The organism is Chitinophaga sp. 22620 (assembly GCF_052044405.1).
Lineage (GTDB): Bacteria > Bacteroidota > Bacteroidia > Chitinophagales > Chitinophagaceae > Chitinophaga.
This window is the reverse complement of sequence record NZ_JBQEMV010000003.1, coordinates 234,745-696,117: the sequence shown is the minus strand read 5'-3', so window position 1 is coordinate 696,117 and position 461,373 is coordinate 234,745. Positions and strand designations below refer to the sequence as shown.

General features: G+C 53.4%; 373 protein-coding genes, 1 tRNA gene, 1 pseudogene and 1 riboswitch (2 of these 376 cut by a window edge). Of the genes and pseudogenes, 184 read left to right on the top strand and 191 right to left on the bottom strand.

Annotated elements, in window-relative coordinates:
- Window positions 1–337 carry the end of a glycosyltransferase family 2 protein gene (locus ACTJIK_RS18280; protein WP_440648726.1) on the top strand. Its footprint begins 476 nt before the window's first position, so only the last 337 of its 813 coding nucleotides appear in the window; its start codon lies beyond the left edge, outside the window; it ends in the stop codon at window positions 335–337.
- Complete coding sequence (locus ACTJIK_RS18275; RefSeq protein WP_440648724.1) at window positions 334–1,500, top strand: glycosyltransferase family 4 protein; 1,167 nt, start codon at window positions 334–336, stop codon at window positions 1,498–1,500. The genes ACTJIK_RS18280 and ACTJIK_RS18275 overlap by 4 nt, the downstream gene beginning before the upstream one ends.
- Window positions 1,501–1,742: 242 nt before the next feature.
- Here the strand turns inward: ACTJIK_RS18275 and ACTJIK_RS18270 are convergent, their stop codons facing one another.
- From ACTJIK_RS18270 to ACTJIK_RS18260, 3 genes are all read right to left on the bottom strand, one after another.
- Window positions 1,743–2,873 (bottom strand): hypothetical protein, encoded by a 1,131-nt coding sequence (locus tag ACTJIK_RS18270; RefSeq protein ID WP_440648722.1) that lies wholly within the window; start codon window positions 2,871–2,873, stop codon window positions 1,743–1,745.
- 17 nt (window positions 2,874–2,890) lie between these two features.
- Window positions 2,891–5,986: a TonB-dependent receptor domain-containing protein gene (locus ACTJIK_RS18265; RefSeq protein ID WP_440648720.1), complete on the bottom strand. Its 3,096-nt coding sequence runs from the start codon at window positions 5,984–5,986 to the stop codon at window positions 2,891–2,893.
- A gap of 69 nt (window positions 5,987–6,055) precedes the next feature.
- Window positions 6,056–7,030, bottom strand: coding sequence for a FecR family protein (locus ACTJIK_RS18260; protein WP_440648718.1), 975 nt, complete (start codon window positions 7,028–7,030; stop codon window positions 6,056–6,058).
- Window positions 7,031–7,179: 149 nt separating this feature from the next.
- On the opposite strand from ACTJIK_RS18260, the gene ACTJIK_RS18255 reads away from it, so the two are divergent.
- Both ACTJIK_RS18255 and ACTJIK_RS18250 read left to right on the top strand, forming a co-directional pair.
- Window positions 7,180–7,749, top strand: a complete 570-nt coding sequence (locus ACTJIK_RS18255; RefSeq protein ID WP_440648716.1) for an RNA polymerase sigma factor — start codon at window positions 7,180–7,182, stop codon at window positions 7,747–7,749.
- A gap of 35 nt (window positions 7,750–7,784) precedes the next feature.
- Entirely contained in the window at window positions 7,785–8,696 is a 912-nt protein-coding gene (locus ACTJIK_RS18250) for a glycosyltransferase family 2 protein (RefSeq protein ID WP_440648714.1), read from the top strand.
- Window positions 8,697–8,762: 66 nt separating this feature from the next.
- Here ACTJIK_RS18250 and ACTJIK_RS18245 read toward each other — a convergent pair whose 3' ends face one another.
- Window positions 8,763–11,252 carry a YfhO family protein gene (locus tag ACTJIK_RS18245; RefSeq protein ID WP_440648712.1) on the bottom strand — a complete coding sequence of 830 codons (2,490 nt, stop codon included), beginning with the start codon at window positions 11,250–11,252 and terminating at the stop codon, window positions 8,763–8,765.
- Between the two features lie 63 nt (window positions 11,253–11,315).
- Between ACTJIK_RS18245 and ACTJIK_RS18240 the strand changes: the two genes are divergently transcribed.
- From ACTJIK_RS18240 to ACTJIK_RS18230, 3 genes are read left to right on the top strand one after another with little or no spacing between them, the layout of a single operon-like run.
- On the top strand, window positions 11,316–11,597 hold the full coding sequence (locus tag ACTJIK_RS18240) for a hypothetical protein (protein ID WP_440648710.1): 282 nt from the start codon (window positions 11,316–11,318) through the stop codon (window positions 11,595–11,597).
- Window positions 11,594–12,391, top strand: coding sequence for a queuosine precursor transporter (locus tag ACTJIK_RS18235; RefSeq protein WP_440648708.1), 798 nt, complete (start codon window positions 11,594–11,596; stop codon window positions 12,389–12,391). The genes ACTJIK_RS18240 and ACTJIK_RS18235 overlap by 4 nt, the downstream gene beginning before the upstream one ends.
- A gap of 13 nt (window positions 12,392–12,404) precedes the next feature.
- Window positions 12,405–12,854, top strand: coding sequence for an NUDIX hydrolase (locus ACTJIK_RS18230; protein ID WP_440648706.1), 450 nt, complete (start codon window positions 12,405–12,407; stop codon window positions 12,852–12,854).
- Here the strand turns inward: ACTJIK_RS18230 and ACTJIK_RS18225 are convergent.
- Genes ACTJIK_RS18225 through ACTJIK_RS18215 form a run of 3 tightly spaced genes read right to left on the bottom strand, consistent with a single transcriptional unit; the run spans window position 12,851 to window position 15,520 of the window.
- On the bottom strand, window positions 12,851–13,789 hold the full coding sequence (locus tag ACTJIK_RS18225) for a magnesium transporter CorA family protein (protein WP_440648704.1): 939 nt from the start codon (window positions 13,787–13,789) through the stop codon (window positions 12,851–12,853). The genes ACTJIK_RS18230 and ACTJIK_RS18225 overlap by 4 nt on opposite strands.
- 44 nt (window positions 13,790–13,833) lie before the next feature.
- Window positions 13,834–14,613, bottom strand: a complete 780-nt coding sequence (dapF, locus tag ACTJIK_RS18220; RefSeq protein ID WP_440648702.1) for a diaminopimelate epimerase — start codon at window positions 14,611–14,613, stop codon at window positions 13,834–13,836.
- 31 nt (window positions 14,614–14,644) lie between these two features.
- Window positions 14,645–15,520 carry a nucleoside phosphorylase gene (locus tag ACTJIK_RS18215; RefSeq protein WP_440648700.1) on the bottom strand — a complete coding sequence of 292 codons (876 nt, stop codon included), beginning with the start codon at window positions 15,518–15,520 and terminating at the stop codon, window positions 14,645–14,647.
- Window positions 15,521–15,628: 108 nt separating this feature from the next.
- Between ACTJIK_RS18215 and ACTJIK_RS18210 the strand changes: the two genes are divergently transcribed.
- The 3 genes from ACTJIK_RS18210 (at window position 15,629) to ACTJIK_RS18200 (ending at window position 16,863) form a co-directional block, all read left to right on the top strand.
- Window positions 15,629–15,699 (top strand) — tRNA-Cys (locus ACTJIK_RS18210).
- Window positions 15,700–16,051: 352 nt separating this feature from the next.
- Window positions 16,052–16,591, top strand: a complete 540-nt coding sequence (locus ACTJIK_RS18205; protein ID WP_440648698.1) for a hypothetical protein — start codon at window positions 16,052–16,054, stop codon at window positions 16,589–16,591.
- Window positions 16,579–16,863 (top strand): hypothetical protein, encoded by a 285-nt coding sequence (locus tag ACTJIK_RS18200; protein ID WP_440648696.1) that lies wholly within the window; start codon window positions 16,579–16,581, stop codon window positions 16,861–16,863. The genes ACTJIK_RS18205 and ACTJIK_RS18200 overlap by 13 nt, the downstream gene beginning before the upstream one ends.
- On the opposite strand, the gene ACTJIK_RS18195 is transcribed toward ACTJIK_RS18200, so the two are convergent.
- The 12 genes from ACTJIK_RS18195 to ACTJIK_RS18140 form a co-directional block, all read right to left on the bottom strand.
- Window positions 16,831–17,790: a S1 family peptidase gene (locus tag ACTJIK_RS18195; protein WP_440648694.1), complete on the bottom strand. Its 960-nt coding sequence runs from the start codon at window positions 17,788–17,790 to the stop codon at window positions 16,831–16,833. The genes ACTJIK_RS18200 and ACTJIK_RS18195 overlap by 33 nt on opposite strands.
- A 10-nt stretch (window positions 17,791–17,800) precedes the next feature.
- Window positions 17,801–19,123 carry a MutS-related protein gene (locus tag ACTJIK_RS18190; RefSeq protein WP_440648692.1) on the bottom strand — a complete coding sequence of 441 codons (1,323 nt, stop codon included), beginning with the start codon at window positions 19,121–19,123 and terminating at the stop codon, window positions 17,801–17,803.
- A 5-nt stretch (window positions 19,124–19,128) separates the two neighbouring features.
- Window positions 19,129–20,403 carry a MutS-related protein gene (locus tag ACTJIK_RS18185; RefSeq protein WP_440648690.1) on the bottom strand — a complete coding sequence of 425 codons (1,275 nt, stop codon included), beginning with the start codon at window positions 20,401–20,403 and terminating at the stop codon, window positions 19,129–19,131.
- A gap of 5 nt (window positions 20,404–20,408) precedes the next feature.
- The gene (locus tag ACTJIK_RS18180) at window positions 20,409–22,811 is read right to left on the bottom strand and encodes an ABC transporter permease subunit (RefSeq protein ID WP_440648688.1); all 2,403 of its coding nucleotides are present in this window, start codon (window positions 22,809–22,811) and stop codon (window positions 20,409–20,411) included.
- Window positions 22,812–22,830: 19 nt separating this feature from the next.
- Entirely contained in the window at window positions 22,831–25,179 is a 2,349-nt protein-coding gene (locus ACTJIK_RS18175) for a Gldg family protein (protein ID WP_440648686.1), read from the bottom strand.
- Between the two features lie 36 nt (window positions 25,180–25,215).
- Window positions 25,216–26,136, bottom strand: a complete 921-nt coding sequence (locus tag ACTJIK_RS18170; RefSeq protein WP_440648684.1) for an ABC transporter ATP-binding protein — start codon at window positions 26,134–26,136, stop codon at window positions 25,216–25,218.
- Between the two features lie 80 nt (window positions 26,137–26,216).
- Window positions 26,217–26,912 carry an RNA polymerase sigma factor gene (locus ACTJIK_RS18165; protein WP_440648682.1) on the bottom strand — a complete coding sequence of 232 codons (696 nt, stop codon included), beginning with the start codon at window positions 26,910–26,912 and terminating at the stop codon, window positions 26,217–26,219.
- Window positions 26,913–26,920: 8 nt separating this feature from the next.
- A complete protein-coding gene (locus ACTJIK_RS18160; RefSeq protein ID WP_440648680.1) occupies window positions 26,921–27,685 on the bottom strand; it encodes a hypothetical protein in 765 nt (254 codons plus the stop codon).
- Window positions 27,686–27,699: 14 nt separating this feature from the next.
- Window positions 27,700–29,172, bottom strand: coding sequence for a RagB/SusD family nutrient uptake outer membrane protein (locus ACTJIK_RS18155; protein WP_440648678.1), 1,473 nt, complete (start codon window positions 29,170–29,172; stop codon window positions 27,700–27,702).
- Between the two features lie 10 nt (window positions 29,173–29,182).
- On the bottom strand, window positions 29,183–32,566 hold the full coding sequence (locus tag ACTJIK_RS18150; protein ID WP_440648676.1) for a SusC/RagA family TonB-linked outer membrane protein: 3,384 nt from the start codon (window positions 32,564–32,566) through the stop codon (window positions 29,183–29,185).
- Between the two features lie 68 nt (window positions 32,567–32,634).
- Window positions 32,635–33,858, bottom strand: coding sequence for a FecR family protein (locus ACTJIK_RS18145; RefSeq protein ID WP_440648674.1), 1,224 nt, complete (start codon window positions 33,856–33,858; stop codon window positions 32,635–32,637).
- Between the two features lie 49 nt (window positions 33,859–33,907).
- Window positions 33,908–34,504: an RNA polymerase sigma factor gene (locus ACTJIK_RS18140; protein WP_440648672.1), complete on the bottom strand. Its 597-nt coding sequence runs from the start codon at window positions 34,502–34,504 to the stop codon at window positions 33,908–33,910.
- Window positions 34,505–34,790: 286 nt separating this feature from the next.
- Here ACTJIK_RS18140 and ACTJIK_RS18135 point away from each other — a divergent pair, with 286 nt between their 5' ends.
- From ACTJIK_RS18135 to ACTJIK_RS18125, 3 genes are all read left to right on the top strand, one after another.
- The gene (locus tag ACTJIK_RS18135; protein WP_440648670.1) at window positions 34,791–35,057 is read left to right on the top strand and encodes a hypothetical protein; all 267 of its coding nucleotides are present in this window, start codon (window positions 34,791–34,793) and stop codon (window positions 35,055–35,057) included.
- 334 nt (window positions 35,058–35,391) lie between these two features.
- Window positions 35,392–38,691, top strand: a complete 3,300-nt coding sequence (locus ACTJIK_RS18130) for a SusC/RagA family TonB-linked outer membrane protein (protein ID WP_440648668.1) — start codon at window positions 35,392–35,394, stop codon at window positions 38,689–38,691.
- 3 nt (window positions 38,692–38,694) lie between these two features.
- Window positions 38,695–40,479, top strand: coding sequence for a RagB/SusD family nutrient uptake outer membrane protein (locus tag ACTJIK_RS18125; RefSeq protein ID WP_440648666.1), 1,785 nt, complete (start codon window positions 38,695–38,697; stop codon window positions 40,477–40,479).
- A gap of 123 nt (window positions 40,480–40,602) precedes the next feature.
- Here the strand turns inward: ACTJIK_RS18125 and ACTJIK_RS18120 are convergent, their stop codons facing one another.
- The 5 genes from ACTJIK_RS18120 to ACTJIK_RS18100 all read right to left on the bottom strand — a co-directional run bounded on the left by ACTJIK_RS18120 (window position 40,603) and on the right by ACTJIK_RS18100 (window position 46,186).
- Complete coding sequence (locus ACTJIK_RS18120; protein WP_440648664.1) at window positions 40,603–41,250, bottom strand: hypothetical protein; 648 nt, start codon at window positions 41,248–41,250, stop codon at window positions 40,603–40,605.
- Window positions 41,251–41,411: 161 nt separating this feature from the next.
- Window positions 41,412–42,155: a 3-keto-disaccharide hydrolase gene (locus tag ACTJIK_RS18115; protein WP_440648662.1), complete on the bottom strand. Its 744-nt coding sequence runs from the start codon at window positions 42,153–42,155 to the stop codon at window positions 41,412–41,414.
- A gap of 8 nt (window positions 42,156–42,163) precedes the next feature.
- Window positions 42,164–43,447 (bottom strand): Gfo/Idh/MocA family protein, encoded by a 1,284-nt coding sequence (locus ACTJIK_RS18110; RefSeq protein ID WP_440648660.1) that lies wholly within the window; start codon window positions 43,445–43,447, stop codon window positions 42,164–42,166.
- A 139-nt stretch (window positions 43,448–43,586) separates the two neighbouring features.
- Window positions 43,587–45,089 (bottom strand): magnesium chelatase, encoded by a 1,503-nt coding sequence (locus tag ACTJIK_RS18105; RefSeq protein WP_440648658.1) that lies wholly within the window; start codon window positions 45,087–45,089, stop codon window positions 43,587–43,589.
- Between the two features lie 2 nt (window positions 45,090–45,091).
- The gene (locus ACTJIK_RS18100) at window positions 45,092–46,186 is read right to left on the bottom strand and encodes a vWA domain-containing protein (RefSeq protein WP_440648656.1); all 1,095 of its coding nucleotides are present in this window, start codon (window positions 46,184–46,186) and stop codon (window positions 45,092–45,094) included.
- Between the two features lie 134 nt (window positions 46,187–46,320).
- On the opposite strand from ACTJIK_RS18100, the gene ACTJIK_RS18095 reads away from it, so the two are divergent.
- Complete coding sequence (locus ACTJIK_RS18095) at window positions 46,321–47,163, top strand: sugar phosphate isomerase/epimerase family protein (RefSeq protein ID WP_440648654.1); 843 nt, start codon at window positions 46,321–46,323, stop codon at window positions 47,161–47,163.
- 251 nt (window positions 47,164–47,414) lie between these two features.
- Here the strand turns inward: ACTJIK_RS18095 and ACTJIK_RS18090 are convergent, their stop codons facing one another.
- The 7 genes from ACTJIK_RS18090 to ACTJIK_RS18060 form a co-directional block, all read right to left on the bottom strand.
- On the bottom strand, window positions 47,415–50,579 hold the full coding sequence (locus tag ACTJIK_RS18090) for a DUF2723 domain-containing protein (protein ID WP_440648652.1): 3,165 nt from the start codon (window positions 50,577–50,579) through the stop codon (window positions 47,415–47,417).
- Between the two features lie 182 nt (window positions 50,580–50,761).
- A complete protein-coding gene (locus ACTJIK_RS18085; RefSeq protein WP_440648650.1) occupies window positions 50,762–51,058 on the bottom strand; it encodes a putative quinol monooxygenase in 297 nt (98 codons plus the stop codon).
- Window positions 51,058–51,882: an SAM hydrolase/SAM-dependent halogenase family protein gene (locus ACTJIK_RS18080; RefSeq protein WP_440648648.1), complete on the bottom strand. Its 825-nt coding sequence runs from the start codon at window positions 51,880–51,882 to the stop codon at window positions 51,058–51,060. Before ACTJIK_RS18080 ends, ACTJIK_RS18085 begins: the two co-directional genes overlap by 1 nt.
- A 129-nt stretch (window positions 51,883–52,011) precedes the next feature.
- A complete protein-coding gene (locus ACTJIK_RS18075; RefSeq protein ID WP_440648646.1) occupies window positions 52,012–52,827 on the bottom strand; it encodes an SDR family oxidoreductase in 816 nt (271 codons plus the stop codon).
- A gap of 89 nt (window positions 52,828–52,916) precedes the next feature.
- Complete coding sequence (locus tag ACTJIK_RS18070) at window positions 52,917–54,071, bottom strand: efflux RND transporter periplasmic adaptor subunit (RefSeq protein ID WP_440648644.1); 1,155 nt, start codon at window positions 54,069–54,071, stop codon at window positions 52,917–52,919.
- A gap of 2 nt (window positions 54,072–54,073) precedes the next feature.
- A complete protein-coding gene (locus tag ACTJIK_RS18065) occupies window positions 54,074–58,438 on the bottom strand; it encodes a CusA/CzcA family heavy metal efflux RND transporter (protein ID WP_440648642.1) in 4,365 nt (1,454 codons plus the stop codon).
- A gap of 88 nt (window positions 58,439–58,526) precedes the next feature.
- Complete coding sequence (locus tag ACTJIK_RS18060) at window positions 58,527–58,844, bottom strand: DUF6660 family protein (protein ID WP_440648640.1); 318 nt, start codon at window positions 58,842–58,844, stop codon at window positions 58,527–58,529.
- Between the two features lie 109 nt (window positions 58,845–58,953).
- Here ACTJIK_RS18060 and ACTJIK_RS18055 point away from each other — a divergent pair, with 109 nt between their 5' ends.
- Window positions 58,954–59,400: an SRPBCC family protein gene (locus ACTJIK_RS18055; RefSeq protein WP_440648638.1), complete on the top strand. Its 447-nt coding sequence runs from the start codon at window positions 58,954–58,956 to the stop codon at window positions 59,398–59,400.
- Here the strand turns inward: ACTJIK_RS18055 and ACTJIK_RS18050 are convergent.
- The 5 genes from ACTJIK_RS18050 to ACTJIK_RS18030 all read right to left on the bottom strand — a co-directional run bounded on the left by ACTJIK_RS18050 (window position 59,388) and on the right by ACTJIK_RS18030 (window position 63,444).
- Window positions 59,388–60,599 (bottom strand): RNA polymerase sigma factor, encoded by a 1,212-nt coding sequence (locus ACTJIK_RS18050; protein WP_440648636.1) that lies wholly within the window; start codon window positions 60,597–60,599, stop codon window positions 59,388–59,390. The genes ACTJIK_RS18055 and ACTJIK_RS18050 overlap by 13 nt on opposite strands.
- A 10-nt stretch (window positions 60,600–60,609) precedes the next feature.
- A complete protein-coding gene (locus ACTJIK_RS18045) occupies window positions 60,610–60,954 on the bottom strand; it encodes a YciI family protein (RefSeq protein ID WP_440648634.1) in 345 nt (114 codons plus the stop codon).
- 168 nt (window positions 60,955–61,122) lie between these two features.
- A complete protein-coding gene (locus ACTJIK_RS18040; RefSeq protein WP_440648632.1) occupies window positions 61,123–62,412 on the bottom strand; it encodes a DEAD/DEAH box helicase in 1,290 nt (429 codons plus the stop codon).
- A 269-nt stretch (window positions 62,413–62,681) separates the two neighbouring features.
- Complete coding sequence (locus tag ACTJIK_RS18035) at window positions 62,682–63,080, bottom strand: hypothetical protein (protein WP_440648630.1); 399 nt, start codon at window positions 63,078–63,080, stop codon at window positions 62,682–62,684.
- Window positions 63,081–63,090: 10 nt separating this feature from the next.
- Window positions 63,091–63,444, bottom strand: coding sequence for a hypothetical protein (locus ACTJIK_RS18030; protein WP_440648628.1), 354 nt, complete (start codon window positions 63,442–63,444; stop codon window positions 63,091–63,093).
- 162 nt (window positions 63,445–63,606) lie between these two features.
- Between ACTJIK_RS18030 and ACTJIK_RS18025 the strand changes: the two genes are divergently transcribed.
- The 3 genes from ACTJIK_RS18025 to ACTJIK_RS18015 all read left to right on the top strand — a co-directional run bounded on the left by ACTJIK_RS18025 (window position 63,607) and on the right by ACTJIK_RS18015 (window position 68,140).
- On the top strand, window positions 63,607–64,287 hold the full coding sequence (locus tag ACTJIK_RS18025; protein ID WP_440648626.1) for a hypothetical protein: 681 nt from the start codon (window positions 63,607–63,609) through the stop codon (window positions 64,285–64,287).
- A gap of 150 nt (window positions 64,288–64,437) precedes the next feature.
- A complete protein-coding gene (locus ACTJIK_RS18020) occupies window positions 64,438–66,777 on the top strand; it encodes a family 10 glycosylhydrolase (protein WP_440648624.1) in 2,340 nt (779 codons plus the stop codon).
- 94 nt (window positions 66,778–66,871) lie between these two features.
- On the top strand, window positions 66,872–68,140 hold the full coding sequence (locus ACTJIK_RS18015) for a DUF5690 family protein (RefSeq protein WP_440648622.1): 1,269 nt from the start codon (window positions 66,872–66,874) through the stop codon (window positions 68,138–68,140).
- Here ACTJIK_RS18015 and ACTJIK_RS18010 read toward each other — a convergent pair.
- Window positions 68,120–68,482, bottom strand: a complete 363-nt coding sequence (locus ACTJIK_RS18010; protein ID WP_440648620.1) for a DUF1304 domain-containing protein — start codon at window positions 68,480–68,482, stop codon at window positions 68,120–68,122. The genes ACTJIK_RS18015 and ACTJIK_RS18010 overlap by 21 nt on opposite strands.
- 182 nt (window positions 68,483–68,664) lie before the next feature.
- Between ACTJIK_RS18010 and ACTJIK_RS18005 the strand changes: the two genes are divergently transcribed.
- Window positions 68,665–71,094 carry an ABC transporter permease gene (locus ACTJIK_RS18005; RefSeq protein WP_440648618.1) on the top strand — a complete coding sequence of 810 codons (2,430 nt, stop codon included), beginning with the start codon at window positions 68,665–68,667 and terminating at the stop codon, window positions 71,092–71,094.
- 245 nt (window positions 71,095–71,339) lie between these two features.
- Here ACTJIK_RS18005 and ACTJIK_RS18000 read toward each other — a convergent pair whose 3' ends face one another.
- From ACTJIK_RS18000 to ACTJIK_RS17975, 6 genes are read right to left on the bottom strand one after another with little or no spacing between them, the layout of a single operon-like run.
- Window positions 71,340–72,269, bottom strand: coding sequence for a glycerophosphodiester phosphodiesterase family protein (locus ACTJIK_RS18000; RefSeq protein WP_440648616.1), 930 nt, complete (start codon window positions 72,267–72,269; stop codon window positions 71,340–71,342).
- 6 nt (window positions 72,270–72,275) lie between these two features.
- Window positions 72,276–72,872 carry a histidine phosphatase family protein gene (locus ACTJIK_RS17995; RefSeq protein ID WP_440648614.1) on the bottom strand — a complete coding sequence of 199 codons (597 nt, stop codon included), beginning with the start codon at window positions 72,870–72,872 and terminating at the stop codon, window positions 72,276–72,278.
- On the bottom strand, window positions 72,865–74,277 hold the full coding sequence (locus ACTJIK_RS17990; RefSeq protein WP_440648612.1) for an FGGY-family carbohydrate kinase: 1,413 nt from the start codon (window positions 74,275–74,277) through the stop codon (window positions 72,865–72,867). Before ACTJIK_RS17990 ends, ACTJIK_RS17995 begins: the two co-directional genes overlap by 8 nt.
- Before the next feature lie 31 nt (window positions 74,278–74,308).
- Complete coding sequence (locus ACTJIK_RS17985; RefSeq protein WP_440648610.1) at window positions 74,309–75,754, bottom strand: FGGY-family carbohydrate kinase; 1,446 nt, start codon at window positions 75,752–75,754, stop codon at window positions 74,309–74,311.
- Entirely contained in the window at window positions 75,747–76,754 is a 1,008-nt protein-coding gene (locus ACTJIK_RS17980; RefSeq protein WP_440648608.1) for a 2-hydroxyacid dehydrogenase, read from the bottom strand. Before ACTJIK_RS17980 ends, ACTJIK_RS17985 begins: the two co-directional genes overlap by 8 nt.
- Before the next feature lies 1 nt (window position 76,755).
- Window positions 76,756–78,015, bottom strand: coding sequence for an MFS transporter (locus ACTJIK_RS17975; RefSeq protein WP_440648606.1), 1,260 nt, complete (start codon window positions 78,013–78,015; stop codon window positions 76,756–76,758).
- A gap of 222 nt (window positions 78,016–78,237) precedes the next feature.
- On the opposite strand from ACTJIK_RS17975, the gene ACTJIK_RS17970 reads away from it, so the two are divergent.
- From ACTJIK_RS17970 to ACTJIK_RS17950, 5 genes are all read left to right on the top strand, one after another.
- Window positions 78,238–79,002: a DeoR/GlpR family DNA-binding transcription regulator gene (locus ACTJIK_RS17970; protein ID WP_440648604.1), complete on the top strand. Its 765-nt coding sequence runs from the start codon at window positions 78,238–78,240 to the stop codon at window positions 79,000–79,002.
- Between the two features lie 41 nt (window positions 79,003–79,043).
- Complete coding sequence (locus ACTJIK_RS17965) at window positions 79,044–80,885, top strand: ABC transporter ATP-binding protein (protein WP_440648602.1); 1,842 nt, start codon at window positions 79,044–79,046, stop codon at window positions 80,883–80,885.
- A gap of 98 nt (window positions 80,886–80,983) precedes the next feature.
- Window positions 80,984–81,283 carry a DUF3817 domain-containing protein gene (locus tag ACTJIK_RS17960; protein WP_440648600.1) on the top strand — a complete coding sequence of 100 codons (300 nt, stop codon included), beginning with the start codon at window positions 80,984–80,986 and terminating at the stop codon, window positions 81,281–81,283.
- Window positions 81,284–81,363: 80 nt separating this feature from the next.
- On the top strand, window positions 81,364–81,933 hold the full coding sequence (locus ACTJIK_RS17955; protein ID WP_440648598.1) for a hypothetical protein: 570 nt from the start codon (window positions 81,364–81,366) through the stop codon (window positions 81,931–81,933).
- Entirely contained in the window at window positions 81,933–82,682 is a 750-nt protein-coding gene (locus ACTJIK_RS17950) for an LVIVD repeat-containing protein (RefSeq protein ID WP_440648596.1), read from the top strand. Before ACTJIK_RS17955 ends, ACTJIK_RS17950 begins: the two co-directional genes overlap by 1 nt.
- Here ACTJIK_RS17950 and ACTJIK_RS17945 read toward each other — a convergent pair.
- The gene (locus tag ACTJIK_RS17945) at window positions 82,679–83,194 is read right to left on the bottom strand and encodes a DinB family protein (RefSeq protein WP_440648594.1); all 516 of its coding nucleotides are present in this window, start codon (window positions 83,192–83,194) and stop codon (window positions 82,679–82,681) included. The two genes, ACTJIK_RS17950 and ACTJIK_RS17945, sit on opposite strands and share 4 nt — an antisense overlap.
- 105 nt (window positions 83,195–83,299) lie before the next feature.
- Here ACTJIK_RS17945 and ACTJIK_RS17940 point away from each other — a divergent pair, with 105 nt between their 5' ends.
- Complete coding sequence (locus tag ACTJIK_RS17940) at window positions 83,300–83,779, top strand: hypothetical protein (protein WP_440648592.1); 480 nt, start codon at window positions 83,300–83,302, stop codon at window positions 83,777–83,779.
- 3 nt (window positions 83,780–83,782) lie between these two features.
- On the opposite strand, the gene dusB is transcribed toward ACTJIK_RS17940, so the two are convergent.
- The 6 genes from dusB to ACTJIK_RS17910 all read right to left on the bottom strand — a co-directional run bounded on the left by dusB (window position 83,783) and on the right by ACTJIK_RS17910 (window position 89,647).
- Window positions 83,783–84,820: a tRNA dihydrouridine synthase DusB gene (gene dusB, locus ACTJIK_RS17935; protein ID WP_440648590.1), complete on the bottom strand. Its 1,038-nt coding sequence runs from the start codon at window positions 84,818–84,820 to the stop codon at window positions 83,783–83,785.
- Window positions 84,821–84,859: 39 nt separating this feature from the next.
- Entirely contained in the window at window positions 84,860–85,594 is a 735-nt protein-coding gene (locus tag ACTJIK_RS17930; RefSeq protein ID WP_440648588.1) for a metallophosphoesterase family protein, read from the bottom strand.
- 67 nt (window positions 85,595–85,661) lie between these two features.
- Window positions 85,662–86,216, bottom strand: coding sequence for a GNAT family N-acetyltransferase (locus ACTJIK_RS17925; RefSeq protein WP_440648586.1), 555 nt, complete (start codon window positions 86,214–86,216; stop codon window positions 85,662–85,664).
- A gap of 18 nt (window positions 86,217–86,234) precedes the next feature.
- Window positions 86,235–87,050, bottom strand: a complete 816-nt coding sequence (locus tag ACTJIK_RS17920) for a helix-turn-helix domain-containing protein (protein ID WP_440648584.1) — start codon at window positions 87,048–87,050, stop codon at window positions 86,235–86,237.
- Between the two features lie 158 nt (window positions 87,051–87,208).
- Window positions 87,209–88,801 (bottom strand): sigma-54 interaction domain-containing protein, encoded by a 1,593-nt coding sequence (locus ACTJIK_RS17915; protein ID WP_440648582.1) that lies wholly within the window; start codon window positions 88,799–88,801, stop codon window positions 87,209–87,211.
- Between the two features lie 9 nt (window positions 88,802–88,810).
- The gene (locus ACTJIK_RS17910; RefSeq protein WP_440648580.1) at window positions 88,811–89,647 is read right to left on the bottom strand and encodes a helix-turn-helix domain-containing protein; all 837 of its coding nucleotides are present in this window, start codon (window positions 89,645–89,647) and stop codon (window positions 88,811–88,813) included.
- Between the two features lie 97 nt (window positions 89,648–89,744).
- Here ACTJIK_RS17910 and ACTJIK_RS17905 point away from each other — a divergent pair, with 97 nt between their 5' ends.
- Together ACTJIK_RS17905 and ACTJIK_RS17900 are read left to right on the top strand one after the other, a co-directional pair.
- The gene (locus ACTJIK_RS17905) at window positions 89,745–90,908 is read left to right on the top strand and encodes an MFS transporter (protein WP_440648578.1); all 1,164 of its coding nucleotides are present in this window, start codon (window positions 89,745–89,747) and stop codon (window positions 90,906–90,908) included.
- Window positions 90,909–90,915: 7 nt separating this feature from the next.
- A complete protein-coding gene (locus ACTJIK_RS17900) occupies window positions 90,916–92,061 on the top strand; it encodes an MFS transporter (protein ID WP_440648576.1) in 1,146 nt (381 codons plus the stop codon).
- On the opposite strand, the gene ACTJIK_RS17895 is transcribed toward ACTJIK_RS17900, so the two are convergent.
- On the bottom strand, window positions 92,009–92,629 hold the full coding sequence (locus ACTJIK_RS17895; RefSeq protein WP_440648574.1) for a pseudouridine synthase: 621 nt from the start codon (window positions 92,627–92,629) through the stop codon (window positions 92,009–92,011). The genes ACTJIK_RS17900 and ACTJIK_RS17895 overlap by 53 nt on opposite strands.
- Window positions 92,630–92,765: 136 nt before the next feature.
- Here ACTJIK_RS17895 and ACTJIK_RS17890 point away from each other — a divergent pair, with 136 nt between their 5' ends.
- The 3 genes from ACTJIK_RS17890 (at window position 92,766) to ACTJIK_RS17880 (ending at window position 96,332) form a co-directional block, all read left to right on the top strand.
- Window positions 92,766–93,761, top strand: coding sequence for a helix-turn-helix domain-containing protein (locus ACTJIK_RS17890; protein WP_440648572.1), 996 nt, complete (start codon window positions 92,766–92,768; stop codon window positions 93,759–93,761).
- Between the two features lie 183 nt (window positions 93,762–93,944).
- Window positions 93,945–94,220 carry an HTH domain-containing protein gene (locus tag ACTJIK_RS17885; RefSeq protein ID WP_440648570.1) on the top strand — a complete coding sequence of 92 codons (276 nt, stop codon included), beginning with the start codon at window positions 93,945–93,947 and terminating at the stop codon, window positions 94,218–94,220.
- A 3-nt stretch (window positions 94,221–94,223) separates the two neighbouring features.
- Window positions 94,224–96,332, top strand: a complete 2,109-nt coding sequence (locus ACTJIK_RS17880) for a protein kinase/lanthionine synthetase C family protein (RefSeq protein WP_440648569.1) — start codon at window positions 94,224–94,226, stop codon at window positions 96,330–96,332.
- A 487-nt stretch (window positions 96,333–96,819) separates the two neighbouring features.
- Here ACTJIK_RS17880 and ACTJIK_RS17875 read toward each other — a convergent pair whose 3' ends face one another.
- The 9 genes from ACTJIK_RS17875 to ACTJIK_RS17835 all read right to left on the bottom strand — a co-directional run bounded on the left by ACTJIK_RS17875 (window position 96,820) and on the right by ACTJIK_RS17835 (window position 108,185).
- The gene (locus ACTJIK_RS17875; RefSeq protein WP_440648567.1) at window positions 96,820–97,650 is read right to left on the bottom strand and encodes a hypothetical protein; all 831 of its coding nucleotides are present in this window, start codon (window positions 97,648–97,650) and stop codon (window positions 96,820–96,822) included.
- Between the two features lies 1 nt (window position 97,651).
- Window positions 97,652–98,179 carry a hypothetical protein gene (locus ACTJIK_RS17870; RefSeq protein WP_440648565.1) on the bottom strand — a complete coding sequence of 176 codons (528 nt, stop codon included), beginning with the start codon at window positions 98,177–98,179 and terminating at the stop codon, window positions 97,652–97,654.
- Between the two features lies 1 nt (window position 98,180).
- Window positions 98,181–99,323, bottom strand: coding sequence for a DUF4221 family protein (locus ACTJIK_RS17865; protein ID WP_440648563.1), 1,143 nt, complete (start codon window positions 99,321–99,323; stop codon window positions 98,181–98,183).
- Window positions 99,324–99,432: 109 nt separating this feature from the next.
- Window positions 99,433–99,753, bottom strand: coding sequence for a hypothetical protein (locus ACTJIK_RS17860; RefSeq protein WP_440648561.1), 321 nt, complete (start codon window positions 99,751–99,753; stop codon window positions 99,433–99,435).
- Window positions 99,754–99,908: 155 nt separating this feature from the next.
- On the bottom strand, window positions 99,909–100,232 hold the full coding sequence (locus ACTJIK_RS17855) for a hypothetical protein (protein ID WP_440648559.1): 324 nt from the start codon (window positions 100,230–100,232) through the stop codon (window positions 99,909–99,911).
- Window positions 100,233–100,264: 32 nt separating this feature from the next.
- Window positions 100,265–100,615: a hypothetical protein gene (locus tag ACTJIK_RS17850; protein ID WP_440648557.1), complete on the bottom strand. Its 351-nt coding sequence runs from the start codon at window positions 100,613–100,615 to the stop codon at window positions 100,265–100,267.
- Window positions 100,616–100,726: 111 nt separating this feature from the next.
- Complete coding sequence (locus ACTJIK_RS17845) at window positions 100,727–103,309, bottom strand: metallophosphoesterase (protein WP_440648555.1); 2,583 nt, start codon at window positions 103,307–103,309, stop codon at window positions 100,727–100,729.
- A 36-nt stretch (window positions 103,310–103,345) separates the two neighbouring features.
- Window positions 103,346–104,797 (bottom strand): RagB/SusD family nutrient uptake outer membrane protein, encoded by a 1,452-nt coding sequence (locus tag ACTJIK_RS17840; RefSeq protein WP_440648552.1) that lies wholly within the window; start codon window positions 104,795–104,797, stop codon window positions 103,346–103,348.
- A gap of 10 nt (window positions 104,798–104,807) precedes the next feature.
- The gene (locus ACTJIK_RS17835) at window positions 104,808–108,185 is read right to left on the bottom strand and encodes a SusC/RagA family TonB-linked outer membrane protein (protein ID WP_440648550.1); all 3,378 of its coding nucleotides are present in this window, start codon (window positions 108,183–108,185) and stop codon (window positions 104,808–104,810) included.
- A 400-nt stretch (window positions 108,186–108,585) separates the two neighbouring features.
- Here ACTJIK_RS17835 and ACTJIK_RS17830 point away from each other — a divergent pair, with 400 nt between their 5' ends.
- Both ACTJIK_RS17830 and ACTJIK_RS17825 read left to right on the top strand, forming a co-directional pair.
- Window positions 108,586–109,134 carry an RNA polymerase sigma-70 factor gene (locus tag ACTJIK_RS17830; protein WP_440648549.1) on the top strand — a complete coding sequence of 183 codons (549 nt, stop codon included), beginning with the start codon at window positions 108,586–108,588 and terminating at the stop codon, window positions 109,132–109,134.
- Between the two features lie 98 nt (window positions 109,135–109,232).
- On the top strand, window positions 109,233–110,324 hold the full coding sequence (locus ACTJIK_RS17825) for a FecR family protein (protein ID WP_440648547.1): 1,092 nt from the start codon (window positions 109,233–109,235) through the stop codon (window positions 110,322–110,324).
- Window positions 110,325–110,430: 106 nt separating this feature from the next.
- Here the strand turns inward: ACTJIK_RS17825 and ACTJIK_RS17820 are convergent, their stop codons facing one another.
- Entirely contained in the window at window positions 110,431–110,649 is a 219-nt protein-coding gene (locus tag ACTJIK_RS17820; protein ID WP_440648545.1) for a hypothetical protein, read from the bottom strand.
- A 70-nt stretch (window positions 110,650–110,719) separates the two neighbouring features.
- Here ACTJIK_RS17820 and ACTJIK_RS17815 point away from each other — a divergent pair, with 70 nt between their 5' ends.
- From ACTJIK_RS17815 to ACTJIK_RS17805, 3 genes are all read left to right on the top strand, one after another.
- Entirely contained in the window at window positions 110,720–112,561 is a 1,842-nt protein-coding gene (locus ACTJIK_RS17815; protein WP_440648543.1) for a family 16 glycoside hydrolase, read from the top strand.
- Between the two features lie 24 nt (window positions 112,562–112,585).
- Window positions 112,586–114,556: a hypothetical protein gene (locus ACTJIK_RS17810; protein WP_440648541.1), complete on the top strand. Its 1,971-nt coding sequence runs from the start codon at window positions 112,586–112,588 to the stop codon at window positions 114,554–114,556.
- 332 nt (window positions 114,557–114,888) lie between these two features.
- Window positions 114,889–115,884 carry a helix-turn-helix transcriptional regulator gene (locus tag ACTJIK_RS17805; RefSeq protein ID WP_440648539.1) on the top strand — a complete coding sequence of 332 codons (996 nt, stop codon included), beginning with the start codon at window positions 114,889–114,891 and terminating at the stop codon, window positions 115,882–115,884.
- Here the strand turns inward: ACTJIK_RS17805 and ACTJIK_RS17800 are convergent.
- The 4 genes from ACTJIK_RS17800 to ACTJIK_RS17785 all read right to left on the bottom strand — a co-directional run bounded on the left by ACTJIK_RS17800 (window position 115,864) and on the right by ACTJIK_RS17785 (window position 120,475).
- Window positions 115,864–117,291, bottom strand: a complete 1,428-nt coding sequence (locus tag ACTJIK_RS17800) for an APC family permease (protein WP_440648537.1) — start codon at window positions 117,289–117,291, stop codon at window positions 115,864–115,866. The genes ACTJIK_RS17805 and ACTJIK_RS17800 overlap by 21 nt on opposite strands.
- Complete coding sequence (locus ACTJIK_RS17795; protein WP_440648535.1) at window positions 117,281–118,375, bottom strand: aromatic ring-hydroxylating oxygenase subunit alpha; 1,095 nt, start codon at window positions 118,373–118,375, stop codon at window positions 117,281–117,283. Before ACTJIK_RS17795 ends, ACTJIK_RS17800 begins: the two co-directional genes overlap by 11 nt.
- A 158-nt stretch (window positions 118,376–118,533) precedes the next feature.
- The gene (locus ACTJIK_RS17790) at window positions 118,534–119,397 is read right to left on the bottom strand and encodes a DUF4349 domain-containing protein (protein ID WP_440648533.1); all 864 of its coding nucleotides are present in this window, start codon (window positions 119,395–119,397) and stop codon (window positions 118,534–118,536) included.
- A gap of 55 nt (window positions 119,398–119,452) precedes the next feature.
- On the bottom strand, window positions 119,453–120,475 hold the full coding sequence (locus tag ACTJIK_RS17785; protein ID WP_440648531.1) for an LLM class flavin-dependent oxidoreductase: 1,023 nt from the start codon (window positions 120,473–120,475) through the stop codon (window positions 119,453–119,455).
- A gap of 133 nt (window positions 120,476–120,608) precedes the next feature.
- On the opposite strand from ACTJIK_RS17785, the gene ACTJIK_RS17780 reads away from it, so the two are divergent.
- The 7 genes from ACTJIK_RS17780 to ACTJIK_RS17750 all read left to right on the top strand — a co-directional run bounded on the left by ACTJIK_RS17780 (window position 120,609) and on the right by ACTJIK_RS17750 (window position 130,906).
- Complete coding sequence (locus ACTJIK_RS17780; protein ID WP_440648529.1) at window positions 120,609–121,199, top strand: RNA polymerase sigma factor; 591 nt, start codon at window positions 120,609–120,611, stop codon at window positions 121,197–121,199.
- Between the two features lie 66 nt (window positions 121,200–121,265).
- Window positions 121,266–122,432: a FecR domain-containing protein gene (locus ACTJIK_RS17775; RefSeq protein WP_440648527.1), complete on the top strand. Its 1,167-nt coding sequence runs from the start codon at window positions 121,266–121,268 to the stop codon at window positions 122,430–122,432.
- Window positions 122,433–122,763: 331 nt separating this feature from the next.
- A complete protein-coding gene (locus tag ACTJIK_RS17770; RefSeq protein ID WP_440648525.1) occupies window positions 122,764–126,132 on the top strand; it encodes a TonB-dependent receptor in 3,369 nt (1,122 codons plus the stop codon).
- A 19-nt stretch (window positions 126,133–126,151) separates the two neighbouring features.
- Window positions 126,152–127,696 carry a RagB/SusD family nutrient uptake outer membrane protein gene (locus ACTJIK_RS17765; RefSeq protein WP_440648523.1) on the top strand — a complete coding sequence of 515 codons (1,545 nt, stop codon included), beginning with the start codon at window positions 126,152–126,154 and terminating at the stop codon, window positions 127,694–127,696.
- 22 nt (window positions 127,697–127,718) lie between these two features.
- The gene (locus ACTJIK_RS17760) at window positions 127,719–128,564 is read left to right on the top strand and encodes a hypothetical protein (protein ID WP_440648521.1); all 846 of its coding nucleotides are present in this window, start codon (window positions 127,719–127,721) and stop codon (window positions 128,562–128,564) included.
- Window positions 128,565–128,618: 54 nt separating this feature from the next.
- The gene (locus tag ACTJIK_RS17755; protein WP_440648519.1) at window positions 128,619–129,473 is read left to right on the top strand and encodes a glycoside hydrolase family 16 protein; all 855 of its coding nucleotides are present in this window, start codon (window positions 128,619–128,621) and stop codon (window positions 129,471–129,473) included.
- Window positions 129,470–130,906 carry a glycoside hydrolase family 30 protein gene (locus ACTJIK_RS17750; protein WP_440648517.1) on the top strand — a complete coding sequence of 479 codons (1,437 nt, stop codon included), beginning with the start codon at window positions 129,470–129,472 and terminating at the stop codon, window positions 130,904–130,906. The genes ACTJIK_RS17755 and ACTJIK_RS17750 overlap by 4 nt, the downstream gene beginning before the upstream one ends.
- 208 nt (window positions 130,907–131,114) lie before the next feature.
- Here the strand turns inward: ACTJIK_RS17750 and ACTJIK_RS17745 are convergent, their stop codons facing one another.
- Window positions 131,115–133,289, bottom strand: coding sequence for a DUF5916 domain-containing protein (locus ACTJIK_RS17745; RefSeq protein WP_440648516.1), 2,175 nt, complete (start codon window positions 133,287–133,289; stop codon window positions 131,115–131,117).
- A gap of 690 nt (window positions 133,290–133,979) precedes the next feature.
- On the opposite strand from ACTJIK_RS17745, the gene ACTJIK_RS17740 reads away from it, so the two are divergent.
- On the top strand, window positions 133,980–135,617 hold the full coding sequence (locus tag ACTJIK_RS17740) for a DUF4139 domain-containing protein (protein ID WP_440648514.1): 1,638 nt from the start codon (window positions 133,980–133,982) through the stop codon (window positions 135,615–135,617).
- A gap of 36 nt (window positions 135,618–135,653) precedes the next feature.
- On the opposite strand, the gene ACTJIK_RS17735 is transcribed toward ACTJIK_RS17740, so the two are convergent.
- Window positions 135,654–136,571, bottom strand: a complete 918-nt coding sequence (locus ACTJIK_RS17735; RefSeq protein WP_440648512.1) for a ketopantoate reductase family protein — start codon at window positions 136,569–136,571, stop codon at window positions 135,654–135,656.
- Window positions 136,572–136,817: 246 nt separating this feature from the next.
- Between ACTJIK_RS17735 and ACTJIK_RS17730 the strand changes: the two genes are divergently transcribed.
- Window positions 136,818–137,339, top strand: a complete 522-nt coding sequence (locus ACTJIK_RS17730) for a GNAT family N-acetyltransferase (RefSeq protein ID WP_440648510.1) — start codon at window positions 136,818–136,820, stop codon at window positions 137,337–137,339.
- A gap of 9 nt (window positions 137,340–137,348) precedes the next feature.
- Here the strand turns inward: ACTJIK_RS17730 and ACTJIK_RS17725 are convergent, their stop codons facing one another.
- From ACTJIK_RS17725 to ACTJIK_RS17700, 6 genes are all read right to left on the bottom strand, one after another.
- A complete protein-coding gene (locus tag ACTJIK_RS17725; RefSeq protein WP_440648508.1) occupies window positions 137,349–137,918 on the bottom strand; it encodes a hypothetical protein in 570 nt (189 codons plus the stop codon).
- Window positions 137,919–137,955: 37 nt separating this feature from the next.
- On the bottom strand, window positions 137,956–139,803 hold the full coding sequence (locus ACTJIK_RS17720) for an outer membrane protein assembly factor BamB family protein (RefSeq protein WP_440648506.1): 1,848 nt from the start codon (window positions 139,801–139,803) through the stop codon (window positions 137,956–137,958).
- Window positions 139,804–139,884: 81 nt separating this feature from the next.
- A complete protein-coding gene (locus ACTJIK_RS17715) occupies window positions 139,885–140,205 on the bottom strand; it encodes a cupin domain-containing protein (protein ID WP_440648504.1) in 321 nt (106 codons plus the stop codon).
- Window positions 140,202–141,452 (bottom strand): tetratricopeptide repeat protein, encoded by a 1,251-nt coding sequence (locus tag ACTJIK_RS17710; protein WP_440648502.1) that lies wholly within the window; start codon window positions 141,450–141,452, stop codon window positions 140,202–140,204. The genes ACTJIK_RS17715 and ACTJIK_RS17710 overlap by 4 nt, the downstream gene beginning before the upstream one ends.
- A 1-nt stretch (window position 141,453) precedes the next feature.
- Window positions 141,454–142,767, bottom strand: a complete 1,314-nt coding sequence (locus tag ACTJIK_RS17705) for an AAA family ATPase (RefSeq protein ID WP_440648500.1) — start codon at window positions 142,765–142,767, stop codon at window positions 141,454–141,456.
- 41 nt (window positions 142,768–142,808) lie between these two features.
- Window positions 142,809–143,957: a putative sensor domain DACNV-containing protein gene (locus tag ACTJIK_RS17700; protein WP_440648498.1), complete on the bottom strand. Its 1,149-nt coding sequence runs from the start codon at window positions 143,955–143,957 to the stop codon at window positions 142,809–142,811.
- A 123-nt stretch (window positions 143,958–144,080) separates the two neighbouring features.
- On the opposite strand from ACTJIK_RS17700, the gene ACTJIK_RS17695 reads away from it, so the two are divergent.
- A complete protein-coding gene (locus ACTJIK_RS17695; RefSeq protein WP_440648496.1) occupies window positions 144,081–145,988 on the top strand; it encodes a lectin-like domain-containing protein in 1,908 nt (635 codons plus the stop codon).
- A gap of 17 nt (window positions 145,989–146,005) precedes the next feature.
- Here ACTJIK_RS17695 and ACTJIK_RS17690 read toward each other — a convergent pair whose 3' ends face one another.
- From ACTJIK_RS17690 to ACTJIK_RS17665, 6 genes are read right to left on the bottom strand one after another with little or no spacing between them, the layout of a single operon-like run.
- Complete coding sequence (locus tag ACTJIK_RS17690) at window positions 146,006–147,310, bottom strand: hypothetical protein (RefSeq protein WP_440648494.1); 1,305 nt, start codon at window positions 147,308–147,310, stop codon at window positions 146,006–146,008.
- Window positions 147,303–149,498, bottom strand: coding sequence for a peptidase domain-containing ABC transporter (locus ACTJIK_RS17685; protein ID WP_440648492.1), 2,196 nt, complete (start codon window positions 149,496–149,498; stop codon window positions 147,303–147,305). The genes ACTJIK_RS17690 and ACTJIK_RS17685 overlap by 8 nt, the downstream gene beginning before the upstream one ends.
- A 3-nt stretch (window positions 149,499–149,501) precedes the next feature.
- Window positions 149,502–149,945 carry a hypothetical protein gene (locus tag ACTJIK_RS17680; protein WP_440648490.1) on the bottom strand — a complete coding sequence of 148 codons (444 nt, stop codon included), beginning with the start codon at window positions 149,943–149,945 and terminating at the stop codon, window positions 149,502–149,504.
- Between the two features lie 27 nt (window positions 149,946–149,972).
- The gene (locus ACTJIK_RS17675; protein ID WP_440648488.1) at window positions 149,973–150,848 is read right to left on the bottom strand and encodes a hypothetical protein; all 876 of its coding nucleotides are present in this window, start codon (window positions 150,846–150,848) and stop codon (window positions 149,973–149,975) included.
- Between the two features lie 11 nt (window positions 150,849–150,859).
- Window positions 150,860–152,062: a LicD family protein gene (locus tag ACTJIK_RS17670; RefSeq protein WP_440648486.1), complete on the bottom strand. Its 1,203-nt coding sequence runs from the start codon at window positions 152,060–152,062 to the stop codon at window positions 150,860–150,862.
- Window positions 152,049–152,750, bottom strand: coding sequence for an IspD/TarI family cytidylyltransferase (locus ACTJIK_RS17665; protein WP_440648484.1), 702 nt, complete (start codon window positions 152,748–152,750; stop codon window positions 152,049–152,051). The genes ACTJIK_RS17670 and ACTJIK_RS17665 overlap by 14 nt, the downstream gene beginning before the upstream one ends.
- Window positions 152,751–152,954: 204 nt before the next feature.
- On the opposite strand from ACTJIK_RS17665, the gene gloA2 reads away from it, so the two are divergent.
- Entirely contained in the window at window positions 152,955–153,344 is a 390-nt protein-coding gene (gloA2, locus tag ACTJIK_RS17660; protein WP_440648482.1) for an SMU1112c/YaeR family gloxylase I-like metalloprotein, read from the top strand.
- A 25-nt stretch (window positions 153,345–153,369) separates the two neighbouring features.
- Here gloA2 and ACTJIK_RS17655 read toward each other — a convergent pair whose 3' ends face one another.
- The 3 genes from ACTJIK_RS17655 to ACTJIK_RS17645 all read right to left on the bottom strand — a co-directional run bounded on the left by ACTJIK_RS17655 (window position 153,370) and on the right by ACTJIK_RS17645 (window position 159,836).
- On the bottom strand, window positions 153,370–154,737 hold the full coding sequence (locus ACTJIK_RS17655) for a Gfo/Idh/MocA family protein (protein ID WP_440648480.1): 1,368 nt from the start codon (window positions 154,735–154,737) through the stop codon (window positions 153,370–153,372).
- 99 nt (window positions 154,738–154,836) lie between these two features.
- On the bottom strand, window positions 154,837–156,654 hold the full coding sequence (locus ACTJIK_RS17650) for a RagB/SusD family nutrient uptake outer membrane protein (protein WP_440648478.1): 1,818 nt from the start codon (window positions 156,652–156,654) through the stop codon (window positions 154,837–154,839).
- A gap of 23 nt (window positions 156,655–156,677) precedes the next feature.
- Window positions 156,678–159,836, bottom strand: a complete 3,159-nt coding sequence (locus ACTJIK_RS17645) for a SusC/RagA family TonB-linked outer membrane protein (RefSeq protein ID WP_440648476.1) — start codon at window positions 159,834–159,836, stop codon at window positions 156,678–156,680.
- A 290-nt stretch (window positions 159,837–160,126) separates the two neighbouring features.
- Here ACTJIK_RS17645 and ACTJIK_RS17640 point away from each other — a divergent pair, with 290 nt between their 5' ends.
- Window positions 160,127–161,161: a LacI family DNA-binding transcriptional regulator gene (locus ACTJIK_RS17640; protein ID WP_440648474.1), complete on the top strand. Its 1,035-nt coding sequence runs from the start codon at window positions 160,127–160,129 to the stop codon at window positions 161,159–161,161.
- Window positions 161,162–161,170: 9 nt separating this feature from the next.
- Here the strand turns inward: ACTJIK_RS17640 and ACTJIK_RS17635 are convergent, their stop codons facing one another.
- Complete coding sequence (locus tag ACTJIK_RS17635; protein WP_440648472.1) at window positions 161,171–161,785, bottom strand: murein L,D-transpeptidase catalytic domain-containing protein; 615 nt, start codon at window positions 161,783–161,785, stop codon at window positions 161,171–161,173.
- Window positions 161,786–161,836: 51 nt separating this feature from the next.
- Between ACTJIK_RS17635 and ACTJIK_RS17630 the strand changes: the two genes are divergently transcribed.
- Both ACTJIK_RS17630 and ACTJIK_RS17625 read left to right on the top strand, forming a co-directional pair.
- The gene (locus ACTJIK_RS17630; protein ID WP_440648471.1) at window positions 161,837–162,550 is read left to right on the top strand and encodes an EcsC family protein; all 714 of its coding nucleotides are present in this window, start codon (window positions 161,837–161,839) and stop codon (window positions 162,548–162,550) included.
- A 67-nt stretch (window positions 162,551–162,617) separates the two neighbouring features.
- The gene (locus ACTJIK_RS17625; RefSeq protein ID WP_440648469.1) at window positions 162,618–164,735 is read left to right on the top strand and encodes a DNA topoisomerase 3; all 2,118 of its coding nucleotides are present in this window, start codon (window positions 162,618–162,620) and stop codon (window positions 164,733–164,735) included.
- Window positions 164,736–164,739: 4 nt separating this feature from the next.
- Here ACTJIK_RS17625 and ACTJIK_RS17620 read toward each other — a convergent pair whose 3' ends face one another.
- On the bottom strand, window positions 164,740–165,252 hold the full coding sequence (locus ACTJIK_RS17620; RefSeq protein ID WP_440648467.1) for an N-acetyltransferase family protein: 513 nt from the start codon (window positions 165,250–165,252) through the stop codon (window positions 164,740–164,742).
- A gap of 87 nt (window positions 165,253–165,339) precedes the next feature.
- Window positions 165,340–165,609: a hypothetical protein gene (locus ACTJIK_RS17615; RefSeq protein ID WP_440649217.1), complete on the bottom strand. Its 270-nt coding sequence runs from the start codon at window positions 165,607–165,609 to the stop codon at window positions 165,340–165,342.
- Window positions 165,610–165,714: 105 nt separating this feature from the next.
- Between ACTJIK_RS17615 and ACTJIK_RS17610 the strand changes: the two genes are divergently transcribed.
- Window positions 165,715–166,275, top strand: a complete 561-nt coding sequence (locus ACTJIK_RS17610) for an alpha-ketoglutarate-dependent dioxygenase AlkB (protein ID WP_440648465.1) — start codon at window positions 165,715–165,717, stop codon at window positions 166,273–166,275.
- A gap of 2 nt (window positions 166,276–166,277) precedes the next feature.
- Window positions 166,278–167,588, top strand: coding sequence for a peptidoglycan DD-metalloendopeptidase family protein (locus ACTJIK_RS17605; RefSeq protein WP_440648463.1), 1,311 nt, complete (start codon window positions 166,278–166,280; stop codon window positions 167,586–167,588).
- A 102-nt stretch (window positions 167,589–167,690) separates the two neighbouring features.
- On the opposite strand, the gene ACTJIK_RS17600 is transcribed toward ACTJIK_RS17605, so the two are convergent.
- From ACTJIK_RS17600 to ACTJIK_RS17505, 20 genes and pseudogenes are all read right to left on the bottom strand, one after another.
- Window positions 167,691–168,521: an MBL fold metallo-hydrolase gene (locus tag ACTJIK_RS17600; RefSeq protein ID WP_440648461.1), complete on the bottom strand. Its 831-nt coding sequence runs from the start codon at window positions 168,519–168,521 to the stop codon at window positions 167,691–167,693.
- A gap of 21 nt (window positions 168,522–168,542) precedes the next feature.
- Window positions 168,543–169,151, bottom strand: coding sequence for a hypothetical protein (locus ACTJIK_RS17595; RefSeq protein WP_440648459.1), 609 nt, complete (start codon window positions 169,149–169,151; stop codon window positions 168,543–168,545).
- Window positions 169,152–169,348: 197 nt separating this feature from the next.
- Window positions 169,349–170,023, bottom strand: coding sequence for a tyrosine-protein phosphatase (locus ACTJIK_RS17590; RefSeq protein ID WP_440648457.1), 675 nt, complete (start codon window positions 170,021–170,023; stop codon window positions 169,349–169,351).
- A 16-nt stretch (window positions 170,024–170,039) separates the two neighbouring features.
- Entirely contained in the window at window positions 170,040–171,425 is a 1,386-nt protein-coding gene (locus ACTJIK_RS17585; protein ID WP_440648455.1) for an undecaprenyl-phosphate glucose phosphotransferase, read from the bottom strand.
- The gene (locus ACTJIK_RS17580) at window positions 171,419–172,669 is read right to left on the bottom strand and encodes a WcaI family glycosyltransferase (RefSeq protein WP_440648453.1); all 1,251 of its coding nucleotides are present in this window, start codon (window positions 172,667–172,669) and stop codon (window positions 171,419–171,421) included. The genes ACTJIK_RS17585 and ACTJIK_RS17580 overlap by 7 nt, the downstream gene beginning before the upstream one ends.
- A complete protein-coding gene (locus ACTJIK_RS17575; RefSeq protein ID WP_440648451.1) occupies window positions 172,662–173,222 on the bottom strand; it encodes a WcaF family extracellular polysaccharide biosynthesis acetyltransferase in 561 nt (186 codons plus the stop codon). Before ACTJIK_RS17575 ends, ACTJIK_RS17580 begins: the two co-directional genes overlap by 8 nt.
- The gene (locus ACTJIK_RS17570; RefSeq protein ID WP_440648449.1) at window positions 173,222–174,121 is read right to left on the bottom strand and encodes a glycosyltransferase family 2 protein; all 900 of its coding nucleotides are present in this window, start codon (window positions 174,119–174,121) and stop codon (window positions 173,222–173,224) included. Before ACTJIK_RS17570 ends, ACTJIK_RS17575 begins: the two co-directional genes overlap by 1 nt.
- On the bottom strand, window positions 174,118–175,263 hold the full coding sequence (locus ACTJIK_RS17565; protein WP_440648447.1) for an XrtY-associated glycosyltransferase XYAG1: 1,146 nt from the start codon (window positions 175,261–175,263) through the stop codon (window positions 174,118–174,120). The genes ACTJIK_RS17570 and ACTJIK_RS17565 overlap by 4 nt, the downstream gene beginning before the upstream one ends.
- Before the next feature lies 1 nt (window position 175,264).
- Window positions 175,265–176,050 carry a glycosyltransferase family 2 protein gene (locus ACTJIK_RS17560; protein ID WP_440648445.1) on the bottom strand — a complete coding sequence of 262 codons (786 nt, stop codon included), beginning with the start codon at window positions 176,048–176,050 and terminating at the stop codon, window positions 175,265–175,267.
- 54 nt (window positions 176,051–176,104) lie between these two features.
- A pseudogene (locus ACTJIK_RS17555) lies at window positions 176,105–176,245 on the bottom strand (DapH/DapD/GlmU-related protein); the annotation flags it as partial.
- A 471-nt stretch (window positions 176,246–176,716) separates the two neighbouring features.
- Complete coding sequence (locus ACTJIK_RS17550) at window positions 176,717–177,958, bottom strand: hypothetical protein (protein WP_440648443.1); 1,242 nt, start codon at window positions 177,956–177,958, stop codon at window positions 176,717–176,719.
- Entirely contained in the window at window positions 177,955–179,124 is a 1,170-nt protein-coding gene (locus ACTJIK_RS17545) for a glycosyltransferase (protein WP_440648441.1), read from the bottom strand. Before ACTJIK_RS17545 ends, ACTJIK_RS17550 begins: the two co-directional genes overlap by 4 nt.
- A gap of 2 nt (window positions 179,125–179,126) precedes the next feature.
- Window positions 179,127–180,677, bottom strand: coding sequence for a lipopolysaccharide biosynthesis protein (locus tag ACTJIK_RS17540; protein ID WP_440648439.1), 1,551 nt, complete (start codon window positions 180,675–180,677; stop codon window positions 179,127–179,129).
- Window positions 180,678–180,679: 2 nt separating this feature from the next.
- A complete protein-coding gene (gene gmd, locus ACTJIK_RS17535) occupies window positions 180,680–181,777 on the bottom strand; it encodes a GDP-mannose 4,6-dehydratase (protein WP_440648437.1) in 1,098 nt (365 codons plus the stop codon).
- 19 nt (window positions 181,778–181,796) lie between these two features.
- Complete coding sequence (gene fcl, locus ACTJIK_RS17530; RefSeq protein WP_440648435.1) at window positions 181,797–182,744, bottom strand: GDP-L-fucose synthase; 948 nt, start codon at window positions 182,742–182,744, stop codon at window positions 181,797–181,799.
- Window positions 182,745–182,822: 78 nt separating this feature from the next.
- Entirely contained in the window at window positions 182,823–183,842 is a 1,020-nt protein-coding gene (locus ACTJIK_RS17525) for a mannose-1-phosphate guanylyltransferase (protein WP_440648433.1), read from the bottom strand.
- A 27-nt stretch (window positions 183,843–183,869) separates the two neighbouring features.
- Window positions 183,870–184,379 carry a UpxY family transcription antiterminator gene (locus tag ACTJIK_RS17520; RefSeq protein ID WP_440648431.1) on the bottom strand — a complete coding sequence of 170 codons (510 nt, stop codon included), beginning with the start codon at window positions 184,377–184,379 and terminating at the stop codon, window positions 183,870–183,872.
- A gap of 318 nt (window positions 184,380–184,697) precedes the next feature.
- A complete protein-coding gene (locus ACTJIK_RS17515; RefSeq protein ID WP_440648429.1) occupies window positions 184,698–187,073 on the bottom strand; it encodes a GumC family protein in 2,376 nt (791 codons plus the stop codon).
- Window positions 187,074–187,083: 10 nt separating this feature from the next.
- Complete coding sequence (locus ACTJIK_RS17510) at window positions 187,084–187,911, bottom strand: polysaccharide biosynthesis/export family protein (protein WP_440648427.1); 828 nt, start codon at window positions 187,909–187,911, stop codon at window positions 187,084–187,086.
- A 130-nt stretch (window positions 187,912–188,041) separates the two neighbouring features.
- A complete protein-coding gene (locus tag ACTJIK_RS17505) occupies window positions 188,042–188,674 on the bottom strand; it encodes a response regulator (RefSeq protein ID WP_440648425.1) in 633 nt (210 codons plus the stop codon).
- Between the two features lie 330 nt (window positions 188,675–189,004).
- Here ACTJIK_RS17505 and ACTJIK_RS17500 point away from each other — a divergent pair, with 330 nt between their 5' ends.
- Entirely contained in the window at window positions 189,005–190,024 is a 1,020-nt protein-coding gene (locus tag ACTJIK_RS17500) for a sensor histidine kinase (protein ID WP_440648423.1), read from the top strand.
- On the top strand, window positions 190,021–190,386 hold the full coding sequence (locus ACTJIK_RS17495; RefSeq protein ID WP_440648422.1) for a response regulator: 366 nt from the start codon (window positions 190,021–190,023) through the stop codon (window positions 190,384–190,386). The genes ACTJIK_RS17500 and ACTJIK_RS17495 overlap by 4 nt, the downstream gene beginning before the upstream one ends.
- Here the strand turns inward: ACTJIK_RS17495 and ACTJIK_RS17490 are convergent.
- The 5 genes from ACTJIK_RS17490 to ACTJIK_RS17470 form a co-directional block, all read right to left on the bottom strand.
- Window positions 190,381–191,844, bottom strand: a complete 1,464-nt coding sequence (locus ACTJIK_RS17490; RefSeq protein WP_440648421.1) for a capsule assembly Wzi family protein — start codon at window positions 191,842–191,844, stop codon at window positions 190,381–190,383. The two genes, ACTJIK_RS17495 and ACTJIK_RS17490, sit on opposite strands and share 6 nt — an antisense overlap.
- Window positions 191,845–191,952: 108 nt before the next feature.
- Window positions 191,953–192,255, bottom strand: a complete 303-nt coding sequence (locus ACTJIK_RS17485; protein WP_440648419.1) for a hypothetical protein — start codon at window positions 192,253–192,255, stop codon at window positions 191,953–191,955.
- 231 nt (window positions 192,256–192,486) lie between these two features.
- A complete protein-coding gene (locus tag ACTJIK_RS17480; RefSeq protein ID WP_440648417.1) occupies window positions 192,487–193,734 on the bottom strand; it encodes a glutamate-5-semialdehyde dehydrogenase in 1,248 nt (415 codons plus the stop codon).
- Window positions 193,735–193,745: 11 nt separating this feature from the next.
- A complete protein-coding gene (gene proB / locus ACTJIK_RS17475) occupies window positions 193,746–194,786 on the bottom strand; it encodes a glutamate 5-kinase (protein ID WP_440648415.1) in 1,041 nt (346 codons plus the stop codon).
- Between the two features lie 52 nt (window positions 194,787–194,838).
- Window positions 194,839–195,105, bottom strand: a complete 267-nt coding sequence (locus tag ACTJIK_RS17470; RefSeq protein ID WP_440648413.1) for a hypothetical protein — start codon at window positions 195,103–195,105, stop codon at window positions 194,839–194,841.
- 165 nt (window positions 195,106–195,270) lie between these two features.
- On the opposite strand from ACTJIK_RS17470, the gene ACTJIK_RS17465 reads away from it, so the two are divergent.
- Entirely contained in the window at window positions 195,271–195,735 is a 465-nt protein-coding gene (locus ACTJIK_RS17465) for a LexA family protein (RefSeq protein WP_440648411.1), read from the top strand.
- Between the two features lie 101 nt (window positions 195,736–195,836).
- On the opposite strand, the gene ACTJIK_RS17460 is transcribed toward ACTJIK_RS17465, so the two are convergent.
- Together ACTJIK_RS17460 and ACTJIK_RS17455 are read right to left on the bottom strand one after the other, a co-directional pair.
- Window positions 195,837–196,052, bottom strand: a complete 216-nt coding sequence (locus ACTJIK_RS17460) for a hypothetical protein (protein ID WP_440648409.1) — start codon at window positions 196,050–196,052, stop codon at window positions 195,837–195,839.
- Between the two features lie 81 nt (window positions 196,053–196,133).
- The gene (locus tag ACTJIK_RS17455; RefSeq protein ID WP_440648407.1) at window positions 196,134–197,087 is read right to left on the bottom strand and encodes an AraC family transcriptional regulator; all 954 of its coding nucleotides are present in this window, start codon (window positions 197,085–197,087) and stop codon (window positions 196,134–196,136) included.
- 426 nt (window positions 197,088–197,513) lie between these two features.
- Here ACTJIK_RS17455 and ACTJIK_RS17450 point away from each other — a divergent pair, with 426 nt between their 5' ends.
- The 5 genes from ACTJIK_RS17450 to ACTJIK_RS17430 all read left to right on the top strand — a co-directional run bounded on the left by ACTJIK_RS17450 (window position 197,514) and on the right by ACTJIK_RS17430 (window position 201,247).
- Window positions 197,514–197,708, top strand: a complete 195-nt coding sequence (locus ACTJIK_RS17450) for a YwbE family protein (RefSeq protein ID WP_120514707.1) — start codon at window positions 197,514–197,516, stop codon at window positions 197,706–197,708.
- A gap of 123 nt (window positions 197,709–197,831) precedes the next feature.
- A complete protein-coding gene (locus tag ACTJIK_RS17445) occupies window positions 197,832–198,065 on the top strand; it encodes a hypothetical protein (RefSeq protein ID WP_440648405.1) in 234 nt (77 codons plus the stop codon).
- A gap of 62 nt (window positions 198,066–198,127) precedes the next feature.
- Window positions 198,128–200,386 (top strand): ATP-binding cassette domain-containing protein, encoded by a 2,259-nt coding sequence (locus tag ACTJIK_RS17440; protein ID WP_440648403.1) that lies wholly within the window; start codon window positions 198,128–198,130, stop codon window positions 200,384–200,386.
- 76 nt (window positions 200,387–200,462) lie between these two features.
- Window positions 200,463–200,795, top strand: coding sequence for an ArsR/SmtB family transcription factor (locus ACTJIK_RS17435; RefSeq protein WP_440648401.1), 333 nt, complete (start codon window positions 200,463–200,465; stop codon window positions 200,793–200,795).
- Between the two features lie 23 nt (window positions 200,796–200,818).
- The gene (locus ACTJIK_RS17430) at window positions 200,819–201,247 is read left to right on the top strand and encodes an SRPBCC family protein (RefSeq protein ID WP_440648399.1); all 429 of its coding nucleotides are present in this window, start codon (window positions 200,819–200,821) and stop codon (window positions 201,245–201,247) included.
- A gap of 57 nt (window positions 201,248–201,304) precedes the next feature.
- Here the strand turns inward: ACTJIK_RS17430 and ACTJIK_RS17425 are convergent, their stop codons facing one another.
- From ACTJIK_RS17425 to ACTJIK_RS17405, 5 genes are all read right to left on the bottom strand, one after another.
- A complete protein-coding gene (locus ACTJIK_RS17425; RefSeq protein WP_440648397.1) occupies window positions 201,305–203,380 on the bottom strand; it encodes a hypothetical protein in 2,076 nt (691 codons plus the stop codon).
- Between the two features lie 53 nt (window positions 203,381–203,433).
- Window positions 203,434–203,844, bottom strand: a complete 411-nt coding sequence (locus ACTJIK_RS17420; protein ID WP_440648395.1) for a hypothetical protein — start codon at window positions 203,842–203,844, stop codon at window positions 203,434–203,436.
- A gap of 123 nt (window positions 203,845–203,967) precedes the next feature.
- Window positions 203,968–204,303, bottom strand: coding sequence for a heavy-metal-associated domain-containing protein (locus tag ACTJIK_RS17415; RefSeq protein WP_440648393.1), 336 nt, complete (start codon window positions 204,301–204,303; stop codon window positions 203,968–203,970).
- A 106-nt stretch (window positions 204,304–204,409) separates the two neighbouring features.
- Entirely contained in the window at window positions 204,410–205,276 is an 867-nt protein-coding gene (locus ACTJIK_RS17410) for a hypothetical protein (RefSeq protein ID WP_440648391.1), read from the bottom strand.
- Between the two features lie 25 nt (window positions 205,277–205,301).
- Window positions 205,302–205,874: an adenylate kinase family protein gene (locus ACTJIK_RS17405; protein WP_440648389.1), complete on the bottom strand. Its 573-nt coding sequence runs from the start codon at window positions 205,872–205,874 to the stop codon at window positions 205,302–205,304.
- A gap of 94 nt (window positions 205,875–205,968) precedes the next feature.
- On the opposite strand from ACTJIK_RS17405, the gene ACTJIK_RS17400 reads away from it, so the two are divergent.
- Entirely contained in the window at window positions 205,969–206,616 is a 648-nt protein-coding gene (locus ACTJIK_RS17400) for an HD domain-containing protein (RefSeq protein ID WP_440648387.1), read from the top strand.
- A gap of 72 nt (window positions 206,617–206,688) precedes the next feature.
- On the opposite strand, the gene ACTJIK_RS17395 is transcribed toward ACTJIK_RS17400, so the two are convergent.
- Window positions 206,689–207,669 carry a GlxA family transcriptional regulator gene (locus ACTJIK_RS17395; protein ID WP_440648385.1) on the bottom strand — a complete coding sequence of 327 codons (981 nt, stop codon included), beginning with the start codon at window positions 207,667–207,669 and terminating at the stop codon, window positions 206,689–206,691.
- Between the two features lie 366 nt (window positions 207,670–208,035).
- Here ACTJIK_RS17395 and ACTJIK_RS17390 point away from each other — a divergent pair, with 366 nt between their 5' ends.
- The gene (locus ACTJIK_RS17390; protein ID WP_440648383.1) at window positions 208,036–210,384 is read left to right on the top strand and encodes an FtsX-like permease family protein; all 2,349 of its coding nucleotides are present in this window, start codon (window positions 208,036–208,038) and stop codon (window positions 210,382–210,384) included.
- Between the two features lie 103 nt (window positions 210,385–210,487).
- Window positions 210,488–211,006: a DinB family protein gene (locus tag ACTJIK_RS17385; RefSeq protein WP_440648381.1), complete on the top strand. Its 519-nt coding sequence runs from the start codon at window positions 210,488–210,490 to the stop codon at window positions 211,004–211,006.
- 43 nt (window positions 211,007–211,049) lie between these two features.
- Here ACTJIK_RS17385 and ACTJIK_RS17380 read toward each other — a convergent pair whose 3' ends face one another.
- Both ACTJIK_RS17380 and ACTJIK_RS17375 read right to left on the bottom strand, forming a co-directional pair.
- Window positions 211,050–211,706, bottom strand: coding sequence for a hypothetical protein (locus tag ACTJIK_RS17380; protein ID WP_440648379.1), 657 nt, complete (start codon window positions 211,704–211,706; stop codon window positions 211,050–211,052).
- Between the two features lie 28 nt (window positions 211,707–211,734).
- A complete protein-coding gene (locus ACTJIK_RS17375; RefSeq protein WP_440648377.1) occupies window positions 211,735–211,911 on the bottom strand; it encodes a hypothetical protein in 177 nt (58 codons plus the stop codon).
- A gap of 122 nt (window positions 211,912–212,033) precedes the next feature.
- On the opposite strand from ACTJIK_RS17375, the gene ACTJIK_RS17370 reads away from it, so the two are divergent.
- From ACTJIK_RS17370 to ACTJIK_RS17355, 4 genes are all read left to right on the top strand, one after another.
- Entirely contained in the window at window positions 212,034–213,116 is a 1,083-nt protein-coding gene (locus ACTJIK_RS17370; protein WP_440648375.1) for a Gfo/Idh/MocA family protein, read from the top strand.
- Window positions 213,117–213,254: 138 nt separating this feature from the next.
- Entirely contained in the window at window positions 213,255–214,046 is a 792-nt protein-coding gene (locus ACTJIK_RS17365; RefSeq protein WP_440648373.1) for an MlaE family ABC transporter permease, read from the top strand.
- 6 nt (window positions 214,047–214,052) lie between these two features.
- Window positions 214,053–214,826, top strand: coding sequence for an ABC transporter ATP-binding protein (locus ACTJIK_RS17360; RefSeq protein ID WP_440648371.1), 774 nt, complete (start codon window positions 214,053–214,055; stop codon window positions 214,824–214,826).
- A gap of 3 nt (window positions 214,827–214,829) precedes the next feature.
- Window positions 214,830–215,858 carry an MlaD family protein gene (locus ACTJIK_RS17355; RefSeq protein ID WP_440648369.1) on the top strand — a complete coding sequence of 343 codons (1,029 nt, stop codon included), beginning with the start codon at window positions 214,830–214,832 and terminating at the stop codon, window positions 215,856–215,858.
- A 59-nt stretch (window positions 215,859–215,917) separates the two neighbouring features.
- Here ACTJIK_RS17355 and ACTJIK_RS17350 read toward each other — a convergent pair whose 3' ends face one another.
- Window positions 215,918–216,799: an EamA family transporter gene (locus ACTJIK_RS17350; protein ID WP_440648367.1), complete on the bottom strand. Its 882-nt coding sequence runs from the start codon at window positions 216,797–216,799 to the stop codon at window positions 215,918–215,920.
- A gap of 236 nt (window positions 216,800–217,035) precedes the next feature.
- On the opposite strand from ACTJIK_RS17350, the gene ACTJIK_RS17345 reads away from it, so the two are divergent.
- Entirely contained in the window at window positions 217,036–217,497 is a 462-nt protein-coding gene (locus tag ACTJIK_RS17345) for a GNAT family N-acetyltransferase (protein ID WP_440648365.1), read from the top strand.
- A gap of 2 nt (window positions 217,498–217,499) precedes the next feature.
- Here ACTJIK_RS17345 and ACTJIK_RS17340 read toward each other — a convergent pair whose 3' ends face one another.
- Complete coding sequence (locus ACTJIK_RS17340) at window positions 217,500–218,486, bottom strand: GlxA family transcriptional regulator (protein ID WP_440648363.1); 987 nt, start codon at window positions 218,484–218,486, stop codon at window positions 217,500–217,502.
- A gap of 125 nt (window positions 218,487–218,611) precedes the next feature.
- On the opposite strand from ACTJIK_RS17340, the gene ACTJIK_RS17335 reads away from it, so the two are divergent.
- The 4 genes from ACTJIK_RS17335 to ACTJIK_RS17320 all read left to right on the top strand — a co-directional run bounded on the left by ACTJIK_RS17335 (window position 218,612) and on the right by ACTJIK_RS17320 (window position 222,317).
- Window positions 218,612–218,890: a hypothetical protein gene (locus ACTJIK_RS17335; RefSeq protein WP_440648361.1), complete on the top strand. Its 279-nt coding sequence runs from the start codon at window positions 218,612–218,614 to the stop codon at window positions 218,888–218,890.
- A 31-nt stretch (window positions 218,891–218,921) separates the two neighbouring features.
- Complete coding sequence (locus ACTJIK_RS17330) at window positions 218,922–219,353, top strand: VOC family protein (protein WP_440648359.1); 432 nt, start codon at window positions 218,922–218,924, stop codon at window positions 219,351–219,353.
- Window positions 219,354–219,455: 102 nt separating this feature from the next.
- A complete protein-coding gene (locus tag ACTJIK_RS17325; protein ID WP_440648357.1) occupies window positions 219,456–220,499 on the top strand; it encodes an LLM class flavin-dependent oxidoreductase in 1,044 nt (347 codons plus the stop codon).
- Between the two features lie 48 nt (window positions 220,500–220,547).
- Complete coding sequence (locus tag ACTJIK_RS17320; RefSeq protein ID WP_440648355.1) at window positions 220,548–222,317, top strand: erythromycin esterase family protein; 1,770 nt, start codon at window positions 220,548–220,550, stop codon at window positions 222,315–222,317.
- A gap of 1 nt (window position 222,318) precedes the next feature.
- On the opposite strand, the gene ACTJIK_RS17315 is transcribed toward ACTJIK_RS17320, so the two are convergent.
- The gene (locus tag ACTJIK_RS17315) at window positions 222,319–223,224 is read right to left on the bottom strand and encodes a LysR family transcriptional regulator (RefSeq protein WP_440648353.1); all 906 of its coding nucleotides are present in this window, start codon (window positions 223,222–223,224) and stop codon (window positions 222,319–222,321) included.
- Between the two features lie 95 nt (window positions 223,225–223,319).
- On the opposite strand from ACTJIK_RS17315, the gene ACTJIK_RS17310 reads away from it, so the two are divergent.
- From ACTJIK_RS17310 to ACTJIK_RS17295, 4 genes are all read left to right on the top strand, one after another.
- A complete protein-coding gene (locus ACTJIK_RS17310; protein WP_440648351.1) occupies window positions 223,320–224,540 on the top strand; it encodes an MFS transporter in 1,221 nt (406 codons plus the stop codon).
- A gap of 35 nt (window positions 224,541–224,575) precedes the next feature.
- Window positions 224,576–224,642, top strand: a riboswitch (Fluoride riboswitch).
- Window positions 224,643–224,676: 34 nt separating this feature from the next.
- On the top strand, window positions 224,677–225,942 hold the full coding sequence (locus ACTJIK_RS17305) for a voltage-gated chloride channel family protein (protein WP_440648349.1): 1,266 nt from the start codon (window positions 224,677–224,679) through the stop codon (window positions 225,940–225,942).
- 98 nt (window positions 225,943–226,040) lie between these two features.
- Window positions 226,041–226,505, top strand: a complete 465-nt coding sequence (locus ACTJIK_RS17300) for a glycine zipper domain-containing protein (protein WP_440648347.1) — start codon at window positions 226,041–226,043, stop codon at window positions 226,503–226,505.
- A 177-nt stretch (window positions 226,506–226,682) separates the two neighbouring features.
- On the top strand, window positions 226,683–227,291 hold the full coding sequence (locus ACTJIK_RS17295; protein ID WP_440648345.1) for a hypothetical protein: 609 nt from the start codon (window positions 226,683–226,685) through the stop codon (window positions 227,289–227,291).
- A 70-nt stretch (window positions 227,292–227,361) separates the two neighbouring features.
- Here ACTJIK_RS17295 and ACTJIK_RS17290 read toward each other — a convergent pair whose 3' ends face one another.
- A complete protein-coding gene (locus tag ACTJIK_RS17290) occupies window positions 227,362–228,468 on the bottom strand; it encodes a glycoside hydrolase family protein (protein ID WP_440648343.1) in 1,107 nt (368 codons plus the stop codon).
- Window positions 228,469–228,520: 52 nt separating this feature from the next.
- Window positions 228,521–228,955 carry an SRPBCC family protein gene (locus ACTJIK_RS17285; RefSeq protein WP_440648341.1) on the bottom strand — a complete coding sequence of 145 codons (435 nt, stop codon included), beginning with the start codon at window positions 228,953–228,955 and terminating at the stop codon, window positions 228,521–228,523.
- Between the two features lie 146 nt (window positions 228,956–229,101).
- Between ACTJIK_RS17285 and ACTJIK_RS17280 the strand changes: the two genes are divergently transcribed.
- The 14 genes from ACTJIK_RS17280 (at window position 229,102) to ACTJIK_RS17215 (ending at window position 248,223) form a co-directional block, all read left to right on the top strand.
- Entirely contained in the window at window positions 229,102–229,920 is an 819-nt protein-coding gene (locus tag ACTJIK_RS17280) for an SDR family oxidoreductase (protein WP_440648339.1), read from the top strand.
- A 135-nt stretch (window positions 229,921–230,055) separates the two neighbouring features.
- Window positions 230,056–230,616: an RNA polymerase sigma-70 factor gene (locus ACTJIK_RS17275; RefSeq protein ID WP_440648337.1), complete on the top strand. Its 561-nt coding sequence runs from the start codon at window positions 230,056–230,058 to the stop codon at window positions 230,614–230,616.
- Window positions 230,617–230,677: 61 nt separating this feature from the next.
- Window positions 230,678–231,577 (top strand): FecR family protein, encoded by a 900-nt coding sequence (locus tag ACTJIK_RS17270; RefSeq protein ID WP_440648335.1) that lies wholly within the window; start codon window positions 230,678–230,680, stop codon window positions 231,575–231,577.
- A gap of 107 nt (window positions 231,578–231,684) precedes the next feature.
- Entirely contained in the window at window positions 231,685–235,077 is a 3,393-nt protein-coding gene (locus ACTJIK_RS17265; RefSeq protein ID WP_440648333.1) for a TonB-dependent receptor, read from the top strand.
- 20 nt (window positions 235,078–235,097) lie between these two features.
- Window positions 235,098–236,963, top strand: coding sequence for a RagB/SusD family nutrient uptake outer membrane protein (locus ACTJIK_RS17260; RefSeq protein WP_440648331.1), 1,866 nt, complete (start codon window positions 235,098–235,100; stop codon window positions 236,961–236,963).
- Between the two features lie 256 nt (window positions 236,964–237,219).
- Window positions 237,220–238,623 carry a 3-isopropylmalate dehydratase large subunit gene (leuC, locus tag ACTJIK_RS17255; protein WP_440648329.1) on the top strand — a complete coding sequence of 468 codons (1,404 nt, stop codon included), beginning with the start codon at window positions 237,220–237,222 and terminating at the stop codon, window positions 238,621–238,623.
- 38 nt (window positions 238,624–238,661) lie between these two features.
- A complete protein-coding gene (leuD, locus tag ACTJIK_RS17250) occupies window positions 238,662–239,258 on the top strand; it encodes a 3-isopropylmalate dehydratase small subunit (RefSeq protein WP_440648327.1) in 597 nt (198 codons plus the stop codon).
- Window positions 239,259–239,260: 2 nt separating this feature from the next.
- Window positions 239,261–240,784 (top strand): alpha-isopropylmalate synthase regulatory domain-containing protein, encoded by a 1,524-nt coding sequence (locus ACTJIK_RS17245; RefSeq protein WP_440648325.1) that lies wholly within the window; start codon window positions 239,261–239,263, stop codon window positions 240,782–240,784.
- 24 nt (window positions 240,785–240,808) lie between these two features.
- Complete coding sequence (gene leuB, locus ACTJIK_RS17240) at window positions 240,809–241,882, top strand: 3-isopropylmalate dehydrogenase (protein ID WP_440648323.1); 1,074 nt, start codon at window positions 240,809–240,811, stop codon at window positions 241,880–241,882.
- A 265-nt stretch (window positions 241,883–242,147) separates the two neighbouring features.
- Complete coding sequence (locus tag ACTJIK_RS17235; protein WP_440648321.1) at window positions 242,148–243,380, top strand: sialidase family protein; 1,233 nt, start codon at window positions 242,148–242,150, stop codon at window positions 243,378–243,380.
- Between the two features lie 225 nt (window positions 243,381–243,605).
- On the top strand, window positions 243,606–246,053 hold the full coding sequence (locus ACTJIK_RS17230) for a TonB-dependent receptor domain-containing protein (protein WP_440648319.1): 2,448 nt from the start codon (window positions 243,606–243,608) through the stop codon (window positions 246,051–246,053).
- A gap of 20 nt (window positions 246,054–246,073) precedes the next feature.
- Entirely contained in the window at window positions 246,074–246,565 is a 492-nt protein-coding gene (locus ACTJIK_RS17225; protein ID WP_440648317.1) for a MarR family winged helix-turn-helix transcriptional regulator, read from the top strand.
- A 52-nt stretch (window positions 246,566–246,617) separates the two neighbouring features.
- The gene (locus ACTJIK_RS17220) at window positions 246,618–247,025 is read left to right on the top strand and encodes a Dabb family protein (RefSeq protein WP_440648315.1); all 408 of its coding nucleotides are present in this window, start codon (window positions 246,618–246,620) and stop codon (window positions 247,023–247,025) included.
- Complete coding sequence (locus ACTJIK_RS17215) at window positions 247,018–248,223, top strand: exo-beta-N-acetylmuramidase NamZ family protein (RefSeq protein ID WP_440648313.1); 1,206 nt, start codon at window positions 247,018–247,020, stop codon at window positions 248,221–248,223. The genes ACTJIK_RS17220 and ACTJIK_RS17215 overlap by 8 nt, the downstream gene beginning before the upstream one ends.
- A gap of 37 nt (window positions 248,224–248,260) precedes the next feature.
- Here ACTJIK_RS17215 and ACTJIK_RS17210 read toward each other — a convergent pair whose 3' ends face one another.
- Together ACTJIK_RS17210 and ACTJIK_RS17205 are read right to left on the bottom strand one after the other, a co-directional pair.
- Entirely contained in the window at window positions 248,261–248,842 is a 582-nt protein-coding gene (locus ACTJIK_RS17210; RefSeq protein ID WP_440648311.1) for a peptide deformylase, read from the bottom strand.
- A gap of 45 nt (window positions 248,843–248,887) precedes the next feature.
- Window positions 248,888–249,454: a Crp/Fnr family transcriptional regulator gene (locus tag ACTJIK_RS17205; RefSeq protein ID WP_440648309.1), complete on the bottom strand. Its 567-nt coding sequence runs from the start codon at window positions 249,452–249,454 to the stop codon at window positions 248,888–248,890.
- A 145-nt stretch (window positions 249,455–249,599) separates the two neighbouring features.
- Between ACTJIK_RS17205 and ACTJIK_RS17200 the strand changes: the two genes are divergently transcribed.
- The 6 genes from ACTJIK_RS17200 to ACTJIK_RS17175 all read left to right on the top strand — a co-directional run bounded on the left by ACTJIK_RS17200 (window position 249,600) and on the right by ACTJIK_RS17175 (window position 253,529).
- A complete protein-coding gene (locus ACTJIK_RS17200) occupies window positions 249,600–250,106 on the top strand; it encodes a VOC family protein (RefSeq protein ID WP_440648307.1) in 507 nt (168 codons plus the stop codon).
- Between the two features lie 109 nt (window positions 250,107–250,215).
- Window positions 250,216–250,626 carry a hypothetical protein gene (locus ACTJIK_RS17195; RefSeq protein ID WP_440648305.1) on the top strand — a complete coding sequence of 137 codons (411 nt, stop codon included), beginning with the start codon at window positions 250,216–250,218 and terminating at the stop codon, window positions 250,624–250,626.
- Window positions 250,627–250,641: 15 nt separating this feature from the next.
- Window positions 250,642–251,121 carry a YdeI/OmpD-associated family protein gene (locus ACTJIK_RS17190; protein ID WP_440648303.1) on the top strand — a complete coding sequence of 160 codons (480 nt, stop codon included), beginning with the start codon at window positions 250,642–250,644 and terminating at the stop codon, window positions 251,119–251,121.
- A gap of 112 nt (window positions 251,122–251,233) precedes the next feature.
- Window positions 251,234–251,818, top strand: coding sequence for a PhnA domain-containing protein (locus tag ACTJIK_RS17185; RefSeq protein ID WP_440648301.1), 585 nt, complete (start codon window positions 251,234–251,236; stop codon window positions 251,816–251,818).
- 27 nt (window positions 251,819–251,845) lie between these two features.
- Window positions 251,846–252,787 carry a prolyl oligopeptidase family serine peptidase gene (locus ACTJIK_RS17180; protein ID WP_440648299.1) on the top strand — a complete coding sequence of 314 codons (942 nt, stop codon included), beginning with the start codon at window positions 251,846–251,848 and terminating at the stop codon, window positions 252,785–252,787.
- Between the two features lie 286 nt (window positions 252,788–253,073).
- A complete protein-coding gene (locus ACTJIK_RS17175) occupies window positions 253,074–253,529 on the top strand; it encodes a carboxymuconolactone decarboxylase family protein (protein WP_440648297.1) in 456 nt (151 codons plus the stop codon).
- 52 nt (window positions 253,530–253,581) lie between these two features.
- On the opposite strand, the gene ACTJIK_RS17170 is transcribed toward ACTJIK_RS17175, so the two are convergent.
- Window positions 253,582–255,960 carry a TonB-dependent siderophore receptor gene (locus tag ACTJIK_RS17170; protein WP_440648295.1) on the bottom strand — a complete coding sequence of 793 codons (2,379 nt, stop codon included), beginning with the start codon at window positions 255,958–255,960 and terminating at the stop codon, window positions 253,582–253,584.
- Window positions 255,961–256,178: 218 nt separating this feature from the next.
- On the opposite strand from ACTJIK_RS17170, the gene ACTJIK_RS17165 reads away from it, so the two are divergent.
- The 4 genes from ACTJIK_RS17165 to ACTJIK_RS17150 all read left to right on the top strand — a co-directional run bounded on the left by ACTJIK_RS17165 (window position 256,179) and on the right by ACTJIK_RS17150 (window position 261,616).
- On the top strand, window positions 256,179–257,021 hold the full coding sequence (locus ACTJIK_RS17165) for a sigma-70 family RNA polymerase sigma factor (protein ID WP_440648293.1): 843 nt from the start codon (window positions 256,179–256,181) through the stop codon (window positions 257,019–257,021).
- A gap of 241 nt (window positions 257,022–257,262) precedes the next feature.
- Entirely contained in the window at window positions 257,263–257,694 is a 432-nt protein-coding gene (locus tag ACTJIK_RS17160; protein ID WP_440648291.1) for a VOC family protein, read from the top strand.
- 107 nt (window positions 257,695–257,801) lie between these two features.
- Window positions 257,802–258,098, top strand: coding sequence for a DUF1905 domain-containing protein (locus ACTJIK_RS17155; protein WP_440648289.1), 297 nt, complete (start codon window positions 257,802–257,804; stop codon window positions 258,096–258,098).
- A 95-nt stretch (window positions 258,099–258,193) separates the two neighbouring features.
- A complete protein-coding gene (locus tag ACTJIK_RS17150; RefSeq protein ID WP_440648287.1) occupies window positions 258,194–261,616 on the top strand; it encodes a HEAT repeat domain-containing protein in 3,423 nt (1,140 codons plus the stop codon).
- A gap of 105 nt (window positions 261,617–261,721) precedes the next feature.
- Here ACTJIK_RS17150 and ACTJIK_RS17145 read toward each other — a convergent pair whose 3' ends face one another.
- Together ACTJIK_RS17145 and ACTJIK_RS17140 are read right to left on the bottom strand one after the other, a co-directional pair.
- Window positions 261,722–262,096 (bottom strand): DUF7878 domain-containing protein, encoded by a 375-nt coding sequence (locus ACTJIK_RS17145; RefSeq protein ID WP_440648285.1) that lies wholly within the window; start codon window positions 262,094–262,096, stop codon window positions 261,722–261,724.
- Between the two features lie 166 nt (window positions 262,097–262,262).
- Window positions 262,263–264,668 (bottom strand): TonB-dependent siderophore receptor, encoded by a 2,406-nt coding sequence (locus tag ACTJIK_RS17140; RefSeq protein ID WP_440648283.1) that lies wholly within the window; start codon window positions 264,666–264,668, stop codon window positions 262,263–262,265.
- A gap of 300 nt (window positions 264,669–264,968) precedes the next feature.
- On the opposite strand from ACTJIK_RS17140, the gene ACTJIK_RS17135 reads away from it, so the two are divergent.
- The 7 genes from ACTJIK_RS17135 to ACTJIK_RS17105 all read left to right on the top strand — a co-directional run bounded on the left by ACTJIK_RS17135 (window position 264,969) and on the right by ACTJIK_RS17105 (window position 276,457).
- A complete protein-coding gene (locus tag ACTJIK_RS17135; RefSeq protein WP_440648281.1) occupies window positions 264,969–265,541 on the top strand; it encodes an RNA polymerase sigma-70 factor in 573 nt (190 codons plus the stop codon).
- A 140-nt stretch (window positions 265,542–265,681) separates the two neighbouring features.
- A complete protein-coding gene (locus ACTJIK_RS17130) occupies window positions 265,682–266,785 on the top strand; it encodes a FecR family protein (protein WP_440648279.1) in 1,104 nt (367 codons plus the stop codon).
- Between the two features lie 198 nt (window positions 266,786–266,983).
- On the top strand, window positions 266,984–270,274 hold the full coding sequence (locus tag ACTJIK_RS17125) for a SusC/RagA family TonB-linked outer membrane protein (RefSeq protein WP_440648277.1): 3,291 nt from the start codon (window positions 266,984–266,986) through the stop codon (window positions 270,272–270,274).
- Between the two features lie 18 nt (window positions 270,275–270,292).
- Window positions 270,293–271,933 (top strand): RagB/SusD family nutrient uptake outer membrane protein, encoded by a 1,641-nt coding sequence (locus ACTJIK_RS17120; RefSeq protein ID WP_440648275.1) that lies wholly within the window; start codon window positions 270,293–270,295, stop codon window positions 271,931–271,933.
- Window positions 271,934–271,972: 39 nt separating this feature from the next.
- Window positions 271,973–274,099 (top strand): WD40/YVTN/BNR-like repeat-containing protein, encoded by a 2,127-nt coding sequence (locus ACTJIK_RS17115; protein WP_440648273.1) that lies wholly within the window; start codon window positions 271,973–271,975, stop codon window positions 274,097–274,099.
- 3 nt (window positions 274,100–274,102) lie between these two features.
- Window positions 274,103–275,506, top strand: coding sequence for an arylsulfatase (locus ACTJIK_RS17110; protein WP_440648272.1), 1,404 nt, complete (start codon window positions 274,103–274,105; stop codon window positions 275,504–275,506).
- A gap of 6 nt (window positions 275,507–275,512) precedes the next feature.
- Window positions 275,513–276,457, top strand: a complete 945-nt coding sequence (locus tag ACTJIK_RS17105) for a glycerophosphodiester phosphodiesterase family protein (RefSeq protein WP_440648270.1) — start codon at window positions 275,513–275,515, stop codon at window positions 276,455–276,457.
- A gap of 48 nt (window positions 276,458–276,505) precedes the next feature.
- On the opposite strand, the gene ACTJIK_RS17100 is transcribed toward ACTJIK_RS17105, so the two are convergent.
- Window positions 276,506–277,588: a DNA alkylation repair protein gene (locus ACTJIK_RS17100; protein ID WP_440648268.1), complete on the bottom strand. Its 1,083-nt coding sequence runs from the start codon at window positions 277,586–277,588 to the stop codon at window positions 276,506–276,508.
- Between the two features lie 73 nt (window positions 277,589–277,661).
- Between ACTJIK_RS17100 and ACTJIK_RS17095 the strand changes: the two genes are divergently transcribed.
- Window positions 277,662–278,585, top strand: a complete 924-nt coding sequence (locus ACTJIK_RS17095) for a hypothetical protein (RefSeq protein WP_440648266.1) — start codon at window positions 277,662–277,664, stop codon at window positions 278,583–278,585.
- Between the two features lie 106 nt (window positions 278,586–278,691).
- On the opposite strand, the gene ACTJIK_RS17090 is transcribed toward ACTJIK_RS17095, so the two are convergent.
- On the bottom strand, window positions 278,692–279,228 hold the full coding sequence (locus tag ACTJIK_RS17090) for a YceI family protein (protein ID WP_440648264.1): 537 nt from the start codon (window positions 279,226–279,228) through the stop codon (window positions 278,692–278,694).
- A 262-nt stretch (window positions 279,229–279,490) separates the two neighbouring features.
- Here ACTJIK_RS17090 and ACTJIK_RS17085 point away from each other — a divergent pair, with 262 nt between their 5' ends.
- The 3 genes from ACTJIK_RS17085 to ACTJIK_RS17075 all read left to right on the top strand — a co-directional run bounded on the left by ACTJIK_RS17085 (window position 279,491) and on the right by ACTJIK_RS17075 (window position 281,423).
- A complete protein-coding gene (locus ACTJIK_RS17085) occupies window positions 279,491–280,618 on the top strand; it encodes a fatty acid desaturase family protein (protein WP_440648262.1) in 1,128 nt (375 codons plus the stop codon).
- Between the two features lie 198 nt (window positions 280,619–280,816).
- The gene (locus ACTJIK_RS17080; protein ID WP_440648260.1) at window positions 280,817–281,071 is read left to right on the top strand and encodes an RNA recognition motif domain-containing protein; all 255 of its coding nucleotides are present in this window, start codon (window positions 280,817–280,819) and stop codon (window positions 281,069–281,071) included.
- A gap of 73 nt (window positions 281,072–281,144) precedes the next feature.
- Window positions 281,145–281,423, top strand: a complete 279-nt coding sequence (locus tag ACTJIK_RS17075; RefSeq protein ID WP_440648258.1) for a hypothetical protein — start codon at window positions 281,145–281,147, stop codon at window positions 281,421–281,423.
- An 11-nt stretch (window positions 281,424–281,434) separates the two neighbouring features.
- Here the strand turns inward: ACTJIK_RS17075 and ACTJIK_RS17070 are convergent, their stop codons facing one another.
- Window positions 281,435–281,938, bottom strand: a complete 504-nt coding sequence (locus tag ACTJIK_RS17070; RefSeq protein ID WP_440648256.1) for an SRPBCC family protein — start codon at window positions 281,936–281,938, stop codon at window positions 281,435–281,437.
- Window positions 281,935–282,270 (bottom strand): ArsR/SmtB family transcription factor, encoded by a 336-nt coding sequence (locus tag ACTJIK_RS17065; RefSeq protein WP_440648254.1) that lies wholly within the window; start codon window positions 282,268–282,270, stop codon window positions 281,935–281,937. The genes ACTJIK_RS17070 and ACTJIK_RS17065 overlap by 4 nt, the downstream gene beginning before the upstream one ends.
- 151 nt (window positions 282,271–282,421) lie before the next feature.
- Here ACTJIK_RS17065 and ACTJIK_RS17060 point away from each other — a divergent pair, with 151 nt between their 5' ends.
- The 3 genes from ACTJIK_RS17060 (at window position 282,422) to ACTJIK_RS17050 (ending at window position 288,873) form a co-directional block, all read left to right on the top strand.
- Window positions 282,422–283,390: a YjgN family protein gene (locus ACTJIK_RS17060; protein WP_440648252.1), complete on the top strand. Its 969-nt coding sequence runs from the start codon at window positions 282,422–282,424 to the stop codon at window positions 283,388–283,390.
- A 2-nt stretch (window positions 283,391–283,392) separates the two neighbouring features.
- Complete coding sequence (locus ACTJIK_RS17055; protein WP_440648250.1) at window positions 283,393–284,460, top strand: M48 family metallopeptidase; 1,068 nt, start codon at window positions 283,393–283,395, stop codon at window positions 284,458–284,460.
- 84 nt (window positions 284,461–284,544) lie between these two features.
- Window positions 284,545–288,873, top strand: coding sequence for a gliding motility-associated C-terminal domain-containing protein (locus tag ACTJIK_RS17050; protein ID WP_440648248.1), 4,329 nt, complete (start codon window positions 284,545–284,547; stop codon window positions 288,871–288,873).
- A 68-nt stretch (window positions 288,874–288,941) separates the two neighbouring features.
- On the opposite strand, the gene ACTJIK_RS17045 is transcribed toward ACTJIK_RS17050, so the two are convergent.
- Window positions 288,942–289,820, bottom strand: coding sequence for an OmpA/MotB family protein (locus tag ACTJIK_RS17045; RefSeq protein ID WP_440648246.1), 879 nt, complete (start codon window positions 289,818–289,820; stop codon window positions 288,942–288,944).
- A gap of 196 nt (window positions 289,821–290,016) precedes the next feature.
- Here ACTJIK_RS17045 and ACTJIK_RS17040 point away from each other — a divergent pair, with 196 nt between their 5' ends.
- Window positions 290,017–290,568, top strand: a complete 552-nt coding sequence (locus tag ACTJIK_RS17040) for a hypothetical protein (RefSeq protein ID WP_440648244.1) — start codon at window positions 290,017–290,019, stop codon at window positions 290,566–290,568.
- On the opposite strand, the gene ACTJIK_RS17035 is transcribed toward ACTJIK_RS17040, so the two are convergent.
- The 5 genes from ACTJIK_RS17035 to ACTJIK_RS17015 form a co-directional block, all read right to left on the bottom strand.
- A complete protein-coding gene (locus tag ACTJIK_RS17035) occupies window positions 290,558–291,643 on the bottom strand; it encodes an NAD(P)H-dependent flavin oxidoreductase (RefSeq protein ID WP_440648242.1) in 1,086 nt (361 codons plus the stop codon). The genes ACTJIK_RS17040 and ACTJIK_RS17035 overlap by 11 nt on opposite strands.
- Before the next feature lie 14 nt (window positions 291,644–291,657).
- Window positions 291,658–292,038, bottom strand: a complete 381-nt coding sequence (locus ACTJIK_RS17030) for a nuclear transport factor 2 family protein (RefSeq protein WP_440648240.1) — start codon at window positions 292,036–292,038, stop codon at window positions 291,658–291,660.
- A 27-nt stretch (window positions 292,039–292,065) separates the two neighbouring features.
- The gene (locus ACTJIK_RS17025; RefSeq protein ID WP_440648238.1) at window positions 292,066–292,284 is read right to left on the bottom strand and encodes a tautomerase family protein; all 219 of its coding nucleotides are present in this window, start codon (window positions 292,282–292,284) and stop codon (window positions 292,066–292,068) included.
- Between the two features lie 11 nt (window positions 292,285–292,295).
- A complete protein-coding gene (locus ACTJIK_RS17020; RefSeq protein WP_440648236.1) occupies window positions 292,296–292,832 on the bottom strand; it encodes a YceI family protein in 537 nt (178 codons plus the stop codon).
- 65 nt (window positions 292,833–292,897) lie between these two features.
- Window positions 292,898–293,479 carry a Crp/Fnr family transcriptional regulator gene (locus ACTJIK_RS17015; RefSeq protein WP_440648234.1) on the bottom strand — a complete coding sequence of 194 codons (582 nt, stop codon included), beginning with the start codon at window positions 293,477–293,479 and terminating at the stop codon, window positions 292,898–292,900.
- Window positions 293,480–293,765: 286 nt separating this feature from the next.
- On the opposite strand from ACTJIK_RS17015, the gene ACTJIK_RS17010 reads away from it, so the two are divergent.
- The 3 genes from ACTJIK_RS17010 (at window position 293,766) to ACTJIK_RS17000 (ending at window position 300,510) form a co-directional block, all read left to right on the top strand.
- Complete coding sequence (locus ACTJIK_RS17010; RefSeq protein WP_440648232.1) at window positions 293,766–296,888, top strand: SusC/RagA family TonB-linked outer membrane protein; 3,123 nt, start codon at window positions 293,766–293,768, stop codon at window positions 296,886–296,888.
- Window positions 296,889–296,992: 104 nt separating this feature from the next.
- Window positions 296,993–298,825, top strand: a complete 1,833-nt coding sequence (locus ACTJIK_RS17005) for a RagB/SusD family nutrient uptake outer membrane protein (protein WP_440648230.1) — start codon at window positions 296,993–296,995, stop codon at window positions 298,823–298,825.
- A gap of 47 nt (window positions 298,826–298,872) precedes the next feature.
- Window positions 298,873–300,510, top strand: a complete 1,638-nt coding sequence (locus ACTJIK_RS17000) for an exo-alpha-sialidase (RefSeq protein ID WP_440648228.1) — start codon at window positions 298,873–298,875, stop codon at window positions 300,508–300,510.
- On the opposite strand, the gene ACTJIK_RS16995 is transcribed toward ACTJIK_RS17000, so the two are convergent.
- A complete protein-coding gene (locus ACTJIK_RS16995) occupies window positions 300,507–301,085 on the bottom strand; it encodes an RNA polymerase sigma factor (protein WP_440648226.1) in 579 nt (192 codons plus the stop codon). The genes ACTJIK_RS17000 and ACTJIK_RS16995 overlap by 4 nt on opposite strands.
- Before the next feature lie 188 nt (window positions 301,086–301,273).
- Between ACTJIK_RS16995 and ACTJIK_RS16990 the strand changes: the two genes are divergently transcribed.
- The 8 genes from ACTJIK_RS16990 (at window position 301,274) to ACTJIK_RS16955 (ending at window position 314,811) form a co-directional block, all read left to right on the top strand.
- Entirely contained in the window at window positions 301,274–302,290 is a 1,017-nt protein-coding gene (locus tag ACTJIK_RS16990) for a FecR family protein (protein ID WP_440648224.1), read from the top strand.
- 135 nt (window positions 302,291–302,425) lie between these two features.
- Window positions 302,426–305,611, top strand: a complete 3,186-nt coding sequence (locus ACTJIK_RS16985) for a TonB-dependent receptor domain-containing protein (RefSeq protein ID WP_440648222.1) — start codon at window positions 302,426–302,428, stop codon at window positions 305,609–305,611.
- 12 nt (window positions 305,612–305,623) lie between these two features.
- The gene (locus ACTJIK_RS16980) at window positions 305,624–306,403 is read left to right on the top strand and encodes a hypothetical protein (RefSeq protein WP_440648220.1); all 780 of its coding nucleotides are present in this window, start codon (window positions 305,624–305,626) and stop codon (window positions 306,401–306,403) included.
- A gap of 330 nt (window positions 306,404–306,733) precedes the next feature.
- Window positions 306,734–307,111, top strand: coding sequence for a hypothetical protein (locus ACTJIK_RS16975; RefSeq protein ID WP_440648218.1), 378 nt, complete (start codon window positions 306,734–306,736; stop codon window positions 307,109–307,111).
- Window positions 307,112–307,620: 509 nt separating this feature from the next.
- Entirely contained in the window at window positions 307,621–310,905 is a 3,285-nt protein-coding gene (locus ACTJIK_RS16970) for a SusC/RagA family TonB-linked outer membrane protein (protein ID WP_440648216.1), read from the top strand.
- Between the two features lie 11 nt (window positions 310,906–310,916).
- On the top strand, window positions 310,917–312,680 hold the full coding sequence (locus ACTJIK_RS16965; protein WP_440648214.1) for a RagB/SusD family nutrient uptake outer membrane protein: 1,764 nt from the start codon (window positions 310,917–310,919) through the stop codon (window positions 312,678–312,680).
- A gap of 269 nt (window positions 312,681–312,949) precedes the next feature.
- Window positions 312,950–313,972, top strand: a complete 1,023-nt coding sequence (locus ACTJIK_RS16960) for an SDR family NAD(P)-dependent oxidoreductase (RefSeq protein ID WP_440648212.1) — start codon at window positions 312,950–312,952, stop codon at window positions 313,970–313,972.
- A 29-nt stretch (window positions 313,973–314,001) separates the two neighbouring features.
- Window positions 314,002–314,811 (top strand): helix-turn-helix domain-containing protein, encoded by an 810-nt coding sequence (locus ACTJIK_RS16955; protein ID WP_440648210.1) that lies wholly within the window; start codon window positions 314,002–314,004, stop codon window positions 314,809–314,811.
- 90 nt (window positions 314,812–314,901) lie between these two features.
- Here the strand turns inward: ACTJIK_RS16955 and ACTJIK_RS16950 are convergent, their stop codons facing one another.
- From ACTJIK_RS16950 to ACTJIK_RS16895, 12 genes are all read right to left on the bottom strand, one after another.
- Window positions 314,902–315,465 carry a DUF6620 family protein gene (locus ACTJIK_RS16950; RefSeq protein ID WP_440648208.1) on the bottom strand — a complete coding sequence of 188 codons (564 nt, stop codon included), beginning with the start codon at window positions 315,463–315,465 and terminating at the stop codon, window positions 314,902–314,904.
- Between the two features lie 13 nt (window positions 315,466–315,478).
- The gene (locus ACTJIK_RS16945; RefSeq protein ID WP_440648206.1) at window positions 315,479–316,222 is read right to left on the bottom strand and encodes a hypothetical protein; all 744 of its coding nucleotides are present in this window, start codon (window positions 316,220–316,222) and stop codon (window positions 315,479–315,481) included.
- Window positions 316,222–316,470: a hypothetical protein gene (locus ACTJIK_RS16940; RefSeq protein ID WP_440648204.1), complete on the bottom strand. Its 249-nt coding sequence runs from the start codon at window positions 316,468–316,470 to the stop codon at window positions 316,222–316,224. The genes ACTJIK_RS16945 and ACTJIK_RS16940 overlap by 1 nt, the downstream gene beginning before the upstream one ends.
- 2 nt (window positions 316,471–316,472) lie before the next feature.
- Entirely contained in the window at window positions 316,473–317,417 is a 945-nt protein-coding gene (locus tag ACTJIK_RS16935; protein ID WP_440648202.1) for an SPFH domain-containing protein, read from the bottom strand.
- A 119-nt stretch (window positions 317,418–317,536) separates the two neighbouring features.
- Window positions 317,537–322,150 carry a LamG-like jellyroll fold domain-containing protein gene (locus tag ACTJIK_RS16930; protein WP_440648200.1) on the bottom strand — a complete coding sequence of 1,538 codons (4,614 nt, stop codon included), beginning with the start codon at window positions 322,148–322,150 and terminating at the stop codon, window positions 317,537–317,539.
- A gap of 341 nt (window positions 322,151–322,491) precedes the next feature.
- Complete coding sequence (locus ACTJIK_RS16925; RefSeq protein ID WP_440648198.1) at window positions 322,492–323,616, bottom strand: IPT/TIG domain-containing protein; 1,125 nt, start codon at window positions 323,614–323,616, stop codon at window positions 322,492–322,494.
- A gap of 12 nt (window positions 323,617–323,628) precedes the next feature.
- Window positions 323,629–324,360, bottom strand: coding sequence for a DUF4397 domain-containing protein (locus ACTJIK_RS16920; RefSeq protein WP_440648197.1), 732 nt, complete (start codon window positions 324,358–324,360; stop codon window positions 323,629–323,631).
- 15 nt (window positions 324,361–324,375) lie between these two features.
- Window positions 324,376–326,091: a hypothetical protein gene (locus ACTJIK_RS16915; RefSeq protein ID WP_440648195.1), complete on the bottom strand. Its 1,716-nt coding sequence runs from the start codon at window positions 326,089–326,091 to the stop codon at window positions 324,376–324,378.
- 19 nt (window positions 326,092–326,110) lie between these two features.
- Entirely contained in the window at window positions 326,111–329,269 is a 3,159-nt protein-coding gene (locus tag ACTJIK_RS16910; protein WP_440648193.1) for a TonB-dependent receptor domain-containing protein, read from the bottom strand.
- Between the two features lie 83 nt (window positions 329,270–329,352).
- Window positions 329,353–330,369: a FecR family protein gene (locus ACTJIK_RS16905; protein ID WP_440648191.1), complete on the bottom strand. Its 1,017-nt coding sequence runs from the start codon at window positions 330,367–330,369 to the stop codon at window positions 329,353–329,355.
- A gap of 70 nt (window positions 330,370–330,439) precedes the next feature.
- Entirely contained in the window at window positions 330,440–330,970 is a 531-nt protein-coding gene (locus ACTJIK_RS16900; RefSeq protein ID WP_440648189.1) for an RNA polymerase sigma factor, read from the bottom strand.
- A gap of 89 nt (window positions 330,971–331,059) precedes the next feature.
- Window positions 331,060–332,817, bottom strand: a complete 1,758-nt coding sequence (locus ACTJIK_RS16895; protein ID WP_440648187.1) for an ATP-binding protein — start codon at window positions 332,815–332,817, stop codon at window positions 331,060–331,062.
- Window positions 332,818–333,051: 234 nt separating this feature from the next.
- Between ACTJIK_RS16895 and ACTJIK_RS16890 the strand changes: the two genes are divergently transcribed.
- Window positions 333,052–333,615 carry a Crp/Fnr family transcriptional regulator gene (locus tag ACTJIK_RS16890; protein ID WP_440648185.1) on the top strand — a complete coding sequence of 188 codons (564 nt, stop codon included), beginning with the start codon at window positions 333,052–333,054 and terminating at the stop codon, window positions 333,613–333,615.
- Between the two features lie 96 nt (window positions 333,616–333,711).
- Window positions 333,712–334,101 carry a RidA family protein gene (locus ACTJIK_RS16885; protein WP_440648183.1) on the top strand — a complete coding sequence of 130 codons (390 nt, stop codon included), beginning with the start codon at window positions 333,712–333,714 and terminating at the stop codon, window positions 334,099–334,101.
- 272 nt (window positions 334,102–334,373) lie between these two features.
- On the opposite strand, the gene ACTJIK_RS16880 is transcribed toward ACTJIK_RS16885, so the two are convergent.
- Window positions 334,374–334,880 carry a hypothetical protein gene (locus ACTJIK_RS16880; RefSeq protein ID WP_440648181.1) on the bottom strand — a complete coding sequence of 169 codons (507 nt, stop codon included), beginning with the start codon at window positions 334,878–334,880 and terminating at the stop codon, window positions 334,374–334,376.
- Between the two features lie 248 nt (window positions 334,881–335,128).
- Between ACTJIK_RS16880 and ACTJIK_RS16875 the strand changes: the two genes are divergently transcribed.
- The 8 genes from ACTJIK_RS16875 to ACTJIK_RS16840 all read left to right on the top strand — a co-directional run bounded on the left by ACTJIK_RS16875 (window position 335,129) and on the right by ACTJIK_RS16840 (window position 343,807).
- Window positions 335,129–335,401 (top strand): hypothetical protein, encoded by a 273-nt coding sequence (locus ACTJIK_RS16875; protein ID WP_440648179.1) that lies wholly within the window; start codon window positions 335,129–335,131, stop codon window positions 335,399–335,401.
- A gap of 33 nt (window positions 335,402–335,434) precedes the next feature.
- The gene (locus ACTJIK_RS16870; protein ID WP_440648177.1) at window positions 335,435–336,136 is read left to right on the top strand and encodes a hypothetical protein; all 702 of its coding nucleotides are present in this window, start codon (window positions 335,435–335,437) and stop codon (window positions 336,134–336,136) included.
- Between the two features lie 355 nt (window positions 336,137–336,491).
- Complete coding sequence (locus tag ACTJIK_RS16865) at window positions 336,492–337,646, top strand: cysteine desulfurase family protein (protein ID WP_440648175.1); 1,155 nt, start codon at window positions 336,492–336,494, stop codon at window positions 337,644–337,646.
- Between the two features lie 3 nt (window positions 337,647–337,649).
- A complete protein-coding gene (locus ACTJIK_RS16860) occupies window positions 337,650–339,377 on the top strand; it encodes an XdhC family protein (RefSeq protein ID WP_440648173.1) in 1,728 nt (575 codons plus the stop codon).
- Complete coding sequence (gene moaA / locus ACTJIK_RS16855) at window positions 339,374–340,357, top strand: GTP 3',8-cyclase MoaA (protein WP_440648171.1); 984 nt, start codon at window positions 339,374–339,376, stop codon at window positions 340,355–340,357. The genes ACTJIK_RS16860 and moaA overlap by 4 nt, the downstream gene beginning before the upstream one ends.
- 86 nt (window positions 340,358–340,443) lie before the next feature.
- A complete protein-coding gene (locus ACTJIK_RS16850) occupies window positions 340,444–340,923 on the top strand; it encodes a (2Fe-2S)-binding protein (RefSeq protein ID WP_440648169.1) in 480 nt (159 codons plus the stop codon).
- A gap of 32 nt (window positions 340,924–340,955) precedes the next feature.
- The gene (locus tag ACTJIK_RS16845; RefSeq protein ID WP_440648167.1) at window positions 340,956–341,603 is read left to right on the top strand and encodes a hypothetical protein; all 648 of its coding nucleotides are present in this window, start codon (window positions 340,956–340,958) and stop codon (window positions 341,601–341,603) included.
- 32 nt (window positions 341,604–341,635) lie between these two features.
- Window positions 341,636–343,807, top strand: a complete 2,172-nt coding sequence (locus ACTJIK_RS16840; RefSeq protein ID WP_440648165.1) for a molybdopterin cofactor-binding domain-containing protein — start codon at window positions 341,636–341,638, stop codon at window positions 343,805–343,807.
- Between the two features lie 8 nt (window positions 343,808–343,815).
- Here the strand turns inward: ACTJIK_RS16840 and ACTJIK_RS16835 are convergent, their stop codons facing one another.
- On the bottom strand, window positions 343,816–344,637 hold the full coding sequence (locus tag ACTJIK_RS16835; protein WP_440648163.1) for a phytanoyl-CoA dioxygenase family protein: 822 nt from the start codon (window positions 344,635–344,637) through the stop codon (window positions 343,816–343,818).
- Between the two features lie 126 nt (window positions 344,638–344,763).
- Here ACTJIK_RS16835 and ACTJIK_RS16830 point away from each other — a divergent pair, with 126 nt between their 5' ends.
- Window positions 344,764–345,630, top strand: a complete 867-nt coding sequence (locus ACTJIK_RS16830; protein WP_440648161.1) for an AraC family transcriptional regulator — start codon at window positions 344,764–344,766, stop codon at window positions 345,628–345,630.
- A gap of 44 nt (window positions 345,631–345,674) precedes the next feature.
- Here ACTJIK_RS16830 and ACTJIK_RS16825 read toward each other — a convergent pair whose 3' ends face one another.
- Window positions 345,675–346,730 (bottom strand): nucleoside hydrolase, encoded by a 1,056-nt coding sequence (locus ACTJIK_RS16825; RefSeq protein ID WP_440648159.1) that lies wholly within the window; start codon window positions 346,728–346,730, stop codon window positions 345,675–345,677.
- 167 nt (window positions 346,731–346,897) lie between these two features.
- On the opposite strand from ACTJIK_RS16825, the gene ACTJIK_RS16820 reads away from it, so the two are divergent.
- Entirely contained in the window at window positions 346,898–347,371 is a 474-nt protein-coding gene (locus tag ACTJIK_RS16820) for a GNAT family N-acetyltransferase (protein WP_440648157.1), read from the top strand.
- Window positions 347,372–347,483: 112 nt separating this feature from the next.
- Here the strand turns inward: ACTJIK_RS16820 and ACTJIK_RS16815 are convergent, their stop codons facing one another.
- Window positions 347,484–348,419 (bottom strand): alpha/beta fold hydrolase, encoded by a 936-nt coding sequence (locus ACTJIK_RS16815; protein ID WP_440648155.1) that lies wholly within the window; start codon window positions 348,417–348,419, stop codon window positions 347,484–347,486.
- 144 nt (window positions 348,420–348,563) lie between these two features.
- Here ACTJIK_RS16815 and ACTJIK_RS16810 point away from each other — a divergent pair, with 144 nt between their 5' ends.
- Both ACTJIK_RS16810 and ACTJIK_RS16805 read left to right on the top strand, forming a co-directional pair.
- On the top strand, window positions 348,564–350,768 hold the full coding sequence (locus tag ACTJIK_RS16810; RefSeq protein WP_440648153.1) for a GH92 family glycosyl hydrolase: 2,205 nt from the start codon (window positions 348,564–348,566) through the stop codon (window positions 350,766–350,768).
- 61 nt (window positions 350,769–350,829) lie between these two features.
- Window positions 350,830–355,710: a PKD domain-containing protein gene (locus ACTJIK_RS16805; protein WP_440648151.1), complete on the top strand. Its 4,881-nt coding sequence runs from the start codon at window positions 350,830–350,832 to the stop codon at window positions 355,708–355,710.
- Between the two features lie 24 nt (window positions 355,711–355,734).
- On the opposite strand, the gene ACTJIK_RS16800 is transcribed toward ACTJIK_RS16805, so the two are convergent.
- Complete coding sequence (locus ACTJIK_RS16800) at window positions 355,735–356,007, bottom strand: putative quinol monooxygenase (protein WP_440648149.1); 273 nt, start codon at window positions 356,005–356,007, stop codon at window positions 355,735–355,737.
- Between the two features lie 474 nt (window positions 356,008–356,481).
- Here ACTJIK_RS16800 and ACTJIK_RS16795 point away from each other — a divergent pair, with 474 nt between their 5' ends.
- The 14 genes from ACTJIK_RS16795 (at window position 356,482) to ACTJIK_RS16730 (ending at window position 378,502) form a co-directional block, all read left to right on the top strand.
- Window positions 356,482–357,486 carry a LacI family DNA-binding transcriptional regulator gene (locus tag ACTJIK_RS16795; protein WP_440648147.1) on the top strand — a complete coding sequence of 335 codons (1,005 nt, stop codon included), beginning with the start codon at window positions 356,482–356,484 and terminating at the stop codon, window positions 357,484–357,486.
- A 258-nt stretch (window positions 357,487–357,744) separates the two neighbouring features.
- On the top strand, window positions 357,745–360,918 hold the full coding sequence (locus tag ACTJIK_RS16790; protein WP_440648145.1) for a SusC/RagA family TonB-linked outer membrane protein: 3,174 nt from the start codon (window positions 357,745–357,747) through the stop codon (window positions 360,916–360,918).
- A gap of 20 nt (window positions 360,919–360,938) precedes the next feature.
- Complete coding sequence (locus ACTJIK_RS16785; RefSeq protein WP_440648143.1) at window positions 360,939–362,774, top strand: RagB/SusD family nutrient uptake outer membrane protein; 1,836 nt, start codon at window positions 360,939–360,941, stop codon at window positions 362,772–362,774.
- Window positions 362,775–362,798: 24 nt separating this feature from the next.
- On the top strand, window positions 362,799–364,007 hold the full coding sequence (locus ACTJIK_RS16780; protein ID WP_440648141.1) for a glycoside hydrolase family 172 protein: 1,209 nt from the start codon (window positions 362,799–362,801) through the stop codon (window positions 364,005–364,007).
- Between the two features lie 19 nt (window positions 364,008–364,026).
- Window positions 364,027–365,877 (top strand): sodium:solute symporter family transporter, encoded by a 1,851-nt coding sequence (locus ACTJIK_RS16775; protein ID WP_440648139.1) that lies wholly within the window; start codon window positions 364,027–364,029, stop codon window positions 365,875–365,877.
- A gap of 20 nt (window positions 365,878–365,897) precedes the next feature.
- A complete protein-coding gene (locus tag ACTJIK_RS16770) occupies window positions 365,898–366,707 on the top strand; it encodes a glutamine amidotransferase (RefSeq protein ID WP_440648137.1) in 810 nt (269 codons plus the stop codon).
- A gap of 7 nt (window positions 366,708–366,714) precedes the next feature.
- Entirely contained in the window at window positions 366,715–367,941 is a 1,227-nt protein-coding gene (locus tag ACTJIK_RS16765) for a hypothetical protein (protein WP_440648135.1), read from the top strand.
- Between the two features lie 10 nt (window positions 367,942–367,951).
- Entirely contained in the window at window positions 367,952–370,090 is a 2,139-nt protein-coding gene (locus tag ACTJIK_RS16760; protein WP_440648133.1) for a hypothetical protein, read from the top strand.
- A gap of 66 nt (window positions 370,091–370,156) precedes the next feature.
- Window positions 370,157–371,329: a glycoside hydrolase family 172 protein gene (locus tag ACTJIK_RS16755; protein WP_440648131.1), complete on the top strand. Its 1,173-nt coding sequence runs from the start codon at window positions 370,157–370,159 to the stop codon at window positions 371,327–371,329.
- Between the two features lie 70 nt (window positions 371,330–371,399).
- Window positions 371,400–372,563, top strand: coding sequence for a glycoside hydrolase family 172 protein (locus ACTJIK_RS16750; protein WP_440648129.1), 1,164 nt, complete (start codon window positions 371,400–371,402; stop codon window positions 372,561–372,563).
- 43 nt (window positions 372,564–372,606) lie between these two features.
- On the top strand, window positions 372,607–373,899 hold the full coding sequence (gene hisD, locus ACTJIK_RS16745) for a histidinol dehydrogenase (RefSeq protein ID WP_440648127.1): 1,293 nt from the start codon (window positions 372,607–372,609) through the stop codon (window positions 373,897–373,899).
- Between the two features lie 16 nt (window positions 373,900–373,915).
- Entirely contained in the window at window positions 373,916–374,884 is a 969-nt protein-coding gene (locus tag ACTJIK_RS16740) for a hypothetical protein (protein ID WP_440648125.1), read from the top strand.
- Window position 374,885: 1 nt separating this feature from the next.
- Entirely contained in the window at window positions 374,886–377,096 is a 2,211-nt protein-coding gene (locus ACTJIK_RS16735) for a DUF2961 domain-containing protein (protein WP_440648123.1), read from the top strand.
- An 11-nt stretch (window positions 377,097–377,107) separates the two neighbouring features.
- Window positions 377,108–378,502: a sialate O-acetylesterase gene (locus tag ACTJIK_RS16730; protein ID WP_440648121.1), complete on the top strand. Its 1,395-nt coding sequence runs from the start codon at window positions 377,108–377,110 to the stop codon at window positions 378,500–378,502.
- Window positions 378,503–378,533: 31 nt separating this feature from the next.
- Here the strand turns inward: ACTJIK_RS16730 and ACTJIK_RS16725 are convergent, their stop codons facing one another.
- From ACTJIK_RS16725 to ACTJIK_RS16710, 4 genes are all read right to left on the bottom strand, one after another.
- Entirely contained in the window at window positions 378,534–379,772 is a 1,239-nt protein-coding gene (locus ACTJIK_RS16725; RefSeq protein ID WP_440648119.1) for a geranylgeranyl reductase family protein, read from the bottom strand.
- Window positions 379,773–379,834: 62 nt separating this feature from the next.
- The gene (locus ACTJIK_RS16720) at window positions 379,835–380,590 is read right to left on the bottom strand and encodes a helix-turn-helix domain-containing protein (protein WP_440648117.1); all 756 of its coding nucleotides are present in this window, start codon (window positions 380,588–380,590) and stop codon (window positions 379,835–379,837) included.
- A 99-nt stretch (window positions 380,591–380,689) separates the two neighbouring features.
- Entirely contained in the window at window positions 380,690–381,661 is a 972-nt protein-coding gene (locus ACTJIK_RS16715; RefSeq protein WP_440648115.1) for an aldo/keto reductase, read from the bottom strand.
- Between the two features lie 97 nt (window positions 381,662–381,758).
- A complete protein-coding gene (locus ACTJIK_RS16710) occupies window positions 381,759–382,781 on the bottom strand; it encodes an LLM class flavin-dependent oxidoreductase (RefSeq protein WP_440648113.1) in 1,023 nt (340 codons plus the stop codon).
- A gap of 343 nt (window positions 382,782–383,124) precedes the next feature.
- On the opposite strand from ACTJIK_RS16710, the gene ACTJIK_RS16705 reads away from it, so the two are divergent.
- From ACTJIK_RS16705 to ACTJIK_RS16680, 6 genes are all read left to right on the top strand, one after another.
- A complete protein-coding gene (locus tag ACTJIK_RS16705; protein WP_440648111.1) occupies window positions 383,125–383,574 on the top strand; it encodes an SRPBCC family protein in 450 nt (149 codons plus the stop codon).
- A gap of 300 nt (window positions 383,575–383,874) precedes the next feature.
- A complete protein-coding gene (locus tag ACTJIK_RS16700; protein ID WP_440648109.1) occupies window positions 383,875–385,002 on the top strand; it encodes an alpha/beta hydrolase family protein in 1,128 nt (375 codons plus the stop codon).
- Window positions 384,981–385,574 (top strand): RNA polymerase sigma-70 factor, encoded by a 594-nt coding sequence (locus ACTJIK_RS16695; protein ID WP_440648107.1) that lies wholly within the window; start codon window positions 384,981–384,983, stop codon window positions 385,572–385,574. Before ACTJIK_RS16700 ends, ACTJIK_RS16695 begins: the two co-directional genes overlap by 22 nt.
- 81 nt (window positions 385,575–385,655) lie before the next feature.
- Window positions 385,656–386,720, top strand: a complete 1,065-nt coding sequence (locus tag ACTJIK_RS16690) for a FecR family protein (protein WP_440648105.1) — start codon at window positions 385,656–385,658, stop codon at window positions 386,718–386,720.
- A 236-nt stretch (window positions 386,721–386,956) separates the two neighbouring features.
- Complete coding sequence (locus ACTJIK_RS16685) at window positions 386,957–390,370, top strand: TonB-dependent receptor (protein ID WP_440648103.1); 3,414 nt, start codon at window positions 386,957–386,959, stop codon at window positions 390,368–390,370.
- Window positions 390,371–390,380: 10 nt separating this feature from the next.
- A complete protein-coding gene (locus tag ACTJIK_RS16680) occupies window positions 390,381–392,129 on the top strand; it encodes a RagB/SusD family nutrient uptake outer membrane protein (RefSeq protein WP_440648101.1) in 1,749 nt (582 codons plus the stop codon).
- Between the two features lie 49 nt (window positions 392,130–392,178).
- Here the strand turns inward: ACTJIK_RS16680 and ACTJIK_RS16675 are convergent, their stop codons facing one another.
- The 13 genes from ACTJIK_RS16675 to ACTJIK_RS16615 all read right to left on the bottom strand — a co-directional run bounded on the left by ACTJIK_RS16675 (window position 392,179) and on the right by ACTJIK_RS16615 (window position 411,025).
- Complete coding sequence (locus tag ACTJIK_RS16675) at window positions 392,179–392,712, bottom strand: DUF2306 domain-containing protein (protein ID WP_440648099.1); 534 nt, start codon at window positions 392,710–392,712, stop codon at window positions 392,179–392,181.
- A 211-nt stretch (window positions 392,713–392,923) separates the two neighbouring features.
- On the bottom strand, window positions 392,924–394,075 hold the full coding sequence (locus ACTJIK_RS16670; RefSeq protein WP_440648097.1) for a helix-turn-helix domain-containing protein: 1,152 nt from the start codon (window positions 394,073–394,075) through the stop codon (window positions 392,924–392,926).
- Between the two features lie 198 nt (window positions 394,076–394,273).
- Window positions 394,274–397,579 carry a carboxypeptidase regulatory-like domain-containing protein gene (locus tag ACTJIK_RS16665; protein ID WP_440648095.1) on the bottom strand — a complete coding sequence of 1,102 codons (3,306 nt, stop codon included), beginning with the start codon at window positions 397,577–397,579 and terminating at the stop codon, window positions 394,274–394,276.
- A 36-nt stretch (window positions 397,580–397,615) separates the two neighbouring features.
- A complete protein-coding gene (locus ACTJIK_RS16660) occupies window positions 397,616–398,641 on the bottom strand; it encodes a fasciclin domain-containing protein (RefSeq protein WP_440648093.1) in 1,026 nt (341 codons plus the stop codon).
- A gap of 19 nt (window positions 398,642–398,660) precedes the next feature.
- Entirely contained in the window at window positions 398,661–399,674 is a 1,014-nt protein-coding gene (locus tag ACTJIK_RS16655; RefSeq protein WP_440648091.1) for a fasciclin domain-containing protein, read from the bottom strand.
- 16 nt (window positions 399,675–399,690) lie between these two features.
- Entirely contained in the window at window positions 399,691–400,944 is a 1,254-nt protein-coding gene (locus ACTJIK_RS16650) for a fasciclin domain-containing protein (RefSeq protein WP_440648089.1), read from the bottom strand.
- A gap of 10 nt (window positions 400,945–400,954) precedes the next feature.
- Window positions 400,955–401,986, bottom strand: coding sequence for a fasciclin domain-containing protein (locus ACTJIK_RS16645; RefSeq protein ID WP_440648087.1), 1,032 nt, complete (start codon window positions 401,984–401,986; stop codon window positions 400,955–400,957).
- Between the two features lie 38 nt (window positions 401,987–402,024).
- Window positions 402,025–403,302 carry a hypothetical protein gene (locus tag ACTJIK_RS16640; protein WP_440648085.1) on the bottom strand — a complete coding sequence of 426 codons (1,278 nt, stop codon included), beginning with the start codon at window positions 403,300–403,302 and terminating at the stop codon, window positions 402,025–402,027.
- Window positions 403,303–403,338: 36 nt separating this feature from the next.
- Complete coding sequence (locus tag ACTJIK_RS16635; protein WP_440648083.1) at window positions 403,339–405,129, bottom strand: DUF4397 domain-containing protein; 1,791 nt, start codon at window positions 405,127–405,129, stop codon at window positions 403,339–403,341.
- Between the two features lie 45 nt (window positions 405,130–405,174).
- Entirely contained in the window at window positions 405,175–408,297 is a 3,123-nt protein-coding gene (locus ACTJIK_RS16630; protein WP_440648081.1) for a TonB-dependent receptor domain-containing protein, read from the bottom strand.
- A 317-nt stretch (window positions 408,298–408,614) separates the two neighbouring features.
- The gene (locus ACTJIK_RS16625) at window positions 408,615–409,586 is read right to left on the bottom strand and encodes a FecR family protein (protein ID WP_440648079.1); all 972 of its coding nucleotides are present in this window, start codon (window positions 409,584–409,586) and stop codon (window positions 408,615–408,617) included.
- A gap of 73 nt (window positions 409,587–409,659) precedes the next feature.
- Entirely contained in the window at window positions 409,660–410,232 is a 573-nt protein-coding gene (locus tag ACTJIK_RS16620; RefSeq protein ID WP_440648078.1) for an RNA polymerase sigma factor, read from the bottom strand.
- Between the two features lie 85 nt (window positions 410,233–410,317).
- Complete coding sequence (locus tag ACTJIK_RS16615) at window positions 410,318–411,025, bottom strand: hypothetical protein (protein WP_440648076.1); 708 nt, start codon at window positions 411,023–411,025, stop codon at window positions 410,318–410,320.
- Between the two features lie 184 nt (window positions 411,026–411,209).
- On the opposite strand from ACTJIK_RS16615, the gene ACTJIK_RS16610 reads away from it, so the two are divergent.
- Both ACTJIK_RS16610 and ACTJIK_RS16605 read left to right on the top strand, forming a co-directional pair.
- Window positions 411,210–412,922, top strand: a complete 1,713-nt coding sequence (locus ACTJIK_RS16610; RefSeq protein ID WP_440648074.1) for an IlvD/Edd family dehydratase — start codon at window positions 411,210–411,212, stop codon at window positions 412,920–412,922.
- A gap of 43 nt (window positions 412,923–412,965) precedes the next feature.
- Window positions 412,966–413,736, top strand: coding sequence for an SDR family NAD(P)-dependent oxidoreductase (locus tag ACTJIK_RS16605; protein ID WP_440648072.1), 771 nt, complete (start codon window positions 412,966–412,968; stop codon window positions 413,734–413,736).
- 22 nt (window positions 413,737–413,758) lie between these two features.
- On the opposite strand, the gene ACTJIK_RS16600 is transcribed toward ACTJIK_RS16605, so the two are convergent.
- Complete coding sequence (locus ACTJIK_RS16600; RefSeq protein WP_440648070.1) at window positions 413,759–414,124, bottom strand: nuclear transport factor 2 family protein; 366 nt, start codon at window positions 414,122–414,124, stop codon at window positions 413,759–413,761.
- Window positions 414,125–414,542: 418 nt separating this feature from the next.
- Between ACTJIK_RS16600 and ACTJIK_RS16595 the strand changes: the two genes are divergently transcribed.
- The 6 genes from ACTJIK_RS16595 to ACTJIK_RS16570 all read left to right on the top strand — a co-directional run bounded on the left by ACTJIK_RS16595 (window position 414,543) and on the right by ACTJIK_RS16570 (window position 424,415).
- Window positions 414,543–416,396 (top strand): FG-GAP-like repeat-containing protein, encoded by a 1,854-nt coding sequence (locus ACTJIK_RS16595; RefSeq protein WP_440648068.1) that lies wholly within the window; start codon window positions 414,543–414,545, stop codon window positions 416,394–416,396.
- A 250-nt stretch (window positions 416,397–416,646) separates the two neighbouring features.
- Window positions 416,647–417,231: an RNA polymerase sigma factor gene (locus tag ACTJIK_RS16590; RefSeq protein ID WP_440648066.1), complete on the top strand. Its 585-nt coding sequence runs from the start codon at window positions 416,647–416,649 to the stop codon at window positions 417,229–417,231.
- A 127-nt stretch (window positions 417,232–417,358) separates the two neighbouring features.
- Window positions 417,359–418,492 carry a FecR family protein gene (locus ACTJIK_RS16585; protein ID WP_440648064.1) on the top strand — a complete coding sequence of 378 codons (1,134 nt, stop codon included), beginning with the start codon at window positions 417,359–417,361 and terminating at the stop codon, window positions 418,490–418,492.
- Window positions 418,493–418,673: 181 nt separating this feature from the next.
- Window positions 418,674–421,886, top strand: a complete 3,213-nt coding sequence (locus ACTJIK_RS16580) for a SusC/RagA family TonB-linked outer membrane protein (RefSeq protein WP_440648062.1) — start codon at window positions 418,674–418,676, stop codon at window positions 421,884–421,886.
- A 10-nt stretch (window positions 421,887–421,896) separates the two neighbouring features.
- On the top strand, window positions 421,897–423,285 hold the full coding sequence (locus tag ACTJIK_RS16575; protein WP_440648060.1) for a RagB/SusD family nutrient uptake outer membrane protein: 1,389 nt from the start codon (window positions 421,897–421,899) through the stop codon (window positions 423,283–423,285).
- 11 nt (window positions 423,286–423,296) lie between these two features.
- Complete coding sequence (locus ACTJIK_RS16570; protein WP_440648058.1) at window positions 423,297–424,415, top strand: redoxin domain-containing protein; 1,119 nt, start codon at window positions 423,297–423,299, stop codon at window positions 424,413–424,415.
- Between the two features lie 8 nt (window positions 424,416–424,423).
- Here the strand turns inward: ACTJIK_RS16570 and ACTJIK_RS16565 are convergent, their stop codons facing one another.
- Both ACTJIK_RS16565 and ACTJIK_RS16560 read right to left on the bottom strand, forming a co-directional pair.
- Entirely contained in the window at window positions 424,424–426,577 is a 2,154-nt protein-coding gene (locus tag ACTJIK_RS16565) for a molybdopterin cofactor-binding domain-containing protein (protein WP_440648056.1), read from the bottom strand.
- A gap of 17 nt (window positions 426,578–426,594) precedes the next feature.
- Window positions 426,595–427,035 (bottom strand): (2Fe-2S)-binding protein, encoded by a 441-nt coding sequence (locus tag ACTJIK_RS16560; protein ID WP_440648054.1) that lies wholly within the window; start codon window positions 427,033–427,035, stop codon window positions 426,595–426,597.
- A gap of 193 nt (window positions 427,036–427,228) precedes the next feature.
- Here ACTJIK_RS16560 and ACTJIK_RS16555 point away from each other — a divergent pair, with 193 nt between their 5' ends.
- Window positions 427,229–428,092: a DUF4886 domain-containing protein gene (locus ACTJIK_RS16555; RefSeq protein WP_440648052.1), complete on the top strand. Its 864-nt coding sequence runs from the start codon at window positions 427,229–427,231 to the stop codon at window positions 428,090–428,092.
- A gap of 87 nt (window positions 428,093–428,179) precedes the next feature.
- Here the strand turns inward: ACTJIK_RS16555 and ACTJIK_RS16550 are convergent, their stop codons facing one another.
- From ACTJIK_RS16550 to ACTJIK_RS16540, 3 genes are all read right to left on the bottom strand, one after another.
- Window positions 428,180–428,902: a DUF4197 domain-containing protein gene (locus tag ACTJIK_RS16550; RefSeq protein ID WP_440648050.1), complete on the bottom strand. Its 723-nt coding sequence runs from the start codon at window positions 428,900–428,902 to the stop codon at window positions 428,180–428,182.
- Window positions 428,903–428,988: 86 nt separating this feature from the next.
- Window positions 428,989–429,759 carry an SDR family oxidoreductase gene (locus tag ACTJIK_RS16545; RefSeq protein WP_440648049.1) on the bottom strand — a complete coding sequence of 257 codons (771 nt, stop codon included), beginning with the start codon at window positions 429,757–429,759 and terminating at the stop codon, window positions 428,989–428,991.
- 18 nt (window positions 429,760–429,777) lie between these two features.
- The gene (locus tag ACTJIK_RS16540; RefSeq protein WP_440648047.1) at window positions 429,778–430,533 is read right to left on the bottom strand and encodes an SDR family NAD(P)-dependent oxidoreductase; all 756 of its coding nucleotides are present in this window, start codon (window positions 430,531–430,533) and stop codon (window positions 429,778–429,780) included.
- A gap of 105 nt (window positions 430,534–430,638) precedes the next feature.
- On the opposite strand from ACTJIK_RS16540, the gene ACTJIK_RS16535 reads away from it, so the two are divergent.
- From ACTJIK_RS16535 to ACTJIK_RS16525, 3 genes are all read left to right on the top strand, one after another.
- Window positions 430,639–430,995, top strand: coding sequence for a winged helix-turn-helix transcriptional regulator (locus ACTJIK_RS16535; RefSeq protein WP_440648044.1), 357 nt, complete (start codon window positions 430,639–430,641; stop codon window positions 430,993–430,995).
- Window positions 430,996–431,098: 103 nt separating this feature from the next.
- Window positions 431,099–431,431 (top strand): PadR family transcriptional regulator, encoded by a 333-nt coding sequence (locus ACTJIK_RS16530; protein WP_440648042.1) that lies wholly within the window; start codon window positions 431,099–431,101, stop codon window positions 431,429–431,431.
- Between the two features lies 1 nt (window position 431,432).
- Window positions 431,433–434,075 (top strand): ABC transporter permease, encoded by a 2,643-nt coding sequence (locus tag ACTJIK_RS16525; protein ID WP_440648040.1) that lies wholly within the window; start codon window positions 431,433–431,435, stop codon window positions 434,073–434,075.
- A 29-nt stretch (window positions 434,076–434,104) separates the two neighbouring features.
- Here ACTJIK_RS16525 and ACTJIK_RS16520 read toward each other — a convergent pair whose 3' ends face one another.
- Genes ACTJIK_RS16520 through ACTJIK_RS16485 form a run of 8 tightly spaced genes read right to left on the bottom strand, consistent with a single transcriptional unit; the run spans window position 434,105 to window position 446,574 of the window.
- On the bottom strand, window positions 434,105–434,965 hold the full coding sequence (locus ACTJIK_RS16520; RefSeq protein ID WP_440648038.1) for an N-acetylglucosamine kinase: 861 nt from the start codon (window positions 434,963–434,965) through the stop codon (window positions 434,105–434,107).
- Window positions 434,966–434,974: 9 nt separating this feature from the next.
- Window positions 434,975–436,267, bottom strand: a complete 1,293-nt coding sequence (locus ACTJIK_RS16515) for a sugar MFS transporter (RefSeq protein ID WP_440648036.1) — start codon at window positions 436,265–436,267, stop codon at window positions 434,975–434,977.
- Between the two features lie 5 nt (window positions 436,268–436,272).
- Complete coding sequence (locus tag ACTJIK_RS16510; RefSeq protein WP_440648034.1) at window positions 436,273–438,195, bottom strand: hypothetical protein; 1,923 nt, start codon at window positions 438,193–438,195, stop codon at window positions 436,273–436,275.
- Window positions 438,196–438,223: 28 nt separating this feature from the next.
- On the bottom strand, window positions 438,224–439,573 hold the full coding sequence (locus tag ACTJIK_RS16505) for a DegT/DnrJ/EryC1/StrS family aminotransferase (protein WP_440648032.1): 1,350 nt from the start codon (window positions 439,571–439,573) through the stop codon (window positions 438,224–438,226).
- 35 nt (window positions 439,574–439,608) lie between these two features.
- Window positions 439,609–440,427, bottom strand: a complete 819-nt coding sequence (locus tag ACTJIK_RS16500) for an N-acetylmuramic acid 6-phosphate etherase (RefSeq protein ID WP_440648030.1) — start codon at window positions 440,425–440,427, stop codon at window positions 439,609–439,611.
- A gap of 21 nt (window positions 440,428–440,448) precedes the next feature.
- Window positions 440,449–441,660: a BT_3987 domain-containing protein gene (locus ACTJIK_RS16495; protein ID WP_440648028.1), complete on the bottom strand. Its 1,212-nt coding sequence runs from the start codon at window positions 441,658–441,660 to the stop codon at window positions 440,449–440,451.
- 22 nt (window positions 441,661–441,682) lie between these two features.
- Complete coding sequence (locus ACTJIK_RS16490) at window positions 441,683–443,482, bottom strand: RagB/SusD family nutrient uptake outer membrane protein (RefSeq protein WP_440648026.1); 1,800 nt, start codon at window positions 443,480–443,482, stop codon at window positions 441,683–441,685.
- A gap of 17 nt (window positions 443,483–443,499) precedes the next feature.
- Window positions 443,500–446,574: a SusC/RagA family TonB-linked outer membrane protein gene (locus tag ACTJIK_RS16485; RefSeq protein WP_440648024.1), complete on the bottom strand. Its 3,075-nt coding sequence runs from the start codon at window positions 446,572–446,574 to the stop codon at window positions 443,500–443,502.
- A 243-nt stretch (window positions 446,575–446,817) separates the two neighbouring features.
- Between ACTJIK_RS16485 and ACTJIK_RS16480 the strand changes: the two genes are divergently transcribed.
- The 9 genes from ACTJIK_RS16480 (at window position 446,818) to ACTJIK_RS16440 (ending at window position 454,916) form a co-directional block, all read left to right on the top strand.
- Window positions 446,818–447,564 (top strand): DeoR/GlpR family DNA-binding transcription regulator, encoded by a 747-nt coding sequence (locus ACTJIK_RS16480; protein ID WP_440648022.1) that lies wholly within the window; start codon window positions 446,818–446,820, stop codon window positions 447,562–447,564.
- Between the two features lie 288 nt (window positions 447,565–447,852).
- Complete coding sequence (locus ACTJIK_RS16475; RefSeq protein WP_440648020.1) at window positions 447,853–449,514, top strand: RICIN domain-containing protein; 1,662 nt, start codon at window positions 447,853–447,855, stop codon at window positions 449,512–449,514.
- Window positions 449,515–449,841: 327 nt separating this feature from the next.
- A complete protein-coding gene (locus tag ACTJIK_RS16470; protein WP_440648018.1) occupies window positions 449,842–451,269 on the top strand; it encodes a sulfatase family protein in 1,428 nt (475 codons plus the stop codon).
- A gap of 29 nt (window positions 451,270–451,298) precedes the next feature.
- Window positions 451,299–451,556 carry a hypothetical protein gene (locus ACTJIK_RS16465; protein ID WP_440648016.1) on the top strand — a complete coding sequence of 86 codons (258 nt, stop codon included), beginning with the start codon at window positions 451,299–451,301 and terminating at the stop codon, window positions 451,554–451,556.
- Window positions 451,557–451,721: 165 nt separating this feature from the next.
- Window positions 451,722–452,096 carry a glyoxalase gene (locus ACTJIK_RS16460; RefSeq protein WP_440648014.1) on the top strand — a complete coding sequence of 125 codons (375 nt, stop codon included), beginning with the start codon at window positions 451,722–451,724 and terminating at the stop codon, window positions 452,094–452,096.
- Window positions 452,097–452,100: 4 nt separating this feature from the next.
- Window positions 452,101–452,943, top strand: coding sequence for a chromate resistance protein ChrB domain-containing protein (locus ACTJIK_RS16455; protein ID WP_440648012.1), 843 nt, complete (start codon window positions 452,101–452,103; stop codon window positions 452,941–452,943).
- An 87-nt stretch (window positions 452,944–453,030) separates the two neighbouring features.
- A complete protein-coding gene (locus ACTJIK_RS16450) occupies window positions 453,031–453,228 on the top strand; it encodes a chromate resistance protein ChrB domain-containing protein (protein ID WP_440649216.1) in 198 nt (65 codons plus the stop codon).
- A gap of 5 nt (window positions 453,229–453,233) precedes the next feature.
- Entirely contained in the window at window positions 453,234–454,403 is a 1,170-nt protein-coding gene (locus ACTJIK_RS16445; RefSeq protein WP_440648010.1) for a chromate transporter, read from the top strand.
- Window positions 454,404–454,544: 141 nt separating this feature from the next.
- A complete protein-coding gene (locus ACTJIK_RS16440; RefSeq protein WP_440648008.1) occupies window positions 454,545–454,916 on the top strand; it encodes a hypothetical protein in 372 nt (123 codons plus the stop codon).
- A gap of 64 nt (window positions 454,917–454,980) precedes the next feature.
- Here ACTJIK_RS16440 and ACTJIK_RS16435 read toward each other — a convergent pair whose 3' ends face one another.
- Complete coding sequence (locus ACTJIK_RS16435) at window positions 454,981–455,547, bottom strand: dihydrofolate reductase family protein (protein WP_440648006.1); 567 nt, start codon at window positions 455,545–455,547, stop codon at window positions 454,981–454,983.
- A 146-nt stretch (window positions 455,548–455,693) separates the two neighbouring features.
- Between ACTJIK_RS16435 and ACTJIK_RS16430 the strand changes: the two genes are divergently transcribed.
- The 4 genes from ACTJIK_RS16430 to ACTJIK_RS16415 all read left to right on the top strand — a co-directional run bounded on the left by ACTJIK_RS16430 (window position 455,694) and on the right by ACTJIK_RS16415 (window position 460,931).
- Window positions 455,694–458,840 (top strand): GH92 family glycosyl hydrolase, encoded by a 3,147-nt coding sequence (locus ACTJIK_RS16430; RefSeq protein WP_440648004.1) that lies wholly within the window; start codon window positions 455,694–455,696, stop codon window positions 458,838–458,840.
- 80 nt (window positions 458,841–458,920) lie between these two features.
- Complete coding sequence (locus ACTJIK_RS16425; RefSeq protein WP_440648002.1) at window positions 458,921–459,340, top strand: EthD family reductase; 420 nt, start codon at window positions 458,921–458,923, stop codon at window positions 459,338–459,340.
- A 14-nt stretch (window positions 459,341–459,354) separates the two neighbouring features.
- Window positions 459,355–460,050 carry a DNA alkylation repair protein gene (locus tag ACTJIK_RS16420; protein WP_440648000.1) on the top strand — a complete coding sequence of 232 codons (696 nt, stop codon included), beginning with the start codon at window positions 459,355–459,357 and terminating at the stop codon, window positions 460,048–460,050.
- A 128-nt stretch (window positions 460,051–460,178) separates the two neighbouring features.
- Complete coding sequence (locus ACTJIK_RS16415) at window positions 460,179–460,931, top strand: hypothetical protein (protein WP_440647998.1); 753 nt, start codon at window positions 460,179–460,181, stop codon at window positions 460,929–460,931.
- A gap of 88 nt (window positions 460,932–461,019) precedes the next feature.
- On the opposite strand, the gene ACTJIK_RS16410 is transcribed toward ACTJIK_RS16415, so the two are convergent.
- Window positions 461,020–461,373, bottom strand: partial view of an OsmC family protein gene (locus ACTJIK_RS16410; protein WP_440647996.1) — the 3' portion only. Its footprint extends 120 nt past the window's final position; 354 of the gene's 474 nt are visible here — the last part of the coding sequence; its start codon lies off the right edge, out of view — the gene reads right to left on this strand; its stop codon occupies window positions 461,020–461,022.

Below are 461,373 nucleotides of genomic sequence, written 5' to 3'. Positions count from 1 at the left end.
CGTAATGGTGCGTACGGAAGTGCTCCGGGGGTTTCCTTACCTGGAATCGCAGAAATACCTGGAAGACTACGATATGTGGCTGCGCCTGGCCGGCGCGGGGCATGTGATGGAGAAAGTGCCGGAAATGCTGCTGCTCTACCGCGTGCACACCGCGTCCATGACAGTGAGCATCATCAAAAAAAAGAACGTCTTCTTCCGGCATTTCCATTGCAAACGGCGATATTTGGCGGGCCGGCTGGCTGCGGGCAGGCTGAATGCGTTCGACGTCCAGGTGTTCCTCGGTATGTGCAAAGATCTTGTAACGGCCGCCGGCAAAAACATTAAACAAAAGCTGTGATATATTCCCTGTTGCGCATAAAACGGATGACCGAAGCGGTGCTGATCGCTCCCTGGGCAATGCTGGGCCGGCTGATCGCGTCGTGGAAGCCGTTGGAAGAGGAGTATGATATTTTTATGTTCTTCCCCTTTTACCATGTAGGCGGGGCGGAAAAAGTGCATAGCGAGATCGCGAAGCTGTTCCCTGGCAAAAAGGTGATGATCTTCTTCACCAAAAAGTCAGTGAACGCAGCCATGCTGCCGGCCTTTGAAGCGCCGGGCAATACTATCCGGGATATTTCAAAATATACGGACAACAAGTTCTTGTACTTCAATAACCTTATCTGGCGCGGCATTGCGGCGGCTTATATTAGCAGGCAGCGGAAGCGGCCTGTTGTATTCAACGGGCAGTGCAATTTCGCTTACAAGCTGAGCCCGCACCTGCCCGGGCATATCCGGCAGCTGGAGCTGATCCATTCCTTTTGCAGCTTTTCCTACATCCGACTGCCTTTTATCCCGTATTACGAAGCCACGGCGATGATCAGCCGTGAAAGCATACAGCGCCACCTGGAATTGTACCGGCAATACGGCGTGCCGGCCGGCTACTCGGAAAGGATCAGGCTGATCATGAACGGCATCCCGCTGCCGCAAAGCACAGAACCGCTGGAAGGCACGGACATGCTGTTGTATGTAGGCCGCGGCACGCCGGAAAAGCGGGTGCACCTGGTAGCGGCCATCGCAAAAGAAGCGGGCGTGAGGGCGGGGTTTATCGGCAACGTGGAAGATGCCATCCCCGCGGCGTTGCACGCGCATTGCCATTTTTACGGCGAATTGTCTGACCCCGCGCGGATCGATGAGATCTACCGCCGCCACCGCGTGATCGTAATCACCTCCATCCGCGAAGGTTTCCCGATGGTGATCATGGAGGGCATGGCCCGGGGGCTGGCTGTGCTGGCCACCGATGCGGGGGATATTCCTTTTCATGTGCGTAACGGGGAGAACGGTTACCTGCTCCCACATGGGGTAGCGGAAGAAGATATCATCGCAGCCGGCGCAGAATTTGTCAGGAGCTGGAAATCCGGAACACTGGCTACAATGCGGCAGAACAATATCGCATATGCAAGCGCGCATTTCGGGATGGAAGTATTTGCGGACGCATACCGTAGTTTGATATTGAAGGATTAAAATTGTTTATAACGATATATAAAAAAGCCCGTCATTGCGGTAAAAGGTCGTCATGGCGCAAAAGGTCGTCATTGCGAGGAGCGGCGGGGGATTTGGGCGGGGCGCGACGAAGCAATCTCCCGCATTGGATTGAAAGCCCCAATATTAGGGGATTGCTTCGTCGCCCCTCCCGCTTAGCCCCGCTGCTCCTGGCCATGACAGGCTTTGCTGGTCAACGACTGACTGGTCAACGTTGGCTTATGTCAGAATTTCCTCTGATAAAAAGCGCATCTCAGCTTATACTCCCGGTCCGGCAGAAATTCCGCCGGTTGATAAGTACCGCCGGCGTCGTAATATTCGTCCAGCGCCATCCCGCACTTGTCCGAAGTAACTTCGATCCCCCCGGCAATGCTTAACTGCGTGGCATTAATGAACCTGCATTGATAGGCTCCTTTAGGAGAGATGCCCAGCAGCGCTCTGTCATTGATTGGCACGTATTCTGAAGAGCTCAGCAAAAATAAGGTCGTTGAAAACATGGATAACGGGTAAATTGTTTCCTGGTGAATAGTGTCCGCATCGTTCCCGAAGTAAACGACGAAAGTTAATAGCGGCGCCTTTATGGGAACTTCGGCCGCAACGGGATAAAGCCGCTCCCCTGAGATCAGGGCAATATTCTCAACCGGGCTGTATTCCGTGGGGTACCACATGGAATAATCAGTGGTGGCGGTTTCGTACGTCAATGTATCATTCAGGTACACTTCAAGAAAATCAAAATAAAAATTGAACCCGGCGTTCCTGATCGTGATATGTTTTGATGTATCCGCCAGCTTATAGATCGTCATGCTGTCGATCACTCCTTCGATGGTATGTTTCACCGCGTTAAACCCTTCAATGCGCATGCTGATGCTGAAGCTGAAACGGTCTTTGTCTGTGCTGAAAGCAGCGTCTTCGAAAACATCTGCAAACACGCCTTTGATGTATTTGATATCCAGCAGTCCGCCTTCTTTTATTTCGTTATTCTCGATGATGTATTTCCCGGTTTTCACCTGCCCGCTGTCGCCAAGCGGGAGTTTGATGCGCAGGTTTTGAAAACCGATTATCTCCGAGTTGTTGTCCAGGCGCATGGCGAGCTCGAATTCGCTGGCGTAGGTGCCGTTGGGCTGTTTGGTTTCACCGAAGACCTTACGGCCGATCATGCTGGTCTTGATGGTGTCGCCGTTGTAGACCAGCTCCACATTCTTGAAGTCCTCAGACAGTGCCGGCGGCTCCACCACAGGCGGTTTGGGCTGCTGCGGCTTCTCCGCTCTTTCTATGAAGTTAAACAGCGCTTCCTGCTTCCGGCAGGCTGAAAAGGCGATGAAGGCGATGAGTAAAAAGGCAATATAGCGTTTCATGTTGTATTGTTGAATGATTACAGCTTCAGGCCGGCGCCGAGTGAAAATACCGCTCCGCTGTAGCTGGATTGAAAAATGTTATCTCCCCCGATAGCACTGTCTATGCCATCCACGACCTTCATAATATCTTTTTCCGTTTGTATGAAGAGACTGCGCGCATTCAACAGGTTCTGGACGCCGCCTTTCAGCTCGAATATTTTACCGAGCTTCTTCGAAAAACCAATATCGAGGCTGTGCCGGGGCATTTCGTAAACATTGGGGCTGTTGAGGTTGCCTACCACCATCAGGCGCTTGCCGATGATGTTGTAGCCGGCGTTGAGCTTCAGCCCGTGGCCGTCGTCTGTATAATGCACTGCCGCATTCACCAGGTAAGGGGACTGGCCGTAAAGTCCGCGGTCCTTGTCCTGTATGCCGGCGCGGGGGCCCAATTCTACCCTGCTGTGAATGTAGGCCACGTTGAGCAATGCGGACGTACGCTGCAATATTTTGCTGATGGCGGTGCCGCCGTTAAAATAACGCGCCATGCCCAGCATCAGCTCCACTTCAGCGCCATAGCTGGTGGCTGATAAGGCGTTGTCCCACTGGAAATTGTTGTAACCGCTGGTGCCCGCGTAATAATAAAACTCAACGGGATTTTTGAAACGTTTGTAGAACAGGCCGGCAGTGACCATTTCACCCGTACCGGGATAATGCTCGAGCCGGAGGTCGTAATTGTCTATGTCTGTCTGGATCTTCATCGCTTCATTCCCGTAGGCCTGGCGGTAGGTCATCATGTCCAGGTAAAAGAAATTGGAAATTTCCCTGAACTCGGGCCGGTTCAGCGTGCGGGAATAAGCGGCGCGTACGAGGCTGTTGCCGCTGAGAGCATAGCTGACGTTCAGCGACGGCAGCTTGCTGGTGTGCTGCCGCATCAGGTCGATGCGCCCCTCGTTCACAATGCCGACGGTCTTCCAGGTATAGGTATGCAGCTCCTGTAAGTTGTCCTCGATGCGCAGCCCGCCGTATACCTTCAGTTTACTGGTGATGGGGATCTCCGCGGCCAGGTAGGCGGCTTTGAGCACGTTCTTCGCAGTATAGCTGTTGTTCTTCCCGTAATTTTCTGTAATGCGCCTGCCGATGGCCGTATCTGTCACATACCCCAGCTGGCGGTATTCGAAAGTGCGTTCTTTGTGCTCGAAAAAAACGCCTGCTTTCAGGGTGTATACGGTGTTGGCGATCCTGACGGGCTGCACCAGGTCCGCCCCGCCGGTTTTGATCTCTTCGGGAAGCTTAAAGTAGCGCCTTCCGCGGTAAATGCTGGAAATGGTGCCTGGCGCGGGCTCTACGAGAGAAGTATCGTTGTAATAGTGAGCGGTGTCTATTTTCAGCGTTCTGTAGCGCTGGTCCGGGTCGTCGTAGCGGCTTTTCGTATAGCCGGCCATCCAGTTCAGCTGCGTACCGCCAAACAATGTATGCGCGCCGGAGAGCTGCCCGGTGTAGATCCCGCGGATGGCGTTGGTCATGATATATTGTCTTACATACTGGCCGGAGTAAAGCCCGGAACCGTCCGAGGCGGCGTCTCCCGTTTCTCCCTTGCGCACAATGGCGTTGGTGCCGCCCATATGCGTATACAATTGTTTCACCATGATCCGGTGGTGCTTGTTGATCTCCAGGGAAAGGTTCAGCATGCCGTTCAGCCGCACATTGTGGTCGTACGACTGGTCGGTGAACTGGTAGTCCCTGGTAAAAATGTCACCCATCGGCCCCGCTGTGCTTTGCGCGACCACGCTGTACTGGCGCGTGTTGGAATAGCTGAGCGCGCCGATGACGCCCAGGAGGGAAGTATGGCCCAGCGGGATGCGGCGGCCGAAGTCCAGGCTGAAACGCTGGTCCGGCGCTGCTTTTTGGCGATGCACATCCCAATGTTCGTTGAACTCGCCTGTAAGCGTGCGCTGTTCCCCTGCGCTCAGCATGTCTATCCGGGTGGGAGCTTTTGCGGGCATGGCATAGGTGCCGTCGTCGTATCCCAGCCAGGCTTTTTTCCCCTGCGGCTGTTCATAAAAGTCCCTGAAGGTGGTATTCGCGTTATAGGAAGCGGCGTAGGAGATATTGAAGCTGTTTCGTACAGGCATCTCCGTAGTATACACTTTGATGACGCCTCCGGCAAAATCGCCGGGAAGCTCGGGCACGGCGGTCTTGTAGATCATCACGCGGTCGATGAGGCCGCTGGGCATGACGTCGAAGCTGAACGCGCGGCTGTCCGGCTCAAAGCTGGGCGCGATCATATTGTTCAGCATCACGGTGTTATACCGCTGCGGCAGTCCCCTGATCACGACCAGCCTGTTTTGTATGATGCTGACGCCGGCGATGCGGCGCACTACTTCGGCCGCGTCCCTGTCCTGGCTGCGGGAGATCTGTTCTTTGGAAATGCCGCTCACCACGGCGTCCGCCTGCCTGATCTCGTCGATCACGGCGGCGCTGGTGCCTGTTTCGCGGTAACGTTTTGCCGAAACGGTCACCGTGCCAAGCTGGCCTTTTGCCCTTTTGAGCGGAACCGTCAGCACAAATGTTTCCCGTTCCCCGACAACAATGCCTGTTATTTTTTTTGCGCCGTAGCCGATGGAAGAAACTTCGGCTTCGTATACGCCCTGCGGCATATCAAGGGAAAACGCGCCGTTCTCGTCGGTCATGATGCCGCTTTTCCCAATACGGAAAGTGGCGCCGGCCACCGGCTGGTTGTTTTCCTCGTCCACGATCCTGCCGGCCACTTTTCCCGGGGCTTTCTGCGGCTCCGGTTTCCGGCCCGCCTTAAGGGCCAGCGTGCCGTTGTGCAGGGCGTACTCCAGGCCCGTAAGGGTTTTTAGTTCCGTTAATACTTTTCCGAGGCTTACGGCCTGCCAGTTTACTTTTTTTATTTTGATGGCTGCAAGCTGGGAACGGTCGTAGGAAAAGACCAGCCTGCTTTGCTTTGAAACGGCTTCCACGACGTCGAACAGTGAAACGTCGGCCATGCTCAGGGTGATGTTTTCCCGCAGGGCATTATCCTGCCCGCGGGCCTGCAATGCCCAGATAAAGAGGAAAGGCAGCAGCCAGGTATTCCTTTTCCAGGTTCGCAGATGTGATTTTGTTTGCATAGTTTTGTACTTACGTTTAATCGTTAAAAAAACTTTGTTTTCATGCCCTGCCGGCCAGCAGGGCATGTTTTATTTTGAAGGGCGGATCAATACGCTGTCTCCGTGTATGGTATACCGGAAGTCCTGAACGAACGCCATGTTTTGGAGGATCAGGTCGAGGTCGGCGCGCGGATAGACGGCTGAGAACCGTTTCCCGGCGAACATTCCGGGGCTGTGCCTGATCTTTTTCCCGAAACGCTTTTCCAGCCGCCGGAATACCTCCCGCACTTCCAGGTCGTTCAGTACGATGAATCCTTTTTTCCAGGCGTTCTCTTTTTCCCTGTCGAATGTTTCGGTGCGGAATTGTTTTTTAACGCCGTGGTACACCAGCCTTTGGCCGGGAGCGAGCAGGAGGGTACTGTCCCTTCCGCCTTCCTGCGCTGCGGTTACGGCTATTTTGCCGTCCGTCAGGGAAACGCGGGTGGCGGCCTCATCGCCGTATGATTCGATGTTGAAATGTGTGCCGAGCACAAGCGTTTGCACTTCCCCGGTTTCCACCCGGAACGGTTTGGCCGCATGGGGCCGCACTTCAAAATAGGCTTCGCCATTCAGCAACACTGTTCTGTGCTCCGCGGCATAACGCAGTTCTGAATGCGGCGTGAGCCATACGCTGCTGCTGTCGGGCAGGGTCACTTTCTGCACGTCGTGGCCCGTATTGGAAACGACCTGCCAGGCTACGGCATCCTGTGCACCCGGCCGTATTATAAGCGGTTCCCACAGCGGGAAAACACCGGCGGCAAGCAGTAAGCCCGCGGCTGCCCAATAGAAGCGGTTGCGCAGGGCCACCACTTTCCCGCGGCGGCTTTGCGCCATCATCCCGGATACATAGGCGTCCATCCGGGCTGCGGAATCGCCGGGCATTGGCGGGGCGTCGTCTTCCCAGCCCCCGCTCATCCCGGCCTCCAGCTCCGCGGGTGAAAGGCTTTGCAGGTAAGGTATTATCTCTTTTTTTTCAAGCTCCGTACATTCGCCGTCGATGTACCGTTGCCATTTTTCGGGTGTCATGATCATAAAACGATTATCATTTGAACAGGATGGCTCGCATATACAGCACGGCAAAACGGCTTTCCACCTCAACGTTTTCCGGCGCCCGGAAGCCGAATTAATAATTTGGTAACAATAAGCGGGAAGATGGACTTGTTACTTTTGCCGGTATGCCGCATATAGGTTATCGCCGGAAAGAAGCCGAGTTTAACGCTTTGTACCTCACTACGAGGGACGGGCTGTTCCGTTTCCTGTCGCGTTACACGAAAGATGTTCCGTTGATAGAAGATATCATGCAGCAGTGTTACATGAAGATCTGGGAGCGGATGGACACACTGAAGAACCTCTCCGAAGCCGGGCCGCTGGTACGCACCTTCGCGCGCAATCTAATGGTAGACGTAATACGCCGCCGGATGAAAGAAGACACGGTCTGGCTGGAGCAATTGCATGCGGAGGCTACGGAGCATATCAGCAGCCCCGCGATAGACGAAGCAGGAAAAAAGCAGCTGCTGAACCTGGATGCGGCCATCGACCACCTGCCGGACGCAACACGTACCGTATTTTTGCTCCACCGGGAGAAAGGGCTGAGTTACAAAGAGATCGCAGCTATGATGTCTATTTCCGTGAGCATGGTGGAAAAGCATATGAGCAAAGCGATCCGGATACTGAAAAGAGAAGTGCTGACGGATATATCGCAGGTGCTGGTACTTGTCGCCGGCGCCGAGCTTTTAAAGCTATAATGCGGAACATTTTTGTAATTTGCCGCATTGTTCCCATGAAAGCATTATCCGTCATCATTATCACCTACAACCGGCCGGACGATCTGCTGGTGCTGCTGCGCAACCTCAGCGCGCAGGAAGGCGCCGCGGAGCTGCTGGAAGAAGTGATCATCGTCAACAATGCCTCCACGGCGGATTATACACCCGTTACGGCGTTCATTGCGGGTTTTCCATACTTCCGGTACCACTACTCCAATGAGAACCTCGGGGTGGCCAGGGGCCGTAATCTTGGCATTTCCATGGCCACGGCGCCCATCCTGGTAACGATAGACGACGATGCCTGGTTCAGGGACGCGGACGCCCTGCGCAAAATAACCGCGGCATTCAGTAATAATTTCATGCAAAGCAACCGTGCCGGCGTGCTCTGCTTCAAGGTGCTCTACGCCAGCACGCAGCAAATGCAGGTGAATGCTTTCCCCCATAAAAAATTTGAACAATACAAGGATAAGACCTCCTTCCTCGCGCCTTATTTCATCGGCGCGGGCCACGCCATCCTGAAAGAAGTGTATGAAAAAACAGGCGTCTATCCGGTGGATTTTTTTTACGGGATGGAAGAGTACGATCTCACCTACCGCGTGATCCAGAGCGGTTACACGATCGCCTACAGCGCGGATATCGTGATACTGCACAACGAAAGCCCGCTGGGCCGCACCCCGCAGCTAATCAAAATGAAAATGCTGTGGATCAACAAAAGCAAGGTGGCATACCGTTACCTGTCTTTCCCGTACTTCGTTTCCACCGCGGTGATGTGGTCGCTGGAATTCCTGCAAAAGACCGGCTGGAACTGGAAAGAGTGGGCCAGGGGCTGGAGCGGGGTGCTGCGCATACCAGGAAAAGAAAACCGCCTGCCTTTGAATGCCGCTGCGCGGGCGTATCTGAAGCGGGTGCAGGCCAGGTTGTGGTATTAATGAATATTGGAGCAAAACAAAAAAGGGAGCGGATCATCCGCTCCCTTTTTTGTTTTTATACGTTGATTATTTTACCGCAAGTTGTTGTGCCTTCGCTGCGCGCCTTACTTCAAAAGCAATAGCGAGAGCGAGAAGAACCAGCATGGCGATGGAGCTCCAGCGGGTGATAGCGTTGCCGAGGTAGTAGCTCCTGGGTTCAAATTTCATCACGATCTGGTGGTCGCCGGCCGGGATCTTCGCGCCGCGCAGCAGGTAGTCCGTCCGCACGATCTCTTCTTTTTTACCATCCACATACAGGTTCCAGCCTGCCGGGTAATATACTTCGGAGAACACGGCGAAGCCGGGCTTGCTGTTGGTGCTGCGGTATTGTAATTCGTTCAGGCCGTACCGGGTGAGCTGTATTTTGCTGGCGGAGTCTTTGCCGGGCACCAACCCGTTCAGCGCGGGCTTAAACCGCTGGTCTATCACCGCGGCGCGGCCGGTGGGCAGGCTGTCCAGCGTTTTCATTTCGTCGTCCGCATTCTTGGCCCACACCAGGCTGTCCACAAACCAGGCATTGCCCAAAGCTTCAGGGTTCTGGAAGTAGGCAAGCTGGCCCTGGCCCTGCGGGCTCTGTTGCTGTACGATCACGTATTTGGCGTTCAGCATGTTCAGTACATGCGGGTTGTTCTTGCTGATCTGGTATTTGATAAGATCGTCGTACAACGCGAGCTTCACCGGGCTGTAGCCGCCGATGCTCCTGTGATGGTAAGAGCTCATGGCATCCATGAAGCTAACGGTGTTGAATACACGGTAATACGGGTCTTTATCCTGTTTGATGGCCACATCTACCGGGGAGGGCGCGAAAGCCCCGCTGTAATCGGCAGGGGTCACATAGTTCTTCGAATTGAGGATGCGGTGCGCCACCAGCATCTGGTCTACCGCCACGCTGAGCGTTAGCAGGGCAAGCACATAGCCGGCCTGTAATTTCTTTTGCAGGTAAGCCCACAACAGCCCCGCTGCAATGAGAATGAACACAAGCGAACGGATGGCGTCCATACGGAGAACAGAAGCCCTGTCTGCCCGCAACGCGCTCATCAGCTTATTGATCATTTCCTGGTTGTCGCCGGTGAGTTGCTGGTAAAAGCGCAGGGCGCCATCCTGGTCTGCCGAATAGCTGAGGCCGAAAGATGCCAGCAGCAGCAGTATTACCAGTCCGCCGGTGATGTACAGCGATCTTTTGATGCTTTCAAGCAATATTTTCTTATCCCATTCTTTGCTCACCACATCGTTCAGCGCCCAGCAGGCGAGGAACGGCACGAGCAGCTGGCAGAGCACCAGCGCCTGCGCGGGCGCGCGGAACTTGCTGAACAGCGGCAGATGGTCGAACAGGAAATAGTTGAAAAAAGCGAAGTTGCTGCCCCAGGCCAGGAATACGCCCAGCAGGCAGCCCGCCAGTATCCACCACTTGTTGAAATCCTTCACGATAAAGAAAGCCAGCACAAAAAGGAAGATGATGGCCGCGCCCCAATAAACAGGCCCGTCCGTATGCGGCTGCGGCCCCCAGTACACGGGCATCTGCGCCAGTATTTCCTCTTGCTGCGCGGGCGGCACGCCTATTTCGGTAAATACTTTCGCCGTATTGCTGCTGGCGGAAAGCGGCCCATTGGAAGAGCCGCCGTAGAGGTTGGGAACGAGGGCGGTGAGTGTTTCCATCCTGCCTTCGCTCCAGTTGAAAGCATAGCTTTTGTCAAGCCCGCCGGCAGTTTTATCGGCTTCCTGCCCGGCTTCCGCCGTAAGCTCTGAATGCCCGCCGCGCATGGTGTATTTGCTGAATTCGGAGGTGGTCCACAGGCTGACGGTAGACGGCAGTACGGACAGCAGGCCGAAGCCCAGCAGCACCAGCGTGGCCTTGATGTATTGCGGCACCTGTTGGGTGCGTATGGCGTTCACCAGGTAACCGATGCCGATCACAAGGCAAAGCAGCAGCATGTAGAACACGATCTGGTAGTGCCCGTTGGTCACCATAAGGCAAAGCGTGATACAGGTCATAATACCGCCGATCAGGTATTTGCCGCGGTAGGTGAGCAATATGCCCGCCAGCAGCGGCGCCATATAGGCGATGGTGAACATTTTCGTATCGTGCCCCGCTGATATGATCATCGGGTTATAACTCGCAAAACCGAAGGCAATGGCCCCGAGGATATTCACCCATTGCCGGAAGCCCATCACAGACAGCAGGATGTAAAAGCCCAGCATGGCGAGGAAAAAGAAATTGACGGGTTTTGGAAGGCCCAGCGTCAGTATCCTGTGAAGCTGGTAAGTGTAGTTATCCTGGCTCAGGTAGATCTGGTAAGTGGGCATGCCGCCAAACATGGCATTGGTCCACAAAGGCTTGATGCCGGTACTGTCGTGGTAAGCGCGCGCTTCCTGCGACATGGCCTGCCAGGACACGGTGTCCGTCTGCCGGATCTCCAATCCTTCCAGTACAGGGCTACAGAATAAGAAAGACAGCCCCAGGAAGATGAGGATGGCGTACACATGCTTTAGGACGGCTTTTTGCCAGTTTTGCTTCATCGGGTTTTTCCTGTTTAGTTTTTAAAGAATCCAAAATAACTGTATTTTATCGGAAATTTCAATATGAACTGGCTCCGTTTCCTGATAAAAGTGAGCTTTATCTGTAATATTTGTTACCTGGTCGGTTTTATCATCCGGATGCTGGACAATACGGAAAACTGGGAGCACGTGGCCAGGCACATCATGGTGCTGGGAGGGCTGGTGGCCGCTCCGCTCAATATCGTCACCTGCCTGCTGGCTGTTATCATGCTGTTAAGGAAGAAAGTGCGGTTCGCTGATATCCATCCCGTTATATTTATTTTGAATGTTATTATCTTGCTCCTTCAACTGGAACTGTTCTTATGATCACCAATATCCTCAGAGACAAACCGACCCGGCTCTTCATCATTTTAAGCGGTATCCTGATCGCCAATGCGCTGATCGCGGAAATAATAGGGGTGAAGATATTTTCGCTGGAAGCCACCTTCGGCTTTGAACCGGCCAACCTCATGATACTGGGAGATCGCTATAGCTTCAACATGACGGCCGGCGTGCTGCTGTGGCCGGTGGTGTTTATCATGACGGATATCATCAACGAGTATTACGGTATGAAAGGCGTGCGGTTCCTGTCGTTCCTGGCCGCCGGGCTTATCCTGTTCGCCTTTGTTATATTTTTCCTGGCCATTCACCTTACGCCTGCCGGTTTTTTCGTGACCAGCAAGGTGAATTCCGGCGTGCCGGATATGGATAAGGCATACGGGCAGATATTGGGCCAGGGTTCGCTGATCATTATCGGCTCGCTCACCGCTTTCCTGATCGGGCAGCTGGTGGATGTATTCGCCTTTCACAAGATCAAGAAGGTAACGGGTGAAAAGAAGATATGGCTGCGCGCAACAGGCTCCACGCTTATTTCACAGCTGATAGACAGCTTCGTGGTGCTGTTCGTGGCCTTTCACCTCGGCCCCCTTCTCTACAATCCGAACAACGACCCGGTATGGCCGATGGGCCAGGTGCTGGCCATTTGTATCATCAACTACATCTATAAATTTGCCGCGGCCATTGTGCTCACGCCCGTGATCTATTGGGTGCACGGTATCCTGGAGCGGTACCTCGGCCACGAAACGGCGGCGGAAATGAAAAGAACGGCCATGAACAGATAAAAATATTCTCCCGATGTCTCAGTTTACAGTCCGTGTATACGGCATAATGATCAACGAAAACAAGCAGGTGCTGGTGAGCGACGAGTATATCCGCGGCGGCTATTACACAAAATTCCCCGGCGGCGGGCTGGAGTTTGGCGAAGGCACGCTGGAGTGTATTATACGGGAATGGAAGGAGGAAGTGAACCAGGACATCGAAGTGGTGGAACATCTCTACACCACCGACTTTTTCCAGATGAACGCATTTAACAACGTACAGCAGATCATTGCTATATATTATCTTGTCAAAGCCGTATCGCCCTTTGTTGCGCCTATTCTTGAAAAACCTTTCGGTTTCGAAGTGCCCGAAGGCGCCACGCAGGTGGAAGGCGTGCGCTGGGTGGAATGGGATGCATTTTCTTCGGCAGCAGTAACGCTCCCGACCGATAAAAGGGTGTCCGATATTGTAAAAACGAAATTTTAGAACCACTTTTTCTTCATGAAATACCAGCTCATGATCACCGCCGTTACGATGGCGATGGTAACGGGTATGTAGAAGGCGTACCTGGAATGCGCGTAGGGTATCTCCACGTTCATGCCGTAAATGCTGGCCACCAGTACCGGCAGGGTGAGTACGATCGTGATGGAGGTGAGGCGCTTCATCACGAAGTTGAGGTTATTTGAAATGATGCTGGCAAAGGCATCCATGGTGCTGCTGAGGATGTTCGTGTAGATGTTCGCCATTTCAAGCGCCTGGCTGGTATCTACGATCAGGTCGTGCAGGAATTCCTTCTCATCGTCGTTCAGGCCCAGGAAATTCGTGCGTTCCAGCTTCATGAGCAACAGCTCGTTGCTGCGCAGGGCCGTCACGAAATACACCAGGCTTTTCTGGATACGCATCAGGTAGAGCAGCTCTTCGTTCCTGTTGGCATCGTACAGCTTTTGTTCCAGCAGGTTGCGGCGCTGGTTGATCTCTTTGAGGTAATCCAGGAAGTTCATCACCACTTTCTCAAATATCTTCAGCACCATCATGTTCCTTTTTTCAGGGTGGCGGTTGTGGAAGGTGTTGAGGAATTTTTTGATCGCCGCGTTATCGAATGAATTAACGGTCAGGATCTGGTTGTGGGTGAGGATGATCACGATGGGGATGGTGATGTAATATGCGTCGCTTTCGTTGATGGAGTTGTTTTCCGTGGGGGTTTTGATAACGATGAGCTTCACGTTGTCCTCCAGCTCGAAACGGCTCTTTTCATCGATGTCCAGCGAGTCGGTAAGGAAGTCCAGGGGTATATCCAGCGCCTCAGACAGCTGCTCGAATTCCGCCTGTTTGAGGGGCGGGGTAATATTCACCCAGGCGCCGTTTTCCGGCTCTTCAATTGCAACAGTGCGGGCATCGATATTTTTGAAGTACTGGATCATCCGGGCGCAAAGGTAGTGGAATTAATTTACCAATAGCCTGGGGGCTAAATATTAATATTTCCTTCAAACACAAGCGTTGCGGGGCCGCAAAGCCAGATGTTGGAGAAAGTGCGTTCTCCTGTGCGCGTGAAGCGGATTTCCAGGTGGCCGCCCAGCGTTTCAACGGGAATGGCATAGTCGCCGGGCTCAGAGGGCGAGGCGGTGAGCGCGGAGGCCGTTACGCCGGTGCCGCAGGAGTAGGTCTCATCTTCCACGCCGCGTTCGTAGGTGCGTACAAATATGCCGTTATCCAGTTCCTGCACGAAATTCACGTTGGTGCCTTCCGCGGCGAAGCGCTCATTATAACGGATGTCCCGGCCCTGCTGGTATACGTCCACTTCCTGCACGTCGGTCACGAACTTCACGAAATGGGGCGAGCCGGTATTGAGATAAAAATACATGTTTCCTTTCTCTACCCAGTCCACATCCTGCATTTTCAGGTTCACCCAGCCGTTCTCGCGGAAGCTGGCCTCATGTTCGCCGTCTACGGCAATGAACTTCAGCTCCGGGGCTTCAATGCCCATCTGGCGGGCAAACGCGGTGAGGCAGCGACCGCCGTTGCCGCACATGCTGCCTTCGCGGCCGTCGGAATTGTAGTATTTCATGGCAAAATCGTACCCGTCCCGCTTCTCCAGCATCATAAAGCCGTCCGCCCCGATGCCGAAGCGCCTGTCGCAGATATGCGCCACCTGTTCGGTGGTAAGGTGGCTGTAAGCGCCGTCCCGGTTGTCTACGATCACGAAATCGTTTCCTGTTCCCTGGTATTTATAAAAATGCATGTTCATCTATGCGCAAAGGTAAAAATTGTTTTGATGATTATGCCGTGAGGATGCCCAGCGCTTTGGCGATGAGGTTTTCCACGGCGGCATTGCCGTCTTTGCTGAATTCTTTCCTGATCCTGTTGGCCACAATGGCGCTGATGGACAGGCATTCGTGCCCGAGCACGCGCCCGAGCCCGTAAATACCGGCGGTTTCCATCTCGAAGTTCGTGATGTGCCTGTTCTCGAAGCTGAACCCGGTAAGCTGGTCTATCAGCTCGGGGTGGGAGAGGTGGCCCCTCAGCTGGCGGCCCTGCGGGGCGTAAAAGCCGGGACAGGTAACCGTGATGCCGGTATGGAAACCCTCTGTGAACAAACCCGCCAGCTCCGCGGAAGCCTCGATGAGGTAAGGCCGCGCCGCGTTGGGGTGCACCCGTATCTGGCCGCGGAAGGCTTCCAGCAGCTGCAGTTCTTCAGGCGTATTGTGATAGTTGTAAAAAGGCAGCAGGTTGTCCAGCCCCAGGCCGTGAGACGATACCACGAAGCTGTCTACCGGGATGTTTTCCTGCAAAGAGCCGCTGGTGCCAAGCCGTACAATGCGGAGGCTGACAGGTTCTTCGCGGGGAAGGCGGGTCGCAAAATCGATATTGGCCAGCGCATCCAGTTCGTTGAGCACGATGTCGATATTATCCGTGCCGATGCCGGTGGACACGACCGACAGCCGTTTGGCGCCGATCCTGCCGGTATGGGTCACGAATTCGCGGTGCTGGTAGCGGCCTTCGATATGGTCGAAGTGTTGGCTGACGGCCTTTACACGGTCGGGGTCGCCCACGGTGATGATGGTGTGGGCCAGCTCGTCCGGGCGGAGGTCCAGGTGATAAATGGCGCCGCGGGCGTTGAGTATCAGTTCGGATTCGGCTATTGGAGTGGTCATACCTTGCGTTTTTTTTAATCCGTAATTGAATATCTTGTAATCAGATTTGGCAAATATCTAAAATTTACTACTTTTGCAGTCCATCAAAATTTGATGGTTTTAAGAAAAGGTACCGTGGCCGAGTGGCTAGGCAGAGGTCTGCAAAACCTTTTACAGCGGTTCGAATCCGCTCGGTACCTCAGGGAAAAGGGTCGCAATTGCGGTCCTTTTTGCATTTACAGGCATTCCGACATATTCTTCCAACGCTTTTACCCTGCTTCACGAACGCTTTTACCTTACTGTATCATTACTGTGTGCTTAGGACTACATCGGGACTAGATCGAGACTGGATCGGGTCTGGATGCAATCAGCATGCAGTATCTTCTCTTACTGCCGGAATACAACCGGCACAATATACCGGAACTTACCATAAAATATACCGGAACGGAAAAAAACGGCAAAAACCGGCAAAAACGGCCACTCTTTTTGGCGGCTGCAACCTGTGCCTATAAATTGCGCTGAAAAGTTATTTCATCACCAAAACAATTTTTTATGGCAAAACAATCAGGTGTGATCAAGATCACCGGCACTATCGGCAATATCACATTTTACAAAATGAACGGCGAATATTATGCGCGGAGCAAAAGTTCGCTTAGCGGCAAACGTGTCAAAAAGGACCCGAATTATGAACGTTTCAGGACGTATTCCGGCCGGATGGCGTGCGCGTCGCAAATAGCGGGCAGCATTTACCGGTCGTTGCGCAAGGCGGAGCGGGAGGTATCTCTTTACCGCAAAATGGTAAGCGAAGGCTTGCGCCTGCTGAGGGCAGGATGTGCGGAAGAGCGGCTGGAGGAAACGCTGAGGGCCATGTTCCTGCCGGCGCCGGAACCGGCTGTGCAGACAGTAACAGTACAGGAAACGGTTCCGCAACCACGGAATATCGCGCGGGCCGGCATCTGTGTTGATGCCAAAGGAAAGCTGGAGGTTTGTGGGGAAAATGAAGCGAACGGCGCAGGCAACATCGGCATGGGCGTAAATCTCCAGTCGGCCTACAAGCTGGCCGTAGCCGCACCATGGCGGTGCGTAAAGTAAAAGTAACACAGGAAACCTGGGCAGACTACGTATTCCGCGCCGGTTATAAATTGCCCACTATCGATGAAACGGAAGCTTTCATTAACGCTAACAAACACCTGCCGGGCATTCCTTCCGAAAAGGAAGTAACGAAGGACGGGATAGACGTGGGAGAGATGAATAAATTGCTGCTGCAGAAGATCGGGGAGCAGATGCTGTATATTATTGAGATGAATAAGGAAAGAAAAAATACCGGTCTATCAATACCCCAGCAGATCCAGCAATGCCTTTAACGGAGTGGTCAGTTTTACGGTCATTTGCTGCTGGGTGAAAACGGCGCCGTTCTCTCCCTGTACATTCGCCACTACCGGAACGGTAGAGGAAACAATGCCCGCCAGGTTGCCGTATTGATCCAATATCGGCGCTCCGCTCGATCCAATGCCGTAATCGGCCGTTATCTCCATCCTGATGGGAATGCGGCCTTCAGGATTATACCCCACGGCCGTCTGCTGGCTGGAAACGATTACATTGCTGGCTACGATCCCTTTGCTGAAATAATAGAAAAAGCCCTGGGGATGGGAAATGCAATACACCGGCGCGCCCACCTGTGCGGGTGCGCCGAAGGGAAGAGGGGAGAGCCTGGCTCCCCGGGTAGCTGCACTGAAAACTGCCAGGTCATTGTTTTGCGAATATGCCAGCAGGCGATCTACAAAATAGACGTCTCCTCCGAGCGTGGCGACGCAGTACATGCCGTCACGGTGATCCGCATTTTTCTTACTGCCAAGAATGTCGTTTAAAACGTGGTAATTGGTCACGCATATGCCGTTTTCGCTGATGGGAAAGGCGGTACCGAGGAAATCAATATGGAGGTCCGCCGAAGCCTCCGGGCTTCGCCGGATCCTGCCGATCACCAGTACGCTGTTCTTTCGCCGGTTGTAAATATCTTCATCGCGCAACAATTTGACGCCCGGCGCCGGGGTGCGGATCATTTCGGCAGGCGGGGCTTCGTCTGTCAGCCCTGCGGCTATCTTTTCCAGGTCCGCCGCGGTTGCAGGTCTGGGGCCTGTGCGAAGGATAGAGTCAGCCTTTTTCAACATACCTGTAAACAACTGCGGGTAATCTATATACATGTGCTGGCCGGTTTCGCGGTTTTGCCCGGCGGCGTTGATAACCATGCAGACGGACAGCACACCCGCTATCATACATTTTCTTTTGTACATATGGTGTTCGTTATGAGTGTTTATTCAGCAATTCCAGGATGCCTTCATTCCTGATGATCATCATGCCCTGCCTGTCTTCCGTGATACCTTCCTGCAACCGGTAGGTATAGCGGGGGTAAGGGCCCTCCATCACGGTGGGCATGTATACAAACCGGATGTTAGGGTGCCCTTGCAGCGCCACGCCCACTTCAACGATGTGCGTGGAAATAACGAACAGGCAGTCGTGGTAATCCGCGAATCCTTCCGTGACGGCCAGCGTGCCGTCATAGGCATCTTTTACATTGGTGCCTTTAAACAGCTCGTCGAACATCAGCAGGAGTTTTTTCCCGGCGGCTGCCGCCTGGGCTGCCTGTTTAACTCTGACCACTTCTGCATAAAAATGACTGTATCCAAGGCCGATGTTGTCGGATACATTGATGGAAGAATACATCCCTTCCCTGACGGAGAAAAGCATGTTGACGGCCGCTACAGGAAACCCCATGTGCGCCAGGTACAGCCCTGTGCCGATGGATTTCATCAGGGTGGATTTCCCGGCCATATTGGCGCCCGTCAGGAACATGACGTTGCTGTTTTTGCCGAGGGCAATGTAGTTGCCAACAGCTCCTTCGATGCAGGGATGGCGAAGGTCTTCGGCAGAGAGGATGTTCCTTGTATCGTCTGTTGCGGTGGCATAGCTGAAGTGGCGGCTCCGGGCTACATCTGATACGGCGATGCAGGCGTCCAGCTCAGAGATGAACGATAGGATGTCTTCCATTTCCCTGCGAAGGATCGCTTTCAGCAGGTGATTGTAATATGCGATCGTTTTTACGGGAAGATCTTTGTAGATGTCAATGTTACTCAGCCGCCCGATGCGTTTGTCCTCCAAAAGCCCGCTGATCTCGCTGATGCGTTTTTCGTAAGGGTGGTTGGTGCGGGGAATGGCAGCAAGGAATGCATGGCACCGGTTAAGCGTAATGATGGTGGCCTGCAGCCCCTGTACGTTTTTTTTATAGCGCTCGTCGCGTGTAATAGCGGCCAGCCATTTTTTCGCCAGTGTGCCGGCAAAAACGAGAGCGGCGTTGTTGATGCCCTGTGCGTCGAGATATTCCCGCATGAGGCTCACCTGCTGAACGTCGAAGGGAAATTCCAGCTGTGATTCCTGGAAGAACCGGAAAACGGCGCTGCGTTGATTGATCTCCGCGGCGTTGGTCAGCGGGTGCCGGAACATATTATCCAGTAACTGTTCGCCGCCTCTTGTTCTCACCCGGTTAAAAAGATGGTATACGGAGTCTTTCCGGAACTTGCCCAGCAGGTTCAGCTCATCCAGGGTCTGTTTGTCTATACTGAATGCCATGTTGCTCATTTTTTACCGTGCTTTAAAATATCGAGGATGCCTTCGTTCCTGATGATGATCATACCATGCCGGTCGTCTGTAATACCTTCTTCCAGCTGGTAGGTATATTCAGGCGTATGCCCTTTCATCCGGGTGGGCAGGAACAGGAAGCGGATGTTGTTCCTGGCCCTGAGGGCCTCGCCTGCTTCCATGATGTGAGACGAAATGATGAAGAGGCTGTTGCGGTGCGCTGCAAATCCTTTGGTGACGGCTATTGTAGCCTCTTCCGCATCTTTTACGTTGGTGCCCCTGAAAAGTTCGTCGAAGAGCACAAAAAGGGCTTTGCCGGCGTGCAGCTCCGCCGCTATCTTTTTTACCCGGATGACCTCCGCATAAAAATGACTGGCGCCGATGCCCAGGTTGTCCGGCAGGTTGACGGTGGTATACAAACCGTCCATAACGGAGAACTCCATGTTGCCTGCGGCTACCGGGAATCCCATGTGGGCGAGGTATAACGCGGTGCTCAATGCGCGCAGGAAAGTAGATTTGCCGGCCATGTTGGCGCCGGTCAGGAAGATCACGTTCCTGCTGCTGTCCAGTGCAATGTCATTTCCGACGGGGGCGCTTAAGGAGGGGTGATAAACGCCGTATGCCATCAGGGCAGATGGCTCCCGGCCCAGCGCGTTCGCAAACACGAACCGGCGCTCGATGGCGGTTCTGGCTACGGACATATATACATCGAGGCGGTAAATATAACTGAGCAGCGTTTCCACTTTTTTCCTGCCGCTGAACCTGAACAGCGCATCGTAAGCGGTGGTGGCGGCGTACGACATCCTGCTGGTTTGCGCGCCGTCTTTCAGGGCCGGCGCAAAAGCCGGGTCCGCCAGCAGGTTGGCTATGGCGGCGCGCTCTTTGGCGTACCCGTAAATGCCGGTTATTTCGCTCTTATTGATAAGGTCAGCGGTGATATTGACCAGGGTGATGATAGACGATACGCCGTTCTGGATCTCCTTTTCGCTCATCTGGGCCTGGTGGTCGCCGCTGGAGAGGTATTTCTCCGTCATGTCCAGCAGCGTGGCGTTGTAGGGGAATGGCATATGCAGGTGCGAAAAATGGCGGATAATGCTGCTGCGCTGGTTGATCTGCTCCCGGTCTGCGAGCGGCATCCGGAACATTTCCTGCAAAAGCGCCTCGCCGCCGCGGGTATGCACCTGGTTATAGATATCATATACGCCCCGGGCATCGGGCCGCCCGAATATCTCGAGGTCTGCGATGGTCTGTTCATCAGTTTGTAAATACATGGCAATTATTTTCGTTTTCTCCGGATTAATACGATGGTGCAGGCCAGGAGCAGCAGCCCCGGCAGTATCCATATGTAAGCCACCTGCAGGGCCTTCGCCGTCGGGCCGGTGATCCTGAGGAAGACGTCTTCAGGCAAAGGCCTCGGCGTGTATACCGGGAACCGGTTGTAGCAAAGCCAGCTGTAGGCTGACAGGGTGAAGCCTCCATTCTTGTCGATCCTGACGTTGCTTGCATAGTCTGCATCGCCGGAAATAATGATACGCTGCTCTTTGCCGCCGGCCTGCCGCGTCAGTTGCGCCATCGTCGGAAAGGAATTTTCTTTCAGGTCCCCTTCACCGCTGTTGAAGGCGGGGAGGGTTGAATCAGCCACTACGGGGCCGCTCCTGAGCCAGGTGGCGCCAGGTATGGTCGCTGCGAGGGGCCGGGCGCTGTACGCCGGGCTGTCGCTGAATACAAGGCCTGTTGCCCCGGGCATTAATACGCTTGCTGAATCGTTGGCGGGATCGTTTTTGATGGCAATGGCAGCCATCCCGCTGGGGCCCATGGCGTTGGTCTGATGAACGCTGACGGCGTCCTTGCCGGGGGCCCGGGCAGCGGGGTGTTCTGCGACCGCGGCAAGTGATGCAACCCGGTAGCCGGATGTGATCTTGTCCGGCGTTTCATCGAAGCCGGGCTGTACCAGCTGCCCGTTCATCAGCTGTACGCCCAGCTGCTCCAGCACCGGGTTCAATACCTGCTGCTTGCCCGGTTCGCCGGAGATCAGCATGTTTCCCCCGCGCGCCAGGTAGTGTTGCAGTTTCCCCCTGGCAACAGGCCCCAGTTCCACTTTGGGGTCGGCCAATACAACGGCGGTGGCGCCTTCCGGGATATATTGCGTGGAAAGGTTGAGGGTATCTACATTAAACCCGGTATTGATCAGGGCGCCTCTTGATCCTTTCAGCGCGGTGAGTATAGCGTACTCCCGCTCGCCGGTCTTATAAATGCTGCGTTCCAGGTTGCCGGTCACAAAGTACACATCCGGTATGCTGTGGCCCGTTAACCGTTTCAGCACCGCGATCATATTGGTTTCGTCCGGCCAGAAAAGCGGGTCCGGGTAAGTCCGGAGCAAAGCGGTACGGCCCTTGTATTTAAGCTGCATGGTCAACCGGTAGCGTTCGGGTTTCAGATCAATTTCTTTCCTCACCTGTTCGGGCCGGCGGAACATGGAAAAGTCGGCATCCACGTAATCGGCCATCTCCTCCGCGATCCGGGGAATGCTTTTACCGGGATAGGAATTTAACAATTGCCCGCCGTCTGCGTCTGCCGTATAGTCGTAATAGTACACGTACCTGAAACGGATATCGGGTTTAAACCGGAGGTAGTTTTCCCAATAGTTGAGAAACACTGCATTGCGGCTCTCGGGAAGGCCATGGCCAAGCCCTTCGCCGAGGAGATTGGTGTAAAGGGTCACTTCGAGCGTGCTGTCGCCCAATTCGCGCAGCGCCTCCTGTGTGCGGGGATGTATGGTGTTCCTGTTATTGGCGGTGGTGTCCCAGTAAGCTGTGAGCGCCTGCCTTGAAAAGAGGTAACCCAACGCCAGTACGATGGCCAGCGTAACGGCGTACCTTGTTGCCCGCATATGCCAGGGCGTGCTCTCCCTGCCTGCTTTCAGCTTAAAGATGGTAAAAGCGACGAACATGCCCGCCACCAATACAAAATAGATGACATCTTTACTGGTGATCAGCCCAAGCACCATCTTAATGGTCCGGTTCTGCAGGGAAAGGAAGTAAGTCAGGTCCCGGATAACGTTGTACTTCTGCCACCATGTGCCGATACGGCTGAGCAGGAACAGTACGGCAAACGTGCCCATGCACGATACGATCTGGTAGCTGCTGAGGCTCGACATAAATAAACCGAGCGCCGAATAAACGCATACCAGCAGGTAAAACCCGAGCGTCGCGGAGAGCAGCATACCGTAGTCAACCTGTTTGATGCTGCAGATCCCTGTGATGATAAAGATGCCGACAATCAGCACCAGTATCAGGTTGAACAGCATGATGCCGATGTATTTGCCGAATACCATCCGGCGCAGGCTTACAGGCGAGGAGTATAATAGTTTGATCGTTCCGTTGTTCAGCTCCCGGCTGATGAGCCCCATGGTCAGCAAAGGGATGAAAATGTACAGGTTCCCGATCACGCTGCCAAAGGCCCCGCTTTTCAGGAATATCTTGATCGTCAGTGAATCCTGGTCGCCGGTGAAGGAAGGGACGTTCTTCATCATAACGTCCTGCACGTTGGCAACGTTATATAATACTTCCGAAAAATAAAAGGCGCATTGAACCAGGAACACGATCATGGCAAACCATGCAATGGGAGAGAAGAACAGGTACCGGAACTCATTTTTGGCGATCTTAAAGACGGTGTTCATGCAATTTGATTTTTTGTGATCATTTCCTTTGCCTTCTAACCAATAATACCGAACCGGATAAAAGGAGCAGCCCCGGGAGCACCCAACAGAACAGGGTTCGTTGTATTCTCGTGTTGCTCACGCTGGCCAGCATCCGGTTGTCTCTGGGAAAGGGCGGGAGCGTGTAAACAGGGAACTCGTTGTAGCATAGCCAGCTGTAAATACCTATGACCCATTCGGGGTGTGCGTAATGTCTGTTTATCCTGAAATTGCTGGCAATGTCCGCATCGCTGCAAACAATGATGCGTTGCTCCTTATTCCCCCGTTGCCGTACTAATTGAACAGCTGTGAGAAATGCGGCAAGCCTGACATCCCCCTCCCCGGGATCGAAGGCCGGCGCAACGGAATCGGTGACCAGCTTTCCGGCTTTCGACCATGCGAGGCCGGGAAGTGTCATCTGCAAAGGTTTTATGGTAAACCCGCTGTCTGCGCTGCATGTGATGCCTGTTGCGCCGGGCAGCACCGTGGTTAAGCTGTCGTTGTAGACCCTGCGCGACCACATGCGCCCGTATAGGCGGAGAAAAAACTCTTCCGCCAGCTGGAAGCTCGGTAAGGTGAAGTATACGCCTACTTTATCGGGTGTTTCATCGAAGCTGGGATGTACCAGCTGCCCGTTCATCAGCGCCACGCCCATGCTTTTCAGCACCGGGTTCACAACGGATTGTTTGCCCGGCTCGCCCAATACAAGCATATTGCCACCGCGGCCGATATATTGCCGCAGTTTTTCCTCCACGGGTGCGCTGAGCGCCATTTTCGGGTCGGCCAATACAACGATGTCCGCATCGGCCGGCACATCCCGATCCTGCAAATTCAGCGTGTCCACATCAAAGCCGGTATTGACCAACGCTCCCCTGGAAGCCGCCTGGGTAGTATGGGCGGCGTATTCCCGTTCGCCCGATTTGTAGGCACTCCGCTCCAGTTGGCCGGTCATAAAATATACCTTCGGTATGTGCGCTTCCAGCAGGCGTTGCAGCGCCGCGTCCATATTTTGCTGGTTGGGCCATACGGTCTCGTCGTTGTAGGTTCGCAGCAACGTGGTGCGGCCTTTGTATTTTAGTTGTACTACCAGCGAGTAATCTTCGGCATGCAGGTCGATCAGCTTGCGCATTTCACCGGGCGGCCTGAACAGGGCGGAATCTACCTGCGAGGCTTTGGCCATCAGCCCGGCTATCTGTTGCAGGCTTTTTCCCGGGAACTTTTCGTACCAGAAGGTGTCTCCGTCCGGCACATCGTAATAGTACTCGTATTTAAACCGGATATCCGGCTTGAACCGCTGGTATTGCTCCCAGAGCCCGGTGATATAGGCATTCCGCATACGGGGGAACCCCCAACTGGCGCGTTGTCCCAGCAGGTTGGTATACAATGTCACCTCCAGGGGGGCGCCTGCTGTTTGGGCCAGTATCTGGCGGGTGCGCGGGTGAATGGTATGTACTTCCCGGGCGGTTGTATCGAAGTAGGCCACCCAGCCCGGCCTTGAACCGGCATAACCCGCCAGTATCCCTGCGATGGCCACGGCAAGGCATAGCCCGGTTGTTTTATACCAGGGGCGGGAGGTACGGTCCGCATGCAGCTTGATGATGGTGAAGCTGATGAAGATGCCGGTGATGATCAGGAAGTAGAGGATATCTTTTGAAGTGACCAGGCCGGTCAGCATTTTTTCGGCACGCCCGGTAATGGACACAAAGTAGGCCAGGTCCCTGATAAAGTCGTATTGCTGCCAGAGGGAGCCGGTGATGTTCAGCACAAAGAGCAGGGCGAAGCACGAAATGGCGGATACGATCTGGTACTGCGTCAGGCTGGACATAAATGTGCCGATGGCCGTCAATGCGCACATCAGCAGGAAAAAGCCCAGCAGTGCGGCGAGCAGGGGGCCATAGTCGGGCGCCCGCAAATTAAGGACGCCCATGGCGATGAAAATGCCGATGATCGTTATCAATACCAGCGAGTAAATGACAATGGCGAGGTACTTGCCCCATACAATGCTGCTCAGTTTAACAGGAGAGGAATACAGCAGCCTGACGGCGCCGCTGTTGAATTCCCTGCTGATGATGCCCATGGTGAGCAAGGGTATGAACAGGTAAACATTGGAGAGGATCATGGAAAAAATGCCGCCGCCCCTCCAGTATATCCCTTCCGTGATCGATTCCACCACCCAATATTCCATGTGCGGCCGGTTGGCGTAAAAGCTCCCTGCTTTCGACCATTCGTAGATGGCGCCGGTATAATAATAGGCGCACATGATCATGAAGATGAAAGCGAGAAACCATGCTATAGGGGAATAGAACAGGTTACGCAATTCGTTTTTGGCGATCTTGAGTATGATGCTCATCGGTTTTTATTTTTTAGTATGTGCGAAGACGGTACCCTATTGCGGGGATTGGGAAGAAAGCTGCCTGAAGATATCGTCGAGCAAACCCTTTTCGAAGCTGAGCTCGCGGAGCTGCCAGCCGTTTTCTATGCTGGCCGCAGCCAGCCTTTCGGATATCTGTTTATCTCCGTCGAAGTAGACGCGCACCCGCCGGTCTGCCAGGAATTCGACCTGTGTGACGCCCCCGATCTTCAGCAGGTCTGCCCGGGCAGGAGGGTTGTCCAGCAGCAGCAGCATGGAACGCGATTGCGAGTAGTTGTTGAACGCCTCCATGCTGTCTGAGAAAACAACTCTCCCGGATTCGATCATGATGATCTCCCTGCAAAGCAGGTTGATCTCGGACAGGATGTGCGACGATAAAAGTACGGTGTGCTGCTGGCCGATCTCCCTGATCAGTTTCCTCGCTTCGATCAGCTGGTTGGGGTCGAGCCCGGTAGTCGGCTCGTCCATCACCACCAGCTTCGGCTTGTGGATGATGGCCTGCGCAATGCCCACCCGTTGCCGGTATCCGCCGGACAGGTTGCGGATCAGGCGTGAGCTGAAATGGGCAATGCCGCAACGTTCTTTTACTTCCTGAACGGCGTGCCTGATCTCCGTTTTCGGCATCAGGCGAAGGTCCGCGCAGTAGGTGAGATACTCGTCTACCGTGAGATCGGTATACAACGGCAACGTTTGCGGCAGGAACCCGATCTCTTTTTTCGCCGCTTCGGGCTTTTCCCGCAGGTCGATGTTGTTTACAAACACCCGGCCTTCGGTTTGGCTCAATGTGCCGCAAATAATGTTCATGGTGGTAGACTTCCCCGCGCCGTTAGATCCCACCAGCCCGATGATACCGGTTTGCGAAATCTCGATGTTGATGTCCCGTATGGCCCATGTGCTGCTGTATTTATGGGACAGTTTCTCTGTTCTCAGGATCATGATGTGATTTGTTTGATGATGGAATGCAGGCTCCCTTTCAGGCAGGTTGCCCTGCCCGTCATATGCCGGACAAAAAAATGTTACCTGTAAATCCCGGCCGATGCATCACAGCCGGGGGAGGATAGGCTGATAACTTTTTTTCGAGGAAAGTCTCTGCTCATTACCTGCTTTATATAATATAAATCCTTTTCGGCCGCAGTGGTATTACCGTTCCTGAAAATAAAGTTGTGAAGAAAAAAAAGCAGGCAGAAAGCGAAGAGGCCAACGAAGTGTTCCCTGATGAAGTGCAGCGCACGGGAGAGATGGACTTTGACCGTGTTGGGAGACAGGTTGAGATGAACGGCGATCTCGCCGCGCCGCATGCCTTTTTCGCGGCTTAGCCGGTATACCACCTGTTGCTGCTCCGGCAACCGGCCGAAAATATCGTTCAGTATCTCATCATTTTCCTTGCTGATCAAAAGGTCGTCCACTCCTTCGCTGTATCCTGTTTTAACATGCACCAGCGAGTTTACCACTTCCAGCTGCCTGGATTCTTTTTTCAGATGTTTGTAGGCAAGGTGGGACACTACTTTATACAGCCAGCCTCCAAGGTTCTGCGGAACAACTTCTTCGCGCTTTTGCCAAAGCCTTAGAAAAGCTTCCTGCACGATATCTTCCGCCGCAGGCCTGCTCTTCGTGATCCTCATGGCTACCAGGAAAAGGGAAGCGGAATGGGCATGCACCACTTCGGAGAATGTTGATTCGTTGGCCGGTAAAACAATGTCTCGCGCGCTCATAGATGTTATTAATAGTTATTGATCAGTAGCACAGATTTCGTATCATCCGCATTGGCAACCAGTGCGAGGGTGCAATTGCGATACCGCCACCTGTTCACCGGGGTGTCAGGAACAGACGGATTATCGTTGATGCCTTCGGCGGTGTAGCTGCAAAGCAGATCGCCGGTAGCGGCATCCCGGAACTCGAAAGTATAGCTGCTGACCGCGGCCGTGGCGGCGTAGTTTTTAAATACGGATACCTGTTTGTACGCCAACCGGCCTGTTTCACTGCCATTGGGCTGGCCGGTGAGATTGATGCTTACGGGGGAGCTGCCTTGTACAAGGTTTACAAACCGGATGCCCGTAGTGCTGTCTCCCGGCGGATGATAGGGTGGGAGGTCATGCGTCATAAACGTATCCGGCGCCTGAATGGTGCCCGTTACAAACAGGCTGTGGATGGATCCCACGGGCAGATCCAGTTCCAGCTCCAGCAACGGCCTGTCTTTAGGCAGCGTGTCCGGGTAGTTGTACAATGCAAGCTGTTGCTTGCCCTGGTGGGACCTGAGCTGGTAGTTCGGCTGGAAGGTATTATAAAGCAACTGCAGCGCATTGGCATAATGGTTCGGAAGCGAAGCCGTTCCGCTGAAATTAGGCACAAGGCTGCTGCTGCCCTTTACGGTATTGATGATCGTGAGGGAAGCCACGCCGGGAGGATCGATCTCGTTTTTGCGGCAGGAGAGGATCAACAGCCACGAGATCGCAGTGATGGTATGCAGTATTATTCGTTGTTGCATGACAGGTATTTTCATTAATATCCTGGGTTTTGTTTGATGTTAGGCGAGAGTAGAATATCAGCCGGCGGCACGGGGTATAATAACTGGTGGTCGCCCGCCCATGGCTGCTTTAACGGGATGGCAGATAACGCGGCTCTTGCTTTCCCCGTCCGTTTCAGGTTGAACCAGCGGAAGCCCCATTCGCAGAAAAGTTCCGTCTGCCATTCATGGGCCACTGCATCGAGCAGCGCAGGTTGGGAGAGATTGCCCGGGAGGTCGGGCAAGCCGGCCCTCCTGCGGATAATGTTGAGGTCGCCCGTTGCCTGCGCTAAGCCGCCGCCCACATTGTGCGCTGCCGCTTCTGCCCTGACCAGGTATTGTTCGGCCAGGCGGAGCACCATGTACAGCTCGGTGGGCGTGCCGCCCGCTACGTCGTTATAATCGCCGGTCGTGTACTTGCCCACGTAGTACAACTGCTGATGGGTGGTATAGTCTATGATGCTGTCTATCCACACCCTGCGCCGGGCGTCGCCGGGCTCGAAGGCCTGCAGCAGCTGGGGCGAAGGAGTGTAGCTGACGGTTCCGGTATCTGTTCCGTCTAAGATGGCGCCTGGCGCGAGCGCCAACCCGTCCGGCGTTGCATTGGAAGCGGAGTTGCTGACCTGCTGGTCCAGTTGCCAGATGGCCTCACGGCTGGCCGCCCGGAATACGTCACGCAGATCGCTTTCCAATTTAAATTGTGATGAATGATCGATCACCTCCGTTGCCATTGCCGCAGCGGTGGCATAGTCGCCGGTGAACAGCGCAACTCTCGCAAGCAGCGCAGTGGCCGCCCATTTGTTGACGCGTACGCGCCGCCCGCCGCCGGCGCTGTAATCGGCTGGCAGCGCGGCCCGGGCATCCTCAAGGTCTTTTGCGATCTGCTGGTAGACCTCGCTTTGCGGGCTGCGGCTTCTGACCACTTCCGTGTTGTACCGCGTGCTCAGCACGATGGGTACATCGCCGTAAAAGTTGACAAGGTAGAAATAACAGAACGCCCTTATGAACTTTGCTTCCGCCGTGATCGTCGTTCGCACGTTGTCGTGCAACTGGCTAGATTTTGAGGCTGCAATGCCTTCTATCACCGCGTTTGCATTATAAATCACGTTGTAAGCCGAAGTCCAGGCGATATCTGTCGGGCTGCTGAAGGAGCTCTGGCTGCCGCTCACAATGATATGATTGGTATTGATGGAGAGCTGCCCGGGTTCATTGCTTATCTGCAGAAAAATGTTCAGCTCATCGGAAGAAAGCGCGCCGAACAGGGTGGCGGCGCCGCAACCGAAGCCCTTCGTCATTGTACCGTTTACAGACAACATGCTCAGGTAAACGCCGTTCATAGCCGAGTTTGCAAGCTGGTCTGAGCTGAAGGCCATGCTGGCGGGTATCTTGTCTGTCGGATCGGAAATAGAGATCAGCCCGTCGCAGGCGGATAAAATGAAAGTGAATAATATCAACACATATTTTTTCATGGCAACCCCGTTAAAAATGATAACTGAATCTTACCGTGTAAAGGCTCGACGTCGGCAGGCCGTTAATGTCGGACACCTGCGGCTCGAGGCCTTTAAACCGGCTAAGAGTGAAGAGATTGTGGGCAGACAGGTGAACCGTAAGGTCTTTGAGCAGTATCTTCTTTCCCCATTTTTCAGGCAGGGGATAGGAGAGGTTCACATTGTTCAGCCGCAAGTAAGAGGCGTCCGCAAACGCAAAGTCGGACACCCCCATGTAGGTCCAGGGATTCTCTCCCCCGATGCCGGTGGTGGCAGCCGGGTAAACGGCAATGTCGCCCGGTTTACGCCAACGCTGTTCCACCAGTGCTGCCGAGTAGGGGATATTCTGGTTTAATTGTCCGCCCCTGGATGCAAAGGTGTAGTAGAGATTAGGCGCTATCTGTTTCCTGAAAGTGAAATCGAGGCCGTAGATGAGTTTCCCGAAGTTGCCGCTAAACCCAAAGCCCCCGTCGAACTTGGGTTGCAGGTCTATTACAACGCCCCGGTCGTCGCTGCCTTGCGACGATATTGTCTGGAGGTTGCTGGTGATGACGCCGTCGTGGTTAAAATCCTGGAAAGCGCCTTTCCCCGTTAGCGGATCTACGCCGATGTAGTGATACACATTTATCGAATTGACGGATCTTCCTACTTCGTATTGGTCCGCATAAGGCGTTTTATCGAGGTCCGGGAAGTCGATCAGCTTGTTACGGTTGGCGCTGATTGTTAGCCTTGCTGATAATGAAAATTTTTTGCCGCTTACCAGCTGTGCCATAACCGAGCCGTCCCATCCGCTGTTCTGCATCAACATCGGTACGTTCGTCAGTATGGAAGTGATCTCTGCATTATTGATGAAACCCGGTGTGGGGTAAGCGGTGAGCTGGTTCGAAACCCTGTTCCTGTAAAAAGAAACATCAACCGTCACCCTGTCGTTCAGCGCGCCTATTTTTACGGCGCCTTCAAGTTTGCGGTTGTCTTCCCAGCGGTATTGCTGGCTGGGGCGTACCCAGGGCGACAGTGCCATTTGACCGTTGTAGCCGCCTGTACCGGCATAGTTCATTATTTTCCACAATTCGAGATACTGGTAGTCCGGTATGTTGTCTGAGCCGGTGAGGCCATAGCTTCCCCTGAACTTCAGGAAACTGATAAAAGAAGGCAGCGCGGCTGCCAGCCATTTTTCTTCCGAAGCTATCCATGCAAGGCCTATTGAACCGAAGCTGCCGTATTTATTGTCCGGGCCGAATTTGGAGGACCCCTGCCGGCTACCGTTAAGGTTGATGATGTATTTATCCATCCAGTTGTAATTGATCCCTCCCACGAAGCTGGCATTTTTTGCCCTGGCCAGCGCTGCATTGGCCTGGACGGCGCCGGCGTTGTCTATCGTTTTGAGCAGGAGGTCATTTTCATAGTTCCACCCGTAGAGACTGGTGCCGCTGGTGGCAACCACCTGTTCGGTGGCTCCCAGCAGCAGCTGCAACCTGCCTTTCCCGATCCTGATGCTATAGGTGGCCTGGGGATTGATGTTCCAGCTCGAATTTAGTGTAGTGCTGAAAAGGGCGGTTCCTCTCAGGTTGTTTTTGAACGGGTTCTGCGAAGCGATGGTGCCGTAAAAATTCGTGGAGTTATGCCCGAAATTATAACCCAGCGCCGCGCTCAACACAAGCCCTTTGAAAGGTTTATACTCCAGGCTGAGCGCGCTGGACAGGAAGGTGGTGGCCTGTGGGTTGGCAGGGGAAAGTTCCGGCCCGAAAGGGTATAGCTCCAGCAGCCCGCCGGCATTCCATTCCGCCCAGTTGGGATTCCCGTTTTGATCGAACCTTGGCGGGGCATTGGGTGCAAGGAGCGGCCAGGCGGGAGGTTTCACCAGGTCGACGTAGCTGTAGGAGAAATTGGCGGAAAGGCTCGCGGAAAACTTTTGGTCAGGGGTAACCGTACGGATATTGCTGGCCACGGTGAGCCGGTCTGTGGAGCCGGATATCGCAGTGCTGTTGGTTTCACGCTCGTAGCCCGCGCTGACCAGGAAAGTGGCCTGTTCGCTCCCGCCGGACAGGGAGGCAGATACCCCCAGTTTCGTTACCCGGTTGCCGTATTGCTCTTTTAGCCAGTCGGTTTGCCGGGTGGTATCCCAGAGCATGAGGTCCGGCGCATTGAGGATCGTGGGCGTCATGCCATCATTTTTCAGCGCTTCGCGCCGCAACTGGAGGTATTCAGGAGTGCTTAGCATCCTGATGCGCCGCGAAGTGGTTCCAAAACTTAACATAGGCGGGTCGATGTTAAAGTTAAACCGCAGCTTGCCCGGCTTGCCTTTTTTGGTGGTGATCAGTATCACGCCGTTGCTGCCACGCGCTCCGTAGATCGCGGTAGCATCGGCGTCTTTTAATATTTCTATGCTTTCAATGTCTGCCGGGTTGATATTGAACAGCGGGCTTTGGCCGAAGGTGGTGGATAGACTCGGGTAGGAGTAGTTGACGCTTTGAATGAGGCCGGAGGATATGCGGGCAAAGGTATTGCCCAGCGAGAGTACCGTTAGTGGGGTGCCGTCTATTACATACAACGGGTCCGACGGTATGAATGTGTTCAATGAATTGAGTCCCCTGATCTCCACTTTAACCGGCGAGCTGGCGAAGCCGCTGGTACGGGTCAAAGTCATGCCGGGCACCCTTCCTTCCAGCGCCATAAGCGGGTTCATGACGGGTTGTTTTTCGATTTCCTTTGCGGTGATCTTCGTGATGTTGCCGGTGATCAAACGTTCGCTGCTTTTAGTGTATCCCTGCAGGACCACCTCGTCCAGCCGGTTGGTGGCGCCGTTGAGCATCACCATGATCTCGGTTTGCCCTGAAACACCTACCTGCTGCGGCGTATAACCAAGGTAGGTGACCGTCAGCACATCGTCAGGCAATACGTTCTTTAAGCTGAAGCGGCCGTTGACGTCTGTGATGGCGCCCTGCTTTGTGCGTTGTACTACCACGCTGGCACCGTCCAGCAATTTGTTCTCCAGGTTCATCACTACCCCCGATACATTGAGCGCCGTGTTGGGCTCAGCTGCTTTCCCGGACGCCGGGAAGATGGTAATGGTAGAGTTCATAATGTGATACTGGAAAGGTTTCCCTGCAAGGCACTTGTCTATTGCCAGCGCGAGGGGCGCATTTTTCAGATCAACGGACACCGGGCCGATCTGCTTCACCCAGTCTTCCTTGCACACGTAGTTGAACCCCGTTTGCGCCCTTATTTTTTTGAGCACTTTTTCTATCGAAACATTCTTCTCTGAAATAGTGACATTTTGTGCAGAGGCCCTTGTTCCGGCCAGCAATGCGGCGGCCGTTATAAAAAAGACAAGGCGCATGCGGTCAAGGCGTTTTCGCCAGGTAAAAATTCTCATGTGCTTTGGTTGATCTGGTTGGATAAACCGCCTGTGCCGGCGGCGATTAGCTTTATCGTATTGGTTGATTATTGACGGACGATGATGGTTCCCCTTTCTGGTCCTTTCTCTAAAGAGAAATGAACGCCGCTGGTCAGCTCAAGGCTTTTCAGCACGGTGGCGAGGTCTGTGCTCCTGTTCATCACGCCCACGATGGAGGCCTGCGGTTTCCCGCTTTCATACCGGACATCTACATTGTACCACCGGCTCACCTGGTTCATGACGGTAGCCAGGTCCAGGTTGTTGAAATTGAATATGCCGCTTTTCCAGGCCACAGCATCTTCAGCGTTTTCCGGCGCAGTAACCGATATGGCAGGGACGTTCTCCCCGAACCGGGCCTGCTGGCCGGGTTTGAGCAACACGCTTTCAGTACCCTTCAGCAGCCTGATCTTCCCTTCCAGCAGCGTGGCGTGATGCACCGCATCGGCGGGATAGGCGCTGACGTTAAAATGTGTGCCCAGTACTTCCACTACGGCGCCGTTGGCCTCCACTTTGAACGGCTTATGAGGATTGCGGGCCACCTCAAAGTATGCCTCGCCGCTGATGGACACTGCCCGCTCGTTGCCGGTAAAAACTACCGGGAACGTAATGGTAGAAGCAGCATTCAGCCAAACGGCCGTTCCATCGGAGAGCATCACTTTATATTCCCCGCCGTTAGGCGTATGGATAGTGTTGTATTCAGCGGCCTGGCCGGCAATGGCCCAACCGTCCGCTTCCTGGTAGGAGACATGCCCTTCTTCCGGCTTGCTGACCGTGGCCCCTGCCTGCCGGGCCAATTGCCCGTTTGCGGCACTGTCCAGCACAATCGTAGTGCCGTTGGCGAGCGTTAGTACCGCCTTGCTGGTATTGCCGGGCACGACGTTAAATACGGCAGGAGCAATATCTTTTTGCCTGTCGCCTGCCCGGAACAGGAGGTGCCCAAGGGCGCCTGTCAGCACAAGGAGGCAAGCCGCGGCGGCATACTTTACCCAAGGGCGCATCCGGTGAACAGGTTTGTTGAAATGGAGCGCAGGAATGGCGGAGGAGAGCCTGGCATATACGGTATCAATCACCTGCTGCTGCCTTTCGGGTGGCAAAACGGCGGTGTGTGCGGCTGGCGCTTCGTCGAGCAACTGCTGCCAGATGTGCTGTACATCCGGGTCGCCGGCATAGCCGGAGAGCCTGCGGAGCGTCTGCTCATCCCCGGCTCCATCGAGCCATTGCCCGAACAAAAGGCGCAGTTCGTTTTCTTTTTCAGCTGGCGTCATGTACATAATACGCTGCTTGGACAAAAAGTAGCTACTGCCTGCATAAATTTTTTTTTTAGCTGAACAGCCAGGCCACCAATAAGGCTCCCGCCAGGTCGGGCCTCCTGGCAGCCAATTCACGGAGGCTTTGGGTGGCCTTCACAAGGTGATTGTTTACGGTGGTCCGGGAAATGTTCAACAATACGCTGACCTCTTCGTGAGATCTCTGCTCCAGCTTGCAGAGTTTAAACACCAGCCGGCGCTGAGGCGGTAGCTGCTCGATCGCATTGGTCAGCCAGGCGGTATTTTCTTTCCGGAATATCCAGTGCTCAATACTTTCCTGGTTTTCGGCACTTGCTTTCAGTAAATTATCTACCAGCTCCTGGTTCCTCTTTGCCTTCCTGAAGAGACTGATGACGAGGTTGTTGGATATCTTAAATAAAAATGCGCCGAACGACTTATCGGGGTCTATCTCTGCTCTTTTCTGCCAGATAATGGAAAAGACATCCTGCAGGATGTCCGCCGCCAGGTCTTCGGATTTTAGCACGCTGACCAGCTTGGCAAAAACGCGCGGGCTATAGTAATAATAAATGGCATGAAAAGCCTCCGTATCTCCTTCCGATAGACGTTGGACGTATACTTTCTCATGTGCCGGATCAAAACCAGATGACATACCAGATATTGTTTGTGCGGCTTCCGTTACAGGCTTTTGGTTGAAATTGCTGCCGGTGTAAAATACAGCTGCTGTTAAGGAAATCCGTTGAAATGTACAACGGTAATTTATATGTGAAAATATGAAATCGCCCCCTGATCGTATAAAATTACAAATTTCCTGAAATAAAGGTATGTGTTGCCGGTTGCTGGTAAAATAAGGAGCCAGGCCCATATTGTGCAAAGAAAAAAGATCACAGCATGTGATCTTTGGACATTTTAGAAAGTACAGTTATATTCATATAATAATGATCACGCTCAAAAAACTAAAAATCTTCCAACAACATTCCGGCAACCTGGACGCCCTCCGGCAAACAAACAGCACCGACAAAGACGCCATCACCAGCCACGACTGGTTCGTGATCGGCAACCTCATCCAGGATATTAAGCTGGTGAACCGCGGCCTTGCCTCCCCATCTTACGCCGGCAGGGCAGAGGAAGAATTAAGAAACGTCTGCGACGGTGCAACAACGATCAGCGAGCTGAGGAGAATGGCGGATGACCGATTGCCGTGAAGCATAAATTCGCTTCCGAAGAAAATACATTTGAACAAAAACCCGCTATCATAGCGGGTTTTTGTTATTTATTGAAACGTTGTTCAATTCCCTTTCGAGATTATGAATTTGTTAAATGAACTTTTCATGAATGAACTCCTTGATGTTTTTTTTCAATTTTACCCCTGATGGGCATGAGGTAGCAAATTTCAGAAAAGACAACAAATTTATGAAAGTAGCATAATGACTGGCAGGCGGCTTCCAGCGCAGGGTTTGCCATGTATTCACTGTTCGTTTATATCGTTCCCGTCACTTATTTTCTGGCAAAATCAAAATCTATATCAAAACCTATATTATGTATTACGGAAACAAAAAGCTTTATCCAACACGGCGCACCTTTCAAAGAAGGCTGGCCTGCATTGCATTGCTCCTTGCAGGGATCGGGGCAGGCCGGGCGGAAGCCGCATCTCCGGCGCCGCATGCAAATGCCGCGGTATCGGTGGCAGACCGGCAGGTGACCGGCAGGGTGACAGCTACTACCGGAGAGGCTTTACCCGGGGTGACCGTTGTGATCAAAGGTACACAGACCGGCACCGTTACAGATGTCAACGGGAATTACACTATGAACATACCCGACAAAGGAGCTATACTGGTATTTACTTATATCGGTTACGTTAGCCAGGAAGTCAGGCCCGACCGGGAAGGCACGCTCAACGTACAGCTGGCGGCCGACGCAAAATCGCTCAATGCAGTGGTGGTAGTGGGCTACGGCACGCAAAAGAAAGTGAACCTTACCGGGGCGGTAGACCAGGTTGGCCCGGAAGTATTTAAGAACCGCCCGGTGCCTAACCTGGCACAAGGCCTTGTGGGAGTAGTGCCTAACCTGAACCTCAGGATGCTGGACGGAAAGCCTACGCAATCGCCTGCGTTCAACATCCGCGGCACCACTTCCATCGGGCAGGGCGGCAACGCATTGGTGCTGATAGACGGCGTGGAAGGCGATCCCCGCATGCTCAACCCCAACGACATTGAAAGTATCTCCGTTTTGAAAGATGCCGCATCCGCCTCTATTTATGGCGCGCGCGCCGCATTTGGCGTAGTGCTTATTACTACCAAAATGCCCGTGGCAGGGAAAACAAGCGTTGCCTATTCCGCCAACTATGCTATCAAATCGCCTACGGAAGTACCGGACAATATCACCGATTCCTACCCCTGGGCAAAAGCATTCAGCGATGCATGGTCCAGGTGGAACGACAACGGCAGCACGCCTACGGCCATCAATAAGACCATCAGCTTTTCTCCTACTTACCTCGCGGAGATCAAAAGAAGATGGGAAGATCCCTCGTTGCCGAGAATAGAGGTAGACCCCGGCAATGGCGAATACAAATACTATTACAGCACCGACTGGTACGACGAACTGTATAAGAAAAATTTTGGCGCGCAGGAGCATAACCTGTCAGTTTCCGGGGGAAGCGAAAAGGCTACTTTTTACCTGAGCGGCCGGTACAATGGCGAGGATGGCTTATTCCGCTACAATAGCGACGAATATAAGATGTATAACCTGCGGGCTAAAGGCAGCATGCATTTAACGCCGTGGCTGCAGATCGATAACAATACAGAATATTCCACGCAGAAGTATCACCAGCCGCTGAACGTTGGCGAGGGCAGCGGTGTATACCGGAATATTGCGGATGAAGGCCACCCGCTGGCTCCGTTACTGAATCCGGATGGTACGCTGTCATTTTCCGCAGCCTATACAGTAGGCGACTATTACATCGGCCGGAACGCTATAGATAACACACAACGTTTTCTTAAAAACAGGGTCGGCGCCAGGGCGCACTTCCTGGAAGACAGGCTGAACATCCGTGCGGACTTCACTTTCCAGACCACCGACATCGCCTCTCAGCAGAACCGCGTACAGGTGCCCTACAGCCGCTATAAAGGCGTGATTGGTTATACCGGAACCAATACGAACGATCTGCAGGAGCGGAAAAGAACGACGAACTATCTCGCTACCAACTTTTACGCGGATTACAAGCACAAGTTCAACGGCGGCCATGACTTCACTTTCCTGGCCGGTTTCAACTACGAACAATCGATCTACAATAATTTGACCGTGCAGCGCAACGGTGTTGTTTACGGTGCTGCTGACGATATCAGTCTTGCCCTTGGCCAGAGCATCACTACTACCGGCGGTTACCAGAAATGGGCGATCGCGGGCGGCTTCTACCGCATCAATTACAACTTCCGCGAACGTTACCTGCTGGAAGTGAACGGACGTTACGATGGTTCCTCCAAATTCCCTACAGATCAGCAATGGGGATTCTTCCCTTCTGTATCCGCCGGCTGGAGAGTATCCGAAGAGCCGTTTTGGGGAGTGAGCCCCAAGGTACTTTCGAATGTTAAATTACGGGCCTCGTATGGTTCGCTCGGTAACGGGAACATCGGTCCATACACCTTTTACGAAAAATTCCCGATCACGCAGTCCGGCCGTGTCATCAACGGCATCCGGCCGCAGACCACCCGCCAGTCGGTTGTGCTGCCCGACGGGCTCACCTGGGAAACTTCTACCACCGGCAACCTGGGCCTCGAATTCTCCGCGCTCAACAACCGCCTGTCGTTTACAGGTGATGTTTACAGGCGTTGGACGAAAGATATGTTCACAGTCGGACCCACCGTACCGGAAGTGTTCGGCACTGTTCAGCCGTTTGGCAACTATGCCAACCTCGAGACCACCGGTTGGGAATTGTCTGTTAGCTGGGATGATAAATTTACGATGGCGTCGAAACCCTTTATCTACGGTGTGCGGTTTACCCTGGCCGATTCAAGGGCGATCATCACCAAATACAACAATCCTGACAAGAACCTGACCGACTACTACGAAGGCCAGCGTGTGGGAGAGATCTGGGGATACCAGGTGGAAGGGCTGTTCAGATCGGCCGATGAAATTACCAGATCGCCCTCACAGTCCAATATTCCCAACACCAATACCCGTAAGAACTATGTAGGCGATCTTAAGTTCAGGAACCTGGATGGCGACAACGTGATCTACCAGGGTCTGAACCGCGTTGGCAATTCCGGCGACAAGACCATCATCGGCAACTCCGAGCCGCGTTATACTTTCGGGTTGGGCCTTTCAGGCGACTGGAACGGCATCTTCCTGTCCACTTTCTTCCAGGGTGTGATGAAACAGGACTGGTACCCCTCTTCAGAAGCGCGTTTCTGGGGAATGTACAACCGCCCGTATAATGCATACCCGCGCTGGCAGGAGGCTAATATGTTCCGCGAAGAGCTGGGTAATTTCGATGCTTACCTGCCCCGCCTGGTGGGCTACGTAGCCCAGGGCTCCGGCCGTGCGTTACAGGTGGCCAACGACCGTTTCCTGCAAAATGCGGCCTACATCAGGCTAAGGAATATACAGATCGGTTATACGCTGCCGCAACGCCTCATATCCAAAATACATGCCCGCGACCTGAAAGTATATGTGTCGGCAGAAAACCTCTGGACCTGGTCGCCCATGTACAAATGGACACGCGATACGGACGTGACCAGCATTTACGGCTCCGACCGTGATCTGAGCAGCGGCACCAGCGGCGATGGTTACAACTATCCCATGCTGAAATCGGTATCAATTGGTTTGACCCTCAATTTTTAAATTATGAACACTGGAAAAATATTCAACTATACGCTTGCGCTGGTAATGCTGTTGTCGGCAGGCTCCTGCAACCTCGATGAAGTGCCGGTAGACACTGCCACCAACGAAGCCGTATTCGGGTCGGAAAGCGGCCTGGAACTATATACAAACTCATTCTACGACCTGCTGCCGAACACGGATGTAGGCGTATTCCAGGATGACGATAATTCTGACCTGGTAGCCCGCAACGGGGTGGACAACTACCTGGCGCCGGGCGCCCTTTCACCCATCACCAGCACCGGCTGGAGCTTGTCGAACTGGACGGACCTGCGTAATATCAATTACTTCATAGAGAACGCAGAGAAGAGCACGGTATCTGCCAAAGCACACTACCTGGGTTTAGCCCGCTTTTTCCGCGCCCTGTTTTATTTCGAAAAAGTAAAAAGGTTCGGTGATGTGCCCTGGATCGATAAAACGATCGAAGTTACCGACATGGAGAAGCTGAACGCCCCGCGCGATAACAGGTTTGATGTGATGGACAAAGTATTGGCAGACCTGGACTATGCGATCGCGAACATCACGCTCACCAGCGACCAGAGCTGCACCCGCATCACCAAAAATGTAGCCCGTGCCTACAAAACACGGATCTGCCTGTTCGAAGCATCGTTCCGCAAATATCATACGAACTACAACAAGCAGGCTACGGCTGCCGCCTGGTACGAGGAAGTGGTAAAAGAAGCGGACGAGATCAAAGGCTTTTCGCTGCACCAGGGCGCCGCACCAGACAAAGGGTATCGTGAGCTGTTCATTGCGAAATCTGCATTTGCGGACGAAACAATCCTTTCCGTGGCACTGAGCTCCAATCTCCAGGTTTACAGCTCTGCAAACCGCCGGTTCATCAGCCCCACGTACGGCAACCGCCCCAGCCTGACACGCCGTTTTGTCAACACCTACCTCAACATCGATGGCACGCCGTTTACCAGCAACGCCGGGTATGCCACCACACCATTTGTGGAAGAAGTGAAAAACCGTGACCTCCGGCTGAAACAAACGATCCGCCTGGGAGATTACCGCAGAACGGAAAACGGCCTGCCCGTAGTTGCTCCGCCGAATTTCAACCAGACCTATACCGGCTACCAGCCTATCAAATGGTGCTACGACGAGCGGTTCCCCTTCGACGACGAAAGCCGCAACGACAATGCCCATATCATTATGCGCTGGGCCGAAGTGCTGCTCAACAAAGCGGAAGCGCTTGCCGAGCTGAACAGGATGACTGCCGCAGACTGGGCTGCAACCATAGGCGCGCTGCGCAAAAGGGCCGGCATCACAGGCGCCACGCTTACCACATTGCCTACCGTGGCGGACCCATACATGATCGGGTTCTTTGCCAATAAATTTACGAACCCCGTATTGCTGGAGGTGCTTCGCGAAAGAGGCGTTGAGCTGATCTTCGAAGGCCTTCGCCCGGACGATCTGAGGCGCTGGAAACTCGGCGATTTATTTGAGGATGCACCGATGAACGGCATGTATGTTCCAGCGCTGGGTGAGTACGATCTGAACGGTGATGGCATCAACGACGTATATTTCTACCAGGGCGCGAAGCCGCCATCCACCACGCCCGGTATTGCATTCGTAGACGTGAGCCCCTCCACCGCGGTGGGCCGTATACAGCTGTCTAACGGCACTTCAGGGGAAGTAATGTGGAACCCGGGGCGACGGGAGTGGCTCGATGCCAAATATTTATATCCCATTCCGCAGGCGGTGCGGGACAGGAACCCTAACCTGGGGCAGAACCCGGATTGGCAATAGATACAGCACTGTAGCTGCTATAACATAAAAGAGAGAGCTGCACAATCATGGTGCAGCTCTCTCTTTTGTATTTTTTATATTGCCCAGGCAGCTTCATAACCGGAGCAAAGCTGCCGGATATAATTATTTCCGTTTTAAAAGCCGCGTCATATGCTTAGCATATTGTTTGCTTGTGACAACCATTCCCTGCACCGTTTGCGTTACCACCGCCGCATATTGGCCGTAGAAAGTTAAGGTATCGCCTGACCAGGAGAATTTTGTGCCGGAAGGTTCAATCGGTATATTCGTCTGCCCGCCGCCGCCGGTCGGCACACTGGCAAATCCCGATTCGGAATAGATCGAATCTGTTCCGATCAGCTTATAGGTGCCGGAGGAAGTGTACCCGGAAGTGCTGAATGTAAAAGGTGCTTCAAATTCGTCATCCAGTTGCCCGTTCGTATAAGACCAGGCCTTTACAACTGTATCCACCGTATAACCGACGCCGGCCGATTTCATTTCTTTGGCAGTGAATTCGTAGGTGCCTGTGTTTTGTTTGGAAACATAATCGGAGATCGTTACCGTGCGCATGGTTTCACCGGCCATAGTCATTGTTATGTCGCTTTCGGTATGTGCGGCCATGTAAAGGAAGTCGTAGGTTCCAATGAGCGCTTGTGTACCTGCACCGCCGCCGCCGCCGCTGTTGTTGTCGGGTTCAATGCTTTCTTCTTTTGAGCAGGAAGCGAATGTAGCTGCGCCAATGGCCAGCAGGTAGAGGGAATGTGTCAATTTCATAATCAGACGGGTTGGGTCGTAGCGATAAAGATATCGAATATTTCAATATGATTCAAACGGCCTTCATGCGCTGCATATTTGCGTCTTTAACAGATCGGATCATATCATAAAAAAGGGAGCATTTCGTAATGCTCCCTTTTCATTCGTCTATATGGCAAGTATTAAAGTTTCCTGATCCAGATATTCCGGTAGCTCACCAGGTCGCCATGGTCCTGCAAAGCCAGCGGCAGCGCGCCATGTTTTTCGTAGAACGGTTTGCCGATATACAGGGTCTTTCCTTTCAGCTCGGTATTGTTCTGCACCAGCACGCCGTTATGCAGCACGGTTACGCGCGCGGGCGATTTTACGGTGCCGTCGTCGTTGAAACGGGGAGCGGTCCAGATCACGTCGTAGGTCTGCCATTCGCCGGGTTTCTTGCAGGCGTTCACCAGCGGGATGGCCTGTTTGTAGAGGCTGCCGGCCTGGCCGTTCACATACGTTTTATTGTTGTAGTTGTCCAGCACCTGCAGCTCGTAATTGGATTGCAGGAAAATGCCGCTGTTGCCGCGGCCCTGGCTTTCGCCTTTCACCACTTCGGGCGACCTCCACTCGATGTGCAGCTGGAAATCTTCGAACGACTCTTTGGTTTTGATGCCGCCTTTGCCCGGGGCTACGGTCATAGCTCCGTCTTTCAGTACCCAGGGAGCGTTTCCGCCGTCTTTGTCAGACACCCATTTGGACAGATCGCTGCCGTCGAACAGGATGATAGCGTCAGACGGGGCGGTGTTGGTAGCGGTGCCGGGAGTGATCACGGCGGGTACGGGTTCCCATACTTCGGTGTCAGCGGGTTTTGCCTGCTGCGCGGATGCGTGGAATGCGGGCGCGGCCAGTGCCGTGCAGATCAACAGAGATTTGATACGATGCATGTTTCAGTTTATTTAGGAAGTTTATAGTTGTTGTGATATTCGGGCGTGATGTATTTGTTGGCGTCTTTGCTGGTGAATTTGCCCTGCGCCGCCTCCCAGTATACTTTTTCGCCGGTGCGGAAGGCGATGTTGCCCATCTGCGCATTCACCGCCACGTTCGCGCCTGTTTTGATGTCGCACTTAAGGTCCGCCATGTTACGGCTTTTGATCACGTCGAGGAAGTTCCTGGTGTGTTTCACCAATCCGTTGTCCGACGCTTTGACGCGCGGCACTGCTTCCATTTTATCTTTTTCGGGTATCACTTCCCAGCCGCCGCGGTCCAGCACCAGGGTGCCGTTGTTGCCCACGAAGGCAATGCCATGCGTACGCCCGTAGGGGCCGCCGTCTATGCCGGTGGCATGTTCCCATTGCATATTAAAACCATCGAACTGGTAAATGGCTGTGAGCGTATCGGGAGTTTCCGCCGCATCGTCAGGGTAGGCGAACTTGCCGCCGGATGCCACGACAGATACAGGGTTGGAAGCTTTCATGCCATACAGCGCGTAGTCGATGAGGTGCACGCCCCAATCCGTCATCAGGCCGCCCGCATAATCCCAGTACCAGCGGAAGTTGAAGTGGAAGCGGTTGGGGTCGAAGGGGCGTTTGGCGGCGGGGCCCAGCCATGCCTCGTAGTTAACGCCGGCGGGGGGCGTAGTGATGTTCTGTTTCGGAACGGGCTTCATCCAGCCCATGTACGCCCATACTTTCACCAGGCGCACATTACCCAGCTTACCGGAATGCACGAAGGCGATGGCGTCGTTGAAATGCTGCATGCTGCGCTGCCACTGGCCCACCTGCACCACGCGGTTGTGGCGCTCCTGCGCGGCCACCATGGCGCGGCATTCGGCGATGGAATTGCCGATGGGTTTTTCAACATATACGTCTTTGCCGGCGGAGCAGGCGTCCGTCATCTGCAGGCAGTGCCAGTGGTCCGGCGTGCCGATCACCACGGCGTCTATGTCTTTATTTTCCAGCAGCTTCCGGTAATCGGAGTAAAGCTGCACTTTGATATTCTTTTTGGCCAGCTCGGCGGCGCGGTTGTTCAGCACGTTCTCGTCCACGTCGCAAAGGGCAACGCAATTGGTTTCCGGATGGTTCAGCAGGCCGTTCAGGTCGCTGAAACCCATACCGTTCACACCGATCACTGCAATGTTCACGCGGTCGCTGGGGGCCATGGCGCGGAGCGCGGAAGGGAAAAGAGCGGAACCGGCAAGAAAAGCGGAGGTGTTTTGGAGGAAGTTCCTTCTGTGCATAAGTTTTCACTGTTTTTTTGACGTGGAGTAATAAGTGTTACTCTGACAAGATAAAAAATTCTTGTTACAGTGCAAGTGCTTCTTTAAAAAGGAAAAAGGAGCGGATGGCCGCTCCTTTTTCCCGATATCTGGTCCGGTATTACAATTCTTCTTCTTCCTCCGGGTCCGCAGAGGTGCTGAAATTCATCATCGTTCCCAGCAGGTCGGAGAAGCGGGTTTCTTTTTCCAGCGTTTTTTTGCTGAGCAGGCTGTAGGCGGAAAGGCCATGCAGCACCATTTCCATCATCAGCAGCGATTCCTGTTTGCCCGCCTGGGGGAAAAGCCGCTTCACGAGTTCCGGCAGGCCGGTCACTTTGTTGAGGGCGGCTTCGTATTGTTTGTCCGTCGTATCCTGCAGCAGCTGGAGGGAATTCCCCTGGTCGAACCAGGTGATCACGGGGCGGTACGGATTGGTGTCCGCCGCGCCGGCCTTTCTTTTCTTGAAAGTATCCGGGTTCGGGAAATATTGCGCGAAAAGGGTGCGCAGGCTCTTTTCCAGCAGGTTCAATGCTACCTGCAAAGGCCCTTCCTGCTCGCCTTCGTATACCAGCTCTATTTTGCCCGTAATGCCGGGAATAATGCCCTGGAGGTCGTTGATGCGCACGTAGGTGCTCTTTTCCTTGTTGAGGATGGCCCTGCGCTCGGCGGCGCTCACCGCGTTCTCGAACGCGGCAATGGTAAGGCGGGCCGATACGCCGCTCTTTTTGTCCACGTATTCGCTGCCCCTGGCTTCAAATGCCACCTGTTCAATGATCCTTTTCACGATGTCGGGCATCTTCACCACGGCCTGCTGCTCCGCATGGATGGCGGCTTCCTGTTCGGTGATGAGCAGGGAGTTTTCCAGCGTTTTGGGATAGTGGGTGATGATCTGGCTTTCTATACGGTCCTTCAGCGGCGTCACGATGGCGCCGCGGTTGGTGTAGTCTTCGGGGTTGGCGGTGAATACGAACAGCATGTCCAGCGGCATTCTTACTTTAAAGCCGCGTATCTGTATATCGCCTTCCTGTAAGATATTGAAGAGCGCCACCTGGATGCGCGCCTGCAGGTCCGGCAGCTCGTTGATCACGAAAATGCCGCGGTTGCTGCGCGGGATAATGCCGAAATGGATCACCCGTTCGTCCGCATAGCTCAGCTTTTCATTGGCCGCCTTGATGGGGTCCACGTCGCCGATAAGGTCTGCTACAGACACGTCGGGCGTGGCCAGCTTTTCGCCGTACCGCGCATCGCGGCCGATCCATTCAATGGGCGTTTTGTCTCCCATCTGCGCCACCAGGTCCCGCGCATAGCGGCTGAGCGGGGCAAAGGGGCTGTCGTTCACTTCAGAGCCCGCCACAATGGGGATGAATTCATCCAGCAGGTCCGTCATCTGCCGGGCCATGCGCGTTTTAGCCTGGCCGCGCAGGCCGAGGAAGAGGATATTGTGACGGGAAAGCAGCGCCCTTTCCGTATCCGGTATCACGGTATCGTCGTAGCCGATAATGCCGGGGAAAGTGGTCTCTTTCTTTTTGAGTTTGGCAATGAGGTTCTGCCGGAGCTCTTCCTTTACAGACCTGTGTACATAACCGCTTTTCTTAAGTTCGCCGAGCGTCCTGATCTTTTCCATACTTATAACTTTTTCCTTTTTCCGCTTTCAAAATCGTAGAACAGGAATTGTCCCAGATTATCTGTGCCTGAAAAAAATGCTTTACCGTTGTTGGTTTCTGTGAATTCGTTGACAAATTGCTGCAGCCACGGGTCCGTAGCCACCATGAAAGTGGTGATGGGTATCTTGAGCTTCTTGCATTGCGCGGCCAGGTTGAGGGTACGGTTGAGTATCTTCCTGTCCAGCCCGAAGCTGTTCTTGTAATATTGTTTGCCCTGCTTGAGGCAGGTGGGTTTCCCGTCCGTGATCATGAAGATCTGTTTGTTGGGATTGCGGCGGCGCCGCAGGATGTCCATCGCCAGCTCAAGACCCGCCACGGTATTGGTGTGGAAGGGGCCGACCTGCAAATACGGGAGGTCCTTGATCTCGATCTGCCAGGCGTCGTTGCCGAACACGATGATGTCCAGCGTGTCTTTCGGGTAACGCGTCGTGATCAGCTCGCTGAGGGCCATGGCCACCTTTTTGGCTGGGGTGATGCGGTCTTCCCCGTAGAGGATCATCGAATGGGAGATGTCTATCATCAGCGCGGTGGAGGTCTGCGTCTTGAAATCGGTTTCCCGGATCTCCAGATCGTCCTGCTGCATGCTGAATGCCTCGATGCCGTGGTTGATCTGCGCGTTGCGGATGGAAGCGGTCATGTCTATCTGTTCCAGCGCGTCGCCAAATGCGTAGGGCCGCGTTTCAGCGTTCAATTCGTCGCCCTGCCCGGATTTGCGGATGTTGTGGTCGCCCACGCCGGATTTTTTCAGCTTGCCGAAGATCTCTTCCAGCGCACGTTTGCGGATGGTCTGCTCCGTTTTGGAGGTAATGGCGAAGCTGCCCTTTTCCTCGTTCTCACGGATGTATCCCTTGTCTTTCAGGTCCTGTATAAAATCCCCGATGCCATATTCGTTGTTGCTAAGCTGGTATTCTTTGTCCAGCTCGGTGAGCCATTGGAGGGCTTCCGCCACGTCGCCGCTCGTGTAGGTGAGCAGCTGTGTGAAAATGTCCAGTAACTTGTCAAACGGCGACTGACTGTTTTCGGAAGGATCATACCTGGAGAAAATAAAGCCTTTCATATCTTCACCGAAATTACGTAAAAAGTAAATACAGCACCGTTTGTCACGGCGGTGTTGCAAAATCCGGAAAAGGCTGTTATTTTTCGTGTCAGAAATACATTTTAATTAAAAGCTAAATGTTAAAATACACGTCTATGAGAACATTACGGAAAGGCCTGCTGACGCTCGGTATGGCTGCGTTGGTGTACGCAATGCCTGCCGCTGCGCAGAAAAAGGAAGCGAAGCTGGGCTGGAAACTGGGCGCCCAGGCCTACTCTTTCAACCGTTTTACCCTGGCCGAAGCGCTGGACAAGCTGGATTCCTGCGGTCTGCAGTATGTGGAATGTTACCCGGGGCAAACGATCGGGGGCGGCATTGAAGGCAAAATGGACTTCAAAATGGATGCAGCCAAACAGAAAGAAGTGCAGAACTTGCTGAAATCCAAGAAAAAGACCCTCGTGGCCTTCGGCGTGGTGAGCCCCCGCAGCGAAGCGGACTGGAAACAGCTGTTCGAATTCGCCAAAGCGATGAAGATCCAGATCATCACCTCCGAGCCCCGCGTGGAAGACCTGGACATCGTGTCCCGCCTGGCGGACGAATACAAGATCAAAGTGGCCATCCACGACCACCCGAAACCGAGCCACTACTGGCATCCGGACAGTGTGACCGCCGCCATGAAAGGCCGCAGCCAGTACATAGGCGCCTGTGCGGACATCGGCCACTGGGTTCGTTCCGGCCTGGATCCCGTTGAGTGCATGAAAACCCTCAACGGCCGCATTTACAGCCTGCATTTCAAAGACATGAACGAAAAGAGCCGCCAGGCGCACGATGTGATCTGGGGCACCGGCGTAAGCAACGTGGAGGCCGTTCTGCAGGAGCTGAAAGCGCAGAAGTTCAAAGGGCTGATCTCCGCTGAATACGAGCACAACTGGTTCAACAGCGTGCCTGAGATCACCCAGAGCGTGAAGAATGTGCGGGAAATGATCGAAAAGTTATAGGAAAATTAATATTAAGAAAGCGCCGGGAGGAAACTTCCGGCGTTTTTTTATGGCTGCCAGCCTGGGGGACCGCCTATAGCGCTACAGGAAAAAAGCCCGTCATTGCGAGGAGCAGCGGGGGAATTGTGCAGGAGGGGCGACGAAGCTGGCGTAAGGGAGCTTTTAATGCCCGGCAGGAAACCTCCGCAAAGCATAACAAAAAAGCTCCCGGCATTACCGGGAGCTTTTTATATGTTCCAATTTGAACCTGATTACTTATTACTGTCCTGGGCGGGCGCCGGGGCTGGCACGGTATTGATCTGGCCGCTGCCAATTTCGCCGCGGCGGCTGGTATCGGCGCCGAGGTCTGTTTTCCATTGTTTCAGCATCATCATAAAACGTTCTGCGCGCTGCGCATCGTCCTGCAGGTCGTTGGTGAACTTGTTAGCAGGCAGGGCGCGGTAGTAGCGCATCTGCTGCTCCAGGTCCTTGATGATCTGGCCGGAGATCTCTTCCGCTTTTTTATTGTCGCCCGCGATGTAATACGCGTATACGATTTCCATGCTCCACAGGTTGTGCATATTGCCGGGGGAGGTCATGGCGTAAGGCATATTGCCGGGCAGGAACACTGAATCCTGGCGGTGCAGCAGCTTAAGGGCTTTTTCTTTGTCGCCTTCTTTCACCAGCGCCACGCTTGCTTTGGTGTAAGCGTTGCGGATGGTTTGCAGCATGCGGCGGTTAGGCTCGTCGAAGTACACGCCTTCGATGTTCACGCTGCCGTATACGAACTTGTTCATGAGGTTTTCGTACATGCGGCGGGTGTTCACCTGGTCGTTCAGGCCTGGCAGCATTTCGTCTGACGGCAGCCTGCGCGTGGGCACAAGGCGGTAGGTCAGGCCTTCAACAGAAAGGAATTCGTTGAAACCAAGGTCTACCGGTCCGGTGAAATAGATCGGGCGTTTGAACGCATTGGTGGCAATGATGTCGTACACGGCCAGGTCGTTCTTGTAGATCACGTCTTTCGACACTTCAAACGGCACCTGCGGGGCAATGCGGCCGCTGTCCAGGATGTCTACCGTACCGTTCTTCACGGCTTCGGCTGCGTCTACCGGTATAAAGAGGCGTTTGGACGGCAGGTAGTTCACGAACTCCCCGTTCTGCAGCTGCACTTTGGCGGCCGGGTTGTCCTCACCCAGGAAGTTGATCACTTCCTTGAGGTTGTAGAAGCGGTCCTGCGGCACTTTGCCGTTGTCGTAGTGCATCACGTAATTGCGGTTCTCGCCGCGGTATTTGTCCGCGCTGAGCGTCATGGCAATGGCCGGGCTGTTGTTGGTGGCTTTGGTCTGTTGTTCAATGTACCAGTCCACACCCAGCAGGCTCAGGTTGATCACCCTGATATCCGGGCGGATGCCTTCCACTTCCTGCGCATACCACAGCGGGTAAGTATCGTTGTCGCCTACGGTGAACAGGATGGCGTTCGGCGCGCAGGATTCAAGGTAGTCGCGCGCAACATCCCTTGCCAGCACTTTTTTGGAACGGTCGTGGTCATCCCAGCCCTGCTGCGCCATGAGCACAGGCGCTCCCAGCATGCACAGCACGCCGGCTATCACACCGGGCTTGGGAAGCTTGGGGGCTTTTTTCAGGAAGAACTGGTAGAGGCTCAGCACGCTCAGGCCGATCCAGATCGCGAAGGCGTAGAAGGAGCCTACATAGGCGTAGTCACGCTCGCGGGGCTGGTTGCCTGCCTGGTTGAGATATAATACGATGGCGAAACCGGTGAAGAAAAAGAGCACGCCAACAATGAGCGCGTCTTTTTTATGACGGTTGTAATGGAAAAGGAAACCGATGATACCGAGAATGAGCGGCAGGAAGAAGAAGGTATTGTGCGCCTTGTTGTTCTTCAGGCTGTCCGGCATCATGCCCTGGTCGCCGTAGAGGAAGCTGTCTATGAAAGGTATACCGGAAACGGTATTACCGTCCCTCGGGTTGCCAAAGCCCTGCGTATCGTTCTGGCGGCCCACGAAGTTCCAGCCGAAGTAGCGCAGGTACATGAAGCCTACCTGGTAACGGATAAAGAAGCTGATGTTATCGCCGAAGGTAGGCGCTTCGCCGTCCCTCAGGCCGAGATGCGCTTTATAGAAATCGGCGTGTCCCTGGTCGTTGCTGGCGTCCCACACGCGGGGGAACAGCATCATGTCTTTGGGATTGTAAACAGGTACCTGTTTTTTACCGACTACAATGTATTCTTTGTTGCCGCGGGCGTAGATGTTCCCTTTCTCCTCATATTTTTCGGGGCGCGCGGTGAACACCTGGCCGTAGATCAGCGGGAAGTCGCCGTACTGCTCACGGCCGAGGTAACCTACGAGAGACACCGGGTTGTCTACGTTATACATATCCACCGTAGGGTTCGCGGAGGAACGGATCATGGTGGTTACGTAAGTGGAGTAACCCATGAGCACGAAGAAAATGGAGGAATTGACCAGCTGCACTGCCCGTTTCATGCCCGCGCCGCTCAGTTCTACGCCGAACAGTTTCAGCATGTAGGGGATGAAGAGCACGGCGGCGCCGATCACGAAGCGCAGCACGCGGATGCCGCCGCTGTCGCCGTCTGCAAACGCCGGGAAGATGATCAGGGAGGAAACGATGATCAGCGGCGCGTAGAGGCCGATCTTGCCGGGTTTGAAATAACCGTATACCAGCAGGGCGATGATGGCCAGGAAGTAGAAGGTGAAACCGGAGAAGAACGGCAGGCCCAGGCTGTTCACGAAGAACACGTCCATCATACCGGATACTTTAATGGTATCCTGTATAATGAATTTCTGCACCAGGCCGGTGATCACGCAACCGAGCACGAACGCCCAGAAAGCGCCTTTCACGGATACGTTCTTGCCGCGTTTGAAGTAATATATGAGCACCATCGCGGGAATGGTGAGCAGGTTCAGGAGGTGGACGCCGATGGAAAGCCCCATCATGTAAGCGATGAAGATGATCCAGCGGTCGCCGTATTTGGTGTCCGCTTCATGCTCCCATTTCAGCATAGCCCAGAAAACGAGGGCGGTGAAGAGGGAAGACATGGCGTATACCTCGCCTTCCACAGCGGAGAACCAGAAAGAGTCGGAAAAAGTATAGGCCAGCGCACCTACCGCGCCGGCAGCCATCACCACGTGGATCTGTTTTTGGGTGAGCTCCTCGCCGTTCTTGCTGAAAATGCGGCGGGCGAAGTGCGTGATGGTCCAGAATAAGAACAGGATCGTGAAACCACTGGCCAGGGCGCTCATGATGTTGATGCCGAGCGAAGCTTCGGAAGGTTTGAAGGGCAGGGTGAAGATGCGGCCCAACAACACGAACAGGGGGGCACCGGGGGGGTGGGGCACCTGTACTTTATAGGCCGCGGAAATGAACTCCCCGCAATCCCACAGGCTTCCCGTGGCTTCCATGGTCATTAAATAGACAGTACAGGCAATAATACACACTATCCAGCCCGTAATGTTATTAATCCGGTTAAAATACATAAGGTTGTTTTAGATAATTCCGACAAAAATAGAAAAAGTAACCAATTAAGCTAATGTGAGCAACAGTTTTAACTTTTTATAAATACTTTAACTTTTTACTGCGCTTTTTATTGCAGCCGGGGCGTTTTATCGTCCAGGCTCCAGGCCTCGGGTCTGCCTGTAAACCAGCCTTTAATGCCCGCCCATACTTCCGCAAACAAAGGGGAGTGGCGGTAATGGTCCAGGGACTCCGGCCCGTCCCAGATGCTGTAGGTGAAATAAACGCCGGCATGGCTGCGGTCTTTCCACAATTCCAGGTGGCTGCAGCCGGGGTAGTGGCGGATGGCTTCCTGTCTTTCGGCAAAAAGGGTCTCAAAATCGGCGCCCCGCTCGGGGGCCATGGTAAGTTTCACGATGCGGATCATTATTCGAACAGGATTCTGACGGTTTGGTAGAAGGAAAGCTGCTGGTAGGCGCCCTGCTGCAACTGGTCGCGGCGGAAGCCCTGCAGGCCGAACAGACCGGCTGCGTTCCCTTTGTTCACGGCAATTTCAAGGTAACCGGCGGAGTTGAAAAGCGCCAGCTTCTGGCCCTCAGGCACGTCCGCGTAGGTTTCGCTGATCTGCGTGATCATTTCGTCGCGGCGGAACAGGATGGCGAATTTGCGGTTCCTGCGCTGCTCGTCGAACTGCCCGCGGGTGATGTTCACCACCACGTTCTCGAAATTGTCGATATGCAGTATCTGCCCTTCGATATAATCTTCCCCGGTAAGGGGCTGCAGGTTGTTTTTAATGGTGATCTCGCTGGTGAGCGTGCCGGTTTCGGAAAGGGCGGCGCCTTTCGTGAGGCGGGCCAGGGCCCTGGCCATCACCGCCACCATGTTCAGCGTATTGCGGTTCTCGGCGGGGTCCAGCGGAATGCGGTATACCTCGGCGGGCATTTCCCCGGCTATCATGGTGAGCAGGCCATTGTCTGCGCAGAGGATGAACTGGTTGTTGTGACGGCCCAGCAGCAGGTAATCCGCTTTGCGGTCGAACAGGTTGTTGAGCACCAGGTGATAGGTTCCGTCAGGGAAGTAACGGAAGGCGCTGCGGCAGATGTAGGTGGCCTGCGGCAGGTTGAAGGGGGAAATGTGGTGGGAAATGTCCACCACCTGTGCATCCGCGCAATGTTGCAGCAACAGCCCTTTGATGGCGCCTGTCAGGTAATCCTGCAAACCAATGTCAGATGTCAGTGTGATAATGGGCATATCTAATAGAGCCGAAGCTGTAAACCACAGGGGTGTTGTAAAATCCTGTGCAAAGAAAATCAATTATTCAGTGTAAACGTGCAAAAGAGCGATAAAAAAAGGGATGCATAACAAAATGAGGACCAGTTTTCAGGCTTCGAGGGGTGAGCCGGGCTCTTTCCTGAAATGGTTGAACACCAGCCTGTCTGCCCAGGCGGGGAACAGCCTGCTGAGCAGCACGGTGAGCCTGCCCTGGGTAGTGAGTATGAGGGTGCGTTTCCGCTGGATGATGGCGCGCAGCGTATGGCGGGCCACATCTTCGGCGCTCATCAGCTGGTCTTCTTTCAGCGGGGTCTCTTTCTGCGATTGCCCGGTTTTATCGAGCGCGGTGTTCCGGATGTTGGAGGCGGTGAAGCCGGGGCATACCCACATCACGTTAACGCCTGTATGGAGATTTTCGGTGCGGAGGGCTTCCAGGAAACCCTGCATCGCAAACTTGGAAGCGGAATAACCGGTGCGCCCCGGAAGGCCGCGGTAGCCGGCGATGGACGAAACGCCCACGATCGTGCCTTTGTTGGCGATGATGGACGGAAGGGCGAATTTGGTGCAGTACACGGCGCCCCAGAAGTTAATGTCCATCAGGGATTTAAGCACTTCCAGGCTCGTGTCTTTGAAAAGGGCGCGCATGCTGATGCCTGCGTTGTTGACCAGCACGTCTATTTTACCAAAGCGGTTCAGGATGCTGTCTATGAATGCTTTGCATTCTTCTTCGCGGCTCACGTCCGCCACGAAGGTATGCAGCGCATCGCTGCCTGCTTCCGCCGCCAGGGCCTCCAGGGCTTCCCGGTTGCGGGCGCACACGGAAACGCTGGCGCCCGCCTGCAAAAATGCAATGGCGAGGGCTCTTCCTATGCCGGAAGAAGCGCCGGTGATAACGACAGAATTATGCTGGAATACGCTTTGCATCCCGCAAAAATAACGTGAAGCACCCCAATAGAAAAATTTATTGCAGGCTAAAAAAACAGAGCCTGCAATAAATCACCGCGAAAAACGGGTCAATGGGCATGGCCTTCTTCGCCGCTGTTCATCATTTTAGCCATCAGGTCGTTGGCGCCTTTCGCGGCAAACCGCGCACCGGCGGGCGTTCCTTCGGGCAATATCACTTCCGTGTACCCGTTGCCGCTGATGCCGGCGCCTACTTCCAGGCGTTTGAAATGATGAGGTTCTTCTTCGGCCATGAACACGTAGTATTTGTCCCCTTCCATCACGATGGCTTCATCGGGCAGGGAAGGCACTTCCGCCGCGCCGGTTTCCACCCAGGCCTTAAGATAGGTGCCGGGCATCATCTCCTTGTCTTCCCGGTCCAGGTGGCAATGCACGCGGATGGTGCGGTCGCTGTCTATTTCCCGGCCAATGAGATGGATGGTGGCGGTGCGTTCTTCTGTTTCGTTGGACAGCACAAAGCGCACCTTGCGCCCGATCTTCAGGCGGGGAATGTCTTTCTCGAACACGGTCAGCTCGGCGTGCAGGTGTTCGGTGTCTACGATTTCGAACATGGGCTCGTTCGCATTCACAAACTTCCCGATGTTGGCGTTCACCTTCGTTACGTAGCCGCTGATGGGCGCTATCACGGGAATGGCGCGGATGATCGTGCCTTTTTCGAGGTTCGGGATGGCGATGTTCATGAGCAGCAGCTTCTGGCGAAGCCCTTCCATGCGCACTTTCAGCGTACGGTGGTCTGCCTCTGTTTTCTGAAGCGTCTTTTTAGCGGTCACGTTCTCCCGGCTCAGTTCCTGCTGCCTTTCCAGCTCCTGGTCCAGGAAGCCCAGCTGCGCTTTTGTTTCCAGGTAATCCTGCTGCAGCTGGATATAATCGGGATGTTCCATTTCCGCGATCACCTGTCCTTTTTTAACCCAGAAACCTTCCAGCAATTGGGTGTTGCGCAGGATGCCGCCGAAAGGCGTGGAAATGCTGAGCATCTGTTGCGGCGGCACGTCCAGCATGCCGTTCACTTTGATGGAACCGCTGAGGGAACGTTTTTCCACGACCGCGGTTTGCAGGCCGATGGTGCGGGCCTGCGCGGGCGTCAGCTCCACGACGGATTCTTCATGATGCGCTTCGGCGGCCGTGCTGTCGGCCCCGGAAGGTTTGGATGCGTTGCCGCAGGAAACAAGCGCGGCGGCGAAAAATATGATCAGTAGTCGTTGCATGTTCATTCAGGTTTGTTGCCGGCCAGGTATTGCAGGTGCAGGATACGCTGGTTGTAGTTATTGATCGTTTCAAGATGCTGCTGCTGCACGCCCATGGATGTGCGCAGGTTCTGCAGGTATTCCACATACCCGATCTCCCCGTTGGCGTAGGCTTTCCCGGCATGACCGATCATCAGGTCCGTTTGCGGCAGCAGGGAGGTTTCGTAGTATTGAAGGGATTCCCTGTATTTGAGGGTTTCCTGGAGACTTTCGTTGTACATGCCGGAGTAGTTGTGCTGCTGCTGCTCGTAGCGGAAAGCCGCTGCCTGGCGGTGCATGCCCGCGGCTTTGATCTTCGCTGCCTGGGGCCTGAACCACAAGGGGATGGAAAGGCCTGCTTCCAGCCCGTTAAACCGATTACCCGGATTGGCCAGCGGCATGCCGGAAGCATTCAGCGGCGTGCCGTTGAGCGTTTGCGTGAAAAAGCCGACGGTGATATCAGGCAGGAGGCGGTTCTTTTCCACCTTCTGCTGCTTTTCCGCTACCACGGCCTGCTGCCGGTACCAGAGCAGGCCCGGGTTCTGCGCCACGGCGGCGGAGTCTGCAGCATCCATGCTGAGCGCGCGCAGCGGCTCTTCCTGTATGTTCACGGGCGCAGCGGCATTCATGAGCGTTTGCAGGCGTGTAAGGTACAGCCGCACGTCCGCCTTCACCTGCTGCAGCTGTGTGCGCAGCTGTTGCTGCTGGTTTTGCGCGGAGGTTTGTTCCAGCAGGTTGCTTTCGCCGGTGCGCAGCTTCACGCCGGCGGCCTTCACGAAGCGGGCATACACCGTGTCCTGCTCTTCCAGCTTGTGCTGCAGTGCCAGCAGGTATTGCAGCTGGTGCCAGGCGCTTTTCACCTGGAAAATGAGATTGTTCTTGTCTGAAGCCAGCTGCAGCTCGCTGCTTTTCACGTTTTCGCCGGCAAGACTGCTTTGCGCGCCCAGCAGGGTCGGGAAAGGTATCTTCTGTGATATGCCGATGTTGTTATCGTTTTTTACGTAGCTGTTGTACTGGCCGTATTGCAGGCTGAGCTCCGTTTTGGCGATCTCCGGCGCGGCTGCGCGCAGCTGGTGGCCCGCATTCACGTCCATCTGCGCGGCCTGTATGCCGCGGTTCTGCTGAACGGCGGCGCTGATGCATTCAGGCAGGCTGAGCGGTTTTTCCTGCGCTCCTGCGGAGAATGGGAGCACCAGCAATGGCAATAACATCAACTTGTTCATATGACCTGTTTTTGACCTGATCTTTTCGAAATACAAATAGAACACCGGCAGCACCAGCAAGGTGAGCAGGGTGGAGGTGACCAGCCCGCCGATCACCACGGTGGCCAGCGGCTTCTGCACTTCCGCGCCGGCGCTGCCCGAAAGCGCCATGGGCAAAAAGCCCAGCGATGCCACGGCAGCGGTCATGAGCACGGGCCGCAGCCTTAGCCGTGTTCCTTCCAGCACAATTTTTTCCAGGTCCGTCATGCCTTCATTTTTCAGGCGGTTAAATTCCGCGATCAGCACGATGCCGTTCAGCACCGCCACGCCAAAGAGAGCGATGAACCCCACGCCGGCGGAAATACTGAAAGGCATGCCGCGCAGCACAAGGGCAAACACGCCGCCGATGGCGGCCATGGGAATGGCGGTGAAAATGAGCAGGGACTGTTTCACTGAACCGAACGTGAAGAAAAGCAGCAGGAAAATAAGCGCCAGCGCGATAGGCACGGCAATGGATAAACGCCGCTGCGCTTCCTGCAGGTTCTCGAACTGCCCGTCGTAAGTGATGAAATACCCCGGCGGCAGCTTAATGTCGCGGGCTATTTTTTCCTGCACTTCTTTTACGACGCTGGCAATATCCCTGCCGCGCACGTTGAAGCCGGTGATGATCCTGCGTTTGGCGGCTTCGCGCTGTATCTGGTTGGGGCCGGGGGAGTAGGTGATCTCCGCCAGCTGGTCCAGCGGCACCTGGTGCCCGTCGGGGGTGCTCACGAATACGTTCCGCACGTCGCTGATGCTTTCGCGGCTGGATTGGTTAAAACGCACCACGAGGTCGTACCGCTTTTCGCCTTCGTACACCTGCCCGGCGCTTTGCCCGGCAAATGCGGCATTCAGCGCCTGGTTGGCGGTGGCCACGCTCAGGCCGTATTTAGCCAGTTGAACGCGGTTGAGGCGCACAACGATCTGCGGCAGGCCGGTGATCTTTTCCAGGTAAAGGTCTTTGGCGCCTTCGGTTCCGCTCACGATCCTGCCCACCTGTTCGCTGAGACTGGTGAGGGTTTGAAGGTCTTCGCCGAATATCTTCACGCCCACATCCTGCCTTACGCCTGATATCAGCTCATTGAAGCGCAGCTGGATGGGCTGGGAAAACCCGAAGCTCACGCCGGGAATGGCTTCAAGCGTTTCCTGCATTTTACCCACCATTTCTTCGCGGGTGGAAGCGGAGGTCCATTCGCTTTTTTCCTTCATCAGTACCATTACATCCACAGCTTCCATGGGCATGGGGTCCGTCGGTATTTCGGCGGAGCCGATCTTGCCCACCACTTCCTTCACTTCAGGATATTCCTTAAGCAATAATTGTGATGCAAGGTTGATCTTGTCTATGGACTCGGACAACGACCGGCCGGTGCTCAGGCGCATTTCGATGGCAAGGTCCCCTTCTTCCAGCGTGGGTATAAACTCGCCGCCTAAACGGAAAAAGGTAACAAGGCTGGCGGCGAACAGCAGCAGGGCCACTATGGCCGTCAGCGTTTTCCTGCGCAGCGTGCCGCGTATCACGGGACTGTAACGGCGCTGCAGCCAATCCATCATCCTGTCTGAAAAATTGCGTTTGTGCTCCACGTTTTTGCTGAGGAAAAGTGCGCTCATCATTGGCACATACGTGAGCGATAAAATGAAAGCGCCCAGGATGGCGAAGCTCACGGTTTGCGCCATGGGCCTGAACATTTTCCCTTCAATGCCTACCAGCGCAAGGATGGGCAGGTATACGATGAGGATGATGATCTCCCCGAAAGCGGCGGCATTCCTGATCTTGCTGGCCGAGGTGTACACTTCTTCGTCCATCTGCTTTTGCGTGAGCCTTTTCAGGGGGCTGAGGCCCAGGTGATGCATGGTGGCTTCCACGATGATCACTGCGCCGTCCACGATCAGCCCGAAGTCGATGGCGCCGAGGCTCATGAGGTTGCCGGATACGCCGAACACGTTCATGAGGCTGATGGCAAACAGCATCGCCAGGGGGATCACGGAGGCCACGATGAGCCCGGCGCGGAGGTTGCCGAGGAAAAGGACCAGCACGAAGATCACGATCAGCGCGCCTTCTATGAGGTTCTTGCTCACGGTTCCCAACGCACGGCCCACGAGGTCGCTGCGGTTGAGGTATACTTCCAGCTCCACGCCGTCGGGCAGCGACCGGCGGATCTGCTCCACCCGCTTTTCTACGCTTTTTACGACGGTGCTGGCATTTTCATTCTTGAGCATCATCACGATGCCGCCCACGGCTTCGCCGCTTTTTTTACCGTCCGCGTGAGTGAGCGCGCCGTAACGGACGGCTTCGCCGAAGCGCACTTCGGCCACATCGCGCACCAGCACGGGAAAACCTTGCGAGGTACGGGAAACGACGATCATGCCGATGTCTTCCAGCGAGCCGATGAGGCCTTCGCTGCGGATGAAATAGGTGTTTGGCTTTTTATCGATATACGCGCCGCCGGTGTTCTGGTTATTGTTCTCCAGCGCGGTGAACACATCGTTGATGCCGATGCGGTAACCGGCCAGCTTGTCCGGGTCCAGGGCTATCTCGTACTGTTTCAGCCGGCCACCGAAGCTGTTCACCTCCGCCACGCCGGGCGTGCCCAGCAATTGCTGGCGCACCAGCCAGTCCTGTATGCTGCGCAGCTCCATGGCATTGTATTGTTTTTCAAAGCCGGGCTTCGGGTGCAGCACGTACTGGTAAATTTCACCCAGGCCGGTGGAAATGGGCGATACTTCAGGATCGCCGATGCCGGGCGGGATGCGGCTTTTGGCTTCGCCCAGCTTTTCGTTCACCTGCTGGCGCGCCCAGTAAATGTCCACATCGTCGTGGAATATAACGGTAACCACGGAAAGGCCGAAGCGGGAAATGGAACGGATCTCTTTCAGCTCGGGAATCACGGCCATGGTTTGCTCCACGGGGAAGGTGATCAGCCGTTCCACCTCCTGCGGCGCAAGGGAAGGGCTTTGCGTGATCACCTGCACCTGGTTGTTGGTAATGTCCGGCACAGCGTCCACCGGCAGGCGGGTGAGGGAATACACGCCCCAGGCAATCAATGCCAGGGTCATCAACCCGATGATCAGCTTGTTTTGTATCGAGAACCTGATGATCTTATTCAGCATTATTAAAAACAGGATTTAACGGCGCATATGCACGTCAATACAGCGTATGGCCATATACGTTAAAAAGGGTTGGTCTGCACGAAGATGATCAGGAAAAACGGGGCGGCTGCCAGGGAATAGCGGTGAAGTCCGCCGCAGGGGGACAGATATACATATCCGGGATCTCAGCCAGGGGTATAGGCCGGGAAAAGAATACGGTGGTAACGGGGATGGTGATGGTCACTGCGCAGCAGTAGCAGGAGCAGAAGGGCGAGCACAGGTCAACGCCGGCTTCCTGTTCGGTGATGGGCATATGAATGTAAGCCATGGTCTCCTTCCCGGAATCGTCATGCACATGCCCGTCCGCACAGGGCGTGCCTGAACAGAGAATGATCCATATGCTTAACAGGAAGCAGAGCGCTTTCATACCCGCGAAGGTAATTAAACCTGCGGGCCCTGCATAATGTATTTTTACAAACCGGTTGCAAAAAGGACCGGTTTTTGTTGTTCATATTCCTGTACAAACGCGGAACCATATGTTACAGGACTTTGTAGTGAATAAAACGACAGATATTGCCGCCCCGGTGCCTGAAGTGTGGAAATTCATCACCACCCCGGCGGGTATGAAGGAATATCTTTTCGGCACCAACGCTATCAGCGACTGGAAAGTGGGCAGCCTCATCCGGTTCACCGGGGAGTGGGAAGGGAAGCCGTATGAAGACAAAGGCACGATCGAAGTGCTGGATGAAAACAAGGTATTTGAGTATACCTATTACAGTTCTTTCAGCGGAGTGCCGGACCAGTCGGAGAACTACACGCTGGTGCGCATGGAACTGGAACCTATCGAGACAGGCACGCGCCTCACCGTCAAACACAGCAATTTTCCGAATGAGACCGTGTACCAGAACAATGAAAAACATTGGGAGCTGGTGCTGGACACTATCAAAGAAAGAACTGAAAAGGCCCGCAGTCAGGGCGTTTGAAGGCATGCTTTGATCTTCCCGCGAATGAACGTTTCTTCCTCCGGCGAAGGCTTGCCCCATAAAGCTTTGCGATAATGCTGCAAAGCAAGCGGTTTATTATCTCCGTCCATATAAATGCGCGCCATGCTGCAATGCAGCAGGTGGTGATGTTTCATGAAAGGTTGCTGTTCCAGTGCTTTCATCATATCTAAAGCAACTCTTGTTTGTCCTGCGAAATGCAGCGCCACAGCCTGGTTTAGCCTTACGAAAGGAGAGGGGGCCATTTCTTCCAGCTGCGCGTAGAGGTTCGCGATCTGCTGCCAGGGCGTTTGCGCGAAGCCCGGGGCGATGGCGTGCAGGTAGGCGACAGAAGCCTCTATAATGTAAGTGGACGGCGCAGGCACGGTGCTGGCCTGTTTCAGGTAATCCGTCGCTACTTTGATCATATCCCGGTTCCATAATTGCCTTTGCTGTTTTTCAAGCTCCAGCAGCTCGCCGGCCTCGTTCGTGCGTGTTTCCCAACGGGAGAGCTGGAAGAGCATCAGCGCATACAGGGCTTTGGCGTCGGGCACGGAAACCCTTGCGCGGCGGATCACTTCGCGGGTCAGGCTGAGCGCGTCTTCGCAGAGGCGTTCTTCCCTGATCTTCCATCCTTCGGTAAACACGACGTACAATACTTTCAGCGCAAGGTCCACCTTGCCCGCGCTCCACCATACAAACCCGCTCCTGAAAGCGATATCGCCGCTTTTGAGCTGCTGCCGCTGGCGGTAGATGATCTTCGAGATACTGTCTGCTTCCGTGGCCAGCAGCGCGGCGATCTGCTGCACCTGGAGGCCGAACACGTAACGCAGCGCGGTAACCAGCTGCACTTTGGCGGCAAAGCGCGGGTGCATGCAGGCAAACAGGAGCCGGAGCAGGTGAAGGTCGCCGTCTTCATTTGTTGTGGCTGCAACGGGATCGGCGGGCAGGTGCTCCAGCGGCACATGGCCCTGCCTGCGCAGCCTGAAGCGCGAAGCCTGGTTGCGGATGGCGGCATAAAGCCATGCATCCGGTTTTTCAGGTATGTTCTTTCGCCAGGCGGCAGAGGCCGCGGTAAAGGCTTCCTGCACCAGGTCTTCCGCGTCGGAAAGCTGCAGGCTGCTGTAACGCAGCAGCAGGTGGCTCACCATTTTCCCGAAGTGAGCGCGGTAGAGCTGCTGCAGGAGCCCGGTCAATTGCATGGAATCAGTTTCACTCATGTACCATCAAAGGTCTTACTTCTATCGCTATTTCTTCGTCTGTCACTGAAGGGCAGGCGGCGGCGAGGGCGGCGGCTTCTTCCAGGCTTTCCGCCTGTATGAGCATATAGCCGGTAACGCTCTCGCGCGATTCGGCGAAAGGCCCGTCCGTTGCAATATGCGCCTTCTTTACGTACCGTACGTCCGCTTCCAGCGGCTCGCCGCCCAGCAGGTTGCCCGAGGCAGCCAGCTGCTCGGCCCAGCGGGTCATCTTCGCAATGTCCGCCTGCATTTCGGCTTCGGTCATGTTCTTCATGCGCTCCAGGTCTTCCCGGATCAGTAACAGGAACTTTTTCATGGTGTGTCTGTTTTTTAAATATAGTACCATCCGCAGCAAAAATCCGGACAGGCTGCGTCAATTTTTTTTATTAATATTTTCTAGGAGGGGAGAAGCCGGGACATGAATTGTTATCTGCCTTCACCGGTGCGGGGAGGTACAGCATAAAAAAAAGCCATAAGAATGATCTTATGGCTTTCTATCCGGTCTGTTTGGATTTGAGTTCTGTTTGTTTGGATTCGGCTTGAAGTTCCTGCGTTTCCCGTTCTTCGGCTTGCCTTTTCCGCCTCCGCCTCCTCCATGGCCGCCTCCGCCGCCGCGGAATTTCGGCTGGTATTCGGGCGCGGGGCCCAGTTCGGGCGGTACCGCCGCTTTGGTAACCGCGTGGCCCAGCAGCTGCTCGATGCGGGAAAAACGGCCCTGTTCCTTGGGACTGATAAAAGTATATGCAGTTCCGTCGGTGGCGGCCCTTGCAGTACGGCCAATACGGTGGATGTAATCCTCCCCGTCGTTGGGCACGTCGTAATTGATCACCAGGTCTATATCCTCAATATCGATACCGCGGCTCAGGATGTCTGTCGCCACGAGGATGTTCAGTTTTTTATTCTTGAAGTTCAGCAGCGTCTGCTCGCGCTCGGCCTGCTCCAGGTCGGAATGTATCTCGTCTACGGAGAACTTCGCGCGTTTCAGCACCTGGGTCAGCTGCTTCACATTCTGCTTGCGGGAGCAGAAAACGATCACGCTTTCTTTCTGCCTGCTGCCAAGAATATGCTTCGCCAGCGGCACTTTCTGTTCTTCAGTAACAACATACGCTTCCTGTTTGATCCTTTCCGGCGGTTTGGAAATGGCGATGTTCACCTGTTCCGGGTTGTTGAGGATCTTCAGCGCCAGCTTCCGCATCTTGTCGGGCATGGTGGCGGAGAAGAGCAGCGTTTGCCGTTCTTTCGGAAGGAAAGAGATGATCTTTTCGATATCATCGTGAAAACCCATGTCCAGCATACGGTCCGCCTCGTCCAGCACCAGGTATTTAAGGCCTTCCAGCTTCACGTAGCCCATGTTGAGGTGGGCGATCATGCGGCCGGGAGTGCATATCACGATATCCGCCCCGGAGGAAAGCGCTTTTTTCTCGTTAGCGAAAGAAGCACCGTCGCCACCGCCATAAACAGCAATGGAGCTGATATTGGTGAAATAAGACATTCCTTCCAGCGCCTGTGCGATCTGAACAGCCAGCTCCCTGGTGGGAACGATGATCATGGAATTGATCTGGTGCGCGTCGTGCGTATGTGTAAGGAGGTTCTGAATGGTGGGGAGCAGAAAGGCGGCCGTTTTACCGGTTCCCGTTTGCGCAGAGGCGATGAGGTCCCTGCCTGATAAAATTATGGGGATTACTTGCTCCTGTACTGGTGTAGCGGTTGTATAGCCCATCGCATCTATGCCGTCCAGTAAATCGTCGTCAAAATCAAATTCGTGAAAATACAATGTATATATACTTTTGTTAATATAGGTAATATGTAAAGATAACGATAATCTCGCACTGGCGGGCAGGTTTCCTGAATTTTCAGGGGATCGGGCTATTCGTGCAGGCTTTTGCGGGAGTAACCGCCAGGCTGCCGGTGAACGGAAATCGGCCGCTGGCGGAGGTTTGGCGGCAACGCCTGGCCGCGATGGGAAGCGGGGAACGGAAAAGCCGGTTGTTGGCGGGCAACCGGCTTCCTTTGAAAAGGCGGGCAATTCCCGCTGGACCGTTTCTAAGGCTGTGACCTTAGCTGGGCGGCCGCTTCAGCCAGCCTCATTTTTTGCCGGGCCACTCTTCTGCCACGGAAGAAGAGGTAAAGATTGAGGAAAAGCATGATGCCCAGGTACACGCAATACCCGCCGATCTTGGTGCTCAGCAGCTCCAGCATGGTGCGCGTCTGGTTAATGTCCGTGCCGATCGTCATGATATAAAAAGCGCAGCCCAGGTTGAGCAGGTAAAACCCCGTTTCGAAAAGGCGGTTGGTAGCCCCGGCTATATCGGTTTTGCCACCGAAAATGTCGAGCATGAATACTTTACTGTTCCTGAACAGGATATGCGCCACATACCAGGTAAGCACAATAACTACGGGGAGGTAAATGAGATAGGCGAGGAAGTTGAATGTTGTTTGCATGATACTGCATTTATAAATGAGTGAATGTATTTTTCCTTTTGCTGAAAATGTAAATCGCCGCCATATTGCAATAATGGATCACCGAAAGCGTAAGAATGATGCGGGCGGTCATCCGCGTGATGCTCTCCAGCAGCCCGGTATAGGTTGTAATGGTTTCCCAGGTGCTGATCATGAGCGCGGCATAACCCAGGTTGAGCAGGTAATACCCGGTGAGCAGGATGCGGTTGATGGCGTCGGTAACCCCAACGTCCTGCCGCATAAGATTGAGGATAAAAAGCCTGCCGTTGCTATAGAACCGCCTGCCCACCCATATGGTAATGAAACCGGTGATGATGAAATAGATGAGATAAGCCAGCGTGTTCATAGGTTGCTGTTTGACGATACAAATCTATTATAAGATTTTGAAATTTCAAAACATTCTGAAAGATTAATATTGTTAACTCCGTTCCGCGTAGGTTTTTATCCGTTTGGCGTACCTGCCGGTAGCCGGGAGTATCCGATCTTTGCGGCGACAAAATGAATTGAAATGAATAAGTTAACCCAGTTGTTTACCGGGCTTGTGTGTGTAACGTTGCTGCTCGCCGCATGCAGCAAGCGGATCGAAAAGGCCAGCCCGGCCCCGGAAGAGACCATCACCCTCCCCAATACGAAAGCAGGCCTCGGCGCTTCCGCGGAAGTTCCCGTTGGCGCGGATTACAAGCTGCCCAAAGGCGTCAGTGTAGTACGCAATGAAATTAAAGGCTACGATTACCGCAGCTGCGAGTGCCAGGCCAGCCAGGAGCATTGCGCCATCGGCGCCGGGGAGCTGGTGCGCCTTTGCCTTCGCCTGCGCAATCATACGGCCGCCCCGGCAACGGTAACGCTGCCCGCAGGGCTCATTTTTATCTCGGAGAACAAGGCCACGCAAAACGGCCTGCTGGCGCGCAGCGAAACGCTTACCATTCCCGCGGGCGCCACCGTAGCTTACAACCTGTCGCTGTTCTGCCTCAATGCAGACCGTAAAGTGACTGTTTCGGGAGACCGCTACCGCATCGGCCCTGTTACCCGGGATGCGGACCTGGTGACCGTGATGCTGACGCTCGGCGAAAAGGCCCTTGCGGACGAACATAGCAAAGCCGTAGCCCAGGAAGCCATCTGGGAGGTGACGAAAGGAAATGTGCTGACCGCCGCGCAGCACAGCAGGATAGCACAGCTTCCCCATAGATAGTGCGGGTCCGTATATTGGAAATGGCAGGGGCCGTCTTCGCAGGAAGGCGGCCTTTTTTTCGCAGAAAACAGGGGAAAGGATAACGGTAACAGTCCGCCAGTTGCTCTTATACTGGAAACGATCCTGTTATTCAACCAAAATCATTCCCCAATGCCTCGAATTCTACGTATCCTGCTGCTTTGCAGCCTGCTGCCGCTGGCAACGTCCGCGCAAAAGTCCCTCAAAAGAGAGCTGCGCGGCGCCTGGGTGGCCACTTTTACCGGCATAGACTGGCCGAACAGAACACAGACGCCCGCCCAGCAAAGGGCCGCCTTCATCACCATCGCAAACCATCACAAGGCCACCGGCATGAATGTGCTGTATGTACAAATGCGCAGCCAGTGCGACGCCATGTATCCCAGCGCCATCGAGCCCTGGAGCGCGGACCTTACAGGCCGCCAGGGCGTTGCGCCCGCCGAGCCCTGGGACCCCATGGCTTTTGCTATCGAAGAATGCCATAAGCGGGGCATGGAATTCCACGCCTGGCTGAACCCTTACCGCGCGGCGAGCAACAGCGCGAACATCCCGAACTTCGCGGAGAACCACGTTACCCGGGCGCATCCCGAATGGCTGCTGAGCCAGGGCATCCTGCGGGTGCTGGACCCCGGCCTGCCTGAAGTGCGCGACCATATCATGCGCGTGATCACCGACATCGTGCAACGCTACGATGTGGACGGCATCCACTTCGACGATTATTTCTATCCACCCGCCGCACCGGCCGGTACTACGCCTTATAACGACGATTCCACTTTCGCGGCCTACCCGCGCGGCTTTACCGTGAAGGCAGACTGGCGGAGGGATAATGTGAACCTGCTCATACAACGTGTATACGACAGCATCAAAACCATCAAGCCCTGGGTGAAATTCGGCGTAAGCCCTTCCGGCATTTACCGGAACAGCACCAATCCCGCCATCGGCACGCCCACCTCGGGGCTGGAGCATTATACCACGCTGTTTGCAGACACGCGCCGGTGGCTCCAGGAAGGCTGGGTGGACTACATCATGCCGCAGGTATACTGGTGGATCGGGCAGCCCGGCGCGAATTACGGGGCTATCGTTCCCTGGTGGAACAACCAGGCCAATGGCAGGCATATCTATATCGGGCTTGCCGGGTATAAAGTGGGCGACCTGGCGCAGGGCGCGGCCTGGCAGGATTCCACGCAGATACCGCGGCAGCTGAGAATGAACCGCGACAGCGCGCATGCCCATATTTTCGGGCAATCCGTTTACAATACGAACAGCCTGCGCAACAACCGCAAGAACTTCCGCGATTCGCTGCGCCTGCATTTTTATGCAAGGCCCGCATTGCTGCCGGCCATGCCCTGGCGGGACAGCATTGCGCCCATTGCGCCGGAAGCGGTTAACGCCAACCCCGCGGGCGATAATGTGCAGCTTAGCTGGTCGCACACCGGCGACCCGGCGGACCAGCTGAACCGCGCCAGGCAATTCGTGATCTACCGTTCGGAAGACCCTGTCGTGAATACAGATGCGATGGAGAACATACTCGCCGTTACCGATACGGCCGCCACTTCCTTCACCGATACGACCGCATTGCCCAATACCACTTACTACTATACGGTTACCGCGCTGGACCGGTATCACAACGAAAGCGTTATTTCCAATCTTTCCGCCAACCTGCCGCCGGAAATACTTTGCCCGGGAGACCAGCAGCTGAACGGGGATGCAGATTGCTCGGCCCTGTTGCCGGACTATCGTTCCCTGGCGATCATCAGCGATCCGGCCGGCGTAAGCCTGGCGCAGTTTCCCGCGCCCGGCAGCAGGGTGCAGCACAACAGCCCGGTGCAGATCATCGCTACCAATGCAGGCGGCAGATCGGATACCTGCATCTTCGCCATACAACTGCGCGACACCGTGCCGCCGCAGATATCGGACATAGCGGTGACCCCGTCCATCCTGCCCGTTCCGGACAACAGGCTGCACACCGTGAGCCTGCAATACCATGTAAACGACTGCAACGCCGTGAGCAACACGATCAGCATCACCAGCAACGAGCCGGACTATGGCACGCCGGACTGGGAGATCGTGAACGATCATACCGTGAAGCTGCGCGCAACGCGTAACCCGCTGGGCAATGGCAGGTTCTACACCATCACCGTTACGTCAACAGACGCATCCGGTAATGCAGACACCGCCACCGCGCAGGTGCTGGTACCAGGCAACAAACCCTGGACACATGGCGATGGCCTTGCAGTGACCGCGCTTCCCAACCCGGCCTTCCACCAGTTCGTGGTGGTGATGGCCAGCAAACACCCGCAGCCTATTACGCTGAGAGTGTACAACAGCAACGGCGCGCTGGTTGAAACACGCGGCAACATTGCGCCTAACACCACCATATTGCTGGGCGGCAATTACAACGCAGGCATCTACTACCTGGAGATCATCCAGGGCAACAGGCGGCAGATATTGAAAGTGATGAAGCTCGGACATTGACCGGGTGAATTGATAAACCTGCATACCACAGGGCCGTTTGCACATGCAACGGCCCTGTTTTAATTACGGATTTAACAACGTATCTTCCGGGAGTATGCGTTTTACCCGTCGTGAAATAGGCGTGGCACTGTTTGCCGCCTTCACCAGCTTCTCTGCTTATACCGCCATCTTTGCATTCCGTAAAGCCTTCAACGTAGGGGCTTTCGGCGGGCATACCCTTTTCGGGCTGGATTATAAAACAGTGCTGGTGGCCACGCAGGTGTTCGGTTATATGCTGAGCAAATTCTACGGCATCCGGTTCATTTCAGGTATGAAGCGCGTGAACCGGCACTGGCTGATACTGGCGCTGGTTGGCGTTTCGTGGCTGGCCTGGCTTTTATTCGCGTTCATTCCCCCGCCTTATAATTTCTGGTGTCTGTTCCTCAACGGCTTCCCGCTGGGCATGCTGTGGGGCGTGGTGTTTTCGTACGTGGAAGGAAGAAGGACCACAGACCTGATCAGCGCGGCGCTGGCGGTGAGTTTCATATTCGCTTCGGGGTTGGCCAAGAGCACGGCTCAATGGGTGATGAACGCATGGGGAGTAACGGAATACCAGATGCCTTTCGTGGTGGGCTGCGTGTTTATGCCGGCCCTGCTCATTTTTGTGTTCCTGCTGGAAAAGATACCGCCGCCCACCGAAGCGGACAAGGTGCAGCGCATGGACCGGAAACCCATGACCGGCGCGGAACGCAGCGCTTTATTAAAACGCTTCTGGCCGGGGCTGGCGTTGCTGGTGCTCATCTACATCCTGGTAACGATCCTGCGCGAAGTGCGCGACAGCTTTATGGCCGATATGTGGCGGGATTCCGGCGCGGTGTTCGAGCCGGGCGTGTTTGCGCAGACGGAGACCATCATTTCGCTGGTGATACTGGTGGTGATAGCGGCGATGATATGGCTGCAGCATAATTTTACGGCATTCATGCTCACGCAATGGATCATGCTGGCCGGTTTCGCGCTGGCGCTTACCGTTACTTTCCTTCACGGCCGCGGCCACACGGCCATGTATACCTGGATGCTGCTCACCGGCCTCGGGCTTTACATGGTCTATATTCCGTTCAACAGCATTCTCTTCGACCGCTTCATTGCCGCATTCCGTTTTGCGGGCAACGTCGGTTTCCTGATATATCTCGCGGATTCTTTCGGTTACCTCGGAAGCGTGGGCGTAATGCTTGCCAAATCTGTTTTCCGGGTGCAGGCCAACTGGCTGGACTTCTATATGCAGCTCGTGGTCATTACCGGTTTTACCGGGCTGGGAGGCACCGTGCTGAGCATGGTGTATTTCAGGAGGAAATACCGCCGCTTCTTACAGCAGCCAGATCAGTAATAAGGTGATCAGCGCGGGCAACGCCTGTACGATAAATATCTTTTTACTCGCGGTAAACGCGCCGTAAATGCCGGCGATGGCCACGCATACGAGAAAGAACACCGCTACGTGCTCCTGCCAGGCCGGGTCGCCAATGAGCAGGCTCCATACCAGCCCGGCGGCGAGGAACCCGTTGTACAGGCCCTGGTTGGCCGCCAGCACTTTGGTCGGCTTGAAAAGATTTTCAGGGATGGTCTTGAAGATCTTCGGTGCGCGGGTTGTCCAGGCAAACATTTCAAGGTATAAAAAGTAAAAATGCAGCAGGGCGATGAGCCCTATGAGCGCAAGGATAAAAGCGGCCATGGTCATTGGTTTAATCTTATTCAATATAATGGAAACAGGCGGTAATTGTTCAGAATCGGACAGGGGCTGTATTGTAACCGGACATATTTTCGCGTTTTAAACCTTTCTTTTCCTTCAATATCAATCAATTGCATTTTTGACCTGTTTTTTGATAAAAGATGGGCTATATAAATTTCCGCCCTATGTTCTTCAACTCCTTCAAGATAGCTTTCCGCTCCCTGCGAAGAAAGCTTTCATTTACCCTTTTGAACGTGACCGGCCTGGCTGTGGGTATCGCGGCGGCGCTGCTGATATTCGTGGTGATAAGGCATGAGCTGAGCTATGAAGACCATCATTCGAAGAAGGACCGGATCTACCGGGTGGCCTCCCTGGGGTTCAGCCGCAGCAATGGGGAAATGGTGATGACGAGTACCGGCGTGCCGTTGATATTGCCGCAAACTTTCCGCAACGATTTCCCCCAGCTCGAAAAGGTGGCCGCCACATGGCACCTTGGCCAGGGGCAGATCTATATTCCGGGGAAGAACGGGGAGCCGGAGAAGCGTTTCCTGGAACCTGATGGCAGCCTGATGTGGGCGGAAACCAGCTTTTTCAGCATATTCGACTATACCTGGCTGGCAGGCAACGCCAGCGCCATGACGAGGCCTAATACCGCGGTAATCAGCGAAAGCATCGCGCGGAAATATTTCGGGAAGCCGGAGCAGGCCATGGGGCGTACGATCCAGCTGTTCTCATTTCGTGTACCCTTTGAAGTGACCGGTGTGTATAAAGACCCGCCGAACAATACGGACCTTCGTATGAGGCTTGCATTTTCTTATCCTACTTTTATCGCGGATACGAAGTTTACTTCCGAGGAATGGAGAAATGTCAGCGGCAACTCCGTTTGTTATGTGCTGCTGCGGGAAGGGCAAAAGGTTGCCGCTTTGCAGCAGCAGCTTCCGGCATTCGTGAAAAAATATTATAACGAAGATGCAAGGAATACGGCCAATACTACAGAGCTGTTATTGCAGCCATTGAAAGATATCCATACCAGCAAGTTGCTGGGACCTTTTTATGGCACGAAGTTCACCAGCCGAGAGCTGTTCACCCTTGCGATGATCGGGGTGTTCCTGCTCGTGGTGGCCTGCATCAATTTCATCAACCTGGCCACCGCCTTGTCTGTAGGCCGCGCCAAGGAAATAGGCGTGCGTAAAGTGCTGGGCAGCAACCGCTGGCAGCTGACGCGCCAATTCCTCGTTGAAACGGCTTTTGTTACATTCTTCGCCATTGTGCTAAGCCTGCTGATGGCCGCGGCAGTGTTGCCCCAACTGGAAAGGATCACCGGCGGCAGGCCGCTGGACATTGCATGGGGAAGCACGATCCTGTTCCTCTGCCTTCTGGGCATTGTGGTAACGCTACTGGCGGGCTTTTACCCGGCTATGGTAGTAGCGGGATTCAATCCGCTGGCTGCGTTGAAGAACCGCATCAGCGCCCGGAGCATTGGCGGCATTTCGCTGCGGCGGGGGCTCGTGGTGATACAGTTCGTGATCGCGCAGCTGCTGGTGATTGGCACGTTAGTGGCCATTCAACAGATGAAATTCTTCCATGAAAAACCCGTTGGGTTCGACAAGGAGTCTATGCTCATGGTAGAATTGCCGAACGACAGCGCGCTGGCCGCCAAGTACCCCCTGCTCCGTGAACGCATGAAAACTATACCGGGCGTGGAGGCTGTCGCATTTTGCATGGAAGCGCCTTCCGCCTTGTGGAGCTGGGGAGCGGAGTTTTTCTTCAACGGCAAAACGGAGATGGAATCTTTTATGGTCTCCCGCCAGTTCGGCGATACGGCCTTTCTCCATACTTTCGGCATACCGGTTGTTGCAGGCCGGCAGCCATTCTACAGCGATACGGTGCGCGAAATAATGGTCAACGAAATGTTCGTGAAAAAAATGAACCTGCCCAACAACGAGGCTGTGCTGGGTAAACGCCTTTCTTTCCACCAGCAGAAAAACCTGGAGATCGTAGGCGTGGTAAAGGATTACGCCAACCGGTCCTTCCGGGATGCCATTACGCCTGTGGTGATCACGATGGACAATAAGACGATCTCATTCATGGCCCTCCGCCTCCGCCCGCAGGATATGCCTAAAACGCTGGCCCGCATCGAAAAGGAATTCACCGGTGTATATCCTACTTACCTGTATGATACGAAGTTCCTGGACCAGCGGATCGATAATTATTACAGGGCAGAGGCGCAAACGGCGCTGCTGTTCAGGATATTCGCCGTGCTCGCCATTTTCATTTCCTGTCTTGGTTTATACGGCCTCGTGTCTTTCATGGCTGTGCAGAAGCAGAAGGAAGTGGGCATCCGCAAAGTGCTGGGCGCTTCCGTACGGAGCATCGTGCTGCTGTTTTCAAAAGAATTCACTTTACTGATCGGCGTCGCCTTCCTGATCGCTGCGCCGCTGGGGTATTATCTGATGAATTCCTGGCTGGAAGGCTTCCATTATCACATTACGATCGGCTGGGGCGTTTTTGTGCTGGCGGTAGGGTTATCGATCGTTATTGCCTGGGTTTCCGTAGGTTATAAAGCGCTCCGTGCGGCACTGGCCAACCCGGTGAAAAGCCTGCGGGCGGAATAGCGGATTGGTAGCGAATGAGCAGGCGCTTGTTTCAAATTGAAAAACAATACTTTGAAAAAGGAATGCGGCAGTTGGAGGAAAAAATATAGGGCGGTAAGAATACCGCCCTCAAATATTTTTAACCATATCCTATGAAAAACCGATACAAAGATATATCCGTGGGGGTATCCCGTATATGATTTTCCGTGAAAGGATGGTTTTGTCTCGTAAACGATACCAGATATACAATTACAGGTATAGGGCTGTTACTTTAATGTCATTTTGCCGAAAAACTTCTTTTTAGGGCTTTCCGCCGGTACCAGGGGCGCTATGGCTTCCGCCGCCTCAATGGACCTGTCTGCCTCAATCAGGCTGGCCCCCTTTTCGATAATCGATTGATAAGCAGCGGTTCTCTCCGCAGCGCCGGGCAATTTATCGTAAGTGGGCGCGGTGGAGATCATGCACATCACTCCCCGTTTGTTGAGATCAGCGTACAGCGGGGCCAATTCCGGCTTGTTGTCCGGCCCTACGTAAGCCATAATGTGCGTCCAGGGGATGTTTTCCTTTTCGTACTCTTGCAGCGCCTTCTGCGTTTTCACAAATGCCTCGAATACGATCTCCGGGTTCCGGTCGTGGTACCATTTGGCTTCTTTGGCGCTGTGAACGGTCACCATCACATGGCCTTCCGCTTTGTGTTTTTTGATGACGGCGGCCGTCATATCGAAAGGCACGTCCTTTTTATCGAGTATCAGCACGGTTTTACCTTTGGCCCATTTGATCGTTTCTTCCAGCGTGGGGATGCGGAAGGTGGTCACATGGCCTTCCACGTCTTTCAGGTAGAGCTGTTTAAGTTCCGCCAGCGTATAGTCACCCACTTTTCCTGTGCCGGTGGTGGTACGGTCCAGCGTGGCATCGTGCATGAGCACGATGGCGCTGTCTTTCGTGAGGCGCGGGTCTATCTCGAACGTAGCCGGCGTGTGGCGCAGGGTGTTCTCCAGCGCTTCGATGCTGTTTTCGGGAAAACCTTTATTTACGCCACCGCGGTGGCCGCTGATGAAGGGAATGTCTTTGCCCGTATAGGCGAAAAAGCTGCGCAGCTCTTTGGCGTTGCGGATCCTGAGCACATTGATGGTGCTTTGGGCATTGGCCAGCAGGGCGCCGCAGAGCAGGGCGCTGCAGAGAAATATCTTTTTCATCGTGGATCAGAGTTTTGAATTCAGGTGTTGTAAGGTGAAATGGCCCTGCTCGTCGATGGTGAACATGGTGACGGCCGCATTGTCCTGCACGAGCATACGGTAGTTCTTCAGCGGCATGCCCAGCTTATGCGCGAGGTAAAGCCTGTTCACGCCATTGTGCGCCGCTACGAGGATGTTGCCGTTCTTATGCTTGCGGGAGATATCGGTGAAAAAAGCATCCACGCGGGCAACGATCTCTTTGCCGGATTCGCCGGTGCCGCCCGCCTTGTGGATGGCGGGATCGCTCATCCAGTTTTCCCAGAGCCGCGCGTTCTCGGCAATGAATTCTTCCTTGGTCTTTTTCTCCCAGGCGCCGAAATCTGCTTCGATCAGCCGCTGGTCTTTGATCACATGCACGCCGGAAGCAATATTGGCCGTCATAAAGGCGCGTTCCAACGGGGAGGAATACACGCCGTCGAACGTAATGTTTTTGAGCTGGTCTTTTACCAGTTCCGCCTGCTGTATGCCTTTGGCTGTCAAAGGAATGTCGGACCGGCCGCAGTAGCGGTTATTGTCTGCATTCCAGGCCGTCTGGCCATGGCGGAGTAAATAAATATTAAGCATATCCTTTTTCTTTCAATGCACGGATGAAACGGTGGTAGTTATTTTCATAGGCCGCTGCCAGTGCGGGCTGCGGCGATACGGTCTTTTCTATTTGCGTCATGGCCGCGGCTGCTTCGCGGAGCGACCGGAAGTGTGTGCCGGATGCCGCGAGGATGGCTGCGCCTGCCGCGCCGGTCACTTCTTTCATTTTATGCACGGGCCTGTTCAGCACGTTGGCGCGGATGGTGAGCCAGGCGTCGCTGTTGCTGGCGCCGCCCGCGGTGTATACGGCATTTACTTTTTCGCCGGAAAGCTGCTCTATCACTTCATAGGCCAGCCTTTCCACGTACGCCACGCCTTCCATGCCGGCGGTGAAGCGCTCTGCATCGGAAAGCCCGGGCGTTTCAAAACTTTGTGCCTGCGGGGCGATGAAAGGAAAACGTTCGCCCTGCTGCATCAGGGGGTAGAACAGGTGCTGTGTGGGCAGGAGCTTTGCCGCTGCTTCGTTGAGCGGGGCAAGGTCCGTTCCGAACAGCCGGGTTACCCAGTCTGCCCCTGTATTGCTGGCGCCCCCCGGCATCCAGAAGCCTTCGGGGTGGCGGTGATTGTATAATCTTCCCTGCGGGTCCTTCACGGCATTGTGCGTAACGCCTTTTACCACGAGGGTGGTGCCGATGGTGGTATTCCAGGTACCCGGGCTCACCGCGCCTGATGCGATCTGCGAGGCGCAGCCGTCCGTCATGCCCGCTACAATGGTCACATTGCCGTTCAGGCCTTTGATAGCCGCTGTGGCAGGCCCCACTGGCGTTCCGGAAGGAACGACAGTTTGAAGCCACTCCCTGCGGAGCGGCAATTTATCCCAAATATATTCCGGCCAGCGTTCCGTTCGCACATCGTAACCGGATTTTAACACATTGGTAAAATCAGTGACGTCGTACCGGCCGGACAGTTTGCCGGTGATATAATCCGCCGCATGGATGAACAGGTGCACATCCCCGGCCTTTTCCGGGAACCGGCGCAGGAACCAGAGCATTTTAGGCAGGCCGCTGCTGGTGTTGAAGGCAGTATACCCGTCCGGGTTATATAATGCTGCGGTTGTTTTGCAAAGCGCGCCTTCTTCCGCCTGCCTGCCGTCGCTGTACATGATGGCGGGGTGGAGGGGCTCGTTGTTTTTGTTGATAGGGATGATGGTGCCGGAGGTAGAAGTGACGGAAATGGCCAGCAGGCTGGCTGCGGCTTTGTTTTCCAGCACCTGTTCCAACACGCGGGTGCAGGCCTGCCACCAGGTGTCAGGGCATTGTTCCTCGCGTGAACGGCCGCTGAGCGGGAAGTTCTCTTCCGCCGAAGCCAGTACGTTGCCCGAAGCATCGGCCAGTACGGCGCGGGCGCCCTGTGTGCCAACATCCAGGCCTATAAAAGTGTGCATATCGTTCATTTGTTGCATGCCGGCGGCGCGGTCAGTTCATATTCCGGAAATAGCTCCGTGTTTTTTCCCATTCCGCATACAGCGCCGCGAAGTGGGCTTCATCCTGCGGGTGCACGGTTTCCGTGCTGTCGTTCATCTGTACGTCCAGCTGCAGCGCCTGGTTGCAGATCAGTGCGCCGCCCACGGCGGAAGACTGCTGGAACTCGTGCCGCAGCTTCACTTTTTTACCGGTGAGGTTGGCAATGAGCTGCCGCAGCACGCGGCTTTGCAGGCCGCCGCCGCAACCCCAGATGTAGTCCGGCTCATGGCCGGCCACTTCGGCGAGTATACGGTAGTTCCTGGCGATGGAACAGGCAATGTCCAGGATGGTGGCCCATACGAAGGAACCGCGGGTGAGCAGGTGCGACACGGGCGCGGGGAATATAAACCCGCCGCGGGTGAGCGATACTTCCTCATCCGCCAGCAGCGAGCCGAGCGAGGCCATGCAGAAGGTATGCTTGTTTTCCGCCAGCTCTTTTTCGATGATGTCGTACCCTTCGTTGGGATAAAATATCTCTTTCAGGCGCTGGTAGTTGAGGCCCGTCACGCCGGCGTTCGCTTCAAACACAAAACGCCCCGGCTCAATATCGCGGCTGGTCCAGGTACGCTCTTCACCATCCAGTGTATACGTTCCCGTTATCTTTACGATGGGCGTGGTAGTGCCTGATACGATCACCATATCGTCCACCGCCGGGCGCGTGCTCTTGATGGCCAGCTGTGTATCGCCGCCGCCCACGATCACTTTTGTACCGGCCGGAATGCCCAGCGCACCCGCCACATCGGCTTTCACATTGCCCAGCACGGTGCCGGAAGCGGCTACGGGGGGAAGGAGGGAGGCGGCCAGGTTGAAGGCGCCGCACAGCTCAGCGGACCACTCCATACGGTCCACATCGTACAGCAAGGTTTCTGAAGCCTGCGAGTGCTCATAACGCGCCACGCCGCTGAACTGGTGTTCTATCCAGTTGCTGATACTGAGGAACGACGTGGTTTGCGCCCAGATATCCGGTTTGCGTTCGCGGATGCCGACCAGTTTCATGGCGGAGAACAGGGAAGTGGGGTAGCGGCCGGTGAGCCGGTAGATGCGGCTTTTGTCTTCCATGATGTTTTCCCATTCCCTTCCGCGGTGGTCAATATTGGGCAGGCCGGTGAGCGGCTGGCCGTCCTTTCCCAGCAGTACGATCCCTTCGCGCTGACTCGTGGCGGTAATCGCCTTAACGGACGCGGCCGGCACTTTGGCCAGCACCCCGGCGGCCAGGCGCAGCACCTGCTGCCAGAGCTGTGCGGGTTCGAAGTACAGCGCATCGGGATAGAGCGCGTCTTTATGATACACGATATCTTCCCGGGCCACACCGAGCACCTGGCCCTGCGGCGAAGCCGCGGCCACGCGCACGTTGCCCGTGCCGATGTCTACGATGATATATGCTTGCTGATCAGTCATTCACTTTCATTGTAAGTATTTCCCTGTTGGCCAGTTCCCTGACTTTTTTATTCCCTTCGGCGAACCATGTTGTGAGCGCCCTGTTCATGATCTCCACGTGATGGTCTTCCACTTCAAAGGTTGCCCCTGCGATATGCGGCGTGGCGATCACATGCGGCTGGTCGATGATGCGGTAATCCACCTCGTCGGGCGGCTCATGGTCGAACACGTCGAGGATGGCGCCGCGGATGGCGTTTGTCTCCAGCGCTTCCAGGAGGTCTTCCCGTTTTACAACTGCGGCGCGCGCCGTGTTTACGAAGATGGCGTCTTTTTTCATTTTTTTCAAAAGACGGCTGCCGATCATGCCGGTGGTTTCAGGTGTAACAGGCAGGTGAACGGACACGATGTCGCACTCAGAGAATATTTCTTCGATGCTGCATTGTTTATAAGCAGGGTCGTGCTCCTGCACATACGGGTCGTAAAACCGGATATCACAGGGATAATTGCGCACCATGCCCGCTATCAGCTGGCCGATGGCGCCGAAGCCCACCATACCGATGGATTTGCCCGCCAGCTCGCCGCCTTTGAAATGCAGGTACGAATCATGCGCCCCTTCCTGCCAGTTGCGCCCCTTCAGCCAATTGATGCCGGGAATGGTATTGCGCAGCAGCATGATTACGGTGGAGATGAACATTTCAGCTACCGCCTGCGCATTGCGCGCGGGCGTGAAAAATACGGGGATGCCCAGCGCCGTTGCTTTCGACACCGCTACGTTCGACGGTGTGCCGCGGCATACGCCGATGAATTGCAGTTGCGGGAATGCCGCGATCACATTGGCCGTAACATGGTCGTGCTCCGTAATGAGCGCTTCCGCGGCGGATTCTTCGAGCAGCGCAATGAGCTCGCTTTCGTAATAAGCCCGGCCATGGGGCTTCCACGGGCGGTAAATGACCTCTCCGAACAGTTGTTCAATTTCCCTGATCCCTTTCTCGTTGTAGGGAGCTGTGATCAAAATTCTCATGCTAAATGGTTTGTAATTTTTCTTCGGATTGACGGGTATGGTGCAAAGTTTTCGCATTATCTGGCAGGGTGATGAACTTCGTGATGATGGCGCTGACCAGGTACAGGGCGGCCAGTATCCAGATCACGCCTTCATTGCCCACGAGGCCGATGAACAGCCCCACGATGGCCGGCCCCACGAATACGGGCAGGCCCGCGCCGAGGTTGAGGATGGCCATGGCCGCGCCTTTATCTTTTTTTACCAGGGACGGCACCAGCGCGGTGAGCGGTACATAGCCCGCCAGCAGCGCGCCCCAGAGGATGCCCGCGCCCATCACCATCCAATAATTGTTTTCCCAGATCTGCGGGGCGTAATAAAATAACAGGGTGCTGAACGCGCAGCCTACGCCGCCGAACCACATGATAGTATTGCGCCAGCCGAAGCGGTCGCCCACGAAACCGAATATGAGGTTGAAGATGATGTTGGATGTGAAGATAGTGCCCCAGATGGTCAGCCATTCCGTGGTGTCGAAGCCGTGCATAGCCATGTACATGGGGAGGAACACGGGGAAGGCGAACTGCGCCGTGGTGTTGATGACGCGCACGATGCCGCCCAGCAATACCTTCGGCTCTTCTTTCACGATGGTGAGGCCTTTCACGAGTTCCTGCAGTTTAGATCCGCCGGCAGACTGGCTTTCAGCCTTGCTGCGGTTCAGCAGGAGGGCGAACACTGCGCCCAGCAGCGCCCAGAAGAGGGAAGTCCACAATGTATTGAGATGACCGAACTCCGTGATGGCCCAGCTGGAATAATAAGCGCCCAGCACGTTCAGGCCGCCGGTGAACACGAACCAGAACCATCCCACGGCGCGGCCGAGCTGTTGCTGCGGGGCGCTGTAAGCGATCCATACCAGGAAGGTGTAGGCAAACAGCGGGTAGCCGAAGCCGCGCAACGCGTAGGTGAAGAGCATCACCGGCACGTTCAGCTCAGGCATGCCGAAGCCAACAAAACCCACGGTGCCAAGGCAATAAAGCAGCAGGCCGAGCGCCATGGTGCGCTTCACGCCGAGCCCTTCGGCCAGCACGCCGGAAAACCAGGCGGAGATAGCGATCGTAATACCGTATACGGTGAATAAGGTTGCGGATTGTTGCACGGTCATCCCGTGCTCTACGAGGTAAGGGCTGAGCCAGCCTTGCTCAATGCCATCGCCCATCATAAAGATCATAACGCCGATGTATCCCCATAATAACTGGCGTGGAATTCCTGCTTTTTCGAAGGTGGTCATGTTAAATTTGTTAATTCGTGGAATGAAATGAAGCTGAAATAAAAGTAAAAATTAAACTTTATTAAACAAAATTAAATTAAAATAAAGGCAATATTAATTTAGCGTTAAACTTGCCAATAGAGATGTTTGAGCTGATTTTTTGCTTCGGGAGCATTGAACCATACGGTAATAATATATTACTTTTGACGAAAGGTATTTAAACATTAGTAAAGCCGATTCCACATGAATATTACAGAGAGGCACCAATTGATCCTGCAAAAGCTGCAGGAGAACGGAAAGGTGGATATACAGGAGCTGAGCGATTCCCTGCAGGTTTCCGGGGTTACGATCCGGAAAGACCTGAAGCTGCTGGAAGAAAAGAAGCTGCTTTACCGCACCAAAGGCGGCGGCAGCACGCAGAACCCCTACACGATCGAACGCCCGATCAACGAAAAGGAATTCATTAAAATAGAGGAAAAGAAACGCATCGCGAAAGCAGCGGTGGAGCTGATCGGGCACAACGATTCCATTATCATCGGCTCCGGCACCACGGTATTTGAGCTGACCAGGGTGCTGCATCCCAACAAACACATCACGGTGATCACACCCGCGCTGAAAGTGGCGCTGGAACTGTGCAACCGGCCCCATATAGACGTGCTCCAGATCGGCGGGCTCATCCATCAAAGCTCCTCCGCCGCGGCAGGTTCCTTCGCGGAACGTTTGCTGGATGATATTTCCTGCGGAGTGCTGTTCGTAGGCGTGGACGGCATCGATCCCGAATTCGGCCTTTCTATCACGAACCTCGCGGAAGCCAGTCTTAATATGAAAATGATCAGTCTTGCCCAGACCGTTGTGGTAATGGCAGACAGCTCCAAGTTCGACCGCCGCGGCATCGGCCGCATCTGCAGCCTGGAACAGGTGGATTACATTATTACGGACGGTATGGTGAACGCGGAAACCGTCAAGATGCTGACGGAAAGAGGCGTGAAGGTGATCATTGCGGAGTAAGGAGACTTGCCGGTATCCCAACATTCTGTAACTTCATCCGTATGAGCATGAAACGACCCGGCAGAAAACCCGGCGAGCCCGATGTAAGTTTCAAGGAGCGGATGGCCGCTCTCCGCAACCTGCCCGCCTTCTTTAAGCTGGTCTGGCAAACGAGCCCCTGGCTTGCGGTCTGGAACATTTTCCTGCGCGCCGCGCAATCCGCTACTCCACTGGCCCTCCTGTATGTCAGCAAACTCATTATAGACGAAGTCGTAAAAATGACCCAGCAGAAAGGCGACCTGTCTTACCAGTACCTCTGGGAACTGGTAGCGCTGGAATTCGGTCTGGTGATCGTTTCCGGGGCTTTGGGCCGCGCTATTTCGCTGCTGGACAATTTGCTGGGCGAACAGGTGGCCAACCATACTTCCGTGCGCATCATGCAGCACGCCGCCACGCTGGACCTGGACCAGTTCGAGGATTCCACCTTTTATGACAAGCTGGAACGTGCCCGCCAGCAAACCGTTGGCCGCACCATCTTGCTCAGCCAGGTGATGACGCAGGTGCAGGACATCGTGACCATGATCTTCCTCGCCGCGGGCCTGCTCACTTTCAGCCCCTGGCTCATATTGCTGCTGCTCGTAGCCGTGATCCCGGCGTTCTTGTCCGAGACCCACTTCAACGATAAATTCTACGCGCTGGCCTGGGGCCAGACCTCAGACAGGCGGGAGCTGGACTACATCCGCTTTCTCGGCGCCAGCGATGAATCCGTGAAAGAGGTGAAAATATTCAACCTCAGCAATTACCTCGTGGAAAGGTTCAGGCGCCTTTCCGATAAATTCTATAAAGACAAGCGCGACCTGTCCGTCCGCTACAACATCTGGGCGGTGATGTTCGCCATCGTCGGCAGCGCCGGTTATTACGCAGCGTATGCGATCATCATCCTGCGCACCGTGCAGGGCCAGCTGTCCATCGGCGACCTGGCGTTCCTCGGCGGTTCGTTCCGCCAGCTGCGCGGCCTGCTGGAAGGTGTGCTCATGCGTTTCACCAGCGTTACCCAGGGCGCCATTTACCTGCGCGACCTGTTCGAGTTCTTCGAGATCTCGCCGCGCATTACGCAGCCTGTTAAAGCAAGGCCATTTCCCAAACCGATCCGCGAAGGTTTTACATTCGAGAATGTCGGGTTCAAATACCTGCATGCCGAAAGATGGGCCAACCGGCACCTCAGCTTCACCCTGCATGCCGGTGAAAAACTGGCGCTGGTAGGGGAGAATGGCGCGGGCAAAACCACGCTTGTGAAATTACTGGCACGGCTATACGATCCTACCGAAGGGCGCATTTTGTTGGATGGTTACGATCTGCGGGAATACGATCTTGCGGAACTGCGGATGCAGGTGGGCGTTATATTCCAGGACTTCCAGCGGTACCAGATGACGTTCAGTCAGAACATCGCCGTGGGCAATATTGCGGAGATAGGCAATCCCGCGCTTATCGAAAACGCCGCGCAAAAAAGCATGGCCGATGAGCTGACCGGCCGTTTGCCGGGGAAGTACGAACAAATGCTGGGCCGCCGTTTCAACAACGGCATAGAGCTTTCCGGCGGGGAATGGCAGAAGATAGCGCTGGCGCGGGCTTACATGAAGAATGCGCAGCTGCTGATACTGGACGAGCCTACCGCCGCCCTGGATGCGCGCGCCGAATATGAAGTGTTCCTGCGTTTTGCGGACCTTACCCGCGGCAAATCCGCCGTGCTGATCTCGCACCGCTTTTCCACCGTGCGGATGGCGGACCGCATCCTGGTGCTGGAAAAAGGTGAGCTGCTGGAGATCGGGAGCCATGATGAGCTGCTGGCGAAGAACGGGCGTTATGCCGAGCTTTTCCATTTGCAGGCGCAGGGGTACCGTTAGCTTGTTGATGCTGCCCTACTTTCCGTCACTGGCCGGTAAAATCCCGCAGGCTGACGAGGATCATTTCCCGGGAAACATTTCCTGCGTAGTATTGCGGCATGGAAAAAAATCCCGCGCCTGCTATCAAACGGTTCAAGATCGTCGCCCTGCTGGAAGGCATTTCCTTCCTCGTGTTGCTGTTCATTGCCATGCCGCTGAAATATTTCGCGGATCAGCCCTGGATGACCAGGCAGGTAGGGATGGCCCACGGCCTGCTGTTTGTGCTGTATGTGATCCTGGTCATTGAAGTGAAGATCGCGATGGGCTGGTCCTTCCGCAAGACCTTCATTGCGCTTGCCGCGTCCATCGTACCTTTTGGCACCTTTTACATCAACGATAAATGGATCGCCCGTAAATAATATATCAAATATTTTTAACCCCTTGTAACTTCCGGCAGCGCGGCGCCGTTTAAACTCCTGTACCCTAAACTGATATCCTTATGCTGCGACTGTTCACCCTTTTAACGCTCGTCGTCATTCTCTTTACGGCCTGCGACCGTTTTGATTTCGGATTTAATGACCGCAATGCAAACCGGGTTGGTTACCGTGAAGTAGGCGAAGTGCAGGCCTGGGTGCCTGTATATGTGAAGAACGACGACGCCGGCCTCGACGTTGCCGTGAAAGACAAACGCCCCACCGAAGAAGGCGGGAAAATTTTTGCGCTGGGCAACAAGCTCTTCCAGGTGGAAACCGGCGTGGGCCTGCATATCATTGATTATGCGGACAAAACGAAGCCTGTGAAAGTAGGTTTCCTCAACATCCCGGGCTGCCAGGAAGTGGCGCTGAAAGGGAATGCCGTTTACACGAATTCTTTTGAGGACATGCTGGTGCTGGATCTTTCCGCCTTCCCTGATGTGAAGATCAAAAGCAGGATGCCCAACATCTTCCCGGAAATGAAATATCCCCGCCCGCCGGGCAACGGTGCATATTACGTATGCCCCGACGTGAGCAAGGGCCGCGTCACCCACTGGAAGCAGGAAACCGTTCTTAACCCCCAATGCATGAACTGATGAAAACACGTATACTCCTTATATGCGGCCTCGTTGCCGTACTGCTCGCGGGCTGCGCCAAAAAGGAAGGCAGCCCCCTCGCCGCCGACAACGCCGGCGGCAAAGGCGGTTCCATGGCGCGTTTCGCTATCTCCGGCAATTACCTTTACGTGGTGAACAATACCTACCTGCTGGTATATGATATCAGCAATCCCGCGGAAACCGTTCAGAAATCCACCGTGCCCGTAGGCTGGCAGATCGAGACCATCTTTCCTTACGACGATAAGCTGTTCATTGGTTCCACCACGGGCCTTTTCATCTATGAGCTGAAAGATCCCGCCAACCCCACCAGGCTGGGCGCCGTAGGCCATTTTCGCGCCTGCGATCCCGTTGTAACACAGGGCAATACCGCTTACCTTACCCTAAGAGGCAACGGTACCTGCGGTAGCCCGAACAATGCGCTGATGGTATATGACGTAACGGATCTTACGAAACCCGTGCTGAAGAACCAGCTGCCGCTGGCCGGCCCTTACGGCCTGGGCGTTCACCGCGATGCGCTGTACGTATGCGACGGGGATTCCGGTATGGTGGTGTATGATGTAAACCAGCCGCTGGCCCCGTCTGTAATTAAAACTATCAAAGACGGCAACACTTTCCTGGATGTGATTCCATACAACGATGTGCTGATCGTATACGTAAAAGGCGGCGTGCGATTTTTTGACATCAGCACGCCGCTTAACCCGGTATTATTGTCTGAAATGATGAACTAGCTCAGCTTCTTGTTGTATTCTTCCATTTCGTCTGCGCTGGGCCCGTAGCTGCCCGGGATGGGCACATTCAGCAGGCGGAGGAACACACCCAGCTGCGCGCGGTGGTGAACGGTCTGGCAGAAGGTATGCCTGATGTTCTCGGATTTGGGCAGCACGCTGAAGATCTCTTCGCCGGCACGCATGGTCCAGGGTTTGGAGAACTGGCTCTCATCTGCGCCTTTAAGGGCATTATATCCTTCCTGGTACGATTTCTCGAAAACTGCCAGCAGGTCTTTGGCGCTGTTCACCGGGGGCGCTACGTAAGGGGCGCCGGCAAAGTCCAGCTCATCTTTTTCTATGATAATGGAAAGCCATCCGGGTATTTCCGCAATGTGTGTGGCCAGCGCGCGAATGTCCATGCTTTTGGGATGGGGGCGGAAGTCCAGCTTGTCGTCCGGTATCTGCGCCAGCATTTTGCGGGTGGTGTTCGCTTCGTGTTCCATTTCCTGGAGCAATTCGGTGATAGTAGCCATAGTAGTAAGTTTTTGGTTTGTTGATACAAAGATGGGGGCGGGGTTTGACAGCCTTATGTCAGCAGGGTTTGAAAATATTCCGTAGATTTAGAGAAATACGTGAAAATGAGATCCATAGCCAGTATATTTTTAGCCGCAACGGCTTTTTTGGCGGCCTGCAATTCCGGCGGTACTTCCGGTACCTCAGATACTTCCGGCCAGCCGCAGGCGGACAATACAAAGCAAACGGCGGCACAGGCAGGCGCGGTCTGTTACCAGAAGGTGACAGGTAAGGATACATTCTATTTACAGCTGATCGTGGAAGATGAAAAAGTGAATGGCGTGCTGGATTATAACTTCTTTGAAAAAGACAAGAATACGGGTCTTATAGACGGCTCCATCAACGACAATATCCTTCGCGCCACTTACCATTTCCAGAGCGAAGGCCAGAACAGCGACCGTCCGGTGGTGTTCAAGGTGATGGGCGAACAGGCGTACGAGGCCCTGGCAGACAGTTTTGACGCCCAGGGTGTTCCTGTGTTCAACAGCGACAACAGCTTACTGAAATTCGAGCCGCAGCCCTATAAAAAAGTGGATTGTAAATAACGCTTACAGCGGGCAGTTCTCATGATAGTTCACCAGTTGGATGGGAGTATGCTCCATCTCGAACCCATCGTAGGTGCGCAGCACTTCATCCAGTACCGCATTGATCTCTTCGGGCACATCCAGCGTTACGAGCCTGCTGCGGAATTCCTTAATGCCCGGCAATCCTTTCAGATAATCCAGGTAATGCCTGCGCATGGCATAGATGCCGCTGTGCGGGCCCTTCCATTGCAGTGATTTTTGCAGGTGCTGCCTGCAGACGGCCACGCGTTCGGCTACGGTAGGCGCGGCCATTATTTCGCCGGTGTTGAGGTAATGGCGTATTTCCCGGAATATCCAGGGGTAACCGATGGCGGCTCGGCCGATCATGATCCCGTCTACCCCGTACCGGTTCTTGTATTCCAGCGCTTTTTGCGGACTGTCTATATCTCCGTTGCCGAAGATGGGGATGTGGATGCGCGGGTTGTTCTTTACCTTGGCGATGAGGTTCCAGTCCGCTTCGCCTTTATACATCTGGCAACGGGTGCGGCCATGGATGGTGAGCGCTTTCACGCCAACGTCCTGCAGCCTTTCCGCCACTTCTTCGATATTTTTGGTGTTGTCGTCCCAGCCCAGGCGGGTTTTTACCGTTACGGGCAGGGAAGTGCTTTTTACACAGGCTTCGGTGAGGCGCGTCATCAGCTGTATATCTTTCAGCACGCCGGAACCGGCGCCTTTGGCTACGATGCCTTTCACAGGGCAGCCGAAGTTGATGTCCAGCAGTTCGGGCTGGGTAACGTCCACAATTTTGGCGGCCATGGCCATGCGTTCTTCATCGCCGCCGAATATCTGGATGCCTACGGGCCGTTCCTCGTCGAAAATATCGAGCTTTTTGCGGCATTTGATGGCATCGCGGATCAGGCCCTCGCTGGAAATGAATTCCGTATACATGAGGTCCGCCCCGTTGGCTTTGCATACCACCCTGAAAGGAGGGTCGCTTACGTCCTCCATGGGCGCCAGCAGCAGCGGGAAATCCGGCAGTGATATGTGGTCGATTTTTACCATTTGCGGTGGCAAAGGTACGTAAAATAGGGAAGAACGGGCCTAGTACTGGTTCCTGCCCTTTTCCTGCGGGTACAGGGTGCGCACAACGTCGCTCTGGAAATACTTTTTCGTGTCGATGTTCAGCGCGGAGAGCCTGCCGGTGAAAGCCGCCCCGGTGTCCACATTCCAGACGTTCGCAGCTTTCATGGGCTCGGATATGCCATAGTTGATGGTGGGGGTATGGCCGATGAAAATTTCGGAGAAAAGGCGCAGGCGTTTGGGGTAGCGCAGATCGTTCTTCCGGATGCGCGGGTTAAGGCCAACGGCCATTTCCCAAAGCGTGCGGTCCCACATGTAATTCTTTTCATACCGCTCAAAGTCAGGCCCGTGCAGCGATGCGAAGCCGGCATGAATAAAGAGGCGGTTCTCTTCGTCGATATGGTATTTGAGCATGCGGTTGTAGAAGTCCAGGTGCCGCTGTTTTTCTGCTTCGCTGAGCGGTTCGTAGCTTTCCACGGTGGAAATGCCGCCGTGGAAGAGCCATACATTATCCGGTTTTTCGCCTGCCAGCCAGGATTCGCACCAGGCGTCGTGGTTTCCTTTGAGGAAAATGCAGTCGCATTGCTGTTCAATCTCCATCAGGTAGCTGATCACCCAGGAAGACTGGCTCCAGCCGTCCACGTAGTCGCCCAGGAAGATGAGCTTGTCGCCGGGCTGCGGGTCTATTTTCGCAATTATCTGTTGCAGCGCGAGCAGGGCGCCGTGAATATCGCCGATCACATATGTTCTTGCCATGACGGCGTGAAATTAATCATTTAATGAAAGAAGTTTTATCACCTTCCCAAATCCTTCTTTCAATGCCCTATTTTAAAGGTGTCAGCAAAGAATACACGCAGGCATCCAGCCATTTGCCGTCGTAGAATCCCGATTCGCGGAAGTGGGCTTCTTTTACGAAATGCATTTTCTGGAGGAGCTTTTCAGAAGCAATATTCTCCGGGTCTATCACCGCTTCCACGGAATGGAGCTTTATTGTATGAAACCCGTAATGCAGCACGGCTTCCAGCGCCTCGGCCATGATCCCTTTCCCATGCCAGCCGTCGTGCAGCAGGTAACCTACTTCGCCGCGGTAATCCTCCGGCCTGAAGTGCACGTAGCCGACGGCGCCGATCAGCTTATCCACGCCTTTTTCGGTAATGGCCCAGTTGATGCCTTCATTGTTTTCCAGGTAGGTATTGTACCGCTCAATGAGGGCAATGGCATCCTCCCGCGTATTGCAAAGCGGGCGGGGAATGTAACGCATCAGCTCCGGATGGGAGCGGATATACAGCATTTCTTCGGCGTCGGACACACGTAATTTTCTGAGCACCAGCCTTGCGGTGGTCAATTCAGGAAAAGGGGAGAACTGTAATGTGAGCATACACCGAAAATAAGTTAATCACGCTTCCATGGCAAGCTCTTTTTTATAGTTGGTAAAGTTCTTCCCCGAAGCATTCTTGAAATACTTCGAAAAATGCGATTTGTCCTCAAACCCAAGGTGATAGGCAATTTCCTTCATCGAATAATTTTCCCGGTGCAGCGCCAGCAGCTTGGCTTCCGATATCACGCGCCGGCGGATGTGCTCGCTGGCGGTGATGCCCGTGATGTCTTTGAGCGTGGTGTTCAGGTGGTTGGAGGTGACGTGCAGCTTTTCCGCGTAGTGCGTTACTTTTTTGAGCGCGGTATACTGCTGGTCCAGCAGCTGGAGGAACTGCCGCACCATGCCCGTTTTGCGGGAGGCGCTCCAGCTTTGCTGCTGCTGGTGCATGGAGCGGCTGATGTGACGCACGATGATCTTGAGGTAATCGCGGATGATGTCCAGCCGGTAGTGCCTTTCGGATTCATATTCGGCGCTGATCTTTTGCAGGATAAGCTCCACTTCCTGCTTAACGGGGCTGCCCACGAGGATGGCGGACGACATATGCTCTGCGCCGAACATGGACAGTTCGTGCACCAGCGGTATGTGCTGGATGAATTCATGGGTGAAGGAATACACCTGCCCCTGTGACTCTTCGGATATTTCCACCCTGCCGGGAGTGGGATTGTGGAGAAAGAACAGGCTGTCGCCACCGGTTTTAACGAGCCTGTTCTGCTCATAATAAGCGCCGCCGCCGTTGGCGATGTAAATGATCCTCAGCTCATGATCCTTCTGGGGAGCGGCGCTGGCTGAGCGGATAGACTGGATGCGGAATGGAACATTGTTCATCTGTAACATATGCTGGGTTTTATATCCCTTATAGTGCGAGCAATATGCCACTTTCAGGGGAAACAGCTGTAACCCGCCACAGCTAAGGTGCAGGAACGGATTGCGATACTATTCCGGTTGCCGGTAAACTCCGATATTTTCGGAGTTTACAACGAAAATCGGGATATTTAGTGAAGGTCTTTGCGGGAGATGCCGAGTTTTTCCATCCTGGATTCCAGGGTGGTGGGTTTTACGCGGAGGATGGCCGCGGCGCCTTTCTCCCCGCGCACCTTGCCGTTGGCCTGGCGGAGGATGGAGAGCAGGTATTCCCGTTCGGTTTGTTGCTGCACCTGCTTCAGGTCGTGCAGGTTGCTGATCACGGAGGGGGCGGAAGACTGCTGGCTGTGCAGCGGTTTGGCCAGTTGCAGCGGGCTTTTGCCATCGCTGAGGATCACGGCCTGGGTGATGACGTTTTCCAGTTCCCGGATATTGCCAGGCCAATGGAAGGTTTCCAGTTCGGTCATCATGGTGGCGGAGATGCCGGGAAAGGGCTTACGCAGTCGTTTAAATGCCTGCGCGGCGAAGTGTGTGGACAGCGGGCGTATGTCTGTACCGCGTTCGCGCAATGGCGGCAGGGTGACCGGGAAAACGTTGAGGCGATAATAGAGGTCCAGCCTGAACTCCCCGCTGCTGACGGCTTCCTCCAGGTCGCGGTGGGTAGCGGCGATCACGCGTACATTCAGCGGGATGGGCGTATTGCTGCCCAGCGGCTCTATTTCTTTTTCCTGCAGCACGCGCAGCAGCCGCGATTGCAGCTCATGCGGCATTTCGCCGATCTCATCCAGGAAAATGCTGCCGTCCTGCGCCTGCTCGAATTTTCCTTTCCTGCGGGAAGCCGCGCCGGTAAAGGCGCCGCTTTCGTAGCCGAACAGTTCTGATTCTATAAGGTCCGGCGGCAGGGAAGCACAGTTTACCCGCACAAAAGGCCCGTTGCGGTATTGGGAAAGGCGGTGAACCGCTTTGGCCACCAGTTCCTTCCCGGTGCCGCTTTCGCCAAGCAGCAGTACGGTGGTATCCTGCGGGGCCACGCGCTCCACGAGATCGAATACACGCAACAGCGAAGGATGGGCGCCGATGATGCCTTCAAAACGGTCGTCCCGCGGGAGCGAAGGCAGGGTAGTACCTTCCGCGCCGGCTGCATATTGCAGCAGCGGCGCAAGGTGTTGCAACAGGGCGAGCTGTTCCTGCGTGTATGCTTCAGCGTTACGGCTGTATAACCGGATGGTGGTATTGCCAGCTGGAACAGTGAGCGAGGCGTTGAGCCCGTGCAGTGCGGCGAGTTTTTTGAGCCAGGGCATTCGCTGCGCCGCCGCTTTAAATTTGGCCCCCTGCAAAATCGATGCAGACGAGGCTTTCTGCGGCCACGGCCACTTCATACCGGCCATTACGGCAAAAGCTTCCGGATCGATCACCTGGTATTCATCCCGCCCGATGCGCAGGAAACCGCAATGATCCGCCAGGCAATAATCGAACGGCACAGCGGTTTGAATGGCCTGCGCCAGCTGCAGCAGGCTGCGTTGCGGGGAAGCAAGCAGCGCGATCAGCGATTGTTGCAGGCGAAGGGCTTGCTGGGCCTGCGTGTTCAGCAATAAATAATCTGCCGGCTTATCAGCGGGGAATGTTCCCTTGAAAGCCGAAACGGTGTACCCGGCCTGTTCGAGCAACGCTTGCAGGCCTTTGTCCGCAGCGGGCAGCTGTATCTTTTGCAGGGGAGCGGCCATAGGGTCAGTTTAGTTGGTAAGATATCTCCTTTTGAAATCCCGCGGGTTTTCCCCGTTCATTTTCGTGAACAGCTTCGTGAAATAGGAAAGCTGCTCGAAGCCGGTGGCAAAGCAGGCTTCGCTCACTGTTTTATCCTGCAGCAGGAGGTTCTTCGCCTGGTTGATGCGGCAATGGTTCACAAAACCGGTGAAGGTCATGCCCGTATTTTTTTTGAAGTACCGGCAAAAGGCCGCGGTGGTCATGTGCACCTGCCGGGCAATCTCGTTCACATCGGGCTTTTGATGGAAATTTGCGTCGATGTAATCGTAAATGACCGCCATGCGGCTGTCTTTATGCTGCTGGTCCGCCCGGTCGTTGAGCTGCACCACTTCCGTGCTGGTGGCCATTACCTGGAAGATCTCCAGCAGGCATATCAGCTGTGCGAAATGTTCCAGCTGCTGCATTTCTTTCAGTTTGGCCGCGATCGTGATCTTGGTGAGCCCGGTGAACGACAGGCCGTATCTGGCGCGCCCGAAAAGTTCTTTGATGGACGACAGTTCCGGGGCATTGAGAAATGCGTCTCCCAGGAAATCTTCCTTCAGCTGCACCACGATCTGGTTGATCTCGCGCCCAAGGCCATAATCGAAGTTGAGATGCGGCACATCCGGGCCGATAAATATCAGGTCATTATCGATATAATTCGAGATATGCTGGCCTACATGCCGGGTGCCTGAACCGCCCTCCACGTATACGATCTCGTATTCCGGGTGGAAGTGCCAGTAGAAGTTCTTTTTGAAGCAGGAAGCATTCAGTTTGAAGGATTTTCCCTTATCCGGGTGGATCTCTTCGAGTTGCAGGTTGCTCATAACGGTACAAAATTACAGTAATTCCGGTCAATACAGTACAAATATTGATCATTCCAGAGCAAAAGGGGAGTATGGGGATATAATAATTTTGCAGATCATGCAGATAGCCTATTCACTCGCGCTGAGGCCGCAAAGAGTTTACCGGATCGCACTGAGCATCTTTTTTTTCATCCAGGGCATTGTATTTGCCAGCTGGGCCAACCGTATACCCGATTTTAAAGCCAGGTTCCAGCTGAACGACGCGGAGCTGGGCTCGCTCCTGTTCGCGCTGCCCGCGGGGCAGCTGGCGGGGATGGGGCTTTCCGGCTACCTGGTGTCCCGCTTCGGGAGCCGGGGCGTGCTCATGATCGCGGCGTTTTTGTATCCTTCTTCTTTACTGTTACTGGGCCTGGCGCCCGGTACCTTCATGCTGGCGGCTGCGCTGGCATTGTTCGGGCTCTGCGCCAACCTGATGAATATTTCCGCCAATACGCAGGCCGTGGGCGTGGAAGCGCTTTACCGCCGGAGCATCATGGCCAGCTTTCACGGGCTCTGGAGCCTGGCGGGCTTAACCGGCGGACTTGTTGCACAATGGATGGTAGTGGGGCATCAAAGCCCTTTCGTGCATTTCTGTTTTATCGTCAGCCTCTCCGTGATCCTCGCCATGCTCGGCGGCTCGTTCCTGCTGCCGCGCGATCCGGCGCGCAGCGCGGGCAAAACCAGCATCTGGGTGAAGCCTGACAGGAATATCATTCTCCTCGGGCTGATCACTTTCGCCTGTATGATCTGTGAAGGCGCCATGTTTGAATGGACGGGCGTGTATTTCAACCAGGTGGTGCATGCGCCGGTGGAATACAGCCGCATGGGCTTCATCGCTTTTATGAGCACCATGGCGGCAGGAAGGCTCACCGCGGATTATTTCATCACGAAGTTCGGCGTGAAACGCATGTTGCAGGCCAGCGGCCTGATCATCGTCACGGGATTGATGACGGCAGTGGCTTTTCCCACGCTTGCTTCCGCAACTACCGGTTTTTTAATAACAGGGCTTGGCGTGGCAGCGGTAGTTCCCTTATCTTTCAGCCTTGCCGGCAGGTCAAAAGAGATACCGCCCGGTGTGGCGCTGGCTATGGTATCGTCCATCGGGTTCTTCGGGTTTTTGCTGGGGCCGCCGCTGATCGGGTTTATTGCGGAAGGGTACGGACTTCGTTGGTCCTTCACCGTGATCGCCATATTGGGGCTGGGCACCACCATGCTCGCCGGCAGGATCAAAACAGACGAATAAGGAACACATGGACCAGGCCAGGAGAGCACGATTATCCATCGCATTATTTTTCTTCATATCCGGGTTGGGTTTTTCAACCTGGGCAAGCCGCATAGCGGACATACAGCACCGCCTGGGGCTGAACGAAGCGGAGCTGGGCAGCGTACTGTTCGCCCTGCCGCTGGGACTGATGGTCACGATGCCCGTCACCGGCGTGCTGTTGCAACGGTACAGCAGCAACCGGATCATGTTCGTTGGCGCGCTGGCCTTTAATGCCATGCTGGGCTGCCTTGGTTTCGTGACCGAGGTCTGGCAGCTGGTGATCGGCCTGTTCTGTTTCGGCGCTTCGCGCAACCTCCTCAATATTTCCATGAACGCGCAATCGGTGGGCGTACAGGCGTTGTATAACCGTTCCATCATCACTACCTTTCACGGCATATGGAGCGTGGCGGGTTTCAGCGGGGCCGGGCTTTACTGGCTGATGGTGTATTTCCATGTGGGCACCAACTGGCATTTCCTGGGAGTGGGCCTGCTGCTGGTGATATTGGGCTTCTTTGCTTACCCCGGCAGCCTTGAACAGCCGCCCGCCCCCACGGGCAGGAAATTTGCGCTGCCGGATAAAACGCTGCTGAAATACGGGCTGATCTGTTTTGCGGTGATGAGCTGCGAAGGCATGATGTACGACTGGAGCAGCATTTATTTCGCGAAAGCGGTGAATGCTTCGCGGGAAGTGGTGCCGCTGGGCTTTGCCGTGTATATGGTCGCCATGGCGGCCGGGCGCTTTGGAGGAGACAGGGTGGTGCACCGGTTCGGCGTGCCTGCCATGATCAAATACAGCGGCATGCTGATATGCTGCGGGCTGTTGCTGGCTGCGGCGCTGCCTGCGCCGGTAACGGCGGGGGCTGGTTTCATGATGATAGGTTTCGGTGTGTCGTGCGTGGTGCCGCTGGTGTTCAGCATGGCGGGAAAATCGAAAACAATGGCGAACGGGCCGGCCATTGCGGCGGTGAGTACGGTAGGTTACCTGGGCTTCCTGCTGGTGCCGCCTATGGTAGGTTTCGTGGCGGAGGCGTTCAGCCTGCGCTGGGCGTTCGGGCTGATGGCGGGTTGCGGCCTGGCCATCACTTACCTGATCCTGAAAGCGAAGCAGGAAGAGGCAGCTTCAGCAGCCTGAAAAAAGTTTCTTCATTCAATTCCCTGATACCGCCGGGTGGCAGATCGCCCAGCTCTATATCTTCAATCGCCACGCGGATCAGCCGCCTGCAGGGATGGCCTATGGCCGTTACCATTTTTCTTACCTGCCGGAACTTTCCTTCAAAGATCGTAATGCTCAGCCATGTGTGCGGAACGTTCCACGCCACTTCCCCTTCGCGCGGCAGCAGGCCGGCAGGAGCGGGCGTGATGTGAGCTTCGCAGGGAGGCGTGGTGTAATACAGGTCTCCTGAAATGCGGATGCTTACGCCGTTGCGCAGCTGCTGCAATTTTTCATCGCTGACGTGATTCTTGACCATTACCCGGTAGGTTCTGCTATGCGGTTCTTTCCCCTGGAACAGCAGGCTGGTGATCTTTTTGTTGGTGGTGAGCAGCAGCAATCCTTCCGAGGTGGCGTCCAGCCGCCCCACGGCATGTATGCCTTCCGGGAAATCAAAATCAAGTTCGCCTATCATCCGGCCGCCCGGTTCGTTGCCTTTGAACTGGGAGAGCATATTGTAAGGTTTATTCAGCAGAAAATAACGGTGCATGATGCAATGTAGGGAATGTTAAATAATTATAAATTTTGTATTAACTAATTATCAATTCTGTATTAACAAAGTGAGTAAACAGCAATATTCTCCTTAATTGCAAGCGGTTTCAATCACCCGATGCGAACACTCCAATATGCTTAATAACCCAATGCCGGCCAAATTCCATATCCGGTTTCTTCAGAACGACGGACCGGCGGAAGGAAACCGTACCATCACTGAAATTCCGCCGCAGTACCGCCCATACCTTCATCCCTTTGCCACGGCGGCGATAGAAGAGTCGCCCGGTGTAGATGTATTGCATCAGACCCTCCAGGCAAACGGTTACCTGGTGAGCAACCATGTTTTTTTTGCGAAGGAAGACGCCGAGATCACACCGCATGTTCCTGAGTCCATTTATACGCTGCATTGTATGATGAAAGGCAGCATCCGTTGCGAGCTTGCCGGCCAGGGTACCGTGTGGCTTCGCGGCGGGCAGTTCGGTTTTTTCAGGATCACGAACGACAGGCACAGGGCCTGGCTGGAGAAGGGTTCCGTCTGCGAATCATTTCATATCGATCTGAGCAGCGAGCACCTGCAGCGCCTTGCGCCTCATTCAGAAGTGATCCGGTTGCTGCTTGTACATGCCGAAAGCAACAGGGCTGCGTACATTTCACCGGCTTCAGGTATTATGCATCAGCGTTTTTATGAATTAATACAGGAGATCCGCGACATGCCGCTGGCGCACCGGCTGAAGGATATCGCCATTCCCGCGCATATAACGCTGCTGCTTACGAGTGCGCTGATGGAAGAAGAAAATGCGGGGCTGAACGACGACGACATGCTGCTGTTCGCCACTATCAGGGCTTATGCGCTCAATAACCTGGACAAGGAACTGGGCAACCGGGAGCTTGCCGCGGACTATTGCATCAGTGTTTCCAAATTAAAATACGGTTTCAAAAGAATTTACGACGAGTCGTTGCAGTCGTTTGTAAAACGTTCGCGGCTTGAAAGGGCGAAGGAGCTGATAAGCTCTACTGCGCTGCCTTTGCAGCGGATCGCCCAAATGGTAGGCTACGCGGACTATGGCAATTTTTCGAGAAGATATCATGCGTATTTCGGTCATCCTCCGAGTGAGCTAAAGAGACAATAAAAATGTCTGAACAGCTATTTTATCTTATTGTTAAATGTAGGAATTTTATAAAAAAGACACAGAGCGTTTAACCCGAAGAGTCAGAAAACCGATAAAAATCCCATTCCCGACACGCAGTTTTGCCGCGCTGCGCAGCGGGTGAGCTATTGACCGACCCTTTTACTTTTAAACCATCGCTAATCCATGACCACAGACACGCTGGAGCGCTTGCAGCGCCTTGACTATCTTATCCGTACCAAATCCACCGGAACACCACCAAAGCTGGCAGAGCGGCTGGGGATCTCCGAACGCTGCATTTACAAATATCTCAACCTGATGAAGGATTTCGGTGCGCCGATCAAGTTTTCGAATGCGCGCCAGAGCTATTATTATGATGAGGACGGATCGTTCATTGTAAATTTTTCTTTCAGAAAAGCGGCCAGCTCAGTGGTTGCGTTTTTTTTAATGTTTAATGCTTAAGATATGCCAGAACAAAGTATCAGCCTGCATGAAGACTCAGTAGCTGTTATTCCCCAGAAAGCGGAGAAGAAGGGAGGGAAGAGGATTGGTTATTATTATATCATACTAAAGAGTTTGAAGGAAAGCAGGAAGAATGATGTGGTGAAATGCATCTACATCAAAGGTCTTACGAACTTCGGATTGTGTGTCATCAAAGAGGGGTCGCGGGGAGATACAAAAGATAAGCACGGGCGAGATATTCAGGATCGGCTGAAGTGGCAGCGGGAGTTGCATGACCGGCTGGCAAAGAAAGTGAGGATGCCGAAATTGCTGGGGAGCTTTGAGGAGAATGGGAATTATTATTTGGTAATGGAATATATCAAGGGGAAGCCATTACATAGCATTATTCGCAGATCAAAAGACCTGCGGAAATCACTACTTGGCGGTGAGGCCGACGGCATACGGATGCTCCGGTATCTGGAGCAGATGGTGCAAGTCGTGAGAGATTTGCACGAAAACGGCGTGGTTCACCGGGATGTTACTATTAATAATTTTATGGTCATGCCTAATGACAAAATAGCCGTGATAGATATGGAGCTCAGCTATTCACTTACGGAGCAGTATCCTGATCCTCCGTTTACGCTTGGCACATTTGGGTATATGTCACCTGAACAGGAACAAACAGCGACGCCTACAGTCAAGGAAGATATTTTCGCGGTAGGTGCGATCTTATTGCATGCCTGGACAAATATATCACCATATAAATTTGCTGGTATGCCTATGGAGGACCTGGTACAGGCAGTACCTTTTTTTGTTGAAGAAGCGGACATTGCATCCATCATTTTGCAATGCATGAATAAGGATGCTCATATGCGTCCCATGCCGGAAACGATAATACAGGTGCTGAAAAAAAACCGACAGGACAAGGAGAAGAAGATTATCAGACCATTGCCTGTGAGACATACATTGCCGTCCGATCTATCCAGGGAGTTGCTTGACAGGGGTATACAGGCACTGGGTGAATCTGTACTTGCTGATAAGGAACAGGGTTGGTTCGCTGAACATTTATCGCAGCCCGCTGAACATACCAACGATATTAAAAAGGCGTGGTATGCCAGCTTTGGCCGCGGTGCGTCCGGAGTACTTTATTTCTTGGCGAGGGCCAGTGCCGCAGGGTATGAGGTTTCCAGGGTGGCGATACCTGTTGAGCAGGGAATTGAGCTGATCCGGAAAAAATATACAGGCCATCGGGCGGGACAAACCAATAGTGGATTGCATTTCGGCTCTGATGGCATTGCCATGGCGCTTGCAGAATGTCACCGGCTGAGTTTCCTGGGAGAAGACCAAGTTATGAGAGAGGAGTGGCCGCAGTTATTATCTCAAAATACAGAGGGTTTTGGATTGATTGGGGGGATGGCGGGTCAGGGGATTGCGAACCTGGCTTGTGCCGGCATACTAGAAGGCACCAGGGAAAAGTATTTTGCGGAAGAATTGATGAAGGCTCAGCAGGCTGACGGCAGTTGGGTAATGGGCAAGAAACGGCCGACTTATCATCTTCTGAACGGGCAGGCCGGGGTAATTTATTTTCTGCTCCGGTATGGCGCTTATTCGGGCAACAAGGATGCGACGGAAAGTGCTATAAAAGGAATTCGTCATCTTATTTCGAAAGCGGGATATAGTCCGGGAGGAGGGCTTACCTGGAAAGATACACGGAGGGAGCATTCATCAGATCACTGGTGGTGTGAAGGTTCGCCGGGTATTGCACTGATGTTCCTGAAAGCTTATGAATTGCTGGGAGATCCACTTTATGCTACCTGGGCAGGTAAAGCGCTTTCGGGCCATGATGAACGGGAAATATGGTCCGGATTGAGTTTGTGCCACGGTGTGGCTGGTTTGGGTGAGGTATACCTGGAGGCTGCACATGTATTAAAAGAAGAGCAATGGAACAATAAAGCCTGGGATTGCCTGCAGGTTATTCTGCATTCACGCCGCCTGACCTCAAAAGGAGCAGCGTATTGGTTTGTTGAAAAGGAAAGACGGCCGGTAGCGAATATCATGCTGGGAAATTCCGGTATCCTGCATTTTTTATTACGATACCAGCATACCAATAGATTCGGTTTCCCCGGTCTTTAAATATAACCGCTACTCCAATAAAGAGCAGTGAAAAAAATACTGCCTTGCCTACACGTGCTGTAGGTCGCATTAATGGTAACTAACCATTAATGCAATGCTTGGTATTAGATTTTTTATCGTTAAAATATCGTGTAGGCAGTCATAATTACCAGTAACGCTCCGGTTCAGTTTCTGACATCGTTATGTCCCAGCAATCGGCAGAGAGAGAGTTGCTACCCACTACCCATCCGCTTGTAGATGACAAGAAAGGGGAGATAACGTCATTCCCGGTTTGGGTGTAGGAACAATTTAAAACGTCTCCTCCCCATGGTTCCCGGCACGTACGGTCGAAAGAAAAACCGGTAGAAAAGGTCATGTGGCCGTTAAGGAGCAGTTGGCCTGCAGCTGTGGTTTTTTTGGAAGGTATTAAGGTTGCTACGACAGCAGAGGCAGCAAATAATACGATGCTAAGAATTGAATTATTTTTCATAAGTATATAAATATTATATTAAGTGTGTATTGCTATTTCTAACTGGCCTTTCTCCATTGGTAAACGACCTTTATCGTCCTTGATCAATATAGGAGATTTGCAGTGATAACAGTCGGATTTATCCTGTTCAGAAATAATTACTTTTCCGGTATTGGCGTCTGTAATTACCAGAATGGGCACTTGTAGGGCTCCATGGATGAAAGCAAGATCGTTTTCGTTTATTTTATTCAGAGGGAGCTGTAATCTATTCAACACTCCTTCAGGGAATCTTTTCCCGGGAAACTTTGGAAGAAAATCCCGGCTTTCCTGCGGCAGATTACATTGCAGCACCGCCATATCTCCGATCTGTTCCAGGATGTTTTTAGTCCGCAGCCAGCGGTACAATTCATTGTTTCCATCGAAGAGGATTGCATATTTATGAGTGGAGCGGACATTTCTTACCGCATAATCTGGCTGCAGGTAACGCCAGGCTCCCCGGCTATTCGTCAATTCAGAAGGGCCGGGAAGAAAATGAAGGTATCCTCCCCGCTTTACAGCTTTTGATTCCATTGCATAGATCAGCCACAACAGTGCAACGCTTTCCTGCGACCCGTCTAGACAATTTCCTGTAACAATTACATGCCCATCACCAAAAATCCAGTTAAAAGATTCATCCATGATGCCACAACGCAGCATAGTGCCCATCATATCGCCGAAACTGCCAGAACTGCCATTTAGCAACAATATTCTGGCTTTGGGATGATAAACACCAGATTCTTTTATCAGCTCTTTTTTCAGGCGGATGGAAAAGGTTGTTTTTAAAGCGGCCGGAATGGGCGATTGTAGCGCTATTTTAACGGTTCCAGGCATTTTATTCGGATTTTGGACGGTAACCTCTGAAAAATTCACTCAGATCCTCTTTGACAGTGGCAGGTAAAGCAGAAATTTTCCTGTAAACATTGCCGGAAGAGGTATAATAAAATGCGGGATTGCTATGATAAAGCTCGAAATCCCCTGCTTTATCTACACTGTCAATAAACATTACTCCTGGAATTTCAGGTATCTGTTTATGCCCGGCGTTCTTGAAAAAATGTTTTATATACTTCTGGCCACCTTTTAAGGAAAGAATGATATAATGGTTTTTCGGTACTTTTTCTTTGAACTGGATAATGCTGTCCAATGCTTTATCCCTGCAGGAAGGACAGGAAGCTTGCAGTGGCAGAACCATGAACGATATCGAATCCCCGGTCAGCACAGAATCAGGAACAAGTTGGGCTAGTTGGTGATAGGTGTCCTTCTGACGTTGTGAGTCCTGGACAAGGGTATCGTTATTCGGAGGAGCTACTGTCGCATTACATGCAAAAAGCAATGGCAGGGCATATAGAAATATTTTTTTCATATTACTTGATGCTTATGTGATTTTCCTGGTATTCCAGGCGGCGGAATGAATACTGGTTTTCTACCGGAGACATTACCTGGGCGTAAAGTTTGCCGTCTGGTGTAGTGAACATCCTGTGTAGTTCGATCCCATCTTCAAAATCTGATTCTCCTATGATTTGGAAATTTTTATCGAATATGATCAACCGGTAAGGTCTGGTATATTTTTTCGCATTGAAATCTGCTTCCGAAATGGCAGGCTTGGCGACACGGAGATACCTTTCATGGTACGGATCGTAAAATATGGAACCGTATGAATCTGAAATCATATAGATCCTACCTTCTTCCTTAACATCGTTGACGTCTTCCTTTTTGGAGTGTTTGACCGGCTTTACTTGGTATTGGCTTTTGGCGAAATAAGCGTGGTGATAATCTCTCAGGTCGGTTTCGTAAAGCAAGGTATCACTGGCAAAGCTTACCACAAAACGGCCTTCCTTGTTCATGCAATAGCTGAATTTGTTAAGTTTTCCCGCGTAGTAGTGATCAGTATAGGTATCGGGCAGATGGTAGTAGCGGGTGACTTTATCGGTTTTAAGGTCAACTGCCCATAGCAGTTTCCAAGCACGCAGGGCCGGTTTTGAACCGTTTCTTGTAGCCGGTGTTACGGCAATGAAGACGGTGTCATTTTTCAGGTAAAGTGAATTTTCGGTGGAGATGCGCCCCTTTCCCTGGTTTTCCTCACTGACGAACGGGACTTTCCTGATACGTTTACCGGCACTGTCAAGCATGTAGAATGCATCTCTTGTGGTGACGAAAATACTGTCGTAATTATGGAAATAAGCGGAATTGACGGAGTTGGGTTTAAAGAAACGATGCAGATCGATCCTGTCTGCTTGTTGGTTAGATGGATAATCGTAAAGTATAATACTAGCAGACATCTGTTCGAAAAAAGCGATGTAAGTTTTCCCGTTTAATTGCCGTACACTCCAGGATTCTAGGTCGCTGAACGATTCTTCATCCGCCAGGAAATTAATAGTGTCCTGAGTAGCAATGATATTATAGGAATGATAAGCAGGTTGCGGATGGTACAATTTCGGTTCCGGATTGCCATGTTTGCATGCAATGATGAGCAGTGATATGAATATGCTCGGTATGAAGGCTTTCATATTTAAACAATGGTAATTGATGTATAGTCATTCATGAATAGGGAATAACGTTCCAACTATGAAACGTTATTCCCGATGTATTTCATTGATCGGAGAAGATCAATTACGACTACGGAAGGGTCGGCTCGGTCGCGCTGAGTGTAACCGCCAACTGAGTACCGGTGATAGAATGGCTATCCACTACATTGGCACTCGTTGAAGAGAACCCTACGTTGAGATTGTTATTCCCCGTTTGTGTATAGGAGCAGTTTAATGCATCACCTGTAATTGGAGCACGGCAGGTCTTGTCGGGCTGATTTCCGGTAGACTGGGTCATGTGACCGTTTCCAGCCACTTGACCAGCGGCGTTTGATTTTTGGGCCGGGATGAAGGCTGCGGTAATTGCGGAAACAGCCAGCAGAGACAGACCGAGGATTGAATACTTCTTCATAATTATTAGTTTTTGGGTTTTTGGAATATTGTGAATCAATGGCCATTATGATTTAACTCAAAATTAAAATAGCCCACTGTACATTTCGTACAGTAAGCTATTCTTATATGACAATTATTTGGTCGCGGTGATATTGCAGTTGGATTTACAAGTGGTTATTTACGACAATCTAGTTCTGTGAAGGTGAATGTAAACTCCAGTTGGGTACCGGAGCCGGAATTGCTTCCGGGTACATTTGCACTGGTTGAAGAGAACCCTGCATTAACATTGTTATTACCGGTCTGCGTATAGGAGCAGTTCAATACATCACCTGGGTGAGGAGCACGACAAGTTTCCTCGGGCTGATTGCCGGTGGACATAGTCAGGTGACCTTGACAGCGTTGTTGTTTGATAGCATTGTTTTTTGAAATCGGCATGAAGGCTGCGGTAACTGTTGAAGCTGCCAAAAGCAGTAAGCTGAGCATTGAGTACTTATTCATGATCAATGTTTTGAGTTTGAGATTATTATAAATCAAATATCAAAGCGATCGGGAGCCTCTGCGAGCCTGTAGGGGGGTTCAGTTTCGGTATATGTAATCAGAGGCCTGTCGAAGCTAATGGAATTACTGCCTACTACATTAGCGGTGGTTGAGGAGAACAGTGGGTTAGGATTGTTATTGCCGGTTTGTGAATAAGAACAGTTTAATACATCGCCAGTTAGTGGAGCACGGCAGGTTCTGCCGGGTTGATTGGCGGTAGACTGGGTCATATGACCGTTACCAATCAGTTTGCCGATAGTATTAGACTTTTTGGCCGGAATAAAAGCTGCGGTGATCGCGGAGACTGTTAGCAGGGTCAAGCCGAGTATTGAATACTTTTTCATGATTAATGGCTTTGGGTTTAGGAAATATTATTGGGAGTACAAAATTAAAAGGGCCTGCTGTACATTTCGTACAGCAGGCCCTTTTGTATTGCAAATGGCTTTGCCGCGGTGTTACTGCAGTGGTTCCTTGTTCCCGTTAAACAACGCCCTGTACAGATTTGTGCCCTCTATTATCAACCCTTCGCTGTCACCGCTGGCGTGGTGTGTATCAGTATTGATCACCTTACCATCAAAAAAGCTCACAATATCTTGAACTATCGTGTGGCCTGTTATGATCCTCTTTACCTTATACAATTGTAAAGTATTATCTATTATGGCCAATTCCACTTCCGGAGTGGAGCTGCTATTGTAATAGCCCCTGTACCAATACGGCGATACCTGGCTGTTAGTGAGTGTTAGAGCCGGCTTCTTGTTTTCTGAGCTTATTGGCAGGGAATTCAAAATTGAATGATGTAACTCATTCAGTCTTACAACGGGCAGTTCCAATGCGTTTACTTCTGCGCTGATCCCGCCATGGACTACCAGGTTGTCGCCGATTTTTTCCATGATATTTTTACTCCTGAGCCATTGTCCAAGTACGCTTTGACCGCTGAGAAGATCGCTGTATTCCCTTTTGAATATCCTGGCGCTTATAAAATAATCCTTTGAAACATAATTATAGTCTCCGGTTATATTCATTATTTCATGATTGCCAAGTATAAAATGAACGTATCCCCCGCCCTTTTCCGCCTTTTCTTCCAGGGAATAGGCCAGCCACAGACATTGGGTAACCTCCCTGCCTCTGTCCATCATGTCTCCTGTTATAACAAGATGCCCATCTCCATATGTCCAGTTATATGCCGTGTCGATTATTTTGTGATTGACAAGAAATTCCCTGAAGCTTTCAAAATTCCCTTCAATATCTGAAAGTACTAGCATCTTCGATGGCTGCTGATATAAAGCCGGGGGAGGTACGGCCGCGTCTCTGATGGGAACGGTAAAATGGTGCCCACTGTTAGTATAAACAGTCTGTTCCGGAACTTTGGTGTTGACTAGTGTATCGATACCAGCGGAGGTGTTGAATATATTGTACACGAAGGCTGTATCGTGTTGATAAAGGACGTAGGGGCCATCATTCAGGAAGATTTTTTTGTCATTCGGGTTGTTTTTTTTGTTATTCAAACTGATTTTCCTGTCATTCGGGCCAAGGGCAAAGTACCTGTCAAGGAAACGGAGCCTTGCAGAGTCTGTATTGCTAATCTTGAATTTCTTTATGTACATGTATGGAGCGAATATATTGGCATGATACCCTCCTTTAGGATATAACAGCATGGACTGCAGACTATCCGGTCCCTTGTCAAGTATGTTTAAATCAAGATGGTCGCCACTATGTGGAGCATACCAGTGATGTATGTTGTCGTCTTTTTTTGCTTTTCTCGCCTGTTTCTGCCACTCTTGAAAAGTATCTTTCCCTGAGACAGTCGCGAATATTATTTCTTTTTTTCGACCATATTTCTTATAGGCGCTCTGGAAGAAATAATTATCCTCCAGTTGTCCTCTTTCGCTGAAATGGAACAAGAAAATTTTATCGCCATAATCGGCTCCCTTTATCTGGTTCCCGTTTTCATCGAGTAGCAGGAAATCTGTGAACATTCCACCAGTCGAGCTTTCTAAAGCATAAGCCGCCAGGCCTTTCTTGATGATAGGTTTATACTCAGGGTAACTCAGCGTGGGGTAGATCTTTTCCGCTAGATCTACGGCCAGTTTGGTGTTGCCTCCATGCGCCGCCCGGCTGAAGAGGAAATAGGTCTTAAGCTGATCTCTAAGTCGTCCTTTGGTCTTGTCGTGGACCAGGTTAAAAGTGCTCAAGTAATTGGAATAGTGATCGTTGAATATTGCATAGTTTTTGGGATCATCAGGGTCATTTTCAACTGCTTTAATGACGGCAAATACACGGAAGAGGTGCTCGAGTTCCGGCAACTCTTTCTTACTGCTTAAAAGCCATTCAAGATTGTCGTTGTAAATCTCGGAGTAATATATTTTTTTCAATTCGGATTGTGTAAGCCCGTATTTTTGTTTATCGAGGCAGATAGCGAAAAATTTCCCATGCCTTTCGTTCTCTATTGAAGCAACAAGGGAAGCTTTTACAACATCCCATACCGGTGAAGGGTATTGGGACGAATATCTGGCAATTGACTGGTAAAGTATCTCGGACTTTTTGTCCAGATATTTGTTCCATGCCTTCATTTCCTGCATGCTGGCTGGATTAGCAGAACTCTTTCGATACGGGAGGGCAAGCTGCTCGAATTTAGGGTAAAGTTCCTTATAAAAGAAGTCATATGTCCGGCTTCCTGGCCCGGAAACTTGTATCCCATTTTTGTCCACCTGTATAGACACCTCGTCTCCAGGCATCAGGAACATATACCGGAAATATCCGGTTTCCCTCATTTGCATATTTACGATCGTGACTGTGCTCGCATTGATGGCAATATCGGTTTTTGCAGGCAACTTATAATAGTTGACAGATCCATCAGGTCCTGGCAGGTATTCCAGCGTATAAGGATCATAGTACTGGATACGTAAAGAATCATCGGCGCCCGTTGCCGTTGCGGACAACCTCAGTTGGATCTTAATCGGTTTTTCATGCGCGGGAGTGGAGGCGAATAGCGGTAAGCCGCATAACAGTATTGCCAATATTGGATACAATGATTTCATATTCTATTGGATGGTTTAATAATCGATTCAACGCTGCTAGTATCCGGGATTCTGAATAACCCCCGGTCTTGCCACGTCCTGTAGAGGAAGAGGAGGGACCGCCTTTTCATTCGGATATGACAGACGGCTGGCCTCGGGAACGGCCGGGTCTGTTCTGATAATGTCCTGCTTCCAGCGAAGAACATCAAACAGGCGGTCCCCTTCAAAAGCCAGTTCTTTCCTGCGTTCTTTCCTGATAGCATCCCGTAGTTGATCGCCGGTCAGCTGTACAGGTGCGGCGGCAGGGTTTGCTCTTTGAATGATCAAATTGAGATAATGCTTTGCGCTGTCTTCTTTTTGCAGATGAAAACAAGCCTCAGCAGCATTGAGATACATTTCCGAGCAGCGGATCAATGGTTTGAAGTAAGACAATGAAGCAGGATTGACATCGCTGACCGCACCACCGGCATATTTGTTTACTTTCCAGCCGCTGCTTGAAGTAGTCACCCATTTGGTTCTTACGTCCTGGCTGTCTTCTGTAATGATTCCAGCAACGTCGGCTGTGGCGACGAACTGCGTAACCAATTGGTAATACAGGTTCGAGAACAAGCCGCCTATACTATATCCTAAAGTTTTGCTTGCCATAGGCACAAGTAGGAAAAAGGACTCATTTTGAGACGGGTTGGTTTTTCTGAAGATTTCATCCGGATACCCGTTTGCGATTGTCAGAAGCGGTGTTTTTTCCATGGAAACTTGTGCTTGGCGCAAAGCGGATTCATAGTCCCCTTTGTACAGGTATATTTTTGAAAGTAACGCGACTGCCAGTTTCCGGTTTATCAGCATCAGGTTGTCAGAGTTTTCTGGTAGCAGCTTGGAGGCCCGTTCCAGGTCTTCCAGGATATGCTGGTACACTTCCGCAACTGTCGCTCTTCCGTTTGTGGGAGCGTATATGTTGGATGATGAAGTGTAAACAACGCCCAAATGCCGTGCGTCGGCGGTGAAATTGTAGGGCTGGGCGAAAAGATTGACAAGCATAAAGTATGAATATGCCCTGAAAGTAAGCGCTACGCCGAGCACCTTGTCTGCTTTCGCGGGGTCTTCCTGTGCAAATTCTGATGTTTTTTCAATTACATAGTTGCTGTTGACAATGAGCTTGTAAAAAACATACGATAAGCCATTGATGTTAAGTGATGATGCACCAGGTTCTGCTGTTTTATCATCGGATATCTGTGTCCAGCTATACATCCTCAGGAAATTAGAGGAGCCCGTCACCGGTTTGATATTGTCGGCGGCAAGTTCAGGGTAGATGTCTGTATAGGTGCCGTATCCGCTACTTAGCATCGGATATAAGCCGAGCATTAATTGTTCACATGTCTTCAGGTCTTTAACATAACTTTCTCTTGGAAGTACGTTTTGCGGAGGGGCGTCAAGAAAAGATTTTCCGCAGCCTGCCGCGGTAACGGAAAAGATGACCGCGGCAATTATATTGGATATGTGGATTTTTTTCATGCTAATTTTTTTAAAAGGATACATTAACGCCGATCGAATATGTTTTTGAGTTTGGATAGGCGAACCCGCCTACGCCTCCAGGGTTTATTATATCCGGGTCCACATCGTCAGCCCGTGACCAGAGCGCGATATTGTTAGCCTGTGCGTACAAATTGACTGTTTCGAGTTTTGCCAGGGTCAGCCAGGCATGTGGCAACTGCCACGTAAATTTCAGGTTCTGGAAGCGGATGTAATCGGACTTTTGAAGGTATCTCGTGGAGTTCAGGTAACCGGGATTGATGTTATTTAATTTCCTGACAGGATTGGCAGCGTGGTCACCAGGTTTTCGCCACCTGTCCAGCGCTGTAACTGGCACATTATGATAGGGGTATAATCCGTCATCAAGCAGCATGCTGTTAAGATTGTTGTAAAAATGCCCTCCGTACTGGTAATAGAACATCGCCTGTAACTCGAAGTTCTTCCAGCTTATGGTACTGGTTACACTACCGAAACCATCAGGCTGTGATTTACCGACAAATTGTTTGGCGGCCTTGTTGTAGTCCCCTGTGGGTTTCATTGAGGCGTCATACCAAAGCGGCTGTCCATTTTCGGGATTCACCCCCACCCATATTGGAAGATAGAAGCTGTTCATTTCTCTTCCTTCTTCGTTAGATATGATGTTGGATACGGAATACACATTTTTATTCGCTTTTATCAGCTTATTGCTGTTTTTACTCCAGTTGCCCCGCAGATTCAGGCGGAAGTTTTTTTCTTGTATTATGTTGCCTGCCACACTTATTTCAAGACCGCTGTTACGAATGTCGCCAATGTTTTCTGTAACGCCAGCATATCCCGCAAAACTCGGCAGAACGATGCGATAAAGAAGATCCTTGGTGTATTTATAGTACATATCCACGTCAGCGGTAACCCTGCTGTTGAAGAACGCGGTCTGCAAACCGGCATTCCATTGGTTGGTTTTTTCCCATTTGATATAGGGGTTGCCAGGCGTGCTCCTGTTCCAAACCACAGGAGCGTTTAAGTACAGCGTTCTATCCAGTAAACTGTATTTCAGTAATGGGTTAACTGCCGCTGCGTTACCTGCCAGGCCAATGCTCCCCCTGAGTTTGAAAAAATTTACAATGTGCCCGACAGAACGCATGAAAGGTTCTTCGCTGACGATCCACGCACCCCCTAACGACCAGTAATTCCCAAAAGGATTGGCATCGCCAAAAACTGATGCCCCATCGCGCCGCCAGCTACCTGAGACATAGTACTTTTTCTTGTAGTCATAGTTCAGCAATACGAATTGCGAAAGCGTAGTGTTTTTGCCGGTTACGCTACTGGCATTTTCTATGGCGTATTCCGGGTTTGAAACGTCAGTATAATAGGGATTGGTGGTGTTACCATAGGCGCCTTTGGCTGAGATATTTGTTATTTTACTGTTCCTGATCTGCGCCTCCTGGCCAGCAAGCACATCGATGTGATGTTGAAGCCCGATCTGCGTCTGAAATTTTAAGGTATTGATCCAGAGAATGTTAGCATTCCGGGTATTATAGTCCTCTATTTTGCCACCTACGGGATAATCCAGCCTGGGGTCCAGGCGTTCTTTGTTCTCGGTCTGCATAAAGTCGACACCTAGTTGTGTATTGAAGTTGAAATGACGGAGGAAAGAAACATCCGCATTTACAGTGGTCAGACCCCTGAAAGCGATTGTTCTATTGAAGTTGTAATCCACTTCCATTGCCGGGTTAGGCTGCCTGGAGTTGTAATAATTCCCCCACTCATAAATGTTAAGGTATTGACCATCGGATTTGCGGACCGGAAGGAGAGGGGAAAGAACATCGGTGGAAGGAGCTCCTGCAACTGGTCCCTCTGACTGATAACCTGCTTCCTGGACATTATAGGAAAACATTGAGCTCATCCCGAATTTCAGCCAGTCTGTTACCTTGTTATCTAAGTTGAAGCGTACAGATGCTCTTTCATACCCAGTTTTTTTGACGATACCATTCTGCTTGGTATACTCAAAGTTGATATAGTATGTCTGCGCAGGAGTGCCGCCACTGATGGATAAGTTATTGGACAGGGTGATCGCTGGGTTCCTGTATATTTCACGCTTCCAGTCGGGCTGGGCATAAAAGTTGGTATCGTTCCCTGATACCTGGTAAGGGAATTTTTTATAAAGATCGGATGTTATGGCCTCGTCGGTCCATCCCACCGGATCAGTATTCCTATATGTTTCATACAACAGTTCGAGATACTCGGCCTGATTGAGCATTTTGGGAATGGACGACGGGCGTACGGCTGCATCTGTCTGGTGACTGAAGACAAATTTTGGTTTACCGACACGCCCTCTTTTGGTGGTTACCAATATCACGCCGTTGCTTGCCTTTGACCCGTAAAGGGCAATGGCCGCTGCATCTTTAAGCACAGAGATCTCAGCTATGTCATCCGGATTGATCTGTGCAAGTGGATTGGATAGCGGAGTGTAGGCATCAGTCGCGGCCATCCTGGTGAACGTTTCCTGGGTCACCTGCATCCCGTCCACCACGACCAACGGGTTCCTCACAGAGGAACCTCCCAATACCTCTGTGCCTGTGGATATCCCACGAACGATCATGTTGCTCAGCCCGGCACCAGGCTGGCCTGTGCCGCCTGAAATACGCATGCCTGGAACCAGGCCCTGGAGGCTCTTGTCGAACGAGCGGTTCGGTAAGGACTTGATATCCGCGCCTTTAACTGTACTAACGGCACCAGTTACACTCCGTTTCGTGGAGGTGCCATACGCAACTACGACCGTTTCGTCGAGGTTACTAATACTGGGTTTTAGATAAAAGACAGTACTGGCTTCTGTTCCCAGAACTTTTTCTTCTGGCTCAAAACCGGTATATCTTGCCTGGATAACCAGTTGTTTTGCGGGTACGTTCATAATGGAAAAACTGCCAGTGCCCGATGTGGTCGTCCCGATATTGGTGCCCTTGATCTGCACCGTCGCGCCCGGCAAAGGCTGCCCGTCTTTGTCGAGCACCGAGCCGCTCACCGTGCGGAAAAGCGACTCCTTATTTTCTTTCGGTTTCACAGCCACCGCTTTCAATACGATCGCCTTATCCATGATCGTCCAGCTGATGCCGCGGTTCTTCATCAGTGTTTCCAATACGTCCTCCAGCTTCGCATCCGTCACGGTGATACTCACGGGATCATTCACCCGCAGGCTTCCCGTGGCACTGTACATGAAATACAACCCCGTCTGCTTCTCAATGTCTTTCATTACACTCTTTAATGCTACCTGCTCCGCTTTCAATGTCACTTTAAAATCAAATTGATGAACATTTGCGCTTGTGGATAAGTGCAGGAATAACACCATCCACAGCATTGCGAATCCCCGCAATGATAGAACAGGATACTGTCTCATAGATTTTTTGTTAAACGTTAGTTAAGGTTTGTTTTTAGTGGCTAGTCACGGTTGCGATTATGATAAAATCCAATTACATTATTGCAGTTAATACAATTACATTCACATCGACGCTAACGCTTTATTACTATTAAGACATAATAAATTTCCTTACGGGTGAATCCGCTATGTAAAGGAATTGTTATGAGCTTCAAAGAGATTCTCATAACGGGAATGGAACGCTCAGGTTAACACAGATAAAGTTATTTTTTAAAAGAAAGTATTATCTTCGCCACAGCATCATCCTTCCGGTTTAGCTAACCTTTTTCTCCATCATTAATTAATCTTTATTTTTTTCCACCCGGCGCTTTATATGTGCAGGTTGAATTTATTTTGCCGCGTGGGTTGATTCATACTTGGCATGACAGCAGATCAACAAATGAACTTATTGGAAAGGCTGAAAGCCGGCGACAGCGAGGCTTTCGATGAAGTTTACACCTCTTACCGCAAATGGCTCTGGATCGCCGCCCTCGGCATCCTCCAGAATGAAGCCGATGCGGAAGAAGTGGTGCAGGAATTTTTTATCGAATTCTGGCAACGAATGGAACAACGGCAGTTTGATGATATCCAGCATCTGAAGAACTACCTCTTCATCAGCGTCCGCAACCGCTGCCTCAATAAACTACAGCGCGACAAAGTCGCCCGCAAACGCAACGAACAAATGTTGCAACACACAGAGCTGTCCGTTTCCTACAACCAGCTGGAGAATTCCGAACTACAGCAACAACTCAGGGAAGCCATCGCCAAACTGCCGCCCATCCGGTCGAAAGTATTTAAATTGGGTTACCTCTTTAATTATACCCGCCGGCAGATCGCCGCCATGCTCAACGTCAGCGAAGAAACCGTTAAAAAACACATGATCCTGGCCTTGAAAGACCTGCGGCTCGCACTAAAGAACCGCGATGAATGACATTTTCACCCGCTGTCAGCATAAGCCGGCTTCCTTTCTCTCAAAAACCGGGACGGGCCATTCACCCATACTCCCTTAAATCTTGTCTTTAATATATTATGAACATTCCGGAAGAAGAGCATATTTTCCAATTGATGAGCGAAAAACTGGCCGGCATTATATCGCCGGAAGATGACGCCCGTCTTTGCCACCTGATAGAATCCGACCCGCCAACGCGGGCCGCCTGGGAAGAATACCGTTCCCGGTTCCCGAAGGAGCACCTGGATAATCAATTCGCCGCGGCAGACCAGATCCGCTGGAAACCGCTTCCCCTTCGCAGGAAAATATTCAAATGGCAATACGCCGCCGCAGCAGCCGCCATCGCCATTGGCGTATTCATGCTGCTGCCCGGCCGCGATCCGCTTCCTCAAACCACCACCCCGCCAACAGCGGGCATCCGGCTTACCCTGGCGGACGGGCAGCAGCTCAGCCCCGGCCAGCCGGCCTCTTCCGCCCAAAAGGGATTCAGCCTGGAGAAAGACAGCCTGCTGGTGGCAGCAGACGCACCCGCACCCGGCGGCTATAACGAGCTGGAAGTGCCTACCGGCATGGACTACCGCGTGGCCCTGCCCGACGGTTCCGTCGTTTGGCTGAATGCGGCTTCTAAGCTCACTTTCCCGTTCGCATTCACCGGCCCGGAAAGAAAAGTCACCATTCACGGCGAAGCTTTTTTTGAAGTAGTCCCGGACCCCGGCCACCCCTTTATCGTGGAAACGCCCAATGGCAGGGTAGAAGTGCTGGGCACCAGCTTCAACGTGAACAGTTACGACAGCAGCAAAGTAAAAGTGTCCCTGCTCACCGGCGCCGTACAGGTACGCCAGGGCGAACAGGCCATGCTGCTGAAACCCGGACGCCAGGCCGTGATCACCCCCACGGGCAGCATGCAGGAAACTTCCTTCGCCGAAGAGCAGACCCTCAGCTGGCGCAAGGGCTGGTTCTGGTTCGAAGACACCCGCCTGGCAGACATCAGCGGCGTCATCAGCCGCTGGTACGGCGTAGAGATAAAAATGGACGGGGAAGAAGTGGCCAGGCAGGTTTTCACCGGCCGGCTGGACAAAAGCACCGCGCTGAAAGTATTCCTCGAGCAGCTGAAATCCACCACCGTGATCGATTATTATTTCGATGACGCAGGCGCTTTACACTTCAAATAAGTTCCCTTATGATATGCCAGGCAGGCCGCAGGAATGCGGCCTGCCTTTTTTGTTGCCGGTTGTCATACTCGCCGCTGCACCACCCGGGAAGGCATGCAGCCCGCCATCAGCGGGATACTTTGTTCTGCTCGTTCAACGGAACATTCGCTGTTGGCCTGGGCAGTTGCACGGTTAAAGCCGGAAACGCCAGCAGGAGAGGGGCAGGCATTCCTGCAAACATTCCGCCTTTTTTATCCCCCCATTGGTAAATCCCTCCCCATACCTCCGTCTGTATAAATGATTTTTGAGCCAAACCCTTGTAGCCACGCTCTGCAATGGTTTGCATAAGGAAATGTCTTTACCATCCGTAACAAAATCGTTTTAGCAAACAAAACATTTTATATTTTACCGCAACTATGGTACACAGATCGAAAAACAGCAAACCGGGCCGGTCATGGATCGGCTTTTTGTATGCATGCGGCGCAGGCCTGGCTCTCAGCCAGCCGGCGGCGGCACAGTCCGCCCAATGGCCCTTGCAGGATTTATCCGCCTTCAGGCAGCCAGGCAGCAGCTGGCAGCTCGCCTCAGACGTTCAGGCACGCCTCGGTAAACCCAACGTGCTCGAAACCTCCAAAGGCGCCGGCGTTCTTGTAAACCTCCCGGGTAAAAAGCAGCACGGGCAGGATCTTTTCACCAGCCAGGAATTCGGGGACATAGACCTGGAACTGGATTACATGATGGCGGAAGGTTCCAACTCAGGCATCTACTTCCAGGGCCGCTACGAACTCCAGCTGCTGGACAGCTGGGGCGTTGCCAATCCACGCCCGGGCGACAACGGCGGTATTTACGAACGCTGGGACGACAGCAAGCCCGAAGGCCAGAAAGGCTACCAGGGCTACGCCCCGCGCCAGAACGCCAGCAAGGCTCCCGGCCTCTGGCAGCACCTGAAAGTGTCTTTCCAGGCGCCCCGCTTCGACGCCTCAGGCAACAAAATTGAAAATGCCCGCATTATCCGCGCAGAGCTGAACGGCGTGCTCATCCACGAAAATGTTGTGCTGGAAGGCCCCACCCGCGGCTCCATCGGCGGCGGCGACGAAAAAGCGACCGGCCCCATCCGCATCCAGGGCGATCATGGCGCAGTTGCCTTCCGCAACATTTCCATCAGGGAATTCAAAACTCCCCGTCCCGAACTTTCCGCGCTGCAATACAGCGTGTTTGGCGGACGGTATACTAAAGACCTGTTCCTCACCGCCAAACCGCGGGCAACAGGCGCTTCAAAGGTATTGACGGCCAACGCAGGCCCCTTGTCGCCAGAGTACGTGCTGCAATACACCGGCACACTGAATGTGAAAGAAGCCGGCGAATATAACCTCGGCCTCAGCATGCAGGGCGGCGGCGGATTCATAAAAATAAACGGCAAGAACGTCACCGAATTCGGCCAGAACCGCGGTAAAGTACAGCTACCCGCAGGCGAGGTGCCCATCGAGATCGTTTATGCGCGTTCCGGCGAATGGGGCAACCCCTCGCTGGGCATGGTCATTTCCGGCCCCGGCGTGCGCGACTTTTACACCGGCGACGCCATTACGCCCGACGATACCGACCCGATCATGGTAAACGCGGACCAGAACACCATTCTCCGCAGTTTTATCGACGTGCCGGGCAGCCAGCAGAAAGTGGTTCACGCAGTGTCGGTAGGCAGTCCTGAAAAAGTGCATTACACTTACGATATGGATAAAGGCATGCTGGTACAGGTATGGCGCGGCCGCTTCCTTGAAACCACGCCTATGTGGCATGAAAGGGGCAACGGTACCGCACGCCCGCAGGGAGCCATCCAGCGTTTCGGCACGCCGTTCTTTACCCTCGGCAGGCTTGCTTCCCAGCAGGACGCATGGAACGCGGATTCTACCGGCAGCGGTTACCGCCCCAAAGGATATGTGCTGGATGAAAACGACAGGCCCACCTTCCGTTACCAGATCCACGGCAGCACCGTTACCGATGCCATCCGTGTGTTTGAAGACGGCCACGGCCTCAGCCGCGAACTGACCGTTTCAGAACCGGCGGCTGATCTCTATGCCAAGCTCGCGGAAGGCGCACAGATCGAAGCGCTGGACAAGAACCTGTACCTCGTGGATGGAAAAGCCTGGTACCTGCAACTGCAGGACGCCGGCGGAGCCAAACCCATCGTGCGCGATGCGGCAGGCAAAAAAGAACTGATCATCCCCGTGAAAGGCAAGCTCAGCTATTCTATCCTTTTCTAACCAACTTTACTGACAGACACCAGTATGAAAAATATCATAAAGAAAGCGGCGATATACCTGTTGCCGCTCATTGCACAACTACCGGCACAGGCGCAGGAAACGCCGAAGGAAGAAGATTATTTCAGGATCATGAAGATGAGCGCGCCGGAAGGCACCCTGCTGGAAGTAGGCGGCCTGACCGTGCTGCCCAATGGCGACCTGGGCGTGGCTACCCGCCGCGGCGACGTGTTCATCGTTGAAAATCCCACCAGCCGCAGGCCTTTCTTCCGCAAATTCGCCAGCGGCCTGCACGAGATACTTGGTCTTGCGTATAAAAACGGTTCCCTCTACTGTGCACAGCGCGGCGAGCTCACCCGGCTGGAAGACACGAACATGGACGGCAGGGCCGACGTGTATGAGACCGTATATGCATGGCCTATCTCAGGCCACTATCATGAATACAGCTTCGGCCCGAAACTGGCGCCCGACGGATCGTTTTTCGTATCCGGCAACGTGGCTTTCGGTAACGAGGAATGGTGGCGCGGTGAAAGCCGCGTTCCCTGGCGCGGCTGGATGATGCACATTTCGGCGGACGGTTCCACGATGGAACCCTGGGCTACCGGCATGCGCTCTCCCTGCGGCCTCGGCATGATCAACGGCGAACTGTTCTATTCAGAGAACCAGGGCGACTGGATGGGCTCGGGCGGCGTATGGCAGGTGAAAAAAGGCGACTTCGTTGGGCACCCCGCGGGTCTCCGCTGGACCACCCTGCCCAACTCACCGCTGAAGCTGACGGAAGAGCAGGTTTATGCCCAGGTGGATCAGCGCAGAACGCGCAACGCCGAAGGCCGTGCCGTTAAACCGGAGAACGTGGTGGATGAAAAATTCAAGACCATGTACGAGGTGAAAAAAGCGATACCGCAGCTGAAAACACCCGCAGTATGGCTGCCGCACGGTGTGCTGGGTATTTCCAACTCAGAGATACTGCCTATCCCCGAAGGTACTTTCGGTCCCTTTGCCGGCCAGGTGCTGGTGGGCGACCAGGGCCAGAGCAAGATCATGCGCGTGGTGATGGAAAAAGTGAACGGCGAATACCAGGGCGTTGCGTTCGACTTCCGCGGCGGCTTCCAGAGCGGCGTGCTGCGCATGGCCTGGGGCAACGACGGCTCCTTGTTTGTAGGCGAGACCAACCGTGGCTGGGGTTCTGCCGGCGATGCGAACGAAGGCCTGCAGCGCCTGGTGTGGAACAACCGCATCCCTTTTGAAATGCAGACGGTAAAAGCAATGCCCGACGGTTTCGAGATAGAGTTCACCCTGCCGGTGGATAAAAAATCCGCTGAAGACCTTGCTTCCTACTCCGTGGAAAGTTTCATTTATAAATATCACCCGGTGTATGGCAGTCCTACCGTGAACACCGAAAAATGTAATGTAAAAGGTGTGAAAGTGTCTGACGATGGCATGAAAGTGCGGATCATCGTAGATAACCTGCGCCAGTACTACATTCATAACATCACGCTGGAAGGCGTGCGCGCCCGCGACCAGTTCTATTCACTGGTGCACCCCTCAGGATATTATACGCTGAACAATATCCCCGAAGGCCCGAAGCTGGCTATGAGCGAAGTGAGCACGCGCAACTCCGCCGCCGAAACGAAGGCCGCGGAAGAAGCTGCCGCGAAAGCCGCCGCTGCCAAAGCCAAAACGACGGCAGGCAAAACCACCGCCAAGCCCGCTGAAACCGCTGCAAAGGCAGCGCCCAAAGTGGCCACCTTCGAAGAAGTAAAGCCGCTGCTCGCAAAATATACCTGCAGCGCCTGCCACAATGCGGAGAAAAAACAGGTGGGCCCGGCGTTTAAGGACATTGCCAAAAAGAGGTACACCAACGAAATGATGGTGAAGCTGATCTACAACCCCAACCCTGAAAACTGGCCGGGCTACGCTACAGAAATGCCGCCCATGCCGCAGGTGCCAAAAAGCGATGCATTAAAGATCGCGGGATGGATCAATTCCCTGAAGTAACGTTTGCAGATTATATAAAAAATCCCGTCCGGCTCTCAGCCAGGACGGGATTTTTTATTGGCCCGGCACGCTGGCGCAAGTCTGACGCGAGGGTTATGTGCGTAAGCTGACTTGTGCCGGTGCAGGGAATTCCCCGCCATCACTGCGTTTGCATCGCAGTGAATAGATGAAAAATATTTTCGAAAAGTTTCACCTTTTTTTCCCGAAATCTTGTCTTTAATTATAGAAGAATGTACGAGATGTAATTTGTTATTATCCCGGGAAACACCGCTCCAATATTTTCTCCGTTTAGCAGGTATGAATAGAAATCTTTAAAAATTAAACATCTAAAGATGAAAAACCAACCATTACCTGTACACGACATGTGGATCGATGAATACGAAAACCGGAAAACGATACCCGTGGCCACTTTGCCAGCCGACCTCCTGAAAGGGCTGCTGAAGTGTTCGATCGTGGAATATGAAGAGGACAAATGTTGCAGGATAGTAACCCAGCAGATCCCGCTGGAATTGTTTTCGCTCTGGCTGCAAACCGTGTACCCGAAAAAAGATATGCTGCTCCGCCCGCAAACGCCGTTCCGCAACATCATCCTTCATGTAATGCTCGGCAGCGACGTGATCACCATGATCAAAGACGGCAAACCTGTTTTGCTCGGCAGCGGCTTTATGGACCTGTTTAATCTTACGCGTTACCCGAACGAAGCGCCGTTGCAGAAGAACCAGGGCTTCCTGAGCCTGCATATCAACATCCAGCCGAAAAAAGTAAAAGAGCTGGTGAAGTGCTTTCCTGAACTGGCCGGGCTGAAGGATAAAAGGATCATGAAAGCGGACGGGAAGGTAAATAAAACATCGCTTCCGCTAAATGAAGTGACCTGGCCGATAGTACGGGACATCCTGACCTGCCGCTACATTGGCGATGCCGCGGATTTTTATCTCCGCCGCCTCTCCGTCAACCTGCTGCGGATATTCGAAGGAATGATGGACAAGCCGGTCCATCGCCTTTCCGAACGCGACCGGGAAAAAGTAGAAGAATGTTTCAATTACCTGAAGAAAAATTATGTTGACCAGCATACCGTAAAACAAATGGCCGGGATGTTCGGGATCAGCGCCGCCGTGCTGCACAAAGGTTTTCAGGCAATGTTTGGCTGCACTATCAGGCAGTTCCAGCTGGACCAGCGTTTTCGCCTGGCTTACCATTCCATGATGCACACAAAGGCTTCCTTTGGTATGATCGCTGACAAGACAGGGTTTAAAAGCGCAGGCAGTTTCATGAATGCTTTCCGGGCATATTACAAATGCGACCCGGTATTACTCATGAGGGCGCAATAAGCGTTTCTTTTTCCAGCTGAAATATGCGTACACCGGCGCTCCCAACGCCGTAATGGCAAGGCCCAGCAGCGAATTGACCACCGGCGCCTGGCCTGCAATGTACCGTGTTACATCATTCCAGATGGTGCTCACGACATAAAAACCTGCAAAACAAATGAACAGTGCCGGCAGCACAGGGTAGCCCCAGGCTTTGTAAGGGCGCGGATGCCCCGGCATTCTGGAACGCAGCAGGAAGAGGCCGACAGCGCCAAAGAGATATACCACCCAGGCAATGAAGGTGAACATATCCGCCAGCATGTCGAACGAACCGCTGACCACGAGCAGCGAGCCCCATATGCCATGCAGCCAGAGCGCGTTGCCGGGCGTAAGATACCGCGGGTGTTCCCTGCCCGCCCAGTGAAAAAACAGCCCGTCTTTCCCCATTGCATAAGTAACCCTGCAAACCGCCATGGTATTACCGTTGATGGCACCGATCGTACATATCACGATCAGTGCGGCTACAATGCTGCTGCCTGTTGTGCCCAGCGCCACCGCAATGGCGTCCGCCGCTACCAGGGGCGACCCGGCCATAACGTGTACCGGCAGTACGTAGAGATAGGCCTGGTTCACCAGCAGGTATACCAGTATGCAGATCACCACGCCGGTAAAGAGGCTCCGTGGGATGTTCCTTTGCGGGTCCTTCATTTCACCGGCCACAAAGGTTACATTGATCCATCCGTCATAAGCCATAAAAGCGCCCGTGAGGGCGGCGATAAAGCCGCTGAAAAGCGTGCCCGGCACAGGGGAGCCGGTTACGAAGTTTTGCAGGTCGCCTTTGCCGGAAAAAAAGATGCCGAACACGAGCAGCGCCACCACCACGATCTTCAGCAGGGTGCTCAGCACCTGCAGCCAGCTGCCCGCTTTCAGGCTGAGGTAATTCAGGAAGGTAAGTCCCAGCACAAGCCCCACTGCCAGCAGCTTTACGCCGGCGTTCTGCAAGGGATATAAAGTGCCCAGGAAGGGAAGATGCAACGTCACCGCATTGGCCATACCAGGCGGGAGGTCCGGCACATGCAGGAAATAATTCAGGTATTGCGCACATACGAAAGCAATGGCGGCCACAGACGCGGTGTTCAGCACAGTGAAGCCGGCCCAGCCGTACAGGAAACCGAAAAAATCGCCAAACATCCGCCGGTAGTACACGTACAGCCCGCCCGTACTGGGAAACATGGCGCCGATCTCCGCAAAAACCAGCGCACCGGCCAGCGAGAACAGTCCACCGATGATCCAGACCAGCGTGAGCCAGCCGGGCGATTGCAATTGCGCGGCCATGGTAGCGGGCTTCATGAAGATGCCGGAACCAATGATGCTGCCGACCACTATTGCTGTAGCGGCGAGGTAATTTATTTTATGGCGTTCAGCCAGCATAGTCCTGCATCAATGAGCTGAGCATACGGTGGAAGTGATGCGTTCCCTGCTCGCGGGTGACCGAGTACCGCCCATGCCCGTAAAAACGCGAGCGCACGCCCTTTTGCACGGCTTCCACTACGGCCTCGTCCTCCATTTCAACGGTATGCAGGTTGGAACCCGCGCCCGTGTTGTACAGCCGGTCTTTCCATACGTAGGTCAGGAACGTGACCTTGCAGGTGCCGGTCGTTAAAGGTTTTACGATATTGATGCTCAGGCCCCAGGGATAGAAGTTGAACATCATGTTGGGAAAAACATAGAAATAATAAGCCGCCACCTTTTTCCCGTAATCAGGCGAGGAGGGGGGCAGATCGAAACAATCCTCTTCGTCTTTCGCCATGCCCAGCTGCAGGTTGCTCCAGGGAAACAGCTCGGTGGCGTAATTCCCGTAATCGATCACGGCGTTTAAACCCGCATGCACAAAGGGAATATGAAATCCTTCGAGGTAATTCTCGCAATACAACGCCCAATTGGCTTTAATAAAATAATGTTTGGTCAGTTCCGGCCGGTACACAAATTCATCGATGGGCATCCAGCTGATGCGTTCCATCATATCCCGGAAATAAGGGAGATGATCGTTACCGGGTTGCAGGGAGGCGAACAGCATGGAGCCCCAGCGGAAGAGCGGCAGTTCGGTAAGATCGTCCTGCGGGGAAGGAAAATCTTTTACTTCTTTGAACTCCGGCATGCTCTGGAACCGGCCGTTGAGGCCGAACACGCGGCCGTGGTACCGGCAGCGCAGCTGTGAAAGCTTACAAGGTTCGTTCACGATAATGGCGCCGCGGTGGGTGCAAACGTTGCTGAGGCAGCGGATACCGGATTGCTGGTCTTTCGTGAGCACCAGCGGCTCTTCCACGAACTGCTCCATGAACGTGAAAGGATGGCAGTGGCCCGGATCGCGCAGCAGGCCTGCATCTCCCACATATTGCCAGGAAGGGCCGAAGATGCGTTGCCTGGTGAATGCGAACACTGCCGGGCTGTTGTAAAAATCAGTATGTATCGTTTTCGCTTTTGAAATATCCGGATCAACAAAAAACATAGACATAACGCCGATTTACACAGGAATTTAACGAATTCCCCGCTCAGTTGCAGGAATATTTTGCATATAGCGCTCCCGGTAGAATGTTGAAGTGGATGATCATTATTTGAACTGCATGCAGCTACATTAAAATGCCGGGATGCAACAACATCCCGGCATTTCGTTTACCGCTTCAATCCCAGCTTCCTGTAAACAAACCAGCCCAGCGCGCCGAAAACAAACGCCGGCCAGACGCTGAGGAAAAAGAGGAGCACGGCCCTGAAGAATTCCGCGCCGCGGTTCAGCGCCACAACAGCCGCGGTAGCCAGCGGCGGGCGCGACAGCCGTTCGGGGTTGAGCACCACCTGTATGTCTGCCACCTCGGGCTGGAACAGCTCCACGGTAATGGAAGAGTACATCACCTTTTCGTCGATAGCCATGTTGTTGATCGTACGGTCTATCACTGCGTCTTTCTTTGCATCTTCATAACGCGTGATGTCCAGCTCTTTTTCCGGTTTTGTATGATCCACTTTCCGGGCGGGCGTTTCGTCGGCTTTGTTGTGCAGCTGGTTGCGGAGGTGCTCCAGCGTAACATCCGTGTCTTTCAGCATGCGGTGGCTGATGAGGCTGGCCGAAGCGGTGAGCGCGCGCACCACTGTGTCCATGTAAGGCGCGGGCACTTTCAGCGTAAGAGTGGCCACGGGTATGTAACGCGTTACACGCTTCAGCGAATCGATGGAGTAGGCGAACTCGTGGGATGAGCTTTGTTCATTCCTGAGATGGCTTTCCACCACGATGCCGTTCACGGAGGTGACCAGCTTTTCGATGTTGGCGGTAGCGCTTACGACATCGCTCACCCGGCAGCGGAGGTCCGCCGTTTTGATGCGTTTGCGCGCATCGGAAGGCGTTGATGGCGCGGCAGCGGCACTGTCTGCATACGCTTCGGATTTGTTTTGGGTGGAAGTTTCAAATTTGATATTACCCGCATTGGAACAGGCATAGAGGGTCAGTATGGGAATGAGTACCCACAGCATGGAGGAACTGCGCATAAGAATAGATTTCCTGTTGATACGCCGTTCCCGGAAAAGTAACCTTAGCAAAATGTTAAAGTGCGGCGCGCGGCTTCAGCTCAAATGTTTTAGCCAGCAGCCGGAAAGATTCCATCCGCTCTTCCGCGTTCTCGGACATGGTGCTGATCACGATCTCGCTCACACCGTAATCTGCGCACATCTTTTCGATCTTTTCTTTCATCTGCTTCGGTGTGCCGCATATCATTCTCCCGCGGTTGTAGTTCACGCGCAACTGTTCGTCCGGCATGTATTCCATGTCCGCAATCTCTTCATAAGCGGGCAGGGGCGTATCCCTTCCCCGCTCGATGTTGAGGATGCGGTAGTCCATGATGGTCTGCCACCTGTCCACCAGCTCTTCGCTTTCGGAACAGAACCCGAAGATGCCTACGTTGGCCAGCGGCGCTGCCAGCGAAGGCGATGGCCTGAAACGTTCGCGGTAATGCGCCACGGTTTCGGGGCCGCCGTTGGGATTGATGAACTGCGCGAAAGAAAGCGCCGTTCCGAAATGCGCGGCAATGTTGGCGCTGCCCCCGCTGGAAGTGAGCAGCCACATGGGCGGCGCGGTAGAGGCCTGTGGAAGGGCTTTTACTTTCTCGTAAATACTGCCGGGAGGCGCATTGTCTGTCAGGAAGTGCTGCAGGTCAACGATCTGCTGAATGAAGTCCTGCTCGCTGAAAGTATTCTGCGGGTTCAGCAGGCGGGCCGTAAGCCGGTCCCCGCCCGGCGCGCGGCCAATGCCGAGGTCTATCCGTCCCGGGAACAGCGCTTCCAGCATCCTGAAATTCTCCGCGACCTTCAGCGAACTGTGGTTGGGCAACATAATGCCTGCCGCGCCGAGGCGGATCTGCTGCGTTTCCGCGCCCAGGTAAGCCATCAGCACTTCCGGCGTGGTGCCGGCTATATTGGCGATATTATGATGCTCAGACACCCAGAACCGTTCGTATCCGAGACTGTCCGTCAGTTGCGCGAGAGCTTTGGTTTCCAGCAGGGTTTCCCTTGTGTTGCTGCCGTTTCTTACTACAGACTGGTCCAGCACACTTAATTTAATCTTACTCATCTTTATAAAGATACGAAAGGATGAAATAAACGTATAAATGCCACTTGATTTGCTGATTTCATGAATTTAATTAGATTTACAGTTATAACACATGTTATAAAAAGGCTGGACAAACCAAAATCAAAGGATCGTTATGGGTAGCAATCTATCCGGCAAGGAACTGCTGGAACGGATGAAACGGGGAGACGAAGATGCTTTCACCTCGGTTTACCGTCAGTATCACCCTTCGCTTTATGTTTATATTCTACGTTATTGCAAGATACCTTCCCTCTCGGAGGACCTTGTGCATGATGTCTTTTTGAAAATATGGGAGATCAGGGGGAGGATAGACCCCGAGCGTCCTTTTACCGCTTACCTTTATAAGATTGCCCGCAACCACGTTTTCAAAACCCTGCAGAAAGTGGCCACAGACCGCGTGCTGCGGGAGCAGGTACTGGCGCGGCTGAACGGAGGTGAAGCCGTGCAGCCCGAGCAGCTGGATAACAAGGAATACGACCGTCTTTTCCACGAAGCCCTCAACCATATGCCGCCACAGCGGCTCAACGTATTCCGCCTCTGCCGGCAGGAAGGCCGCAGCTACGACGAAGCGGCGGAAATACTCGGCATTTCCCGCAATGCCGTCAAGAAACACATGGTGCTCAGCATGCGTTTCATCCACGATTACGTGTTCCGCTACGGCGGCGTTACCCTTACCATCCTTTTCCTGCAAAAAAATATTTTCTAGGGGAGGTACCCTCGGGGAGTATTTCCGGATATTATTAACAGGTACACATGAAACTGTACCGTTAGTATGTCACATTCCACTGATCCACACGAGAAACTGCTGCAGCAATACCTGGATGGCAAATGCACGCCCGGCGAGGCGGAAGCGCTGATATCCTGGCTGCAGGCTACCGGCCATCACCGGACGCTTTTGCGTAAGATGCAGGAAGAATTCCCACAAGTACTTGCGGACCAGCCAACTATAGACCAGGAGATCAGCGACCGTATGGAAGCGCGCCTCCTGCAACAGATCAGTGCTCCCCGTGTGCTGCGTATGCGCAACCGCCGCATCTGGCTGGCCGCCGCTTCAGTTTTGCTGCTGCTGGCTGCGGGCGCCATGTACCTGTTTTTGCCGGAGAGCAGCCGGCCTGCTCCGGTTGCCGTTTCCAAAACACCCGCCGCTCCGAAAGATATCGCTCCCGGCAGCGCAAAAGCCGTGCTCACGCTGGCGGATGGCAGCACCATCACGCTGGACAGTGCGGGCAACCAGGTGATACACCAGGGGCAAACGCTGGTGCAATTGCAGAACGGACAGGTGGAATACAATGCGGATAACGCCGGCCAGGCTGTAGGTTACAACATTTTATCAGTGCCGCGCGGCGGCCAGTTTACCATCGTATTGCCGGACGGCAGCCGCGTCTGGCTCAATTCCGCTTCCAAACTGCGTTACCCCACCGCCTTCTCGGGCGGGCAGCGGCTGGTGGAGCTGGAAGGTCAGGGGTATTTTGATGTGCATAAAGACGCAGAGCATCCCTTTATCGTAAAAACCAAAACGCTGGATGTGGAGGTGCTGGGTACAGGCTTCGACGTAATGGCGTACCCCGACGAGAAGTCTATGAACACCACGCTGGTGGAAGGGGCCGTGAGAGTGAAAGACGTGATGCTGAAACCCGGACAGCAGGCGAGGATGGAGTATTCCACCGGCTGCATTTACGTGGAGCCCGCGGATATACAGCAGGTGATAGCATGGAAGACCGGTTTCTTTGAATTCGACAACGCGAACCTGGCGGACATCATGCGCCAGGCTTCCCGCTGGTATGATATTGATATCGATATGGATATTACCGCCCACAACCGGGCTAAGACCTATGGAGGGCGCATCAGCCGCAATCTTCCGCTTTCTGAACTTTTGAATATGCTCGAGGCCAACGGGGCCAGCTTTAACCTTCAGGGCCGCAAACTGATCGTACGATAGATTGGCAGGCAGGCTATGACCAACAATGATTATCCACGTACCATAAACTAAACTAAACACGCTCGTTATGAAAAAATCCACTACAAGCTAACCGGCGCTGACCCATAAAAAAACCGGAAGCGCTTGCAACACTCCCGGAAATAGGATGGGTTATACCGACATCAGTCTTCAGAACTTATATCTCGTAATTCCCAAACACTACAAAAGTATGAAATTTAACTTTAGTGGCGGAGATTCCTTTGCCTGGAACTCAGCCCCGTTTTACAACGCTTTCATCGATTTTTTCCGGGTCGGTAAAAAGCGGGACGCATTCAGTAAATTCTACTTGGTTATGAAACTCACCACCTTTTTGCTGCTCGTAGCTTGTTTGCAAATCAGCGCAAAAGGCTTCTCGCAGCAGATCACACTTAAGGAAAGGAATGCTCCCCTGAAAAAGGTGCTGAAAGAAATCGCGCGGCAGGCAGGAATCTCGATCGTTTACGATGAAAGCCTGCTGGCTAAAACAAGCAGGGTAAATATTGACATAAAGGATATGCCGGTAAGACAGGCGATGAACATGCTCCTGCTGAACCAGCCTGTTTCTTTTTCCTTCGAAGGCCAGAAGATCGTTATCCAGCCTATGTCTGCCGATCTGAAGCCCATTGCGGCCGATACCGCCATCACCATATCGGGCCGTGTGACCACCGAAACGGGAGATCCTCTCCCGGGCGCCACCGTGCGCATCAACGGCACCAATACCGGTACATCCACAGACGGAGACGGCCGGTATACGCTCAAAGTGCCCAACAAGAACGTCACGCTGGTGTTCAGCATCCTGGGTTATTCATCCAAAACGCAGGCCATCGGCGGTTCTACGCTCAACGTGCAGCTGGCGCTTTCTGAAACCTCCCTCACCGAAACGGTAGTGGTGGGTTACGGCACCCAGAAAAAGGCCGTGGTAACGGGCGCTATCTCCAGCGTTCGCGCCAAAGACCTGGAAGGCATGCCTATCAACCGCATCGAGCAGGCGCTGCAGGGCCGTACCGCGGGCGTTACCATCGCCTCCAACTCCGGCCAGCCCGGCTCCGCGGCCACCGTTCGCGTGCGTGGCATCACTACTTTTAACAACAACGACCCGCTGTGGGTGATAGACGGGGTGGTAGTAGACAACGGCGGCATCGGTTACCTCAACCAGAACGACATCGAATCCATCCAGGTGCTGAAAGATGCGGCCTCACAGGCGATCTACGGTGCCCGTGCCGCTTCCGGCGTTATACTGGTGACCACTAAAAAAGGCAAGGCCGGTAAACTGACCATCAGCTACAACGGCTACTATGGCACCTCGCAGCCCGCCCGCAAGCTGGACATGCTGAATGCGACTGAGTATGCCACCCTGCGCAACGAACAATCCGTGAACGGCGGCGGTGCGCCTGTGTTTGCCGATCCCGCTTCCTATGGCAAGGGTACAGATTGGCAGGCTACCATCTTCAACAACGGCGCCAAACGCATGAACCACGAGCTGAGCATCAGCGGCGGCGGCGAAAAGTCCACCTTCTATACCTCGTTCGGTTACCTGGACCAGGAAGGCATTGTAGCAACGGACATCTCCCGCTACAAACGTTTCAACCTCCGGCTCAATTCCACCTATAAAATCACTCCCTGGCTCACCTTCGGCGAAAACATCGGCTATGCATACGATAAGTCCATAGGCCTGGGCAATACCAACAGCGAATTCGGCGGTCCTTTAAGCTCCGCCATCAACCTGGATCCCATTACGCCGGTGATCGAAACCGACCCCGCCAGGCTGGCGGGCGTGCCTTACGCGGGCAACGAAGCCAAATTAAGAAGAGACGCGCAGGGCCGTGCATACGGCATTTCCACGATCGTTGGCCAGGAAATGACCAACCCGCTGGCATATATTTCCACCCGCGTGGGCAACTACGGATGGAGCCACAACGCAGTAGGCAACGTTTACCTGGAGGCCGAACCGATCAAAGGCCTGCGCCTGCGGTCTACCATGGGTTCCAAGATCGCTTTCTGGGGCAGCGAATCCTTCACGCCGCTGTTTTTCCTGAACAGTTCCAACAACCCGGCCAACAACTCGTTCCAGCGCACCAACAATTCCGTGTTCAACTACAACTTCGAGAACACGCTGTCGTACTCCAAAGACATCAAGGCGCACAGCTTTACCATATTGCTGGGCCAGGGCGCTTATATGGACAACCGCAGCCGCGCCACTTCCGTGACATTCCAGAACGTGCCCGCGCAAACCTTCAAGGAAGCGTCCCTCAACTATAAAGTGACCAATCCCAACCGCCTTTCAGACGGCAGCGAAGGCATCGAGCACACCATTGCGTCGCTCTTTGCGCGCGTGAACTATGCTTACGACGAAAAATACCTGGTGGAAGGCATTATTCGCCGCGATGGTTCCAGCCGTTTTGGCGCGAACAATAAATACGGCGTATTCCCGTCCTTCTCACTGGGCTGGGTGCCCACCAAAGAAGCCTTCTGGCCGCAGAACAACGTCGTGGAGATGTTGAAGTTCCGCGGCGGTTACGGCGTAGTGGGCAACGATAACATCGGCGATGGCGCATACCTCGCCACCGTAGGCAGCGGCCGTAATTACACGCTCGGCAATTCAGACCTGGCGGAAGCAGGTTCCAGCCCCAATGCCCCGGCCAACCCGGACCTGAAATGGGAGGAAACAAGGCAGTCTAACGTAGGTTTCGAAGCATTGCTCTTTAAGAATTTCACCATTGAGTTCGACTGGTTCAAAAAGCTCTCCAAAGACATCCTGATGTACCCGGACATTCCCTGGTACATGGGCGCTGCGGGCAACCCGGCAGACAACGTGGGCAGCATGGAAAACAAAGGCCTGGAGTTGGCCTTAGGCTACCGCAACAGCCTGGGTGAATTTGAATTCAGCGTGAACGGTAACGTGAGCTATACCAAGAACGAGGTTACTTTTATCGGCGATAACGTGAAGTTCATTACCGTGGGCCAGGCGTCTTTCCAGACCATGAGCGCCATTACCCGTACCGAGGTGGGCCAGCCGTTCAATGCGTTTTATATGTTCAAGACCCTGGGCGTTTTCCAGAACCAGGCTGAAATTGATGCTTACGTGAACAAGAGCGGCGCCAGGATACAGCCCAATGCCAAACCCGGCGATTTCCGCTGGCAGGACCGTAACGGCGACGGCGTTATTACCAACGACGACCGGGACTACATCGGCAACCCCACGCCCAACTGGATGTACGGTATGACGCTGAATGCGGCCTATAAAGGCTTCGACCTCGTGGTATTTGCACAGGGCGCGGCCGGCAACCAGATATTCCAGGGCCTGCGCAGGCTCGATATCATGACGGCTAACTGGCAGCGTAAAGCCCTCGGCCGCTGGACCGGCGAAGGCTCCACCAACAGCTATCCCCGCCTTTCCAGCAAAGACGATAACAAGAACTTCACCAACCCTTCCGAATTCTACCTGGAAGACGGCGACTACTGGCGCCTGAAGGTGCTGCAGATCGGTTACACCCTGCCTGCCCGCCTCGTGAACAAAGCCGGGTTTGAGCGTGTACGCGTTCACGTTATGAGCGAAAACCTCATCACCTTCACCAAGTACACCGGCTACGATCCTGAGATCGGCGGCGGCGTGCTCAGCATCGACCGCGGTATCTATCCGCAGGCACGTACATTCATGGTTGGCCTGAACTTCACTTATTAATGATTAAAAGCTGATGAAAATGAAACAAAAATATTTTCCGATCATATATGCGCTGGCGGGCATCACGTTATTCAGCGCCTGCAGCGAAAGCTTCCTGGAACCGGATCTGAAGGGAACGGACATGGAAGTGAACTTTTACAAGAATGAAGCGCAGGCCCGCCAGGGACTGGTAGCCATTTACGACGTGGTGGGCTGGCAGGGCAACGGTTACGTGACCCGCGAAGGCATGGCCAACGCAGCCAGCGACGATCAGCGTGCGGGCGGCGGCGGACCCAGCGACATCAACGATCTGCAGGTCGTGACCCGATGGACGCTCACGCCCGAGATCGGCCCCCATAACGAGCTGTGGCGTAAGGGATTTTCCGGTATCTTCCGGGCGAACAAGCTGCTGGAAAAGCTCCCCGAAGTGCCTATGAACGAGGCCAGCAAAGCCCGCTTCACCGCGGAAGCAAAGTTCCTGCGCGGTTATTTTTATTTCGACCTGCTGCGCATGTTCAAAAACATCCCGCTGATCACCCGGCCGCTTACCACCGCTGAAATGCGCGAAGTAGTGCAGGCGCCGCCGGCCGACGTGTGGAAACAGATCGAAGATGATATTAAAGCCGCTATTGCCGAGCCTACTATGCCGGACCGTATTGTGAGCAACGAAGACAGGGGCCGTGTAACCAAAGGCACCGCGCACGCCATGCTCGGTAAGGTATACCTCTACCAGAAAAAATGGGCTGAAGCTGCCGCGGAACTGGCGCTGGTGAACGGTGTTACGCCCGGTCAGCCCAGCCCAACCTACGGTTACCAGTTGCTGCCTAATTTCGCGGACCTCTTCAAATCCAAACCCGAGTTCAAATACAACAGCGAATCCGTTTTCGAGATCGGCTATTCTTCCCAATCCAACGGCGGCTGGGGCTGCGTATCCTGCACGGAGGGCAATGTGCTCAACATCCTCGTGGGGCCACGCGGCTACAACCCCAAGCCCGGCGCGCCTGATTACGTTTCAGGCTGGAGCTTCCTGGTGTTCACCAAAGATTTCTACGATTTCATCCATTTCGATCCCCGCTTCAGGTATACCGTGGCAGATGTGGACAGCCTTGAGAAAAACGGATTTGCCACCTACGAAAAAGGCCACGACAATACCGGCTACTTCCTGGAAAAATTCGCAGGCCGCCAGTCTAACAGGCCCGCCAGCGGCACCATGGAGCTGAACTTCCCGCAGAATAAGTATGACATCCGCCTGGCGGACACCTACCTCATGGAAGCCGAAGCGCTGGTAATGAGCGGCCAGGGCGGCGGCCCCGGCACACGCGCCTACGCGCTGATGAACGCCGTGCGCGCCAGGGTAGGCCTGGGCGCGAGGAATGCGACGATCGACAATATTTTTGAAGAAAGGAGACTGGAGTTTGCCGGCGAAGGCATCAGGTTCTTCGACCTGATCCGCACGGGCAGGGCAGCCGCAGCGCTTGCCGGCCGCGGCTTCGATGCGAACAAACACTATGTATTCCCGATTCCCTTCCATGAGCTGCAAAGCACCAAAATGAGGCAGAACAAAGAATGGGGTGGCGACTTGTAATTCATCAAAAAAATTGTACCTAATGAAACCGATCATATATATTGCAGCATCCGTGCTGCTGCTCGCATCCTGCACGCCTGATTCCGAAAATCTGACGCTGGGCGCCAAGCCCGCCGTAAGTTTTACCGCAACGGTGCTGGCCGGCAATCCCAATAAAGTGGCCTTGCAGAACACCACCACCGGCGCATTTTCCTACACCTGGTACAACGGCGGCGCGAGCCCCGTGTCCTGGAAAAAAGTTGACACGCTCACCTTCAGCAAAAAAGGGGAGTATACTGTTTCGCTGGTAGCATATGGTGCCGGCGGTTCCTCTTCCTCTTCGCAGAAAGTGACCATCGCACAGGATATGCCGGGCGTGGATATCCTGAAAGGCGGCAACATGGAACCCGGCGCCGAAGCGCACTGGACCATCCTGAACACCGGCGGCCCGCAAACTTCCATCACCTTCACCGGCGGAAAGCTTAAATTCGTGAACCAGCCGGGTGGCAGCAATGGCGCCATTTACCAGGAACTGACCGTGAAAAAGGATGTTGAATACACCTTCTCCGGCATCGTGAAAGGCGGCGGCGCGGCGGAAACCTGGTTCGAAGTGATCTTTGGCACCACGGCCCCTGCGCAGGGTTCCGATTACTCCGGCAACAAATGGAATTCCATCAACACCTGGGCCGGTTGCGGCATCGCGGATTTTGAGGGAGACCTGGCGGTGATCGGCTGCGACGGCACCGGTAAAGACAAAGGCGGCAAGGTCACCTTTGCGGCATCGGGTAAAGTGTATATGCTGATCAAAGGCGGATGTGGCGGCGCAGGCACTTTCGGCCCGAACGGCATCACCATCGACAATGTCAAGTTCATTGAAGCTGTGCAATAGTTCATCCATGCAGGGCCGGTTGTCCCGGCCCTGCATATATTTTCCTTTTCCGATATGAAAGCAATCAACTACATCCCGGTGCTGCTGCTGGGCATCCACATCTTCGCATGCGGCGGAAAAAAGAATGACCCGGCGCCGCCGCCATACATCCCGCCCACACCGGTGGATAAAGGCTGGACCTTCGAAACCACCCCCATGTGGGCGGACGAGTTCAACTACGCCGGCCTGCCCGATAATACCAAATGGGGCTACGACGAAGGCGGGGGAGGCTGGGGCAACAACGAGCTGCAGTATTACACCCGCCGCGAAGAGAACGCTTCAGTAGGCAACGGCCTGTTGACCATTACCGCAAAAAAAGAAACTTACCAGAACAGGAACTACACCAGCACCCGCCTCATTTCCAAAGGCAAAGGCGATTTCCTGTACGGCCGCTTTGAAGTGAAAGCCAAACTGCCGGAAGGAAAAGGCACCTGGCCCGCTATCTGGATGCTGCCTACAGACTGGGCTTATGGCGACTGGCCCAAGTCCGGCGAAATAGACATCATGGAACACGTAGGCTACGACCCGAATATGGTGCACATCAGCGTGCATACGGAGGCTTACAACCATTCCATCGGCACCCAGAAGACCTCGAAACGCACGGTGAACAAAGCCATGGAAGAGTTTCACCTCTACCGTGTGGACTGGACGCCGTATGCCATCCGCGGGTATATCGACGACCAGCTGCTGTTCACTTTCGTGAACGAGCAAAAAGGTTCCGCTGCCTGGCCTTTCGACAAAAGATTCCACTTCCTGCTGAACATCGCGGTGGGTGGTAACTGGGGCGGCGCGCAGGGTGTGGATGATTCCGTGTTTCCCGCCAAAATGGAGATCGACTACGTGCGGGTCTATAAAATGATCGAAAAATGATACAAAGCATAAAACTGACCGCGCTGGCCTGCATACTGGGGATCGTCAGTTGCAAGGGCGGCGGGAAAGACCATGACAATCCCGGGCCGGGAGAGCCCAGGCCCGTTAAATCCGACGTGGCTTTCTGGCTCACGACCGGCGACCGGTCGGTATTGTTCAAACAGCAGCAAACACCGCTGGTGTTCTCCGATGCGCTTAACCAATATCCGGTAATTACGGTAGACGACAGCAAGACCTACCAGGGAATAGACGGCTTCGGCTACACGCTTACCGGCGGCAGCGCCACGCTCATCAACGGTTTGGCGGCGGACAAAAAAGAAGCGTTGCTGAACGAGCTGTTCCGCTGGGACAGTACGTTTATCGGCGTGAGCTACCTGCGCATCAGCATCGGCGCATCCGACCTGAGCGTGGCGCCCTTCAGCTACAACGATCTGCCGGCTGGGCAAACGGATCCCGGCCTGCAGCATTTCAGCATCGACATGGAGAAGACGGACCTGGTGCCGATCCTGAAAAAGATCATCGCCATCAACCCGGCCATAAAGATCATGGGTTCTCCCTGGAGCCCGCCCACCTGGATGAAGACGAACAACAACTCCAAGGGCGGCAAGCTTAAGCCTGAATATTACGGCGTGTACGCGCAATACTTCGTGAAATACGTGCAGGCCATGAAGGCGGAAGGCATTACGATAGACGCCATCACGATCCAGAATGAGCCGCTGCACCCCGGCAACAATCCCAGTATGGAAATGCAGGCGGCAGAGCAGGCAGATTTCATTAAAAACCACCTGGGCCCCGCATTTAAAGCTGCCAACATTACCACAAAGATCATCATCTACGATCATAATGCAGACCGTCCTGATTATCCCGTTACGATCCTCAACGATCCCGAAGCCAATAAATACGTGGATGGCACTGCGTTCCACCTGTACGGCGGCAGCATCACCGCGTTGACGCCTTTGCATAACGCTTACCCGGACAAGCACCTGTATTTCACGGAGCAATGGGTAGGCGGCCCGGGGAATTTCCCGGCAGATCTGTCGTGGCACGTAAGCCAGTTAATAATTGGCGCAACACGCAACTGGTGCCGCAATGTATTGGAGTGGAACCTTGCCGCCACGGCGGATTACAAGCCGCATACGGTAGGCGGCTGCACCAGCTGCCTGGGCGCGGTCACTATCGGGAGCGACTATACGCGGAATGTGGCGTATTACATTATCGCGCATGCCGCTAAATTTGTAAGGCCGGGCTCCGTGCGCATCGATTCTAATATCGAAGCGCCGCTGGAGAACGTAGCGTTTAAAACGCCGGACGGGAAAAAAGTGCTGATCGTGCTGAATAACGGTACTACAACGCAGTCCTTCAATATCAAATACAATGGCAAAACCGTCACTCCCCAGCTTGCGGCGGGTGCGGTAGGCACGTTTGTATGGTGATGCTGATCAAAATGCGTGTTTAGTAGGTTCAATAAATGGTAACGAAAGCCGGGCAGCATCTGCTCCCGGTTTTTCCTTCGAACTTTCCTTTGACCTGATAAAAAGGCCATGGCCGGGTTGGCTGCTACCCCCGGTTCTGCCTGCTTTCATCGTTTTACCATGGTTTGTAACGCGGCCGGTTGCTTCTGCGGCCGGCATTTTTTATGCCTCAAAGGTTCAGCCAGTATACGAGTTTCACCACCAGCGCCCTGTTTTTGACATAGAAAGGCTCGGGCAGGTAATTGTCCGTATACACAATGAAAAGGTCGGAGGCGGGGCGGTAACGCCACTGGAAGCGGGTATTGAGATTGATGTTCTTCAGCTGCTCATTGTACTGCATAAAGCCGGTGAAAAAGAGGGTGTTGGTCATGGTCACATCCAGCCGGGGCCCTACCAGCCAGAAGTCCTCGTTGCCCCAGGGCTTCGGCAGCTGCAGGTTGTTGTAGGTGGAGCTGAGCGCAATGCTCACGTAAGGCTGAAAGCGGTAACCGAATTCGCCGCCGAGCGTGAGCCGCTGCCCGTCCGCATAATACCCGCCGTAACGGGCTGAAAGCAAGTAGGTGAACAGGCTCTGGGGCCTGGATACATAATCCGCGCCCACGGTGCTCCAGCTGTGTTTGGTACCTGTGGCCAGGTAATGCACGTTGTAGTTCAGCGGGTCGAAGGGTTGAAGGAGTTTGATATAAGTGGTGCTGGCCCATACATTCAGCGTGTTGCGGGCGCGGAATACAAGGCCGTAGTTGAGCATCAGCTCATTGTCCGTCCGTTCCATCTTTTCCGTGAAGAAGTTGGAAGAAGTGAGCTGCGGGCCGTGGCTGAGCAATGGGCCTTTTTTCGGGAAGAACAGGCGGGTAACCTGCGGTGCAAGCCTGATGAAGCCCGTGCGGGGCACGTAACCGACTTCGGCTTTGTAGTTGCTGCCCACGTATTCGTGCTGCCAGCCAATGTTCCAGGTGCGGCTGGTGTATTGCAGATTGGCGGCATGCACGTAGTCTTTGCCGCTCGTGCCGGGACTGAAGGACCGCAGCACAAGCGCCTTCCCGGTCCAGAAATTATTCGCGGAAGCCAGGTTGTATTCCAGCCCGAAATTGCGGTTGAATCGGGAATAGACGGGCTTTCCGGCCTCCACGTTATCAGGGTTATAATTGATGGATTCTTTGTTGATGAAAATAAAACCGACGTTGGACCGTGCAAACACCTTCCGCTGCAAAGCCGCCACGGTAAAGTTCTGCGCAGGAAGCGCGGTTTCTCCCTGGCTGCCGGTCTGCATATTCATCAATCCCATCCGCCAGTTCTTGTTCAGCTTGCCGCTCAGCCGCGCACCGAAATGAATGGGCACGCCCAGGCCGATGCGGCGGGAGAAGAAGGGCCGGATGGTGGAATAGCCGAAGTTGGTGAACTGGTCGCCGTTCTCCAGGAAAAACTGCCGCCGTTCGGGAAAGAACAGCTCGAAACGGTCCAGATTCGTCACTTGTTTGTCCACGTCCACCTGCGAGAAGTCCGGGTTTACGGTAAGGTCCAGGTTGAGGGAGGAAGTGACGGCGATCTTGGCGTCCAGCCCTGCGTCGCGTCGCCATTTTTCAGGTTTGCCGTTCGTATAATCTTTATTGATACCGCCCAGCACGTAAGGGATAAGGGAGATATTGGTGCCCGGGTCCGGCGGCGGCACATCCCACACCAGTACGCCGGTATAGGCCAGTGAAGCGGAAGGGAATTGCCGGGGCACGGGCGCCCAGCTGCTTTTTTCGGTGGTCTTCAGGTCGTTGCGGCCAAAATTGATGCCCCAGCGGGTGATCCCCTTTTTATAACGGATGGTCTTAAAAGGAATGACGGCTTCAAACACCCACCTGTCCGGGTAATTCTTCACGGCGGAGCGCCATTTGTTGTCCCAGCTGAGATCCACTTTTCCGCCTTCGTACATCAGCCCGTCCCACTGCGCCCCGGCGGCATTGGCGCCGAAGGAGAAGCCATTGGTCTGGTCGTCGAACGGATCCATGAACAGGAGGAAGTTGTCGTTCTTGAGAAAAGCGAAATCCCGGCGCAGCGATTCCACCATGTAGGGGCCGGGCGCGCCGTTGTAGTTGATCACAAGAAGGTAGATGTTCTGCTGGTCGTAAGTCATTTTCACATCTGTGCGCACTTTGGCAAAACTGGTATCCATGGGGAGGATCATGTAGAAGTCGGAAGCGGAGTCCGCATCCTGCCAGGCCTGCTCGTCCACGATGCCGTCGATCTTTATGGCAGACGTGGCTTTGCGCATATGTAACTGGTAAGCGTCGTTCTTTTTCTGGGCCGTTACGGAAAGCGTAACCAGGCAGAGCAGCAGACAAATTGGTATTCGCAATTCAGGTAAAGTTTCCGGGTTAGGCCGGTTAAAGTACAAAAAAATGGGGCTGGTTGTAATACTTTGGGGAAAACAAAAAACCGGGCAACTAACCCGGAAGTTCTCTGCACGATTGCTCTTGCACCTTCCTTCGTTAATTGACCGGCTTTACCGTTACTTCACATGTCTTTTTCAGACTCCTTTACTGATAACACTCACACAACCATTCTGCCTCGTCTCATTTCAATCTGTCAACACTACTTTCCTTACTAAAATTCCTTTTCTGCTGTATACTATTGTTTGTTTGCCCCTGGCTTTTCTTCGGATCAACGGCTATATTCAAAAGTTCACTGTTCCGATTTGATAACACAAATTTAAAGCGGTGCAGACTCCTGATCTATGATAAATATCATCCTCCAGTTTTGTGATTTATCATCATATGAAATGAAAATTGAGACGAATCAAAAATGAGTGTCAATTCAACACATAAATAATTTATTATAAAAATATTTATCATGACGTCATTGTTGTTTTACGTTGATAATCAATGGTACGGAGTATTAAATGTTACAACATCTATCATGTTAGAATAATCCTGATATTAAATGTGAAAGTTGTTTTAACATTTTATTAGCGACTTTGCCGCTTAATTCGTGCCGGTGGATTATGCAATTCACTGAAAAAAAGCATCCCATGCAAAACAACGTAACTATGAAAATTATCAGCATGTCCGCAGCTATGCTTCTCACCATAGCCGCCGCGGCGCAACAGCCGGTGTATACCCGCGCAGGGCTTGAGTCGGTAACGGTATACCGTATTGGCGCGGAAATGAACCATAAGGCGAGGGTCACGCTGCCGAAAGGAAGCAGCCAGATCGTTGTTCAGCAGGTGGCCAACGCCATCGACGAAAACAGCATCCAGGTGAGCGCCGGTAATAAGGTGACGGTCATGTCCGCAGGGTTTGCGCGCAATTTCCTGAAAGAGGAAGACCTGAAAAGCCCGGCATACCTGAAGCTGGAAGACAGCCTGCAATCTGCCCGCAGGGAATTGGTGCGCACCCGGAACGCGCGTTCCGCGGAAGAAAGTACGCTCGTGCTGCTGGAAAAGAACCAGAGCCTTAGCGGCGGCACGACCGGCGGGCCCAGCGTAACGGAATTAATGAAGCTGGCAGATTATTATAAAAAGCAGCAGGTAGAGCTGCGGAACAATATTGCCTCCCTGCTGGAAAAAGAGACCCGCCAGCTGGTAGGTGTGCAGAAGCTGGAAAAGCAGCTCCGGGAAATGAGCGAAGATCCGAACGCCAGCGGCGGCCAGCTGGTATTGCAGGTAATGTCTGAAAACGGCGGCGCAACGGACCTTACAGTGAGCTACATTACACCGGCCGCGCGCTGGAGCGTGTATTACGACATGAAGGCCGTGAACACCAGCAGCCCGCTGCAATTGCTGTACAAGGCCAACGTGATGCAGAACACCGGCATCGACTGGAAAAAAGTGAAGCTTACGCTGAGCACGGGCAACCCCAGCCAGAGCGGCACCGCGCCGGTACTGGATGCCTGGTTCCTGGCGTATGCAGCGCCGCAACAACTGAACTGGGCACGTGAGAAGGATAAATTAGCTTACCAGAACAGGCTGCAGTCTGTAAAAGGCGTGGCAGTGAATGAAATGCAAGCGCCCGCGCCGCCGCCAGCCATGGTCGCAGACTCGTTCGGCGTGGATGCATACACCAGCCAGAACGAAAACCAGCTGAGCGCCACTTTCGATATCGACATCCCGTACGATGTGGCCAGCAACGGCAAACAGCACAGCGTTACGCTTAAAGAATTCTCCCTGCCCGCATCTTACAAGTACTACGCCGTGCCCAAAGCAGATGGGGACGCCTTCCTGATGGCTGAAGTAACGGATTATGAAAAGCTCAGCCTGCTGCCCGGCGAAGCCAATATCATTTTTGAAGACATGTATGTGGGCAAGTCCTTCATCGATCCCAACGCCACCACGGATACGCTGAACCTCAGCGTGGGCCGCGATAAGAAGGTGATCATCAAACGGGAGAAAGTGACGGATATGTCCGGCGTGAAATTCCTGGGCAACCAGAAACGCCAGACATTCACCTACGAGATCAGGGTGCGCAACGCGAAGAAGGAACCGGTGAACCTGTTGCTGAAAGACCAGCACCCGGTGTCTACAGACAAGAGCATGGAAATAGAGCTGGTAGACAGCGACGGCGCCGCGGTGAATCCCGAAACCGGCGTGCTTACCTGGAAGCTGAACCTGGCGCCCGGGGAAACGAAGAAAGTGCGGCTGAGTTATACTGTGAAATACCCGAAAGATAAAGTGATCGCGAATTTATAGATCGAAAGCCGGATGTATTAAGCATCCGGCTTTTCTTTACCTGTTTAGATCAGATTTCAATCTGGTCAGTTCGCCCAGCAGGGCCGTTTCCTGCACGGTATTTTCTTTGCCCAGCGTTTTCGCGATGCGTGCGATCTCGAAATTCAGCGTTTCGATCTCGGTTCTGCGTTTGTTCCGGATGTCCTGGAGGGTGGAGATCAGCTGGCCGTCGGATGATTTGCTGATGAGCAAAAGATTTTCTTTCACTTCGCCGGCATTCAGTGAAATGCCTTTTTCCTGCGCAATGGCAATGCATTCCGCGATCACTCTTTCCGCTATGGCAAGCGCGCCCGCATCACGGTGGAATATGCCGTTGTCGGTTTCCAGCAATGGGCAGACGGAGTTGAACACGCTGTTGATAATAGCTTTTCTCCAGATGATGGGCTGGATGTCGTTTTCCGCCCTGAAACGGAAACCGGGGCTGTCCAGCTGCTTCACCACGGCATCCGTTTTGGTGGTGCTATTGGTGATGGCGCCGATAGGAGAAACGGCCACGGGTTTAAAGCTGACCCTGTTATCCTCCGTCAGCTGACTGGTTACAAACAGCACGCAGCGGTAGATCTCGGGGAAACCATTGTCTGCAAACACCTGTTCGATGCCCAGCCCGTTTTGCAGGATCACGATGGGAGAGCTGCCGGTTTTGCCTTTCAGCCGGGCTGCCAGTTCTGCATTGCCATACGACTTGTTGGTAAGCACAATAATGCCGTCCAGCTCCGCGAAGTTGCTGATGGTGCTTACTTCCACGTCCGCTTCCTGTACGACGCCTTCGCGCAGCACCTGTGTCTTTTCCGTATGTGCAGGCTGCTGGTCCACACTGCCCCGCAGCAGGACGGCCTTTTTATGATCCCCGGCCAGGGCCACCGCCAGCGCTTTGCCGACGGCGCCGGCGCCAATGATGTAGATAGTATCTTTCATTTTATCCATTTGTCGTTTTGTTGCTTCCCGCACATGAGGCATGAAGCTCGGGATATCCCGGATTCGCTGTATTGTTTAATGATGATGTGACTGAAGTAGAGGAGGAATCAGCAGGAAGCCCGGCCGTGGTGCATGATCCGGGGCTTCTGTGCTCAAATATACGTATTTGCCATACATTTCTAAAAGCCTTTCTCCCGTACGATCCGATTTCGAAAATCCGCGATAAACGCGCATATTTGAGTACTTATGAAAATCACGATCACCCCTGAAGCGCCGGAAGACAAGTCTTCCGTGTATTCCCTGAACGCCGCGGCATTTGGCCAGGAGAATGAAAGCAAGCTGATAGACCTCCTGCGGAACAGTGAACATTTTATCCCTGAGCTGAGCCTGGTAGCGCGTTCGGAGAGCGGCTCGGTGGGGCATATCCTTTTTACAAAACTGGAGATCGCGGGGCCGGAAGGCGTAACGTACGGTACGCTTGCATTAGCGCCCATGGCGGTTTTGCCGTCGCTTCAACACCTGGGTATCGGTTCCCAGCTGCTGCGCGAAGGGTTGAAGCGTGCGGCGGAACAGGGTTATAGCTCGGTGATCGTGCTGGGCCACCCGGAATATTATCCCAGGTTCGGGTTTGTGCCTGCTTCGAAATGGGGCATCAGCACCAGTTATGATGTGCCGGATGAGGCCTTCATGGCCATAGAGCTAAAGCTCGGCGCGCTGGAAGGAAAGGCTGGCCTGGTAATTTATCCGAAAGAATTTAATGAAGTGTGACCCGGCCTGTTACTCCGGTTTGATCGCAAAGGAAGCGGCCCGCTCAAACTTCGCGCCCCGCTTGATGCCGGTGAGCTCGCCCAGCGCATTCAGCGAATCGATCCTGTAAGAATATTTGTATTGCACCCACACGCAGCTCCTGCGTACATACAATGAATCATCGTCCGAAAACGCGACGTTCCCCGCCTGGTAATAACGCGCATCAAACTGCATATCCGTCGGGAATTTGCGGCCCATAAAGACATGCACCATCCCGGGGTCGGCCGGCTTTGTCACCCTGAAACGGTCCAGCGAATCCGTCCATCGCAGGATGTAGCGGTAACGGCCTGTTGTATCGGCCAGCGAATAGGTCAGCAGTCTCATTTGTACCAGCGAATCCAGCAAAGGTTCCACTGCGCGGCTGCCGGTGGCAAGCAGCGAATCAGGAACACTGATGACGGTGTAGGGCAGGGGGCTGTCGTACCCGCGGATGGCGGCTTTGGCTTCTTCGCCGGGCAGCTCGTATTCTTTGCAGTCAGGGAGGTTACAGGCATTCAGGGTTGCGCCTATCAGCAGGGCGCAGCAAACGATTCTCATCATTCAGGGTATGGTTTGACCTCAAAAAGATACAACTATTTTATAACCCCTGCTCAATGCAAACGAGTTTGCCATCCATGGATGAAGCTAATACGAGCTTTTCACCAACGGGCTGAACGGTATTGACGAGGCAGTTGGAGAATTTATGTTTCCACACCAGCCGCCCGTCCGCAGCGCTGAGCGCGTATATCACGCCGGATTGCCCGGCTGCGTAAAGCACGTTCCCTCTTTCATTCACCGGGCTGGGGCAGATCTCGTAACCCATCTCCACCGGCGACTTCCACAGCAATTCCCTTTGCCCGCTCCGCGCGTTCAGTGCGATGATGTTGCCCTGCATGGTTTTGGCGTAGATCCGCTGGCTGTCCGCCGATATGCCCATAGACTCCCGCACGGAATTGAGCGAATCCCGGTAGCGCCATATTTCTTTGCCGTTCTCTGTATCCAGCACGGTCATGTATTTATCGGGAGATACCAGCCAGGCTTTTCCGTCGTATGCCACGGGCCACACGGCGGCGGGGGAGAACATGCGGTTGCTGGCGCCGTTGCTCCAGGTCCAGGCTTCGCGGCCGGTGGATGCGTCCAGCGCATAAAATTGATTTCCCCAGGAGCCAAAGAGCACTTTGCCCTGGTATACGAAAGGTTTGGTTTCCACGAAACCTTTCACGCCGCTGTAATCCCATTGCTGCCTGCCGGAGGGAATGTCCCAGGCGCGGCAATGCCCGTCCGACCCGGCCACGATGGCCAGAGGGCCGTGCAGCGCGGCAGAAGAAACGATGGCTTTGCCGGTTTGTTGTTTCCAGGCCAGCTTCCCGTTCTTCAGTTGCAGGCAATACACGAAGCCGTCTGTACAGGGCACCACCACGTACCGGTCGAAGACGAGCGGGGTGGCGTATATTTTCCCGCCTGCGGCAAATTTCCAGCGGGGCTTGCCCGTTTGCAGGTCTGCCGCTTTAATGTCGCCATTGGTATTGGTGTAGATCACCATGCCACCGGCCACGGCTACGGCGCTGCCGATGTCGCCGGCTTCCTGTATGGACCATTTTACTTTTACAGAAGGGAAGGAATCGTTCATGGCGTAGGAGGGGCGCGGCGGGTTTTGTACCCAGGCATGCCCTTCCAGTGCCACGGTATGCCAGGCGGGAAGCGTTTCCGTTCCGGGCCTGCGTTCGTTGAACGTGATGGCGCTGCCGGACACGCTGACGATATTATATCCGCCGGTGGCCGCTTTTGCGCGGAGGTTGGAGCGGCACATCACGCCGGGAATACCTTCCCAGCTGTAAGCTTTATTGGCATGGCCGTGGCCGCAGATCATCGCTTTTACATTATGACCGCGCAGGCGGTCCAGCACGTCGTACCAGTTGTTCAGCCCTTCATCCTGCGGGTAGTGGTTGATGTAGATCAGCGGCTGCTGTTTGTTCTTTTGTTTGCTGAGCTGTTCGTCCAGCCAAACGATGTTTTCCCTCGGCACCTGGCCCGGGCCCATGCGCATGTTGGGGCCGCAGTTGGTGCCGATGAAGCGGTAGCCTTTATGCTCAAAGCTGAAGGTTTCGTTGCCGAACACGGTGCGGAAGGAATTGCAGCCGCTCTCGGACCACTTGGTGTCGTGATTGCCGGGAATGATGTACCAGGGTTTGTTGAGCCGGCTGATGATGCTTTTGGCGAGCTGCAGTTCTTCATCGGAGCCGAACTCGGTCACGTCGCCGGAGAATATGACAAACTCCACCTGGGGTTGCTGGTTGATGTCACTGACGGTCCTTTCAAGGTCTTCCTGCGCGGTCTGAACGCCTATATGCGTGTCTGTTACCAATGCAAAACGGAACAGGGTATCCTGTGCATGGCTGTGCAGGGCGGGGAGAACGCCGATAAGGAAGAAGAGCAGCTTTTTCATTTGCCCAAGATACCGGTTAGATTCCGGAAATAAAATGCCGGGCGGGGTAACGGCTGCCGCGTTGCTGTTTGTCGCGGCGGATCATTTATAATCCTCCCTGACCGGGCTGAAAGTGTCAATTATCCGGCAATCCGTTACGGCATAAGCGCCATGCGGCGTGTTGGAGGGGATCAGCAGCACGTCGTGCGGCTGGAGGATATGTTTCACCCCGTCCAGCTCCATTTCGAGGGTGCCGGAAAGCAGGTACGTCATCTGCTCGTGCTCATGCTGGTGCACAGGCACGGAGGAACCGGCTTTGCCTTCCCAATAGCCGAGCGTATGCTTTTCGCCGTGCAGGAAGCGGCCTGTGAAGCCTGGCACCACCTCGCGGGCGGGCAGGTCCTGGAATGATTGCGGGTTCATCGGTTGTTTTGTTTGATAGACATATAATTCACCACCCATTGAAAAACGACGATGCCGATCACGTAGGCGCCGGCAAAGATGTTATAGGTCTGCTCCATAAACGCCATCGCGATGCCCAGCACGCCGGCTACGCCCAGCCCGATGGTGTAGATATTCACCATGCGCGGGTTGCGGGAGGGCAGCTGTCTTACGCTCAGCGGTATCATCATGGTGATGCCTACTACGGCCACCAGCATCCATGGATCCAGCCCGGTAAGCAGGTAGGAAACAATTCCTGTTACTCCGACTAATAAGCTGATAGCCACATGATTGGAAGCAGTTATTTCATTTTCATCAAGCAGGTGTTTGCCATATGGATTGAAGCGGAGGAACAGGTTGCTCAGCGGCGTGATGATCCAGGTGGAAAAGGCGAATACCACCAGTATGATGACCACGGGCATCACATAGGGCCTCAGCGTGGGGTTGTGATTGGCGAGATAGTTCAGGCCCCGGGTAGCTGCATACAAACCCAGTATCACGCCCCACTGGTATTTGGCGGTGAGGTTGCCCATGAAAAAAGCGAAGCGGAGGAAGATCCGGTACACCCAGTACCTCGCCTTCAGCGCTTCCATCATGCCGGCCTGCGCGAGTTGCAGGTTCGGGTCTATGCGGAGCGCTTCGCGGAAGTGTTGGAGGGCATCTTTGGGCGAGCCTTTTTCCAGCAGGCCCCAGCCGTAATTGGCGTGGGTGTATGCATTATCCGGGTCGTGGCGGAAGGCGCCCTCGATGCCGGCAAAGGATTCTTCCTTGCGGTTCAGCTTCAGCAACGCAGTGCTGCGGGCATTGAGCGCGTATATGTTCTCCGGGTCTATTTCAAGTGCTTGTTCAGACAGCTGCAGCGCCTGTTCAAAGCGTTTGCGGCTGTTCTGCATCATGGCGTAGAGCGCAAAATAATCGGCGTCGTAAGGTTCCAGTGCAATGGCATGCGAGAGGTCCTGCTCCGCGAGATTGTATTCTTCCTGCTGGAGGTAAATGCGGGCGCGCTGGTAGAACAGCCGGTCGTCTGCCGGGGCAATACCGATGGCATGGTTGGCCAGCTCCATGGCAGACCGGAAATCATCCAGCTGTATCTTCACTTCGCAGAACATGCTCAGGATGTCCGGGTTCTGCGGGTCCTGCGCGAGCAGGCCGCTGAGAATGGTTTGCGCTTCCCTGTATTTCTTCTGCTGCATCAAAAGGATCGCGCGTTGGAGCAACTGGTCGTGCATGCTATTTCTTGATTTTCAGGTAATGAAGGATATCGTCGTACAGGCCCGCGTCGTTGGCATACAATGCGAAGTTTTTGGCAATGGAGAACCATTCGCGGGTGCTCGCCTTGTGTTTTTTCGCGGCGTTCTGCAGGTCTTTGGTCTTAAGCGGTAAAGGCATGCCTTCCAGGAAGGAAGCTTCAAGTTTTTCTTCAATTGCCATGTCTATCACGGCGGCAATATCAGCTCCTGAGAATTCAGGAATGGATTTACTAATTCCCTCGTAATCAATATTTTCAGCGGGTTTATCTTTTAATTTGATTTTGAGCATTGCCGCCCGCGCTTCCTGGTCCGGCGGCGGCACGAATATCATCCGGTCGAAGCGGCCGGGCCTGCGGAACGCGGGGTCCAGGTGCCAGGGAATATTAGTGGCGCCCAGTATCAGGATGCCGGTGTTGTCGTTCTCCACGCCGTCCAGCTCCTGGAGGAACTGGTTGATGAGGTTCCGGCCGGCGGACTGCTTCATATCGGCCCGGCTCGCGCCGAGGGCGTCTATTTCGTCGAAGAAAAGCACGCAGGGGGTATGCTTGCGGGCATATTCAAAAATATGGTGCAGGTTCTTCTCGCTGTTGCCCAGCCACATGTCCAGGATATCGTTCAGTCCCACATTTATGAACCTGGCGTTCACCTGCCCGGCGGTGGCTTTGGCGATCATGGTCTTGCCGCAGCCGGGAGGGCCGTACAGCAAAATGCTGCCGCCGATCTTTTTACCGTAGGCCTTGTAAAGTTCGGGGTGGCGCAGCGGCTGGATGATCTTGATCTCGATCTCCTTTTTCACCTGCTCCATACCGCTAACATCTGAAAAATTGATGTCGGGCTTTTGCATAAACAGGGAAATTTCCTCTTCACCGGCTTCTTCGGAATACCCGGAGCCCTGCCCGCGCACTCGCAACTGGGCGTCCAGCTCTTCGTCGGTAAAGTTCGGGTATTGCTCCAGGATGCGCTGGTAGGTTTCGCGCGCGTTGTCCCAGGCGTTCTCTTTGAGGGACGAGCGGGTATACAGCACGAGCACGTCCAGGTTGTCCGGCTGCGATTTCAGCAGGTCTTCCAGGATCACGTTGCAGGTGGCATAGGCTTCTTTGCGGTAATAAACTTTGGCAAGACCGATCAGCGCTTTGTCGTTCTGCTCTATACCCAGTGCTTCCAGGTATTCTTTTTCCGCTTCCTCCAACCGGTTCAGGTTAAACAGGGTTTCCGCCAGGTGCAGCCTCAACGGGATATTTTCGGGAGAGAACTTGAGGGCTTCTCTCAGGCTGTCTATAGTACTTTGTGTCATAGCAACTACTAAGATATCAAATTAATTATGGATTGAGGGGGCTAGATCAGCAGCACGTCTATCCGGTGCGCCATTACGATCTGCGAGGGCCCGGACCAGGTGAACACGGTGAAATACCCGTCCTGCGAGGCCACCAGCGCCTGCGCATCCCGCTGGTCGTGCACGAACTGTGCCGCGGAAAGGTGCCGTGTGCCGCCGATGCGCGAAGGGTGCATGAGCAGCGGCGTGCCGCCAACGATGGGTTCGCTCATCAGCACTTCTTCTACGGAAGTGGAGCTGATGGCCCGGGTGATCTTCGCGCCGAAAGCCAGCAATTCCTGCTGGTCGTTGATCACGGTGGCGCCGTCTACCGCGGTGAGGCCGGTGATGTTATCCACTTCGCGGCGCAGGGCGTTCTGCCAGTAGATCTCGCTGGTCACGTTGCTGTCCAGCTTCAGCAGGTCCGCCACGCCGGAAAACGCCGGGTTTACCGGGTATTGCAGCGGGTGGATGACTGATTCCTTCCAGCGGTCGTTGCCCGCGGGCGTTACGAGCAGTATGCCGCCGCGTTTATGGGCGCGCATGCTCACGGCGATCTGTATGAGTACATTGGTAGGGTCGTTCCATAACGGAGAGGAACTGAGGCCGAGCAGCGACAGCAGCATGCCGGGGCAGTCTGCATTTACGCCGCAATGTTCATCCACTACTTTCACATTATCTCCCTGCAGCACGGCCACGTTGATGAACTTGCCCAGCCCGGCAACACGGCGGTGCTTCACTACCAGCAGGCCCGGCTCGCTTACGTCCAGCACAAAACAATAGTTGGGCAGGTTGATGGTGGTGCCCCAGATATATAATTCTTCCCCTTCCTGCCATACGCCCACATGCACGCCCGCACGTTCCACACCCGGCGCCAGCTTGGCCAGCACTTTCGGCGTGAGGGGAAGGCGCTGTTCGAACAACAAGGGTTTAACAGCCTGCGAAGGATGTAAATAGGCAAGCGAAATGCGGGTGGAAATGCCTTCTTCACGGCGCAGGCTGGCCCAGAATGCCACGTCGATCATTTTTTCTATCACCCCTTTGCAGGGCACGGTGGCCAGCTCGTCTTCACTATTGGCTTTGGCGGCAATTAGATGTTTCCGGAAATGTGCTTCTATCGTTCCCGCCACATTATTGGCGGCATTATATGTAGTGCCGGTCTTCAAGTCCATATACTTCTCATTTCGTTGCTAATTTAGACTTTTTCGAACGCAAGTACGGGGATTTTGTTATATCTTGTTCTTCAGCTGTGCCAGCTTTTCATGACGAGATCACTTATCCTATATATAATCTTATTGCACGCGTTTACAGGGGCTTACGCTCAATCTCAGCAGCCATATATCCTGAACGGCTCTGCTACACAGCGGAATTGTAATTGTTATGTGCTGACGCCCGATGAGCAGAACCTGAGCGGCACTATCTGGAATAAAAATCTCATAGACCTTACACAGTCATTCAACTACGTATTCGAGATCAATCTCGGTTGCAAGGACGGGCCGGGCGCGGACGGTATCGGCTTCATCCTGCAGACCAAAGGCACCAATCTCGGCTCTACCGGCCAGGGGCTTGGCTTTAAAGGCATTTCCCCTTCGCTGGGGGTATTGGTGGATACTTACCAGAACGCCGGGGAAAACGATCCCCCCTGGGATCACCTGTCCATACAAATGAACGGCGTAAGCGACCACCTGCTGCCCGGCGGCGACCTCGTAGCGCCCGTGATGCTGAGAGACGGGAACGAGAATATTGAAGACTGCGCCTGGCACCTTTTCCGCATTGAATGGAATGCCGTTACGCATACCATGAAAGTGAGCGTGGACAACCAGCTGAGGATCACCATGAATAAAGACCTCGTGGCGGATATCTTCGGCGGCAACCCGAAAGTTTACTGGGGGTTTGCCGGTTCCACCGGTGGCTCTTCCAACGTGCAGCAGTTTTGCGCCGCGCTGCATCCTTCCTTTGATTTCGACGGCGGGCAGATCTTCTGCGACGGCACGCCGGTCACCTTCAAAGACAATTCCAGCTCATTCGGCACCATCACCCGCTGGCGCTGGGATTTTGGCGACGGTACCGTGCTCACTACCTCTTCGCCGCAGCCGCACCTGTACGCGGAGGCCGGGAAATACGATGTGAAGCTGGTGATCGAAGACAACAGCGGCTGCATTTCAGATACGCTCAAAAATACCGTGACCATCGGCTCTTATCCTGAAGTAAAATTCGGACCGCAGCCCCTTTGCCTCGGCGACCCGCTGCAGATGGCAGATTCCACCAAAGTGAAAGTAGGCACTGCCGCCAAATGGACCTGGGATTTCGGCGGCGGCCAGCTGGCCCATACGCAAAATCCTGTGGCGCCATACACAGCGCCCGGCAATTATCCTGTGCATCTGAAAGTGGAAACCGCCGAAGGATGCGCCAGCGCGGCCACACAGGTAGTGTCCGTTTTCCCGACGCCGGTAGTGGGCGGTATGTTCAGGAATGCATGCATCGGGGAGCCTAACTTCTTCAACGGGACCAACCTCACACCCTGGATCGATATGGCGAAATGGTATTGGGTGATCGGGGAAGACACCCTGCGGCAGAGAGACGTGGCTTACCGTTTTCCCGCGGGCGGCAAATATTCCGCGAAGGTGCATGCCGTTTCGAAAGACGGATGCGTTGCCAAACCGGTGAGCGTACAGGCAAGTGTTACAGACATCAACCTGCGCGCGGGCCGCGATACGCTTATAGCCCGCGGCCAGCCGCTGCAGCTCAATGCCCTGGCAGACGGGGAGGGGCTTCATTACCAGTGGACGCCTTCCACCGGCCTCAACGATCCTTACAGCAACAACCCTGTGGCGGTATTGCAGAAAGACCAGCTGTATAATCTCATTGTTACTTCTCCTGAAGGCTGCCGCGAAGAAGACCAGCTTCTCGTGAAAGTATATGCCGGGCCGGAGTTCTATGTTCCTACCGGCTTTACGCCCAACCACGACGGGGTGAACGATAATTTCAAAGTGATCGCGCCGGGCGTGCCTAAACTGGATTTCCTCAGGGTCTGGGACCGCTGGGGCCGCCTCGTATTCGAAACTTCCGCGCTCTCCGCTGTGTGGGACGGTACGCTCAAAGGCGATCCCGCGCCGGCCGGCACTTATGTGTGGATGGTGCAGGGAATGGACTACAACGGCCGCCTCTTCAACCGAAAGGGTACCGTAACGCTTATTCGCTGACCTGGTTTCCGGGATAGCTACCGTTCTACCATATACCTGATATTGTCAAAAACTCTTTGGATCAGCCTTTTATCACTGGTGATTATTTCCGCTACTCCCTTCAGCTCATACCTGAACTCAAGATTTAACCCCCTGTTGGTCTGCAGTCCCAACGGAAGCGCCACGTCCACCAGGTATTGCTCTACATTTCCCTGCTGCGTTTGCTGCGTGGTGGTTATCAGCGAAATATCGCTGACGCTTCCTTTTATGGAGCCGTATTCGTTAAATGGATAATTGTCCAGCTTAATAATGACTTCCTGGTCCTTTTTTATTTTACCGGCGGCAAGATTCGGAACAGTGACCTGGCCGATAATCTGCGTGTTATTCGGTATGATGGAAAATGCGGGTTCTGCGTTGCTCAGGAAAGAATTGTCGTTCCAGAATTTAAGGTATTGTACCGTGCCGGCAATAGGCGCCCTGAATACATATGCCTCTTCAAACGTCTTCAATGCCGATGCCAGGTTTTGCAATGAAGAGTGTAACTCGATATGCAGTTCCTTTTCGATCTGGGTCTTTTTGATCAACAGTTCCTGGAGGGCGCTGGCGGTGGAGTGAATATTGATCTTATTCGTGGTAACGGAGCTTTTAGCCTGTTCCTTATCCAGGGAGGAAGATAGCAGGTTCAGTTTGTTCCTGTCATAGTCTGCCACGCTTAATACTTTTTGGCTGAACAGGACGGAGTCCATTTCCCTGAAACGGCTCATGATCTGCAGGTTACTGTCCATCAGCCTGGATTGGGCAACGCTGGAGTGCAGCAGGTTGCCCTGTTCCTCCTGCAGCTTTTGCAGGTTTTCCACCTGCTTGCCATACAGGTTGTCGCCGTAGTAGTTGATATATTGCTGGAGAGCGTTTACAAAGTAATAATATTTTTCGCTGAGCACTCCCAGGTTAGCACTGGCCGGAAGGCTTTGAAAAAGCTCCTGGTAGCCGGTGTTCAGGCGCTGATGCCGTTTGATCAGGGAATCGATCTTCTGGAAATCCGAAATGGAAGTGGAGGTTTCGATATATCCCATTATTTCGCCCTCCCCGGTAACGGCATGGTTCTTTTTCAGCAGCCGCAGTCTCCCGGACGTATTGCTGACCAGCTTAACGGCGGGGAAATTTGTATTTATTATAACGGTCCCGGTGTTGACGTCAGGATATTTAATGACCCAGCTTAAAATGAGGATAACAATTACGGTAGACGCAACAATTATTGTCAATCGTTTGCCAAACCTTGTGGGCATACGGCTCACAATATGATCGATCTCTTCGCTTCGCCTTATTTTTTCTATATTATCCATGTTGTTGTGCGAACATTTGTGTTTCAACCAGGGAGCAGTAGTGGCCTTTTCTTTCCATCAGCTGGTCGTGTTTTCCTGTTTCGACGATCCTTCCCTGCTTTAAGACGATGATCTGGTCCGCCTTCCGGATGGTGCTCAGGCGGTGTGCTATCACTACTACAGTTTTGTCATTAAACGTTTCGTCCAGGGCTTCAATGATCCTTTTTTCATTGATCGTGTCCAGGGAATTGGTTGCCTCATCGAAGAAAAGGTATTCCGGGTTCTTGTACAGCGCCCTGGCTATCAGTATCCGTTGCTTCTGGCCGCCGCTGATGCCGCGTCCCTGCTCGCCCAGCTTTGTCATATAACCTTTCGGCATGTTTTCGATCTCATCTGCTATGTTGGCAATGCCCACGGCCTTTTTTAAGCGGTCATAGTCCACCTTGTCTGAACTCAGCACGATATTATTTAAAATGGTATCATTAAAAATTTTACCGTCCTGCAGCACTACCCCGCATTTCTCCCGCCAGTCGAACAGTGAAATATTATTGATATTCATGTTGCCGATCTTGATCTCACCTGCAGTGGGGATGTATAATCTGAGTAATAATTTCAATAATGTTGATTTCCCGCTGCCGCTGTCGCCTACAATTGCCGTTACTTTTTTCTCCGGGATAAACAGGTTGATCTTGTTTAAGACCATTGCATGACGCGGGGCGTATTGGAAGGAGAGGTTCGATACAGTGATGTCCTTACATTCCGGCAGTTCCATGCTGTTCGTTTCCGCCGGGATCTCTTCATCTTCCAGCGCATGTATTTCGTTGATCCTTGCCAGGCTCAGCTTTGCGACCTGCGCTGATATGATGAACTGGATGAACTGTTGTACCGGCCCGTTTAACATGCCGATTATAATCTGGGTGGAGATCATAACGCCGAAGCTCATTTCGCCCTTTACCACCGCTTTGGCGCAGATGATCGTAATGATGAGGTTTTTCAGCCCTTCTATGAACTGGCCGCCAAGGTTCTGATAATTTGTGACGGACAGCAGCCTGACATTCACTTTGTACAGGCGGGCCTGGATATTCTCCCAGGCCCAGCGCTTGTCTTTCTCATAGTTATTCACTTTTATATCCTGGATCCCGGAAATTGTTTCCACCCAATAGCTCTGGTCTCTTGCCATCAGGTTAAAGTAATTGGTGTCCAGCTGCTTCCTGATCTGCATAAAGGCGATGATCCAGGCGAAATAGACGACGCTGCCGATCGCGAATGTCCAGAAAATTAAGGAGTTGTATACAGCAAGGATCACGGCAAAAACGAGGAACGTAACTGCTGAAAAGACCAGGTTCAGCGAATTGCCCATGATGAAATCCCGGATCCGCTGGTGGTCGTTGGCCCGCTGTAAAATATCCCCCATCATTTTGTTTTCGAAGAAGGAGAGGGGCAGCTTCATCAGCTTTACCAGGTAATCGGAAATGAGGGAGATGTTGATCCTGGAGGTTAAATGGAGCACGATCCAGTCTCTTACGGCGTTTCCGAGCGTCATAGACAGCAGTATCACAACATTCGCTACCAGCATGATGTTGATGAAGTTCATATCATAAGTATGAACGCCCGTGTCGATAATAGCCCTGGTAATGAACGGTATCAATGCCTGCAGCACGGTAATGAACAACATGACAAGCAACAGGTTCACGATGCTTTTCCTGTACGGCTTAAAGTAATTCAGGATGCCTGAGTAGCTTTTGCGTTTACTCCGTTTTTCACCGATATGAATGTCCTGGAAGTCTGCCTCCGGCTCTATGCCGATCACCACGCCTTTTTTTTCTTCCTGTTTCAGCCATCCCTTCCTGAATTCCTTGTGCGAATATTTTACAAGCCCTTTAGAGGGGTCAGATACGGCCACTTCCCTGGCATCGACGTCATAAACCACCACAAAGTGGTTTTCCCGCCAGTGAACGATGCAGGGAAGTGGCACGACCTCCAGCAGCTGTGTAAAGCTGCACCGGACGACCCTTGTTTTTAAACCGATCTTTTCTGCGCCATTTGTGATATTCAGCACGGAAATCCCTTCCCTTGTTGTGCCACAAAGGGTCCTTAAAAAATGCAGGTTGTAAATGCGCCCGTAATATTTTGCGATGATCTTGAGACAGGCGGGACCGCAGTCCATTTTATCCAGCTGGTACTCGACAGGAAACCTTTTAAATCCCATTGGCTATATATCATTACTGGTAGACATCGTAATGCTGCCATCGCTGCTTAGCCGGGCACTCACCCTGATATAGCTTTTTACCGCACGCCCTCCCTGGAGCATGGGTTTCCAGGCTTTCCCGGAATCCCTGAGCCCCTGCAGGATAAAATCTGAAAATGCGGATCTTGTTCCTTCGATCAGTTCAATATGCTGCAGGTCGTTCAACGGCTGCTGATCTACAAAAGCCTTGAATACCAGCACTGAATCGCCCGATGGCTGGTTTTTTTTCTCATCGTACTTTTTTTCAAGCGCATTTGCCAGCTCGTTGATGTCTCCCTTATACATGGCTGCCGGTTTATATGGTGTTATTGAATCCTTTTGACTAACCGAAGTATGATCCTTTACCTGGGCGTTGAGGCACGACGTCATGTAAAAGAAACCAAATGTGATAAGAAGTACTCTGAACATAAGTCAATTGTTTTTATGTTGGACCGGTTAATAATTACGTTTATAGTACTCTATTTCCATAGTGTATAAGCCGGGGGAGGGAGTGTGCCCGTTGATGAAGCCGTTCTCATCCACACCATGCTGAACAGAGCCATATTCGTTTTTCTGGTCATAGGTTCCATCGTCATTCACCTCTGCTGAATGCGCTATGAATCTTTCGCCCGTCTGGGTATCTGTCCACCAGATCACTGCCATATCCGCGTCCGATTTATTGGTTACCTCGTCAAATAATGTGCTGTTGGTGAGCAGGTTCTGAAAGGAGGAGCTTTCATCGCCGGGAAGATTCGAGTCGAAGAGCCACACATCGCCGCCGGCAAAAGCAAATCCCGTACAGTTGGAATTGAAATTGTCGGGGATAGATGTCATAGGCTGGCCGGTCTGGTTATTGATCACCTGCGTAACCTGGAAAGCTGTTACCGTTGTACCGTCCGGGGTTTTTATGGTAACCTCCTTAAATTGAAGCGTATAATTGGTGTACGCTACCTGGGTGGTTCTGCCGGTATCGGTGGTGATCAGCTTCCCATTGGCATCGCGCTGCCAGGGGCCTTCTTCAGTTGATGATTCCGGTGGCTGGTAATCATCCCCGCCGCCATCGTTATCCCACCAGTCCTCGTCCGTGGGGTCGTTGTCTGCATCGTCCCAGTCATAACCATCTTCAGGGTCATATCCCGGATCTTCTTCCTCCTCCTCCTCTTCTTCTTCATCATCGGGGATCTCTCCGACCACCACAACTTCCGGCAGCTCGATGTACTCTCCATCCGAAGTTCCGCCTTTTAATTTAAACATTTCATTTTCTGACAGGTCGTCCAGTAATGCCGAAGCATTGAAGAAAGCGACGCTTTTTGGGCCTTTTTTTCTTTTCATGGGTTTTAGAATTAATAGTGGTAATTAACAAATCTTCCAAAGTTGTCTGTGATTATCGGGATATTCATCTGTGTATTGATGTGCTGTTTATTCTGATGGGACCAGGAGAAGATCTTGATGGTTTTATCCCAGTCCTTGTACATGATGTCCAGGTACGCCCTGGAATTATTAGGGATGTAGAAATCCCCGGATTCAAACGTTATCAGCTTTAAAGGAAAAAATTCTTCCCTGCTAAACGAGTATCCGTCGTTGGTAACGACGGCTTTTTCTTCTTCCTCGTAAGTCCAGATATCAATGAAGGGGAACGAATACTCAAAGCCTTCGGTAAATTTTCCGCCATCCTGCCAGATCTTGTAATATGTTTTTCCTGTTTTTTTCCAGGTCCAGTTGGTGATATTATATATCCCATCGTTTTTTATGGCTTCGAGGAGCTTGCCGGCGTCATCCTGGCGGATCATCAGGTCGATGTCGTCGTCCCAGTCCATTATTTTGTTATGCCTCACAGCGCCCAGCAGGGTTCCGGCATGCAGCCCGATCTTTACACCGGCGGCCTTTGCTTTTGCCTGGATGTACGCCAGCATTTCCAATGCTTTTGTTTTATCGTCCTTATCCCACACGTTGTAATTTTCAAAGAAATGGACGATGGATGCGGACCTTGCCTGGTATGACCACGAAGCGGTTTCGTTAAAGGCAAACCAGCCGGTATCGCCGGCATATATTGTCAGGTTTTTATTCAGGGATTCCGTTAATATCTGCTCATCCAAAGGCTGCCGGATAGCTTTGAAGCTTAGCAGCTTATCCGCTCCCTTTTTATTGACGGCATAGAAATAATACCCCCAGAAAAAGCCAAAATGGCTGAGACAGATCGAATTTACCGGAGCATGGTTTTTTACTTTATCATAGGGGAATAAAATATCCCATTCATCACTGATGGTATTAATTTGCCTGGCAATCTGGCCGTGCGTGGCGGCAAGTGTTACGCCTTCCTCGAGTACAATGCAGAGATCAGCGTCCCGGTTCGTTTTAAAATCATTCCAGATGGCGTAATGCGCCTGGAACAATTCCACTTCCTTATCCGTCATTTCAATCCCGTATTTATCCCTGAACTCCATGTTTTCAACAGGGAGAGATTTGCTGACAGGGATCATTTCCGAATCCAGCACTGACACCGATATCTTATCCGAGACGTCTTTCAGCAACTTATAAACTATCATGGACCGGTGTTTTTTGAATGTTCTTCAGGATAGCTTCCGCTAAATATAGATCCTGGGGATAGGTGATCTTAATGTTTTCATAATTTCCTTCGGAGAGATGGACCGTCTTCCCGCTGCGTTCCACTACTGTGGCGTCGTCAAAAAAATCATCTTCATAGGCCTGCCCGAAGGCAGTGAGCAAAATGTCACGGGTAAAGACCTGCGGGTTCTGGATGACCTTCACATTTGTCCTGTTCAGCGCTTTGTTGTTCAAACCATCCACCAGCCTGAGTGTATTGACGGCATTGACGGCCGGCGCACAGGCGCCGTGTATCTTTGCCGTATTATAGGCATCTGTGATCGTCCTTTTGCTGACAAACGGCCTCACGATATCATGTATCCCGATCAATGAGTCCTGTTCAAACGGGAAAACATCCAGCACGTTCTTCACGGAATGAAACCTTTGCATTCCCCCGTATACGATGTGGTGAGGGATATCGACGTTGTATTCCGTTAATATATTTTCCCACAACAGCCTGTCTGTTTTGTTAAGCACCAGGATCCGTTCAATTTCGGGAACAAGATTGTAAAAGGTTAAAAATGTATGCAGGATGATCGGGACGCCGTCTATATGAGTGAACTGTTTAGGGGTGGTATTGCTGAAGCGGTTTCCTTTACCTGCTGCAAGTAAGATCACGTACTTCTTCATAGGGGGAATTTGGGTCTTTTAATGTTCTGAAAGAAGGGTTACACCCGCAATATATTTAAAAATTGATTCAGATCACAAAATTCCAGGTTAATTTCTGGCGATTGGCCAATGATAAATTCAATAGATTGAAAATGAACTACTTGGTGTAGTGGCGGCACGGGAAATAGCTGCCGGTAATTAACCTGTCCGCATTATTTTTGCGTTATGCTGCAACTCAATAAAGTACACCATATCGCTATTATCTGTTCGGATTACGAACGGTCCAAAACGTTTTATATGGAAGTGCTGGGTTTCACGGTGCAGGCGGAAATCTACCGCGCCGCCCGCGATTCCTGGAAGCTGGACCTTGCGCTGAATGGTAACTACCTCATCGAACTGTTCTCTTTTCCCGAGCCGCCGCCGCGCGTTTCATCGCCGGAAGCCCGCGGGTTGCGGCACCTGGCATTCGAAGTGGATAACGTGGAAAAGGCCGTGGCCGCTTTGCTGGAGAAAGGAGTGGTGCCTGAACCCGTGCGCATCGATGAGTTCACCGGGAAGAAATTCGCTTTCTTTACCGACCCGGACGGTTTGCCGCTGGAGCTGTATGAAAAATAACAATGACGGGTTCTCCGGATAATGCTTATTTGATCCCCGCCGCAGGATGCTCCCAGGGTTGGCGGTAGGGCCGTTGCAACAGGCCTGTGGCCTCGCGGTCGTTTACGATGATCCGTTGTTTCGGGTCATACACTACGGGCCTGCCGGTTTGCATGGAAATGTTGGCCAGTATGCAGCTCGCCGTTGAAATATGCCCCTCTTCAATATCCGCTACCGGTCTGCCTTTGCTGGCAATAGCCTCCAGGAAATTGATCATATGCAGGCGTGTGGCGGGCGCTGCGTTCAGCTCAATGCCTTTCTCAGTCACGTCTTCAGGATATTTTTCTTTTTCGTACACCACGTCTTTATGGACCGGTTCGCCTTTGCCCTGCGGGATGAAATCGTAGCTCATGGTGCTGGCTTTCAGCGTGCCTTTTTCGCCATACAGCGTGAACGCCCAGGGATACTTGGGATCGGCGGGCGTGCCCCAGGTGCGGTGCTGCCATACGCAGTTGAGGCCGTCGTATTCGAATATGGCGGTTTGTGTATCGGAGATGTTGGACTTGCCTTCTTTCTGCACGTAAATGCCGCCGGTGGAGCTGATGCGTTTGGGCCAGCCCAGCTGCAGCATCCAGCGCACGGTATCCAGCATATGGACGCACATATCGCCGATGATGCCGTTGCCGTATTCGTTGAATGTGCGCCACCAGCGGGTATGCGGCATACCGTCGAAGGGGCGGAGGGGCGCGGGGCCGGTCCACATCTCGTAATCGAAGTAATCGGGAACGGCTTGCAGCGGCGGGTTGCCGTTGGCGCGCATGTGATAGTAGCAGCACATTTCCACGTGAGAAATTTTGCCTAACAGTCCCGCATCTACGATGTTCTTTTTCGCTTCTATCAGGTGCGGGGTGCTTTTTCGCTGGGTGCCTACCTGCACTACCTTGCCGTACTTCCTGGCGGCGGCCACCATGGCTTCGCCTTCCAGCACGTCCACGCTGATGGGCTTTTGCACATATACGTTCGCGCCGGCTTTCAGCGCGTCTATGCACTGAAGGGCATGCCAGTGGTCAGGCGTGCCGATCAGCACGATATCCAGCTCATTTTCGGCCAGCAGCTTGCGGTAATCCCTGTAAAGCTTAGGCACGGCGCCGCTCTTCTGCCTTTGCGCCACCATGGCGCCCGCTTCGGTGAGCAGCTGGTTGTCCGCATCGCAGAGGGCCACCACGTTCACAGGCGCTACCTGTATGAGGCGGAACAGGTCGCTCTTGCCGTACCAGCCGGTGCCGATGAGGCCCACGCGCAATGGTTTGGGAGGATGCAGCACGTCCAGCGCGCTGGCGCCGAGAGCGGATAATACCAGCGATGCGGTGGCGCCTTTCAAAAAGTGGCGGCGGTTAATGGAGAACTGTGTCATGACCGTGGAATGTGTTCTTGGTTTTCAGATCAAATAAAAATACAAAAAAAAGGCCGTCCCACAAGAGACGGCCTGGTTTTCATTGTGCTAACGTGTATGCTAATCAACAATCTCGTCCGAAGCGGGAATATTTTTCTCAAACCCGACGTACCCCTTGTTCTGGTTGATCACCCCGTTCGGGTTGGCTTGCAGGGACTGTGACGGCACGGGCCAGAACACATGGTACGGGCTGATGGTGTATTTATCGCCGTGATTGGTCACTACGCCATCGCGGTAGAAGGTATTTTTCTCAATGATCCTGTCGTAGAAGAAATTGTTCTCGGTGAAGTTATCCATCTGGTAGCTCTTGCCGTTATAAGCAGGCTTGCCGGTCCTGGCAAAGATCAGCGCAATGCGTGTAAGCTCTGTTTTACGGGGCTCTTCATAGAACAGCTCGCGGGCCCTTTCGTCCAGGATGGTGCTGATGTTCACTTCCGCGGCAGTAATGGGCGCGGCCAGCGCGCGGGTCCTCACTTCATTGATATCGTTCGCTGCCAGGCCGGGCTGGTCTTTCCAGTAATAAGCCTCCGCGCGCAGCAGGTATGTTTCGGCTAGGCGGAATATGTACCAGTCGGTATGCCCGCCCTGCATGGGAGAGTTCTCCGTATCGGGGATGAAGACCTTGTAATGCGGCCACCCGAACCAGCTGCGGATGGTATCGGTACAAAGCAGGCCACCGCTGCTGTTGCGCAGTTGGAGATTCTTCAGGTACCAGGGGTCGTTGGAGTTTTTGAGCCCCATATCGTTGTACACGAGGTCTTCCATGTTCATCCAGTTGCCTTTTTTATGGCGCAGGTCGTTCGTGTCCGACCAGATGTCGTACAGGCTGTAGGGCGTGGGCCTGCACCGGCCGATGCCCCTGCCGTAGAAATTGCTTTGCACGTATGCCGGGTTGGTGTTGTCGTTGGTGCCTTTTTTGCCGGAAGGCGTGCTTAAGTTGGTACCCCAGAAAGGAACGGCCTGGCGCATGATGCGCATGCCGCCGTCGAAGCCGCCGTCCCCGAAGCGGTCTATGATCATAAACAGGCCTTCTTTATTTTCACCGAGCGATTTGTTTTCGGGGCGGTGGAGGTCCCAGATCACATTCTTTTTGGTGGAACCGAAAGGCTGGCGCATGAGGGCATACTGTCCGCCGTTGATCAGCGCGGTGGCGGATGCAATGGCGTCGTCGAACCTGCCCAGCGCGAGGTTCACTTTGGTGAGCAGGTGCAGGATGGCGCCTTTGGTTACCTCGCCGCGGTTCACGTTGTCGCCCACCCAGTCCTTGGCCGAATCCAGGTCTTTTTTAATGTATTCCAGGATCACGTCGCGTTTGGTGGAAAAGAAATCTGTTTTCGGCGCGGTATGTTCCTTCATCACGGCCGGCACATCGCCAAACTGCATGCAGAGGCGGTAGTAGCGCATGGCGCGGTGGAAATAGGCGGAGCCGAGTATGGCATTCCTTTCGGCGTCGCTGGCATACTTGGCGTTGTCTATCCTGGAGATCACGGTATTGGCGTATTTGATGCCTTTATATCCTTCGCTCCAGTAATGAAAGATCCTAGCACGGTCTGCGTTGTTCAGGTTGGCAAGGTCCGGCGTGATGAGCAGGTTAAGGTCCTGTGCGGGGCCGGATTTATCCGTGGTGCCTTCTACCGTTATCTCGGAGAAAATCATCTCGGTGAGAATAGGCGGGTTGTCCCCGTAATATTCTATCCTGGCATTGCGTGCGCAGGCCACCAGCGCGGCGCGCATGGCTCCCGCGTCCACGTAGGTGAGGTCGGGTTCGTAAAAGGATAATGGTTCGGGCTTCAGCCAGTCCTTGTTGCAGCTGCTGGAAACCATTACCGCGGCGCTTATGATGGCGAAGAAAGTGATATGTTTTGATCGGAATAGCATAACTCGGTTTTTTGTGGAATCAATTAAAGCGTAACGTTCAGGCCGAATGACCAGTTGCGGGCAGGCGGGTTGTTGTTGCCGTACACATATTCGGCATCCCAGAAGTTCCAATGCGGCTGGTAAATTCCGGCATTGCTCACGTTGGCGAACAGCTTGAAGCTTTCGATGCCGTATTTGTTGATCAGTTTCGGAGGAATGGTGTACGCCAGCGCAACCGTGCTCAGGCGGATGAACGAGGCTTTGCGGTACACGTCGAAGCTGAGGCTGCCGTTGTTGGAGAACAGCCTGGCCGCATCGTTGATGGGATTCTCAGGCGTCCAGTACGGCATGATATAGGAGTTCTGGCGGTCTATGAACCCGCTGTTGTTCTTCGCCATATTATACGTAGCCTGCTGACCCCAGTTGGAATAGAACATAAAGGAAAGGTCGAAATTCCTGTAAGAGAAGTCGTTCCGGAAGGTCCACTGGAAGCGGGGGGAACGGTAGCCGAGGAACTGGCGGTCGTCGTCGGTGAATTTGCCGTCGCCGTTCTTGTCCTCAAGCTTGAAGTCGCCGGGTTTCACACCATATTTGGCGGCTTCGGCGGCTTCGTTCTGCTGCCATACGCCGAGGATGCGCATGTCCCATATCGCATCCAGGTCGTGGCCGATAAACCAGCGGTTGGCGCGGTCGTCCAGCTCGCGGCGGTCTATCACTTTGCCGCTGGCGTCTTTGATGTCCACCGGGCCGTAGAGGCTCAGTATTTTATTCCTGTTCAGCGAGAAGTTGAGATTGCTTCTCCACTTGAAATTTTTCTGGTCAATGTTCACGCTGGTCAGGCTAAGCTCAAAGCCTTTGTTCTGCACTTCGCCGAGATTGTCCATTACGTTGAAGTAGCCGGTAACGTCGGAGATGGTTTTCAGCACCAGCAGGTCCTTTGTACGTTTGTCATACACGTCCACGGAACCGGTGAGCCTGTTCTTGAGCACACCGAAGTCGAGCCCGAGGTTGTAGGAAGTGCTTTTTTCCCATTTGAGGTCGGGGTTGGCCATGCGGTTGCCATACAGCTGCGATACGAGCACCAGCTGGCCGCTGGGCGTGATGTACTGGTATTTGCCGGTCTGCAGGTCGCCCAACGCCTGGTAGCGGCCTATTTCACGGTTGCCGTTCACGCCCCAGGATACACGCAGTTTACCGAAGTCGAGCCAGGGAAGGTTCACAAAGCTTTCTTTCGAAAACACCCAGCCGAAGCCCAGCGCAGGAAAGCTCGCGCGCGGGTTGGAGGAGCCGAAGGCGGAATAGCCGTCTCTGCGGATGGAAGCGGTGAGCAGGTATTTCTGCTGGAAGCCATAGTTGAGGCGGGCCATCATCGCATCGCCGGTAGACACGGAGTCGAAGCTGGAGATCACGGGTTTGATGCCCGCGGCGATGTTGTGCCAGGTGAGGTTGTCGTTCGGCGCAAAACCTTCGTTTTCCATCTGGTTGCGCCAGTTCTGGTATTTTTCGGCATTGAACAGCAGCGTCACGTCGAAATCGTGATCGCCGTATGATTTCACCCAGCTCAGGATGTTGTCCAGCTGCCAGTTGTAGATATTTTCCTGCCTCCTTACGGCATAGCCTCCGCGGGCGGTGTAACGGAAGTCTTTCGCCAGGTTGGCATTGAAGTAACGGGCAAATTCGAAGTTGGGCGTGAAGTTCACCTGGTAGGAGAAACCGTAGCCCAGGTTGCCTTTCAGGTAAAGAGAACCGAACAGGGTGTTGAATTTCTGCAGGCGGTCCTGGTATACGTTGTCCAGGAAAGGATTGGTGTTGTTGCCCACGTCGTCGTTCGGGCTGTCGCGCAGGGTCACGCCATCGTCCTTGTATTTTTCACCCCAGGGCGAAGCGTTCACCATCTGCCCCCAGTTCACCGGTACCTGGCTTTCGTCACGGTCGGCAAACTGCATGTTCACGCCCACGGTAGCCCAGTCTGCCGCTCTTGCTTCGATGTTGATACGGGTGCGGAAAGTAGAGAATTTATCGCCTACGATAAAGCCTTCGTTGTTGGTATAACCTGCGGAAATGTAATAGGTCACCCTGTCGCCGCGGCCGCCCACGCTGATGGTATGGTCGTTGCGCAGGCCGTCCTGGAACATCTGGTTGTACCAGTTGGTCTGTTTGCCGGCTTTATAGTTGCGCACTTCCACGGGCAGTATCTTCAGGCGGTTCAGCCAGATGTCCAGCGGGTCGCCCTGCGAGTTGTCGTACGCTTTCCATTGATCGATGGTGATGTCGGAGGGCAGCGTGCGCGGATCGTCGAAGCGGTATGGCTGCGCGCCGGCGTTCACGCTTTTCATCACGTCGGTCCTCCACTTTACGAAGCCCGGCCCGTCGTACAAGGGCTGGTCCATGGCAAGGGTGGAAAGACCGATGTTGGAATTCAGCGTCACGGTAGGTTTGGCTTTGGAGCCGCGTTTGGTGGTGATGAGCACTACGCCCTTGGCGGATTTGGCGCCGTAAACGGCGGCCGCGCTGGCGTCTTTCAGCACGTCTATAGTCTGTATGTCGTTAGGGTTGATGTCGCTGAGCGCGCCCGGGTAGATCACGCCATCCAGCACGATCAGCGGGGAATAGCCCGCGCTCACGGACGAACGGCCGCGCACCACCAGGTCGCCGCCGCCTTTGGCGGAGTTGGAGGAGGTAACGTTGAGGCCGGGAATGTTGCCGCGGAGCGCATCCTGCACGCTGGAGGGATTTTCATTCTCCAGCTGCGTTACTTTCACCTGGGCCACGGCGCCGGTCACATCAGCTTTTTTACGGGTGCCGTAACCTACCACCACCAGCTGGTCCAGCTCGGTGGCATTGTCTTTCAGGATGATATTCCATGAAGCGGTGGATGCTACGGGCGCTTTGAGGGTCTGGTAACCGATGAAGGAAAATACCAGCACGCCGTTGTCCGGCACGTCTTTCAGTTCAAAATTCCCGTTCTCATCCGAGGAAGTTCCTTTTGAAGTGCCTTCTATTACCACGGTTACGCCCGGTAAAGCGCGGCCCGTCTGGTCTTTGACGGTTCCTTTCACCGTTTTGACGAACCTGGTGTGGAGAAGGCGGCTGGCATCGTTATACCTGGCAAAGGCGGGATTACCGGCCAGAATCAGCATAAAGGTAAGCGCACAACAGCCCGAGGATAGCAATACAAGCTTGCTCCTGATACTAATTGTCATTTTGGATCAGTTTGTGGATTTAGAAAATGGAAACGATATGTGAGTGTGTGGAATCTGGAATAATGAATAGAACGCGGATCGAAAGCGAGTTTTAACGTGAAATAATTGTGTTAGCCGTTACGAGGATGTCGATTAGATTTCGTCTCTTCAAAGTGGAATGTTCACTGTTCACCTGTTAATCCGCAACCAATTTAATAATTGCAATCGATTTAATCCCGGCGATCATGGAAAAAATAGAGTTACAACGTTTGAAATAGATTTCGTATCATGCCAGGCATAATTCAGTCTGCATGAAAAGAGGGGTCACTATAAAAGACATTGCCAAAAAACTGAATATGTCGGTTTCGACCGTTTCGAAGGCGTTGAATAATGATGCGTCCATCAGTATTTACACCAGCGAGCGGGTGAAAGCGCTGGCCAAACAGCTGAACTATATACCCAACGAGGCCGCCCGGCATTTTAAGCTCGCCAAATCGTTCACCCTGGGGCTGATCATTCCCGATATACTGGACCAATATTACGCGGTAGCCGCCAACGGCGTGGAAGAAACCGCGGAGAAGCGCGGCTATAACGTGATCCTCACGCAATCGCATGAGGATGAGCAGAAGGAAGAAAAGATCGTGGATGTGATGATCCGCAACCGGGTAGACGGAGTGATCGTTTCCATCACGAAGAACCGGGTGGATATGGCGCCGTTCCAGAAACTGCTGTCCATCGGCATTCCCGTGGTCTGCATCGGGCGCGAGCCCAAATCGGGGCAGTTCGATTATGTTTCATCCAACAACCACGACGGCGGGATAATGGCCACGGAATTCCTGGTGGGCAAAGGCCACCGGCACATTGCGCACCTCATGGGCCCCTCGGGCATGCGCACCAGCCAGGCGCGCTTTGAAGGATATAAGCAGGCGCTGGCCAAACATGGCATCCCGTTCCGGGAAGAGCTGGTGGAAAGCGTGGACCTCACGCGCGCAGGCACTTTCAGCGCCATGAAGCGCCTCATGCAATTGCCGGAACCCCCTACGGCTATTGTTACATTCAAAAACTACGTTACGCTCGACGCGATAGATTACCTGAAAAAACATCATCCCGCGCTGGTGGATAAAATGCAGTTCACCGGCTTCGGCAACCTGCCCATCCTCCATCATCTCGATCACAAGCCGCTGGCCTCCATCGAGGAAAGTTCCTTCGAAATGGGGGAAGAGGCGGCGCGCATTTTATTTGAGCGCATCGGGGAGGAAGATGAAGGCGCGGAAACGGTGTACCGCAGCAGCCAGCTGCCATGCAGGCTGGTGGTGCACGACGATACGGAAGAAGATATACAGTGATAAAAGATCTCAGCGGTAGATCCAGAGCAGCACGGGCTTGCGGGATCTGTCCAGGTAAGGCTGGATACTGGCGAAATACCGTGGGTTCAGCGTAGGGCAACCATCGCTGCGGCAAATGCCGTCGCGGGTTTCCGCCAGCGGCACGCAGGAGTGGGCATGCAGCACCACGAATCTCTCAAAGGCGCGCGAATTGCTGGCATCCAGCCCGTGGAGCTTGTACGCCGTTCCGAAACGGCCGCTGTATTTCCCGCCGATGCGGTATTTGCCGGGAGAGGAACATAAGCTGCCGGGCTCGTTGGAAAAAGGCACGGTCTCCATCCTGTAATCGGGCCCCTGGCCGTGGCAAACGAGCGCTTCGCTCACCGGCTTGTTCTTTTCAAGATCAAAAAATACGAAACGTTTATTGCCGGAAAATACCCCGAAGTCTATAAAGCAGGCGTAATGCGTGTTATACCCGTTGCGGCGGGCGTATTCGCGCAGTTCTTTCACTTTGCGGCTGAGTTTTTGCATGCTCATGGAGGGCGGCTTTACCTCGGCGGGAACGGAAGGGAGCACCCGCGCCGGTTTTTTTTCGTTGCAGGCGGCGAGGGAAAGGAGCAATACAGGGATGAGATAATTCCGCAAAGGCATGGCTTAATGATGCAAAATACTTTTCTTTCCATAAAAAACCAGGGCATGTTATACGAAGCGCAGGCAAGGGCCGAAATGGAGGTCTGGCAGATGAAGATGCAAAAGGCGCCGTCTTTTACGGACCGGCTCTCCAAAAAAGTGCAGACCCGCATCAACCGCCTGATACCGGAAAAAGTACACAATGCCATCACCGCGACCATCAAACAAATGGTAAGGGGCGTATTATACGGTTCCGCCTATACGGCTCCGAAGAAGCCTGAATTCCCATCGTTCTTCGAGCTGGAAGACGCGGTGCGCCGGCGGGTGGACGTCTATAAAAAAACCGCTGCGGCGGAAGGCGGCGTTACCGGCGCGGGCGGCCTGCTGCTGGGGCTGGCCGATTTTCCTATCCTGCTGGGCATGAAGCTCAAGCTGCTTTTCGATATCGCGGCCTTTTACGGTTTCGATGTAAATGATTACAGGGAAAGGGTTTACATCCTCAATATCTTCCAGCTGGCATTCAGCAGCCAGCAGCACCGGCGCAAAGTGTTTGAGCAGATCACGGACTGGGACCGCAAAAGCAAAGAAATGCCGGAAGATATCAATGCCTTCGACTGGCTGAGCTTCCAGCAGGAATACCGCGACCATATTGATCTGGCCAAGCTCGGCCAGCTGCTGCCCGTGGTGGGCGCCGCCGTGGGCGTGGTCGTAAATTACCGGCTGGTGGAAAGGCTGGGCGTAACGGCTATGAATGCGTACAGAATGAGGATACTCAAATAAAAGATACACCCCAAACGTATTCTCCCGCTTTATTAATTCCCCGATATGCGCGAACTTTGGCGCAGGTATGAAAGTTTGTATTGCGGAAAAGCCCAGCGTGGCCAGGGATATTGCGGAAGTGCTGGGCGCTAAACAAAGAAAAGACGGTTATTATGAAGGCAACGGCTTCCAGGTGACGTGGACGTTCGGGCATTTCTGCACCCTCAAAGAGCCGCACGACTACTATGAATACTGGAAATACTGGCGGCTGGAAGACCTGCCTATGATCCCGCCGCACTTCGGCATCAAGCTGATCGAGAACGCGGGCGTGCAGAAGCAGTTCAAAGTGATCGAGGAACTGGTGAGCCAGTCGGAAGAAGTGATCAACTGTGGCGATGCCGGGCAGGAAGGCGAGCTGATCCAGCGCTGGGTGCTGCTCAAAGCCAAATGCACCGCCCCCGTGAAAAGGCTTTGGATATCGTCGCTCACCGAAGAAGCGATCCGTAACGGGTTCAGCCAGCTGCGTGAAAGCAGCCAGTACGACAATCTCTATGCCGCCGGCAGCGCCCGCGCCATCGGCGACTGGTTGCTGGGTATGAACGCCACACGGCTGTTCACCAAAAAATTTGCGCAGGGAAAGGCCGTGCTGTCCATCGGCAGGGTGCAAACGCCCACGCTGGCCATGATCGTGGCGCGGCAGAAAGAGATCAACGCATTTGTATCCGCCGAGTACTGGGAGCTGAAGACCATTTACAAAAAAGTGGAGTTCACCGCCACGATAGACCGCATCGCGCAGCCCGAACGCGCGGAGAAAGGACTGGCCTATCTGAAGGAACATCCTTTTGAGATCACTTCGTTCGAGCGGAAAGAAGGTAAGGAAGGCAATCCCCGCCTGTTCGACCTCACGGCGCTGCAGGTGGAAGCCAATAAAAAATACGGCTACTCGGCAGACGATACGCTAAAACACATTCAAAACCTCTACGAAAAAAAGCTCGTTACCTACCCGCGCGTAGATACCACGTACCTCTCTGAAGACCTTCATCCCAAGATCGAAGGCATCCTCAAAGACATGACACCCTACGCCAGCCTCATTGCGCCCATCCTGCAAAAGCCCATCCCGAAACTCAAATCGGTCTTCGACGATAAAAAAGTAACGGATCACCACGCCATCATTCCCACAGGCATGTACCCCGAAAACCTGCACCTGGATGAAAAGCGTATTTACGACCTGGTGGCCCGCCGCTTCATTGCAGCGTTCTACCCGGAATGTAAGATTTCCAACACGACTGTTTTGGGCAAGGTGGGCCAGGTGGAATTCAAGGTAACGGGTAAGCAGATATTGGAGCCCGGCTGGAAAGAAGTGTATGCCAACGATGCGCCCGCGCAGAAGGAAGGAGAAGAGCAGGAAGAAGGGGAAAAAATACTGCCTGTATTTGAAGTGGGAGAGAGCGGCCCGCATGAACCGCGCATTCACAAGGGTAAAACTTCACCGCCTAAGCCCTACACGGAAGCCACTTTGCTGCGTGCCATGGAAACCGCCGGCAAGCAGGTGGAAGATGAGGAAATGCGCGAGCTGCTGAAAGACAATGGTATCGGCCGGCCTTCCACCCGCGCGAACATCATCGAAACCCTGTTCCGCAGAAAATACATCGAAAAGAAAAAGAAGAACATCTTTGCCACACAAACCGGCATGGACCTCATAGATACTATCCAGAACGAGCTGCTGAAAAGCCCTGAGCTGACAGGGAACTGGGAACGCAAGCTGCGCCTGATCGAAAAAGGGGAATACGCCATGGAAACCTTCAAGCAGGAGCTGATCCAAATGGTGGTGGACCTCACGCAGGAAGTGAAGAGCAATACCGGCAGATCCATTACTATTGCGCCTGAAGCGCCGCCGGTAAAAGAGGAGGAACCGAAACCGAAGGCGCCGAAAAAAACCGTTGAGCTGGACAGCCTGCAATGTCCTAAATGCAAAGCCCACCCGGTGAAGAAAGGGAACACGGCTTATGGCTGCGGCAATTTCTCGGTCTGCGGGTTTAAGATACCATTCGAAATATTTGGCAAAAAGCTCAGCGATAAACAGTTGGCAGACCTGCTTACCAAAGGAAAGACCGGCAAGATCAAAGGCCTGAAACTGGACGGCGGGGAAGTTGAAGGGAAGCTGGTGCTGGATGGAACATTCACGGTAACCGTGGAGAAAGGGTAGGCCGCTATTGACCGATACGCTTGTAATACAATACGGTGCCGGTAAGCCCGCCATGCGGCTTTAAGGCAAAGTCAGGAATAACGCCGGCTTTCTGGTAATTCATTTTTTCATACAATCCCGCCGCGCCTTCATCTTCCGCTGTATCGAGCGTCAGCAGCGTTTTGCCGCGTTCAGCGGCGATCTGTTCGGCGGCGGCCAGCAGTGCGCGGGCAATGCCCCGGCCGCGGTGTTTCACGCGCGTCATCATCTTCGCTATTTCGGCTCGGTGCGGCTGATTGTCCGGGCAATCGAGCAATAGTGTAACCGTTCCGGTTAGTTCATCGCCATCGTATGCGCCCAGCACCATCCGTTCCCCGCGGTCCGCCGCGGCAAGGGAGGCTTCCCAGAATGCAACGGCCTTTTCCCGCGAAAGCGGGTGCATGAAGCTAACGGAACCGCCATGGGCCACAGTTTCGATGATGAGTTCCGCCAGGGCCTCAATGATGGCGGGCTGGCTGTGGAGCGCTGTGATATTCATATGGTTGAAGATAAGGAATACAGTGATTTTTTCTGTGTATTGAACGTGCTGGTACTTATCCTGATGAAAAGGGCGGAAAAAGCATGATCAGTCTGCCGCAACTTTATACGATGGATCTTCCAGCACATTCACTTCGATAACTGAGGACGCATTTTGCGGCAACTGCCTGCAATCGTCGCTGAGGTGCCACAGGTGCAGCGTTTTGCCTGCCTGCCGGTACTTTGCTGTCAGTTTGTTCAGCGCTTCAATGCCAGGCATATCCGCAACGCGGCTTTCCCTGAAATCGATGATCACTTCCGCCGGGTCGCCCGCCGCATCGAATTTTTCGAGGAAAGCGGTGACGGAGCCGAAGAACAGCGGGCCGTAGATCGAACAGGTCCAGGTATGCCTTCATTGTACCGGATTAGGGCGCAAAGCTAAAAATAAAAAGCCACTGTGGCATGGCTTTAGCGGCATTGGGGTATGCTCACCCTGTTCGACATACCGCCGGTTTTCCCGCCCGGCTTCGCTTACCAGCCCGGTTTCATTTCCGCGGAGGAAGAAGCGGCGTTGCTGGAAACCATTGCAGCCGTTACGCTGAAAACATTCACCTTCCAGGGTTATAAAGCCAAAAGGCGCACGGCAAGCTTCGGTTACGATTACAGTTTTGAAAAAAGGAATTTATCAAAAGGCAGGCCCATACCGGCGGCGTTCAGCTGGCTCATCGATAAAGTAGCCGCCTGGGCGGTCTTTCAGCCGGAAGATGTGCAGGAGCTGCTGGTCACGGAATATCCCGCCGGCTCAGTGATAAACTGGCACCGCGACGCCCCGCCTTTTGATATAGTGGCGGGAATTTCCCTTTTATCCGATTGCACTTTCCGGCTGCGTCCCCATGAAGCCAAACGGCCGCTGGTATCGTTCCCGGTGGAGCGCCGCTCTGTATACCTCATTAAGGACGAAGCGCGCTCGGAATGGCAGCACAGTATCGCCCCGGTACAGCAGTTGCGGTATTCCATTACATTACGCACCATCAAAAAACAGTGAAAATGGCTTACAATGGATCATTCCGCATGCCCGTCCTCCTGGTTTTACTCGCCTGCACGGCCTGCTCCACCGCCAAAAGGGGGCTTTTTGTGAAAAGAACTCCACATGAGCAATATGCCAGCAACATTACTTCGGCGGGACTGAAAGAAACGGCCCTCGGAAACGCCTGGTTCGCCGCGGCGGACAAAGCGCTGGCCCGCCCGCTCACCGTGTCGCTGCCCTACCGCGAAACCGGTTATTTTTCCCCTGAAAAGCCCGATGCTGCGGGGTATGCTTTTAATGTGCGGAGAGGCGAAAAGATCATCGTGCAGGTAAGCGTGAAACTGCCGGGCGATATATTGCTGTTCACCGACCTCTGGCAGCCGGCGGAAAATAATACGACGGCTTACATCGCGTCTGCGGACACCCTTACGCGCAGGCTGGAGCATGAGGCATCCGGCGACGGCCGCCTGGTGCTGCGCCTGCAACCGGAGCTGCTGCGGGGCGGGGAATATACTATTTCCATCACCACCGCCGCCAGCCTTGCTTTTCCCGTGAGCTCGGGTACCAATGCCAAAATAGGCAGCTTCTGGGGCGACGCCCGCGACCGTGGCGCGCGCAGCCATGAAGGCGTGGATATTTTCGGGAAATTCAGAACGCCCGTGGTGGCCGCGGCAGACGGGTATGTGACCCGCGCGGGGGAAAATAACCTGGGCGGGAAAGTGATATTCATGCAACCCGAGCAAAAAGATTATACGCTCTACTACGCGCACCTGGACGAGCAGCTGGTTTCCCCCGGCCAGCGTGTATCCGCGGGCGATACGCTCGGTTTAATGGGCAATACCGGCAACGCCCGCAACACGCCTACGCACCTGCATTTCGGCATCTATGCCCGCGGTGGCGCGGTGGATCCTTTGCCTTTTATCCGTTCTTTTAAAGAAGAAGCGCCCGCCGTTACGGCTTCGCTCGGTCTGCTGGCGGGCGCGGCCCGCACTTCCCGGGCGGTATCGCTGCTGGCTTCGCCTGAAAAGAACGGCGCGTTAATGGCTAAGCTGCCGGCCAACCAGGTTTTGCAGGTGCTGGCGGCTTACAGGAACTGGTATAAAGTTTTGCTGCCGGATCAAAAGGAAGGATTTGTTGAAAGTGCAGCGGTTACCGCAAAACCTTACCGAGAGCGGTCCTTGAAAGACACTGCCCGGCTGCTGGATCTCCCGGCCGCTACGGCGGGCGTTAAAACGGTGATCCCGAAAGGCGGGAACATTGCGGTGCTGGGCACATTCAACGGGTACCAGTTTGTGCGGTTCGGGGAGGAGGAAGGATGGATGGAAGAGTGATGTGCGCGGAAATATTTCATGCGGCAAAGCGCATTATGGAGAAAAGCGGCCAGGATAACGAAAGTGATGTGTGTGAAGATGCAGGATGTGTGGAAGCGCTTTTTAGAATAAAGCCGCCTGCACCACTACCGGTTTTTTCTTCGGCGGGGCGGGCCTGGGCGGCGCAACCAGCTGCCCGGGGAATATCTCGTATACTTTCGATTCCTCGTAACGGGATGCAACAGCCACTTTCACGTTGCCTGCATGCCGGGAGAATATGTCCAGCGCCAGCGCGGGATCGTTGTTGTCGCGGGAAAGGTGGGAGAGCAGGAGCACCTGCATGCCTTCGGGTTTGTGCTGCCTGAACAGGTCCAGCGCCTGCTGGTTGGAAAGGTGCCCGTGGCCGCCGCGGATGCGGTTCTTCAGGAAAATGGGATACCGTCCTTTCTCCAGCATGTCCGTATCGTAATTCGCTTCCAGGAAAGCGGCATGGCACTGCCGGAAATGATGCACCAGCTGGTCGCAGCACCGACCGATGTCTGTGAATACCCCGATGGTAACGCCGTTGCCGGTTACGAGGAAACTGTGGGGGTCGCAGGCGTCGTGGTATTTAACGAAGGCGGTTACCTGCAATTGCCCGATGGTAACGGGCTCCTGCGGTTTAAAGACAATGCCTTCCAGCTGCATACGGCTGTGGTGAAGGGTTTGCCCGGTGATGTAAACGGGGAGGCGGTATTTTTTGGCCAGCACCGGCACGCCGCTGATGTGGTCCGTATGTTCGTGGGAGATGAATATGGCTTTTACGGTGTCCATCTTCAGGCCGAGGCGTTTCATGCGGCGCTCGGTTTCGCGGCAGGAAATACCCGCGTCTACCAGGATCGCTTCTTCGGCGTTCCCTATGTAGTAACAGTTCCCGTTACTGCCTGAATTTAAGGATGTGATGAACAACGACATGCAGCTGCAAAGAAACAGATTTTAATTCACATCATAGGGAATGGATACCAGCATTTCAATCCGGCCTTCCGCCAGGGCGGTAAGCTCGAATTTTCCTTCATGCAGCTCGGCCACGTAAGCGATCAGGCTGCAAATGCGCTGGTCCAGGAAAGCCTGGAGGCTCTCGTTGCTGATGCCGGAGATGGAGCTGGACAGGGTGCGGTCGTTCGGATTGGCGAGGTACACGCCTTTGAGGGTTACGGCATCCTGCCCGAAAGTAATGTCCAGCTGCGGCTTTTCTTTCATGTCTGCATTGCGGTGCATGCGGAAAAGCAGGTTGAGCAGCAGCTGCTTCACCAGGAATTCATCCACATACGCCACCTCGCGGTCGCTTTCCGCGCGGAAGCTCACCCAGCTGGCAAACAGCGGGGCATACCGCTCGTCTTCCACCAGGTTCTTCAGCAGCTTCACGATCTGCGTCGGCGCTCTTTTCGAAGTCAGGGATTTGTTCAGTATATGCTGGATGATACGCACATTCTGCAAAAGAAATTCCAGTTCAATCACCTGCAGTTTGATCGCAGCGGCCTGCCGGTTGATCTTTTCCCCGCTTTTTTCCAGGCTGAACTGCCCTGATCCATATAACTCAATCAATTCAACGCTGGATAAAATACCGGATAGAATGGACCTGATTTCATGGAATACATCTTCGATAAGACCCTTATTTTCAGGAAATTTACTAGCTCCCGTAGAAGAAATCATTATGCAACCCTTGTTTTATGTATTCAGTTTAAAAAAAGCCGCTTTTATACGAACGGTTAACGTGTTCTTTAAAATTACAATATTTTGGATTATAACAGTTCATTTTTTATCACGCCGCCGCTCAATTTAGTAAGAACGGATGCATCCGGCAATGGGCGGCAAAGCACGTCCAGGTGCCGCTGATGGTGCGCATCGGTGCCGGTGAATTGCACCAGGCCCGCGTTCACCAGCTGCAACGCCATTTTCTGCACCCGCGTGCCGTAATACCCGTGCAGGGAAAGGATGTTCACCTGCAACAGCACGCCGGCCTCCTGCAGGTCATGATAAAAATCGAGGTCGCCATGCTGGTACATATACCTTTCCGGATGCGCGAGGATGGGCTCGTAGCCGGCCATTTTCAGGTTGAAGAAAACGGAGCGGTAATTGACAGGCAGCGCCACGAAAGGAAATTCCACCAGCAGGTATTTCCCGTTGATGGTCAGCAGCGGTGTTTTATCTTCCAGCAGCGATTCAAAATAATCGTCCATCAGGTATTCCGCCGCCGCATCCAGCTCCACGCCGATGCCGGCTTTTTCCACTTCGGCCCGCAGGGCGTCCAGCGCGGGCAGGATAGTGTCCGCATCGTTGTACCAGATGCCGCTCATAACGTGCGGGGTGGTGATCAGCTTTGTATAGCCCAACGAATGCAGCTGCCGTATCAGGGAAAGAGAGTCGTCTATGGTCTTGGCGCCATCGTCTAACCCCGGCAGCAGGTGTGAATGCATGTCCTGCCGGTTCAAATCAAAATGCATTTTTTTCTCCTTTTATGGTGTTGGCCACCGTTAAGAAAATGATGCGGAGGTCCAGGTAAATAGACCAATGCTCCATGTACCAGATATCATGCTCCACGCGTTTGCGCAGATGGCTTTCGTCGGTGATCTCGCCCCTGAAGCCGTTTACCTGCGCCCAGCCGCTGATGCCGGGTTTCAGGTAGTGGCGGATCATATACTGCTGTATGATCCGGGAATATTCTTCGGTATGTTTCAGCATATGCGGCCGGGGGCCGATGATGGACATATCGCCGGCCAGCACGTTGAGGAACTGCGGGATCTCGTCCAGGTTGGTTTTGCGCAGGATGCGCCCGACGCGCGTAAAACGGCGGTCGTTTCGGGTGGCCTGCTTGTCGTTGGCCTCCTTGTTCACATACATGCTGCGCAGCTTCAGGCAGCGGAAAGTTTTATTGTTGCGGCCGGTGCGGTGCTGCACGAAAAATACGGGCCCTTTGGATTCGAGCCTGATCAGGATGGCCAGCAAGGGAATGAGCCAGCTGAGCAGGAAAATGGTGACCAGCCCGCTGAAAAGCAGGTCGAACAAGCGTTTGCGGATCTGGTTGGCCAGATCGTCCAGCGGTTCGGAGCGCAGGGAGATCACGGGGATGTTGTTGAGATAATCCACGTAGATCTGCCGGTTCACGAACATCCTGAAATCGGGCACGAACCGGAAGTGAATGAAATGCTGCTCCGCCTCGTAGGCCAGCGTGTAGAGGTACGGGTTCTCCTCGGGCGACAGCGTGGAGTAGATCTCCCTGATGTTATTGTCTTTCGCATACGGCACGCATTCCTTCAGCCCGCCTATCACGGGGTAATAGGAGAGCTCGTTCACTTTGTTGTATTCTTCAAAATACCCTTCGAACTTCAGGTTGCTTTTTTCGGTCACCAGGTTGTCCGCCAGTTTTTTGGACATTTCGTTGTACCCCAGTATCACCATTTTCCTTTCCACGTCCTTGCTTTTGAGAAGGGAATTGGTGACCCAGAAGAAAAGCAGCCGGTTGAACACCACCATGATGGAAAAGAGGGCGCAGTACATGAGCACGAAGAAGCGGGAATACAGCTCGCCGTAAAGGAAAAGGAACAGCAGCAGCATGAGCAGGTAGAATATGATGGCCTGCACGGTTTTGCGCGCCATTCTTTCGTAGCTCAATTGCTGCGTGAGCGCGTAGATGCCGGTGGTGTACAGGCCGATGGCCCATGCCACGTTGGATACGAGCAGGAACGCGTCTGCCCCGGTATGTATTTGCAGGTCGTACTGGCGGAGGCCGAAGCCGGCCACGAAAAATATGGCGTTGAGCCAGATGAAATCCAGCACGATGATCTGTATGAGACTGATTTTAAGATAGCGGCTTAACATAGTTGCTGATTACGGTTAACGACAATTGCTTCGAAACGGCCCATCACGCCGGATATGGCCAGGTGCTCCGCGGCATAGGCCCGGGCATTGTTGGTAATGCCGGCGCTTTCGCTGCTCACGGCAAGGGCCACGCCTTCGTTCAGCGCCTGCTGGTCTTCCGCGTTCACGAGAATGCCCATCCGGTATCGGTCCACCAGCGCGTGCAGGCCCGAGCCCGGGTTGGCGGTAACGAGCGCAAGCCCGCCCACAGCCAGTATGGTACTGAGCTTGGAAGGCATTACGAGGTCGGACGCGCCGGCTTTCTGGATCACTAAATGCACATCGGCCATATTGAGAAAACGGTTGAATTTTTCAAACGGCTGGATCGGGTAAAAGATCACATTTTCCAGTTCCAGCTGCTCGGCCATGGCTTCCAGCCTGGATTTGTAAGGCCCCGAGCCGCATACGACGAACTTCAGGTCCGGCCGGTTGCGCATGGCCTTCGCCGTATGCAGGATGGCTTCCAGCCCCTGCTTTTCGCCGATGGCGCCGGAATAAAGGATCACCTTGTCCTCCGGCCGGAACCCGTATTCCTGCTTAAGCGCGGCTTTATCGTCCACGGGGTAGAACAGTGAAGTGTCCACCCAGTTGGGGAAGAACTGCACGTTCTTCGGTATTTTCTGGCCAATGCGCTGCATCATGCCGTCTGAAATGCTGCTCACCACGTCGGCCCGTTTGAGAATGTAACGCTCCACGCCAAACAGCATGTTGATGAGCTTGTCCGAACGGATCATCTGCAGGTCGCGCGCGGCCTCTATCTGCAGGTCCTGGATATGGTAGAGGAACTGTGCGCCGCGCAGCTTTTTGTACAGCACAGCCAGCAGCCCCAGCTGGAAAGAAGGCGCCACGGTGATCACCAGGTCATGTTTTTTCCCGGGGATGAGCTGTAATAATTTAAAAAAAGCAGACATGGAAAACGACAGGTCGAGCAGCATGCGTTTTTTGCCGGTAGGCTGCGCCGGCACATATTGAGGGCAGCGGTAGACCTTGAGGTTACCACCATGGCTCACTTCTTTTTTATACCAGCGCTTGTGCCGGTCGTACGGCTTTTGCACTTCCCATTGCGGGTAGTAAGGGTAGGAGGTGATCACGGTGCATTGATAGCCGTTCTCCACCAGCCAGTTGATCATTTCCCCGTTATATTTTCCGATCCCGGTGGGCTCAGGGGAAAAGTTTCCACCGATCAGCAATACTCTTTTAGGCATTTGTTTTCATCGTTCTTTTTCGCACAAAGGTTGCAGGGTTGCCGGCGTATATCTGCCATGGCTCCAGGTCTCTGGTGGCGACTGATTTTACGGTTAAAATAGCGTGCGACCCGCAGGACACGCCCGGGCACACAATAGATCCGGCGCCGATCCACACCCCGTCGCCCAGCCGGATCTTGCCGAGGCGGTACGGGAAATCGGTCTGCGTGTAGTCGTGGTTGCCGGTGAGCAGCAGCGCGCCCTGCGACACGCATACGTGGCTGCCGATATGCACGTCTTCCAGGTTATCTATCCACACTGATTCCCCGATCCAGCAATGGTCGCCGATGGTGAGGCGCCAGGGATTCTTGATGCGCACCTTGGTCTTGATCACGAGCCCTTTTCCCACCTTTGCGCCGAAAAGGCGCAGCAGCCTGGATTTGAGGCCCATGGGCCAGGGAAAGGCGCTGTTCATGATATAATAATTCACGAAATACCAGCTGAGCACTTTCCATTTCGGGCCGGCCTTGTAAGTGCCGGTGTTGAATGCGGACAGATCGGTCGTCATTTCCATCAGATGGCAATGTTATAATCGGTTCTTAACAGTTCTATGAGCTTTTCCTTCCGGGTATCGCCCTTTAGCTTCTCTTCAAATTCCTTCATGTTCACATCCACCAGCAGGCGGTACCAGTATCCCTGCATAAAATGGAAGATGAAGCCTTTGTAGCCGTCCAGGAAGCCGAAACGGAGGAAGTAGCGGAAAAAGAAGTACAGGCTGGCCCTGGCGCCGGGAGACAGGGAAGCGTATACCTTTTCTTTCAGGTAACGTTTGCGTTTTGCCTGCGAGCTTTCGTTCTGCAGCAGCCTGCCGTCGTTTTCCAGGAACTGGTATTTGATGTTCAGCAGGTCCACCATTTCGCGGATGGCATAGTTGTTATGTTTGTTCACCCACCAGTGGATGGAGTTCAGGTTATGGTCTACGATATGCTCTTTCAGCATCAGGGTGCCTTCTCCCGAAAGTACGATGTGCTCGTCCATCCAGCGCTGCTCTATGCTGCCCGCGCCGTTGCGCCAGATGCGCAGCAGGGTATGCGGATAAAAGCCGCCGTAACGGATCCATTTGTCTTTGAACAGCACTTTCCGGCGGATGTAGATGCCGGTGATATTATCCGGGATGTTCGCTTCGTTGATCTCTTTTACCAGGGCGGGTTCCAGGTATTCGTCCGCATCCATGCGCATCACCCAGGGGTTCTGGATGCCGCAGTTGTCCAGCGCCCACTGGAACTGCACGGCGTAGTTTACCCATTTGTTGCGGAAGATGCGCGCGCCGAAAGATTCGGCGATGGCCACGGTATCGTCTGTGGATCCGGCGTCTATGATACAGATGTCGTCGCTCACCTGCCGCATGCTTTCGAGGCAGCGGGCGATGTGCTTTTGTTCGTTAAAGGTTAATATGATCACGGAGATCTTCATGACGCTTTCTTTTTGCCGGAGTGTTTATACATGCTCACATAATCGGAGGCCAGCCTGGCCTCGTTGAAATCTTCCTGCACTTTTACGACGGCCGCCGCGTTGATGCGGGCGCGTGCTTCGTGGCTGTTGTAGGCGGTGATGAGCTTGTTCCTCACTTCCTCCACTTCGCTGATGCCGGTCACCCAGCCCAGGTCGTTCCTTTTCACATAAGGCGCCAGGCCTACGTGCTCGCTTACCAGCACAGGCGTTCCTACGGCAAGGCTTTCCAGCACCACCATCGCGAAATTCTCGTTGTGCGAGGTGAGCGCAAAAAGGTCTGAACCCGCCAGGAAAGCGAATTTTTCTTCTTTATCCTTCCAGCCCGCCCATTCCACTTTATCATCCAGCCCCAGCCGGGCAATGAGGGCGCGCAGCTCGGCGAGATACGCTTCGTCGCCGCTGCCGGCTATTTTGAGCAGGAAGGGGAATTCGACTTTAGACAGCGCCTGCAGCAGAATGTCCAGCCCTTTTTTGGGATGGATGCGAGAAAAGAAGCTGATGGTGAAAACCTCGTTGGCTTTGCGCTGGTAGCTGCCTTCGGGCAGGCTCACGAGGTTATGGATGATCTCGTTGTCCCAGTTGTTGTTGATGCGCAGGCAGTCGTCGCGCTCCATATCGGAGGTGGTGTGCAGGTAGGTGCGGCGCAGCAGGTGTTTGCCCAGCACATTGTGCAGTATTTTTTTAGAAAGCTTGTTGCGGTGGTTGAACACAAAGTCGCATAGCACGCCGCGCGGGCTCAGCACCGGGCGGATGCCCCTGATGGAGCAGATGAGCGAAGCGCCCATCACCAGGAAGTTCCACCAGCTGTGGATGTGCACCACGTCGTAATCGTTGGCGGTGGCCCAGGTGGTGCTCCACAGGCTGGGCGATACGTGCGTATGGTCTTTGGTGATGCGGGGGAAATATTTCACTTCCACGCCGTTCACCACCTGTGTTTCTTTGACAGGCACATCCAGCTCCTGTTCGCCATTGGCGGTGGTGGTATACACCATTACGCGATGCCCGAGGTTGGCCAGCCCTTCCGCCAGCTTCGATACGCTGATGATGGGGCCGCCGTAGATATAGGCTGGTTTGTACGAAGGGACGATAAACAGAATTTTCATATCAGAATTTATTTCCTTTATAGGTTAACTTTTGATAGATGCCTTTTACGTTGCGGGCTTTCGCATATAGCTCGTAAATGTATTTGCGGAAGTTGGGCGTGGGCAGGTTCAGCTCCTGCAGCATCCGGTGATGTTCCGCCTGCATTTTGCCTGTCACGGATACGGAAAACGAGCCGCCGTGCAGCCGGTATTCCCCCAGGGGCCTGGGTATATACCCCTTTCGTACGGAAGGGTCCAGGCAAACGGACAGCAGGAATTTGGAATCCGCGGAGTACTTCAGGCTTTTGTCGAACCCGCGGTGTTTGTCGTAAATGCGCCGCGTCCAGAAGGAGCTTTGCTGGGCGAACGGTACGCGCCGCAGCTGGCGGATGGCCTGGAAGCCAAGCGGAACGGCTTTGTAGGAAAAGATCACTTCGCTGTGCTCGTTGATGTAATTCACATCGCCGTATACTAGATCGCATTGCTGCTTTTCGAATTTCTCCACCACTTTTTCCAGGGTGTAAGGCAGCAGGCGGTCGTCTGCATTGATGTAGCAGAGGTATTTGCCCTTGGCTTTGTCGAAGCCTTTACGCAGGGCGTCGTACATGCCTTCGTCCTTTTCGGAAATGATGACGTCTATCAGTCCGCGGTTGGCGGAAACGATCTCCATGGTACTGTCTGTGCTCGCCCCGTCTACCACGATGATCTCGAAATTGCGGTAGGTCTGGTTAAAGATGCTGTCCAGCGTTTCTTTGATAAATTCCTGCCCGTTGTATACCGGTATAACTATTGAGACCAATGCTGACATATAATCTGACATATATTTTCGTTAATGGGTAATTGTCCTGAATTTTTTGATCACCGCCGGGTTGCCCGCCACGATGGCGTATTCCGGCACATCCTTCGTTACCACGGAGCCCGCCGCGATAATGGAATGCGAGCCGATGCGGATGCCGGGAAGGATGATCACACGGGTGCCGATCCATACGTCGTTGCCGATCACCACCGGCTTGCGCGGCGTGTTGCCCTGTTCGCGCATGGGAATGTCCGTCCGTTCAAAATTGTGGCTGCCGGAAAGGATGGTCACTTCCGGGCCGAACATCACATCGTCGCCGATGATGGTATCGTTCCCGATCCAGCAATCCACGTTCAGCCCGGTGTAATTGCCGATCACAACGTTCTGCCCGCTGCCGAAGCGCACGTTGCGGCTTACTTTGATGTTTTTCCCCGCGCTGAGGAATATCTTTGAGGCCAGCCAGGTGCGGAAAGGAAGCGCAAGCACTCCCAGCGGCCGCGGCGGATCAGGCAGCCAGCTGGCGATGCTGTAATAGAGGTACAGCAAAAAGCTTTTGTACAACGAAACGTTGGAACGTTTGAGGAAGTACAGGGGATTGTCCCTGTACATTTTGACCTTTCCTGTTTTGGCGTCTACTTTTTCCTGGAATAACTGTTCTGTTGTCATGGATCAAAGGGTTTATGCATGGACAGGTAAACTGTAAGCCGGGTCTTCTTCTTCCTGCTCGCTTACCAGCGCGTAATAATTATTCATGATAATGGCGGCCAGCCCCGGTATGTACAGCCGCAGGTGCTGGAAGGGGGAGAAGAGGAAGGTCCAGATCAGCCCTATGAATATCAGCACCAGTACGGGGTACAGCGCCAGGTCCTGCCCGTTGCGGATAATGTACAATCCCATTTTCACGACCTGCCAGAAGAGGAACAGCACCGCCAGGAATCCGCCGAGCCCCCAGTTCACCCAGGCGCCCATCAGCACGGAATGGCTGGGAACCAGGATGGTACGGCTTTTCACGCGTTCCGGATTCAGCTCCGCGTCGTGGTACATCAGCAATATCATGTGGTATTTTAATGATTTGTCTTCCGCCCAGCTGCCATGCCCGAACAAAGGTTTGTCCGCAATAGCGGCGCCGGCGGCAAAGGTCTCCGCGCGGCCGGTCATAAGCAGTTCCAGCGGGTTGTAAGGATTAGCCAGCCGTTCTATCTGCGTGCGCGAGTGCTCGCCGCCTATTTCGCCGTTCAGCACGGAACGGACATAAAAAGTATATGCTACCTGGAACAGCACGGCGAACAGCACAGCGAAAAAGATGATCTTTTGCCGGGAGATCTGCACGTTGTTGTTCATCAGATAGGTGATCACCGCGCCGATGAAGAAGATCACGCCGGTAGACCGGCTGTCGAACGCGAAACAGAGCAGGCTGGCCCCGATCAGGACGGTGAGCGCCATTTTCAGCTCACCGCGCTTATACAGCTGGTACAGCACCAGGTACACGGCCATGGTGAGGATGGGGGCGATCTTGAACTTGAAATAGCTCATGTCCGAATCCACGATATCGTCTGTATAGATAATGTTCTTGATCATGGTCATGAACAGGAAGAACAGGATGGTAGAGGTATCGTTCAGGGTTTTGAAGAGTACAATGAACGAAAGTATGGCGATGATGGTAGCCGCCCATCCGCGCATGTAGTTCTGCGGGGTGTTGCCCACTATCAGCAGGTCCGTCACCATTTGAAAAAACAGCAGCACAAGCAGCGCAACCAGTATCTTTTTAAGATACGGGTAGGTCTTCAGATCTTCAGGCCGGTAGGTGAACGGCGCGGCCAGTATCACCAGCAGCTCGCTGAGCCAGAGCTGGCCTACGAGGTTCACCTTGATGGTGCTGAGCATGGTGTACAGGAACACGCCTGCTTTTTTTATATTCATTCTGCTGCCATTTGGTGAGTAACTACCGGCGCTTTCTGCGCGGCAAACCGGAGGATATGCTCCAGCCGCCTGCGGTTCACGCCGGCGCTGTATTCTTTCATGAAATCTTCCCGCAGCAGGCCTCCCAGCGGACCTTTCCCTGAAAAGGAATGCACCGCGTGGCGGAAGGAAGCGGGGGTGTTGGCCACAATGAAATTATCGCTCAATACGCCTTCCACGCCTTTGGAAGTAGCGATCACCGGGGTGCTGAGCGCCATGGCCTCCAGGCATTTGAGGCGGGTGCCGCTGCCGTGCAGCAGGGGAATGAGCACGCCGGCGGACTGTGCGATGTAAGGTTTGATATCCGGCACTTTGCCGATGGCTTTGATGTTCTTCCATTCAGTGGCGCCTTTCAGCTGCTGCAAAGCTTCTTTGGAGTGGCGGCCCACCAGCAGCAGCTCGAACTTCTCCGCCAGCTCGTCGTTCCACACCTGGTCTACCAGCCATTTCAGCCCCTCGAAGTTCATGAACATGGAAAAGTTGGCGGTCATGGCCAGCCGGCGCGGGTTCCTTTCTTCCCGGAGGGTATAATCGTTCTCGTCCAGGAAGTTGGGCACCACGAATATTTTTTTCGGGTCAATGAAAGCGGCGTGATATTGCCTGTCGGGCTCGCTGACGGTCATCACCGCCGCGGCCTGCGGGAAGTAGCGTTGTTCGTGTGTTCTTTCCAGGTTCACCAGCTGGCTGCGGCGCAGCTTCTGCACGAGGCCCTGGGCGGGCTTCTGCTGCGTATGCTCGGCCTGCGCGTTATGGGTGCCCAGTATCACGGGTATCCGGCTGGCGTTGAACCAGGGAATGTATTGTCCTACAAAACCATAGTCGAGAACCGCCACTTCGATGTTGGTGATGCTGCAGATACTGGCGAAAAGCTTCAGTACGGCGGGGTCCTGCCGGAAATAAAATTTCCCCGTCAGCCTGTCTGCCAGCGTGAGCGCCGGTGGTGTGCAGGTGTAAAACGTTACGCCGGGGATGGCATGTTCGTCCAGGTCCACCTGCTCTTTGTTGCCGATAATGGCATGAACGCTGTGCCCCAGGGAGGCCAGCGCTTTGAGCAGGTAACAGCTCCTGATCTTTTCCCCGCCGTTTTGCGGAAAGGGTGATATGGTGGTGAAGAATAAAATGTTCATGGTCAGTTTGCGTTTAATACCGGGCTTTTACGGGTGATCTTCGCCAGGGCCTTGCCGGCCATTTCTGTCAGTTTCTGCAATTCGTATGGTGAAAGGCCGAAGAACCTGATCAATACTGCCAGCGATACGACCGCCAGGCAGCCGGTGGCCAGCAGCCGTACAAAACCCGCTTCCATGGTGTAAGTGGGAATGAGGGCAATGCAGGCCGCGATGGAAACGGGCAGCAGCGAATGCCATACCACGTTCACCATAAAGCTGCGCACCGGTATGCCGGTAAGGCGTTTGGCCGCCAGCATGCGGTAGGCCGCGATCACGCATTCGATCAGCAGGCTGAGCGCGAGCACGGCGGCAGGAGGGAAGCCCGCCTGCAAAAGGAAATATGCGCCGGGAATGTTCAGCAGCAGGAGGGAGAACAGCACGAGCTGGAAGGTCTTGATCCTCCCCACTGCCTGCACGGCCATCTGCAGGCCGCCGGAAAGCTGGTACACGAGCGATCCCGCAATGATCAGGCGGCAGAAGGCCACGGTATGGTCCGGGTAATTTTTTAACCAGATATGAAGGATATAAGGCATTTCGATAATGGCCGGTATGGCGAAGAAGCTCAGCAGGAAGAACGCGAATTTGCAGGCCATAAGGCTCAGCATCACCATACGTTCGCGGTTGCCGCTGCCTTCGCTTTTCACGAGCTGCGGGTTCAGCGCCTGCAGCATGGTCACGGCAAAGTAGCTCAGCTGCGCATTCACCTGGTTGGCAATGGCAAATGCGGCATTGATCACCGTTCCGAAAAAAACGTTCAGCACCATGGCAATACCCTGCGTTTTGGCGATCACGCCTGAAGCGCCTACCATGGCCCAGCCGGAGTAGGAGAACATTTCCCTGAGCAGGCCGCGGTCGAAATACTTCGCGCTGATGCGGCTTTCGGGATAACGCGCGGCGCAGTAGCTCCATTTGAAAAGCAGCAGCGCCACCAGCAGCAGGGCCAGGCCCGCGGAATAGAACACGAGCTTGTCCCCGCCCAGGTAAGCCAGGCTCACCGCGAGCGCGAGCTTTATTACAGATTCCACGATGCCCATCAGCGCCAGCAGCAGCATATTCTCATGGGTGTTGATCATGGCGTCGTAAGGCACGGACACGATGGTGAAAAAGGCACTGGCGGTCATAAAATGGAAAATGACGCGCGCGGCGCCCAGCCTTTCCGGGGGGATGTTCAACACGTGGTTGAATAAATAGATACCTGATAACTCCAGCAATCCGACCACGATTACGCTTATGAAGAGGTGCAGCCAGATGCCGGAGTTAAATGCTTTTTTGAGTTGAAGCAGGTTGCCGGAGCCGAGGAAAAACGACATATACCGCTGGGTGCTGAGCGTCATGGAGCTGTTCAGAAAGCTCAGCATGGCCACAATGCCCGCCACCAGGTTGAATATCCCGTAATCCACGGCTCCAAGGCCGTTCAATACAAGGCGCGTGGCATACAATGCGATCAGCATGGTGACCAGCATCTTGCCGTATAGGAACCCCGTATTTAAAACTACTTTGTTTGCTGCCTGCATTATTAACCCATCAGATGTTCAAATTGTGCAATATCTTTTTTGCGGAACAGCTCCACGTCGGAGGCCACCATTTCGCGCACGAGGTCCTGCAGATCGTATTTCGGTTCCCAGCCCAGTTTGGTTTTGGACTTCGTGGGGTCGCCAATAAGCAGGTCCACTTCGGTGGGGCGGAAATATTTGGGATCCACCGCTACCACTTCTTTGCCGATAGGCAGGATGTAATCTTTATTGCGGCAGGCGGTCACCACGGCGATCTCGTTCACGCCTTCGCCGGTGAATTCCAGCTCGATGCCCAGCTCGTCGAACGCCATGCGTACGAAGTCGCGTACGGGGGTGGTGATGCCGGTGGCGATCACGTAGTCTTCCGGCTGATCCTGCTGCAGGATGCGCCACATGGCTTCCACGTAATCTTTTGCATGGCCCCAGTCGCGGCGTGCGTCAAGGTTGCCGAGGTATAATTTGTCCTGCAGGCCCAGCACGATGGCTGCGGCGGCGCGGGTGATCTTGCGGGTAACGAAGGTTTCGCCGCGCAGCGGGCTCTCGTGGTTAAAGAGGATGCCGTTGCAGGCGTACATGCCGTAGGCTTCACGGTAGTTCACGGTGATCCAGTAGGCGTATAATTTTGCCACAGCGTAAGGGCTGCGGGGGTAGAAAGGCGTGGTCTCTTTCTGCGGCACTTCCTGTACAAGGCCGTACAGCTCTGAAGTGCTGGCCTGGTACACGCGGCATTTGTGTTCCATTTTCAGGATGCGCAATGCTTCCAGGACGCGCAGCGTGCCGATGCCGTCCGCATTGGCGGTGTATTCCGGCGTATCGAAGCTCACGCGCACATGGCTCATGGCGGCGAGATTGTAAATTTCGTCGGGCTGGGTTTCCTGGATGATGCGGATAAGGTTGGTGCTGTCTGTCATATCGCCGTAATGAAGGCGGAAGCGCACGTCCTGGCTGTGAGGGTCCTGGTAAAGATGGTCGATCCTTTCTGTATTGATAAGGGATGCGCGGCGTTTGATGCCATGTACCATGTATCCTTTCTCAAGGAGGAGTTCCGCGAGGTAAGCCCCGTCCTGTCCGTTCACGCCGGTTATTAAAGCTACTTTCATATGATGCTGTTTTAGTTAATTATATCGCGTTGATGAGGGAAAATTGTTTTTTGACGAAATCGCTGTATGCAAGGTGGATGCCGGTTTCCAGGTCCACGCTGTGTTTCCAGCCAAGGCTGTGCAGGCGGCTTACATCCAGCAGCTTGCGGGGCGTGCCGTCCGGCTTGCTGCTGTCGAAAATGATCTCGCCTTCGTAATTCGTTACGGCCTTTACGGTTTCCGCCAGCTCGCGGATGCTGAGGTCTTCGCCGGTGCCTACGTTGATGGTTTCGGCGCCGTCGTAGTGATGCATGAGGTACACGCAGGCGTCCGCCAGATCGTCGGCAAACAGGAACTCGCGTTTAGGCGTTCCCGTTCCCCAAACGGTCACGGAAGGTTTACCGGCGGTGCGCGCTTCGTGGAAGCGGCGGATGAGGGCGGGCAGTACATGCGAATTCTCGGGATGGTAATTGTCGCCGATGCCGTATAAGTTGGTGGGCATTACGCTGATGAAGTTGCAGCCGTATTGCTGTCGGTAGGCTTCACAGAGTTTGATGCCGGTTATTTTGGCAATGGCGTAAGGCTCGTTGGTGGCTTCCAGGGGGCCGGTCAGCAGGCTGTCTTCGGTGATGGGCTGGGGGGCCATGCGGGGGTAGATGCAGGAGCTGCCGAGGAACATCAGCTTGTTCACCTTGTTCTCGTACGCGGCATGTATGATATTGGCCGCGATCATCAGGTTGTCGTACAGGAATTCCGCGCGGTACGTATTGTTCGCATGAATGCCGCCTACTTTCGCGGCGGCCAGGAACACATAATCCGGCTTTTCGGTGCTGAAAAATTCGTTCACAGCCTGTTGGTTGCGCAGGTCCAGCTCGCCTGAGGTGCGCAGCAGGAGGTTCTGGTACCCAAGGGATATGAGCTTCTTTTTGATGGCGCCGCCCACCATTCCACGGTGCCCGGCGATATAGATCTTATCTGTTAGTTTCATCTGTCAATATTTATCTTTTTAAAGGCCAGATGGAATCTCGCATGAAGATGCTCGGTTTCATCTGTTAGTTTTTTGCTTTTACAATAGTTCGGGACGGTTTTCTTTGATCCACTGGTGCAGCTGCTTTACATCCTGGCCTTTCCCTTTCTGCATGACGAGTATAGCGCCGGGGGTATCCACTACCACCATGTTCTCAACCCCTACCAGGGCCACCAGCTTTTCTTTCCCGATCACCATGCTGGTTTCGGGATTGCTGTTGATGAACACGGCCTGGTCGTTGCTATACTTGTAATGCTGCGCGAGCGCCTGGGTGAGGGCTTCGTAGCTGCCTACGTCGCTCCAGTCCATGTCGCTCGGCACCACTTTTACGCGGCTGCTTTTTTCCATCACGGCATAGTCGATACTGTCTGCCGGGATGGCTTGCATGTTTTCGAGGGAAAGTTTGCCGGTATCCAGCCATTCCTTTGCGGCCACGGCGGCGGTGGCGTAGATCTCAGGGGCGTACTGTTCCAGCTCTTCGAGCATCACGGCTGCCCGTGCGCAGAAGATGCCGCTGTTCCAGAGGTAATCGCCGCTTTGCAGCATTTTTTCGGCGTTGGCGGCGTCAGGCTTTTCAACAAAACGCACCACGTCGTTGCCTTTGTACTGGATGTAGCCGTAACCGGTTTCGGGGTAGGCGGGCTGCAGGCCGATGGTCACGAGGTGATCCTGTGAAGCCAGCTTGTGCGCTGCCCTGATGGTTTCTTCGTAACGCTCCGGTGTGCCGATGAGATGGTCTGCGGGCGTGATCAGCAGTATTTCATTGGGGTCTGCCACAAAAGCCGCGAGGGCAATGGCTGCGGCGGTGTTACGGCCAACAGGTTCCGCGAGCATGGCAGGGCCTTTCGCCCCGGCCGCGGTTAGTTGTGTTACGATGTCGGCGGCCTGTTCTTCATTGACGATGGCCGTAACTTCCGTGCAGGCAAATGCGTTGCGGAGCCAGGTGATTTGCAGCAGGCTCCGGCCGTCGAAGAGCGGCAGCAGCTGCTTGGGCGTACGGCGGTTGGAAAGGGGCCACAGGCGCGTACCGGCGCCGCCGCATAACAGGATATGATGCATGCTGTTTTAAATTGGTTCGGGTTAATGTCAGATTGCGGGTACCATCATTACTTCGTCTGCCGCAACATTGGCCACCATATTGTAGCCCAGGCTGCTCAGCACCGCTTTCACGCGGTTCTTGCCCAGTTCCACAATGCGCCCGCGGTAGTGCATCAGCGGGCCGGCGGTCACTTCCACCATGTCGTTGTGCCGCAGCGGGAATTTCTCAAGGGAAACGTCTTTGTAGTCGCGAAGGAAACGCTGGATGAGCTCAATCTCATGGTCAGGGATCATGGCCGGCTTACCCAGCCAGTACACGAAATTGATGATACCTTCCGTTTCACGCACCAGCTGCTTTTTGCTGTCTGGCACGCGCACAAAAACATAAGAGGAAAAAAGCGGCTCTTCCACTACTTTACGCCGGTCGCTCCATTGGCGGGCCACCTGGTTCAAAGGGCAATAGCTTTCGATCTGCCTTCTTTCAAGTGCGGAGGCTACTTTCTTTTCCCATCTCGGCTTGGTATACACGGCATACCAGGAGTTTGTTTCGTGTTGCATACGGTTAATTTTTACTGGTTAACGGATCAATGATCAATCGGGTTTTCATAACGGGGAACGTTAAAGGCGGGTGTATCGGCATGGCTTCGCCACCTCAGTCACATGGACTGCCAGTATTCGGTTTTTCAATAATTTCTTTTCTCATCTAATATGTTCAGGCACAATTGTGCTTAGTTTCTTTGTTCCGGACAGGAATGCCTTCCGGCTTTCCTGGTAAATGCCCCGTACATATGTTTTGTTCGTGGCGCATGTGTGGTTGTTTTTTGATTTGAAAGAACCGGGAAATGAGCGAATCATTCCCCGGTCACAGATCATATGTTACACCTTAAATATGCTCCTGATGAACTTCTTCTTCTTCTGCTGCTTGTTCAGCTCTTCCACGTAACCATAGCCGTAGCTCTGGGTGGTCACGCCGCGCGGCTTCACGCCGTTGAACACGATGTTCAGCTTCCCGGCCTCGCGGCTGCGGTACAGCTCGTCTATCATCTTCAGGTGGATCCTCGGCGTTACCTGCTGCCTTACCACGTACAGCGTCGCATCCGTGAAAGGCGCCAGCAGCTTAGCGTCTGTTACAATGCCCACGGGGGCGGTATCGATGATCACATAATCGAACATGGTTTTCAGCGTGTTCAGCATTTCCTGCAAACGGCCGTTCAGTATCAGCTCCGTCGGGTTGGGCGGAATCACGCCCGCGGGGAGGATGAACAGGTGGTCGTTGCCCGGCACGGGTTTCAGCATTTCCGGCAGCGGCGTTTTGCCTACCAGGAAGTTCGTAATGCCCGGCTCCCTGGGAATGCCCAGCATTTTGCTGATCATGGGCTTGCGAAGATCAAATTCCAGCAGCACCACTTTTTTGCGGATCAGCGAAAGGCTGATAGCCAGGTTGATGGAAATGAAGCTCTTGCCTTCGCCGGAAATGGAAGAGGTAACGAGCAGCGTTTTGTTGTCGCCGTTCACGCCCAGGTAGGAAAGGGAGGTCCTGAGCGAGCGGAACTGCTCTGCCACCAGGCTCCGCTTGCCATCGGCTATTACCACGGATTCCTTGTTGTCGTCGTGCATGATCTCGGCCACGATCGGCGCATCGGTCGCTTTTTCGATGTCTGCGCGCTGTTCGACCTCGCGGTTCATCATATCCCTGATGGTGATGATGCCTGCCACGAAGGCCACGCCGATGCCGATGGCCAGGGCCAGTACGGTCATTCTTTTCGGGCTGAAGGGGAGGCCGGCGGATTGCGCGGCATCCACGATGCGGCTGTCTGATATGGCCGCGGCATAAGCCAGGGCGGTTTCTTCCCGCTTCTGCAGCAGGAAGGTGTAAATGTTATTCTTGATGATCTGCTGGCGGCTTACCTCCAGCAGGGCCCTTTCTTTACCGGGTACGCTGTGCAGCATGCCCATAAAGCGGCCGTTGGCGCTTTCGAGCTTTTCTTTACCGGCTTCCAGGTTGGAACGCAGGCTCTGGATGTTTTCCAGGATGCCAGGCTTCAGCTTGGCGATCTGGCGGTCCAGCGCGGTGAGCACAGGACTGTTCTCCGCGGTGGTCTTACTGAGCTTCTCGCGTTCCATCTCGGCTTCGTTCAGCCTGCCGATCAGTTCCAGCAGCACGGGGTCTGTAAGGCCCAGGGTGGCGGGCACCACGTTCTCGCCTGCATTTCTGCCGGTCACATATTTTTCGATGGATTCCAGTACGGAGAGCTGCATGTTCACTTCGTTCAGCTTGCTGTCGTTCTCCTGCACGCTGGCAAGGAACAGCTTGCTTTGCTCGCCGATGTCCACAATGCCGGCGGAGGATTTGAACTGCTCCACCTGCCGTTCCACCTGGTTCAGCTCCCTGGTCACGATGCGGAGGCGTTCCTCCACGAAGCTCATGGTGCTGGCGGCTACGCGGTTCTTGTCTTCAATGGCGGCATGGTTGTACACGCGCACCAGTTCGTTCACGATGGCTTCACCGCGCATGGGGCTTACGTCGTTATAGTCGAGTTTGATAACGGTGGCCATTTTGGAGACCGGCGTTACCTGGAGGTTGTTCAGTAAGTTCTGGGCCGTTTTCTTTTCGCTGCTGATCTGCAGGTAACACTTGTGTTTCGGCATATGCGTGCCGGGCCTTGGTTTTATTACCATCCAGCCCCAGCGGGTGTTTACCGTATCGAAAACAGGGTAGGCCACATGGTCCAGCATCACGGTGCGGCGGGCTGAATCGTAGGATACGTCTACTTTTTCAGGGATGCCGTCTTTTATTTTTCCCGGTTCCAGGAACACGAATTCGAGCGGCGCATATTGATAGCTGAGCACATCGTTCAGCTGCCCTTCTTCATACATTTCACCGTACAGCTGCAGGTTGCGGGCTACCTGGCCGGCCAGCGTGCGGGAGGCCAGTATCTGCATCTCGTTCTCAATGTTCTTGTCTGAACCAAAAAGATCGAGGCTGCTCATCAGGTCCTGCTCGCCGCCCAGTTGTTTGGATTCTTCTTTCACAAGCAAAGTGGCGGAAACTTTGTAAACAGGCGTAGCGTAACGCAGGTAAGCGAATGCGGCCACGACGGCGGCGATCACCGCCAGCACAAAGAGGGGCCAGTGCGACAGATAACGGTACCTGATCAGCGCCAGCAGGTCTACCTGTTCCTGTGGCTGCATGCGTTTCTGCATGCCGGGTTGCTGGCCGTTAGGCCGTGTGATGTGCACGTTGTTGTTCATGTCTCTCGCGTTAATTGTTCACTATCAGCCTGTCCACCAGGATCACTACGAGGCTCAGCGCGCTGAGCACGATGGGGATCACTGTGTTTGCTTTGCTGGTGGTGGCTACTTTGGCTTTGGAAGGTTCCACATATACAATGTCATTAGGTTTCAGGTAAAAATAGGGGGAGCCCAGCATGCTGGCATCGTTCAGGTTCAGCCTGCGCGTGGTTCTTACGCCGTCCTGCTCGCGGATCAGCAATACATTCTCTTTTTTGCCGAATATGGTGATGTCGCCTGCCATGCCCAGCGCTTCAAGAATGGAGATCTTTTCGCTGGAAACATTCACAACAGTAGGGCGGGCCACTTCACCGAGCACGGTTACGCGGTAGTTGAGGAAGCGGATGCTTACTACAGGATCTACCAGCAGCTTGCGGTCTATCAGCCGCCGGCGGATCGTGTCCGTCAGCGCGGTTTTGGTAAGACCGTCTGCCTTGATAGTGCCCAGCACGGGGAAATCGATCGTGCCCTGCTGGTTCACGAGGTATCCCGCAACAGGATTGCCTGCTGCCGGCGCCATGGTGATGTTCCCGGCGGCAGTGTTTGAACCGGGAGAGTACGTATTGGGCAGGTTGTACATCATGGCTTCCTGCGGGTTCGCGGCGCTCACGTTGATCTGGAGGATGTCGTTCTTTTGAACGACGGGTTCAAAATCAACCTTCACGGCGGCGAGCGTGGTATCGTTCAGGTTATTGAAGTAGGCGGCTTGTTTGGTGTTCACGCAGGAGGTAAATAAACAGCCTGCCAGCGCGATGATTGCTAAGGTTTTTCTAAAGTATGGTTTCGGTCTTTCTGTCATCTGATCGGGTTTCGTTAAAATGTGATATGATCACATTACAAAACTACCACAGATGCGCTTTTTCAGAACTACTCACTATAGTATTAATAACGCAACATGGATGAAACGTGCTACTCATTAAAGTAGTCATTCAATACAGGCTGTTGCTCCAGATCTTCGAAATGAGCTCGCTCTTGGATGCAACGTTGAGTTTCTGGTAGATCTTTTTCAGGTGCTGGTTCACGGTAAACACAGTCACAAAGAGCTTTTCAGCCATTTCCTTGTAGGTGTAACCTTCTTTGAGCAGGTGAAGCAATTCGTATTCCCGTTTCGTGAGTTTGTCTTTCACGTATTCCAAGGGGTCTTTGCTTACGTGATCGATCAGCAGGTGCGCTGCTTTGGGAGAGAGGGTGCCGCCCTGGTTAATGGCGTCGAGGATGGAATGATATATCTCCATCAGCCGGCTGGTTTTTATTATATATCCCGCCGCGCCTTTCATGATGGATTCTATGACATATTGTTTGCCATCATGCCCGGAAAGCACGATGATCTTGGCTTCCGGGTAAATGCGCTTCAGTTCTTCCATGCCTGAAATCCCTGATTCGCCCGGGAGGGAGATATCCAGTAATATGGCTTTAACATCCGGATCTTTGTACGGTAAGGCTTTAAACTCCTCCATGGAACGGCATGCAAAAACGACTTTGCACTCCTGGAAGTCCTCCAGGAACTCCTTGTAGTTGTTAAGCTGGAAATGGTTGTCTTCAATAATTCCGATCGATATCATATTACGGGTAACATTATGCGATATGGTCTATAAAGGGTCTCTATATCAAATATAATTCCAAATTTCTTGCAAGCAATTCAAAAACAGCATTAAATTATTAACAAGCATCTAATAACGCATTACTTACTTAAGTAAGTAATAAATAAATTTCATATTAGTTGTAGATTTATATAACCGGAATTTTCCACAATTGCAATAAAAGTGGGGCGATCGTGCTGAAGTGCCGGATTCAATTGTTATCTTGCTTATCCATACACCTGTGTGCAGTTACCATATCTGACCATCCGGGAGACGGCTTCCGGACGTCCATGAAAACCTATATAGAAGACAATGAAGCCACAGCATTATATAAAAGTAACCCATTTGCTGAACGGGATCAAAGAGCCCGTATTGATTATCGAACCGACCGAGGGAATAGTCGAAAAGGCCAACAAGGCGGCGATAGATAAACTGGGGCTCTCCGTGACAGGCAAAACACTGAACGTTCCGTTCAAAGATGAATTTATGCTTGTTTCCGACAACGGTAGCAACGAAGAGACCCATATCGGCTTCTCCGCCAATCGTATCAGTATTGCACAAAAAGAATATATACTGGCCATCGGCAGAACCTCCGACAGTGAACAGCAGCTCCGCATACAGCTCCGCAATCTGGAGCAGGAAAAGGCTTTACAGGAGATGAAAACGAATTTCATGTCCATGACCTCGCACGAGTTCAGGACGCCGCTAACGGCCATAGCCGCGGCGGTAGACCTGCTGGAGACCCGCATCAAGCTGGACAGCATGATGAACCCGTTCTACCAGCAAAACATCCTCAAGATCTCCAACGAGGTATTTAACCTGAACACCATGCTGGACGAGATACTCACGCTCAGCAAGATCGTTTCCAACAATTATGAAGTAAATAAAACGCCGGTGAATGCGGTAAAGGTGATCGATTACCTGAACTACCAGTATTTTTCCGAAAGGAAAGATGAACGGAAGCTGGAAGTGAAGGTGGTGGGAGAGCCGCGCAAGATACCGGTGGACAAGGAACAATTTTCGAAAATACTGACCAACCTGATCAGTAATGCCTTTAAGTATTCCACTCATGAAAATCCGCAGATCAAACTGCATTATCACGCCCACAAGCTGGTGATCTCTATTTCCGACCATGGTATCGGTATCCCGCAGAAAGACATTCCGCACCTGTTCAATTCTTTTTACCGCGGCAGCAATGTTGACGGTATAGATGGCACGGGTCTTGGACTGGCTATCGTGAAAACCTTTACCGAGATGAACGGCGGAGAGATCAAGGTTACCAGCGAAAAGGGCAAAGGCACGAAATTCTCACTTACATTCAGGTATGCATGAACAGGACCATTTTATTGATTGAAGACAAACCCGCTTTAACCGACACGCTGAAAACCTTGCTGGAACTGCATGAATTTAATGTGCTCACCGCCAGCAACGGCGAAGAAGGTGTAGCCCATGCCAGGCAACACCATCCGGACCTTGTGATCAGTGACATCTTTATGCCGGTAATCAACGGTTACGAATTGCTGGAGATCTTTAAGAAAGACAGCCAGCTGCGGAACATTCCCGTATTGATGCTCACGGCCAAAACGGCCATTGATGAAATCAACCTCGCCATGAAAAAGGGCGCGGCGGGTTATGTAACCAAACCTTTTTTATTCCGGAACCTGCACGCTACGATCACCAGGCTGATCCTATAACCCCAGGTTCCATTGTATGCCCAGCATACCGCCGGTGTTGCCGCCGAAGTCCCCCCAATCGAAGGCAAGCCCGGCATTCACTGTTATTCCCTTTACCGGCGTAGGCCAGATGATCTCCTGCAGCGTGTACCATTGCGTCATGGTAGACGTGATGGGCTCTTCATGGTAATTGCCGAAGTTGCGCGTGAAAGTGAGCAGCGTGCGCGCTTTCAGTATCTGCGCAATATTATATTTCGCGCCCAGGTGCAGCCCGGTCACGCGGTTGTTGATGACGTTCCAGCCTCTTTTGATCACCGAATCCCTTGGCTGGTTCCAGTCGATCGGCTCCACGTCCTCAAAGTATTTGCTGCCGCGCGTACGGTTGATGAACAGCGGCGTGCCGATGATGTTGCCGCGGTATTCCCAGCCGGTGAGATATACGCCGTTGTTGTAATAACTTTCGCGCACCCGCAGCGGCAGCCAGTCGTTCATCTTTTTGGTGTTGATGAACTCGACGGTGGCCTTCTCCAGGATGGGGTCCTCTTTTTTGTTCACATAGCTGAGGCCCAGCAGGCGGTCCGTATTCTTGATATCAATGTTCTGCCCGGTTTCGAACATGCTTTGGTTGTACAGCAGCAGCTTCAGGTTATCGTTCTCCCACTGGATGCCGCCTTCCAGCACGCCGCGGTGGTCGCCGGGGCGGTTGGGCGCTATCTGGGTGTTGATCACCGTGCCATCGTCAGCCACCTTGCCGATCAGGATGTCCCAGTAATTAGAGAACGTATTTTTGATCGGTGGAAGATCGAAGCGGTTGCCGCCCCACACCGCGAAATGCTGGATGCCGCCGTACACTTTCAGGCGCTCCTTGCCGACGCGCAGGTACAGCATCTTTTCATGCAGGAACGCGCCTTTGATATACTGCTGGTCGCCCATCCAGCCGTGGCTGAACTGGCCTTTCAGCTGCACCCAGCCGTTGGTGAAAGGAATGTTCACATAATCTTTTAATGCAATGCTCACTTTCGGGACAGGCAAAGCGTTGCCGCTGATGCCCCAGGAGCCGGAGCTAAGCTCAGGGTCTGCCTCGCCGCTCACTTCCTCGTACCGGCCCGCGCGCAGCTCCAGGTTGCGGAACCCCGCCTTTATATACCCTTCTTCGAAGAATGTTTCGGAGAAATGGTTGTTGTTATAAAGGTTGAAACCGTATTTAAGATAGAGGTCGCCGCTGGCGTTCAGCGCATGGCTGTTACGCAGCATGATGTGCGAGGAAAGATCGGATTTGCGGTCGCTGATAGTACCAAAGCGTTTGGCGGTGAGCCAGAGCGGCTGGTAGTCTTTGGACGCCACGGTGCCTGTAACGCCTGCCTGTACCTGCAGTGAGTCGGTAAAGCGCGGAGTGCCGTTGAGTGGAATTTCTGGGCTCTGCTGGGCTATTACGGGCATGGAAAGGCCTATAAAGAATATGGTTATCGTAAGTCGCATAAGTTACCCTGCAAATTAGCGGTAACCCGGCGGTTCCAGCCTACTTAAACTAGTACTTATGAAGGCGGGCAGCCGGAAAATGCTACTCAAAAGGGGAGGATAACAAACTCAGCGCCGGTAGAGCACCACATCTTCCCCGCCTGCTTCGGCATCCAGCACCTGGTCCAGCCAGTCCGCAGGCAGCGCGAAAATATTCGGAAGGCCGCCCAGCAGTTCCAGCCAGCCGCTCATTTCGTCGGATGCTTCGATGGTTTCGCCGCTGAGGGTATCGAACACGAGGAAAGTGACCTCGCCGGGGTAGGTGTACACCTTGTAGGCGGCTACGCGCGTCACATCGTCCCATTGCAGGGTATTGTCAATGTCCTCGTCGTATTTCACGGACAGCTGTTCTTCGTCGAAATAAATATCCATCGGGCAAAAATATTCAATTGTTGCGGGAATTACGGCTGTTGAATTTTAACATTTTATTTCCGGCGTTTCGGGGTAAATTTATCCTTCATCAAATAAAAAGGAGGTATTCATGCAATCTACAGGATATTCATGGAAACCTTCGGTTGGTATCGCCTAACCGGGTTACTCCATTCAAGAAAACTGTTTTAGACGCGGACGCGTCACAGGGTGTGCTTTCGGGCACACCCTTTTTTATCTTACCTGCCCGTCTCCATACACCACCCATTTCTCCGTCACCAGTTTTTCCAGCGCAAATGGCCCGCGGGCATGCAGCTTCTGGGTGGAAATGCCGATCTCGGCGCCCAGCCCGAACACGCCGCCATCGGTGAACCGGGTGGAGGCGTTCACATATACTGCCGCGGCGTCCACCTCCCGTAGAAAACGTTCGCTGAGCGCTTCGTTGCGGCTCACGATCGCTTCGGAATGGCGGGAAGAGAAAGTGCGGATATGCTCCAGCGCTTCTTCTGCGTTGTTCACCACCTTCACGGAACATTTAAAATCGAGGAACTCGCGGCCGAAATCTTCCGGCTGCGCGTGCTGCAGCTGCGGGTAACCAGCCGCCGCAAGAATGGGGAATGCCTGTTCATCCGCGAATACCTCCACGTTGTAAGCGGAAAGGGAAGGAGAGAGCTGTGTGAGGAATGGCCCGGCCACCGCCCTGTCCACGATCACCGTATCCAGGGCATTGCAGACGCTGGGGCGCGATACCTTTGCGTTGGTCACGATGCGCACGGCCTTATCGAGGTCTGCGGTGCTTTCCACGTAGGTATGGCAAACGCCGGCCCCGGTTTCGATCACTGGCACGCGGGAATGTTCGCGCACATGGTCTATCAGCTGCTGTGAGCCGCGGGGAATGATGATGTCGATATATTTTACGGCCGTCAGCATTTCGGTGATCAGCGCACGGTCCGCAGGCAGCAGCACCACGGCGTCTTCAGCTACGCCAAATTCTTTCAGCGTTTCGCGAATGAGCCGCACGAGGATGGTGTTGGTATCAAACGCATCGGTGCCGCCGCGCAGCACGCAGGCATTGCCGGAGCGGATGCAGAGCGCCGCCACGTCTACCGTTACATTCGGCCGCGATTCGTAAATAACGCCCACCACGCCCAGCGGCACGGAGAGCTTACGCACCAGCAGGCCGTTATCCAGCTTTTTTTCGGACAGTACCTGGTTGGCGGGGTCGGGCAGGCGGGCAATGTCTTCCAGGCTTTCCGCCAGCGCCGCGATGCGCGCGGTATTGAGCAGCAGGCGGTCTTTTTTCGGATCGCTGTCTGCCATGCGGTCCAGGTCTTTTTTATTCTCGCGGATGATCGCCTCCGAATTGTCTGCCAGGCGCACGGCGAGCCTGCGCAGCAGCGCCTGCTTGCTGGAATCTTCCAGGGATTTTACCGAGAGGGTGGCCAGTTGCGCTTTTTCAAGCAGTGGTATGATGGATTGCATGATGGTCTTTTTTACAGTAAAACGATATCGTCCGCGTGCGCCACTTCCAGGTTCTGCGTGCGGCCTCCGCCGAGGGAGTCAGACGATACCTTGGCCCTTGCCACGGCGATCACCTGTTCGTTCTCATTTACAATTTCGAACACTTCCCCGCATTCAAATTTCTCCAGCACCTGTTTAACACCCACTGCCAGCAGGCTGTGCCGTTTTTCCAGGGCTTTGTGCGCGCCTTCGTCTACCAGCAGCCTGCCGGTTACCAGGCTGCCGCTGGCCAGCCATTTTTTGCGGGCGGGCATGCTGCAGGGTTGCGGGAGGCAGCGGGTGCCGGTTTTGCCGGCCGTGGCCAGCGCAATGCCGTCCGGCGTACTGATGCCGAATATCACCACTTCGATGCCCATACGGGTGGCCAGGCGGGTAAAGGTCAGCTTGGATACCATGCCGCCGAGGCCGAGGGAGGATTTTTTCGTATCTGCCAGGCCCAGTGCGCTTTTGTCTATCACCGGTATTTCGGGAACGATCTTTCCTTCCTTATCGAGCACGCCGCCCACGGAGGTGCTGAACAGCAGCTGCGATGCGCCGAAGCCCACGGCAATGAGCGTGGCCAGTTCGTCGTTGTCGGAGAATTTCAGCTCCAGGTCGCTCACCACGTCGTTTTCATTCGCGATGGGGATGATGCCGCTGGCCCACAGCTCCTCGTAGGTCTTTTTAAGCTGCAGGAACTGGTGTCGGCTGGAAAAATGCCTCCGCTCGCAAAGACTTTGCGCGATGGGGATGCCGTATGCGGAAAAATAGTGAGTGTACCGGTTGAGGAGTATCGGGTTGCCGATGGCGGCCGCGGCCTTGCGCTCGCTGATGGAGCCGCTGTAGCCTTTCAGGTAATGTTTGCCGGCGGCCACAGCGCCGGACGAAACGAGCACAATGTTATACTGGCTGTGCACAGCGGATACCTGCTGTGCTATTTCCGCTATCACATTTTCATTCAGCTCGCCGTTCTCACGTGTAATGGATGCCGTTCCGAATTTTATAACGAGGATGGGTTTGGTTGAAGTTTTCATGCCGGCATAAAAATATTCAAACCAACCGGCTTCTGCAAGCGGGAAGAAAGAACTAGGTCAATTGGGCGGTACGCCGGTCGAGACTGTCCAAAAAAATCGAGACGCTTTTCGTGTCGAATTTAGGAAGTACCAGCTCGTCGATCTTCACCAGCCCGGTCCTGAGCTTCTCAAACAGGCGGAACTGGTAAAGCTTGGGCAGGGAGGAGTTCCGGACGGCTTTCCTGATCTGTTCCAGCGTGGCCCTCCCGTCTTTTACAGTAAGGTAGTCGATGAAACACAACGGGCCTTTCGGCGTGCAATACACTAGTCTGGATGCCATAATGTTTAGTTTTTTGATCTTGAATCGTCGTGAAGAGAATGAAAGATAACACTTTTGTGTGAGAAACTGCTGTGTATTAACATAAATTAAAGTTTTGTTTTGCTGGGCCAATACCCAGCAGTTATACTGGCGGGCTGGGCTAGATTTGCTAAAAATATTAGTAAAATGAAAGCTGTTAACCATCGGAATGGCCTCACCTTTTATGCCGTTCAGCCAATTGAAGAGAAGCCCGTATCGTATGTTTCAACCCCCATTAAAGCCGGTTTTCCCTCGCCCGCGCAGGATTATGCCGAAGAAGATATAGACCTGGTGCACCTGCTTGGGATGGACAAGCCTTCCGTGTTCGTGGTGCGGGTGGACGGGCATTCTATGACGGACGCGCATTTGCCCGATAAGAGTTACCTCGTGGTGGACCGTTCCCTTAAACCTATGCCCAATGATATTGTCGTAGCGATCCTCAACGGCGAGTTTACCGTGAAAACCCTGGTGAAGTCCACCGCCGGCTGGATGCTGTACCCGGAGAACGCCATGTACGACCCGATCCTGGTGAGAGAGGGAGACAGCTTCCAGGTCTGGGGCGTGGTGGCGCAGGTGGTGATAGACCGGCGCGAGATGCGGAAGCGTTACTGAGGGGGCTTTCGTTATGGGAACATTTGCAAGACCACCGGCTGTAAAAGCATATAACCAGCTTATACAAAAGAGGCTGAACATCCGTTCAGCCTCTTTTTCGTTTATGCGTTCCGTTTATTTCCTGATATCAGCAGCACTACGCCTACCACTGCGATAATGCCTCCCGCGTAGGTGGGCCAGCCTATCCACCGGTTCTCTTTTTTGTTCACTTCCACCGGCCCTACGTCCAGCACTTCTTTTTCAGTGGTAACGGAAAAGCCACGGATCAATACCATGACGATGCCGATAACGATCAGGATAATGCCCAGTGTTTTCATATGCGTGCGTTTACCCGTAGAAGCGGCAATTAACATGCCACCGGCATTTTGGAGGGAAATTGGGGAGAATGGGTTACAATATCAGCCTGGAATGCCCCCGATAATGCGGTTTTGGCCGGAACTGATGACCTGGTAGGTACGTGGCGTAATGCCTTCTGTTTTTTTGAACACCCTGATGAAATAGTTCACATCCGAAAACCCGCACATATCGCTTACGCGGCTCACGCTGTGATTGGTCTGGCTCAGCAGCTGCTTGGCCATGTTCACCCTTTCGCGGTTGATGTATTCCAGCGGGGTGAGGCCGAACTGCTCGCGGAACCATTTGAAGAATATGTTGCGGCTCAGGTAGGCGTGCCTGCTGAGCGTATCTACCGCGATCTTTTCCGTGAGGTGCTCGCGGATGTAATTCAGCACGAAATGCTGGCGGCTGTGATTGTTGCTGGTACGGGCTTCGGAGATCACCTGCTGCATGTGCTGGCTCTGCATAAGGCGGATGAGCAGCTCCTTCAGGTTCAGGTCCGCAAAGATGTTCTTCGTGGTTTCGCCGCTGCTGCAAATGCGGATGAGCTTGTTGATAAGGCCGGATACCTCGTCGTCGTTCTCAAAATGATAGGTGTTGAACTGGAGTTTCCAGTTGCTGTGCTCATCAGGACTTTGATAATAGTTATTGAGATAATTCACCGTTTCGCGCACATACTGCCCGTCTACCGCCAGCGCAATGCACTGGGTGGGCGTTTCCATGTCCGCATCCGGGAAATCTATTTCCATGGGCTGGTTGGCCGGGAAAATGACCGTTTCGCCGGGCAGGTAGTCGAACGCGGGGCTGCCGGGCAGGTGCATTACCTTTTTGCCGCGCACCATGCTGGAGATGAGGAAATCGTTGAAGGAAAGCGGTACCCTGAACGACCGTTCGTAACATTCGTAGACGTTCAGTTCACAGTTGTTGAGATTAAAAACGCGGCGGTTCTCCACCAGCGTTCTGAGCTGCCTGGGAGGCGTGAGCTCGATCGGTTCCAGGAAACTTTTACGGGCCATAAGCGAACAACATATTACAATTTAAGAAATTTTTATTGTTGTGCCGGCAAATCAGGTACGATTGTGCTATTTAAAAGTACAAATGTCGATAGTTATTAATATAAATCTGGTCAATTTAGCAGGAGAAAGACTTTCGAAGAGCGATATCCTATGAGAAACAGTCGCTCGGATTATCAAGTGTTAATGTTCCGGGCAGTGGGGTGATAGCCGCTGCCCGGTTAATCTGAGTATGAGAGCAAGCACGTTATTGATTTGATCCGGAAACTGCCGGCGCGTATGGCCTCCCAGCATTTCAGACTCACGATAATGAGAAGGTTTGCCCCGCGATGGGTTCCGGGCAACATCAGGTTTCCGCCGGGAGACAGGGTGTGCCCCAGGCGGGATTTTTTGACGTAATTTGCGCCCTTCAGCAAAGTTTTTTTCAAAATGGACGGACAATACCGCAAAGATATTTACCCTGGCCTGGAAGTGGGCATTATCCTGAAAAAGGACCAACGTAGCGGCAAAAAGACATATGGAATTGTAAAGGATCTGCTCACCTCCGCGGCCTATCATTCCCGCGGCATCAAAGTGAGGCTGGAAGACGGACAGGTAGGAAGAGTAGCAGAAATTATCGGTTAAACGGAAGCTTATTATCTTTCATTGTTCTGTGACCGGAAAGCCGTCAGCACCCCGCTGGCGGTTTTTCATTTACTTTTTCGTTCCGGTGATTTACACAGGCACAACAATTGCAGGTACAGTAGTATGAATACATTCCACATTACATACAACAGCCATAACGTTCCCGTGTACAGGGAAGAGGAGGACCTTTACGTCGTTACACTGCCGGGGAAAACGCTCTACCTTTTGCGGAAAGAAGATAACGAAGGCGCCGCCCACTGGTTTGAGGAAGGAGCGGATAATGAAACGCCTGAAACAAAGGAGATCGGTATTGCCATTGAGCAGGCAGTGATGGGCTCCGTGGAGAACGGAAAATAATCCGTTCCGCACAACCGGTTTCTCCCGATGAAAGGCATCTTTGCGGGATAATCCGCTCAAATATGCCATTAGAATTTATTACCATTGAGGGCGCCAGGGAAAACAACCTCAAAAATGTTTCCCTGCGCATCCCGAAAAGGGCCATCACTATTTTCACCGGCGTATCCGGCTCCGGGAAATCTTCGATCGTATTCGAAACCATTGCGACGGAAGCCAAACGCCAGCTGCACGAAACCTTCACCGCCTTTATCCGCAATTTCCTGCCGCATTACGGCCAGCCCGATGCAGACGCCATCAAAGGGCTTTCTACGGCCATCGTGGTAGACCAGAAGCGCATCGGCGGCAATTCCCGTTCCACGCTCGGCACTATTACAGACATCAGCCCGCTGCTGCGCCTGCTTTTTTCACGCTATGGCGAGCCCAGGGTGGGTACGGCTTCCAACGTTTTTTCCTTCAACGATCCCGCCGGTATGTGCCCCGAATGCCAGGGCGTGGGCCGTAAGCTGGGGCTGGACCTGGATAAGTTCCTCGACAAATCCAAAAGCCTGAACGAAGGCGCCATCCTGTTCCCCGTGTTTGCGGTGGGCACCTGGTACTGGAAGAACTATGCCTTCTCCGGTTTTTTTGATGTGGATAAAAAGTTGGAGGACTACAGTCCTGAAGAATGGGAAAAGCTGGTATACGCACCCATTGAAAAATTTGAGCTGGAAACCGCTTCAGGCCCGCTCAATATCACGTACGAAGGGCTGGCCGTGAAATTCGACCGGCTGTATATCAAAAAAGAAGGCAGCATGGCCGACGTAACGGCCAAACGGGTACAGCCTTTTATCACAGATGTGATCTGCCCGGCCTGCAAAGGCGCGCGGCTGAATGAAACTTCACTGTCATCCAAAGTGCTCGGGTATAATATCGCGGAAATGGCCGCCATGCAGGTAGACGAGCTGGCGGAGCTGCTGCGCACCATAGACGATCCTGTTGCCCTGCCCGTGGCGGCCGGGCTGCTGGAGCGTTTGCAGCACCTAGTGGATATCGGCCTGGACTATGTGAGCCTCGACCGGGAAACCGCCACACTTTCCGGCGGCGAAAGCCAGCGCGTGAAAATGGTGCGCCACCTCAGCAGCAGCCTGGTGGATATGATGTATATCTTCGACGAGCCCAGTATTGGCCTGCATCCGCGGGACGTGCACCGGCTGAACAACCTGCTGAGGCTGCTGCGCGATAAAGGCAATACTGTGATCGTGGTGGAGCACGACCCCGCGGTGATCCGCATTGCAGATCACATTGTGGACGTAGGTCCCAAAGCGGGCTCCAATGGCGGCACCATCATGTACGAAGGCGATTTTGAAGGATTGCTGCAGGCGCCCACGCTCACCGGCCGGTTCATGAAACAGCAGCTGCCCGTGAAAGCAACATTCCGGCAGCCTTCCGGGCATATCACCATTGGCCCGGCATCGCTGCATAACGTGAACAATATCAAAGTGGATATTCCCACCGGCGTGCTCACCGCCGTTACAGGTGTAGCCGGCTCCGGTAAAAGCACACTCATCAACCGCCTGCTGCCACGACAGTACCCGGATGTGGTGATGATAGACCAAAGCGCAGTAGGCGCCAATTCCCGCTCCAACCCGGCCACGTATTCGGGCATGATGGACATTATCCGCAAGCTGTTCAGCACGGAGAATAATGTGAGCGCATCCCTTTTCAGCTTCAACTCCGAAGGCGCCTGCGAGAACTGCAACGGGCAGGGAGTTATCTACACCGATCTCGCTTTTATGGAAGGGATCAAAACCATCTGCGAAAAATGCGAAGGCCGGCGTTTTCACGACGATGTGCTGCAATACCGCTACCAGGGCAGGAATATCAGCGAAGTGCTCACCATGACCATTGCCGAAGCGCTCGGCTTTTTCACCAAAAAGGAGCTGCGCAAAACCCTGCAGGCGCTGCACGACGTGGGGCTGGATTACCTCACGCTCGGCCAGCCGCTCAGCACATTGTCCGGCGGCGAATGCCAGCGCCTGAAGCTCGCCGGGGAACTGCATAAGAAAGGCAGCATCTATATCATGGACGAGCCTACTACCGGGCTGCATATGTCAGACATAGCGCACCTGCTCAAAATGATCAATCGCCTGGTGGACACCGGCAATACCGTGATCGTGATAGAGCACAACCTGGACGTGGTGCGGAATGCGGATTGGGTGATAGACATGGGGCCGGAAGCGGGGCACAAAGGAGGGCAGGTTATTTTCCAGGGAACACCGGCGGACCTGCTGAAAACGGAACATTCGCTGACGGGGAAATTCCTGGCCATGGAAGAGCATTGAGAAAATATATTTGCGTAACCGAAAGGTTTCTCTATATTTGTAACCGAAAGGTTACTTAATTAACCTGAGCACATTTATGAGAAGGGACGTATTCCAGGCCATCGCGGACCCCACCCGCCGTGAGATCATTCACATGCTGGCGGCGAAGCCGATGAACCTGAACGCAGTGGCGGAAAATTTCGATATCAGCCGCCCGGCGGTATCCAAGCACATCCGCATCCTCACGGAATGCGGGCTGGTAGTGGTCCGGCAGCAGGGCAGGGAACGTTTTTGCCATGCGGAGCTGCAGGCATTAAAACAGGTGAATGAATGGACGGACCAGTACCGCACTTTCTGGAACAAAAAGCTGGATGCGCTCGGGGCCTTCCTGGAGAAAGAAGAACAGGCCGCGCGCAAAAAGAAAAAATAACCGCTTAATTAAATCCTGCTCATATGAAACATGAACCGCTTGTAGTGGAGCGCACGTACAATGCGCCGCCCGCCAGGGTATGGGAAGCCATTACGGACCATGCAAAAATGAAAGAATGGTATTTCGATTTATCCGGCTTCAAACCGGAAGTGGGCTTCGAATTCACTTTTCCCGGCCAGGGCCATGACGGCAAAGATTTCCTGCATCTCTGCACCGTTACGGAAGTGGTGCCGGGTAAAAAACTGGTGCATTCCTGGAAGTATAAAGACCTTCCCGGTGAATCGCTGCTCACCTGGGAACTGTTCCCCGAAGGCAACGGCACCCGCGTGAAGCTGACGCATGCAGGCCTGGAAACTTTCCCGCAGGACGACCGCAGCTTCTCCCGCGAAAGCTTCACCGGCGGCTGGACGGAAATCCTGGGCAAGAACCTCAAAGAGTTCGTGGAAAAATAAACATGGATATAATGCAAAATGCCGTCTCGCAGAGACGGCATTTTGCATTATAAAAGATTACAGCCAGATCATCTGCGTGAATGCGCCATTGGCGGCAATGTCCCATACCTCCACGCGTACCCACTTCCTGCCGGCCAGGTTTACAGGCCAGCGGAAGGTCTGTTTCCCGAAAGCCTGGGTCTGCGACAGGTTGATCCGCTGGCGGTAAACCCTGTCTCCGTCTCCCGAGATGATTTCCGCAAAACCGAGCGGGAAGGTCCAGCTCAGCTGCATGGTAACGGTAGCTTTCCCGGACGCTGGTAATTTCAGCGTTTCCCCGGCTCCTTTCCCGTTGATGTTAAACGAAGGGATCAGCACCTCTCCTGTGGACACAAAGAACTTCCCGTTCCTGATGGCGTCCAGAACGGGCTGCCAGCCATCGTCATAATCCGGCAGCTTGTCCATTTGCAGGTAGTTCACATTTAAGTGGGCGTACATTTCATTCTGATGGGTAATGGTAAAGATATCCGCTTCGGCGATGACATGTTTTTTTAATCCCCAGTTAGCCATATCGTCCATTAAATGCAGCACTCTTTTACTGAGGGTCTGCCATGAAAGGTCCGCGGGTATGGCTTTCCAGGCGGCGCCCATATAGGTGTCTGATTTGAAGAAGTCTTCGTGCCGGTACTTGTCCGGGTAGCCGGTAGATGCCTTGGTTCTGGCATGCGCCACCCAGGCGAGACCTTTTTCAAGCTCCAGCAGCTTGAGCATTTCATGTTTATCCCCCACATGATACACTTTGCCATATTCGGCCGTCTCCGTGATAAACGGCACATCCGCCTTCCTGGACATCACCCAGTAAACAGGTTTGGGGAAAAATGCCAGCCAGTGCCCGCCATAAAAATTATTGGCCTCTTCGCCGGGCAGCAACAGGAAGCCGGTATCGGAAAGGCGCCTGGTTTGTTCGAATAATGCGTGCAGCTCTTTTAACCTGGGCGTATCAGGCCCTTTGGGATGCCCGGGACCGTGGAATTCCGCCAGCTTTACAATATCCAGACCGGCTTTTTTGAGCACGTCCACAAACTCGGGCTTTTCCGGAACGGGTTTGCCGGCGAGCACCACCGAGGAAATAAATTCATTATGAAAATGGCTGGCCATGGTCTTATAGCCCGGCAGCGGGGCATAGGAATCATTATTCGTAAATTTCTTTACTTCGTCGAGCGCGCCGGCGGCCTTACCTGCGCTGATCAGGCAAAAATAATTCAGCCGCTGCATGGTACCGGGAGGAGCGTTGAACCAGGGAACATACCTTTTGTCGCCGATAGGATCCTGCCTGATGCCGATCCCAAAATCAGGCACAAGGTCCAGGTAATTATTGCCGTACCAGGTAAACTTCAAATTGAACGCCTCATCCAGCGGGTAAAAATATTGATGCGGGGCGGGAAACAAGGCCAGGCTGCCGTTTTCATTCTCCCCGATGATGGTCCTGTACTTTACTTCGAGATCGGTGGAGGGCGTTTGCTGCGCGGGTGCTGCATATTGCATTTCATCTTTCACGTCCGCCCAGCTGATGTTTTTCCAGTTGCCTTTTTTACTGACCAGGCCGGCGTCGTACAGTATGGCCGTGGAATCTTTTGTTGTTGAAACGACCGCGGCGATGTTGAACAAAGGGCTTCCGTTGTAAAGCGTGATCTCCAGGCTACCCCTGAATAACGCCGTTTTCAGCTCACCGATCCGGATGACGGTTCTGGTGCCTTCGCTGGATACGCCGGCGCTTCGTTTATCGAATTGCACCAGTTCAGTGGTGTAAGGCCGCGTGGGCACCTTGTCGAAAAATACATCCCATCCGCCGCTGGAAGGGCTCAATGTTCTTTTGCCGGTTCTCAGGATAAATACGGGATCGAGGTTGGCAGCAACCTCCGTGGAGGCATTGGCGCGGGTTAACCGGATGCTGCTGAACAACGGCTGTGCGCCGTCCAGGTTGAGGATCATCCTGCCCGTGCCTGAAGCGCCGGCGGGCCAGTTGACGGTAATGAGCTGCTTATTAACGGTAACGGTTGCGCCATTTTTTTTGAAGCCGCTGAGGTCCACCGGGTTTTGCGCTTTCAGAGAATGGCCACAGGCCAGCAAAAGCAGGAAGGCAAGTTTTTTCATACAGGATAATATTGCCTGATAAGATAAAAGAAATATCCTGATTTTTCCTGCTTTTAATTGGTAAAAACATTATCGCGGGTGAGATCGTAGAACAGGTTCTGCAGCTGGTGAAGGTGCAGCAGCGGGCGGCCATAGGGCAGGGGGCCGTTTGCGGAAAGCGCTACCGGCTGAAAGGAACCGGCCATATCGCGGATGTAAACGCTGTCTTTATGGGTGTATTTGTACATGTACGTATCAGGGTCTTCTCCATAATCTTTCTCTCCCGGTAAAAAGCCGAATTGCAGCAGATGATCGGCCTCCAGGGCAACGGGGTGCACTTTCTCCAGCGGCAGCCTGCTTTTGGGCAGTCCTGAATTGTAGATATATCCTTCCAGGATGCCTTCCACGCGGAAGGGCGTTTCGATCATGTTGTAATCATAGTACCAAACAATGTTGCCAATGCGGATGTCTGTTTCGTCCATCATGACTTAAAAAATTATACTGTAATGATACGGTATAATTCTGTTTCAGCCCCGCATGGGAAGGGAAAAAGGAAAAGCCCGGCAGGCGCCTGCCGGGACAGTCTCCCATGGTTGGTTCCTGAACTGTTATTTCCGTTCGTACTGGCAGCATTCCGGCAGCTTGTTGTACACGGCGTCCGGCGCTTTCTGTTTTTCGGTATCATGCCCTGCGGCGGCGATCTTTTGCTGGATGGCCCCGTTTTTGATCTTCGCCGGGTCGTAGCTTACTTTCAGCTGTTTGGTCTTTACGTCCCACACGGCGGTTCTCACACCGGGCACGGCAGCGGCCTCTTCTATGCGCTCCTTGCACATCTCGCAGTTGCCGTATACTTTAAAGCTGTCTGTCTGTTTGGCCTGTGCAAAAGCGCCGCCTGCGGTAAGTAACAGCATGGGAAGGGCCATAAAAGAGAATGTCTTTTTCATATGTTGCTGAATTAAGTTGAGATGAATGTGCTGGCAGTACTGACAATACAAAAGTAACCGCGTGTGGCGGATAAAGTGTTACATAATTTTGTATTTGTTTTACAGGTTACTGCAGCTCCAGCCGCACTTGCCGGTAAATGTTCCAGGGCATTTCGCGCTGGCAGCCGGTGTAGTTTTCGCCGCAGTTGATCTTCATGCGCAGCTTCAGGTCGTTCACCATGACGGCGGAAGAGATCTTGCCGTCCTTCTTCCGCACGGTGCTGTGGATAATGAAGTATTCCCTGCCGGCCTGCACGATGTATTGCCCGGGCCCGGCGGGCATCACCATCTGAAAATTGTTCACGGTATCGCCTGCAACCGGCACGGCGAGGTCGTCCGCAAAATATTGCAGGCAGGTTTGGGCGGGAGGGAGGAAAGATGTTTTGATCTCCACACTACGGGCGTTGCTTGCGGTCATTTGCGCAATGATCTGCAGGCAGTCCTGCCCCTTGAGGATGGTTTTCCCGTTGGAAAAATCGCCGGTCACCGGGGAAGCTTTGTTAATGCTGTCGCCCTTCTTCAACAGCTTGCCCGCGCCGGACTGGTGGCTCACGGCCACGAAAAAAGTATTAAAGTCGGTGATGGCCCCGGTCATTCCCGGCTGGCCGATAGGCGGGATGTGCAGGGAACCGGAAGGATGAAGTGAAATGCGGTAGGGCTTTACAGCAAGGGCTTCCGCGCTGCCGTCCGTCGTGTCTTTGGCAGAGATGGTGCGCTGCGAAAGCCAGCGGATCTCGTCATAGGGAATGCCCGCGCTGTCTTTCACGACCTTCAGCTCGCATATAGCCGTGGTGGTGCTTTTCCACTGGCCGTTCTGGTGATAGTCCGTTACCATCCGGTAGCGGTAGGTTTCGCCTTCAGCATATTTGCGTTCGAAAGGGGATTGCGCCTTTGTACAAAGGGGAAGGCACAGCAGCAAGAACAGGTATCGCATAGAGGGGTAATTGTATTAACGTTTGTTATGCTTGCTGCACAATGTGCCGCAGCTTCTCCGTGATCTCGGGAATAGTGCCCAGCCCGTCCACCTGTGTTACGGGCATCAGCGTTTCCAGGTAGCGGATGGCGGGCCTGGTTTCCTTTTCAAAGATCGTGATCCTTTTCAGGTGGGTGTTCGCGTTCTGATCGTCCAGCCTGCCGGATGTTTCGGCTCTTTTTTTTGCGCGTTCCAGCAGTACTTCTGCAGGCACGTTGATGTTGATGGTATGAGAAATGGACAACCCGTTCCGCCGCAGGATGCGCAGCAATGTGTCCACCTGCGGGATGGTGCGCGGGTAACCATCCAGTATGATGCCTTTTTCCTGCTGATGCTCCAGTATGATACGTTCCAGCAGTTCTTCCATCACTTCATCCGGCACCAGCTCGCCTTTTTCCTCGTATTCCTGCATCTGTTTACCGATGGGCGTTTGCCGTGCTTTTTCTTCCCTGATACGGTCGCCGGTGGAGATGTGCGCATAGCCAAGCTCAGTTTCCAGTATTTCGCATTGCGTGCCCTTGCCGGAATAGGGAGGGCCGGTGATCAAAAGGATGTCCATGCGATAAATTTACCTTTTATTTTCAAACGGAAAATGTGCAATATTGCAAACCGCAGTTTCCCTGCGGACAATCAGCATTCAAACAAATTACAACATGCAGGCAATCATCGATGCAACGGAATCATTCGTAAAACAGGAGCTCGCGGGCGCGGAAGGCGGCCACGACTGGTGGCACATCTACAGGGTATGGCAGCAGGCGCGCCACATCGCGGCGAAGGAGCAGGTAGACGTGCTGGTGGTGGAGCTGGCGGCCCTGCTGCATGATATCGCGGATTCCAAATTCCACAACGGCGACGAACAGGTGGGCCCGGCGAAAGCGGAAGCCTTTCTCCAAACGCAGCCGGTGCCGCAGCACGTTACGGATCATGTGGTGAACATCATCAAACATATTTCCTTCAAAGGCGGCAACAGTACCCGTGAATTCCATTCCCCGGAACTGGGCGTGGTGCAGGATGCGGACCGGCTGGACGCCCTGGGCGCCGTGGGCATTGCGCGCGCTTTTAACTACGGCGGCTTTAAGAACCGCGCTTTGTACGACCCTGCGGTTGCGCCGCAGCTGAATATGACAAAGGAAGAATACAAACATTCCGCCGCGCCCACCATCAATCATTTCTACGAGAAGCTGCTGCTGCTGAAAGACCGTATGAATACCGCCACCGGCAAAGCCCTCGCGGAAGAAAGGCATGCATTCATGGAAGCGTACCTGGCGCAGTTTTACAGGGAATGGAACGGGGAGGTGTAGGCTGTTGTGTAAAAAACAAAACCTGCACGCCGATGAACGGCGTGCAGGTTTTGCTGAATAACATACCAGGCATCAGGCCTGCGCCATCTGCCGGCAGTACTTCTTACGGTATTCCTGCGGCGTGAGCCCGGTCACTTTTTTGAATACGCTCCTGAAAGTTTTCAGGTCGTTGTAACCCACGTCGTACATCAGGGTGCTGATGTTCTGCGCGTTTTGCTCCAGCGCTTTTTTGGCGGATTCGATCTTCACGCGCTGGAGGTATTCCAGCGGCGTGTTGTGGGTGGCATTCTTGAACCGGCGGATGAAGTTCCGCTTGCTCATGCTGGTTTGCTCCGCGATCTGTTCAATGGATATGGGAAGGTGATAATTCTTTTCGATGTACGACTGCGCGCGGAGGATCTCATCGTCCTCGTGGCGGCGCTGCCCCTGGAACACCAGGAAGTGGCTCTGGTTCATCCGGTCGATGTCTATGGAGAACATTTTGCTGATCTGGATGCCAACGTCGCGGCCCACGAATTTCTCTACCAGGTACAGTACGAGGTTGAGCGACGAAAAGGCGCCGCCGCTGGAATAAATGCCGTCATCGTCCGTGATCACCCGGTCGCTGAGCACGCTGGCCTTGGGATAGCGCTGCTGCATGTCGGGGATGGCCATCCAGTGGGAGGTGCAGGTCTTTCCGTCGAACATCCCGGCTTCCGCCAGGAAGTAGCTGCCCAGGCAAAGACTGGCCACTTCGGCGCCCATCTTTTGCATGTCGCTGATCCATTCAATGATGCCGCGGTTCTTTTGCAGCACATTATCCGGCTGGCCGTGAAAGGCGGGCACGATGATCAGGTCCGTCTGCTTCACTTCTTCCATGGATTTGTAACAAAAGAACAGGGCGGGAACATTCAGCTGGATGTGTTTGACCTTTTCACTGACCAGCTCCACTTTAAACGCCGGTTCCTTGCCAGCCATTCTGAGCAGCTGGTTGGCGCCTTCGAATACATCCAGTACACCCGCTACAGCAGAAAGAATGGCTTCTTCATAAATTACCAGAGATACTACTTTCATGGTGGTTTGTGCATTGATTAGTGTAAATATAGAGTAAAGAACTGGCACAAAAAGCCCTCTTCTCTGGCATGAACTCCCCGCAGCTTTAAGCCTCCTGAAGGGGCTGCCATACCTGTTCTTTACGTTGTTTTTTAGCGGATCTCCCGCTATGGCAGCGCATCGGGGGCATGTTCACAGTGCCGCGGAAGGGGGTAGTTGCGCCAAACAAGTTTGCGTGCGACGGTTTTACCGCAACCGGACGGCCGGTGTATTAAAAACGGACATTTCCGACGATTGTAGAATGCATAGTGAATTGATTAATAATAACATGGCTTTCTGGCATTCCAATTGTCGCATGTTGGCCACCTAACCAATAAAATTTATCCCATGCTGAAAAGCAACCTGATCATGGCCTGGCGCACCCTGTTGCGGAACAGGGTTTCCTCCTTCATCAATATCGCCGGGCTGGCGCTGGGGCTTGCCATTGGTATGCTTATCCTGCTGTATACCGGCTACGAAACGAGTTTCGATCATTTTCATACGGACCTGGAGAATATTCACCAGCTGATGCGCAACCATGTGGAGGGCGGGGAGATCGTCACTTCCGAGTCTGTGCCTGGGCCTATGGCCGCGGCGCTGAAAGAACAGGTGCCGGAGATCAGGTATGCCGCGCGTGCCACGTTCTCTGCCCGGCAGATAGTTACGGCTGGCGGCAAAAGCCTGTATGAAGAAGGTATGTATGCAGACCCAGACCTGTTCCGCATGATGAACTTCCCGGCGGTTTCGGGGGATGCCGTTGCTTCGCTGGCCGGCTCCGGTTCCGCCGTGATCACGGAAAGCGCGGCCGTCAGGCTGTTCGGCACGGCGGACGCTACCGGCAAACTTTTCACCCATAATGGAACACAGGCCTTTAAAGTAGGCGCCGTTATCCGCGACCTGCCGCCCAACAGCTCCCTCCGGTTCGACCTCGTGATGCCCATGAGGGCGTACGAGCAGGAAAACCCGGATTGGACGGACAGCTGGAGCACCAACAGGATGCATACCTGGCTCGCATTTCAGCCGGGCGTCGATAAAAATACCGTTCAATCCAAGCTTAAACATTTTGCACCAGCGCAGGCTGCCGGTAGTAAAGCCGAGTTCTTCGCATTCCCTTTGAAAGATAAACGCCTGTATGCTGAGTTCAGGAACGGGAAGGCAGACGGCGGGCTGATTCAGGCCCTCATTATGCTTGGCGTGATCGGCGTGTTCGTGCTGCTCATTGCTTGTGTGAATTTTATGAACCTCGCCACCGCACAATCGGAGAAACGCGCGAAGGAAGTAGGCGTACGTAAAACCATGGGGGCTTCGCGCAGCGGCATTGCTGCCCAATTCCTGCTGGAGGCGCTGCTGATGGCGTTCATCGCGCTGCTGCTGGGAGCTTTGCTGGCTAAGCTCGCCTTGCCGGGCTTCAACCGCTTTTTGCAAAAGAGCGTCACTTTCAACCTGCAAAACTGGAAGATACTCTTGTCCATGTTGATCCTGGGCGTATTTACCGGCCTGGTGGCCGGCAGCTATCCCGCTCTTTTCCTGAGCCGCTTCCAGCCCGTAAAGGTGCTGAAAGGCGCTGTGAAAGCCGGGCGCGGCGGTTCATGGCTGCGCAGGGGGCTGGTCACGTTCCAGTTCCTGATCGCCATTTTCCTGATCATCGGTACCATCGTTGTGATACAGCAGACCAAACACATGAAGCAGCGGCCCATCGGGTATATTGCGGACAACCTGGTGCTTGTTCCCGCGAAAGGCCAGCTGGCGGAACATTTCGATATCGTCAAACGTGATATTTCGGAAGTGCCTGGTGTAGTGGCTGTATCCGGCGGCACCAACGATCTCCTGCATTTCGGTTCATACAGCACCGGGATACAGTGGCCCGGGAAAACAGCAGACCAGGATTTTAGCGTAGCCGTTACCTCTGTGCAATACGACTGGGTGAAGACCACCGGTCTTACACTGGCCGCCGGCCGCGATTTCAGCGCATCCTTCGGCGGCGATTCGCTGAATTGCCTGCTGAATGAAACCGCTGTGCGGAGAATGGGGCTGAAAGAACCGCTGATCGGCACAAAGATCGGCGATCACACCCTGGTGGGCGTGGTGAAAGATTTTGTGTACAACAATCCCACCGGTCTTCCCGGCCCTATGATCATTTATTACAACAACGGCAGCACCGGCAACATCCTTGTGCGCATGGCGGGCGACGGAGACTGGAAGCAACGCATGGCGCGGATAGAAGCCGCAGTGAAAAAAAGCCACCCGGCATATCCCTTCGAATTCAGCTTTGTAAAAGAAGAATACCAGCGGAAGTTCGAAGGCTTCAGGATGATGGGGCAGCTGGCAAGCGTATTTGGTGGCATGGCTATTTTTATTGCCTGCATGGGCCTGTTTGCACTGAGCGCTTTCGTGATAGAGCGGCGCACGCGCGAGATCGGTATACGGAAAGTGATGGGCGCCGGCGAATCGGGTATATGGTTAATGCTTTCCACCGATTTTATGAAGCCGGTGCTGCTGGCATTTTTGCTCGCGGTGCCGCTGGCAGCCTGGGTATTGCAGCAGGGGCTGCAGCAAATAGAATACCGCGTAGCGCTCAGCTGGTGGATATTTGCCATCGCAGGCGGCCTGGTGATCGCGGTGTCGCTGGCTACCATTAGCTGGCAGGGCCTGAAGGCCGCTTACAGGAACCCAGTGGATTCGCTGAAAGTGGAATGAGGCTCCCTTTGAAATAAATTTTCAAATTCTTCATATGCTGCTGACATAAGGTTGTCAACCCCCGGTTCTTACTTTGTATCAACAAAACAAAAAACCTCTTCACATGGCAAACACAACCTTAACCTCCGCAATCCCCGCTATCAATGCAGACGCAATGCTGGAACACTGGCAGGGCCACCGCAGGCTTACCCGTAAAATGATCGAAACGTTCCCTGAAAACGAATTGTTTACCCATTCCGTTGCCGGCATGCGCCCTTTTGCCGGGCTGGTAATGGAAATGTTAAGGATCGCCGCGGGCGGTATTCACGGCATTGTCGGCGGGAACTGGAATGCGCACAAACGCTTCAGCTGGTATGGCGAAAACGATACGCCCCCCGCTACCAAAAAGGAGCTGCTGGAAGCATGGGACGAGGTAACGGCAGAGCTGGACGCCAACTGGCCGAAGATCACGGAAGAACGTTTCCAGGAGCAGTTGCATGCATTCGGCAACGAAAGCTGGGCCGGCCCGGCATACTCGATCATCCAGTATTTCGTGGACAACGAGATCCACCACCGCGGCCAGGGATATGTATACCTGCGCTCGCTGGGCATTACGCCTCCCGGCTTCTGGGAAAGGTGGTAAGCGAAGGATATTAAGAACCCCGGCCAACACCGGGGTTTTGTTTTTATTGTACTACCGGGAAATCCGCTGTATTGTTCACGGTCACCGCATGCTCAAGTGTGTCAGGCACAGGATCGGGCAGGGAAGGGGTGACCCATTGCTGCCGGAAACGGCCGATGCTGCGGTCTATCACGGTGAGACTGGAGGCCGCGAATGGGGGCAGGTACCGCATGTAAAGCACGGTATCGATCCGGCGGCCGATCAGTTTGTTGTCCCGCCCATAAGAACCCTGGCGGACCAGCAGCGTGTCATACGGGTTCTGCGCCACCGTCACGCGCAGCTTCAACACTTTGGTGGGCTGTGCGGTGAGCGTTACGTTGTTATATTTCCGCGTTTGCAGCTCAACCCAGGTGCCGTTGACGAAATAGTCATTCTCAGCCGCTTTTACTTTAAAGAAGATGCTTTTACCATCCGCTCCAAAGCGGATGCTGAAGTGACCGGCCCCGTCGGTGACCGCACTGTCTTTCAGATCGTGGCAGGACTCACCGTAAAAATTATACCTGCAGCCTCCGATCACTACCGGTACGCCCGCCAGGGGCGCGCGGGTAACAGCGTCTAACACAACGCCGTCCACCTGCGTTACGACATGGGATGGAACATTTTTCCGGCAGGCGGAAAAAAAGGCGGATAAGATAAAAAGGAATGAGTAAAAACGAAGCATTGAACAGGTTTGAAGGGTCAATATCAGTTTAAAAAAGGCAGGTGTAATATTCGGATTTACCGTCTGACCGGAAATTAATATAAAAATAACCGTTCTTGTCTGTAGTGGCTTTCCCGGGTGCTATCAAACCTTCCGGCATTGCTTTTTTCCTGCAACCGGCCACCAGCATGAAAGAGATCAAAAGGGACAAGGGAAATAGCCTCATAGCCGGACAGTTTATAACTTATAACTTTCCTGAAGCGTTCAGGCAGCGGGAAAAGTTACAGGCTTGTGCCGCGTCGTTTAAAATTGTACTTTAACCGCGTTGACCAATAAAACCAGTATCATATGCGTCTGCTGCTATCCATATTCCTGCTTTTCAGCCTGCACCTCCAGGCGCAACCGGTGAAAGTGGCCGTTGCCGGCATTTCTCACGGCCATTCCGGCTGGATACTCGGCCGCGCGAATAAAGGGGATATTCAACTGGCAGGAATTTACGAACCCGATACCGCGCTTATACGGCAGACCATCCGCCGTTACAAGCTCCCGGAAAAATTATTCTACACCAACCTCAACGCCATGCTCGACGCGGTGAAACCCGAAGCGGTGCTGGCATTCGGTTCGGTATACAGTCATCTCGAGGTGACCGAAGCCTGCGCCCCGCGCGGCATTCACGTAATGGTCGAAAAGCCGATGGCCACTACGCTGGCGCAGGCCCTCCGCATGGATTCGCTGGCTGCCAGGCATAACATTAAGCTGCTCACCAATTACGAGACCAGCTGGTATCCTTCCGTGGCAAAAGCTTTCCAGCTGGTGAACGACAGCGGTTATGCCGGCACTATCCGAAAAGTGGTGATCCACGACGGCCACCAGGGCCCGAAAGAGATCGGCTGCAGTCCTGAATTCCTGGCCTGGCTTACAGACCCCGTGCTGAACGGCGGCGGCGCGCTGATAGATTTCGGCTGCTACGGCGCCAATATCATGACCACGCTCATGAAAGGCCAGAAGCCCCTGGCAGTGACGGCCGTAACACGGCAATACAAGCCCGCCGTATATCCCAAAGTGGACGACGACGCTACCATCATCGTGGATTACCCCGATGCGCAATGCATCATCCAGGCTTCGTGGAACTGGCCTTTTAACCGGAAAGACATGGAAGTGTACGGCGATAAAGGTTATATCTTTGCGCCCGACGCCAAAACCCTGCAGCTGCGGAATTCCCAGGAAAGCGGGGCGCAGGAACGCAAGGTTACGGCCAGCGACGTGAAAGTGTATGAAGATCCTTTCGTATACCTGGCAGCGGTAGTGCGCGGCAAGGAAACCATACCGCCCTACGGCGTGTATTCGCAGGAGAACAACCTGATGGTGGTGCGCATCCTGGAAGCAGCCCGGGAATCGGCCCGTACGGGTAAAACAGTGGAACTGAAATAATACTGAAACCAGCTTGTTACAGCAGCATCCGGAGGCATACGCCGCCCTCTCCCTTGTGGGGCACGGGATTTGAAGGTAATGTCCCGGTATTAACAATTCACCGCCTGAAATTGTAATAGTTAAGGTAAAATGCAGCCAATGGAATCGAACGATCAACCGGAGAAACCAGTCATTTCGAAGGGAATAGATACCTTCTTCATCAATGTTCACGACATATTTCGGTTCATCAGCCGTTTTTTCAGGGAAGTGCTGCGCCCGCCGCTGGAAGTAAAGGAATTCATCCGCCAGTGCTATATGGTAGGCTACAAATCGCTGGCCCTCATCAGCCTGACGGGGTTTATCACCGGCCTGGTGTTCACCAAGCAGAGCCGGCCGTCCCTGGCGGAATTCGGGGCCACTTCCTGGCTGCCCTCGCTGATATCCATCGCGGTGATAAGGGCGCTGGCGCCGCTGGTGACCGCATTGATCTGCGCCGGTAAAGTGGGCTCGGGCATAGGGGCGGAGCTGGCTTCCATGAAGGTGACGGAGCAGATAGACGCCATGGAAGTATCCGCCATCAACCCGTTCAAATACCTGGTGGTTACCCGCATCATGGCCTGCACCGTATGCCTTCCGCTGCTGATGGCCTACACGGCGCTGGTGGGCATGATGGGGTCTTACCTGGACATTCACCTGAACGAGCAGACCAGCCTTGCGGCTTTCTTCAACAAGGCATTCAACGACATCTCCTTCCTGGACCTGTTTGCCTCGCTGGGCAAGTCGCTCACCTTCGGTTTTACCATCGGCGTGGTAAGCTGCTACCTGGGCTACAATGCCACGCAAGGCACTACGGGCGTGGGAAAGGCGGCGAATATCTCCGTAGTGGTGAGCATGTTCCTGATATTCATTGAAGAGATCATTATCGTGCAGATCGTCAATTCGATCCGCTAAACCAGTATGAAACCATTTACGCCTGAAATAGATTACGACAATACGGTGATCTCCATAGCGGGTCTCTACAAGTCCTTCGGCGCCAACCATGTGCTGCGGGGTGTGGACCTGAAGCTACATAAAGGGGAAAATATCGTGGTGCTGGGCCGTTCCGGCACGGGCAAAAGCGTGCTGATCAAGATCATTGCCGGCCTGCTGAAGCCTGACGCCGGCACCGTGAACGTGCTGGGCCAGGAAGTGCCGGAGCTGGGGCCCTTAGCATTGCGCGAGCTGCGTATGAAAGTGGGCTTCTGTTTCCAGAATGGCGCGCTGTACGACAGCATGACCGTGGGCGAGAACCTCGCTTTCCCGCTGAAACGGAATGAACCCGCCATGAAAGCCGAACAGCGCGACAGGCTGGTGGATATTGTGCTGGATGCCGTGGGGCTTTCGCATACCGTAGACCAGATGCCGGCAGAGCTTTCCGGCGGGCAGCGCAAGCGTATCGGCATCGGCCGCACGCTCATCCTTCGCCCGGAGATCATGCTGTACGATGAACCGACGGCCGGTCTTGATCCCATTACCTGCACCGAGATCAACAACCTGATCAACGAAGTGCAGCGCAGGTTCAAGACCAGCTCCATCATCATCACGCACGACCTCACCTGCGCCCGCGCCACCGGCGATGAAATAGCGGTGATGAAGGAAGGGAAATTTATCAAACAAGGGAGCTTCGATGAAGTGTTCGCTGACAACGACGAGCTGATCAGGGAATTTTATGATTATAACTTTACGCAATAGACCATGAAAGATCAAAGCAACAAAAGATCCGTAATAGTAGGCATATTCGTATTCGCCGGCATGATCATTATGGCGGCGGGCATACTGGTGCTGGGCGGCCAGAAAAAGACCTTCATGAGCTCCCTGCAGGTGGTGGCCATGTTCCAGGACATCGGCGGGCTTGCCAAGGGAGACAACGTGTGGTATTCCGGCGTAAAGGTCGGCACCATCAAAAGCATCACCTTTACCGGTTCGCATGCCATTGCGGTAAGGATGGATATTGAAAAGAAAAGCCGCGAGTTCATCCATAAAGATGTGCGCGCGAAGATAAGCTCGGACGGGCTCGTGGGCAACAAGATCGTTGCGCTCACAGGCGGAAGCGCCGAAGTGCCGCCCGTGGACGACGGCGATACGATCATCGTGGAAACCAGCATCAGCACAGATGAGATCATGAACACCCTGCAGGTGAACAATAAAAGCCTGGTAGAGATCACCGGCAACCTGAAAGAGATCACGAAGAACATCCGCAACGGCCAGGGCACGCTCGGCAAGCTGATCGCGGACGATGCCGTGTACAACAACCTGGAAGGCACACTGGCCACTTTACAGAAAACCGCCGCCAACACCCAGCGCCTCACGGAGGGGCTTGCGGCTTACACCGCGCAGCTGAAGAACGAAGGCACGCTGGCGAACGACCTGGTGACGGATACCGTCGTGTTCGCCAAGCTCCGCTCCACCATGACGCAGCTGGAAACCGTGTCGCAGGGTATGGACAGCGTGGTGCTGAACCTGAAGGGCGCCAGCCAGGGCATCAACGAGAACCTTCGCAGCAGCAACACTCCCGCCGGCGTGCTCCTCAACGACGAACAAACCGCCACGTCCCTCAAACATACCATCGGCAACCTCGAAACCAGCTCGGAAAAACTGAATGAGAACCTGGAAGCGCTGAAACATAATTTCCTCTTCCGCGGTTACTTCCGCAGGAAAGCAAAAGCCGAGGCGAAAGAGAAGGCCAGGCTGGAGCAGGAAGCGAAGAAGCAGCAATTGCCGTGATTGTTTGTGGATGCAAATAATAGAAGGCCGTCCCGGATTTGCGGGGCGGCCTTCGTTTTTTAATCACCCTTTTGCCCAACCTTCAGCCACACGATCGCCAGCAATATCAGCGCTACGCCGCACCACTGCAAAGCGTCCAGCTGTTCGCCCAGCAGCATGCCCGCAGCAATAACTGCAACCGGCAGCTCGGCCGTCATCACCACGGCGCTCACGCCCGCGCCAATGCGCGGCATGCCTTTGGCGAACAATACCGGCGGTATGATGGTGCCGAAAAGCGCCAGCAGCACCGTCCATTTCCAGAGACCATGGTCGGTGAACGGCTGCGTGGCCAGGCTGTGAATATTCACCAGCCCGATGCCCAGCGTGGAGCCGGTCATGATCACCGCGCTTTTGCGCAAAGGGTGCAGCCCGTTGCCATAACGGCTGTTGGCCACGATGTAAATAGCATACAAAAAGGCGGAACCCAGCGCCAGCAGGATGCCGGTGAGCCAGGCGGCGGAATCCCGGGTTTCCGCAACCACAGGTGTTTCTTTCAGTATGCCGCCTGCCAGCACGGAACCTGCCAGTATCAACAGGGTGGAAACGGTCTGCAGCCATCCCGGGCGCTGTTTGAACAGCAGCCAGTCCAGCAATATGCCCATCCACACGAACTGCATGAGCAGCACGATGGCCAGCGATGCGGGAATGTAACGCACGGAAAGGTAATACACAAAAGAAGTAAGGCCGATGGCCGCGCCGGTCCACAACAGGGGCCAGTTCACGCGGAAACGTATCTTTTCGCGCAGCAGCACCAGCAGCCAGAGCACGGCCATGCCCAGCAGGGCCTGTGTGAAAGAGATCTCCGCGGCTTGGTACCCTTCGCGGTACGCCAGTTTAACGATAGTAGAAAGTACGCCGTAGCTGCATGCTCCGGCAAACACCATGAGAATATATCGGGTCATTGAAAGTTCGGTTGTTTAAACGCTTGAAATATGATCGCTTGAGAAGGAAGCGCATGCGCAAACAACCAGGGCCATACGTGCCCGGGGAAAGTGTTTCATCCTGTGAGGGGAGGAATGATCCGCTGGTTATCTGGCTTGCAGGGTAACCGCGGGAGGAGGTGTGCTGGTAAGCATGGTATACATGGCGAAAAGATTATTCCGTGCAATTTAGGAAATTGCAGCTACAAATAAAAGCTATGGAACAGATCAGGATCAGGGAAGCGACGTTAAACGACCTGGATGTGCTGCTCACATTCGAACAGGGCATTATTGCCGCGGAGCGTCCGTTCGACCCCACCATCAAAGAAGGGGAAGTGCATTATTACGACATCGCCGCGATGATCTACGAGCCGCATATTTCGGTGGTGGTGGCGGAGGCGGACGGGAAGGTCATCGGCTCCGGTTATGCCCGTATCGAAGACGCAAAGCCCTTTCTTAAGCATACGCAGCATGCTTATCTCGGTTTTATGTACGTAGTGCCCGAATTCAGGGGGAAAGGGGTGAACAGCCTCATCGTCGGGAACCTGGCGGAATGGGCGCGCAGGCAGGGCATCAGGGAAATGATCCTGGAAGTGTATCATCAGAACGGACCCGCGGTGAGGGCGTACGAAAAAGCCGGTTTCGCCGGGCACCTGCTGCAGATGCGCATGCCCATCTGAGCCTATTCCATCGTAACCGCCGTTTTGTTGTATTTGTTACGGTATTCAACAGGAGAGAGGCCGGTCGTTTTTTTGAATACGGTGCGGAAAGCCTTGTTGTCCGAATAACCCACGTCGTACATGATCTCGGTAATGTTCTTGCGGCTGGTCTCGAAACCTTTCTTGGCGGCTTCCACCTTTACCCGCTGGATGTATTCGGACACGGTGTTGCAGGTCGCTTTTTTGAAGCGGCGCTCCAGGCTGCGGCGGCTGATGGCGAACTGGGACGTAAGCTGATCTACCGTGATCTTTTCCTGGTAATTTTCTTCAATAAAGGTCTGTATCTCGCGGATGGGATCGTCGTCGTGCTCTTTCTGCCCCTTGAACATGAGGAAGGCAGACTGGCTGCTGCGGTCTATCTCGATCGCGAAATATTTCGCGCACATGATCGCTATTTCCCGGTCCGTATACTTTTCCACGATATGCAGCAGCAGGTTCCAGAAAGAGTTGGCGCCGCCGCTGGAATAAATTCCCTGCTCGTCGGTAATGATCTGGTCGCTTACCAGGTTCACATCGGGGAACATCCTGCGGAAGTCGTTAACGGAAAGCCAGTGGGTGGCGATCTGCCTGCCCTTCAACAACCCGGTGGACGCAAGAAGGAACGCCCCCACGCACAGGCTGGCTACTTCCGCGCCTTTCCCGTGCTGCCCGCGGATCCAGGGCAGGAAATCTTTGTTAATGTCGATCACCTCTTCCATAATGCCGTTAACAGCGGGGATAATGATCAGGTCCGTTTTAGGCACTTCCGATACAACAGTATCGGGGCGCACGGTAAAGGCCTTGTCGTACACCTGGCCTTCCTCTGAAATACCCACCATCTGGACGTTGAAGAGCGCCGGCCTGTCGCGGCGCACCAGGAAGTCGTTGCATTGTGTGAACATCCTGTAGGCGCCTTCAATGCAGCCTAAAGCGGCAGCGCCCCGCGGTATGAGAATCGAGATGTGTTTCATAAATCAAAAATAATAATAAAAGTTGTCGCATCATCCCCTGCAATTTGCCGTTTTTGCACCCTGTGAGTTAACGAAGGCAGGATTACATTTGTATAACATACCGAAATAAAGCAAAATCCGCAACAATGGTTGAAGTATTTAAAACAAATGTGACCAGGCCCCTGCTGGCTAAGCTGCTGGTGGGCATGATCAATGGTGAAATACCCGGCCACCGGGCCAATTTCGACCTGGAGGACTGCGACCGCATCCTCCGCGTGGTTTGTACGGAAGGGGATGTGCATTCTGCCCGCATCATTGAACTTTTAGCAGGTTTCGGTTGTTCAGCAGAGGTGCTGGACGATGAAGCCCCGCTCCCGCGCCGGTTCTACTGCCTGGCGCACGCCCGGAGCCTGGCCAGCCAATGAGCTCGTTTACTTCATCATAAAAACTTAACAAATGGCACAAGTAAGTCCTTATCTGAATTTCAAAGGCACCTGCGAAGAAGCGTTCAACTTCTACAAGTCCGTTTTCGGCGGTGAATTTATGAACGGCATCATGCGGTTCAGCAGCATGCCTGAGCATTGCAAACCAGGAGATGAGAACCTGGTGATGCACGTAGCGCTCACCATTCCAGGGGGCAGCGTCATCATGGGCAGCGACTTCCCGGATTCTTTCGGTGAGTTCAAGAGAGGAAACGACTTCTCCCTGGCTATTTCGGCTGAATCGGAGGCCGAAGCCAAAAAGCTGTTTGAATCACTGAGCGCGGGCGGCGCGGTAGACATGCCGCTGGACAAAGCTCCATGGGGCGCATTGTTCGGCCAGCTGAAAGACCGGTTTGGCATCACCTGGGCCGTGAATTACCAGTACGAGCCTGCTCCCCAGAACTAAAGAACTGTTAAGCCCCGATCTGTCTGCAAAGGCTCACGGCAACCGCCCGTGAGCCTTTGTTATTTTTATGCTTAATATTGTGTTATAACAGCTAAGAAAACTATGGAGTTAGGCATCAGCACGTTCGGTGAAGTAAGGCCCGAAGGCGTGGCAGGCGGGGCAACAGAATCGCATCTCAGGATGCAGGAACTGCTGGCGGAAGCAAAGCTGGCGGATGAAACCGGCCTGGACGTATTCGCGCTCGGGGAACATCACCGCCCCGACTTTATCATATCCGCGCCCGAGGTGGCGCTGGCAGGCATTGCCACCATCACCAAAAATATCAGGCTCAGCAGCAGCGTAACCGTGCTGAGTTCGGCGGATCCTGTGCGCACTTTCCAGAACTTCGCCACGCTCGACCTTTTGAGCAACGGTCGCGCGGAGATCATGGCAGGCAGGGGAAGCTTTACCGAATCGTTCCCCCTCTTCGGCTACAGCCTGGGCGATTATGATGCTTTGTTCATCGAAAAGCTGACCATGCTGCTGGAAATAAACCGGCAGGAAATGATGAGCTGGAAAGGGAAATACCGCGCGCCTTTCAGCAACCGCGGCATTTACCCGCGGCCGCTGCAACCTTCGCTGCCCATCTGGCTGGCTGCAGGCGGCACGCCCGCATCGGCCAAACGCGCAGGCCGGCTGAACCTTCCGCTTACGCTGGCCATACTCGGCGGCAAACCCGCGCAGTACGTTCCCTTCATCAACCTCTACCGCGAAGCGGCCGCGGAAGCGGGGCACGACCCGGCGAAGCTGCAGCTGGGCATCAATTCACAGTTCTACGTGGCGGACGATTCGGACCAGGCGGCGGATGAATTTTACCCTTCCTACGAAATACTCATGAACCGCGTAGGCCGCGAACGCGGCTGGCAGCCTATGACGCGCGAGCAGTTCGAATACCTCCGCCTGCCGGACGGACCGCTGTTCGTAGGCAGCGTACAGGAGATCACAGACAAGATCATTTACCAGCATACACTGTTTAACCACACCCGCTTCCTGGCGCAGATCGTGAAAGGATATATCCATCACGACAAAGTGCTGCACGCCATCAGGCTGTTCGGCACGCAGGTGGCGCCCGCCGTAAGGGAAGCGATCGGAAGCCGAGACATTTAAATGCAAAGAATAAATCAAAAAAAATACGTTTGTAGCGAAATCCCTGATATGAAAAGATCCCTGTTCCTGTTACTGATCCCTTTCACTGCATTTTCGCAGGATAATAATCTTGATTTTGAAAAGCTGGGCCCAAATGGCAAACAACCCGCGGACTGGGGCGTGCCTGTACCGCAGGGTAACCACTACGGCTATACGGTGCTGTCGGACAGCATTGCTTATTCCGGCAAATATTCAGTAGTGATAGAAAAACGCGACACTGCCCGGAAAGGTGGGTTCGGATCGCTGGAAATGTCTGTGCCCGCGGAATTCAAAGGAAAAAGGGTGCGGCTGGAAGGGTATGTGAGAACCGAAGATGTAAAAGGCGGATGGGCCGGCCTTTATATGCGCGTAGACGGAACCAGGGAATTCGATAACATGGAAAAACGCGGTATCACCGGTACCACGGACTGGCAGAAATACAGCGTGGAACTGGCGCTCAGCGACGATGCGGACAAGATCGCCATCGGCGCGCTGCTGGTGGGCGAAGGGAAAATGTGGATCGACCGGCTGAGCCTGAGCGTTGACGGGAAAGACCTCGCTGATGTGCCCCGGTTCATCAAAGGAATACCTGCGCCTGAACAACTGGCCTGGCTGAAACAACATGCGATGCCGCTGAAGGCTGTGGATGCAGAAAGCGGTTCCGGCGACCTGGAAGGCCTGAAAACGCTCGTAGGCGACGCCCGCATCGTATCGCTTGGCGAACCTACGCACGGCACCAGCGAGGCTTTCCGCATGAAACACCGCCTGCTGGAATTCCTGGTAAAAGAAATGGGCTTCAACCTCTTTTCCATCGAGGCGAATATGCCGGAATGCAATGCCATCAATCAATTTGTGCTGAACGGCGCCGGCGATCCGAAAAAGCTGCTTGATACCATGTATTTCTGGACCTGGAACACGCAGGAAGTTCTGGACATGATCACCTGGATGCGCACTTACAACATCGCGCATCCGCAGCGGCCGGTGCAGTTCACAGGATTTGATATGCAATTCGCCGCAGGAGCGGTGCAGGGCCTGGAGGATTTCATGGCCGCGTATGCGCCTTCTCAAAATGTGCTGGCCGATTCCATCGGGGCGCAGAGCAGGCGGCTTCAGCGGCAGAAACGCTCCAATACCGCAGGGGAGATGGCGAAGACATTGAACACTTCTCTTTCCGATATGAAACAATACCTGGAAGCCAACCGGCAAACCCTTACGGCCGCTGCCGGGCAGGAAAAATATGGCTGGGCGTTACAGTATATCACGGTATTGAGCCAGTTTGCCGTGCTGGATGCCACCGGCATGAACCGGGACCGCAGCATGGCCGATAACGTAGCCTGGCTGGCGCAGCAATACCCGGGCAGCAAGCTGGTGCTGTGGGCGCACAACGGGCATGTGGCAAAAGGGAAGGCGCGCATGGGCGGCCATCTGGACAAAACGTTCGGCAGGCAGATGAAAGTGATCGGCTTTAGCGCGGGCGAAGGCACTTATACCGCCGTGGAATCCGGCAAGGGACTATTCAGCGGTCATCCGCTCAGCGCACCGGAGCCCGGCACATTCGAGCTGTACGCAAGGAATAGCGGGCTGGGTAATTTTATACTGGACGTGCGGCGCGAAAAACTCCAGGATCCGCATGCAGCCTGGCTGCTGAAGAAAATACGCCTGCGCATGATCGGCTCTATGGCTATGCTCCCGAAGTACCAGTTCGCCGCCTCCATTCTCCCCGACGAATACGACGCGATCATTTACCTGGATAAGACCAGGGCCAGCGATTGTTTCCAGGCGGCTAAAAAAGGAAGCTGAATCAGGCCATCACGGCCTGTTCCATAAAGAATCCCTCGATCATGCCGATCTCTTTCGCGAACATGGTCTTTTTCCTTTTTCCAAAATAAAGCGTGTTCTCGATCGTGTTCTTCCCTTCCCACACCAGCTTCAGCTGCCCGGTTTGCAGCTCCTGCCTGCAAAGGAAGTCGGGTATCACGGCAAAACCTTTGCTGCCGCTCATGCACCGCACGATGGAACATTTGTTGGGCACAATATAATTGGGCCTGAAATCCGGGTGCCGGGAAAAGTTGAGATGCCAGAACCTGCGCAGATTTTCCATATCCGCCGCGGTGCTGTACCAGGTTTGTTCCTTCAGCCAGTTCTCAGCACCCTCCAGGTCTTTCTCCTCCAGCCGCTGGCGGAATTCTTTACTGTCCTGTTTCCCGCCGCTTACCAGCACGATCCTTTCCTTGGAAAAAGGGACATACTCGATGTTGGCCTGGCTGCCTTTCTGTGGCGTCACGATCAGGTCCAGCAGGCCATGGTCCAGGTCGTGCTGCATATCCAGGTAGTCGCCGAACTTAATGCTGACGTTGAACGGGAGGGAAGAGATATATTGTTCCAGCGTGAACTGGTACGTTTCCAGGCACATGCCGATGCTGACGGAAGGTTTATGCGTGTCGGAGCTCCTGAAAAAATGTTCTTCCGCCAACTCCAGCCGGTTGAGGGCCTCCAGGATGTAGTTGTACAGCATCTTGGCGCGCTCGGTAGGCACCATTTTGCGCGCCGCCCGGTCGAACAGCTTGTAGCCAACATAGGTCTCCAGCGAATTGAGATGCAGGCTTACGCCCGGCTGGGAAATATACAGCTGCTGCGCTGTGGCGGTCAGCGACCCGGTTTCATAAATGGTTTTGAAGGTGCGGAACCACTCCAGGTTAAGTGCCATAACTATTATTTTAATGATACAAATGTATGATTTAACTTATTATGATAATGGAATAGCCAGGGGTACTTTTGCAGATACAAATCAAAGATCAGATCATGCAACAAGTACAAACGGAAGCGGCAGCTGTTGCCCTTCCTCCTGAAACCCGCTCCGGCAAAGGCATTCCGCCAGCACTATGGGCGCTTACCATCAGCGCCTTTGCCATCGGCACCACGGAATTTGTGGCCGTGGGCATTTTACCGACCATTGCTGAAAGCCTGAACGTAAGCGTATCCGCCTCCGGCCTCCTGGTCAGCATTTATGCGCTGGGCGTGGCAGTAGGCGGCCCTATATTGACCGTGCTCACCAGCAAAGTGCCTCGCAAGCCGCTGCTGGTGTCGCTGATGCTGCTGTTCGTTGCCGGGCATATTGCGTCAGCTCTTGCGCCGGACTTCTTCTCACTGCTCACCGCCCGTTTTATTTCCGGTTTCGCGCATGCCGTGTTCTTCGGTGTGGGCGCAACCATCGCCCCTACGCTGGTAGCGCCTGATAAAAAAGCCTCGGCCATCGCGATCATGTTCGCCGGGCTTACGATCGCCATTATCGTCGGCGTACCGCTGGGCACTTTTATCGGCCAGCACTTTGGCTGGCGCGCCACATTCGGCGGTGTGGCCATACTTGGGTTGATCGCTTTTGCGGCCACATGGCTGCTGGTGCCGGACAAGATCAGCAGCGGCCCGGTGCTGCCGCTGAAAGAGCAGCTGAAAGTATTGCGCAATACGGATGTGCTGATCGTCCTGGCCATCACGGCCTTCGGCTACGGCGGCACTTTCGTGGTGTTCACCTACCTGGCCAGCCTGCTGGAGCAAATTACCGGCTTTTCCGCGTCTTCCGTGGGTTTGCTGCTGCTGGTCTATGGCGTGGCAATCGCGCTGGGCAATATGTGGGGAGGAAAGGTGAGCAATCATAATCCCGCCAGGATATTGACCAGGATGTTCATCGCGCAGGCCGCGGTGCTGGCGCTGTTCTCCTTCACGGCGCCGTTCCAGGTTCCAGCCGTAGTTACCCTGTTCCTTATCGGCGGACTGTCTTTCGCCACCGTGCCGGGTTTACAGTTATATGTAGTGCAGCTGGCGCAGAAATACCTGCCGGGTACGGAAGGCATTGCATCGTCGCTGAACATCTCTGCTTTTAACCTCGGCATTGCTATCGGCGCATATGTGGGCGGCGTGGTGGTAGACAGTCGGCTGGGCCTTGTATCCACGCCCTGGGCGGGCGCTTTGTTCGTATTGCTGGGCGCGGGGCTCACGGTATGGAGCTACCGGCGCAACCGGTAAGGTTTGCGGGAACGGGGATTTTTTATAACTTACCGTCTCAAACAGGAAATGGTGTCTTCCTGACCCAACCGCTCTAAACAAGCTGATGGCGCCTGCAAATTCTACGGCTCATGCCGGTGAACAGTTATTTGTAGGTATGAAAAATCTCCTCCGCAACTTCGAACAAATCTTTGTAGCAAAACATCTGCTCTTCTGGACGCTGATAGCCATCCCGGTATCGCTGGCCGCGGGTTCCGCAGTCGCTTTATTTCTCTGGCTGCTGGACCTTGTGACCGTATTCCGCTGGCAGCATGAATGGCTGCTGTACCTGCTGCCGCTGGCGGGTGTGGGCATTCATTTTATGTACAGGCTCGCAGGGAAAAATGCTGAGGCGGGCAATAACCTCATCATGGATGAGATCCATCAGCCGGGCGGCGGCGTGCCGGCACGGATGGCGCCGCTGGTGCTGGTTACCACCCTTGTTACACACCTGTTTGGCGGCTCGGCGGGCAGGGAAGGCACTGCGGTGCAGATGGGCGGCAGCCTTGCGCAATTGCTCGGCCGGTGGTTCAGGCTGAAGCCGGAAGATATCCGTGTCATTCTCATGATGGGCATTGCAGCGGGGTTTGGCGCAGTGTTCGGCACACCGCTCACCGGCGCCGTGTTTGCGCTGGAAGTGCTGGCCATCGGCCGCATCAAATACAACGCATTGCTGCCCTGCCTCATGGCCAGCCTGTTTGCGGACATCGTTTGCAGTGCCTGGGGCATTCATCATACGCATTACGATATCCAATTCTCCGCCCCGCTGGATTACCTGCTGCTCCTGAAAGTGATCGTTGCCGGTGTAGCTTTCGGCCTGGCAGGCAACCTGTTCGCCACCGCCACCCACCAGGTGAAAAAGCTGGGTAACAGCGTTTTTAAAACTCGGCAATGGCTGATGCCTGTGGCAGGCGGCTTCATGGTTATCTTGCTTTTTTTTATGGCGGGAACGGGCGATTACCTCGGCCTGGGCGTTACGTCCAAAGACCCCGGGGGCATATCCATCGTCAACGCTTTCCGCCCGCAGGGCGTAACGGACTGGAGCTGGTTATGGAAACTGGTATTTACGGCCGTTACCCTCGGCATGGGCTTCAAAGGGGGAGAAGTGACGCCGCTGTTCTTCATCGGCGCTGCGCTCGGTCATACCATCGCGGTGTATACCGGCGCCCCGGTGGATCTCTTCGCCGGCCTTGGGTTCATTGCCGTTTTCGCGGGCGCTACCAACACGCCGATCGCCTGCACGCTCATGGGCGTTGAATTATTCGGCCCCGATCATGTGCTGTATTTTGCGGTGGCTTGTTTTACAGCCTATTATTTCAGCGGTCATTCCGGCATTTATGCGTCCCAGCGTAAGGTTGTTTCGAAGCTGGGAGAGGAAGCGTAATGTATTGAATGCCAATCGATGGCAATGCTATTGGGCTTGATTGGCACAGTTTTCGCAATACCCTGCCCGGAAATAGTCCAATCAAAAAATCTTCGATCATGAAACAGTTATTAGCGGCAGCAGCGATCAGTGTATCACTCTTCGCCTGCCAGAGCAGGGCGGATAATGCAGCCGCCATCCAGGCGGCACGTAAAGCAGCCATCGATTCAATGAATACCGTGAACCAGGTGAATATGGCCAGGCAGCATGTGATCGACTCCATGAAAGCAGTAAATGCCAAAGCCACCCGTGTGCGCAGCAATGCTTCTTCCGCAGGGAACGATGTTGCAGCGGCGCCTGTGAACAATACAACCGCCACGCCGGCCGCACCGGCTAAAAAAGGCTGGAGCCATACCGCCAAGGGCGCGGTAGTAGGTGCAGGCGCGGGAGCCATTACCGGCGCTATCGTGAATAAGGACCGCCTGAAAGGCGCCGCCATCGGTACGATCATCGGTGCGGGCGTGGGTGCGGGCACCGGCGCGATCGTTGATCACCAGAAGAAAAAAAGACAATCCGCCCAGTAACCACTGCGGCTTCATATAAAAAAGCGGGCGCTTCGTAAGGAGCGCCCGCTTTTTGTTTTAATGATTGTCGTCGCGGCTCCTGCACACCCTCCCCGCAATGACGGTCTTTCGCAATGTTGGCGCGCCCTGTTACCTGGTACGGGGCATTATTGGCACGCTATTTTCGGCAGTAAGGGTATGAAAATATCTTCTTTTCGTATAGCCCTGGCCTTTTGCGCCTTATCAGCCTGCGCGCAGCCTTCATCGCAAAAAGCGGCGCGGGAAGATTCCGTTCGGCAGGCAGCTGCGCCCGCCGCACCCGAAGCCCTGCTGACGCCCGGCGAAAGCGCCGGGAAATTCAGGCTTGGCCAGGATATGGATTCCATCTTCGCGCTGCTGGGCAAGCCTGACGATGGCGATGCCGCGATGGGCAAAGCCTGGGGCATCTGGCATGGTGTGGATACCATTGCGGTGTATTCCACTTATGCAGACAGTAACATGAACCGCCGCACTGCCCGCCAGATCGTGGTTTCAGGAGAAGATTACCGCACGGGGAACGGCATCGGCCGCAACACGCCGCTGAAAACCATCCGCGAAAGTTTTCCAGCCCTGCAACCCGCCGCCACCTACGTGAGCGATACCAACGACACGCTTTGGGTATACGACGAACAAGCCGCCGGCATTGCCTTCGATATCCGGAAAAAGGACGGGCAGCTGCTTTGCAGCGCCGTAACGATACACAACAGGCAGGAACCGGTGACGGCCACCTACCTCACTATTCACGCTGGTTGGAAGAAGCTGCCTTAGCAGAATAGATATGAGGTTTGCAAAATTTCGACAACGGTAAACTCCTGAAAAAATGAGCTGAGCAGGTTTCTCAGTGCTTCAACGGAACTACCATGTTCCAGGTCTTATCCACCTGGTAAGGCTTTGGCCCGGAGCCCGTTGCGGCGAACAGGTGTGTGGGTTTCCCGTTTTCGAACAGGAGGAAAGGTCTTTCGAAATTGGCCTGTTTGGTGGTGGTGCCGTCGTTCCAGCGGATGAGGCGGGAATAGGCTTTCACGGGATCGGAAAGTTTCCAGTCCACCCCGTTTTTGGATGTAGCATGAATGCCGCCACCTTCTTCTCCGCAAATATGACCGAAGCGGTCTTTCATGATCAGCTCATAATGATCGCCGGCATACCATACAAACGGGTCTTCCACATCATTATCCATTTTGTTCTTGCTATGGAATGAAAATACTGGAGCGTCTGAAAGCCTTTCGTACGGCCCTTTGTAGCTGTTTCTGCTCATGGCCGCGCCCAGCAGCAGGGGCGGGTCGTAGTTCTTTGAAGAGGACTTATACATCAGGTAAATGCTGCCGTCAGGCAATGCTACGGGAGAGGGGTTGGAGGTGATGGAGGCATCCCACCTGCCGGGGCGCGGTTCGATCACGGGGCGGTCCATTCTTTTCCATGGCCCGTATACGGAGTCTGCAACGGCCACGCCTGCACGTTTATTCATCCAGGCGCGCTGGGCACGGCCGTCCGCCCACACATCTTCGCGGTTATCCGGAACGGGAAAATCGTATACGGTGCCCATGTAATAAAGCAGGTATTGTTTGCCGTATTGCAGTATCCTTGGGTTATGCGTTGTATACCCATCAAAAAAACCTTTGCCGCGCGCGGGCAGCACTACTTCTTCGAAAGTATAAGGCCCTTCGGGCGTATCGGAAACGGCGCGCACGATCTGCGAATTGGTGACCCAGTTGCCAAAACCCAGCTCTTTGGACCAGCGGGAGGCAAACATATGATAACGCCCGTCTTCTCCCTTCACCACGCTCGGATCCCACACCCAGTACCCGTCCATCATAAAACCGCCGTTCACCGGCGCGGGCAGTATCTTGTCTGCAAACGCGCCTTCCTGCCTGAACGCGGCGGCAGTGGAGATAGCAGGCAACAGCAGCCCTGCGGACAATGTGCGGATAAAATCCCTTCTTTCCATATCAGCCAATATAGCAACCAGGGATGGTATTTACAAACATGGCGGGCAGTGATCAGTTTTCGGAGAGCTGTTTCACCGTGTTCAGCGCTTTGGGCCACATCTCGCTGAACATTTCAATGAATTCGTCCTGCATATCGGTATAGATATGTAGCTCTGTTTTTCCGCCGGCGTTTTTGAGCGTGTAGGTTTCTTTTGCGCCGCCCCAGCCTCCCGCTTCGGCGGGTGAATAATCTTCCTCGCCTTTCATAAGGGTGCCTTCGTGGGTGATCTCCATGTATTCGTTGGGAATAACGTCTGTGATGCTGGAAATCATGCCTTCGCCGTTACTGTCAACGAAACGGGCCTTGCTGCCCTTTTTCCAGTCTGTTTCGGCGCGGCCTTCGCCGAAAGCGCGGGCCCATTCAGTGTAAGTATCCTTGCCCCATAAGACCTGCCATACTTTTTCACGGGGCGCGTCGATGGTGATGCTGAAGGTGAGATGTTTCATAATCGTAGTTTGATTGTGCTACAAAGTTGACGTACTTTTTTGAAACATACAGGGTCTGATCGTGACAAATAACAGGGGGATTTTGTCATTGCTGTTGCAGGATTTATTTGTCGTAAATTGCTGTTGAACACCAAAACGACCCGTACATGCAGTTTAAGAACCGTACTATTTTTATCACCGGCGCCAGCAGGGGCATCGGCGAGGCGATTGCGCTGAAACTGGCTGCCGAAGGCGCCAATATTGTGATCGCGGCCAAGAGCGTCGTGGAAGACCCGAGGCTGGGAGGTACTATCTATTCTGCCGCCAAAGCGGTGGAAGCAGCCGGCGGCAAAGCGCTGGCCGTGCAGGTGGATATCAGGGACGAAGCCCAGGTGGAAGCAGCCGTTCAGCAGGCGGCGGATCATTTCGGGGGGATCGATATCCTGATCAACAATGCTTCGGCCATCCAGCTCACAAATACGGAACAAACGCCCGCCAAACGTTTCGACCTGATGTACGACATCAATGTGCGCGGTACTTTCCTCGTTACGCAGCACTGCATTCCTTTCCTGAAAAAAGGGATCAACGCCCACATCCTCACGCTTTCCCCGCCGGTGAACCTGGCCCCGCAATGGCTGGGCGCGCACGCGGCTTATACGGTGAGCAAATACAGCATGAGCATGTTCACGCTGGGCTGGGCTGAGGAGCTGAAGGCCGCGGGCGTTGCCGCCAATTCGTTATGGCCCGCCACCACCATCGCCACTGCGGCAGTGCGCAACCTGCTGGGCGGTGAAGCGCTGGTGAATATGAGCCGCAAGCCGGATATTGTTGCGGACGCTGCATTCCATATCCTGAAGCGCGCGTCTGCCTCCTGCACGGGCAATAATTTTACAGATGAAGAAGTGCTGCGGTCCGAAGGGATCACCGACTTCGCCAGTTATGCGGTGGTGGCCGGCGGCAGGCTGCAGCCGGACCTGTTCCTGTAAAACCCATTAAACTGGCCGGGTAATTTTCTTTCCGGCCTTAAATTTTGGATAATGCCAAATTAATTATAATTTAATCTCGCGTAAGAGCCGCTTCACCTGGCTTTATGCCCACGCAATGAAATACCAACACCATTTATGAGAACTGAAGAAGCTGCGTTCCATTCAGACGATGAGCTGGTCGCCATGATCAGACAGGATGACGCCGGCGCCTTCGAGGCTGTATATAATAAATACGCGTCGCAGCTCTTTCATGCGGCCAACGCCATCCTGAAAGACCGCGAGGCCTGCGAGGACATCATCCAGGAACTGTTCACTGACCTCTGGATCAAACGGCAGCGCCTCAACATTCATAACCTCAAAGCATACCTTTTTGCCGCCGCCAGGAACAATGTGCTCATGACCATCCGCTCCGGGAAGATAAAGATCGATATCTCGGAACTGGAACAGCTCGTGGCGCAAAGCACCGCGTCAGACGGGATCAACGAAAAAGAACTGCAGCAATGCATAGACCGGAACGTGGCCATGCTTCCCCAGAAATGCCGCACCATTTTTATCCTCAGCCGGGAGGAAAAGCTCTCCCACAAAGAGATCGCCAGCCAGCTTAATATCTCCAGCAAAACAGTCGAAAACCAGATGACCATCGCCCTGAAACGGCTGAAATCCTCGCTTGGGGACTTCATGTTCTTCTTTCTCTGAAATTTTTTTTATGCTCCTTTGGGGGATAGGACTGTTTCCTGCATCTTAACGTATATCGGTAATGAAAAAAAGAAGATCCATAAGAAAAAAGGATGACGGCAGGCTGGAAGACCTGGTCGGCCGGTATTTCAGGAAGGCAGAAGAATCCGGCGTTGAAGACAGCGGCGATTTTGACAGCGAAGGCGTTTTCAGTCGCATCGGCAGCAACATATCAGCGAAAAGAAGACAGGTAAGGATATTCTGGGCGGCGGCAGCCGGCATTCTCCTTTTGCTGGGCGTAACCGCTTTGTGGCGGTACCCGGCGAAAAACGACCCGGTAGCAATGATGACGGAACGGGCCGCCGGCCCCGGGCGCGTTTTGCAGGTACAGCTCGAAGACGGCACAGCCGTGTGGCTCAATGCCGGCAGTAAATTGCGCTATCAGGCCGGTTTTGCGGCAGACAGGCGGGAGGTTTTCATCGAAGGCGAAGCTTATCTTGAAGTAAGCAAGGATGCCAAAAGACCTTTCCTTGTGCGAACGGGGAATGTCGTTACGCGGGTGCTGGGCACCTCGTTCAACGTAGCGGCCTATCCGGAAGACACACTGGTGGAAGTTACGGTATTGACCGGGAAAGTAGGCCTGGGCAACACGCCGCTTTCTCCCGGGCAGCAGGCCGCCTGCAGCCAGGATGGAAAAATAGTTGCATTCCGCGAAAATATAGACGCCGGGGAAGCTATCCGGTGGAAGGAACATAAAATGATCTACAGCGGCAAAAGATTGTCGCAGGTAGCAGCGTCACTGGAAAGGTGGTATGGCGTAGAGATCAGGCCGGACGCACATCTTGCCGGCTGTACCATCTCTGCGGACTTCACCGGCGCGCCGGTGGAAAGCGTTGTGGCCGTACTGGCGCAGCTTGTCAACGGCAAGGTTGTCCGCAACGCCGGCGGCTACCGCATTACAGGGAAAGGATGCAGTGAATAAACCAAACGGAACTATGGAATCATAATATCAAAAGCAAAGACCGGGTAAATTCCACGACCCCGGCATGCCTGGAAAAATTTCTACGTACACTTTAATGTTTAAAAATTATGAAAGGATCTCTATCTGCGAAGAGTAGAGCATGCCCTCTTTTGTCCCGTGCCACCGCCTGCCGGGCATTCACAGGCGCATTGATATTACTGGCTTTTTTACTGATGCAGGCAAGCGGCGTATCCGCCCAGGACGTCCTGGGAAGAGGCGTTACCATTACACTGAAAGACAAGCCGCTGGATGAGGCCTTGCAGGAAATATCCGCCGCATCGAAGGTCAAATTTGCTTACCCGGACAAATTGGTGAAGCAACAAAAGCTGATCACCCGCCGCTACGACAACGCCCGCCTGGAGCAGGTGCTGGACGATATGCTGAAAGAAAGCGGGCTGATGCACCAGGTGGTGGGCGATATCGTTGTCATCAAAAAAGCGCCGACCGCCACGGCGCCTGCCTCCGGGCAGGACAGGATCACCGCAAGGGGCATGGTTGCCGATTCTTCGGGCGCGCCGTTGTTCGGGGTTTCTGTAATGTTGAAGGGCAGCCCGTCCGTGGGCACGAGCACAAATGAAAGCGGCGCTTTCTCGCTGCAGGTGCCGGCTGACGCCACCCTTGTATTTTCCATGATAGGCTTTATCCCGCAGGAAGCGGCAGTGAAGGGAGACCAGCAGCTGCGCATCACGCTGAAAGAGAACAGGACGGGTTTGAACGAAGTGGTGGTGGTAGGGTTCGGTACACAGCGCAAAATTACATTGACGGGTTCCGTGGCTTCCATACAGACCAAAGAGCTGAAACAATCCGCAGTGTCCAATCTTTCCAGCGCGCTGGTTGGAAGATTGCCGGGCCTCATTGCCCGCCAGTCCAGCGGCGAGCCAGGCGCAAACGGCTCAGCCATCTGGCTGCGCGGCCAGTCCACCTATTCCGGCGGAAACGGGCCGCTGATCATGATCGATGGCGTGCCGCGCGACGGGTTCGAATTTATCGACCCCAACGAAGTAGAATCCATCACTATCCTGAAAGACGCTTCTTCCACGGCGGTATACGGCGTACGCGGCGCAAACGGCGTAGTGCTCGTTACCACCAAAAGAGGAACAGTAGGCAAACCTTCCGTGCAGTTCAACGTAGAATCCGCCATGAACAAGCCGACGCGCCTGCCGGAATATCTTAACTCCGTGGAATATTTCCGTTATTACCGCGCCGGGCTCGTCAACGACGGCCGTCTTGCGGAAGCGGAGAAATATACGGATGAATATATCTCAAGGTACGACCGCAGCATAGACTGGCCGGCCGAACTGGAATACGAATACCTTTATCCGAATGTGGACTGGCTGGATTATATGCTGAAGGACCATTCCTGGCGCACTACCGCCAATGTCAACGTCCGCGGCGGCGCGCAGAAGTTCAAATACTTCGTATCCGGTTCCTATTTCACGGAAGATGGTATTTATAACCACGACAATGCTATTAAGGACTATAACATCCAGGCCAACGAAAAGCGGTTCAATTTCCGTTCGAACATAGACATGGAGATCAGCAAATGGTTCAAGGCCGAGCTGGGCCTTTCCACCATCGTCCGCTACCGCAACTATCCAACGCCTACAGCAAGCGATTACTTCGTTTCGCTGAAAACGACCGCTCCTTACGAGATGCCGGTATTCAATCCGGACGGTTCCATTGCGGAACCTGCACGCGGCAACAGCAATCCATATGCGCAGCTGACGCAGCGCGGTTATAAGCGGATGCTGAACTCGTACCTCCAGGGAACCGTAGGGTTTACCGCGGACCTGCGCTTTATCACACAGGGGCTCACCGCCCGTACCCGCTTCTCCTATGATGCGCTGAGCAACGGTGGTTTTGAACGCTCGAAGAACTACTGGTCTTTTTTATACCAGGGGAATGGCAGCTATGAACAGGTGAAGCAGGGGCAGGACTTCCTCAACTACGCCACGATGAACGATTACTGGCAAACGCAGATCAACCCTGAGTTCTATATTAACTATGACCGCCGCTTTGGTAAACATGACGTTTCCGCCATGGGCCTTTACAGGTTGAAGAACGAGTCCCGCAGGGCCGGGAATTTCGTGGATGCGCTGCCGAGAAGGGAACAGGGGCTGGTGGGCCGTTTAGCTTACGGGTACAACGAAAAATATTTCGCGGAAGTTAACTTCGGTTATAACGGCTCGGAAAATTTTATGACGGGCAGGCGTTTCGGTTTCTTTCCTTCCTTCTCGGCGGGATGGGTGATCAACCGCGAGGCCTTTATGGAAAACGTAAGATGGATCGACCTGCTGAAGGTCAGGCTCTCACACGGCAAGGTGGGCAACCAGGACCCCGGTACCCGCTTCGCTTATCAAAGCCAGTGGAACCTCTCCGCCGGCGGTTATAATTTCGGGACCGACTACCAGAACAGCATGCCGGGCGCGCTCGAAGGAAAGACCGGCAACCCGCTCACCTCCTGGGAAACCGCCCGGATGACCAACCTCGGCCTGGACTTCAATGTGAAGAACAGCCTGCTGTCGCTCACAGCGGATGTATTTTATGAAAAACGCAGCGGTATCTTCACCACTTCCTCTCGCATTACGTCCGCGCTGATGGGCATTCCCGACGGCAATCTCCCGACCCTCAACGCGGGCATGGTGGAGAACAGAGGTTTCGAGGTGGACCTGAAACACCAGAAAATGCTGGGCAGGCATTTTTCGTATTTCGTCCGCGGCAACTATACCTACGCACGCAACAAGATACTGGACTACCTGGAAGAACCCTCATCCGACCGCCCCTGGCAAACCCGCAAGGGCCGCACGCTCAATGATATCCTCACCTATGTGGCCACCGGGTATTTCCAGAGCCAGGATGAGATATCCAAAGCCCCGTCGCAGGCCTTCTTCGGCACGGTGCAACCCGGCGACATCCGTTATCTGGATGTGAATGGAGACGGTATCATTGATTCATACGACAGGACATTTATCGGCAAGGACTCAGAGCCCACCTCCATCATGGGCGCATCCACAGGCTTCTCTTACAAAGGGTTCGATTTCAGCGTGCTGTTCCAGGGCGGGTTCGGGAGATGGCTTTTCACGGACGGCTCTACCATGTTCGGCACCAATTACGAATTCAGGCAGGTGATGTATACCGTAGGCACCGATTACTGGACGCCGGAGCGTCCCAATGCGCAGTTCCCCAGGGCCATGAGCCAGAAAACGCCTAACAATACCGAGCGCAGCACGCATTACCTGCGCAATGGCAATTATGTAAGGCTCAAGAACATGGAGATCGGGTATTCCCTTCCCATACACCTGATCAAACGGCTCGGCATGGCAAACGTGCGCATATACGCCAATGGCAACAACCTTTATACCTGGGACAAAGTGAAGCTCTTTGACCCGGAAGAGAACTATGGATCTCCTTCCTATCCGCTCATGACGACCTATAATTTCGGTATCAACGTTGGATTTTAACCGCTTCGAAAAATTTCAGCATGCAAAAGTTAAAAGTATATATACTGATGATGCTGGCCGCCTCTCTGTTTGCGGCCTGCAACAAGTTCCTGGACGTGGTGCCCAGGGAGTTCCACCAGGAAGAAGATCTTTTCAAGGATATCCAGCAGGCCGAAAAAGAGGTGGCTGTGCTGTACAGCCGCCTGCCCTGGGATTTTAATGCGGACGATGGCGCCAATGGCACCGTGCTGTCCGCCGGCTCCGACGAAGCCTACCATAACTGGGACCAGAGCAATGCCCGTTTATACGAACAGGGAGCCTGGAACCCGCTCTCCAACCCGCTGGGCAATTACAACGGCATGTACGAGAATGTCCGCATTGCTTATCATTTCCTGGAGAATATCGATAAAGTGCCGGTGCTGGAAGCAAGTATCCGCGAGCAGTATGAAACCATCGTCATCCCCCGTTACAAGAACGAGGTCAAATTCCTGCTGGCGTTCTATTACTTCGAGCTGTTCAAGCGGTATGGCCCCGTTCCGATCGTGGACCGGTATTACCGCATAGCGGAAATGAACGAGTTGCTGAAGAAAGACCGCCGCCCGGTGAATGAGCTGGTGCAGTTCATTGTAAAGCTTTGTGACGAGGCCGCGCCGGGTTTGCCTTTGACATATGAAGCCGATCCCAATGAAGTGGGCCGTGTTACAAGAGGTGCGGCGCTGGCATTGAAGGCAAAGACGCTCTTATATGCGGCCAGCCCGCTGTTCAACGGGGGAGAAGTGGACGGGCAGCCCGTTAACGTGAACGGCCAGTCTGTAAAAAATACGCTGCTTGCCCTGAAGAACAGCGACGGAACACCCCTGTTCAACCAGCAATACGACGCCAATAAATGGAAACTGGCTGCCGATGCAGCTATGGAGGTGATCAACCTGGGGCAATACAACCTGCATCCCGTGCAGCAGGAGCTGTTTTACAAGAGGAACTTCACAGAAGTGATCTTTCATAAGCAGGGGAAGTCTTACGGCGCCTCCTGGGACAGGAACCTGATGCCGAATGGAACGGATTATGGCGCTTCCGGCTCGCTCAGCATGACGAATGCCATGATCAATTCCTATGAAATGGATAACGGCCTCCCGGTGGATGATCCCCATTCCGGCTATGATCCTGATATCTGGGTAGATACCACCATGCGCGTGTTCCGCGACAGGACCTGGAAAACGGCCAACGTGCGCATCCGCGGCATGTACCATCACCGCGATCCCCGTTTTTATACGGATGTATATTTCAACGGTATGCCGCTGCTGCACCGGAACGTGATCACTGAATTCGTGACCAACGCAGGGAGCAATAACGACGGTTGGGGCAACAAGACCGGGCAGAATACCCGTACGGGATATTACGTTCAGAAATGGGTGGATCCCACTCAGAACCCGAAAGACAGGCCTAACAGCAACATGCGCAATTTCCCGGTATTCAGGCTGGCCGATGTATACCTCTGGTATGCGGAAGCCATGAATGAATTCCTGCCGGCTCCCAACGGCGACGTCTATCATTACATCAACGAGGTGCGCAAACGCGTTAAAATGCCTGCGCTTCCTGTAGCCGGCAGGGCGGAAGACCTTACCAAACAAGGCATGCGCCGGCGGATCCACAATGAAAGGAAGATAGAGCTGGCAATGGAAGGGCACCGTTTCTTCGATACCCGGCGCTGGCTGATCGCGCATACGCCTGAATGTACCCAGCTGATGGGACTCAACATCAATGGCGGCGGCGCGGATTTCTACAAGCCGACGCCGGTGCGCACCGGGGCAAGAGTGTTTAATATTTACCACTACCTGATGCCGATACCCACCGTGGAGATCACCAAAGCTCCCGGCGTACTGGTGCAGAATTATGGTTGGGAACGATAAATACAAAAACGGAGATCGTGTAAAGAGGGCTGGTCCGGCAAAGCCGGTGCCGGCCCTTTTCCTTTTTGGGAAAAAGAACAGCTGTGTGACATTGTTTGAGTAATATTTTAATATGTACTGAAAATCAAACAGTTGAAAAATATATCCAAAATGCTTATACATGTTTTTTTACCCATTATTAGAAGAAGTCCATATAAAATGCATAAAATCTGGATAAAATTTAAGAATTTAGGGGTTACGTTTTAAAATATACAAAATGAGCCAAGTACCCGCTACCTTATTTGACAAAGTATGGGATTCGCATGTAGTCAGGAAGATTGAAGACGGACCTGATGTATTCTTTATCGACCGGCATTTTATTCACGAGGTGACCAGCCCGGTTGCTTTCCTGGGATTGGAAGGCCGCGGCGTGAAAGTGATGTTCCCTGAAAAGACATTTGCCACGGCAGACCACAATACGCCTACCATCAACCAGCATTTACCCGTACAGGACCCGCTTTCCGCCAACCAGCTGAAAGCCCTGGAAACCAATACTTCCAAATACGGCATTTCCCACTGGGGCCTCGGCAACCCGAAGAACGGTATCGTGCACGTGGTAGGGCCCGAGAACGGCATCACCCTGCCGGGCATGACCATCGTATGCGGTGACTCTCATACCTCCACCCATGGCGCATTTGGTGCGATCGCGTTCGGCATCGGCACTTCCGAAGTGGAAATGGTGCTGTCGTCTCAATGCATCATGCAGCCCAAGCCGAAGAAGATGCGTATTAAAGTGAACGGCAAGCTGGGCAAAGGTGTTACGCCCAAAGACGTGACCCTTTACATTATTTCCCGCCTTACCGCAGCAGGCGCTACCGGATACTTTGTAGAGTACGCCGGCGAAGTGTTTGAGAACATGAGCATGGAAGGCCGCATGACGGTTTGTAACATGAGCATCGAAATGGGTGCGCGCGGCGGCATCATTGCGCCGGACGAAACCACTTTCGCCTATATCAAAGGCCGCGAGAAAGCCCCGAAGGGCGCCGCCTGGGACAAGGCGCTCGCTTACTGGAAAACGCTCAGAACAGACGAAGGCGCCACATTCGACAAAGAATATGTATACAACGCCGCGGATATTGAGCCGATGATCACCTACGGCACCAATCCCGGTATGGGCATGGGCATCACCCAGCACATCCCCGCCGCGGAAGCAGGCGGCAGCAAAGCCAGCTACGAAAAATCCCTGCAATACATGGGGTTTGCCGAAGAAGAGCCGATGCTGGGCAAAAAAGTGGATTACGTTTTCATCGGCAGCTGCACCAACGGGCGCATCGAAGATTTCCGCGCATTTGCAGCCATCGTGAAAGGCCGTAAAAAAGCCGAGCACGTGACCGCCTGGATCGTTCCCGGTTCGCACATCGTGGAGCAGCAGATCAAAGACGAAGGCATACTGGACATCCTCACAGAAGCCGGCTTCCAGCTGCGCCAGCCCGGCTGTTCGGCCTGCCTGGCTATGAACGACGATAAAGTGCCCGCAGGCAAATATGCAGTGAGCACCAGCAACCGCAACTTCGAAGGAAGGCAGGGCCCCGGCTCCCGCACCATGCTGGCCAGTCCGCTGGTAGCGGCCGCAGCAGCGGTAACCGGTGTGGTGACCGACCCACGCACTCTTATGGCTTAATTCTGAACATTCAAAAAAAGACGCGAACAGCAAATACAATGGCTTACGATAAATTCACGGTATTAACGAGCACGGCAGTGCCTATGCCAATTGAAAATGTGGACACAGACCAGATCATTCCCGCCCGCTTCCTGAAAGCGACGGAACGCAAGGGTTTTGGCGATAACCTTTTCCGCGACTGGCGTTATAATGGAGACGATACGCCGAAGAAAGATTTCGTGCTGAACAATCCGATCTACTCCGGCAAGATCCTCGTGGCAGGCAAGAACTTCGGCAGCGGCAGCAGCCGTGAGCACGCCGCCTGGGCCATCTACGACTACGGTTTCCGCTGCGTGGTATCCAGCTTTTTTGCGGACATCTTTAAAAACAACTCGCTGAACATCGGCATCCTGCCGGTAACCGTGAGCCCCGCTTTCCTGGACAAGATATTCACCGCCATAGAAGCGGACCCGAAAGCGGAACTGACCGTGGACCTCGCAAAACAGTCCATCACCATTGCAGCTACCGGCGAAAGCGAATCTTTCGATATCAACAGCTACAAAAAACATAACCTGATGAACGGCTTCGATGATATCGATTATCTCCAGGCCATGAAGGATGAGATACAGGCGTTTGCGGAAAAAAGTCTTTACTGATTATGTCAAAATCCCCACGTTATATAGAGGTGATGGATACCACGCTGCGCGACGGCGAACAAACCAGCGGGGTGTCTTTCTCGCCCCTGGAAAAGCTGACCATCGCGCAGCTGCTGCTTACCGAAGTGAAGGTGGACCGGATAGAGATCGCCTCCGCCCGTGTATCCGAGGGAGAATTTGCCGCCGTAAAAGGCATTACCAAGTGGGCCAAACAAAAAGGCCTGCTGCATAAAGTGGAAGTGCTCACCTTCGTGGACGGCGACGTGTCTGTACAATGGATGCAGAAAGCCGGCGCGAAAGTGATGAACCTGCTCACCAAAGGCTCGCTTAACCACCTCACGCACCAGCTCAAAAAGAAGCCCGAGCAGCACTTCGCGGAGATCGCGGCAGTGATCGCCCTGGCGAAGAAAAAAGGGCTGGAATGCAACGTGTATCTCGAAGACTGGAGCAACGGCATGCGCCATTCCCGCGAATACGTGTGGCAGTACCTGGATTTCCTGCAAACACAGCCGGTGAAGCGCATCATGCTGCCCGATACCCTGGGCGTGCTGATACCCTCCGAAGTATATGCATACATTTCCGAAACAGTGCAGCGCTACCCGCGGCTGCATTTCGATTTTCACGCCCATAACGATTACGACCTGGGCACCGCCAACGTACTGGAAGGCTTAAAGGCCGGCGCGCACGGCATTCACCTTACCATCAACGGTATGGGCGAACGCGCTGGCAACGCGCCGCTGGCAAGCGCCATTGCGGTGATGAACGATTTCCTGCCGAACCTCAAAACCGGCGTGGCGGAAAGCTCGCTCTACAGCGTGAGCAAGCTCGTGGAAACATTCTCCGGGTTCCGCATCCCGGCCAACAAGCCGGTGGTAGGGGAGAACGTGTTCACCCAAACGGCCGGCATACACGCGGATGGCGACAAAAAGAACAAGCTTTACTTCAGCGACCTGATGCCGGAACGTTTCGGCCGGCAGCGCAAATACGCGCTCGGTAAAACCAGCGGCAAGGCCAATATCGAGAACAACCTTGCACAACTGGGCATCCAGCTGTCAGAACCCGATCTCAAAAAGGTCACCCAGCGCATCATTGAGCTGGGCGACAAAAAAGAAGTGGTGACGCAGGCGGACCTTCCTTATATCATCTCCGATATTCTCGACAGCAATACCATCGAAGAGAAAGTGAAAATAGAGAACTACGTGCTGACCCATTCCAAAGCGCTCAAACCTTCCGTAACACTGCGCATGTCCATCAAAGGCGAGCAGTACGAAGAACATTCGCAGGGCGACGGGCAGTACGACGCTTTTGTGAACGCGCTCAAAAAAATATACAAAGCCCGTAAGCAGGAATTGCCCGTGCTGACGGACTATGCCGTGCGCATCCCGCCCGGCGGCAAAAGCGACGCGCTCTGCGAAACCATCATCACCTGGCGCTACAACAACCGCGAATTCAAAACCCGCGGGCTGGACAGCGATCAGACCGTGTCTGCCATCAAAGCGACGCAAAAAATGCTCAATCTCATCTAGGAACTCATTACCATCCACAATATCATGGCAACAAAACATATCCTCATTGTTCCGGGAGACGGAATCGGGCAGGAAGTAACGGCGGTCGGCAAAAAAGTGCTGGACAAGATCGCCGCGAAGTTCGGGCATACATTTACCTACGACGAAGCGCTGATCGGCCATGTGGCCATTGAAGCAACCGGCAACCCGCTGCCGGACGAGTCGCTGGAAAAAATGCGGAAAAGCGACGCCGTATTGTTCGGCGCCGTGGGTCATCCGAAATACGACAACGATCCTTCCGCGAAAGTACGTCCCGAGCAGGGCCTGCTGAAAATGCGCAAAGAGCTGGGCCTTTACGCCAACCTTCGCCCCATCAAGCTGTTCGACGAGCTGCTGGGCGCTTCCAGCATCAAGCCGGAGATACTGAAAGGGGCGGACATCCTGTTTTTCCGCGAACTGACCGGCGACATTTATTTCGGCGAAAAAGGCCGCAAAAATAATGGAGACACTGCTTACGACATCGCTGAATACAGCCGCTATGAAGTGGAGCGCATTGCCCGCAAAGCCTTTGAGGCAGCGCGCACCCGCCGTAAAAAACTTTGCTCCGTAGATAAAGCGAACGTGATCGAGACCTCGCGGCTCTGGCGGGAAGTGATCCAGAAGATCGCGCCCGAATACCCTGACGTGGAAGTAGAGCACCAGTTCGTGGACGCTACCGCCATGCTGCTGATCAAAGACCCGCGCCGCTTTGACGTGGTGGTGACCGCCAACCTGTTTGGCGACATCCTGACGGACGAAGCTTCGCAGATCGCAGGTTCCATGGGTATGCTGGCTTCCGCTTCGGTGGGAGACGGCACCGGCGTGTACGAGCCTATCCACGGTTCCGCGCACGACATCACCGGCAAAGGCGTGGCCAACCCGCTGGCATCCATCCTCTCAGCCGCGTTGCTGCTGGATATCTCTTTCGGTATGAAAGCGGAATCCGAAGCGGTGATCGCCGCGGTAGACAAGGTGCTGAAAGAAGGCTGGCGCACGAGGGATATTGCGGACAGCACTACCCCGGCGGATAAGATCCTGGGTACGGAAAGGATCGGCGAGGAAGTACTGAAGTTTATTTAAGCATAACACGAATTATTGGGTAGGGTACAGGCTGAGAGGTCTGTGCCCTTTTTTATGTTGAACTGAATTTTGAATGCCAAATCAAAAACAGGCTTATGCCGTATATGACCTATATATTATTCTGATTTTCATGGAAGATGAAGTGATTCATTTTCTTCAATACAGTAAGTCTCCTACATTTCATTACGGAAATTTGGCATTTCAGGCAAAGGGGTTTAAATTTAATATGTAGAACATAACTACTTTATCCAAAAACCACGTTGTTATGAAGAATTCCATCTATCTGCTATCCTTCCTTTTCCTGCACATTGCCTGTGCTAAAAAAACGGCCGGTCCGCAGGACAGCCTGCAATCATCATCGGCCATCACATCCAAAGCTGAAGCAGCCGCAATGGCCGCGACGCCTTACCACAACAGCCAGGTGCTGTTCAACGGCGGCAACGAAAGCATTTACCATTCCTTCCGGATTCCTTCCATCGTAAAGACCAAAAACGGCACCCTCATTGCTTTTGCCGAAGGCAGGCGCTGGAGCCCGAGCGATTGGGGAGACATTAACCTCGTGTACAAACGTTCCTTCGACAACGGCAATACCTGGACCGCGCTGGGTGAAGTAGTGGGCAGCGGCAACGGTACCTGGGGCAATCCCACGGCGGTGTACGACTGGAACAAAGGCACGAATGGCCGGGTATGGCTCTTTATGAGCTGGAACGATGGCGATAAGGCCTCCTGGAGCGACATCCAGGCCTGGGGCGACCGCCGCGTATTTGCCTCCTACAGCGACGATCACGGCGCTACCTGGAGCACCCCGCAGGATATGAGCGCCACGCTGCTGCCGCCTAATTACAAATGGGACGCTATGGGCCCCGGCATCGGCATCCAGACCATGCAGGGCAGCACCGCAGGCCGCCTGATCATTCCCGCCTACGGCCGCAACATCTACAGCGACAATAACGGCACCACCTGGCAGTACCAGCTCATACCCGGCGGAACAGACGAAGGCACCATCGTGGAACGGATGGACGGTACGCTGCTGCGCAACGACAGGCCCGGCACCACTGAATGGAATGCCGCCAAGAGAAGACGCAAATCCATCGGCAGCATCCCGGGCACCTTCTCGGCCTGGAGCGTGGACAATACCCTGAACGATCCGAAATGTGAAGGTTCCATGATCCGCTATAACACAGACGCGCCGGACCGCATCATTTTCCTCAATCCCAACCACACCTCGCAGCGCTGCAACATGACCGTGCGCATCAGCTACGACGACGGCGCCACCTGGCCCATCAGCCGCGCCATCTTTAACTGGAACACCTGCGACTATGCGCCCATCACCGTGGCCAAAGGCGGCTACAGCAGCATGATCAAAACCGCGGATTACGCCGTGGCGGCGCTGATAGAGATCAACGAGGATGTGCATGCCAGCGCCACCAGCAATAAATCCATCGAATTCCACAAATTCAATCTCCCCTGGATACTGAACGGCGCTACCGAGCCCTGATATATTTTTTCGATTTACCTGTGTGCCGGCCGGCGGGCGCTTTTGCGTTCTGCCGGCTTTTTTTTGTTGTCCGGTTCCGGACAGCTGCTTTTTTCTCCCGGTCATCAAACCTGTATTCCTTCCACCTCCGGCTTTTTTGCCTTTCATGTAAATATGTAAGCAGTGACGTATCATTCAGGCTTCTTCTTCTTAATTTTGCCATATCAATCGCCAAATAAGCCTATCATGAAGAAGATACCCCGCCTTTTTTGTATTGCTTTAATTTATGTAATTACTTACGTAAATTCGATGTTCGCTCAATCCGTTCCGTCTCCTTCCGCCATAAAAGGCAGACTTACTATCAACGAAGCGCTCAAGGCGAGCGAAGTGATCGTTCAATTGCTGCACGCGCAGAACAGGAAACTGGTGAAGATCGAATATGCCAATGCAAAGGGGGAGTTTACGTTCGATAACATCCCTGCCGGCCGTTACATGATCGTTACCCAAAGCATGGCGTTCACAAAGTATGAATCCGCGCCCTTTGAACACAGCAAGGGCACAGACCTCGGCGCGATCACGCTCAGCCCGGCCAGCACCACTCTGAAAGAAGCGTCCGTTACCGCGGCCAAACCGTTTGTGCAGCAGCAGTACGACAAAACCGTGCTGAACGTGGCCAGCTCTATATCCGCCGCGGGCAGCACCGCGCTGGAAGTGCTGGAAAAAGCGCCTGGCATCACGATCGACCAGAACGATAATATTGCCATGCGCGGCAGGCAGGGCGTGCTGTTCATGATAGACGGCAAGCTGGTGCCGATGACCGGGCAGGACCTTGCCAACCTGCTGCGCGGCATGGCGGCCAACCAGATCGAAACGATCGAGCTGATCACCAACCCCTCCGCCAAATACGACGCATCCGGCAATTCGGGGATCATAGACATCCGGCTGAAAAAGGGAAGGAACAACGGCACCAATGGCAATGCCTCTCTCAGCCTCAGCCAGGGCGTGTACCCGAAGGTCAACCCCTCGCTCAACATCAATCACAAAACGGGAAAGCTGAACCTGTTCGGCTCCTGCAATTACCTGTTCAGGCAGGATATGAATGACCTCACCATTTACCGCGATTTTTACAACGCGCAGGATGAGGTGACGGGCAGCAACAACTACGACAACTACTTCCGCTACGGCTTCCACAACCACAACATCCGCGCGGGAGCAGATTACAATCTCAATTCCCGCGTGGTGCTGGGCATGGTGGCCAACGGCATTTTCGCGCGCGGCAATATCATTTCCAACAGCCAGGCCGGATCCTTCAACGGTCAGCAGCAACGCACCGGGTATTTTACCACGCTTGGCGACAACAGTCCCAAACGCAACAACAGCAGCATCAACTTCAACTACAAACATACCCTCGATACCAGCGGCACGGAACTGACGGCAGACCTGGACTATGCCCGTTTTTCCGGCAACGAGTTCCAAAACTACACTACCGCCTACTACGACCTGGACCATGCGCCCAGCCGCCCGCCCTACAAGCTTTTCGGCGACCTCAGCGGCAAGCTCAGTATCAAATCCTTCAAAGCGGATTACACACAGCTGATCAAACCCCTCGGGCTGAAGATGGAGGCCGGCATCAAAAGCAGCTGGGTGGAATCGGACAACGACGTGCAGTTCTTCGACCGCAGCAACGGCAACGATGTGCTGGACCAGGGCAAAAGCAACCGGTTCATTTATAAGGAGAACATCAACGCGGCCTACCTCAACGGCAGCCGCAAATGGCAGAAACTCAGCCTCCAGCTGGGCCTGCGGTTGGAGAACACCAATGCGAAAGGCAACCAGGTGACCACGAAAGAGCACTTCGACCGGAACTATACGCAGCTGTTCCCCAGCGGTTACGCGGGTTATGCTTTCTCGGACAAGCACGACCTGGGCCTGAGCCTCAGCAGGCGCATCAACCGGCCCAGCTACCGCCAGCTGAACCCCTTCAAGGTTTTCCTGGACCCGCTGACCTCTTCCGCCGGCAACCCTTTCCTGAACCCGGAGATCACCCATTCCTTCGAGCTTACTTATACACTGCTGCAGCGTTACACCGCCAAAGCGGGGTACAGCCGCACGAAAGACAATATCCTCATCGTGCTGAGCCCTGACGCGGAACCCAATACCGTACTGCAAACCGGCCGTAACCTCGCCAAATTCGACTACTACAGCCTGAACCTCGGCATCCCCGTGACCGCGGGCAAATGGCTCAGCAGCAGCAACAACCTGCTGGTATATTACGGCGAGTACAAAGGCAACGTTGTAAATACGGACCTGAGCGTAAGCCGCGTTACCTTCAACCTCAACTCCAGCAACACCATCACCCTGAACACCAATACCAGCCTGGAACTGACCGGCAGCTACCAAAGCAAGGCCTACTACGGTTTCCTCGACATCGAAGATTACTGGAGCGTGAACATCGGCGCGCAGCGGCAGCTCTGGAACAAAAAAGCTTCCATCAAACTCAGCATCAGCGATATTTTCTACACCAACTGGACCGACGCCATGACGCGCCTGACGGGCTACGGCGAGCATTTCATCCAGTACCGCGATTCGCGCGTGGCAACGCTCACCTTCAGCTACAAGTTCGGCAAAGCCCAGGGTGCGGCGCCCCGCAGGAGAACCGGCGGCGCGGAAGATGAAAAGCGCAGGGCAGGTTAAAAATTGAGTACTTTTAAACCATGAGCATAGTGAATCAACTTGAAGAACTTGCGCTGGCCACCCGGCTGAAAAGGCTGGCGGACCGGCTTTCTGCGGACGTGAGCAGGATATACCGGGAGTCTGACCTGGACTTTGAGGCCAAGTGGTTCCTGATACTGGAGCTGCTGAGCCGTGAAAAAGTGCTGGGCATCACGGAGATCTCCGAATCGCTGGGGATCAGTCACCCCGCGGTAGTGCAGCTGGCGGACCAGATGCTGGGCCAGGGCCTCATTAAAGCCTCTGTGGATGAAAGGGACGCCCGCCGCCGCCTTATTTCGCTGACGCCCGCGGGCAGGCAGATGTATAAAAAGATCGGGCCTATGCTGGCCGTTATCCGTGAAGAGAACCGCAAATGGCTGGCCACCGCCCGGCACAACCTGCTGGAAACACTCACCGAGCTGGAAGCTTCGCTGGACGAGAAAAGCATGTACAAGCGTATTAAGATCAACCTGCTGGAACGTTCCGGGCGGTGATTTCTGTTTTTGCGCGATGTTTATTATTTTCAGGGCCTCAACCCGATTTGACATGCAAAGACAAAACAGAAGGAAATTCCTGGGCACCGCCGCCGCAATTGCAGCAGGCACCGCCGTTTCAGCCATGCCCGCCCCCGCGGTCAAAGGCAAATACCCCCTGGTTCACCACGTATTTTTCTGGCTGAAGAACCCCGGTTCCAAGGAAGACCGCGACAAACTGGTGGCAGGCGTTAAATCCCTTTCAAAGATACCGACGGTGAAAGAACTGCGTGTAGGCGTAGTGGCCAGCACCGAACAACGCGATGTGGTAGACGTAAGCTGGGGCGTATCCGAGCTCATGTTCTTCGAAGATGTTGCCGGCCAGGAAGCCTACCAGACCCACCCCATCCACGTTGAATTCATTAAGAACTGCAGCCCGCTGTGGGACAAAGTGATCGTTTACGACGCTATCGATGTATAAACTCACCCAAACCAATATTCCCGCCATGCGCACGGTCATACTCATTTTCCTGACCATATTTTCTTTTGCAGGCCAGGCCCAGGTGCCCGGCGCAGACCAGACGGCGGCGTACCTTCCTTTGCTGAAAGGCAAAAAAGTAGGCATGGTCGTGAACCAGACCTCCGTGATCGGCAACCGCCTGAGCGTAGACAGCCTGCACGCCCTGGGGGTTAACATCAAAGCGGTCTTCGGCCCCGAGCACGGCTTCCGCGGAAATGCCAGCAACGGGGCGCCTGTGGGCGACGAAAAGGATCCCGCGACAGGTATCCCCATCATTTCGTTATACGGCAACAAAAGGCAGCCCACGCCCAAAGAAATGGCCGCGCTCGATGTGCTCATCTTCGATATCCAGGATGTTGGCTGCCGTTTTTATACGAACATCAACACCCTCGCCGAAGTGATGGACGCCTGCGCGAAGGCCAACAAAGAGCTGATCATTTTCGACCGGCCCAATCCCAATGCTTTTGTGGACGGGCCCATCCTGAACATGGAGCTGAAATCCGGCATCGGCAAATTCCCCATTCCCATCACGCATGGCATGACCATCGGCGAATTTGCGCAGATGGTGAACGGCGAAGGCTGGCTGCCCAATAAAGCCAAATGCAGGATCAGGGTGATCAAAGTGAAAGACTACCGGCACGACATGTATTACACCCTGCCCGTAGGCCCTTCGCCCAACCTGAACACCCAGCAGTCCGTGATGCTGTATCCTTCGCTCTGCCTGTTTGAAGGCACCATCGTGAGCCAGGGCAGGGGCACTCATATACCCTTTACCGTACTGGGCGCGCCTGCGCTGAAAGGGAAGTTCGACTTCAGCTTTACGCCCAAAAGCCTCCCCGGCAAATCGGAAACCCCGCTGCACCAGGACCAGGCCTGTTACGGGCTGGACCTCCGGGACTACGACGTAAAGGCCCTGCGCGAAACAGGCAAGGTGAACATCCGCTGGATCATGGACATGTACAAGGCCTATCCCTACAAGGATAAATTCTTTGACCGCAGCCAGAGCAGGCAGATAGGCGACATCGACAAGCTGTCCGGCACCAGGCAGTTCAAAGAACAGATCATTGCCGGCGCCAGCGAAGAAGAGATCCGTAAAAGCTGGGAACCCGGCCTGGGCAAGTATAAGCAGATGCGGAAGAAATACCTTCTTTATCCCTGAAACATTCCCTTTTCATGAAGATAGTACACGGGAGATCTTAAGGAAAGATCATCCGGTACTTCGTTTTCACCTGTCCCTTTACGATTTTCTTCAGCTTGCCCGCCAGTATTTTCCGTGTGAGCGCATCCAGGTGGTCCAGGAATAAAATGCCGTCTACGTGGTCGTATTCATGCTGGATGATGCGTGCCGTCATGCCATGAAAGGTTTGCCGCCGGGGGCTTAGCTGCCGGTCCAGGTACGCGATGGTAACGGACCAGGGCCTTTGCACGGTCTCCGCAATGCCGGGTATGCTCAGGCAGCCTTCTTCATCTCCCCAGCTGCGCCCGAAGCGCCGGATGATCCTTGCATTGATAAATGTTTCTTTGATCCCCCCGTCTCCCGGGTGGAAATAATATTCGCGGCTGCGCCCGTCGAGGCTGTTGAAAGTGGACAGGCTGTCCGCCACGAATATCCTGAGCGCTTTCCCTGCCTGCGGGGCTGCGAGGCCGCAGCCGTTTGCATGTTGCATCGTTTCCCAGAGATCGTTGATGAACCGTTCCAGCCCGGGATGGTCCGGCTGAACGTCCGCGCACATTTGCCTGAGCAGGCTGTGGCCGTATGAAAGAATGGGCATTTTCATACTGCAAAAATGCCACGGCCGGCGTTCCCGGGCAATGAACCTATGTTAAGAAATCTGTTTCCTGATACGGCTGAGGCCCTGGGGCGTAATGCCGATGTAGGAGGCCACGTATTTCAGCGGTATCTGCCGCAGGATATGCGGCTGCTCGGTGAACAGACGCAGGTAACGCTCTTTGGCCGTGTATTTCAGCAATGAAAGCTCGCGCCGGCTTTTAGCCAGGAACAGCTGTTCTGCCGCAAACCGCCCGAGGTAGTTGCCGGCCTGCGTTTGCGCGTACACTTCCTGGAGGCCGGCGTAAGGGATGCTCCATAGCGTAATGTCGCTCAAGGCCTGTAAGGCATATGCAGAGGGCGTTCTGGTGAGGAAGGAATCGTAAGCGCAGGTGAACTCTTTATGAAAGCTGAAATGGAACGTCAGCTCGTTTTCTTCTCCCGGGATATAGAACCGCACAATGCCTGATTCGATGAACGAAAGATAATCCTCCGTAACGCCCGCGGGGATTATGGTTTCACCCTTCCGGAACGTTCTCCGTTCGAAATGCGCGGCAATGAACTGCCATTCGTTTTCGGGTAATCGGATGATGTTGTTGTAGTATTCCCGCAGGTATCCCATGATCAGGCGTATTTATGCTTCAAAAATACGCAATCCCGGCAGGTTGTCGCAAATCACCCTCAGAAAAGTCGGTTACGCACCTCACCGGAGTGGAATACCCGGGCTACATTTGTATCAACAAACCACACATAAAAAACCTTTCATCATGGAAAAGAGAATAAGCACCCAAAAAATCACACCCAATCTCTGGTTCACCCTGAATGCGGAAGAAGCGATCGATTACTATCTCGGTATTTTCAAGAACAGCAAAAAAGGCCGTTCCACCTATTACGGCGAGGAAGGTTTTGAAATACATAAGATCCCCGCGGGCACGCTCATGACCCAGGAATTTTACCTGGAAGGGCAGGAGTTCCTCGCGCTGAACGGCGGGCCTTATTTCCAGTTCAACGAAGCTATTTCTTTCATAGTTAACTGCGATAGCCAGGAAGAAGTGGATTATTACTGGGACAAGCTCACCCAGGGCGGCCCCGCTGAATCGCAGATGTGCGGCTGGCTGAAGGACAAGTTCGGCGTTTCCTGGCAGGTAGTACCTGTGGAGCTGACCGAAATGATGTTGTCTGACGACAAGGAAGCCGCGGCCCGCGTAACGAAAGAAGTGCTGAGCTCTAAAAAGCTCGATCTCAACAAACTGCGCGCTGCATTTGGCAAATAATACAACGGATGTTGCCAGCATAAAAAGATCCCCGGTAAATTGCCGGGGATTTGATGTTTTACTGCATCTATTTCCCGGCGATCTTATTTTTACACGAAACATACATGCAATGGAAACCTGGACTTTCGACAAGGACATAAAAGCCTTTTATGTAACCGCTTCTTCTTTCCCTGAAGGCGTGAATGCCGCGCATGAAAAGCTGCATGGGCTGGTGCCGTATTCTTCCGACCGGAAATATCTCGGTATTTCGCGGCCTGAAAACGGCAAAGGCATCGTGTACCGTGCTGCTGCTACAGAACAGGAGCCGGGAGAGCTGGAGCATCTCGGGCTGGAATCGCTGGTGCTGAAGAAAGGCGCTTATGCATCCGTGGTGGTGCACAATTACATGGACGACCTGCAAAACATCCGCCGCACTTTTGAGCAGCTGCTGCAGCGCGACGACCTGGACCCGCAGGGTTATTGCGTGGAATGGTACTTCAGCGACAAAGACGTGCAATGTATGATCCGCCTGGCGGAATAAAGTATATTTGCCGCCATGGAACCATTGACGGATAAAGAATACCTCCTCGAACGTTTCCCCGGCAAAGGCGGCTGGACCTTCGCCCGCATGCCCGGCATCAAGCCGGCTGCAAACATCCCCTTCGGCCAGCTGAAAGTGAAAGGCAGCATAGACGGCTTTCCCATCGCCAAAGCGCACCTGATGCCGCTTGGCAACGGCGAGCTGTTCCTCCCCGTAAAAGCTGAAATAAGAAAGAAGATATGGAAAAAAGCGGGAGACCGCGTGCGTATCGTTCTTTACATCGACAACGATCCGCTTATCATTCCCCATGAAATGCAGGAATGCCTGGAATACGATCCTGAAGCGAATGCGTTTTTCCAATCACTCTCCGAAACCGAGCAGCGGTATTACATCAGCTGGGTGTATGGGGCCAAACGTGAAGAGACGCGTGTGGGCAGGCTTGCCAAAGCCATGCAAAGGCTGGGCCGCAGGCAGAAATTTTACCAGCCGCAATGAGGGTTTGCTCCCGGCAATGACCTTTGCTGGGCAACGTCGGCTTATTTTAAATTTTTTATTGATTAAACTAAGCGCCAATTAAATATATTAATTTCGCGGCCGAAAAGATCATATGATACAGGAAACAGAACTGAAGAACAGGAGCGGCAACCAGTGCGAGCTCTGTGGCTCCGCCAGCGGGCTGAAAGTGTACGTGCTGCCGCAAACGCCGGCTGCCGTGAAAGACGATGCCGTTTACCTTTGCGGCAAATGCCTGGCACAGGCGGAGAAACGGGAAGACCTGGATGCGGCTCACTGGCAGCAGCACATCAGCACCGCCATGTGGAGCGAAGTGCCCGCAGTGCAGGTAATGGCCTGGCGCATGCTGAGCCGCCTCAGGAACGAGAGCTGGGCGCAGGAAAACCTGGATATGATGTACCTGGACGATGAAACCCTTGCCTGGGCCAAAGCTGCCGGCGACCAGGACAGCGACGGCGCCGTAGACCTGCACCGCGACAGCAACGGCAACGTGCTGCGCAATGAAGACACCGTGGTGCTTACTAAGTCGCTGGACGTGAAAGGAACTTCCCTCAACGCCAAAATGGGTACCGTGGTGAAGAACATCCGCCTGGTGCCGGACAATACGGAGCAGATCGAGGGAAAGATAGAAGGGCAGCTTATCGTGATCCTCACCAAATATGTAAGAAAGCAGGGCTGATGAATTTATTTTAGTAAATTCAGTGTCATGAAAAAGACCCTGTTCCTTGCCCTCATCCTGCTCAACCTCATACAGGCCCGCGCGCAGCAAACGCCCGGGAAATTTACCATAGACATCCACTACCTGCTGGCGCTGCCGGAAGGATATGAATCAGACACCTCGCGGAAATGGCCGCTGGTAATGTTCCTCCACGGTTCCGGCGAAAGCGGCAGCGACCTGGAAAAGGTAAAAAAGCACGGCCTGCCCAAGCTGGTGGAAGCCGGCAAAAAATTCCCGTTCATCGTGGTGAGCCCTCAATCCAGCGGTTTTGGCTGGGACCCCGAGCAGCTGTTCCGCATGCTGCTCGATATTAAAAAGAAATACCGGGTGGACGACGACCGGGTTTACCTCACCGGCCTGAGTATGGGCGGCTTCGGCACCTGGTCGCTGGCTGAAAAACATCCTGAATTTTTTGCCGCTATTGCGCCCATCTGCGGCGGCGGCGACGCTTCTGAAGCCTGGAAGCTGCGCTACATGCCGGTTTGGTGCTTTCACGGCGCTAAAGACAACGTGGTGCCGCTTACAGCCAGCCAGAGAATGATCGATGCGCTGAAGCCTTTAAATAAGCAGGTGAAATTCACCATATATCCCGAGGCCACGCACGACAGCTGGACGGAAACTTATGACAACGACAGTCTTTATACCTGGCTGCTTTCCCAGCGCCGCCACAAATACAAAGCTATTGAACTGGGCGAAAAACAACTGGCCCTGCGTACCGGCAGGTATGTGAACGACAGGAAAGACACCGTGGTGATAAGCATTGTGAACGGCGGTCTGCTCGCAAAAGCCGGGCAGCATACCACTCCATTAAAACCTGCCAGTCCTGACCTCTTTTTCTGGGCGGAGAATGCGCCGGCGGACGTAGAGTTCGGAAAAGAGGGATTTGTGCTCCGTACCGACCGCGAAGAGCATTTCAAAAAGATCAAATAATACCAGGTGGCCGGTAACAGCGCTCAGCTTTAAGCCGTTCTCCGCACACTCTTCTGTTTCGCTGCCAGCACCCGCCGCAGCGCGAATACTATCATTAGTATCAGCATCATTAAATATTTCCGGCAAAGATGGCGGGAGGGAGGCTGCCTGCACAGGAAAATCCGCCGGGTTGTGGAATGAAGGGCATGAACTGCGGTTGCAGGCTTTTTTTGAAAAAAAAGCGCTTTCTGTCACGCGCGGCATTTTTAATGGGTCTTGTATGTGTAATCTTTAAAAACACATCAAAATGAAACAGAGAATTTCTTTTTTTGAAGTACCCAAAGGCATGCTGGAAGGATTGATGAAAGTGGACGCTCCCGTGAAAAACTCCTCCCTCGACATAAAGCTGCAGGAACTGATCAAATGCCGCGTATCGCAGATCAATGGCTGCGCGTTTTGCCTGGATATGCATCATAAAGACGCCATTCATCACGGAGAAACCGAACAGCGCCTCCACGGCCTTAATGCCTGGCGCGAAACGCCGTATTACACACCCGCTGAAAGAGCGGCCCTCGAATTTGCCGAAGCCCTCACTATCCGCTGCGATACCAGCGATGAAATTTATGATGAGCTTACCCGGCATTTCAGCAAGGACGAGATCGCCTATCTCGCATTACAGATAGCCACCATCAACAGCTGGAACAGGCTGAACAAGGCTTTCAGGACCACGCCGGGCACTTACAAGGTAAATGCACAGTGGTAGAAGCGCTGCAAAAGCATCAGGCCGTCCCGGGTGAGGGGCGGCCTGATGTGTTTTAAAACTTGTAAGCGATACCCGCCAGGAAGTTCACCGGCGGCTGCGGCCGTGAGTAGAACCCGTCGCTGATCCAGTAATGCTCGTTGGTGATATTGCTGGCTTTCACGCTCAGGCGGAACCTTGGCTGGTTGTAGTACAGCGTGGCGTCCACCACGGTATATGCCGGCATGGAGAAGGTGTTGGTGGCGTTGTAGAACGCGTCGGACACATACATGACCCCGGCGCCGATGCCCAGGCCTTTCAGGCTGCCGTTCAGCAGGCTGTAGCTCAGCCATACATTGCCCACGTGCTCGGGCGTGCCGATGACCCTTTTCCCGAGCACGTCCTTATTGGATTTGGTGTATTTGTTCTTGTTGTAACCGTACCCGGCTACGAAGTTGAAACCGGGGAAAGGATTGCCGATCACTTCCGCTTCCACGCCCTTGCTTTCCTGTGTGCCGTCCTGCACGATGAAGTTCTGGCCATTGATCTCCTGCGTGCGCCTGATCCGGGAAACCGAGATATCGTAGTAGCTGATGGTGGCGCTCAGCTTGTTATTCAGCAGGTCCAGCTTTACGCCGCCTTCTATCTGCTCCGCCTGCTGGGGTTTAAGGGAGATCGTTGTGCCATCGGGCTGCAGCACGTCGCCCTCGTTCTTGAAGCCGTTCATGTAGTTGGCAAACAAGGCTATTTTCTCTTTCACCGGCTGGTACACGATCCCGAATTTCGGTGAGAGCGCCAGCTGGTCGAACGCGCCGGTGGTGGCCCTGGAAAGATTATTGGTGGTGCCTTTGTTCTCAAAATAATCCAGGCGCAGGCTGGCCATGACGAGCAGGTTGCCGGTGATGTTGATGACATCGGAGAAATAGGCGCCGTACGCATTCTGCCTGCTCATGATGGGCGGGGTGCTGAGCCTGGCCAGCATCTCTTCGGCCTTCTGGACCTTCACATCCCGGATAGTGGCGGATAAAACGTTCACGGTGTCCAGGATCAGGCTGGCGTATTTGTAGTTGCGGTACTGGCTCATGAAGTCCGCGCCGATCAGCAGCCGGTGGCGCAAGGAGCCTGTGTTGAACTCGCCGGTGAAGTTCTGCTGGATGTGCCTGCGGCCCACCTTGTCCGGGGAGAACACGCCCAGGGCGCGCTGGATGGAGTCGTTCCTGATCCAGGACTGGTTGAAGTACAGGAGGTCCGTATATTCACCGTTGGCCCAGGCGTAATTGGTCTGCGAGGTCCATTTTGAAGAGAGCTTATATTCAGCCTGCGCGAACACATTGCGGGAATATTGATGGCCGATGAAGGAATTATCGATCAGGGAGCGTTTGTATTCCAGCGGCAGCTGGTCGAAAGATTTGAGCGTGACGCCGCTGTTCACCGCCCAGCCTGTGTTTGAAGTGCCTTTGTAGTTCTGCATGTCGGCGTCGAGGCGCAGGGTAAGGCGGTCGCTTACCTTGTAGGTTAAGGAAGGGGCGATCACCAGCGTGCTGCCATGGCCCTGGTCCTGCCAGTCATTTTTGTTCTGCGCCGCCATGTTGATCCTGAACAGCACCGTTTTTTGCGCATTCACCGGCGCGTTGATATCAGCGGTCAGCCGGTTCAGCTCGTAGCTTCCCGTCATGAAGTTCACTTCGCCCCCGAATTTTTCGTAAGGTTTTTTGGTAACGTAGTTCACCAATCCGCCGTAGCTCACCAATGTGCCGCCAAACAGGGTGGAAGAGGGGCCTTTGACGGTTTCCACGCGCTCTACGGACACGAGGTCGATGCCGGTGCGGAGATAGGTGGCCATGCCGTTGCGGAGGTTGTCTGTGGTGAGGAAGCCGCGGGAAAAAAACGCGGGCATGCCTGCGCCGGTTTTGGCAGGGGCCGCGCCGGGTATGTTGCGGAAAGATTCTTCCAGCGTAAGCGCCATCTGTTCCGCGATCAGTTCCTTATCCACCACGTTGTACACCTGCGGGTTTTCAAGGTACTCCAGCGGCAACCTGGAGGCGGTATTGCTTCTTTTCTTCGCGGTAACTGTATACTTGTCGCCCACGATCACGACTTCGTTCAATGCTTTGGCGCTGATCTGCAGCGCGAAATCCGCGGTAACGGTTTCCCCGTCCTGCAGCGTGATGGTTCTGGCCTGCGTTTGCTGGCCCGCAAAACGCACGGTAATGGTGTACGTACCGGCAGGCAGCTCGCCGATCCTGTAGGTACCGGCCTTGTCCACCTGCACCACCGTTTTGTTGTTCAGCAGCACGGTCGCGAATTCCGCGGGCTGCCCGTCGCTGGTGGTGATCCTGCCCGTTATAACGCCGTTCTGCGTGTAGGCGCAGGCGTGACTGATGCCGGCAGCCTCCACTATGGCCGGCATGCCCATCAGCAGGAATACCGGGAATATGATGTATAATCTTTTCATGTTATGTTTTATTTGAACGCCGCAAAATTACGGCGCCTGTAACCGGCGGGTTTACGCAATCGGGAAAAATATAATGCCGCAACTGCTGCGGGTTTTACGCGATCCGGAAAAATATTCCCGCCGGCTGTCACGCGCGGCATGAAAAATGTGTCTTATCCTGGAACACAGGCGGGCCGTTCGGTTCCTTACCTTTAACCTTCGATGATAAAAAGCAGACAGTGAAAGACTACCAGAACATTCTTTTTCCCTACGCATACAATATTCTCGGCTCCGCCGAAGATGCGCAGGACGTGATGCAGGACGTGCTCACGAAATATTATACAGACGCGCGGGAAGGCATAGAAAATGAAAAGGCGTACCTGATCAGGAGCGTGATCAACCTGTCCATCAACAGGAAGACCCGCCGGAAGCTGGCCGTGCAGCCGGAAGTATGGCTGCCCGAGCCGGTGGCTACGGAATCTGCGGATGCGAATGTGCACCTGAAAGATATCCTGTCGTACTCCCTGCTGGTACTGCTGGAAAAGCTGAACGCGAAAGAACGCGCCGTGTTCATCCTGAAGGAGAGCTTCGACTACTCGCACGATGAAATTGCCGGCATACTGGGCATTACGGAAGAACATTCCCGCAAGCTGCTCAGCAGGGCCAAAACCAGGCTGTTCAAGCCCGGCGAAACGCCGGAAGTGGGCATCCGCAACGAGCGCACCAATGCCATGCTGCAAAATTATATCGACGCCATCCGCGGGCGCAACCTGCAAAAGCTGGAAGGGCTGCTGGCGGAAGACATCGCGTTCTATGCTGACGGCGGCGGAAAGGTGAACGTGTTCAGGAAGATCAGCACGGGCTTTGCCGAGGTGGCGGAGCTGCTGGATTATGTATATCATACCTATCAAACCCAATCAGCTATTAAGATCACCGAGATCAATCACCAGCCCGCTTTCCTGTTCTACGACGGGGAGCGGCTCATATCCTGCCAAGTGTTCGATATCTCCCCCCAAACCGGGAAGATCATGCAGATCAGCTCCGTGGTGGACCCGGAAAAGCTGAAGCGGATCGGGGTGTAAAAGTGAAGGTTGACGGGGCTTCCGCCTATTGGCCCTTTTATGGTACTTCGGGCTAATCTCGTATCAGCAGTAGTGTAAACCCGCTGTGGTGGCGGGTGGAAGTATGTGAAAAAACAGGCATGTCAACCATCTGTGCGCGGTTTGTGCATTTATTCATTCAAATTTTAAAATGGCCCAATTCCTGCTGACATAAGGCTGTCAACCCCCCGTTTTACATTTGACCTAACAAAAAACAAACTATATGTCCAAAGCAACTCCATCTTCCTTACGCGGCCTGGCGAACATCAGTTTTTACGCGGCAGACCTTGCTGCTGCCAAACAATGGTATACAGACCTGCTGGGCGTCGCACCTTATTTTGAAGTACCGGGCTATATCGAATTCCGCATCGGCGATTTCCAGCACGAGCTGGGCATCATAGACGCCGCTTATGCACCCAAAGCCATGGCCGCCGGGCCGGGCGGCTCCGTCACCTACTGGCATGTGGACGATGTGCAGGCCGCATTCGAAAAGCTGCTGGCACACGGCGCTAAAGAATATGAGCCCATCATCAAGCGGGGAGAAGGTTTTGTGACCGCTTCCGTAATTGATCCTTTCGGGAACGTGCTGGGCGTGATGTATAACGCGCATTACCTGGCGGTGCTGGCTGCGAAAACAGCTAAACATCCTGCATAACGGAACGGCAGCCAGTTTTGTCGTAAAACGCCCGCCGGAAAGTCGTTTTTGCCATCCTTCGGGGCGGATAATACGGTATAACTTTAAGGGATACTAAATAACGTTTTATGGCACAAACCGCTAAAGTTATCCGCCTGCCGAAACAATTCTCCGCCCGCCTGCTAAAAAGCCCGAACAAAGGCGGCTGGACCTATCTCATCTGGCCGGAGTCCGTGGGATTTTTCGGCACCTGCGGGCTGGTGAAAGTGCGCGGCACCATAGACGGCCACCCTTTCCGCAGCTCCTTTATGGCCCTGGGCGACGGCACCCACAAGCTGCCCGTAAAAGCGGAGCTGCGCGAGGTTCTCGGCAAATCGGAAGGGGACGAAGTGACCGTGGTGCTGGAGGAGCGCATCTTTGAATAAATAAAGTGTGGTTTTGACAGTTTTTCTTGCATTTGGACATATTTCTTTATACTTTAACCCATTGTAAAGCCCTTAAGTCAAAACAGTAAATTACAATGGTTAAAAGCTCCACGTTGCAGAGAAAGCTGTATGCTCTCTACTTTATTTCATTACCAATAGCGGCAGCATGCCTGCCAGGCTGCAAGCAGCCTACCGCTGAAGAAAGGCGCATCAAACTGATGGATTCCGCCTTCACCGCACGGTTCGCAGATTCTATCACCGCGACCGTAAAGCCTGAACTGGCCGAAGGCCTTTCCCTCAAGCTCTGGGGTATTGATTCCCTGGTGATATCGCCCATCGCGATCGATATAGACGATCATGGAAGGTTGTATTATACCACCACCAACCGCCAGAACCATTCCGAGTTCGATATCCGCGGGCACCGCGACTGGGAGATTCCCTCCATCAGCCTGCAAACGGTGGAAGACCGCCGCGCCTTCCTGCATAAAGAGCTGTCTCCCGAAAACAGCGCCCGCAACAAATGGCTGGAAGACCTGAACGGCGACAGCTCTCACGACTGGCGCGACCTGGCCGTTGAAAAAGACAATGTTTTCCGCCTCGAAGACCTGAACGGCGACGGCGTGGCCGACCAGTCGCAGCTGGTGGTGGATGATTTTAATAATGAAGTGGATGATGTGGCCGGCGGCGTGCTGGCAGACGGGGACGACCTGTACGTGGCCATTGCGCCCGATCTCTGGAAAATGAAAGACAAGAACGGCGATGGCATTGCCGATGAAAAGACCTCCCTTTCGCATGGCTACGGCATTCACATCGGTTTCAGCGGGCATGGCATGAGCGGTGTTGAAATGGGGCCTGATGGCAGGATCTACTGGCAGATCGGCGACATCGGTTTTAACGGCACCGGGCCTGACGGGCAAAAGTGGGAACATCCCAACAGCGGCGTAATAGCCCGCTCCAACCCCGATGGCAGCGACTTTGAAGTATTTGCCTACGGCAACCGCAATACCCACGAGTTCGTGTTCGACGAATATGCGAACCTCATCAGCGAAGACAACGACGGCGACCATCCCGGTGAAAAAGAACGGCTGGTGTACGTGGTGAACGGCGCGGACATTGGCTGGCGCAGCAACTGGCAGTACGGCAAATACCGCGACCCGCTGAACAATAATTATAAAGTATGGATGGACGAAAAAATGTACCTGCCCCGCTGGGAAGGCCAGGCTGCCTACATCACGCCCTGCATCAGCAATTTCGTGAGCGGCCCCGCCGGCATGGTGTACAATCCCGGTACCGCGCTGAGCCCCGAGTATAAGAACACTTTCTTTATCGCCGAATTTGTGGGAAGCCCCTTCAGTTCAGGCATTCATAGTTTCAAATTAAATCCCAGGGGCGCAAGCTTCGAGCTGGGCGACCACAAAAAAGTACTGGGCGGCGTATTGCCCACTGGGCTTGATTTTGGTCCAGACGGCGCATTATACGTGGCAGATTGGATAGAGGGCTGGGATACGCATAAATATGGCCGCATCTGGAAGCTGGACGACAAGAATGCAGCGGGCTCGGCTATACGAAAAGAAGTGAAGGAATTGCTGGCGGCCGATTTCAGCAAACGTAAAGAAGCCGACCTGGGCGCATTGCTGAAAAATCCTGATATGCGCGTGAGGATGAAAGCCCAGTTTGAGCTGGTAAAACGCGGCGAAAAAGGAGCGGAGGTACTGAAACAAAGCTTGCAATCAAAGGATCACCAGCTGAGCCGGGTGCATGCCATCTGGGGCATCAGCCAGCTGGCGCGAAAAGATAAACAATACGCCGCCGCGCTGCTGCCCGCGCTGAAAGACAGCGATCCCGAAATACGTGCGCAGGCCGCCAAATGGCTGGGCGACATCAAATACCGCGAAGCAGGCGCCGCGCTGGTACCTGTGCTGAAAGACACTGCCAGCCGTGCGCGTTTCTTTGCCGCCGAAGCTTTGGGCAGAATTCAATATGAGCCTGCCATTCAGCCCATCATCAGCATGCTCGAGCAGAACAACGATGTGGACGCATACCTCCGCCATGCCGGCAGCCTTGCGCTGGCGAGGATCGGCAAGGCAGAACCGGTGGTTGCATTATCGAAAAGCCCTTCCAGGGCGCTGAGAATTGCGGCGGTAGTGGCTTTGAGAAGAATGAACCATCCGGGTATTGCGGCGTTCCTGCAGGACCAGGATGAGTTCGTGGTAACAGAAACCGCCCGCGCCATCAACGACGATCTTTCCATTAAAGACGCATTACCGGCGCTGGCAGGGCTGCTCAATACTACGCCATTCACCAACGAAGCGCTGCTGCGCCGCGTGATCAGCGCCAACCTGCGTGTAGGCAATGATGCGGCACTGCAGGCCCTCACGGATTTTTCGCTGAACGATAAGAACCCTGACACTATGCGCGCGGAAGCCGTGGAAGTGATCAGCGTCTGGGCCAAACCTTCCGTGCTGGACAGGGTGGATGGCCGCCTGCGTGGTCCCGTGGAAAGGGATCCTGCCATGGTAGCCGGTAAATCGGCCGAAGCATTGACCGCTTTGCTCAAAAACAGATCCACCATCGTACGCTTAAGCGCCGCCAAAGCCATACAGCAGCTCAACATCAAATCCGCCGCTGCGGCGCTGCTGGCCTCGCTGCAAACGGACCGCGACCCGGCCGTGCGATCCGCCTCGCTGAAAGCGCTGGTGGTATTGAACGACCCGCTGGTGGAAAAAGGCATCCGGCATGCGCTGGCGGATAAAGAGAAATCCGTTCGCGTAACCGGGCTGGACCTCATGGAGAAAATGGACATCCCGAAAGATGTAATGGTGAACCTGCTCAGCAATGTAATTGCCACGCGCACCAGGGAAGAGCAGCAGGCCGCTGTGGTCACGCTGGGCAAGCTGCCGGTGGACAACAGCGGGAAGGCCATCGAAGCCCTGCTGGACAAAATGGCCGCGGGCAAGCTGAGCCCCGATATATACCTGGAACTGGGTGAGGCCATAGACAGCACGGGCTCCGGCCAGCTGGCCGCGCGTTACAAAGAGATCAGCGGCAAACTGAGCACCGATGACGTGATGGCTTCTTACGCCAGCAGCCTCCAGGGGGGCGACCCGCAGCGGGGCAGGCAGATATTTTACCGCAACCAGAACGCCCAGTGCATGAAATGCCATGCTTACGACGACCGCGGCGGCAATGCCGGCCCGCGCCTGAACGGCGTGGCCAACCGCCTTACCCGCGAGCAGATACTCGAATCGATCATTTCGCCGAGCTCCCGGCTGGCGCCGGGCTTTGGCATGGTTACGCTGGAGCTGAAAGACGGTAAAAAAATGAGCGGCGTGGTGAAAGGAGAAACCAAAACCGGCCTGAAGATCAAGGACGGCCTGGCGCCTGAAAAGGAAATTGCCAATGCGGACATCGCGAAGAAAACCTTTTCGCCTTCTTCCATGCCTGATATGAAAGCAGTGCTTTCCAAGAAGGAGATCCGCGACCTGGTGAGCTTCCTCGCTGAAGCGAAGGATGAATAAGGATGTGAATGAGCTATCCATAAAAAAGAGGAGTTGACTGTATGTCAACTCCTCTTTTGTTTTCAATATTTTGACGGGTTCGTTTGCCCGTTACAGTTATTTGTCCTATTTCCTGAGCGTTTTTTCCAGTTCGGCAAGGAAAGCCCCGAAGGCCGCGGCGATGGCTTCTTCTTTCACCGGCGGGAAATCCCCCTTTTCCGCCCTGGCGGAGCTGAACCGGTAGAGCCCTGCCTCCGGCGCCTTTTCGATGCTGAGTACGGCTTCTTCCCGGTTCATGGGAAGGTAGGCGGAAGTTTGGGCCGAATGATCGTCCAGCCAGCGTTGTGCAAACCCCGCAAAGTCCAGCAGGAGCGTGCGGGGCAGGCTGGTGAATAATTTATCGTGCAGGTAAACCTGCATGTCGCCCTCCAGGTATGCTAACGCATCCAGGCCCGTATCAGCGGTGGGTGTATCGGTAATGCTGAAGGTAATTTTTACCATATGCCGGCAAAGCTATTAATAAATTGCAAGATCAATAAAAATGGTTAAAGGTGCCCGGCTGGCCTTTTAGCCCCGGAAGATGTCGCATTCTCCCATTCAAGATACAAAAAAGCCGTATGAAACAGCTGGTTCATACGGCTTTTCTGCAAAAAGTTGAGGGAATTACCTAGAACTTATAGGCAAAGCTGCAGGCGAAATTCCGCCTTCTCTGCGGGTTTACGGACCAGTAGCCGATGTAATAGGTTTCGTTGGTGATATTGTTCACGTTGAGGGTGAAACGGAAATGATCCGCGTTGTAGAAAACGCTTGCGTTCAGCAGGGCGTAGCTGGGCAGGAAGAACTGGCCGGTCTTGCTGTTGTCTATCACCAGGTATTCGCTGGCGTAGTTGCCGCCCAGGCCCAGGCCGAAGTTGCGGAGGGAGCCGTTGCTGAACTTGTAGGTAGCCCAGAGGTTGGCAAGGTCCTGCGGGCCCTGACCGCCTATAACACGGCCTACTTCCGCATAGAAATCATCCCCGTTGCCTTCCAGCACCTCGGTTTTATTATGGCTGTAACCTGCCAGGAGGTTCAGGCCCTGTACCGGCTGGGCAGTCAGCTCCACCTCAAAGCCTTTGCTGCCTACCTTGCCGCCCTGGACGGGCGTTGCGTTAACAGGGTAGAGCACCCTGTCGGAAACTTTAATGTCATAATAAGAAAAGGTGGCCTGGAGCTTGTCGGAGAATAAGTTCGTTTTCACACCTGCTTCCCACTGGTTGGCCTGTTCAGGCTTAAAGGCCTTGAATTCTCCTGTGGGAGTGCCGCCATTGAGCACACTTTTGGGAGATACGTTAATGAACGCGTTCATATAGTTCGCAAAAACTGACACCTTGTTCAATACCGGCTGGAATACCAGGCCAAACTTGGGCGACAGGGCGAACTGGTCGTATTCATCTCCCTTGGTTTCTTCTTTGCCGTCGCCGGGGGTATAAAAGTAATCCGCTCTCAGGCTGGCCATTACGCTCAGGGCCGGGGTGATGTTGAGCACATCGGAGGCGTAAGCGCTGTAGGAGCTGTTCTCATTATGGGCGAGGGTTGCGGGAAGGGTTGCAATGAGGTTGCCTACCGATTCTTTGGTCAGGAAGATCGGGTTGTCCGGGTCCGCTTCCTGCACATCCCCCCAGGGAGTGACCCTCCGGATAGTGCCTCCGCCGGAGCTGTTATCTGAAATGTTGCGGTGGTAGAAGTCGAGGCCCACCAACACCCTGTTACGCAGGCTGCCGATCTTGAAATCGCCGTTAAAGTTCTGCTGGATGTCCGTTGTTGTTACGGTCTGGTCCTGGTTCGTCACTGTCTGATCGAACCATTCGTCTCCGCCGGCATTATCCCAGATATACATATAAATACCGTTGGACCTTACATTCGCGCGGGATACCACGGTCTGGGAGGTCCACTGGCCGGACAGCTTATATACCATCTGGCCCTGTATGTTGAAGCGCGGGTTACGGATGGTCAGGTCGTTGCTGGTAAAGGACAATTTGTCGTTCAGCCCCAGTTCCTGCATATTCTTGAACACGAGCGGGGTGGCGCGGTCTGAATGGAAGAATACCGGAGGAACGGCCCTTTCTTCTTCCAGTAACTCCGCCATCAGGGTAAAGGTCAGCCGGTCGCTCATTTCATAGGTCAATGCGGGGGATATGAAGAATGACTTCTTAAAGCCTGCGTCCTGGAAGTGGTTTTCAGAGTGATAGGCGGCATTCACGCGCAGCGCGATCTTTTCGGTTTTGCTCAGCGGCGTGTTTACGTCCGCGGTAACCCTGTTCAGTCCATAGCTGCCGAAAGTATAGGCCACTTCGCCGCCGAAATTGAAATAAGGTTTTTTGGTCACGGTATTGATCATTCCGCCGTAGCTATATACAGAACCGCCGAACAGGGTGCCTGATGGTCCTTTGATGACCTCGATGGATTCCACATTGGCAGGGTCCATATTGCCGCTTACGATGCCGGGAAGGCCGTTGGAAAGGGCAGGCTGTGCGTCAAAGCCCCTCAGCGCGAAATAAGTGGCGCCGTCTGTAGCGCGGCCGGTGGATTCCCAGGTACGGGTGATGCCGGGTATGTTGCGCATCGCATCGTCGTAGGTGGTGATGTTCTGCTGCTTCATGATCTCGGAGGAAACCGTGTTGTACACCTGCGGGTTCTCCAGGTTCTTCAGCGGCATTTTCGCCACGATGTTGTTCTCTTTCGTCGGGGATTTGGTGGAGATGATCACTTCCTGCAACTGGGCGGAATTGGCATTCAGCACAAAATCGACCTGTTGCGTTTCGCCCGCCGCCACGCTGATCTGCTTCACCTGTGAGGCAACAGATACGGCGGAAACCTTGAGGTTCCAGGCGCCCGGTTTTACATTCTTTATGAGGTATTCTCCGTTTTCGTTGGTAATTGCGCCCCATTTGGTCTGCTCTATCCTTACCGTCACATTCGCGGCGGGTTTACCGTCGCTGGTGGTGATGGTGCCTTTCACGAAGGCGGTGCCCTGCGCAAATAACGCGGTGACAGAAAACAGGAAGGTGCAAATGAGTAGTAGCCTTTTGGTCATTGGTTGTCGTACTTATGGTGTAAAATAAGAGACGGCAAAGGTCCGGCGACGAAAAGGGAATGATTTTCGAATTTGGGAAAATTTTTGAAGAGGTGGGGTAAATGACATTGATGTGACATGAACCAGGCGGGATATCCTTATTTTTTTCATGGTCAAACCTATAAATTTGTTCCGCAAACTGATCACCAAAATTATCCCCGGTATTTTCCGGCCACGTTGTTTTCACTGCTTACAGTTTACTTTCATTTCACATTGAGTTAATATTGATTCCGGATATTGCACACCAGACCAATCAACTTTATGTTGGATTCACTCACTAAAGCCTTTACCGATCTTATTGCGGAAAACAGGGAAAGCGAAGCGTACCAGCTGCTCTACAGGCATTACCATGCCACGCTGCTGGACTTTTCGGCCGCCTACCTGAAGGCCCGCGAACCGGCGGAAGAGATCGTGAACGATGTGCTGCTGAAGGTCTGGCAGATGAAAGGCAATATCGTGCAGATCAGCAATCTCCGCGCTTATCTTTTCACCGCCGTCCGGAACGCCTCGCTGGATCAGCTGGCCCGCCTGAAACGCGAGCAGCGCCTGCTTTCCGATATCCCCCTGCGCGACATGGCCACAGACGATCCCGAGAGCCTGGTGATATCTATGGAGCTGTACGACTGCATCCGCAACGCCATCAACGCCCTGCCGCCCCGCTGCCGCCAGATCTACGAAATGGTGCGGCTGGAAGGGATGCGCAACAAAGACGTTTCCGAAAAACTGAACATCTCCGTTAACACCATCGACGTGCAGCTGGCCATTGCCCTGAAGCGGCTGGTAAATGCGGTGAGCTCATTCAATAAGGAACGTACGCTTTCCAAAGAAGTCTGAAATTCAGCAACGGTCAAATCCTCACCCAAAGCGGGATTCCCGCCTCCAAAAAAAAATCTTCGCTTTTTTTTGTTTCCCCTTAGTAGAATGGAACGGCTTTCCGGTCTTATTGGAAACCGGTACACTTACCGGCATCCATTATGAACCAAATGAAAGATTCCAACAGGATATGGGTATTGATGGGCAGGCAGCTGTCCCACTCCATTACACCTGCAGAAGAACAGGAATTAAAAGAACTGCTCACGCAGGACCCCGAGCTTTGGTATTCCTATGAACTCATCCAGGCGGTGAACAACCTGGATAACGTGACCAATGAATTTATAGACGAGATCAAACAGTTGCTGGACGGCCCTGCCGAACCGGAAAAACTCAATGCCATCCTGAACAGCAGGCTGGAAGACGTGCGGGGAGAGGAGTCGGAACCGGTGCGAGTGAGGAGATACAGGCCTTTTGTACGCATCGCCGCCGTGGTAGCGGGCCTGGCGGCTATTACCTGGGCCGGGCTCACTTTCCTGAAACCGTCAGGGCTGGCGCTCGTGCAGCAGGGTATGAACGAGATCGTGGCGCCGCATGGCTCCAAAACGCAGATCACGCTGGCCGATGGCACGGAGATATGGCTGAACGCGGGCAGCAGGCTTACCTATCCCAAGAATTTCAGTCTCGAACACCGCGAAGTATCGCTGGAAGGGGAGGCTTTCTTCAAAGTAAAACACAACGACCTGCATGCATTCGTAGTGCACACGCAGGAGGCGGATATACGGGACCTCGGCACTTCCTTTAACGTAAAAGCCTACGCAGGCGGCGCCACCACCGAAACCACGCTCATTGAAGGCGCGCTGGAAGTGTCCCTCAAAAAAGACCCTTCCCGGAAAATAAGGATGAAGCCGAACGAAAAGCTGGTGCTGCGCAATGCCGCGCCGGAAGCGGAAAACACAACCGCGGAAGAGCCCGCGCCTGAAATGAAACTGACCGCCGTGGTGCCGTTCACACAAACGAACGATATCGTGGAAACCGCCTGGGTGGACAATAAGCTCATTTTCCGCGACGAACGGTTTGAAGACCTCGCGGCCATGATGGAAAAGCGTTACAACGTATCCATCATCATCCAAAACGAAGAAGTGAAAGATTACCAGCTCACGGGCATATTCAAGAACGAAAGCATAGAAGAAGCGCTGCAGCTATTGCAGGTGATCGCACCGTTTAAATACAGCATACAACATGAAAAGGTCATCATTAACAAATAGGCGGGGAGCCGGGTAACCGGTTGCCGTAAACAGAAAGAGGAATGCGTCAACATCCCCCTTTCTTTATACTGATTTTTATTTGGAAGTGCAGGTGAGACTGGCGGCTTCCAAAAACCAATAAAAGCTAAAAGTATGAAAAAAAATCTACTTAATGGTTCGCTATGCCATTATGTGAATGTCAAGCAAATTGAAAGAACTATGCGACTGACGCTATTGGCTGTTTTTCTATTTTGCATGCAGTTGTCTGCCAAGGTGTATTCCCAGAAAGACATGAAGCTTTCGCTGAATGTTAAAGAAGTAAAGCTTTCCAACGCACTGTTAAAGATCGAATCGGCCACCGGCTGCCGTTTTTTCTATAATTCGAAAGAGCCGGCCCTGAAAAGGACCGTGTCTTATACCAGCAATGGCGTGCAGAAGCTCGGCGATGTACTCGCCGCGCTGCTGGCCACTTCCAACCTGAATTACAAAGTTTTGTCAGACAGTGTGATCGCCATTACCGCCTCGCCCGACCAGCAGTTCCTTTCCATCAGGGGCGTGGTGAAGGATAACAAAGGCACCCTGCTGCCCGGCGTGACCATCCTCGTAAAAGGCACTACCAGCGGCACCGTTACCAATCCTGAAGGCCGTTTTGAGTTGAACGCCCCGGAAGACGCCGTGCTGGTGGTTTCCTATGTCGGTTTCCAGACGCGTGAACTGCCGGTGAACGGCAAAACTTTGTTCGACATCGTATTGGAAGAAGAACTGAAGGGACTGAACGAAGTGATCGTTGTAGGTTACGGCACACAAAAGAAAGCGTCTACCACCGCCGCCATTTCCACGCTCAAAGGGCAGGACATTGCGCGCACGCCCGTAGCCAATGTGAACAACAGCATCGCGGGCAGGGTGTCCGGCGTACTGGCCTTCCAGGGCAGCGGCGAACCCGGTGCGGACGCGGCCAGCCTCAGGGTGAGGGGCGTTGGCACCACCGGCTCCAGGAACGGCGCGCTGACCATCGTGGATGGTGTGCCGAGGCCTTTTTCACAGATCAACCCGAACGAGATCGAAAGCTTTACCGTGCTGAAAGACGCCGCGGCCATTGCGCCTTACGGTCTTGCCGGCGCCAACGGCGTAGTGCTCATCACCACCAAACGCGGCAAACAGGGTAAGGTAGAGCTCGGCTTCAACACCTGGTACGGTGTGCAAAGGCCCACCCAATACCCCAAATACCTGGATTCCTACGGCTTTGCCAGCACGCTCAACGCCGCCAACAAAAACGCGGGCCTGCCGCCGGCGTATTCGGAAGAGCAGCTGCAGAAATATAAAGACGGCTCCGATCCGGACCATTACCCGAACAGCGACTGGCTGGGCGACGTGATCGATTTCAACGCGCCGATGACCTCGCAGAACCTCACGTTCTCCGGCGGTTCAGACAAAGTGCGCTTCTTCAGCTCGCTCGGCCACCTCTACCAGCAAGGCTCCGTGGATGTGATCAAATACCGCCGTTACAACCTTGCTTCCAACGTGGACGTGAACGCCACCAAAAACACGGTTATATCGCTGGACGTGAAAGGAACCCTGGAAGTGACGGACAATCCCGGCTCCACGAGCGGCACCGGCATTTATACATCCGTTACCAAAAATCCCCCGCTGCTGGTCAACCAGCTGAAATTCAGCAATGGCCTTCCCGGCAACGGCCTGCTGCCTTCCATCTACGAAAGCGGCTACAACCGTCGGAAAGGCAATATGCTGTTCACACAATTATCCATCGAACAGGCGATACCCTTTGTGCCGGGCCTTTCGCTGAAAGCCGTTGGCGCCTACGACAAGAACTACAACACCGGCAAACAGTGGCAGCTGCCTTACAGCATCTGGTCGCTGAACGCGCAGGACGAGTTCGTGGAAACCAAAGCCGGCGTGCCTTCGCCGCAGCTGAGCCAGGATTTCGACGAAGCGGTGAACACCACGCTGCAGGGCTATATCACCTACAAACAAACTTTCGGTAAACATAACGTGAACGTGCTGGGCGTGGCCGAGCTGCGCCAGGGAGACAATAATACCTTCGGCGCTTCCCGCCTCAACTACCAGGTTACGCTCGATGAGCTGTCGCTCGGCAGCTCCTCCAAAACAGACCTGGACAACAGCGGCTCTTCCGGCTCTTACAAGCAGCTGGGCTTCGTGTACAGGCTCGGTTATGATTACGCGCAGAAATACCTGGTGGAATTTTCCGGCCGCTACGACGGGCATTATTTCTTTGCGCCCGGCAAAAGGTTCGCGTTTTTTCCGGCCTTCTCGCTCGGCTGGAGGCTGTCTGAAGAACACTTCATCAAAGACAATTACAAATGGATCGATAACCTGAAGCTGCGCGCCTCTTACGGCATTTCCGGCAACCTGGCGGGCGCTCCCTTCCAGTACCTGAGCAGCTACGGGCTGAACAGCAGCTACGGCTTCGGCGGCACACAGTTCACACAGGTGCAGGGCGTGTTCGAAAGGAACGAATCCAACCCCAACATTACCTGGGAGACCGCGAAGAAAGCGGACATCGGCATCGAGGGGATGTTCCTGCAGGGAAAGATCGGCATCGAGCTGGACTTCTTCAAAGAACGCCGCAGCGACATGCTCGTGGCGCCTAACGCCGTAGTGCCTGTTGAATATGGCATCGGTATTTCGCAGGTGAATGCCGGCATCATGGACAACCAGGGCTTTGACTTTTCCGTGAACACCAACCATGCTTTCAACAATGGCATTACGCTTGGCGGGGGGCTGAATTTCTCTTACGCAAAGAATAAACTGGTGGAAACCTTTGAGAACGCCGCCACGAAGAACAACCCGAACCGCAGCCGTACCGGCCGCCCGCTGGACACACAGTTCGGCCTGCAGGCCATCGGCTTTTTCCAGTCGCAGGAAGAAATAGATGCCGCGCCCAAACAGTTCGGCACCCTGCGCCCCGGCGATATCCGGTATGCGGACATCAACGGCGATAAAAAGATCACGGACGACGACCAGGTGGTGATCGGCGATCCCGCCTTCCCGCAGGTGATCTTCGGCATCAACCTCAACGCGGGCTGGAAAGGCATAGACCTCAGCATGCTGTGGCAGGGCGCCACGCAAAGCAGCTTCCAGCTTACCAACGAAGCCTCCCTTCCTTTCTTCAACGGCGCGAAAATATTTGAAGAACAGCTGGACTACTGGACGCCGGAGAACAGGAACGCCAAATACCCGGTGATCATGCCTTCGCCCAGTACCAACAGCCAGCAGGTGTCTTCTTTCTGGCAGAAAGACGGGTCTTATATCAGGCTGAAAAACATAGAGCTGGGCTATTCGCTGCCTGTGAACGTGATGAGCAGGCTGAGGATGTCCAATATCCGCCTTTACCTCGCCGCGCAGAACCTGCTCACTTTCTCCGCCGAAAAATATCTCGATCCCGAGATCGGCGTGAGCAGCGCCAGCAAAAGAGCCCGGTATTATTTCCAGCAGAAGGTGCTCTCCTTCGGATTAAACGTCAATTTCTAACCAGAAAAACCAACGGACATGAAACTCAGGAAACTATTCTATATAGCAGGCTGCTGCATAATGCTCGCTTCCTGCGACAATTCGCTCGATATTGAACCTACGGACCAGCTCACCGACGCATCTGTCTGGAAAACGCCCACCAACGCCGGCCTGTTCCTCAACGATATTTACAACAACCTGAACCCCGGCCCGCAAAGCACCGTGTTCACCAACCTGCCTTCGGAGATCAGTAACGACCCGCTGGACAATTTTTCCGACAACAGCATCAGCGGCCCGCTTGCAGGCATTCCTTCGTACGAGAACTTTGCGCAGGGCTCTTACGGTCCGTCCACGCCCATATTCACGCCGCACTGGAAGAACATGTACGCCAATATCCGCAAGTGCAATGTGTTCATCAAGAACGTGTCCGCTTCCGGCTTCGACGAGGCCACCAAAAAAGGCTTGCTGGCACAGGCGAAATTCCTGCGCGCGTACTTCTACAAATCCCTGATGGACATCTACGGCGGCGTGCCCCTCATTACTATTCCTTTAAACCAGGCGGAGCAGGGCGATGCGATCTTTTACCCGCGCAATACCTGGGAAGAATGCGTGGCATTTATCCAGAAGGAATGCGAAGAAGCCGCTGCGGACCTTCCGCTGAAAGTGGCCGCCAAAGACGCCGGGAGGGCTACCAAAGGCGCGGCATGGGCGCTGAAAGGCGAAACCGAGCTGTATGCATCCAAATGGGCCGACGCGGCAGCCACCCACAAAAAGATCATGGAATCCGGCGCCGGTTACGACCTGTATCCCGATTACGGCGCGCTGTTCCTGCCCGCCAATGAGAACAACGTGGAAGTGATCTTCGACATCCAGTATGCCGCCAATATCAGGGGCAACATCAAGGAAAAATACTGGAACCCCGTGAAAGTGAGCGACGGCGGCGGCTGGGGCGCGGTGAACCCCACGCAGAACCTGGTGGACGACTACGAATTCCTGGACGGGAAAACCGAAGCGGAAGGCTCCGCGCTCTTCGACCCTGAGAACCCGTACAACAACCGCGACAAACGTTTTGCCGCCACCATCATCTACGACGGTTCCCCCTGGAAAAGCGGCGTCATCTACACCCGGCTGGGCGTGGCCAACAACCCCAACGAGCTGGATGCATCCGGCGCGGGCGGCAAAGGCCGTACCGGCTATTTCATGAAAAAGGCCGTGGACCCCGCCGTGGTGCCGGGCAACAGCAGCGGGGGCAATTCCATTATCTGGCGTTATGCCGAAGTGCTGCTGAATTATGCCGAAGCGCAGAACGAAGCCGTAGGGCCAGATGAAAGCGTATACGCCGCCATCAAAAAAGTAAGGCTGAGGGCCGGCCTGCCGGAACTTCCCGCCAACCTCACCAAAGACCAGATGCGTGCGCGGATCAGGCGGGAGAGAAGGGTGGAGCTTGCTTTTGAAGGCAAACGTTTCTCAGACATCCGCCGCTGGAAAACAGCAGAAGCCATCTTTGCACAACCGCTCCGCGCCATGAAGATCACCCTGGCTGGCGGCAAACCCGTATATGAAAAAGTAAATGCAGGCGGCGGAAAGATTGCGTTCGACGCGTCTAAGAACTACCTCATGCCTATTCCTCAAAGCGTTATCGCACAAAACACGAAGATCAGACAGAACCCGAACTATTGATTTGAAAACCACTATTCAATAACCTCCAAAGTTTGTTTTATGAAAATTTCCGCGACTATCGTGGCGGCCATTGGCATGGCCATCCTCGGCGCATACTCATGCAAAAAAATGAGTGAAAAACTGGAAAAGGAAGTGCTGGACGGCAAGCGCTCCGGCGTTTCGTCCACACTCGGAATGGTATCCTACAACTGGAACAGCGTAGCCATCGGCGGCGGCGGTTATGTGACGGGTATGGCCATCCACCCTACACAAAGCAACCGCATGTACATCCGCACAGACGTGGGCGGCGCGTACAAATGGGACGGCACCAACCAGCGCTGGGTGCAGCTGCTGGACGGTATCAGCACCATACGGGTAGACGGTATGGCGCTGGACGCCAACGCGCCTGACCGTGTGTATTTTGCGCTCAACGACGGCGTGTACCGCTCCGACGACCTGGGTCAGAACTGGTCCAAAGTATTTTCCACCACCTACGACGGCAACGGCGACCTCCGCTGGGTGGGAGAATGCCTGGCCGTGGATTCCCTTACCAGCACGGTGGTTTACGCAGGCACCCGTACAGACGGCCTGTACCGCAGCACCAACACCGGCGGCGCATGGACCAAGATCACTTCCGTGCCCAACGGCACAAAGGGCGTCCGCAGCGTGGTGGTGGACCCGTCCACCAGCGTGAGCGGCCGCTCCGCAAAAGTGTATGCGGGCATTCCCGGCACCGGCATTTACCGCAGTACAGACGGTGGCACCACCTTCTCGGCCATGACCGGCGCGCCCGTCAACCCCAACCGCATGGTGGTAATGGGCGGCAAGCTATACGTAGCCCACGGCACCGGCGTTACCGTGTGGAACGGCAGCACATGGACAGACATTACGCCCTCCGGCGGAACGAACAAAAACTATTGCGGCATCGCGGTGGAATCTTACGATCATAACAAGATCGCCGTATGCCAGCGCTACTCTTCTTTCAATAATCCTTTGTACCGCTCTTCCAACGGCGGAACGAGCTGGGAGCAGCTAAACACTGCCGCCCTGCCCATTGTAAAAACAATAGAGGCTCCCTGGTGGCCCAACAGCTGGTTCTCCAGCGCCACGTCCTGCCTGGCCTTTGATCCATTGCATCACGGAGATCTTTATTATACCGACTGGTTCGGCGTATGGTTCAGCTCCAATGCATGGGCGGCAGGCTCAGTGGCCTTCACCACCCGCATCAAGGGCGATGAGGAAACCGTTGTGCTCACCCTCGCTTCCCCTCCGGGCGGCGTGCCGCTGTATTCAGGCGTGGCAGATGTGTTCGGCTTCCGGCACGACAATGTGGATGCTTATCCTTCGGCAAGACTGTACAACATCAACGAAGGCTTCAGCATCGCGTACTGCGAATCGTCTCCCGCCAACATCGCCATCCTGGGCGCTTCCGGCAACGACGGCACCGGCACCATCCTCGCTACTTCCACCAACAGCGGTACCTCATGGACCACGCGCACATTGCCTTCCGGCGTAAAGCTCGGCCGCATCTGCATTTCGTCCACCAATCCCGATAAGATGGTGTACATCGCAGGCGGCAGCCCCGGCGGCGGCGTGTATTACAGCACCAACCGCGGCAGCAGCTGGACGGCCTCAACCGGCGCGCCCACCGGCGCGGTGAATGCCATCGACGTGTGGAGCAAAGACTTTTCCATCACCGCAGATTGCGTGGACGGCAACAAGTTCTACATTTACAAAACCGGCTTCCTCTACGCTTCGACAGATGGCGGCGCCACCTGGGCGCAGCAGAACGCCACGGCCATCCCCAACAAAAATTCCTACCTGTTCGTTGCCGCAAGGCCGGGAACAGCGAATGAAGTATGGGTAAGCCTCGACGGGAACGGTCTTTACAAAACCACCAACGGCGGCACCACCTTCAGTAAGGTGACGGCGCTCACCACCTGTACCGCTTTTTCCTGGGGTGCGCCAGCATCCGGCAGCACCACGCCCACACTGTTCGCCTACGGCACCGTTGGCGGTATCAAAGGGCTGTACCGCTCTACGGACCTGGGCGTGAGCTGGGACCAGATAGACAACGGCACGCAGAAATTCCCGGCAGGCGTAAAAGCGCTGGCCGGCGACAGGACCGTGTTCGGTAAAGTGTATGTGGGCACAGGCGGCCGCGGAGTGTTATATGGACAACCATAAACCATGCATACAAAAAGATCCTTTTTAAAAGGATGCGGTATCATTTTGCTGGCCGGGCTTGGCTTTTCCGGCGCATCCGCGGGCTCGCCCGCGGATGAACGGCCCAATATCATACTCATATTGGCAGACGATATGGGGTATGGCGACCTGGGTTGTTACGGCCAGCAGATGATCCGCACTCCCAACATCGACGCGCTTGCGCGCAGCGGCATCCGCTTCACCGGCCATTACACCGGCAGCACCGTATGTGCACCATCCCGCGAGGCAATGCTCACCGGTAAACATACCGGCCACACCGCGATACGCGGCAACTTCCTGACGGACGAAAAGGAAGACCCGCCTATGCCCGGGGAAAAGGTGACCGTTGCCGAGCTGCTGAAAGGCGCCGGCTACCGCACCGGCCTGGTCGGCAAATGGGGGCTGGGAGGGGAGCAGTACGGGCCTGAAAAGCAGGGCTTCGACTATTGTTACGGCTACCTGGACCAGATACAGGCCCACAACTATTATCCGCCCTTCCTTTACGAGAACGGCATTAAAGTAATGCTACCTGAAAATGCGGACGGGAAAGAAGGCGCTTACAGTCATCACCTGTTCGTGGAAAAGACCATGCGCTTCCTGGACGGCAGTAAAAAAGAACAGCCTTTTTTCCTTTACCTGCCTTACACCATCCCGCACGGCAAGCATGTGATACCGGATAACTCCGCGTATGCGGACAAGAACTGGCCGGAGCAGCTGAAAAACTACGCCGCCATGATCTCCCTGCTGGACGCGGATATCGGCCGCATCATGAAAGTGCTGCAAGAGAAAGGGCTGGACAAAAATACGCTGATCATTTTCACCAGCGACAACGGTGCCAACCCGGCCTTTGCGAAATTCTTCAAAAGCAACGGCGCTTCAAGAGGGCAGAAGACCAGTCTTTACGAAGGCGGCATCCGCGGCCCGCTGATCGCCAGCTGGCCCGGTAAGATCGCACCGGGAACGGTTTCCACGCAGCCTACCGCCGCATGGGACCTGCTGCCTACCATTTGCGATGCGGCAGGCATTAAAGCCCCTGCGGATATCGATGGTATTTCGTTGTATAACCGGCTGCTGGGGAAACCTGTGGTAAAAGAGCATTCGTATTTTTACTGGGAATTTTATGTGTACAACTACGGCTGGAACAAACCCGGCGGCGCGCTGCCGCGCAACTGGCTGGACAGTCGGGCTGTGCGCCTTGGTAAATGGAAGGCCGTGGTGAAAAGCACGCCGGACGGGAAGAACGAGCCGCCCGAGCTGTACGATCTTGAAAAGGACGCTTCGGAAACGACCAACGTGGCCGCGGCGAACCCCGCCATCGTGAAGGAGATGCAACAGATCATGACGGCCGCCACCCGCGAGGACGCGCCTTATTTTCCATATAAAAAATAACAGGACATGCTGAAGAGTAAATACATCATTCCCGTGCTGGCCCTGCTGATGCAGGTGCTCATTTTCGGGTTCAGGGAACCGGCGAAGCTGCACACGATCAGTACCGGTAATGCGCAGGAGCTGAAAGATTTTTTTAAGTACACGCCGGACCGCCTGCCTTTTGTGAGCGCTCACCGCGGCGGCCCGCGCAAGGGTTTCCCGGAGAACTGCATCGCAACATTCGAGAACACCCTTTCCCATTGCCCCGCCACGCTGGAAATAGACCCGCGTTTTACCAAAGACGGGAAGATCGTGCTGATGCATGATGCTACGCTGGACCGCACCACCAACGGCACGGGCAAAGTGGCTGATCATACGCTGGCCGAACTCAGGAAACTGCGTTTGAAAGACACGGAGGGCAATCTCACCCGTTTCACGATCCCCACGCTGGATGAGGCTTTGGAGTGGGCCAAAGGCAAAACCATCCTCGTGATAGACGCGAAAGACGTGCCTGTTGAAGTGCGCGCCGGTAAAGTAGTGGAGCATAAAGCCGAAGGCAATGCCATCATCATCGCGTATTCCATCGACGATATCAAAAAGTGTTACCAGGTAAGCAAAGACATCGTGATGGAAGTAATGGCCTCAAAACCGCAGCAGATCGCGGAGCTGGACAAATGCGGCGTACCCTGGGAAAACCTGATCGGGTTCGTGAGCCACGATCTGCCGGAAGACAAAACGGTCTTCAGCGAGATACACCAACGCGGCAGCATGTGCATCCTGGGCAGTTCCCGGAACATAGACCGGCAGTTTATGGCGGGAAAGATCACCGCTGCGGAGCTGGAAGCGGGTTACCTGAACCTGGTACGGCATGGGGCTGATATAATCGAAGCGGACCTGGGGATCGAGTCCGGCGCGGCGCTCAGCGCTTTGCAGCAGGGGGCTTCCTCGAAGGCGAAATACTTCAGGAAGTAATTTATTTTTTCTTTTGAACCGGGGGAGGATTGCTTCCCCGGTTTTACATCACACCTCCAGCCTGAAGTCCTTACTCCCCATCACTTTCCCGTTCACCAGTATCTCCAGCATATGTTTCCCCGCGTAATGTTTGCGCGTGGTCAGGTCCTGGAACAGCTGTTTTTTGGTGATGCTCACTGTTTCGCCGGGTTGCAGGTACACTTCTTTCAGCTTGAATACCTTTTTGGACAAGGCGCCGGATGATTTCGCGTAATGCACAGCATAATCGATCACCAGCTTTTGCGCGGTATTGCTTTCACTTGCCAGTTGGAAACTGAATTGCAGCGCGTCTCCCAGCTGCAACACGGTGTTGTCTGCGCTGAACTTCTTCAGCTGTACTTTCGCATCTTCGCCAAACCCGAATATCTGCAACGCATCCCTGTCGCCTTTTTTGATAAGGGTGCGGATGGCATGTTTGATGATCCATGCGGTGTGCCGGTGGGTTTTGTCCCAGGCTTTCACCAGTTGCAGCATGTAGGCGGTATTGTCTTTCGAATGATCGTTCAGGTGGTTGGCGACCGATTTCCTGACGTACAGTTCTTCATCCGCATTCAGCTTTTCGAGGATGCTTTGCGTGAGGGAAGGGGCTTTAATGATCTCAGCCAGCTTAAAAGACCATGGCAGCCTGGGCCTGCTGCCTTCAGACGCCAGCCTTCTTACGTGATGATTCTTATCTTCCGCCCATTTGTTCATCACTTTCAGCGTTTTCTCCAGGTCTGTTTTGAGGAACTCACGGATGGCGAATTCCGATGAACCGAAGGTGGTGAAGTGTTTCAGCGCTTCCATGGAAAGGCTGAAATGGTCTTTCCCGTAGAGCGCCACAAAATCGGGCAATACCAGCGCGGTGTAGCCGGTTTTGAGGGAAGGGGCGGCTTTGTAAATTACCTCGATGGCTTTTTTATAGTCTGCGGGCAGGTGCTTGTGAAGCATTACGGAAGTATTCCTCAGCCTGCCGTTCAGTGAAAGCGCTTCCATATCGCGGGTTACGTCTTTCACGAAAGCGCCCGCATTAAAATTCTTGTCAGCTTCAGCAAAGCTCCGGGCAAAATGCTGGTAGAACGCTTTGTTGAACATTTCCTTCAGGGGATCCATACGGGTAAAAATAAAGAAAACTAAGCACAGAAAATCCTAATTTAAACGATCGGCTGATCTAATTTTTTTACGGATGAACCAGGCTATTATACAACGCATTGCTGAAAAATGCGAAGGAAAACATATCGTGGATGCGCTGGCGGCGCTGCCCGGCGCGGATTTTAATTCCCTGTTGCTGGAAGTGTTCAACCGGCGCTCGGCTGCCACAACGGCGCCGGAGTTGCTGCACCAGTACAAACAAAACCGCTTTGTAAAACCGGGGGACATGGATGCCGTTGCCCTGCTGGAAACGCAGCTGGCGGCCCTCCGCATCCTGGAAAGACTGCATTTCAAAGCGGTAACGCTTTCCCCCGTTTCCCCGCTGGGCAGCTGTTCCGTACTGGGCGCCGTGAGCCAGGAAAAGGTGATGAGCGCCGCAAGGGGAACAGAGGTGATGGCAGACGCCACGAACGCGCTCGCTTTGCATATCGCGGAGCTGAAGCAGCACGGCGGGCCCGCGGTGCTGGACCTTTGCGCGGCGCAATGCCACATCCGCACACAGCCGATGCCGTCCAAAGCCTTCACGCCGCATTTCACGATCGCCTGCCTCGTGTCTGCCGGGGTGGATAAAGGCAGCTACGGGTTTGAATGTGAAAGCATGTGCAAACATGCGGTCGCCTGGGCAGCCGTGCTGAAAGAAGTGTACGGCATTCATGAAATGCGCCTGCGTTTCCTGCAACGCGGAGGTTACCCGGACGGAGGGGCCCTGGCAGCGGCTGTTTCCCGTTCATTGACGGAACGCATTCCCGGCCTGGTGATCGAAACAGCGGAGAATAGCACCGTGAACAATTATTACACCGGTCTTCAGTTCAAAGTCGTGATACAGGTGAAGGAACAGGAATGGGAAATTGCGGACGGCGGCTTCACCACCTGGACGCAGCAGCTGCTGGGCAATAAAAAAGAACGCCTGCTGATCTCCGGGTTTGGGCTGGAATTGCTGAAGCGGGTTTCAGGATAAACTCCGGATCGTTATTCACTGCACGCGGCTAATGCCGCCAGCCGTATGCCCGCTGTCAGTGGTGTTTATTTCAGCTTTCAACTGCTGATGCGTCTTCCGCGCTAACTCAATTATCATTCGCTGCCTTGACGAGCTGAATTTCCATATTCAGCTTCACTTCATCGCTCAGCACAATACCGCCTGCTTCGGTGGTGGAATTCCAGCGTAGGCCGTAGTCTGCGCGGTGAAGATGGCCTTTCAGTGCAAAGCCCGCTTTTTGCTGGCCCCAGGGATCGATGGTGGTGCCGTTGTGCGTTACCTCCAGCTCGATGGGATGCGTTTGGCCTTTGATGGTAAGATCGCCAAGGAGCTTATATTGCTCGTCCGCTATTTTCTTCACTTTTTTGGATACAAAGCTGATGGTCGGGAATTGGGAGGCATCGAAGAATTCGCCGTTGCGAAGGTGCTCGTCCCGCTGCGCATTTTTAGTATCGATGCTGTCCGCCGCCGCTTCGAAGGTGATGGTGGCGTCGTGAAAATCGTCGCTGATGGTTTGGATGGCGCCGGAGAAACGGGTAAAGTAGCCGGTGACATTGGTGATCATCAGGTGTTTTACCTTAAAGCCGATCTCGCTGTGTGTTTCATCAATTTTCCAATTTGTCATTGCACGTTGTTTTAATGAGATAAAATTACGCAGCCGGAAAATTTCGGTAGTTGGATAGAATGCCGGAAATGGTGGACCTTTTTCCTCATATCGCCAAATAAATGTTAAAATATCAACGATACATAAGGGTTAATTGTCGGAATGAATCGACATTTTGTTCAATATTAAGCCTATCTTATGCCTGTTCTCTAATTTATTGCCAGAGGACATGCTTTTTGCAGGATTTTTGCGGGCATTTTATAACACCTTTTCTTTATTTCTTATGAAAGCAAAAAAACTGGATATTGTCCGTTTTGCCTCCAAGGGGAAAGACGGCTTCTACGATACGGTCAAGGCGCGGGCCCGGGCCTATTTTGAACATAACAACATTTCACCCTACGCCAATGCGCAAATGTGGTTCAAAACCGCGTTTATGCTGGCGTTATATTTTGTGCCCCTGATCGTGATCATCACGGGCGGGGTGAGTAATGTCTGGGTCTTTTTCGGCCTCTGGTTCCTGATGGGGCTGGGCATGAGCGGCATCGGAACGGCCGTTATGCACGATGCGAACCATGGCACGTATTCGCCGCACAAAGGCGTGAACAAGTTCATCAGCTATATCCTCGAAGTGATCGGCGGTTACACCGTGAACTGGAAAATACAGCATAATATCCTCCACCACACCTATACGAACGTTTCGGGGCTGGATGAAGATATAGACACCATGGGGCTTATCCGGCTGTCGCCCAACCAGCCCGTGAAATGGTATCACCGGTACCAGCACCTGTATGCATGGTTCTTTTATATGATCATGACCTTGTACTGGATGACGGCGAAGGATTTCTTCCAGGCCGCGCGGTATAAGAAATTCGACCTGCTGGTGAAGGAACAGCTGTCGCTGAAAGGCGCCATGTGGCGGATCGCTTCGTACAAGGCATTCTATTACTCCTACATCATGGTACTGCCGCTTATTTTTTCCGGTATGCCCTGGTATTTTGTGATCGGCGGCTTCCTGCTGATGCATTTCACGTCAGGATTGCTGCTGTCCTGCATTTTCCAGCCGTCTCATATTATGGAGACTTCCGATTTCGCCATTCCGCAGGATACGGACGCGGACGGGAAGCGGCAGATGGAAAATTCCTGGGCGGTGCATGAAATAGAGAACACTACCAATTTTGCGCCCCGCAACCGTGTGCTTTCATGGTTTGCCGGCGGATTGAATTTCCAGATAGAACATCACCTGTTCACCAATATCTGCCATGTGCACTACCGCAAGCTGGCGCCCATCGTGAAAATGACGACCAAGGAGTTCGGGTTGCCTTATAATGAGGAGCGCACCTTCCTGAAAGCCCTGCTGGCGCATGCCAGCATGCTCAGGAAACTGGGCAGGGGCATGGCGCCTTCCATGTAAAACGACTTTAAAACAGCTGTCCGTCAGCGGGCCGGAATACTTTTCCGGCCGGTTTGGCGAAAATAGCGCTACCTTTAGAGGGTTACCATTTGGGTCATCAGCACTTCTTAGCTGGACGAACTTCTTTCCGGATTAGTTATTCCTCGTTATTACCCGCTTTTAGCTCAGATACATTCCATTTCATTTAAACAAGCACACATGAACATTTACGTATCGAACCTGAGCGCTGTCGTTAATTCCGAAGACCTCACCAAACATTTTTCTACTTACGGCCAGGTTGCGTCTGCAAACGTTATTACCGATAAATACACCAGGCAGAGCAGGGGTTTTGCTTTTATCGAAATGCCTAACGACACCGAGGCACAGAAAGCGATCACCGAGCTGAACGGAACCCTGTATGAAGGCCGGAGCATCGTGGTAAACGAGGCAAAGCCCAAAAAAGACCGCTACTAAGTATCGGACAATAGCATTGATCCTTCTGCCTCGCCTGCATGTCCTCTATCCTTACGCCCATAAAACTAATTTTATGAGTATAAAAGAAATATACATGCTGCTTTACAGCAGGAATTATTATGAGCCCGCCAGCTTCACAACGTTCCGTTTTAATGGTAATACCATGTTCGTGGACCGCAGGGCTGGCGTGCCCTTTTCTTTGCATGAAGAAGAAGGGCAGGTTTACCTGAACATGGAGCCCCAGCGGGGAGCCGGGGAGGAATTACTCCGCATTGAAACCAACCATCCCGATGGCAGGCCGTTTCACTTTTTCGGGAAGAACAGCGGCCGGGAGATATTCATGCTGGACTGATCCTGCTTTGGTTATGACCGTGTTTTTTTCTGAAGATAACCGGTCAGCTTACCGAAGGTAGCGCCAAAACCCTCGTGCATACTTTCGTTGATAGCAATGAAACCTGCTGTTTCCCCCTCGCTGGCGTCCAGCGGCTGTACATGAAGCGAGATAGTGGTTTTGCCATTCTGTTCCGCAAATGCGCAGCGGTAGAGCATCTCCAGCGGCAGCTCTATATCAAACGGCGCTTTTACCACATTAGCCTTTTCGTCCGCAAACCCATTGGTGAATTCCAGCAGGTCATATGGCTGGATCTTGCGGAACAGGAACCTGCCGTAAGAAACATGGCCGTTGAAATCCATTTTGAAATGAAAGATGCCGCCGGGCCTGAAATCGAGGCTCATCACGCTGTTGCGGCTTTCTACGGGGCCCCACCATTCATTCAGCGCATCCGCGTCGGCGAAGGCGTTGAACACCAGTTCTTTCGGCGCGTCAAATTCATAGCTCAGCCTGAGCTCTGCCTGTTGAGGATTCATTTTTCCGGTTTTTTAGTGTTTTGAATTTTATGAAGGTATTTGTCGAGCGAAGTGAACTTCTCCTGCCAGAACTGCCTGCATTGTTGCGCCCAGTCCGCCACTTCTCCCAATTTATCCAGCCTGGCCTCGCAATATCTTTCCCTGCCTTGTTTTTTGATGACTATCAGCCCGCATTCCGTAAGTATCTTCACATGAAGGGACACGGCCTGCCGGGTCACGTCGAAATTATCCGCGATCTCGTTCAGGTTCAGCGAACGCTGTGCGAGCATTTCTATAATCTGCCTGCGGGTAGGGTCCGCTATGGCCTGAAAAACATCTCTTCTGACTTCCATAAATATGCAAGTATTTACTTGCAAATATAAACGCAAGCATTTACTTGCGCAAATATTTTTTAACCAGGAAGTAACAGGATGCTTATATACTAAATATTAAATTTTCGTATATATTTGTGTATTAACTAAACTTATTACCCAATCCCTACTTATGGAACAACTGAATGCAAAGCAGGAGGACATACTTACTTCTCCCAAGCTCTCCTTCAACGGCGATGGCGCCACCTACTTCGGCATCCTGATCGTAAACGCGCTGCTGATGCTGGTTACACTCGGATTTTATTACCCCTGGGCAAGAGCCAAACAATTGCAATACCTCTATTCCTCTACTGAAATGGAAGGCTCCCGCTTTTCCTGGAACGGTACCGGCGCTGAGATATTTAAAGGTTTTATCAAAGTAGTCGGCATCCTGGCGCTGCTATACATCGTAATGGGCATCCTCGCCTGGGCGCAGTTGCCTGTGCTGGCGGTGCTGGTGTACATCGCTTTTTTTGTGCTGGTCGTGCCGGTGGCTATTCATGGCGCTAACCGCTACCATTGGTCCAGAACTTCCTGGAGGAGCATCCGCTTCGGCTACCGTGGCATCCGTGGCGAATTCATTAAACTCTTCATCAAAGAAATGCTGCTCACCATCTTTACCCTCGGCATCTACGGTTCCTGGGCGGTGATGAACATCCGCAGCTATATTGTCGGCAATATCCGCTTCGGCAGCGGCGAGTTCTATTATGACGGCGACGGCTGGGAATTCTTCAAGCTGAACCTGAAAGGTTATTTCCTGACCCTTATCACCTTTGGCATTTACTTCTTCTGGTGGCAGGCGGATATTTTCCGTTACAGCATCGACAAGCTGCGCCTGAACCATGGGGACAAGTCGTACGAAATGCGCTCCACCGCATCCGGCGGAGCTTTCGCCGGGCTGCTGATCGTGAATTTACTGATCTTCATTTTCACGCTGGGGATTGGTTACGCCTGGGTACAGGTGCGCACCATCCAGTTCATGATGAACAACGTGGAGATCGACGGCAACATTGTGCTGGCGGACCTTGAGCAAACGGAAGAAGAATACAGGGATGCTACCGGCGAAGACCTTGCCGATATGTTTGACCTGAGCATCATTTAATCATGTTCAAAGGGAATTATTACAATCACCAGGTGGCCAGGGCGATCCCTGTCAACATCCACCTGTTCACCGAAAGCCTGCAGCTGGATATCACCGCAGCCGGCGCGCCTCCCCGCAAGCTGCACTGGCTTTTCACGGAGATCAGCACGCACGTGGCCCCCGGCTTCATCCGCATTACCCGTAAGGGAGAGGAGGAAGGTACGCTGGAAGTGACCGACCCGGTTTTTGTAAAGGAATTCCTTGAAAGATACAAACACACCCGAAGCGCCGGTTTACATCAGCTGGTGCTTCGCGGTGGCGTTAAGGCAAGCCTGATCATTATGCTCGTCATCATCGGCGCGCTGCTGGCAGGCCATTTTTATTTTTTACCCTGGTGCGTGAACCGCGTGGTGGGGCAACTGCCGCCTACCTTCGACAAAGAGCTGGGAGACCTTGCCCGCAACAGCCTCCACGAAACGCCGGACAAAGATGGCAGCCGGCTGCTGGCGCAGTTTGCAGCACAAATGAAATGGGGCACACAGGAAAAGCTTGATTTTACCGTTGTAGACAGCGATGTGGAAAATGCCTATTCGCTGCCGGGCGGCTACGTGGTCGTATACACGGGATTACTGAAAAAGCTGGAGACCCCTGAGCAACTGGCGGCGCTGCTGGGGCACGAAGTGGCGCATATTACACATCGTCATGGCGTACGAAAGATTTGCCAGGAGGTCAGCACCAGCATGCTCATCTCTTTTGCCCTTGGGAACAGCGGGGCTGTCAATCTCCTTTATTCCGAAGCCGCTTCGCTGCATAATCTTACTTATTCCCGCGAATACGAGCGGGAAGCGGATATCGGCGGCATGGAAACCCTCCGCCGCAACCGCATCAACCAGCTGGGCATGCTGCAATTGCTGCGGGAGCTGCAAAAGCTCGACGGGAAAGTGGCCGTCCCGGAATTTGTGAGGTCGCATCCGCTTACCGGCAACCGCCTGAATTATGTGCGCCGCGATGCGGAAGAACATCCCGCCGCATTTGACCGGCATGAAAAGATGGAGGTGCTTTTTAAGCAATTGCAGGCCCGTTATCGTTGATTATTAATGAATGCCGGACTTTCCCCCGAAGCTGGTAAATAAGCCGTTAAAACGCTATTTTTATCCATTATTTCCTATACCGCCATGCCACTCCGTACCTTAACGATCCTGTTCCTGCTGCTGTTCGTTTTCCCCGGGCAAATACACGCCCAGCAATGCAACACTACTTTTCTTTCCACCGTCAAACTGAATACCGACGCTGCCGGCAATGCCGTGGTGTATACTTCCGACGGGAACATCGTGGTGGCCGGGCAGGTAAAGGTGAACGGGAAATGGGACGGGCTGATCATGAAAACAGACCCTCTCGGAACTCCGCTATGGACGCGCTCTTTCGGTACCGCGCGCAACGAGATGTTCGTTAAGGTCAAAGAAACGGCGGACAAAGGTTTTATCCTCACCGGCAGCATCGAAGACCGCATCCTTCCCAGGATCTGGGTGATGAAAACGGATGCGGACGGGCAGATGGTCTGGCAACGGACCATCAGCACAGAGGGTGTACCCCACGCAGGCAAGGACATCATTGAATTATCAGGCGGCGGGTATGCGCTCATTGCCAATCTCAGCGACAGCACCGCACAGTCCGACGGCCTGCTGCTGCGCCTGGACGAAAACGGCGTCCAGATCTGGGGGCAGATCTTCGACGGGGGCGGCGCGGACGGGTTTCACAGCCTGCTGGAAATGAACGGGGAACTGCTGGTGACGGGGTTCGTCACCGGCGACCTGAAAGACGCCATACTGATGCGTGCGGAGCTGGAAGACGGCGATCCTATCTCCACCCTGCAATACCAGCGTTTCGCGGATCATGACGAGGAAGGCATTGCCCTGAACGCTATCCCGGGCGGTTACAGCCTGGGCATGAAAATAGCGGAAAAAGAAACCGGGTACGACGATTACGATACCCACCTGCTCACGATGAAAGTAACGGGCGGCAATAATTACGTGATCCAGCGCCAGCTGCTTTTCCCCATCAGCGGGCGGAGGCTGAAGAACCTGCAGGTGAAGCCCTGTGCGGGCGATGGTTTTGTATATACCATAAGCGGTGAATGGTACATGGGTTTCCCGCAGATAGGCCGGAGTGAAAAAGACGGCCGGCAGGAATGGAGCCGCGATTATAAAAACACATTCATCACCGATTTCAATGGACTGGACATTACCGGGAACAACGGTTACGTAGTGACCGGCCAGACCTTCGACCGCGCCATATGCCTGCTGAAGACAGACCTTTTCGGCATAGCCGGCAGCTGCGCATCCAACTCTTACCGTGGCGATGGCGGCGGGTACGACCAGGTAACCGGTACCGGGTACGTGTGGAAGACCCACCGGCATCCTCCCATTGGCTCCTATGTTATGGCAATGACAGTGGCAGAGCAGGCTGTGGGCAACACAACGGTCTGTGCCAACCAATACTGCGATCCCGCACCTCCGGCAGACAATGGCGACAACTGCGCCACTTCTTTCCTCACCACCGTCAAGGAAAGTTATTCCACCACGCTTGTGGATGCCGTAAGAACCAGCGACGGCGACATCATGGCCATTGGCAGCAGAAGTTACTACTGGAGCAACCGGCCGCAGGCCATCAAGCTGAAACCCGGCGGCAACGTGCGCTGGGCCAAACAGATCAATCCAAAGACATCGGAAGACGGTTACTCCGGTTTCACAAGGGTGATCAACACATCAGACAATAACCTGCTGGTCGTGGGAGACGACGCCGTGGTCATCAATCACGGAGTATCCGATTCCGTCATGGTCATGAAAATGGATTACGATGGGAATGTGCTGTGGGCAAAGCGTATTGCGCAATGGTATAGCGAAAGCGTTGCGGCGGTGCAGGAAACGGAAGACGGCGGTTTTATCCTCGCCCTCAACCAAAGTTATGGCTCTCCGCCCGTGAATAACGTCATTATAAAGCTGGACCGGAACGGTAACCTGGTATGGCAGAAAGTTATGACCGGCACTGTCGGCGGCAACCATGTGATCCGTTCCATGATCTACGATAAAGGAAGCATTTACCTGGCGCTCGATTATTATATCAGCTACAGCGGCCCCAACCAGATCATGATCACCAGGCTGGACGGGGCGGCCGGGGAATTCAGGTGGGCGAAGCAATTCAAATCCGACGGGGAAGTGTGCAGCATACTGGGCCTTGCCCGGATCGGCGATACTTTATTTGTAGGCACGGGGCTGCTGAAAGAGATCAGCTGGGAGAATTACCAGTTCCATGGCGCCGTCGTAAAGCTGAAGGACAGCGATGGCTCGCAGATGCCCGGCTTCAGGCTGAGCAACCCCTGGATGAGCACTTCTAAAGATTATGTGTGGATGGGCAGCAGAACGGCCATTACCTTCACCAAAAGCCTGGACGATCAGCTTGTGATAGCGCATGAAAGCGCGATGAACAGAGACACGACCATCCGCATCCATAAAATGGCGCCTGACGGCAGCGTAACCTGGTCCAGGAATTTCACACAACTGAAAAAACATTCCGTGAGCACCCTGCGTGCGGATGGCAGCGGGTTCCTGGTGACGGGAAGCAAATACGGCGTAACGCTGGTGAATGAAGCACAGCACGAAGGCTACGTATTGCGTGTGAACAGCAAGGGAGAAGTGGAAGGAGGAAGCGGCGAATGCAGCAACAGCGCACTGGCAGCGAGCCCCGGCGGCGCATACACAACGCCGCTGCTGCTCACCGAAACCGCCACGGATATTACCGGCGTAACAGGCGTGCAATTAGGCGCCACGAACAAAAACGTTACCTGGCAGGAAAGCCCGGCCCTTGCTTACCCTTCCTGCGCCACCTACAGCGCCTGCCAGGCCGCTACGCTGCAGGGGCCTGACATGGCCTGCGATCTCGGACAGACCTACATCTACGAAGCGCAGAAACCGGCGGGCTGCACCGCGCCGCTCACCTGGCAGGTGGATCCGCTGTTTGCGGACATCGTTTCACAAACAGGCGGTCAAATAATTTTAAAGTTTAAAAAAGAAGGCAATACCTCTGTAAAAGCCATGCTGGATGCGGGTTGTAAAGTCCTCGCCACCACGCTGGACGTGGAAGTGCCCCAGGCTGCCGGCAAAATAGACCTCGGTGCGGACACTGTGCTCTGCAAAGACGCCACCATCAGGCTGGATGCGGGCGCTGGTTTCCTTTCCTATGAATGGAACGACGGCAGCACCCTGCAAACCCTTGATGTAAATACGCCCGGCACTTACAGGGTAACGGTAACGGATAAATGCAATAACGAATCAACCGACGAAATAAAGGTGCTGGACGCGGGGAACTTCCCCTTCAGCCTGGGACCAGACATTCTCAAATGCCGCGAGGCCTCCGTGACCGTAGCACTACCCGCCGGCTTCGGGGATTTTTCCTGGAACACGGATTATAACCTGACGGACAAACCGGCCGAAGTGATTCTTTTCCCGGAAACCGATACTGTATACATTCTGCAGGGCGGCAGGGGAGACGGATGCCTGTATAAAGATACCCTGCGGGTAAAGATACAAACACCGCTATCCATCGGTCTGCCCGCAGACCAGCACATTTGCGCCGGCGATTCGCTGGAGCTTTCAGCGGGCAACAGTTTTACGAACATCGTTTGGGGCGGCGGCGAAACCGGCAACCGCCTGATGGCCGGAACAGCCGGGGAATACACCGTGAGCGCTAAAGACGCGAATGGCTGCGGTACGAAAGACACTTTCAGGCTGGGCCTGCTGCCGGTGCCGCTGGTGACGCTGCCGAAGGAAAGCTACATCTGCCGCGGCACGCAGCAAGTGCTGAATGCGGGCAGCCAGGGCGTAAGCTACGCCTGGAGCACGGGCGCCACTACGCCGCAGATCACCGTAAGCACAGCAGGAAAATGGTGGGTGCGGGTAACAGGCAACAATGGCTGCACGGCAACGGACACTGCCTGGTTCCGGCAGGAAAGCGCGGGCCCGCAGGGTTTCCTGCCGCCTGATACGCTGATGTGCCTGCGCGGGGAAATTTTCATACCGGTAAAAGGATCATTTGCTGCCTATCACTGGAGCGACGGCAGCACCACGCCGCAGCTGTTCACCCAAACCCCCGGCGTTTACTGGCTGGAAGTGACCGACCAGGTTGGCTGCACCGGCAGGGAATATATCAACATCGGCACAAAGGAATGCGGCAGGGGCGTGTATGTCCCCACCGCGTTTACACCCAATAATGACGGCACAAACGACTACCTGCGCCCGATGGTAATGGGCAGGGTGAGCAAATATTTCTTCTCCGTATTCGACCGCTGGGGCAGGCCCGTGTTCCAGAGCAGCGAGATCGGTAAAGGCTGGGATGGCAAAGTGAACGGCATGAACGCCGTAACCGGCGCATACATCTGGACCTGCGCGTTTCAGCTGGAAGGAGAGGAGGAACAAATCAGCAAGGGATCGGCGGTGCTCATACGCTAGCGCAGCATGCCCAAAAAAAAGTGCCGGAAGCTCAGCCCCCGGCACTTTTTTTTATGCACAGATCCCATTTAACCTTGCGTGGTGACAGAATCAGCTTTTTCCGGCGCCTTTTCTATCAGCTCCATAAACTGGTCCAGTTTAGGTGTGATGATGATCTGCGTGCGCCTGTTCTTGGTTTTCCCGGCATCGCTGTCGTTGGAAGCCACGGGGTTGTATTCGCCGCGGCCGCCAGCGGTGAGCCTTTTCGGGTCCACACCGTATTCGTTCTGCAGCGACTGCACTACAGACGATGCACGAAGGGCGCTCAAATCCCAGTTGTTGCGGATATTCTTCTGCGAAATAGGCACGTTGTCCGTATTCCCTTCGATCAGCACGTCGTAATCCCTGTAATCTTTGATGATCTTGGCAATCTTGCTGAGGGTTTCACCCGCGGCAGGCGAGATCTCGTAGCTGCCTGATTTGTACAGCATGTTGTCTGACAGGGAGATGTATACGACGCCTTTCAATACCTGCACATCTACGTCCCTCAGCTCTTCCCGGCTCAGGGAGCGGGTGAGGTTGTTGGTCAGCACGAGGTTGAGCGAATCGCTCTTGTTCTTCGTATTCACCAGGTGCTGGATGTAGCGGTTGGAAGCATTGATCTCATCCACCAGTTTGGAAATGTTCACATTACCCTGGTTGCCGGAGGTGAGACATTTATCAAGGGCGGCCTGCAACGCCGCGAGGCCGGTGCGCTGTGCGGCAATCTGTTCGTCCAGGCTTTTGATTCTTGCATTGGCGCCGGAAAGATCGCGCTGGGCCGTCTGAAACTTGCCGTCCAGTTCGCGGTTCTGGTTTTGAAGGTCGTTGTAGCTGGTTTGCAGCTGCGCGAATTTTTTATTGCTCACACAGCCGGCACCCAGTATGACCGTCACCAGCATTGCCGATGTTAAAACTTGTGCTCTCATATGGTACTATTTATGGCCACAAGAGCAAAGGTTGTGCCACCAAAAAGATGATTTACTGCTGAATGACTTAAGTGTTAATGGATTAGTTGTTTATATATGGCATAAAATCAGAAAAAGATCAGGTTCGACGGGCATTGGCAATGATTGCCGGCAACTCAAGCACAAGCCCTTCGCTCACCTGCACCAAGCTGGGATTTTGCGTGCGGCATTATGCATCTATCCCACCGTGGAAGAATTCCTGATGGAGGAAGTGAATGAAGCCGTGGAGGAAGAGAAAGCGAGGTACAGGACCGTGCTGAAGAACGGACAAGTTAAAATGGAAAAGCCGCCAGCCGGTGGCTTTTCTTACATTCATACGATGAAACACCAGATCAGGAATATAACGGTATTGAAAAAAGTACTTTGGGCGGATGTACTGCTGGGTGGCAGCACAGCCCTGGCCGGTTTGATCTGGCATGTATGGCTGGCCGCTTTCCTGGGCCTGCCCGTGAAACTGGTTCTTGTTATCGCCGCTGTTACCCTGGCATACGCTCTACTGGCCCTTAGTCTTGCCATTCAAAGCCGGCCCTTCATCCCATTACTCCGGGCGCTGATCTGCGCCAATTGGGTATGGACGGTTATCAGCCTGGGAATGCTCATCTTTTATTTCAGCGGCGCCACCCCGTTCGGCGTCCTGTTTTTAATATTGCAGGTAGCAGTGGTGGGCGGACTGGCTTACTTCGAGGGGCGTCACGTTGTTAAGCTTTAAGTCCATTGAAATACGCCGTTGTTTCTTCCACCAGCGACCGCATCAGTTCACCCGCTCTGGTATGCTTCAACACCGGCGCTATCTGTCCGCCCCAGAAGAGTGCCATATCCCATTTTTCCTGGCCAAGCGCCGCATTCCTGAGCGGGGAGAGGAACATGGATTGCAGCGGGAACGGCAGGAATTGTTTTTCCTTTCCCAGAAGATCCTGAGTGATCCTGTTTGCCAGCCCCCGGCCGAGCCTGCCTGTATAAGCCCTCGTTAAAGTAGTATACCTGGCCGCGTTGGAAAACAGCATCCGGCGGTGAACGGGCAGCGCGTTGGATTCATCGCAGGCCAGGAACGCCGTGCCCACCTGTGCGGCATCTGCGCCCAAAGTGAGCGCCGCCGCAATGCCCCGGCCATTGGCAATTCCCCCGGCAGCGATCACCGGCGTGCTTACCTTTTCCCTGATCAGCTGCAGCAGCACGAAAGTGCCGGTGACGGAGGCTTCCGAAGAAGCGAGAAAAGAAGGCCTGTGGCCGCCGGCTTCAAAGCCGGAAGCAATGATCAGGTCCACACCGGTCTTTTCCAAAGCCATGGCTTCATCGAGGGTAGTGGCTGCGCCCATGGTTTTGATCCCAAGCCTGCGGCACTGCTCCATCACGTCTTCAGGCAGGGTGCCGAACATAAAGCTGAAGACCTTCGGGCGGATGTCCAGCACCGCCTGCAGCTGGTTCTCGAAACGCGGCTTGAACGGGCCGGGTTTTTCAGGCAGGGGAATGCCCGCTTCATCAAAATAAGGTTTGAATGTTTGCCGGGCCAGCTCAAACTGTTCGTCGCTGACGGTTCCTCCAGGCGCGTCCGTGTCAGACACCCAGAGGTTGAGATTATATGGCTTGCCGGTCGCGGCTTTGATCTGCCTGTCTGCCTCGTAAATTTCCTGCGGGCTCAGCGTGTAGGCGCCGTAACCGCCCAGCCCGCCTGCGTTGGAAACAACGGAAACCAGCTCAGCCGACGAGAAACCCCCGCCAAACGGGCCTTGCAGTATGGGGTAGTCTATGCCCAGGAGCGCTGTTGCTTTTGTATTGTACCACATGCGTTAAAATTAATTTATTCGCTGAGATCGCTGATCATTTTATTGACCATAAGCCATTTGCCATTGAGCCGGTGGAATGAAAGGAATTCATGGTAATGAAAATCATACATCTTCACTTTTACTTCAGCCACGGCAATAGTATTCACCACCTTGATCTCCAGGATGCTCCCTTTGAACGGTTTGCCTGAATCCTTCGGGCTCTGGCGGTGCTGAACGCCGTCGAGGTACTCGGGAAGCGTTTTCGCATAGGGCTGGCCTTTCACGTCGCCGAAGAGCAGGGTGCCGGGGTGGTAGATGTTCCTGAGCGCGTCCACATCACCCTCGTATATGCCCCGGAAATATTCGTTTTCCAGTATCCGGGCGATCGCCACGGAACCTGTTTGCTGCGTTTGCATGTTCAATTTTTTTGTGCTGACCGTTTTTTATTTTTTATCCGCGGTAATGCCCTGTTCCCGGAGCATGGATACCTGTTCGCCCGCATAACCCCAGTTGTCGGTGTCAATTTCCTGTATGGCAATATGCGTGAGGTGCGGATCTTTGTTCAGTACGCCGGTGATAAGGTCTGTAATGCCCTTTATCAACTGCTGTTTTTGTGCACGGGTGACGCCTTCCCGCGTCAGCTCTATTTTTACGTATGGCATGATGAGGTTTTTTATGCTAAAGCCGGCGAAACGGCGGCCTTCGCGGTGATATTTAGGTCCAGGTCGAAATCATTGTAAATAAGGGTGTCTCCCAGGTTCTGGAAAAAATTCCCGGAGCGGAATTTTATGCCGAACTGCGTACGGTCGATGACGATCTTACCGGCAGCGGTGAGCGTGTCGCCCGATATATTAATATCGGCGTCGAAACCGACAGGGCGGGTGATGCCTTTGATGGTCAGGTTGCCGGTAATATGGCTGCCGTCAACGGAAGTGATCTCGAACACCGCTTCGGGGTATTGTTCCGATGCAAAGAAGTCGTCAGACGCCAGGTGGCCGGCAAACTGCGCATTGGTGGCCGGGTCTGTGATGTCCAGGATGGTGATGGAGGTGGTGTCGATAACGAACCTGCCGGTGGTAAGCTGGCCTTCGTTCAGCGTGAGCGTACCCTGTTGAAGGGCGATGGTGCCGTTATGTGAGCCGGTCACTTTACGGCCGGTCCAGCCGATGATGCTCTGGCCCGTTACGATGTTGAATGTTTGTTTTTTCATGTCTTTGTGTTTTTGATGACAACACAAAGGACCGAAGAAATCCGCGGGCGGTTGCGTGACCTATGTCACATTCTGCCGGCGTTGTACAAACGGCTCAGCGTTTCCCTGGAAACGCCCAGGTAGGCGGCGATGAGGTGCTTGGGAACGAGGTTGTAGAGCTCAGGGTAGAGGCCCAGGAGTTCTTCATAGCGCGACCGGGCGTCGTTGTTCATAAAAGATAACAGCCTTTTCTGGGAAGCTACATATCCTTTGTTGGTACGCCAGCGGAAGAAACGCTCTGCCTGGTGCAGCTCGCTGCAAAGCTTTTCGCGGTCGCCGTTCGTGAGGCGCAGCACCTCTGCGTCGGTTACGCAGTCTACATTCACAGTAGCCCGGGTTCCGGCGTACAGCGCGTTGTAGTCCGAAGTCCACCAGGTGGGCATGGCAAACTGGAGGATATACATTTTCACCTGGTCGTTGATGAAGAATGCCTTCAGGCAGCCGGATACGACAAAATATTCCGCGTCCACCTTATCGCCTTCCGAGATAAGGGCCTGGCCTTTTTTAAAAGAAAGCGGCTGGAAATGGGAAAAGAAATGATCGAACTGCTCAGCAGTTAACGCAGCAGTTTTGGCAACATGCTCTTTTAATAGTGCTTTTGCATCCATAACAAACAAAGATAAATCTTTAACGCGCCAAGGCCCGCCATAAGACAAATTATATATGTACTACATAATTCCAATTTTGCCCCCGTTATTATAATAATTTAATTTCCTCTTTCACCTTAAGGGCTGAATCCGATCATAATAGTATCATACCCGATATACCCATGGTGATGTTGCTATACGTCGTCATTATCCCTTCATAAAAAGAATTTGGATTAATAAAATTTCCGCCGCATATTTGATATGTACTACATAAGTACTATTAGCCAAAACTCAACAATTTCCAGTTATGAAGAAAACTCTACTCGGTTGCACCGGGTGTATTCCCGGTATGTTCTTCCTGTTTATCCTTACCATGCTTCTCTCCCCGGATGTTCAAGGGCAAGCCAGGATATTAAATATCTCCGGTAAGGTCACAGACGAATTGGACGCTCCCGTGATCGGCGCCAGCGTCCGTATAACAGGTACCCGCCTGGGTACGCTTACCGACGAGAACGGGCGATATGCCATCGCCGTAAGTCCCACGGACTCGCTCGATTTCACCTACATCGGCTACAAAAGCATCCGCATGCCGGTGAAAAACAGGGTGGACCTGGACGTGAGGCTGCAAGCCGCCGCCGGCGGCCTGAACGAGGTAAGTGTGATCGGCTACGGCCAGCAGAAAAAGATCAGTGTGATCGGCGCGCAATCCACCTTGAACGCCGAAGAGCTGAAGCTGCCCGTCAGGGATATTGCCAGCACGCTCGGCGGAAGGATCGCCGGTATGATCACCACTTCCCGCGGCGGCGGGCCCGGGCAGGATAACTCGGGCTTCCTCGTAAGAGGCGTATCCACTTTTGGTACCAGCGTGCGCACGCCACTGATCATTATCGACGGGGTGCCCGACAGGGACCTGAATGATGTGGACCCAGAAGATATCCAGACCTTCACGGTACTAAAAGACGCAGTATCCACCGCCGTGTACGGCACCAGGGGCGCCAACGGCGTTATCATCATCAACACCAAAAAAGGCGTGGCCGGAAAACCGGCCGTGAAGGTGGAGCTCAACCAGGGCATCACCCAGTTCGTGCAGGTGCCCAAGGTGGTAGACGCGCCCACCTGGATGACGCTTTATAATGAAGCACTCACCACCAGGGGCCGGGACGCGCTCTATACAGATGAGCGTATTGACATGCACAGGACCGGCGTGGACCCGGAGCTGTACCCCAACATGGACTGGTACGATGAGATCTTCCGCAAGTTCGGAATGACGCAGCGCGCCAATCTCAACATCAGCGGCGGTTCCGACAAAGCCACTTATTATATTTCCGCCGGCTACTACGGCGAAACCGGCCTGATCAAGAACGACCCGGAGCAAACCGGCTACGATTCAAAATCTTACTACCGCCGTTATAATTTCACGGCCAATATCGGCGTGAACGTAACCAGCACCACGAAAGTGGACCTGAACATATCTTCCATCATCGACCGGAGGAACGGCCCCTGGAAAAGCGATGGCGGCAATGCCTCCAACAACCTGTTCTTACAGGTGCTGCACGTACCGCCGCACGTGATGCCCGGCAAGTATTCCAACGGTATGTACTCCATGTACCCCGGCGGCTTCAGCAGCCCCAACAGGATCGCTTTCGACGTTGGTTCCGGTAATGATTATTCCGCCACCATCCGCCCGAACCTCCGGCTGAAACAGGAGCTGGACGCGATCACCAAAGGGCTGTCTGTTTCCGGGCTGTTTGCCTTTGATATTTATACAGACGGTACTACCGCCACCAGCAAGAATTCCGCCGCGGGTTACGCCACCGGCAGGGACGCAGACGGCAACCTGATCATGCAGATCACCCGCGACGCACCGGGCACGCTGGGATTCGTTTCCGAGAGGAGCTCAACCCGGAGGATGTATTCCGAAGCGTCCCTCAACTATGGCCGCACCTTTGGTAAACACGAGGTGGGCGGGCTCTTCCTCTTTAACCAGTCTGAATACGTGAACGGCAACGCCGCCAACTTTACATCTGCCGTGCCGTTCCGCAACCGCGGCTTTACGGGAAGGGTGACCTACGGGTACGACAGCCGTTATTTCGTGGAAGGGAACTTCGGTTACACCGGTTCCGAGAACTTCAGCCCCAGTAACCGCTTCGGCTTCTTCCCGTCTGCCGGCGTGGGATACATTGTTTCGAACGAAAAATTCTACGAGCCGCTGAAAGATTTCATGCCGTACTTCAAGCTGCGTTACAGCTACGGCCTTACCGGCAACGGCGGCTTCAGCACGCGTTTCCTGTATCTGACGCAACTTTCCAAAACATCGGCTTCGGGTTATCAGTTCGGCATACCCTCATCCCTTTCACCGGCCTACAGCGGCTATGCGGAATCGCAGATCGCCACGGACCCTACCTGGGAAACATCTTACCGCCACAACCTTGGCATTGAAATGAACTTCCTCAACAACGATCTTAAGCTGGTAACGGAACTGTTCCGCGAAATGCGCAAAGGCATCCTGCGGGCGGACCAGACCATACCCGGCATTTCAGGCTTCGGCGGCGTAAACCCCACGCGCAACATCGGCATCGTGCTGAACAAAGGCATGGACGTAACGCTGACCTACCGCAAAGACCTCGCCGAGCAAAAATGGGTGAACATCACCGGTACCTTTACCTACAACAGGAACACCAACCTGGAAGACGGCCTGCCCCCGCAGCGCTACCCCTGGATGGAATGGAAAGGCAAAGAAGTGGACGCCAAAACATTATACATCGCGGAAGGGCTCTTCCAGAGCCAGGATGAGATCGACAAACACGCTATCCAGTCCGGCGATATCCGCGTGGGCGACATCAAATACAAAGACCTGAACGAAGACGGCGTTATTGATGCGAACGACATTGCGCGCATAGACGTGTCCGGCACGCCCAAAATGATGTACGGCATAAACCTTTCCTTCGGCTACAAAGGTTTCGATATCGGAGCCTTCGTACAGGGAACCGGGAAAGTATACCTGAACTACGGTATGGGCGACGGTACAAGGCCTTTCAGCTCAGGCCCCATCAGCAGCGCGCTGATGGTGATGGTGGAAGACCGCTGGACGGAAGAAAATCCCAATCCCAACGCCTTCTATCCCCGGCTGAACACCAACCAGGATCCCAATTCCAACTACCTGAACAGCACCTGGTGGCTCAAACCTTCCGACTTCATCCGCCTGAAAAGCGCCGAGATCGGTTATACGCTGAGCCAGTCGCTGGTAAGGCGTTACGGGATCAAGAACCTTCGTGTATTCGTGAACGGTACCAACCTGTTCACCATCTCCAAATGGAAACACTGGGATCCTGAGCTGAACGATACCGGCACCAGTTCAACGAACTATACCCGCGGCGAATCCTATCCCAACATCAAAGCCTACAATTTCGGCGTAAGGGCCGCTTTTTAACCGCACAAGCAAGCAAACATGAAACCGAGCACGATATGTTTATCACACATGGACATGTTAATGCGAGGTGCCATCCGGCCCTTAAAAAAATCAAATATTAACAGATGAAACGTTACATCAACTATACAACATCACTGATCCTTGCAGCGCTTTTGGTCTCAGGCTGCGAGAAAGGGTTCTTCGACAATGCTCCCAAAGACCTGCAGACCATCGAGATGGTTTTCCAGAATAAGCTGGAAGCCGAAAACTGGCTGTCTGGCGTATACAACCGCCTGCCCGACGTATGGGCGGACGGCAATGTGACCGGCAGGGGCCTTGCTGAGCTGAGCGACGAACTGGAGCTTGCCTCGCCTTCCATTATCGGGGCGGGCAGCATGAGCAGCCAGAGCGGCATCAATGTGTATACTGGTTATTACCAGGCCATCAGGCTGGCCAATATTTTCCTGGCCAATATCAATAACAGCAAGTCGAACCTGATGAAAGAGCCGAACGGGGAAGAGCTGATCCGCCAGTATACCGGCGAAGCGCGTTTCCTGCGGGCGAATTATTACTGGCTGCTGATCAGGCTGCATGGGCCGGTGGTATTGGTGGGCGACAGGATAGCCGGGGTGGACGATGATTTCCAGAAGCCGAGGAATACCTGGAGCGAATGCATCCATTACATTCTCTCGGAAATGGAAGCCGCCAAAGCCCTGGTACCCGAAAAGCACGTGGTGCCTTCCTCCGGCGAAGACGATCTTTCGCAAACAGGGCGCATCACCAAGCTGATCGTGGAAGCGGTGCAAAGCCAGGTGCTGCTGTACGACGCCAGCCCGCTTTTTAACGGCAACAGCAACTTTGCTGAATTCAGGAACCCGGACGGCAAACAGCTGATGAACCTCACCGCAGACCCGGCGAAATGGGCAAAGGCGGCGGAAGCGGCTAAGACCGCCATCGATCATGCGGAGGCCAATGGCAGGAAATTATATAAAGCGAGCGACAACGATCCTTTCCTTGCAGCTGTGAAATCCGTACGCGGTTTGTTCCTGACCGGCTGGAGCGATGAAGGCGTCTGGATCAGGACCAACACGGGATATTCCGTTTGGGAAGAAGATGCGGCGCCCCGCGCGGCCAATGGCACCAAGACCAATGCAGTACTGTCTGCGCCCCAGGAAATGGTGGACAAATACCGTATGATCAATGGCCTGAACATCGATGCACAGGGCAGCGGGTACGAGGAAACCGGGTATGCAGCCACCGGGAAGGCAGGTTTTTATGTAACGGGCACATCTAAAATGTATATCAACCGCGAGCCCCGGTTCTATGCGAACATCACCTTCAACGGCTCCACCATTCCTTTTGTGCCCAGGAGCGGCCAGACGAGAGTGGAATTCTGGCCTATGGGCAATTCCGGCAACGCGCACGGCAGCCAGTCCATGTTCCCTAAAACGGGATACCTGGTACGGAAGAACACGAATGTGAGCCGCAACCTCCAGAGCAATGCCGGCAACGTGGTGAGGCCTGCGATGTATATCCGTCTTGCCGAATTATACCTCAACTACGCCGAAGCGCTGAATGAATCAGACCCCGGCAACCCGGATATACTCAAATACCTGAATGCAGTGCGTGAGCGCGGCGGCATCCCTGAAATAGCAGCCGGGCCGGACCAGGCGGCCATGCGCGCCATCATCCAGCGGGAACGCTGCATTGAGCTGGCTTACGAAGGGCACCGCTTTTACGACATCCGCCGGTGGAAGATCCCCGATAAGCCGGAAGGCCGTCAGGGGGGCGATTTCCATGGCATGAACGTATTCGAGGGAGAAGGTCTCGGCGATGACGCGTATTACGAGCGCACGAGGACGAGCACCCGTATCTGGTACGACCGTTACAACCTGCTGCCCCTGCCGCAGAGCGAAGTGCAGAAAAATCACCAGATGGTGCAGACCATCGGTTACTAAGAATATAAAAGCAAAGCGGATAAAATTCCAAACAACGAGCCAGTAAAATGCAACGATCATTAAAAAAAATTACCAGCTCCGTGCTGTGCTGCCTTCTGCCCGCTTTTTTAGCGGCGCAGGAGGCGGGTCAGCGTAAGTTTAAAGTGCCGGTGCTGGCCGGGAAGGAGATCAACCCCGTGATCCGGATCAGGGTGGATGCGAAGGGAGAGAACGACACCCTGCGGCAGGTAACTTTGTTGCTGAAAGGCGGCGCGGGCCTGGAAAATATCCGCGTATACTCGGCGGGCACAGACAGTGCGCTGCCGAAAGCGGAAAAGATGGACAACAAAATATTATTTGCCGGAACAGCCGCTCCCGCTGCCGGTAAGATCGTGCTGAAAGGCGATGCGGTATTGCGGAAGGGCGCGAACTATTTCTGGGTGACGGTTGCCCCGGCCGCCGCTGCACCGCTGGCCGCCCGGCTGCAGATCAATGCCACGGCCATGCGGGTGAATAACCGCGACATCAACATACCGGCAGACAGATACGTTCACAGGCTGGGTGTTGCACTGCGGCAGCACCGGCAGGACGGCGTCCATACCTACCGCATTCCGGGGCTGGCCACTGCGAAGGACGGCACGCTGCTGGCGATATACGACGTGCGCCGGGAAAGCGGCAGGGACCTGCAGGGGAATATAGACATCGGCCTTTCACGAAGCACGGACAAAGGGAAAACCTGGCAACCGATGCAGATCGTGCTGGACATGGGTGCCTGGGGCAATCTGCCGGAGAAGTTCAACGGCGTGTCCGACGCGAACGTGCTGGTAGATAAAAACACCGGCCATATTTTCATCGCCGGTCTGTGGATGCATGGCGTGATCGATTCAACCGGCCGGTGGGCGGAAGGGCTTACCGCGGACAGCACCAACTGGAACCACCAGTGGAAAACAAAAGGCTCGCAACCCGGCTTCGGAGAAAAACAAACCGCTCAATTCCTCATCACAAAAAGTACGGACAACGGGGTTACATGGAGCAAGCCTGCAAACCTCACCCGTATGGTCAAGCAGGAAGACTGGTGGCTGCTGGCGCCTGCGCCGGGCGCGGGCATTACCCTGCGCGACGGTACCATCGTATTTCCCACGCAGGGCAGGGACAGCAAAGGTCGCGGCTTCTCTACCATCACCTACAGCAAAGACGGCGGGCAGACCTGGCAAACCGGTAAAAGAGCCGCCGCAGAATCCACCACCGAAAACATGGCCGTGGAGCTTGCCGATGGTTCCATTATGCTGAACATGCGCTTCGGCGGAAACAACCGTGACACTGGCCGCACGAACGGCAGGGTAGTGGCCGTTACCGGCAACCTGGGGCAGCGCTGGGCCATACATCCCACTTCGCGCAATGCGCTGCGGGAACCCGCCTGCATGGCCAGTATCATCAGGCACGACTATACGAAGAACGGGAAGAAAAGATCCGTGTTGTTATTTTCCAACCCGGATTCAAAAACAGCCAGGAAGGATCTGACCATCAAGGTTAGTTATGATGACGGCAAAACCTGGCCGGCCGCTAAAAAGATATTGCTGGACGAAGAGAAGGGCCGCGGCTATTCCTGCCTGACCAGTATTGATGATAATACGATAGGGATCCTCTATGAAAGCAGCCAGGCGGACATGGTATTCCAGGCCATAGCGCTGGACGAGCTGCTTTAAATTCCCTGCTGCAGGCCGCCGGCCTCCTGTATGGCATATAACGAAACGGAATGCAGTACGATCAGGGTGAACAGTTCCGCGGAAGAAAGATGCATCCTGAGCAGGACCACGGCTTCTTCCAGGTGTTTGCGTACAGCCCTTGGCGTTATATGGAGCTGTTCCGCGATCTCGCGGGTGGACAGGCCTTTTTCTTTGCGCAGCAGGAAGATCAGTCTTTTCTTTTCCGGTATCTGCAGCAGCGCCTTCATTAATTTTTCCCAGGCAGACCCGTCTTCCGGCGCCGGAAGCGCATCTACGGCGTCTCCCACGAGGTAGGTATATTCCTGCATCTTCCTTTTCTCCGCCGCCTTTTTGCGGGTGGCGTCTATGATCATATTCCTGGAATAGGTATACAACAGGGGGAGGATATTGTCCAGGTCCTCCACATCCTCCATTTTCATCCATAACCGGATGTAACACTGCTGCAGTATGTCTTTCGCGTCTGCATCACTATCCACGAACTTCCTGATATAACCATACAGGAACTCCTTTGTTTCCCGGAAAATTGCCTCAAAATCTCGCTGTAGCCTTTCCATGGGCATGCTGTTATTCGGGTTTTGAACCGCGCTGCAAATTGGTTTTTTATTTCCGGCAGTGCTGCTGTGCGGAAAAAAATAACAATTCCTTCATGCAAGGCGGGCTGCCCGCTATTCCAATGTTAACGAATTATGAATTCACCTCCCGGGCAGTTCCGTTTTCAGTACCTGCTGCGTGATAGGGGTGTATGAAGATCACTCCCGGACTTTTGAAGAAATATTTTGCCGGCGCCTGTACGCCGGAAGAAAAAACGCTGGTGCAGGCATACCTCTGTGCGGACGACAGCGACCTTACCCCGCTGGAAGCCCTGCTGGAAGAGGAAACGCAGCACGTCAACCCGCTGGAGATACCGCCCGTCATGCTGAAATCGATCGTTTACGGCATCCGCAAAGAGGCGTACCCTGAATTCCTGAAAGCCGCCGAAGCGCGCAACCGCCGGGGCTGGTATACCGGCATCGCGGCGGTGCTGCTGCCGTTGCTGGTATTCGTCAGCATCTATGTATTCCAGGAAAATAAAACTTCCTTCTCCACCGGCATTACAGCGGAAAAATGGGACACCGTTTCCAACCATACGGGCAGCACCGTGAAAGCCATTCTGCCCGACGGAAGCGCCATATGGCTGACGGCGAAGAGCCGGATCAGCTACCTGCCGGCACAGTATAACGTTACCGAAAGGGCCGTCCGTCTGGACGGGGAGGCTTTCTTTGAAGTGGAAGCGGACCCTTTGCACCCGTTTGTGGTCCATCATGGGGGCATCAGCACCAGGGTGCTTGGAACGGCCTTTAATATTGAAGCATACGAAAACGAGGAAGATATCCGCATTTCACTGGTACAGGGCAAGGTAGCGGTGAATGCGCCGGGAGACAGCGCCATGCGTTACCTCGCGCCCGGCGAGCAATTGATCTACAAGCGAGGGAGCGGAGATTACAGCGTAAAACCTGTGTTGTACAGCGATGCGTCCACCTGGAAAAACGGCTGGATGATCCTGGACGACGTGCCGTTGAAAGCCGCGCTGCAAAGGCTGGAACGCCAGTATGGCCTGCAGATCGACGTGCCCGCGGGAATACTGGATAACAGGAAGATCACCGCGGTATTCAAAGGAGGCACTTACCGGGAAATATTGCACAACATGCTGTTCCCCCACCGCCTGCGGTACACGGAAAAAGAGAACCGCATTTACATAGAAGCCATCAATTCAAAATAATGAATGATCGTGGTGCGCACACGTCATTCGCTTTTTTATCAATAACGTAACTAACTAACATTTATGTCTTTCATATTTACAGGGATCCTGTTGATGTTTCGGGGATATTTAAAACTATTGGCAATATTGGGGCTAATGCTGCTTGCCCTTTTCGCGCAGGCCCAGGAGCCCGTCAGCAGCCTGAAGGAACGGGTGACGGTGGACGTAAAGAGCACCGATGCAGCCGCCCTGCTGCAGGTTTTGCAGCAACAGACGACCTATACTTTCACATTCGATAACGCAGCCCTGAAAGCGCTGCCGGTCAGGAATATTAAATTCAGGAATGCAGAACTGGGGGAAGTATTACAGCATTTGAAAACGAATTACGGCCTGCAGTTCTCCGTGATGAGCAACAAAAACATAGGAGTTGTGCGCGGCAGCGCGCCGGCGCAGGCTAATGGCAAGATCAGCGGCACCATCGTGGATGAGGAGAACGGGCAGCCCATACCGGGCGTAACGGTCCGCATTGGCGCTGTTGGAGCCACCAGCGCGGCAGACGGGTCTTTCAGCATTTCCCTTCCCGCCGGGAACTATACCATCGCCCTCAGCAATATCGGCTATATAAAGAAAGAAGTGACCGATATGGAGGTGAGAGCGCAGGAAACCTCTACGCTCAATACCAGCATCAAAAGGGCCAAGGGACAGCTTGCCACGGTGGAGGTAAAAGCCTCCGCCAGGAAGGACGGTATCAATTCGCTGTACATCCAGCAAAGGAACAACGCCGCCATCAGCGACGGCATCAGCCAGGAACAGATACGCCGCACGCCCGATAACAACGTGGCGCAGGTGCTCAAACGCATCAGCGGCCTCACCGTGCAGGACGATAAGTTCGTGACCGTCAGGGGCCTGAGCGAACGGTATAACAACGTGATGGTGAACGGCGCCAGCCTTCCCAGCACAGAGCCTAACCGAAAGAATTTTTCCTTCGACATCATTCCCAGCAGCCTGGTAGACAACATCGTGGTGAATAAAACGGCCACGCCCGACATGTCCGCCGAATTCGCGGGCGGCCTGGTACAGATCAACGTCCGCGACATGCCGGTTGAGAACTATACCACCGTGGCCCTCGGCACCGGTATCAATACCCATTCCGCCGGTCATCCCATGGTATCCCTCAAAAGAGGCAAATACGATCACCTTGGTTTCGACGATGGTAACCGCACCTGGTGGAAAGACATGGACCAGCAGCAGTACCGGTCCTGGATAGGTTCAAAAAACCGTGAAGAGATCCACCGGCAGAACCTGACCATCCCGAATAATTTCGGCATGCGGAAGTTCAGCTACGTTCCCATGCAGAACTACCAGCTCGGCCTCGGCCGCAGGTACCAGTTGCCGAAAGGCAGGCTGATAGGCCTTACGCTGGCGGGTACTTACCGCCACGAAGAGCAGCGATCCAGTGAAATGCGGTATTTCCCGTCGTCGTTCTATTTCAGCGACTCGGCCAGCCGCGTGTATAATTTTACTACTTCTTTGGGCGCTCTGGCCAATATCACCTTCCAGGCGCCGCGCCACAAGCTGGCTTTCAAAAACCTTTATAACCGCCGTTTCAACACCGAAACCGCCGATATGTGGGGAAAAGATTTCGACAAGGGCAGCGGGAGCGAGGTGGAATTGTACTCCAGCATCACCACGATCAACTCCATACTGCATAACCGCCTCGAAGGCGAGCACACGCTCACCCGGCACAATATCAAAGTAGACTGGGCTGCCGACCTGATCGATGTGCGGCGCGACCAGCCGGATACGCGCTCCGTGAAATCCTATGAGTCCGTCGCATTGGGCGAAGGATATTATTTCCTGACCGAAGGCCAGGGGTTTATGGTGGAAGGTATTAATATCTTTAACGCAGCGCTGCATGAGCAAAAGAAGAACCTCGCGCTGAACATCACCCTGCCGTTCATGGTCCGCGAAACGGAGCAGAAAATAAAGCTGGGCTACAGCGGTTCTTTCCGTAAGGCGAATTATGAAAGTCTTGCTTTGAGGCTGATGAACGATGGTACCGTGAACCAGGACGTTACCAAATATTTCGGCAAGCCGGATTATGAGCTGGCCACACCCCAATACCTCCGGCCGGACCTGTTATATTACAACCTGGCGGGCGTAGGCTCGGTGGGCGACCGGCCGGCGGACAACTATGAAGGCGATCAGCGGCTGCATGGCGTGTACCTGATGGCGGACCTGAAGTTCCTGCGGCGTTTCAGGCTGGTAGGCGGCATCCGCGGCGAGCGCAACAAAATGGACGTGAACGGGATCACTTTCGATTATGCGACCGGCAGACCGGTAGATTCCCTGATGAAAATCTCCACGACGGACTGGCTGCCTTCCGCCAATCTTACCTACCAGCTCACTTCGGAGTCCAATCTCCGCCTGGCATACTCAAAAACCATGTCCAGGGCCGATTTCAGGGAGCGGTCCCGCTTCATGTATTACGAGTTCCGCGAGCGCAATGTATACCGCGGCGCCGCCAAGCTTGATGATGCTACTATCACCAACCTCGACCTTCGTTACGAATGGTACCCGGGCCCCGGGGAGATCATATCCATATCCGCTTTCTATAAAAAATTCGCCAGCCCCGTGGAGCAGATCGCTGCCCGCGGGAACGGCGGATTGCTGTTCTATTATTTCAATCTCCGCAGTTCAGAGAACAAGGGCCTTGAAGTGGACTTCCGCAAATCGCTTGGCTTCATCAGCCAATCTTCTTCTATCCTGAAGAATATCTTTATCAGCGGCAATGCCTCCATCATGAAATCGAATGTAGGCTACAATACCGATGCGCTGCTGCGCGCTTCGAACGGCGCAACGGGAGGCAACTCCACGGAATTGCCGCCGGACTCGCGTAACCGGCCGCTGCAGGGCCTTTCTCCTTATGCTGTGAATGCCGGCATCGGGTATTTCGGGGAGAATGCGGGTGTGAATCTGGGGTATAACCGCTTTGGCAAACGCATTTTAGCGGGTGGTACCTATCCCGCGGAAGACCAGTACGAGAAACCCAGGGATGTGCTGGACCTCCAGCTGAATGCCCGTTTCTTTAAGAAAAAGCTGGATGTACGTTTTAATATCAGCGACATCCTGCAGCAGGATCATATCGTATACCAGAATGCGATCGTAGGCAAACCGACGGATTCCGGCGGCGGCTCTTTCGGTACTAACCCGGACAACATCAACGATCCCAGCCCCAACGGTGATCCCAAGGGAACGAACTACGGCAAAGACCACGATTATACCTATACAAGGGTATTCAAGGGACGGAATATGAGCATCAACTTTACCTACAAATTTTAATACGAACGGCACATGAAAAAGATTATCATTATAAGCCTGATCGCGGCATGCCTTTACAGCTGCAGCAAGGAAGGGGACCTGCAAAGGAAGGACAGTTACAGGGAAATATTTGTGCAAAATTTTTCACTGGCCCCTGATGCGAGGCTTGTTGTGAGGGTGAACAACGAACTGCTGACCGACAACCTGGTGAGCCCCGGCGCATTCCGGAAGATCATCAAAACCGCTACTGGAACGCAGCAGATCCAGATAACCGATTACCGGACCGGCAAGCTGCTGCATGATACGCTGCTGCCCACGCCCGGTACAAAATTCACCATCACTCTCCTTCAGCTGGACGCTACGGGCAAGCAGAAACCCCGGCTTATTGGCGGAGGCGAAGAAGGCGATAATATCCCGGAAAAGCACGTGCTGCTGGGTTTGAATTATACCACCGCCGATCTGCCGGATTCCATGGCTGTTCGCATATACCGCCTGAACGTGGATCCTGTAACCTTTGAATTCACTGATATTGATACACTGACGCAATTTGCGGTAATCCATAAAGGGCAGCTGTCAGATTTTAAGCTAATGGATTTTTCACGGGATCCATATGTCAGCGCGTATGCTTTTGAACCGAGAAGTGCGGTCACGGGAGAAATACTTCCCGGTGGCGAAATTGACCTGGCTAATTTCATGATGCCTTTCCTGTCGTTGAATCCCACTACCGACAAGCATATTATCGCCAATCTTGATGCGATGCTGATGCCGGATAACCGTTATTCTTTCTGGAGCAGCGTACTGGTGAGTTATTGATTGTTTTAAAAAAAGGACAGGTCTGCATCAGGAAGACCTGTCCTTTTTACCTGGACTGTGCTTACCTCATTGTTTATGCTTACAAATATTCCGGGCTTTGTTCCATAGACCGACGCAGCATAGGAAACAGCATGCGTCCGAAAACTTCTTCCCTCTTACAGCGGCTGCGTAACAAATTCCCCATATCCGCTGGCATTCCCGGGATTATCATAAATATCACTGTTGTTTTATTGCCCTGTAATTGGCTGTGGTGGAGCATTCCGGCGAGTTGGTATATTAATTGCAATTAGTTACGGTAGAAACATATTCGATGATTAAAAAACTGATGTTATGAAATCTGTGCTTAAAATTATGGGTGTACTGCTGTTGGCAGCTTTTTTTGTGAGTGCCTGCAGCAAAGACACTGATCCCGCGGATGTAGACGTTTTCGCCGGCACCTTTAGAGGAAAGATCGGGTACACCGATGCAGAAAAAAATATTACCCAGGACAATGGCAGCGTATTTGTCACGAAGCTGAACAACACGTATAATTTCAGGTTCTCAGACGGCATCCCGGATCTTAACGGGGTGGAATTCCAGCGGAAAGATGATAATACGCTTGTGAGCGTAGGCTCTTCCGGAACAGGGATGATCACTATCAACAAAGACAAGCTGGTGATCGGATTTGCCAGGAACGGCAGGAACTGGTCCGCCGACTGCGGAAGGTAGCGGAAGGCCAGGAAAACATACATACAACACCCGCGTGGATACCGATCCCGCGGGTGTTGTGTTTTTAGTACACAAATTGGCTCCCCCGGGGCTTATACCCGTGAAAACCGTTTCCGGCCGGGCATTTCCACAAAATGGGGTGCCGGAAGCTTCTGTAATGAAATGTAACCCGAATATTAAATCTCCGAAACAAAATATGCATGATTTGAAATTACAGATAAGTATATTACTTTTATGACCGGAGCGCATATGATGTATGATGAGCGTTTGAAAATCTAAATCTGAAGGGTTGGCCCGTAAATATGCAGCTCCGCGTAAACCATATTGAATGCAGTTATTGTAAAAGAACCGTGCGACCGTTTTCTGAAAAAAACAAACAGTGAAACCTTTGCCTGGATGAGCATGCGTTAACGCTTCGTCCCGGCCAGTGACCGATCAATCAAAAATCTGCTGGATACGCTGATGGCCGTACCAGATATCTACTCATTTTCCTAACACAAACCAAATCTATGCTACTCATTCGTGCAAAAGAAAAGCAGCCTTCAGGCGGCTTGCGGCCCGGCCGCCAGACATGGGAGTTTCGTGGCCTGCTTACCGCGCTGCTGCTGCTCACGGTGCTTGCCGCGTTCGCAGGACCCGCCCCGGCGGTCTTTGACAAGAAAATTTCCGGTAAGGTTACCGACGGCACAGGCGCTGGCCTGCCCGGTGTGAGCGTAGCCCTGAAAGGCACCAGTACCGGTACCGTTACCAATCCTAACGGGGAGTATACGATCAACGTGCCCGACAACGGAGCGGTGCTCGTGTTCAGCTTCATAGGCTACAATCCACAGGAGATCGCCATTGGCGCCCAGGCGCGCGTGGATGTGGTGCTGGCTGCCTCCGCCAAAGGCCTCAACGAGCTGGTAGTGGTAGGTTACGGTACACAAAAGAAAGTGAACCTTACCGGCGCCGTAACGCCCGTGAACGCGGGCGAGCTGGTGAACCTGGCGCCTTCCAATCTCTCCAATGCCCTGGCCGGCCGCGCCCCCGGCGTGAACGTGACCAACACCTCCGGCCTTGCAGGCGCTTCTTCCAGCATCCGCATCCGCGGCTCGTTTGGCGACCCGCTGTTTGTAATAGACGGTGTGGTGCGCGACAAAGAAGCGTTCGACGCATTGGAAGCCGCGGAAGTGGACCAGATGAGCTTCCTCAAAGACGCCGCCACCGCCTCCATCTACGGTTCCCGCGCGGGTAACGGCGTTGTGCTGGTGACCACCAAAAAAGGCGCGAGCCAGAAACCGGTGTTCAATTTCCAGACCAACTACACCACCAACCGGCCCACGATGACGCTGCATTCAGACAAGACGAGCGCCGTGGACGAACTGACCTACCAAAACCGTGTAGCGGCTTTCCAGGGCATTGCGTTGCCCAATGGCCAGGAAGAGTTCGATTACTTCAAGGACAAAAAATACAACGCAAACGACTTCATCTGGCAAAACCCCTGGAGCATGCGCCATTCCCTCAGCGTATCCGGCGGCACCGACCGCATTACGTACTATTCCATGCTGAGCTACCGCGGCGAAGAGGGCTCTTACAAAAACCTGGAACATAAAAAAGTAAACCTCCGTTCTAACATAACTGCCAAAGTATCCGAAGCGATCAAGGTAAACCTGAACATCTCCGCGTTCCAGGAAAACCAGGACCGTTTCTTCTGGCCCTTCGGCGGAACAGAAAACGATGATGAATACGATGTGTCCGATCTTTACCGCGTTACCTTCAACTGGCCCAAGGTATTCCCTTTCTTCCTGACCGAGGACGGTCAGCCGGCGGACTACGTTACGCCGTACCCCGTGCAGCCCGTGATGGGTACCTTCCAGGCATGGAACGTGGTGGACCAGGTGACGGGCAACCGTTACATCAACCTGCGCAAACGCCAGCTGAGCACGATCCTGGGCATCGACATCAGCCTGGATAAATTCGTGAAGGGGCTTACTACCAAGGTAGTGGGCAACTACGTAGGGCAGGATTATATGCGGAAACGTTTCCTGACCTACATGAAGGCCTATTCATTCATATCCGCCGATCCCGGCGGCAACCGTTTCATTCCCGCGCCGCCGGATCCGAATAAAGTATCCACCTTTACCTTCAGCCAGAACCAGCCTTTCCTGGACTACCGGATCTCCACCCTTTGGAGCTACCAGCTGAACTGGTTCCTGAACTATAACCGGACGTTCAACAAACACAGCGTAGACGCGCTCGTGGTATTTGAGCAGGCTGAAAACGGCGGCTATGGCGCAGTTTCAAGGGCGGAAAACCCGGTACCGGTAGCGAATTTCGACCAGATGTTCGCCTATTCCGCTGACCGCCAGTTCCGCGACGCCAGCGGCTGGGAAGAAGTAGGCGCGCGCCAGTCGTGGATAGGGCGGTTGAACTATAACTACGACAGCCGTTACATTGCAGAATTCTCATTCCGTTACGACGGCAATACCCTGTTCCCCACTCACAAACGCTGGGGCTTCTTTCCCTCAGTATCCGCCGCATGGCGCCTTTCGGAAGAAGACTTTTTCCGCAATACCACCAATTTCTTCGACGAACTGAAGATCCGCGCCTCCTATGGTACAACAGGCAACGACCTGAATGTGGCCAACCAGCGCATTGCGCCTTTCTCTTACCGCAACTATTACGTGAACGCGGGCTCCTATATGTTCGGCGACCGTCTTTACACCACGATACGCCCCGGGGCCACGCCCAACCCGGAACTCACCTGGGCCACCTCCACCACGTATAACGCCGGTATCGACTTCTCCATTTTGAAAAGCAGGCTGAACGGTACGATCGACGTATTCCTACGCAAAGAGACCGACATCCTCGGTTCCCGCGAAGTAAAGCTGCCGGATAACTACGGCATGGACCTGGCGCCGGAAAACTATGCCGCGCGTTCCTGGAGAGGCGCCGAGCTTACGCTCGAATGGCGGGACAGGGCTGCGGGCAACAAGATCAACTATTCCGTGACCGGTAACCTTGGCTACGCCAAAGACCAGTGGGATGTTTATGATGAAACCGTGGCTTTCGGGCCCAACGGCAGCCGCAACTTTGAATCACGCATAGGACGCCCGGAAAACCGGATCGTGGGATACAAAGCGCTTGGCATCATCCGCACACAGGCGGAACTGGACGCGCTGTTGTCCAAAAACTTTACGCAATTCAGCCGCAAACCTTACCTGGGCGCGCTGCTGTATGAGGACGTACGCGGCGAGAATTTTACTCCCGGCCCAGATGGTAAGATCACCGCCGAGGACATGCAGCTGCTCTCCACCAACGCCACCCCGCGCATCAATTTCGGGATGGGCATCAATGTATCCTGGAAAAACTGGGCCCTGCAGACCTTCTTCCAGGGCGTAACCTCCTACGACCGCATCATCAGCAATCAGGAAGGCGCCGGCATGCGCCAGCACGGCGGCAGCGTACGCCCGTATTACCCGATCTGGGCCGGCGATGTATACACGCCTGAAACGCCCGACGGAAAATATCCGCGGCCCGTGGGCCAGAGCGGCTGGGCTGAAGCGGGCGCTGCTGCATCTTCATTCTGGATCCGCAACGGCGCTTACTTCCGCATGAAAATGCTGAACCTTGGCTACAACCTGCCCAAGAGCTGGATGCAGCGCATAGGCCTGAGCAGCGCGCAGCTGTACTTCAACGGAACCAACCTGTTCGCCTTCTCCGCCATGAAAGAATTCCATGACCCGGAGCAGAAAAACTACGATTCCTATCCTGTGATGAAAGCGTTCACCTTCGGCGCAGATATTAAGTTCTAAAAAGCATGATCATGAAAAAGATTGTAATAGCTCTCGCACTGTTTGCCGGTATGTTCGCATCCTGCAAAAGAGTGCTCGATATAGAAGACATTAATAATTACGACCCGGACCAGGTATGGAACGACGAAAACCTCGCCAACGCCTACATGGCCAACCTGTATTCGGCTTTCGGGAACTGGAGCGCCTCTGAGGACCGCTTTTCAGAACAAGTGATCGGCATTGCGCTGCCCAAAGATTTTGTGACCATTACCAACGGCAACTTCAAGTCCTGGGACTATGCCCGCATCCGGCTCATTAACCAGGCGCTGGTAGAAGTGACCAAAGGCAGGCTGAGTGATAACGCCCGCAAGGGCATCACCGGGCAGGCGCTGTTCCTGCGCGCTTTCCAGTACTTCAACATGGTAAGGCACCATGGCGGCGTACCCTACCTGAAAATACCGCAGGATAAGGATACGGACGACCTCAACGTGCCCCGCAACAGCACCGCCGAGTGTTTCGATTTCATCATCAAAGACCTGGACGATGCCATTGCCTTGTTGCCCGAGCGCATCCTATCTTCCTCAGCGGACTATGGAAGGATAGACGCTTCCTTTGCGCTGGCCTTTAAAGCAAAAGTGCTGCTGTATAAAGCCTCCCCGCAGTTCCATCCTTCCAATCCCTGGAACAATACGGATTGGGCCATGGCCTATACCGTTAATAAAAAGGCGTACGACGACCTGAAGGCGAGAGGTTACCGCCTGGTGGACAACTACAGCGATATCGCGCTTGTTGAAAAGGGCCCTGAGACCGTCTTTCCGGTGATCAATCAATATCCCGCGAAGGTCGCCGCATGGGACAACGGCGTGCGCCCCGGCTCCGAAAGCCGCGGCCCCGCTTCCGCCGTGCCCACCTGGGAAATGGTGAAGATGTTCCCCATGAAGGATGGCAAGCGTTATAACGATCCCACCAGCCCTTATTTTAAAACAGACGAGCAGTTCCTGCAAAGCTACTGGGAGAACCGCGACCCGCGCTTCGAAAAATCTGTGGTGTGGAGCGGGAAACCTTACCCGGTAAGCGGAAAGCTGGGTAAACGTTTGTACACTTCCCTGGGCATCGCGGACGTTGCGGACGACTTCGGGACCAATCCCGATGCCAAGACCAATTCTACTAACCTGGACCGTTATTCCGGCTTCTTTATCCTGAAGAACAGCCTGCTGCGCCTTACCCAGGCACAGGTGCTGCAATATGACGTGGACTTCGTGTACATGCGCTTCGCCGAAGTAATGCTGAACTACGCTGAAACCGCCAACGAAACCGGCCGGCCCGCCGAAGCGCTGGACATCCTGAAACAGATCCGCCAGCGCGCCGGTATAGAGCCTGGTGCGGACGGCAATTACGGCATCAATGCCGCAGACCGTGTTGCCCTGCGCGAAGCCATACTCGCGGAAAGGAATATCGAGCTGTGCTTTGAAGGCCACCGCTTCTGGGACCTGCGCCGCCTGCGCATGCTGGACCGCCTGGACAATACCACCAAATCCGGCGTGGAAGCCATTCCTATCAATACAGACGGCAGCAACATGCCGTTGGACTTAGCGCGGAATAAAGCCAACGCCAATGAGCTCACCGAAGTGAACTTCAAATATGTGCTGCACCAGGTGCCGCGCTCAGGCGTGAAAGTGAACACCGTGCCCGCCACGTATTATTTCTTCCCGATACACAGGGATGTATTGGACAGGAACCCGAACCTGAAGCAGAACAAGGATTGGGGAGGAGATTTTAACCCTGCGCTGGATTGAGTTTTTGCGATTAAGACCTATATGAATGGAAGGGGCTGTCCCGGCTTGGCCGGGATGGCCCTTTTCCTGTTTGGGGCTTTTGGAATTTCAGGAACGATTTAGTGCCGCGGGTGGCTCAGTTTTTGAAATACGCTATCCGGCTGATCAGCCCCTCCTCCCGGCTGAATCCATTGAAAGAAAATTGACGTTTTAAACAAAGTAATCTGACGTTTTGAACAAAGTGGCTTCGTTGTACGCGCCGTAGCTTTGCTGTATAAAAAATTACCATCATGGCTATCAAAGACAATTACAACGGGGCTTTGCAGCAGCCCATCGGCTCAGGTTTCAACGGGAGATCAACTGCGCGGGACGTTATCAAAGGTATTGACCTGCATGGAAAAACCGCCATCGTTACCGGTGGTTATGCAGGCATCGGGCTGGAAACTGTGAAAGTACTGGCCGCGGCAGGCGCGAAAGTGATCGTGCCGGCCCGCGACCTGAAAAAAGCTGCCGGCAACCTGGCGGGAATAACCAATGTAACGGTGGAAACTATGGACCTGATGGCGCCGGAAACGATCGATGCGTTTGCTGAGAGGTTCCTTGCCACGGGCGAAGCGCTCCACATCCTCGTGAACAACGCCGGCATTATGTGGGTGCCGCTTCAGCGGGATAAAAGAGGGTACGAGTCGCAGCTGGCCACCAATCACCTGGGGCATTTCCAGCTCACGGCGCGGCTGTGGCCGGCGTTGAAAAAAGCGGAAGGCGCGAGGGTGGTGAATGTGTCGTCTTTCGGCCACCAGATGGCGCCATTTAATTTTGATGATCCGCACTTCAACCACCGCGAATATGAAACCTTGCAAGGCTATGGCCAGTCCAAAACCGCGAATAACCTTTTCGCAGTAGAGCTGGATCACCAGGGAAAAGCAGCCGGCATACGCGCATTCTCCCTGCATCCCGGATCGGTAAACGGCACCGACCTCGGAAGGGTAGCACCCATGGCCCTGTTCCAGCAAATGGGCACGCACGACGCGGAAGGTAATATTTTCCCGGAAGTGGCCGCCACGCTCAAGACCATTGAACAGGGAGCGGCAACTTCCGTATGGTGCGCCACGAGCCCGCAGCTGAACGGCATCGGCGGCGTGTATTGTGAAGATGCGGATGTGGCTGAACTCGACGAAGGGAATATTGAGCACAATTACGGCGACCCGGCTTCCCTGCGGGGCGTGAAGCCCTGGTCCGTGGACGCTGAAAATGCAAAGCGGTTGTGGGCGCTGAGCGAGGAATTGACCGGTGTTTCCTTTACTGCCAGCTGATACAGGCATTTATTTGTAAATTGTACGGCATGGAATTCGAAACCATCTATATCACGCCAGAGATTAAGCTTTCGCATTTTGAAGGAAAATATTTCAAAACCGAAGTGGTGTTTGAACATCATATGCTGGTATGGTTCATTTCCGGGGAAACGAAGATCATACAGGCGGAAGCAACGTATACATTCAATGCCGGCGACGTATTCCTCATTCCCCGCAACCAGCTGGCCACCGTGATCAATTACCCGAAAGACGGCCTGCCGCATAAAGCCGTAGCGATGCACATCACGGGAGAGCGGCTGAAGGACTTCTACAGCAGGCATAAACCCGCGGGGCGCCTGCAGCCGCTGCAGAAAGTATACATCTTCAAAAAACATCCTTTGCTCGACAGCTGCCTGGCGTCGCTTATCCCTTACTTTGACCTGGGAGAGCAGCTGCCCGGGGACATTGCGCAAATTAAGATCGAAGAGGCCATCAGCATTTTAAGGTCCATAGACAAAGATATGGACGGCCTGCTGGCCAATTTCGAAGAACCCGGCAAGATCAACCTCGCCGATTTTATGGAAAGGCATTATATGTTCAACCTGCCGATGGAACGGTTTGGTTATCTCACCGGCAGGAGCGTGGCTACTTTCCGGAGAGATTTCACAAAAGCCTTCAGCACAACGCCGCAGAAATGGCTGACGGAAAAGCGGCTGAAGCTGGCGCATTACCAGATCGCCGAGCAGCAGCGGAAACCGGTGGATGTGTATTTTGAAGTCGGCTTTGAGAACCTTTCGCATTTTTCGCATGCATTTAAAAAGTATTTCGGTTACCCGCCGAATGAGCTGATCAGAAGATGAGCGGCGAGTGCCGGCTGGAACCACAGCGGAAATTAAAAAGGCCCGTAAACATTGTGTTTACGGGCCTTTTAATATGCTGAAGCAACCGGGTCAGAAAGTAATATCATCTGCCACATTCCCGCCCTGCGCGTCCGCGAACAATTGTTTGTATTTTTCACGGTAGGCGTCCTGGCGCTGGTTGTATCCCTGGAAGTCTGCCTGTATATCCGAATGGATCTCTGCATTCCATTTGGAGGCGGCCACCTGGAAATCGCCCAGGGCGATGCCGTATTTGTCCGCGATCCATTGCGCGCCGTCCAGCCCGTATTCATAGGCGATGTTGCGCGCTACTTCCAGTTCCTGGTAGAAGTGTTTGTCCGTTTTGATCTGCGTTGTATACCCCTGGTCTCCGGCAGGAGCGGCTGCGTTGCTGAATTTCGGGTGCTGGTCCGCCTGTCCGAAGTACTGGCCGAAGAGTGTCACTACATGAAACGTTTCGTCCTGCTTCATCCTTTCGGTCCAAAGCAGGCTGGCTTCCTGCCATACCGGCAATTCTACGCCGAGCGCTGTTGCCACGCCGTCTTCCGTTAGTCCGTTCGCCAGCTTTGCGCAGGCGGCGCTGTAATCTTCCAGGCTAATGCCGTGAATGGGTTCTAATAATGGATTCTGAGACATAAAAAAACTGTGTTTATAAATGATCAATGTTGTAATCTTTCAGCAGGCGGAGGTAGAATTTCTCGTTTTCCGCCGCCATATCTGGCGTGATCTTGTTCCACTCGTCGAACATGGCGCGGAGGTATTTCCTGTGTAAGGCAGGATCTTTCGGGCGGCTGTTCTCATATTCCTTCAGCAGATGCGCGGTACGCTGTTCCGCCAGGCTGCGCGCCTGGTGCAGCATGAGCTGCGCGCCGGAAGAAGGCATAAATGTGTTCTGCGTCTGGCACCAGGTACAGGTAACGTAGGTGGCAATGAAGAACATTTTCGGGATCGTTATTTTTCCCCCGCATTGTTTGCAGGTGAACTGGTCCCTGATGCGTTCGAATGCGTCCAGCTGCTCTTTGTAAAAGCCTTCCAGGTCCCGTTCGCGGGCGGTCTCCTGCAGCAACGAGATATAATGATGCGCACGTTCTTCAAATTTATGGTGGCGGTCGAAGCATGCTTCCCGGAAAGTATGGGAACCCTGGCCGAAGGAAAATGCGGGGCCAAGGATCTTTTCGTCTTTTACTTCGGTCGCTTTTTCCATCATCTGGTACAGCTGCCCGCGCAGTCCGGACAGCATGCGGCCATGCGCCCGTTTGTAGGGGTCCTGGTCTTCATCGAAAACCTTCACCAGCTCCGGGATGGCCGCAGTGCACATTTCTTCCATGCGGGCTTCCAGCTTTTCCAGGAAAGTGAACCACCGTTCCTGCGTTTGCCTGATCGTTTCTTCCATCACGAGTTGTTATCCTTCTTAATATAAATGCCGTCCGTGAGCTTGATATCCATGAAACTGAAGCCGCAATAAGCGCAGTTGGTGAGCCCGTGCCGGTAAGCCCTGCCGGCGCCGCAATTGGGGCAGTCCCGGGCTTCCATGCGGGCCGCTTCGTCCGGCACCTCGCCGCCGTAATTCTGTTGGGTGAGGGCCTGCTGCTTCAGCTTTTCCAGGTAGCTGAGCGTTTTTTTCTTTTCTTCGTCAGGCATATTTACAGGAGTTTTAACAGCTCTTCTTTTTTGGCGGCGTATTCGGCTTCGTTGATCAGCCCTTCTTCGAAAAGCAGCTTCAGCTTTTTGAGCCGGGAAGCCACATCGTCCGCCGGCGGGGCTGCGGGCTGCGGCTGCTGATGCTGCATGATCATGCCCAGGGCTACGGCCTGTTTGGCCGCATCGTTCAGGGCCGAATTATCGTTGCCGATCGCATTTGCCGTGTTGAATTGGGTGAACTTGTTCATGTCGTCCACCATGTTCATGCCGGTAACGGTATCGTAATGTTTGAGCACTTCTTCCGGCAGGGTGGCGCCGGCGATGGTGAAGTTGGTCACTTCCAGCCCCAGTTCGGCAAAATACGGCTGGATAAGCGGCTGTATCTTTTCGTTCAGGGCCGAAAGGTTGCCCGCCACATCTATTACTGCAATGCCGGCCTGGGCCAGCACTTCGGCAAACTTAGGGGCAATGAAATCGCGCAGTTCCCACTCCAGCTGCACAACGGTGAGCTGGGGATAAGTGCCTGCATATTCTTTAAAGAATTTCCCCACGTCAGTAATGCGGAGGTTGAACGAACCGAAGGCACGGACGCGCACCTGGCCGAACTGTTTGTCGCGCATCAGCACCGGCGCGGGAGTTCCCCATTTGAGATTGATGAACTGGTGGGTGTTGAAGAAATAAACATCGGCCTTGAAAGGGCTTTTGAAGCCATATTTCCAGCCTTTGAGGCGCGTGAGCACGGGGATGTTCTCGGTTTCCAGCTTATATTGCCCCGCGGTGAATACATCGCCCAGCCGGCCTTCGTTCAGGAATAATGCGGCCTGGCTTTCGCGTACGGTCAGCATTGCGCCGTTTTTGATCTCCTGGTCTCCATCCGCAAATTTCCACATCAGCATGTCCGGGTGAGGGGTTACCGATTGGATGATCTCGATAAAAGGTAATTGCATATTACGGTTAACTCATGTGAGGGATAAAAATACAACTTTCGTGGTAAACGGGCAGGCTGAAGTAAAAAAAGGTATCCCGCTGCCGGGATACCTTTTTCATATGATAAATAATAATCCGCTTACCTGTTTACGACAAAAAGCCTGGAAACTGCTTTACCGTCGATCGTCATGGTCAGCACATAGGTGCCGCTCTGGAGAACGCCTGTGTTCAGCAGCACTTTGTTAGCGCCTTTTAACACGGTTATCTTACGCTGCACCTGCAATTTGCCGGATACGTCGTAGATCTTCAGTTCCGTTGATCCTTCACGGATCGCCGTGAATTCTATGGTCGCTTCTTTCGACGCGGGATTCGGATACAATACCAGCTTTTCTTTGGTTTGTTCCGGCGCTGCCGCATCTTTTGCCATGGCGGCCTGTACCGGCGCTGTGATGCCGCCCGCGGAAAGATCGATCTCCGCCACGGAAGACCAGTCGGCATTATTGATCACATCAATGGAATGCAGCTTCACGTAACGCCCGGTCTGGGGGGTGAAATTCACCACACGCGCATCCCCTCCGGCGGCGGGCCAGGCGCCCTGGGCTGCCAGCGCCCATACCACGCTGTCCTGGCTGATGAATATTTCATATTCGTTGATCTTTCCTCCGGCGCTGCCCATATCCTGCCGGGGCAGGTAACTGAGGCTGCCGATCGTAGCGCAGGTATGAAGATCGATCACCAGGTCGTGCGGATGCACCGCGCCGCCGGTAATGTCGGACAGCCAGTAGGTGGAAGGATTGTCGTCGATGGCATGCCCTGCGCGGCCGTTAGCTGTGCCTGTTGTCGCTGTTTCTTCGGAAGATGCTGCAATAGCCCAGGTGTTCTTTGCAGGGACCGGGCCTCCTGTACAGGGCTGGAAGGAGTTGCCTTCCGTCGTGATAATGAACTGCCCGAAACGGCTGATGCCGCAACTGTTGCCGAAGGTGACGGAGCCGTTCATACCCGGACTGGTGCTGTCTGCCGCGCAGATAAACGTTTTCCAGGTGGTATCAAACGCGTTTTCGGGGCGCTTGAATAATTTCAGCACAGACGGATCTGCCGCATCGCCTACTGTCACGGCCAGCCTGCTGAAAGTGATGTGGTTCAGCGGCGCAATGGAGTCGTTCGCGCCGTAGTTGCGGATGATCCAGTAATCCGGGCTTAAGGAGCCGGCGGTGGCAGGCAGCCCGGCCGGGCGGCCGTATAAGCGGTGTGCTACCACTTCTCCACCCGGCACACGGGCGGCGTTCACGTCCAGCTGCACGCCGGGTGCTGCAAAATTATACAGGCCCGCGGCTGCTACGGTCTGGCGTTCGCTCATGCCCGTACCCACAGGCGCGGTGGAATTCGTGATAAGGCTGCCGGCCACAATGGCTGCACTGCCCGTGCCCAGGGCATCGTACAGGGTGCTGGAGGCTGCATCGTACTGGTTGAACTGGTAATAAGCGACCAGGCCTGTATCTGATGTGGGCCTGCGCACGAAATGCATTTTCTCCCTGATCTCTTCCTGCGTCATCGTGTAGTTGAATATCGCAAGTTCATCCAGCGCGCCTTTGTAATTACCGCCCTGGTTGTGGATATCATCGTTGATCGTTAATGCCTGCTGTGAAAAGTCTACCGGCGCAAAATTGCCAGTTGTAATCCAGGGCGTGCCACCGTTGAGATAGATCTTGATGGCGGTGGGTGAATAAGTCACCGCAATATGGTTCCATTCTCCCGGCACCAGGTCGATAGAAGAGGTGATGCCGTAGGATAGCGTGCTGTTCGTCACTACCAGGTTGGTATTGGCCGCATAACCCTTGAAGGCAAAGCCTATCCCCAGCCTGCTTGGGCCTTTTACAGATACTATCTGCGAGAAACTTTTTTGCAGGCCGTTCGGCTTCACCCATGCGGTAACGGTGAAGGTGTTGCTGTTGTATCCCAGCATTTTCAGCGGTATGCGGGAAGTGGCCGTACCGCTGATGTCCAGCGCCTTGCCGGCCAGGGTGTCCGCCCGGCAGATGTCTGCCTGGAAGTTCACGAACTGCGTCAGGGTGATGGTGTCGGAAACATTATTGGCATTGGTCACTTTCAACATTACATTGTACCGGCCCGGCGAGGTGTACGCCACTTTAGGGTTTTCGAGAGATGACACGGCGGGGGAGCCCCCGGGGAAATGCCATTCATAGGTAACTGCGCCCGGGGCCACGGCGGACGCGCTGTAAAACTGCACGCTGTCTGCGCTGCAAACCGCCTTCCAGCGCTCTGCGGCGATATTCGCCTCAACGCCGGAAGTTTCATACAGCTCATTTTCCCAGGCGCCCCGCGAGCTGCCGAACCGGATCTTGTTTTTAGCGGGCACTACATACAACCGGCCCTTGATATAACCCATCAGTGGCAGCGTGCTGCCTACCTGTTCCCACTGCGGCATCGCGTTGTTCCTGTACCATATTTTCGTGCCGGAACCGGTGATCGTAATAATATAAACACCGCCGTTCGTACCCCGCTGGTAGGCGATATCGCTAACGGCGGCGGCAGGAAGGTTGGGCGTGGTGATATTTGTCCAGGCTGCGCCGCCATCCGTGGAATACAGCACCTTCACGGTATTTTGTGCGTTTCCGTAAGCCGCCCAAAGCTCTCCCGGCGTTTTGCCCGTTTCGATCGCCGTGATATTGGTCTGGTTGCTGCTGGCAGCGAGGGAAGGCGTTACGTCCACCCAGGTAACGCCGCTGTCTATACTCTTCATGATCTTCTTCTGGTTCAGCAGCACATACATGGTCGCGGGGTCTCTCCGGGCAATGCGCAGGGCGTTGACTGTTTCGCCAAAGTCCTTGAAGTCCGTGGCGGACGACATATTATCCGATGATTGCACCAGTATTTTATTGTTGGACTTCTTAATGCCGAATATGTTAAAAACAAGATGGGGGTGAAACTGCAGGGAGCCGAGGTCCACATCCGGGGCAACGGTCGATTCGGTGACGGTCCCGTTTTCATTCAGAAAGCCTTTGTTCACGCCATATGCCCAGTCATAATACAACCAGCGGTCCTGGTATGGATTTACAGAACAAACTCCCGCGTCCGCGCCTTTGATGTTGCGCCAGCCGCCTGGCCCGTCGAAGCTGCGAACGAAGGTCTGGTTATGGTCGAGGCCGGCGAGCACAATGTCGCTTTTAGGCGAGGACGAGAAGCCCCATATATCCATTGAGTTGATCTCAAAGCCGGTGCCAATGATGGTGCGGCCGCCGTCAGTGGACATGCCCAGGCCGCCGTCGTTCCCTACGAGCACTACGTCGCCCACGGCGCTGATGCCCCGGATGTCTGCATGCAGGTAGTTACATGCGGCGGTATAAGGTTTTGCAAAGGTCCTGCCGCTGTCTACCGATTTAAGGATGTAATCCGGGCTGTACTGGCCCTCGTACATGACGTTCTTGTTATTCCAGTCTATATCAAAAGCTTCCACATATGCCTTGATCGTATCCGCGCTGAGCAATGTACCTGCGGAAGAAATCCGGTAGCAGGGTTTATTGCTGACGAACTGCTGGAATACGGACACCATGTCCGGGCTGGAGGGGATCGTTTTCATACCGACCATGGTGGTGCCGGTCCAGCCTGTGTTCAGGGACGTGTTCAGGTTCACCAGCAGCGAAAAGCTGGCGCCTTTATCGGTTGATTTGTAGATGCAGGCCTGGTTGCTGCCGTTCCAGACGCCGAGGTAGAACTCGTCGGGATTGCTGAAACCGGCTTCCAGCCCGAAGAAGTTATAGGTCCGGTCGTTGAGGCCGAAAGGCGTATTCAGGTTGTATTGGGAGGTTCCGCGGTGATTAGCGCCGCCTCCGCTGTTGTCGAACACTACAGCCCAGGTGTTTCCTCCATCTGTGGAGCGGTATACTTTTCTGCCGAACGTGCTGAGCACCACCTGCTGATCGTCAGTTGCGAGGGAAATGAAATAAGGTCTTTCATTGGGCGAGGCATTACGGTTCAGCTGCGGCAGCAGCGCCCAGTTGATGCCCCCGTCTGCGGACTTCAGCAAGCCGGCTTCCGTGGCGGAAAACACCAGGTCGCTGTTCAGCTTATGCGCTTCAATTTCACCATAATAATAATCGCGGTTCGCGTAAGTGTTGGTGCCGTTGGCAAAGCTGCCGTCCGTCAGCTGCCAGGTGCCGCCCTGGTCTTTGCTGACCCATAAGCCGCCATAAGAAAACCCGGCAAACAGGTTCTGCGTATTGTAGGGATTTACGTATACCCGGTCGCAGAAGCCGCCGGTTACGATGTTGTTGTTCCCGCATTTGTCACGCGTCATGTTGGCCGGGCCGATCATTTTCCAGGTGCCGAAAATGCCGTCGGGAGAAGCAGGAACGCCGGTGATGGTAGTACGGTTGGCGGCTTTGTTCTTTTTCAGGACAGGGTAGGCGCCGCCAAACCCGGCTTTGTCTTTGTAAAGCGCAGCCATGTGCATCCAGGTGCCGAAGCGGTCTATCAGCTTGCTGTCCTCATCCGGATGTTCCGCGAAATAAGCATTAAATGCGGTCTGTGCTTTCCCGACGTCCGGCCTGCGTTTCATCATTTCGGAGAACCAGGTGGTGTGAGTATGGGCATACTCATACTTTCTTTTTGCTTTTTCCTTCTTCTCGGGTTCTTCATACGCCGGCACTTCCCGGCTTTCATCGCGTTGCTGTCCGAACGTAGCGGTGCTTAACAGCACCAACGCCGTCATAACGCGGGTCATTTTGTTTATCATACAAGGGGGTTTTAGATCCTGGCTTTTTTTAGACGAGTAGCGGATAGGTCTTGGTTCAAATAAAAAGTAGCAAACAAACGCGTCTGTGAGGAAGATACGGTTAGATGCGGCTATTATTGAAACTGCGAAGGTGTGAAATGACAGTGGGATAACAATTCCTGCGCTCCGGATATAAGATTTTGTTTGTTATTCTCAAGCACGTGGTATTTCATGTATTGAAGCGGGGTGCGTTCGGGGAGCGAAAGAATTGATTTTCAGCTGAAGAAGGGAAATGAAGCAGGGCGTTAAAAAAAGGCTGCCTTGCGGGCAGCCCTTTTTCGGTATTAAAAAAGTATGAATGATCACCAGTTGCCGATCGGGAAGTTCATCACGTCGTCGATCTCATAAAGGATGCTGTTGCCGCATTGGTGTTTCCTGATAATGCGCCTCGGTTGGCCGAATTCCTGTATGGGCTGGTCCGCCGCGGTGTTGAGAGTGGAATAGATATATCGCTGCCCATCTATTTCCCTGAACACGACAAATGCGTGCCAGTCAGGGAACCCATCGAAATATTCGTATACATAGTGCGTATACTCTGAAGGGTAGAGCCTGTCTGTCGCGGGTTCCGTGGTCTGTTTCAGCACGCCGTTCAACGCGATATTGAACGTCATAAAACCTGCATTGGCTACATCACCGGGCTGGTAAATGCCTTTTGCGTTCATGGTGATGTTGTTGGGGAGGAACATGATGCAGGGCTTTTCGCCGGTGAGATACTGGCGCAGCGTATCGTTCAGGCTCTTGTTCGCGGGCGTGAGGGACAGGTGATCCAGTAATGCGCCTGTGAGGTCCATTCCCGGATCTTTTTGCAGGTATTCGAGAATGTTGCCGGCCACGATATTGGTGGGCCTCACCGTTAGGGTAAGGTCGTCAAAATGTTGCTCCGGGCCGTTGTAGGTCTGGCAGCTTAACGATGTGCGGGTATCTGTTCCCGCGGGGATCACGATGCGCGCGGCATCGGGCTGCACATGGGTGACTTCCGCCGGCACGCCGTCCAGCCAGACTTTCAGCGCGGATATATCGTTGCCCAGGTTTTCTCCGTTGAGCAGGATCGTATCGCCGGCAAAGGCGTAGCGTGGATTGACGGCTATTATTTTCGGCGAGCCGATGACTGACAGTTTAGGCCAAAGTGCGGTTTGCGGGCCGACGTGCACGACAATGCCGCCGGTCAGCACTTTATCGGGAACCAGCAATTGCAGCTTGTTTTCCGACTGGCTGAGGATGCGGGCGGGACGGTCGCTGATGAAGACTTCCGTGGACAGCCCGGTGAGGTGCAGGTTTTTCCCCGTAAGCTCCAGCGTGTCGCCGGACTGTACGCTCTGGCGGCTCACAGCCGTGATCTCCGGCACAGGCAGGGCAGGGGTTTCATCTTTGTCCCGCTTGCAGGATGCCAGCATTGTTATGGCTATAACGGTATATACTATACGCATTTCTGATCTTGTTTAAAAATTGAGAATGGCGGACATGTTGACGGTCGTATTGGGGTCTTCACCCTGCTGCTGTATGTAACCGCGGAAAATGAAAGTGTAGGAGCGCCCCGGGAATGTGGCAAATGTTTTCCTGACCAGGTGCGGCTCGTCTTCCGCCGCGCCTGTCCTTTTCACTCGGAAAGACGGGTTTTCGGCCGCCGGCACTTCAACAAAAGGCGTGATGGTCTTATATACCATACTGTCCAGCCCGGCCACTTTCCCGGTATCGATAAAAAAATCCAGCGGCCCGCTGTCCGGCGAAAGATGCACAAACCTTATACGGGCTTTGTTTTCCGGCCGGTCATTGATGTTTTCCTCAGACATGAGCACCTGGTAATAACCCAGGCTGTCCGCAAGGTAAAACGTGTACCATTTATCCTTGTCGAGCGTAGTATATTTTTCAGCGATCTTCGTTTGCCAGCTGGTATCGGTAAAGCCGACACGATGGCTGCCGGGCGCCAGCCAGTTGTAGGCGGCGGGGTTGAACACGCCCATGCCGGAGCCATTGATGTCGTTGTAGCTCCTCGTCGTTATAAAGGCCGTATCCACAAATACACGGCTGGATTTGGCGGTGAATGCCGTGCTGCCGTTGTAGATCATCACATGGGCAACATCGGGGGAAGCCGGTATGTCCGTAGCCTTGTTGCAGGCCATCACCCAGCATACAGCCGCCGGCAGCAATAATTTTAAAAGAGTATTTCGCATAGATCGGATCGTTTATTATCGGGTGATGGAAATGGTGGTGAAATGTACCTGGTTAAAGAAATCGAACCGCGCATAACCGACGTACAGTTTCCCGAACTGGTCGAACAGGATGCGGCTTACCTGGCCTATAACAGCGGTTTGCCCTGGTTGCGGCTTCGTGGCGTCCGATACGCCATGATCTATTTTATAGCCGGCTATTTTGAACACCATTTCCTTGTTCACATCTATTTTGTAGATGCAGCGGGGCTCGTCCACATAGATCTGCTCGTCGTACCCGATAAGGATATTGCCGTCGAAGTCCGCATCAAAAGAAGTGATGGTGCGCATGTCCACTTCCTTGAAAGTGCCGGAATATTGGAAGTTGTCCGGCGCATTCACGGCTTTGCCAATGATGGTCGTAACTTCTTTTGTAACCGGGTTGAATTCCCGCACGCATTCTTTCATTTCGGCACTGCCAGCCCCTTGCGCGAGGTATATTTTACCGTTTCCACCGACTACGATCCCCTTGAACGCATATATTTTGGCTTTTGCGCCGAATCCATCCGCCGTATTGGCGCTATTGTTCACAGTAGAACCGGCTTTCAGGGTTTCGGGATTGGTGCCGTCGGTGTCGTAGAACACATAATCTGCGAGGTCGTCTGCTGCGCCGGCTTCTGTGGTTACCAAGCCATCATGGGATATTTTCCGGAGTACGACCCCGCCGTCGTGCTGCCCGCCATCCAGGAAGTAAAGATTGCCCGCTTTGTCCAGTTCCATGCCTTTCACCTTGCCGATCATGGCTTTATCCGCAGGCCCGTCCACGATCGATTCAAATACCGCCCCGTTGTCGATGCAATATTTGTCGTTACGGCCTGCCAGTTTTTTTACTTCGCCGGTACGGGGATTGATCTTTAGAATACGGTGGAAGCGGAATTCGTACTCGAAAGGTTCGGTGGAGCCCGGCAGCGTCAGGCGCACCATTGGAGCATTGGTAACGGCAAGATAGATCGTGCCGTCGTCCGCGATCTTCATGGCATCGATGCTGTTCAGCCGCAGGTCGATCAGCCGGGTGGCATATTCGTTGTTGCCGCCGCCGCCAAGGGTTTTGATCTCTCCGTTGGCGAACTTCCGGATGGTCATGTTCCGCCTGTTATAGCCATGATCCGGGTTGAAATCATAAGCGCCGTTATCGATAAAATAGATTGTTCCGTCTTTATCCATACCCATATCGTGCACTGCGCCTATCGTAGCGGTGCCTACAGGCCCGTCTGCCGGTTCCAGCTCCGTGCGCCCCGTCATCAGCAAAGGGTTCACGGTTACCTGCCCGGGAACCAGGATGTCCGGCTTTTTTACCGTGAACTTAAAAGGCGCGCTCTTCACGCCGTTCACGACAATGTAGATGCTGGTTTCCCCGATCCGCGCGGAATCCGGCACCAGCACGCGGAAAGTATCCGCCGTGATGGTCTGTTTATCGTCCGTGTATTTGGATATAGGCACTTCCATCTGCGTTTGCCCGTGCGCCAGCACGGCGGCCTCGGCGTTGCCGATGAATATTTTCATGGCAGCATCTGGCTGCCCCAGTTTAACGTAGAGCGTCAGCGGCTCTCCACGCATGGCAATACCGGGGCTGGCTGTTTCCGCCTGAACAATGCCTGACTCTTTTTCCCGTATGTCCAGCTCCTTATCATATGTTTTTTTGCAGGCGAAACATAATGGGAGCAACAGCAGCAGGTAATATTTTATCTGGTTCATATGCACTGGTTGATCAGGGTTAGTAAATAAAATTAAGACCGAGGGTGTAATAAGGGCGTGGGCTGAAAGTCTGGTAGGGCCTGTCTTTTGTCCAGTTGTCGCGCTCTTTTACCACGCCGTCGTATTTGTAGTTGCGGTTATAGTCGAGGAACAATTCGCGCTTTTGATCCAGGAGGTTCTGCACGCCGGCTTTAAAATGCACATGTTTGTTCAGGCGCTGGCTCCAGGTAAAGTCCATCAGGTGCTGGCCGCGCTGCATCACATCGGGGATGCTTGCAAGCTGCTGGTCCGGCCGGTGGGAGTTATTGCCCAGCAGCACGATCATGGGGCCGGTGATGTTGTAGCCGAGCGACAGCTTGGTGCCGAGGGCCGGATCTTCGTAGTTGAGCGATGAATTCAGGATGTACGGCGCCTGCCCCTGCAGCGGGCGTTCCCGGCCGAACTGGTTACCGTCCGAACCCTGCGGCGGCATGTCTACCCGGCTGTATATCCATGCCCCGTTCACTATGAAGGAAAGGTTACGGAAGAAGGCGCCGGGGAGGAAGCTCAGGCTCTTGCGCACTTCCGCTTCCAGGCCGTAGACTTTCGTTGGGCCGGAATTGATGAACCCGATCTCGTTGATGAACGATGCGTAATAAACATCCCTGATCAGGATCTGCTCAATGGGCGCGTCCAGCTTTTTATAGAAAAAGCCGAAGTTGAACATTTCGTTTTTCAGCATGCTTTCAGGGTACCATTCCAGCCTGATATCATAGTTATCGATATTAACAGGATGCAGCTTTGGGTTACCTACATACATCAGGTAGTTCTCGATATCTGAATAGGGGAATGGGGCTACTTCACGGAATTCAGGCCGGTTAAGGGTTTTGCCGTATCCTCCGCGTACAACGATCTGCCTGGCGGGCTTCCAGTTGAGGTTTACGGAAGGCAGCACATGCGTGCGCGGATCTGTAACCAATAAAGGATAGTTGGCCTGCCCGGCCTGCAGTGAGCCTATGATACGAAGACGGTTATTTTCCACCCGCAGGCCGCCGAAAACGGAAAGGTTGGTATTTGGAACATGAATGTCTGTAGCCAGGAAATAAGACAAGTTGCGGTTATCGGCAAAATAGCTGTCGTAAGGGTTGGTTTCTTCGTACCAGGTAAGCCCGGTATTGTCCGCGCGGAAATTATCCGGGTGCATGTAATGATCCAGCATGTCTTCCGTGAGCTGGTAACCGATATGGCCGTTTTCGAAATCGCCGGTATAAGCCGAGCCGGGGTTCAGCCCGAATTGCCGGAGGTTCACGCGTCTTTCTTTCTGCTCAAAGAAGAATCCCGCTTTGGCGGACCACCAGGGCAGCAACCAATGTTCCGCTTCCGCATTGCCCTGCACGGTATTTTCGCTGATGCGCGTGTAAATGCGGCGAATGCCGAAAGTCTGCGCGGCGCTGCCTACCAGCCAGGGGTCTCCGGCAACATGCTCGGGATAAGCGCTATCCTGGCCGTTGCGGCGGTACCATATCTCGCGGGTATCGGGATCGTTCCTGCGCACGAGGGTGTAGCCCGCATTGGCGAACAGGTGGGTGTTCCCTTTGTTTTTCAGGTTCCAGTAACCGCTCAGCTGCCCGGTGTAGAGGAAAGTGCTCTGGAAGATGAGCTGGTTGTCTTTACTCTGGCCGCTGTAATCGCTTCCTCTCGACAGGATAAAGGACATCATCTGTTTGTTGCCCAGCTGGTTGACGAACTGTTTCAGTTCGAGGCGCCCGCTGTCGCCGATGGGCAGCGTATTTTGCTGAATGAGGGTGATGCGCGCGGATTGCGTGCCGCTCCGGATAACGCCTTCGGTGGAATTGGCGTTGCGGGTGTCGTAAACGGGGATGGTATTGTTTTGCGTCGTGTTGGTATAAGCGATGGAGGTGAGGTTGTTGATGTACCTGCCGCCTATTTTCCAGGCGTCGTAGTAGTTGGCCAGTATCCGTTTGTCCAGGTCGTTTTTTACCTTGAATGCCTTGAAATTATTGGGAAAGGCCTTCCAGTAGGGAGCGTTATCTTTCGGGTCGCCGGTATTAAACCTTACGATATCCGGTAAACCGTCCGGCAGTGCGCGTTTGCCGTCATCGAAGCCGAGCGCGTCGTAACGGCCGCCGGCATAAGTAGGCATGTCGCTGAAGCTGGAACCGGGGCGGTATTGGGCGGAAAGCTGCAGGTCGAACTGCCGGGTGAGCTGGCTTTTCTTGGTGTATATTTTTACGACGCCTCCCGCGAAATCGCCGGGAAGGTCCGGCGCGGGCGATTTGTAGACCAGGATGCGGTCTATCATGCTGCTGGCGATCTGGTCGTAGGAAAAAGCCTTGCTGTCCAGCTCCGTGGCGGGCGCGATGTTGTCGTTCAGGAAAGTGACGTTGTACCGGCGGTTGAGGCCGCGCACCACGATGAAACGGTCGTTTGTCACATTTACGCCGGCCACGCGGCGCACCACTTCGGCCGCATCGCGGTCCATGCTCCGGGCGATCTGTTCGTTGGAAACGCCGGACACCACGCTGCGGGCGCCGCGCACTTCTTCGATCAGCTGTGCGTCGGTGGTATTGGCCACCTTGCGGCGGGAAATGCCTTTTACCACTACTTCCTTCAGCCCCCGTTTCGGCTGCATTTTAAAACTGGCCTGGAAAGCAGCTTTGCTTTCTACTTTTATCCCGTTCAGGCTGCCGGTTTCGTAACCGATGTAGCTGAACAGGAGATTGTATTTGCCGGGCGGCACCTTATCAATGGTATAAAATCCCTTTTCATCTGTCACGGTGGCAAAGGAAGTATTGGCCACCCTTACGGTTGCGCCAATCAACGGGTCGCCGTTCTCGAAATCCACCACGCGGCCCGTGATCTTTCCGGGCACCACCTGCACCCTGGGCGATACGATGATGTTATTGCCATCGATGGTAAATTCCATGGCAGTATTGGCAGAAAGCCGGTCGAGACAGGAATGGATACCCGCACGACCGGCAAGGGTGATAGGGATGGTTACTATTTTCTTTTTTACAACGGCGGGGTCATAAATAAAACGAAAGCCTGTATTGCCGGCAATACGGTTCAGCACGGCTTCCAGCGTTTCCTGCTGTTCTGCGGCGGCTTTCGCGGCAAATGAAGGCAGCAGGCACATCAGCAGCCAGCTTAAATAAAATCGTAAAATTCTCTGATGCATATTTGTTTTTTATTGGACAATAAACGGCCGGTCCGCAGTCTGGCTGCGGTAAAACCGGGTTCGTAAATGATGATGAATAATGGTTATTTCCTGTTGACGGTCACGGTATCTCCTTTTTGTGTAAAGCGGATATTGCGGTGGGTACTGAGCAGCGCCAGCACTTTTTTGAGCGGTTCTCCTTTGGCAAAGGAGGCCGTGAACAATTCATGGCGGCATGGGGCGTCTGCAAATACAAATGCGGCGCCGTAGCGGGTGGATAGCGTAGCGGCAATGTCCTCCAGCGACTGCTCATAGAAATCCAGCTCGCCGCTGATCCATTTGCTGTAGCGGGCGCCCGGCACCTTTTGCACGGCATAGGTACTGTTTTCTCCGATCGTCAGCTGCTCATCCGGCCGCAGCTGGATGGGGTGAGGCGCTGCGCCTGTATGCACTGATACCGATCCTGTCAGCAGCGTAATGCGCATGCCCGTTTTTTGCGGATATGCCTGTATGTTAAAGGAAGTGCCGAGCACCCGGGTTTCCACGCCTTTGCTCGTTACGCTGAACGGTTTGTTGGCGTTACGGGTCACGTCAAAGAAGGCTTCGCCTTCTACCAGCAAAACTTTCCTGTCGTGTTCATTGAAGTTGGAAGGAACCAGCAATCGCGAATGGCTGTTGAGCGTAACTGCAGTGCTGTCTGCCAGCCTGATGGTCCGCACCTGGCCGGTGCCTGCATCTACCGTATCGTACAGGGGCCTTTCCGACTGAGCCATGGGCCGGCTGCCTGCGGGGCGCAGGGTATAGTAAAACGACAGTGAAGCCGCGATCAATACCGCCGCAGCGGCGGCTGCGCGGGGTATATTGAGCCAGCGGCGTTTGGCCGGCGCAACAGTGCGGAGATCGTTGCTGAACCGTTCGAATGCCTGCTGGTAGCCCTCATCGTGGACGCCTACCAGCTTGTACAGCTGCTCCGCTTCCCGGAAGGCGTGCGCCTTTTCAGGATGCGATGCAAGCCATCGGGTCCAGTACTGCACATCCTTATCAGGTGCGCCTTTGCAATAATTACAAAATGAAATGTCCGACAAAAAATCTTCCGGCAGCTCGTAACGATAATTTTCCAACGATCCTGTGTTTGTTGTTCCGTTAGTAGGACAGTGGAGGTGGACAGATCTCCATGCCGGGAAAGGGGAGTTAATGATTCCTTAACACTGGAGCGGGGGGCTGTGCTTTCAGCTGCTTCCGCAGAGCGGCAAGGGCTTCGTGTACGTAATTATAGGCGGTCTTTACCGGCTGGCCGGTGAGCCGGGCGATCTCTTCATAGCTGTGCTGCCGGAAAAAGCGCAGCTCGATCACCTGCCTGTAACGCGGCGGGAGGTTGTGCAAGGCACGCTGAAGGTTTTGCTGGCGGGCCGTTTCGTCCGCATTGCGGATCAGTATCTCTTCGTAGGAGTATTCCACTTCGTCCATTTCACCGGGCTCGAAAGGGACCGTTCTGCCCTGTTGTTTTAAGGCGGAGAGCAGCCGGTTGCGTAAGGAAACGGTGAGGTAATTTTTGAGATGGAGTATCCTGGAAAGCTCGTCCCTTTTTTGCCAGCAGTGGAGGAACAGCTCGTGGATGCAGTCGCGTATCAGTTCTTTGTCGTCCGTAAGATAACAGCCTGCGGCAAACAGCGCATGGTAGTGTGCCTGGTACAATTGTAAGATGGCATTCCTGTTATCCATTATGATGAGTAAGCGGTGAGGCGCGCTCAAAGTTACCGCATCGGCGGGCAGGGGTGTTTTAAGAAATTGTTAAGTTGGTCACCTGCAACTCACGGATGGATCTTAATTTTCGACTGGTCTATGATCTTTCCGATCTCCGCGACCAGCTCGTCGTATTGGATAGGTTTTGTTATATAGCTGTTCGCGCCGGCTTTCAGGGAAAGCAGCTTTGCATCGTCGCCTCCCCGGGAATAAGCGTTACCGCTAAGGACGATCACGGGTATCTCCTGCGTTGGCAGGTAATTCCTGATCCATTTTAATACATCCACCGCCGTGATATCGGTGGCGAGGTTATAGTCCAGCAGGATCACGTCGACGGAAGATTTCCGCAGCCTGTCTTTGCAGGCTGCAAAGCTTGAACAGGTATAAATGATGTAATCCATTCTTTGAAGGTTCAGCGCCGCAATTCTCCGGGACGCGTAATCGTCGTCCACCACCAGCACCCGCAGGCCCTTCAGTGTAAAATTACCGGTAGATTTCAGCTCTGCCACCTGCCCGGCGGAAGCGGTTTCGCAGGGGAGTGAAAATATAAAAGTGGTGCCCCGTTCTGCCATGGGTTCAATATAGATGTCGCCATGCAGGGCCCGGGCCAGCTTGCGGGCAACAGGCAATCCGAGGCCGGTCCCGTTTTCTGTTACAAAAGGTTCAAACACCCGGTTCACCTGATCAGCGGATATACCTTTTCCCTGGTCTTTTATCTCAAAGATCAGCTGATCCTTCTTCGTCATGACGGAAAACCGCACGGTGGAATTCTTTTCGGTGAACTTGATGGCATTGGAAAGAAGGTTGCCGATGATGATGCCCAGCTTGTGTTTGTCCTCATAGAGGTAAGGCGGCAGGTTTTCGGTATTGAATGCCAGTTCCACCGGCCGTTCCTGCGCCATCAGCCGGAATCGTTCTGCAATATTATCCAGCCAGCGGAACAGGTCGAATGCCTCTTTCTTTATCGGCGCTTCCAGGCCCCGTTCAATGCGCGCCCATTCGAGCGAATTATTGATGAACTCATGGGTGGCTTTGGTGGAATTAAGCATGGCATGCAGGTCCCTTATTTTCACTTCCACCACCTCCCAGGGATCCTTTCCTGTTGTGAGCGCCAGCAAATGCTGCAGGTGCCCGTAAACGATATTGAGGTCAATACGAATCTGGTGGCTGTTTTCCTGGACGTATTTACTGATGGCATACTTGGTTCTTTTTAATTCTTCGGTATAATGGGTGTAATGATACACCCGCCGGCGATAGTCGGCAATTTCATGGACGAAGAAATACAACATCAGGCAGGTCAGCATCATTACCGTACCTGTGATCATCCAGCCAATCAGTTCTTCATGGTAGACGGATATCGGGACTTTATCCAGGAAAACGGTGTGGTTGTTGACTCCAATGGCGATAATCACCAGCACGATGAAGGCCGTGGCCAGCCAGCGGATGTTCCTCCCTTCGAATAGCAGGAATGTAATTCCCAGGAGGAAGATGGCCATCGTCTGGACATGCGCGCCGGGGCCCAGGATCAGACCGAAATAAAGCGTGGATAAGCCATGAATAAAGAATGTAAGGGTAATGGCCGGCCCGGTCCTTTGCTGGTAATTCAGGAGAAGCGCCCATCCGCAGAACGCGGCCTCTGCCAGCGCTCCAAGCAATATTTCCGGGGAGCCGGTTATCCTGAACAGGAGATACCCGAAAAATAAAGCAAGCAATAAAGTCACAAAGCCCAGGATGCTGATAATGCGACCGATGTTGCGTTGTGTTGCCGCGGTGATGGCAATTGGGATTCCATTTGCGTCCTTGTCCGCCTTTGACGGGTTAATCATTAATTGGTTGATTTACGGTTGAACAGATTTTTGTCTTCTCGCGTCTCTTAAGGGCAGGGGGCTAATGGCTGGTTCTTGAGGCAAATTACCTTAATAGGGCTGTTGTTTTGTTAATTGATAGTTAATGAGTTAAGAGTTTTAACAGCATTGCATCAGTGATATGTCTCTTATGCTGCGCAACCTCGTCATTTTATACGAACGCCTACCCGGCCGGAAGTTTGTTATCTTGTGCCTATGCAGGAAATTCTAAGGCAACACATCGAGAAAATTGTACCGCTGACCGATGATGAATTTACTTTTGTCCAGTCTCACTTTACCCTTAAAAATTATAAAAAGCGGGAACTCCTTATCCGGAAAGGTGAACGCGCCAGGTATTCTTATTTCGTTGTGAAGGGCCTGCTGGCATTGAGCTTTGAGGACGATTCGGAGAAGGAACATATCGTGGCCTTTGCGATGGAGGACTGGTGGGAAAGCGATTATCGCGCCTGGTTTACGCAGACCCCGGCAAGCATGTCGTTGCAATGCCTTGAAGATACGGAGGTGTTCTGCCTTTCACTGGAAGATTACCAGCAACTGTGCGCCGGCCTCGGGAAGATGGAGCATTTTTTTCTTGGAAAAGCAAATGCCGGCCACGTCGCATCGCAGCAGCGTATATTGTCTTTCCTGACCTCGAATGCAAAGGACCGCTACAGTCAGCTGCTGGAACGTTATCCCTCGCTGTTTCAAAGAGTACCCAAAACCATGCTTGCTTCCTACCTCGGCGTTTCGCGGGAAACCCTTAGCAGGCTTACCTTCTGATCTTTTTTTTCTCCGTTGGATAATTGTGATGTTTGTCACACCGGGAATTGTATACCGTTCCCATCTTTGCAGTGTACATTTCAAAAAACTGAACTGATGGAAAAACGGATCATTAATCCCTGGAAATGGCAGGACGAGCGCGGTTATGCGCAGGCGGTGGAAGTAAAACAGGTGGAAGGCACGCTTTATTGCGCCGGGCAGGCGGCGGTGGAAGCGGACGGCCGGTCCAGCACCGCCGACATGAAAACCCAGCTGCTCCTGGCCCTGCGAAACCTGGAACAGGTTATCAGCGAGGCAGGTTATGAATGCAGTGGTATTGTGCGGTTGAATCTTTACACCACTTCCTCGGCGGAGCTTTTTTCTCATTTTGATATTTTACGGGACTGGGTAGCCAGGCACAACGTCCGGCAGGCGCTTACCATGCTGGAAGTAAAAAGCCTTTTTGAAACCCTGACCGTAGAGCTGGAAGCTACGGTGGTGAAATAACTGTAAAGCGGTTGACCGCTTGTAAACTGGAAACGGATATTGGAAACGATATCCGTTTTTTATTGCTGGAATACGCAACCGGCTGCCATAGCGTATGGTAGCCGGTTTCACCGGCAAAAAACACCCCATTCACCGAAAAACGGTTGGTCTGAATTCCACCATGAAGTTATTTTGCGGGAGATGATGAGGGGCAACATCCCAAATTTCCTGCCGGGCCTCGTACACTTTTTCCCCGCGGCCGAATACCAGTTCAATGTTCAGCTGCTCGCGTCTTACGTATAGCGTAGCCTTGTCGTATTTTTTATTTTGGTTTTTTCCTGTTTCGACATATAATCCCATAAAACGGGTATGTAAGAGGAGTCGGAATTGTCAAATGTATCGTACTGCCAGGCGGACGAGGCGGCATGGTCCTTAGCGAAGCCTATATTGTAAGTCTTGTCTTCTTTCTTTGTCAGTATTACTTCCTGCGCCGTGATAGCCTTACGTTTGGCGATGTTAACCTTCACTTTGATTTTGGAAATAACCTTCAATTTTTTACCGGCAAGCCTGATATATCCCGGCTCGGTGATCCTGAAATGTTTCGTCAATAGATCACGGACCTGTTGTTCGTCGGGCTTCGAAGTTATCACTTTCTGTATGTTGCCGGCCGTGTCCACCCAAAGCTCAAATGAATAATACAGGCCGTCCGCCGGGTCCTTATCCAAGGGAAGCATCAGTGCAGCGATCCCTGCATCCAGGTTGGTCTTATCTGTTACTTCGAATCCGGGGATATTAATCAATTCATCCTGAAAAACGGGTGTACCCGCTATAATGATTTCTCTGAGCCTTTTCTCGTTTTCCATTTTCAGCTTCCCGGGGCAGGAATGAATAACAGAAGGGCGGAACAACGGCTGCCGCGCCGGCCGGTTTATGCGCAGAATGGCATTTCTCCGGCGAATATGGATTTTCCCCCGGCGAATATCGATCAGCCTGCGTCAGTAATGCCCGGCATCGTATTTTAGGTATCGTAAAACCATATTGAAGAACGATGAAGATAACCCGGTCCATACTAAAAATTATTGAGGCTCTCTTAATACTCGGCGTATTCGGCTACCTGGCTTATGTGATGATCAATTTTGACCAGCTCAGCGGCAGGCAGTTCTTCTTTGTTATCCTCATCGCCTCCGTCATGATCAGCATCTTCGGCAAGATCGCGGCGGCGGTCATCACGGCTGTTATTGGCATCGCAGGCTGCATCTTTATGCTGGCGGACAGGGACGATGATGACCAGGACAAGATCGTCGGATCAAAACGAGTTTAATATCTGTATTATTCACCCATTAAGCATTGAAAAATGTCTACCTCTGTTATTATCATCATCATTCTGGCCGCTGTGGCCTATGGCGTATTCATGATGTTTTACATGAAAAAGCTCAAAGGCACCCGGCAAAAATACGCCGGCGACGATGCCCTGGCCCAGGCGCCGCAGATACAGGAAGAATTATTAAGGAGTCATTTCGCTGCCATAAAAAAGCAGATGCAGGATGCCCCGGTTGACGCCTTTACCCAATGCGCCTATATCACCACGGTGGGCAACAAGGTGAAATCAGCCGCCGCAACAGCGGCCAAAACCGCGGCCTGGGCCATGGTGGGGGTAAAGGCCCGTTACCACGAAGCGGATCACGCGGCTTACCTGGTACTGAGCGGCGACAGCCTTCATTATCTTTTCTTTGAAGAAGGCGAAGCCAAAGAACATCTCATCTTCGACCGCTTCCGCCTGCTCAGCGCCAGGGCTGCCGCCATTACCAATGGCGAAAAAGTGACCCGCCTGTCGTCCGTAATGGGCCAGAAACCGCTGAAAATGAGTATGGATATTGATGGGAGACTCACGGATGTTATCTATTACGGGGAAGTGCGCCGCCCGCCTGAATCTGCCCTTTACGGAGAGGGTATCATGAAAGTGCAGGGCATGGGTGAGCTACATGGGAAGTTCGGGCTGCTCGGCAGGTATTTCAAGAAGAGGTTTTACGAACAATACCCGCATCTTTCAGCTTAATATTATTTAACAACAGAGACCCGCGTAAATCCAGTGTTTACGCGGGTCTCTTAATATTATTATTCGCTATACTGCGGATGTCAGATCCTTTATAACACCGTCACTGGCTTTACAAACAGCTTACCGGTAATATTGATAGAAAAACCAGTAATAGATATACGTTGACCCCCGGATTTTCCCCGAAATTGTAAGCCTGAAGGCATTTTTCCCGCCCGGGCACGCCCGGATAAAATAACAGCCGGACACCGCCTTTTTAATGTTTAACACACGATTTATTCGTATTTTGAATAGGCCGTGCTTTTTAGCAGGGATGCAGTGAAACTGGTAAACAAAAAAGCCGCCCGGTACTTTTTGCATGAACCGCCAGCCGATATATCTCGACTATAACGCGACCACTCCCTGCGATCCGCGGGTGGTGGAGCATATGCTGCCTTATTTCACCCATCGCTTCGGCAACCCGGCCAGCGCCGATCACCTGTATGGCTGGGCGGCGCGGGAAGCAGTGGAAGAAGCGCGGGAAGCGGTGGCGGCGCTGATCGGCGCGGCACCCAAACAGATCACCTTCACTTCCGGCGCCACGGAATCCATTAATCTTGCCCTCAAAGGCCTGGCGGCAGCTCATGGGAACAAGGGGCACATCATTACCTGCCATACCGAACACAGGGCGGTGCTGGATACCTGCGCATACCTTGAAAGCACAGGCATCCGCGTAAGCCGGCTGGATACCGGCGCCGATGGCCGCGTTTCCGCGGAACAGCTGGAAGCTGCGATCGCAGGCGATACGATCTGCATTGCGCTGATGTACGGCAATAACGAAACCGGCGTATTACACCCGGTAGATGAGATCGGGCGCATCGCCAGCAGGCGGCAGGTGCCGTTCTTCTGCGACGCTACGCAGGCGGCAGGCAAGATGCCGGTGGATGTGAACGCTTCGGGGATAGACCTCATGGCATTTTCCGCACATAAACTATACGGCCCGAAGGGCGCCGGCGCATTATATGTACGCAGCCGCCGTTCCGCCGCCTTGTTGCCGCAGCAGCATGGCGGTCATCACGAACAGGGCCTGCGGAGCGGCACGCTCAATACGCCCTGTATTACCGGGTTCGGCAAGGCCGCACAGATCTGCCGGGAAGAAATGACGGCGGAAGGGCAGCGGCTGCGCCATCTGCGTGATGAACTGGAACATGCGCTTTTAAAGATTCCAGGTGTGCGGGTAAACGGCGGTAAAGACCGTCTGCCGCATGTAAGCAACCTGCTGCTCCCGCATCCTGACGCGGAAAAACTGCTGCTATCCCTTTCCGCCTGCCTGGCGATGAGCCGGGGCAGCGCATGCACTTCGGGACTGATACAGCAGCCCTCGCATGTACTGAAGGCAATGGGACTGAGCGATGAGCAGGCGGCCCGTTCAGTGCGTATCAGCCTCGGCCGTTTCACGACGCAGGAAGACATACGCCTGGCGGCTGCATACATCAGCCAGGCAATTTTATCCATTCAACCGTTGACGGCATAAGCAATGAAAGAGATCACGCAGATCATACAGGCATACGCGGCCGCCGGCGCACAGCATAAAAAAGCAGTGCTGGCCACGGTGGTGCATATCGAAGGCTCGTCGTACCGCGGTCCGGGCGCACGTATGCTCATTACGCAGGACGGTATGCTTACCGGCGCCATCAGCGGCGGCTGCCTGGAAGGTGACGTGCTGCGCAAAGCGCTCCTGGTGATGGCGGAAGAAAAACCACTGCTGATCACCTACGATACCTCCGGCGACGACGATGCCGTTATCGGCGTAAACCTGGGCTGCAATGGCATCATCCGCATATTGCTGGAACCTGTGCCGGCAGGGGGTGAGAACAACGCGGTAAGCCTGCTGCAGGCAGCCGCCGCACAACGGCGCCCGGCAGTGATCGCCACGTTCTTTTGCATGGAAGGCCCGAAAGACCCGCAACAGGGCACCCGCCTGGTCTATACCGGCGATGGCCTGCTGAAAGGCGATACCACGGCCTCACCGGCTGCAGGCAAGATACTTTCCGATGTACAGCAGGTACTGGTTGCCGGCGCTTCCGGTTTCATACAATATGAGCAGGGTGTCACCTGCTTTTTGGAATACCTTGCGCCCGCGCCGGCACTGATCATTGCGGGGGCGGGCAACGATGTGCTGCCGCTGGCCGGTATGGCAGGCATACTGGGCTGGGAGGTCACCATCCTTGACGGGCGCCCTGCTTACGCCAACGAAGCGCGTTTTCCTTCCTGCCAGGTGATGGTAACGCCCGCGGAAGACGCACTGCACAAGGTGCGCCCTGACCAGTGGACGGCCGTTGTGCTGATGTCTCACAATTATACTTACGACAAAGCGCTGCTAAAACAGGCGGTAACCAGCCCCGCCGCATATATCGGGATACTCGGCCCGCAAAAGAAACGGGAGCGGCTGTTGCAGGAACTCCGGGAGGAAGGCCTGCATCTTTCCGCGGCGCAGCTGGACCGGGTTTCCGGACCCACCGGCCTCGATCTCGGCGCGGAAACGCCGGAAGAGATCGCCTTGTCCATCCTCGCTGAAATAAAAGCAACGTTTGCCGGCGCCTCAGCCCGGCCGCTGAAGAACTCGGGGGGCCACATTCACCGCCGGCAAACGCGGGCGGCCCAGCCCATGCAAACATATGCTGTGCTGGTACTCGCAGCCGGCGCCTCTCAACGCCTGGGTACGCCCAAGCAGGAACTCCGCTACCAGGGAGACACGCTGCTGAGGAACGCGGTGCATACCGCTGCGCAGCTAAACACCGCGGCTGCCGTTGTAGTGCTCGGCCATGATGCTGAGCGGCTAAAGTCGCAACTGGACGGTCTTGCAGCCGAGGTGGTGGTGAATGATGAACATAAAGACGGCATGGCCAGCTCTATCAGGGCTGGCGTGGCTTATATCAGCAAACAACATCCCGGGGTGGCCAACGTGCTGATCATGTTATGTGACCAACCGCATGTGGATGCGCTGCACCTGCGCCGGTTGATTGCCGCGAAGCAGGCTGCCGCAGCTCCGGCCGCGGGCAGCTGTTATGCAGAGCGAAAGGGCGTGCCCGCCGTGTTCCACCGGTCGCTGTTCTCACGCCTGGAAGCCTTAGAAGGCGATGCCGGGGCCAAACACCTCATTGAAAGCCTGGGCGATGCCGTAGCCGGCGTGCCTTTCCCGGAAGGCGCCATTGACATAGACACCATAGAGAACTTTCAACAACTGACATCCGCACCAACATGATCGTAGACCAGCACCATAGGAACCATAATTACCTGCGCATTTCACTGACCGATATGTGCAACCTGCGGTGCGCCTACTGCATGCCGGAAGAGGATTATCCTTTTATGCCCGGCTCGCGCCTGATGCAGCCCGGAGAGATCGAAGCGATCGGCCGTGTGTTTGCGCAGCTGGGTGTCAGCAAAATAAGGCTTACCGGCGGCGAACCGCTGGCGAGGAAGGACTTCGGCGATATACTGCAACGGCTGGCTGCCTTACCGGTAGCCCTCACGCTGACGACCAACGGCACATTGCTGCACCGCCACCTGGGCGGCCTGCTGGACGCCGGCGTACGCAGTCTCAACATCAGCCTGGACAGCCTGCGGCCGGAAACTTTTTTCAGGATCACCCGGCGGGATAAATTCAGCCTTACAATGAACAACATCCGCATGGCAATGGCGGGCGGCATGCAGGTAAAGATCAACATGGTGGTCATGAAAGGCGTCAACGACGAGGAAGTGGCAGACTTTGTTGCCTGGACGAAAGATGAACAGGTCGATATCCGTTTCATTGAATTTATGCCTTTTGCCGCCAACCGCTGGAATGCGGCGCAGGTGCTGCCGAAACAGGAACTGCTGGAACGGCTTGCCCGGCAATACGATTTTGAGCCGCTGGAAAGAGAGCCGCATGCCACGAGCCAGCCTTACCGGGTGCACGGCCATGCGGGCACCTTCGCGGTGATCAGCACCATGAGCGCGCCTTTCTGTGGCGGATGCAACCGGATGCGGCTGACCGCCGACGGCAAAATGAAAAACTGCCTGTTCTCCAAAGATGAAACAGACCTGCTCACCAGCCTTCGCAACGGCGGAGACCTCGAAGCACTGATCAGGCTGAACATCCTGGGGAAAGCGGAAAAGCTGGGCGGCCAGTTCGATGAAATGAACCTGGCGGAACTGCAGGGAGAACAACTGATCAACCGCAGCATGATCAGCATAGGAGGGTAGCTGGACCTGCGAAGCTGCTCCATCAACAAAATGAAAAACATTATAGGAATATCCGCCGCAACGCGGCCCATTTAAAAATATCTTTTATGGCAATTATCAATTTGAAAGTCAACGGTAAGGCCCATGCCATCGACGTAGACCCGGAAATGCCCCTGCTGTGGGCCATCCGCGACGTAGTGGGCCTTAAAGGCACCAAGTACGGCTGCGGCGTGGCGCAATGCGGCGCCTGCGTGCTGCACATGAACGGTGAAGCCGTGCGCTCCTGCGTAACCAAGGTAAAGCGGGCCGCCGGGCAAAACATCGTGACCATCGAAGGCCTTTCCAGTAACAACGGGCACCCGGTGCAGCAGGCCTGGGCGGAAGTGGACGTGCCGCAATGCGGTTATTGCCATTCAGGCCAGATCATGTCTGCCGTTGTGCTGCTAAAAGACAACCCCAACCCCACGGACGCCGATATAGACGCCGCCATGGCCGGTAACATTTGCCGGTGCGGCACATACCCGCGCATCCGGAAAGCCATTCACCTGGCGGCGGACCTGCAGCGTAAGTCGGAAGGCAAAAAATAAGGTCATTTTTTTTTGTACACCAATCTCATGACATGAAACCGCAACTCGATCAACAATTCAGGCTGATGTTCACCAGGAACAGGATACTCGGGCTGGGCTTTGTGCTTGCCACCATCACCATTATCCTGTCAGGGTTTGGTATGGACCGGAACGGGCCAGGCAACGCCCACGCCACTGAAACATATGCGAAAGACAGCGCCGCCTCCGTACAGGCATTCATGAACGTGTATAAGGTGCTCATGAGCCCGCGCTGTATGAACTGCCACCCTTCAGGAGAAATACCGCTCCAGGGTGACAATGGCGCGCTGCACACCATGTTCCCGCAACGCGGTAAAGACGGTAAGGGCGTATATGCCATGAAGTGCAGTAACTGTCACCAGCCGCAGAACTCCCCGGGCTTGCATGCGCCGCCCGGCAATCCCGAATGGCACCTGCCGCCCGCGGATATGAAAATGGTGTTCCAGGGCAAAACGCCGCACCAGCTGGCTATGCAATTGAAAGACCCCGCGCAGAACGGGCACAAGAACATGAAGCAGCTGCTGGAACATGCCTCGGACGGCCTGGTGAAATGGGGATGGGAACCCGGCGAAGGCCGCACCCTGCCGCCCCTGAGCTACGAAGAATTTAAAAAAGAATGGTATACCTGGATAGAGAAAGGCGCTTTCGTGCCCCAGCCATAACCAGATTCTTATTCCAATAAAACGAACATTTTATGTCGCAGACTCCGGATAAAAAAACGCTCTCCCGCCGCCACTTCCTCAGGATATCCGGTCTTACCGGAACGGCATTATGCCTTGGATTCTTTCTCCCCGCCAGCGGCGAAGAAGCTGAAGTGGTGAACGCTTTGGATGCGGCCGCCACCGAAATAGAAATGAATCCCTGGATATTGATCGATACATCCGGCAAGATCACCCTCATGAACCACCGCGCTGAAATGGGCCAGGGCATTTACCAGGCCGTGCCGCAGATCATTGCGGAAGAGCTGGAAGTGGACCTGGACAAAGTGAACCTCGTATTTGCGCAGGGCAACCAGAAGAAGTACGGCAGCCAGGTCACCGGCGGCAGCTCCACCGTGCGCGGTTCCTATAAAAAGCTTCTTGCCCTGAGCGCAACCGCCCGCGAAATGCTGATCGCAGCCGCGGCGGCCAAATGGAACGTGGCCGCATCCGAATGTTATGCAGCGCATGGCAACGTGATACACAAAGCATCGGGGAAAAAATTCCATTACGGGGAACTGGTGGTGGACGCGGCAAAGCTACCCGCTCCCAAGGATGTTCCTCTCAAGAAACGCGCTGATTATAAACTGATCGGCAAACCGCTGCGCCGGCAGGACACGAAGATAAAAACGAACGGCGCCGCCGTATTCGGCCTGGACAAACAGGTGCCCGGAATGCTGTATGCCATGGTGGAACGCAGCCCCCGGCTGCACGGCAAAGTGGCGGGCTTCGACGATTCGGCGGCCCTTAAGGTTCCCGGCGTCAAAAAAGTATTCAAAGTAAAAATGGGCGTGCACAATGTATTCCGTGAAGGCGTAGCCGTGGTGGCCACTTCCACCTGGGCCGCCATGCAGGGAAAAAAGGCATTGAAGGTAACCTGGGACGACAGCGGCTTTGAGCACACCAGCACCGCAGCCATTTACCAACGCATGAAAGATGACCTGCAAAACAAAGAAGGGCTTTCCGCAAAGGTAAAAGGCGACCCGAACAGTGTGTTGCAGCAGCAAGGCGGGCAGAAAATAGACGTGATCTATGAAACCCCCTACCAGTCGCACAGCGCCATGGAGCCGCTGAACTGTGTGGCGCACTACCAGGGCGACAAGGTGGAGATATGGGGCCCTATACAGGCGCCGGAATGGGTGCAGGACTATATCAGTAAACAACTGTCCATTCCCCGGGAAAACGTGATCGTGAACCTGACCTTCCTGGGCGGCGGCTTCGGCAGGAAAGCCTTTATGGACTACCCGCACGAAGCAACCATGATCTCCAAGGAAATCGGCGCGCCCGTACAGGTGATCTGGACGCGGGAAGACGATGCCACGCAGGGCCCATACCGGCCCGGTATATCTTACCGCTGCCAGGGCGTGGTGAACAACGGGGGGATAGACGCATTCAAGGTAACCCTTGCGGGCCAGAACATAGGCCATTGGAGGGGCGCACCGAAAGACCAGCCCAACGACAGTGCCACGGAGGGTTTTTTACGCCATTATTTCGATACGGTAAAGAATATCGGCGTATGGGACATTCCCTTTGAAACGCCCATCCCGCCTATATGGTGGCGGTCCGTATACGCATCTACCAACGGCTTTGCCTATGAGAGCTTTATGGACGAGCTGGCGGTGGCCGCGGGCAAAGACGCGCTGGAGTTCCGCAGGCAATACCTTACAGAAGAGCGTTCGCGGCAACTGATGGATAAGCTGGAAGAAGTGTCCGGCTGGAAAAAACGCGGCAAAAATGAAGGTTATGGCCTGGCCATTACCGAATGTTTCGGCACCACGGTGGGGCAGGTGGTGAAGGTATCCAAACCTGCCGGCGGAGCGCTGAAGATAGACCAGGTTTGGGCGGTGGTCGATTGCGGCTGGTACGTGAACCCCGATACCATCCGTGCGCAGGTGGAAGGTTCCATTGTAATGGGCCTGGGCGCCGCAACCATCCATGAGATCACGTTTGCGGACGGAATGGTGGAGCAGCGGAATTTCTACGATTATAAAATGCCGCGCATCAACGACATACCGCCCATTGAAGTGCATATCATGGAAAACGAAGCCAATGCCGGCGGCGTAGGCGAACCGGGCCTGCCGCCGTTTGCCCCGGCGCTTACCAATGCCATCTTCGATCTCAGCGGGAAAAGGATCCGGAAGCTTCCGTTCAATATGGCGGAGGTATGATATAAGCTTTACAACAGCAGGGGATTCAGCGCAGAAGCGGCCGGCCCGCCAATGGGCAAGCCCATCAGCCAGGTGCTATGGTCGTTCTGCTGCCACTTATGCTTGGGCGCGGTGATCTTCGCATCTTCAGCAATATAGATAACCGTCATAACTTCCCGCATATGGGGCGAGTGATTGCCGGGCGCGCTGTGGATGGTATAACCGTAATGCCAGGTGGCATCGCCGGCGTTCATCGTGGATGCGCGGGTAATGGGGAATCGATGATCGTCCACATATTTATTAAACGCATCTTCCGATTCATCGGATATTTCATAGTCGAAAACAACGCCGTTTTTATGCGAGCCGGAAGCAAAGGTGAGCATGCCCATATCCACGTCAATATCTACCAGCGGCATCCACATGGTAATGGTGTTATGCGTATCAATGGGCCAGTAATACTGGTCCTGGTGCCAGGGTGTGGGCCCGCCGCCGGGTTCCTTGAACAAAGCCTGGTCGTGATAGATGCGCACGTTGGGCACACCCAGCAGATCTGCCGCCATCTTCGCAAAGCGCCTGGCCAGCACAAATTTTTTCACCCGCTCGTCCACACGCCACAAATTCATGATCTGCAGAAACGCCTTGCCATAAGTATCCCTTTCTTCCATGCTTCGTTTCTCGGTATTATATGTATTGGCCGCATCAACAATAACATCGCGGTAAGCGGCTACCTCGCCGGCATTGAGCACATTGCCGGTAAGTATATGCCCGTTTTGACGAAAGGATTCCGCTTGTGCGGGAGAAATTTCCCGGACATCGTTTAATTCCGGCAGGGTGGAGGTGATAGCATTCATAACTGGAACGTTTTAATATTACGAAATAAAGCCTTTAAGGGCGGGGAAAAAATGCCGGGATTGGTCATTTATTGGGGTATTTTATCCATTTGGGGTAATAATCTTATTTTTAAGATAAAAAAAGCAATGCTTAAAGCCTCTTACGAAGTTTTGCAGCCCGCGGGTAATCACTCTTTCCTGGTGAGAACATTCGGGAAAACAGGTTTTGCTGCGCCTTATCATTTTCACCCGGAATATGAACTGACCTGGATCGTGAAAGGGAGCGGCAAACGGTATGCAGGCAGCCATATGGCCGGGTTTTCAGACGGCGATCTCGTTTTATTAGGCCCTCATGTGCCCCATTGCTGGAAACTGCAACCCGATGCGAAGAACAAACCCGCGGCACGTTCTGTAGTGATCCAGTTCACGCCTGACTTTTTGGGAAGCGATTTTTTCTCCAAGGCCGAGCTGGCCAATATCCATAAGCTGTTCCAGAGAAGCGGGGGCGGTATACAGTTTGTGAAAAGTACACCGGCAATGGTGCAGGAACAGTTGCGGGAACTCACGGAGGAGAAGAATAATTTTAAACAACTGATAGGGCTGCTGGAAATATTGCAGCAGCTGGCGGTTTCGAAAGAGTATGTATTGCTGGACCGGCAGCGGCTGATAGCGGAGCTGTCGCCGGCGGAGCAGGCCAGGATCAATCCCATCTTTGCATACCTGGTGGAGCATTTCAGGCGGGAGGTTTCGCTGAACGAAGCGGCTGCCATTGCCGGCATGACGCCCAATGCATTTTGTAAATACTTCAAGCGGATCACCCGCAAAACCTTTATGGAAACCGTTATTGAATACCGGGTCAACTATGCCGCCCAACAGCTGATCCAATCAGGTAAAACGATAGCGGATATTTGTTTCGACAGCGGGTTTGGCGATGTATCGCATTTTTATAAGATGTTCAAAGCCAAAATGCAGGTAAGCCCGCTGCATTACCGGCAGCAATTCGGCGCCTTGTGATACGTGTTCCCGCATTTCCTGAAAAAGGGAATTTTAGCACGTTGTTATGGGCGGGGCCCTTTCAGAAGCAGCGTATCCAGCACGGATTCCACGTACCGGTCGTTGGGCTTTCCGTCACGCATTTTCTTTAAAAGATAAGCCTGCTGGCTGTCCCTGTCAGCTTTCCATTCGAAGGTCATATCGGGATGAAGGTCCATATATCCGTTCGTCTGGATATCCCAGTAATCGCGTAATCCACGGACGGCGTACAAAACCGAAGCGAGGTCCGCCACATGGCGGTTCTTTGGCGTGCCTCCGAAATACAGCTCATATGCCCTTCGTACCGGGTTGTCATGAGGCGTCTGCGAAAGATGTTCTCCTATCGCCAGCCCGCTGGGCACAGAGCATACCTCGCGCCCGGCAAAGACGAGTTCCGCGGGCCAGTGCCGGATGGCGTAATATGCGGCGGCAGCGTCGTAAAAGAAATTGACGTTGCCCAGTTTGAGATCGTCCCTGGCAGGGGAACCGATGAAATTCCCGCCCATGCATACCCAGGTTTTCACCTTGCGTTTTACCAGCTCCATACCGCTTGGATGGCCGGCTTCCGCGGGAAGCTGAAGAAGCTCGCTGATATTCGTCAGGTAGCCGACAGTAACGATCACTACAGACCGGTCCGGTTGTGCTTCGAGGATATGCCGGTAAAGGTCCACCGCTTCCGGTGCTGTAGCCGGGTTAAAGTCATGAGGGAACGCTGAAGCAATGCCTTTGGTGTACAGCGATTTCCGTAAAACGCCTTTTCCTTTCCGGATGCCGATCGGGATATCGGGACGTTTGTAATAAGTGTTGATGACATCGATGGCCGGTGCTGAGAAAGTATCTATGGTGCTGCACATCATGGCAAGAATTTCACATTCGCCCTGGTCCTGCAGCGTGTGCAGCACTGCCATGGCGCCCGCATCGTCGCAGTCTGTGTGCATGTCCGTATCGAAAATGATCCTGACCGGGTTTGTAAGCGCCGGATTATCCTTTGGCGCCCGCTGGGAAAAAGCAGCTTCCGGCATCATCGCCGCGACAGTGCCGGCAAGGAAAAATATAATTTTATGCAGAGCAAGGCGCATCATATGTCGTTATTTGGTTTTTAGGATCCGGTATCAAATTAAGCACTTTATTTTGAAGGTTGGAAGGGGAAGGCATGCCCTGTTTCCCGGAGCCGTTGTTTTTGTATATTTAGCATCTCATCGGACAAACCATGACAATAAAACCCTGCACAAAAGAAGATATACAAGATATGACCCAGGTCCTGATACAATCATACCTGGAACATTACACCCATTTATGGGAAGACGAAGGCGTAAATTATATGAAAAACAGCTTCAATGCAGAGCAGCTGGAAGAAGAAATGTCAAACCCCAACAGCGTCTTCTATTTGATCCACGACGGGCAAAAATATATAGGACTTGTTAAGCTGAACATAGACAGTGCCGTAGATTCCTTCCCGGCAAGCACAACCCTGGAACTGGAACGTATTTACTTTATCAAAGAAGCTGCCGGCAAAGGTTTTGGTAAAGCGGCCGTAGATTTTGTTTCAAACTATGCCATACAGAAACACAAGCGCGTTGTTTGGCTCAAAGCCATGCAAACAAGCCCCGCGGTTGAATTTTATAAAAAAAGGGGATTTGAGGTTATCCGGGAAACGGAACTTGATTACATACATGTCAGGAGCGAGTTCAAAAAAATGGTGGTGATGGCGATGCACGTGTAAAATAAGCGCATAAAAAGGCCGGCCTTTCGTGTACTCAAAGTACTCTCTGGCCGGCCTAATCCCATCGGGACTTTTAGGTTCCTCTGAAATCTTCTATCACAGCAAAAAACAATTAAAAAGTCGGCGGCGGTGCATCCAGGTCGGCATCCAGGAAATCAGTGACCATGGGTATCAGCCAATCCGTGCGCTGCATCATGCCTATATGGGTGGTGCCCGGGATAATGGCGAGACGGGATTTAGGCAGCCCCGTTAAGTCTCCCATTTTTCCGCCGCCCTTGGCCCGGAACAGTTCCAGCGCATGCTCGTACCGCACGCCGTCCGCATCGCCAATGGCCATGAATATCGGGGCCTTTATGTTCTTTACGTCTTTGGTCCAGTCATAAGGCTTCAGGTCTATGCTGATTACCTTTTTGACATATTCGTCGAAATGGGCCGGGTCATTTCCAAGGCTGTCGTATAGCTTTTGAATAGGCGTGCCTTTAAACATATCTGGGGTAAAGCTTGCGTACATGGCCTCTACTTCGGGCCACCATCCGTCGTGGGCATAGGTGCCTGACAGTACCACGAGCCTGCGTACCTGTTCAGGATGGCGCACGGCAAACTGGAAGGCTATGCCGCCTCCCATGCTGTAGCCCAGTATATCGGCACTGTCTATCCTGAGATGCTTTAACAGCCCGGATACATCGTCCGCCATGCCTTCGTAGCTCAGCTCCCTCGGGATATCTTTCGTGCGGCCGTGGCCTTGCATTTCGGCAACTATTACTTTCCGGCTCTTAGCCAGCACCGGTATGACTTGCGACCAGTTCAGGGGTATATTCATATAAGAGCCATGCAGCAATACAATGGGTTTGCCCTGGCCGTATACTTCGTAGTACATCTTCAGCCCGTTTACATCCACATAGCCGCTGTCTGCCGGTTGTATACGCTGGCTGGTTGAATCTTTGGTTTCAGCCGGGGCCTTGGACCCATTCTCTGTACGCGGCTGGCAGGAGGCAATTACGGCCATAATGACGGCAACTGAAATGCTGGTTATAACATGCTTGTTCATATCGGGAGTTTTAATTACGATACAAATTTCGGCAACAAAATTTTCCCGCTTGCAGTGTATATGCGACAATCATCGGGTTAAAAGCGACAGCCGGGGAAAGCCCGGAGTATTTGTATACGCTTTTTCCTGCTATATTTATGTTTCATGAAACAGATCTCCGCGTTATTATTACTGGTGTGCAGCGGCGCTTATGCGCAGCAGTCTTCATTTGTAAGCTATGTAAACCCCCTGACGGGCACCTCTGCGTCCACCACCATCAGCGCCGCCAAACATGGCGCGGGCACTGAGATGCTGGCCAACGTTATCCCGGCGGTGGGCCTGCCTTTCGGTATGCTGCAGCTAAGCCCGCAGACCCGCACCACTGAGCGTAAATGCCAGGCGCCCTATTATTACAAAGACGAAACTTCCGGCGGCTACCGGCTCACGCACTGGCTGAGCGGCTCCTGCACGCAGGACTATGGAAGCGTAACCATCATGCCGGTGACCGGTTCCCTGAAACCTGGCGCCACGCTGCCGCTTGACCATCAAACAGAAGTAAGCGGCCCGCATTATTACAAGAACCGGCTGGGCGGCGTGCAAACAGAAATGACGGCCACAGCACGTTGCGGCATGCTACAGTTCACCATGCTGCAAACAGACAGCCTGTACCTGCTGATAACGCCCAATAGCGACAAACAAAAAGGTTTTGTAAGCATAGACACTGCCAGGAAAGAAATTACCGGTTATAACCCCGTTTACCGCATTTACCAGGGAAGTGGCCAGCCGGCCGGTTTCAGCGGCTGGTTTGTGATCCAGTACGAAACAGCTGCCACCGCGGGAACATTTTCGGCAACAGGAACCTCAGCCGCTTTAAGCATCAGGGACCGGCCCGGGGCGGGCGGCTACATTGGCTTAAAAGCAGCGGCGGGCACCGTGGTAAAGCTGCGTATCGGCACTTCATTCACCGGCCTGGAAGGCGCCCGCAGGAATCTACATGCCGAAATGAACACCTGGGATTTCAGTCGCCTGAAGGAACAGGCCGAAAGCGCCTGGAATAAAGCGCTTGGGCAGATTGAAGTATCCGGCGCCGGCGAATCGGCAAAACGGATATTTTATACTTCGCTGTACCGCACCATGCAGCACCCGCGCCTGATGAGCGATGTGGACGGGCGCTACCCGCGCTTTGCAGGCGATTACCAGCTGGAGCAGCTGAAAGAGGGAAATTATTATGATGATTTTTCCATGTGGGACACTTACCGCGCGCAGCTGCCTTTGTTTGAAATACTGCAGCCCCGCCTGATCAACGACTGCGTGCGATCCATGATACTGAAAGGGGAGCAGGGCGGCTGGCTGCCCATTTTCCCCTGCTGGAACAGTTACACCGCCGCCATGATCGGAGACCATGTTACGGCCTTCATTGCATCGGCCTTTAACAAGAACATCCGCCAATATGATGTGGCCAAAGCATATGCGTTGATGCGGAAAAATGCCTTCGACGTAGCGCCACTTTCCGACTACAAAAACGGCAAAGGCCGCCGCGCACTGGCCTCCTATCTTCAATACGGGTATGTTCCGCTGGAAGACAGCGTGCCGGATGCCTTTCACAAAAAAGAACAGGTATCGCGCACGCTGGAGTATGCGTATGACGACTATGCCCTGGCCACCATAGCAGCAGCAACCGGTAAAAAACGCGACCATGCGTTGCTGGCGGCACGCGCCCGGAACTACCGCCATGTGTTCGACACATCGGTGGGTTTAATGAACGGCCGCTACAGCCACGGCGGCTTTTATAAAGCGTTCCACCCGGATAAAAAACTTCCCTTTATCACCGAAGGCACCCCGCGTCAATACACATTCTACGTACCGCAGGACGTTAGGGGGCTGGCCGCGTTAATGGGCGGCGAAAAGGCCTTTGAAGAGGCGCTGGATAGCCTCTTCCTCAAAAATGAATACTGGCACGGCAACGAGCCCGGCCACCATATTCCTTTCCTGTATAACTACACGGCTGCGCCGCATAAAAGCCAGCAAATCGTAGCGCGTATTTTGAAGGAAGAGTACAGCGACGGCATTGGCGGCCTGAGCGGCAACGACGATGCCGGCCAGATGAGCGCCTGGTATGTTTTTGCAGCTATTGGCATGTACCCGGTGGACCCCGTTGGCGGGCAGTACCAGCTGGTTACGCCGGCGTTTGAACGGGTTGTGATCAGGCTGCCAAATGGCAGGAACTGGGAGATAACGGTAACCGGGGGCGGTTCCTGCATCCGCTCGGTCAGCCTCAACGGCCGGCAGCATAAGGCCATGCATATTACGCATGATATGCTGATGCGCGGCGGGAAGCTGCAGATCTATACCGCACGGTGCCCCGCCTGATACCGGACCGTTAGCTGGAATTGGATTTTTTGCTTACCTTTCGGCAGCGAATTCGTATCTCATGTCCCTAGTTCCCAAGGCAACGCCAGGCGGTGCTTTTACCTATGTTGTGCTTTTTATAATGCTTCTGCTGAGCGTTTCCGCTCGTGCACAGGTAAAAGCTGATTTTAACCCCAGCAAGACCAGCGATTGCGAAAGCCTGATCACCAAATTCAACGATATTTCCACCGGCAGCCCGGTTTCCTGGCAATGGAACCTGGGTAACGGCTCCACCTCTACGCAGCAGAGCCCCAGCGCTTCCTATACGGCCCCCGGCACCTATAAAGTGACGCTGACGGTGAAAGACGCTGCAGGCAATACCAGCACCGCGGAAAAGTCCGTTACCGTATGGGAAAAACCCAGGCCGGATTTTACCGCCAGCCCCGCCAAAGGCTGTATACCCTTTGATGTTACTTTTACGGACAAGTCGAACCCCGTGAACGGCACGATTACCGCTTACAGCTGGGATTTCGGGGATGGCGCTACCGGTTCGGGCAGCAACCCCGTACATACTTACAACAACGTATTATCGCCCGTCGTTACCCTTACCATTACGAACAGCAACGGATGTACGGCATCCAAACAGATCAGTAATATCGTGGATGCGGCAGCCTCGCTGAAGGCCGGTTTCAATGTGTCGGACAAATTCCTGTGCACCGCTCCCGGCGCGCTGACCATTACCAATACCACCACCGGCCCCGGCAACCTCACTTACAAATGGGAATTTGGCGACGGCGGCACCGCTTCAGGCGCTAACCCGGGCCCGCATACCTATACTGCCAGGGGCGTTTATAAAGTAAAGCTCACCGTTACCAGCGATAAAGGCTGTACCTCCACCCAAACCTCCGAGGATATCAATGTGGCCAATTTTAAAACGGATTTCCAATTGCCGGCCAGCATTTGTGCGAACGCCAGCAGCAGCACCCCTTTCAGCGCTGCCAACAATCCGCTGGCGGACAATGTGACCTGGACCGTTGATAAAGGCTACATCGATAGCTACGGTACCTCCGTTCATTATTACCCTTCCGGCGGCGCCGGCACCGCAAAGGTGACCATGACGGCGGACTATGGCAAGTGCCGGGAATCAGTGACGAAGGATTATGTGGTGAAGCCCGCACCGCAGGCTGGTTTTGAGTTCGGCCAGGCAGCTATCTGTGATGTGCCCGCCACCGTGAAGTTTACAGATAAATCTCAGGGCGCCATCAGCTGGAACTGGAGCTTCGGGAACGATCAATCGTCCACCCAGCAAAATCCTTCCGTCACTTATACTGCCGTGAGAGGTTATCATGTGAAGCTCACGGTCGGTAATGCATCCGGCTGCACCAGTGATGCCTGGAATTACATATATGTGATAAAGCCGGAGGTCCATGCATATGCCAGCGCTGCCGGTGGTTGTGAAGGAATAACCCCTTCTTTCAGCAGCTGGATCAACAGCGGCGGCGGCGATGCTATTGCCAGCTATGAATGGGATTTTGGCGATGGCAGCCCCAAATCCACAGACGCCACTCCCTCGCATGCGTATAACAAAGCAGGCGCATACGCTGCAAAGCTTACCTATACTACCACCAATGGCTGTAAAGGAACGGTGAACGTCACCACGATCCATGTTTATAAAAAACCAACGCCTGATTTTTCGTCCCCCCAGGCTCCACAGGTCTGTGGCAACAACTGGGTGTATTTCAACGGAACTTCTGATGTGGGAACTTCCTTTGCCTGGGATTTCGGCGACTACGGCGCCGGCAACTCGCAGAATACGAAACACAGCTACAGGGAACCCGGCACCTATGCGGTTACGCTGACCGTTTCCAATAACGGTTGCAACGGAACGATTACCAAACCGGCCTATATCAAAGCGGTAAACCCTTTCCCGCGTTTTGCCATGAAGAGCATCGACTGCGCCAACCGTACGGTGATCGGTTTCGAAGAGCAGTCGCTGGGCACCATTACCAGCTGGAAATGGAGCTGGGGAGATGGAAAGGAGAATACGTACGCCACAAAAACAAACCCCAGCCATCAATACGAGAAAACAGGCGCGTACCTGGTTAAGCTCACCGTTACAGACGGAACCTGCACCAGCACGGATTCCATGAACATTAACGTATATGCGCCTTCGCCCGTTACCATTACGACAGACAAAACAACGCTGTGCGGCCATGAAACGCTCAAAGCCAGCGTAACGGCGATGGACAGGTCCATATACGGCCTGTACAATCATGCCTGGACCTCTTCAGACGGCACGTCTCCCGACTGGCATAGCTATTATTATGAGAGCGCTTCTTTTACCGGCCTCAAGCCCGGTAAGGATACCATCCGGTATATAGCCTATAACCTGCAGGGATGCGCGGACAGCAGTAATAAGGTGGTGGTGAACGTACACGGGCCGGTGGCTAAATATATCAGCCCTGATGTGCTGGAATGCCGTGGTACGGAGCTTACGTTTATTGACCAGACGGACGTTTCCGGGGGAAAGCCTATCAAAACCTGGTCATGGGATTTTGGCGACGGTACCCCTGCAAAGATATTTACCGCGCCTCCTTTCAAATACACTTACAATAAGTCCGGCTACTTTTATACCAGGCTGACCGTCACGGACGAAGACGGTTGCACCAGCTCCGCCAACGGCTCCTACCTGCAGGTAAATGGCCCCAACGCGGACTTTATGCCCAGCGCTTCGCTGATACCACCGGGAGGTGATGTATGGTTCTATAACTACACCACTGAAACCGGCGGAAATGCAACTTACCTCTGGGATTTCGGAGACAATACTTCTTCCACGGACCATAGCCCTGCCAAGAACTATCCCGATAAAGGCGTGTACACCGTAAAGCTGGTGGCAAAAGACAACAACGGCTGCGTGGACAGCGCCAAAAAACAGATCAAGGTATCCAGCGTCAGCGCGGATTTTACGGTCACCACCTCGTTTGTGAACAACAGCGGCTGCCCGCCCGTGATAGCCCGTTTTACCAATACATCCGTTAACTACACTGATTCATACTGGGATTTTGGCGACGGCAGCTTTTCCACCATTCCCAATCCTTCTCATACTTACACCTACGCAGGCAAGTATAAAGTGAAGCTGAAAGTGGTGGGCGACGCCGGAACCGAGGATGAATTCGAGCAGGAGCTGGAAGTAAAAGGGCCCTATGCCACGATCACGCCTTCCTCCAATGGCGGCTGTCTCACGAAAGAAATTGAGTTCAAGGTGGAAGCATTGAACGCCGTTAATTTCGCCTGGGATTTTACCGACGGTATTGTGACGGAAACAACGGATGCCACCATCAAACACACCTTTAAAGATCCGGGTATCTACAATCCGCGGCTTATCCTGTCAGACCAGGCCGGTTGTAAGGGTACCGCTTTTTTGAAGGATCCCATCGTGATAGACAAGCTGGACGTACAGCTCGCGTCTGCGCCGGAATTTGTGTGTGATGAAGGCTGGATCACTTTTGCGCCCAAATTTAACAGCTACTCCATCGATGAGCTGAAACAGGAGGCTGAATACAAATGGACATACGATGCCGGGTTGCAGGTGGAAAATGAAACCACTGCCACACCCCGTTTTTACCTGGATAAAACGCAAGGTTATAATTTCACTCTCACCACTACTACCGCTTTCGGTTGTACGCAAACGGTGAGCAAAACGGTGCATGCCTATCCCAAGCCCGTATTAACTATTAACGGGCCTTTGCAGGCCTGCCAGGATGCGCCGGTAACCTTCAGCGGAGCGGTGGGCAATATGAATGAGCTTACCTGGAAATGGGATTTCGGCAATAACAATACAGGCAATGCACAGCAGGCGGCAGAACAGGCATATGACCATCCCGGCCTTTCTGAAGTAGTGCTTACCGTTACCAGCAAGGACGGCTGCAGCGATACGGCACGCCACAACATTAACATCATGCCCACGCCGGTGGTGAACGCAGCCGCCGCAACGGATGTTGTATGCCTGGGCAACAGCACCACGCTGAGCGCAGGCGGCGGCGTCAGCTACCAATGGTCGCCGGCGGCGGACCTGAGCAATCCCCAGGCGCCCGATCCTGTGGCAACCCCGTCAGTAAACACCACCTACCAGGTAACCGTGAAGGATGCCAACGGCTGCAGCAATACAGACGATGTAAGCATCCGCGTTGCGCAGCCATTCAGGATACAGGCCACGCCTGATACAGTGCTGTGCCTTGGGCACGTGCTTCCATTGCGGGTTTGGGGCGCGGATCACTACGTATGGAAAGGGGAGGGGCTGGACGATACTGATAGTCCGTCTCCGCATGCCGCTATTCAATCAATAGGCAACTATACTTACGAGGTAACGGGGTACGATGCCGACGGCTGCTTCACACATGATACATCGCTGGTAGTGGGCGTACGTCCCTCGCCTGTGGTAAATGCCGGGCCGGACCGCACAGGGATGGCCGGTGTGCCTGTAACACTCGGCGGGCAAGGTAGTCCGGATATCATACAATGGACCTGGACGCCGCAGGAGTACCTGGATTGCGCCACTTGTCCAAGCCCTGTGGCAAGACCCAATATCAACACCAATTATATGGTCGAGGTAAAGAACAGGTATGGTTGCAAGGCCACAGACGAGGTGCTGGTGAAAGTAACCTGCGATATGGGCGCTGTGTACCTTCCTACAGCCTTTACACCCAACAAAGACGGCATAAATGAACGGTTCTACCCGAAAGGGCGTGGCATAAAAGAAGTGTCGTGGATGCGCATTTACGACAGGTGGGGCGGCCTTGTGTTCGAAAGGACACATTTCCAGATCAACAACGCCGCGGCCGGCTGGGACGGCAGCTGGAAGAACGGGGCGGCGCCTTACGGCAGCTATATTTATGCGATAGAAACAGTGTGCGAGGACGGTACTAAGTTCCTGTTCAGGGGCTCGGTTACTGTGATCAGGTAACCTTAATAATCATTCCATCTCACTTTACGGGTTTTCCTTGCTGGCGAACTTCAACGGATCTACATCCACCAGCTCCAGCGATTTGACCATATGAAGCGTGCCGTTCTTGTATTTCAGGAAATGTGGCGAGGCGATGTGTGACTGGTACGCCTCCCTGCTGGCGTACACTTCCAGGATCGTGATATGTGAGGGATGTTTTTTATCCGCCACGGCGTAATACGTCAACACTCCCGGTTCCACGCGGATCGCTGTTTCGATCTGTTCCTGCAGGAAAGCCTTATACGTTTCCAGGTGCACAGTATCAATTTTAAGGATTGCCAGCCTGACCATGCGCTTGTCCGGCTGCGGAGCTTGCCGGGCGGCTGCCTGCCCGGGAAAAAATATCATCAGAAGGCAGATATGGATCATCCATGCGCAGCCGTGGCGTACTTGGGAAATGTGATGTTGGTTCATGGTATTGAATGAAAAATTATATAATGCAGCGGGATGCTGGTGGTTCAGCTCATGCCCGGTCAGTTATTTTATCATTATATGCAAATGTCGGCGAAATCCCGGACCTGGCCGTATACAACCTGCAAGAGTATCCGCCGGTGTCACTGTTCCCATTTTGATCATCTTCTATCGTTTTTGTCCCCCGCATGCTGAAAAAAGTACAAATCCCGTTCTTTTTTAAAATTTTCTCTTTTTTTTTCAAAAAGGAAATTATATTTGTATAAATGAATACGCATTCATTTTTTCATTCCACCTGATTCTCAGAAAAAAAGCAAACCCTTGGAAAAAAAGAATTACACTTCTCAGGATGTAGCGGAAGTAGCAGGCGTTTCACAGTCTACTGTTTCCAGGGTGTTTGCCGGCAATACGAACGTGTCGGAGAAAAAGCGGAAAAAGATACTCGCTGCCGCGGAAAAGCTGGGCTACAAGCCTAATGCGCACGCCAGGAGCCTTATCACGCGTAAGACCATGATGATCGGCATCGTGATGCGCAACATCCGCAATCCCTTTTATTCCGCAGTGCTGGAGATCTTCCATAACCGCTTATCTGCCTTGGGGTACCATCTTATCTTTATCAATTCAGAGAACGAAGAAATACAGGAAAGCGAGGTCACACAGCTGCTGGAATACAATATAGAAGGGGTTATCATCACCGACGCCTTATTGTCTTCCTCAGCTTCCGAAAAATTCAAACGCTACGGCATCGTGGTAGTGTTGTTCAACCGGTATACCGAACAGCTGGAAAGCAGCGCCGTATTCTGCGACAACTACCTGGCCGCCAAACAGATCGCCACTTACCTGGTGGAGCTGGGCCACCAGTCATTCGCCTTTGTTTCCGGTCCTTCCGATACTTCCACTACTATAGACCGGCTGAAGGGCTTTAAAGAAGTGCTGCGGGAAAGGGGCATTAAAAACCTTATGATAGAGCCCGGCAACTATACGTTCGAAAGCGGGTTCAAGGCGGCCCAGGAGCTGATCACCCGGAACAAGAATATTGACTGCATCTTTTGCGGCAATGATATTATCGCCCTTGGCGTAATGGACGCTATCCGGACCATGGGGCTCAGGATCCCCGAAGATGTGTCTGTAGTGGGTTTTGACAATATCCGCATGGCTGAATGGCCTTCCTATTCCCTGACAACCTGGGAGCAGCCGCTCGAAGAAATGGTAGACACTACCGTTGAGCTGCTGGTGAACGAGATCGGCGACACTACCGCCCAACCACAGACCGTGATGATGAAAGGCCACCTGGTGGTGCGAAACACCGTAAGGTCCAGGAAGTAGATTTTTTTTGCCGTTTCATTTTTTGAATACGTATTCATTTTCAATCAGAATGTTCGTTTATTTACCATAATGCGGCGCTGCGCCGGTGATCAGTTCACAGGCCAGCCCGATATCAGCCAGAATCTCCATAGCCATGATGCTATGAAGCAATGTACGTTCCTGAAGGAAGGATAAGACCGATAGCCGGCCCATGGGCTTTTCATGTTTTCACGTTAGCGCAAAAATTGAACAAACGCCGAACCCTTTAAACCTATTATTATGCAATTCTCTACGGGATTCAGGTTCACCGATCTTTTGTTCGGAAAAATTCCGGGCGGGCGCATTTCCGCCGCCAGGTTCATCACTCCTTATGCAGTATTACTGCTCATCTGCGGTATGGCGCCGCTGGCTCTCAAAGCTGCGGATGCGGTGCAGCCGGGTATTACACAGGCGCGCTCCTTCGTGGTATCCGGTACGGTCACCAATGAAAACAACGAGGCGTTGCCCGGCGCTTCTGTGCGCATTAAAGGCACCTCCAAAGGCATGACCACCGATTTGAACGGCAAATTCATGATCGAAGTGGAGCGGGAAGAAGACTCCCTGGTATTCAGTTTTATGGGCTATTACAGCACCACCGTCAAAGCAGGGGATCAAAAGACCATTACCGTCAAACTTTTACCCGACGAAGAAAGCAGGAAGCTGAACGAAGTACAGGTAGTGGGTTACGGTACACAAAAGAAGATCACCATGGTGGGCGCCGTTTCCTCTGTGTCGCCCAGGGAGATACAGAAGTATTCCACGCCTTCGCTTACCAACGCCATCGGGGGAAAGCTGGCGGGGATCGTTACGCGGCAAACCTCCGGCGAGCCGGGGTATGATGCCGCGAAAGTATTTATCCGCGGCCTGGTGTCGCAAAGCGGCACCAACAAACCGCTCATTATCGTAGATGGCGTGGAGCGCGAATTACAGGATTATTGGACCACCATGAACATCCAGGAAATCGAAAGTTTTTCCGTACTGAAAGACGCCGCTTCCACCGCGGTATACGGCAACAGGGGCGCCAATGGCGTGATCATGATCACCACCAGGAGGGGCGCCGTGGGCAAACCGAACATCACTTTCCGCTCGGAAGCCGCCATCGTGGTACCCATGCGCATCGAAGACAATATCGACGGGTATGAATATGCATTGCTCCACAATGAAGCGCTCACCAACGTAGGCGAACTACCCAAGTTCTCCCCGGCGGAGATACAAAAGTATAAAGACGGTTCCGACCCGTACCTGTACCCGAATGTGAACTGGTACGATGTGGTGCTGAAAAAAAGGACCCGGCAGATGATGAATAACCTCGGCGTATCTGGCGGCACGGAAACCGTGAAATATTACCTGAACCTGGGTTACACCATACAGGAAGGCATTTATAACGAAGACCCCGCAAATACTTACAAGACCAACGCCGCGCTGAAACGGTACAACTTCAGGTCGAACGTGGATGTGAAACTGAGCAAAAGATTTTCGCTCGCACTGGGCCTCTCAGGCATTATTTCCAATACCAACTTCCCCGGCAGGGATGCGGGTAGGATACTCATGGGCCTGAAGCTCACGGCGCCGAACACCTATCCCGTGAAAAATCCCAACGGCAGCCAGCCCGGCGCTTTTGGCGACCTGTTATTGAACCCTTATGCACTGGTCACTCAAACTGGCTATACCAAACAGTTCTACAATACGCTGGTGAGCAACCTCTCCGCCAAATGGGATCTTTCGTATGTAACGCCGGGCCTGTCTGCCCGCGGCCTCGTGGCCTTTGATGTGGTGGACATCACCCAGAACATACGGCAAAAATGGCCGGCTACCTACTCTTACGCAAAAGACCCGGTTACGGGTGCTGAAACGTATAAGCAATGGTCTACCGAATCTCCTTTAGGCTTTGAGAACCGGAATGAAACGTACAGAACGATGTATGCACAGGCGGGCATCGATTACGAACGCGCGTTTGGCCATCATCATGTAACCGGCATGCTTACAGCGGAAAGAAGGGAATTCACCAACGTCAATGCCGGCAACTCTATCCAGAACCTTCCCGAACGCCGGCAGGGCCTTATCAGCCGCCTAACCTACAACTATGATTACAGGTACCTGCTGCAGCTGAGCGCAGGCTACAACGGTTCCGAGAACTTTCCCAAGGGCAAGCGGTACGGCCTCTTTCCCGCCGTCGGCGCGGGCTGGATAGTATCCAATGAAAAATTCTGGAACAAGGACGTGGTGAACCTGCTCAAGCTGAGAGGCAACTACGGCATCGTGGGCAACGACCGGATCGGCGGCGCGCGTTTCCTGTACCTGAGCACGTATAACAAATCTGCTCCGGGCTACGTATTCGGCCTTGACCAGAACCGCGACCCCGGCGGCAAAAGCGAGGCCCGCATCGGCAACGAGAACGTAACCTGGGAAACGGCCTATAAAACAGACCTGGGATTTGATCTCGAAATGTTCAACAGCAGGGTTACCCTGTCCACCAGCGTTTTCCACGAACGCCGCGAGGGGCAGCTGCTGGAACGGAGGACCATCCCCATTTATGCCGGGTATCCCGGCGGCACAGTGCCCTTCGGCAACGTGGGCATCACGGAGAACAAAGGGTTTGAAGCCAGCCTGCAGCTCAGGAACACGACTAAAAAAGGATTCTATTACTCCTTCACCGCCAACTTCACCTACGCGAAAAACACCATCATAGAGAACGACGCTCCGCCCTCGCTCTATCCCTGGCAGGATCTCCGGGGCAGCTCCATCGGGTCCAACCTCGGTTACCGCGCGCTGGGTTTCTTCCAGGACCAGGAGGATATAGACAAGAGCCCTTCGCAAACCGCCCTGCAATCTGTGATCCGTCCTGGTGATATTAAATACGAGGATATCAATAAAGACGGCAAGATCACTTCGGCCGACCGTACGATCATCGGCAGCTACGGTTCTGAGCCGCAGGTGATGTACGGTTTCGGGGCTACCGCGGCCTGGAAAGGGTTTGACGCCACCATCTTCTTTACAGGAGCGGCCCGCCGTGATTTCTTTTTCACGCAGGGCTGGACGGCCTGGGCCTTCTCCGGCCAGGCAGGCTATTACAACGTGATGCAACAGGTGTACGATAAACGGTTTATTGTAGGCGGTAATAACGAACATGCGGAATTCCCGGCGGTAAGAGCGGCCAGTACCAACAACTACACCGGTTCCTCGCTCTGGTACAGGGGGGGTGATTACCTGCGGATCAAGAACGCGGAGATCGGCTACACCATTCCTGTGAACCTTACCAAAAAAGCGGCGCTGAAAAGCATCAGGGTGTTTGCGCAGGGAACCAACCTGGCTACCTGGGATAAGATCAAGGTGATCGATCCTGAATCCGATTTCGGCACAGGCGGTTATCCCATTCCGCGGAACTACAATTTCGGGCTGGAAGCCAATTTTTAGTCAATTTAAAACCTGGTATCATGAAATCATATATCATTCCCGTTCTGGCCGCAATACTGCTTTTTATAACGCCTTCCTGCAAGAAGGATTACCTGGAGAAAACACCGGATGAAGACCTGACGCTGGAGCAGGTATTTACCAACGCTATTTTTACCGAGCAATACCTTGCCAACATCTACTCCCATCTTCCGAAAGAACTGGCGATGGTGGATAATCCCTGCGGCGGATGCCCGCCCAATAATACATTCAACGCCGCGGCGGACGAGCTGGAGATAAGCTATGAGGTGAACTTTACCAATGCTATGAACAACGGCAACTGGAACGCCGATTCATATGTGCAGGACATCTGGTCGCAAAGCTACTTTGCTATCCGCAAGGCGAATATATTCCTGGAGAACATCAACAGACTGGCGCCGTCGGAGCTCGCATCAGAAGACAAGATCGCTAACTGGAAAGGAGAGGCGATTTTCCTCCGGGCGCTCAATCATTTTTTCCTGATCAGGGCTTATGGCCCGGTGCCGGTTATAGACAGAACGCTGCTGCTGGACGAAGACCTCACGGCTTTTAAGCGCCAACCCATCGACGAGTGTGTGGAGTTTATCGTCAGTGAATGCGACAAAGCCGCTGAGCTGCTGCAGTTGCGGGTGACGGCCACTACCGATTACGGCAAACCTTCCAAAGTGACCTGTATGGCGCTGAAGGCGAGAGCGCTGCTGTATATGGCCAGCCCGCTGTGGAACGGTAATCCTGACTATGCCGCGTTTACAGATAACGAAGGCATGCACCTGTTCCCCGGTTTCCAGGCAGCGAGATGGGCGGCGGCAGCCACTGCGGCAAAAGCCTGCATAGACCTGGCGGAATCCGCCGGGCATAAATTGCACCGCTCCGGCGCCAATCCTGTAAAGAACTACCAGGAGGTATTCTATATCAACTTTAACGACGAAGTATTTTTTACCAGGAGCGATCCCGGTTACCTGAATGTAGACGCCTACAGCGAACCAAGAGGAATGCCCCGTGGCAACTGGCCCTTGCAGAATGCTACGCAGAACATCGTGGACGATTATGAAATGGCGAACGGCATACGTCCCATCCTGGGTTACAATGCAGACCTGACGCCCGTTATCAATCCGCTTTCGGGTTATGACGAAAGTATCCAGGCCGCCGCAGCTACCGATAACTATTACGCCGGTACCCGCGGGATGTATGTGGGCCGTGAGCCACGTTTTTATGCCAGCATCAATTTCACCGGCGCAAAGTTTAAAACCGCCCCTCCGCAGAACAGGACCACACCGCTGCAGTTCTGGAAAGGGGGGATCGACGGCCGCCCGTTCGACGCCGGTGCGAATTTCAGCGAAACGGGCTATCTTATGAAAAAACTGACGCACCCCTCGTATGTGATGCAGCCCGAATCCGGGCCCATCAGGACCTGGATATTTTTCCGCCTGGGAGAACAGTACCTCAACTACGCAGAAGCATTGAACGAAGCACAGGGCCCCGTGGCGGATGTATATAAATACGTGAACCTGATCCGCGACCGCGCAGGCTTGCCGGGCCTGCCCGCCGGCCTCTCGCAGGCGGACATGCGGGAGAAGATCCGCCATGAACGAAGGATAGAGCTTGCGTTTGAAACACACCGCTATTTTGATACGCACCGCTGGAAAACCGCGGAGACCATCGACAATGGAAACATTTACGGGCTGGATGTACTGACCGACGGCTACAACATGTCCAGCGACGACTTTTACAAAAGAAAAGTAGTGGAAAAAAGAGTGTTCGAAAAGAAACATTACCTGTGGCCCATCCAGCAGCGTGAACTTGAGAAGAACAGGAAGCTGGTGCAGAACCCGGGCTGGTAAACAATCATCAAACAACCCATACGAATGACAGGATTATTCAACAGAGGATGCATGTTGCTGCTGTGCTGCTTTTTTTCCGCTGCCGCGCATGCCCAGCAATTATATGAGCTGCCCGCCGGCGCTGAAACGCAATGGATCAGCCTGGAGAACGCATCCGGCGCAAAAGGGAAGGGCGGCATAGAAAACAAAGGCGCAAAAGGGCACGCAGCGGAATGGATAAAGCCAGGGGAGCGGAAAGTGATCATGGATTACGACGGGGCCGGTGTGATCAACCGGATATGGATGACCATCATCGAAAGAAGCCCGGCTTCGCTCCGTTCCATCTATATCGAAATGTACTGGGACGGCGCAAGCAAACCCGCCGTGGCCGTGCCGCTGGGAGATTTCTTTGGCATTGGCCTCGGGCGCAGAACGGCTTTTCAAAGCGCGCTGTTCTCCGACCCGGAGGGCAAATCATTCAACTGCTTCGTCCCCATGCCCTTTAAAAAACATGCGAAGATCGTTTTTGTGAATGAATCGAAACATAACCAGCTGCTGTTCTTTGATGTGAACCTGACAAAAGTGAAAAAGCACCCGCAGGAGATCGCGTATTTCCATGCATGCTGGACCAGCAGTACCGGCGGCAAACCAGGCGATGACTTCGAGATACTGCCACAGGTAAAAGGCAGGGGCCGTTTTTTAGGCACCAACCTGAGCATCATTCCAGACAAGGTGTACGGAGATACATGGTTTGGCGAAGGTGAAATAAAAATGTACCTGGACGGGGATAAACAATATCCCACGCTGGTCGGCACCGGTACCGAAGATTATGTCGGCTCCGCCTGGAACCTTGGTCCTTTTGCGCACCTGTACCAGGGCGCGCCAATCGTTGACAAAGAAAGAGGCCAGTATGCGTTTTACCGCTATCACATTCCTGATCCCGTTTATTTTCAGACGAATTGCAAGGTGACCATCCAGCAAATGGGCGGCGGCGGAAGGGATAAGATCAGGGCCATTGCAAAAGCTGGCGGTAAAGTGCAGCCTGTTTCCGTGATGACGCAGAAAGGGCTTGTGAAGCTGCTGGAAGAGCCTGGTTATCCCGATCTGTCTGACGACAAATTTCCGGCGGACGAATGGGTGAATTTTTACCGCGTAGACAACTATTCCGCCACGGCATATTTCTACCTGGACAAGCCGGAGAACGACCTGCCGCCGCTGGCGCCGCTGGAGCAACGATTAAAAGGCATTCTCTGATAAACCGGAACAACAACATATGAACTGGCACCAAATAGACATCTGGATAGTAGGGATCTATATTTTGCTGATGCTCGGCACGGGGTTCTGGCACCGCCGTTTTGCCAACAAGAGCATGGACAATTTTTTCCTGGGAGGCCGTAAAATACCTGGCTGGTTGAACGGTGTTTCCTACACGGCGGCATTGGTAAGCCCTGATGCGGCTACCGGTTACGGCGGGCTGGCAGTGGCCACCGGCGGTTTCATCTGCTGGTGGTACCTCAGCCGGTTTGGCCTGGCGCTCTTCCTGGGAGGCGTGCTGTTTGCCGTTTTCTGGCGCAGGCTCAACCTGTTCACCAGCCTTGAATTTTACGACCTGCGTTTCCCGAAAGGCGCCGCTGCCGCCATGCGGCTCTGGATCGCCATCCGCACTTCCATGGTAGCGATGCCGGCATGGACGGGCATTACGCTGCTGGCGGCCTGTAAGATCATGGGGCCGGCTTTTGACCTCTCCAAGCTGGAAACACTATACCTCGTAGTACCGGTTTCACTTCTTTTTGTATTCTCTTCAGGCTACAAAGGCGTGGTGATCTCGAATTTTATACAGATGATCATTTTCCTTGCCGGCACTTTAATGCTGGCCTGGCTTACTCTCCGGCACTTCGGCGGCGCTGAGGCAATGGTAACCGCCATTCAGACCAAATTCGGCCCGTCGGGTGCGGAGATACTCGGTTCCGTGCCACCCAGGGACCATGCTGTGTTCCCTCTCGCTGCCGCATTGGGCTGGCTGCTGGGGCAGAGCATCGGTTACGGCGGAGATGCTGCGCCTATGGGAGGTGCCATGGAAGGGCAGCGCATCCTTTCCACGCGCACACCGGCGGAAGCGCTCACTATGTACGTGGTGGCGGCTATCAGCATGTTCCTGCTGCTGTTGCTGGTTACATTACCCAGCATCAGCGCGGCGGTGATGTGGCCCGATTTGCGCGAAGCGGGCGCGGACAGGGAACTGGTGTACGGCAGGCTGATGAAAACATTGCTGCCAGCGGGCGCCATGGGATTGATGGTAGCCGCTATGCTGGCCGCCACCATGTCTACCGTTGGCGATAACCTCAATTTCGGCAGCCAGGTGCTCGTGAGCGACATCTACCGCCGCTGGTTCGTGCCCAAAGCAAAAGAAAGCCATTACATGCTGATAGGAAAGATCGGCATGATCATCATCCTCGCGCTGTCTGTCGCCGTGGTATTTAATGTGCTCATCATTACGGACGTGGCCATTTTTATGCTCTCTCTCAGCGCCGCGGAACTGCCCGCCAACTGGGCGCAATGGTGGTGGTGGCGTTTTAACGGCCCCGCGCGCGTAGCCGCTTCCTTTGGCGGGGCGGGCATTTTCTGCCTGGTGGTGTTAGGTCCCAAACTACTGGCTTTTTTGAATGTTCCCTGGGCAGGCAGCTTAGTGATGCCCTGGTATTGGCAGACGCTCCTGGTGATGGGCCTCACCACAGTGTTGTGGGTGGCGGTGGCATTGCTCACCAAACCCGATCCGGATGAGCTGTTGCGGAAATTTTATCTCAGGGCGCACCCGCTGGGCTGCTGGACGCCTTACAGATCGCTGGACAAACATGGTCCTGGCGGTTCGTTTAAGCTCGTGTTCCGCGGCATATTCATCGCCATCCTGGGAACCGTATCCGTATCGCTGCTGATGCTGGGGCTCACCCATGCATGGTTCGCGCGGTATCTCACCGGAACATTGACCGTTGCGGCGGCCATCATCACTTTCCTCATCTTCTGGAAACTGGCGAAACAATACCTGGCGGTGCTGGCGTTGCGGGCTGCAGACAATGCTGTGCCCGCAGCTGTAGAAGAAGAAACGATCATCAACAACCTGAATTAACTTATAAAACCAGATAAAACATGAAACAAACGACGGACGTAAAACGGGAGCACATTCTTTACCTGGGCGACTGGGTATTCAGCGTGGGACCGCTGTTTATCGAAACACCTTTCGGAACGGAAACCAAAGATGCAGACCTGCACTTTTATGGAAAAAGGCTGGTGAAAGCCATTGACCCGGTGGTGGATGTAACCAGCATGGCCAACTGGGAACTGTACCGCATGCAGCCCGGCAGGCTCGAAGAAATACTGGACGCTTCAACCGGCCTTATCATCAGCGATGTGGAAGCCAAATGTTTCCATCTTTTCCCCAGCTTTTTCGACCGCGCGCAGCGGAAAGATACGGTGGTCACTTTCCCGGACCGGCTCACCACTGTTAAGAACTGGATCGCGGACGGCGGCGGCCTGCTGATGCTCGGCGGCTGGCTGTCGTTCAGCGGCGCATTCGGTAAAGGCGGCTGGGGAAGAAGTTCCTTTTCCAATGCATTGCCCGTGCAATGCCTCGCTACGGAAGATCTTGTTGAATCATCCGCCGGCTTCACCGCAGAGCTGGTAGTGCCCGGTCACCCGGCTGTAAAAGGATTGAGCTGGGATACCTTTCCGCCCATCTTCGGTTATAACGAGGTGACTGCGAAACCCGAAGGAGAAGTGCTGGTACGGGTGAAAGAAACCGGCCACCCGCTGGTTGTGGCGGGCGAATACGGCAAGGGCCGCATCCTTACTTATATGTCCGATCCCGCGCCGCACTGGGGTTTAAATTTTGAATTGTGGGACAGCTATGACGCCTTCTGGCAGCAGTCGCTTAACTGGGTAAAAAAACAAGGAGCTTAGGCATCATATGGAACCATCGCAATTACTGGCCGGCACTTCGGTAACAGACATTACGCCACCGCTGGAAGTGGGTTTGCTCACTTCTTCGGTACACGGGCTGTATGAACCTTTTCAATCGGTGAGGCTGCCGCTGAAAGCCCGTGTTCTTGTATTGGGCACGGAGCAGGACCTGGTGGCGGTCGTGTCACTGGACCTGCTGGCGCTAAACGATACCGCGGCCGGTGGATGGCAGCAGTTCAAAAAAGGGCTGTCGGACATCATCCCGCCGGACAGGATCATCATCACCTGCACGCATACACATAACGGGCCGGAATCGGTGGCTTTATCGGGCCTCTACCTTACACCGGTGTATAAACAATGGCTGGCAACCGTGCAGCAGCAGGTCAAACGGGCTATCCTGGAGGCAGCTCTGGCGGCGCGGCCCTGCCATACGTCGGTGGCGGTTGCCACGCTGGAAGGTTATTCCATGCAGCGCCGCATCCCAACGCCGGAAGGAGTGATGATGTCTGACGCCCTGCAACCTATAGCACCGGAGCTGCTCAACAGGGAGCCTGTGGACCGCCGGGTGCATACGGTAAGGTTTGAAGATCCGGATGGCGATGCCATTGCCACGCTGGTGCATGCTGTTTGCCATCCTGTGCATGAAATGTGCCTGCCGCATATTTCCGCCGAGTTTCCCGGTGAAATGTGCCTGGCGCTGGAAGCATCGGGAAAACACGGCATGCCGCTTTTCCTGAACGGGGCGGCAGGCGACATCAATCCGCCCACCGTATCCGCCGGGCCGGCGTACGCACAGCAGCATGGCAAGGCGCTGGCTGCGCTGGCAGGGCGGGAGCGGGGCGTACCCTGCGCGGGCGCATTCCGCTGCATACACAGCGAAATACAGCTGCCGGTGAGGCCGGAAGCGGGCGTGACGAAAGCCGCGGAGGCGCTTGCAAGGTTCAATGCCATCGCCATCGGGCCGCTCGCCCTGGTATTCATTCCCGGGGAGCCCTTTACAGAAACCGCTTTTGCCATTGAACGGGATTCGCCTTTTGAACATACCATCATAACGGCATATGCCGAGAACACCATCGGTTATGTGCCTACTGAAGCGGCATTCGAAGAAGGCGGTTATGAAACCGGCCCGGGCAAATGGTCGTACCTGGCCAAAGAGGCGGAAGCATTCATCATTACGGAAACACAAAAGCTGTTGACAGCGTTATTTGCTGCTCATATTCCAATCACTCACTGATATCATAACAATGAAGGCAACATTTTTTCTATGGATATGCATCCTGCTTGCAACAGGGCTTACGGCCCGTGCGGGCAAGGGGAAGGAAGTGTATTTCTATGGCAATGTGCGCAACGACCTGTACAGGCTGTTGCTGCGCGAAGGATTTGCCGTCAGGAAATACAGCTCGCCGGAAGCCGCCGTGAAAGCCGCGCCGCGGGGAGCAGGGGTTTTTATCCTGGCCAATAATTACCCGCAGGCAGACCCGGTGAACCGCATTTCGCGCCAGCTGCTGGAGGAAGCCGCTAAAAAATCGCTGCGGCTTTATATTGAATACCCATCGTCGTTCCCGGGTCTTGACATCCCTGAAAAGCCCATTGAAACAAAGTTTGAACGCGGCGTTATTACGGCGGATGTTTTTAGCGGGCTGGCGCCTATGAGCCTGCTGGGCATTCACGACTGCCACATTTTGCCCGTTACCGCCGGCAACCCGCTGATCGTACTGGCGAAAGTGGTGGGGCTTGATAAAGCGGAATACGGGCTGGCCGATACCAAAACATATCCCTTGCTGTTTGAACAGGATAACGCGCTGGTATGCATGACGGGCCTGAGTAATTTCCAGACAGGCCGTTACGGGCCGAAAGCCTCCATGAAAACGGTATGGGCCTACATCCTGTCCAGGATCACCGGCGTTGAAAACATTACGCTGAAAAAATGGGAAGAAGATGTGCGCCCGATGTACGGCAAAACAACGCCGCTGCCCGCCGGCGCCCGCCTTACCAGCATCCGCAAAGGCGTGGCCTGGTTCGATAACGGCCGCTTTTTTATACATCCTGCCTGGAAGGAGTATTGGCATCAATACGACGGCAAGAACGGCACCACGCCGGTAGGCCCGGCGCTGCCCGCCGATAAGCCTAACGGCAACGGGAGCCTGGGCATTATCGAAGGGCACACTTCAACCATTTATTACGACGGCCACCAGCAATACCGCTACTGGATGCGCGCGGACGTACAGGGTGAAACCAGTATGGCGCTCGCGGCGGCAGGGCGGCTGTTCAACAATCAAACGTACAAGGACAAATCCGCCCGCCTGATCGATTTTATGTTCCATACCTCCAATATGCGCGCGGGCGCCAAGAATGATCCCGCCAGCCCTGTTTACGGCCTGATCGGCTGGGCCACCACTGCCGCCGGCTCGTTCTATGGCGACGATAACGCCCGCGCCATCCTCGGCGCCATCGGGGCAGCATCGTATCTCAACAAAAGCAAATGGGACAAGGAGCTGGCCGAGGCCATCATGGCCAACTTCAGGACCACCGGCAATCTTGGTTTCCGCGGGGAGCGCATCGAGGAACCGGATATCATCAAAAACGGCCTGCAGTTCTACCAGCAGCGCGACCTCATCTATATTTCCCCGCATTTTGAATCCTGGATGTGGGCCTGTTACCTGTGGCTGTACGATAAAACGAAATACGAACCGCTTTTATCCCAGACAAAAAAAGCCATCCGCATCACGATGGAAGGTTACCCGGACAAATGGTTGTGGGGCAGCAGCATGCAAACCCAGCGCGCCCGCATGATACTGCCGCTGGCCTGGCTCGTGAGGGTAGAAGATACGCAGGAGCACCGCCAGTGGCTGGATAAAATGGTCAATGAAATATTAAAATACCAGGATGAAAGCGGCGCCATCATGGAAGAGCTGGGCAAAGGCAAAGGCATGTTCAGGGAATTGAAAAAGAATGATGACTACGGCCTCGATGAAGGGTCGCTGATATTCCGCAACGGCGAAAAAGTGGCCTGTATGCTGTATACCTGCAATTTCGCGGTGTTCAGCCTCAACGAGGCCGCCGCGGCCGCCGGCGACAAAAAGTACCGCGACGCCGTCAACAAGCTCTCCGATTTCCTGACAAGGATACAAGTGCAGAGTGAAAAACATAAGGACGTGGATGGTGCATGGTTCAGGGGTTTCGACTACGGGCGCTGGGACTACTGGGCATCTAACTCCGATGCGGGCTGGGGCGCATGGTGCACACTCACCGGATGGATACAAAGCTGGATCGTTACCACGCAGGCGCAGATACAGCAGCGGGAAAATTTCTGGGACCTCACCAAAAATTCCGCGATCGGGAAACCTGCCGAAGCCGTAATCGGATCAATGATGCGTAAATAAAACCGACGAAGGAGGTTCACAGAGACAACTAAAAAAAACAAATAATTACGAAGTAAATATTAACGGATGAAACGAAGAATAGCGACTGTCCTATTATGCCTTGGCGCCCTGTGCGCACAGGCGCAAACACCCGCCAGCGACCTGGCCGCGCTGTCGCAGATACAGCAGGGCATGACCTCCAAACGGGTCAGCAGTTTCGACAAGACCGGCGGCAACGACGATTTTCTCCGCATAGAGAAAGATGAAAAGAAGATCGTATTCGACGTAAAAGGCGCAGGCATCATCAATCATATCTGGATCACCATGGCGCCCGAGCCCGGAGCGCTGAACCGGAACGATATCATTATCAGGATGTATTGGGACGGTAAGGCGGAACCTTCCGTCGTATCGCCCATTGGCCCTTTCTTCGGGCAGGGTTGGGGTGAATCGTATGAGTTCAATTCGCTGCCGCTGATCGCGGGGCCCGACAGGGGAAAGGGGCTGGTCAGCTATTTCAGCATGCCTTTCGCCAACGGCGCTAAAATAGAAATCGAGAACCAGACCGGCCGGCCCATTGACAATTTTTATTATTACGTGGATTATGTCGCCATGAACAAGCTGCCCGCCAATGCCGGCCGCTTTCACAGCTGGTATAACAAACAGCTCGCCGGTTCCGCCGGTGAAGGCGGTGAAAATGAATGGGGCATCCTCGGCAAAACGGGGTACAACACTACCGGCAAGGACAATTATTTGTTTGCCGACATAAAAGGGAAGGGCCACTTCGTAGGCGTGAACTATTACGTGCATTGCCCCACCCCGGTATGGTACGGTGAGGGCGACGACATGATCTACATCGACGGTTCGCCTTCTCCCACGCTTCACGGCACAGGCACGGAAGATTATTTCAACACGGCGTTCTGCCCGAAGAATATCTTTCAGCATGCCTACTACGGCTATCCGCGCGTGAACAACGATATGGGATGGCTGGGCAGAACGCATCTCTACCGCTTCCACATCACCGACCCGCTGTACTTCGACAAGTCGTTTAAATTCACCATAGAGCATGGCCACAACAACGTACTGACGCTGGACCTGGCCAGCGTGGCGTACTGGTACCAAAGCGAAGCCACCGCCGTGCCGCCTATACCGGGTAAGGAAGCCAGGGCGCCCAAACCCCTCATCAACATCGGCGATTTTCACCGGTGGAGAAATGAATGGAGAAAAAGCAAAGGCAACGACCCGCAGCTGTGGGGCAATTAAACAGGCCGTACACGCTCTTTAACTTAGCGCTGTGCGTAATCATCATGCTGGTAAAAACAGGTAATAAGGGATGAAAACAATATCGTACATCTTCATATGCATCTTCTCCGCAACGCAGGCGTATGCGCAGGAAATGACGGATCTCACCCGCATCAGGGAAAACGTCCGGTCGAGGCGCGTGAGCAGCTACGACCGGTCCGGCGACAACCACGACAACCTGCAGCGCATCGCGAGCGGAGAGAAGCGCACCATCTTTGATGTAAAAGGCGCGGGCATCATCCAGCACATCTGGTTCACCACGGGGCCCGAGCCGGATAAATTAAGCCGCAACGACGTCATCATCAGCATGTATTGGGACGGGAACGATTATCCTTCCGTACAATCGCCCATCGGTCCTTTCTTCGGCCAGGGCTGGAACGATTCCTACCTCTTCACCTCCGCGCCGCTGGCCGCAACGCCCGTAAACGGGATGGGCCTGGTCAGCTATTTCGCCATGCCTTTCGCGAAAGGCGCCAGGATAGAGATCGAGAACCAGTCCGGCAGCGAGATCAGGACCCTGTATTTTTACATCGACTACGTGGAAATGGACCAGCTGCCGCCGAAGTCCGGCAGGTTCCATGCCTGGTACAATAAAGCGCTGACCGGCGCGGAAGACAGCGTGGAGAACGAGCACTGGATGTTCGGCCCCGGTAAACCCAATAAAACCGGCAAAAACAATTACCTGATAGCCGACATAAAAGGGAAGGGGCATTTCGCCGGCGTCAACTATTACGTGCATTCTCCCACACCGTTCTGGTATGGCGAAGGAGACGACATGATATTCATTGACGGGGAAGACCGCCCCTCACTGCATGGCACCGGTACCGAAGACTATTTTAACACGTCGTGGGGAGCGCCGGACAAACCGTATTCCACACCCTATTTCGGTTATGCGAAAATAAACGGTGAAAAAGGTTTCCTGGGCAGAACGCATATCTACCGGTTCCATATGCAGGACCCCATTTATTTCGACACCTCCTTCCGCTTCACCATCGAACATGGCAGCATGAACGTCATGACGCTGGACCTGGCCAGTGTGGCATACTGGTACCAGTCCACCGCATCACGGATCCCCGCCATCCCCGACGCCGCGGCCCGTAAGCCGCGCCCGCTCATAGGGCCGGCGGATATACACCGCTGGAGGAACGAGTGGCGGAAAAGCAAAGGGAACGACCCCACGTTATGGGGAAATTGATCATACAAGTTAACCAAGCCTCCGGGCGAATAAAATCAAACCAATGAGCAGGTATTTGAAAAAAGGGAAAAGTGAATCCGATATCAGGAACGCAGACGCGGACATCCGGAAAACCGTTGAGAAGATCATCAGGGACGTGGAAGAGAACGGCGATCTTGCCGTGCGGAAATACGCAGCGTCGTTCGACGGCTGGTCGCCCGGCTCATTCCGGTTGACGGACAGCGAGATCAGAACGATCGTGGACCGCACGCCCCAGCAGGTGAAGGACGATATCCGTTTCGCGCAGCAGCAGATACGGTTTTTTGCGGAGCAGCAGCGCGCCTCCATTTCGGATATTGAAATTGAAACATTGCCCGGCGTATTCCTCGGGCATAAGAATATCCCGGTGAACAGCGTGGGCTGTTACATCCCCGGCGGGCGGTACCCCATGGTGGCCTCTGCGCACATGAGCATCATTACCGCCCGGGTGGCCGGCGTAAAAAGAGTGATCGCCTGTACGCCGCCCATCAATGGCAACATCCCCGAAGCCACCGTATGCGCCATGCATTTTGCAGGGGCGGACGAGATCTATATCCTCGGAGGTGTGCAGGCATTGTGCGCCATGGCCATCGGCACATCTTCCATTTCACCGGTGGATATGATCGTGGGGCCAGGCAATGCCTATGTAGCGGAAGCAAAAAGGCAATTGTTCGGCCGCGTGGGGATGGACCTCTTTGCCGGCCCGACGGAAATACTGGTGATAGCCGACGAAACCGCGGACGCCGAAATGGTGGCCTGCGACCTGCTGGGGCAGGCAGAGCACGGGCCTACCTCGCCCGCCGCGCTTATCACCACCTCCGCCGAACTGGCGGAGGAAACGCTGGCGGAGATCGAAAGGCAGCTGCAATACCTGCCCACGGCGGATATTGCGCGGGTGGCCTGGGACGATTGCGGATCGGTTATCGTTGTGGACAACCAGGAAGAAGCGCTGCGCGAAGCCGATGCGCTGGCCTACGAACATGTGGAGGTGCTGACGAAAGACCCGCAGTTTTTCCTCGACAACATGACCAATTACGGCGCGTTGTTCCTGGGTGCGGAAACGAATGTAGCTTACGGCGACAAAGTGATCGGCACCAACCATACCCTGCCTACCATGAAAGCCGCCAGGTACACGGGGGGGCTGTGGGTGGGCAAATTCCTGAAGAACTGCACCTACCAGCGCTGTACGCCCGAAGCAAGCGCCATGATCGGTGAATACGCCATGCGCCTCTGCGAGCTGGAAGGTTTTGCCGGGCATAAGGAACAGGCCGCGCTGCGTGTGAGACGGTACGGGAAAGAAATCGTGAGGGAAAAATAAACCACAATCCTATTGTATGCGCATACCATTCATCTTGTTGCTGGCAGCCACATTTTCCGGCGCTTACGGTCAAAAGAAGACGGATTATCTCGTTCCGGAAATAAACGGCCCCTTCGTGCACATCTTCAATCCTAACGACACCAGGAAGGAGGGCGACAGTGCCTGGTACACCAACGACCATACCATTATCAAAGGCAGTGACGGTACCTGGCATGCCTACGGCATCATTCACCATCTGCCCGTAAAACCCTGGGATGAAACGCGGCTTTTCCACGCGTCCGCTTCCTCCATCAAACAGGCCAAATGGGAGGATCATGGTTATGCCATGACGGCCGAACCCGGCGTGGAGCGCGTATTGTGGGCTCCGCATGCCATACAGGAAAAGGGAACGTATTATATGTTTTACAACACCGGCAATATGCAGAAAAGTGCACCAGAGTATGCATCCTGGGGGCAACTGCGTATGGCCGCCAGTAAAGACCTTTTTAACTGGACGCGGCATGACAGGAACCCGCTTTTCAGTGATCCCGGGCATGCCCGGGATTCTTACATCATGAAATACAAGAACAAATATTATTACTATTACACCAGGGTGCTCACCGAAACGGACCTCAGATCTGCCGTAGCCGTGCGCACCGGTCCTGACCTGCTGCACTGGAGCGGCCCGCGTATAGCCCATGTACAGCCATACGAGATCTATTGGGGAGGAGATGCGGAGAGCCCTTTTGTAGTGCAGATGGACGGGCTGTTCTACCTTTTTATCTGCAAGGCCATGACGGCTTATAACCTCACGGCCGTGTACTGGTCCGACGACCCTGAAAATTTCCCGGCAGAGAACCTTGTATGCACGCTGCCCGTGCACGCCGCTGAAGTGATATACGATAAAAAAGAAGGCTGGTTCATTTCCAATACGGGCTGGGATAAAAAAGGACTGTACCTCGCACCTTTAAAATGGAAAAAGCAAACTGACATAAACGCAAAATAATATGACGGCACTCCGGAATTTATTATTACTCCTGTTTTGTGTGCCGCTGCTTGCGGATGCGCAGCAGTACAAAATCCCCACCGGCTACGACGCTTTCCGTTCATGGGAAAAGCTGCCGCAGCAGCGCATTGGCGTACGGGCGTACATGCGCAGTACCTATGCCCGCACCGGTGGCGGCTACGACGCTTCGAATTTTCTTTTTATGAATAAAGAAGACGAAAACGTAACGCTGGACGTGAAAGGCGCCGGCGTGCTGTATTTTTTCCGCGCCAATCACTGGCACGGCAGTCCCTGGCATTTTATGGTGGACGGGAAGGACAACCTTGTGTCTGAAACCGCTACCGCCAGCCCTGTGGATGCGGTGAAAAAGTTCAAAAACACCGCGTTTATTCCTGCCGCTTCATTCCCCGAACCCATGGCCTGGACCTGGGGTACCACCAAAGGCGCTAACCTCATCTGGGTGCCGATGCCTTTCCGCGATTCGCTGCGGATCGCTTATTCCAGGACGTTCTACGGCACCGGTTACTACATCTACCACCTGTATGCCAATAAAGATGCACTCTCCAATCCATTGCGCAGCTGGAACATTGACCAAACGCCGGAGGTTGATGTAACAGACCTGCTAGGCCGCGCGGGAACCGATATTGCGCCGAAAAATATTAAAAAGGTGCAGGGCCGGCTGAAGCTGGACAAACCGGTCGTATTGCTGGCCAGCATCACAGCCGCATCCTCTTCCCTGAGAGCATTAAAGCTCACCCTGCCACTGGAAAAAGCAGCGGTGCTGGAACGCGTCCGGCTGCGCGTAACCTGGGACGGAGCAGCGCATCCTTCCATCGATGCGCCGTTATGCCTGTTCTTCGGCGCAGGTACTTTTTACAACCGCGAACAGAAGGAGCATCTCGTAAAGGGCCTGCCGGTCAATATCCGGTACGACTATACGGGCAACAAGCTGGAGCTGGCCTGTTATTATCCTATGCCCTTCTTTAAAACGGCTAAATTCGAGCTCACCGGCATACAGCCGGATGATGCGGAGATCAGCTACGAGCTTCGTTATGAACGCTCGAAAATACCCGCGAACAGGAGCGCTTATTTTCATGCCACTTACCGCGACATTCCGAAGCCCGAACTGGGCCAGGACATGACCTGGCTGGATACACAAGGCGCGGAAGGCCACCGGGAATGGTCCGGCAGCTTCCTCGGCACCTCGTTTATATTCTCCCACAATGCCAACCTGAGCACGCTGGAGGGAGACCCGCGTTTCTTTTTCGACGACAGCCGCACACCGCAGGCATACGGCACCGGCACGGAAGAATGGGCCGGGGGAGGGGATTACTGGGGCGGGGAGAATATGACGTTGCCCCTGGCCGGGCACCCCTGCGGGGCCACAGAAAAGAAAAAGGCGGTGAATGAAAAAGATCTCATTCAATCCGCCTACCGCTTCCTGCTGGCGGACCTGATGCCATTCGGCAAACGCGCCGTGATCCGCTTCGAGCATAACGAGAATGTGGCGCAGGAACATTATGAAACGATCTGCTACTGGTACGGCCTTCCCGCGCCGTCGCTGGTAAAAACCGATTCCCTGGATATTGGAAAGCCGGCCGATGAACAGCAGCACAACTACCATTCACCGCAAGCCTCCGCGGCAGACACTATCCGCTCGAGATATGAATGGGGGCCTGATGCTTATCCCGCGCATGCATGGGGCTATGACCTGCAAAAAAGGCCGGGCTATAAAGAGCTGATAGGGAAGGAGATCTATCCCGCGCATGCGGAAGACGGACGCACCACCACCGGCACATCCGAGTTCACCCTGCGCCTCCGCAAAGACAATATGGGCGCGCTGCTGCGCAGAATGCTGGATTATGGTTATCCTAACCAGACCGCTGAAGTATTTGTTGCGGCGGCAGGATCAGACAACTGGCAGAAGGCCGGCACCTGGTACCTGGCGGGCGCCAATACTTACGTGGTATCCAGGCCGCCCGGCGAACTGGGGCCACGGCAATACAAAGTAGAGACATCCAACCGCCGTTTCCGCGACGATGAGTTCCTTATTCCCGCCGCGCTTACAAAAGGCCGCGATGCCATCAGGGTAAGGATCACCTTCGTGCCCGATGCGCAGGAATTATATCCCGGCCATCCGTTCCCCCGCCGGAGCGCGTGGAGCGAATTGAGATACGAGGTTTACAGTTACATTCTTCCCGCTTTTAAATGAATACAGGAACTATGCGTGGAATAGTTATCGCTGCGCTGCTGTGCGTGGCGCTTTCCGGCTACGGCAATATCCGTTTGCCCCGGATCATCAGCAGCAATATGGTATTGCAGCAGCGCGACAGCGTAAAGATCTGGGGATGGGCGGACCCTTACGAAGAGGTTTCCGTAACGCCATCCTGGGGCCCGCAAACCTACAAGGCCACCGGCTCACGCGATGCGCGCTGGGAAGTGAAAGTGGCAACGCCTGCCGCCGGCGGGCCGTATACCATCACCATCAAAGGAAAAAACACCATCGTGCTGGATAATGTAATGACCGGCGAAGTATGGATTTGTTCAGGGCAAAGCAATATGGAAATGAACGCGCAAAAAGGCCTGCAGGATGTGAAAGCAGAGCTGCCTTCCGCGCACCTTCACAATATCCGTTTCTTTCACATCCCCAAAACAACCGCCCCATACCCGCAGGATGATTGTGACGGGCAATGGGCCGCCTGCGACAGTATTACGTTGCAGGCATTCAGCGCCGTGGCGTATTTTTTCGGCAAACGTTTAAGCGGAGAGCTTAATGTTCCCGTCGGCCTGATCGGAGCCAGCTGGGGCGGCACCGCCGCGGAAGTATGGACGCCGGACAGCATCGTGCATAACGATCCCGTACTTGAGCAGGCTGCGGCTAAAATAATCCCCAGCGGCATGTGCCCCTATCAGCCCGGCTATGCATTCAACGCGATGATAGCGCCTGTAACGCCTTACGCCGTTGCGGGCGCCATCTGGTACCAGGGAGAGAACAATACCGGCGCGGCAAACACCTACAAACAGCTGTTCACGGCTATGATAGACGGATGGCGGGCCGCCTGGAAAAAGGACTTCCCTTTTTATTTCGTGCAGATCGCTCCATTCAGGTACCGGGTAAAGAACACCGGCGCCCTGTTACGGGAAGCGCAGCTGCAGAGCACGGCGCATTACAAAACCGGTATGGTGGTGATCACGGACCTGGTGGCCGATACCAACGACGTTCACCCTGCCAACAAACATGACGTAGGGCTTCGTTTAGCCAATCTCGCGCTGGCAGACACTTATCACCGCAAGGGAATTCCTTTTCAGAGCCCGGTTTTCAACAGCATGCGCATCCGTGGGCACAGGGCAACGATCACTTTCAGCCATGCGGATAAAGGATTGATGATAAAAGGAACAACCGCCACGGAATGGATGATTGCCGGAGAAGATCAAATATTCCACCCGGCGGAAGTGGCGATAGACCGTCATTCAGTAATTGTATCAAGTAAAATGGTGAAAGCTCCCGTAGCAGTGCGCTATGGCTTCAGGGATGCGGCCATGGGCAATGTTTTCAGCCGGGAAGGGCTGCCGCTGGCGCCGTTCCGTACGGATAACTGGGAGGTGGAAACGGAATGACGATATTTCTCTATGTTCCGGCGCAAGCCGCTCACCGCCCCAGCAGCAACCGCAGGTAAAACTGCGGTTTCGCCAGCTTTTTGCGGAGGTCTACTTCATAGAACATACAGGACATCAGCTCCTGCAGCTCTTTATTGCCCGCGCTCACCCGCATCAGCATATTGAACAGCCAGGGGAAACGGATCAGCTTCTGGAGCTTGGCGCTCATTTTTAATTCCGGTCCCAGCACGCGGTATACATGTTCATCGTATGCCAGCATCGCTGCAGCGGTGTAATTGTCCGCCGCAATGCAGGCCGCCGCCCGTTCTGCCGCCATGCGGGCGGTATACATGGCGTTGCCGATGCCTTCGCCGGTAAAAGGGTCTATCAGGAAACCCGCATCGCCCACCAGCATATATCTTTCGCCGGACAGCCTTCTTTTTATACTGCCCAGGGGCAGGCCGTACCCGTCGATGCTGCCGTGGAGCGTGGCGTCTTTAAACCGTTCCTTCAGTACCGGGTCATGCTGCACGACCTCCTGGAGCAACTGTTTCAGGTTCACTTTCCTGCGCCGCGCAACTTTGCTCAGCATGCCTATACCTACATTGGCCTCGCCATTGGGCAGGGGAAATATCCAGAAATAACCGGGCAGCACGTTTTTGAGGAAATGCAGTTCTATCAGGTTATCGGGATGCAGGCCTTTGATGCCGCTGTAATACGCCCTGATGCCGGCCACATAATGCGCCGGATCCATATGGATGTTGGCCACCTCCTTTGTAAACCCGGAATGCGCGCCGTTGGCGGCGATCACCAGCTGTGTTTTGATCTGTATGCTGCCGGCGGCATCGCTGAGCAGGTACCCGTCTGGAAGCAGCTCATATTTTGTGATGGCCTTGCCTTCTATCAGCTGCACCTGCGGGCAGCGTTTCAGCTCTTCTACCAGGAAGTTGTCGAAGTGAATGCGTTTGCATACGAATCCCCTTGGCTCGTCCGGCAGCTTCGCATAGCCGGGTTTGTAGGGGATGTTGATGCTCATGCGGTTGGTAGCTACAAACGTTACGCCCCAGCTGTCTTCCTTGAACACATACTGCAGCAGCCTTTCGGCAATGCCTTTGTCGATCCGGGAGAGCAGGGTGAGCACTTTACCGCTCAGGCCGTCGCCACATACTTTATCACGGGGGAAAACGGCTTTATCCACCACCAGGCAGGGAATACCCATGTAAGCCAGCTGCAGGGCGGTGGTAGCGCCTGCGGGGCCGGCGCCTATAATGCAAACTTTGGTTTCCAGCATAGTTGCGCAATGTAGGAAATATTTTGCAACCTCCTATGGATGCGGGGCATCACACCGCGGACCTACACCGGCCATTCGGTGGGCGCCTTACCGAATTTCTTCTTAAAAGAATGCGAGAAATGAGAAAGGCTTTCAAATCCCAGGTCAAGATATATTGCAGATGGCTTTTTGTTCTTCTTTTCTATGAGATGCCGGGCTTCCGTCAGCCTCCTTTCCAGCAGCCACTGCCGGGGCGCCATCCCGAATATTTTCAGGAAATCGCGCTTGAACCCGGCAAGGCTTCTTCCGGTGAGCTGTGCAAATTTTTCAACGGGGATGTTGTAATGAAAGTTGCTGAGCATGAATTTTTCCAGGTCCATCTTATAAGGTTCGGAAAAATCGAACAGGAATTCCCGGAGCCGGGGCATGGTATCCAGGAGGAGATATACAGCCTCTTTTACTTTCAGCATACCCACCTCGCTGGTTATTTTCTTTTCCGGGTGACGAACATACGGGAGCACGGATTGAAAAAAAGCATGCAAAAAATCATTCCCCGGGATCAGCATGTTGGACGGGCCGGTGTATTTTTGATTGATCTCTATCTGCTCCTCCAGGGCGATCTGCCTTAGCAGGTCTTCTTTCAGGCTGATGACAACAGTTTGATAATCCTGGCCGTCCAACGGCGTTTTGGTAATTTCTCCCAACTGGTTTTTCCGTATCAGCAGCATTTCGCCGCCTTCCATGGTGATCTTTTGTTGGGCGGTTTCAAATGTAAAAAGGCCTGAAACCTGTAATACCAGCGTATTATCTTTCGTGAACGCCACCTTCTCCTTTCTCATGGCCGAGTAATAAGAGTAAAAGATGACTCCCGGGATTATTTCAGTTGGATTCGTCATGATGTAAAGTTACAAAACCGGCGGAACTTATGTGCAACCCCGCTACCTCTGCAGGTAAGTGCCTCCCAGTATCGCGCCCGGCGCGAATTGCGTATTCAGCGTGTTTAGCTCGGCGGGAGTGAATTCAATTTCCATGGCTTTCAGGTTTTCCGGCAACCGAGATCTCCGGCTCATGCTCACCAAGGGCATGATATGACCGCCCTGTGCGTTCACCCAGGCAATGGCCAGCTGCGTAGGCGTATATCCTTTCTCTTTTGCCATTTGTTTTAATACTTCGACCTTTTCCAGGTTCTTTACCAGGTTCTCTCCCTGGAAACGCGAAAAGTGATGATGGTAGGAATTGGCGGGAAGCGGCGCTTTCATATCGCCGGTGAGCAGCCCTTCGGCGGTATTGGCAAATGCCACCACGCCTATGCCCAGCTCTTCAGCCGTGGGAAGCAGGTCGCTTTCTATCTGGCGGTCCGCCAATGAATACCCTATTTCCAATGCTGTTACAGGGTGGATGCTGTTCGCCTTGCGCAATTGGTCCGCGGTGATTTCAGAAACGCCGAGATAGCGCACTTTGCCTTCTTTGATCAGGTCGGCGACGGTTCCGATCACATCTTCCACCGGAACGCTGTTATCGAGCCTGCAGGGTTGATACAGATCGATGGTGTCTATGCCCAGGCGTACCAGGGAATAATTGATGAAGTTCTTGATGGCTATGGGTCGCAGGTCCAGCCCAAGCATCTGGCCGCCATAGAATATCGCGCCAAACTTGACACTGATGAAAGCATCATCCCTTCTGCCTTTGATGGCTTTGCCCACCAGCAGCTCATTGTGCCCGCTGCCGTAGAAATCTCCTGTGTTCAGAAAGTTAATACCGCTGTCCAGCGCCATCCGGATGGTAGCAATACTTTCATTTTCATCGTTCACAGGGCCTCCCCAAACAGAGGACATGCGCATGCAGCCTAATCCGAGCTTGGATACGAGCGGCCCGTTTTTGCCTAAAGCGATCTTTGTTATTGTGGTCATTGTTTCTATTTTATTGATTAACAACACAAAGATCCATGTTTGTGCGCCGTGGCCGCTTTCCTCCACAGCTCAATTTACTTGCCTGGATGGCTCATGCTTACAAAAGAGATGTTCTGACCTTCGTTCCAATCAGTTCTATGGACTCCATCAGCTTTTCATCCGGCAGGTCGGCATTGTCCATTTGAAAGGTTACTCTTGCCACACCGCCCAGCGCCTTGTTGACGTATTCGATCTTTTCAGTGACCTGTTCCGGGCTTCCTACCAGCAAGGCTCCCTGTATGCTTACAGATCTCTCGAATTGAGAAGTTGTCATGGGCGGCCAGCCGCGTTCCCTGCCGAACTTCGTCATGATCCGCGCATAACCGGGATAATATTCCCGGATGGCTTTTTCCGTGTTGGCCGCTACATACCCCGGCATATGTACGCCCACCTTCAGTTCGTCCATAGAAAACCCTGCTTTTATCCCGCTTTCCCTGTAGAGGTCGGTTAGCTGCCGGAACCGGTGCGTTTCCCCGCCTATGATGGCTACCATGAGCGGGAGCCCGAGCTTTCCCGCCCTGGCAAATGAGCTGGGTGTGCCGCCAACGCCGAGCCATACAGGTATCTTCTGCTGAACAGGCCTGGGGTACACCGGCTGGTTGATCAATGCGGGCCGGAACCTGCCCGACCAGCTGATGGGTTCTTCCTTCCGCAACTGGAGCAACAGCTCTAATTTCTCCGAAAAGAGGGCATCATAATCATCCAGGCTAAAACCAAAAAGCGGGAATGCTTCCGTAGCGGAGCCACGGCCGGCAACGATTTCAGCCCTGCCGTTGGAGATCAGGTCCAGGGTCGAAAAATCCTGGAATACCCTGACCGGGTCCGCAGTGCTGAGAACGGTCACCGCGCTGGTAAGCCGGATATTTTTTGTTCTGGCGGCGGCGGCAGCCAGGATCAGGGCAGGGGCGGAGTCAAGGAATTCCTTCCTGTGATGCTCGCCGATGCCAAATACGTCCAGCCCCACCTGATCTGCCAGCACGATCCGGCCGAGCAGCTGTTCAATTGCCTGATGGGGGGATAAAGCTGTGCCGGGCTCATTGTTTGAACTTACTGCGGCAAAGCTGTCAATACCTATTTCCATGCTTGATATATTAAAAGAATCAGGTGCAAAGTTGAGGCTTAATGCGGCATATAATTGATCACTTACCGGAAGGTAAGCAGTTACCGCAAGGATAGCGGGAGAAAGGCGTATATCCCGGCAGGATATCATCGTTTTTAGCTCCAACAGCAAAGGCAGACAGGCCCGAGCCGCAAACAACCCCCTAATTGTCGTATACAGCCTCTGTCCAAGTCTGATCTTCTTGAGATCTTTGTTATGTCGAAGTTGATGAATAAACAACCGGCATAAAAGTAAGTGGAGCAGCAACCACTCAAAAAACGGGCGGAACCGAAAAGCCAGAAGAGTAGGAACAAAAATGTTTCTTATGTCAAACAATGCTGTTTCACTGCACAGAGTTCTGAAAGCATCCCCGGAAAAAATATACCGGGCATTTACCGAAGCCGCCGCCATCGCTTCATGGTTGCCGCCTTACGGGTTTACCTGCACCGTCCATGAAATGAACGCGGTAAAAGGCGGTTCTTTTAAAATGTCGTTCCAGAACTTTTCAACCGGCAATAGCCATTCATTCGGCGGAACCTACCAGGAGCTCAAACCCGACGAGTTTTTGAAATACACCGATACATTCGATGATCCCAACCTGCCGGGAGAAATAATCACCACTGTCTCGCTCCGGAAAAACATGGCAGGTACGGAAATCAAGATCGACCAGGAAGGAATTCCCGCCGCCATACCCGCGGAAATGTGCTACCTGGGCTGGCAGGAATCACTTGAAAAGCTGGCCAAGCTGGTAGAGCCCGAGATCCCGGATGCATGATCTGCGTTCAGGAACCTGAGGCTGGATATTATCATACAAAAGCCGCGCGGACCGAACGATCTGCGCGGCTTTTGTGCCGTTAAATGTTGTAGTGATCCCCCCTGGCTTTCGCGAAGGCCGTTCCCTCATCTTTAAAAACATTTCCACCACTTCCTCCAAAAAAGTATTTGGAAGCACGGGGAATGTTTTTTATACTTGTGAAACGGGTACGTACACGTATTTTCCGTTTTTGCCACGTTACAATCAACCAGGTCCCTCGTATCCGCAGTGCGCTGCGGCGTTATATTCAATTGGTCACATATGAAGAAATGGATAGCTGCTTTTGTATTGGTAACTGTATGTTTAGCACAACCGCCTGCCATGGCGCAGCAGAAGGCCGCCGTGAAACCTTCCGTGAATACGCCGGAAGAAATAGCCCGGCTCGATGCCTACGAGGCACAGCTGGAAAAATACCTTGTACATTATCTCTCAGACGAATACGACGAACGCGCCAAAGCGCTCTGGAACCGCGATTATAGCAGTCCCGCCGCGCTTGAACGCTCTGTGGAGCCCAACCGGCGTGCATGGGAAGCGGTGATCAGTCCACCGCGGCTTACCAAGACAGCGCCGCTGGAGAAACGCCCGCACCAGGTAGACGAGATAAAGGCTGAGTGGATCGTGCAGCCGCTGGGCATCGTAACGGCCGAAGCCGTGCTGGCCTTTCCGAAAGGCGCCAGCGCCAAACGGCCCGTGCCATTGATCGTTGTGCAGCACGGCAACGGCAGCTCACCCGAAACGCCCTTCCGCGACGGCGGGTATCACGCCTATGCCAAAGCCCTGCTGAAAGCTGGATACGCGGTGCTGTGCCCTCTCAACCTCCGCTCCACCGAAAGAAGGAACAATATCGAACACCTTTGCCGCCTTGCCGGCACCAGCCTGCCCGGCATCGAGCTGGCGCGTCTCCAGCATTTGCTGGACACGGTGCTGGCGGACCCGCGGATAGACGCCGGGAAAGTAGGCATGTGGGGCGTGTCGCTCGGCGGCATGGCCACCATGTTCTTCATGCCGCTTGAGCCGCGCATCAAAGCAGGTATCGTATCGGCCTGGTACAATCACCGCATCAACAAAATGGCCGTGAAAGATGAGCGCTACAGCAGCTTCCAGGCAGGCAACGAAAACTACGCCTTTATGAAGGGCTGGCTCACCGGTTATTCGGATCACGATGTGGTGTCGCTCATTGCCCCGCGCCCGCTGATGATACAGCACGGTAAAAAAGACAACATCGCGTACTGGCCGCAGGTGGAGGAGGAGTTCAAAAAAGGCCGCCAGCATTACGAGCGCCTGCAGATGGCCGGGCGTATGGAACTGACGCTGCATGAGGGCGGTCACGAAGCCATTGTGGAACCGGGCATCCGCTTCCTCGACAAATGGCTGAAAGGAAAAAAATAGACGAACCGGCAAGCATGGATATTCTGGAGCTACAACAACAGGTTGCCATTTACAGGGATGAGAACGCCTACAAGCGGCTGTTCCTCCATTTCTATAAAGGCCTCATCCGCTTTGCCGATACGTACGTGCGGCAGCGTGAAGTGGCGGAGGAGATCGTGTCTGACGTGATGCTGAAAATATGGACCATGCAGGAAGCCCTTACGGGCATCCGCAACCTGAAAGTATACCTCTTCAAAGCCGTGCGCAACGGCGCCGTCAACCATCTGCTCAAGAACCGCCGCTATACCACCTGGGATATTGACCAGCTGGCCCCGGAAATCTTCGTATCTGCCGCCGGCACGCCCGAAGATGAAACGATCCACCGCGAGCTGAAGCACCGATTCGCCGAAGCGGTAAGCCAGCTGCCGCCCAAGTGCCAGATGGTGTACAAGCTCATCCGTGAAAACAATTTCAGCTACCGCGAGGTGGCCGCCATTCTCGATATCTCCGAAAACACGGTAGACCGCCACCTGAGCATTGCCATGCAGCGCCTCGGCGCCGTGCTGCAAACCTACCGCCACACCAGCGGTTAAGCCTTCTCAAAAAAAAGTTTGAAACCCATTGGGGAGTTTTTCCCGCAGACTTGTCTTACCCATAACCGCCCTTGTTATTTTATGAAGGAAGAACGTTTTTACGAGCTGGTGAGGCGCACCCTCTCCGGTGCAGCCACTACTGAAGAAGCCGCAGAACTGCAGCAGCTGATCGACGCCGATGAGCAGCTGGCGATACTGTACCGGCAACTGTTCCCGGGCGGGGAAGAGGAACAGGACGAAGATTCCGAAGCCCTGCTGGCTTATTCCGCCCATTATACACGGATGCAGATCGCGGGCCTGTTTGACCCTGTGCCTGAAACGCCTGCGCAACGCCCGCGCCGCATAAGGATGTACGCGCTACCCGCCGCCGCCTGCCTGTTGGTATTAGCGCTGGCCGGGGCCTGGTGGTTCAGCCTGCGCGACGATTCCCCCGCCGGCCGGGAGATCAGCACGCAAAAGGGCTCGCGCTCCCACGTGGTGCTGCCCGACGGGTCTGAAGTATGGCTCAACTCCAACAGCTCCATTGTGTATAAAGGCGATTTTAACCGCAGCAGCCGCGAGCTGACGCTCACCGGCGAGGCGTATTTCAAAGTCGCGAAGAATGCCGACAAACCTTTTATCATACAGGCCGGCGCCCTCCAGGTAAAAGTGCTGGGCACCGCCTTCAACATCCGTTCGTATGCGGACGAGCCCGATATCGAAACCACCCTGGAAAGCGGCGCCGTGGAAATCACCCTGAACGACCAGCCCGGCAATACCATACAACTGAAGCCGGGCCAGAAGCTGCGGGTAGACAACAGCCTGCGCAGCGCTTACACGAACGACAGCGCCCTGGGCCAGCCCGCCGATCCCGGCGCACCTATGCTGCTGCTGAGTAAAATGAAAGTGGACACCGCCGGCAATGCCATGGCGGACGCCGCATGGAAAGAAGGGAAGCTGGTGTTCGACGGCGACGATTTTGAACGGGTGGCCTCCAAGATCGAGAAATGGTATGATGTAACGGTGGTGACGGAAAACCAGCACCTGCATTCATCCAGCTTCACCGGCGTGTTCGACAACAAATCGCTCGAAACCGTGCTGAGCACCCTGCGGGAAACCGGCAGGCTGGAATATCGCCTGGAACACGACACGGTCTATATCCGCTGATAAAAAATATGAATAACAGTTTAATGATGGTCAACTAAAATCGCACAAAAAAGGAAGGAGAATGCGCTAACATCCTCCATTCCAAGGTAATGTTTCATGTAACGGCTCTTTCCGGGTTCAAAGGGGAAAGGAGCCATTATTTACAATCACCAAACATCAAATGTATGAAAAAAAAGAAAATAGGCCCGGGGCTTAGGCCCGGCGCGCCTGTTATTCCACTTGTCAAGTTTTTACTCATGATGAAATTGGCAGCCGTTATCGTTTGTTTGTGCGCTGCACAAGCGTTTGCGCTATCAGGGTACTCGCAGGAAAGGGTGTCGCTCAACCTGAAGCAGGCCCCTCTCAAGAAGGCGCTGAAGGCTATTGAGCGTCAGACCTCCATTCATTTCGTTTACAGCGACGAGATACTGGACGGCAAAGCGCCCGCCGATATACAGGTGGTGGATAAGACCTGGGCGGAAGCAGTGCTCCACTTGCTGAGCAACACCGGCCTCACTTATAAGCAGGTGGACGAGAACCTGGTGGTGATCACCCAGGCCGCGGCAAAAACTTCAGTATACCAAACCGCCGTGCGCGGCAAGGTGACGATGAAAGACGGCCAGCCCCTGCCCGGCGTCACCATCCTGGAAAAAGGCACCATGAATGCATCCTTCTCGAAAGAAGACGGCTCGTTCAGCCTCACGGTGAAGAACGATTCCGCCATACTCGTGTTCAAATACATCGGCTTTGTAACGCAGGAGCACCCGGCAAAAGCCACGATAAATATTGTAATGACGGAAGACAATACCGCCCTCGAAGAAGTGGTGGTGGTAGGCTACGGCGAACAGAAGAAGATCAACCTTACCGGCGCGGTAGACGTGGTGCGCAGCGAAATGCTCGCCAACAGGCCCTCCGCCAACATGGGAGAACTGTTGCAGGGCGCCTCGCCGAACCTTAATATCGCGGTGACCAATACAGGCGGCGAGCCCGGCGCCGGCCGCTCCTGGAACATCCGCGGCCTCGGTTCGCTCTCCGGCAGCGCGCCGCTGGTGCTGGTAGACGGGGTGGAGATGAACATCAACAACCTCGACCCCGAATCGGTGGAAAGCGTTACCGTGCTGAAAGATGCCGCCGCCTCCGCCATCTACGGCGCCCGCGCCCCTTTCGGCGTGATCCTCATCACCACTAAAAAAGGCTCCGCCGGCAAAGGCGTGCAGATCCAGTACAGCTATAACCTCGGCCTCGCTTCGCCCATCAACCTTCCCAAATGGAGAAGCTCGTACGACTACGTGATCGCCCGCAACCAGGCGCTCGTGAACGCGGGGCAGCCACCTAAATTCCCGGCCGAGCAGATCGACCGCATTCAACGGTATATAGACGGCTCCTACCTGCCCGAGTACGATACCGCCAACCCGCCGCCCACGCTCTGGCGCGGCCGTCACGACGGTAACGCCAACTACGAGTGGTTCGATATGTACTTCAAAGACCAGGTGGCCAATCATAAACACGGCCTCAGCCTCAGCGGCGGCACCGAAAAATCGCAGTATTACATTTCGCTGGGCTATTTCAACCAGGGCAGCGCCTACAACTGGGCGGACGAGCATTATAAACGCTACAGCATGGTGTCCAACTTCTCCACGCAGGCCACCAAATGGCTGACCGTGAACCTGAGCACCAAGTTTGCCAGCTCCATGCAGCAGCACCCCATTGGTTCCAGCGGGCTGGAAAAGAAACAGATCATTTCCGAGATGATGAAGTTTTACCCTACCACGCCCATGTATAACTGGAACGGCACCATCAACAACCCTTACGTGCAGCAGCTGATGAACGCAGGGCTGGAGAAGGTACGCGACAACGATTTCTGGGGCACCATCAGCGCCGATATAGAGCCGGTGAAGGACTGGAAGTCCACCGTATCATACAGCTACAACTACTACGGCGGCAAATACTCGAAACACGACAAGCAGGTGTGGCTCGAAGCGCCCAACGGTACGAAGTGGAACATCGGCTCGCCGGAGAACGGGTTTGCGCAGGACTGGGAAGAGAACTATTATTCTTTCCTCTCCGCCACCTCCGCTTACCAGAAAACACTGGGCGGCCATTTCCTCCGCCTGATGGTGGGATACGAGCAGGAGTATAAACAATACAACAGTCTCTCCGCTTCCAAACGCGGCCTGGTAACGGAAGCAGTGCCTTCCATCCGCACCGCCACCGGCCCCATGCAGGTGAACGACGGCATGAGCCACTGGGCTACCCGCGCTTTCTTCACCCGCTTCAACTATAACTACAAAGAAAAATACCTGCTGGAGCTGAACGCCCGTTACGGCGGTTCATCGCGCTTTGCGCCCGATTCGCGCTGGGGTTTGTTCCCCTCGCTGTCCGCAGGCTGGAACGTATCGCGCGAGAACTTCTGGGCCGGCCGCCTCGCCAAAGCCGTGAACAGCCTGAAACTGAGAGGTTCTTATGGCACGCTCGGCAACCAGAACGTGGCCAATTACCTGTATATGTCCATCGTGCCCATATCCGGCAATCTTGAATGGGTGTTGAACGACATCCGCCCCAATTACTCCGGCATTCCCGCCATTAAAAGCCCCAACCTTACCTGGGAGCGCATCAGCACGCTGGACTTCGGTATGGACGCGGCTTTCCTGGACTCAAGGCTGATCATGAACTTCGACTGGTATAACCGCCGCACCACGCGTATGTTCGGCCCCGCCGTTACGCTGCCCGCTGCGCTCGGTACCAGCGTTCCGCAGGAAAATAATTCATCGCTTTCCACCAAAGGCTGGGAGCTGTCGCTTTCGTGGAGAGACCGCATCAACGCCAACGTGGACTACAACTTCCGCGTTTCCGTGGCGGACTACCGCGCTACCATCCTGGAATACCGCAACGATGCCGGCCTGATAGACAGCTATTACAAAGGCAAGGTGTACGGCGAGATCTGGGGCTATACTTCAGACGGGCTGATACAGTCAGCAGGGGAGAAGATGCCTGACCAGAGCAAGTTCTTCAACAAATGGGGACCGGGCGACATGCGGTTCAAAGACCTGGACGGCAACAACGTGATCAACGACGGCAACCGCACACTGACCAACCACGGCGACCTCCGCCGCATCGGCAACAGCCAGCCGCGGTACAATTTCGGGCTCAGCGCCGGCATCTCCTGGAAGAACCTGGACTTCTCCATGTTCTGGCAGGGTATCGGCAAACGCGATCTGCTGGTAACAAGCTCCGGCTCCAACACGCTTTTCTGGGGCCTGCTCAACAACGGCGAAGCCTTCTTTTACGGGCAGGAAGATTACTGGCGGCCCGCGGACGAAACCAACCACTTCGGGCCCAATACCGACGCCTATTTCCCCAAGCCTTACGAAAGCAACGAAACCTACAAGAACCTGCAGCCGCAAACCAGGTACCTGCTCGATGGCGCCTACCTGCGTTTGAAAAACGCGCGGATCGGGTATACGGTGCCTAAATGGCTGACCCAAAAAGCAGCGCTGAGCATGGTGAAAGTGTATGTGTCCGGCGAAAACCTGGTCACCTTCCAGAAAATGCCCAAACGCATCGATCCGGAAACCGCCTTCTCCTCCATGGGCAGCAGTTCTGTAGAAGGTCTCGGTAAAATTTACCCGATGTCAAGAACAATTTCTTTCGGGTTGAACATCACATTTTAATTGAGCTGTTATGAATCGCATCAAACATATTATACTCGCCATAACGTTGATCGCCACCCTCGGTTCATGTGACGATGATTTCCTGCAGCGGGATCCGCTGGACCAGATATCGTCTGACGTGTATTTCCGTACCACTTCCGACCTGATGCTGTACGTGAACCAGTTTTACCAGCCTGCTCACGGCCTGCTCGATTTCGGCAGCACCGGCGGGATAAACTACAACCGCACCGTGTTCGGCCTCGACCTCAACACCGACAATTTCGTAAGCGCTTCCATAGACGCGCGGCTGAACGGCACCCGCGTGGTGCCCGCCACCGGCGGCGGCTGGGATTACAGCTTGGTACGGAAAGTGAATTATTTCTTCGAGAACTACCAGCGCTGCCAGGATAATTTCGACGCCTACAAACAATACCTGGGAGAAGCCCATTTCTTCCGCGCGCTCATCTACTTCAAGCTGCTGCGCACATTCGGCGACGTGCAATGGTACGGCAAAGTGCTCAATACCGATTCTCCCGAACTGATGGACCCCAGGACGCCGCGCAATATTATTGCAGACAGCATCCTGGCAGACCTCGATAAAGCCGCGCTGTACATGAATGCTGAAAAAGTGAGTAATGGCCTGCGCCCCGACAAATGGGTGGCGCTGGCCCTGCAGGCACGGGTGGCGTTGTATGAAGGCAGCTGGGAAAAATATCATGCCGCCGGTTCCCCGTTTGCCGTGACAGGCGCGGACCCCGACAAATATTTCCGGAAGGCCGCGGCAGCCGCGGAGGCCATCATGAGCTCAGGCCGCTTTACCATCTATTCCACCGGCAAGCCGGATAAAGATTATTACAACCTTTACGTGCTGCCCGAATATGGCACGAATAAAGAAGTGCTCCTCTGGAAAAAATTCGACAAAGGGCTGGGCATCGTGAACTACCGCAGCGTATCCAGCGACTTCCCCGCGGGTACCGGTGTTACCAAAGGCCTTGCAGACGCTTACCTTTGTAAAGACGGCCTGCCCATTTCCGTGAGCCCGCTGTTTGCAGGTTACACCAACATCAACACGGAAATGAAAGACCGCGACCCCCGGTGGGCGCAAACGATCTTTACGCCTGCCATGCCCTGGGAGATCAAAGGCGTGGACACGATCACCTGGAACCAGGCCGTGTACTCCAAGCTCTTTAACAGTTCCGAGAATTCCACGCCTACCGGCTATGTGATCAGGAAAGGCTACAGCGCCGAATTCGTGAACCACGACCTCAGCGGCGGTACCGAGCCGGTGATATTTTTCGGCTATGCCGAAGTGCTGCTCAATTTCGCGGAAGCCAAAGCCGAGCTGGGCCAGCTTACCCAGGGCGATGTAGACAGGTCCATCAAGCTGCTGCGCGACCGCGTGGGCATGCCTAACCTGGTGATCGCCAACATCGCCACTGATCCTGATTGGGATTTCCCCGCGCTGCCGCCCGTGATCAACGAGATCAGGAGAGAGCGCCGCGTAGAGCTGTCGCTCACCGGCTTCCGCTGGGACGATATTGCACGCTGGGCTGCCGGCGACGAATACCTGGCCGGCAAGCGTCCCAAGGGGATCTTCTATGGTAAATCGTTTCCGCAAAACCCTTACCCCAACGACGCTGATGGTTTTATGGACCCTTACAAAACCCCGGCGCCGAACGGCTACGGCTTCAGGATAGACAGGGATTACCTGAGCCCGCTGCCGCAGAATGAGCTGACGCTGAACCCGGCGCTGAAACAGAACCCGGGATGGGTGCAGTAGGGGAGTGCTGATATTTTTTGAGAGCCGCTTCGTTATAGAAGCGGCTTTTTCATCGGGCCTGTTCCTGCTGAGGAGCTACCATGGCCGGCTTCCTGGTCAGGAAATAAGCCGTGGCTAAATTCGGTATCCAGCACCACCAGGCTACAACGACATACGCAGTTTCGAAATTGCCGAAGATTGCATACAGGAAAGGCATCCAGAGCCTTAACGTAACTGCGGCAAAGCAGCAGGCGTAGCTATAGATCATCATGTTCCTGTGTTGTACCACCTGCCTGTTCCTGATGCGGATGTATGCCATTAAAGTTGTGTAAAACCAGATAAAACCCAGGCTCATAAAGCCCAAAGCCGCAAGAAGGCCTCCTGTGGCGTAAAAAGCGATATAAAATCCCGCAAGTGAACTTAATAAAACGGCCATTACGTATAACCTGCCGGTTTGCCTGTGGAACGCGGTATTTTTGCTCCTGATCCCCGGGCTGAATTGTATCCATCCGATCAGTAAGGCCAGGCCGCCAAAGATGATGTGTGTATAAAAGCCCAGGTGCCAGAAGGGATTTAAAAAAAGCTCATCGGGTTTAATCTTCAATATACCCGCCTTTTTTTCGCCCATAAAGAACAAACCCGGGTAAAGCCCCACAATTACCGACAACGCAGCAAACAGGATCCATAATAACTTTTTGACCATCTTTTTTAGCTGCAAAGGAAGCAGGTACTCGTCTTTTGAACGTTCCAAAAGGTAGGATGGTCTCCCTGGTATTCCATTTTGGAGGTTCCAAAAGGTAAGATGGCCGTTTTATCTACGCCTGGTTGCCCAATTGTATCTTTTCCTGTTGACAGAATTCTGAGGGAGAAAGGCCCGTTGCCTTTTTGAAATTCCGGTTGAAAGTGGTCTTGGAATTGAACCCCACCTCGAAAGCAAGGGAAAGGAGGGTAAATTGGCTGTTTTCGGGCAAGGCGGCTATCCGCTGGAATTCTTTTACGCGGAAGTTGTTGATATAGTCGTAAAAATTCCTTTGCTCCATGGTATTAATTACCTGCGACAGGGTATTGCTGCTAACGCCCAGCTGCGCTGCCAATCCGTCCAGGCTTAGTTCGGGGTCTTTAAAAAGCTTTTCGGCCTGCATTAACAGGGTTAATTCCTGGTGGACTTTTAACATAAGCTCAGGCCCGATGGCCGTTTTCAGGTATTTGGCCTTTTCACTGCCAATGGCCGGGCTGTTAAGACCGGGGGCATTACCTTCTGCCGGGTCACTATTTTTTATCGTATCAGTGTCAATCAATTGAACCCGGTTGGTAAATATGCCGACCTGCTTTATCCCGAAATATCCAATAAACAAGATGAACAGATCAACCAGCAGGAAGGTGGAAATATCATTTCCGAGTATAATGGACAGCCAGATAGCGCCTATCCCGATGGTGAGGTAAACCAGCCAGTCCAGGTTGATTTTCTCTGAATAAGAAAATTGCCTGGAGATATTTACACGGTGCTTTTTTAATAAGATCAGCGATAAAGCCACGTAAATTATCCCTGAAGGTATAATGGGAAGGCGTATAATTGAAAGGAGTTTTTCATAGCCAACGCCGCTATTTTGATAAACGCTGATCTTTTGGTCAAAAGTCAGGATAAAGAAGCCCGACAACAGGAGGTAGGCTATGGTTGCAGGAATAAAATGAATAAACCAGCGCAACCTTTTATTGCTTTGATTGGCTAAAGTGGCAACATACAAATACAAAAAAGGGCCATGGGCCAGCGGCAACGGGATCTCAAGGCCCAGGAAATACGGGAATTCAACATAGGTTCCGGAGATCAGCAGGTGATAACACAGTAAATGAAGGGAAATCACGACCAACCAAAGCGCTAAAATTAAATCGGCGGTTGATTTGCTCTTTTTTGTAAAAAGAAGCAATGCAAGAAATATGGAAATGATTATTCCCGCAATATGAAACATCTGGTTAGAAATTTGTGAAAGCTCATCGTTCAGGCTAAGGGGTTAAAAGTAGAATTTTTTGATCAAAACTCATGAGATTCCGGCAATGGATTGCCCTTAACCGCAATAATATCCGCAAACCGCCGCAGAAGATGTTCTGGCGCTGAAATAATAATAAGCTGGCCAAAAAGTAAAAATGCTTTTCGGCCAGCTTATTATTTAAAAACTATACCTCGCTCCCAGCTGCATCTGCCAGCGGGAGGCCATCAGATCGGTAGAATAAGGTGTTCCGGGATCCCGGAACTGGTAAACAGGGTACCCCTGGGATTCAACTCCCGGAGTATACGGCACAAGACCAACACTTGATGTGGCATTATAGGTATTAGAGGAAAAATAGGCCAGTCCCCAGTTCCTAGAGATCAGGTTAGTGAGGTTGATGATATCCCATGTCAAGCTGATAATATGTTTCTCCTGGTCATCTTTTTTCCGGGATATAGCGATATCCTGCTGGAAATGAAAATCAACACTGTAATTCCAGGGAGTGCGGGCTGCATTACGCTCTGTATAACCGCCACGGCGCGATCGCAGATAATCATTCTTATCGATGAAAGCATTAAACGCATCGGCCAGCTGCAGGGCGGAAATAGTTTGTCCCGCGGCGTCCGTATACGGTCTGAAGAAATTAACGGCCTGGTTGCTGAAAGGTATATAAGCAAGGCTGACCTGCTGGGGTGTTCCCTGTGCGGAATAATTCACAAATCCATATGTAAAGGGGCTTCCCGACTGGAAGCTTCCCAATAAAGAAAAAGTACTGGCCAGCACTTTGCTCCACGATCTGCTATATCTCAGTTGTGCAACGATGCGATGGCGGATGTCAAAGTTTGAATAGGCCAGCTCAGGCTTGTTTGGATTCAGTGCCTGGTTCAGCTGCCAGTTGCTTTCCATGGAATTTCGGATACCGTTGGAAACATCCTTAGACTTGCCATAAGTATAGGCGGCGGAGAAATACAGACTGCCGGGGAACGTTCTGCTTACCTGCCCGGTAATGCTGTACCTGTAGCCTTTTGTTGTGTTAGACAGCTCGTATGCGTTGGCCAGCCAGGGATTCACACTGCCGGAATATACCGGCTGGCTTTTATTGGCTGTATCATAGGCATAATAAGTGGGGTTATCTTTTAGATTCACCTGCTGGAAAAGCACATCCTTAATGTTTTTGGTATAGATGCCTTCCAGGGTATATTTAAAACCTGCGGCATCTGTATAATCAAAAGCCAGGCTGCTGCGTAATACCTGGGGCATCACAAAACGGTTATCGATCACGTCTACCTGTGTGGTTCCCGAATTGCTGTTATTTACCGGCTTACCCTGGCTGCTCACAAAACCAGCTATGCCTGGAAAAGGATGACCGGGATCGCGGATGAAAGGATTACTGCCGGGTACAAATGGAGAAACCTCGTTGTTGGTTGCTTTCTGGTCGTAAGATCCATATGCATCCCCCGTGTTGTAAAAAGCATATCCCAGCCAGGCAAATGGAATCCTTCCGGTGAACAGGCCGCTGCCGCCACGGATGATCAGTTGCTGATTGCCCATGGGATCAGCCCTGAAACCAATGCGGAAAGAAGCCTGCGGCTTGTTCAGGAACTTTTCATTGATCTGGTTGAGCGGCGTATAGGTATAACTGTTCCCGAAAGTAGGGTCTGTATCCGCCTCTTTTATTTTCCAGCTCAGATCAGGCTTAACAGGAATATGCGTTTGATCAAGCCGCAAACCCATGGTTAATTTGAACCTGTCGCTTATTTGCAATTCGTCCTGTACGTATACGCTGTAAAAGTTAATGTTGAATACCGCTTCAGGATGAGCCAGGATGTAATCCCTGTCGTTGTTCTTATAGTTGAAATTACCCTGTACCCTGCCGATCTTATTTTCCAGGTAATCATTCACGCTCTGGTAGGTTACTCTTCCGTTCCAGCTATTCACAAAGCCATAATTGATCCTGTACAGCTCATTATGCGTTCCCAGTGTGAGGGTATGTTTTCCGAGGCGCCACAACACATTATCCGTGATCTCGAATGTTCGCTGCTTCATATTGAAGATGGCCGCCTCCCTGTCTGTTCCAAAAAAGATAGTGGCGCCGGGATCTTTACCAACGATCTGCACCTGCGGGAAATCTGCCTTGCTGAGCGGATTACGGTAATCGTGAATGAAGGAGGCTCCCAGGATCAGGCTGTTGGATAATTGATTGGTGAACCTGCTTTTGACCTCTGCCACCGTAGAATTCTGATTATTTACCTGCTGGTAAGCAATACTGGAAAAACGGAAATTAAACTGGTCCCGCTCCATATTGACGGCTTTGGAAAGAATGGTATTGTTACGGACAGATACCTGTGTAGTATTGTTCACATTCCAGTCTATCCTGTTAAAGAACTTATTGGATCTTGAATAGGCATTGTAAGTATCATAGGTGCCGGGGTCAAAACCATAATTGGTGATGGTGTACTGGCGGATGGTTTCTGCCTGTTCTTTACTTAAAATAGCATTGGAGGCTTCGCTGCCTGCCACCTGTTGTATCACGTCCTGCCTTTCCGTTATCTCTTCATTCGTAAAAAAGAAAAGTTTATTTTTTATAAGCGGCATGCCTACCCTGAACCCTATCTGGTACTCATGAAAACCTTTGTCCATTTTGCTGTTCAATTCCTGCCCGGTATGATCCTTTCCGGTAAGGGCGCCATTTCTGCCATAGGCATAGACAGAACCTTTTACAGTATTGGTGCCGCTGCGTGTTACGGCGTTGATGCTGCCGCCGGTAAAATTACCGATCCTGACGTCATACGGCGCAAGGTATACCTGCATGTCTTCTATCGCATCCAGTGATACTGAATTGGTGCGCGTGGAAGAACCCGGCATATTGGAAGTGCCCGTCTGCCCTCCTGTAGAAGCGCTGAAACCAATGGCATCGTTATTCACCGCGCCGTCTATCGTAACGTTGTTGTACCTGAAGTTGGTTCCTCCAAAAGAGTTATCCTTAGAGCTCTGGGGCACCAATCTGGTGATATCTGTAAGGCTGCGGCTGGTAGTTGGAATGGAAGCGATCTGGTCCCTTCCGATATTTAATCCTGTTCCATAATTGTTGGCTTTGGGTTTGCTTCTGCCTGAAATGGTAACTGTGGTAAGCTGCCTGGTAGCGGCTGCAAGCGTAAAATTCAGGGTTAAAGGCTCTCCCAGCCGTATTTGGGTGATCAGCTGCTCCTGCATTTGCATGCCGGCACTGTTCACCGTCACGGAATAAGGCCCGCCGACCCGGATGCCGGGAACACCGTAATGCCCATTGGGGCCGGTTATTGTTGTGTACTTTGTGCCCGAAGGAATATGAATGACAGTAATGACAGCCTGTGGAATGGCATGTTTCGCTGTATCCGTAATGCTGCCATTAATACCTGTGCTTGTTTCCTGCGCTTTTAGGGCAGCAAAAGGCAAAAGCAGGGGCAGTACATAAATTGCCTGTTGTATAATTCTTATTATTTTCATTATTATGCTTGTGAATCTTGAAGTATTGTTAGCGCGTTATTTTAACAGCAGCACCTGGTCCACTTCCTGTACCACGCCATCCGCAGCAAGCAGGTCCGTTTTAACGATGCGTGGATTTGGATTATTGACAGCGGTCATGATCGTTAATCCGTCCTCTCTTACGCTCGGATATAAGACCATATAAATACGGCCAAGCCCCTTCAGCATAAAGCCGCCTTTAAAATCCGATACGGTACACGAAAAAGCGGAATTGTCAGTTGCGAGGTCCGGATCGATCGCATAGCTGCCTGTATAGACCTGGGTCTTTACCAACGAAGCCAGCATCTGTGTATCTGCAATGTTCTTTACATATTCAACAGAAGGAATGCCATAATTGATAAAAGCCTGGTTGGTAGGTGCGAATATTGTTTTGCCATTTGTCCGGAACATATTCCTCACGTCACCGTAATGCGGTTCATATCCTGAGTTAAGCGACCTGGTAATAATTGCGCTAAAGATGGAAAGCTCAGGAGTTCCTGCTATTAATGCGAGCACGCTGTCTTTCGGAGGAAGCGCCAGCCTGTTCATCTTATGCACTACCGCATCGCCCAGGTTGATATTGGCCTCTTTCATAGCAATGCCGTTAAAGAAAATGCCATAATAATTCTTGGTAAGGATGGGGCGCCTGTCGGTCAGGGTGGTAGCGCTTTGCCGGAAGAAGCCTGCAAGTGTGCTGCTCGAAACCCTGCCTTTCACGGTCATATACTTCAGTATCTCCAATAGTTTTGTTTTGTCCATTGCATTCACTACCTCCAGTGGCATCGCCTGCGCGGTAAAGGCTGAATCGACCGGTACAAAAAATGTATAAGGGCCGCCGGATAAATAGGCACTGTCCTGCTCCAGGCCCGACCGCCGGAATGCAGCGTTAAAAATAGTCGTATTGCTTTCCCCCGCGATATATTCCCTGAAGGATACATTCGCTCTCCCTGCGGGAGAAATCGTTCCTTCTTTTTCAGAACAGGCTGTAATGATCATTGTAGCCGCTGCCACAAAAATGAAGGCCTGTATTTTACTGTGTAGCATATATTCCAGATTTTTGTGTTTAGGGAGCAAGTACCTGTGTGATCCTGTTGAGCACACTTTTTCCCGCTGCTTCGTTATTGATAGGTTGATATTTAGCGTTGGTAAGACTAAGTTCCACGGGAGCGTTTGAGCTGTTGCCGGGCCCGTAGAAATAGTTGTAGAAATTAAACAACGAGTAATACCTTAATTCCCGGCCACCGGCGGTAGCATACCGAACGGTATCGTCATTATTCTTAAAGAAATCATACTGCATATCGCTGTTAAAGATCTTTCCCCTGATCATATGGTTCTGCACAAACCGCTTCAGCAATGCAGGATCTGCCTGCAGCAGGCTGTCCATTGTACTGATGCCAAGCCCCAGGTTTGCTGTGTTTATATGGGTGAATGCTGTGTTCAGCGGTGCTAAGACCGTATAGCTTTCCTGGTCGATATCGGCGGTGAGGCCTGCCCGTTGAATAGCGGCAGCAAACAGGGAAAGGTCAGGGTCGCTGGAAATGCGCTTTGAAAGGGAAGGGTAAACAACGGGCGGGAATAAGGTTTCTATTACCTGCAGCATGCCATTGGTAGCCACATTATCTGCGGCAATTATTTTACTGCCGTTGATGGTCATGATGGTATCGCTGCCTTTAACATATTTACTGAAATACAGCTCCGCGCCGGACAATGTTTTCAGTGGCTGGTTTTTGCCGACCGGCATTTTCTTAAAAGAATGGCTGCCCGGTATGATCCAGCCACGAAGCAGATCCGTGTTATAACTATTGCCCCAGTTCCCGTAACTGTATAACTGGCTGGAATTAACGGCCAGTAAAGTATAAGGGCCGTTGGACCTGAGTGTATCTTTTAACCAGGGTGCATTTGCGGACTGCATCAGGGTATACTCGTAAAAATTATAGTTAGCCTCCAGCTGGTATTGTAAACGCCCTGTATAACCATCCGGATAGGTAGCAGGAGCTGTGGCTTTATCCTTCTTACAGCCTGTTGATATAAACAGGATGAGGATGCCAGCGAAAGAAAGATATTTGATGAAATTCATGATGTTGGTATTTATCTTAATTCCTGAAGAAAAAAGTGTTCACTTTATATACCGCGCCGTTACTTCCCATAAAGTGGTTCTCTGCGGGTATCGGGACTAATGGCTTTAAAGGATCACTGCTCCACTTGATATAAGGTATGCCTCCGGACGCACTGAAAACAAGCGGCGCCAGCTTCATATAATTGCCGCCATCCCAACCCGCGTAAAGGGATTTAATATAAACATTCATTCCCGCGCCATTTACATAACCCGGCCTGTTCGCCAGATCGCCATACAACAGGATCGTTTTTCCAGGGTTTGCATTGTTGTAATTAAATACTACATGCCTTCTCAGCATGCTGTCCATAGGCGACTGATAGGTGGGGGAGGTATTAAAATCAATAGCGGCAAAAGCCCTGATGTCTTCCGGTGTATTAAAACCCGCCGCAGCAAAAGCCGCATTGGTAGGTGCAAAAACGGTCAGGCAATTGGGCCGTGTGCCCCAGGCCCTTATATAGTTCCGGACATAGACACCCAACCGCTGAAAGATAACCGTATCCGGAAATTCGTTATAGCCATTGATATTGTTCATTCGCACGTTAATGCTGTCTACAATCTTCAGTGCCTCGTAATATAAACTGAGATCCGGCTGCGACTTGATAAAATCCCATACGGTGCGTTCAAAAGGCGGCATGATCACTTTCCTGGTGAAATACACATAGCCGTTAGCTGCCGGAATGGGCGCTTCTGCATTGGCAACCTTTTGATCATTTATATACAGGCCGTTGTTTTCATAATACTTGATAAAAACGGGTAAAGGATGGCTTAGCAGGTTATCATTGTCGGTATATTGATTCGGGAAAGGCGGCACAATTACCAGGGTAGGGGCTTTTATGGTAAAAGCGGCGTCTCTTAGCTCAGTGGTGCTAAGTCCGCCCTGTATGATATGGTAGCTGACCAGTTTCTTAAGCGAATCCGGCGAAAGCGATTGGATGTTTTGCGCGGTAAGGCCGGCAACCTGCATGGCGGAATCAGTTGGCGCCAATACAGTAAAACTGGCAGCAGCTGACCGGAGCACACTGTCAAGCCCGGACCTTTTTACGGCCTGCCGGAACAATGACGATCCGCCTGAGGATAGGGCCTCATCGAGCGTCCCGAATGGTGCGGCATTTGAAGGAAGGGAAACGGCTAATGGTGTATCCTGGTTCTTTATGCAGGATGGCAATCCGGAGAGCATGGCTAATGCCAATGCCCCGGTCGCGAGCCTGTTATGGAGATGTAAATATTTCATGCTGAGGTGTTTATTTTGTCATATTATAGGGATATACCAACGGAGCGGTACAATCTATCACGGTGCCGTTCACGGCAAGCTTTCCCGGTTTCTCTCCATTAATGTATTGCTGGTCGCCAAGACCCACCGTGTAATAATCCGGCGAGGGGCCGGCGTTAACGGGAACGGCGAATATTATATTGTCGTACGTATTGATGACCAGTGCACCCTCCGGCTTGATATAATACTGAAACCTGTTCTCGAAATCGGAAGGCATTCTCAAACTGAAATCGCTGAAAAAGAAAAACCTGTTCTCCAGTATCTGCGCATCAAAAACATACTTTTTATAGGTCAGGGTATCCATCATATCCAGCTCATCCTGGCTTATAAAAAAATCATTGTTCAGCGCCAGCACTACAAAAGGTCCGGGGCCTGCAAGTTTGTCCAGCAACCCGAATTTGCCGAGCGCTTCGGTGAACCTGCTGTAATCAGGGTCGTTCATCAGCAGTTCCTTTACGCTGGCAGGCGGCAATGCGAGCACGTTTGTTAATACATGTACCACGCCATTGGCCACAGGGATATCCGTAGTGGTTCCAAATGTCCGCATCCTTACGCCGTTCACGGTCAAAACTCCCTTTGTTCTTTTGCTGACATATAGCTCCCGGTCGTGGATGCTGACCAGTTTAGTATTCAGGGCTTCAGGGATGGATGTTTCGGGAGTTTTACCCGGCAGTATATGATAGGAGATCAGGTCCTTCAAACGGGCGGGATCCAGTTTGCCAAGACTATCGGGGGTAATGCCCGATGCGGCAAAAGCCGCGTTGTCCGGCGCTAATAATGTAAAATCCTTGCCGGGATCTGCGAGAATGCTTTCCAACCCTGTTCTGACAAGCGCGTCGTACAGCATGCTGAAGCTGTAGTTATATTTCAGGTATTCAGCCATATTGGGCTTAGGCGCTACAGGAAGCGTTTCCGGCACATCGTCCAGGAAATCATTTTTGCAGGAGTTTAATTGCAACAGTGCCAGGGAGAGAAAAACCAAAACACGTATAGAAAATTTCATATGACTATTTTATAAGTAAATAAATCAACCGCTTCATTTTACCTGGGCACTTCATTGAAGGCCCGCTGCATTTGCATCATGTAAACCCTGTCGTAACATATTTCCAGGATGCTCACGGTAGGGTAAATATTTATACGGTTATTATTATTCAGGATCAGGTTAAGATTAGGCAGGTACCGGCGTACATAGGGGATATTCTGATTGTAATACTGCAATGTGACAGGGTTGGCCGAACAATTCACACTCAACACTTTTTGGGAAGTGGAGTTATAATTATAAAAGTCAAACTTTACAAAAGGGATATCCTCATCCAATTGTATACCACCGGTATTCGAATTATTCTTCTGTAGATTGCTGGGGAACTTTTTCAGCGTGCTGTCCTTATAAAAGAAATAAGACCTCGGCAATAACGGTAAAGACAGATAGGAAGCGACCTTTCCCGCCTGCCTGTTTGAAATGGTAGTATAAAAAAGGTCCTGCATGCCCATGATAGGCAGGGTAGTATTGGCGGAAACGATCACATCCCGCATTAAATAGGAATAGTAAATATTAACGGTATCGCTGAAGAAATTGAAGAAACCCAATTGTGCGGCCAAAGGGTATTTACCGGATATGTTATCAAAACCTACATAGATCTTATTTGCTTCAAAGGATTGTTTGTAAAAGTTTTCTGTCCTTACATACAGCCCATATGTTATGGGGCTTTCCTTTGAAGTTTGCAGGGCCTGTACAGTATACACTTCCCCGGCTTTTAATTCTATAGTGGTGTCTATCAGTATATTTTTACGGATACGCTCATCCAGCGAAGCAAAGGGCGTGTTGTTCTTTGGCCGTACCACAAAAACGATCCGGTGTTTTCCGGGTTTTACCTGTGCCCAGGAAGACATATCGAAGCCATTCATGGCCGGAGCCGCCGGTACATGCGCTTTGCCCGGGTATTCAAAATTCACGATCCCCGTATATAGCGGAACACCGGCTTCGTCTACTATCATAGACGGCGCAGAAGGGTCTGTATCGGCATCCGTGGGGTAAGACTGGCTGGAAAGTTGCCGGGTGTTCAGGTAATCGCACATCACATTCGCGCCCGTAAAGGTGCCGCCGGCATCGCTGGCCGGATCCATTAAAAAGGTAAGGAAGGGTGATAAACCGCCAATGTCGGTAGGCTCAACACTGCCGGCAATACTATTGAATACCCTGATATAAGCGGCGTTTTCTATCGGTTCCGCGGGTTTGTATTTTGTACATCCAGGGAGCATAATGCTGCAGGCAATAATACAGATCACGAAGTTGATGAACAGAACAGCTTTCGATAACATACTTGTCATTATTAGTTATTAACCGTTTACCGGCAATTATTTATTATGCTTTATTACCATCAACCTGGCTTTTTCTCCTTCCGGAGCGCCGGGGACCGTTTTGCCAATGAGGGCAACGGTATAGATACCCGGTTCCGCCCAGGGTTCCAGGGACGCTGATGTATACAGCCCTTTATTAGCAATAAACTTTTCTTTTACGTTCAGCGGGGAAATACTGGCCAGCAACTTGCCTGGCAGTTCAGGATACCGGCCTTCCGTGCTTTCATAGACCCTTATTTTTTCCGCACTGCCGTCTCCTACAGCAGCGGGATTCGAGATGCCCAATGTTCTTTTACCCATGGCATAACTCAGAAAAGGTTCCACGTCAGGGATGGTGTTTGATTTTATATTACAGGCGCCGGAAAAGGGGAGGTTCTGGTAGAAATCGTAATGAATAAACAGGGAATGATCGTTGGTGAATGTAGCCAGCGGTACGTCTGGCGAAAGGTTCAGGAACCTGGTGCTCCAGGCATAAGGTTTTTTCCTCAATGCATCCGTACCGCTAACGCCGGAGGGTGTTCCATAACCGGTTTCATAATAGGCGGAAGTCATACTTACTGCGGCGAATACTATATCTGCGCTGCCATCTTTTTTTTGCGTGGCCCAGATGGTGTAGTTATCATAAGGGTACAGTGTAAGGGATTTTTCCGCTAATTTTTTACCACTGGCATCTGTAATACTGACTGTATGTGCGCCACGGGTAGAAATGTAATATTCACTGTTTTTCCCAAAATCAAGGCCATTGGCAATGCGTTGCCCGTCAATCATAAAATTCAACCCCGGGCCCGGATAAGCATTTGCTGCCTGCACCCTGGCAAAAGAAAAATTAACGGCCGGTTCGATATCTGCTACAACCCTGTATATATTCATATTAAAATCCACCCTTACCGGGTCGCCTGTTCCGTCAGGGTATTTATCCTGGTAACTCATGGCGGCGGCGGATACTAACATCGTGTATGCTCCGCCGGGCTTGTATGTTCTAACAGGTATGATCACGCCCTGCTGCGGCTGGGGCAAAGGTTTCACAGACTGGAAGTCCGGCTGCACAGGCAGTTCCGTCATTTGTTTCTCGACATCAATAAAGGAACCGTTCGATAGGAACAACTTGAACTGGTAGGCGCCATAAGGCAATTCGACATATTCACTGGCCGTATTGGGCGCAATATTACTGAGCTTTGCATGCACAGGCGTGCCATCGGCATATGTAAGTGTTACAGGTCCGGTGAGGCCAAGCGGATCCTGCGTTTGCTGGTAGTTAAGTATCCTTACCTTAAAATTCTCCGCCGCAGCCGGCGGGTTTGCTTCACGGTTCAACACTACATAAGATAAAATATCCTTTCCCTGTGCCGTTTTCCTGAAAAGGTAATAGTCCTTTGGTTGCAGTGTATTGTTCTGAATGATGGTATCAATTGTCTTTGTATTAATGAGCAAACGGATCTCCGCCCTGCCATTTTTGTCCAGCAGAGAAGTGGGCAATATAAAAGGGCTTCCGCCTGCTCCCGCTTTCCACGCTTCTTTAGGGAAGAACTGCAACCCCAGTTGTGTGGCATTGCCTGTACCGATCACTGCGGCCCCCGTGCCATCTTTTATACCATAGGCGGTAAGGGGAATGTTATTGATCGTCATATCCGCGTCAAAATCCGTAAAGTTGAACAAGCGTATATTGGAGGGGGAAGTCTTTAACACGTCCAGTGAGGACTTATTGATATTATCCGCCTTGTCTTTTTTACAAGAGAAGAATAATCCTGTTGCCATTAAAGCGATATATATATTCAGTGTTAGTTTCATTTTACATTTATTTAAAAATGGGTAAAGCAACATTGTTCCTAACCGTCAAAACATGTTGTAGGTTATGCCGATGGCCAGTTCGGTGCCCTTGTAATATTTCCTGCGCACATAAGAAACGCCATGGTATTTCCCTTTGCTTCCCGGCGTAGTATATACTTCCATAAAGGCAGGATTGAGCATGTTCTTTGCAAAACCTTTTATAGAGAATGATCTGTTCAGCCGCTGGCTGAAGACAAAATCCAATACGGGCGCCGGCCGGTCATATATATCCGGCGCGCCATCCAGCTGAACCTGTATCAGGCGGGAACCCACCATGTTAAAACTGGTCGTGATATTTGTGCCTGTTTTAGCGCCGACAAAATCCAGGTAAAAGTTGAGGGAATAAGGGGCTTGTTCAAATACCTGTGTGGCCTCGGGAGAAAAACGGTCAATGGTCCTTGCTGCATTTAACCTTTCCGGATTTTTTGTGATATAGCTGGCTGCCAGCAAAACATTGCTGCCGATATAAAAATTCTTCAGGCGCCGGCTAAACAGGGCCAGGCTCTTTTTTACTTCCAGTTCTATACCATATACCTTACCCTGGTTAGGGTCATTTTGAAATTGAACGGCGGGAAACTCTGTATTGTATGCCTGTGAGCCCTGCGACTTGTAAAGGAATACTTTATTCAGCTGGTTGTCTATCAGTTTGCCAAATACTGAAGCGGCAATTACTTCGCCGGGGTTGGGAAACCATTCCCAACGGAAGTCCGCACTTTGGGTTTCCTGGTTTTTCAATGAGGGGTTACCAATTACCACGGCGAACTGGAAGGGGTCAAACTGCGTGATACTGGTAAGTTCCCTTAATTCCGGGCGAGCCAGGGAAGTGCTGTAAGCCAGGCGGAAGTTCATATTGTCGTGCAGGGTATAAGTAAGGTTGGCGGAATAATAAGGTTTGAAGTCAACCTGTAAACCGGTGTTGGGATTTGCGGTCCTGAAAGTAAGCGCCTGCCCTGCCATATCTACTTTGGCGGTATCTACCCTGGCCATGATCTCCGTTGATTCGAACCTCACGCCCCCTGTAATGCGGAAACCGGCCATCCTCAGGTCCAGCATGCCATAAAAGGCCTGCGTTTCATATGTTCCTTTATAGTTATTGGGGGATTTTTGTATCTGGTACAGAAAGCCGCCAATGCGCGGATGTCCTTCCTGGTCGTATACGCTGCCTGGCTGTAAACCTACGTTCTGATAGGAAACCAGCTGGTTCATATCTCCTGAAAACGAAGTGCCCCTTACATCCGGCAGGCCCAGGATATTTTCCTCATACTTTCTTTCTCTTCTTAAAAAATTATATCCTGCTTTAAAGACCTGTGATTCGCCTTTTATGATGAAAGGCTGCACCAGGTCTCCCTTAAAATTGTAATTACTTTCATTCAGGTTCCTGAAACTTCTGCCGTTGGGATTTACGCCCAGTGAAGTTCCCTCCGCACCAATGCCGTGCACAGAACCATATACAAGCGTATAGGTATCAGATCCCAGTCCGGCGCCGCTCTCGTCAATAAACCGGGTGGCCTGCAGATGCGCCAGGCTGCTAAAGCGGTAATCGGGGTTGTTCTGGCTGGATTTTGACGTGCTCAGGTTATATGTCAGGCGCGTGGCATTTACGCTTTCCCACAATTTATGTTCTCCCTGGAAATTGAATGTGTTGAAGACGCGGCGGGTTTGCTTCAGTTGGTTCACCACATTGTACACCGGGTATAATATGCCTGTATTGGTCCAGGCCCCGTCCAGGTTCGATCCGAGAGATTCCGCGCCCCGGCTGCTGATAAACTGGGCCTGTATCTCGTTGCGGTTATCGAATTTAAAGGTAAGGCCTGCGAGGGCGCCATAATTAAGCTGCTGTTTGCCGGTATTCTCTTTATAGGCCAGGTATTTGTCGAGCCTGGGAAAGTCCGGCGTAATGTAGTTGGGAATATGCAGCGGGCTGAAGATCGCGGTTGAGCCAGTTACAATACCCTGGTAAATGCTGTACTGGTTCAGTTCTCCCTGGTAAATATCCTCTGTGCGGTTGTAATAGCTGGCGCTGAGTATCACCCCCAGTTTTTTTCCATGGAACACGTCGAAACTGTTGCCCAAGGAAACGCTATAGATCTGGTTGGGTTTTGCCTGGCGGAACGAAGTGCTCAGTACCGGGTCGAAAGAACGCATCAGGCCGTTGATCCGGTAAGCTTCCGCCGCCGCTTCCTGGCTATACCGGCTTTCTATGAACAGTTTCTGGATCTGCGGCAGGCCGCCGGGATATTGATCCTTTAGCTTATTAAAATCCGGTGTAAGGTCATGCTCCTTTACCCGCTGCCCTGCAAAACCCAGTTCATCATGATAGAAACCATTTACTTTTCCGCCGAGCCCTATGTTTGTATTAAAGCCTCCCTGCGCAACAAATTGTACTGTCAGCCGGGAGGGAATGGATTTTGTCTTCAATTCCACGATCCCGCCGGAGGCGTCCGCCGGATGGTCCGGCGAGGATGTTTTATAGACCGTTATATTATCCAGCAGGTTGGCAGGGATCAGATCGAGCGGCACGGTACTTCTGTCCGGATCGGAAGAGGAGAGGCGGGCGCCGTTTAATTCGCCCACCACGCTTCTGTCTCCCAGGCCCCGTATGGCTACATATTTGTCATCCGTAATGGTAACGCCGGTCACTCTTTGCAAGGCCTGCGCGGTGGTGATACTGGCGGTTTTTTCGATATTCTGCGCGGAAATGCCATCAGATACGATCGCCGAATTTTTCCGCTCCCGCAACAATTCATTTTCTGTGCTCACTTTCCGCCTCGCCAATACTGTTACTTCAGACAGTGATCTTACATCTGTGTTCAGCGTGATGGTTAGTCTCGAACGGCCTGCTATTTTAATTTCCTTTTTTTCATATCCGATGCAAGTCACTACCAGCACGCCATTCGGGTCCACCTTTATCTTAAAGTTTCCATCCGCATCTGTTAATGCATTGATCCGTGTGCCTTTCAGGTAAACCGTCACCAGCGGCAGCGCTGCTCCCGTTTTTACATCGCTGATATGCCCGGCGACAATAATAAGGCTATCCGCGCTTCCGTTTTGCCTGGCAACGCTTTCTTCTTTCCGGATCACGATCTTATTGTTCATCCATTGCCATGAAAAACCGGTCCTGTACAGCATCCTGTTTAGAATAACTGATAAAGGCTGGTTAACAAAAGAAGCACTGAAGGTATTAGGGAGTTGCTTTAATTCACTTGGCTGGTAATTAAATGTGACAGCGCTGGCTGTTTCCAGTTTTTTTATACTCGTGAATATATCGTCATTCTGAAATTTAACACTGAGTGTTTTTTCTGTTAATTGCCGGGCCGATGCCGTTAAGCCGGCAGTAAGTAAAAAGAATAGTAAAATTTTTTGCATTTCAATTCTTGTTTTTTAAACATGAGTATGCCTGTTCGTAGGTTTGCCACGAAATTTCAGATGGACATTGATGTTAAATATTAATCCCTTATAATGATCGTGCTGTCCCTGGTAACGGAATAACTTAACCCGGAGGATAAGCAGATCACGTCCAGCACTTCTTTTCTTGATTCATTCCGCCCAAAAGCTCCGCTGAATGTTCCGCCTGTTCTTAAGGCGGATTCCGGCAGCTCTATTTTTATTTCATAGTATACCTGTAAAGTTTTTATCACAACGGCAAGGGGCGTTTCATTAAACACCAGCTGGTTATTTGTCCAACCTGTTTCAGCCGCCGCATTCATCTGCTGAACGATAGTTGACTGCCGGGAGAACTTGTCGTAGGTGATCTGCTGATTGCTGTGCAGTATGGCCAATTGACGGTTTTCGCGGCTTACCTGTACCTTTCCGGTTACGACTGTTACACTTGCTTCGTAGCCGCTTTTAGCATCTTTGACTTGGAATGATGTGCCTAATACGTTGATATTCAATTCATCACTTTCAACATTAAATGGCCTGGCTGCATCATGCGCGATATTAAAAAAGGCGGTTCCATGCACTAAAGCCCGGCGTTTATCCGATCTGTAGCTTTCGGGGAAACTGATGCTGCTGTTTTGTGCCAGCGTAACCACGCTGCCATCCGGCATTGGCACCTGTTTGATTTCATAAGGCCCGGTTTCGATCGTTTTAATAGCGACAGGATCCACCAGGTCCCGCAACTGGTATTGAAAAATGTACGCCGTAATTCCCAATCCGCACAACAGTATTCCCACAGCGGCGATCTTCCTTGATCTTTGGCTCATTGAACTGATCCACTGTGTTTTCCGGCCCGGAGCCTTGGCGGTATAAAGATTATTCCATATGCGGGCCTTTATCACTTCTTTTTCCCGCTCAGTGAAATGAGCATGTTCCTTTTCCGCCATCAGCATATAAGCTTCTATCATGGCCTTTTCCTTGGGCGTTGCTTCTCCACGTTGATACCTTGCAAGCAGGTTATTTATCTGGCTTTTGTCCATACTGGTCTTATAAATTAAAAAAGGCGCTTTATACCAAGCGCCTCAAAAGGAGATTTAGTACCAGAGCCGAATGTTACCTCCATGTTATGTCTTGCAATATCATGAGCAACAAGACCTGCATAATGGGTTTGCGTAAGCGGGAAAGAGCGGTTGTAAGTTGATTCTTAACGGTTTGTTCGGAAATTTCGAGTTTTTGGGCTATTTCGGTGATTGACAGGTCTTCTTCCCGGCTAAGACGGTAAACCTGCTGCATACGCTGGGGAAGCGCATTGATCTCTGCATTGATCAGCTCATTCAGTTCGTCGGCGGTGAGCTTTTCCAATATATCATTAAAAACAGGCAATATATGTTCATTCACGGCATCCAGGTCTTCGGGGCTTCCCGTCATGTTCTTCAGGGCGTCAATCACTTCGTAGGAAACAGATCTATACAGATATGCCTGTAAAGAGTAGGTAATTGTCCTGGAGGTACGGTGTTCCCAGATCTTCATGAAAACCTGCTGCACAACGTCCTCCGCATCCTGTTTGGACTTGAGGCGCTTCCAGGCGAATAAAAATAGTCCTTCCCAATAACGGTCAAACAAAATACCAAAGGCTTCCGTATCATTCTGCTTTAGCCGTTCAAGCAGCTCCATATCGTTTTGCATGAAACTATTTATAAGTATACAGGAAACGGAGAAATGCCCTCAAGGTACTACGGAGGGTGAAAGAATTGTACAGGGGCTATTTTATTTAATTGTTATTTATGAACTTTTTCTTATTGAGCCAGTTCACATACTTTTTCAGCTCATCGCCGGGTTCGGTGGCGGCTAATGCAAGGTATTGATTAAGCAGCACCGGGTCTTTCACATATTCATCGATGGCCTGCAGGCAACCGATCTTATGATATTGTTCGTCCACGGTTTTCCATGATTGTTCCAGGAGCGCTCTGATAGCCGGATATCCCAGTTTGGCCAGTGCCAGCAGCGACAGCCGTTTGGTATATTCGTCACCGCTATGGTAGAGATTTAAAAGTATATCCTCTGTTTCGGGCGTCAGGGCATCGAATTTTTTTTCGAAGCAGGCGGCAAACTGTGATTTTGCGTCATTATATTCAGGTCCGTTCAGCTTGGTTACAGCTTTGGCAAGAATCATAAAATCGCCGGGTGACAGGTCGCCGAGGTTCGACAATGCCGGCGCACGGGATAACCAGGCGATCATCCTTCCGATATCCCAATGCCGGGCAATGAGATAAAGTAAATTCTCCAGGTCTTCATCGTCCAGCTGATCGATCTGCCTGGCGGCAAGCAGCGCTGAAAAATAATCTTCTATCGGCTTCCACTCCGGGTAGCTGGCGTCGTTAATCTGCAGGTCGTGTATCTCTTGCGGAGAATAGTTGGCAGACAGCCATTCTTTGAATGAGCTAACAAAATTTTTAAGGATGGTTTTATGGTCTGGCATAATTGAACAATATACATTGATTTCAAAAAATAACGCGTGCAGAAACTTCGTAATCAGAAGAGTATTTTTAGTAAATTAACACGTCATGGCCACGGCCCGTCCTCAGTCAGGATCGTGTTGCGGTTTTGTACAGATCATGGCCGGACCGGTAAACCGGCAATTCCTGAAAGAGACAGAAAACCTGATGATGCAAGAACTACGCAGCCAGCAATGGTTTGACCGGAAAGGTAAAGATGGCTTTATCTACCGGGCCTGGATGAAGAACCAGGGTATTCCCGACGATGAATTCCGGGGGAAACCGGTTATCGGCATTTGCAATACCTGGTCTGAACTGACGCCCTGTAACGCGCATTTCAGAGAACTGGCTGAATCCATAAAAAGGGGGGTAATTGAAGCTGGCGGCTTGCCTGTTGAATTTCCGGTCATGTCCCTGGGGGAAACACTGATGAAACCTACGGCTATGCTCTACCGCAACCTGGTAAGCATGGATGTGGAAGAATCGATCCGCGCCAATCCGCTGGATGGTGTTGTATTGATGTGCGGCTGCGATAAAACGACGCCGGCCCTGGTGATGGGCGCCTGTAGCGTAGATCTGCCGTCCATCGTTGTATCGGGCGGCCCGATGCTTACCGGGAAATACCGCGGGCGGGATATTGGTACAGCCGATGTATGGCGTTTCTCCGAAGCCAATCGTATAAAAATGATGAGCGACGACGAATTCCGCACCGCTGAGGCGTGCATGGCGCGCAGCAGGGGCCATTGTGCTGTTATGGGCACTGCCTCCACTATGGCGTGTATGGTGGAATCACTGGGCCTGTCGCTGCCCGAAAATGGCGCCATACCTGCAGCCGACTCCCGCCGGAAGGTACTGGCACAGCTATCCGGAAGGCGGATCGTGGAGATGGTAAAGGAAGACCTGAAACTGTCTGATATATTGACACGGGAAGCATTTGAGAATGCTATCACCGTCAACGCCGCCATAGGCGGCTCCACCAATTTTGTCATTCACCTGATGGCAATAGCCGCACGCATCGGTGTTACATTGAGCATGGAGGATTTTAATACCGCCCTGAAAGGAATTCCATTGATGGCGAATCTGCAGCCATCGGGGAAATATTTTATGGAAGATTTCTTTTATGCCGGCGGCCTGCCAGCCCTGATGAAAGAGCTGAATGAATTGTTGAACCGCGAAACCATTACGGTTGCCGGCAAACCAATATCCGCCAACTATGAAAATGCGGAATGTTTTAACCGGGACGTGATCAGCACAATGGAGGATCCTTTTGATAAAATAGCGGGGATCATTGTGCTGAAAGGCAACCTGTGCGAAAACGGCGCCGTGCTGAAGGCTTCCGCCGCAAGCCCGGCATTGATGCGGCATACTGGGAAGGCCGTTGTGTTTGAAGATATTGATGATTACAAAGCCAGGATCGACGATCCCTCGCTGGATGTGGACAAAGACAGCATACTGGTGCTAAAGAATGTCGGACCCAAAGGATATCCGGGAATGCCTGAAGTAGGCAATATGGCGATCCCTAAAAAGCTGCTGGAACAGGGAATTGCAGATATGGTGCGGATATCGGACGGAAGAATGAGTGGTACGGGTTTTGGCACTGTAGTCCTGCATATTTCACCCGAGGCGGCTGTTGGCGGTACGTTTGCCATTGTGCAGGACGGCGATGTGATCCAGCTGGATTGTTTTGCCGGAACATTGGAGCTTAAATTGACCGATCCGGAAATCGCAGAAAGAAAGCAACGGTTGCCGGTCAGGGAAACCACCATTGGCAGGGGCTATACGCACTTATATCAAAGTCATGTGGAACAGGCCCATTTAGGCGCTGATCTCGATTTTTTAAAGGGCGGCTCGGGTAACAGGGTAACGAAGGACTCTCATTAGAACTTATTTTGTACATGGATTTTTAATCATTAACGGCTGTTAAATGACCCAGGATAATTTCAACGGACTTGTAGCCATTGTCACAGGGGCGGGAAGGGGGATCGGTTTTGAAGTGGCCAGGCAGCTGTCGCTGCGCGGAGCATCGGTGATCATGAACGATCTCAATAAAGAACTTATTGAGGATGCGTCTTCCAGGATAAATGCATTAGGCTGCGGTGTAACTTACCCCGTTCCGGGTGACGCCGGCAGCGTTGATCTGATACAAAAGTTAGTGGAGGAAGCCGTTCACAGGTTTGGAAAACTGGATATCGCCATCGCGGTGGCCGGTATTACGTTATTCGGTGATTTCCTGGAATATCAGCAGGATACGTTGGAAAATGTGATGAATGTAAATTTAAAAGGCAGCTTCTTTTTGGCACAACGGGCTGCCCGCCAAATGATAAAGCAGGGAGGCGGGGGAAGTATCCTTTTTATGTCGTCGGTAACAGGGCATCAGGCGCATAAAGACCTGGCGGCTTACGGGATGACGAAGGCCGGCCTGGAGATGCTGGCTAAAAATCTTGTTATCGAATTATCGAAGTATAAAATAACTGTGAATACGGTCGCGCCAGGCGCTACTTTGACAGAAAGAACGACTGAAGATGATAATTACAGGAATACCTGGTCGCGCATCACACCGATGGGCAGGCCGGGAAATGTTGGAGATGTGGCCAACGCGGTGCTTTTCCTGGTATCACCAGCCGCTGAACACATTACAGGGCAAAATTTAATTGTTGACGGCGGATGGACAGCGGTAAGTGTCCCGCCATATTAATTGCCTGAACAGGTGAATACGCTCAGGATTTTTCACCTGCCCCGGTCTCGATAACGAAGGCCTTTAATTCGGCCATCTTACCATCACGAAACCGCCAGACGTCGCAGTAGGAATACTCGACCATTCTCCCTTTTTCATTCTTCATACTAATTGTGCCGGTTGCCGTCACAAACTCACCTTCGGCGATCAGGTTTTCGACCATGAACTTTGGCGGCTCTACGTATGCGGTTGCCATATACTGCCGGACGGCTTCCTTGCCCCGCAGGGTTTGGTCGCCCACAAATGTCCATTCCGTATCATCGGTGCAGAAAGCCAGGAACCCCTCATTATCGCCTCCGGAGACGGCCGCATTTGCTTTTTCGAGTATTGCTTTATTATTCGGATCCATGTGATATTTCCGGTTTTATGTTTACTTGATAATCCTGGTGAAATAAGCCAGGTCTTTTCCACCCATCGTGATCCCCGCTGATTGCGGTGGACAGGATTCCAGCTGTCCCGGACTGGGCGCAACGTTCCAAATCTAGCGCATTTTTATGATTGGATACTTCGGTTTTGTGACGGGTTCGTCCGGGTCAAACAGTGATCTGCACGAATAAATCTCCTGTTTAAAATAGTTATTTTTTAGATAATTAACTTTAATTTCATTTAAATATTTATGTTATTATGCTTTAAAAACGTTTAATTTGCAATCATTGTTGTTGACGGCCTTAGGCAGTATCTGTGTATTTTTTTAGCGTGATTGGCCCCATGTGCATTAGTTATGTCTGATAATTAATCATTTAAAAATATCACCTAATCCTAATCAAATGAAAACACGCAGTTTTGCCCTTGTGGCCGCAGCATTATTAACTGCCGCCCTTTGTTTTACCGGCTGTAAAAAGCAAACCGCCGAAGTACCGGCCCCTCAGGATTCCCCTAAACTTTCCACCAGCCCCCCGGTGGGCCTCATGGCCCTTGCGCCGCTTAACACGTTTAAGGTCATGTCTTTTAATATCCGGCACCACAACGATGAGGATCCGCAATCCCTCACTGAACGTGCACCCCACATCCGGCAGATCATTGTAAATAATTCACCGGATATCTTTGGCGTACAGGAATTTTCCAACGACTGGTTCGAAACCTGGTTCAGGGAGCAAATGTCTGGTTTAGACTACGGTGAATATTACAGTACTCCCGGTACCAGCGGCTCACCCAAAGCCATTTTCTATAAAACAACCCGCTTTACCCTGTTATCCAGCGGAACGGTGCGGCTTGGCCCCAGCACTGTTGCCAATACAGGTACCTGGGTGATCCTGCAGGACCAGGTTACTTCCAAAAAATACTTTGTAAGCAACAGCCACTGGCAGTTTGATTCTCAAACTACCAGGATCGTGAATGCCAATGCGCTGGTAGATGCAGTTCAGCTGTACAATACAGAGAATCTGCCGGAGATCGTGTTTGGCGATTTCAATGCCATACCCGGCTCCACAGAGATCAATGTTTTAAAGGACGGGCTGGGCGTAGTGGATGCTTTAAACGAAGATGGTGAAACTTTTCATGGCTGGACCAGCGTTGGGACCAAGAAACTTGACTGGATAACCAGCACCAGGGATATGGCCTTTACCAGCTCCTCCATCATTAAGACCACCTTTAGCGGCTACTGGCCTTCAGACCACTGGCCGGTTATCGCTACCTATATGCCTGCAATATTCGGAGCCGCTGTTGCCGACAATGTAGGCATAAGCGCCAATGCAGGCACAGTATACTCATTTGCTGATGTAAACGGCGACAACAAAAAAGATAAGATTTACTGGAACCGCACCTTCGATAATGGCAATCCCCGTGTGTATCTGTCAAACGGCAACGGTACATTCGCCACTCCTGTGGTTCCCCACGCCGCTGGCGCTTCAACGCTGGCCAGCACCAGGTATTACTACGCCGATGTGGATGGTGACGGGGATGATGACGAAATCGTCTGGGACCCCACCCAGAACGCCGGCCATACCAGGGTATTCCTGGCTACCTCCGGCGGGAATTTCAGCGCCACCGCAATAACCAATCCCGAAGGCACCAGCGTAAACAACGAAACCATCTTCAATTTTGCTGATGTAAACGGAGATGGAAAAGCGGATAAAATATATTGGAACGCAACTTTCGATGGTGGCCACACCCGTGTTTACCTGGCAACCACCGCCGGCAGCTTTAGCCCGACCGTGGTATCAGGAGCAACCGGCTCGAGTACAACGGCAGGCACCAAATTCTGGTATGCGGACATTAATGGAGATGGAAGAGCAGATAAAGCCCTATGGCACCCTTCGTTGAATTCCGGCAAGGTGATGGTCTACCTTTCAGACGGCGACGGCACTTTTACAGCTTCACCGGCTTATAGCGATTCCGGCGCCTCCAGCGCAGTGGCGTCTACCGTATTTCATTTTGCCGATGTGAACGGCGACGGCAGGGCGGATAAAATATACTGGAGAGCCAATATTTACCTGGGCAAACCCAAAGTGTATTATTCCGATGGAACGTTTAAAGGCCCGATCTACTCGTTAAGAGGTACATCCCAAAGCGTCAATACCGACCTGTTTTTTACGGATATCACCGGCGATGGCAAAGCAGATATGGTTCGATGGAATTACGCGGAAAACAACGGTGAATTGAGAAATTATCTTGCCAACTGATCCAAAATATCATTCTTTTTACCGTTGTCAAAGAATAAAAACAAAGACCTGCGTGTTGCGCAGGTCTTTTTAATTCGCGCATATTTTGCAGCCCGAGCCGAAATGCCGGAATCATACCCGGAAGGCTTCTGCGGGGCGGCTTGCCAGGTATACAGGTGAGTAGGGAACCGTGAGATACTATAGATTTAAAAAATATTTGGCTAACATTGAGCTGGATTTCGCCTGTTGAGGGAAGCCGCCAGCCATAAAAATGAACGAAGCCGGGAATAAGATATACGAGGGATTTTCTGATGCTGATCTGCTCAGGCTGATCCGCTCTGGCGACCATGCGGCCTATACGCAGGTGTTTGAGCGGTATTGGGCGGTGCTGCTGCAACATGCGGTGAAAATGCTCAGGGATCAGGACAAAGGCCTTGATGTGGTGCAGGACGTGTTTGCCGGGCTTTGGGAAAAACGCGCGGAGCGCGACATCAATACTTCCGTGAAGTCTTACCTGTATACAGCCGTGCGCAACCGGGTCATTAGTCACATCAGGCATACCAGGGTTGAAGACGGGTACCTGGATGCGCTGGCACATTTGTCTGACCAGGGAACGCTGGTTACTGACCATGAACTACGGTTCCGGGAATTATCCCGTCAGCTCGAAAAAGAAGTGGCGCTGCTTCCTCCCCGCCAGCGGGAAGTGTTTGAGCTCAGCCGGAAGCAGGGGCTTTCCCATGCCGAGATCGCCGCATTATTGGAAATCTCTGACGAAACGGTCAAAAAGCAGATCTACAAGGCGCTGAAAACGCTCAAAGTAAAACTGGATGCGTATCTACTAACGCTGATGCTCTAGCTCCCGGATGAGCCCTTCAATTCACTGTAATATTTATTAATTTTTTGCGTACCACCTTGCGGCAGGCTGCGCGTCATATTGTTATAAGCGAATAAAACAGGCATCATAAATACTAACCTACCGGCTTATGAACACCAATAGTCCTGAGGATATTTTGGACCAATACCTGGCAGGCCGGAGCGCTGAGGCTGAGAAGGCGCTGGTGGAGAACTGGTACAATGAATTATCGGACCAGCAAAACGGAGTACCGGCGATCGATTACGAACGGTGCTACCGGACGCTGAAGGCCGGGCTCCCCGGACCCGCTAAAGCCCGGGTAACCAGGTTATGGCCGCGCCTGGCGGCCGCAGCGGTTGCGGTCATCATCCTGACTGCCGGGTTGTTTTATTTTAATGTGCGCACACAGCAGCAGGATGCGGGCATCCGCGAACGTTACGCCGGCGATGTGCCGCCCGGTAATGCAGGCGCCATGCTTACTTTGGCGAACGGCAAAAAGATCCGCCTGTCCGATGCTGCAGACGGTAAGCTGGCCGAGGAATCCGGCGTCAGGATCGTAAAGTCGGCTGAAGGAGAAGTGGTGTATGAGATCAGCGGAGCGGCAGACCCGGATGCGGTCAATACATTGTCTACCGCTGCCGGCGAAACCTACCGCCTGGTGTTGCCCGATGGAACGGTGGTATGGCTGAACTCGGCTTCAACGCTGACCTACTCCCCGGGGCTGGTGAAGCAGGGTAAACGGCGCATGCGTTTGCAGGGAGAAGGTTTTTTTCATGTTGCTAAAAACAAAACGCAACCTTTTGTAGTGGAAGCAGGCGGGCAGGAAATAGAAGTGCTGGGCACGCAGTTCAATGTGAACAGCTACCCGGAAGAACCGGAGGTGGCAACCACGCTGCTGGAAGGCGCCGTGAGGGTGAGTTCCGGGGCTGCGCAACAGGTGATCCATCCGGGTGAGCAGGTTTCCGGCAATGGCGATATCGGTTTAAAGGTCAGGAAAGTAGATGCGGACCAGGTGATAGACTGGAAAAACGGGGAGTTTAACCTGGATGACGTGGATTTCAAGGTGGCCATGCGCAAGATTGCCCGCTGGTATAATGTGGAGGTGGTCTATGATGCTTCAGTACCGGCCAATATCACCTCCGGCGGCTGGATATCAAGGGCCGTAAAGTTGTCAACGATCCTGGAGGGCATAGAACGGTCAGGGCTTGTCCGCTTCCGGGTGGACGGGCGTAAGGTTTACGTGATGTCGCCGGAAAAGAAATAAAAAAGGAATCATACATCAACCAACCAGACAATTATTTATCAACCAACTGTTTTACCACAGGATGCCTATAGTATTCTCAACGCGGGAACCTGTTTAGAACCAAACTGAAGCGAAAATGCATCAATCTTATGCCAAAAAAAGTGGTATAACAAAATCGTTATACCCTAAAATGCGGACCGTTATGCGGCTGACCTCCGTATTATTTTTAGCATCCCTGTTGCAGGTGAGCGCTGCAACCTACGGCCAGCGCATCACGATCAACCGGGAGAACGCTCCTTTGAAATCATTGTTCAAAGAGATCAGGCGGCAGAGCGGCTATGACTTCTTTTACGATGCCAGGATAATCCCGCCGGGCATAAAACGCAGCATCCGGGTGACGGATGTGCCGGTAGGGCAGGCGCTGAACACCCTGCTTTCGGGCTTACCGCTGACCTATGAGATCAAAGACCGGCTGGTGATCATTATCAGGAAGGAAGAACCGTCCCTGCCCGGTAATATGACAGCCTCCCTTGCCATAGACGTACGCGGCCGCGTGCTGGATTCGTTGTCTGCGCCTTTACAGGGCGCGTCAGTACGCGTCAGGCGTACGGGGAAAGCGGTTATTACCAATGCAAACGGCGAGTTTTACCTGCCGGGCCTGGAGAAGTCTGATGTGCTGCAGGTCACATTCATCGGCTATCTTCTTAAGGAAGTGCCTGTAGATACGGAACAGATGCTCATCAAACTCCAGCCCGGTACGACCAGGCTGGATGAAGTGATGGTGATGGCTTACAGTAAAACGAGCCGGAGGCTGAGCACAGGCTCAAGCGGCAAAGTGTCCGGCGGGGATATCACCAAACAACCGGTCTCCAACCCGATCATTGCTTTGCAGGGACGGGTTCCCGGTCTTTTTATCACGCAGAGCGCCGGTTATGCGGGAGCCAACGTAACAGTAAACATCCGGGGCCGGAACAGCATGAATCCTCTTCCCGGCTCGTCTTCACCTTTATACATCGTGGATGGCGTTCCATTTGGCAGCGACCCTGTTGAAAAAAGTATCGGCGGCTTTTCCGCCGCGCTGGACTTCAGCCCGCTCAATACGATCAACCCCGCCGAGATCGAAAGCATAGATGTGCTGAAAGACGCCGATGCCACGGCCATCTATGGCTCGCGCGGAGCGAACGGCGTTATCCTGATCACCACCAAAAAAGGCCGTGCGGGCGGTACCGACTTTACCGTGGACGTTAGCCAGGGGTTCGGGGAGGCCAGCAACCTGGTGGAAATGCTGGGTACAAAAGAATACCTGGAGATCAGGAAGCAGGCGTTTGCGAACGATAACATCATTCCCAACGCAGCCAATGCGCCCGACCTTGTTTCCTGGGACCCCAATGCCTATACCGATTTTCCCGGGTTGCTCATCGGCAATACATCGCATCAAACCAATGCGCGCGTTTCGGTATCCGGAGGAAATATGTATACGCAGTTTACCCTCGGAGGCACTTACCGCAGGGAATCCACGGTTTACTACTCGAAGTCGGAAGACAAGGCGGTGCAGCTTCGTATGAGCGTACAGCATAAGAGCGCGGATTCCAGATTCGCCACTTCCGCCTCGGTAAGTTATAATACGGATAACAATAAGATACCGGGATATAATTTAAGCCTGGTGAATTACGGCCTGCCACCCAATTACCCGCTGCACAATGCGGATGGAAGCTTGTATTTCGGCCCGGGTTATAACAATCCCCTGGCGCCTTTTAATTCAAGCACCAATTTAAAGTCCGCCAACCTGAATGCCACGGCTTCCCTGCGTTACACCATTTTGCCGGGGCTCGATATTAAAGCAAACGGGGGATATAATCTGATTGATGTCAAGGGAACTATCATCAACCCAACTACCGCCAGTAACCCGGCTTTTAATTCACCATCGCTGGTTACGATGAACAATAATTACATCCGGACCTATCTTGCCGAACCACAGGTCACTTACGAGATGTCTGCCGGTAAAGGCAGGCTGAACCTGATAGCCGGCGGAACCTGGCAGCAAACAGAAACAGTCCAGCCTTTCTGGATAATCGGGATTTACACGAATGAAAAACTGGTGAACAGCCTGAATGCGACAGACGTTCTCGGCAAATCTTCCGGGTATGCTGATTACCGTTATGCGTCTTTATTTGGCCGGGCGGAGTATAACTGGAATGATAAATACCTGTTCAGTGCCAACATCAGGAGAGACGGCTCATCTAAATTTGGTGCAAACCACCGGTTTGGAACTTTCGGGAGCGCCGCGATGGGCTGGATCTTCAGCAAGGAAGACTTTGTGACGCAAAACCTGCCATGGCTGAGCTTCGGTAAGCTGAGGGCCAGTTACGGTACAGTCGGCAACGACAAGATCAGGGACTATGAATATCAGTCAAACTATCTCGCCGGTGCTTCTTACGGCCCTCTCATTACGCTGAGCCACGACCGGATCGCCAACCCTTACCTGAAATGGGAACAGACGAAGAAATTCGATGTGGCGCTGGACCTGGGTTTTATCAATGACAGGATCCTGTTCACCGCGGGGTATTACCGCAACCGGACAACCGACGTTTTGGGAGAAGTGCCGCTCCCGGCCCAGGCAGGTAAAAACTCATATACGGCAAATTTCGACGCTGTGGTACAGAACCAGGGTGTGGAGCTTGAGTTGAATACGGTAAACATCGGCAACAGGCAATTTAAATGGACGAGCTCCTTTAATATAACGATCCCTGAAAATAAGCTGGTTTCGTTTCCCGGGCTGATGACGTCAACCTATAATAACCAGTATGTGATCGGCGAATCACTGAACCTGCGAACGATCTTCAGATCAACGGGAATTGTTGACGGGATAGCGACCGTGGCGGATGTAAACGGCGATGGTGTGATCACCACCGGCATTAATGCCAATGGAAAGGGTGATTATATCGTTTACGGGAATAACGACGCTAAATTCTACGGTGGGCTCAACAATACGTTTACGTACAAAGGATTTCAACTGGATGTATTTTTCCAGGGCATCAGCCGCACCGCTGTCAGGGGGGATTTGAACTTTGGCACTTACCCCGGTACCGGGTACAATCTGCCAAAATCCCTTGTAAATACGGGCTTGAAATATTCATCCAATACTTCCACCGCCGCGGGCAGCAAATTCTTTTACTTTACAAATTCCGATCTGGCCATAGAATCGGCCGCTTTCCTCCGGTTGAGGAATGTTTCGCTTGCCTGGAACGTGCCGGCCGCATTCCTGAAAAAAGTAAAGATGTCTTCCCTGCAGGTGTACGCGCGCGGCCAGAACCTGCTCACCATCACCGGTTACAAGGGGCTCGACCCCGAAACGCTGACCAACCAGGTACCGCCTTTGAAAATGTTAATCGCAGGATTTAGAACAACCTTTTAGTATGAATGTCATGAAAATATCTCAGAATAATATTTCCACATGGAGCCTTGTAGTGCTGACGATCGTGTCCGCGTTCGCGCTGGGCAGCTGTAAAAAGTTAATTGACAACAATCCTTCCGCCACGCAATTGCTGGAGAAAGAGGTGTTCAATGATTCCGTCACTGTTAAGGCCGCCCTGGCAGGTTTATATACCAACCTGAGCTCAGGCGACCGGTACAGTGTGCTCATGTCCACACTGCCGGCGTTTAGCGCCGATGAGCTAACTTTTGTCGGCAGCACTTACGACCAGTTCATTGGAAATGCGATCATCCCGAATGATCCCAGTGTGGGTATCCTCTGGAGCTGGCCGTATTCAATTATTTACCAGGCGAATGCCATCATCGAAGGTACCGCCGCGGGAAGTAACCTAACCCCGGATTTTCAGCAGCGCGCGGTTGCGGAAGCCAGGTTTGTGCGTGCATTCTGTTATTTCTACCTGGTCAATCTCTTTGGAGATGTTCCCCTGGTGGTAACTACCGATGTAGATAAAAACAAACTGAGTCCGCGTTCGCCCGCTTCAGCGGTGTACAGCCAGGTTATCGGCGACCTGATATATGCACAGCAAAATCTTCCTGACGGCTATACCGTATCGGGCGGCCTGAGGGTACGCGCCAACAGGTGGGCCGCCACTGCATTACTTGCACGCGCTTATCTTTTCCTGGGAAACTGGGCGGATGCAGAGGCACAGGCAACGTCTGTAATAGAAAACACCGCTTTATTCGGAATGGAGGACCTGACCGCGGTTTTTACACCGTCCAGTAAGGAAGCGATCCTTCAATTCTATAACGACGTAAATGGCCGTACCGGTTATGCCGCGGCCGTTCTGCCCAATCCGCAAACACCGGTGCCGACCTATGTTTTTACCGAACAGCTAAAGGCCGCATTCGCCTCGGAGGCCGGAGATGCGCGCAGAACCGCCTGGACCGCCACCATCACTTACAACAATACAATGTATACCTATCCTGCCAAATACCGGAGTTTAACGATCGGTGCAAACGCCGAATATTTTACCATTCTGAGGCTTGCGGAACAATACCTGGTACGGGCGGAGGCAAGGGCGCAGCAGAACAATGTTCCCGGCAGCAGGGCAGACCTGCTGGTGGTTCGCCAGCGTGCCGGCCTGGGCGCAACACCGGCAAACGATAAAGACGCTTTGCTGTTGGCTGTGGAGCGTGAACGGAGGATCGAGCTGAACAGCGAAATGGGGCATCGCTGGTTCGATCTGAAACGTACCGGCAGGATAAACGCGGTGCTGAGCGCCGTTAAAACAAACTGGAAAGCCGAATCAGCCCTTTACCCGGTTCCGGCCGATCAGCGTTCCAGGAACGGAAATCTAACACAAAACCCGGGGTATAATTAAAAACCAGTTTTATGAAATTGACAGCACGTTTAACGTGGCTGCTGTGGTGTATATCCACATCAGCCGGCGCACAGGAAAAAAAGTATACGGTACACGGTTATCTCAACGGCGCTGACGTGCCTATGCAGGCTTTCCTGTCGTTCCGGGACGGAAGCCGTCTTGTATGGGATTCAACGATGGCGAAAAATAACAGGTTCACTTTTTCAGGCGCCGTGGAACATCCTGCGGAAGCCACCATTTACGTTCACCGGCTTTATCCGCCAAATGTGAAACCAACGCTTCCGCTTAGCGAGGGACTCCAGTTTATGCTGGATCACGGAACCACCACTATTGAAGGCGAACGGTTACAGACGGCGAAGATCGATGGGGGGGAGGTTCAAAAAGAATATGTCGCTTTTAGGGAATCCATCAATGCTGTCCGCGATTCCGTTTACAGGATATGGAAAGCCCAGCAGGATGTATTACCGGAAGATTCAGCCGCTGCGTTTAAAAGATTACTGTATGCCCAAAACAAGATCATCCGGGATGCGACCAAGGATTTCGTCCGGGCTCATCCGGGATCGGCGCTGGCTTTTAATATTTTGCAGACAAACACGGTCTTTATCAGCGATGTGGCGTTCGTAGAGCCGATGCTGGAAGCGCTGAGGCCGGAGTTTGGAAAGTATGAGCGGTATAAAGCCATTGAGCAGAAAATAAACGTTACCAAACGGTTAGCGATAGGGCAACATGCTATGGATTTCACGCAGGCGGACGATAAGGGAAAAATGGTTTCGCTCTCGGATGTCAGGGGAAAATATGTGCTCATCGATTTCTGGGCCAGCTGGTGCGGTCCCTGCCGGGCCGAATATCCTTTCCTGAAGAAGGCCTATGCGCGGTTTAAGGATAAAAATTTTGAGATTATCGGAATTTCGATCGATGATGAAAAGTCCCAGTGGCTGGATGCTATCCGGTCGAACGGGTTCGGATGGATACAGCTTTCCGACCTGAAAGGGAGGGAAAATGCCGTTGCAAAGGCATACGGTATTTCCGCCATTCCCCAGAGTTTACTGATCGATCCGCAGGGAAAGATCGTTGCGAAGAATCTTCGCGGCGAGGAACTCATTAGCAAGCTGGAAGAGCTGATGCAATAAAATAGTTATTACGAATTTGCCTTCAGCCCCTGCGGGATCAGCGGTAAAGTGTTAAGCTTAATGCCTGTAGCATCGGCGATGGCGTTGCGTATAGCCGGGGCAATGCCAACAATGGGCGTTTCCCCGGCGCCGGCCGGCGGAATATCCTTGCGGTTGAGCACTACAATGTCCAGCGGCGGTATGTCGGCAAACCGGGGCACGCGGTAGCTGGAGAGTGAAGGGTTCAAAATGCGGCCGTCCATAAAGTCGATCTCTTCGAACAGGGCGCCGCCAAGGCCCTGCAGGATGCAGCCCATGACCTGGTTTTCCAGGTGTACGGGATTGATGACCGCCCCGCAGTCGTACGCCGCCACCACGCGAAGTACCTTCAGTTGCTCAGCGGATTTGTCATAGGCGACTTCCACACAGGTAGCGATGTAGGAATTTTTCACAAAACCGCAGGCGATGCCGTGGCCGTGACCCGCTTGTTTTTCTTTCTGCCAGCCGAACTTTTCCGCGGCTGCCTGCAGCACGTTCTTCAGCCGTTCGTCTTTTACATGATGGAGCCGGAATTCCAGCGGGTCTTTTTTCACCATCCTGGCCAGGTCGTCCATTACACTTTCGATGGCAAATATATTGGCCGTGGCAGCGAGGCCGCGGTAAGATCCCTGTTTCAACGGCGTGTTGGAGGGATGGAACTGGATATGCGCCGCGCCGGCTTCATAAGGCGTATCGATGCCCGCATTGCCGGAGTTATAATTATGGAATTCCCAGGAAGTGAGTGTTCCGTCGTTGCTAACGCTGGCCGCCACTTCGATCAGGCCGCCGGGCCTCAGATAGGCCCATTTAAATTCTTCCTCGCGGGTCCACACCACTTTTACCGGTTTGCCTACAGCCCTGGCCAGCCTGGCAGCTTCAACCGCCGCTTCCCCACTGTGTTTTCCGCCGTAGGCGGAGCCTGTATCCGGCATCATGACCCTGATCTTTTCTTTAGGCAGGGAAAAGGCTTCCGCCAGTTCTTCCTGCACGCCAAAGGGGCGCTGGGTGCCTGTCCATACGGTCAGCTGCCCGTCTTCCCATTTTGCGAGCGCGGCGCGGGGTTCCAGGGGAACATGTGCGATGTACTGCACTTCGAAATGCTGCCGGAGCTGAAGGGTTGCCGCGGCAAATGCTTTTTCAGCCGCTTCTTTGGTGTTTTTACCGCCGTCTGTTTGCCGGGCATTGTCTTTCAGGTATTTGAAAATCTCTGTCCTGGAGGGTTGTGGAGTGCTGTTCCAGCGGGCGTCGATCCTCGCCAGCGCGCTGGCGGCTGTTTGGGGATCGGGCGCTGTTACGCCGATAAAATCTTTTTCTTTTACAACGGTTACCGCGGCGGAGAGGCGGGCCTTCTCCACATCGGCGGACGCCAGCGATGCCCCGTAGGATGGCGCCCGGAGTATTTTTCCGTATACCATACCCGGCAACACCATATCCGATACATATTTATGTTTCCCTGAAACAAAACTTCTTCCATTTACTTTAGGCACCGCGGTGCCGGCCACTGTCCATTGGTCCGCCGGGGTCAGCGCCACTTTATCATCCAGGGGAACCACGATCTTTTTGCCTTTGGTGATCTCGCCGTAACCCAGCGTTTGCCCCGAGCCTTTATGCACCACCCGGCCGTCTTTGAACTGCACCGAATCCTTACCGGTTTTCCATTGTTCTGCCGCCATGCCTGCCAGCACTTCTTTCAGGGAGGCGGCGGCTTTCCGCAACTGCGGCCCCATGGTGGGAGTGGTGCGGCTGCCGAAGGTGCCCCGGTCGTAGGGCGTTAACAAGGTATCGCCCATCACCATTTCTATCGCGCTTACCGGCACAGCCAGCTCTTCCGCCACTACCTGCGCCAGCGAAGTGCGGATGTTCTGGCCGACTTCCACTTTCCCCGTATACACCGCCACCGTTCCGTTTTCCCGGATGTGGATCCATGCGGCGATGGAATTATCGTCTGCACGCAACGTATCCGCCTGCGAAAGCTCTTCTTCAGGCCTTAACAGCCCCGGCAGGCCAAACAGGTCGGAATAAGAAAGCACAACGGCAATGCCGCCGCCCAGCAGTTTAAAGAAATTCCGCCGGTGGATCGTATGCTCCCGGGCGCCGGATGGCTCCGCCCCCGGTAATTCGCCGGTTGTATTGGGTTCTTTCATGCTTCCTGTTTTGAAGGTTAAGCTTTAATGATAGCGTTGATAATACGCGGGTACACGCAGCACCTGCAGATATTGCCCTGCATGGCTTCGATGACCTGCTGGCGGCTGGGTTTCGGATTTTTGGCCTTTAGCGCCACGGCGGACATGATCATTCCCGGCGAGCAATAGGCGCATTGAAACGCATCTTCATCCAGGAACGCCTGTTGCACAGGATGCAGCTTCCCGTCTTTTTCCAGCCCCTCTATGGTCACAATGGCTTTGTTCTGCACACTGGCTACAGGTGTAATGCAGGAAGCCACCGCACGGCCGTCTATCAGCACTTTGCAGGCGCCGCATGCCCCTTCCCCGCAGCCATACTTGCTGCCGGTCAGATTCAAATGGACTCTCAGGGCATCAAGAAGACTGGTATTATCGGGCACATCCAGGTTATGATCGGTGGAATTTACATTGATCTTCATAGTGAGCGTTGGGTATTATGAGAAATCAGATGACCAGTAACCAAATATAACAATAATGAGATACTTATGCAATCTAAATACGCGGGCGGCAGTGGGGCATTGCAGGCAGGATGAACGGCTGCGGCTCCGTCCGGCGATTTGGATTATCAGCAGCTATGTAATAACTTACCCGTTCGCTTAAACAAAAAACAGCATGCTCTCAAAATTCAGAACAGGCCTTTTTATACTGCTGAGTATATGCATCACGGTACAGGCACAGGACGATAAAAAAATACGCCTCTTTATTATCGGTAACAGCTTTTCACAGAACGCCGCCACGTTTCTGCCGCAACTGGCAGAGGAAGGAGGGATGGAATTGGAACTGGGCCGCGCAGAACTGGGCGGCTGCTCGCTCGAAAGGCACTGGAAACTCGCAGAGTCCGGCGAGAAGGCTTATAAGGGCAAATCCCTTCGCGAGATGCTGGCGGACGGCCGCTGGGATATCGTCACCATTCAGCAGTACTCGCTGCTCTCCGGCGACCCCAACACCTATGAGCCTTATGCACGCAAGCTGGTGGAACTGATCAGGTCGCTGCAGCCAGGGGCAAAGATCTTCATTCACCAGATCTGGGCCTACCGCAACGATGCGAAGGCCTTCGGGAAAATAAAAGGGGATGAGCGCGCAAAGAACGCGGAAGAAATGCACCGGCATGTAAGGGCCGCTTATCACAAGGCGGCGGCAGAGCTCGGCCTCACCATCATCCCGACAGGCGATGCTTTCAGAGCCATGGACGCCAGCCGGAAGTGGCATTATAACAAAGACACCACCTATAGTTTTGATGCCCCGCAGGCCGGCCGGTTACCCGACCAGACCAACTCCCTGCATGTAGGGTACATCTGGCGCGAGGGCAAACTTGCCTTTGACGCCAACCATGCCAATACTGCGGGCTGTTATCTCGGTTCGCTGGTATGGTACCGTACGCTGCTGGGAGGGAAGGTGAAGAAGGTAAAGTTCAAACCGGAAACCGTTTCGGCGCCAATGGCGAAGAAGTTCAGGCAGGTGGTGGCGAAATTGTAAGGAACGCGCAGTATTATAAACGACAGCGGCAAAGGATGCAGGTGCAACCTTTGCCGCTTTTTTAGTTATGTTAAAGAAGTAATGAAACTACCTGTTCTGCGCCAGCGGGCTTCCGAACACTGTTTTCAGCAGATCCGTCACCCGCGCCGCCGGGTCCCTGCGGATCTTCTGCTCTTCCAGGCCCACTTCATGGAATATACCGCTAATGGCCCGCTCGGTCACGTAAGCCGTGAGGTCTGTATTGACCGGGGTTTTGGAGAATTTGTTATACAGCGAAAAAACATCCGCCCAGTATTTAGTCGCGTCTACCTTCTTCAGGGCGCCTTCTATCACGGGCCGGAAAGAGCTGGTCAGCGCTGCTGTAGTCTTTTGCTTGAAATAATTCGTAGCGGCAAAATCACCGCCCCTCAAGATGCCGATCGCATCCGTAATGCTCATCTGGCGGATGGCGTTCACGAATATCGGCGCGGCCGATTTGGCGGCTTCTTCCGCGCCCCGGTTCATGGCCAGGATGGCTTTATCCACCACACCGCCCAAACCTACATTGCGCAAGGTAGACTCCACCTTCTGCGCTTCCGGCGGCATCAGTATTTTCAGCATTGCATTCGCGAAAAAACCGTTGGGGGCAGAAAGACGGCTGGCCGTGTTCTGCGTGCCGATGGTGAGCGCTTCCTTCAGCCCGGAAGCTATCTGGAAACTGTTGGGTTGCCCTGTAGTGGTATTGGGCAGGTTGTTGATGATCTGCTGCGTGGTTTCGCAGCCGGTTAATAGCGCGACAGACAGCAGGCCGGCAAGGCAAAGGTGTTTCATGCAGGTTGTATTAGGGTGCAAATATACCGGATTATGGTAATTCATTGCAATAAGCACGCCAACCCCGATGCACGAACCGGCGGAAATTATTTCATCAGGCTGATATTGGTAAGACCGCCGTCCGAAAGTATTTCAGTGCCCACTATAAAAGATGATTCATCCGACGCTAAAAAAACAGCGGCGTTCCCGATATCAGACGGGAGCCCCTGCCTGCCCACGGGGGTATGATCTATCCAGGTTTGTTTTACCTGTTCCAGTTGTTCCTGCGGCACGATTTTTCCAAATACAGGCGTATCGATGGAACCCGGCGAAAGTGTGTTGACCCTTATTTTTTTCGCCAGCAGATCCAGCGACAGGCCTTTGGCCAGTGAGATGATAGCCGCTTTCGCTGCCGAATAGATAGCCATTCCCGGTGCGGCACGATGCGCGGCGCTCGATCCGATCAGGATGATGGAAGCCCCTTCATTTAAATATGGAAGTGATCTTTGTACGGTGAAATAGGCGCTTTTCAAATTCAGATCCATGTACCTGTCATAATTCTCTTCCGTAACATCGTTTATAGCCGCCATCGGAACGCCGTCCACAATACCGCCCGCATTCACGACCAGGGCATCAATTTTTCCAAATTTGTCAGCGGTTGTCCTGAATATATTCTCCAGGTCGGCAAGACGGGTTACATCGCCTTTGATGCCGATAAAACCTGTGCCCAACGCATTAACAGAACTGTTTAATGTCGCTTCGTTTCTCCCGGTAATGGCGCCAACAGCGCCTTCTTTTTTGAATGCTTCCGCAATGCCGAATCCAATACCGCTATTGCCGCCTGTTATGACGGCTACTTTGTTTTTTAACCTGCTCATTGTTGCCAGTTTTCTTTTTTAGAAACCATAAATACCCCCTGAAACGGAAATTTTCTCTCCCGTGATCCACCCCGAATCGTCGGAGGCGAGGAATACCGCCACTTTCGCGATATCTCCCGGTTGACCGGTACGGCCAAGCGGTGTAGTGGCAACAAACCTGGCTTCGGCCTCGCTGCCGATAAAGCCTGCACTATGTGAGCCTTCCGTTTCCACAATCCCTGGCAGAATAGAATTGATACGGATATTCCTTCCGCTGAATTCTTTGGACAATGCAATGGTAATGGCATCCAATGCCGCTTTGGTCGCGGAATATACCGAGCCCGTAGGAAGGGGCGTTTTACCCGCCTCGGAGCTGATATTGATAATATTTCCACCCTTGTCGCCAAACAGTTTTAAAGCTGCCTGGATGGTCAGTAAAGACCCTAAAACATTGATGTTGAATTGCTGGTGAAAAGATTCCTGCGATAGCTGTTCAATGGGTGCATATTGGTATATACCGGCATTGTTTACGAGGATATCCAGCGTGCCGAAAGCGTCTTTTGCCGCTTCAAACAGCCTGGCCACATCGGCTTCCTTCGACACATCGGCCTGTACCGCAATGGCCGTTCCGCCAAGGCCGGTTATTTCCTTCACAACATTTTCCGCGCCTTCTTTGCCCGAAGCATAGTTCACGACAACCCTTGCGCCTTCCGCCGCAAAATATTTAGCAATAGATGCGCCTATTCCTTTTGAGGCGCCTGTAACCACGGCAACTTTGTTCTTTAATTGATTCATGTGCTCTGTTTTTTGATTCCTGAGACACAAAGTTAGACCAGCGTTATGTATTTTAGTAACTTTGTAACTAAAAGTAACAGTAACATCCGGGTAACAAAGTAACATATGGAGTGCAATAAAGAATTTGGAAAGGAACACAAAAGAGAGATGATGGCCGTCCAGGATGCGATGGACGTGCTAAACGGGAAATGGAAGATCAATATCATCTCATCTATCTGCTATTACAACAAAAGAAGATTTTCCGACATTCTGAATGATGTGGAGGGTATTTCGAACAAGATGCTGAGCAAGGAGCTGAAGGAGCTGGAATTAAATAAGGTAGTGGAACGGACCGTTCTGGATACGCATCCTGTAACTGTCCAGTATGAACTTACGAAACATGGCAAATCCTTGCAGACGATCATCAAGAACCTGACGGATTGGGGAATAGCGCACAGGAAGGAGATCATCGGGAAAAAATAATGACAGACCGGGGAGGGAAGAAAACTGTCATGTTAATTAATTATTCACCTTTTGTATGTAAAATATGGTCTTTTTACATACATTTACGTAATTAATATCGGAAATGAAAGGTACAAACCTCGGAGAATTCGAAGAGCTGGTGCTGCTCACCGTTGCTGCGTTGATAAACGAGGCATATAGCGTAGCGGTATGCGACGAGCTTTCCAGCCATACCGGCCGTTCAGTGAAACTTGGCGTGGTGCACGCGGTGCTCAACCGTCTCGAAGAGAAGGGGCTTGTGAAAAGCGAGCTGGGTGAGGCAACGAAGGCCCGCGGCGGTAAACGCAAAAGATTCTATCAACTCACGATGCAGGGAAAGGCAGCGTTGGTGAGCGCCAAAGCTATGCGCGACCAGCTATGGGCCAGGATACCGTCGCTTGCCTGGGAAAAAATGTAGTATGGAAGAGCAACACCATCCGCCCGCCTGGGCACAGCGATTTGTAGAATGGTATTGTAAGCCCGGGCTTGTAGAGGACCTGACGGGGGACCTCCACGAATGTTTCGAGCGGAACGTGCAATCCCTCGGACCACGCCGTGCAAAGCTGATCTACATCATGGATGCTTTTAAATTCTTCAGAAGTTATACAGTGCGGAGATCAATATTTGTCAACGTTTTTATGAACCGGGTCATGATCGGAAGCTACGTCAAAACATCAGGGCGCAACATTATGCGCAACAAGCTGTTCTCATTCATCAATATCCTTGGCCTTGCCATCAGCATGTCCGTCGGGTTATTGCTGATCGCGTTCGTGCTCGACCTGCGATCGTACGACAGGTTCCACGAAAATGGCGAAAGGATCTACCGCGTCACCAACATATTAAGCTCCAGCAGCGAACAGGGCGGAAAGTTTGCGACCACATCCATAAAGACCGGAAAGCTCATCCGCGAGCGGGTGAACGGCATTGAAGAAGTGGCGGTTATGCGCAACAACTTTTCGGGCGATGCGCAGGTGGGCGACAATATCCTGCCCATCCAGGGCTACTGGGCGGATCCGTCGCTGTTCAGGGTTTTTACGTTCCCGATGGTGGAAGGCAACCCAGAAACGGCGTTGAAAGATCCTTATTCGGTTGTGCTAACGGAAACGGCGGCGAGGAAGCTGTTCGGCAACCAGGCTGCGCTGGGGAAAGCCATCAAGGTGGATACGCTCGTTTATCAGGTGACCGGTATCATGAAGGACGTTCCCTTCTTTTCGCACATCAGTTTCGAAGCGCTGGTATCACTGTCCACTGCCGAACAACTCAATAAAAGCGATAAACGTTTTGCTGAATGGACAAACATGTGGTCCAACTCCGTGTACATACTGCCCTCGGAAAATGCGGACATGACCGCTATCCGGTCGCAGCTTAATGCCATTGCAAGGGAGGAGAACCTTGCCGGAGAAAATACCAGGATACAGCTCGAGCTGCTTCCTTTATACAACATCGTGGTGGGAGAGAGCCTCCGGCAATCCGAAGGCGGCCCTGGCTATGCGGGGCCTCACATGCCGCCGATCGTGCTCTGGATACTCGGCGGGCTGGCATTCATCGTGATATTGTCTGCGTGTTTCAACTATACCAATCTCTCAATAGCGCGCGCGATGCGCCGTATTAAGGAAATAGGTCTCCGCAAGGCGATCGGCGCCGAAAAGAGCCAGGTGCGGCTGCAGTTCCTGGCCGAGGCGGTTATGATCTCGCTGGCTGCCCTTCTGCTTTCATTCTTCCTGTTCCTCGTACTGCGCCCATTGCTGATCAACATGGCCCCGGAGATGCAGCGCACCGTGAAGCTCGATCTTACGCCGTCCATGGTGGTGTCTTTCATCATCTTTTCCGTGGCCGTAGGCGTTACTGCCGGCTTCATGCCCGCAATGTTCTTTTCGAAGGTCAGCCCCGTCAACGCATTCGGGGGCACTTCACCGGTGAAGATGTTCAAATACCTGACCCTCCGGCGTGCTTTGGTGGTGGTGCAATACACGGTTACCCTGATCTTTATTACAACCACCGCTGTTGGTTATGTGCAGTATAAGAACATACTGGCGTTCGACCTGGGATTCAGCACCACAAATATCCTCAACATTAATATGCTGGATAATAAACCCAACGCGTTTCTCCAGGAACTCAGCGAGATACCGGAAGTGACCGGGCTGTCCCGCTCGCTGATCACCACCGGCGTGGGGAACGCCTGGGGCGGTAATATGAAATACAAAGATTCGCGGGATTCCGCGCTGGTCATGACCAACCACGTAGACGAAAACTATTTGCCGCTGCATGATTATAAACTCGTTGCCGGCAGCAATTTTATTGCCCGGCCCGCCACCGCGCAGGCCGTAAGCGAGGTGGTCGTTAACGAGCAGGTTCTGAAGCGGTTCAACATAAGTGCCAACGACCCCAAAAAAGCAATAGGGGAGCAGGTTACATTGAATGGCCGGGAAATGACCATTGTAGGTGTAATGCAGGACTTTCATTATGGCAAGGTGGAGAACCTCATCGGGCCGGTAGCATTTACTTTCTGGACGCCTGAAAACAGGACCATCATCAACGCTAAGATAAAGAGCGGCGATATGCCGGGCACTTTGGCGAAGATCGAGTCCGCATGGAAAAAGATCGACCGCGTTCATCCTTTTACAGCGGAGTTCTATAGCGAAGAAATAGAAGCAGCATACAGCGAATTTTCCACCATGATCAAGATCATTGGCTTCCTTTCGTTCCTGGCCATTTCCATTGCCTCAATGGGGTTGTTCGGGATGGTGGTATTCACTACCGAAACAAGATTAAAAGAGATCGGCATACGGAAGGTGATGGGCGCCAGCGCCACCAACCTTATATACTTGCTGAGCCGCGGTTTCCTGTTCCTCCTGTCTGTATCGGCGCTCATTGCCCTGCCGGCAACTTACCTCTTTTTCAAAACCGTGGTGCTTCCCAATTTCCCCTATCATACGCCAGTTCAGATCACCGAGCTGCTCGCGGGCTTACTGGTGGTACTGCTGATCGCATTCATTATGATCGGGTCGCAGACGTTGAAGGCGGCGAGGAGCAACCCGGTGGTGGTGCTGAAGAGGGAATAAAGTGGTGGACCACTTTTTACAGGATGGAACTAAACCCCGGTCAGGAAATATTTTTTCAGATTGGAAGCAAGATGTCCGATCAGGTCTGGTATGATCAGGCCGGTTTGCATGCGAAAATCTCCGGCTACTTCCGAGATCACATCGCGGAAGTGGTAACCTACTGACCCGACGCAGTTAAAGGAATATTCCGCATACCCCGGATAGCAGGCTACAAGCTGCGTGAAGAATTCAGTGAAAGCTGCGCGCAGCAGCGTATAAGCGTAGCCGTTATCTATGCCCGGCATGGTGAGGAATTTTGTAAAACCCGCGCAAAAGCGGTTCGGCATCGGTTCCTTGTATACCTGGTGCATGATGGCGCCTTCGGTCAGCCCGTAGGTATCCACAAATAACCGGTGTACGGCAGGCGGCATTTTATGGCGCAGGAAATCGGAAAGTATCCTTTTGCCAATGGCCGCGCCACTGCCTTCGTCCCCCAGCATGAACCCCAGCGAATCCACATGTAGGGAAATGTTACGGCCGTCGTAGAAACAGGTGTTGGTGCCGGTGCCCAGTATGGCGGCAAAGCCGGCCGTATCTCCCAGCAGGCCACGGGCGGCGCCCAGCAGATCCAGTTCCGCGGAAATGTGGCTGGCGGAAGGAAATATTTTTCCCAGTGTTTGTTCCATAACCCCCGATTTATCTTCCTGGCAGCCTGCGCCATAAAAATATACCTGGCTGATGGCGGCGGGATCTATGGTTGTTGGAAAATTATCTGCGATGGAGCGTATAACGTATTCTTCCGTTACGAAATAAGGATTGTACCCTTCCGTGCTGAAATAAGTTTCAGCGCCCTGTTCATTCACCAGGCACCACGCTGTTTTGGTGGAGCCGCTGTCTGCGATCAGTAACATCTTTTCTTTTTATTGAGTGGATACATCTTTTTTTCTTCCCGCCAGGTGGCCTTTTACGGCAAAGAACCAGATCGCGATATAACAAGGCAAAACCAGCCAGTACGCCTGCTGCTCGTTGAAGCTGTCTGCCAGCTGCCCGTAAGCCAGCGGCAATATCGCTCCGCCGCTAATGGCCATTACCAGCAGGGAGGCACCGGTAGTAGTGAACCGTCCCAGCCCCTGGATGGAAAGCGGCCATATAGCCGGGTACATCAGCGAATTGGCGAGCCCCAGCAATGCGATGAACAATACTGAAGTGAGGCCGCCGGTAAAAATGGCAGCCAGCACGAACACAATGCCAGCCAGCGCTGAATATTTTAATGCGGCCTGCTGGCTGATGTACCGCGGTATGAGCACTATGCCTACGAGATACCCGGCCAGCATGGCCATCAGGGTAAAAGAAGTAAAAAAACGCGCGGCAGACATCGGGATGCCCTGGTAAGTGCCGTAGCTGATAATCGTATTACCGGCAATCACTTCTACCCCAACGTACAAAAACAACGTGAATACGCCGAGAAAAAGATAGGGAAAACTGAAAATGGTTTTACCGCCCGCTTCCCCGCTGTCCGTTACCGCTTCGTCTTCCGGCGTTATTTCGGGAAGGGGGGAGCGGTATATCAGTGCCGCCAGCAGCAGCAGTAATACGGTGATAACGAGGTAAGGCGCAATCACTTTCTGCGCCAGCGCGTCCAGCGCGGCCTGTTTTTCCTGTACGTTCATTTGCTGCAGTTGCGCGGTGAAGCCGTCCATATCACTCAATATCACCGAGCCGAGTATGAGCGGCGCAATAATGCCGGCCACGCCGTTGCAGATGCCCATGATGCTCATCCGTTTTGCGGCGCTTTCTACGGGGCCAAGTATGGTCACATACGGATTGGACGCGGTCTGCAGCATCGCCAGCCCGGCGCCCTGTATAAACAGTCCCGTAAGGAAAATGATATATTGCCGGTACAGCGCGGCCGGTACAAACAGCAGCGAACCTGCGGCCACCAGTAACAATCCAGCGGACATGCCCTTTTTGAACCCGGTGATCTTCAACAGCCAGGCAGACGGCGCAGCCATTACAAAATAGGAGATGTAAAACGCGAACGCCACCAGGTACGACTGAAAGCTGCTCAGCTCACAGGCTGTCTGCAGGTAAGGGATCAGCACGGAACTGAGCCAGGTCACAAAACCGAATATGAAGAACAGCGCACCGATGATGATCAGCGGATGAATGCGTGCGGCTGCGTTGCCGGTAACCGGCAGGGTGGAGGAGGGCATAGATCTTAGCGGTTTTTGAGCCGGATGTTTTCCAGCACGGTTTCATAAACATTGAGGGGAAATACGGAAGGCTGCGCATACCAGATAAAAGAATCCGCGCCTTCATAAGTGCCCGCATTAATATGCCGGGAAGTGGGCAGGTAGCTGCTTACATCGTTGCAATATCCCGCCACGCTTACGAGGCTGCCGGGGAACAGGGCCTTGATGCCGCTGCTGTATTCCGTTACCACCTCGCGGGAGAGCCCCACCAGCTTCCAGTTACCGATGTTGATGGTTTGCACGTACACCGGCATGGTGGCCGGCATGGTGTTGTTCTTGTAGTAGTCCAGCATCATGCTGGTCCAGCGTACATTCCGGTCGGGCACCATATGGCCGGGCTGTTTTTCATTGACTGCCTGCATGGCCAGCACCGCTTCTTTCGCCATTGGTTTCACCGGGAACACCACACTGTCTGTATAGTACGTAATGCCGCCGGTTATTTTCTGCAACGGACGGGCCATTACCTGCCGTACATCAGCGGCCAGGGCATGCCCGGTGTTGGTGTGACTGGCATCCTGCGGATTAATGTCACCTGCACATCCCTGTATGAACACGGCGTGGGCAATGCCATCGCCTTCAAGCTTTTTACGCGCTGCTGCGGGGTAATTAGCGCTGAGCGTAACGCCTTCGCGGCCGCTGGCATTAAATACAGGGTGGCAGCCGGTAAGGAAGAGCACGGTTTTTTCCTGGTTGTCTGTACGCACCGCGGTGATCACATCCACATCATTATCGTAAGGCACCGGCGCTTCGGTGAGGCAACGGTTGCGGCCGATGGCGGTTTTGCCGCGGCCGAAATGTAAAGCAGATGGCGCGAGGTTGCGGATGGCGCCGGCTACCGCGCGCACCACGGCAGGCTTCACCACGCCGTACAGGTAGCTGCTGTCCGGTTGCTGGCAGGGCGGGTGCCAGGTAATGTAAGGCTGGGCAACGGGCGCAAAATGGGTGTGAGAGGCGTTCAGCATCACTGCCTGCGGAGGAATATGATATTTTTTGCTGATCTCCCGCTTCACCTCCCCGGCAAACGCATGGTCAAAACCGCAGACATCCAGCCCTACGATCACCACACGCTGTTTACCGGCTGCTACCGCCAGTGCGGAGGCAGACATATTGCCGTCGCTGCTGTGTTTTGCTTTGAGGAGATCGCCGGCAACATCGCAGCCGTAAAGCGCGTCTCCGGCTATGGCAATGTGCTGGAGTTTTACATTGTAGGTGATGCCGTTGTGCCGTGCAATTTTCAGCCAGCTCCCGGTAGCCGGGCGGTACCGGTATACATTATCCTGTGCGGAAAGCGCATACAATTCGTTGCCGTAAGCGGCGAGGCTGATGAGATGTTCCGGTGAGGGTATCGCTTTCCATTCCTTGTTTGCACTGCGGGCGTCAGCTGCCTGCAAATTGCCGGCTGTAGCGATATACAGTGTGTTATGCAATACCGCCAAAGCTGTGGCGTTGCTGACCGTGCCTGTTTGTTTCCACGCCGGTTTTCCGGGATAAGCGGTTTCCAGCAGCTGGCCGGTTGCATTCACTGCATACAGTTTTTTCCTGGCGGCAGCCAGCAGCTGTATACCGGCCGCGCTGCCTGCCTCCTGCCATGCGGGCGATGCGTTGCCGGCGGCGGCGGTGAACAATATATTGCCGCTGACCCTGAACAAAGTATTGCCCATGCCGGTGAATGCGGTTGCCGGGCCGCTGGTTTCGCCGGCGTTCACCCATTCAAGGCTGAAGCGGCCTTCCACCGGCGCGCCGTAGCCGGCCAGCGTTAATGAAAAAGGATAAGCCCCCGGTTCCGTGCTTTCCCGGGCGAAGCCCGCCCTGTAAGTATCCTGCGCCTTGCCGGGCAGGGATACGCACAGGAGCAGGAACGCCAGGGGCATGTATCTGGATAATTGCATTGGGTAAGAATATGGTAAATAAAACGGATCAGAGTTTAGCCAGCGCTTTCGCGTTCTTTTTGATCTTGCGGATAGCTGCCGCGATCTGGTCCATATCGGTATGGCTGCCCAGCAGCATGTTCTGGAAGAACCATACGGCCTGCTCGCCGGTGAGCTTATCGTTCTGCGGGCACTGGTTCCTTTCCAGCCATTCGCGCATGGTCTTTTCGCCGTAGATCTTCAGGTAATGTTTGTTTTGCGCCAGGCCGGTCACATAAGTGTCCCTGTTCATCTGGCCATATCCTTCCGAGCAGGGCACACCTTCCGCCTGCAGGGCTTTGAGGAACGTTTCGCGGCTGAGACCGTCGAAGTGCTGGCGGTCGTAACGGAACATGTACAGGTGAAATGCGCTGAGCGTGGTGCCTTCGTACATTTTAGCGGGATAGATCCCTTTGATCTCTTTCAGTTGTGCGCTGAGGTAAGCCGCGTTCTCTGCCCGGCGCTTGGCCTGTGCCTGCAGCCGCGTCATTTGCGCCAGCAGCAGGTTGCCCTGGAACTCCGTGAGCCGCAGGTTGGTGGCGCGTGTACCGGTGCCGGGCGTATAAGCCGTGGTATGGCCGCCCTGGCCCTGGTTATGGAAGCGGTAGCAGGTTTGGGCAAAATCGCTGTCGTTCGTGGTGATAGCTCCGCCTTCTGCGCAGTTCAGGTTTTTGGAGGCCTGGAAACTGAATGCGCCGGCCAGCCCGTAGCTGCCCACTTTTTTACCTTTCCATTCCGCAAGGTGCGCCTGGCAGGCGTCTTCTATCAGCGGGATGCGGGTTTTTTGTGCAATTGCCATCAGCTTATCCAGGTCGGCGGGCGTGCCGCCGATGTGCACGGGCATGATGAGCTTCGTTTGCGGGGTGATGGCGGCTTCCACCTTGCCTGCGTCTATCTGGAAACTTTCAATATCCGTATCCACGAGTATGGGCAATGCATAGTTGAGCACGATCACGTTGTAGGTGGCGATAAAAGTGTAAACGGGAATGATCGCTTCATCACCAGGCCCAAGGTCCATTGCGCCGAGGATGGTTGTGAGTGCGCTGGTACCGCTGGATACGCCGAGGGTATGTTTTACGCCCAGCATTTCTGAATAGGCTTTTTCAAAATTAGACACTACGTTGCCGCCGAGCCTGCCCCAGGTGCCGCTTTTCAATACGTCCATCACGGCCTTTTCTTCCGTGCTGTCAAACAGCGGCCAGCCGGAATACCCGCCGGGATGGGCTTTCGGACCGCCAAGCAGGGCGGGTTTGCCGTTGTCTGATGCGTTGGCTATCTGAGGGAGGCCGAGCACGAAGCCTGCTCCGGTAATAGCGATGTTGCTGAGGAATTTCCGGCGCGGCAGGTTATTGTTTTCCATGGTAAGAGTATTTTTTTTTGATGAGATATGAATGATTAATGCTGGTTTTGGCCCAGTGCGGTCATGGCGTTCTTTACACTGCCATGTTCCAGCAGGATGGCCTTGGCCTTTTCGTATCCGCTGATGCCTGCTTTTTGCATGAGCATTTTAACGGCCCGGTCCGTGATCTTGTCGTTGATCAGTTTTACGTTCACCATGCTGTTGCCTTCCACGCGCCCGAGCTGTATCATGACGGTGGTGGAGATCATGTCGAACAGCATTTTTTGCGCGGTGCCGCATTTCATGCGGGTGCTGCCGGTAATGAACTCCGGCCCGGTGATCACTTCCACGGGCAGGCTGGCGGCGGCGGCAATGGCGGAGCCGGGATTGCTCACGATACAACCGGTAGTGACGCCTTTTCGCCCGCATTCCAGCAAGCCCGCCAGTACAAAGGGAGTGGAGCCACTGGCGGAAATGCCGATCACGATATCCTTCGCGGATACCTGCGCCGCGTTCAGCCGGTCGATCACTTCCTGTACATCGTCTTCTTTTTCTTCCGGCGCTTCCGCGAGATTTTCCACGCCGCCGGCAAGTATTACATTAACGATGCCTTTGGGAATGCCGTAAGTGGTGGGCAGTTCCAGCGCGTCCAGCACGGAAAGCCGCCCGCCGCTGCCGGCGCCCAGGTAAAACATGCGCCCGCCGTTACGGAGCTTTTCCACGATAGCCTGTATAAGCAGGCTTACCTGCGGCAGTGCTTTTTGTATGGCCACGGCCACCGTGGCATCCTCGTTATTGATCAGGGTTACCAGTTCGTCCACCGATTTTGTTTCCAGGTGATCGTACCTGGAGGGTTGTTCTGTAATGCGCGTCATATATTTTGTTTTTCGTCTTGACTAAGGTTTTTTCAGCGCCCATAAGCCGGCGGGATTAAATTTGTAACGCCACAGGTCGCCGTTGGCATCGAGCGCCAGCAGGTCTGTGCCCGCGGGTATCACTTTCACATACATGTCCCAGCCGGTACCGGCCAGGCGGCGGTTGCCGAAGGAGCCGTCTTCCGACAGCGGGTATTGCCACATGTTGCCATTCGGTTCCAGTACCATCAGTGAATTTTCGTAAGGGAACAGGTCCACCGCACTTTCCCACCCGGTACCGATGTCCCTGATGTTGCCGAAATCGAAATTGCCATTTTCGTCCAGCGGGAACTTGGTCATTTTTCCGTTGCCGTCAATGCCCAGTAGCAGGCCTTTGTAGGGCGTAATGCTTTTCAGTCCGCTCCATCCCCAGCCAACTGTTCTTCCGCTGCCGATCTGCCCCTGTGCATCAATAGGGTATTGCGCCAGATCGCCCGCGCCTGTGCCATAGCGGGCTATGAGCCGGTTGCCGCCATAAAAGATAATGGTGTTAAAAATATCCCAGCCGTACCCGATAGTAACGGGCGCAGCCGTGAACTGCCCTGTTTGGGCGTCCGGCGTATACATCAGCAGGTTGCCGCTGGCCGGGTCTTTACGGATAAAACGCTCTCCGAAGCTGATGAGGAAACTGCCCCCCGCCGTACCAAATGCTGCCACTTTTTCGCGCGGCACTTCACCGGGCGCGTAACCGCCGGTTACCAGGAAATAAGACACGCTGAGCGCCGGGTTCACCGTACTGGTTTTGCCGGGTTGTGAAAGCGTGACGGGCAACAGGTAAGTCACAAACGGGGCTATAAAACCTTTGGTGCGCAGTTCCATTTGCTGCTGCCCGCTGGTGGACTGGCCTGCCGGGATACTGGCGGAAGGAGTGAGGATGGCGTAACTGCCCTCCGGCATTACCGGGTACTGAGTACCGTTTGCCAGGTTAAATGCGGCCGCGGCTTCGGGCGTTACGGTAAAGGTGACGGGAATTTCTGCGGCGGGGCGCTTGAGCCCGCCGATGCAGGCGTTGAACGTGATCGTGTCCGGTACGGCCGTGATGTTCACCGCGGTGGCTACCGGCCCGTTCACCGCCTGCGGCATGTAGAGCATGGAATATTTTTCAGCGCCCGGGAAATCTTCTTTCACCGGCACCTGTTTGGAACATGCCAGTAAGAATATGCCGCAGCTGAATGGTATAATGAGTTTGCGCATAATGATAGATTTGCGTGTTGATTTACCAACCCGGGTTTTGAATGATGGCAGGGGCCTTATCTATTTCAGATTGTGGAATCGGGAAGAGGTAATGTTTCGGCGCCTGGAACACCCGGTTTTCCACCAGGGTGCGTTTGTAAAAGGCATCGTCCTGCAACCCTGTACCGGCGCTGATGTTCATGCCGTACACCGGACCGCCGTCTGTCTGCGCGGCTATTTTCCAGCGGTGGCAGTCGAAATAGCGGTGCGATTCATACGCCAGCTCCACTCTTCTTTCCTGCCATATCCTTGCACGCATCGCCTCCTTGCTGAGCCCCTGGGGCAGCTTGGGCATGCCCGCCCTGGTGCGGATAGCATCCACATATTGATAGACTTCCGCTACAGGGCCCTGTGCTTCATTGAGGGCTTCCGCATAATCGAGGTACACGCCGCCCAATCTGAAAAATATCCAGGTGCCGAGCGAGAACCGGCCCTGTGCAATATTGGCCGTGGGGTTCACGTATTTTTTGAGGAGGTAGCCGGTGGTGTTGTAGTCGCGCCCGGCATTACCGCGGCCGTCTGCGCCGGTTTGCCAGAACTGCATGCGGCGGTCCACGAAAAAGGCGCCGTTGAAATTGACGGTAGCGTAAAAGCGCGGGTCGCGGTTCACGTACATATTGCTCACACCGGTCAGCCACCTTTTGCCCGGATCGTCTGCTGTTGCGTAGCCGTCTTCGCGGTAACCGGATGCCGCGTTGATAATGGGTGTGCCGCCTGCTGTGTAACCGCTGATGGGCGCCATACCGTTGGCCATTTCATAGGCGTCTACCTGCGCCTGGGTGGGATTGTAGCCGTTCCAGCCGCCCAGGCTGCCCGGGAAGGCGCATTTCTCCATCCAGCCGGTTACACCGGCATTATAGGCAAATAATACTTCGTCGTTATGATTGTCCAGGAACAATTGCTGGTAGTTCGTAACCGGGTCTGCGTGTTTTTTATAGAGGGTATAACCGGCCTGCTCGCATTTGTCGATGCAGGCTTTGGCAGCGGCAGCGGCCTCCGCCCATATTGATGCACGGTATTCCTGCGGGAAAAGTTTGTTGCCGTCCCTGTCTGCAAAGCTGATGTAGTCCGGGTTGCCGTTAAAGAGCGGACTGGCCCTGTACAGGATGATGCGAGCCTTCAGCGCCAGCGCGGCGGCGGCGGTAGCGCGGCCCAGCTCACGGGTGGAGCTGAGTTTTACAGGCAGTTTGGTCACCACCTCATCGCATTCGCTCACAATAAAATTGATACAGGAATCCAGCGTGGTCCTGCGCATTTTCGTAAAATCATCGGTTACGCCGGCTGCGTAATCCATCAGCGGCACGCCGCCGTAAATGCGCACCAGCCTGAAGTGGTAATAAGCGCGCAGGAATTTGCACTCACCGATCCAGCGCTGCCGGTCCGCCTCTGTAAACACGGCATCCAGCGGGGTATTACCGATGTTGGCCAGGAATATATTGGCTTTGCGGATGCCTTCGTACATGTTCTTCCATAACTGTGCGTCTACATTGTAGGCGTTCCAGGAGCCTTTATTCATCAGCTTCTCAAACTTCTCCGGCCAGGGTATGTTCATTTCGTCTGAGGCTATCACGTATGGGTTGGGAGAAGTGCCCAGGTAATCGGTGAAATAATACTCGTTACCCATGGAGGCATACACGTCTGTCAGAAAGGCCTCTGCGTAAGATCTTTTCTTAAAGGCCTCGTCTATGGTAATGGATTCATCCGGCTGCTTGTCCAGGAAATTCTTCTGGCAGGCGGTGCCGGCAAGCAGCAGGATGGATAAAAGAAACGGTATATGTTTCATAATGCTGTTTTTGCGTGTTATTTAAAATCAACCTGTACTCCTGCGTTCAGTGAACGCTGCAGCGGATAACCGCCGGTGCCGTCGTTGGACTCGGGGTCCATGAATCCGATGTGGTCCCAGGTGTAAAGGTTTACGGCATTGATGAAAATGCGGAAGCCGCGGATGCCGACCCGGTCGTTGAGGCGCTGTGGCAGGTTGTAGCCGATCTCCGCATTGCGCAGGCGCAGGTAATTGCCGTTGCGCATCCAGAAGTCGGAAGTGGTGTAGTTGTTTGGATTGTTACCCACGTCGATGGCGGGATACCTGGCGTTTGGGTTGTTAGGCGTCCAGCGGTTGTCGTAATATTCCCGCATTACATTGTTCACGCCCAGGCCGTCCGCAAAGGCGTACATACTGGCGCCGGCAATGTGGATGCTGGTGCCGGCGGCGCCTGTGAAATACACGCTGAGGTCAAAACCGCCATATGCCAGCGTGCCGCCGAACCCGAAGGTCATTTCAGGCAAACGCGGGTTGCCGATGGGCAGCCGGTCGTAGGAATCGATCACCCCGTCGCTGTTGATGTCCCGGTACTTGATGTCGCCTGGCCGCGGTATGGCAAATGTCTGGCGGGGACTGTGATCTATATCCGACTGGTCTTTAAAAAGCCCGTCGGATACCAGCGATACGGTCTGCCCCAGCCGCAGCCCGCGTGTTTGCAGGTAACTGTAAGGCGGATTGGGAGTGGCATCTTCGATCACCTTGTTGCGCGCAAAAGTGAAATTGCTGCGGAAGGTATAGAAGAAGCCGCTTTCTGTGGTGTTCTTTATTTCCAGCAAGGCGTCTATGCCTTTGTTTTCCACAATGCCGAAGTTGCCGTAGGGGATGGACCATGGGTAAAAACCGGTGACGGAGGGCACGGTTTTTTGCTGCAGCAGGATATTGCGGCGGTTCTCTTTAAACGCGTCCACCTGCAGGGTAATGCGGTCGTTGAAGAATCCGAGGTCGAGGCCCAGGTTCATTTTCCGCGCTTTTTCCCAGGTTACGTCCGGGTTGCCGATCTGCTCTTCTTCCATCCCGTAATAGGTTTGCTGTTCCAGCCCGAAGCGGTATTGTTGCCCGTTAAGCCGCGTGGTAGAGAGGAAAAGGAAGCGGGCGCCGCTGATCTGGTCGTTGCCTACCAGGCCATAAGATCCGCGCAGCTTCACATTGCTTATAAAACCGACGTTCCAGAATTTTTCGTTGGAAAGTACCCATCCGGCAGACACCGCGGGGAAAAAACCGAAGCGCTTGCCTTTGGGAAAGTTTTCCGAACCGTTATAACCCATATTCAATTCTGCCAGGTAACGGTTGTCGTATGCATAGGTCACCCTGCCTGCAAGCCCCTGCCTGCGGTAAGGGAGGTTGGTGAGCGACTGCCCCGCTGTGAGTGCCACATAATCGCGCTGGTTGTACAGCAGCATACCGGTCAGCGCGTGGTCGCCGTATACGCGTTCGTAATTCAGCTGCGCTTCCATATAAATGGCCCGGTCGCTCGATGAGCTGGCGCTGTATGCCAGCGGTTGTTCTTCGCGATAGGGATTGCTGTAAATATCGTTGCCGTCTGCATCCTTCCCCTCATACCGCTTTACAAGAAAGGCTTTATGCCGTACGTTGCTGACGGAGGCGTTGCGGTCGTAGGAAAAGAGGCCGCGGAGAGACAGCCCTTCCGTTACGAGCGAGGAAAGATCCCAGCGCGCGCCGAAGGTGCCTTGCAATGTGCTATTGTCCTGCGTGGTGTAGCCGGACTGCGTAGCCCTGGCCCAGGGGTTCCAGCCCACATACGTGGAAGAGCCGCCGGGCGTGCCGTCAGGGTTACGGATAGGGTAAGCAATGGGCGAGATTATTTTCATGGCGTTGAAAATATCGGGAGCGGAAAACCCGGGGTAATTACCGTTCTGGATAATGCCGCCGAGGCCCAGTTGCATCAAAAGGTTTTTCGAAAGCTGGATGTCCACATTACTGCGGAAGTTGTATCGTTTGATTTTGGCGTTGGTGCTGTACTCGTAAGAAGGATCCTGTTTATAGAGCCCGTCCTGCAACGTGAAGCCAACATTGGTATAATATTTTATGACGTCTGTACCGCCTGTAACGCTCAGGTTATTGATGGTTTGCCAGGTATTTGTTTTGAGCACGGCGCTGGTCCAGTCCGAATTGGGATACAGGTAGGGATCCGACCCGCTGCGGAATTTTTCCAGTTCCTCTTCGCTCCAGCGGGGCGCCTGGCCAACGTTGACGCGTGCTTCGTTCATCAGGTTGGCATATTCGCCTGCGTTGATGTATTTGGGCAGGCGGAGCGCCTGCAGGGAAGCGGTTTCCGTGCGGAAGGTCACCTGCGGTTTGCCCGTGGCGCCGCGGCGGGTATTGATGAGTATCACGCCGTTGGCGCCCCGTACACCGTACACCGCTGTGGCGGATGCGTCTTTCAGGATGGTGAAATTTTCTATCTCCTGCGCATTGAGCTGGTTCATGTTCCGCTCCACACCGTCTACCAGTACCAGCGGCGCATTATTGCCGAAAGTGGCGAGCCCGCGTATCACCACCTGGGCAGCGTCGTAACCGGGTTCGCCGCTGGACTGGCGGGTGATGATGCCCGGCAGCTTGCCCGCTATGGCATTGGAGATGGAGGGGGTAGACACCTTGGCGATCTCCCGGGTGCTGATGCTGGTAACGGCGCCCGTTACGGAGATCTTTTTTTGTTTGCCGAAGCCTACCACCACTACTTCGTTCAGCTTGTCCGATACGGATGCCATGTCTATGATCACGATCTTGTTACCCGCCACGGGGAACTCCCGCGTGGTATGCCCGACAGAAGATAATACCAGCGTGGCCCGCGGTGGCACCCGCAGCTGAAACACGCCTTGTATGTCGGTGACCGTACGGGCGGAGCCTCCTTTTTCGGTAATGGATACGCCGGCCAGCCGTACGCCTGATTCATTTAATACGGTACCGGCTACCAGTATTTTGCTGGTGTCTGACTGGGCATGGCTGTAAAGCGGGATGGAGAAAAGAAGGATGAGCGAGAACAGGGCATGAAACGGCCTGCCAGGTGTTGGAGTTGGCTTGCTATTCTTCATAATTATTTTGGTTGAAAACTGGTTAAAGCAAATTTGCGTATTTGCGTTTCACAAATGCGCAACACTAATCGCTTGAATGATAAATTACATGCATGTTGCTACGGTTTGTAGGGAAATTCCCTTTTCCAAGATAAAACAATTATGCGTAAATATGCAAACTAAAAACGCAAAAAAACTTATTTGACAGGATTTTACCTTATTTCCTGATCTTTGCCCGATATTTATTGATAATTTATTAACAGTATGCTGAAAGAAGAAAGACACAAGCTGATCATGCGCGAGGTAAACCTGCACAACAAGGTGCTTTCTGCCGATCTGAGCAGGTTGCTGGACGTTTCAGAAGACACCATCCGCCGCGATTTCAAGGAACTGATAGAAGCGGGCAGGATATTGAAGGTGCATGGCGGCGCTGTAAGCCCTTCCTTCCACTTTGCCCATAACATGCAGGGCGAGGTATACGCCCGTGAAGCCAAACAGGCCATCGCTGAAAAAACCAAGCGGCTGCTGAAAAAGGATATCACCGTACTGATAGAGGGCGGCACGACCATCATAGAACTGGCCAAGGCCATCCCCAACGATCTGCGCGCCACGTTTTTTACGCTCAGTCCGCAGGTGGCCATTGCCCTTTCCGATCGTGAAAAGCTGGACGTGATCAGCATAGGCGGCAAACTCTCCAAAAATTCCAACGTACATACCGGGGCCAGCGTGATCAACCAGCTGGCGGAAATAAAGGTGGACCTCTGCATTATCGGGGCTAACGGTCTTTCCGTGGCCGAAGGGCTGACGGACAGCGACTGGGAAATAGTGCAGATCATTAAAGCCATGATGCGTTCCTCGCAAAAAGTGGCCGTACTGAGCATCTCCGAAAAACTCAACACCACGCAGCGCCTAAAAGTATGCGACCTCCAGGCGGTGGACTACCTCATCACAGAACTGCCGCCGGACGATAGTTTCCTTAACCCCTACAAAAGCAGCGTGGAATTGATGTAAGAGTGTCTCTCCAATAAACGCGTCAGCATTGCCGGACCTGCCGGCAATGAAACAGCTGGCGCGATTCCCATAGCAATATTTTTTCCATCCCGATGGCGGTATGCCGCCACCCGGGTGTCTTATTCCCTGAGGGATCCTGCCCGCACCATTACCCCGGTTACGTGAACTGATACAATACACGCAGGACCAGCCCGATAACAATATCTGTCATACAGCACCAGTGAAGCTTCTGCCGGCGCCCGGCCGATCGACCTCCGTTTGTTCAAGATTCATCAATAAATACGTGTTATGAAAAAACAAACCCTTTCCATCTTGTGTTGCCTGCTTGTAATGGCCGCCTGCCGGCAGCCGCTGACGGACGATCCCGTTACACTGGACGACACAAAACTATCCGTAGCCCTGCTGGACGTGCCCGATTACGCCACAGTCACCATTACCAACGTTAAGAGCGGCAAATACCTGGAAACAGGCGGCAGCCCTACGCTCAACGAGAAGTTCAAAGACAATGCACAGCTGCAGCAGTGGCAGTTCTCCGGCCCGGCCGGCCAAATGGATAACTGGCAGAAATGGCATGTGATCTACCAGACCACCGCCGCCGGCGTGAAGTATTATCACATCCGGAACCTGTACAGCGGCAAGCTGCTGGACGTTCCTGCCGGTTCCGGTACAAGTGGCACCATCCTGCAACAGTACACTGCATTCCCGCTGCTGGCCGACCAGCAGCTCTGGCGCATGCAGGACCTCGGCAACGGGCAGTACAAAATATTCAACAAAGGCAACGGGCTGGCGTTGTCAGTCCAGGGCGGCTCCACGGCAAATGGCGCAAAAGTGATCCAGGAGACCGCCGTAACCGATACGAAGCAGCAGTGGACGGTCAGTTCCATTACCGCGGATACCTGGCGCGACGATGAAGTGGTGCGCTTCTTTCACCGCAACAGCGCCAGCCTAGGTTCTGCTGCATTCGACCAGGGCAATACCATTCCGCTGACCTGGAGCGGCAACAACGGCAAGGTGCTGTGGGTAACGCAGGATGCCTGGGACGGCTCCCAGGTACAGCCCAACGGCCTGTTCAACTGCGGCGCATTCCACAGTTACAGCAACTCCGTATTCATCCAGCCTTCGAAAACGAACTGGAACCCCAACAGCGCGCCGAATATGACGATCACCACCAGCACTTCCGGCAAGCCGAAGCAGATCTTCAATATTCAGCCCGGTACTGCCTGGACCTGGTCTGGCCCCGGCATAGAGATAGGCGACAAGGTGTATGTGCAATGCGGGGAAGGCAATGGTCTGAACGCAACGGGACAGTCGCTGTACCGGCTGACGCAGAGCACGGGCACGCAGTGGGTGTCTGAGCGTTTTATGCCGAACGGCTTCAGCGGTACGCCTGTGATCAATTATTCGACGGGCATGGTGAAACCGGGCGACGGATATGTATATGCATTCGGCAGCGAAGGCATCAGCTTTAATTATGAAAGCTACATTCATGTTGCGCGTTTCTCCGTGAACAATCCGCTGCAATGGGAATATTATAACGGCAACACCTGGACGAGCAGTCCGAGCCCCGGATCGGCAGCGAAGGTGACAACCGGCAAGGGTTCCAACAGCGTGGCATACCTCAATGGCAAGTACATCCACATGACGATGGACCAGGGCTTCAACTGCGAAACAACCAGGAACATCTACATCTCTACTTCCAGTTCGCCGATCGGGCCGTTCACCACACCGGTGAAAGTGTATACGATCCAGGAATATTTTAAAGGGCAATACGCGCGGTACTATACGCCTGTTGTGCATCCGGAGTTCGACAACGGCCGGCAGGAACTGTTGCTCACATACTGCCTCAATTTCTCCGGTTGCGGGCTGGAAAGCTGTGAGGGGGCCTGGCTGGACCCGTACTATTACCGTGTAAAGGCGATCAGGGTGCCGTATGGAAAGATCGGGTTGTAGGAGATAGCGGGGTGGGCATTTGCCGCTTGCGACGATATGAAAAAGTTAAGCCGGGAAAAGTAGCGCATACTTTTTCCCGGCTTCTTCGTATTGTCCAGATCAGCCTGCTATAAGTCCATCTGGCAACCGCGTTGGATAATAATTATTAGTTCTAGCGCAGAAGGAGGCGCTCATTATACCAAACAAAAGCTGGTAGAAGTAATACCTGGCAAAAAGATCGTTTGGCTGGTGAAAGATGCAGGCAGGGGGGAATTATGATCATCACCCGCTGCAATAAGTGGCATCATTTATTATCTTTATCATTCCCGGCCTTCATTCCGGTTCATTATGAAACTAGCTTTTTTTATCACCTTCCTGGCATTTGCGGTTACCAGGGGGATTGAGAGTAATGCCCAGTCCCGGCCCAATATTATATTGATCATAGCAGATGACCTGGGCTGGAATGACCTAGGCTGTTATGGCAACCCGGCAGTCCGCACCCCGAATATCGACCGGATGGCCAAAGATGGTATAAAGTTCAATAACGTATTTGTAACCTCCAGTTCCTGCAGTCCCAGCAGAAGCAGCATTATCACAGGCCGTTACCCCCACAGCACCGGCGCGGCCGAGCTGCATACGCCTTTGCCCGCGGGTATGACTTTTTTCCCTGAAATACTGAAGAGGAACGGGTACTACACTGCCCAGGCGGGAAAATGGCATGAGGGGCCTCATACCAGGAGAGCTTATGATACCCTGATCACAGCCGCCAGGAGCGGGGTGGGAGGGGAAGAGATGTGGCTGGCGCTGTTAAAGGACCGGCCAAACGATAAACCTTTCTTTTTCTGGTTCGCAGCATTAGATGCCCACCGGCCCTGGCAGCCTGATTCTGCCCTCCAGCCGCACGATCCTTCCAAAGTGATCGTACCGCCGGCGTTGGCAGACACAAAGGAAACCAGGGAAGACCTGGCTGCTTATTACAACGAAATTGCCCGCCTGGACCGTTATATCGGGCAAATAAACGACGAGCTGCAACGGCAGGGTATTGCGGAAAATACCGTTGTTATATTTATGTCAGACAACGGCAGGCCGTTCCCCGGCAGCAAAACAAGAATGAACAATGCAGGCGTCAAAACACCTTTTATTATCAAATGGCCCCAAAGCGGAAAAAAGGGGAGGGAATGCAATGGGCTTATAAGCGCTGTTGACATTGCGCCTACGCTTTTGGAGATTGCCAAAGCTCCGCCTGTGCCTTCTATCCAGGGAAAAAGCTTTACTTCGTTATTCAAAGATCCAGGGCAGTCTTTCCGGGAGTATGTTTTCACCGAGCACAACTGGCATGATTACGAAGCATACGAGCGGGCTGTGCGCACAAAGGATTTTTTATACATTTTTAACGCCCGCCCGCAATTCTCCAACCAGGGGCCGCGGGATGCGGTGAACAGCCCTTCGTTCAAGTCGTTGTTAGCCGCAAGGGAAAAAGGGGAACTCACCACACCGCAAAAAGATATTTTTCTCGCGCCCCGGCCAGCCGAAGAGTTATACGACCTGAATAAAGACAAAGACCAGGTCAATAACCTGGCGTCAGACAGCCGGTTTGCAGCTATGAAGAAAAAGCTTTCCGGAGTGCTGACCCGGTGGCAAAACGAAACCGGCGATACGCAGCCCGTTGGGTTAACGCCGGACTGGTATGACAGGATAACCGGTGAAAAAACAGATAAAGATAAAGTGAGGGGAGAAATGCCCGGGAAGAGCAAAGGCGCGGGTAACGGCATGTGATACCAGAGAATCTAAAACGAAAGTAATCGATGAAAAAAACACTAAACCTGATTTTAATTGTAACGATTGGAATTGCCGCCATTTTCGCTCTTGTTAAATATATCCGTATGGATGGATTTGCATTCGCGTGGGCGCTGAACTTCCTGTTGATGTTCTGTGTGGTTGCTTTTCTCAAATCTTTGTGGTTACTAATATTGAATGTCTTGCTCAACCTTTATCCGATTTTCCTTCAACGATATAACCGCCCGCGAATAGAAAGAGTCATTAATTTAAGTAACCGGAGGTAAGAACGACCGCACAATACCTGTTTCAAATGTAGCGTATGGTGTTGGCTGAAACTGCTATAATAGTTATCAAATTGATGTAAATTGTACGCCCGGATTACGAACCGGTACGGCTGTGGCGCAATACCAAATATGGGGCTGCAGGTCAAACCGTCAAAACCAAAAAACATGGAAGGTAAAGTTTTATCCATCAGGCCGTTCATCGGCGCCACCGATTTTGAAGTATCAAGGAATTTTTACAATGACCTGGGTTTCCAGGAAGTGGTTATATCGCCTGATATGTCGTTATTCAAAACCGGGAGCCTGGGCTTCTACCTGCAGAAGTACAATGTCAAGGACTGGATCGACAACACGATGCTCTTCATGGAAGTGGACAACGTACAGGAGTTCTGGGACTATCTTTCCACGCTCGGCCTGCCCGGCAAATACCCGAACGTGAGGCTGGGCGCCATTCGCGTGGAAGAATGGGGCCGCGAATGCTTCGTGCATGATCCCTCCGGCGTTCTGTGGCATTTCGGTGAATTCTTCCCCAAAGCAAACTGATTTCATGAAATGGATCACCCGCGAACGCCCGAAAATAGACCGACTGGCCTGCCCCTGGCTCATCCGCCGGTTTGTAGATCCGGAGGCTGAGATCATTTACGTGCCCTTCGACCAGGTGCTTCCGCAGGCGGCTGTGCTGGGCGCCATTCCTTTTGATCTTCCCGGTGTGGAGTATACCCACCACGACGATAAATGCACTTTCGACTATATCATTGAAAAGCACAGCATCACCGACCCGGCCGTGCATGTAATGGCTCCCATCGTTCGCGGCGCGGATACCGACCGGCACGACCTTGCCGCGCAGGCCCCTGGGCTCTGGGCTATCTCCGCTGGTCTTGCCCACAACGAGCCGGACGATCAGCGCCTGCTCGAAAAAGGCATGCTGTTGTACGATGCGCTGTACAGCTGGGCCAAACATCTCCAGCATGTCAGCCATACCCAGCAACCTTTCGAAAACCTGCTGCTGGAAGTGTTCAAAAAATTTCTTCAACAACAAAAAACTGAAGGCAAAAAAGTGCCGGAATGGGCAACGGAGCTGCGCGACCTCATCCAGGACCAGATAGACACCAACCTCAGCCTGAGCCTGAAGGGCCTGTCCGAAACGCTGCAGGTGCATCCTGCTTATCTTTCCCGCGAATTCTCCAAATACTTCGATAATCTGTCGTTCGGCGATTACATCCGGAAGCTGCGCATCGAAAAGGCTATCCAGCTGCTGGATTCCAAACACTCGCTCACGGAGATCGCCTACCTCACCGGCTTTTCCGATCAGAGCCATTTTACCCGCATCTTTAAGAAGCACACCGGCAAAAGCCCGTCCGATTACCGGAAAAATCTCCCCAAAAAGTAAAATCCATACCAGCCCGGTTAATTCTGTTCTATTTTTTGGCTGCGCACCGGCCGATCTTGCAGGTATAAAAACCGCTGACCATGAAATATCGTCAGGGCGGCGGATACCGACCGGTTGGGCCTCGCTCCGCAGGCGGCCAGGTTGTGGGCTATTTCCGCAGGGCTTTCCCATAACCACACCAACGACCACGAAATGCTGGAGATCGGCAAAAAGATATACGATGCGCTCTATAGCTGGGCCCGCTACAAGCAAGAGGAAAAACACACATGGCAGCACAAAAAATAAACGGCATGGACAAAATCACACCCGCTTACTCGCTGCGGGATATTGTTATTTACTTCCTGAAGCTGGGCACCTGGGGCTTCGGTGGGCCGGTTGCCCTGGCTGGCTATATGCACCGCGACCTGGTGGAGCGCAAAGGCTGGATCAGCGAGGAAGATTACAGGGAAGGGCTGGCGCTTGCACAGCTGGCGCCCGGCCCGCTGGCCGCACAGCTCGGCATTTACATCGGCTATGTACACTATAAAGTGTTGGGCGCAACGCTGGCCGGCCTCGCTTTCGTACTGCCGTCTTTCCTGATGGTGCTGGCGCTCGGTTATGTATACACGTTATGGGAAGGCATTCCCTGGATGCAGGCCGTTTTCTATGGCGTAGGCGCGGCGGTGATCGGTATCATTGCCATGAGCGCCTGGAAGCTCACCCGAAAGTCTATCGGCACGGATAAATGGCTGATCGGTATTTACGTGCTGTCGGCAGTTTATACGGTCTGGTATGAAACGGAGAACGTCTGGCTCTTCATTGGCGCGGGTGTGCTGTACTGGCTCGTGAAGTCGCCGCCGAAACGGTTCTGGCTGCCCGGCCGGGGCGCTGCGCCATCCCTGCTGCTGGCGCCGGTATTGCAAAGTATGAGCGCAGCAGCTTCCGGCGGCACGCTTTGGAAGATCCTGCTGTATTTCACCAAGGCCGGCGCTTTTGTGTTCGGCAGCGGGCTGGCGATCGTTCCTTTCCTGTACGGCGGTGTGGTGAAGGAATACGGCTGGCTGAACGAGCAGCAGTTCATGGACGCTGTTGCGGTGGCGATGATCACCCCGGGGCCGGTGGTGATCACTGTGGGGTTCATCGGGTTCCTCGTGGCTGGCTTCCCCGGTGCCTGCGTGGCCGCTTTTGCAACATTCTTTCCCTGCTACCTGTTTACCGTTTTACCCGCTCCCTACTTCCGCAAGTACGGGAAACACCCCGGCATTAAAGCTTTCGTGGACGGGGTAACGGCAGCGGCTATCGGCGCTATTTCCGGCGCCGTGATCGTGCTGGGCAAACGCTCGCTGACCGACGCCTGGACCGTCGGGCTGGCGTTGGTGACGGCATTGATACTTTACCGCTTCAAAAAAATTCCCGAGCCGCTGATCATCCTGCTCGCAGCCGCGATAGGAATACTATTGAAAACAATCATTTCACGATAAAATACGCAAAACATGAACCGGAAAGAATTTCTGAAAGGAGGGGTAGACAATTTATTCAACATTATTAACCGGGACAATGTAGCCGACCGGCTGAACACCGCAAAAAAACGATGATCTAACGCCAACAACCAACCATCACATATGAAAATGCTCACATTCCTTATTCCCGTCCTGCTGACGGGGCAGCAGCTTATTGCCCAATCCGCCGATTCCACCCGCCAGCGCCGCCAGCTGGGCGTTGGCCTGGAAGGCATGGCCGGCGTTTCTTTTGGAGACAAAACAATCGCCTTTAACGTAGGCGGGCCGCACCTGAAACTGAAGCTCGGCCAAACCTGGAGTGTTGCCCTAGCAGCGTTCCCCTCGCTGCTGATTGTGGACAGCAAAGCGGAGCCCCGGCTGGGCATTGGTCCGCGGGTGGATTATCGTAACCTGGTGCTGATCGTGCCGGCATTCTTCCATAACAAGACCGACAATTGGATATGGACCGTGGGGCTGGGGTATAAATTCCATTGATCCCCCCGGTTATCAAAATAATGCTGGGGTTAAACAGTGACGGAATTGTCCCGTCAGTCGCTGTTCAGCGTTTTGTGTAATGCAATGTAACAACGCCCGAACCAAGCGTTTTTGACTCAAGCAATTTCAAATTGCTCATCTGTGCATTGCCGTCGAAGAGGCTGATCCCTTTTCCTAATATCACGGGATGCAGGGTCAGTTTGTACTCATCTATCAGCCCGAGCTTCATTAAACTTTTAGCAAGACCGGGGCTGCCAAAAATCACCAGGTCTTTGCCCGGTTGCTCTTTCAATTTATTTATCTCTTCCTCAATGTTGTCTTTGATCAATGTGGTATTATTCCAATCCGCACTGGTCAATGTCGTCGAGAAAACTACTTTGGGAATGTCCTGCACCCATTGCGCATGTTCAAGCGAATGTTTGCGTGCATTCGGGTCACTCAATACGGCGGGCCAGTAACCTTCCATCAAATGGTAAGTGTTTTTGCCGTATAAAGGAGCTCCTACTGTTTTGACCAACTCGTCCGCGAACTGCTGCAGTTCTTCATCATATGATAAAAAGCCAAGACCGTTATTTATGTCACCGGCAAAACCATCGAGGGAAATGTGCGCAAACAGAACCAGCTTTCTCATTTGATTGTATTTTAATTTTCAATATACAAAACTATCACCGCCGCCGGGCGATAACCTGCCAACGATGGTGTATGGCCGGAATTTACCATAGTTTGTTGGAATGTATGAACATATTCCGTATGTTAGCCTACTCACAACCACACGTCATGCAAATTTCGCAACCATACACGCAACTGGCCAAATCACTCCGCCGGCTCATAACGGCAGCCCTCACCATCCTCCCATTCCTCACACATGCCCAACATCCTGTCTGGGAGATCGGCAAAAACGACAATACCAGTAAAGACATGGCCCTCGGCTCCAACGGCTACAAAGATTTCCTGGCACAGGACTTCGGCTGGGAAGACCGTTTCTACCTGGTCGGCCACGCCACCCCTAAAGACTGGTCCTATGTACTTCCAGGCCCGAAAGACGCCTGGGGTGGCACCAGCCCTACCGCCGGTATCCGCACCCATCATGCAAACATCTTGTTCGGACTGGAAAACACCCCGCCCAATGGCGATTACAAACTGGTAATCGATCTCTTAGGCTACCAGCACATAACACCGCCTTGGCTGAAGGTCACCGTAAACGGTGAAGCCTTTCTGAAAAAACTGCCCCAAAAGCCGAAGGACAACACCATTACAGGAGACCTGGCCGGAGCTGCAGAATACCTCATCGAAATACCACTCCCGTTCCGCCTGTTGAAGCAAGGCGGCAACGAAATCGCCTTTACCATCCTGGAGGGCAGCTGGCTGGTGTTCGACCAGGTAAAGCTCACCGGTCCGGCTGGCGTGAAGCTTATCCACCCTGATAAAGTTTTTATAAGAAAGGTAGCGCCTGCCCCATACGAACTCGAAGCAACGGGCGTACAGCCCTTGCTTGTACGTGCAGAACACCTGGGCGGAAAGCCAGTGCTGCAGGTAAAGCTGGATGGTAAAAAAATATTCAGCCAGCGCCTCGACACGGCGGGTTATTTATTCGAAGTACCCATGCCCGCAGTAAAAACCGCGCAACAAAGCCGCTATGAAATTTACGCCGATGGCGTACTGCTGCAAACGGGCAAAGTGAACCGGGCGCCGCAAAAAAAGCAAACACCTGCCGACTACGTAGACACTAAAATGGGCACAGCCCATTCACGCTGGATGATCGCACCCGGCCCCTGGATGCCCTTCGGCATGGTAAAACTGAGCCCCGACAACCAGGACGCGGGCTGGCAGGCAGGTTACGATCCCATCTATGAAAGTGTAGGCACCTTTAGCCATATCCACGAATGGACAATGGCAGGTTTGGGCACCTTGCCCGTGAATGGCCCGCTGAAAATAAAAGAGGGTGGGCAGCGTACCGAAGGGGATGGCTACCGCTCACAAATCGATAAATCAACAGAAAAAGCGCCCTTAGGATCGTATGAAGTGATGCTGAAGGACTATAACATCAAAGCGGAACTAACGGCTACTACACGCTGTAGTTTTCAACGGTACACCTATCCTAAGGCCACCGATTCCAGGATCATGATCGATCTGCAAATCCCCGCAGAATACCGTTATGACCTTAAAGACGTCACTCTTCGCAAGGTGAGCGACCGGCGCATTGAAGGGGTGAGCCGGCAGTTCACCGCCAACGCCTGGTCGGGCGATGTGAACCAGGATTATAAGGTCCACTTCGTAATGGAATTTAACAGGCCGATTCGTAAATTCGGTACCTGGACGAACGGGCAGGTGAGCGACAAAGACATTGTTTCCTCCGACCCTTTAAAAGACGCCGGCGCCTTCGTGGAATTCGATACCAGGGATAACCCTGTAGTACAGGTACGTACGGGTATTTCCCTCGTGAGCCTGGAGAACGCGGCGCTGAACCTCGAGCGGGAAATTACCCGGCCCTATGCATGGAGCTTCGATCGTGTGCGGCAGGCGCAAACGGATGCCTGGAATATGCTGCTGAAACGCGTGAAGATTGAGACAAACGACCGGCAGGAAAAAGTACGTTTCTACAGTAACATGTATCGCGCGCTGGCCAGCCGCAATACCTGGAGCGATGTAGATGGCAAATGGGTAGATGCTTTTCAGCAGGTACAACAATTGAAAGATACCAATGCGCTGGCGCTGGGCTGCGATGCCTTTTGGAATACTTTCTGGAACCTGAACCAGTTCTGGAATTTAGTTACGCCGGAGTGGTCGTCGCGCTGGGTAAAATCGCAACTGGCTATGTACGATGCCAATGGCTGGCTGGCAAAAGGCCCTGCTGGTATGAACTATGTGCCGGTGATGGTAGCGGAGCATGAAATTCCATTGATCGTAGGCGCCTATCAGATGGGGATAAGAGACTTTGACCCGCAGAAAGCATTTGAGGCGATGAAGAAGATGCAGACCACGCCGCCCGCCAAAGTTGGCCTGGGATACGCCGGCAACCGTGATCTTGTTACTTACCTTGAGCATAAGTTCGTGCCCTATGACAAAGGACGGTTCTCCAACACACTGGAATATGCATACGACGATTGGACAGTATCGCAAATGGCGAAAGCACTCGGCAAACATGAGGAAGAAAAGTTATTTGCGGAACGGGGGAGCTATTGGCGCAATGCAATCGATACTGCTACGGGCTATGCAAGGCTACGAAGGTCAGATGGCAGCTGGATGGAGAATTTCGATCCTTTTAAATCGGGCGCCAACGAACATTATGTGGAGGGAAACGCCTGGCAGCTCACGTACTTCGTGCCGCAGGACGTGCCTGCCCTGGCGCGTGAAATAGGGGAGAACCGGTTCATCGAACGGCTTTCCTGGGGCTTTGTCGAAAGTGAAAAGCTCCGCTACAATGCGCCGGGCGATCAATATTGGGATTACCCTGTTATCCAGGGCAACCAGCAGTCGATGCACTTCGCCTTCCTGTTCAACTGGGTAAAACGGCCATGGCTCACACAGCAATGGAGCCGGTCGATTATCGACCGCTACTACGGTACGGGTCAGGCGAACGCTTACCTGGGCGATGAAGATCAGGGCCAGATGAGCGCCTGGTTTATTATGGCGGCGCTGGGGCTATTTCAAACAGATGGCGGCTGCAGTACTGAGCCGGTATACGAGATTGCCAGCCCGCTGTTTCCCACTGTAACGATTGATCTCGGCGGGCAATATGGCCGCGGCAAACAGTTTGTGATAGAAGCCAAAAACGTATCGAAACACAATAAGTACATACAGAGCGCTGTCCTGAACGGTAAACCGCTGCGGTCGTTCCGGTTTCCGGCCGCTGAGTTGTTGAAGGGTGGGCGGCTGACGCTGGAGATGGGAGGTGTACCCAATACGAAATGGGGGATTGAATGACAACGCCACCAGCTTTTCAGGCTGAAAATGAAAGATCCGTACAATAATTTAAATCTTTTTAAACTTAAAATTTACTGATCATGAGGTTTAAGCTTATTTTATCATTTTTGCTTTTAACTACTTGTTTTATTGCATTTGGCCAGGAAAAGCAACCTGGAAAATCTGATATTACTGTTGCTGATAAAGGCTTAATTAAGATATCCGTCATGTACCCTTATGCCGAAGGTAAAACTTTCAATATGGAGTACTATGAAACTAAGCACATGCCTATGGTGGCGGGCTTTTTAGGATCAAATCTGGTTAAATATACTATTGAAAAAGGGCTTTCCAGCGGTATCCCCAACCAACCTTTGCCTTTTATGGCTATTGGTACGTTTTATGTAAAAAGCTTTAGTGAATATCAAGCGGCTATCGCTCCAAACAGGGATGCGATTCGTGCAGATTTTGCAAATTATACTAATGTTATTCCTGTTATTTTGGTGAGCGAAGTGGTAAAGTAAAGTGCGGGCAATGCATGAAGAACGACCGGGGATATTTTAGCCTTCTCAAAACAAACCAAAAGATTGCAATGAAACTCTCTTCAAAAGCAGAAAACATTTTGGGTCAAATCAATACCAAAACTAACCTTGGCGACCTTCGGAAAATTGCCAAGACTATAAAAACTGATCACGACCTGGCTATGGAATTATGGTCAACCGGTAATTTCTTCCCAAGGCTCTTGGCGATCTTAATTATGGATAATAAGCGTGTTTCACAAGATTTGATCAATACGCTCGATGAGGATATGCATACCCATCCATCTGATGAGCGAAATCAGCTAATGGACTGGTTCATGGCCAACCAGCTCATGAAAAACAAGAAAACAATTGCACTGATTGAATCCTGGGAAAATAGTCTTTCAGCTCTGCAAAGACGGGTATTCTGGTATTACCAGGCTCGTTTAAGGTGGACGGGACAAACACCGCCTGCCAATACACCGGAATTGTTAACTAAGATAGAAGCTAACATTGCCAGGGAAGAACCGGAAGTTCAATGGGCGATGAATTTCACAGCGGGCTGGATCGGCGTTTATGAAAAACAGTTTCGCAACCGCTGTATCAGCATTGGTGAGAAAACAGGCCTGTATAAAGGTGAAATGGTATCAAAAGGGTGTACGCCTAATTATTTGCCGGAGTTCATTACCATTGAAAGTAACAAGCGGAATTTATAGTGAGCGGAGCTGGGGTTATCAGTAAACCCGTGGCTGGACCTTGTCGGGCAAATAATGGTAATTTAGCTGTATCGCAATAGGTTTACGGCAATGCAAGCGTTAGCGGCAATGCAAAAAAAATCACAATCATGATTTATAATATTTTAAACGGCGACTCTCTTGCTTACAGTTTCCCGGACACGAAAATTGAAGGAGATGTAATAGTTGTTAGAGAAGCTCTTATAGATGGAGATTTGTCAGGCGACAATGTGCATGACCTTTGGCAATCAAGAGCAAAGTATATGGGATTGGCAGAAACTGAATACCATAGTAAAGTTGTAAAAGAGTTTGAAAAAATAAGGAATGCGCCTGATAATTCAGCGTTTAATCTTTGGTTTGAGTATGACTTGTTTTGTCAGGTGAATATGTGGTTTGTTATTTCAATTATCAGTAGTTTGCCAATAAAGAAAAAAGTTTTTGCTGTTTATACTTCTTATTTAGACAAGACCAGTAAACAATTTTGGAATGGCTTTGGATCAGCAAATCCAGATGAACTTAAAGTTTGTTATGCGGATAAAATTCTTTTCAGTGAAGCCGACATAAATTTCGGGAAAAACTTGTGGGAAGCTTACAAAGAAGGCAAGCTTGAAGAGTTGACAGATCTTTCAAAGAATCAATCTTTAGCTTTCCCGTATTTACAAGAAGTAGTAAAGGCGCATGTTGACCGTTTTCCAAAAGATGGCACAAAAGGAAGACCTGAAAAAGTTATTGAAGACATCACAAAGAACATTTCTACTGACTTTCATAAAGTGTTCAAAGAATTTTGGAACAGGGAAAGCATTTATGGTTTTGGCGACAGCCAATTAAAACATCTTTATGACAAAGTAATGCACCGCCGCTAAAACTACCCGGGGGCAAAACAGTTTTTTATAGAGTAAAAAAGGCCACTGATTTTCAGTGACCTAAATTTGATCCCGTAGAATCAACTTTTTAGATGTATGGAGGATAGCTACCCGTTCCTGCAGGTACAGTTGGATCATCTGACAGCCGCGTATCTATGTTGATCTCTCCTTGTAGCAGCCTGGCAACCGGGCAATTCACCGCAATCCAAAGCAGCCGTTCTTTCTGCTCATCGGTTACGGGCTGACCGAACGAAAGGGTTCTGAAAATCGAGGTTTTGAATGGCTCTGTTTGTTGGTGCATATTTACAGAGCAATGTATGTCTGTGATATCCCACCCCTTTTTTTTGATGTACATACGTAAGGTTGTCAGTGTACAGCCTGCCAAACCGGCCAGTACAGTCGTAAACGGATCGGGGCCAATATCTTTACCGCCATTAAATGC

Excerpts from the sequence above, each read along its gene's own strand:
- ACTJIK_RS16435 (WP_440648006.1), bottom strand. The coding sequence starts at position 455,547 with ATGAGAAAGCTGGTTCTGTTTGCGCACATTTCCCTCGATGGTTTTGCC.
- ACTJIK_RS18115 (WP_440648662.1), bottom strand. The coding sequence starts at position 42,155 with ATGCATCGTATCAAATCTCTGTTGATCTGCACGGCACTGGCCGCGCCC.
- ACTJIK_RS16510 (WP_440648034.1), bottom strand. The coding sequence starts at position 438,195 with ATGCAATTATCCAGATACATGCCCCTGGCGTTCCTGCTCCTGTGCGTA.
- ACTJIK_RS17160 (WP_440648291.1), top strand. The coding sequence starts at position 257,263 with ATGTCCAAAGCAACTCCATCTTCCTTACGCGGCCTGGCGAACATCAGT.
- ACTJIK_RS18035 (WP_440648630.1), bottom strand. The coding sequence starts at position 63,080 with ATGCAAACAACATTCAACTTCCTCGCCTATCTCATTTACCTCCCCGTA.
- ACTJIK_RS18270 (WP_440648722.1), bottom strand. The coding sequence starts at position 2,873 with ATGAAACGCTATATTGCCTTTTTACTCATCGCCTTCATCGCCTTTTCA.
- ACTJIK_RS17680 (WP_440648490.1), bottom strand. The coding sequence starts at position 149,945 with ATGTTCAGAGTACTTCTTATCACATTTGGTTTCTTTTACATGACGTCG.
- ACTJIK_RS16490 (WP_440648026.1), bottom strand. The coding sequence starts at position 443,482 with ATGAAACATATACCGTTTCTTTTATCCATCCTGCTGCTTGCCGGCACC.
- ACTJIK_RS17500 (WP_440648423.1), top strand. The coding sequence starts at position 189,005 with ATGAAGCCACAGCATTATATAAAAGTAACCCATTTGCTGAACGGGATC.
- ACTJIK_RS17050 (WP_440648248.1), top strand. The coding sequence starts at position 284,545 with ATGCCACTCCGTACCTTAACGATCCTGTTCCTGCTGCTGTTCGTTTTC.
- ACTJIK_RS16415 (WP_440647998.1), top strand. The coding sequence starts at position 460,179 with ATGATTTATAATATTTTAAACGGCGACTCTCTTGCTTACAGTTTCCCG.
- ACTJIK_RS17760 (WP_440648521.1), top strand. The coding sequence starts at position 127,719 with ATGAAACCGATCATATATATTGCAGCATCCGTGCTGCTGCTCGCATCC.
- ACTJIK_RS17515 (WP_440648429.1), bottom strand. The coding sequence starts at position 187,073 with ATGAACAACAACGTGCACATCACACGGCCTAACGGCCAGCAACCCGGC.
- ACTJIK_RS17715 (WP_440648504.1), bottom strand. The coding sequence starts at position 140,205 with ATGAACCCGCAATCATTCCAGGACCTGCCCGCCCGCGAGGTGGTGCCA.
- ACTJIK_RS17410 (WP_440648391.1), bottom strand. The coding sequence starts at position 205,276 with ATGCGATACCTGTTCTTGCTGCTGTGCCTTCCCCTTTGTACAAAGGCG.
- ACTJIK_RS17340 (WP_440648363.1), bottom strand. The coding sequence starts at position 218,486 with ATGAAACACATCTCGATTCTCATACCGCGGGGCGCTGCCGCTTTAGGC.
- ACTJIK_RS16650 (WP_440648089.1), bottom strand. The coding sequence starts at position 400,944 with ATGAAATATTTACATCTCCATAACAGGCTCGCGACCGGGGCATTGGCA.
- ACTJIK_RS17110 (WP_440648272.1), top strand. The coding sequence starts at position 274,103 with ATGCATACAAAAAGATCCTTTTTAAAAGGATGCGGTATCATTTTGCTG.
- ACTJIK_RS17590 (WP_440648457.1), bottom strand. The coding sequence starts at position 170,023 with ATGCATTCACACCTGCTGCCGGGGTTAGACGATGGCGCCAAGACCATA.
- ACTJIK_RS17060 (WP_440648252.1), top strand. The coding sequence starts at position 282,422 with ATGGAACAACTGAATGCAAAGCAGGAGGACATACTTACTTCTCCCAAG.
- ACTJIK_RS16815 (WP_440648155.1), bottom strand. The coding sequence starts at position 348,419 with ATGAACAAGCATGTTATAACCAGCATTTCAGTTGCCGTCATTATGGCC.
- ACTJIK_RS17805 (WP_440648539.1), top strand. The coding sequence starts at position 114,889 with ATGAAAAACCAACCATTACCTGTACACGACATGTGGATCGATGAATAC.
- ACTJIK_RS16575 (WP_440648060.1), top strand. The coding sequence starts at position 421,897 with ATGAAAATATCTCAGAATAATATTTCCACATGGAGCCTTGTAGTGCTG.
- ACTJIK_RS17865 (WP_440648563.1), bottom strand. The coding sequence starts at position 99,323 with ATGAAAGCCTTCATACCGAGCATATTCATATCACTGCTCATCATTGCA.
- ACTJIK_RS17705 (WP_440648500.1), bottom strand. The coding sequence starts at position 142,767 with ATGACACAAAGTACTATAGACAGCCTGAGAGAAGCCCTCAAGTTCTCT.
- ACTJIK_RS16785 (WP_440648143.1), top strand. The coding sequence starts at position 360,939 with ATGAAATCATATATCATTCCCGTTCTGGCCGCAATACTGCTTTTTATA.
- ACTJIK_RS17185 (WP_440648301.1), top strand. The coding sequence starts at position 251,234 with ATGATACAGGAAACAGAACTGAAGAACAGGAGCGGCAACCAGTGCGAG.
- ACTJIK_RS17135 (WP_440648281.1), top strand. The coding sequence starts at position 264,969 with ATGTTGGATTCACTCACTAAAGCCTTTACCGATCTTATTGCGGAAAAC.
- ACTJIK_RS17645 (WP_440648476.1), bottom strand. The coding sequence starts at position 159,836 with ATGACAATTAGTATCAGGAGCAAGCTTGTATTGCTATCCTCGGGCTGT.
- ACTJIK_RS16565 (WP_440648056.1), bottom strand. The coding sequence starts at position 426,577 with ATGAAAGAACCCAATACAACCGGCGAATTACCGGGGGCGGAGCCATCC.
- ACTJIK_RS17305 (WP_440648349.1), top strand. The coding sequence starts at position 224,677 with ATGAAAAATCTCCTCCGCAACTTCGAACAAATCTTTGTAGCAAAACAT.
- ACTJIK_RS18030 (WP_440648628.1), bottom strand. The coding sequence starts at position 63,444 with ATGAACACGCTGGCTTATCTCATCTATTTCATCATCACCGGTTTCATT.
- ACTJIK_RS16885 (WP_440648183.1), top strand. The coding sequence starts at position 333,712 with ATGGAAAAACGGATCATTAATCCCTGGAAATGGCAGGACGAGCGCGGT.
- ACTJIK_RS17320 (WP_440648355.1), top strand. The coding sequence starts at position 220,548 with ATGAAAAGATCCCTGTTCCTGTTACTGATCCCTTTCACTGCATTTTCG.
- ACTJIK_RS17210 (WP_440648311.1), bottom strand. The coding sequence starts at position 248,842 with ATGAAAATGCCCATTCTTTCATACGGCCACAGCCTGCTCAGGCAAATG.
- ACTJIK_RS17280 (WP_440648339.1), top strand. The coding sequence starts at position 229,102 with ATGCAGTTTAAGAACCGTACTATTTTTATCACCGGCGCCAGCAGGGGC.
- ACTJIK_RS17730 (WP_440648510.1), top strand. The coding sequence starts at position 136,818 with ATGAAAATCACGATCACCCCTGAAGCGCCGGAAGACAAGTCTTCCGTG.
- ACTJIK_RS17905 (WP_440648578.1), top strand. The coding sequence starts at position 89,745 with ATGCAGATAGCCTATTCACTCGCGCTGAGGCCGCAAAGAGTTTACCGG.
- ACTJIK_RS16665 (WP_440648095.1), bottom strand. The coding sequence starts at position 397,579 with ATGAAAATAATAAGAATTATACAACAGGCAATTTATGTACTGCCCCTG.
- ACTJIK_RS18015 (WP_440648622.1), top strand. The coding sequence starts at position 66,872 with ATGCGTTTTACCCGTCGTGAAATAGGCGTGGCACTGTTTGCCGCCTTC.
- ACTJIK_RS17610 (WP_440648465.1), top strand. The coding sequence starts at position 165,715 with ATGCTCACCCTGTTCGACATACCGCCGGTTTTCCCGCCCGGCTTCGCT.
- ACTJIK_RS16985 (WP_440648222.1), top strand. The coding sequence starts at position 302,426 with ATGCTGCTTGCCCTTTTCGCGCAGGCCCAGGAGCCCGTCAGCAGCCTG.
- ACTJIK_RS18120 (WP_440648664.1), bottom strand. The coding sequence starts at position 41,250 with ATGAAATTGACACATTCCCTCTACCTGCTGGCCATTGGCGCAGCTACA.
- ACTJIK_RS17270 (WP_440648335.1), top strand. The coding sequence starts at position 230,678 with ATGAAAAAAAGAAGATCCATAAGAAAAAAGGATGACGGCAGGCTGGAA.
- ACTJIK_RS16700 (WP_440648109.1), top strand. The coding sequence starts at position 383,875 with ATGAAGAAATGGATAGCTGCTTTTGTATTGGTAACTGTATGTTTAGCA.
- proB (WP_440648415.1), bottom strand. The coding sequence starts at position 194,786 with ATGAAAACTTCAACCAAACCCATCCTCGTTATAAAATTCGGAACGGCA.
- ACTJIK_RS16775 (WP_440648139.1), top strand. The coding sequence starts at position 364,027 with ATGAACTGGCACCAAATAGACATCTGGATAGTAGGGATCTATATTTTG.
- ACTJIK_RS17115 (WP_440648273.1), top strand. The coding sequence starts at position 271,973 with ATGAAAATTTCCGCGACTATCGTGGCGGCCATTGGCATGGCCATCCTC.
- ACTJIK_RS16540 (WP_440648047.1), bottom strand. The coding sequence starts at position 430,533 with ATGAATCAATTAAAGAACAAAGTTGCCGTGGTTACAGGCGCCTCAAAA.
- ACTJIK_RS18045 (WP_440648634.1), bottom strand. The coding sequence starts at position 60,954 with ATGAAAAAGTTCCTGTTACTGATCCGGGAAGACCTGGAGCGCATGAAG.
- ACTJIK_RS16760 (WP_440648133.1), top strand. The coding sequence starts at position 367,952 with ATGAAGGCAACATTTTTTCTATGGATATGCATCCTGCTTGCAACAGGG.
- ACTJIK_RS17620 (WP_440648467.1), bottom strand. The coding sequence starts at position 165,252 with ATGAATATCACAGCGCTCCACAGCCAGCCCGCCATCATTGAGGCCCTG.
- ACTJIK_RS17375 (WP_440648377.1), bottom strand. The coding sequence starts at position 211,911 with ATGAGGCTATTTCCCTTGTCCCTTTTGATCTCTTTCATGCTGGTGGCC.
- ACTJIK_RS17650 (WP_440648478.1), bottom strand. The coding sequence starts at position 156,654 with ATGCTATTCCGATCAAAACATATCACTTTCTTCGCCATCATAAGCGCC.
- ACTJIK_RS18145 (WP_440648674.1), bottom strand. The coding sequence starts at position 33,858 with ATGTACATGACGCCAGCTGAAAAAGAAAACGAACTGCGCCTTTTGTTC.
- ACTJIK_RS17310 (WP_440648351.1), top strand. The coding sequence starts at position 223,320 with ATGCAACAAGTACAAACGGAAGCGGCAGCTGTTGCCCTTCCTCCTGAA.
- ACTJIK_RS17910 (WP_440648580.1), bottom strand. The coding sequence starts at position 89,647 with ATGAGCAACCTGCAACTCGAAGAGATCCACCCGGATAAGGGAAAATCC.
- ACTJIK_RS16530 (WP_440648042.1), top strand. The coding sequence starts at position 431,099 with ATGAAAGGTACAAACCTCGGAGAATTCGAAGAGCTGGTGCTGCTCACC.
- ACTJIK_RS18150 (WP_440648676.1), bottom strand. The coding sequence starts at position 32,566 with ATGAGAATTTTTACCTGGCGAAAACGCCTTGACCGCATGCGCCTTGTC.
- ACTJIK_RS17285 (WP_440648341.1), bottom strand. The coding sequence starts at position 228,955 with ATGAAACATCTCACCTTCAGCATCACCATCGACGCGCCCCGTGAAAAA.
- ACTJIK_RS17970 (WP_440648604.1), top strand. The coding sequence starts at position 78,238 with ATGAATATTACAGAGAGGCACCAATTGATCCTGCAAAAGCTGCAGGAG.
- ACTJIK_RS17235 (WP_440648321.1), top strand. The coding sequence starts at position 242,148 with ATGAAGAATTCCATCTATCTGCTATCCTTCCTTTTCCTGCACATTGCC.
- ACTJIK_RS17230 (WP_440648319.1), top strand. The coding sequence starts at position 243,606 with ATGAAGAAGATACCCCGCCTTTTTTGTATTGCTTTAATTTATGTAATT.
- ACTJIK_RS16860 (WP_440648173.1), top strand. The coding sequence starts at position 337,650 with ATGAAAGAGATCACGCAGATCATACAGGCATACGCGGCCGCCGGCGCA.
- ACTJIK_RS17965 (WP_440648602.1), top strand. The coding sequence starts at position 79,044 with ATGAGCATGAAACGACCCGGCAGAAAACCCGGCGAGCCCGATGTAAGT.
- ACTJIK_RS17770 (WP_440648525.1), top strand. The coding sequence starts at position 122,764 with ATGAAACTCACCACCTTTTTGCTGCTCGTAGCTTGTTTGCAAATCAGC.
- ACTJIK_RS17445 (WP_440648405.1), top strand. The coding sequence starts at position 197,832 with ATGAATACATTCCACATTACATACAACAGCCATAACGTTCCCGTGTAC.
- ACTJIK_RS18250 (WP_440648714.1), top strand. The coding sequence starts at position 7,785 with ATGAAAGCATTATCCGTCATCATTATCACCTACAACCGGCCGGACGAT.
- ACTJIK_RS17525 (WP_440648433.1), bottom strand. The coding sequence starts at position 183,842 with ATGCATCATATCCTGTTATGCGGCGGCGCCGGTACGCGCCTGTGGCCC.
- ACTJIK_RS16705 (WP_440648111.1), top strand. The coding sequence starts at position 383,125 with ATGTCAAACAATGCTGTTTCACTGCACAGAGTTCTGAAAGCATCCCCG.
- ACTJIK_RS16425 (WP_440648002.1), top strand. The coding sequence starts at position 458,921 with ATGAGGTTTAAGCTTATTTTATCATTTTTGCTTTTAACTACTTGTTTT.
- ACTJIK_RS18180 (WP_440648688.1), bottom strand. The coding sequence starts at position 22,811 with ATGAACACCGTCTTTAAGATCGCCAAAAATGAGTTCCGGTACCTGTTC.
- ACTJIK_RS16690 (WP_440648105.1), top strand. The coding sequence starts at position 385,656 with ATGAAGGAAGAACGTTTTTACGAGCTGGTGAGGCGCACCCTCTCCGGT.
- ACTJIK_RS18055 (WP_440648638.1), top strand. The coding sequence starts at position 58,954 with ATGTTACAGGACTTTGTAGTGAATAAAACGACAGATATTGCCGCCCCG.
- ACTJIK_RS17055 (WP_440648250.1), top strand. The coding sequence starts at position 283,393 with ATGTTCAAAGGGAATTATTACAATCACCAGGTGGCCAGGGCGATCCCT.
- ACTJIK_RS18190 (WP_440648692.1), bottom strand. The coding sequence starts at position 19,123 with ATGGCATTCAGTATAGACAAACAGACCCTGGATGAGCTGAACCTGCTG.
- ACTJIK_RS17820 (WP_440648545.1), bottom strand. The coding sequence starts at position 110,649 with ATGCAAACCATTGCAGAGCGTGGCTACAAGGGTTTGGCTCAAAAATCA.
- ACTJIK_RS17945 (WP_440648594.1), bottom strand. The coding sequence starts at position 83,194 with ATGGCTACTATCACCGAATTGCTCCAGGAAATGGAACACGAAGCGAAC.
- ACTJIK_RS17585 (WP_440648455.1), bottom strand. The coding sequence starts at position 171,425 with ATGTTAAGCCGCTATCTTAAAATCAGTCTCATACAGATCATCGTGCTG.
- ACTJIK_RS16655 (WP_440648091.1), bottom strand. The coding sequence starts at position 399,674 with ATGAATTTCATCAAATATCTTTCTTTCGCTGGCATCCTCATCCTGTTT.
- ACTJIK_RS17990 (WP_440648612.1), bottom strand. The coding sequence starts at position 74,277 with ATGCACACTTTTATAGGCCTGGATGTTGGCACACAGGGCGCCCGCGCC.
- ACTJIK_RS16830 (WP_440648161.1), top strand. The coding sequence starts at position 344,764 with ATGCTTAAAGCCTCTTACGAAGTTTTGCAGCCCGCGGGTAATCACTCT.
- hisD (WP_440648127.1), top strand. The coding sequence starts at position 372,607 with ATGAGCAGGTATTTGAAAAAAGGGAAAAGTGAATCCGATATCAGGAAC.
- ACTJIK_RS16440 (WP_440648008.1), top strand. The coding sequence starts at position 454,545 with ATGAAAATGCTCACATTCCTTATTCCCGTCCTGCTGACGGGGCAGCAG.
- ACTJIK_RS16465 (WP_440648016.1), top strand. The coding sequence starts at position 451,299 with ATGAAAAAAACACTAAACCTGATTTTAATTGTAACGATTGGAATTGCC.
- ACTJIK_RS16670 (WP_440648097.1), bottom strand. The coding sequence starts at position 394,075 with ATGTTTCATATTGCGGGAATAATCATTTCCATATTTCTTGCATTGCTT.
- ACTJIK_RS17290 (WP_440648343.1), bottom strand. The coding sequence starts at position 228,468 with ATGGAAAGAAGGGATTTTATCCGCACATTGTCCGCAGGGCTGCTGTTG.
- ACTJIK_RS17670 (WP_440648486.1), bottom strand. The coding sequence starts at position 152,062 with ATGATAGTTTATAAGTTGCTGAAAGACGTCTCGGATAAGATATCGGTG.
- ACTJIK_RS17010 (WP_440648232.1), top strand. The coding sequence starts at position 293,766 with ATGAAGAAAACTCTACTCGGTTGCACCGGGTGTATTCCCGGTATGTTC.
- ACTJIK_RS18085 (WP_440648650.1), bottom strand. The coding sequence starts at position 51,058 with ATGATCCGCATCGTGAAACTTACCATGGCCCCCGAGCGGGGCGCCGAT.
- ACTJIK_RS17095 (WP_440648266.1), top strand. The coding sequence starts at position 277,662 with ATGAACCAGGCTATTATACAACGCATTGCTGAAAAATGCGAAGGAAAA.
- ACTJIK_RS17740 (WP_440648514.1), top strand. The coding sequence starts at position 133,980 with ATGAAAATTATCAGCATGTCCGCAGCTATGCTTCTCACCATAGCCGCC.
- ACTJIK_RS17765 (WP_440648523.1), top strand. The coding sequence starts at position 126,152 with ATGAAACAAAAATATTTTCCGATCATATATGCGCTGGCGGGCATCACG.
- ACTJIK_RS17200 (WP_440648307.1), top strand. The coding sequence starts at position 249,600 with ATGGAAAAGAGAATAAGCACCCAAAAAATCACACCCAATCTCTGGTTC.
- ACTJIK_RS17690 (WP_440648494.1), bottom strand. The coding sequence starts at position 147,310 with ATGGATAATATAGAAAAAATAAGGCGAAGCGAAGAGATCGATCATATT.
- ACTJIK_RS16735 (WP_440648123.1), top strand. The coding sequence starts at position 374,886 with ATGACGGCACTCCGGAATTTATTATTACTCCTGTTTTGTGTGCCGCTG.
- ACTJIK_RS17315 (WP_440648353.1), bottom strand. The coding sequence starts at position 223,224 with ATGGCACTTAACCTGGAGTGGTTCCGCACCTTCAAAACCATTTATGAA.
- ACTJIK_RS16845 (WP_440648167.1), top strand. The coding sequence starts at position 340,956 with ATGAAACCGCAACTCGATCAACAATTCAGGCTGATGTTCACCAGGAAC.
- ACTJIK_RS18255 (WP_440648716.1), top strand. The coding sequence starts at position 7,180 with ATGCCGCATATAGGTTATCGCCGGAAAGAAGCCGAGTTTAACGCTTTG.
- ACTJIK_RS18005 (WP_440648618.1), top strand. The coding sequence starts at position 68,665 with ATGTTCTTCAACTCCTTCAAGATAGCTTTCCGCTCCCTGCGAAGAAAG.
- ACTJIK_RS16485 (WP_440648024.1), bottom strand. The coding sequence starts at position 446,574 with ATGAAGAATAGCAAGCCAACTCCAACACCTGGCAGGCCGTTTCATGCC.
- ACTJIK_RS17180 (WP_440648299.1), top strand. The coding sequence starts at position 251,846 with ATGAAAAAGACCCTGTTCCTTGCCCTCATCCTGCTCAACCTCATACAG.
- ACTJIK_RS17465 (WP_440648411.1), top strand. The coding sequence starts at position 195,271 with ATGAAAGCTGTTAACCATCGGAATGGCCTCACCTTTTATGCCGTTCAG.
- ACTJIK_RS17125 (WP_440648277.1), top strand. The coding sequence starts at position 266,984 with ATGCGACTGACGCTATTGGCTGTTTTTCTATTTTGCATGCAGTTGTCT.
- ACTJIK_RS18175 (WP_440648686.1), bottom strand. The coding sequence starts at position 25,179 with ATGAGCATCATACTCAAGATCGCCAAAAACGAATTGCGTAACCTGTTC.
- ACTJIK_RS17825 (WP_440648547.1), top strand. The coding sequence starts at position 109,233 with ATGAACATTCCGGAAGAAGAGCATATTTTCCAATTGATGAGCGAAAAA.
- ACTJIK_RS16840 (WP_440648165.1), top strand. The coding sequence starts at position 341,636 with ATGTCGCAGACTCCGGATAAAAAAACGCTCTCCCGCCGCCACTTCCTC.
- ACTJIK_RS16495 (WP_440648028.1), bottom strand. The coding sequence starts at position 441,660 with ATGCGCAAACTCATTATACCATTCAGCTGCGGCATATTCTTACTGGCA.
- ACTJIK_RS17710 (WP_440648502.1), bottom strand. The coding sequence starts at position 141,452 with ATGCACGACCAGTTGCTCCAACGCGCGATCCTTTTGATGCAGCAGAAG.
- ACTJIK_RS16875 (WP_440648179.1), top strand. The coding sequence starts at position 335,129 with ATGAAGATAACCCGGTCCATACTAAAAATTATTGAGGCTCTCTTAATA.
- moaA (WP_440648171.1), top strand. The coding sequence starts at position 339,374 with ATGATCGTAGACCAGCACCATAGGAACCATAATTACCTGCGCATTTCA.
- ACTJIK_RS16720 (WP_440648117.1), bottom strand. The coding sequence starts at position 380,590 with ATGAGAAAGGAGAAGGTGGCGTTCACGAAAGATAATACGCTGGTATTA.
- ACTJIK_RS17925 (WP_440648586.1), bottom strand. The coding sequence starts at position 86,216 with ATGCTCACATTACAGTTCTCCCCTTTTCCTGAATTGACCACCGCAAGG.
- ACTJIK_RS17540 (WP_440648439.1), bottom strand. The coding sequence starts at position 180,677 with ATGCAGGCAGCAAACAAAGTAGTTTTAAATACGGGGTTCCTATACGGC.
- ACTJIK_RS17360 (WP_440648371.1), top strand. The coding sequence starts at position 214,053 with ATGAAACCATTTACGCCTGAAATAGATTACGACAATACGGTGATCTCC.
- ACTJIK_RS16970 (WP_440648216.1), top strand. The coding sequence starts at position 307,621 with ATGCTACTCATTCGTGCAAAAGAAAAGCAGCCTTCAGGCGGCTTGCGG.
- ACTJIK_RS16560 (WP_440648054.1), bottom strand. The coding sequence starts at position 427,035 with ATGAAGATCAATGTAAATTCCACCGATCATAACCTGGATGTGCCCGAT.
- ACTJIK_RS17295 (WP_440648345.1), top strand. The coding sequence starts at position 226,683 with ATGAAAATATCTTCTTTTCGTATAGCCCTGGCCTTTTGCGCCTTATCA.
- ACTJIK_RS17855 (WP_440648559.1), bottom strand. The coding sequence starts at position 100,232 with ATGAATAAGTACTCAATGCTCAGCTTACTGCTTTTGGCAGCTTCAACA.
- ACTJIK_RS17440 (WP_440648403.1), top strand. The coding sequence starts at position 198,128 with ATGCCATTAGAATTTATTACCATTGAGGGCGCCAGGGAAAACAACCTC.
- ACTJIK_RS16585 (WP_440648064.1), top strand. The coding sequence starts at position 417,359 with ATGAACACCAATAGTCCTGAGGATATTTTGGACCAATACCTGGCAGGC.
- ACTJIK_RS17450 (WP_120514707.1), top strand. The coding sequence starts at position 197,514 with ATGGACGGACAATACCGCAAAGATATTTACCCTGGCCTGGAAGTGGGC.
- ACTJIK_RS16660 (WP_440648093.1), bottom strand. The coding sequence starts at position 398,641 with ATGCTACACAGTAAAATACAGGCCTTCATTTTTGTGGCAGCGGCTACA.
- ACTJIK_RS16930 (WP_440648200.1), bottom strand. The coding sequence starts at position 322,150 with ATGATAAACAAAATGACCCGCGTTATGACGGCGTTGGTGCTGTTAAGC.
- ACTJIK_RS17480 (WP_440648417.1), bottom strand. The coding sequence starts at position 193,734 with ATGCAATCCATCATACCACTGCTTGAAAAAGCGCAACTGGCCACCCTC.
- ACTJIK_RS16960 (WP_440648212.1), top strand. The coding sequence starts at position 312,950 with ATGGCTATCAAAGACAATTACAACGGGGCTTTGCAGCAGCCCATCGGC.
- ACTJIK_RS17425 (WP_440648397.1), bottom strand. The coding sequence starts at position 203,380 with ATGAAAAAACTTGCCTTCCTGCTTTTGCTGGCCTGTGGCCATTCTCTG.
- ACTJIK_RS16550 (WP_440648050.1), bottom strand. The coding sequence starts at position 428,902 with ATGAAACACCTTTGCCTTGCCGGCCTGCTGTCTGTCGCGCTATTAACC.
- ACTJIK_RS17350 (WP_440648367.1), bottom strand. The coding sequence starts at position 216,799 with ATGACCCGATATATTCTCATGGTGTTTGCCGGAGCATGCAGCTACGGC.
- ACTJIK_RS17575 (WP_440648451.1), bottom strand. The coding sequence starts at position 173,222 with ATGGAAATGACGACCGATCTGTCCGCATTCAACACCGGCACTTACAAG.
- ACTJIK_RS17080 (WP_440648260.1), top strand. The coding sequence starts at position 280,817 with ATGAACATTTACGTATCGAACCTGAGCGCTGTCGTTAATTCCGAAGAC.
- ACTJIK_RS16620 (WP_440648078.1), bottom strand. The coding sequence starts at position 410,232 with ATGCAAAACGATATGGAGCTGCTTGAACGGCTAAAGCAGAATGATACG.
- ACTJIK_RS16895 (WP_440648187.1), bottom strand. The coding sequence starts at position 332,817 with ATGATTAACCCGTCAAAGGCGGACAAGGACGCAAATGGAATCCCAATT.
- ACTJIK_RS16990 (WP_440648224.1), top strand. The coding sequence starts at position 301,274 with ATGAAGATCACTCCCGGACTTTTGAAGAAATATTTTGCCGGCGCCTGT.
- ACTJIK_RS17845 (WP_440648555.1), bottom strand. The coding sequence starts at position 103,309 with ATGAAATCATTGTATCCAATATTGGCAATACTGTTATGCGGCTTACCG.
- ACTJIK_RS16480 (WP_440648022.1), top strand. The coding sequence starts at position 446,818 with ATGCTGAAAGAAGAAAGACACAAGCTGATCATGCGCGAGGTAAACCTG.
- ACTJIK_RS17015 (WP_440648234.1), bottom strand. The coding sequence starts at position 293,479 with ATGGATGCAAAAGCACTATTAAAAGAGCATGTTGCCAAAACTGCTGCG.
- gloA2 (WP_440648482.1), top strand. The coding sequence starts at position 152,955 with ATGCTGCAACTCAATAAAGTACACCATATCGCTATTATCTGTTCGGAT.
- gmd (WP_440648437.1), bottom strand. The coding sequence starts at position 181,777 with ATGAAAGTAGCTTTAATAACCGGCGTGAACGGACAGGACGGGGCTTAC.
- ACTJIK_RS17900 (WP_440648576.1), top strand. The coding sequence starts at position 90,916 with ATGGACCAGGCCAGGAGAGCACGATTATCCATCGCATTATTTTTCTTC.
- ACTJIK_RS16545 (WP_440648049.1), bottom strand. The coding sequence starts at position 429,759 with ATGAGCAGGTTAAAAAACAAAGTAGCCGTCATAACAGGCGGCAATAGC.
- ACTJIK_RS16635 (WP_440648083.1), bottom strand. The coding sequence starts at position 405,129 with ATGAAACTAACACTGAATATATATATCGCTTTAATGGCAACAGGATTA.
- ACTJIK_RS17150 (WP_440648287.1), top strand. The coding sequence starts at position 258,194 with ATGGTTAAAAGCTCCACGTTGCAGAGAAAGCTGTATGCTCTCTACTTT.
- ACTJIK_RS18165 (WP_440648682.1), bottom strand. The coding sequence starts at position 26,912 with ATGAGCGCGCGAGACATTGTTTTACCGGCCAACGAATCAACATTCTCC.
- ACTJIK_RS16640 (WP_440648085.1), bottom strand. The coding sequence starts at position 403,302 with ATGTTATCGAAAGCTGTTCTGTTCATCAACTTCGTGATCTGTATTATT.
- ACTJIK_RS17800 (WP_440648537.1), bottom strand. The coding sequence starts at position 117,291 with ATGCTGGCTGAACGCCATAAAATAAATTACCTCGCCGCTACAGCAATA.
- ACTJIK_RS17415 (WP_440648393.1), bottom strand. The coding sequence starts at position 204,303 with ATGAAAAAGACATTCTCTTTTATGGCCCTTCCCATGCTGTTACTTACC.
- ACTJIK_RS17485 (WP_440648419.1), bottom strand. The coding sequence starts at position 192,255 with ATGGATATTTATTTCGACGAAGAACAGCTGTCCGTGAAATACGACGAG.
- ACTJIK_RS17190 (WP_440648303.1), top strand. The coding sequence starts at position 250,642 with ATGGAACCATTGACGGATAAAGAATACCTCCTCGAACGTTTCCCCGGC.
- ACTJIK_RS16520 (WP_440648038.1), bottom strand. The coding sequence starts at position 434,965 with ATGTTACTGATCGCAGACAGCGGCTCCACCAAAACAGCGTGGTGCCTG.
- ACTJIK_RS16730 (WP_440648121.1), top strand. The coding sequence starts at position 377,108 with ATGCGTGGAATAGTTATCGCTGCGCTGCTGTGCGTGGCGCTTTCCGGC.
- ACTJIK_RS17840 (WP_440648552.1), bottom strand. The coding sequence starts at position 104,797 with ATGAAAAAAATCCACATATCCAATATAATTGCCGCGGTCATCTTTTCC.
- ACTJIK_RS16920 (WP_440648197.1), bottom strand. The coding sequence starts at position 324,360 with ATGCGAAATACTCTTTTAAAATTATTGCTGCCGGCGGCTGTATGCTGG.
- ACTJIK_RS18100 (WP_440648656.1), bottom strand. The coding sequence starts at position 46,186 with ATGAAAGGCTTTATTTTCTCCAGGTATGATCCTTCCGAAAACAGTCAG.
- ACTJIK_RS16910 (WP_440648193.1), bottom strand. The coding sequence starts at position 329,269 with ATGCATCAGAGAATTTTACGATTTTATTTAAGCTGGCTGCTGATGTGC.
- ACTJIK_RS16630 (WP_440648081.1), bottom strand. The coding sequence starts at position 408,297 with ATGCTGTACAGGACCGGTTTTTCATGGCAATGGATGAACAATAAGATC.
- ACTJIK_RS17070 (WP_440648256.1), bottom strand. The coding sequence starts at position 281,938 with ATGAATCCTCAACAGGCAGAGCTCAGGCTGAGCTATGAATTTGACGCG.
- ACTJIK_RS16430 (WP_440648004.1), top strand. The coding sequence starts at position 455,694 with ATGCAAATTTCGCAACCATACACGCAACTGGCCAAATCACTCCGCCGG.
- ACTJIK_RS17665 (WP_440648484.1), bottom strand. The coding sequence starts at position 152,750 with ATGAAGAAGTACGTGATCTTACTTGCAGCAGGTAAAGGAAACCGCTTC.
- leuD (WP_440648327.1), top strand. The coding sequence starts at position 238,662 with ATGGCTTACGATAAATTCACGGTATTAACGAGCACGGCAGTGCCTATG.
- ACTJIK_RS17775 (WP_440648527.1), top strand. The coding sequence starts at position 121,266 with ATGTCACATTCCACTGATCCACACGAGAAACTGCTGCAGCAATACCTG.
- ACTJIK_RS17005 (WP_440648230.1), top strand. The coding sequence starts at position 296,993 with ATGAAACGTTACATCAACTATACAACATCACTGATCCTTGCAGCGCTT.
- ACTJIK_RS17325 (WP_440648357.1), top strand. The coding sequence starts at position 219,456 with ATGGAGTTAGGCATCAGCACGTTCGGTGAAGTAAGGCCCGAAGGCGTG.
- ACTJIK_RS17075 (WP_440648258.1), top strand. The coding sequence starts at position 281,145 with ATGAGTATAAAAGAAATATACATGCTGCTTTACAGCAGGAATTATTAT.
- ACTJIK_RS17630 (WP_440648471.1), top strand. The coding sequence starts at position 161,837 with ATGTTATACGAAGCGCAGGCAAGGGCCGAAATGGAGGTCTGGCAGATG.
- ACTJIK_RS17510 (WP_440648427.1), bottom strand. The coding sequence starts at position 187,911 with ATGACAGAAAGACCGAAACCATACTTTAGAAAAACCTTAGCAATCATC.
- ACTJIK_RS17170 (WP_440648295.1), bottom strand. The coding sequence starts at position 255,960 with ATGAAAAGATTATACATCATATTCCCGGTATTCCTGCTGATGGGCATG.
- ACTJIK_RS16770 (WP_440648137.1), top strand. The coding sequence starts at position 365,898 with ATGAAACAAACGACGGACGTAAAACGGGAGCACATTCTTTACCTGGGC.
- ACTJIK_RS17345 (WP_440648365.1), top strand. The coding sequence starts at position 217,036 with ATGGAACAGATCAGGATCAGGGAAGCGACGTTAAACGACCTGGATGTG.
- ACTJIK_RS18135 (WP_440648670.1), top strand. The coding sequence starts at position 34,791 with ATGATCACGCTCAAAAAACTAAAAATCTTCCAACAACATTCCGGCAAC.
- ACTJIK_RS18105 (WP_440648658.1), bottom strand. The coding sequence starts at position 45,089 with ATGGAAAAGATCAGGACGCTCGGCGAACTTAAGAAAAGCGGTTATGTA.
- ACTJIK_RS17380 (WP_440648379.1), bottom strand. The coding sequence starts at position 211,706 with ATGCTTCGTTTTTACTCATTCCTTTTTATCTTATCCGCCTTTTTTTCC.
- ACTJIK_RS17570 (WP_440648449.1), bottom strand. The coding sequence starts at position 174,121 with ATGAAGATCTCCGTGATCATATTAACCTTTAACGAACAAAAGCACATC.
- ACTJIK_RS16890 (WP_440648185.1), top strand. The coding sequence starts at position 333,052 with ATGCAGGAAATTCTAAGGCAACACATCGAGAAAATTGTACCGCTGACC.
- ACTJIK_RS18235 (WP_440648708.1), top strand. The coding sequence starts at position 11,594 with ATGATCACCAATATCCTCAGAGACAAACCGACCCGGCTCTTCATCATT.
- ACTJIK_RS16580 (WP_440648062.1), top strand. The coding sequence starts at position 418,674 with ATGCGGCTGACCTCCGTATTATTTTTAGCATCCCTGTTGCAGGTGAGC.
- ACTJIK_RS16725 (WP_440648119.1), bottom strand. The coding sequence starts at position 379,772 with ATGCTGGAAACCAAAGTTTGCATTATAGGCGCCGGCCCCGCAGGCGCT.
- ACTJIK_RS16625 (WP_440648079.1), bottom strand. The coding sequence starts at position 409,586 with ATGGACAAAAGCCAGATAAATAACCTGCTTGCAAGGTATCAACGTGGA.
- ACTJIK_RS17035 (WP_440648242.1), bottom strand. The coding sequence starts at position 291,643 with ATGTGGTACAATACAAAAGCAACAGCGCTCCTGGGCATAGACTACCCC.
- ACTJIK_RS17145 (WP_440648285.1), bottom strand. The coding sequence starts at position 262,096 with ATGGTAAAAATTACCTTCAGCATTACCGATACACCCACCGCTGATACG.
- ACTJIK_RS17100 (WP_440648268.1), bottom strand. The coding sequence starts at position 277,588 with ATGGATCCCCTGAAGGAAATGTTCAACAAAGCGTTCTACCAGCATTTT.
- ACTJIK_RS17960 (WP_440648600.1), top strand. The coding sequence starts at position 80,984 with ATGGAAAAAAATCCCGCGCCTGCTATCAAACGGTTCAAGATCGTCGCC.
- ACTJIK_RS16825 (WP_440648159.1), bottom strand. The coding sequence starts at position 346,730 with ATGATGCGCCTTGCTCTGCATAAAATTATATTTTTCCTTGCCGGCACT.
- ACTJIK_RS17950 (WP_440648596.1), top strand. The coding sequence starts at position 81,933 with ATGAAAACACGTATACTCCTTATATGCGGCCTCGTTGCCGTACTGCTC.
- ACTJIK_RS18170 (WP_440648684.1), bottom strand. The coding sequence starts at position 26,136 with ATGATCCTGAGAACAGAGAAACTGTCCCATAAATACAGCAGCACATGG.
- ACTJIK_RS16445 (WP_440648010.1), top strand. The coding sequence starts at position 453,234 with ATGGACAAAATCACACCCGCTTACTCGCTGCGGGATATTGTTATTTAC.
- ACTJIK_RS17640 (WP_440648474.1), top strand. The coding sequence starts at position 160,127 with ATGAAAAGAGGGGTCACTATAAAAGACATTGCCAAAAAACTGAATATG.
- ACTJIK_RS17390 (WP_440648383.1), top strand. The coding sequence starts at position 208,036 with ATGCTGAAAAGCAACCTGATCATGGCCTGGCGCACCCTGTTGCGGAAC.
- ACTJIK_RS18160 (WP_440648680.1), bottom strand. The coding sequence starts at position 27,685 with ATGCAACAACGAATAATACTGCATACCATCACTGCGATCTCGTGGCTG.
- ACTJIK_RS18000 (WP_440648616.1), bottom strand. The coding sequence starts at position 72,269 with ATGAAAAAGATATTTCTCTGCAGCGCCCTGCTCTGCGGCGCCCTGCTG.
- ACTJIK_RS16600 (WP_440648070.1), bottom strand. The coding sequence starts at position 414,124 with ATGGATCCGAATAATAAAGCAATACTCGAAAAAGCAAATGCGGCCGTC.
- leuC (WP_440648329.1), top strand. The coding sequence starts at position 237,220 with ATGAGCCAAGTACCCGCTACCTTATTTGACAAAGTATGGGATTCGCAT.
- ACTJIK_RS17795 (WP_440648535.1), bottom strand. The coding sequence starts at position 118,375 with ATGTCTATGTTTTTTGTTGATCCGGATATTTCAAAAGCGAAAACGATA.
- ACTJIK_RS16865 (WP_440648175.1), top strand. The coding sequence starts at position 336,492 with ATGAACCGCCAGCCGATATATCTCGACTATAACGCGACCACTCCCTGC.
- ACTJIK_RS16615 (WP_440648076.1), bottom strand. The coding sequence starts at position 411,025 with ATGCCAGACCATAAAACCATCCTTAAAAATTTTGTTAGCTCATTCAAA.
- ACTJIK_RS17355 (WP_440648369.1), top strand. The coding sequence starts at position 214,830 with ATGAAAGATCAAAGCAACAAAAGATCCGTAATAGTAGGCATATTCGTA.
- ACTJIK_RS17735 (WP_440648512.1), bottom strand. The coding sequence starts at position 136,571 with ATGAAAGATACTATCTACATCATTGGCGCCGGCGCCGTCGGCAAAGCG.
- ACTJIK_RS16995 (WP_440648226.1), bottom strand. The coding sequence starts at position 301,085 with ATGGAAAGGCTACAGCGAGATTTTGAGGCAATTTTCCGGGAAACAAAG.
- ACTJIK_RS16750 (WP_440648129.1), top strand. The coding sequence starts at position 371,400 with ATGAAAACAATATCGTACATCTTCATATGCATCTTCTCCGCAACGCAG.
- ACTJIK_RS17520 (WP_440648431.1), bottom strand. The coding sequence starts at position 184,379 with ATGCAACACGAAACAAACTCCTGGTATGCCGTGTATACCAAGCCGAGA.
- ACTJIK_RS17335 (WP_440648361.1), top strand. The coding sequence starts at position 218,612 with ATGGTTGAAGTATTTAAAACAAATGTGACCAGGCCCCTGCTGGCTAAG.
- ACTJIK_RS16870 (WP_440648177.1), top strand. The coding sequence starts at position 335,435 with ATGTCTACCTCTGTTATTATCATCATCATTCTGGCCGCTGTGGCCTAT.
- ACTJIK_RS16645 (WP_440648087.1), bottom strand. The coding sequence starts at position 401,986 with ATGAAATTTTCTATACGTGTTTTGGTTTTTCTCTCCCTGGCACTGTTG.
- ACTJIK_RS17140 (WP_440648283.1), bottom strand. The coding sequence starts at position 264,668 with ATGACCAAAAGGCTACTACTCATTTGCACCTTCCTGTTTTCTGTCACC.
- ACTJIK_RS16460 (WP_440648014.1), top strand. The coding sequence starts at position 451,722 with ATGGAAGGTAAAGTTTTATCCATCAGGCCGTTCATCGGCGCCACCGAT.
- ACTJIK_RS18185 (WP_440648690.1), bottom strand. The coding sequence starts at position 20,403 with ATGTATTTACAAACTGATGAACAGACCATCGCAGACCTCGAGATATTC.
- ACTJIK_RS16555 (WP_440648052.1), top strand. The coding sequence starts at position 427,229 with ATGCTCTCAAAATTCAGAACAGGCCTTTTTATACTGCTGAGTATATGC.
- ACTJIK_RS17420 (WP_440648395.1), bottom strand. The coding sequence starts at position 203,844 with ATGATGGACGAAACAGACATCCGCATTGGCAACATTGTTTGGTACTAT.
- ACTJIK_RS17890 (WP_440648572.1), top strand. The coding sequence starts at position 92,766 with ATGCTTAATAACCCAATGCCGGCCAAATTCCATATCCGGTTTCTTCAG.
- ACTJIK_RS16505 (WP_440648032.1), bottom strand. The coding sequence starts at position 439,573 with ATGGAAAACAATAACCTGCCGCGCCGGAAATTCCTCAGCAACATCGCT.
- ACTJIK_RS17395 (WP_440648385.1), bottom strand. The coding sequence starts at position 207,669 with ATGAAAGTAGTATCTCTGGTAATTTATGAAGAAGCCATTCTTTCTGCT.
- ACTJIK_RS17405 (WP_440648389.1), bottom strand. The coding sequence starts at position 205,874 with ATGGACATCCTTTTGATCACCGGCCCTCCCTATTCCGGCAAGGGCACG.
- ACTJIK_RS16810 (WP_440648153.1), top strand. The coding sequence starts at position 348,564 with ATGAAACAGATCTCCGCGTTATTATTACTGGTGTGCAGCGGCGCTTAT.
- ACTJIK_RS17020 (WP_440648236.1), bottom strand. The coding sequence starts at position 292,832 with ATGAAAAAACAAACATTCAACATCGTAACGGGCCAGAGCATCATCGGC.
- ACTJIK_RS17000 (WP_440648228.1), top strand. The coding sequence starts at position 298,873 with ATGCAACGATCATTAAAAAAAATTACCAGCTCCGTGCTGTGCTGCCTT.
- ACTJIK_RS17560 (WP_440648445.1), bottom strand. The coding sequence starts at position 176,050 with ATGTCAGCATTGGTCTCAATAGTTATACCGGTATACAACGGGCAGGAA.
- ACTJIK_RS17130 (WP_440648279.1), top strand. The coding sequence starts at position 265,682 with ATGAACCAAATGAAAGATTCCAACAGGATATGGGTATTGATGGGCAGG.
- ACTJIK_RS17790 (WP_440648533.1), bottom strand. The coding sequence starts at position 119,397 with ATGCGCAGTTCCTCCATGCTGTGGGTACTCATTCCCATACTGACCCTC.
- ACTJIK_RS18095 (WP_440648654.1), top strand. The coding sequence starts at position 46,321 with ATGAGAACATTACGGAAAGGCCTGCTGACGCTCGGTATGGCTGCGTTG.
- ACTJIK_RS17815 (WP_440648543.1), top strand. The coding sequence starts at position 110,720 with ATGGTACACAGATCGAAAAACAGCAAACCGGGCCGGTCATGGATCGGC.
- ACTJIK_RS16590 (WP_440648066.1), top strand. The coding sequence starts at position 416,647 with ATGAACGAAGCCGGGAATAAGATATACGAGGGATTTTCTGATGCTGAT.
- ACTJIK_RS17460 (WP_440648409.1), bottom strand. The coding sequence starts at position 196,052 with ATGAAAACACTGGGCATTATCCTGATCGTTATCGGCATCGTCATGGTA.
- ACTJIK_RS17930 (WP_440648588.1), bottom strand. The coding sequence starts at position 85,594 with ATGGCAAGAACATATGTGATCGGCGATATTCACGGCGCCCTGCTCGCG.
- ACTJIK_RS18225 (WP_440648704.1), bottom strand. The coding sequence starts at position 13,789 with ATGATCCAGTACTTCAAAAATATCGATGCCCGCACTGTTGCAATTGAA.
- ACTJIK_RS16685 (WP_440648103.1), top strand. The coding sequence starts at position 386,957 with ATGATGAAATTGGCAGCCGTTATCGTTTGTTTGTGCGCTGCACAAGCG.
- ACTJIK_RS17550 (WP_440648443.1), bottom strand. The coding sequence starts at position 177,958 with ATGAATATAAAAAAAGCAGGCGTGTTCCTGTACACCATGCTCAGCACC.
- fcl (WP_440648435.1), bottom strand. The coding sequence starts at position 182,744 with ATGAAACTAACAGATAAGATCTATATCGCCGGGCACCGTGGAATGGTG.
- ACTJIK_RS16455 (WP_440648012.1), top strand. The coding sequence starts at position 452,101 with ATGAAATGGATCACCCGCGAACGCCCGAAAATAGACCGACTGGCCTGC.
- ACTJIK_RS18020 (WP_440648624.1), top strand. The coding sequence starts at position 64,438 with ATGCCTCGAATTCTACGTATCCTGCTGCTTTGCAGCCTGCTGCCGCTG.
- ACTJIK_RS16945 (WP_440648206.1), bottom strand. The coding sequence starts at position 316,222 with ATGGAAGAAACGATCAGGCAAACGCAGGAACGGTGGTTCACTTTCCTG.
- ACTJIK_RS17260 (WP_440648331.1), top strand. The coding sequence starts at position 235,098 with ATGCAAAAGTTAAAAGTATATATACTGATGATGCTGGCCGCCTCTCTG.
- ACTJIK_RS17400 (WP_440648387.1), top strand. The coding sequence starts at position 205,969 with ATGCAGGCAATCATCGATGCAACGGAATCATTCGTAAAACAGGAGCTC.
- ACTJIK_RS16525 (WP_440648040.1), top strand. The coding sequence starts at position 431,433 with ATGGAAGAGCAACACCATCCGCCCGCCTGGGCACAGCGATTTGTAGAA.
- ACTJIK_RS17810 (WP_440648541.1), top strand. The coding sequence starts at position 112,586 with ATGAAAAATATCATAAAGAAAGCGGCGATATACCTGTTGCCGCTCATT.
- ACTJIK_RS16755 (WP_440648131.1), top strand. The coding sequence starts at position 370,157 with ATGAAACGAAGAATAGCGACTGTCCTATTATGCCTTGGCGCCCTGTGC.
- ACTJIK_RS17870 (WP_440648565.1), bottom strand. The coding sequence starts at position 98,179 with ATGAAAAAAATATTTCTATATGCCCTGCCATTGCTTTTTGCATGTAAT.
- ACTJIK_RS17785 (WP_440648531.1), bottom strand. The coding sequence starts at position 120,475 with ATGAGTAAGATTAAATTAAGTGTGCTGGACCAGTCTGTAGTAAGAAAC.
- ACTJIK_RS16475 (WP_440648020.1), top strand. The coding sequence starts at position 447,853 with ATGAAAAAACAAACCCTTTCCATCTTGTGTTGCCTGCTTGTAATGGCC.
- ACTJIK_RS18260 (WP_440648718.1), bottom strand. The coding sequence starts at position 7,030 with ATGACACCCGAAAAATGGCAACGGTACATCGACGGCGAATGTACGGAG.
- ACTJIK_RS16835 (WP_440648163.1), bottom strand. The coding sequence starts at position 344,637 with ATGAATGCTATCACCTCCACCCTGCCGGAATTAAACGATGTCCGGGAA.
- ACTJIK_RS17385 (WP_440648381.1), top strand. The coding sequence starts at position 210,488 with ATGGCAAACACAACCTTAACCTCCGCAATCCCCGCTATCAATGCAGAC.
- ACTJIK_RS17155 (WP_440648289.1), top strand. The coding sequence starts at position 257,802 with ATGGCACAAACCGCTAAAGTTATCCGCCTGCCGAAACAATTCTCCGCC.
- ACTJIK_RS17435 (WP_440648401.1), top strand. The coding sequence starts at position 200,463 with ATGAGAAGGGACGTATTCCAGGCCATCGCGGACCCCACCCGCCGTGAG.
- ACTJIK_RS16925 (WP_440648198.1), bottom strand. The coding sequence starts at position 323,616 with ATGCGTATAGTATATACCGTTATAGCCATAACAATGCTGGCATCCTGC.
- ACTJIK_RS16535 (WP_440648044.1), top strand. The coding sequence starts at position 430,639 with ATGGAGTGCAATAAAGAATTTGGAAAGGAACACAAAAGAGAGATGATG.
- ACTJIK_RS17265 (WP_440648333.1), top strand. The coding sequence starts at position 231,685 with ATGAAAGGATCTCTATCTGCGAAGAGTAGAGCATGCCCTCTTTTGTCC.
- ACTJIK_RS17205 (WP_440648309.1), bottom strand. The coding sequence starts at position 249,454 with ATGGGATACCTGCGGGAATACTACAACAACATCATCCGATTACCCGAA.
- ACTJIK_RS16950 (WP_440648208.1), bottom strand. The coding sequence starts at position 315,465 with ATGTCTCAGAATCCATTATTAGAACCCATTCACGGCATTAGCCTGGAA.
- ACTJIK_RS17860 (WP_440648561.1), bottom strand. The coding sequence starts at position 99,753 with ATGAAGAAGTATTCAATCCTCGGTCTGTCTCTGCTGGCTGTTTCCGCA.
- ACTJIK_RS17505 (WP_440648425.1), bottom strand. The coding sequence starts at position 188,674 with ATGATATCGATCGGAATTATTGAAGACAACCATTTCCAGCTTAACAAC.
- ACTJIK_RS16515 (WP_440648036.1), bottom strand. The coding sequence starts at position 436,267 with ATGCCCTCCTCCACCCTGCCGGTTACCGGCAACGCAGCCGCACGCATT.
- ACTJIK_RS16740 (WP_440648125.1), top strand. The coding sequence starts at position 373,916 with ATGCGCATACCATTCATCTTGTTGCTGGCAGCCACATTTTCCGGCGCT.
- ACTJIK_RS17580 (WP_440648453.1), bottom strand. The coding sequence starts at position 172,669 with ATGCCTAAAAGAGTATTGCTGATCGGTGGAAACTTTTCCCCTGAGCCC.
- ACTJIK_RS18065 (WP_440648642.1), bottom strand. The coding sequence starts at position 58,438 with ATGCTGAATAAGATCATCAGGTTCTCGATACAAAACAAGCTGATCATC.
- ACTJIK_RS16805 (WP_440648151.1), top strand. The coding sequence starts at position 350,830 with ATGTCCCTAGTTCCCAAGGCAACGCCAGGCGGTGCTTTTACCTATGTT.
- ACTJIK_RS17755 (WP_440648519.1), top strand. The coding sequence starts at position 128,619 with ATGAAAGCAATCAACTACATCCCGGTGCTGCTGCTGGGCATCCACATC.
- ACTJIK_RS17545 (WP_440648441.1), bottom strand. The coding sequence starts at position 179,124 with ATGAACATTTTATTCTTCACCACCATATCACCCTTTCCGCAAAACGGC.
- ACTJIK_RS17300 (WP_440648347.1), top strand. The coding sequence starts at position 226,041 with ATGAAACAGTTATTAGCGGCAGCAGCGATCAGTGTATCACTCTTCGCC.
- ACTJIK_RS16820 (WP_440648157.1), top strand. The coding sequence starts at position 346,898 with ATGACCCAGGTCCTGATACAATCATACCTGGAACATTACACCCATTTA.
- ACTJIK_RS18010 (WP_440648620.1), bottom strand. The coding sequence starts at position 68,482 with ATGGCCGCTTTTATCCTTGCGCTCATAGGGCTCATCGCCCTGCTGCAT.
- ACTJIK_RS17025 (WP_440648238.1), bottom strand. The coding sequence starts at position 292,284 with ATGCCATACGTAAAAATAGAGCTGACGCGGGAAGGCGTCACCCGTGCA.
- ACTJIK_RS16680 (WP_440648101.1), top strand. The coding sequence starts at position 390,381 with ATGAATCGCATCAAACATATTATACTCGCCATAACGTTGATCGCCACC.
- ACTJIK_RS18245 (WP_440648712.1), bottom strand. The coding sequence starts at position 11,252 with ATGAAGCAAAACTGGCAAAAAGCCGTCCTAAAGCATGTGTACGCCATC.
- ACTJIK_RS17370 (WP_440648375.1), top strand. The coding sequence starts at position 212,034 with ATGCGTCTGCTGCTATCCATATTCCTGCTTTTCAGCCTGCACCTCCAG.
- ACTJIK_RS17750 (WP_440648517.1), top strand. The coding sequence starts at position 129,470 with ATGATACAAAGCATAAAACTGACCGCGCTGGCCTGCATACTGGGGATC.
- ACTJIK_RS17090 (WP_440648264.1), bottom strand. The coding sequence starts at position 279,228 with ATGACAAATTGGAAAATTGATGAAACACACAGCGAGATCGGCTTTAAG.
- ACTJIK_RS16780 (WP_440648141.1), top strand. The coding sequence starts at position 362,799 with ATGACAGGATTATTCAACAGAGGATGCATGTTGCTGCTGTGCTGCTTT.
- ACTJIK_RS17275 (WP_440648337.1), top strand. The coding sequence starts at position 230,056 with ATGAGAACTGAAGAAGCTGCGTTCCATTCAGACGATGAGCTGGTCGCC.
- ACTJIK_RS17880 (WP_440648569.1), top strand. The coding sequence starts at position 94,224 with ATGCCAGAACAAAGTATCAGCCTGCATGAAGACTCAGTAGCTGTTATT.
- ACTJIK_RS18025 (WP_440648626.1), top strand. The coding sequence starts at position 63,607 with ATGAATAAGTTAACCCAGTTGTTTACCGGGCTTGTGTGTGTAACGTTG.
- ACTJIK_RS17895 (WP_440648574.1), bottom strand. The coding sequence starts at position 92,629 with ATGCACCGTTATTTTCTGCTGAATAAACCTTACAATATGCTCTCCCAG.
- ACTJIK_RS17455 (WP_440648407.1), bottom strand. The coding sequence starts at position 197,087 with ATGGCCCGTAAAAGTTTCCTGGAACCGATCGAGCTCACGCCTCCCAGG.
- ACTJIK_RS16980 (WP_440648220.1), top strand. The coding sequence starts at position 305,624 with ATGAAAAAGATTATCATTATAAGCCTGATCGCGGCATGCCTTTACAGC.
- ACTJIK_RS17980 (WP_440648608.1), bottom strand. The coding sequence starts at position 76,754 with ATGAGAATTTTGATCACAGCTCCCTACAACGAGAAAGGGATCAGGGAA.
- ACTJIK_RS18125 (WP_440648666.1), top strand. The coding sequence starts at position 38,695 with ATGAACACTGGAAAAATATTCAACTATACGCTTGCGCTGGTAATGCTG.
- ACTJIK_RS17780 (WP_440648529.1), top strand. The coding sequence starts at position 120,609 with ATGGGTAGCAATCTATCCGGCAAGGAACTGCTGGAACGGATGAAACGG.
- ACTJIK_RS17675 (WP_440648488.1), bottom strand. The coding sequence starts at position 150,848 with ATGAAAAGAAAAAAAGGCCCAAAAAGCGTCGCTTTCTTCAATGCTTCG.
- ACTJIK_RS18230 (WP_440648706.1), top strand. The coding sequence starts at position 12,405 with ATGTCTCAGTTTACAGTCCGTGTATACGGCATAATGATCAACGAAAAC.
- ACTJIK_RS17365 (WP_440648373.1), top strand. The coding sequence starts at position 213,255 with ATGGAATCGAACGATCAACCGGAGAAACCAGTCATTTCGAAGGGAATA.
- ACTJIK_RS17605 (WP_440648463.1), top strand. The coding sequence starts at position 166,278 with ATGGCTTACAATGGATCATTCCGCATGCCCGTCCTCCTGGTTTTACTC.
- ACTJIK_RS17600 (WP_440648461.1), bottom strand. The coding sequence starts at position 168,521 with ATGTCGTTGTTCATCACATCCTTAAATTCAGGCAGTAACGGGAACTGT.
- ACTJIK_RS17495 (WP_440648422.1), top strand. The coding sequence starts at position 190,021 with ATGAACAGGACCATTTTATTGATTGAAGACAAACCCGCTTTAACCGAC.
- ACTJIK_RS16900 (WP_440648189.1), bottom strand. The coding sequence starts at position 330,970 with ATGGATAACAGGAATGCCATCTTACAATTGTACCAGGCACACTACCAT.
- ACTJIK_RS17955 (WP_440648598.1), top strand. The coding sequence starts at position 81,364 with ATGCTGCGACTGTTCACCCTTTTAACGCTCGTCGTCATTCTCTTTACG.
- ACTJIK_RS17175 (WP_440648297.1), top strand. The coding sequence starts at position 253,074 with ATGAAACAGAGAATTTCTTTTTTTGAAGTACCCAAAGGCATGCTGGAA.
- ACTJIK_RS16955 (WP_440648210.1), top strand. The coding sequence starts at position 314,002 with ATGGAATTCGAAACCATCTATATCACGCCAGAGATTAAGCTTTCGCAT.
- ACTJIK_RS16940 (WP_440648204.1), bottom strand. The coding sequence starts at position 316,470 with ATGCCTGACGAAGAAAAGAAAAAAACGCTCAGCTACCTGGAAAAGCTG.
- ACTJIK_RS17875 (WP_440648567.1), bottom strand. The coding sequence starts at position 97,650 with ATGCCTGGAACCGTTAAAATAGCGCTACAATCGCCCATTCCGGCCGCT.
- ACTJIK_RS16915 (WP_440648195.1), bottom strand. The coding sequence starts at position 326,091 with ATGAACCAGATAAAATATTACCTGCTGCTGTTGCTCCCATTATGTTTC.
- ACTJIK_RS18090 (WP_440648652.1), bottom strand. The coding sequence starts at position 50,579 with ATGGAAGCCACGGGAAGCCTGTGGGATTGCGGGGAGTTCATTTCCGCG.
- ACTJIK_RS16935 (WP_440648202.1), bottom strand. The coding sequence starts at position 317,417 with ATGCAATTACCTTTTATCGAGATCATCCAATCGGTAACCCCTCACCCG.
- ACTJIK_RS18155 (WP_440648678.1), bottom strand. The coding sequence starts at position 29,172 with ATGAAAAAATATGTGTTGATATTATTCACTTTCATTTTATCCGCCTGC.
- ACTJIK_RS18110 (WP_440648660.1), bottom strand. The coding sequence starts at position 43,447 with ATGCACAGAAGGAACTTCCTCCAAAACACCTCCGCTTTTCTTGCCGGT.
- ACTJIK_RS17830 (WP_440648549.1), top strand. The coding sequence starts at position 108,586 with ATGACAGCAGATCAACAAATGAACTTATTGGAAAGGCTGAAAGCCGGC.
- ACTJIK_RS17655 (WP_440648480.1), bottom strand. The coding sequence starts at position 154,737 with ATGACACAGTTCTCCATTAACCGCCGCCACTTTTTGAAAGGCGCCACC.
- ACTJIK_RS17940 (WP_440648592.1), top strand. The coding sequence starts at position 83,300 with ATGAGATCCATAGCCAGTATATTTTTAGCCGCAACGGCTTTTTTGGCG.
- ACTJIK_RS16470 (WP_440648018.1), top strand. The coding sequence starts at position 449,842 with ATGAAACTAGCTTTTTTTATCACCTTCCTGGCATTTGCGGTTACCAGG.
- leuB (WP_440648323.1), top strand. The coding sequence starts at position 240,809 with ATGGCAACAAAACATATCCTCATTGTTCCGGGAGACGGAATCGGGCAG.
- ACTJIK_RS16965 (WP_440648214.1), top strand. The coding sequence starts at position 310,917 with ATGAAAAAGATTGTAATAGCTCTCGCACTGTTTGCCGGTATGTTCGCA.
- ACTJIK_RS16695 (WP_440648107.1), top strand. The coding sequence starts at position 384,981 with ATGGCTGAAAGGAAAAAAATAGACGAACCGGCAAGCATGGATATTCTG.
- ACTJIK_RS16605 (WP_440648072.1), top strand. The coding sequence starts at position 412,966 with ATGACCCAGGATAATTTCAACGGACTTGTAGCCATTGTCACAGGGGCG.
- dusB (WP_440648590.1), bottom strand. The coding sequence starts at position 84,820 with ATGGTAAAAATCGACCACATATCACTGCCGGATTTCCCGCTGCTGCTG.
- ACTJIK_RS18130 (WP_440648668.1), top strand. The coding sequence starts at position 35,392 with ATGTATTACGGAAACAAAAAGCTTTATCCAACACGGCGCACCTTTCAA.
- ACTJIK_RS18195 (WP_440648694.1), bottom strand. The coding sequence starts at position 17,790 with ATGTACAAAAGAAAATGTATGATAGCGGGTGTGCTGTCCGTCTGCATG.
- ACTJIK_RS17220 (WP_440648315.1), top strand. The coding sequence starts at position 246,618 with ATGCAAAGACAAAACAGAAGGAAATTCCTGGGCACCGCCGCCGCAATT.
- ACTJIK_RS17430 (WP_440648399.1), top strand. The coding sequence starts at position 200,819 with ATGAAACATGAACCGCTTGTAGTGGAGCGCACGTACAATGCGCCGCCC.
- ACTJIK_RS17245 (WP_440648325.1), top strand. The coding sequence starts at position 239,261 with ATGTCAAAATCCCCACGTTATATAGAGGTGATGGATACCACGCTGCGC.
- ACTJIK_RS17105 (WP_440648270.1), top strand. The coding sequence starts at position 275,513 with ATGCTGAAGAGTAAATACATCATTCCCGTGCTGGCCCTGCTGATGCAG.
- ACTJIK_RS18070 (WP_440648644.1), bottom strand. The coding sequence starts at position 54,071 with ATGCAACGACTACTGATCATATTTTTCGCCGCCGCGCTTGTTTCCTGC.
- ACTJIK_RS17195 (WP_440648305.1), top strand. The coding sequence starts at position 250,216 with ATGGAAACCTGGACTTTCGACAAGGACATAAAAGCCTTTTATGTAACC.
- ACTJIK_RS17120 (WP_440648275.1), top strand. The coding sequence starts at position 270,293 with ATGAAACTCAGGAAACTATTCTATATAGCAGGCTGCTGCATAATGCTC.
- ACTJIK_RS17835 (WP_440648550.1), bottom strand. The coding sequence starts at position 108,185 with ATGAGACAGTATCCTGTTCTATCATTGCGGGGATTCGCAATGCTGTGG.
- ACTJIK_RS18060 (WP_440648640.1), bottom strand. The coding sequence starts at position 58,844 with ATGAAAGCGCTCTGCTTCCTGTTAAGCATATGGATCATTCTCTGTTCA.
- ACTJIK_RS18075 (WP_440648646.1), bottom strand. The coding sequence starts at position 52,827 with ATGCAAAGCGTATTCCAGCATAATTCTGTCGTTATCACCGGCGCTTCT.
- ACTJIK_RS18265 (WP_440648720.1), bottom strand. The coding sequence starts at position 5,986 with ATGCAAACAAAATCACATCTGCGAACCTGGAAAAGGAATACCTGGCTG.
- ACTJIK_RS17985 (WP_440648610.1), bottom strand. The coding sequence starts at position 75,754 with ATGACTGATCAGCAAGCATATATCATCGTAGACATCGGCACGGGCAAC.
- ACTJIK_RS18205 (WP_440648698.1), top strand. The coding sequence starts at position 16,052 with ATGGCAAAACAATCAGGTGTGATCAAGATCACCGGCACTATCGGCAAT.
- ACTJIK_RS17225 (WP_440648317.1), top strand. The coding sequence starts at position 246,074 with ATGAGCATAGTGAATCAACTTGAAGAACTTGCGCTGGCCACCCGGCTG.
- ACTJIK_RS18050 (WP_440648636.1), bottom strand. The coding sequence starts at position 60,599 with ATGCAATTGACCGGGCTCCTGCAGCAGCTCTACCGCGCTCACTTCGGG.
- ACTJIK_RS17725 (WP_440648508.1), bottom strand. The coding sequence starts at position 137,918 with ATGATGAGAATCGTTTGCTGCGCCCTGCTGATAGGCGCAACCCTGAAT.
- ACTJIK_RS17045 (WP_440648246.1), bottom strand. The coding sequence starts at position 289,820 with ATGAGAGCACAAGTTTTAACATCGGCAATGCTGGTGACGGTCATACTG.
- ACTJIK_RS18215 (WP_440648700.1), bottom strand. The coding sequence starts at position 15,520 with ATGACCACTCCAATAGCCGAATCCGAACTGATACTCAACGCCCGCGGC.
- ACTJIK_RS16790 (WP_440648145.1), top strand. The coding sequence starts at position 357,745 with ATGCAATTCTCTACGGGATTCAGGTTCACCGATCTTTTGTTCGGAAAA.
- ACTJIK_RS17975 (WP_440648606.1), bottom strand. The coding sequence starts at position 78,015 with ATGACCACCTTCGAAAAAGCAGGAATTCCACGCCAGTTATTATGGGGA.
- ACTJIK_RS16850 (WP_440648169.1), top strand. The coding sequence starts at position 340,444 with ATGGCAATTATCAATTTGAAAGTCAACGGTAAGGCCCATGCCATCGAC.
- ACTJIK_RS18140 (WP_440648672.1), bottom strand. The coding sequence starts at position 34,504 with ATGTCATCTGGTTTTGATCCGGCACATGAGAAAGTATACGTCCAACGT.
- ACTJIK_RS17915 (WP_440648582.1), bottom strand. The coding sequence starts at position 88,801 with ATGGCCGCTCCCCTGCAAAAGATACAGCTGCCCGCTGCGGACAAAGGC.
- ACTJIK_RS17700 (WP_440648498.1), bottom strand. The coding sequence starts at position 143,957 with ATGGACTTGAAGACCGGCACTACATATAATGCCGCCAATAATGTGGCG.
- ACTJIK_RS17215 (WP_440648313.1), top strand. The coding sequence starts at position 247,018 with ATGTATAAACTCACCCAAACCAATATTCCCGCCATGCGCACGGTCATA.
- ACTJIK_RS18080 (WP_440648648.1), bottom strand. The coding sequence starts at position 51,882 with ATGCCCATTATCACACTGACATCTGACATTGGTTTGCAGGATTACCTG.
- ACTJIK_RS17030 (WP_440648240.1), bottom strand. The coding sequence starts at position 292,038 with ATGCAAACGCAGCAAACAGGTTCCGTGGCGATCGCCCGGATACTGGAA.
- dapF (WP_440648702.1), bottom strand. The coding sequence starts at position 14,613 with ATGAACATGCATTTTTATAAATACCAGGGAACAGGAAACGATTTCGTG.
- ACTJIK_RS16595 (WP_440648068.1), top strand. The coding sequence starts at position 414,543 with ATGAAAACACGCAGTTTTGCCCTTGTGGCCGCAGCATTATTAACTGCC.
- ACTJIK_RS17565 (WP_440648447.1), bottom strand. The coding sequence starts at position 175,263 with ATGAAAATTCTGTTTATCGTCCCTTCGTACAAACCAGCCTATATCTAC.
- ACTJIK_RS17995 (WP_440648614.1), bottom strand. The coding sequence starts at position 72,872 with ATGCTTAATATTTATTTACTCCGCCATGGCCAGACGGCCTGGAATGCA.
- ACTJIK_RS16765 (WP_440648135.1), top strand. The coding sequence starts at position 366,715 with ATGGAACCATCGCAATTACTGGCCGGCACTTCGGTAACAGACATTACG.
- ACTJIK_RS17685 (WP_440648492.1), bottom strand. The coding sequence starts at position 149,498 with ATGGGATTTAAAAGGTTTCCTGTCGAGTACCAGCTGGATAAAATGGAC.
- ACTJIK_RS18240 (WP_440648710.1), top strand. The coding sequence starts at position 11,316 with ATGAACTGGCTCCGTTTCCTGATAAAAGTGAGCTTTATCTGTAATATT.
- ACTJIK_RS17470 (WP_440648413.1), bottom strand. The coding sequence starts at position 195,105 with ATGGCATCCAGACTAGTGTATTGCACGCCGAAAGGCCCGTTGTGTTTC.
- ACTJIK_RS16710 (WP_440648113.1), bottom strand. The coding sequence starts at position 382,781 with ATGGAAATAGGTATTGACAGCTTTGCCGCAGTAAGTTCAAACAATGAG.
- ACTJIK_RS16975 (WP_440648218.1), top strand. The coding sequence starts at position 306,734 with ATGAAATCTGTGCTTAAAATTATGGGTGTACTGCTGTTGGCAGCTTTT.
- ACTJIK_RS17330 (WP_440648359.1), top strand. The coding sequence starts at position 218,922 with ATGGCACAAGTAAGTCCTTATCTGAATTTCAAAGGCACCTGCGAAGAA.
- ACTJIK_RS16420 (WP_440648000.1), top strand. The coding sequence starts at position 459,355 with ATGAAGAACGACCGGGGATATTTTAGCCTTCTCAAAACAAACCAAAAG.
- ACTJIK_RS17490 (WP_440648421.1), bottom strand. The coding sequence starts at position 191,844 with ATGCGACTTACGATAACCATATTCTTTATAGGCCTTTCCATGCCCGTA.
- ACTJIK_RS17085 (WP_440648262.1), top strand. The coding sequence starts at position 279,491 with ATGAAAGCAAAAAAACTGGATATTGTCCGTTTTGCCTCCAAGGGGAAA.
- ACTJIK_RS16500 (WP_440648030.1), bottom strand. The coding sequence starts at position 440,427 with ATGACGCGCATTACAGAACAACCCTCCAGGTACGATCACCTGGAAACA.
- ACTJIK_RS17920 (WP_440648584.1), bottom strand. The coding sequence starts at position 87,050 with ATGTTACAGATGAACAATGTTCCATTCCGCATCCAGTCTATCCGCTCA.
- ACTJIK_RS17065 (WP_440648254.1), bottom strand. The coding sequence starts at position 282,270 with ATGGAAGTCAGAAGAGATGTTTTTCAGGCCATAGCGGACCCTACCCGC.
- ACTJIK_RS16610 (WP_440648074.1), top strand. The coding sequence starts at position 411,210 with ATGATGCAAGAACTACGCAGCCAGCAATGGTTTGACCGGAAAGGTAAA.
- ACTJIK_RS17720 (WP_440648506.1), bottom strand. The coding sequence starts at position 139,803 with ATGAAAAAGCTGCTCTTCTTCCTTATCGGCGTTCTCCCCGCCCTGCAC.
- ACTJIK_RS16715 (WP_440648115.1), bottom strand. The coding sequence starts at position 381,661 with ATGACCACAATAACAAAGATCGCTTTAGGCAAAAACGGGCCGCTCGTA.
- ACTJIK_RS17885 (WP_440648570.1), top strand. The coding sequence starts at position 93,945 with ATGACCACAGACACGCTGGAGCGCTTGCAGCGCCTTGACTATCTTATC.
- ACTJIK_RS16570 (WP_440648058.1), top strand. The coding sequence starts at position 423,297 with ATGAAATTGACAGCACGTTTAACGTGGCTGCTGTGGTGTATATCCACA.
- ACTJIK_RS17850 (WP_440648557.1), bottom strand. The coding sequence starts at position 100,615 with ATGAAAAAGTATTCAATACTCGGCTTGACCCTGCTAACAGTCTCCGCG.
- ACTJIK_RS17625 (WP_440648469.1), top strand. The coding sequence starts at position 162,618 with ATGAAAGTTTGTATTGCGGAAAAGCCCAGCGTGGCCAGGGATATTGCG.